General features: G+C 57.6%; 433 protein-coding genes, 8 tRNA genes, 1 other RNA gene and 1 pseudogene (1 of these 443 only partly in view). 161 read left to right on the top strand and 282 right to left on the bottom strand.

Annotation, left to right across the window (positions count from 1 at the left end; genetic code table 11):
- On the bottom strand, positions 1-1,822 hold the 5' portion of the coding sequence (locus D4A39_RS02205) for an ATP-binding protein (protein WP_022986242.1). Its footprint begins 254 nt before the window's first position; the window shows 1,822 of its 2,076 coding nt (coding positions 1-1,822); its start codon is at positions 1,820-1,822; its stop codon lies off the left edge, out of view.
- A gap of 187 nt (positions 1,823-2,009) precedes the next feature.
- On the opposite strand from D4A39_RS02205, the gene metG reads away from it, so the two are divergent.
- Positions 2,010-4,046, top strand: a complete 2,037-nt coding sequence (metG, locus tag D4A39_RS02200) for a methionine--tRNA ligase (protein WP_022986243.1) — start codon at positions 2,010-2,012, stop codon at positions 4,044-4,046.
- Between the two features lie 305 nt (positions 4,047-4,351).
- Here the strand turns inward: metG and D4A39_RS02195 are convergent, their stop codons facing one another.
- Positions 4,352-5,191, bottom strand: coding sequence for a polysaccharide lyase family 7 protein (locus D4A39_RS02195; protein ID WP_022986244.1), 840 nt, complete (start codon positions 5,189-5,191; stop codon positions 4,352-4,354).
- A gap of 316 nt (positions 5,192-5,507) precedes the next feature.
- Positions 5,508-6,203, bottom strand: a complete 696-nt coding sequence (locus D4A39_RS02190; RefSeq protein ID WP_022986245.1) for a Crp/Fnr family transcriptional regulator — start codon at positions 6,201-6,203, stop codon at positions 5,508-5,510.
- A gap of 128 nt (positions 6,204-6,331) precedes the next feature.
- On the opposite strand from D4A39_RS02190, the gene D4A39_RS02185 reads away from it, so the two are divergent.
- The 3 genes from D4A39_RS02185 (at position 6,332) to D4A39_RS02175 (ending at position 9,307) form a co-directional block, all read left to right on the top strand.
- The gene (locus D4A39_RS02185; RefSeq protein ID WP_022986246.1) at positions 6,332-7,117 is read left to right on the top strand and encodes a class II aldolase/adducin family protein; all 786 of its coding nucleotides are present in this window, start codon (positions 6,332-6,334) and stop codon (positions 7,115-7,117) included.
- Positions 7,118-7,128: 11 nt separating this feature from the next.
- A complete protein-coding gene (locus tag D4A39_RS02180) occupies positions 7,129-7,722 on the top strand; it encodes an HD domain-containing protein (protein WP_022986247.1) in 594 nt (197 codons plus the stop codon).
- 226 nt (positions 7,723-7,948) lie between these two features.
- Complete coding sequence (locus D4A39_RS02175) at positions 7,949-9,307, top strand: oxygenase MpaB family protein (RefSeq protein ID WP_022986248.1); 1,359 nt, start codon at positions 7,949-7,951, stop codon at positions 9,305-9,307.
- A gap of 37 nt (positions 9,308-9,344) precedes the next feature.
- Here D4A39_RS02175 and D4A39_RS02170 read toward each other — a convergent pair whose 3' ends face one another.
- Positions 9,345-9,776, bottom strand: coding sequence for a hypothetical protein (locus D4A39_RS02170; protein WP_022986249.1), 432 nt, complete (start codon positions 9,774-9,776; stop codon positions 9,345-9,347).
- Between the two features lie 500 nt (positions 9,777-10,276).
- Between D4A39_RS02170 and D4A39_RS02160 the strand changes: the two genes are divergently transcribed.
- Positions 10,277-10,807, top strand: a complete 531-nt coding sequence (locus D4A39_RS02160; protein WP_022986214.1) for a glycine zipper 2TM domain-containing protein — start codon at positions 10,277-10,279, stop codon at positions 10,805-10,807.
- 57 nt (positions 10,808-10,864) lie between these two features.
- On the opposite strand, the gene D4A39_RS02155 is transcribed toward D4A39_RS02160, so the two are convergent.
- The 3 genes from D4A39_RS02155 to D4A39_RS02145 all read right to left on the bottom strand — a co-directional run bounded on the left by D4A39_RS02155 (position 10,865) and on the right by D4A39_RS02145 (position 14,258).
- Entirely contained in the window at positions 10,865-11,773 is a 909-nt protein-coding gene (locus tag D4A39_RS02155; RefSeq protein WP_022986215.1) for an oxidoreductase, read from the bottom strand.
- Positions 11,774-11,883: 110 nt separating this feature from the next.
- Positions 11,884-12,486 carry a DNA-3-methyladenine glycosylase I gene (locus tag D4A39_RS02150; RefSeq protein WP_022986216.1) on the bottom strand — a complete coding sequence of 201 codons (603 nt, stop codon included), beginning with the start codon at positions 12,484-12,486 and terminating at the stop codon, positions 11,884-11,886.
- Complete coding sequence (locus D4A39_RS02145) at positions 12,483-14,258, bottom strand: bifunctional helix-turn-helix transcriptional regulator/alpha/beta hydrolase (RefSeq protein WP_022986217.1); 1,776 nt, start codon at positions 14,256-14,258, stop codon at positions 12,483-12,485. The genes D4A39_RS02150 and D4A39_RS02145 overlap by 4 nt, the downstream gene beginning before the upstream one ends.
- Before the next feature lie 146 nt (positions 14,259-14,404).
- On the opposite strand from D4A39_RS02145, the gene D4A39_RS02140 reads away from it, so the two are divergent.
- Positions 14,405-14,845 (top strand): thioesterase family protein, encoded by a 441-nt coding sequence (locus tag D4A39_RS02140; protein ID WP_022986218.1) that lies wholly within the window; start codon positions 14,405-14,407, stop codon positions 14,843-14,845.
- Positions 14,846-14,851: 6 nt separating this feature from the next.
- Here the strand turns inward: D4A39_RS02140 and D4A39_RS02135 are convergent, their stop codons facing one another.
- The 10 genes from D4A39_RS02135 to gltS form a co-directional block, all read right to left on the bottom strand.
- A complete protein-coding gene (locus tag D4A39_RS02135) occupies positions 14,852-16,042 on the bottom strand; it encodes a BaiN/RdsA family NAD(P)/FAD-dependent oxidoreductase (protein ID WP_022986219.1) in 1,191 nt (396 codons plus the stop codon).
- A gap of 73 nt (positions 16,043-16,115) precedes the next feature.
- A complete protein-coding gene (locus D4A39_RS02130; protein ID WP_022986220.1) occupies positions 16,116-16,382 on the bottom strand; it encodes a hypothetical protein in 267 nt (88 codons plus the stop codon).
- 117 nt (positions 16,383-16,499) lie between these two features.
- A complete protein-coding gene (cysK, locus tag D4A39_RS02125) occupies positions 16,500-17,468 on the bottom strand; it encodes a cysteine synthase A (RefSeq protein WP_022986221.1) in 969 nt (322 codons plus the stop codon).
- A 31-nt stretch (positions 17,469-17,499) separates the two neighbouring features.
- Entirely contained in the window at positions 17,500-18,522 is a 1,023-nt protein-coding gene (locus tag D4A39_RS02120) for a CNNM domain-containing protein (RefSeq protein WP_022986222.1), read from the bottom strand.
- Between the two features lie 72 nt (positions 18,523-18,594).
- Positions 18,595-19,335 carry an S-methyl-5'-thioinosine phosphorylase gene (locus D4A39_RS02115; protein WP_022986223.1) on the bottom strand — a complete coding sequence of 247 codons (741 nt, stop codon included), beginning with the start codon at positions 19,333-19,335 and terminating at the stop codon, positions 18,595-18,597.
- The gene (locus D4A39_RS02110; RefSeq protein ID WP_022986224.1) at positions 19,335-19,907 is read right to left on the bottom strand and encodes a hypoxanthine-guanine phosphoribosyltransferase; all 573 of its coding nucleotides are present in this window, start codon (positions 19,905-19,907) and stop codon (positions 19,335-19,337) included. The genes D4A39_RS02115 and D4A39_RS02110 overlap by 1 nt, the downstream gene beginning before the upstream one ends.
- Entirely contained in the window at positions 19,894-21,048 is a 1,155-nt protein-coding gene (locus D4A39_RS02105; RefSeq protein WP_119917410.1) for a mechanosensitive ion channel family protein, read from the bottom strand. Before D4A39_RS02105 ends, D4A39_RS02110 begins: the two co-directional genes overlap by 14 nt.
- Positions 21,045-22,064, bottom strand: a complete 1,020-nt coding sequence (nagZ, locus tag D4A39_RS02100; protein WP_022986226.1) for a beta-N-acetylhexosaminidase — start codon at positions 22,062-22,064, stop codon at positions 21,045-21,047. Before nagZ ends, D4A39_RS02105 begins: the two co-directional genes overlap by 4 nt.
- Positions 22,065-22,085: 21 nt before the next feature.
- On the bottom strand, positions 22,086-22,556 hold the full coding sequence (locus D4A39_RS02095) for a L,D-transpeptidase (RefSeq protein WP_102792697.1): 471 nt from the start codon (positions 22,554-22,556) through the stop codon (positions 22,086-22,088).
- Between the two features lie 2 nt (positions 22,557-22,558).
- Complete coding sequence (gltS, locus tag D4A39_RS02090) at positions 22,559-23,743, bottom strand: sodium/glutamate symporter (protein WP_022986228.1); 1,185 nt, start codon at positions 23,741-23,743, stop codon at positions 22,559-22,561.
- Between the two features lie 93 nt (positions 23,744-23,836).
- On the opposite strand from gltS, the gene nth reads away from it, so the two are divergent.
- Both nth and D4A39_RS02080 read left to right on the top strand, forming a co-directional pair.
- Positions 23,837-24,475 carry an endonuclease III gene (gene nth, locus D4A39_RS02085; RefSeq protein WP_119917409.1) on the top strand — a complete coding sequence of 213 codons (639 nt, stop codon included), beginning with the start codon at positions 23,837-23,839 and terminating at the stop codon, positions 24,473-24,475.
- 35 nt (positions 24,476-24,510) lie between these two features.
- On the top strand, positions 24,511-24,936 hold the full coding sequence (locus D4A39_RS02080; RefSeq protein ID WP_102792695.1) for a DUF3617 domain-containing protein: 426 nt from the start codon (positions 24,511-24,513) through the stop codon (positions 24,934-24,936).
- 91 nt (positions 24,937-25,027) lie between these two features.
- Here D4A39_RS02080 and D4A39_RS02075 read toward each other — a convergent pair whose 3' ends face one another.
- The 7 genes from D4A39_RS02075 to topA form a co-directional block, all read right to left on the bottom strand.
- Positions 25,028-25,933, bottom strand: a complete 906-nt coding sequence (locus tag D4A39_RS02075) for a PhzF family phenazine biosynthesis protein (RefSeq protein WP_022984568.1) — start codon at positions 25,931-25,933, stop codon at positions 25,028-25,030.
- Between the two features lie 72 nt (positions 25,934-26,005).
- On the bottom strand, positions 26,006-26,644 hold the full coding sequence (locus D4A39_RS02070) for a TetR/AcrR family transcriptional regulator (protein WP_022984567.1): 639 nt from the start codon (positions 26,642-26,644) through the stop codon (positions 26,006-26,008).
- A 79-nt stretch (positions 26,645-26,723) separates the two neighbouring features.
- A complete protein-coding gene (locus tag D4A39_RS02065) occupies positions 26,724-28,007 on the bottom strand; it encodes a hypothetical protein (RefSeq protein WP_119917408.1) in 1,284 nt (427 codons plus the stop codon).
- Between the two features lie 4 nt (positions 28,008-28,011).
- On the bottom strand, positions 28,012-28,803 hold the full coding sequence (locus D4A39_RS02060) for an outer membrane lipoprotein-sorting protein (RefSeq protein ID WP_119917407.1): 792 nt from the start codon (positions 28,801-28,803) through the stop codon (positions 28,012-28,014).
- A gap of 154 nt (positions 28,804-28,957) precedes the next feature.
- On the bottom strand, positions 28,958-29,740 hold the full coding sequence (locus tag D4A39_RS02055) for an alpha/beta fold hydrolase (RefSeq protein WP_119917406.1): 783 nt from the start codon (positions 29,738-29,740) through the stop codon (positions 28,958-28,960).
- 189 nt (positions 29,741-29,929) lie between these two features.
- Positions 29,930-30,460, bottom strand: coding sequence for a hypothetical protein (locus tag D4A39_RS02050; protein WP_119917405.1), 531 nt, complete (start codon positions 30,458-30,460; stop codon positions 29,930-29,932).
- A gap of 177 nt (positions 30,461-30,637) precedes the next feature.
- Positions 30,638-33,370: a type I DNA topoisomerase gene (gene topA, locus D4A39_RS02045; protein ID WP_022984562.1), complete on the bottom strand. Its 2,733-nt coding sequence runs from the start codon at positions 33,368-33,370 to the stop codon at positions 30,638-30,640.
- A 214-nt stretch (positions 33,371-33,584) separates the two neighbouring features.
- On the opposite strand from topA, the gene D4A39_RS02040 reads away from it, so the two are divergent.
- Complete coding sequence (locus D4A39_RS02040; RefSeq protein ID WP_022984561.1) at positions 33,585-34,031, top strand: universal stress protein; 447 nt, start codon at positions 33,585-33,587, stop codon at positions 34,029-34,031.
- Positions 34,032-34,094: 63 nt separating this feature from the next.
- On the opposite strand, the gene D4A39_RS02035 is transcribed toward D4A39_RS02040, so the two are convergent.
- The gene (locus tag D4A39_RS02035) at positions 34,095-34,745 is read right to left on the bottom strand and encodes a cyclic nucleotide-binding domain-containing protein (protein WP_119917404.1); all 651 of its coding nucleotides are present in this window, start codon (positions 34,743-34,745) and stop codon (positions 34,095-34,097) included.
- Positions 34,746-35,009: 264 nt separating this feature from the next.
- Here D4A39_RS02035 and lexA point away from each other — a divergent pair, with 264 nt between their 5' ends.
- From lexA to D4A39_RS02020, 3 genes are read left to right on the top strand one after another with little or no spacing between them, the layout of a single operon-like run.
- A complete protein-coding gene (gene lexA, locus D4A39_RS02030) occupies positions 35,010-35,624 on the top strand; it encodes a transcriptional repressor LexA (protein WP_022984559.1) in 615 nt (204 codons plus the stop codon).
- Between the two features lie 31 nt (positions 35,625-35,655).
- A complete protein-coding gene (locus tag D4A39_RS02025; protein WP_022984558.1) occupies positions 35,656-36,072 on the top strand; it encodes a DUF1499 domain-containing protein in 417 nt (138 codons plus the stop codon).
- Positions 36,023-36,874: a TatD family hydrolase gene (locus tag D4A39_RS02020; RefSeq protein WP_022984557.1), complete on the top strand. Its 852-nt coding sequence runs from the start codon at positions 36,023-36,025 to the stop codon at positions 36,872-36,874. The genes D4A39_RS02025 and D4A39_RS02020 overlap by 50 nt, the downstream gene beginning before the upstream one ends.
- A gap of 15 nt (positions 36,875-36,889) precedes the next feature.
- Here the strand turns inward: D4A39_RS02020 and D4A39_RS02015 are convergent, their stop codons facing one another.
- Genes D4A39_RS02015 through rlmKL form a run of 3 tightly spaced genes read right to left on the bottom strand, consistent with a single transcriptional unit; the run spans position 36,890 to position 39,590 of the window.
- Entirely contained in the window at positions 36,890-37,285 is a 396-nt protein-coding gene (locus tag D4A39_RS02015; RefSeq protein WP_147393873.1) for a DUF6482 family protein, read from the bottom strand.
- A complete protein-coding gene (locus tag D4A39_RS02010; RefSeq protein WP_022984555.1) occupies positions 37,240-37,479 on the bottom strand; it encodes a glutaredoxin family protein in 240 nt (79 codons plus the stop codon). The genes D4A39_RS02015 and D4A39_RS02010 overlap by 46 nt, the downstream gene beginning before the upstream one ends.
- A complete protein-coding gene (rlmKL, locus tag D4A39_RS02005) occupies positions 37,476-39,590 on the bottom strand; it encodes a bifunctional 23S rRNA (guanine(2069)-N(7))-methyltransferase RlmK/23S rRNA (guanine(2445)-N(2))-methyltransferase RlmL (RefSeq protein WP_119917403.1) in 2,115 nt (704 codons plus the stop codon). Before rlmKL ends, D4A39_RS02010 begins: the two co-directional genes overlap by 4 nt.
- 270 nt (positions 39,591-39,860) lie before the next feature.
- Here rlmKL and rmf point away from each other — a divergent pair, with 270 nt between their 5' ends.
- Positions 39,861-40,067 carry a ribosome modulation factor gene (rmf, locus tag D4A39_RS02000; RefSeq protein WP_022984553.1) on the top strand — a complete coding sequence of 69 codons (207 nt, stop codon included), beginning with the start codon at positions 39,861-39,863 and terminating at the stop codon, positions 40,065-40,067.
- 93 nt (positions 40,068-40,160) lie between these two features.
- Here the strand turns inward: rmf and D4A39_RS01995 are convergent, their stop codons facing one another.
- The 15 genes from D4A39_RS01995 to D4A39_RS01925 all read right to left on the bottom strand — a co-directional run bounded on the left by D4A39_RS01995 (position 40,161) and on the right by D4A39_RS01925 (position 59,688).
- A complete protein-coding gene (locus D4A39_RS01995) occupies positions 40,161-41,162 on the bottom strand; it encodes a quinone-dependent dihydroorotate dehydrogenase (protein ID WP_119917402.1) in 1,002 nt (333 codons plus the stop codon).
- 352 nt (positions 41,163-41,514) lie between these two features.
- On the bottom strand, positions 41,515-43,896 hold the full coding sequence (locus D4A39_RS01990; RefSeq protein WP_022984551.1) for an efflux RND transporter permease subunit: 2,382 nt from the start codon (positions 43,894-43,896) through the stop codon (positions 41,515-41,517).
- 12 nt (positions 43,897-43,908) lie between these two features.
- Positions 43,909-45,003, bottom strand: a complete 1,095-nt coding sequence (locus D4A39_RS01985; protein ID WP_031226080.1) for a WD40/YVTN/BNR-like repeat-containing protein — start codon at positions 45,001-45,003, stop codon at positions 43,909-43,911.
- A 117-nt stretch (positions 45,004-45,120) separates the two neighbouring features.
- Complete coding sequence (locus tag D4A39_RS01980; RefSeq protein ID WP_022984549.1) at positions 45,121-46,530, bottom strand: DUF1329 domain-containing protein; 1,410 nt, start codon at positions 46,528-46,530, stop codon at positions 45,121-45,123.
- A gap of 45 nt (positions 46,531-46,575) precedes the next feature.
- Positions 46,576-48,549 (bottom strand): DUF1302 domain-containing protein, encoded by a 1,974-nt coding sequence (locus D4A39_RS01975; protein ID WP_022984548.1) that lies wholly within the window; start codon positions 48,547-48,549, stop codon positions 46,576-46,578.
- Positions 48,550-48,780: 231 nt separating this feature from the next.
- The gene (gene pepN / locus D4A39_RS01970; protein WP_119917401.1) at positions 48,781-51,411 is read right to left on the bottom strand and encodes an aminopeptidase N; all 2,631 of its coding nucleotides are present in this window, start codon (positions 51,409-51,411) and stop codon (positions 48,781-48,783) included.
- A gap of 105 nt (positions 51,412-51,516) precedes the next feature.
- Positions 51,517-53,892: a hypothetical protein gene (locus tag D4A39_RS01965; protein WP_119917400.1), complete on the bottom strand. Its 2,376-nt coding sequence runs from the start codon at positions 53,890-53,892 to the stop codon at positions 51,517-51,519.
- 255 nt (positions 53,893-54,147) lie between these two features.
- Positions 54,148-54,420 carry a YeaC family protein gene (locus D4A39_RS01960; RefSeq protein WP_022984545.1) on the bottom strand — a complete coding sequence of 91 codons (273 nt, stop codon included), beginning with the start codon at positions 54,418-54,420 and terminating at the stop codon, positions 54,148-54,150.
- 111 nt (positions 54,421-54,531) lie between these two features.
- Positions 54,532-55,422, bottom strand: a complete 891-nt coding sequence (locus tag D4A39_RS01955) for an NAD(+) kinase (protein ID WP_022984544.1) — start codon at positions 55,420-55,422, stop codon at positions 54,532-54,534.
- Positions 55,423-55,483: 61 nt separating this feature from the next.
- The gene (locus D4A39_RS01950) at positions 55,484-56,557 is read right to left on the bottom strand and encodes a cyclic nucleotide-binding domain-containing protein (protein WP_022984543.1); all 1,074 of its coding nucleotides are present in this window, start codon (positions 56,555-56,557) and stop codon (positions 55,484-55,486) included.
- Positions 56,558-56,668: 111 nt separating this feature from the next.
- Complete coding sequence (locus D4A39_RS01945) at positions 56,669-58,045, bottom strand: hypothetical protein (protein WP_119917399.1); 1,377 nt, start codon at positions 58,043-58,045, stop codon at positions 56,669-56,671.
- Between the two features lie 533 nt (positions 58,046-58,578).
- Positions 58,579-58,655, bottom strand: a tRNA-Asp gene (locus D4A39_RS01940).
- A 28-nt stretch (positions 58,656-58,683) separates the two neighbouring features.
- Positions 58,684-58,759: transfer RNA gene (locus D4A39_RS01935), tRNA-Val, on the bottom strand.
- A 144-nt stretch (positions 58,760-58,903) separates the two neighbouring features.
- Positions 58,904-59,098 (bottom strand): hypothetical protein, encoded by a 195-nt coding sequence (locus D4A39_RS01930; protein WP_022984540.1) that lies wholly within the window; start codon positions 59,096-59,098, stop codon positions 58,904-58,906.
- Positions 59,095-59,688 carry a TetR/AcrR family transcriptional regulator gene (locus D4A39_RS01925; protein ID WP_119917398.1) on the bottom strand — a complete coding sequence of 198 codons (594 nt, stop codon included), beginning with the start codon at positions 59,686-59,688 and terminating at the stop codon, positions 59,095-59,097. The genes D4A39_RS01930 and D4A39_RS01925 overlap by 4 nt, the downstream gene beginning before the upstream one ends.
- Before the next feature lie 162 nt (positions 59,689-59,850).
- On the opposite strand from D4A39_RS01925, the gene D4A39_RS01920 reads away from it, so the two are divergent.
- The 7 genes from D4A39_RS01920 (at position 59,851) to D4A39_RS01890 (ending at position 70,717) form a co-directional block, all read left to right on the top strand.
- Positions 59,851-61,641 (top strand): acyclic terpene utilization AtuA family protein, encoded by a 1,791-nt coding sequence (locus D4A39_RS01920; protein ID WP_119917397.1) that lies wholly within the window; start codon positions 59,851-59,853, stop codon positions 61,639-61,641.
- Between the two features lie 62 nt (positions 61,642-61,703).
- Positions 61,704-62,573: an SDR family oxidoreductase gene (locus tag D4A39_RS01915; RefSeq protein WP_119917396.1), complete on the top strand. Its 870-nt coding sequence runs from the start codon at positions 61,704-61,706 to the stop codon at positions 62,571-62,573.
- Entirely contained in the window at positions 62,573-64,183 is a 1,611-nt protein-coding gene (locus D4A39_RS01910) for an acyl-CoA carboxylase subunit beta (protein WP_119917395.1), read from the top strand. The genes D4A39_RS01915 and D4A39_RS01910 overlap by 1 nt, the downstream gene beginning before the upstream one ends.
- A gap of 179 nt (positions 64,184-64,362) precedes the next feature.
- Positions 64,363-65,520 (top strand): acyl-CoA dehydrogenase family protein, encoded by a 1,158-nt coding sequence (locus D4A39_RS01905; protein ID WP_022984535.1) that lies wholly within the window; start codon positions 64,363-64,365, stop codon positions 65,518-65,520.
- Positions 65,521-65,735: 215 nt separating this feature from the next.
- Positions 65,736-66,542 carry an enoyl-CoA hydratase/isomerase family protein gene (locus tag D4A39_RS01900; protein WP_022984534.1) on the top strand — a complete coding sequence of 269 codons (807 nt, stop codon included), beginning with the start codon at positions 65,736-65,738 and terminating at the stop codon, positions 66,540-66,542.
- Between the two features lie 115 nt (positions 66,543-66,657).
- Positions 66,658-68,622: an acetyl/propionyl/methylcrotonyl-CoA carboxylase subunit alpha gene (locus D4A39_RS01895; protein WP_119917394.1), complete on the top strand. Its 1,965-nt coding sequence runs from the start codon at positions 66,658-66,660 to the stop codon at positions 68,620-68,622.
- A 265-nt stretch (positions 68,623-68,887) separates the two neighbouring features.
- Positions 68,888-70,717, top strand: coding sequence for a long-chain-acyl-CoA synthetase (locus D4A39_RS01890; RefSeq protein ID WP_022984531.1), 1,830 nt, complete (start codon positions 68,888-68,890; stop codon positions 70,715-70,717).
- Positions 70,718-71,884: 1,167 nt separating this feature from the next.
- Here D4A39_RS01890 and D4A39_RS01885 read toward each other — a convergent pair.
- From D4A39_RS01885 to D4A39_RS01875, 3 genes are all read right to left on the bottom strand, one after another.
- Positions 71,885-72,328, bottom strand: a complete 444-nt coding sequence (locus tag D4A39_RS01885; protein WP_022984530.1) for a phasin family protein — start codon at positions 72,326-72,328, stop codon at positions 71,885-71,887.
- Between the two features lie 164 nt (positions 72,329-72,492).
- Positions 72,493-72,813: a hypothetical protein gene (locus D4A39_RS01880; RefSeq protein ID WP_022984529.1), complete on the bottom strand. Its 321-nt coding sequence runs from the start codon at positions 72,811-72,813 to the stop codon at positions 72,493-72,495.
- Positions 72,813-74,033, bottom strand: a complete 1,221-nt coding sequence (locus tag D4A39_RS01875) for a DUF445 domain-containing protein (protein ID WP_022984528.1) — start codon at positions 74,031-74,033, stop codon at positions 72,813-72,815. The genes D4A39_RS01880 and D4A39_RS01875 overlap by 1 nt, the downstream gene beginning before the upstream one ends.
- Positions 74,034-74,265: 232 nt before the next feature.
- On the opposite strand from D4A39_RS01875, the gene D4A39_RS01870 reads away from it, so the two are divergent.
- On the top strand, positions 74,266-75,015 hold the full coding sequence (locus tag D4A39_RS01870; protein ID WP_022984527.1) for an SCP2 sterol-binding domain-containing protein: 750 nt from the start codon (positions 74,266-74,268) through the stop codon (positions 75,013-75,015).
- Between the two features lie 26 nt (positions 75,016-75,041).
- Here the strand turns inward: D4A39_RS01870 and D4A39_RS01865 are convergent, their stop codons facing one another.
- Positions 75,042-75,368 (bottom strand): hypothetical protein, encoded by a 327-nt coding sequence (locus D4A39_RS01865; RefSeq protein WP_022984526.1) that lies wholly within the window; start codon positions 75,366-75,368, stop codon positions 75,042-75,044.
- Positions 75,369-75,572: 204 nt separating this feature from the next.
- Between D4A39_RS01865 and D4A39_RS01860 the strand changes: the two genes are divergently transcribed.
- Positions 75,573-76,271, top strand: coding sequence for a diguanylate cyclase domain-containing protein (locus D4A39_RS01860; RefSeq protein WP_022984525.1), 699 nt, complete (start codon positions 75,573-75,575; stop codon positions 76,269-76,271).
- Here the strand turns inward: D4A39_RS01860 and cmoB are convergent.
- The 3 genes from cmoB to D4A39_RS01845 all read right to left on the bottom strand — a co-directional run bounded on the left by cmoB (position 76,251) and on the right by D4A39_RS01845 (position 78,636).
- Entirely contained in the window at positions 76,251-77,219 is a 969-nt protein-coding gene (cmoB, locus tag D4A39_RS01855) for a tRNA 5-methoxyuridine(34)/uridine 5-oxyacetic acid(34) synthase CmoB (RefSeq protein ID WP_119917393.1), read from the bottom strand. The two genes, D4A39_RS01860 and cmoB, sit on opposite strands and share 21 nt — an antisense overlap.
- Complete coding sequence (cmoA, locus tag D4A39_RS01850) at positions 77,219-77,950, bottom strand: carboxy-S-adenosyl-L-methionine synthase CmoA (RefSeq protein WP_022984523.1); 732 nt, start codon at positions 77,948-77,950, stop codon at positions 77,219-77,221. Before cmoA ends, cmoB begins: the two co-directional genes overlap by 1 nt.
- A gap of 239 nt (positions 77,951-78,189) precedes the next feature.
- Complete coding sequence (locus D4A39_RS01845) at positions 78,190-78,636, bottom strand: hypothetical protein (protein ID WP_022984522.1); 447 nt, start codon at positions 78,634-78,636, stop codon at positions 78,190-78,192.
- A 258-nt stretch (positions 78,637-78,894) separates the two neighbouring features.
- Here D4A39_RS01845 and D4A39_RS01840 point away from each other — a divergent pair, with 258 nt between their 5' ends.
- Entirely contained in the window at positions 78,895-79,203 is a 309-nt protein-coding gene (locus D4A39_RS01840) for a hypothetical protein (protein ID WP_119917392.1), read from the top strand.
- Between the two features lie 35 nt (positions 79,204-79,238).
- On the opposite strand, the gene D4A39_RS01835 is transcribed toward D4A39_RS01840, so the two are convergent.
- On the bottom strand, positions 79,239-81,788 hold the full coding sequence (locus D4A39_RS01835; protein ID WP_233552385.1) for a hybrid sensor histidine kinase/response regulator: 2,550 nt from the start codon (positions 81,786-81,788) through the stop codon (positions 79,239-79,241).
- 179 nt (positions 81,789-81,967) lie between these two features.
- Here D4A39_RS01835 and D4A39_RS01830 point away from each other — a divergent pair, with 179 nt between their 5' ends.
- The 4 genes from D4A39_RS01830 (at position 81,968) to D4A39_RS01815 (ending at position 85,339) form a co-directional block, all read left to right on the top strand.
- The gene (locus tag D4A39_RS01830; RefSeq protein WP_233552384.1) at positions 81,968-82,657 is read left to right on the top strand and encodes a hypothetical protein; all 690 of its coding nucleotides are present in this window, start codon (positions 81,968-81,970) and stop codon (positions 82,655-82,657) included.
- Between the two features lie 99 nt (positions 82,658-82,756).
- A complete protein-coding gene (gene mnmC / locus D4A39_RS01825) occupies positions 82,757-84,622 on the top strand; it encodes a bifunctional tRNA (5-methylaminomethyl-2-thiouridine)(34)-methyltransferase MnmC2/FAD-dependent 5-carboxymethylaminomethyl-2-thiouridine(34) oxidoreductase MnmC1 (protein WP_119917389.1) in 1,866 nt (621 codons plus the stop codon).
- A complete protein-coding gene (locus D4A39_RS01820) occupies positions 84,619-85,011 on the top strand; it encodes an MAPEG family protein (protein WP_022984517.1) in 393 nt (130 codons plus the stop codon). The genes mnmC and D4A39_RS01820 overlap by 4 nt, the downstream gene beginning before the upstream one ends.
- Positions 85,012-85,102: 91 nt before the next feature.
- Positions 85,103-85,339: a YheU family protein gene (locus D4A39_RS01815; protein WP_119917388.1), complete on the top strand. Its 237-nt coding sequence runs from the start codon at positions 85,103-85,105 to the stop codon at positions 85,337-85,339.
- Between the two features lie 138 nt (positions 85,340-85,477).
- Here the strand turns inward: D4A39_RS01815 and D4A39_RS01810 are convergent, their stop codons facing one another.
- From D4A39_RS01810 to D4A39_RS01800, 3 genes are all read right to left on the bottom strand, one after another.
- Complete coding sequence (locus D4A39_RS01810; protein WP_031226071.1) at positions 85,478-85,906, bottom strand: hypothetical protein; 429 nt, start codon at positions 85,904-85,906, stop codon at positions 85,478-85,480.
- Between the two features lie 247 nt (positions 85,907-86,153).
- A complete protein-coding gene (locus tag D4A39_RS01805; protein ID WP_022984514.1) occupies positions 86,154-86,864 on the bottom strand; it encodes a phosphoadenylyl-sulfate reductase in 711 nt (236 codons plus the stop codon).
- 141 nt (positions 86,865-87,005) lie between these two features.
- Positions 87,006-87,518, bottom strand: a complete 513-nt coding sequence (locus tag D4A39_RS01800) for an outer membrane beta-barrel protein (RefSeq protein WP_022984513.1) — start codon at positions 87,516-87,518, stop codon at positions 87,006-87,008.
- Between the two features lie 272 nt (positions 87,519-87,790).
- Here D4A39_RS01800 and D4A39_RS01795 point away from each other — a divergent pair, with 272 nt between their 5' ends.
- On the top strand, positions 87,791-88,201 hold the full coding sequence (locus D4A39_RS01795; RefSeq protein ID WP_233552383.1) for a DUF4168 domain-containing protein: 411 nt from the start codon (positions 87,791-87,793) through the stop codon (positions 88,199-88,201).
- Between the two features lie 54 nt (positions 88,202-88,255).
- Here the strand turns inward: D4A39_RS01795 and D4A39_RS01790 are convergent, their stop codons facing one another.
- The 3 genes from D4A39_RS01790 to D4A39_RS01780 all read right to left on the bottom strand — a co-directional run bounded on the left by D4A39_RS01790 (position 88,256) and on the right by D4A39_RS01780 (position 92,399).
- Positions 88,256-90,208: a ligand-gated channel protein gene (locus tag D4A39_RS01790; RefSeq protein WP_119917635.1), complete on the bottom strand. Its 1,953-nt coding sequence runs from the start codon at positions 90,206-90,208 to the stop codon at positions 88,256-88,258.
- Positions 90,209-90,330: 122 nt separating this feature from the next.
- Positions 90,331-91,692, bottom strand: coding sequence for a sensor histidine kinase (locus tag D4A39_RS01785; RefSeq protein ID WP_022984510.1), 1,362 nt, complete (start codon positions 91,690-91,692; stop codon positions 90,331-90,333).
- Positions 91,689-92,399, bottom strand: a complete 711-nt coding sequence (locus D4A39_RS01780) for a response regulator transcription factor (protein WP_022984509.1) — start codon at positions 92,397-92,399, stop codon at positions 91,689-91,691. The genes D4A39_RS01785 and D4A39_RS01780 overlap by 4 nt, the downstream gene beginning before the upstream one ends.
- 151 nt (positions 92,400-92,550) lie before the next feature.
- On the opposite strand from D4A39_RS01780, the gene D4A39_RS01775 reads away from it, so the two are divergent.
- Genes D4A39_RS01775 through D4A39_RS01765 form a run of 3 tightly spaced genes read left to right on the top strand, consistent with a single transcriptional unit; the run spans position 92,551 to position 94,501 of the window.
- Positions 92,551-93,156: a PepSY-associated TM helix domain-containing protein gene (locus D4A39_RS01775; protein WP_119917634.1), complete on the top strand. Its 606-nt coding sequence runs from the start codon at positions 92,551-92,553 to the stop codon at positions 93,154-93,156.
- An 11-nt stretch (positions 93,157-93,167) separates the two neighbouring features.
- A complete protein-coding gene (locus D4A39_RS01770; RefSeq protein ID WP_119917386.1) occupies positions 93,168-93,656 on the top strand; it encodes a DUF2271 domain-containing protein in 489 nt (162 codons plus the stop codon).
- Positions 93,657-93,694: 38 nt separating this feature from the next.
- Positions 93,695-94,501, top strand: coding sequence for a DUF4198 domain-containing protein (locus D4A39_RS01765; protein WP_119917385.1), 807 nt, complete (start codon positions 93,695-93,697; stop codon positions 94,499-94,501).
- A gap of 88 nt (positions 94,502-94,589) precedes the next feature.
- On the opposite strand, the gene pdxJ is transcribed toward D4A39_RS01765, so the two are convergent.
- From pdxJ to D4A39_RS01700, 13 genes are all read right to left on the bottom strand, one after another.
- Positions 94,590-95,318, bottom strand: a complete 729-nt coding sequence (gene pdxJ / locus D4A39_RS01760) for a pyridoxine 5'-phosphate synthase (protein WP_022984505.1) — start codon at positions 95,316-95,318, stop codon at positions 94,590-94,592.
- Positions 95,319-95,380: 62 nt separating this feature from the next.
- Positions 95,381-96,046, bottom strand: coding sequence for a DNA repair protein RecO (recO, locus tag D4A39_RS01755; RefSeq protein ID WP_022984504.1), 666 nt, complete (start codon positions 96,044-96,046; stop codon positions 95,381-95,383).
- Positions 96,033-96,944 (bottom strand): GTPase Era, encoded by a 912-nt coding sequence (era, locus tag D4A39_RS01750; protein ID WP_022984503.1) that lies wholly within the window; start codon positions 96,942-96,944, stop codon positions 96,033-96,035. Before era ends, recO begins: the two co-directional genes overlap by 14 nt.
- Positions 96,937-97,599: a ribonuclease III gene (gene rnc / locus D4A39_RS01745; RefSeq protein ID WP_031226063.1), complete on the bottom strand. Its 663-nt coding sequence runs from the start codon at positions 97,597-97,599 to the stop codon at positions 96,937-96,939. Before rnc ends, era begins: the two co-directional genes overlap by 8 nt.
- A gap of 20 nt (positions 97,600-97,619) precedes the next feature.
- Positions 97,620-98,000 (bottom strand): DUF4845 domain-containing protein, encoded by a 381-nt coding sequence (locus D4A39_RS01740; RefSeq protein ID WP_022984501.1) that lies wholly within the window; start codon positions 97,998-98,000, stop codon positions 97,620-97,622.
- A 1-nt stretch (position 98,001) separates the two neighbouring features.
- Complete coding sequence (gene lepB, locus D4A39_RS01735; RefSeq protein ID WP_022984500.1) at positions 98,002-98,793, bottom strand: signal peptidase I; 792 nt, start codon at positions 98,791-98,793, stop codon at positions 98,002-98,004.
- Positions 98,793-100,592, bottom strand: coding sequence for a translation elongation factor 4 (gene lepA, locus D4A39_RS01730; RefSeq protein ID WP_022984499.1), 1,800 nt, complete (start codon positions 100,590-100,592; stop codon positions 98,793-98,795). The genes lepB and lepA overlap by 1 nt, the downstream gene beginning before the upstream one ends.
- A gap of 179 nt (positions 100,593-100,771) precedes the next feature.
- Positions 100,772-102,199, bottom strand: a complete 1,428-nt coding sequence (locus tag D4A39_RS01725) for a DegQ family serine endoprotease (protein WP_119917384.1) — start codon at positions 102,197-102,199, stop codon at positions 100,772-100,774.
- Positions 102,200-102,209: 10 nt separating this feature from the next.
- Entirely contained in the window at positions 102,210-102,686 is a 477-nt protein-coding gene (locus D4A39_RS01720) for a SoxR reducing system RseC family protein (RefSeq protein ID WP_022984497.1), read from the bottom strand.
- Positions 102,686-103,651, bottom strand: a complete 966-nt coding sequence (locus tag D4A39_RS01715; RefSeq protein ID WP_119917383.1) for a MucB/RseB C-terminal domain-containing protein — start codon at positions 103,649-103,651, stop codon at positions 102,686-102,688. Before D4A39_RS01715 ends, D4A39_RS01720 begins: the two co-directional genes overlap by 1 nt.
- Positions 103,652-103,654: 3 nt before the next feature.
- Entirely contained in the window at positions 103,655-104,227 is a 573-nt protein-coding gene (locus D4A39_RS01710) for a sigma-E factor negative regulatory protein (protein WP_119917382.1), read from the bottom strand.
- Between the two features lie 4 nt (positions 104,228-104,231).
- Positions 104,232-104,816, bottom strand: coding sequence for an RNA polymerase sigma factor RpoE (gene rpoE / locus D4A39_RS01705; protein ID WP_022984494.1), 585 nt, complete (start codon positions 104,814-104,816; stop codon positions 104,232-104,234).
- A gap of 219 nt (positions 104,817-105,035) precedes the next feature.
- Positions 105,036-106,319, bottom strand: coding sequence for a hypothetical protein (locus D4A39_RS01700; RefSeq protein WP_022984493.1), 1,284 nt, complete (start codon positions 106,317-106,319; stop codon positions 105,036-105,038).
- A 200-nt stretch (positions 106,320-106,519) separates the two neighbouring features.
- Between D4A39_RS01700 and nadB the strand changes: the two genes are divergently transcribed.
- On the top strand, positions 106,520-108,115 hold the full coding sequence (gene nadB, locus D4A39_RS01695) for an L-aspartate oxidase (protein ID WP_119917381.1): 1,596 nt from the start codon (positions 106,520-106,522) through the stop codon (positions 108,113-108,115).
- A 47-nt stretch (positions 108,116-108,162) separates the two neighbouring features.
- Here nadB and D4A39_RS17610 read toward each other — a convergent pair whose 3' ends face one another.
- The gene (locus tag D4A39_RS17610) at positions 108,163-108,570 is read right to left on the bottom strand and encodes a hypothetical protein (protein ID WP_147393872.1); all 408 of its coding nucleotides are present in this window, start codon (positions 108,568-108,570) and stop codon (positions 108,163-108,165) included.
- A complete protein-coding gene (locus tag D4A39_RS01685; RefSeq protein WP_022984490.1) occupies positions 108,527-108,787 on the bottom strand; it encodes an FAD assembly factor SdhE in 261 nt (86 codons plus the stop codon). The genes D4A39_RS17610 and D4A39_RS01685 overlap by 44 nt, the downstream gene beginning before the upstream one ends.
- 212 nt (positions 108,788-108,999) lie before the next feature.
- Here D4A39_RS01685 and ygfZ point away from each other — a divergent pair, with 212 nt between their 5' ends.
- Positions 109,000-109,938 carry a CAF17-like 4Fe-4S cluster assembly/insertion protein YgfZ gene (gene ygfZ, locus D4A39_RS01680; RefSeq protein ID WP_022984489.1) on the top strand — a complete coding sequence of 313 codons (939 nt, stop codon included), beginning with the start codon at positions 109,000-109,002 and terminating at the stop codon, positions 109,936-109,938.
- 99 nt (positions 109,939-110,037) lie between these two features.
- Here the strand turns inward: ygfZ and D4A39_RS01675 are convergent, their stop codons facing one another.
- The 7 genes from D4A39_RS01675 to D4A39_RS18150 all read right to left on the bottom strand — a co-directional run bounded on the left by D4A39_RS01675 (position 110,038) and on the right by D4A39_RS18150 (position 117,190).
- Positions 110,038-111,150 (bottom strand): enoyl-CoA hydratase/isomerase family protein, encoded by a 1,113-nt coding sequence (locus D4A39_RS01675; protein ID WP_233552382.1) that lies wholly within the window; start codon positions 111,148-111,150, stop codon positions 110,038-110,040.
- Positions 111,151-111,279: 129 nt separating this feature from the next.
- Positions 111,280-111,975 carry a uracil-DNA glycosylase gene (gene ung / locus D4A39_RS01670; protein ID WP_022984487.1) on the bottom strand — a complete coding sequence of 232 codons (696 nt, stop codon included), beginning with the start codon at positions 111,973-111,975 and terminating at the stop codon, positions 111,280-111,282.
- Positions 111,968-112,636 carry a TetR/AcrR family transcriptional regulator gene (locus D4A39_RS01665; RefSeq protein WP_022984486.1) on the bottom strand — a complete coding sequence of 223 codons (669 nt, stop codon included), beginning with the start codon at positions 112,634-112,636 and terminating at the stop codon, positions 111,968-111,970. The genes ung and D4A39_RS01665 overlap by 8 nt, the downstream gene beginning before the upstream one ends.
- A 119-nt stretch (positions 112,637-112,755) precedes the next feature.
- On the bottom strand, positions 112,756-114,243 hold the full coding sequence (lysS, locus tag D4A39_RS01660; protein WP_022984485.1) for a lysine--tRNA ligase: 1,488 nt from the start codon (positions 114,241-114,243) through the stop codon (positions 112,756-112,758).
- 104 nt (positions 114,244-114,347) lie between these two features.
- Positions 114,348-115,464, bottom strand: a protein-coding gene (prfB, locus tag D4A39_RS01655) for a peptide chain release factor 2 (protein ID WP_119917379.1) whose coding sequence is annotated in 2 segments (ribosomal slippage) — positions 114,348-115,391 and positions 115,393-115,464 — 1,116 coding nt in all. Because the reading frame shifts where the segments join, the coding sequence is not laid out codon by codon here.
- Positions 115,465-115,589: 125 nt separating this feature from the next.
- Positions 115,590-115,874 (bottom strand): DUF7352 domain-containing protein, encoded by a 285-nt coding sequence (locus tag D4A39_RS01650; protein WP_022984483.1) that lies wholly within the window; start codon positions 115,872-115,874, stop codon positions 115,590-115,592.
- 197 nt (positions 115,875-116,071) lie between these two features.
- Complete coding sequence (locus tag D4A39_RS18150) at positions 116,072-117,190, bottom strand: BamA/TamA family outer membrane protein (RefSeq protein ID WP_158586909.1); 1,119 nt, start codon at positions 117,188-117,190, stop codon at positions 116,072-116,074.
- A gap of 307 nt (positions 117,191-117,497) precedes the next feature.
- Here D4A39_RS18150 and D4A39_RS01640 point away from each other — a divergent pair, with 307 nt between their 5' ends.
- A complete protein-coding gene (locus D4A39_RS01640) occupies positions 117,498-117,830 on the top strand; it encodes a hypothetical protein (protein WP_022984481.1) in 333 nt (110 codons plus the stop codon).
- Positions 117,831-117,886: 56 nt separating this feature from the next.
- Here the strand turns inward: D4A39_RS01640 and D4A39_RS01635 are convergent, their stop codons facing one another.
- Both D4A39_RS01635 and D4A39_RS01630 read right to left on the bottom strand, forming a co-directional pair.
- The gene (locus D4A39_RS01635) at positions 117,887-118,339 is read right to left on the bottom strand and encodes a hypothetical protein (protein WP_233552381.1); all 453 of its coding nucleotides are present in this window, start codon (positions 118,337-118,339) and stop codon (positions 117,887-117,889) included.
- Positions 118,332-118,652, bottom strand: coding sequence for an ArsR/SmtB family transcription factor (locus D4A39_RS01630; protein ID WP_233552380.1), 321 nt, complete (start codon positions 118,650-118,652; stop codon positions 118,332-118,334). Before D4A39_RS01630 ends, D4A39_RS01635 begins: the two co-directional genes overlap by 8 nt.
- Positions 118,653-118,759: 107 nt before the next feature.
- On the opposite strand from D4A39_RS01630, the gene D4A39_RS01625 reads away from it, so the two are divergent.
- The 3 genes from D4A39_RS01625 to D4A39_RS01615 all read left to right on the top strand — a co-directional run bounded on the left by D4A39_RS01625 (position 118,760) and on the right by D4A39_RS01615 (position 123,170).
- A complete protein-coding gene (locus D4A39_RS01625) occupies positions 118,760-120,016 on the top strand; it encodes an NADH:flavin oxidoreductase/NADH oxidase family protein (protein WP_119917376.1) in 1,257 nt (418 codons plus the stop codon).
- Between the two features lie 77 nt (positions 120,017-120,093).
- Positions 120,094-121,419, top strand: coding sequence for a Na+/H+ antiporter family protein (locus D4A39_RS01620; protein ID WP_119917375.1), 1,326 nt, complete (start codon positions 120,094-120,096; stop codon positions 121,417-121,419).
- A 275-nt stretch (positions 121,420-121,694) separates the two neighbouring features.
- On the top strand, positions 121,695-123,170 hold the full coding sequence (locus D4A39_RS01615) for an AbgT family transporter (RefSeq protein WP_119917374.1): 1,476 nt from the start codon (positions 121,695-121,697) through the stop codon (positions 123,168-123,170).
- Positions 123,171-123,322: 152 nt separating this feature from the next.
- On the opposite strand, the gene D4A39_RS01610 is transcribed toward D4A39_RS01615, so the two are convergent.
- From D4A39_RS01610 to D4A39_RS01580, 7 genes are all read right to left on the bottom strand, one after another.
- Positions 123,323-123,706, bottom strand: coding sequence for a DUF4870 domain-containing protein (locus D4A39_RS01610; RefSeq protein WP_022984475.1), 384 nt, complete (start codon positions 123,704-123,706; stop codon positions 123,323-123,325).
- 54 nt (positions 123,707-123,760) lie between these two features.
- Positions 123,761-124,585, bottom strand: coding sequence for an NADPH-dependent 7-cyano-7-deazaguanine reductase QueF (gene queF, locus D4A39_RS01605; protein WP_022984474.1), 825 nt, complete (start codon positions 124,583-124,585; stop codon positions 123,761-123,763).
- Between the two features lie 45 nt (positions 124,586-124,630).
- Positions 124,631-125,404, bottom strand: coding sequence for an ABC transporter permease (locus D4A39_RS01600; RefSeq protein ID WP_022984473.1), 774 nt, complete (start codon positions 125,402-125,404; stop codon positions 124,631-124,633).
- The gene (locus tag D4A39_RS01595; RefSeq protein WP_022984472.1) at positions 125,401-126,330 is read right to left on the bottom strand and encodes an ABC transporter ATP-binding protein; all 930 of its coding nucleotides are present in this window, start codon (positions 126,328-126,330) and stop codon (positions 125,401-125,403) included. The genes D4A39_RS01600 and D4A39_RS01595 overlap by 4 nt, the downstream gene beginning before the upstream one ends.
- 44 nt (positions 126,331-126,374) lie before the next feature.
- Positions 126,375-127,040, bottom strand: a complete 666-nt coding sequence (locus D4A39_RS01590; RefSeq protein WP_119917373.1) for a histidine phosphatase family protein — start codon at positions 127,038-127,040, stop codon at positions 126,375-126,377.
- 130 nt (positions 127,041-127,170) lie between these two features.
- Positions 127,171-127,246 (bottom strand) — tRNA-Gly (locus tag D4A39_RS01585).
- A 34-nt stretch (positions 127,247-127,280) separates the two neighbouring features.
- Positions 127,281-127,356 (bottom strand) — tRNA-Glu (locus D4A39_RS01580).
- A gap of 185 nt (positions 127,357-127,541) precedes the next feature.
- Between D4A39_RS01580 and D4A39_RS01575 the strand changes: the two genes are divergently transcribed.
- A complete protein-coding gene (locus D4A39_RS01575) occupies positions 127,542-128,201 on the top strand; it encodes a glutathione S-transferase family protein (protein ID WP_022984470.1) in 660 nt (219 codons plus the stop codon).
- 130 nt (positions 128,202-128,331) lie between these two features.
- Here D4A39_RS01575 and D4A39_RS01570 read toward each other — a convergent pair whose 3' ends face one another.
- The 8 genes from D4A39_RS01570 to ccmA form a co-directional block, all read right to left on the bottom strand.
- The gene (locus D4A39_RS01570; RefSeq protein WP_119917372.1) at positions 128,332-128,832 is read right to left on the bottom strand and encodes a GDYXXLXY domain-containing protein; all 501 of its coding nucleotides are present in this window, start codon (positions 128,830-128,832) and stop codon (positions 128,332-128,334) included.
- A complete protein-coding gene (locus D4A39_RS01565; RefSeq protein WP_119917371.1) occupies positions 128,825-130,123 on the bottom strand; it encodes a DUF2157 domain-containing protein in 1,299 nt (432 codons plus the stop codon). Before D4A39_RS01565 ends, D4A39_RS01570 begins: the two co-directional genes overlap by 8 nt.
- Positions 130,124-130,522: 399 nt before the next feature.
- The gene (locus D4A39_RS01560; RefSeq protein ID WP_022984467.1) at positions 130,523-132,010 is read right to left on the bottom strand and encodes a RimK family ATP-grasp domain-containing protein; all 1,488 of its coding nucleotides are present in this window, start codon (positions 132,008-132,010) and stop codon (positions 130,523-130,525) included.
- A 332-nt stretch (positions 132,011-132,342) separates the two neighbouring features.
- Positions 132,343-132,795 carry a cytochrome c maturation protein CcmE gene (gene ccmE, locus D4A39_RS01555; RefSeq protein WP_102792438.1) on the bottom strand — a complete coding sequence of 151 codons (453 nt, stop codon included), beginning with the start codon at positions 132,793-132,795 and terminating at the stop codon, positions 132,343-132,345.
- A complete protein-coding gene (gene ccmD, locus D4A39_RS01550) occupies positions 132,779-132,985 on the bottom strand; it encodes a heme exporter protein CcmD (RefSeq protein WP_233552379.1) in 207 nt (68 codons plus the stop codon). The genes ccmE and ccmD overlap by 17 nt, the downstream gene beginning before the upstream one ends.
- Positions 132,982-133,749 (bottom strand): heme ABC transporter permease CcmC, encoded by a 768-nt coding sequence (gene ccmC / locus D4A39_RS01545; protein WP_022984464.1) that lies wholly within the window; start codon positions 133,747-133,749, stop codon positions 132,982-132,984. Before ccmC ends, ccmD begins: the two co-directional genes overlap by 4 nt.
- The gene (gene ccmB, locus D4A39_RS01540; protein ID WP_102792422.1) at positions 133,750-134,418 is read right to left on the bottom strand and encodes a heme exporter protein CcmB; all 669 of its coding nucleotides are present in this window, start codon (positions 134,416-134,418) and stop codon (positions 133,750-133,752) included.
- Positions 134,415-135,032 (bottom strand): cytochrome c biogenesis heme-transporting ATPase CcmA, encoded by a 618-nt coding sequence (ccmA, locus tag D4A39_RS01535; protein WP_119917370.1) that lies wholly within the window; start codon positions 135,030-135,032, stop codon positions 134,415-134,417. The genes ccmB and ccmA overlap by 4 nt, the downstream gene beginning before the upstream one ends.
- A 109-nt stretch (positions 135,033-135,141) precedes the next feature.
- Here ccmA and D4A39_RS01530 point away from each other — a divergent pair, with 109 nt between their 5' ends.
- From D4A39_RS01530 to D4A39_RS01510, 5 genes are all read left to right on the top strand, one after another.
- A complete protein-coding gene (locus D4A39_RS01530) occupies positions 135,142-135,720 on the top strand; it encodes a lipocalin family protein (protein WP_022984461.1) in 579 nt (192 codons plus the stop codon).
- Complete coding sequence (locus D4A39_RS01525) at positions 135,717-136,127, top strand: DUF4279 domain-containing protein (protein WP_233552378.1); 411 nt, start codon at positions 135,717-135,719, stop codon at positions 136,125-136,127. Before D4A39_RS01530 ends, D4A39_RS01525 begins: the two co-directional genes overlap by 4 nt.
- Positions 136,111-136,575, top strand: a complete 465-nt coding sequence (locus D4A39_RS01520; protein ID WP_022984459.1) for a CYTH domain-containing protein — start codon at positions 136,111-136,113, stop codon at positions 136,573-136,575. The genes D4A39_RS01525 and D4A39_RS01520 overlap by 17 nt, the downstream gene beginning before the upstream one ends.
- Before the next feature lie 52 nt (positions 136,576-136,627).
- Positions 136,628-137,173 carry a carboxypeptidase-like regulatory domain-containing protein gene (locus D4A39_RS01515; protein ID WP_119917369.1) on the top strand — a complete coding sequence of 182 codons (546 nt, stop codon included), beginning with the start codon at positions 136,628-136,630 and terminating at the stop codon, positions 137,171-137,173.
- Positions 137,174-137,363: 190 nt separating this feature from the next.
- Positions 137,364-137,678 (top strand): DMT family transporter, encoded by a 315-nt coding sequence (locus tag D4A39_RS01510; protein WP_022984457.1) that lies wholly within the window; start codon positions 137,364-137,366, stop codon positions 137,676-137,678.
- Positions 137,679-137,983: 305 nt separating this feature from the next.
- Here D4A39_RS01510 and D4A39_RS01505 read toward each other — a convergent pair whose 3' ends face one another.
- The gene (locus tag D4A39_RS01505) at positions 137,984-138,907 is read right to left on the bottom strand and encodes a LysR family transcriptional regulator (RefSeq protein WP_119917368.1); all 924 of its coding nucleotides are present in this window, start codon (positions 138,905-138,907) and stop codon (positions 137,984-137,986) included.
- Positions 138,908-139,202: 295 nt separating this feature from the next.
- On the opposite strand from D4A39_RS01505, the gene D4A39_RS01500 reads away from it, so the two are divergent.
- The 4 genes from D4A39_RS01500 (at position 139,203) to D4A39_RS01485 (ending at position 142,679) form a co-directional block, all read left to right on the top strand.
- A complete protein-coding gene (locus D4A39_RS01500; protein WP_022984455.1) occupies positions 139,203-140,180 on the top strand; it encodes a DUF1852 domain-containing protein in 978 nt (325 codons plus the stop codon).
- 15 nt (positions 140,181-140,195) lie between these two features.
- Complete coding sequence (locus D4A39_RS01495) at positions 140,196-141,221, top strand: methionine synthase (protein ID WP_022984454.1); 1,026 nt, start codon at positions 140,196-140,198, stop codon at positions 141,219-141,221.
- An 86-nt stretch (positions 141,222-141,307) separates the two neighbouring features.
- Positions 141,308-141,817: a flavin reductase family protein gene (locus D4A39_RS01490; RefSeq protein WP_022984453.1), complete on the top strand. Its 510-nt coding sequence runs from the start codon at positions 141,308-141,310 to the stop codon at positions 141,815-141,817.
- Positions 141,818-141,896: 79 nt separating this feature from the next.
- Positions 141,897-142,679: a sulfite exporter TauE/SafE family protein gene (locus tag D4A39_RS01485; protein WP_022984452.1), complete on the top strand. Its 783-nt coding sequence runs from the start codon at positions 141,897-141,899 to the stop codon at positions 142,677-142,679.
- Positions 142,680-142,994: 315 nt separating this feature from the next.
- On the opposite strand, the gene D4A39_RS01480 is transcribed toward D4A39_RS01485, so the two are convergent.
- The 11 genes from D4A39_RS01480 to D4A39_RS01435 form a co-directional block, all read right to left on the bottom strand.
- Positions 142,995-144,161: a CmpA/NrtA family ABC transporter substrate-binding protein gene (locus D4A39_RS01480; protein ID WP_119917367.1), complete on the bottom strand. Its 1,167-nt coding sequence runs from the start codon at positions 144,159-144,161 to the stop codon at positions 142,995-142,997.
- Positions 144,161-144,310, bottom strand: coding sequence for a hypothetical protein (locus D4A39_RS17735; RefSeq protein ID WP_158245816.1), 150 nt, complete (start codon positions 144,308-144,310; stop codon positions 144,161-144,163). Before D4A39_RS17735 ends, D4A39_RS01480 begins: the two co-directional genes overlap by 1 nt.
- 79 nt (positions 144,311-144,389) lie before the next feature.
- On the bottom strand, positions 144,390-144,977 hold the full coding sequence (locus D4A39_RS01475) for an ANTAR domain-containing response regulator (RefSeq protein WP_022984450.1): 588 nt from the start codon (positions 144,975-144,977) through the stop codon (positions 144,390-144,392).
- 179 nt (positions 144,978-145,156) lie between these two features.
- Positions 145,157-145,564: a globin family protein gene (locus D4A39_RS01470; protein WP_022984449.1), complete on the bottom strand. Its 408-nt coding sequence runs from the start codon at positions 145,562-145,564 to the stop codon at positions 145,157-145,159.
- Between the two features lie 74 nt (positions 145,565-145,638).
- Positions 145,639-146,241: a Tll0287-like domain-containing protein gene (locus D4A39_RS01465; protein ID WP_022984448.1), complete on the bottom strand. Its 603-nt coding sequence runs from the start codon at positions 146,239-146,241 to the stop codon at positions 145,639-145,641.
- Positions 146,242-146,283: 42 nt separating this feature from the next.
- On the bottom strand, positions 146,284-147,621 hold the full coding sequence (locus D4A39_RS01460; RefSeq protein ID WP_022984447.1) for a cytochrome c3 family protein: 1,338 nt from the start codon (positions 147,619-147,621) through the stop codon (positions 146,284-146,286).
- 11 nt (positions 147,622-147,632) lie between these two features.
- Complete coding sequence (locus D4A39_RS01455; protein ID WP_081703602.1) at positions 147,633-149,609, bottom strand: FAD-dependent oxidoreductase; 1,977 nt, start codon at positions 149,607-149,609, stop codon at positions 147,633-147,635.
- A gap of 64 nt (positions 149,610-149,673) precedes the next feature.
- On the bottom strand, positions 149,674-150,852 hold the full coding sequence (locus D4A39_RS01450) for an alginate export family protein (RefSeq protein ID WP_031226043.1): 1,179 nt from the start codon (positions 150,850-150,852) through the stop codon (positions 149,674-149,676).
- Between the two features lie 125 nt (positions 150,853-150,977).
- Positions 150,978-151,817, bottom strand: a complete 840-nt coding sequence (locus tag D4A39_RS01445; protein WP_022984444.1) for an ABC transporter ATP-binding protein — start codon at positions 151,815-151,817, stop codon at positions 150,978-150,980.
- A 22-nt stretch (positions 151,818-151,839) separates the two neighbouring features.
- Positions 151,840-152,841, bottom strand: coding sequence for an ABC transporter permease (locus tag D4A39_RS01440; protein WP_022984443.1), 1,002 nt, complete (start codon positions 152,839-152,841; stop codon positions 151,840-151,842).
- Positions 152,842-152,868: 27 nt separating this feature from the next.
- A complete protein-coding gene (locus tag D4A39_RS01435) occupies positions 152,869-154,230 on the bottom strand; it encodes a CmpA/NrtA family ABC transporter substrate-binding protein (protein ID WP_022984442.1) in 1,362 nt (453 codons plus the stop codon).
- Between the two features lie 500 nt (positions 154,231-154,730).
- Here D4A39_RS01435 and D4A39_RS01430 point away from each other — a divergent pair, with 500 nt between their 5' ends.
- On the top strand, positions 154,731-155,921 hold the full coding sequence (locus D4A39_RS01430; RefSeq protein WP_119917366.1) for a YbfB/YjiJ family MFS transporter: 1,191 nt from the start codon (positions 154,731-154,733) through the stop codon (positions 155,919-155,921).
- Between the two features lie 17 nt (positions 155,922-155,938).
- Here D4A39_RS01430 and D4A39_RS01425 read toward each other — a convergent pair whose 3' ends face one another.
- The gene (locus tag D4A39_RS01425; protein WP_119917365.1) at positions 155,939-156,538 is read right to left on the bottom strand and encodes a glutathione S-transferase family protein; all 600 of its coding nucleotides are present in this window, start codon (positions 156,536-156,538) and stop codon (positions 155,939-155,941) included.
- 92 nt (positions 156,539-156,630) lie between these two features.
- Positions 156,631-156,987 carry a hypothetical protein gene (locus D4A39_RS01420; protein WP_119917364.1) on the bottom strand — a complete coding sequence of 119 codons (357 nt, stop codon included), beginning with the start codon at positions 156,985-156,987 and terminating at the stop codon, positions 156,631-156,633.
- Between the two features lie 244 nt (positions 156,988-157,231).
- Between D4A39_RS01420 and D4A39_RS01415 the strand changes: the two genes are divergently transcribed.
- On the top strand, positions 157,232-158,119 hold the full coding sequence (locus D4A39_RS01415) for an oxygenase MpaB family protein (protein ID WP_158586908.1): 888 nt from the start codon (positions 157,232-157,234) through the stop codon (positions 158,117-158,119).
- A 42-nt stretch (positions 158,120-158,161) separates the two neighbouring features.
- On the opposite strand, the gene D4A39_RS01410 is transcribed toward D4A39_RS01415, so the two are convergent.
- From D4A39_RS01410 to D4A39_RS01350, 13 genes are all read right to left on the bottom strand, one after another.
- Positions 158,162-159,160, bottom strand: a complete 999-nt coding sequence (locus D4A39_RS01410) for a DUF5924 family protein (RefSeq protein ID WP_022984437.1) — start codon at positions 159,158-159,160, stop codon at positions 158,162-158,164.
- Between the two features lie 146 nt (positions 159,161-159,306).
- Positions 159,307-160,605, bottom strand: coding sequence for a sodium ion-translocating decarboxylase subunit beta (locus D4A39_RS01405; protein WP_102792725.1), 1,299 nt, complete (start codon positions 160,603-160,605; stop codon positions 159,307-159,309).
- Entirely contained in the window at positions 160,598-162,388 is a 1,791-nt protein-coding gene (oadA, locus tag D4A39_RS01400; protein ID WP_119917362.1) for a sodium-extruding oxaloacetate decarboxylase subunit alpha, read from the bottom strand. The genes D4A39_RS01405 and oadA overlap by 8 nt, the downstream gene beginning before the upstream one ends.
- 14 nt (positions 162,389-162,402) lie before the next feature.
- A complete protein-coding gene (locus D4A39_RS01395; protein WP_022984434.1) occupies positions 162,403-162,651 on the bottom strand; it encodes an OadG family protein in 249 nt (82 codons plus the stop codon).
- Between the two features lie 340 nt (positions 162,652-162,991).
- Positions 162,992-163,068: transfer RNA gene (locus D4A39_RS01390), tRNA-Arg, on the bottom strand.
- A 94-nt stretch (positions 163,069-163,162) separates the two neighbouring features.
- Positions 163,163-163,642, bottom strand: coding sequence for a bacterioferritin (gene bfr, locus D4A39_RS01385; RefSeq protein ID WP_022984433.1), 480 nt, complete (start codon positions 163,640-163,642; stop codon positions 163,163-163,165).
- Between the two features lie 127 nt (positions 163,643-163,769).
- Positions 163,770-164,000 carry a bacterioferritin-associated ferredoxin gene (locus tag D4A39_RS01380; RefSeq protein ID WP_081703600.1) on the bottom strand — a complete coding sequence of 77 codons (231 nt, stop codon included), beginning with the start codon at positions 163,998-164,000 and terminating at the stop codon, positions 163,770-163,772.
- Positions 164,001-164,364: 364 nt separating this feature from the next.
- Entirely contained in the window at positions 164,365-165,117 is a 753-nt protein-coding gene (locus D4A39_RS01375; RefSeq protein WP_022984432.1) for a hypothetical protein, read from the bottom strand.
- 872 nt (positions 165,118-165,989) lie between these two features.
- Positions 165,990-166,646: an adenylate kinase gene (adk, locus tag D4A39_RS01370; protein WP_022984431.1), complete on the bottom strand. Its 657-nt coding sequence runs from the start codon at positions 166,644-166,646 to the stop codon at positions 165,990-165,992.
- 132 nt (positions 166,647-166,778) lie between these two features.
- Positions 166,779-167,804, bottom strand: a complete 1,026-nt coding sequence (locus D4A39_RS01365) for a cytochrome C biogenesis protein (RefSeq protein ID WP_119917361.1) — start codon at positions 167,802-167,804, stop codon at positions 166,779-166,781.
- Positions 167,801-168,223, bottom strand: coding sequence for a cytochrome c-type biogenesis protein (locus D4A39_RS01360; protein ID WP_022984429.1), 423 nt, complete (start codon positions 168,221-168,223; stop codon positions 167,801-167,803). The genes D4A39_RS01365 and D4A39_RS01360 overlap by 4 nt, the downstream gene beginning before the upstream one ends.
- Positions 168,220-168,768, bottom strand: a complete 549-nt coding sequence (locus D4A39_RS01355) for a DsbE family thiol:disulfide interchange protein (RefSeq protein ID WP_022984428.1) — start codon at positions 168,766-168,768, stop codon at positions 168,220-168,222. Before D4A39_RS01355 ends, D4A39_RS01360 begins: the two co-directional genes overlap by 4 nt.
- Entirely contained in the window at positions 168,758-170,770 is a 2,013-nt protein-coding gene (locus tag D4A39_RS01350) for a heme lyase CcmF/NrfE family subunit (protein WP_022984427.1), read from the bottom strand. The genes D4A39_RS01355 and D4A39_RS01350 overlap by 11 nt, the downstream gene beginning before the upstream one ends.
- 357 nt (positions 170,771-171,127) lie before the next feature.
- Between D4A39_RS01350 and fabA the strand changes: the two genes are divergently transcribed.
- The gene (gene fabA / locus D4A39_RS01345) at positions 171,128-171,655 is read left to right on the top strand and encodes a 3-hydroxyacyl-[acyl-carrier-protein] dehydratase FabA (protein ID WP_022984426.1); all 528 of its coding nucleotides are present in this window, start codon (positions 171,128-171,130) and stop codon (positions 171,653-171,655) included.
- 9 nt (positions 171,656-171,664) lie between these two features.
- Positions 171,665-172,876, top strand: coding sequence for a beta-ketoacyl-ACP synthase I (gene fabB, locus D4A39_RS01340; RefSeq protein WP_022984425.1), 1,212 nt, complete (start codon positions 171,665-171,667; stop codon positions 172,874-172,876).
- Positions 172,877-172,967: 91 nt separating this feature from the next.
- Here the strand turns inward: fabB and D4A39_RS01335 are convergent, their stop codons facing one another.
- Positions 172,968-174,017, bottom strand: coding sequence for a porin (locus D4A39_RS01335; protein WP_022984424.1), 1,050 nt, complete (start codon positions 174,015-174,017; stop codon positions 172,968-172,970).
- A gap of 518 nt (positions 174,018-174,535) precedes the next feature.
- Complete coding sequence (locus D4A39_RS01330; RefSeq protein WP_022984423.1) at positions 174,536-176,323, bottom strand: acyl-CoA dehydrogenase; 1,788 nt, start codon at positions 176,321-176,323, stop codon at positions 174,536-174,538.
- A gap of 92 nt (positions 176,324-176,415) precedes the next feature.
- On the opposite strand from D4A39_RS01330, the gene D4A39_RS01325 reads away from it, so the two are divergent.
- The 3 genes from D4A39_RS01325 to D4A39_RS01315 all read left to right on the top strand — a co-directional run bounded on the left by D4A39_RS01325 (position 176,416) and on the right by D4A39_RS01315 (position 179,144).
- Positions 176,416-177,408 (top strand): GlxA family transcriptional regulator, encoded by a 993-nt coding sequence (locus tag D4A39_RS01325; protein ID WP_022984422.1) that lies wholly within the window; start codon positions 176,416-176,418, stop codon positions 177,406-177,408.
- Between the two features lie 133 nt (positions 177,409-177,541).
- Positions 177,542-178,240, top strand: a complete 699-nt coding sequence (locus D4A39_RS01320) for a response regulator transcription factor (RefSeq protein WP_022984421.1) — start codon at positions 177,542-177,544, stop codon at positions 178,238-178,240.
- Positions 178,241-178,310: 70 nt separating this feature from the next.
- Positions 178,311-179,144, top strand: coding sequence for a GAF domain-containing protein (locus D4A39_RS01315; protein WP_326929257.1), 834 nt, complete (start codon positions 178,311-178,313; stop codon positions 179,142-179,144).
- Positions 179,145-179,153: 9 nt separating this feature from the next.
- On the opposite strand, the gene D4A39_RS01310 is transcribed toward D4A39_RS01315, so the two are convergent.
- Genes D4A39_RS01310 through D4A39_RS01295 form a run of 4 tightly spaced genes read right to left on the bottom strand, consistent with a single transcriptional unit; the run spans position 179,154 to position 182,792 of the window.
- Entirely contained in the window at positions 179,154-180,416 is a 1,263-nt protein-coding gene (locus tag D4A39_RS01310) for a sensor histidine kinase (protein WP_022984419.1), read from the bottom strand.
- 30 nt (positions 180,417-180,446) lie between these two features.
- On the bottom strand, positions 180,447-181,451 hold the full coding sequence (locus D4A39_RS01305; RefSeq protein ID WP_199699412.1) for an SAM-dependent methyltransferase: 1,005 nt from the start codon (positions 181,449-181,451) through the stop codon (positions 180,447-180,449).
- The gene (locus D4A39_RS01300; protein WP_022984417.1) at positions 181,448-182,218 is read right to left on the bottom strand and encodes a DUF1295 domain-containing protein; all 771 of its coding nucleotides are present in this window, start codon (positions 182,216-182,218) and stop codon (positions 181,448-181,450) included. Before D4A39_RS01300 ends, D4A39_RS01305 begins: the two co-directional genes overlap by 4 nt.
- Positions 182,208-182,792, bottom strand: a complete 585-nt coding sequence (locus tag D4A39_RS01295) for a DUF2878 domain-containing protein (RefSeq protein ID WP_119917360.1) — start codon at positions 182,790-182,792, stop codon at positions 182,208-182,210. Before D4A39_RS01295 ends, D4A39_RS01300 begins: the two co-directional genes overlap by 11 nt.
- A gap of 84 nt (positions 182,793-182,876) precedes the next feature.
- On the opposite strand from D4A39_RS01295, the gene D4A39_RS01290 reads away from it, so the two are divergent.
- The 4 genes from D4A39_RS01290 (at position 182,877) to D4A39_RS01275 (ending at position 186,172) form a co-directional block, all read left to right on the top strand.
- Positions 182,877-183,452 carry a nuclear transport factor 2 family protein gene (locus D4A39_RS01290; protein ID WP_022984415.1) on the top strand — a complete coding sequence of 192 codons (576 nt, stop codon included), beginning with the start codon at positions 182,877-182,879 and terminating at the stop codon, positions 183,450-183,452.
- Positions 183,422-183,949, top strand: coding sequence for a chalcone isomerase family protein (locus D4A39_RS01285; protein WP_081703599.1), 528 nt, complete (start codon positions 183,422-183,424; stop codon positions 183,947-183,949). Before D4A39_RS01290 ends, D4A39_RS01285 begins: the two co-directional genes overlap by 31 nt.
- 74 nt (positions 183,950-184,023) lie before the next feature.
- Positions 184,024-184,818, top strand: a complete 795-nt coding sequence (locus D4A39_RS01280; RefSeq protein ID WP_119917359.1) for a GGDEF domain-containing protein — start codon at positions 184,024-184,026, stop codon at positions 184,816-184,818.
- 196 nt (positions 184,819-185,014) lie between these two features.
- On the top strand, positions 185,015-186,172 hold the full coding sequence (locus D4A39_RS01275; RefSeq protein WP_022984412.1) for an OmpA family protein: 1,158 nt from the start codon (positions 185,015-185,017) through the stop codon (positions 186,170-186,172).
- A gap of 150 nt (positions 186,173-186,322) precedes the next feature.
- On the opposite strand, the gene tadA is transcribed toward D4A39_RS01275, so the two are convergent.
- Positions 186,323-186,787: a tRNA adenosine(34) deaminase TadA gene (gene tadA / locus D4A39_RS01270; protein ID WP_022984411.1), complete on the bottom strand. Its 465-nt coding sequence runs from the start codon at positions 186,785-186,787 to the stop codon at positions 186,323-186,325.
- 91 nt (positions 186,788-186,878) lie between these two features.
- On the opposite strand from tadA, the gene purT reads away from it, so the two are divergent.
- Both purT and D4A39_RS01260 read left to right on the top strand, forming a co-directional pair.
- On the top strand, positions 186,879-188,060 hold the full coding sequence (gene purT, locus D4A39_RS01265) for a formate-dependent phosphoribosylglycinamide formyltransferase (RefSeq protein WP_022984410.1): 1,182 nt from the start codon (positions 186,879-186,881) through the stop codon (positions 188,058-188,060).
- Between the two features lie 15 nt (positions 188,061-188,075).
- Positions 188,076-188,483 carry an NINE protein gene (locus tag D4A39_RS01260; protein WP_022984409.1) on the top strand — a complete coding sequence of 136 codons (408 nt, stop codon included), beginning with the start codon at positions 188,076-188,078 and terminating at the stop codon, positions 188,481-188,483.
- A 154-nt stretch (positions 188,484-188,637) separates the two neighbouring features.
- Here the strand turns inward: D4A39_RS01260 and D4A39_RS01255 are convergent, their stop codons facing one another.
- The gene (locus D4A39_RS01255) at positions 188,638-189,021 is read right to left on the bottom strand and encodes a DoxX family protein (protein ID WP_022984408.1); all 384 of its coding nucleotides are present in this window, start codon (positions 189,019-189,021) and stop codon (positions 188,638-188,640) included.
- An 86-nt stretch (positions 189,022-189,107) separates the two neighbouring features.
- Between D4A39_RS01255 and D4A39_RS01250 the strand changes: the two genes are divergently transcribed.
- The gene (locus D4A39_RS01250) at positions 189,108-190,121 is read left to right on the top strand and encodes a zinc-binding dehydrogenase (RefSeq protein WP_022984407.1); all 1,014 of its coding nucleotides are present in this window, start codon (positions 189,108-189,110) and stop codon (positions 190,119-190,121) included.
- A gap of 20 nt (positions 190,122-190,141) precedes the next feature.
- Here the strand turns inward: D4A39_RS01250 and D4A39_RS01245 are convergent, their stop codons facing one another.
- The gene (locus D4A39_RS01245) at positions 190,142-190,474 is read right to left on the bottom strand and encodes a thioredoxin family protein (protein ID WP_022984406.1); all 333 of its coding nucleotides are present in this window, start codon (positions 190,472-190,474) and stop codon (positions 190,142-190,144) included.
- A gap of 47 nt (positions 190,475-190,521) precedes the next feature.
- Between D4A39_RS01245 and D4A39_RS01240 the strand changes: the two genes are divergently transcribed.
- Positions 190,522-191,307: a crotonase/enoyl-CoA hydratase family protein gene (locus tag D4A39_RS01240; RefSeq protein WP_022984405.1), complete on the top strand. Its 786-nt coding sequence runs from the start codon at positions 190,522-190,524 to the stop codon at positions 191,305-191,307.
- A gap of 159 nt (positions 191,308-191,466) precedes the next feature.
- Here the strand turns inward: D4A39_RS01240 and D4A39_RS01235 are convergent, their stop codons facing one another.
- Together D4A39_RS01235 and D4A39_RS01230 are read right to left on the bottom strand one after the other, a co-directional pair.
- Entirely contained in the window at positions 191,467-192,837 is a 1,371-nt protein-coding gene (locus D4A39_RS01235) for a DegQ family serine endoprotease (RefSeq protein ID WP_022984404.1), read from the bottom strand.
- Positions 192,838-192,974: 137 nt separating this feature from the next.
- Positions 192,975-193,649: a class I SAM-dependent methyltransferase gene (locus D4A39_RS01230; protein ID WP_022984403.1), complete on the bottom strand. Its 675-nt coding sequence runs from the start codon at positions 193,647-193,649 to the stop codon at positions 192,975-192,977.
- A gap of 54 nt (positions 193,650-193,703) precedes the next feature.
- On the opposite strand from D4A39_RS01230, the gene D4A39_RS01225 reads away from it, so the two are divergent.
- Positions 193,704-195,593 carry a hypothetical protein gene (locus D4A39_RS01225; RefSeq protein ID WP_022984402.1) on the top strand — a complete coding sequence of 630 codons (1,890 nt, stop codon included), beginning with the start codon at positions 193,704-193,706 and terminating at the stop codon, positions 195,591-195,593.
- Here the strand turns inward: D4A39_RS01225 and trmH are convergent.
- Entirely contained in the window at positions 195,565-196,248 is a 684-nt protein-coding gene (gene trmH, locus D4A39_RS01220) for a tRNA (guanosine(18)-2'-O)-methyltransferase TrmH (protein WP_022984401.1), read from the bottom strand. The two genes, D4A39_RS01225 and trmH, sit on opposite strands and share 29 nt — an antisense overlap.
- A 198-nt stretch (positions 196,249-196,446) precedes the next feature.
- Between trmH and D4A39_RS01215 the strand changes: the two genes are divergently transcribed.
- Positions 196,447-197,655 (top strand): CaiB/BaiF CoA transferase family protein, encoded by a 1,209-nt coding sequence (locus D4A39_RS01215; RefSeq protein WP_022984400.1) that lies wholly within the window; start codon positions 196,447-196,449, stop codon positions 197,653-197,655.
- A 387-nt stretch (positions 197,656-198,042) separates the two neighbouring features.
- A complete protein-coding gene (locus tag D4A39_RS17730) occupies positions 198,043-198,216 on the top strand; it encodes a hypothetical protein (RefSeq protein WP_158586907.1) in 174 nt (57 codons plus the stop codon).
- Positions 198,217-198,231: 15 nt separating this feature from the next.
- Here D4A39_RS17730 and D4A39_RS01210 read toward each other — a convergent pair whose 3' ends face one another.
- On the bottom strand, positions 198,232-199,032 hold the full coding sequence (locus D4A39_RS01210; protein WP_031226576.1) for an alpha/beta fold hydrolase: 801 nt from the start codon (positions 199,030-199,032) through the stop codon (positions 198,232-198,234).
- Positions 199,033-199,151: 119 nt separating this feature from the next.
- Between D4A39_RS01210 and D4A39_RS01205 the strand changes: the two genes are divergently transcribed.
- Complete coding sequence (locus tag D4A39_RS01205) at positions 199,152-200,117, top strand: GlxA family transcriptional regulator (protein ID WP_022985652.1); 966 nt, start codon at positions 199,152-199,154, stop codon at positions 200,115-200,117.
- Here the strand turns inward: D4A39_RS01205 and D4A39_RS01200 are convergent.
- Both D4A39_RS01200 and D4A39_RS01195 read right to left on the bottom strand, forming a co-directional pair.
- Positions 200,101-200,529 carry a group III truncated hemoglobin gene (locus D4A39_RS01200; protein ID WP_022985651.1) on the bottom strand — a complete coding sequence of 143 codons (429 nt, stop codon included), beginning with the start codon at positions 200,527-200,529 and terminating at the stop codon, positions 200,101-200,103. The two genes, D4A39_RS01205 and D4A39_RS01200, sit on opposite strands and share 17 nt — an antisense overlap.
- A gap of 11 nt (positions 200,530-200,540) precedes the next feature.
- The gene (locus tag D4A39_RS01195; RefSeq protein WP_022985650.1) at positions 200,541-200,858 is read right to left on the bottom strand and encodes an Mpo1-like protein; all 318 of its coding nucleotides are present in this window, start codon (positions 200,856-200,858) and stop codon (positions 200,541-200,543) included.
- A 258-nt stretch (positions 200,859-201,116) separates the two neighbouring features.
- Here D4A39_RS01195 and D4A39_RS01190 point away from each other — a divergent pair, with 258 nt between their 5' ends.
- Positions 201,117-202,343: an EstA family serine hydrolase gene (locus D4A39_RS01190; RefSeq protein WP_022985649.1), complete on the top strand. Its 1,227-nt coding sequence runs from the start codon at positions 201,117-201,119 to the stop codon at positions 202,341-202,343.
- Between the two features lie 178 nt (positions 202,344-202,521).
- Here the strand turns inward: D4A39_RS01190 and D4A39_RS01185 are convergent, their stop codons facing one another.
- The 6 genes from D4A39_RS01185 to xerD form a co-directional block, all read right to left on the bottom strand.
- On the bottom strand, positions 202,522-202,731 hold the full coding sequence (locus D4A39_RS01185) for a DUF3565 domain-containing protein (RefSeq protein ID WP_031226574.1): 210 nt from the start codon (positions 202,729-202,731) through the stop codon (positions 202,522-202,524).
- Between the two features lie 149 nt (positions 202,732-202,880).
- On the bottom strand, positions 202,881-203,963 hold the full coding sequence (thrC, locus tag D4A39_RS01180) for a threonine synthase (protein WP_022985647.1): 1,083 nt from the start codon (positions 203,961-203,963) through the stop codon (positions 202,881-202,883).
- A gap of 58 nt (positions 203,964-204,021) precedes the next feature.
- Positions 204,022-205,323 (bottom strand): homoserine dehydrogenase, encoded by a 1,302-nt coding sequence (locus tag D4A39_RS01175; protein ID WP_022985646.1) that lies wholly within the window; start codon positions 205,321-205,323, stop codon positions 204,022-204,024.
- 66 nt (positions 205,324-205,389) lie between these two features.
- Positions 205,390-206,580: an alanine transaminase gene (alaC, locus tag D4A39_RS01170; protein ID WP_022985645.1), complete on the bottom strand. Its 1,191-nt coding sequence runs from the start codon at positions 206,578-206,580 to the stop codon at positions 205,390-205,392.
- A gap of 109 nt (positions 206,581-206,689) precedes the next feature.
- A complete protein-coding gene (locus tag D4A39_RS01165; protein WP_022985644.1) occupies positions 206,690-207,460 on the bottom strand; it encodes a DsbC family protein in 771 nt (256 codons plus the stop codon).
- Between the two features lie 46 nt (positions 207,461-207,506).
- Complete coding sequence (gene xerD, locus D4A39_RS01160) at positions 207,507-208,415, bottom strand: site-specific tyrosine recombinase XerD (protein ID WP_119917358.1); 909 nt, start codon at positions 208,413-208,415, stop codon at positions 207,507-207,509.
- 135 nt (positions 208,416-208,550) lie between these two features.
- Here xerD and D4A39_RS01155 point away from each other — a divergent pair, with 135 nt between their 5' ends.
- The gene (locus D4A39_RS01155; protein WP_022985642.1) at positions 208,551-208,805 is read left to right on the top strand and encodes a GlsB/YeaQ/YmgE family stress response membrane protein; all 255 of its coding nucleotides are present in this window, start codon (positions 208,551-208,553) and stop codon (positions 208,803-208,805) included.
- A 531-nt stretch (positions 208,806-209,336) separates the two neighbouring features.
- Here D4A39_RS01155 and rplS read toward each other — a convergent pair.
- From rplS to ffh, 5 genes are all read right to left on the bottom strand, one after another.
- Entirely contained in the window at positions 209,337-209,693 is a 357-nt protein-coding gene (gene rplS / locus D4A39_RS01145) for a 50S ribosomal protein L19 (protein WP_022985640.1), read from the bottom strand.
- Between the two features lie 10 nt (positions 209,694-209,703).
- Positions 209,704-210,501 (bottom strand): tRNA (guanosine(37)-N1)-methyltransferase TrmD, encoded by a 798-nt coding sequence (gene trmD / locus D4A39_RS01140; RefSeq protein WP_022985639.1) that lies wholly within the window; start codon positions 210,499-210,501, stop codon positions 209,704-209,706.
- Between the two features lies 1 nt (position 210,502).
- Positions 210,503-211,057, bottom strand: a complete 555-nt coding sequence (gene rimM, locus D4A39_RS01135; RefSeq protein WP_022985638.1) for a ribosome maturation factor RimM — start codon at positions 211,055-211,057, stop codon at positions 210,503-210,505.
- Positions 211,057-211,305 carry a 30S ribosomal protein S16 gene (rpsP, locus tag D4A39_RS01130; protein WP_022985637.1) on the bottom strand — a complete coding sequence of 83 codons (249 nt, stop codon included), beginning with the start codon at positions 211,303-211,305 and terminating at the stop codon, positions 211,057-211,059. The genes rimM and rpsP overlap by 1 nt, the downstream gene beginning before the upstream one ends.
- 305 nt (positions 211,306-211,610) lie before the next feature.
- Positions 211,611-213,047: a signal recognition particle protein gene (gene ffh, locus D4A39_RS01125; protein WP_119917356.1), complete on the bottom strand. Its 1,437-nt coding sequence runs from the start codon at positions 213,045-213,047 to the stop codon at positions 211,611-211,613.
- A 219-nt stretch (positions 213,048-213,266) separates the two neighbouring features.
- Here ffh and D4A39_RS01120 point away from each other — a divergent pair, with 219 nt between their 5' ends.
- The 3 genes from D4A39_RS01120 to D4A39_RS01110 all read left to right on the top strand — a co-directional run bounded on the left by D4A39_RS01120 (position 213,267) and on the right by D4A39_RS01110 (position 217,349).
- Positions 213,267-214,067: a cytochrome C assembly family protein gene (locus D4A39_RS01120; RefSeq protein WP_022985635.1), complete on the top strand. Its 801-nt coding sequence runs from the start codon at positions 213,267-213,269 to the stop codon at positions 214,065-214,067.
- Between the two features lie 216 nt (positions 214,068-214,283).
- Complete coding sequence (locus D4A39_RS01115) at positions 214,284-215,540, top strand: HlyC/CorC family transporter (RefSeq protein ID WP_022985634.1); 1,257 nt, start codon at positions 214,284-214,286, stop codon at positions 215,538-215,540.
- 156 nt (positions 215,541-215,696) lie between these two features.
- Entirely contained in the window at positions 215,697-217,349 is a 1,653-nt protein-coding gene (locus tag D4A39_RS01110; RefSeq protein WP_022985633.1) for a beta-helix domain-containing protein, read from the top strand.
- A 100-nt stretch (positions 217,350-217,449) separates the two neighbouring features.
- On the opposite strand, the gene D4A39_RS01105 is transcribed toward D4A39_RS01110, so the two are convergent.
- Positions 217,450-218,994 (bottom strand): adenylate/guanylate cyclase domain-containing protein, encoded by a 1,545-nt coding sequence (locus D4A39_RS01105; RefSeq protein WP_031226571.1) that lies wholly within the window; start codon positions 218,992-218,994, stop codon positions 217,450-217,452.
- A gap of 157 nt (positions 218,995-219,151) precedes the next feature.
- Here D4A39_RS01105 and D4A39_RS01100 point away from each other — a divergent pair, with 157 nt between their 5' ends.
- The 3 genes from D4A39_RS01100 (at position 219,152) to D4A39_RS01090 (ending at position 220,372) form a co-directional block, all read left to right on the top strand.
- Entirely contained in the window at positions 219,152-219,709 is a 558-nt protein-coding gene (locus D4A39_RS01100) for a nitroreductase family protein (protein ID WP_022985631.1), read from the top strand.
- Positions 219,706-220,143: a YiiD C-terminal domain-containing protein gene (locus D4A39_RS01095; RefSeq protein ID WP_022985630.1), complete on the top strand. Its 438-nt coding sequence runs from the start codon at positions 219,706-219,708 to the stop codon at positions 220,141-220,143. Before D4A39_RS01100 ends, D4A39_RS01095 begins: the two co-directional genes overlap by 4 nt.
- A gap of 141 nt (positions 220,144-220,284) precedes the next feature.
- Positions 220,285-220,372 (top strand) — tRNA-Ser (locus tag D4A39_RS01090).
- Positions 220,373-220,469: 97 nt separating this feature from the next.
- Here D4A39_RS01090 and D4A39_RS01085 read toward each other — a convergent pair.
- The 4 genes from D4A39_RS01085 to D4A39_RS01070 all read right to left on the bottom strand — a co-directional run bounded on the left by D4A39_RS01085 (position 220,470) and on the right by D4A39_RS01070 (position 224,265).
- Complete coding sequence (locus D4A39_RS01085; protein ID WP_031226569.1) at positions 220,470-220,748, bottom strand: hypothetical protein; 279 nt, start codon at positions 220,746-220,748, stop codon at positions 220,470-220,472.
- A 94-nt stretch (positions 220,749-220,842) separates the two neighbouring features.
- On the bottom strand, positions 220,843-221,856 hold the full coding sequence (locus D4A39_RS01080; protein WP_022985628.1) for an AraC family transcriptional regulator: 1,014 nt from the start codon (positions 221,854-221,856) through the stop codon (positions 220,843-220,845).
- A gap of 123 nt (positions 221,857-221,979) precedes the next feature.
- Positions 221,980-223,122 carry a fatty acid desaturase family protein gene (locus D4A39_RS01075; protein WP_022985627.1) on the bottom strand — a complete coding sequence of 381 codons (1,143 nt, stop codon included), beginning with the start codon at positions 223,120-223,122 and terminating at the stop codon, positions 221,980-221,982.
- Between the two features lie 18 nt (positions 223,123-223,140).
- Positions 223,141-224,265: a ferredoxin reductase gene (locus D4A39_RS01070; RefSeq protein ID WP_022985626.1), complete on the bottom strand. Its 1,125-nt coding sequence runs from the start codon at positions 224,263-224,265 to the stop codon at positions 223,141-223,143.
- Positions 224,266-224,449: 184 nt separating this feature from the next.
- Here D4A39_RS01070 and D4A39_RS01065 point away from each other — a divergent pair, with 184 nt between their 5' ends.
- From D4A39_RS01065 to D4A39_RS01020, 10 genes are all read left to right on the top strand, one after another.
- Positions 224,450-225,085 carry a TetR family transcriptional regulator gene (locus tag D4A39_RS01065; protein WP_022985625.1) on the top strand — a complete coding sequence of 212 codons (636 nt, stop codon included), beginning with the start codon at positions 224,450-224,452 and terminating at the stop codon, positions 225,083-225,085.
- Between the two features lie 144 nt (positions 225,086-225,229).
- Positions 225,230-226,099 carry a MaoC family dehydratase gene (locus D4A39_RS01060; protein ID WP_119917355.1) on the top strand — a complete coding sequence of 290 codons (870 nt, stop codon included), beginning with the start codon at positions 225,230-225,232 and terminating at the stop codon, positions 226,097-226,099.
- Positions 226,100-226,457: 358 nt separating this feature from the next.
- The gene (gene mnmH / locus D4A39_RS01055) at positions 226,458-227,597 is read left to right on the top strand and encodes a tRNA 2-selenouridine(34) synthase MnmH (protein WP_306461020.1); all 1,140 of its coding nucleotides are present in this window, start codon (positions 226,458-226,460) and stop codon (positions 227,595-227,597) included.
- 156 nt (positions 227,598-227,753) lie between these two features.
- Positions 227,754-228,629 carry a putative selenate ABC transporter substrate-binding protein gene (locus D4A39_RS01050; protein ID WP_022985622.1) on the top strand — a complete coding sequence of 292 codons (876 nt, stop codon included), beginning with the start codon at positions 227,754-227,756 and terminating at the stop codon, positions 228,627-228,629.
- Entirely contained in the window at positions 228,630-229,277 is a 648-nt protein-coding gene (locus tag D4A39_RS01045; RefSeq protein WP_119917353.1) for an ATP-binding cassette domain-containing protein, read from the top strand. It begins immediately after the preceding gene.
- A complete protein-coding gene (locus D4A39_RS01040; RefSeq protein ID WP_119917352.1) occupies positions 229,274-230,758 on the top strand; it encodes a PhnE/PtxC family ABC transporter permease in 1,485 nt (494 codons plus the stop codon). Before D4A39_RS01045 ends, D4A39_RS01040 begins: the two co-directional genes overlap by 4 nt.
- Positions 230,759-230,793: 35 nt before the next feature.
- Positions 230,794-231,567, top strand: a complete 774-nt coding sequence (locus tag D4A39_RS01035) for a PhzF family phenazine biosynthesis protein (protein WP_119917351.1) — start codon at positions 230,794-230,796, stop codon at positions 231,565-231,567.
- On the top strand, positions 231,564-233,753 hold the full coding sequence (selD, locus tag D4A39_RS01030) for a selenide, water dikinase SelD (RefSeq protein WP_233552377.1): 2,190 nt from the start codon (positions 231,564-231,566) through the stop codon (positions 233,751-233,753). Before D4A39_RS01035 ends, selD begins: the two co-directional genes overlap by 4 nt.
- A 43-nt stretch (positions 233,754-233,796) precedes the next feature.
- Entirely contained in the window at positions 233,797-234,186 is a 390-nt protein-coding gene (locus D4A39_RS01025; protein ID WP_102791971.1) for a PA2779 family protein, read from the top strand.
- A 12-nt stretch (positions 234,187-234,198) separates the two neighbouring features.
- The gene (locus D4A39_RS01020) at positions 234,199-235,188 is read left to right on the top strand and encodes a PA2778 family cysteine peptidase (protein ID WP_119917629.1); all 990 of its coding nucleotides are present in this window, start codon (positions 234,199-234,201) and stop codon (positions 235,186-235,188) included.
- Here the strand turns inward: D4A39_RS01020 and D4A39_RS01015 are convergent.
- The 3 genes from D4A39_RS01015 to D4A39_RS01005 all read right to left on the bottom strand — a co-directional run bounded on the left by D4A39_RS01015 (position 235,134) and on the right by D4A39_RS01005 (position 238,222).
- Positions 235,134-235,760 carry a hypothetical protein gene (locus tag D4A39_RS01015; RefSeq protein ID WP_119917350.1) on the bottom strand — a complete coding sequence of 209 codons (627 nt, stop codon included), beginning with the start codon at positions 235,758-235,760 and terminating at the stop codon, positions 235,134-235,136. The two genes, D4A39_RS01020 and D4A39_RS01015, sit on opposite strands and share 55 nt — an antisense overlap.
- Positions 235,760-237,103 (bottom strand): peptidylprolyl isomerase, encoded by a 1,344-nt coding sequence (locus tag D4A39_RS01010; protein WP_119917349.1) that lies wholly within the window; start codon positions 237,101-237,103, stop codon positions 235,760-235,762. The genes D4A39_RS01015 and D4A39_RS01010 overlap by 1 nt, the downstream gene beginning before the upstream one ends.
- A gap of 87 nt (positions 237,104-237,190) precedes the next feature.
- Complete coding sequence (locus tag D4A39_RS01005) at positions 237,191-238,222, bottom strand: phospholipase C/P1 nuclease family protein (RefSeq protein WP_119917348.1); 1,032 nt, start codon at positions 238,220-238,222, stop codon at positions 237,191-237,193.
- 263 nt (positions 238,223-238,485) lie between these two features.
- Between D4A39_RS01005 and mscK the strand changes: the two genes are divergently transcribed.
- The gene (gene mscK, locus D4A39_RS01000; protein WP_119917347.1) at positions 238,486-241,830 is read left to right on the top strand and encodes a mechanosensitive channel MscK; all 3,345 of its coding nucleotides are present in this window, start codon (positions 238,486-238,488) and stop codon (positions 241,828-241,830) included.
- A gap of 188 nt (positions 241,831-242,018) precedes the next feature.
- Here the strand turns inward: mscK and hmuQ are convergent, their stop codons facing one another.
- Positions 242,019-242,321 carry a heme-degrading protein HmuQ gene (gene hmuQ / locus D4A39_RS00995; protein ID WP_022985611.1) on the bottom strand — a complete coding sequence of 101 codons (303 nt, stop codon included), beginning with the start codon at positions 242,319-242,321 and terminating at the stop codon, positions 242,019-242,021.
- 273 nt (positions 242,322-242,594) lie between these two features.
- Here hmuQ and D4A39_RS00990 point away from each other — a divergent pair, with 273 nt between their 5' ends.
- A complete protein-coding gene (locus tag D4A39_RS00990; RefSeq protein ID WP_119917346.1) occupies positions 242,595-244,487 on the top strand; it encodes a propionyl-CoA synthetase in 1,893 nt (630 codons plus the stop codon).
- A 78-nt stretch (positions 244,488-244,565) separates the two neighbouring features.
- Here D4A39_RS00990 and D4A39_RS00985 read toward each other — a convergent pair whose 3' ends face one another.
- On the bottom strand, positions 244,566-245,048 hold the full coding sequence (locus D4A39_RS00985; RefSeq protein ID WP_199699411.1) for a VOC family protein: 483 nt from the start codon (positions 245,046-245,048) through the stop codon (positions 244,566-244,568).
- A gap of 246 nt (positions 245,049-245,294) precedes the next feature.
- Between D4A39_RS00985 and D4A39_RS00980 the strand changes: the two genes are divergently transcribed.
- A protein-coding gene (locus D4A39_RS00980) for an IS3 family transposase (RefSeq protein WP_119917345.1) occupies positions 245,295-246,457 on the top strand; the annotation gives its coding sequence in 2 pieces (ribosomal slippage) (positions 245,295-245,550 and positions 245,550-246,457; 1,164 coding nt in all).
- 3 nt (positions 246,458-246,460) lie between these two features.
- Here D4A39_RS00980 and D4A39_RS00975 read toward each other — a convergent pair.
- From D4A39_RS00975 to D4A39_RS00925, 11 genes are all read right to left on the bottom strand, one after another.
- Entirely contained in the window at positions 246,461-246,760 is a 300-nt protein-coding gene (locus D4A39_RS00975) for a hypothetical protein (RefSeq protein WP_119917344.1), read from the bottom strand.
- Between the two features lie 72 nt (positions 246,761-246,832).
- Entirely contained in the window at positions 246,833-247,198 is a 366-nt protein-coding gene (locus tag D4A39_RS00970; protein ID WP_146026902.1) for a hypothetical protein, read from the bottom strand.
- A 316-nt stretch (positions 247,199-247,514) separates the two neighbouring features.
- On the bottom strand, positions 247,515-247,919 hold the full coding sequence (locus D4A39_RS17605; protein WP_147393871.1) for a hypothetical protein: 405 nt from the start codon (positions 247,917-247,919) through the stop codon (positions 247,515-247,517).
- Complete coding sequence (locus tag D4A39_RS00960; RefSeq protein WP_199699410.1) at positions 247,919-248,587, bottom strand: HNH endonuclease signature motif containing protein; 669 nt, start codon at positions 248,585-248,587, stop codon at positions 247,919-247,921. Before D4A39_RS00960 ends, D4A39_RS17605 begins: the two co-directional genes overlap by 1 nt.
- 78 nt (positions 248,588-248,665) lie before the next feature.
- Complete coding sequence (locus D4A39_RS00955; protein ID WP_119917342.1) at positions 248,666-249,529, bottom strand: DUF2806 domain-containing protein; 864 nt, start codon at positions 249,527-249,529, stop codon at positions 248,666-248,668.
- A gap of 69 nt (positions 249,530-249,598) precedes the next feature.
- The gene (locus D4A39_RS00950; protein WP_119917341.1) at positions 249,599-249,811 is read right to left on the bottom strand and encodes a hypothetical protein; all 213 of its coding nucleotides are present in this window, start codon (positions 249,809-249,811) and stop codon (positions 249,599-249,601) included.
- 69 nt (positions 249,812-249,880) lie between these two features.
- Positions 249,881-250,321, bottom strand: coding sequence for a hypothetical protein (locus D4A39_RS00945; RefSeq protein WP_147393870.1), 441 nt, complete (start codon positions 250,319-250,321; stop codon positions 249,881-249,883).
- 166 nt (positions 250,322-250,487) lie between these two features.
- Positions 250,488-250,844, bottom strand: coding sequence for a hypothetical protein (locus D4A39_RS00940; RefSeq protein ID WP_119917339.1), 357 nt, complete (start codon positions 250,842-250,844; stop codon positions 250,488-250,490).
- Between the two features lie 83 nt (positions 250,845-250,927).
- Entirely contained in the window at positions 250,928-251,329 is a 402-nt protein-coding gene (locus D4A39_RS00935) for a hypothetical protein (RefSeq protein WP_119917338.1), read from the bottom strand.
- 73 nt (positions 251,330-251,402) lie between these two features.
- On the bottom strand, positions 251,403-251,852 hold the full coding sequence (locus tag D4A39_RS00930) for a hypothetical protein (RefSeq protein WP_147393869.1): 450 nt from the start codon (positions 251,850-251,852) through the stop codon (positions 251,403-251,405).
- On the bottom strand, positions 251,842-252,237 hold the full coding sequence (locus tag D4A39_RS00925; protein ID WP_119917336.1) for a hypothetical protein: 396 nt from the start codon (positions 252,235-252,237) through the stop codon (positions 251,842-251,844). The genes D4A39_RS00930 and D4A39_RS00925 overlap by 11 nt, the downstream gene beginning before the upstream one ends.
- 348 nt (positions 252,238-252,585) lie before the next feature.
- Here D4A39_RS00925 and trmY point away from each other — a divergent pair, with 348 nt between their 5' ends.
- Complete coding sequence (trmY, locus tag D4A39_RS00920; protein ID WP_119917335.1) at positions 252,586-253,188, top strand: tRNA (pseudouridine(54)-N(1))-methyltransferase TrmY; 603 nt, start codon at positions 252,586-252,588, stop codon at positions 253,186-253,188.
- A 242-nt stretch (positions 253,189-253,430) separates the two neighbouring features.
- On the opposite strand, the gene D4A39_RS00915 is transcribed toward trmY, so the two are convergent.
- Complete coding sequence (locus tag D4A39_RS00915) at positions 253,431-253,838, bottom strand: SMI1/KNR4 family protein (RefSeq protein WP_119917334.1); 408 nt, start codon at positions 253,836-253,838, stop codon at positions 253,431-253,433.
- Between the two features lie 85 nt (positions 253,839-253,923).
- On the bottom strand, positions 253,924-255,042 hold the full coding sequence (locus D4A39_RS00910) for a sterol desaturase family protein (RefSeq protein WP_102792684.1): 1,119 nt from the start codon (positions 255,040-255,042) through the stop codon (positions 253,924-253,926).
- A gap of 281 nt (positions 255,043-255,323) precedes the next feature.
- On the opposite strand from D4A39_RS00910, the gene D4A39_RS00905 reads away from it, so the two are divergent.
- Both D4A39_RS00905 and D4A39_RS00900 read left to right on the top strand, forming a co-directional pair.
- Positions 255,324-257,207 carry an ATP-binding cassette domain-containing protein gene (locus D4A39_RS00905; RefSeq protein WP_119917333.1) on the top strand — a complete coding sequence of 628 codons (1,884 nt, stop codon included), beginning with the start codon at positions 255,324-255,326 and terminating at the stop codon, positions 257,205-257,207.
- An 18-nt stretch (positions 257,208-257,225) separates the two neighbouring features.
- The gene (locus tag D4A39_RS00900) at positions 257,226-258,548 is read left to right on the top strand and encodes a succinylglutamate desuccinylase/aspartoacylase family protein (RefSeq protein WP_119917332.1); all 1,323 of its coding nucleotides are present in this window, start codon (positions 257,226-257,228) and stop codon (positions 258,546-258,548) included.
- Between the two features lie 32 nt (positions 258,549-258,580).
- Here the strand turns inward: D4A39_RS00900 and D4A39_RS00895 are convergent, their stop codons facing one another.
- The 13 genes from D4A39_RS00895 to gyrA form a co-directional block, all read right to left on the bottom strand.
- Positions 258,581-259,318, bottom strand: coding sequence for a hypothetical protein (locus D4A39_RS00895; RefSeq protein WP_147393868.1), 738 nt, complete (start codon positions 259,316-259,318; stop codon positions 258,581-258,583).
- An 81-nt stretch (positions 259,319-259,399) separates the two neighbouring features.
- Positions 259,400-259,714 (bottom strand): ComEA family DNA-binding protein, encoded by a 315-nt coding sequence (locus D4A39_RS00890; RefSeq protein WP_022986126.1) that lies wholly within the window; start codon positions 259,712-259,714, stop codon positions 259,400-259,402.
- Between the two features lie 88 nt (positions 259,715-259,802).
- Positions 259,803-260,498 carry an orotidine-5'-phosphate decarboxylase gene (gene pyrF / locus D4A39_RS00885; RefSeq protein ID WP_022986127.1) on the bottom strand — a complete coding sequence of 232 codons (696 nt, stop codon included), beginning with the start codon at positions 260,496-260,498 and terminating at the stop codon, positions 259,803-259,805.
- Between the two features lie 208 nt (positions 260,499-260,706).
- On the bottom strand, positions 260,707-261,876 hold the full coding sequence (lapB, locus tag D4A39_RS00880) for a lipopolysaccharide assembly protein LapB (RefSeq protein WP_022986128.1): 1,170 nt from the start codon (positions 261,874-261,876) through the stop codon (positions 260,707-260,709).
- Entirely contained in the window at positions 261,873-262,103 is a 231-nt protein-coding gene (locus tag D4A39_RS00875; protein WP_022986129.1) for a hypothetical protein, read from the bottom strand. Before D4A39_RS00875 ends, lapB begins: the two co-directional genes overlap by 4 nt.
- A 46-nt stretch (positions 262,104-262,149) precedes the next feature.
- Positions 262,150-262,500: an integration host factor subunit beta gene (gene ihfB, locus D4A39_RS00870; RefSeq protein ID WP_022986130.1), complete on the bottom strand. Its 351-nt coding sequence runs from the start codon at positions 262,498-262,500 to the stop codon at positions 262,150-262,152.
- Between the two features lie 66 nt (positions 262,501-262,566).
- Entirely contained in the window at positions 262,567-264,249 is a 1,683-nt protein-coding gene (rpsA, locus tag D4A39_RS00865) for a 30S ribosomal protein S1 (RefSeq protein ID WP_022986131.1), read from the bottom strand.
- Positions 264,250-264,424: 175 nt separating this feature from the next.
- Entirely contained in the window at positions 264,425-265,102 is a 678-nt protein-coding gene (cmk, locus tag D4A39_RS00860; RefSeq protein WP_022986132.1) for a (d)CMP kinase, read from the bottom strand.
- A complete protein-coding gene (locus D4A39_RS00855; protein ID WP_119917330.1) occupies positions 265,099-267,339 on the bottom strand; it encodes a bifunctional prephenate dehydrogenase/3-phosphoshikimate 1-carboxyvinyltransferase in 2,241 nt (746 codons plus the stop codon). Before D4A39_RS00855 ends, cmk begins: the two co-directional genes overlap by 4 nt.
- 98 nt (positions 267,340-267,437) lie before the next feature.
- Entirely contained in the window at positions 267,438-268,550 is a 1,113-nt protein-coding gene (gene hisC, locus D4A39_RS00850; protein ID WP_022986134.1) for a histidinol-phosphate transaminase, read from the bottom strand.
- Positions 268,551-268,691: 141 nt separating this feature from the next.
- On the bottom strand, positions 268,692-269,774 hold the full coding sequence (gene pheA, locus D4A39_RS00845) for a prephenate dehydratase (RefSeq protein WP_022986135.1): 1,083 nt from the start codon (positions 269,772-269,774) through the stop codon (positions 268,692-268,694).
- Between the two features lie 11 nt (positions 269,775-269,785).
- On the bottom strand, positions 269,786-270,868 hold the full coding sequence (gene serC, locus D4A39_RS00840; RefSeq protein ID WP_022986136.1) for a 3-phosphoserine/phosphohydroxythreonine transaminase: 1,083 nt from the start codon (positions 270,866-270,868) through the stop codon (positions 269,786-269,788).
- Between the two features lie 236 nt (positions 270,869-271,104).
- Positions 271,105-273,861: a DNA gyrase subunit A gene (gene gyrA / locus D4A39_RS00835; RefSeq protein WP_022986137.1), complete on the bottom strand. Its 2,757-nt coding sequence runs from the start codon at positions 273,859-273,861 to the stop codon at positions 271,105-271,107.
- 482 nt (positions 273,862-274,343) lie between these two features.
- On the opposite strand from gyrA, the gene D4A39_RS00830 reads away from it, so the two are divergent.
- The 7 genes from D4A39_RS00830 (at position 274,344) to D4A39_RS00800 (ending at position 282,143) form a co-directional block, all read left to right on the top strand.
- A complete protein-coding gene (locus D4A39_RS00830) occupies positions 274,344-275,672 on the top strand; it encodes a TRZ/ATZ family hydrolase (RefSeq protein WP_022986527.1) in 1,329 nt (442 codons plus the stop codon).
- A complete protein-coding gene (gene ubiG, locus D4A39_RS00825) occupies positions 275,669-276,388 on the top strand; it encodes a bifunctional 2-polyprenyl-6-hydroxyphenol methylase/3-demethylubiquinol 3-O-methyltransferase UbiG (protein WP_022986526.1) in 720 nt (239 codons plus the stop codon). The genes D4A39_RS00830 and ubiG overlap by 4 nt, the downstream gene beginning before the upstream one ends.
- 263 nt (positions 276,389-276,651) lie before the next feature.
- Positions 276,652-277,320, top strand: coding sequence for an HAD-IA family hydrolase (locus D4A39_RS00820; protein ID WP_022986773.1), 669 nt, complete (start codon positions 276,652-276,654; stop codon positions 277,318-277,320).
- 125 nt (positions 277,321-277,445) lie between these two features.
- The gene (locus tag D4A39_RS00815; protein ID WP_022986520.1) at positions 277,446-278,213 is read left to right on the top strand and encodes a YciK family oxidoreductase; all 768 of its coding nucleotides are present in this window, start codon (positions 277,446-277,448) and stop codon (positions 278,211-278,213) included.
- Positions 278,214-278,485: 272 nt separating this feature from the next.
- A complete protein-coding gene (locus D4A39_RS00810; RefSeq protein WP_022986519.1) occupies positions 278,486-279,649 on the top strand; it encodes a putative solute-binding protein in 1,164 nt (387 codons plus the stop codon).
- 129 nt (positions 279,650-279,778) lie between these two features.
- Positions 279,779-280,849: a putative solute-binding protein gene (locus D4A39_RS00805; protein ID WP_022986518.1), complete on the top strand. Its 1,071-nt coding sequence runs from the start codon at positions 279,779-279,781 to the stop codon at positions 280,847-280,849.
- Positions 280,850-280,967: 118 nt separating this feature from the next.
- Positions 280,968-282,143: a putative solute-binding protein gene (locus D4A39_RS00800; RefSeq protein WP_022986517.1), complete on the top strand. Its 1,176-nt coding sequence runs from the start codon at positions 280,968-280,970 to the stop codon at positions 282,141-282,143.
- Between the two features lie 337 nt (positions 282,144-282,480).
- On the opposite strand, the gene D4A39_RS00795 is transcribed toward D4A39_RS00800, so the two are convergent.
- Positions 282,481-283,842 (bottom strand): ABC1 kinase family protein, encoded by a 1,362-nt coding sequence (locus D4A39_RS00795; RefSeq protein WP_022985089.1) that lies wholly within the window; start codon positions 283,840-283,842, stop codon positions 282,481-282,483.
- 178 nt (positions 283,843-284,020) lie between these two features.
- On the opposite strand from D4A39_RS00795, the gene D4A39_RS00790 reads away from it, so the two are divergent.
- From D4A39_RS00790 to D4A39_RS00770, 6 genes are all read left to right on the top strand, one after another.
- Complete coding sequence (locus D4A39_RS00790) at positions 284,021-285,049, top strand: hypothetical protein (protein ID WP_022985090.1); 1,029 nt, start codon at positions 284,021-284,023, stop codon at positions 285,047-285,049.
- A gap of 70 nt (positions 285,050-285,119) precedes the next feature.
- Positions 285,120-286,133, top strand: a complete 1,014-nt coding sequence (locus D4A39_RS00785; protein WP_119917329.1) for a putative solute-binding protein — start codon at positions 285,120-285,122, stop codon at positions 286,131-286,133.
- Between the two features lie 193 nt (positions 286,134-286,326).
- Complete coding sequence (locus tag D4A39_RS00780; protein WP_119917328.1) at positions 286,327-288,657, top strand: TRAP transporter large permease subunit; 2,331 nt, start codon at positions 286,327-286,329, stop codon at positions 288,655-288,657.
- Positions 288,658-288,924: 267 nt separating this feature from the next.
- Positions 288,925-289,077 carry a hypothetical protein gene (locus D4A39_RS17725; protein WP_022986392.1) on the top strand — a complete coding sequence of 51 codons (153 nt, stop codon included), beginning with the start codon at positions 288,925-288,927 and terminating at the stop codon, positions 289,075-289,077.
- A 5-nt stretch (positions 289,078-289,082) separates the two neighbouring features.
- Positions 289,083-289,445, top strand: a complete 363-nt coding sequence (locus D4A39_RS00775) for a PilZ domain-containing protein (protein ID WP_031226927.1) — start codon at positions 289,083-289,085, stop codon at positions 289,443-289,445.
- On the top strand, positions 289,438-290,169 hold the full coding sequence (locus D4A39_RS00770) for a class I SAM-dependent methyltransferase (RefSeq protein ID WP_022986394.1): 732 nt from the start codon (positions 289,438-289,440) through the stop codon (positions 290,167-290,169). The genes D4A39_RS00775 and D4A39_RS00770 overlap by 8 nt, the downstream gene beginning before the upstream one ends.
- Positions 290,170-290,461: 292 nt before the next feature.
- On the opposite strand, the gene D4A39_RS00765 is transcribed toward D4A39_RS00770, so the two are convergent.
- The 5 genes from D4A39_RS00765 to rnd are packed head-to-tail and all read right to left on the bottom strand — an operon-like array spanning position 290,462 to position 293,097.
- The gene (locus D4A39_RS00765) at positions 290,462-290,905 is read right to left on the bottom strand and encodes an HIT family protein (RefSeq protein WP_022983843.1); all 444 of its coding nucleotides are present in this window, start codon (positions 290,903-290,905) and stop codon (positions 290,462-290,464) included.
- A 2-nt stretch (positions 290,906-290,907) separates the two neighbouring features.
- Entirely contained in the window at positions 290,908-291,243 is a 336-nt protein-coding gene (locus D4A39_RS00760; RefSeq protein ID WP_022983844.1) for a hypothetical protein, read from the bottom strand.
- 30 nt (positions 291,244-291,273) lie between these two features.
- A complete protein-coding gene (locus tag D4A39_RS00755; protein WP_022983845.1) occupies positions 291,274-291,726 on the bottom strand; it encodes a YcgN family cysteine cluster protein in 453 nt (150 codons plus the stop codon).
- The gene (locus D4A39_RS00750; RefSeq protein WP_022983846.1) at positions 291,719-292,024 is read right to left on the bottom strand and encodes a YcgL domain-containing protein; all 306 of its coding nucleotides are present in this window, start codon (positions 292,022-292,024) and stop codon (positions 291,719-291,721) included. The genes D4A39_RS00755 and D4A39_RS00750 overlap by 8 nt, the downstream gene beginning before the upstream one ends.
- A complete protein-coding gene (gene rnd, locus D4A39_RS00745) occupies positions 292,024-293,097 on the bottom strand; it encodes a ribonuclease D (RefSeq protein ID WP_022983847.1) in 1,074 nt (357 codons plus the stop codon). Before rnd ends, D4A39_RS00750 begins: the two co-directional genes overlap by 1 nt.
- A gap of 112 nt (positions 293,098-293,209) precedes the next feature.
- On the opposite strand from rnd, the gene gpmA reads away from it, so the two are divergent.
- Positions 293,210-293,956 carry a 2,3-diphosphoglycerate-dependent phosphoglycerate mutase gene (gene gpmA / locus D4A39_RS00740; RefSeq protein ID WP_022983848.1) on the top strand — a complete coding sequence of 249 codons (747 nt, stop codon included), beginning with the start codon at positions 293,210-293,212 and terminating at the stop codon, positions 293,954-293,956.
- 140 nt (positions 293,957-294,096) lie between these two features.
- Here gpmA and D4A39_RS00735 read toward each other — a convergent pair whose 3' ends face one another.
- The 6 genes from D4A39_RS00735 to D4A39_RS00710 are packed head-to-tail and all read right to left on the bottom strand — an operon-like array spanning position 294,097 to position 302,993.
- Positions 294,097-297,381: an efflux RND transporter permease subunit gene (locus D4A39_RS00735; protein ID WP_022983849.1), complete on the bottom strand. Its 3,285-nt coding sequence runs from the start codon at positions 297,379-297,381 to the stop codon at positions 294,097-294,099.
- Positions 297,378-298,535, bottom strand: coding sequence for an efflux RND transporter periplasmic adaptor subunit (locus D4A39_RS00730; protein ID WP_022983850.1), 1,158 nt, complete (start codon positions 298,533-298,535; stop codon positions 297,378-297,380). The genes D4A39_RS00735 and D4A39_RS00730 overlap by 4 nt, the downstream gene beginning before the upstream one ends.
- Positions 298,532-299,488, bottom strand: a complete 957-nt coding sequence (locus D4A39_RS00725) for a hypothetical protein (RefSeq protein WP_119917327.1) — start codon at positions 299,486-299,488, stop codon at positions 298,532-298,534. Before D4A39_RS00725 ends, D4A39_RS00730 begins: the two co-directional genes overlap by 4 nt.
- Positions 299,485-300,579: a GNAT family N-acetyltransferase gene (locus D4A39_RS00720; RefSeq protein ID WP_119917326.1), complete on the bottom strand. Its 1,095-nt coding sequence runs from the start codon at positions 300,577-300,579 to the stop codon at positions 299,485-299,487. The genes D4A39_RS00725 and D4A39_RS00720 overlap by 4 nt, the downstream gene beginning before the upstream one ends.
- Positions 300,579-302,201, bottom strand: a complete 1,623-nt coding sequence (locus tag D4A39_RS00715; RefSeq protein WP_119917325.1) for a GH3 family acyl-acid amido synthetase — start codon at positions 302,199-302,201, stop codon at positions 300,579-300,581. The genes D4A39_RS00720 and D4A39_RS00715 overlap by 1 nt, the downstream gene beginning before the upstream one ends.
- Positions 302,202-302,216: 15 nt before the next feature.
- A complete protein-coding gene (locus tag D4A39_RS00710; RefSeq protein ID WP_233552376.1) occupies positions 302,217-302,993 on the bottom strand; it encodes a hypothetical protein in 777 nt (258 codons plus the stop codon).
- 224 nt (positions 302,994-303,217) lie between these two features.
- Between D4A39_RS00710 and D4A39_RS00705 the strand changes: the two genes are divergently transcribed.
- Positions 303,218-304,231, top strand: a complete 1,014-nt coding sequence (locus D4A39_RS00705) for a helix-turn-helix domain-containing protein (RefSeq protein ID WP_031225781.1) — start codon at positions 303,218-303,220, stop codon at positions 304,229-304,231.
- A 139-nt stretch (positions 304,232-304,370) separates the two neighbouring features.
- Complete coding sequence (locus tag D4A39_RS00700; RefSeq protein ID WP_119917323.1) at positions 304,371-305,360, top strand: putative solute-binding protein; 990 nt, start codon at positions 304,371-304,373, stop codon at positions 305,358-305,360.
- A 146-nt stretch (positions 305,361-305,506) separates the two neighbouring features.
- Here D4A39_RS00700 and D4A39_RS00695 read toward each other — a convergent pair whose 3' ends face one another.
- The 5 genes from D4A39_RS00695 to ffs all read right to left on the bottom strand — a co-directional run bounded on the left by D4A39_RS00695 (position 305,507) and on the right by ffs (position 310,220).
- On the bottom strand, positions 305,507-306,649 hold the full coding sequence (locus tag D4A39_RS00695) for an acyl-CoA dehydrogenase family protein (protein WP_022983857.1): 1,143 nt from the start codon (positions 306,647-306,649) through the stop codon (positions 305,507-305,509).
- A gap of 468 nt (positions 306,650-307,117) precedes the next feature.
- Positions 307,118-307,720, bottom strand: a complete 603-nt coding sequence (gene recR / locus D4A39_RS00690) for a recombination mediator RecR (RefSeq protein WP_022983858.1) — start codon at positions 307,718-307,720, stop codon at positions 307,118-307,120.
- A 9-nt stretch (positions 307,721-307,729) separates the two neighbouring features.
- Entirely contained in the window at positions 307,730-308,047 is a 318-nt protein-coding gene (locus tag D4A39_RS00685; RefSeq protein ID WP_022983859.1) for a YbaB/EbfC family nucleoid-associated protein, read from the bottom strand.
- Positions 308,048-308,070: 23 nt separating this feature from the next.
- On the bottom strand, positions 308,071-309,963 hold the full coding sequence (gene dnaX, locus D4A39_RS00680) for a DNA polymerase III subunit gamma/tau (protein WP_022983860.1): 1,893 nt from the start codon (positions 309,961-309,963) through the stop codon (positions 308,071-308,073).
- A 160-nt stretch (positions 309,964-310,123) separates the two neighbouring features.
- Positions 310,124-310,220, bottom strand: an RNA gene (gene ffs, locus D4A39_RS00675) — signal recognition particle sRNA small type.
- A gap of 193 nt (positions 310,221-310,413) precedes the next feature.
- On the opposite strand from ffs, the gene gap reads away from it, so the two are divergent.
- On the top strand, positions 310,414-311,433 hold the full coding sequence (gene gap, locus D4A39_RS00670; RefSeq protein WP_022983861.1) for a type I glyceraldehyde-3-phosphate dehydrogenase: 1,020 nt from the start codon (positions 310,414-310,416) through the stop codon (positions 311,431-311,433).
- Between the two features lie 113 nt (positions 311,434-311,546).
- On the opposite strand, the gene D4A39_RS00665 is transcribed toward gap, so the two are convergent.
- The 5 genes from D4A39_RS00665 to D4A39_RS00645 form a co-directional block, all read right to left on the bottom strand.
- Positions 311,547-312,065: a hypothetical protein gene (locus D4A39_RS00665; RefSeq protein ID WP_022983862.1), complete on the bottom strand. Its 519-nt coding sequence runs from the start codon at positions 312,063-312,065 to the stop codon at positions 311,547-311,549.
- A 238-nt stretch (positions 312,066-312,303) separates the two neighbouring features.
- The gene (locus D4A39_RS00660) at positions 312,304-312,753 is read right to left on the bottom strand and encodes an Hsp20 family protein (protein WP_022983863.1); all 450 of its coding nucleotides are present in this window, start codon (positions 312,751-312,753) and stop codon (positions 312,304-312,306) included.
- A 209-nt stretch (positions 312,754-312,962) separates the two neighbouring features.
- Entirely contained in the window at positions 312,963-315,011 is a 2,049-nt protein-coding gene (locus D4A39_RS00655; RefSeq protein ID WP_022983864.1) for a hypothetical protein, read from the bottom strand.
- A complete protein-coding gene (locus tag D4A39_RS00650) occupies positions 314,960-315,625 on the bottom strand; it encodes a 2OG-Fe(II) oxygenase (RefSeq protein ID WP_022983865.1) in 666 nt (221 codons plus the stop codon). The genes D4A39_RS00655 and D4A39_RS00650 overlap by 52 nt, the downstream gene beginning before the upstream one ends.
- 9 nt (positions 315,626-315,634) lie before the next feature.
- Positions 315,635-316,108: a YbjN domain-containing protein gene (locus D4A39_RS00645; protein WP_022983866.1), complete on the bottom strand. Its 474-nt coding sequence runs from the start codon at positions 316,106-316,108 to the stop codon at positions 315,635-315,637.
- A gap of 149 nt (positions 316,109-316,257) precedes the next feature.
- On the opposite strand from D4A39_RS00645, the gene D4A39_RS00640 reads away from it, so the two are divergent.
- The 5 genes from D4A39_RS00640 to D4A39_RS00620 all read left to right on the top strand — a co-directional run bounded on the left by D4A39_RS00640 (position 316,258) and on the right by D4A39_RS00620 (position 320,062).
- Positions 316,258-316,944, top strand: coding sequence for a hypothetical protein (locus D4A39_RS00640; RefSeq protein WP_022983867.1), 687 nt, complete (start codon positions 316,258-316,260; stop codon positions 316,942-316,944).
- Between the two features lie 211 nt (positions 316,945-317,155).
- Positions 317,156-317,704, top strand: coding sequence for a PadR family transcriptional regulator (locus tag D4A39_RS00635; protein ID WP_022983868.1), 549 nt, complete (start codon positions 317,156-317,158; stop codon positions 317,702-317,704).
- Complete coding sequence (locus D4A39_RS00630; protein ID WP_119917322.1) at positions 317,701-318,513, top strand: DUF1853 family protein; 813 nt, start codon at positions 317,701-317,703, stop codon at positions 318,511-318,513. Before D4A39_RS00635 ends, D4A39_RS00630 begins: the two co-directional genes overlap by 4 nt.
- On the top strand, positions 318,510-319,544 hold the full coding sequence (locus tag D4A39_RS00625; protein ID WP_022983870.1) for a DUF2804 domain-containing protein: 1,035 nt from the start codon (positions 318,510-318,512) through the stop codon (positions 319,542-319,544). Before D4A39_RS00630 ends, D4A39_RS00625 begins: the two co-directional genes overlap by 4 nt.
- Entirely contained in the window at positions 319,538-320,062 is a 525-nt protein-coding gene (locus D4A39_RS00620) for a DUF4282 domain-containing protein (protein WP_022983871.1), read from the top strand. Before D4A39_RS00625 ends, D4A39_RS00620 begins: the two co-directional genes overlap by 7 nt.
- An 81-nt stretch (positions 320,063-320,143) precedes the next feature.
- Here D4A39_RS00620 and D4A39_RS00615 read toward each other — a convergent pair whose 3' ends face one another.
- The 15 genes from D4A39_RS00615 to D4A39_RS00545 all read right to left on the bottom strand — a co-directional run bounded on the left by D4A39_RS00615 (position 320,144) and on the right by D4A39_RS00545 (position 335,599).
- Positions 320,144-322,297, bottom strand: coding sequence for an acetyl-CoA hydrolase/transferase C-terminal domain-containing protein (locus D4A39_RS00615; protein ID WP_081703567.1), 2,154 nt, complete (start codon positions 322,295-322,297; stop codon positions 320,144-320,146).
- 51 nt (positions 322,298-322,348) lie between these two features.
- Positions 322,349-322,678: a DMT family transporter gene (locus D4A39_RS00610; RefSeq protein WP_102790382.1), complete on the bottom strand. Its 330-nt coding sequence runs from the start codon at positions 322,676-322,678 to the stop codon at positions 322,349-322,351.
- A gap of 17 nt (positions 322,679-322,695) precedes the next feature.
- On the bottom strand, positions 322,696-323,721 hold the full coding sequence (locus D4A39_RS00605) for a CobW family GTP-binding protein (RefSeq protein ID WP_119917321.1): 1,026 nt from the start codon (positions 323,719-323,721) through the stop codon (positions 322,696-322,698).
- Positions 323,721-324,755 carry a dihydroorotase gene (gene pyrC / locus D4A39_RS00600; protein WP_119917320.1) on the bottom strand — a complete coding sequence of 345 codons (1,035 nt, stop codon included), beginning with the start codon at positions 324,753-324,755 and terminating at the stop codon, positions 323,721-323,723. Before pyrC ends, D4A39_RS00605 begins: the two co-directional genes overlap by 1 nt.
- A 146-nt stretch (positions 324,756-324,901) precedes the next feature.
- Positions 324,902-324,991: transfer RNA gene (locus tag D4A39_RS00595), tRNA-Ser, on the bottom strand.
- A 107-nt stretch (positions 324,992-325,098) separates the two neighbouring features.
- Positions 325,099-325,287 (bottom strand): carbon storage regulator CsrA, encoded by a 189-nt coding sequence (gene csrA / locus D4A39_RS00590; RefSeq protein ID WP_022983876.1) that lies wholly within the window; start codon positions 325,285-325,287, stop codon positions 325,099-325,101.
- Between the two features lie 210 nt (positions 325,288-325,497).
- Entirely contained in the window at positions 325,498-326,724 is a 1,227-nt protein-coding gene (locus D4A39_RS00585; RefSeq protein ID WP_022983877.1) for an aspartate kinase, read from the bottom strand.
- A gap of 144 nt (positions 326,725-326,868) precedes the next feature.
- Positions 326,869-329,460 (bottom strand): alanine--tRNA ligase, encoded by a 2,592-nt coding sequence (alaS, locus tag D4A39_RS00580; RefSeq protein WP_102790378.1) that lies wholly within the window; start codon positions 329,458-329,460, stop codon positions 326,869-326,871.
- 243 nt (positions 329,461-329,703) lie between these two features.
- Positions 329,704-330,471 carry a sulfite exporter TauE/SafE family protein gene (locus D4A39_RS00575; protein WP_119917319.1) on the bottom strand — a complete coding sequence of 256 codons (768 nt, stop codon included), beginning with the start codon at positions 330,469-330,471 and terminating at the stop codon, positions 329,704-329,706.
- A 278-nt stretch (positions 330,472-330,749) separates the two neighbouring features.
- Positions 330,750-331,214 (bottom strand): regulatory protein RecX, encoded by a 465-nt coding sequence (locus D4A39_RS00570; protein WP_022983880.1) that lies wholly within the window; start codon positions 331,212-331,214, stop codon positions 330,750-330,752.
- Positions 331,207-332,244: a recombinase RecA gene (recA, locus tag D4A39_RS00565; RefSeq protein ID WP_119917318.1), complete on the bottom strand. Its 1,038-nt coding sequence runs from the start codon at positions 332,242-332,244 to the stop codon at positions 331,207-331,209. The genes D4A39_RS00570 and recA overlap by 8 nt, the downstream gene beginning before the upstream one ends.
- Before the next feature lie 178 nt (positions 332,245-332,422).
- Positions 332,423-332,911, bottom strand: a complete 489-nt coding sequence (locus D4A39_RS00560; RefSeq protein ID WP_267899596.1) for a CinA family protein — start codon at positions 332,909-332,911, stop codon at positions 332,423-332,425.
- A 41-nt stretch (positions 332,912-332,952) separates the two neighbouring features.
- Positions 332,953-333,708 carry a heme ABC transporter ATP-binding protein gene (locus D4A39_RS00555; RefSeq protein WP_119917316.1) on the bottom strand — a complete coding sequence of 252 codons (756 nt, stop codon included), beginning with the start codon at positions 333,706-333,708 and terminating at the stop codon, positions 332,953-332,955.
- Positions 333,701-334,741 carry a FecCD family ABC transporter permease gene (locus D4A39_RS00550; RefSeq protein ID WP_022983884.1) on the bottom strand — a complete coding sequence of 347 codons (1,041 nt, stop codon included), beginning with the start codon at positions 334,739-334,741 and terminating at the stop codon, positions 333,701-333,703. Before D4A39_RS00550 ends, D4A39_RS00555 begins: the two co-directional genes overlap by 8 nt.
- Positions 334,742-334,750: 9 nt before the next feature.
- Positions 334,751-335,599, bottom strand: a complete 849-nt coding sequence (locus D4A39_RS00545; protein ID WP_158586906.1) for a heme/hemin ABC transporter substrate-binding protein — start codon at positions 335,597-335,599, stop codon at positions 334,751-334,753.
- A gap of 259 nt (positions 335,600-335,858) precedes the next feature.
- Here D4A39_RS00545 and D4A39_RS00540 point away from each other — a divergent pair, with 259 nt between their 5' ends.
- Genes D4A39_RS00540 through D4A39_RS00530 form a run of 3 tightly spaced genes read left to right on the top strand, consistent with a single transcriptional unit; the run spans position 335,859 to position 338,833 of the window.
- Positions 335,859-337,886: a TonB-dependent hemoglobin/transferrin/lactoferrin family receptor gene (locus D4A39_RS00540; RefSeq protein WP_119917314.1), complete on the top strand. Its 2,028-nt coding sequence runs from the start codon at positions 335,859-335,861 to the stop codon at positions 337,884-337,886.
- An 18-nt stretch (positions 337,887-337,904) separates the two neighbouring features.
- Entirely contained in the window at positions 337,905-338,315 is a 411-nt protein-coding gene (hutX, locus tag D4A39_RS00535) for a heme utilization cystosolic carrier protein HutX (protein ID WP_119917313.1), read from the top strand.
- A complete protein-coding gene (locus D4A39_RS00530) occupies positions 338,312-338,833 on the top strand; it encodes a HugZ family pyridoxamine 5'-phosphate oxidase (protein WP_119917312.1) in 522 nt (173 codons plus the stop codon). The genes hutX and D4A39_RS00530 overlap by 4 nt, the downstream gene beginning before the upstream one ends.
- Positions 338,834-338,854: 21 nt before the next feature.
- On the opposite strand, the gene D4A39_RS00525 is transcribed toward D4A39_RS00530, so the two are convergent.
- Positions 338,855-339,901 carry a helix-turn-helix domain-containing protein gene (locus D4A39_RS00525; RefSeq protein ID WP_119917311.1) on the bottom strand — a complete coding sequence of 349 codons (1,047 nt, stop codon included), beginning with the start codon at positions 339,899-339,901 and terminating at the stop codon, positions 338,855-338,857.
- 123 nt (positions 339,902-340,024) lie between these two features.
- Here D4A39_RS00525 and D4A39_RS17930 point away from each other — a divergent pair, with 123 nt between their 5' ends.
- The gene (locus D4A39_RS17930; RefSeq protein ID WP_119917310.1) at positions 340,025-341,431 is read left to right on the top strand and encodes a fatty acid desaturase; all 1,407 of its coding nucleotides are present in this window, start codon (positions 340,025-340,027) and stop codon (positions 341,429-341,431) included.
- 340 nt (positions 341,432-341,771) lie between these two features.
- Here D4A39_RS17930 and D4A39_RS00515 read toward each other — a convergent pair whose 3' ends face one another.
- Together D4A39_RS00515 and D4A39_RS00510 are read right to left on the bottom strand one after the other, a co-directional pair.
- Positions 341,772-343,124, bottom strand: a complete 1,353-nt coding sequence (locus tag D4A39_RS00515) for a WS/DGAT/MGAT family O-acyltransferase (protein ID WP_022983891.1) — start codon at positions 343,122-343,124, stop codon at positions 341,772-341,774.
- 146 nt (positions 343,125-343,270) lie between these two features.
- Positions 343,271-344,638: a WS/DGAT/MGAT family O-acyltransferase gene (locus D4A39_RS00510; RefSeq protein WP_119917309.1), complete on the bottom strand. Its 1,368-nt coding sequence runs from the start codon at positions 344,636-344,638 to the stop codon at positions 343,271-343,273.
- A 424-nt stretch (positions 344,639-345,062) separates the two neighbouring features.
- On the opposite strand from D4A39_RS00510, the gene D4A39_RS00505 reads away from it, so the two are divergent.
- The 17 genes from D4A39_RS00505 (at position 345,063) to D4A39_RS00430 (ending at position 364,310) form a co-directional block, all read left to right on the top strand.
- Positions 345,063-345,443, top strand: coding sequence for a GreA/GreB family elongation factor (locus D4A39_RS00505; protein WP_022983893.1), 381 nt, complete (start codon positions 345,063-345,065; stop codon positions 345,441-345,443).
- Between the two features lie 70 nt (positions 345,444-345,513).
- Entirely contained in the window at positions 345,514-346,041 is a 528-nt protein-coding gene (locus D4A39_RS00500; RefSeq protein ID WP_022983894.1) for a sigma-70 family RNA polymerase sigma factor, read from the top strand.
- On the top strand, positions 346,042-347,025 hold the full coding sequence (locus D4A39_RS00495; RefSeq protein WP_119917308.1) for a FecR domain-containing protein: 984 nt from the start codon (positions 346,042-346,044) through the stop codon (positions 347,023-347,025).
- A 105-nt stretch (positions 347,026-347,130) separates the two neighbouring features.
- On the top strand, positions 347,131-349,608 hold the full coding sequence (locus D4A39_RS00490) for a TonB-dependent siderophore receptor (protein WP_119917307.1): 2,478 nt from the start codon (positions 347,131-347,133) through the stop codon (positions 349,606-349,608).
- A gap of 162 nt (positions 349,609-349,770) precedes the next feature.
- The gene (locus D4A39_RS00485; protein ID WP_022983897.1) at positions 349,771-350,343 is read left to right on the top strand and encodes a sigma-70 family RNA polymerase sigma factor; all 573 of its coding nucleotides are present in this window, start codon (positions 349,771-349,773) and stop codon (positions 350,341-350,343) included.
- A complete protein-coding gene (locus tag D4A39_RS00480) occupies positions 350,343-351,326 on the top strand; it encodes a FecR domain-containing protein (RefSeq protein WP_022983898.1) in 984 nt (327 codons plus the stop codon). The genes D4A39_RS00485 and D4A39_RS00480 overlap by 1 nt, the downstream gene beginning before the upstream one ends.
- A 220-nt stretch (positions 351,327-351,546) precedes the next feature.
- Entirely contained in the window at positions 351,547-353,772 is a 2,226-nt protein-coding gene (locus tag D4A39_RS00475) for a TonB-dependent receptor (protein ID WP_233552375.1), read from the top strand.
- A 140-nt stretch (positions 353,773-353,912) separates the two neighbouring features.
- Positions 353,913-354,080, top strand: coding sequence for a hypothetical protein (locus D4A39_RS17720; protein ID WP_158586905.1), 168 nt, complete (start codon positions 353,913-353,915; stop codon positions 354,078-354,080).
- Positions 354,081-354,103: 23 nt separating this feature from the next.
- Positions 354,104-355,480, top strand: coding sequence for a class II fumarate hydratase (locus D4A39_RS00470; protein ID WP_022983900.1), 1,377 nt, complete (start codon positions 354,104-354,106; stop codon positions 355,478-355,480).
- A gap of 429 nt (positions 355,481-355,909) precedes the next feature.
- Complete coding sequence (locus tag D4A39_RS00465) at positions 355,910-357,502, top strand: PepSY-associated TM helix domain-containing protein (RefSeq protein WP_119917306.1); 1,593 nt, start codon at positions 355,910-355,912, stop codon at positions 357,500-357,502.
- Entirely contained in the window at positions 357,499-357,813 is a 315-nt protein-coding gene (locus tag D4A39_RS00460; RefSeq protein ID WP_022983902.1) for a hypothetical protein, read from the top strand. The genes D4A39_RS00465 and D4A39_RS00460 overlap by 4 nt, the downstream gene beginning before the upstream one ends.
- Positions 357,810-358,637 (top strand): DUF3325 domain-containing protein, encoded by an 828-nt coding sequence (locus D4A39_RS00455; RefSeq protein ID WP_022983903.1) that lies wholly within the window; start codon positions 357,810-357,812, stop codon positions 358,635-358,637. Before D4A39_RS00460 ends, D4A39_RS00455 begins: the two co-directional genes overlap by 4 nt.
- Positions 358,634-358,969: a hypothetical protein gene (locus D4A39_RS00450; protein ID WP_119917305.1), complete on the top strand. Its 336-nt coding sequence runs from the start codon at positions 358,634-358,636 to the stop codon at positions 358,967-358,969. Before D4A39_RS00455 ends, D4A39_RS00450 begins: the two co-directional genes overlap by 4 nt.
- A gap of 141 nt (positions 358,970-359,110) precedes the next feature.
- Positions 359,111-359,530 (top strand): DUF2753 family protein, encoded by a 420-nt coding sequence (locus D4A39_RS00445; RefSeq protein ID WP_022983905.1) that lies wholly within the window; start codon positions 359,111-359,113, stop codon positions 359,528-359,530.
- A gap of 440 nt (positions 359,531-359,970) precedes the next feature.
- A complete protein-coding gene (locus D4A39_RS00440; protein ID WP_119917304.1) occupies positions 359,971-361,023 on the top strand; it encodes a helix-turn-helix domain-containing protein in 1,053 nt (350 codons plus the stop codon).
- A gap of 288 nt (positions 361,024-361,311) precedes the next feature.
- Positions 361,312-362,934, top strand: coding sequence for a parallel beta-helix domain-containing protein (locus D4A39_RS00435; RefSeq protein WP_119917303.1), 1,623 nt, complete (start codon positions 361,312-361,314; stop codon positions 362,932-362,934).
- An 89-nt stretch (positions 362,935-363,023) separates the two neighbouring features.
- A complete protein-coding gene (locus D4A39_RS00430) occupies positions 363,024-364,310 on the top strand; it encodes an SO2930 family diheme c-type cytochrome (RefSeq protein WP_119917302.1) in 1,287 nt (428 codons plus the stop codon).
- Positions 364,311-365,139: 829 nt separating this feature from the next.
- Here D4A39_RS00430 and D4A39_RS00420 read toward each other — a convergent pair.
- Positions 365,140-366,120 carry a transposase gene (locus D4A39_RS00420; RefSeq protein ID WP_119917300.1) on the bottom strand — a complete coding sequence of 327 codons (981 nt, stop codon included), beginning with the start codon at positions 366,118-366,120 and terminating at the stop codon, positions 365,140-365,142.
- Positions 366,121-366,350: 230 nt separating this feature from the next.
- Between D4A39_RS00420 and mutS the strand changes: the two genes are divergently transcribed.
- Entirely contained in the window at positions 366,351-368,903 is a 2,553-nt protein-coding gene (gene mutS / locus D4A39_RS00415) for a DNA mismatch repair protein MutS (protein WP_119917625.1), read from the top strand.
- A 219-nt stretch (positions 368,904-369,122) separates the two neighbouring features.
- Positions 369,123-369,458: a ferredoxin FdxA gene (gene fdxA, locus D4A39_RS00410; protein ID WP_022983912.1), complete on the top strand. Its 336-nt coding sequence runs from the start codon at positions 369,123-369,125 to the stop codon at positions 369,456-369,458.
- A 612-nt stretch (positions 369,459-370,070) separates the two neighbouring features.
- On the opposite strand, the gene D4A39_RS00405 is transcribed toward fdxA, so the two are convergent.
- The 11 genes from D4A39_RS00405 to D4A39_RS00355 all read right to left on the bottom strand — a co-directional run bounded on the left by D4A39_RS00405 (position 370,071) and on the right by D4A39_RS00355 (position 381,040).
- Positions 370,071-370,409 (bottom strand): Hpt domain-containing protein, encoded by a 339-nt coding sequence (locus tag D4A39_RS00405; RefSeq protein WP_022983913.1) that lies wholly within the window; start codon positions 370,407-370,409, stop codon positions 370,071-370,073.
- 86 nt (positions 370,410-370,495) lie between these two features.
- Positions 370,496-371,140 carry a TIGR04282 family arsenosugar biosynthesis glycosyltransferase gene (locus tag D4A39_RS00400; protein WP_022983914.1) on the bottom strand — a complete coding sequence of 215 codons (645 nt, stop codon included), beginning with the start codon at positions 371,138-371,140 and terminating at the stop codon, positions 370,496-370,498.
- A complete protein-coding gene (locus tag D4A39_RS00395; RefSeq protein ID WP_022983915.1) occupies positions 371,124-371,870 on the bottom strand; it encodes a TIGR04283 family arsenosugar biosynthesis glycosyltransferase in 747 nt (248 codons plus the stop codon). The genes D4A39_RS00400 and D4A39_RS00395 overlap by 17 nt, the downstream gene beginning before the upstream one ends.
- Positions 371,867-372,823: an arsenosugar biosynthesis radical SAM (seleno)protein ArsS gene (gene arsS / locus D4A39_RS00390; RefSeq protein WP_022983916.1), complete on the bottom strand. Its 957-nt coding sequence runs from the start codon at positions 372,821-372,823 to the stop codon at positions 371,867-371,869. The genes D4A39_RS00395 and arsS overlap by 4 nt, the downstream gene beginning before the upstream one ends.
- 338 nt (positions 372,824-373,161) lie before the next feature.
- The gene (gene nadA / locus D4A39_RS00385) at positions 373,162-374,211 is read right to left on the bottom strand and encodes a quinolinate synthase NadA (protein WP_022983917.1); all 1,050 of its coding nucleotides are present in this window, start codon (positions 374,209-374,211) and stop codon (positions 373,162-373,164) included.
- A 196-nt stretch (positions 374,212-374,407) separates the two neighbouring features.
- Positions 374,408-375,667 carry an SAM-dependent methyltransferase gene (locus D4A39_RS00380; RefSeq protein ID WP_022983918.1) on the bottom strand — a complete coding sequence of 420 codons (1,260 nt, stop codon included), beginning with the start codon at positions 375,665-375,667 and terminating at the stop codon, positions 374,408-374,410.
- A 73-nt stretch (positions 375,668-375,740) separates the two neighbouring features.
- A complete protein-coding gene (locus tag D4A39_RS00375) occupies positions 375,741-376,487 on the bottom strand; it encodes a DUF1365 domain-containing protein (RefSeq protein WP_031225814.1) in 747 nt (248 codons plus the stop codon).
- Positions 376,484-377,740: an NAD(P)/FAD-dependent oxidoreductase gene (locus tag D4A39_RS00370; protein ID WP_119917299.1), complete on the bottom strand. Its 1,257-nt coding sequence runs from the start codon at positions 377,738-377,740 to the stop codon at positions 376,484-376,486. Before D4A39_RS00370 ends, D4A39_RS00375 begins: the two co-directional genes overlap by 4 nt.
- Positions 377,737-379,182, bottom strand: coding sequence for a cryptochrome/photolyase family protein (locus tag D4A39_RS00365; RefSeq protein WP_022983922.1), 1,446 nt, complete (start codon positions 379,180-379,182; stop codon positions 377,737-377,739). The genes D4A39_RS00370 and D4A39_RS00365 overlap by 4 nt, the downstream gene beginning before the upstream one ends.
- Entirely contained in the window at positions 379,179-380,090 is a 912-nt protein-coding gene (locus D4A39_RS00360; protein ID WP_022983923.1) for a MerR family transcriptional regulator, read from the bottom strand. Before D4A39_RS00360 ends, D4A39_RS00365 begins: the two co-directional genes overlap by 4 nt.
- Positions 380,087-381,040 carry a YbgA family protein gene (locus tag D4A39_RS00355; RefSeq protein ID WP_022983924.1) on the bottom strand — a complete coding sequence of 318 codons (954 nt, stop codon included), beginning with the start codon at positions 381,038-381,040 and terminating at the stop codon, positions 380,087-380,089. The genes D4A39_RS00360 and D4A39_RS00355 overlap by 4 nt, the downstream gene beginning before the upstream one ends.
- A gap of 162 nt (positions 381,041-381,202) precedes the next feature.
- Here D4A39_RS00355 and D4A39_RS00350 point away from each other — a divergent pair, with 162 nt between their 5' ends.
- Entirely contained in the window at positions 381,203-381,595 is a 393-nt protein-coding gene (locus tag D4A39_RS00350) for a DUF2493 domain-containing protein (RefSeq protein ID WP_052017457.1), read from the top strand.
- A gap of 97 nt (positions 381,596-381,692) precedes the next feature.
- On the opposite strand, the gene D4A39_RS00345 is transcribed toward D4A39_RS00350, so the two are convergent.
- The 15 genes from D4A39_RS00345 to aspS all read right to left on the bottom strand — a co-directional run bounded on the left by D4A39_RS00345 (position 381,693) and on the right by aspS (position 393,492).
- Positions 381,693-381,768 (bottom strand) — tRNA-Lys (locus tag D4A39_RS00345).
- 72 nt (positions 381,769-381,840) lie between these two features.
- A complete protein-coding gene (gene queC / locus D4A39_RS00340; RefSeq protein ID WP_022983926.1) occupies positions 381,841-382,509 on the bottom strand; it encodes a 7-cyano-7-deazaguanine synthase QueC in 669 nt (222 codons plus the stop codon).
- 21 nt (positions 382,510-382,530) lie between these two features.
- Positions 382,531-383,172, bottom strand: coding sequence for a 7-carboxy-7-deazaguanine synthase QueE (queE, locus tag D4A39_RS00335; protein WP_022983927.1), 642 nt, complete (start codon positions 383,170-383,172; stop codon positions 382,531-382,533).
- 107 nt (positions 383,173-383,279) lie between these two features.
- On the bottom strand, positions 383,280-384,053 hold the full coding sequence (ybgF, locus tag D4A39_RS00330; protein WP_119917298.1) for a tol-pal system protein YbgF: 774 nt from the start codon (positions 384,051-384,053) through the stop codon (positions 383,280-383,282).
- A gap of 3 nt (positions 384,054-384,056) precedes the next feature.
- Entirely contained in the window at positions 384,057-384,626 is a 570-nt protein-coding gene (pal, locus tag D4A39_RS00325; protein ID WP_022983929.1) for a peptidoglycan-associated lipoprotein Pal, read from the bottom strand.
- Positions 384,627-384,712: 86 nt separating this feature from the next.
- Positions 384,713-386,005, bottom strand: coding sequence for a Tol-Pal system beta propeller repeat protein TolB (gene tolB / locus D4A39_RS00320; protein WP_031225820.1), 1,293 nt, complete (start codon positions 386,003-386,005; stop codon positions 384,713-384,715).
- Positions 386,006-386,010: 5 nt separating this feature from the next.
- Positions 386,011-386,799, bottom strand: a complete 789-nt coding sequence (tolA, locus tag D4A39_RS00315) for a cell envelope integrity protein TolA (RefSeq protein ID WP_119917297.1) — start codon at positions 386,797-386,799, stop codon at positions 386,011-386,013.
- Positions 386,792-387,235 carry a protein TolR gene (gene tolR, locus D4A39_RS00310; protein WP_022983932.1) on the bottom strand — a complete coding sequence of 148 codons (444 nt, stop codon included), beginning with the start codon at positions 387,233-387,235 and terminating at the stop codon, positions 386,792-386,794. The genes tolA and tolR overlap by 8 nt, the downstream gene beginning before the upstream one ends.
- 3 nt (positions 387,236-387,238) lie before the next feature.
- Complete coding sequence (gene tolQ / locus D4A39_RS00305; protein ID WP_022983933.1) at positions 387,239-387,925, bottom strand: protein TolQ; 687 nt, start codon at positions 387,923-387,925, stop codon at positions 387,239-387,241.
- Positions 387,918-388,361 (bottom strand): tol-pal system-associated acyl-CoA thioesterase, encoded by a 444-nt coding sequence (ybgC, locus tag D4A39_RS00300; RefSeq protein ID WP_022983934.1) that lies wholly within the window; start codon positions 388,359-388,361, stop codon positions 387,918-387,920. Before ybgC ends, tolQ begins: the two co-directional genes overlap by 8 nt.
- Entirely contained in the window at positions 388,354-389,382 is a 1,029-nt protein-coding gene (gene ruvB, locus D4A39_RS00295; RefSeq protein ID WP_022983935.1) for a Holliday junction branch migration DNA helicase RuvB, read from the bottom strand. The genes ybgC and ruvB overlap by 8 nt, the downstream gene beginning before the upstream one ends.
- A gap of 145 nt (positions 389,383-389,527) precedes the next feature.
- A complete protein-coding gene (gene ruvA / locus D4A39_RS00290) occupies positions 389,528-390,127 on the bottom strand; it encodes a Holliday junction branch migration protein RuvA (protein ID WP_022983936.1) in 600 nt (199 codons plus the stop codon).
- Positions 390,128-390,170: 43 nt separating this feature from the next.
- On the bottom strand, positions 390,171-390,689 hold the full coding sequence (ruvC, locus tag D4A39_RS00285) for a crossover junction endodeoxyribonuclease RuvC (protein ID WP_022983937.1): 519 nt from the start codon (positions 390,687-390,689) through the stop codon (positions 390,171-390,173).
- Between the two features lie 219 nt (positions 390,690-390,908).
- A complete protein-coding gene (locus D4A39_RS00280) occupies positions 390,909-391,649 on the bottom strand; it encodes a YebC/PmpR family DNA-binding transcriptional regulator (RefSeq protein ID WP_022983938.1) in 741 nt (246 codons plus the stop codon).
- 79 nt (positions 391,650-391,728) lie between these two features.
- A complete protein-coding gene (gene aspS, locus D4A39_RS00275; RefSeq protein WP_022983939.1) occupies positions 391,729-393,492 on the bottom strand; it encodes an aspartate--tRNA ligase in 1,764 nt (587 codons plus the stop codon).
- Positions 393,493-393,893: 401 nt separating this feature from the next.
- Here aspS and D4A39_RS00270 point away from each other — a divergent pair, with 401 nt between their 5' ends.
- From D4A39_RS00270 to D4A39_RS00235, 8 genes are all read left to right on the top strand, one after another.
- Positions 393,894-394,268 (top strand): HU family DNA-binding protein, encoded by a 375-nt coding sequence (locus D4A39_RS00270; RefSeq protein ID WP_022983940.1) that lies wholly within the window; start codon positions 393,894-393,896, stop codon positions 394,266-394,268.
- A gap of 185 nt (positions 394,269-394,453) precedes the next feature.
- Entirely contained in the window at positions 394,454-394,753 is a 300-nt protein-coding gene (locus D4A39_RS00265; RefSeq protein ID WP_022983941.1) for a PA4642 family protein, read from the top strand.
- Between the two features lie 175 nt (positions 394,754-394,928).
- Entirely contained in the window at positions 394,929-396,149 is a 1,221-nt protein-coding gene (locus D4A39_RS00260) for a hypothetical protein (RefSeq protein ID WP_022983942.1), read from the top strand.
- Complete coding sequence (locus D4A39_RS00255; RefSeq protein WP_022983943.1) at positions 396,149-396,766, top strand: class I SAM-dependent methyltransferase; 618 nt, start codon at positions 396,149-396,151, stop codon at positions 396,764-396,766. Before D4A39_RS00260 ends, D4A39_RS00255 begins: the two co-directional genes overlap by 1 nt.
- A 76-nt stretch (positions 396,767-396,842) precedes the next feature.
- A complete protein-coding gene (locus D4A39_RS00250; RefSeq protein ID WP_022983944.1) occupies positions 396,843-398,114 on the top strand; it encodes an ActS/PrrB/RegB family redox-sensitive histidine kinase in 1,272 nt (423 codons plus the stop codon).
- A complete protein-coding gene (locus D4A39_RS00245) occupies positions 398,111-398,689 on the top strand; it encodes a response regulator transcription factor (RefSeq protein ID WP_022983945.1) in 579 nt (192 codons plus the stop codon). Before D4A39_RS00250 ends, D4A39_RS00245 begins: the two co-directional genes overlap by 4 nt.
- A 94-nt stretch (positions 398,690-398,783) precedes the next feature.
- Complete coding sequence (locus D4A39_RS00240) at positions 398,784-400,526, top strand: autotransporter assembly complex protein TamA (protein ID WP_022983946.1); 1,743 nt, start codon at positions 398,784-398,786, stop codon at positions 400,524-400,526.
- The gene (locus tag D4A39_RS00235) at positions 400,523-403,969 is read left to right on the top strand and encodes a translocation/assembly module TamB domain-containing protein (protein WP_119917296.1); all 3,447 of its coding nucleotides are present in this window, start codon (positions 400,523-400,525) and stop codon (positions 403,967-403,969) included. Before D4A39_RS00240 ends, D4A39_RS00235 begins: the two co-directional genes overlap by 4 nt.
- Positions 403,970-404,024: 55 nt before the next feature.
- On the opposite strand, the gene D4A39_RS00230 is transcribed toward D4A39_RS00235, so the two are convergent.
- Complete coding sequence (locus D4A39_RS00230) at positions 404,025-404,432, bottom strand: PaaI family thioesterase (protein WP_022983948.1); 408 nt, start codon at positions 404,430-404,432, stop codon at positions 404,025-404,027.
- Positions 404,433-404,574: 142 nt separating this feature from the next.
- Between D4A39_RS00230 and D4A39_RS00225 the strand changes: the two genes are divergently transcribed.
- The gene (locus tag D4A39_RS00225) at positions 404,575-406,290 is read left to right on the top strand and encodes a proline--tRNA ligase (RefSeq protein WP_119917295.1); all 1,716 of its coding nucleotides are present in this window, start codon (positions 404,575-404,577) and stop codon (positions 406,288-406,290) included.
- Between the two features lie 156 nt (positions 406,291-406,446).
- Here D4A39_RS00225 and D4A39_RS00220 read toward each other — a convergent pair whose 3' ends face one another.
- On the bottom strand, positions 406,447-407,478 hold the full coding sequence (locus D4A39_RS00220) for a DUF4062 domain-containing protein (protein ID WP_022983950.1): 1,032 nt from the start codon (positions 407,476-407,478) through the stop codon (positions 406,447-406,449).
- A gap of 253 nt (positions 407,479-407,731) precedes the next feature.
- Between D4A39_RS00220 and D4A39_RS00215 the strand changes: the two genes are divergently transcribed.
- Positions 407,732-408,478: a ParA family protein gene (locus tag D4A39_RS00215; protein WP_022983951.1), complete on the top strand. Its 747-nt coding sequence runs from the start codon at positions 407,732-407,734 to the stop codon at positions 408,476-408,478.
- Between the two features lie 150 nt (positions 408,479-408,628).
- On the opposite strand, the gene D4A39_RS00210 is transcribed toward D4A39_RS00215, so the two are convergent.
- From D4A39_RS00210 to chrA, 3 genes are all read right to left on the bottom strand, one after another.
- Complete coding sequence (locus tag D4A39_RS00210; protein ID WP_022983952.1) at positions 408,629-410,323, bottom strand: acyl-CoA dehydrogenase family protein; 1,695 nt, start codon at positions 410,321-410,323, stop codon at positions 408,629-408,631.
- Complete coding sequence (locus D4A39_RS00205) at positions 410,320-410,979, bottom strand: TetR/AcrR family transcriptional regulator (protein WP_022983953.1); 660 nt, start codon at positions 410,977-410,979, stop codon at positions 410,320-410,322. Before D4A39_RS00205 ends, D4A39_RS00210 begins: the two co-directional genes overlap by 4 nt.
- 95 nt (positions 410,980-411,074) lie before the next feature.
- Positions 411,075-412,211, bottom strand: coding sequence for a chromate efflux transporter (gene chrA, locus D4A39_RS00200; RefSeq protein ID WP_119917294.1), 1,137 nt, complete (start codon positions 412,209-412,211; stop codon positions 411,075-411,077).
- A 96-nt stretch (positions 412,212-412,307) separates the two neighbouring features.
- Between chrA and recQ the strand changes: the two genes are divergently transcribed.
- Positions 412,308-414,443, top strand: coding sequence for a DNA helicase RecQ (gene recQ, locus D4A39_RS00195; RefSeq protein ID WP_119917293.1), 2,136 nt, complete (start codon positions 412,308-412,310; stop codon positions 414,441-414,443).
- A 110-nt stretch (positions 414,444-414,553) separates the two neighbouring features.
- Entirely contained in the window at positions 414,554-416,503 is a 1,950-nt protein-coding gene (locus D4A39_RS00190; RefSeq protein ID WP_199699409.1) for a metallophosphoesterase family protein, read from the top strand.
- 29 nt (positions 416,504-416,532) lie between these two features.
- Here D4A39_RS00190 and D4A39_RS00185 read toward each other — a convergent pair whose 3' ends face one another.
- Positions 416,533-416,964, bottom strand: coding sequence for an MgtC/SapB family protein (locus tag D4A39_RS00185; protein WP_022983957.1), 432 nt, complete (start codon positions 416,962-416,964; stop codon positions 416,533-416,535).
- A gap of 158 nt (positions 416,965-417,122) precedes the next feature.
- Between D4A39_RS00185 and D4A39_RS18145 the strand changes: the two genes are divergently transcribed.
- Both D4A39_RS18145 and D4A39_RS00180 read left to right on the top strand, forming a co-directional pair.
- Positions 417,123-417,251 (top strand): hypothetical protein, encoded by a 129-nt coding sequence (locus D4A39_RS18145; RefSeq protein ID WP_022983958.1) that lies wholly within the window; start codon positions 417,123-417,125, stop codon positions 417,249-417,251.
- An 84-nt stretch (positions 417,252-417,335) separates the two neighbouring features.
- Complete coding sequence (locus D4A39_RS00180) at positions 417,336-418,709, top strand: DEAD/DEAH box helicase (RefSeq protein WP_119917292.1); 1,374 nt, start codon at positions 417,336-417,338, stop codon at positions 418,707-418,709.
- A gap of 376 nt (positions 418,710-419,085) precedes the next feature.
- Here the strand turns inward: D4A39_RS00180 and D4A39_RS00175 are convergent, their stop codons facing one another.
- From D4A39_RS00175 to D4A39_RS00165, 3 genes are all read right to left on the bottom strand, one after another.
- Positions 419,086-419,760 (bottom strand): hypothetical protein, encoded by a 675-nt coding sequence (locus D4A39_RS00175; protein WP_022983960.1) that lies wholly within the window; start codon positions 419,758-419,760, stop codon positions 419,086-419,088.
- A gap of 126 nt (positions 419,761-419,886) precedes the next feature.
- On the bottom strand, positions 419,887-420,387 hold the full coding sequence (locus tag D4A39_RS00170; protein ID WP_119917291.1) for a PraA/PraB family alkane oxidation protein activator: 501 nt from the start codon (positions 420,385-420,387) through the stop codon (positions 419,887-419,889).
- A 129-nt stretch (positions 420,388-420,516) separates the two neighbouring features.
- The gene (locus D4A39_RS00165; RefSeq protein ID WP_022983962.1) at positions 420,517-421,422 is read right to left on the bottom strand and encodes an aspartyl/asparaginyl beta-hydroxylase domain-containing protein; all 906 of its coding nucleotides are present in this window, start codon (positions 421,420-421,422) and stop codon (positions 420,517-420,519) included.
- Positions 421,423-421,629: 207 nt separating this feature from the next.
- Here D4A39_RS00165 and D4A39_RS00160 point away from each other — a divergent pair, with 207 nt between their 5' ends.
- From D4A39_RS00160 to D4A39_RS00150, 3 genes are all read left to right on the top strand, one after another.
- Positions 421,630-423,348, top strand: a complete 1,719-nt coding sequence (locus D4A39_RS00160; protein WP_147393866.1) for a mechanosensitive ion channel family protein — start codon at positions 421,630-421,632, stop codon at positions 423,346-423,348.
- Positions 423,335-424,627 (top strand): LssY C-terminal domain-containing protein, encoded by a 1,293-nt coding sequence (locus D4A39_RS00155; RefSeq protein WP_119917289.1) that lies wholly within the window; start codon positions 423,335-423,337, stop codon positions 424,625-424,627. The genes D4A39_RS00160 and D4A39_RS00155 overlap by 14 nt, the downstream gene beginning before the upstream one ends.
- Before the next feature lie 160 nt (positions 424,628-424,787).
- Entirely contained in the window at positions 424,788-424,967 is a 180-nt protein-coding gene (locus tag D4A39_RS00150) for a hypothetical protein (protein WP_022983965.1), read from the top strand.
- A 295-nt stretch (positions 424,968-425,262) separates the two neighbouring features.
- On the opposite strand, the gene D4A39_RS00145 is transcribed toward D4A39_RS00150, so the two are convergent.
- The 9 genes from D4A39_RS00145 to D4A39_RS00105 form a co-directional block, all read right to left on the bottom strand.
- Positions 425,263-426,654: a DUF4397 domain-containing protein gene (locus tag D4A39_RS00145; protein ID WP_119917288.1), complete on the bottom strand. Its 1,392-nt coding sequence runs from the start codon at positions 426,652-426,654 to the stop codon at positions 425,263-425,265.
- A gap of 350 nt (positions 426,655-427,004) precedes the next feature.
- Complete coding sequence (sat, locus tag D4A39_RS00140; protein ID WP_022983968.1) at positions 427,005-428,210, bottom strand: sulfate adenylyltransferase; 1,206 nt, start codon at positions 428,208-428,210, stop codon at positions 427,005-427,007.
- Positions 428,211-428,794: 584 nt separating this feature from the next.
- On the bottom strand, positions 428,795-429,853 hold the full coding sequence (locus D4A39_RS00135; RefSeq protein WP_022983969.1) for a succinylglutamate desuccinylase/aspartoacylase family protein: 1,059 nt from the start codon (positions 429,851-429,853) through the stop codon (positions 428,795-428,797).
- Between the two features lie 109 nt (positions 429,854-429,962).
- Complete coding sequence (gene rimK, locus D4A39_RS00130; protein ID WP_022983970.1) at positions 429,963-430,871, bottom strand: 30S ribosomal protein S6--L-glutamate ligase; 909 nt, start codon at positions 430,869-430,871, stop codon at positions 429,963-429,965.
- Positions 430,872-430,929: 58 nt separating this feature from the next.
- On the bottom strand, positions 430,930-431,364 hold the full coding sequence (locus D4A39_RS00125) for an ATP-dependent zinc protease family protein (RefSeq protein WP_022983971.1): 435 nt from the start codon (positions 431,362-431,364) through the stop codon (positions 430,930-430,932).
- Entirely contained in the window at positions 431,364-431,747 is a 384-nt protein-coding gene (gloA, locus tag D4A39_RS00120) for a lactoylglutathione lyase (protein WP_022983972.1), read from the bottom strand. The genes D4A39_RS00125 and gloA overlap by 1 nt, the downstream gene beginning before the upstream one ends.
- A gap of 177 nt (positions 431,748-431,924) precedes the next feature.
- Positions 431,925-433,169, bottom strand: a complete 1,245-nt coding sequence (locus D4A39_RS00115; RefSeq protein ID WP_233552374.1) for a beta-propeller fold lactonase family protein — start codon at positions 433,167-433,169, stop codon at positions 431,925-431,927.
- Positions 433,170-433,448: 279 nt separating this feature from the next.
- Positions 433,449-434,783 (bottom strand): YncE family protein, encoded by a 1,335-nt coding sequence (locus D4A39_RS00110; protein ID WP_119917286.1) that lies wholly within the window; start codon positions 434,781-434,783, stop codon positions 433,449-433,451.
- Between the two features lie 192 nt (positions 434,784-434,975).
- Positions 434,976-436,199 (bottom strand): argininosuccinate synthase, encoded by a 1,224-nt coding sequence (locus tag D4A39_RS00105; RefSeq protein WP_102790303.1) that lies wholly within the window; start codon positions 436,197-436,199, stop codon positions 434,976-434,978.
- A gap of 184 nt (positions 436,200-436,383) precedes the next feature.
- Between D4A39_RS00105 and rnt the strand changes: the two genes are divergently transcribed.
- Positions 436,384-437,052 carry a ribonuclease T gene (gene rnt / locus D4A39_RS00100; protein WP_102790302.1) on the top strand — a complete coding sequence of 223 codons (669 nt, stop codon included), beginning with the start codon at positions 436,384-436,386 and terminating at the stop codon, positions 437,050-437,052.
- A 128-nt stretch (positions 437,053-437,180) separates the two neighbouring features.
- Here rnt and D4A39_RS00095 read toward each other — a convergent pair whose 3' ends face one another.
- The 5 genes from D4A39_RS00095 to D4A39_RS00075 form a co-directional block, all read right to left on the bottom strand.
- Positions 437,181-437,783: a peroxiredoxin gene (locus D4A39_RS00095; protein WP_102790301.1), complete on the bottom strand. Its 603-nt coding sequence runs from the start codon at positions 437,781-437,783 to the stop codon at positions 437,181-437,183.
- 158 nt (positions 437,784-437,941) lie between these two features.
- Positions 437,942-438,667, bottom strand: coding sequence for a PepSY-associated TM helix domain-containing protein (locus tag D4A39_RS00090; protein ID WP_119917285.1), 726 nt, complete (start codon positions 438,665-438,667; stop codon positions 437,942-437,944).
- A 166-nt stretch (positions 438,668-438,833) separates the two neighbouring features.
- Positions 438,834-439,166: a Grx4 family monothiol glutaredoxin gene (grxD, locus tag D4A39_RS00085; RefSeq protein ID WP_102790299.1), complete on the bottom strand. Its 333-nt coding sequence runs from the start codon at positions 439,164-439,166 to the stop codon at positions 438,834-438,836.
- 417 nt (positions 439,167-439,583) lie between these two features.
- On the bottom strand, positions 439,584-441,776 hold the full coding sequence (locus D4A39_RS00080; protein WP_102790298.1) for a TonB-dependent receptor family protein: 2,193 nt from the start codon (positions 441,774-441,776) through the stop codon (positions 439,584-439,586).
- A gap of 95 nt (positions 441,777-441,871) precedes the next feature.
- Positions 441,872-443,434, bottom strand: coding sequence for a hydantoinase B/oxoprolinase family protein (locus D4A39_RS00075; RefSeq protein ID WP_119917284.1), 1,563 nt, complete (start codon positions 443,432-443,434; stop codon positions 441,872-441,874).
- Positions 443,435-443,649: 215 nt separating this feature from the next.
- Here D4A39_RS00075 and D4A39_RS00070 point away from each other — a divergent pair, with 215 nt between their 5' ends.
- The 3 genes from D4A39_RS00070 (at position 443,650) to D4A39_RS00060 (ending at position 446,868) form a co-directional block, all read left to right on the top strand.
- On the top strand, positions 443,650-444,834 hold the full coding sequence (locus D4A39_RS00070) for an aspartate aminotransferase family protein (protein ID WP_119917283.1): 1,185 nt from the start codon (positions 443,650-443,652) through the stop codon (positions 444,832-444,834).
- Positions 444,831-445,739, top strand: coding sequence for an ornithine carbamoyltransferase (gene argF / locus D4A39_RS00065; protein ID WP_022983984.1), 909 nt, complete (start codon positions 444,831-444,833; stop codon positions 445,737-445,739). The genes D4A39_RS00070 and argF overlap by 4 nt, the downstream gene beginning before the upstream one ends.
- Positions 445,740-445,812: 73 nt before the next feature.
- On the top strand, positions 445,813-446,868 hold the full coding sequence (locus D4A39_RS00060; RefSeq protein WP_022983985.1) for an ABC transporter ATP-binding protein: 1,056 nt from the start codon (positions 445,813-445,815) through the stop codon (positions 446,866-446,868).
- Between the two features lie 151 nt (positions 446,869-447,019).
- Here D4A39_RS00060 and D4A39_RS00055 read toward each other — a convergent pair whose 3' ends face one another.
- The 5 genes from D4A39_RS00055 to D4A39_RS00035 all read right to left on the bottom strand — a co-directional run bounded on the left by D4A39_RS00055 (position 447,020) and on the right by D4A39_RS00035 (position 453,674).
- Positions 447,020-448,123: a GGDEF domain-containing protein gene (locus D4A39_RS00055; RefSeq protein ID WP_022983986.1), complete on the bottom strand. Its 1,104-nt coding sequence runs from the start codon at positions 448,121-448,123 to the stop codon at positions 447,020-447,022.
- Complete coding sequence (locus D4A39_RS00050; RefSeq protein WP_022983987.1) at positions 448,120-449,223, bottom strand: GGDEF domain-containing protein; 1,104 nt, start codon at positions 449,221-449,223, stop codon at positions 448,120-448,122. The genes D4A39_RS00055 and D4A39_RS00050 overlap by 4 nt, the downstream gene beginning before the upstream one ends.
- Before the next feature lie 360 nt (positions 449,224-449,583).
- Positions 449,584-451,071: a glycerol kinase GlpK gene (gene glpK, locus D4A39_RS00045; RefSeq protein ID WP_022983988.1), complete on the bottom strand. Its 1,488-nt coding sequence runs from the start codon at positions 451,069-451,071 to the stop codon at positions 449,584-449,586.
- Between the two features lie 238 nt (positions 451,072-451,309).
- Entirely contained in the window at positions 451,310-452,926 is a 1,617-nt protein-coding gene (locus D4A39_RS00040) for an ATP-binding protein (RefSeq protein WP_119917282.1), read from the bottom strand.
- A gap of 25 nt (positions 452,927-452,951) precedes the next feature.
- The gene (locus D4A39_RS00035) at positions 452,952-453,674 is read right to left on the bottom strand and encodes a response regulator (RefSeq protein WP_102790289.1); all 723 of its coding nucleotides are present in this window, start codon (positions 453,672-453,674) and stop codon (positions 452,952-452,954) included.
- Between the two features lie 644 nt (positions 453,675-454,318).
- On the opposite strand from D4A39_RS00035, the gene D4A39_RS00030 reads away from it, so the two are divergent.
- From D4A39_RS00030 to D4A39_RS00015, 4 genes are all read left to right on the top strand, one after another.
- The gene (locus D4A39_RS00030) at positions 454,319-457,204 is read left to right on the top strand and encodes a ribonucleoside-diphosphate reductase subunit alpha (protein ID WP_022983991.1); all 2,886 of its coding nucleotides are present in this window, start codon (positions 454,319-454,321) and stop codon (positions 457,202-457,204) included.
- Between the two features lie 117 nt (positions 457,205-457,321).
- On the top strand, positions 457,322-458,614 hold the full coding sequence (locus tag D4A39_RS00025) for a ribonucleotide-diphosphate reductase subunit beta (RefSeq protein WP_022983992.1): 1,293 nt from the start codon (positions 457,322-457,324) through the stop codon (positions 458,612-458,614).
- A gap of 233 nt (positions 458,615-458,847) precedes the next feature.
- The gene (locus tag D4A39_RS00020; protein ID WP_119917281.1) at positions 458,848-460,005 is read left to right on the top strand and encodes a DUF3800 domain-containing protein; all 1,158 of its coding nucleotides are present in this window, start codon (positions 458,848-458,850) and stop codon (positions 460,003-460,005) included.
- Positions 460,006-460,026: 21 nt separating this feature from the next.
- Positions 460,027-460,578, top strand: a complete 552-nt coding sequence (locus D4A39_RS00015; RefSeq protein ID WP_119917280.1) for a hypothetical protein — start codon at positions 460,027-460,029, stop codon at positions 460,576-460,578.
- An 88-nt stretch (positions 460,579-460,666) separates the two neighbouring features.
- Here D4A39_RS00015 and D4A39_RS00010 read toward each other — a convergent pair.
- Both D4A39_RS00010 and D4A39_RS00005 read right to left on the bottom strand, forming a co-directional pair.
- Positions 460,667-461,230: pseudogene (locus D4A39_RS00010) on the bottom strand (integrase core domain-containing protein); the annotation flags it as partial.
- A 13-nt stretch (positions 461,231-461,243) separates the two neighbouring features.
- A partial coding sequence (locus D4A39_RS00005; protein WP_147393865.1) for an IS3 family transposase occupies positions 461,244-461,373 on the bottom strand: 130 nt, incomplete at its 5' end.

Here is a 461,373-nt window from a genome sequence, read left to right as displayed (position 1 = left end):
GATATGCCTCGCAGGCCTCTCGCCCATTTTCCGCTTCGACGACCGTCATGCCGGCACGTTCAAGCAAGGTCTTCACCAGCAAGCGATTAACCTGATTGTCTTCCACCAGCAAGACACGGCCATTAAGCTGAGGCAACGGCTGAGCCTGTTCCCCCGCAGGCAAAACCGAAGGCGCTACTGTCGCATCCAGGGCGAGCTCGAAAGGCATCTCCAACGTAAAACAGCTCCCTGTGCTATCGCTGGTGACGCTGATATCCCCGCCCTGGGCTCGGGCGAGTTCACGGGCAATACTCAACCCCAGCCCGGAGCCGGTGTAACGGCGAGTGTGAGATACATCGGCCTGCGTAAAGGGCTGAAATATGCTCTGCAACTGGGACTCTGTAATGCCAATACCCGTGTCCTCAACGCGGATGCTGAGCCGCTGATCCGGACGCTGCCACACTACGCGTATTCGGATCGTCCCCTGCTCAGTGAACTTGACCGCATTCCCCACCAGGTTGACCACGATCTGGCGTAGACGGAAAACGTCTCCGTTCAATGCAGCCGGCATGGTCCCATCCATTTCCAGGGCAAGTTCAATTCCCTTTTCAACGGCACGCAGGCGAAAGCTTTCAACAACCTCCTGCAACAGTTCTATTACCGAGAATACCGATTCCTCGCGATCCAATTGCCCTGCTTCAATTCGCGACAAATCCAGCACGTTATTAATCAGCGCCAACAAGGCATCCCCATTGTGCTGGATAATATTCAAATAATGCTGGCGATCGGCATCACTACCGCGCCCTTCTCGTAATAGCTCGGCATACCCCAGAATAGCGGTCATAGGCGTGCGAATTTCATGGCTCATGTTGGCGAGGAACTGGCTTTTTGTCTTGCTTGCAGCTTCCGCCTGGCGACGGGCAGATGCCAACTGGTTTTGGGCATGATCAATGCTGTCGACCATGGCATTGAAGTCCTCGGCAAGCTCTCCAATTTCATCGTTGCCCAGCACCGGGACCCGTTGGTCAAGCGTTCCGCCGCGGGCAATCGATCGAACCGCATTGTGTACCGAGCCCAGGCGGCCGAATAACAGCCCCTGGATTCGCCAATAGACTCCCGCCACAGTCATTGCCGCAAGAATGCTGAGAATCAAGGCCATGAGAAGGATGACGGTACTCTTCAACCCCTGCACATCACTTGGTAATTCCACAACGATTTCAAGGGGTTGGCCGTCAAAGAAGTCAGGAATCGGAAAGCGCCCCCTGAGTAGCCCCTCAGCATCTGAGAATAGCCCCCTTTCCACGCCCCCCTCCTGCGATAACTCTCTCACATAAAGTGCATGCCCAACCCTGTCAGAGAGATACTCAAGCCAGTAACCGTCAATCCAGATACCCAACAGGTAGGCCTGACAATTCTGCTCCACCGCAGTACTAAAAAGCAGCGGGCGTCCGTTTACCCGTACCACCCCCCAGATGGGGGCACAGCCCTCCGCCTCAAAACGGTCTGCCAGACGCTCGAATACCGGCAGTGCGGGCTCCTCAACCCCAAGGGCACTACCGAGACGCCCCCCATCCAGAGACAGCATGAGATCAAGCTGACCTACCCCGCCCAGATTCCCTGGAGGGGAGTCCGGCTGACGGCTCCAATCTTCAGCCCGGATGCGCAATACTGAAAGCTGATCAAGAAATGCACTCTCAACCACACTCAATTCCCGCTCAGCAGACGACTCCAGCATGGATTCCAGCAGGCTGTGATTGACCCTGGCCAGAGCCAGCAGCGCAACGCACACACAGGCCGCGGTGGACAGTATCAACAACCACCGAATACGGGCACGAAGCGTCATTGCCGGTTTTCCCCTCTGAATCACCAAGAACACAAACCCCAACCATGCCACACAGGTACACAAAAACGGTAGCCCCGTCCCTGCTCAGTGGACTCACGCTCATCACTAACGGAAGGCACGGGATGAAAATAGTGCAGTCTCGCCGTATCATAGGCGCCCCATTTCCCGGATAAATGACACCGTTCTCATGAGTGACACGCCACGCAAGATCCTGGTGACCAGCGCCCTGCCCTACGCCAATGGCCCGATCCATCTGGGCCACCTGCTTGAATACATCCAGACCGACATCTGGGTGCGTTTCCAGAAGCTCCGCGGGCAGATGTGCACCTATGTCTGTGCCGATGATGCCCACGGCACCGCCATCATGCTCAAGGCCGAAGAGAACGGTATTACCCCGGAACAGCAGATCGCCCAGGTGAAGGCCGATCACGAGAAGGACTTTGCCGACTTCCAGATTCGTTTCGACAACTACTACAGCACCCACAGCCCGGAAAACCAGGCGCTGTCAGAGATGGTCTTCCAGCGAAACAAAGACGCAGGCTACATCATCGAGAAGACCATCACCCAGCTTTACGACCCGCAGAAAGGCATGTTCCTGGCCGACCGTTTCGTCAAGGGCACCTGCCCGAAGTGCAAGGCGGAAGACCAGTATGGCGACAACTGTGAAGTCTGCGGTGCGACCTACTCCCCTGCAGAGCTGATCGAGCCCTACTCTGCCGTCAGTGGTGCCACCCCGGTAGAGAAGGACACCACCCAGCTGTTCTTCGACTTGCCCAAATTCGAGCCGCTGTTGCGCGAGTGGACCCGTTCCGGCGCCTTGCAAGAACAAGTCGCCAACAAATTGCAGGAATGGATCGAAGACCTGCAGCCCTGGGACATCTCCCGGGAAGCGCCCTATTTTGGTTTCGAGATCCCCGGTTACCCCGGCAAGTATTTTTATGTCTGGCTGGATGCCCCGATCGGGTACATGGCGAGCTTCAAGAACTACTGCGACCGCGAAGGCCTCAGCTTCGACGACTACTGGGCAGAAGGCTCCAACGCCGAGCTGTATCACTTTATTGGCAAGGACATCATCAATTTCCACGGTCTTTTCTGGCCGGCCATGCTGGACGGTGCCGGTCTGCGCAAACCCACGGCTATCTACAGCCATGGCTTTGTCACCGTGAACGGCGCCAAGATGTCCAAGTCCCGCGGCACCTTTATCAAGGCCCGAACCTATCTGGATCATCTCAGCCCTGAATACCTGCGTTATTACTTTGCTGCCAAGCTTTCCAGCCGTGTGGATGACTTTGACCTCAACCTGGAAGACTTTGTCCAGCGGGTGAATTCAGATCTGGTAGGTAAACTGGTAAACATCGCCAGCCGTACCGGTAACTTTGTGAAAAAGTTTGGCGGCACCTTGAGCGCCGAGCTGGATAACCCACTGCTGGTTCGCGAGGTGCAGGAAGCCGCTCCGCGGATTGCCGAGTTCTACGAGCAGCGTGAGTTTGGCAAGGCCATGCGGGAAATCATGGCGCTGGCCGACCATACCAACGGCTACATCGCCGAAAAGGCTCCCTGGTCACTGGCCAAGGAAGAAGGCAAGGAACAGGAGGTGCTGGCCATCTGCACCACCGCCATCAATGTCTTCCGTCTGTTGGTGCTGTACCTGAAGCCAGTACTACCGGCACTGGCCGAGCGCGCAGAGGCGTTTCTGCAGATCGACCCGCTCCGCTGGGACGATGCCGGGCAGCTTCTGCTGGAGCATGACATTGCCAAGTTCAAGCCCTTGCTTGGCCGGGTAGAAAGCAGCCAGATCGATGCCATGCTCAGTGATTCAAAGGAGGTTACGGCCGCCGCCAAGGCTTCGACCGCCCCGGCAAAAGCCAGCAACAAGATGGACGACACGGTGGATGACACCATCAGCATCGATGACTTCCTGAAGGTCAAACTGCGCGTGGCGCGCGTTGCCAAGGCCGCTCACGTAGAAGGCGCCGACAAACTGCTGCAACTCACCCTGGATGTGGGAGAGCTGGGCGAACGCAATGTCTTTGCCGGCATCAAGGCCAAATATCAACCGGAGCAGCTGGAAGGCAAACTGGTGGTCCTGGTCGCCAACCTGGCGCCGCGCAAGATGAAGTTCGGTGTCTCAGAGGGGATGGTGCTGGCCGCAGGCCCTGGTGGCGAAGACATCTACGTACTCAGCCCCGATAACGGCGCCAAACCCGGGATGGAGGTGCGCTAACCTGCTCACCCTCTTCCTCTGCTGTGAAAGCAATCAGGCCCCACGTGCCGGGGCCTGTATTGTTTCACGGCAGCCTCTGGGTAAACCCCCTGCATGCCTGGCGTGGTCAGGAGCACGCAGAGGTTGTTGCTTGCCTCGACGGCAGGCTGGCCTGCACTCGTTGTCCCATGTCCTTCGAAGGTGATGAGTCGATGGATCGACATACACTGTCAACACCGCCCCCTCTTGGCCATGGCAGAGGGGCCAAGCCAGCCTGAAAAACTGAACTCGCCAGGTATTATTCCGAGGCTCCCTCAATGAACTAACTACTGATGGCTGTACGCGAGCTGGCTCATGCTGACTCTGGCACGCCCTTCTGCCGCCGCACTACCAGACAGGTACAACCCCGCCTTGAAATAGCACTTGTAATCAGCCCAATCAGACACATTTTCCACATGGACCAGATTTCCATTCAGGCTAATAAAAACCTGATGATTATAAACCCTGAGTTCAGCCTGAATTTCCTGTCCAGTACGCGGTACCAATGGCACTTTTTTGTAGCCCGTTTTTTCGTGATAAAACACCGCCACAAGATAGTCTTGGTATACCTTCCCGCCAATGCTCTGCGCTTTGGCCCAGGTTAACCTCAGAGGCGGTTTGACTGACGTTTTTTCCTTACGGTGCAATTGCATCCAGGTGTACTCATTGATGGTGGAATCGCTGAGCCTAAGGGTTGCCGTCATTCGGTGATTTCCCGCCACTGACCACTCTGGGTATTGGCGCAACTCCGAGCGTTTTTTGGGTTTACCCTGCCGGGTCAGATCGAACACCACATTATCGTTTTCAAAATAAAAATACTCCATTTCGGGGTATGTCAGCAGGGTCTCCGTGTCGGTTGTCACCTTACCGGTTTTCCCATCTGTCACTTCATACTGCAATACGCTGGAAGAAAAAGGATCAGCAAACTTTTCTTTTCCGGACGCCTGAGATTCCTCATTTTCAGCAGCGTCCGTTTCCTCAGTTTCTTTCCCATACGCAGGCGACGTCACGCCAACACTGCTTTCCTCGTTATCTGAAGAAACCACTGCGGGCGCCCCACCACCGCCACCGCAACCAAGCACATTGAGAGTAAAAATAAAGACGAACGTTTTATATAAAGAACACATTTTTTATTCCTGAAAACTCTCCTTAATACCTACGGAGGTAGACCTTCCCTGTGACTACCGCAAGAGAGGGTAAGACTTTATTCTTATCCCTGTGTATCGCAGAGAATCCTAGCCACGAAGCAAAGCCCGCTCTACGGGCTTTTCGTTAAAATGTGATTTAAAACGTCTAAGTAATTTAACTTAAAATCTGTCAACGGGATTTGAGGAAGAAATTGCTATAACACGAAAAAGGAATAGACCATTCGCCGATTAAAAATAGCCAAAGGTATTAATTTTAATCGCCTATAAAATATTTTTGTTAGCCAAAAGAATTACCTTAATCTGGACAGCAATCCAGATAGCGTCGCAAGGCATCTTCGCTGCAAATGGTGACCTGCCCGTAACCCAGCTCAACCAACCCCTCACGCTGAAACTGCTTGAGCGTGCGATGAACCCCTTGGCGGGTCATCCCCATCATGTTGGCGATGTGCTCACGGGTCAGCCGCACAGTGACCGGACCGCCCGGCTCTGCTCCCCCGCGCTGCATGTCGCACAGAAATAACAACCGCCGTCCGATCCTGACCGTGGTCCCGCGCAAGGCGTCTTCCTGGATGACCGTCATGGCCGACCAGAGCCGACGGCTGATGCACTCGAGCACGACCGGATAGCACTGCGGGTAGCGACTCATCAGGTCCCGAAAATACGCCCCGGGTAATTCCACCAGTGTTGCCTGCGTATGTGCCGTGGCACCGTAAACCCGATCGGCACCGGGCGCGAAGACCGCATCGCCCACCCAGGCCCCCTGGTCAAACACAATCAAGACCGATTCCCGACCTTCCTGGTTGACCGAATTGATCCGCACCATTCCTCTGGCGATGACACACAGGAATGTCTGGGGCTCCCCTTTCTCATAGATCACCTCACCCGGCTGGAAATGGCGGATACGGGCATGACGTGCAGCCTCGTCCAGTGCCGCTTCGGGAAAACCGGCGAACAGGGGGCAGTGTTGCAAGGCATCAAGAGCAATAGACATACGCCAATTGTAAACAGGTTGACAGTCTTGCCAAGAAAAAGCGGCCTACACTCCCGTCATGTCCTATCGACACATCACGGGGAACACCGTGACACCCACAACAATCTGTCTCCAGGGAGAGCGCTACAATGAACAGCCAGGTAAAACTTGACCCAGCCGCCATCACCTCCAAGCAAGCGGATGTCAGCCCCGAAGAGTGGCAACTGCGGGTGGACCTCGCCGCTGCCTATAGACTAGTGGCCTTGTATGGTTGGGATGATCTGATCTTCACCCATCTGTCCGCCCGAATCCCGGGCGATGAGCACCATTTCCTGATCAACCCCTACGGCATGATGTTCGACGAAATCACCGCATCAAGCCTGGTGCGCGTCGACCAGGACGGCAACAAGCTCAACGCCGGCGATTTCGACATCAACCCGGCGGGCTTCACCATTCACAGTGCCATTCATGCCGTACGTGAGGACGCTGTCTGCGTCATGCACACCCACACCACCGCCGGCGTGGCTGTGTCTGCACAGAAAGAAGGGTTGCTTCCCCTGTCACAACAAAGCCTGTTTCCGCTCTCTGGGTTGTCGTATCACGACTATGAAGGGGTCGCACTGCGCGATGACGAAAAAGCCCGCCTGCAGGCCGATTTGGGCAGCACCAACTTCATGATTCTTCGTAACCATGGCTTGCTCACGGTGGGCAGCACCGTGGCGGACACCTTCCTCAACATGTTCATCCTGCAACGGGCCTGTGAGATCCAGCTACAGGCCTTATCGGGCAATCGCCCGCTGACCCCGATTCCTGATGGCATCGTCAACACCATCAAACAACAGGCCTCTCAGGTCACCAAGGGCATGGGGGGCAACCTGGCCTGGCCGGGCCTGCTACGCAAGCTGGACCGGGAAAACCCCGGTTATGCAGACTGAGGGCTACCGCAATGAACGACATGACACAACCCCGTGCCGCCTTCACCCACATGAAGGACGGCCAGGCCGAGGACTGGAAGATCATTGCCGAGAATTTTGGCGAGTTCAGCAAAGGACTGCCGGACCGGATCATGGCGCACCTGCGACTGCTGGAAGGCGATTTCGGCGGGTTCAGGATCGACCGGTTCCAACACTGCCTGCAAACTGCCACCCTCGCCCATCGCGACGGCAAGGACGATGAATACGTCGTCTGCGCCTTGCTGCATGACATCGGCGATACCCTTGGCACCTTCAACCATGCGGACGTGGCAGCGGTTTTGCTGGAACCCTTTGTCAGCGAAGCCAATCACTGGATGGTGAAGCATCACGCCATTTTCCAGGGGTATTACTTCTTCCATTATCTGGGCATGGACAGGGACATGCGCGAGCACTTCCGCGAACATCCCTTCTATCGGCAAACGCTGGAATTCGTCAGCAAGTACGATTCTCCGGCGTTCAATCCGGATGGAGAGATTCTGCCACTGAATTACTTCGAGCCCATGCTGCGGCAGGTTTTCGCCAGCCCGCGAAAGTCACTTTACAAGGACGCCATGAGCAACGACTGAGGCGCCTCACTGACGCCCTCCCTGGCGGGAGGAGCGTCAGTCCCAACCTGGCCCGCGACACGCAAAGTGAACAGTCTTGACCTCACTGTTTCCTTTCCCGCCAATCTCCCTGTCATTGCAGGCCAAAAACCCGCAAGTTCTCTACGTGAAATCTTCGGTCATTGTCACCGACCCAGCGTAAACGCTATGTATAAGGGCAATATCGCGCTTTCACGACGAGGTCGTAATGACACAGTCTCTGGATGCACTCTGGGAACAGGTGCGTGCACAGAAAACCCGGATTCCCTCCCTGTATGGCGACATTGATTTTGATGTCACCCCGGAGCGTTTTACCGACGACATCCACACCCGCAGCGCCCTGCCCGAAAAATTCGCAGGCAAGTACCGGGGCAAGATTCTGGCCGACAAGGAAAAAGTGGAACGGGCCCGCGCCTATACCCTGCTCGGTGACAATGTGGCCGATGCATATGCCGCGCTGATGCCCGAATACGGGTTCCGCAACCTGATCACCATGCTCAAGACCGCCTGCGACAAGGGACTGGATGCGGTAGATAATCCGCCCCAGGAACTGAGCGATTTCATTCAGGCCATGGAAGCGACACCGGACTGGGTAGACATGGATCTGGTTCGCGAGGGCGCGCGCCTGAGCCGTAACCAGATGGTCAACCTGGCACCCTATGTTATCCGTGGCGCGTTCGTCGCCACCTTCATGAACAAGTACTCCGGGTTGCCCATGGCCATCACCGGCACCCTGGCCAACGAGTCGGTGAACCAGCGGATCAATGAGACCGCCAGTTTCTTCACCACCGCCACCCTGCCTGGCGCTCTGGAACGCTTTGGCCCAGGCTTCAAGGCGGCCGCCATGGTGCGCCTGATGCACTCCATGGTGCGTTTCAACATCATCAAGCGGGCGACCACCGACAAGGGCGGCCCCTGGGATCCCGCGGTCTACGGCATACCTATCCCGCAGGTAGACCAGATGCCGGCCGGCACCATGCCCGCCTACCTGACGGCGTTCAAGGCCATGCGCAAGGGCCGCAAACATTTCACCCGGCAAGAACGGGCGATCGTGGAACTGTCGCGTTACGAGTGTTTTCTGCTCGGCCTGCCTGCAGAGTTGCTACCCGCAGAAGCCCCGGACATCATCGACACCATGCTCACTTATTCCGGCACGCTGCGTGAAGGGTATGACGACAGCACCTGTGGTGAGCTGACGCGGGCAACCATGTCCGTCTATCGTCCCAAGGATGACAAGCTGATCAGCAAGGTTCACAACGCGGTGGAGCGCAGTTTCTCGAAAGTGTTCTTTACCCAGGCGTTTCTCGGCAAGAAGGACAAATCAAAGGCTGAAGAGATGGGCGTGGCACCCCACGCGCTGGACTATGCCCTGTTCAGCGTCGGCAATCTTTTCATCATGCCGCGCCTGCTGGCCTATCGCACCCTGCAGGATATTCCGGTGGCCAACAAGGTTGCCGACCGCATTCTGGTCAAACGCATCAAGCAGCTGCTGGTGGATTACGGTCATGCCGAATACACCACCGATGCCAACCAGTACGCCCCGACCACCAGCGAACCCGCTGCCTGACCCTGCCCGCTGCTGTGGGCGCCGGCCTCTGCCGCGCCTACAGCAGCAAACCTGCCACCAACAACGACAGTGCCATCAGCCCGTGGGGCAGAAACACGTGGCGCCACCCAAGGATCCGCAACAACTCACGGCTTCCCCCGGCACGCCGGCTACGTTCCCAGCTATCGGCGGTCTGGAACGGCGCGATGTCATCCACCTCACCACGAAAGTGCGCTTCAATTTTTTCTATGCGCGCATAGTGCGCCGACTGAAACGCCTTCCAATGGCCTTCCACCAGCCAGAACATCAGGCTACCCAGCATCCCCACCCAAAGCAGGGACGGACGATCAAAGAACGCGCCCGATCCGGCCAGAATGCCGGCAAGCGTGACACTCCAGGCCTTGATCGTCAGGGATTTCTGATCGAAAGAATCAATCAGGTGAGTGAGATGGAAGTACTCCGCTTCCAGCTGCTGGTCTCGTTGCGTCACGACTGTCCCCTGTTCATTAATGCCTCGCACCGCGCCATTTAACCTGATCCCCCGGCGCTGCACAAAAACGCATTGCGGCGTTATTGAACATGGCCCTTAAGGAGCCTCTGAATAGCTCCTTGCATGCTCAGCGTGACTTGGAGCGTGCAGCTGTTGTGTCTTGTCTCGACGGTAAGGGTGGTTCCCTTTCCTAGAGGCAAGGCGCAGCAGATGGGCGCTCCAAGCCGCGCCTTTATGCTCGTCAGGGTACGTAGGGTCTTCCAGGCTGGCCCGCACTCGTTGTTGCGCTTCTTTCGAAGGTGAAGAGCCGATGGATGGACATACACCTTCAAAATCGCGCCCCTCTTTACCTTTTGACCCATACAGGGGCGAACCAGCCTGAAAGACTGAGCACACAAGGAGCTATTCAGAGGCTCCTTAACATTCTTTTGCAACTGTCCACGAACGGATTGCTCCGCCCTGCACTCCAAACCGGAAATAACCGAAATAAGGAGTGAGCCATGAAAAGCGCAGCTATTGCCGGTCTGGGTATCGCAGGTGCCGTGGCTATTGCAGGGGTCGGGTACGGCGCCTACGAGGCCATGACGCCAGCAAAATCCGGATACGCCACCGTCACCAAGGTGGAACCCATTGTTGAACGCTGGGAAGAACCCCGGGAGGTTTGTCAGGATGTCACCAGCACACGGCAGAAACCCGCCAAAGATCAGCACCGCGTGACGGGCACCGTTGTTGGCGCCGTTATCGGCGGGGTGGTTGGTCATCAATTTGGTGGCGGCAGCGGCAAAGATGCTGCCACGGCCGGCGGGGCCATTGCCGGCGGCGTGGCGGGCAACCAGATCCAGAAAGGGATGCAACAACGCAACACCGAAACCGTGACCGAACAACAATGTCGCACCGTCATGGAAAGCCGTAGCAAGACCGAAGGCTACGAAGTGACCTACGTCTTCAATGACAACGAAGACACCATCCGCCTGGACAAGAAGCCTGGCAAACGCCTGCGGATCGAAGACGGGGATGTGGTCACCCCCTGACAGGCTGTTGAACCCTCGTTCGAGAACCTGACCCGGTTCTCGAACGACGGACCGCAATCAGGGGTTCAGATAGTGAACCCCTGTCATATTCTCCGATACCTGCCACAACCGCTGTGCCACTTCCGGGTTATCGGCGATCCGGCGGGCATAGGCTTTGGCCGGATAGCCACGTAGCTCCAGCAGCTTGCCATCGGGTCCGTAATATTCCCCGGCCTGCACATCCGCACTGGTCGCCGCCATCACACCCGGCAGGCAACCCATCTCAGCGGGTTGCGCTATCATCGCGTTGAACAACCCTCCGCCAGGTACGGTATCCTGCAAATGGGTCGCGGAGTAACCGGGGTGAGCCGCAAAGGCCCGGATAGGGGAACCGGCCGCCAGTAAGCGTCGATGCAACTCACGAGCAAAGATCAGGTTCGCCAGTTTGCTCTGCGCATAGAACGGCCAGCGCCAGTAGGATTTCTCGGCATTGAGGTTATCCCACATGATCTTGCCGCCCCGATGCACCACACTGGATATCTGCACGATGCGTGGTGCCGGTGCCGCCTCCAAGACCGGCAGTAGCTGCCCGGTCAGCGCAAAATGGCCAAGATGATTGGTGCCAAACTGAATCTCAAATCCGTCTTTGGTGCGCTGCAGTGGTGGCGCCATCAAGCCGGCATTATTGAGCAGCACATCCACCTTGTCGAAACGGCCACTAACCTCCTGCGCAAATTCTTTAACGGAGGCCAGATCAGCCAGATCCAGCGCCATGATCTCCAAACTGGCGCCCGCGGTTTCGGCCATCACCTGCTCGGCCGCAGCTTGCGCTTTGGATGCATTCCGGCACGCCATGATCACCTGCGCGCCATTGGCCGCAAACAGCTTGACGGCCTCCAGCCCAATACCACTGTTCGCGCCGGTCACCAAAATGGTCTTATTGCTCAAATCCGGAATATGGTCCGGCCGCCAGGTGGATCTTCCCATCTCATGCTCCTTGCAGAGACTCGTGTCTCGTCCGATTTCGGTAGCGCTATAGTGCGCATTCAGCACACCAATCAAAACCACCCAAACATGCATTGTCCCGGTATAACCGGTCAGTCAGGTTTCACGAACACTCGCCGGGCAGAGACTACCTGGCCGCGCACCGCGCAGTCCGGATGATGATCATTCACCAACCCCATGGCTTGCATGAAGGCATAGCACGTCGTGGGACCAACAAATTTCCAGCCTCGGCTTTTCAGTGCTTTAGACAGTGCTTGGGACCGGGGTGAGGTGGTTCGGGTAACGGGCTGCGCATTGGTCGGCTCCTCAAAGCGCCAGAAGAACGCGGCCAGTGAGCCCTCCTCTTTAATCATGTCCCGTGCGCAACGGGCGTTGTGAATAGCCGCTTCTATTTTTCGGCGATTCCGAATCAGGCCACTATCGGTCAGCATTCTCTCAATCTGTACTGGTCCGAAAGCCGCCACAGATTCGATATGGAAATCGCAGAAGGCACGGCGGAAGTTTTCCCGTTTCTCCAGGACGGTGCGCCAGCTCAAACCACACTGAAAGGCTTCAAGGCAGACCTTTTCGAACAGGTGACGATCCTCCTTCACCGGAAATCCCCACTCGGTATCGTGATAGCGCTGAAAATCCGGTGCAGCAGTGACCCAGGCGCAACGACACAGGCCATCGCTTCCTACAACGGTCGCTGTCATCCTGACGCCTTGTACGTGGGTGCTGCGGTGGCAGGGAGCTCAAGCAACTCGACAAGAAAATCCTGCCAATGGGTATAGACCATAAACCGGCCATAGCCAGGAAAACTGCGGAAGCGGACATTGGGAATAGAGGAAGCCAGTCCACGGGCACTTCCGATGGAAATAATGCGGTCGTCTTCACCATGCCATTGCAGAACCGGTATTGAGATAGTGCCCAAGTCCACTTGCCAGGGTTCCTGCATTCTCAGATATTCCTCCAGATGGACCCTGGCACCCTGAAACTGGCTGTGGCGCATGCGCTTGATGGTGCGGGACAACAGCTCCTCATCCGCAAAGATTTTTTGATCCGCCAGGCAAAGATTCTTGGCCATGCGAACATAAAACCTTTCCGGGGCCTTCTGTACGCCACGGATCGCTAATCGGCCAATCAGCAGAAACAGCCGAGGGTCTCGCCGAAATACGCGCAATAACATCTTGTGTAGCCGGTCCAGCTTATCGAGCTCGAAATGCTCAATCGGGACAGTACTGGCAAGAATCCCCAAGCGACTGAACAACTCTGGATCCTGTGCAGCTGCACACAGGGCGTAAGGCCCGCCACCGCAATAGCTGGCCATAGGAGGGCGTTCAATCCCGAGGTGCTGGCAAAGGAAGCGGATATCCGCCCCCAAATTGCCGAACTGCAGGTCGGGATTGTAGGTAGAAATCCCATAACCGGGACGCACGATCAAAATTACCCGCAGATTCTGCTCCCGATACCAGCGATCAAACCAGGCATGGTCCGGAAGCGACGAACCGAGATTATCCAAGGTCAGTACCGGCGCGCCATCCGGGGCGCCGTATTCCATCCAGCTCAGCACCCGCCCGTCCGGCAAGGTCACCGTATATTCCTGCTCCGTCTGTTCGGCGGGCAGGTTAGCCCCCTGGACAAGCGCATGCCCCATCACACGGCTGACCAGCTGCACCTGGCTGTTGGCCTCCAGCTTGGCCATGGTCGACTTCAACTGGGTTCGCGCTGTATGCACGCTGATATCGAGAAGCGCCGCGCTCTGATTCAGATTGCCGACTTTGCACAGCACGTGCAGCAATCGTGCTTCTGCTGGTGAGATGGCAAACAACGACTGCAGCCTCTCTGCGGATGGGGTGACGATACTGTGACCGGACAATACCCAGAGTATCGTGCGTACTTGAGAAATGTTGCCGGGAGCATCGGATTTCTGCACTGGAACACAAAGCAGTGAGACGCTCTCTTCCGGCGCGCTCAACAGCTGGGTGTTTCTACCTTCCGCCAGTTTATTGACTTGCACCAGAGCCTGACGCAATTTTCGATCATGAATGACTAATTGGCCGCTACTTGTCAGTTGCACGACCCCTTCCGCCAGCACCTGATGGGCAATCGCATTACACTCCACGACCTGCATCCATTCATCAAGCATCAGCATGGGCCAGGGCATCTGGTTATATAAGGTATTGAGCACCTGACACCGGTCTTCCAGCGCATGCATATAAGCACTGCTTTTGACAGCTCGCTCAAGATGCTCGATCAAGTGCTCCACTTCCGGCCTGACGGAGGAGTTACCCACTACGGCCCTGGTCACCGCAGGGCGTCCAGGGTTATCTCCTGCTGGGCTTTCCTCCTCAGAATCCGGTGTTGCCTCACCGTGGCCAGCCCACTCTGCCAACGTATCCAACAGGTCCACCCAGTCACCCGGGGCAAGCGCGGTGTCATAGATCTGGGCGATCACATCATTATCGTTCTTGTTTTTCTTGCGCACGGCGGCATCCACTCACGGGTATGCAGTTATAGTAAAAAGCCCCGACCGAAGGTCAACCTCTTACAACAATTCAAAATATGGAACTAAGTTTCACAAAATGATGCCCTCGGCGTAACATACCGCCTCACCGCCCCGGAGGACGCGCTATGGCACGAGTTCAACTGGAGCTGCCCGAGCAGTTTCTGTATACCCACACCATTAATGTTCGCATGACCGACCTGAACACAGGCAAGCATGTGGGCAATGACCAGATGATCTCGTTACTCTCCGAGGCCCGCTACCGGTTCTTCTGCGACGTTGGTTTCGACCAGTTTGAGCGTCAGGGACAAAGTATCGTGGTGACGGACTTGGTGGCGACTTACAAGGCGGAAAGCTTTGCCCAAGACGATCTGCAATTTGAAGTCGGCCTGATGGATTTCAACAAGTACGGCGCGGACCTGATTTTCAGGGTGACCAAACAACCATCTGGCCAAGTGGTGGTTCTGGCAAAACAGGGCTTCGTTTTTTTTGATCATGCCCGGCATGGAGTCATTCCGGTACCCGATAACTTTCGCCAGCAGTTTGCCTCGATTGCTGACCAGGCCTGATGGTGGCTACAACGCCATCCCGGTACACCAGCCACTGGCCCAGGCCCATTGGAAATTAAATCCGCCCAGCTGACCGGTGACATCCAGAACTTCACCGATGAAGTGCAGTCCCGGGACCGTTTTGACTTCAAAGTTTCGGGAAGAGAGACCGTCGGTATTCACCCCCCCCAGCGTCACCTCTGCGGTACGGTACCCTTCTGTCCCTGAGGGCTTGAACTGCCAGCCCTTGAGCACTGCGGCCACCCCGCCAAGACGGTCATTGCTGAATTGCTGAAGGTGGCCTTGCCAGCCGAATTGCTCCACCAGCGCAGCAGACAAGCGCTGGGAAAAATACTGGCGCAACCAACGCTCCAGCCCCCGATTGGGGTGCGCATTGCGTTCCTGAATCAAGACCTGAAGTGGGTCTTCCAACTGTGGAAGCCAGTCCACGGTGACCGCGGTGCCCGGCGCCCAGAAGCTGGACACCTGCAACATGGCCGGCCCGGACAGCCCCCGATGGGTAATCAGCATCGGCTCAGCGAAACGTGCCTTTCCCGCCTCGGCCACCACCTCCGTGCTGATCCCTGATAACTCCGACAACCAGGCCTTGTGCTCGGGAGGCAGCGTAAACGGCACCAGACCGGCCCGGGTGGGTAACACCGACAGACCAAACTGCTCTGCCAGCTGGTAACCAAAACCACTGGCGCCCATGGTCGGAATCGACAAGCCCCCGCAGGCCACCACCAGTGACTGGCATCGCACCGTTTCCCGGGTAGTGGTCAATTCAAAGCCAGAGTCTGTCCTGACTACCCTGCGGATTCCGGTATCCAGCTGTATCTCTGCCCCGGCCCACTCACACTCCGTCAATAACACCGCCAGCAAGGCCTTGGCACTGTCGGCGCAGAACAATTGCCCCGGCGCCTTCTCCACATGCTCTACACCATGGCGTTCCACCAGTTCCAGAAAGTGCCAGGGGGTGTAACGCTTGAGCGCAGATTTACAAAAATGGGGATTGGCAGAAACGAAATGTTCCGGCGTGGTATTCAGGTTGGTGAAGTTACAGCGACCGCCGCCGGACATGAGAATTTTCTTGCCAGCCTTGTTGGCATGGTCGATCACCCGCACGCGATGCCCTTGGTAAGCCGCGGTAGCGGCACACATCAGACCCGCCGCACCGGCACCGATCACAACAACATCAACGACACTGGAAACAGTCATGTAAGCTCCAAAATCAAGGAGCGAAGGATAGCGGGATCGGGCTATACCAGAAAGGTATAGCCCCGGAAAAACATTAGCGGATGACCGACGCCTCCATTGATGCGGAATAATTCTCGCTGCTGGCGTCGTTTACGGTCGCGGCTCCGTTCGCGATCTGAACCTGACTCCGGTAACGACCGCTTGCCATTACCTGTTCGCCGGGCAACAAGCGGGACGACGGTGGTTCAGATTGCCCATATTGCGGTTCAGCCGGACGATCACTGCTGCTTATATCATCTTCCTCGAAATAACAGCCTGCCAGCAAACCGGCAATGATTGCACTCAAGATCAGTTGCTTCATCTTTCCCCCACGGTCTGCCACGACCAAAATGTCCGTTTCCCGGATCGTCTGCTGTTATACCCCGGCGCACACTGGTCCGGCAAGCCAGCCGGTCAGAGCTGGCTTGCCGAAGCCTGTTTATTGGCTGAGTTCCTGCTCGCTGAACATGTCTGCGAACAGCGGCGAAGTCAGGTAGCGCTCCCCGGAATCGGGCAAGATCACCACGATGGTCTTGTCCTTGAACTCGGGCAGCTGGCTGATACGGTCCGCCACACACATGGCCGCACCGCAGGAAATACCGGCAAGGATGCCCTCTTCCTGCATCAGCTTGTGGGCCCAGGCCATGGCGTCCTCGTTGCTCACTTGTTCCGCGCGGTCCACCACACTCAGGTCCAGATTCTTTGGCACAAAGCCGGCACCGATGCCCTGAATCTTGTGCGGGCCGTGGGTGGGCTCTTCACCGTTCAGCCCGGCGGTAATCATGGTCGAAGAGTCCGGCTCCACAGCGATACTGGTAATGGCCTTGCCCTGGGTCTGCTTGATATAACGGGACACGCCAGTGATGGTCCCGCCGGTACCCACACCCGCCACCAGCACATCAATATCGCCACCGGTGGCCTCCCAGATTTCCGGGCCCGTGGTCTGTTCGTGAATAGCGGGATTGGCCGGGTTCTCGAACTGTTGCAGCATCAGGTGCGTATCAGGGTTTTCCTCAACCAGCTCCTGCGCCCTGGCAATGGCACCCGGCATGCCTTTCGGGCCGGGAGTCAGGACCAGTTTGGCACCCAGTGCCTTGAGAATCTTGCGACGCTCCAGACTCATGGAGTCGGGCATAGTCAGCACCAGATCGTAACCACGAGCAGCGGCCACGTAGGCCAGGGCAATACCGGTATTGCCGCTGGTGGGTTCCACCAGAGTCATGCCTGGCTTCAGTTTGCCGCTTTTTTCCGCATCCCAGATCATGGAGGCACCGATCCGGCACTTGACGCTGCCCGCCGGGTTACGCGACTCCAGCTTGGCCAATACATTGCCCTTGGTAATGCGGTTAATTTTCACCAGCGGGGTTTTGCCGATGGTCTCGCTGTTGTCCTTGTAGATCTGTGTCATGTTGTCTCCTTGGTATGCGATAAGCGCAAACTCAATTCCCGGAATCTTTTTTCAGCTTGCGGCTCCAGCGCTGTCTGGCGTAAAGACGCATATCTGCCACATTGTCCGTTTCATCCATGATCTCGCGGCCAAGGATGCTTTCCAGAATATCCTCAAGGGTGATCAGTCCCACCCAGGTACCATGCTCGTCGTAGACCACAGCCATATGCTGACGTTGGGTCAACATGGCATGAAACAAGTCCTCAATACTCAACGAGGTGCTCACCATGGTAACTTCGTGAGCCAGCACCGTCATGGACTGCTCCAGAGGAACCCCCAGCAAGTCAGACTTGTGGATATAGCCCTGCGCTTCGCCACTGGCCGTCATCACCGGGAAACGGGAAAAGGGCTGGCCTTTTTCTCTCTCGATGAAATCTGCGACTGACATGTCCGGGCTGACAACCCGGCACACGGTACGCGGTGTCATGATCGCTCCCACCTTCACGTCATGCAGGCGGAGAATGTTCTTGATGACCTTGTACTCATCTTCCTGCAGGGCCTCCTGATCCTTGCCCATGGCCGCCAGCGCACGAATCTCTGCCCGCACATCCACATCATGCTCGTTACCACCAATCTGGCTGGTGATCAGTTTCGACAACCAGACAAAGGGCGCCAAGGAAACCATGATGAACTTGAGCATGGGCGGCAAAAGGGGGGCCAAGGACCGCCAGTACTTGGCGCCGATGGTCTTGGGAATAATTTCTGAAAGAATCAGAATCGCCAGGGTCATCACCCCCGATGCCGCCGCCAGCCAGGTTTCACCAAACACCACAGCAACCTGTGCTCCCACCCCTGTGGCACCCACCGTGTGGGCAACGGTATTCAGCGTCAGGATCGCGGACAGCGGTTTATCGATATCGTCTTTGAAGGCCCTTAACGCCTTGTGGAGCGCCGGGCGTGTATCTCGCAGACCGGCAATAAAACTTGGCGTAATGGACAACAGTGCAGCTTCCAGCACGGAGCACAAGAACGAAAAACCAATGGAAATGGCGGCAAAGATGATCAGCAGGGTCAAGGGAGCAGACTCCTTCTGCAACTGGCGGCAGCCCCTGACACGCAAGGCCTGCCGTTTGCGAGAACGGTTAAATCAGGGGCGATAATCACTGGCAAACTCTGCCAGCAACTGGCACACATTCGCCATCCCATCATGAATCACCGCCTCAATTTCTTCCATGGTGATTTCATGGGTGGATTTGCCCGCGCCGGGGTTGACCACCAGCGACAGCATGGCATAGGGAATGCCCAGTTCACGGGCGAGTACCGCTTCCGGCATGCCGGTCATGCCGACAATATCGCAGCCATCACGCTCCATGCGGGCGATTTCTGCGGCGGTTTCCAGCCGGGGCCCCTGGGTGGCACCATAGCAACCCCCATCGCTCCACTTGAGATCAGAGGCGGCAAGGCGGGCTTTCAGGGCATCGCGCAGGGCCGTATCAAACGGCCAGCTGAAGTCCACATGCACCAGCGGGTCAGCCGGATCGTCAAACAGGGTGCTCTCGCGACCCCAGGTGTAATCAATGATCTGGTCCGGTAGCACCAGCGCACCGGTGGGCGCCAGCGTGGTGATGCCACCTACCGCATTGGCCGCCACAATCGCCGTCGCACCGGCCTCTTTCAGCGCCACCATGTTGGCCCGGTAATTCACCTGGTGAGGCAACAGCACATGGGGGTCGCCATGACGGGCCAGAAACAGTACCCGCTGGCCATCCAGTTCACCTTCCACCACCGGGGCAGAAGGCTCACCAAAACGGGTGGTAATGGCATGTTTGTCGACAATGCGCAGGTTATCCATGCGCGTCAGGCCGGTGCCACCGATAAATGCCAGCATCAGCTGTCGCTCTCCTTCACTGCGTAGATACCCGGCGCGTTACGCCAGAAGCCCTTGTAGTCCATGCCCATACCGAACAGGTAATAATCCTCGGCTTCCAGAGCCGTGAAATCGGCTTTCAAACCCGGTCGGGCCTTACGGTCGTGTTTCTTGTCGACCAGCACACAGGTCTTCACCGACGCCGCGCCCTGGGCGTAACAGGCTTCGATGATCGACAACAGGGTCGAGCCCACATCCAGGATGTCATCGACAATCAACACATCGCGGCCCGCCAGACTGGCATTGGGGGTGACGATCCATTCCACGGCACCGCCGGAGGTGGCCCCGAGATAGCGGCTGGCATGCAGGTAATCCATCTCCAGTGGGAAATCCAGGCGTTTGACCAGCTCGGCCGCGAAAATCATGCCGCCATTCATGATAGTCACGAACACTGGCACTTTGCCGGAGTAGGCCTCGGTCACCTCGAACGCGAGTTTGGCGATGGCTTCCTGAACTTGATCGGACGAATGCAGCTCGATGGCCTCGCGGCGTACCCGCATCAGTTCCTGTTGTACGTCGTTAGCGCTGGACATGTGTAGTTTCCTCGGCGTTGTCGTCCTCCAGCCCGGTGGCCGGATGGTCGTTGTCGCTGATCAGATGCAGGGTGCGGGTCGGGAAGGCGAACTCGGCACCGTGTTCGTGGACAATGTTCATGATTTTCATGAGCACGTCCTGCTTGATCTCATGGTAACGCACCCACTGGGTGGTTTCGGTGAAGGTGTAGATGAAGAACTCCAGATGTGACGCCCCATAACTGTCGAAATTGACAATGAGAGTACGACCCTCAGTATCCAGTTCTTCATGGGCAACCAGCATGGCTTTTACCGCGTCCACAATGCCTGGCATTTTTTCCCAGTCGTCGTAACGGATACCAATCTTCTCGTAGATACGGCGATTGAGCATGCGAGACGGGTTTTCCAGCACAATGGAGGTAAACATGGCATTTGGGATATACAGCGGTCGCTGGTCAAAGGTGCGGATGCGGGTCAGACGCCAGCCGATATTCTCCACCGTGCCTTCAATGGAACGGTCTGGCGAGCGCACCCAGTCGCCGACACGGAACGGCTTGTCCAGATAGATCATCATGCCGCCAAAGAAGTTGGCTAGCAGGTCCTTGGCGGCAAAAGCCACCGCCATGCCACCAATACCGCCAAATGCCAGTACCCCGGAAATGCTGTACCCGAGTGTCTGCAGAATAATCAGTGCAGCGGTAATGATCACCGAGACCCTCAGCAGCTTGGCAATGGCCGCTGCGGTGGACTGGTCCATGGGCTTGCGCATGCGCTCCGGATCGATGAGGTTTTTCTGGGTATAGGAGATAAACCGGTTCAGGAACATGGCAATAATGATGATGAAGGCGATCCGCCGCGCCTGGGGCACCATGTCAAAGATCAGATTTTCTTCTTCGCTGACGCTCTGCATCAGCTCAACGCTGATCGAGAGGCCCACCACCCAGAAGAACAGCCGCACCGGGATCCGGGCCGCTTCCAGCAAGGCATCATCCCACAAGGTATCGGTTTTGATGATCAGACGTTCGATAACATCGATCGCCCGCATCAGGATAAAATTCACCGACACAGTACATAACACCACAATAAAAAGCTGTGTCAGCCAGATATCCGAAGGGGTGTCTAGCGTCGGCCAGACCAGCAACTGCTGCCAATCCCAGTTCATGTGTTCTCCTCAATCAATCGTGTTGCCACTGCTTCAGCGGCCTGCCGCCGGCCGATGTCCATGGCATGCCGTGGTCGGCAACGCAGGCCGCCGACCGCAACCTGCCCCTGATGGCCAGCGGTTTCCAGATAGCCAAGCACCTCTTGTGCCCCTGACTGGCAATTGCAGGCCAGCACCATGTCGCAACCTGCCTTGAGCGCCGCCTCGGCACGTTGGGCATAACCGCCCGCCCCATGGGCCCCCGCCATGGACAAGTCATCGGAAAAAATCACGCCACGAAAACCGAGACGTTCTCGCAATACGGTTTGCAACCAGAACGGCGAGAACCCGGCTGTCTGATTCTCCACTGCACTGTAAATCACATGGGCAGGCATGATGCCATCCAGCCGCGACGCCAGTGCCGCAAACGGACGCAGGTCCGCTTGCTCAATCTCATCCATGGGGCGCGGGTCTACCGGCAGCTCCAGATGGGAATCTGCTACCACATGGCCATGACCTGGGAAGTGCTTTCCGGTCGCAGCCATACCGGCAGCATTCATGCCATCGATAAACGCCCCGGCCAGCGCTATCATCGCCTGCGGATCACCATGAAAACTGCGATCGCCGATCACCGTGCTGGCCCCATAATCCAGATCCAGCACCGGCGCAAAACTGATATCGATATCCAGCTCGGTCAATTCGGACGCCATCAGCTCGCCGATAAGTTTGGCATCCTGCAGCGCCTGCTCAGGCCCGCACGCGTAACCCCGCCCCAGTGCAGCCATGGGGGGCAAGCGCACAAAGCCTTCCCGAAAACGCTGCACCCTGCCCCCTTCCTGATCGACAGCGATCAGCATGTCTGGGCGGATTTCGCGAATCTGGCGCACCAGCTCAGCCAGTTGCTGCCGGTCCTGATAATTGCGGGTAAATAGAATCAAACCACCGGCTCCAGGATGAGCCAGCATGTCTTTCTCCACCGGGGAGACCGACAGGCCTTCCAGGTCGAGCATTAAAAGCGGGGAAACCGTGTCAGACATGACAACCCTGATTGGTCACTGTTATTCCGTGATAGTCACGGCGGTACCCACCGGCACCTGATCGAAAAGCTGCACCACATCCGCGTTGCGCATACGGATGCAGCCGTGGGACGCCGGCACCCCCATAGGCTCGGAGTCCGGTGTGCCGTGAATATAAATAAAGCGCCGAAAACTATCCACGTTACCGCCCTGATTGTGCTCTGGCTCCATCCCACCCAGCCAGAGAATACGGCTGAGCACCCAGTCGCGGTCAGGATGCGCCGCAGACAAGGCTGGGCCATGAGTTTCACCCGAAAACTTGCGGCCGGTCAGCACGGCGCCTTGCGGCAAACCGGCACCAAAACGTGCCCGTACCAGGTGGCGTCCCAGCGGGGTCGCTTCACTGCCCATGACCTGGCCGGCACCATTGCGGGCCGTGGAAACCGGGTAACGGACAGGCTGCGGGCCTCGCAGCTCCAGCCACTGCCCGCTGAGATTGATGATGATGTCCATCGTTAACCTGACAACACGCTGACAAAGGTCTGAATGATGGTGGCGTTGGCAATATCGACTATAAAGCCCCCCACCACCGGCACAATGATAAACGCAAGCGGCGACGGACCATGGTGCTGTGTCACCGCCTGAATATTGGCCACCGCCGTTGGCGTCGCGCCCATGGCAAAACCGCAATGCCCGGCACACAGTACTGCAGAGTCATAATTGCGGCCCATCAACCGGAAGGTCACAAAGGTAATAAAACTCAGCGCAAGCATCACCTGCACCAGCAACATGGCGAGCATGGGCAAGGCCAGATCCACCAGCTGCAGCAACTGCAAACTCATCAGGGTAATGGCCAGGAAAATACCCAGGGCAGTATTACCGACCATGTCGATGGTGGCATCGTTCACGTGCCACAAACGCCGTGCGGTATTGCCCAGCAAGATGCAGACAAACAACACCCAGACAAAGGTGGGCAGGCGAAAGACCTCGGCAAACTGCTCAGCCGCCACGGAACCGACCACCACCCCGACAGAGAGCAGCATGAGAATGCGGATCACACTGGCTGCCGCAATGGGGCGTGCTTTCTCGGCCTGGTCATAGCGTTCATCGCCCTCCCCGGCACCATGGGCTGGAGCGGACAACCGATAACGGCGTATCAGAAACATGGCAAGAGGCCCGCCCAGCAAGGCACCAAACACCAGCCCGAAAGTGGCCGAAGCCGCCGCCAGTTCTGACACCCCGGTGAGCCCGAAGTCACGCTGGAACACTTCTGCCCAGGCAGCACCGGTACCGTGCCCGCCCGTCATGGTCACTGACCCGCCGATCAGGCCGTAATACGGCTCCAGCCCCATCACGGTGGCCATGGTCACACCAACCAAATCTTGCAGGGCCACCAGCACGATCACCAGAATGGCGAAGATCAGCATGGCCCAGCCGCCCTGCTTGAGCAGACGGAAATCGGCCGCCAGCCCCACCGCCCCGAAGAAGAAAAGCATGGCCGGGGTTTTGAAGCTTTCATCGAAAGTGAGGTTAATCCCAGCCAGTTGCAGACCGGTCACGATCAGGGTGGCCAGCAGTCCCCCTACCACCGGTTCAGGCATATTCAGTCGGGAGAGAATCCCGACCTTGTGCACGATCCACTGACCCGCCCCCAGCACCAGCAGGGCGACCATCAGCGATTCCATGGCAGAAAACTGCATCTAAACTCCTTATCCGGCCCGATTGAACGCAGGGGCCAGGCGCCACACAACGGAATGGATCCGCTATACTGCCCGCGAAATCAGGATACGGCCATGAATCGCGAGAAACGGACTGAAATTTTTACCCGATTACGGGATCAGAACCCCAACCCCACCACCGAACTGGAGTACAGCTCCGACTTCGAGCTGCTGGTTGCCGTGGTGCTATCTGCCCAGGCCACCGATGTGGGTGTCAACAAGGCCACCGCCAGGCTCTACCCGGTAGCCAACACCCCCGAAGCCATTTATGCGCTGGGACTCGAGGGCCTTAAAGAGTACATCAAGACCATCGGCCTGTTTAACTCCAAGGCCGAGAACGTGATCCAGCTGTGCAAGATTTTGATCGAGCAGCATGACAGCCAGGTGCCCCGTACCCGCGAAGAACTGGAAGCCCTGCCTGGCGTCGGTCGAAAAACCGCCAACGTGGTACTCAATACCGCCTATGGCATGCCGACCATGGCCGTGGATACCCACATCTTCCGAGTCTCAAACCGCACCCGCATTGCCCCCGGCAAAAATGTGCTGGAGGTCGAAAAACGGCTGCTTCGACTGGTACCGGACGAGTTTCTGCGCGATGCTCACCACTGGCTGATTCTGCACGGTCGCTATGTGTGCATGGCACGTAAACCCAAATGCGGGGACTGTCTGATCGCCGACCTGTGTGAGTTTCCGCTCAGTAAACGACCGGGCTAACGGAGGCCCGGCCCAACCCGTTGAAAGGATGCATTATGAAAACCGCGTTGCCGTTGATTCTTTCCCTCGGACTGTTGTCCCCGTTCAGCCACGCCATTGAACTGACCCCTGGCAAATGGGCCATCACTGTGGAGATGAATGCTCCCGGTATGCCCGAAAACATGCGTACCCAGGTCCAACAGGACTGCGTGACCGCTGAAGAAGCCGCCAACCCGGAAGACGCCATGCGTGAAAGCTGGAAAGAAGACAATTGTGATACTGGGGATATCAGAACAACTGATAACGGGCTGGAATGGGAAGCAGAATGCACAATGCCTGGCAGCAATGCCAAAACCCGAATTACCGGCAAAATGGTGATGCATAACAGCAAGCACTACAGCACAGACATCACCGTCAAAGGCAATCACCACAGCATGAAGACTCACAGTGAAGCAAAGTGGGTAGGTGCCTGTAACGAATAGACCAGCGCCAGCCTGTTGGCTCGTTACCGGTATGCCTGGCAAGGCGCTGAATTGCCCCGGTATCGCGCCAACGGGTAGACGACAGAGGCTTTCAGGATACCAGCAGTGAGCCTGTTCCCATTTTCACCACATTACCCCCGATGCGGCATCGCAACTGCTTGCCAGGGTGCTTATCGAACTCCACTCGCAGCAGGCTCTTCCGGGTGTCGGGGCTGCCACGGTCCACAGACAAGGTATGCGTGCCTGGCACGGTTTCCTTCTGCTCAGCCAGATAAGCGATAAACTCAGGCATGACATTACCGATGGGAGGAAATACATCCCGAGGCAGGTCCGGGCTGATTATCCGCCCATGGAAATCAGACTCACCCGTGATGCTTCCCGGTGCAAACAAGAAAACTTCCGAGGTATAGATATTTCCGGCCAGCCCCGCCCAGTGCTCTGCATTCAGGCTGGCAGCCAGCACATGCTCGGGCTTGGTAAACGGTATGATCAGCGTCGGCTTATCCACGCTCACCACCATAGGTTTGTACTTACTAAAGGCGATATGCTTATCGTCGATATTAAGAGCGGCTGCCAACCGAGGAATTTCCGGGGTATAACGGTCGATGGATGGACTGAGGACACGGGCAAACTGAATGGCACCGGGCCCGTTATCCGTCTTGTCAATAAAGCTTTCTATCTGCTGGTCATTTTGCTTCAGCAGGTATGACGAAAACGTCCCCTGATCATCGGCCAACCCCATTTCATACGCCACATAAGAGGCAGCCAAAATAGTATGCGCGCCAAATAGCTGCTGCCCTCGGGGGGTGAAAACACTTACCGGAGAGGCGGCATTGTCCGGCTCGATAAACACGGTTTCGGTCTGCTGGAATTCGCTGGCGATCGCGGTCTTCCCCTGTGCATCCATGCTCTTTCCCGTCAGCATCACGACGGGGATTTGGGTGCCCTGAAACGGAGCCCCCGCGAATACATCCAGCAATGCGTAATCAAGCGCCATAATCAACGTCCTCGTTGTTTTCTTATGACTATGCCTGATGGAGCCGGATTTTCAATAATGAGAGCAGGCGAGCTAAACTGCGGGTACCGGCGCCTTGATACCGCCAACGAGAAATGGCAACAAGCGCTGGGTAATATCCGCCTCAGTCACATCCATGTTGAAGTCGTTGCGACTGATATCCTTCAGTGATTCAAGGCCCGAAAGGGTAAAGATCGTCGCCCCCAGACTGAACTGGACCCGCCAGAACAACTCCCGGGGCGGCACATCTGGAACCGCACGCTGCATGTGGTCTTGCAGGCGACGAAATACTGCGCCGTACTGTTGGTGCAAATATTCGCGCAAGTGCCCCTGGGGCTGACTGTAGGCCTGCCCGGACAAGCGGAAGAAGATCGCAGCGCGCTGAGGATCTTCCGGGTGAGACCCCAGCACCAAACGCGACATGATGCCGAGAATGTTCTCCGGGGTATCCGCTACACCACTAGCCTCCATCTCATCCAGCTTGGCGTCCAGCGCAGCACAAAATGGCGTCAGGAAGCGTTCAAACACGGCCTGTACCAGCGATTCCTTGGAGCCAAAGTGGTAGTTCACCGCAGCCAGATTCACACCTGCCTTGCTGGTAATGGCACGCAGGCTGGTTTCCGCAAACCCTTTCTGGGCAAACAGCACTTCTGCCGTATCCAGGATTCGGTCAACCGTTCCTGCCTGTGCCATAGCTTCGCCCCTGAGCATCGTTCAAAACATACGTTTCAAACATACGTTTGGCGGCATGCCTGGTCAAGGGACGCCGCCCTCAGAAGTAATACACCAGCTCTGCCTGCACAAAGTCCGATCGACTGATCGGGCCAAGCCCAGGGTTGGTGTTGACGTTGCGCAGGATATCCCGGTACAGCGCTGAAGGGCTGCGGGGGTCTTGCGCATCAGTGTAGAAACGGGCTTCCAGGGTGGCTTTCAGGTTATTGCCAAAGCGGCGGCTGGATTCCAGGCTGAAGGCCTTTTCTTCATTGTCGGCATCGTAAATCACGCCCGCCAGAATTTCGGTAGACGCCACATCGTTAAAGGTGAACCGGGTCCCCAACAGCACATCGCTGGCCATGGGGGACGCCAGGCTGTCTTCACGGTCTTCCCAGATATATTCCACGATCCAGCCCAGATCGGCCGCCGAGCCGAACAACCCCACCTGGGTATACTCAAAACCGCCATCCAGCGCGTAGAAACGATCGCCCTGCCCGGAACGGCTGATGGCTTCCAGTTTCCACAACCAGCCGTTCTGCAGGTATTGCAGCTCAAGGCCGGTCTGGTCGATGACGTTGTACACCGGGGTGAATTCCGGGTCACTGCCGGCAGGCAACTGCCCGGTGGCCAGTAACGTCTGCAGCTCCGCCATGGTCAGGTTCTGGGGAATCAGCAAGGGGTCGCGGCTGGTACCGGAAAAATGCGACAGGGCAAACTCGATCCCGTTATCGAAGTACTGCTGGTATCGAATGGCAAAGTCCACCCGGCCCTCCTCCTGGGAGGACTCGTAAACGGCGTCATCAGACACCGGTAACGGCGTACGAGGCCGGCCTTCTTCTCCGGCATAGGTGCGCTCACGGAAACCGGGCAGCACGAACAGGTCCACAATGCCCCAGTCGCGCACCAGTGACAGGTTGATCATCGGCTGGCCGAGTTTTTCCTCGCCATCCACCTGATCTACCTGGTCGGTCTGGTTGATGATGTCCACCAGGTGGCGCCCTTCGGTCACCCCCCAGAACACCTTGCGGATACCGACCCGCGATTCCCAACCGTTACCCACATGAATCCAGGAAAGCTCGCGGATATCCCAGTGGGTCCGTTCGCTGTCGTTTTCATCAACACGGGCGTAAGGAATGAAGGTGAACAGATCGTCCCGGTCGTTCCACTCGTGGAGAATTTCCGGTTTCAGGTAGGCCGAACTGTTGGTGTCGTAGTCGGCTTGCGGATAGGGAGAATCCTGGGTGAAGTAACGCCCTTCCAGCGCGACCTCGCCACGAAACTCCCACGCAGGAGCCAGAAGCGGCACCGCCAGCAGCGGTGCCGTCACAAACCATTTATTCATGATATCAACGCGCGCGTTTCAGGCTGTTCTGGTTGAAGTCCGCTTCCGTGAGGCCGGTGTCGTACTGGTAGTTACTCCAGAACAGGTCTGTGGCCTTGCCGGTCTGGTGGTTAATCATGGACATCTTGGCCGGTTGCCAGAACTTGTCCTTGTACTGGGTGAAATCGCTGGATTCCAGGGTTTTCAGCAGGCTGTCGCGGCGGTCGTAGTAATCCACTTTCCAGGTGCGGTATTCCTGCTGGTCCAGCCAGACCACCATCTTGGTGTAGCCGGAGTGCTCATCGGTGGGGTAGCGCTCCATCACAAAGCAGGTCAGCTCGCCACACGCTTCATCGCGCAGGTATTTGTAGGTGTACTTCTCGACCTCCTGACCGCGCATGTCCTCGAAACTGAATTCACTGCCCATGAAGGGGCCGGACTTGTTCCGCGACGCGATGGTCTTCACCCGGCGCAAGGCGGGCAGATACAGCCACTGGTCATCGTCCTTGTTCTTGTAGCTAAAGGTGAGCATGGCCGTGCCACGGACATCGCGGGGGGTATCGAAGATCGTCAGGCTCTTGTCACCCTCGTCTTCTCCTTTGCCTTCCAGGGTTTTTACCCGCAGTTCACGCTCGGCACGGTCCCCCCGCTTGGTGATCAATACCATCTTCATATCGGCCTGGAAGTCACCAAACCCCTCGCCGCGACGATCCGCTTCGCGGGCGATTTCCAGCCCTTTTTCTTCCGGTGTCTGGGCGTTGGCAAGCGGCGCAGCCATGGCCAGAGCCAGACCCGCAATCAGCAGACGAGATTTCATGAAGTCCTCATTACAGCTTGTTCGTGGTGGTGCGCCCGGCGGGCAACACGGTGTTTACCACATGATAGCGAGTTCTCAGGAAACAGCGATGCCGAAAGGGCCAAAATCTGAACCGGATTTACCCCTCGTTCGCAGTACAGTGGCAAGAGGCCACTCAAGCGTCGGCGGAGGCCACCTGAAACTTGCCGTGCTGCAGGAACGTGACAATCTGCTGGATGACCTTCCTTTTACGCATGATGAAGGCATGACTGGCGGGCATAACAATAAAGTCTTTCATTTCGGCGAGCCTGGCACTGTCCAGTGAGACCTTGCCGTCATCGCGGCCCGGGATCATCCATGACAGCCACGGGTCCACTGTGCGATTGCCCATGATGATACCGATTTCACCGGGAATCGGTGCCAGGCTTGCCGTAACGCCATCCGCCCCCGTGCCCAGTTGCTGGCCAGCAGGGCCGGTGAGCTTTTCAAACAGCCACCAGTCCTGCATGCGATCCACCACTTCGCTGCCGTGGTTGGGCGGCGACAGCATGACAATACGCCCGAGCTGCTCGATCTGATTATCCTGCAAATAGGCGCGCACCAGAATGCCGCCCATGGAGTGAGTCACAAAGTGCACCTGACCGCGGGCGTTGGCCTGGCACCAGTCCAGCCCCTGGCGGATTTCCGACGCGGCCAGCGCCTCCACCGTGGCTTGGGTGGAAGGGTAATCCCGGTTGTAGACCTGATAGCCGGCACCGCGCAGGGAGTCTTCGATGCGCGACATGGCCCAGGCTGAACGACGCAACCCATGGAGCAACACCACGCAGTCCTCTTGCACCTCGGCCTGATGCTGTCTTGACGCGACACCTGCAGCCTGAGCCACCTGCACAGGCCACAGGCTGGCAACGACCACCGACAGAACAAGGGAAAACCAGGAAAACAGGGTTGGGCTGGGCATGTGTACCTCCGTTTCACGAAGGGCCATGGCCCTGCTCGAGGGGGCAGACAATGGTGTCTGCCTTGCAAGCATTGGTGGCAAAAGGGAGAGATTCAATCCCCCACCGGGATCAGCGGCGGCAAAATCAGGCCGAAACGCCCGACACACGCATCCCGTCACACAGGCAAGGGCGCTTTCGGTTGAGCCGCGTTACCACTCCTCCAGATACCCCACACAGTGTTCCAGCAACTCACTGACGCGGATGATGGCCTGTGCCAGCCGCTCCAGATCACCCTCCGCCAGAGGCGCGTAGCGATCTTCGGCCATCAGGTTAAGCGCGTTGGCCTCGCTGGGAGGCGTTGGCCGACGAGCCAGCCCCGATGCGCCCATGGCCGTTTGCATCTCGCCATCCAGCCAGGCCACCAGATCACCCCGGTCCTTGCGAGCCTGGGCAATGACGGCCAGTTCCGGAGCCTCTACCCCCGCTGACGCGAATGCCCGCTCAAGGGCACCCAGGCTGAACAGGGTATCCGCACCAGGCACCTGGTAGGTCCTGGCGGACTGCCGCAGCAGCCCCACCAGAGAAGAATACACATGGAATACCACTGCACCACGTAGCGCCAAACGCACGGTGGGCACTGCCCCGGCCTGCTCACCGGTCAGCTGGCGGAGCATGGCCTGGGCGAAGTAAACCCGCTCTCGCAGGCCACTGACAGCATTATCACGAACCATTCGGGACATAACAAAATCCTGGCAAAAAGCGGCAAGCGACGGGCCTCAAGCAGCAAGGCGCAAGAGAGGCCGTCGCGTAGAAGAGGTTCTACCCACGTTCTTGTGTCATCGCAGCACGGAGCCCCATGCGTTCAGAACAAGAGATGTGAGCCTCGTGTTGTCGCTTGCCGCTTGTAGCGTGTGTCTTTACTTCTTGGCGGCGGCCTTTTTCCTGGCCGGGGCCTTCTTCTTCGCTGCCGCTTTTTTCTTGGCAGGGGCTTTCTTCTTGGTCTGCTCTTCTACCCACTTGCCGTCACGGTAGAAGGCCATCCAACCGGTCGCCTTGCCGTCGATCTCGCTCATGACATACTGCTCTTTCGCCTTGCGGCTATAGCGCAGCACCCCGGGGTTGCCGTCTGGGTCTTTCGCAGGGGCCTCAGCCAGATACTTGTGCTTGGGATCCAGCTGTTCCGCCACGCTCTGGATTTCTGCAATCAGCGGCGGGCGGGTTTCACGGTTTTTCGGGAACTTGCTGGCCGCCAGGAACAATCCGGACGCACCATCACGCAGCAGGTAATGATCATCTTCGTACTTCTCGCACTGAAGATGCGGCATGGGGATCGGGTCCGCCCGTGGCGGTGCCGGCTCACCATTCTTGAGCAGCTTGCGGGTATTACCGCAATCGTCGTTGGTGCACTTGAAGAACTTGCCAAACCGCCCGGTGCGCAGCTGCATCTCGCTGCTGCACTTTTCACATTCCAGTGTCGGACCATCGTAGCCCTTGATACGGAATTCACCCTGCTCGACAACATAGCCATCACAGTCCGGGTTATTACCGCAGACATGCAGCTTGCGCTTTTCGTCGATCAAGTAGTTTTCCATGGCGGTGCTGCATTTGGGGCAACGCTTCTTGTTACGCAGCTCCTTGGCTTCCGCCTCTTCGTCATCGGCATTCACGGCCACTGCTTCTTCACCAGGCAGCAGGTTCAGCGTAGCCGTGCAACGCTCCTTGGGCGGCAGGCTATAGCCTGAGCATCCCAGGAACACCCCGGTGGAACCGGTGCGAATCTGCATGGGCCGGCCACAGGTGGGGCAATCGATATCGGTATCAGTCGGCAGGTTGGCACGCATACCGCCTACTGCCTGCTTGCCGGACCCTTCACCCTGGGCGGATTCGAGTTTGGCGACAAAATCCCGGTAAAACTCGTCGAGAACGTCTTTCCAGTGACGGCCACCGTCGGCGATCTCGTCAAGGATCTCTTCCATACCAGCGGTGAAACCGTAATCCATCAGGTTGGGGAAGTTTTCCACCAGACGGTCAGTAACGATGTCACCCATTTTCTCGGCATAGAAACGGCGGTTGTCCTGACGCACATAGCCACGATCCTGAATCGTGGAGATGATCGCCGCATAGGTAGACGGACGACCAATCCCGCGCTTCTCCAGCTCTTTCACCAGGCTCGCTTCGGTAAAGCGTGCCGGCGGCTTGGTGAAATGTTGCTCGGCTTCAACGCTATCGATGGCCAGGGTATCGCCCTCACCCACATCCGGCAGCAGGGTATCTTCCTGGCCCTTGCGGGAAGCCGGCGGCTGGATACGGGTCCAGCCGTCGAATTTCATGATCCGCCCCTTGGCCTTCAGCTCGTAACCCTTGGCGGTTGCGGTCAGGGTGGTGCTCAGATACTCCGCCGGGGGCATCTGGCAGGCAATGAACTGGCGGCGAATCAGCTCGTAAAGGCGCTGCGCGTCACGCTCCATATCCTTGAGGTGCTCGGAGCGACGGTTCACATCGGAAGGACGAATGGCTTCGTGGGCTTCCTGGGCGCCTTCCTTGCTGGAATAGGACAGCGGTTTTTCCGGCAGGTACTTGTCACCCAGGTTTTCACCGATCCACTCACGGCAGGCCGTAACGGCATCTGCACTCAGGTTGGTAGAGTCGGTACGCATATAGGTAATGTGGCCCGCTTCGTAGAGCCGCTGGGCCAGCATCATGGTCTTCTTCACGCCGAAGTTAAGGCGAGTGCTGGCGGCCTGTTGCAGGGTCGAGGTGATGAACGGCGCAGAGGGCCGGGACTTGGTAGGACGTTGCTCACGCTGAGTAATCGTCAGCTTGCCCGCCTCCGCCAGGGCCTGGCGATGGGCATGCGCATCGTCACCATTATTGGGACGGAAATTCTCCCCCTGGTGCTTGGCTACCTGCAGGCGCAGGGCTTCGCCATCACCGGTATGGGTATCGCTGTACATCTCCCAGAACTCTTCCGGGATAAAAGCGCGAATTTCCCGCTCACGCTCAACCACCAGCTCCACTGCCACAGACTGAACCCGGCCAGCAGACAGGCCGCGGGCAATTTTTTCCCACAACAACGGGGAAATCATGAAGCCGACGACCCGATCCAGGAAACGGCGAGCCTGCTGGGCCTCGACGCGGTGCAAATCGAGCTTGCCGGGCTCCTCAAACGCCGCCTGAATGGCTTTCTTGGTAATCTCGTTGAATACCACCCGGTCAAAACGGCTGTCGTCGCCACCGATCACTTCCCGCAGGTGCCAGGCAATGGCCTCCCCTTCGCGGTCCAAATCCGTTGCCAGATAGATACGGTCAGCCTTGGCCGCCAGACGCTTGAGCTCATCGACCACTTTGTCCTTGCCGGGCAGGATCTCGTAATGGGCATCCCAGCCTTTTTCCGGATCGATACCCATGCGGTTAACCAGCTGCGCCTTGGCCTTCTTCTTTTTATAGGCTTCGCGTTCGTCCTTGGGCAACGAGCGTGTGTAGGCAGCCTCTTTGGCGCGTTCCTGAGGGGTACTCTTTTTGGAGCCACCGCTAACCGGCAAATCCCTCACGTGCCCCACACTGGACTTCACGATGAAGTCATCGCCCAGGTAACGATTAATGGTCTTGGCCTTGGCAGGCGACTCCACAATGACTAGCGATTTTCCCATTCTCAGGTACTCAACATCCGATCTAAGGCTTGCGATGGGCGCTATTTAGACAGCGCCGGTATAGGCGGGTCAAGCAACATGTGCCCCCCGGATCCTTTTTTAGTAGTAGTACAAGCAGAGGTGGAAGAGCAACCCTGTACTGTGAATTACCCCGCTGGCAACCACTGCAAGGCGAGTTATACTGCCGGGAAAGACGGCTTTCATGGAGAGAATCGTGCCTACGCCCTATCGCAAGATCCTGGTTGCCATCGACGGCAGCGATGAATCCGCACAGGTGCTATCCCGTGCCGCTGGCGTCTTGTCTGGCAACGAAGGAGAGCTTCACCTCATCCATGTGATCGAACCGCTGGCGCTGGCCTACGGCGCCGATGTCCCCATGGATGTCACTGACCTACAGACCGGGCTGATGGAACAGGCCCGGGAAATGGCCAGGCGCTATGCCCAGCGTTACCAGATTCCCGATGGCAACGTGCACGTAGAGCTGGGGTCTATCGAGAAGACCATCCTCGACAAGGCCGACAAGCTGGAGGCCGACCTGATTGCTGTCGGCAGCCACACGCGCAGTGGTCTGGCGTTGCTACTGGGATCCACGGCGCGCGGTCTGGTCCCCGGTGCCCATTGTGATGTCCTGGCAGTGAAGGTCGACCAGAAAAGTGGATGATACAAGGCCAGGATACTGGCAGCCCGCGACCGCGGACTGCCAGCACGTTATTCCGACTCTTTGTTACGTTAGCTGGATATTCCCGGTATTCGCCTGACTTTCTTCATTCCAGCGACAAAGCAGTTCAGCTAATCCCTGTGCCTGCTCACACAGTGCCCGCAATTCTTCTTTGCTGCCTTTCTCGCCCTGAAATACGGGAAGCTTGCGCATTGACTGTACCAATTCGTGCTGCGGTGCCTGCATGCGTTTCACTTCCAGCGTCCAGCGAATGTGGTGCACGATCATATGAAAAAAGGCTAACCGGGTCGGCAACGAATACGGGCTTTGCTCGTCATTGAAAGCATTGAAATCCAGGCTCGCCACTACCGCTTCACGAGCACTGTCAGCCACCTTGATCGTGGCACTTCTAGGGGTCCGCAGCAGCATAGACAACGAGCCAAAAACCTCCCCGGGAGAGACATAGTAAAGCGGCGCCTGCCCTTCCTGCTCTGCATGGACTTCCAGCTGGCCTCGCAAGAGAAAATACAGCGTGGAATCCACATCCCCGGCACGAATCACCGTGTCGCCGGAGCTGGCCACCCACAACCGCGTGTTCTGCTCAAGCAAGGAGAACTGAACCTGGTCATCCCTCGCAATTTCATTGAAAAACGGAACACCGGAAAGTAACTGCCGAACCCGCTGCTGGCCGAAATCGTTATTGTTGGCCTGCTCCATCTACACTCCCCGTCTCATCTGCACCATGGCTTGATGGATATGAAAACCTAATGCTAGTGCGCGCACTCGAGCAGGGCAACGGCAGTAATGACAAAGAACGAGAATTGACTGGTCAGGAGAAACTGGACAAATAACACTGTTCATATTGCCAGTACCCATGCTAGGATCAAATTCATCGACCCATTGTCCCCTTTGGATGACAGAGGCTGTCAGAAAATACGCACATGGCAAGGCGCTATTTCTGACAATCATACGGAGAAGGTTATGAGCAGCAAACTGACTGAACGCCAGCAACAGGTACTGGATTGCATTCGTGAATGCCTGGCCGATACCGGCATGGCGCCCACCCGAGCGGAAATCGCCGACATCATGGGCTTTCAGTCCAAGAATGCCGCATCGGATCATCTCCGCGCCCTGGAACGCAAAGGGTACATCAAGCTACATAGCGACCGCTCACGTGGTATCCAACTGCTCGATAACGCCTACTGGTCAGAAGAAGAATTGCCCATCGTCGGCAAGGTTGCGGCCGGTGTCCCCATCGAAGCCATTGAAAACGTGGAACGTACAGTCCCCGTCCCGCAAGGCTTGTTCAAGCAGCGCCCGACTTACCTGTTGAAGGTTCAGGGCGACAGCATGATCGATGCCGGCATTTTTGATGGCGACCTTATCGCAGTGCGTAAATCGAACGTGGCTCGCAACGGTGAGATCGTAGTGGCCAGAATTGACGAGGAAGTCACGGTCAAGACGTTAAAATTGAATAAATCGAGTGCTACCCTGCTACCTGCGAATGAGGCCTATGAGCCCATCAAGGTACCAGCCGACCAGCTGGTGATCGAAGGCATTTTCGTGGGGTTGATCCGTGATCCGAATTCTTATTAGTCTCCTTGTTCTGGTACTGAGTAGCAGTGTGATGTCAGACGATAATAACTTACTCGCGCCCTGCCCGAATTCCCCCAACTGTGTGTCCAGTCTGAGCGGCAGCAAGGACCACTGGGTTGCCCCTCTTAAGGTTTCGGATAATCGCGACACCAGCCTGCAACGCCTGCAGACCTTGCTGGATGCCGAACCGCGGGTAGAATATGACGTAGTCGGTCAATCTCGAATCCAGGCCCGCTTCAAGAGCCTGGTACTTCGCTTTACAGATGATGTGACCTTCTATGTACGCGACAATGGCGTCGTTGAGGTTCGCTCTGCGTCCCGAGTGGGTTATTGGGATTTAGGTGCCAACCGCCGTCGGGTAGAATCGCTGCGCAGTAAATTGGCAGAGTTGAAATCCGATGACACTACCGCACAACACTCCTCACAAAACGCGCATCCACTGGGCTGATATCGGCGTTAATCTGACGGACAAGCAGTTCCGCGATGACCGTGATAATGTCCTCAAGCGCGCCCGCGCCGCCGACGTCAGCTGGCAACTAATCACGGGCACCAGCCTTGAGGAATCGCGGCAGGCAGTCGCACTGGCATCACAGCATGACGACTTGTACGCAACGGCAGGCCTTCACCCCCACGGTGCACGCTTTTATTCGCCAGAAACAGAAAAAGAGCTGCGTGAGTTGCTTCAGTCACCAGAGGTCCGTGCGGCTGGAGAAATGGGGCTGGACTTTAACCGGGACTTCTCCCCCCGACCAGCCCAGGAAAAAGCGTTCGAAGCCCAACTAGCCTTGGCGGTTGAAGCGGGTCTGCCGGTTTTCCTTCACGAACGTGATGCCTATGAACGTTTCCTTCCCATTCTCAAGGCTTGGCGACACCAACTCAAAGGAGCCGTTGTGCATTGCTTCACGGGCTCAAAACGGGCGCTGTTCGACTATCTGGATCTGGATTGCCACATCGGTATTACCGGCTGGGTGTGCGATGAACGGCGAGGCAGGGAGCTGGCCGCTTTGGTGCCCAATATTCCTGACAATCGCCTGCTGCTGGAGACCGACGCTCCCTATTTGATCCCGAGAAACCTGCCCACTGCACCGCCCCTGAAAAGGCGCAACGAGCCCGCCCTTCTACCCTGGATCGGACAGTGCGTAGCATTACTCCGCGACCAGACAATTGACGTGGTGGCTGCAAACACGACAGCTAACGCCTGCGAACTCTTTGCAACGGCATCACCAGAGCAGATGATAGCCCCCGATTAGAGGGCTGCCAGTACTTTACCTGCTGTGATCGCTACGCCAATGAAAGCCCACTTGCAGTGGCGGGATGGTTTCGCCCTCTGGCTGCCCCACCATCTCTGCATGAGCAGAGTGGTGAATCAGGGTTGCCTTGTTTGTCGATATTCCTGATAGCTGGTTATTGGCATGCTCGGGCCCGTTAAACCGTTGGATTTTTCCGTCCTGCCCAACAATCCAGAACCATTGCCCATTTAAAAAGACACGCACGGTGCACACAGAAAGACACGCAGAGGTGATTTGAATTTCCTCAACCTGTTTATTCGTCAGCTGTTTTGCAGTTAGAGTATTCATGTCTCCAGCATCGACGACATGCTGTGAATTTAACGTTATTACCCCTTCAGAAAACGCTGAAGATCCAGCAGACCAAAGGGCCATGACAGCTCACTGTCGCCAAGCGCAAGAACGGGGATCCGCTCCCCGTATTTAGCGATCAGTTCATCAGAAAGAGCCACATCAACCGCCTCGATCTCAATCCCGGGCTTCACTATGGCCAACATTTGAACCGCCTCCTCGCACAGGTGACAACCGATCGTCGTATACATAACGATGGATTCGCGACGGCCCATCATGGCGCCTCCACATGCCGGATGGCATACAGCACATGGATCTTTTCGTTGCGGCGAAAGTCCTCGGGAATACTCCAGCGAGTCAGATCTTCCACGTCATACCACTTGCGAATGGATTCATCGAGCTGGAAGCGGCGGTAGTTGCACGAAAAATACAGCACCCCACCCCGCTCCAACCGCTTCATTATTTTGCGGATCAAATCGCCATGGTGTTCTTCCACCACGAAGTCACTGCGGGACTTGTTATTGGAGAAGGTCGGCGGATCGCAAAACACGATATCGAACTGCTCGCGGCACTCATCCAGCCAGCGCATGGTATCGGAACGTTCCAGGGCATGCTGGTCCGTTGAAAAGCCATTCAACGCAAGGTTACTCGCCGTCCATTCAAGATACTTTTTGGATGCGTCTACCGTCACGGTACGCTTGGCCCCGCCCACTGCAGCATGCACGGTGGCAGAACCGGTGTAGGCGAACAGGTTGAGAAAACGCTTGCCGCCTGCCTCTTCGGCAATCCGCAAACGTACCGGCCGATGATCCAGAAACAGACCGGTATCCAGGTAATCCTGCAGATTGATCAACAATTGGGCCTGTCCTTCCCGCACTGGCCGGTAGTGACCTTGCCCATCCAGTTTCTGGTATTGCTGTTTGCCCTTTTGCCGTTCTCGCGTGCGCAGGTGGACCTGCTCGCGGTGCACGCCCAGCGCAGCCCTCACCGCCGTCACTGCCAGATCACGACGTGCTTTTGCTTTTTCCGGGTCCACCGTTTTCGGGGCCTTGAACTCCTGCACCAGTACCTGGTCACCGTAGATATCCACGGCCACATTGAACTCGGGGAGGTCTCGGTCATAAAGGCGATAGCACTGGATATCTTCGCGCTCCAGCCAGCGCCGCAGATGCTTGCCATTCTTGCGCAAACGATTAAGGAGCGGCTTGGCGTCTTCGGGGACCTCAAAGGCCGATTCATCGGCCACCCTGACCACCACCGGCGCAGCCAGTGAACGCGGCAGATAACGGCGGATAAAGTTGTTGAAGGGGCCATTCTTCAGGCGCCACTGGGTATCCAGCGTCATCCCGGTCCGGTCCATCACCTGCGCATCTGCCCCCAGTAAAATGGCGGTCCATTGCGGTGCCAGCACAGACACGATGCGCCCCAGACCCAGATGCAGCCATCCTGCCTGTTCCTGCTCGTCCAGGCGCTCGCCCCAGGGCGGGTTGGTGAGCAAGATCCCCTGTTCGGCAAAATCACGCTGGCGCAGGGCGCCCAGCTCACGGCGCTCAAAGTGAATGACCGCTCGAACCCCTGCCCGCTCCGCGTTTTGCTGGGCAAGTTGTATCGCCTTCAAATCGGCATCAAACCCTTTCAGCGACAGCGTAGGCACAGGCCGCTCAGCAGAGTTCGATGCCTCGGCCATGGCGGCTTCCCACAACTGCCGGCGACAACCCCGCCAATGTTGAAAACCATAATGGCGGCGGTTGGCACCTGCGGCCCGCCCAGCTGCCATCAAGGCCGCCTCGATCAACAAGGTGCCTGAGCCGCAAAAAGGGTCCAGCAGTGCGGCTGGCCGGTCTTTGCTGGCCCACCCTGCGGCCCATAGCATGGCCGCCGCCAGCGTCTCGCGCAGCGGCGCCCGACCACCGGCCAGGCGATAACCCCGCCGGTGCAACGGCTCTCCCGCCAGATCAAGCCAAAGGTGCGCTTCGTTCTGGTCCAACCGGGCCCTTACGCAACAGCTGCCACGGGGGTCACGGGAAATGGGGAAGGCATCACCCAGCGCCTGAATAAACCGCTTGGCGCTGATACGGTTATCGCCACGCACACCGAGACCATGCTCCACATGCACGTGCAACGGCGCATCATTGCCCACCAGCGCACGCCAGTCCTGGCTGGCGGCCAACTTTTCCGGGGCAATATCCGGAGTCAGTTGCAGGGTTGCCAGGGGCAATAACACCCGCTCAGCCAGCCGCGACCACAGGCACACCGTCAAGGCATCGGCACTGCCTCCACTGAACACCACATGCGCCTTGCCCGTCTCTGTTACCGGCATTCCCAGGTGGCTCAGTTCTTCGGCCAGCAACGGGGCCAACCCGGGCATGCTGGTAGCGACAAATTCCATTATCTATTCCTCATAAGTGACTGTTTTATGCACAGGAAGAATTTTTATCCATTCAATTTCAACCAGTTACATAAACTGTCATCGTGCTGTCCTTTATACGTCATATGCTTAAAGGACGGCCAGCATATTGCTACTTGGTATTCGACACACCCTGGTGCCTTTCCCATACTGAATGTGTCGACCCTGAAGATGAAGCCATTCATTACACGGGCATCGCTTTTGCCCGGGGGTCATTCTTTTGTACCGCTGTCTGTGAAAGGGAAAGCGTCTATGAAGCGACAAAAACGAAACAGAGACGACCGCGCCTATAGCCGGGGATACAACGCCGGCCTCGATGGAAAATCCCGTGAAGATTGCCCCTTCGGTGCGTTAAACGCACGAACTAACTGGATGGGGGGCTGGCGCGAAGGTCGCGCCCATTTCGCACAGGGTCTGCTGGGTGTAGCCAGCATCCAGAATCTGAAAAACATCGGATAACTCCTCAGTTCCTCATCGCGCCGACGCGTTCGCGCGCCGACCCACAGGGCCCCACCAGGGCCCTTTTTCATACGTATCAGAAAGTGAGGAGGGCTATTTCCAACCCTTGGCAATCTCTCCAATCAATCCCGGCCCCTGGTAAATCAATCCGCTGTAAATCTGCACCAACTCAGCTCCCAGCCGCTGTTTCTCCTGCGCATCTGCCGCACTGTTGATACCGCCGACACCAATAATGGGAATTCTGCCTCTAAGCGCCGCGCTCATGGTTGCCAGTGCCTGATTGGCAATCGGGGTCAGCGGTGCACCGCTCAAGCCACCCTGCTCTTCGGCATTAGCCAGACCTTGAACGCCCTCACGGGACAGGGTGGTATTGCCCACACATACACCGTCAATACCATGCGCAACAAAGGCCTCAGCCATGGCATGCAGCTCTTCTTCCGTATTATCTGGCGCAATTTTGATCACCAGAGGAACCCGGCGACGGTGCTGCTGGTCCAGCCGGGTTTGCGCCTCACGGAGCGTGCCCAGCAGTTTATCCAGCGCTTCACCATGCTGAAGCTCGCGAAGCCCGGGAGTATTGGGGGAAGATACATTGACCACCAGGTAAGTTGCATAGGCATGCACCTTTTGCTGACAGGCAAGGTAATCCTGCACAGCATCTTCTACCGGGGTGTCTTTATTCTTACCGATGTTGATCCCCAGCACCCCTTTATAACGGCTGTTTTTAACGGCACCGACCAAATAATCCACGCCCAGATTATTGAAACCCATCCGGTTGATGATGCCGCCCGCTTCAGGCACCCGAAACAGGCGTGGCTTCGGGTTCCCTGGCTGAGGTCTCGGGGTGATGGTGCCGACCTCAATGAAGCCAAAGCCCAGATCGGCCAAGCCGTCGATACAGTCACCGTTCTTGTCCAGACCCGCTGCGAGCCCAACCGGGTTGGGGAACTCAATGCCCATGACCTGACGGGGACGATGGGGTACAGCACCCGGCCACAACTTGCCCGCACGTTTGCGCAACATGGCCAGGGTGAGCTCATGGGAATGTTCGGCGGACAGGGAAAACAGCAACGGTCTGGCGAGGGAATACAACATCGATGGGCCCGAATCAGTGAAAACCGCCGGCATTATAGCCAACGGCTGTGGTGACTACGATGCTTTGTGTCGGACAGGAGCCTTGTCATCCGCTGAAGCCCCGATCCACGGCGTGTCCTCCACAGGAGGCACGGAGCTTTCTGAGTATCCTCTGGACCCTATGTGGCAAATCATTCTTTTCCTCGTCGGCTGATCAGCGCATGGAAAGCGGGACCCGGAGGGTCAGCGCAGCCAGTCACCGACGCTCTTACGGGATGGTCTCTGTTGTGAGCCATTCCCTCAAATACGCGTCGACCACAAAAAAGGCCCGGCATAGCCGGGCCAATAACAACTAACGAAACCAGCGCGTCAGTTAGCCGCGTTGACGGGCTCGCGCTGCATTCGGCTTGAGCAGGAAACGGCCCAGCGCCGGCAGCAGCCACAGGGCGCCGATCATGTTCCACAAGAACATGAAGGTCAGCAGGATCCCCATGTCAGCCTGGAACTTGATGGAGCTGAACACCCAGAAAATCACACCCACTGCCAGGGTAATACCGGTGAAGGCAACCGCTTTACCCGTGGTTTTGAGGGTTTCCTTATAGGCGTCTTCCAGATCCATACCCTGTTTCAGGTATTCCGAAAGCTTGCTGTAAATGTAGATGCCGTAGTCCACCCCGATCCCCACACCCAGTGCGATGACCGGCAAGGTCGCCACTTTTACACCAATACCCAGCTGGGCCATCAGTGCCTGACAGAGAATGGAGGTCAGCCCCAGCGGCACGATAATACAGATCACCGCACGAATGGAGCGGAAGGCAATCAGCACCAGCACCGAAACGACCGCATAGACCAGCGCCAGCATCGGGTACTGGCTGGCTTCGATGGTCTGGTTGGTGGCCGCTTCCACACCCGCATTACCGGAAGCCAGCTTGAACTCCACCACGTCCGCGTTGTTACGGGTTTCGGCGAAATCAGCCACCGCCTTGGTCACACGATCCAGCGTTTCCGCCTTGTGGTCATCCAGGAACACATACACCGGAGTCAACGAGCAATCCAGGTTGTACAGGCTGTCTGGCATGAAGCTCATGACATTGTTCAGGGCGTACTGGTCACGGGAGATGGTTGCCCACTTCATGGAACCTTCGTTCATGTTGGTGGCAATCATCTTGGTGGCTGAGGAGATCGTGGTGACATCCTGCACCCCTTCCACGTTCTGCAGTGTCCAGGCCATGTCATCAATCGCCTGCATCGCCTGATAAGTGTTACAGGACTCCACCGGGGTCTTGCCCATCACCACCAGCACGTCGGCACTGACCGAGTAGTTGGACACCAGGAAGTTCACGTCATGGTTATAACGATAGCGATCCTTGGGCTCATAACCGCGCGGGCAATCCATTTCCTCACAGGGGTCCGGCCACAATTCAGGCGCGCCCTTGTCCAGGTCCCCGATTTTCAGATCCTGACTCAGGTAGATACCACCGGCATAACCCACAACGGCAACCAGAATGGACAGTGCTGCAAGCGGTGTACGGGTGAAGCGCGAGAACAGGGCTGCCAGCGGATGATCTTTCTTCTCCCCTGCCTGAATCTTGCGTACCGAAGCATTACTTACGCCCAGGTAGGACAGGAACATCGGCACAATCACCAGGTTGGTGATAATGATCACCGCCACGCCAATACTGGCCGCCATGGCCAATTCACGGATCACCCCGATATCAATCATGTACAGGGTCAGGAAACCGATCGCATCCGACACCAGCGCCACCATGCCCGGCACACACAGCGCCTGGAAGGTGGAACGCGACGCATCCAGTGACGACATGCCGGAGGCGGCATAGTTGGCCAGGGTATTGACGATCTGCACACCGTGGGACACCGCAATGGCGAAGACCAGGAAAGGCACCAGCATCGAGTACGGGTCAATGGTAAAGCCCAGACTGCTGACAATGCCCAGCTGCCAGATCACCGCCACAAAAGAACAAAGTGTTACGGTCAAAGCACTTCGCAGACAGCGAGTGTCGATCAACAACAGAACGGCGATCAAACCGAGAGTCAGGAAGAAAAACATGGCCACTTCCTGAGCAGCGGCCATCACATCCCCTGCTTTCTTGGCCAAACCGACGATATGAATACGTACGTTCGGGTACTTTTCCTGATAGGTGCTACGAATCTCTTCCAGGCTGGCTGACAGTTCAGGAATATCCACACCGCCATCCCCAAGCGCATCCAGCAGATGAGCATGAACAACACTGGACTGGAAGTTATCCGCTACCAGGCGTCCGACCTGCCCCGAGCGCAGCACGTTAGTGCGAAGTTGCTCCAGAGAATCGGCAGACCCATCATAACCGGCAGGAATCACCTCCCCACCCTGGAACCCCTGCTCCGTCACCTCGTTCCAACGAACATTGCTGGTCCACAGGGAACTGATCTTGCTGGGATCCACACCTTCAAGGGCAAACACCTCATCGGTGATTTCCTTTAGCGCGGCCATGTAATCTTCATTGAAAAGATCGTCACCTTTGGTTTCGGCGACAATCAACCGCACGTCATTACCCAGGCTGAGGTCATTCTTGTGTTCAAAATAATTCTGGATATAAGGGTGGTCCAGCGGGACCATTTTGCTGATATCCGTATTGAGCTGAATCTTGCTTGCCTGAATACCCAGAAGGACAGTAGCGGCAATAAAGAGCAGCAATATAACCGGACGGACCTTGAACAAGGCGCCGGCGATAGATTGAGAAATTCGACCTGACATTGCTGTGCTCCCTTATTTCACGTCTTCAATCACACGCAGACCGCCTTGACCGGCGATCAGGACACCGCCACCGATACGGGGCAGCACTGCGGAGATGGATTCACGGTCCGGCAGGAACCGCAGGGAGAATGACTGGCCGTCATCATGACTGGTAAGGATGCCTCCAGCATTGGTCACCAACACAACGCTGCCATCAGCCAATACCGCACCGTCATTAACGCCACGAGTCAGCTTGGTCGGGATTTTTTTCCAGCTAACACCTCGATTGGCAGACAACCAGACATTGCCTTGCAACCCGTAAACGAGAACCTGGTAGTCTGAAATTGCTGTCACACCAAACAGCGTTCCATCGTAGGGGCTGTCAAGCTGGGTCCAACTGGCACCCTTGTCTGTGGAGCGAAAAATAACCCCTTTCTCCCCCACTACGTAACGATCATCACTCTTCGGCGCATCTGACATGGCATATAGATGCCAGCCATCGCTGTTCTTCATGCGAGCGGCCTGCTTGCTCCAGGTGTCACCGCCGTCAGAGGTCTCCAGGTAATAGCCATAGCCACCCACCGCAACCGCTTTATCTTTGCTTTCACAATGCACATCCAGCAAAGGAGCACCCGAGGTATCGACCGGGGCAGACGAGGCTTCTTCGTAGGGATCGTCGCTATAAAGATCATCCCCATAATCGTCGTCACCATAGGGATCACCATAGATATCATCCATGGACAGATCATCCAGCGGCTCTTCCTCAACATCAGAGGACTCTCCGCCACCCAGTGGATCACTGTACTGAAGTGTCCAGGTTTCCCCTCCATCATCCGTGCCCAACACAACGGCATCGTGGCCAACGGCCCAACCATGACGGGCATCAGCGAAGCAGACTGCTGTCAGCAGGACTTCCGAAGGGGCGACAGCTGTCTTCCAGTGTCCGCCTTGATCATCGGAGAAAAGGATTTTGCCGCGATCACCCACGGCAACAACCCGGCCCCCGGCATCAGCGAGATCCAGGTACGCATTGGCCGCCACCAACGGTGCCTCATTATCAATATACGGTGCCGCCAATAGAGGCGAAGACAGCAAGGCACCCGCTGCCATAACAAGTATTTTTTTCATTGTCCCATCTCTTCCCGATGGCCTCTGACAAGAGGCCGAGTACAAAACGACCGGGATCCTTCAGGGTCCCGGCCGCTTTGTGGATACTGACATTACGTTGTCAGCCTTTTCTTCTGATTAGCGACCACGACGGCGCAATGCTGCCGGGTGGAAGTAACGGTCACCCGGTACAGGCTGGCTGTAGTCCAGAATCGAGGCTTCTTCGTTATCGAGGAACTGTACGTGATAACGCTGGGCACGCAGGTCGTGGAATGCATCAAGAGCAGTCCACTGGGTAGGCACCTCGTAGTAGTTCTTGATGAAGGCAAGGCTAACGCGCCACAACTCACCACGACGGTCGTACTGGTCGATGGCGGCAATTTGCCAGGAGTCTTCATCAATGTAGAAGCGACGCTTGGTGTAAATGTGGCGTTCACCATCTTTCAGATTGGCTTCTACCACCCACACACGGTGCAGCTCCCAACGCTGGTAATCAGGATTCACGTGCCCCTTCTGCAGCAGGGTCTCGTATGAAACATCCGGGCTATCCAGCTTGTAATTGTTGTAGGGGATAAACATTTCAACCGGCTTGTCATGCACCAGAGACCAGTTGTACTTATCCGGGGCCCCGTTGTACATGTCAGTGTCATCTGCCGTGCGCAAGCCATCGGAAGCAGCGATCGGCGTATCGTAAGCCAGGTTTGGCGCACGACGAACCCGCCGTTGACCAGCATTGTAACCCCAGGCCTGACGCGGCATTTTCTTCTGGTCCAGCATTTCATGGACCAGTACCGCACCACCCGCCAGGCGCGCAGGCGCCTTGGTAAAGGAAAGGTAATAGAAAATGATGTTGTCCAGGCTATCAAAATTGTACTTGGGGTCGTAATAGCGGAAATACACTTCCTGCTGAGACGTAATCAGGGAGTAGGCACCGCTGCGCTGAACAGCAACCTCAGAAGCCCGACGCACTACATACAGACCCCGCCACCGCAGGATATGGTTCCAAATGGCCTGAAGCGCCTTGTCTTCGTTGGAGCCACTCAAAATCGGGAAAGGAATACCACCAAAGGCATTATCCACGCCGGTTTCGCCCAACTTGGCTTTGCTCGCATTACTCTTGGTGTTGTCATAAACCCACTGGGGGGCAGAAGTGGAGCGGTGACTCGGATACACATTCAGTTTGAAGGTATCCGGGTAAGTTTTCAGCATTGCCTTGACACCATCAGGCACTTTGTCAGCGTACTGGCCAACATTCTGTGCAGTGATTGTCAGGGCAATCTTGTCACTTTTGTAAGGGTCAGGATGGTGCTGGCCCGGGCTGGTGTATTCCTTGGGGATATCCTTACGCTGAATCCCTCCGGTCCAGTCCGGGATACCCAGGCCTGTAGATACTGCCTTGCCGTTACCTTTTACCTGAGCCCCAAAGGGCGTCAGGCTGGAGGTACCCAGCTTGCCAGCTTCTGATGCGGAAACGGCCGCCTGTACATTGGCCGCTACGCTCAGTGACAGCGCCAAAGCGCTGCCCATTGCGGTCAATTTCTTCAACATGATTGCTCTCCGTGAAATCGGGCCGCACCCGCGGCCCGCAAAAAATTAGAAAGAGTACTTAACAGAAACCGAAGCGTTGTTTCGGTCGGCCAGTTTGTTGGAATATTTGGCACCCCAGAAGCTGGTGCCAGACAACGCCACTTCCAGGTTGTTCAAGTACACAAAATCCAGACCCAATGTGGCAGCTTTACGACCTTCCATAAAGTTGCCGCCAATCGGGGAATTACCGTCAACATCATGTGCAAGACGAACACTCGGGCTCATGGAGATACCCGCAAAGATATTGTTGTATTCCGCTTTTACGACAGCACGGTAACCCCAGGAAGTATCATCAAGGTAATACTTGTCTGGATCATCGGGGCTAAGGATTTCGGCTTCGGAGCTCAAGATTGCCGCTGTGGAGTTGTATTGCACGTCAGAAGTTTCCAGCCCGTCGATATGCTCAACGCCCAGTTCCAGAAGCGCAACCAACCCATCTGTTCTCAGGGCGGGCCCAAAATTGAAGATGCTGACCAGAGAACCGTTGTAGCTATCTACCTCATCATAGAAGTAGTAAAGCTGTCCCGCCTGCACTGATTCATTGCTGTCAAGACAGCTACCGCCTAACTCAGCACGAACACAATGAGGAGTAAGATCGCCCAATGTCGGAGCTGGGTTGGCCGCCGCTGCCGCCAGGGATTGAATCAGGTTATCACCAACCTCGTTAATGATGGCTCGGTTAGGTCTATAGGCAATTTCACCGGCCAGGGAGATATTCCCCAGACTGGTGTTGAAACTACCCCCGATCATATCCTGATCTTCCACATAGGCCATCTGATACTCAGTGGTATCAATGGTCTGGGCAATATTGGCAGGACCGCCCGTATTCAGTTGATTGATACGCGCCCCGACAACCGGGGTACGAGCGTGGGTACGGGTGTAATAGAGGGCAAACTCGGTGCCGTTGAGGTTTTCAGCAAAGTAGCGGTAAGCCAGACCAAACTGGCCACTGTCGCTGGCTTCCTTATCCCGCATACGGTTAACCGTTACCTGTGTAGCTTCGTATTGATAATTCGGACCATAGGTAGCGTTGGTATAAGCGGCAAAGGCATTTTCCAGGCCGGGCACTCCCGCCCCCAGAGCCACCACACGACCATCAATGATCACGTTATCAGCACCCTTGCCCGGGAAGGCATCATGGGTGGAGAAATAAGTACCAGAGGGAGCATCCTCAGAATTCTTCCACTCAAACTGATAAAACGCTTCAATGGTGGAGTTGAAGGTCAGTCCGTAAGAGAAGTAGAGACTATCGAGGGGCAGCAGGGCTTCCTTGATTTCTGAGCCTGGCAACCGCAGAGCGTTCAGATCAAAGTAATTGGCAGTGTTAACACCATTCTGCATGAACAGCGCCTCACCCCAGTTAATTACCTGTTGCCCAAGGCGCACGTTAAGGGGGCGCTCGAACAGATCGAAGTTGGCCCAGACGTACGCATCCAGCAAACGCGCACGCTCACCGGCGTAACGTTCTGCATCCTTCGTGAAATCATCTCCGACACCGTTATTAGCATAGTCGGAATAGGTGGCATAACGGGTAAAACCGTTGCCGGGCACAAAGGGAGAAGACGGGTTCAATATGCCGCCATCATGCCCACCATCCATGATCTCCTGATCATAGAAAGCGGTTCCCCTGAGGAACATGCCATATTTGCCTTGCCAGCTCAGATCCAGTTCCGGGGTAATCTTGTACACCAGCGACGCAAGGCCAGTGTCAAAATTGTTGTTCGCATCGTTTTTGTTGATCTGGCTGCCGTAACCCGCAGCAGTCATGTCGACTACATCGCCAGTCGCGGCAAGCATGCTGTCCTGTCCCTCAGTACGGAACAGCGCCCCTACAGACAGGGTGGTATCAAGCCGGCCTTGCCAGTCGGGATTGTCAAATTCCAGTTGAACAGCTGAAACGGGTGAGGTCAGACCACTGAGTGCGGTTACACTGGCCACAGCCAGCGCAAGCCTGGTCTTGCGCAGGGGATTATTATTCATTCTAGCTACTCCGAGTCGCCATATACGGCTATTTATTGTTCTTGCGCGCTGCTGACTCTCCCATGATGCCCGCACCAGGTCCCATCATTCTTCCTGATACGGTTCAGCATCGCACTAATGCATAATTCTTACACATCACAGCTAAAAATGAATCCCCCCCTGAAAGCTGATTTACGACCAGCCAGTCACGGGCTACAGCGGGAGATTCATCAATAGGCAAACTTTAGCATTTCAATTGCTTAGCACTCTACCCAGCACCTCCGACAGATTGGCAGAAGCCCCCTTCTTTACCGACTCCAATTCGGCTCGCAGTTTTCCCTGAAGTTCAGCCTTCAAGCGCGGCAAGCGAGCTGCTGCATTGGCAATTCGGGCCGCAATCTGTGGGTTGAGGGCGTCCACCTTTGCCAACATCTCGGCAAACAGTCGATAGCCACTGCCATCCTCCGCATGGAAAGCCGCCGGATTACTGCCGGCAAAGGCTCCCACCACAGATCGCACCCGGTTGGGTGTAGCCCAATCAAACGCCGGATGCTGCAACAGCCCGCGCACCCGCTCCACCTGATCTGTCCCGCCTGCCGAGGCCTGTACCGAGAACCACTGATCCATCACCAACGCCTCGTCTTTCCAGCGCTTTTCGAACTGGGCCAGCGCCTGCGCAGCCCCGGGCAATTGATAGTGCACCAGGGTGCGCAGCGCCCCCAGTTCTTCCGACATGCACAGCGGCAGCTCAAACAACTCCACCGCAATGCGCTCTGCTTCCGGGTGATCGCCCGCCGCAAGATACTCCAGCGCCAGATTGCGTAGCTGGCGACGCCCCATGGCAACGCCATCCATTTGCAATTCGGTAGCGAGCAATGATTCTGACAGCTCCAGCCATTGCGACTGAAGCGCATGACCCAGCGCCCGCCTCAAGGACCGGTGCGCCACATGCACCCGCCCCGGATCCAGCGGTACATGACGATCCCCCAGGGCCACTTCTGACGGCAGAGCCAACAGCAGCGCAGCCTGGGCTGCATCTTCCCCGGCTCGCGCAATGACCTGGTCAAGCACTGCCGCCAACTGGTTCGCCTCCTGTTCGGCAGCTTGCGCAACATTTGCAGTGCCGCCCTCGCCCTTCACCAAGCGATCCAGCGCCGCAAAGTAGAGCTCCCGCGAGGCCGCCCATCGGCAATATCCATCACTGTCATGGGCTAACAAGTGCTCAAGCTGCCCGTCCTGATAATCATGCTGCAGCACCACTGGAGCCGAAAACCCTCGCAGCAAGGAAGGCGTGACCCCGGAGACGCCGGGAAAGACGAAACCCTGTTCCTGCTGGTCCACAATCAACACGACTTCACGGCGACCCTGCTCATCCAGTATGACCGGCTCACCGTCACGATCGAGCAGCGCTATTCTCACCGGAATCACCACTGGCAATTTCTCTGCCTGCCCCGGAGTCGGCGGTGTTTGTTGTCGGAAATTCAGGCTGTAGCCATGCTCGTCCTGCGTCGCCGTCACCGACAAGACCGGTGTGCCTGCCTGGCTATACCAGCGCTTGAACTTGCTCAGGTCCAGCCCTGAAACTTCTTCCATGCAGGCGACAAAATCGTCACAGGTGACCGCCTGACCATCGAAGCGCTCGAAGTACAGATCCGTGGCCTTGCGAAACCCCTCTGCGCCAAGCAGGTGGTACTGCATGCGCACAATCTCGGCCCCTTTCTCATAAATCGTCAGGGTGTAGAAGTTATCAATTTTCTGATACTCGGAAGGCCGCACCGGATGAGCCATCGGCCCCTGGTCTTCCGGAAATTGATGATTCACCAGAAAATCCACATCCTCGACACGCTTTACCGCCGCAGAGTTCATGTCCGCCGAGAATTCCTGATCACGGAATACGGTAAACCCTTCTTTCAGGCTCAGCTGAAACCAGTCCCGGCAGGTCACCCGGTTACCGGACCAATTGTGGAAATATTCATGGGCAACCACCGATTCCACCCGCTGAAAGCCCGCATCGGTTGTGGTCGCCGGGTGCGCCAGGACACAGGAGGTATTAAAGATATTCAGCCCCTTGTTCTCCATGGCTCCCATATTGAAATGACTCACCGCTACGATCATGTAGATATCCAGATCGTATTCCCGACCATAAGTCTGCTCGTCCCAGCGCATGGCCTGCTTCAGCGATTCCATGGCGTGATCCAGCTTGTCCAGGTCACGGTGCTCGGCGTACAAGCGCAATGCGACTTCACGACCAGACATGGTGTTGAAGGTATCTTCCAGACAGGCCAGGTCCCCTGCCACCAAGGCAAACAGATAACAGGGTTTCGGGAACGGATCCTCCCAGGTCACCCAATGTCGTTCACCGTCTTCACCACTGGCGACAGGATTACCGTTGGAAAGCAACAGCGGGAAGCGTGCCCTGTCCGCCCGAACGGTGGTGGTGAACCGGGACAACACATCGGGGCGATCCGGAAAAAAGGTAATGTGGCGAAATCCTTCAGCCTCACATTGCGTGCAGTACATACCCTTCGACAGGTACAACCCCTCCAAAGCGGTATTTTTTTCCGGCTCGATATCTACCACCGAGCTCAGCGTACAACGCTCAGGCAAGCCGTCCACGGTGAGCAGGCCAGCCTCATAGCGGTAGCTGGCCTCGTTCAGGACCACGCCATCCAGCGCCAACGATCGTAATGACAGCCCTTCGCCATTGAAGGTCATACTCGAGACACCCGCAGCATCCGCGTGCCGCTGCAGCACCAGCTCACTGCTGACGGTTGTCACACCATCATGAATGTCGACGTCCAGTCGCACTTCATCAACCCGGTACGCGGGCGAACGATACTCATCAAGACGCGTGGTTTTCACAGCAGAATGCGCTGTTTCCATTAGAGACTCCTGCGAGGGGATATGACGGGTATCTTACCGTGTCCCCAAAACAACAACACCCCGCCGGGGCGAGGTGTTGTTGGAACACGTCAGTAGTAGGCAAACTCAGGGAGCTGGTGCCTCCACATCTGCAGCAGCCTGACTGCCAACGGCAACCTGGGCGCCATTGGACAACACAAAGCTCACCACCTGGGCCTGAAGTTCAGCGGTTACCTGCGGCGCACCGCCAGAAGGTGTCAGGAGGGAAGCGTGGCCACCCGCTGTCATCTTCACGATGCCAGGCGTGGAAGTCACATTCGCGGCTCCAGCGCCAAGCTGATTGGCACCCGCCAGAGAAGCAAGCCCCTCGGTTCCCATCAAAGGTAGCGCAGGATCGCCGTTCGGCACGACGGTATCACCATTGATTTGCTGCAATAGAACCGGAACGTTCAGGCTATCAAGAGTGCTTGCGAAATTCACCGGATCACCTGACGCCATGGTGCTCTGGGCAACGTACAGGAATCGCTGGTAGTCCTCGCTGGTGGATTCAACACCGTTAGCCGCCAAACCCGCCTGAATCCGCGGACCAAAGGTCGGCGAAGTATTCAGCAGATGCGCCAGCTGAGACCCGCCAGCAGAGCCCACAAAACCGACCACCGGGTTCAGGTTGCTGCCAAAACTTGCGTCATTGCTCATGGCGATCTGGTTTACCGTGCTGAACACTGAACCCACAATGGAACCCAGTGACACACCCACAACCGTCACATTGTCAGTATTCAACGAACCGTTGCCATCAATGTCCAGGGCACTAATGGCTTCCAGGCTGGCGTTCAGGTTAAGCAAGTCCATTACTGATTGGCGAAGATTGTCACGGGTATTTGTCAGATCAGCCAGATTGATGAACCAAGCACCAGAACCGTCCAGAGCGGTCGGGTTGGCAAAGTTCATTGCTGCCGGGTTCCCGCTCGCATCCTGAGCCACATTGAAGTGACGCTCATGCAAGCCATCACCATACAGTGTCTGGAACGGAATCAGCTGGCTGTTCTCTACATTAAGGGCTGCAGCAAATGCACTGTTGGCTGGTACACCATGAACCGGCAAATCGATGGCCACTGTGGCAATACACTTGGAGGCAAGTGTATGACCCAGCGCCATCACAGAAGTCCGGTCGCTGGTGATGCCATGCACGTAAATCACCGTGGGGTAACCGGTGTTATCACGCACTTGGGCACAGCTCGCACCACCCAACTCCGCAGGCGTCGCCGCCGGGTTCGGCAACGTTACCTGCAGGGGGACAGTCTCATCGCCGGTCTTCGCGGCAAACGGATAGCGGTAGGTCACATTGTAGGTGCCATCCACATCCATCGGAGGAATGCCATTACCCAGCTGGGAGCCCAGCACCTGGTCTGCACTCCAGTCAGTCTGCAGGTAGCTCAGGTCAGCGGCAGAGGCCGGAGCCTTCTGGTAATAAGGCAGATCAATCGCACCGGTATAAAGCGTACCCACATCAGCCGCCAGGGCACCTTGAGTCAGGGTACCAAAATCGATACCGGTAGCCGCGTTGACCGCCACAGTCCGGGCTTTAGGGGTACTTAGTACAGGCTCAAGCGCTGCTGCGTTGGCGGCGGCGGCACTGGGGTCCGCTCCTGCATCCACTTGTGATTGATAGATGGCAGCACGCGGGGCAGCCATGGCCACCAGCGGAGCCAGCGGGTCGGTCGTGGTAAAGGTGTAGGAAATCACCACCGAATCTTTTGCTTCATCCATATCGGTGTGTAGACCGGCACCCATCAGCACCCCTGCGGCAATGGTCTCCCAGCCCTGCACAGCAGCCCGAACCGGCGCCAGAGTGGCCGGCAGCGCAGGCTCATTGGCACCCATGATGCGGTAAGAGGCAGAACCCCCAACCTGATCACCCGAAGTATCCATCAACCCTTCGGTCAGAAATACGAGATACTTGGTTTTGGCCTGAAGCGGGGCCACCGGGGTAATGCGCAAGGTGTTATTGCTGCCACCGCCAACCGATTCCACGCTGGCAGTAAAGGCTGTAGTGGCCATCAGAGAAGCGTTGATTCCCACGATATTGTCCGGGTTCAATGCATCCCCATCACCACCGGAGGTATCCAGCGGCACCAGGAAGATATTCGGCGCACAACCGGCACCCATGGCAGCCTGGATAGGCGTACACAGGCTGGCAGCGTCAATGCTGCCCTCAAACGCAATATCGAAATAGGCTGAAACGGAGAAGCCGTCCAGCTTGTTCACCGCTGCCTCAATCGCATTTTCGGGCACACCCACATTGGCCGTACCGTCGCTGGTTGCCGCAGCTGCAAAAATCAGGTCGGTATTGAGAGGCAGATCAGAGGTAATGGGATCAAAACGGGGATGCGTACCCAGGTAGGTCGCGCCTTCGCTTTGATCAGGAACTGTATCACTGCCGCCACCACAGGCGGCCAGAGCCATAGCGACTGCCGCAGGCAGTACTTTCTTGTAGATATGCATGGGTTCTCCCAAACCGATTGTTATCTAATTATTTTCTGCCGAAAAGCCGGCAAAGGCGGCTAAACTCCACCGTCTCCCGAGGCCTGCATCTACGCCCACTTACTGAGGGTTACAGGACGCCGCATAAGAAGATTACAGTATGAGCCGTGGCATACCAATGGGGAAAACACGACAACCGCAGGAAAAAGAGACTGTTAGAAGCAAAAAAACGACGACCCGTCGGTCACGTGCATAATTATGCAAGCCTGCGATTTTCTATTGCAGGGTATCCGGACCTCTCAGCGTCACAGGCTGCTCCTCGGCCTTGCCTGAATCACTCTTGCAGGCCTGCTCCATATACCCCGTGCGCTGCTCTTCAGGCAGGTGTTTTGCCTCCCAGGTCAGCACGGCCTGCATACACATCTCGCGCTGCTCTTTTGAGAGCACGCGGCCATCAGGCCACTTGCCCAGCTCCACGGCGCGACGCATGTTGTCACAGATCTCTGGGGTCATGGTGGCAATCAGGTCTTCGAAGCTTTGATAACTCATGATGTGTTCCGGTTTCAAATGCATCATGGCGGAGATCGGCGCACGCCGATTTCTGCCCTACGACAGGCTTTTGCCCGTCTTGTGACTTTCGCTATTCACTGAAACTGCAGTTCAGTTGCTATCGCCAGGCCGGGTACTCCAGCCCAGTTTCGAGCGGCAGGCCTGATAGAAGTCGTGCCCCGGCGGGTGAATGAGACGCAGCCGGTGGGGCTTCTTCTTGATGGCAATAATATCATCCACCTGCAGGCGAATCCCCTCTGTGCCGTCACAGCTGACAAGAGGACGTACTTTTTCAGTGGTGATGTGGATCTTGATCTCACTGTCCCCCGCGACCACCAATGGCCGGCTGGTGAGGGTATGCGGATTCAAGGGCACCAGTACCATGGCATCCAGCTTGGGGTGCATGATCGGGCCACCACCGGACAAGGCATAGGCTGTGGACCCCGTAGGCGTGGACACAATCAGGCCATCAGACCGCTGGGCGTAGACGAAATGGCCGTCAATCATGAGTTCGAAGTCGATCATGTGCACGCTGTCACCGGACAGCAACACCACATCATTAAGGGCCGCGCCCTCGCCGACCACGGTCTTGCCACGACGCACTTCAAGATCCAGCAGGAAGCGGCGCTCGGTGGTGTAATCCCCATCCAGCACCTGCCCGACCCGGGACTCAATCTCGGAAGGAAGGATATCGGTCAGAAAGCCCAGGTGCCCGCGGTTAACCCCCAGCACCGGAACATCGAAACGCGCCAAAGTACGAGCGGCCCCCAACAGACTGCCGTCACCACCAACGACAATGACCAGATCACAGGCCTCCCCCATCTGCGCCGGACTGGCCGCTTGCAGCCCCATCTCAGGCAAGCTGGAGATAATGTGTTTGTCGAGGATCACGGTGCAATCCCGTCCATGCAGGAAGTGAATCAGCTGGCGCAGGGAATACAGCGCCTGCTCACTCTCCGAACGGGCAATCAGCCCAATATTGCGAAACTTGTCTTGCGCCACGGAAATCCCTGGGGCAGCGGTTGCTGCAGCCGGTTGCGGGGGACGCTACCGGCGGCAGCCATCACCCCTGAGTGAGGTACTCGTTCAGGGTAGCAGCATTGGCATTTAGCCCGCCATCCAGAACGATTACGTCCAAACCGGCGTTTTTTAACAGAAAAGCGGCCGTTGCGCTACGGCGGCCGGTGTCACAATAGGCCACATAGGTCTTGCTCGGATCCAGCAGGCGGGATTTCAGGCGCAGCACATTCAGCGGCATATTGGTGGCGCCGACCAGATGCTCCTGATCAAACTCATCACTGGTTCGCACATCCAGCCACCAGGCACCACGATCCACGGATTCCAGCACCTTGTCCGCCGCCATGGTATTAATAATAGGTTCACGCAGCAGGGCATCGAAATCCTTGCGATCCAATTTCATCAATACCCCATCCGTAGCCATGGTCACGGTGGCGTTTCGGGGCTTACCGGACAGCAGAGCCTCTTCACCAAACCACTGCCCCTCCTCCAGCATGGCCACCGGGGTCGGCTCACTGTCCCCCATACTGATGGAGACCTCGCACACACCTTCTTTCAGTATGTAACAGCAATCAGCAGCCTCTCCCTGGCGAATGATCACATCGCCTTCCTTCTGACGGAACGCGCGCAGACGCCGGAATATTTCGAGGATGTTGGTGGGGGGAACCCGGTGAAACAGTTTGGACTTGAGCAGACGAATCATCCACTCGCGATCGTTCTGGTAGGCAGAGTTGGCGTTGATGTCCAGAATCACGTAACCGGCAGACTGGTCCCAGGAGAGAATGGTATCCAGCCGAAAACTGTCAAACCGCACCACACTTACTTCCCCCAACGCTCGTGCAGTACTACGGCGCGGCTGGGCATGATCCAGCGGGTGCCAGGATGCCGTATCGCCAGCGCTGACCACCTGCGTTTTCCCTTCTTCATCTGTCAACTCGACCTTGCCACTCAACAGATAAATCGTGGTGTTGTCCTGATCCCCCAGCGAAAAAAGGACATCTTCTGACAAATAGCGGCACACCTCCTGCTGATCCAGTAACCAATCGAGCTGATCACCAGACAAGGCATTCACGGGCACAAAGGTCTGTAGAAGGCTTTTATCAATGGACTCGCGTGCCATATCCGCCACTCCCGATATTTTGCTTATTTCTGTTATTGAGGTTTATCTGCGGTAACTTCTGCAAGAACCCTACCAGTTCCCGACAAACAGGGCGCATGCCGCCCTTTCGCACTATCGAAATCTCAGCACGTTGTCGATGGCGGAATCATTGCGACAATTCGGACAACGATTGGCGTTACAATCCGAGACTCCCGGTTTGAACTGATTGGGCACCTCTACACGAATGACCCGCTTGCCACAGGCCTGCCCATCCTGGCCAATACCCACCTGACAAACCGGATTTTCGTAATGCGCCAGCCAGGCGCGGTAATGGTCTTCGGTCACCAGGCACTTGCGCGCAGCAAACGCCACCGGGTTTTCCATGTAACCGGCAATCTGATTGGCAGGGATAGAGATGTGGCCCGCACCGGGGTGAAAAGCGATAAAGCTGAGACCCAGCTCCTCGAGCTTTTCCAAAACTTTCTGGGCGCCACTATTGGCTTCCTTGGCCTGATTTCGCTTCAGCGCAGTCACTTCCTCACGGAGCTCACCGATCAAATCATCACGGTTGAGCACGTCCATTTCCTTGGCATGGATCTGCTCGGCCAGGCGAGCGCGCTCTTCTTCCAGGCGCTGCTCCAGAGCCAGTTTGTACTGTTCGGTCAGCACCTCCAGCTCACTGCCCTGATTTTCGCTACGTCGACTTTGCTCTTCCAGGCTCTGGTTCAACGACAGCACCTGGGCCTTGAGCGACTCATTCTGCTCTCTCAGGGCGCCATTCTGGGATTTCAGCGCCTTGAACTGCCCCATCACTTTTTCAATCTGGGCATTGAGGATTTCTTCCTTCTGCTGCGCAGAATAACGCAGCTTTGCCGCCTCTTCGGACTGGGAGTTTTCCAGGGTCTGCACCCTCAGACGCAACTCCTTGATAATCCGGGCAAGCCGCACCCGCTCTTCGTCATCTTTTTTGCGAGCCTCTTCGTCGGCCTTGACAGCGGGAGCGGCCGGCACCTCCTGAGCGCCAAGTACAGGCGGCGCAATGGATGGCGGCTCCATATCATCATCAAGCTCCAACCCCATCTTGGAGCCTCGGTCATAAATGGTATCGCGGATAGCAATAAAGTCGTTGGCGCCGGGCTTCATGCCCGGATCCCACAGTTGGTCCTGGTGCCAGGCCACCGGGCACTGGCTGCGGCAAGCAAGACGAACCGGTCCAGCCCCCATATCCGGCCCCTGGGCCGCATGCTCGACCAGATGGCGAAGCGGCACATTCCAGGTCGTATCAGCCATTCCGTCTTCATCGAAGTCAATGGTAAACAACACCAGACCTCGCACCTTCAATTGGCCATTCACAACACAATAGGCGCCACGCACCTCTTTGTCGGCGAACTCCGGCACACCGACCATCCCGTCCAGAATGGCTTCGAAGTCGGAATACAGCATACTCTTGCTGATCCCTCGATGATCAAAAAACAGAATGGCTTCGGATGTCACCGCAGATGAAGACATGAAGTGCCCTTCCTTTCCCTGAATTATTGTAGTTGCCGCCGCTGCCTTACCCCGTCACACCCAAAGTGACAAACACAGCACGGTTCGGCCAATTATAGTCAGCCACATCAGAAAGAGTGTGACCTGAATGGCAGATAAAAAAAAGCAGACATCAGGAGGCATGACCCATACAGGTCAATTCGTTAGAACAGAGGGGAAGTCGAATAACAAGGCAGGCGCAGAGAGGAAAATCGCTGATGGGCAACCGTGCGGGAGGAGACGTTAAAGCTCCTCACCGTCATCGGCCCAATCATCATCTTCCAGCCATTCTTCCAGGCTTTCCATCAACTGCTTTTCTTCCAGACGCTCTTCAAAGAGTTCTTCCATTGTCATTTCCTTTTTTGTCATTTCACATGTCGTCCAAATGATTAGACACAGGAAAGGTGACAAGTTCATTAAAGGCGAGAATGGCAACAGGAGGCGCGGGGATGACGTGGGCAGTAAAGCCTGAAACAGAAAAGGCCCTCATTTCTGAGGGCCTTTTCTGCGAATAGTGGCGGAGCGGACGGGACTCGAACCCGCGACCCCCGGCGTGACAGGCCGGTATTCTAACCAACTGAACTACCGCTCCACATTCCTTTCGGAATTCTTTCAAATTTTGGTGGGTGATGACGGGATCGAACCGCCGACCCTCTGCTTGTAAGGCAGATGCTCTCCCAGCTGAGCTAATCACCCATGTTCGCGTCGCTGCGAAGTGGGCGCCATTTTAGGGATTGGGCCGGGGGTGTCAACGGCTTTTTGCAGAAAAATGTTCGTTTGCCTACAAAATGCGCTAAACGGGCAATTCTTGGGCAAAACGGCCAGAAAACCACCGCAAAATCAGTCGCCTGCCGCCTCCAGCGCCTCAATCTTGCGCTTTGCCTCTTCCAGGGTGAAGCGCCCTGGCAGGTTCTGTCCGTTGGGCCGCGCAACAAGGTAATGATGCACATCCAGCGCCCAGGTCTGACGATTGAGCTCCCCTTCCTCGATGATGCTGTAGCCCGTTTGCCCCCAGGCAATGGCGTTGCCGATCATGGATTTTCCCCAACGACGCGGGCAAGCATGATATCGGCCAGATTATCCAGGGTCAGAGAGCCGTCGCGGTCAAACCAGTTGGGAGCCCACCCCGTCATACCCGTGAGCAAACGGCGCATAATGAAAGGATCGGTCTTGAACGCCCCCTGCTCATGAAGCGCCTGCAACGCATCCAGCCACAGCTGTTCATAAATGCTTCGCAGCTCCAGCGCCTTGCGCTGCTTCTCTTCACTCAGGCAGCGCCATTCCGTCACCATCACCGTCATGGCCTCGGCCGTGTCGCCCACAATGGACTGCAGTTCGGCGCGAATCAGTGCGCGCAGCTGGCCTTGCGCCGATGATTCTGCGGCCACCGCATCACGCAGGCGAGCCGTATTGAAGTGGATCACCTCTTCCATCACCGCATAGAGGATGTCTTCCTTGGTCTTGAAGTGATGAAAAATGGAACCGCTCTGAATCCCCACGGATGCCGCAATGTCACGTACCGTGGTGCGATCGAACCCCTTGTCGCGAAACAGATGGGCCGCCGCGCTCAGCAGCCGGCCGCGCGGGGAATCATCGATTCCATTAATTGCCAGTGACTCAGCCATTGTTGTCCTCTTTTTGTCTGGCGGCATTATCCCGGTTACAGGCAGCTGGCAGCAAGGCGAAGCCGGGGACCGGACTCACAAATTTCAGCCCCACACCTTTACAGACCAAGCGCTTGCTTGGTAGCTTACGGAACCATGCTCAAACAGGCAAATGGAGCCAACATGACCGATTCGATTCGCATCGGCTGCGCCGCCGCTTTCTGGGGCGACACCAACAGCGCTGCTTTCCAGCTGGTGAAGCAGGCCGAGATCGATTACCTGGTATTCGACTATCTTGCCGAGGTGACCCTGTCGATCATGGCTGGTGCACGTCTGAAAGACCCGGAAGCCGGTTACGCCCATGACTTTGTTACCCAGGTCATGGCACCACTGGCGAAAGACATTCGCCGCAAAGGGATCAAGGTCATCAGCAACGCCGGCGGCGTCAATCCCCGCGCCTGCCGGGCCGCGCTGGAAAAAGCCTTCGCGGCAGCGGGGGTGGACCTGAAAATTGCCTTGGTGGAGGGCGACGACCTCAACCCTCGCCGCGCCGATTTTGCCGAAGCCCGCGAGCTGGACAACGGCACGCCCCTGCCCCCCATGACCCTGACCATGAATGCCTATCTCGGCGCCCTGCCCATCAAGGCCGCGCTGGATGCCGGTGCCGACATCGTACTGACCGGGCGCATCGCAGACTCTGCCCTGGTGCTGGGCCCACTAATGCATGAGTTCCACTGGGCCAACGACGACTACGACAAACTTGCCCAGGGCTCACTGGCCGGCCACGTGATTGAATGCGGCGCCCAGTGTACCGGCGGTAACTTCACCGATTGGCAAGAGGTCCCCGATTTTCACAACATGGGATTCCCGATCGCTGAATGCTTTGCCGACGGTGACTTTATCATCAGCAAACCCGACAACACCGGCGGACTGATCACCCCGGCCACCGTGGGCGAACAGATCGTCTATGAAATCGGTGATCCGCGAGCCTACATCCTCCCGGATGTGGTGTGTGATTTTACCCAAGTGACACTGAGTCAGGAGGGCGACAACCGGGTACGCGTCAGCGGCGCGCGCGGCTTGCCGCCAACCGACAGTTACAAGGTGTCCGCCACCTACCCGGACGGGCACCGGATTACCGCCTCTTTCCTGATGGGCGGCATGGGTGCCCCGGAAAAAGGCCAGGTGGTTGCGGATGCGATCCTGCGCAAGGTTTCCGGTCTTTATCAGCAATTGGGTATGCCTCCCTTCCGGGAAACCAGTGTGGAGATTCTTGGCAGCGAGGCCACCTACGGCGCCCAGGGACAGCGCGGCGACACCCGAGAGGTAGTGGTCAAGATCGCCGCCCTGCACGACGACAAGAAGGCCCTGGGGCTGTTCGCCCGGGAAATCGCCCAGGCCGCCACCGGGATGGCCCCGGGGCTCTCCGGCCTGGTGGGGGGGCGTCCGAAACCGGTGCCGCGCATCCGGCTGTTTTCCACCCTGGTCAACAAACAGCAGGTGCCGGTAAGCGTGGATCTTGGCGGCGAAACGCACCCCGTAGACATTCCTGCAGGTGTGCCGCTGGACCCTGCCCGGCTACCCGCCGACCCGGCCGGCGCAACGCAAACGTCCGCAGACTTGACCACCGTTCCGCTGATCAAGCTGGCCTGGGCACGCAGCGGCGACAAGGGCAACCATGCCAATATCGGCGTCATCGCCCGGCACCCTGACTACCTGCCCTTTATTGATGCCGCCCTCACTGAACAAGCCGTTGCGCATTATATGCAGCATGTCCTCGACGCAGAGACCGGCAGCGTGGAACGCTGGGCCATGCCCGGCATGAACGCCTTCAATTTCCTGCTGCGTAACGCTCTGGGCGGCGGCGGCATGGCATCCCTGCGCATCGATCCCCAGGGGAAAGCGTTTGCCCAGCAACTGCTGGATATGCCGATCCTTGTCAGCCAGGACATCGCTGACGAAGTGGGGGCATGATTTTGATTTTAGCGCCTGACATCAGACGTCCGACGCTTTCAACCAATAGATAAGGGAATTCCATGTCATACCGTTCCGTCTTCAAACCTGATCTGTTTGCCGGCAAAAACATCATCGTGACCGGCGGCGGCTCCGGCATTGGCCGTTGCACCGCCCATGAGCTGGCCTCATTGGGAGCACGTGTGGTGCTGATCGGCCGCAAACAGGAAAAACTGGACAGCGTGATCGCCGAAATCAACGAAGACGGTGGCCAGGCACTGGGCTTTACCTGTGACATCCGCGACGAGGAGGCCGTCAAAGCCACCGTAGCGGCAGTCTACAACGCCGTAGAGACCGTTCATGGTCTGGTCAACAATGCCGGCGGCCAGTTCCCCTCCCCGCTGGCCCTGATCAGCCAGAAAGGCTGGGAAACCGTAGTGCGCACCAACCTGACCGGGGGCTTCCTGATGGCCCGGGAAGTTTTCACCCAGGGCATGAACCGCAACGGCGGGGCCATCGTCAACATTGTCGCGGACATGTGGGCAGGCATGCCGGGGATGGGGCATTCCGGCGCAGCCCGTGCCGGCATGGTGAACTTCACCCAGACAGCTGCCTACGAATGGGGAAACTGTGGGGTGCGCGTCAACGCGGTTGCTCCCGGCTGGATCATGTCCAGTGGCATGGACACTTACCCCGAGGGCTTCAAGCAGACACTAAAAACCCTCAAGGCCGCGGTGCCACTCAAGCGCATGGGCAACGAGGCCGAAATTTCCGGGGCAATCTGCTTCCTGCTCAGTGATGCCGCAGCCTTTATCAGCGGCGACACCCTGCGCATCGACGGTGCCGCCAGCCAGGGCAATGTGGCGGTATTCCCGTTGCCCGATCACGACAACAGTGCGCCGTTCGACGGCTTCCACCGCGCCACCACGCCCGACGTATTCAAGGATCTCTAATGGCTGTCATCGACTCCACACTGGACACCCAAAGCGAGGAATACCAGCAGAACCGCGACGCTCTGCTGGCCGCCATCGAGGAATTCCGTGCCATCGAACAAAAGGTGGTGGACACCGCGGAAAGCAAGCGCCCGAAGTTCGACAAGCGCGGCCAGCTGCTGCCTATCGAACGGGTCTCCCGCCTGCTGGATGCCGGCTCACCGTTCCTGAGCCTGATGAACCTGGCCGGCTACAAGATGCATGATGACAAGGACGGCACCGAAGCCGGTGGCGGGGTTATCGCCGGTATCGGCTACGTGTCCGGGGTACGCTGTCTGGTCACCGCCTCGAATTCGGCCATCAAGGGCGGCACGGTCACACCCTCCGGGCTGCACAAGACCCTTCGCCTGCAACGCATCGCACTGGAAAACAAACTGCCCGTCGTCAGTCTGGTGGAATCCGGTGGTGCCAACCTGAATTACGCCGCGGATGTGTTTGTAGAAGGCGCCCGCACCTTCGCCAATCAGGCGCGGCTGTCTGCCGCTGGCGTCCCGCAAATTACCGTCGTGCACGGCAACGCCACCGCTGGCGGCGCCTATCAGCCGGGCCTGTCCGATTATGTGGTCGTGGTACGCAACCGCGCCAAGATGTTTCTGGCCGGGCCGCCGCTACTGAAAGCCGCCACCGGGGAAATCGCCACGGATGAAGAACTCGGTGGAGCCGAAATGCACAGCGGAACCGCCGGCACCGCCGAATACCTGGCAGAGAATGATGCCGACGGCATTCGCCTGGCCCGCGATCTGATTCGCCTGCTGGGCTGGCAACGCGCCGCGCAGAAAGCACCGGATCACCAGCCACCGGCTTACGATCCGGAAGAACTGCTCGGCGTGATCCCTGACGACAGCAAGAAACCCTACGACGTGCGCGAAGTGATTGCCCGCGTGGTCGACGCCTCTGACTTCCTGGATTTCAAGAACGAATGGGACAGTGCCACAGTGTGTGGCTGGGCCACCATCGAGGGTAAGCCCGTCGGGATTATTGGCAACAACGGCCCCATTACCCCCCGAGGTGCCGCCAAGGCAGCACAGTTTATTCAGCTGTGTGACCAGACTCGCCGGCCACTACTGTTTCTTCACAACACCACCGGTTTCATGGTCGGCACCGATGCCGAGCAGAATGGCGTGATCAAGCACGGCTCCAAGATGCTCCAGGCGGTGGCCAATGCCCGGGTACCGAAAATCTCCGTGGTCATTGGTGGCTCCTATGGCGCCGGCAACTATGCCATGTGTGGCCGGGGGCTGGATCCGCGCTTCATCTTTGCCTGGCCCAATTCCAAAGTCGCTGTCATGGGTGGCCAGCAGGCCGGTACCGTGTTGCGCATCGTCGCCGAAGCCAAACAACGGGCCGCGGGTCTGGAACCGGATGAAAAAGTGCTCGATATGCTGCAGCAGACCACCGCGCAAAAACTCGAGAGCCAGTCAACTGCCCTTTACGGCACCGCCCACCTGTGGGACGACGGCATTATCGACCCCCGCGACACCCGCAAGGTGGTGGCCTATGCACTGGACATCTGCGAAGACGCAGAACAACGACAGCTACACCCGAACGCCTTTGGGGTGGCAAGACTTTAGAGGCAGTGAACAGTGAATAGTGAACAGTTAACGGCGGAAACCCTGGCTCACAGGCTCTTACAGGTTTTGACTTCGCTGTTCACTGTTAACTCTTAACTGTTCACTCAACCCATAAATTCATAAACAACGACAGATAAAGAAGCGCTCGGCAAACCGAGCCAAACAACAGGACGCTTCCAATGATTTTCACTCAAGAACACGAAGAACTTCGCCGTACCGTCCGTAACTTTGTGGATAAGGAACTCAATCCCCACGTGAAAGAATGGGAAGCGGCGGGCCGTTTTCCGATCCACGAAGTATTCAAGAAAATGGGCGACCTGGGCCTGCTGGGTGTCACCAAGCCCACCGAGTTTGGCGGCATGGGCCTGGATTATTCCTACGGCCTGGTGATGAGCGAAGAAATGGGTCGCGTGCATTGCGGTGGCGTCCCCCTGGCCGTTGGTGTGCAGACCGACATGGCTACCCCGGCCTTGGCCCGTTTTGGCAGCGATGAATTGCGCCGTGATTACCTCGCCCCGGCCATTGCCGGTGACATGGTCGCCGCCATTGCCGTCTCTGAACCCCATGCCGGCTCAGATGTGGCCAACACCCGCACCACCGCCAAAAAAGACGGGGACGATTATGTGATCAACGGCACCAAGATGTGGATCACCAATTCACCCAGCGCTGATTTCTTCTGCCTGTTGGCCTGCACCTCCGACGGCAAGCCTCACGCAAACAAATCCCTGATCGTGGTGCCCAAGGATGCCGCCGGCATTACCGTGGACAAGCCTCTGGACAAGCTCGGCATGCGCTCCTCCGAAACCGCCCAAGTCTTCTTCGACAATGTGCGCGTTCCGCAACGCAATCTCATCGGCCAGGAAGGCATGGGCTTCATGATGCAAATGATGCAGTTCCAGGAAGAACGCCTGTTTGCTGCCGCCAATGGCCTGCAAGGGTTACAGCATGTCATCGATGAGACCATCCAGTACGCGCGGGAACGGGACATTTTTGGTATGCCGCTGATCGACAACCAGAGCGTGCATTTCCGCCTCGCAGAATTGCAAACCGAGGTGGAAGCCCTGCGCGCGCTCACCTACAGCGCCTGCGAGATGTACATCAATGGCAAGGATGTCCTGCAACTGGCCTCCATGGCCAAACTGAAAGTCGGTCGTCTGACCCGTGAGGTGGCCGACAGCTGCCTGCAGTACTGGGGCGGCAACGGCTTCATGATGGATAACCCGGCCAGCCAGCTGTATCGCGATGGCCGCCTGGCCTCTATTGGTGGCGGCGCCGACGAAGTCATGCTCGGCATTATCTGCAAGACCATGGATATCTTGCCGGGCAAGAAGAAATAAAGGCACCAAGCTACAAGCTTCAAGCTGCAAGGCGCGGGTTAGAACTCTATGAATTTGAACACTCCGCCCGCGCTCAAAGCATGAAGCGCGGGCAAGGTGGGTCAACACAACCAAAGCTTCGTGCGTGTTGAAGCTTGTAGCTTGTAGCTTGAGGCTTGCTCCTCAACTTTCGCGCCCCAAGTGGCGTTCCTGCAGCGGCTCTGTAGAGAGAATTTATGACTTTACCCACAACCGAAACGCTGAACCTGAACCAGGACGGCCCGGTGTTACATATCACCCTTAACCGGCCGGAAAGCCGCAACGCCATGAGCCTGACCATGGTCAACGAGCTGATGGCGGTGTTTGCCGCTGTCCAAAACGACACGGCGGTTCGCGCGATCGTGCTGCGTGGCGCCGGCGGGCATTTCTGTGCCGGCGGTGACATCAAGGACATGGCAGGGGCCAGACAGAAAGCCGCCACCGGTGACAGCGATGCTTATGTGTCCCTGAACCGGCGCTTTGGCGAAATGATCACCGCGGCCAACCAGCAACCCCAGGTGGTGATTACCGTACTCGAAGGTGCGGTATTGGGCGGCGGCTTTGGTCTTGCCTGCATTTCCGATGTGGCCATCGCCCATTGTGATGCCACTTTTGGCCTGCCAGAAACCGGCTTGGGGGTCATCCCTGCGCAAATCGCCCCCTTTGTGGTGGAACGCATTGGCCTCACCCAGGCCCGTCGCCTCGCCCTCACAGGCATTCGTTTCCAGGGCAACGAGGCCTTGCGGCTAGGCATTGTCCATGAGGTGGCCAACGATGAAAACGGCATCGAGGCCGCACTGCAAAGCACCCTCAAGGCAGTGCGTCGCTGCGCGCCCAACGCCAACCGGGTGACCAAGGCACTGGTTCTGAACGTCGGCCAGGAATCCATGGATAACCTGCTCGATCAAGCGGCGGTTGATTTCGCTAACGCCGTGAACGGAGAAGAAGGCCAGGAAGGCACCCTGGCATTCGTGCAAAAGCGCCCGGCGAGCTGGAACCAATAACCGCACGGCGGAAATGGGCGTCAGCCCATCTCTGCCATTACAAACAAAACGCCGCGCAGGCCATTTCCGACCTACGCGGCGCGAGCACAAACCGGCTGACCGGTAAGGATCACGCATGAGCTTTGAAAAAATCCTGATTGCCAACCGCGGCGAAATTGCCTGCCGGGTGATTGCCACGGCCCAATCGTTGGGCTATCGCACCGTGGCCGTGTATTCCGAACCGGATACCCAGGCACGACACGTACAGATGGCCGATGAAGCCGTCTGCATTGGTCCAGCCCTCGCCAGCGCGTCCTACCTGAATGTGGATGCCCTGCTGGCGGCCTGCCAACAAACCGGCGCCGACGCCGTGCACCCTGGCTATGGCTTCCTCTCCGAGAACGCCGCCTTCGCCAAGGCTTGCCAGAACGCGGGGATCACCTTTATTGGCCCGGATGAGGCCGCTATCCACCTGATGGGCTCCAAGCGACTCTCCAAGATCGCCATGATCGAAGCCGGCGTACCCTGTATTCCCGGTTATGAAGGCGAAGACCAGAGTGATGCCACCCTGCTCGCGGAAGCCGAGCGTATTGGCCTGCCCCTGATGATCAAGGCCAGTGCCGGCGGCGGCGGCCGAGGCATGCGCGTGGTGACCGATGCCAGCGACATCCCCGCCCAGCTGAAAAGCGCCCGTCAGGAAGCGGCGAGTGCCTTCGGAAGTGACGAACTGATTCTGGAGCGGGCCGTGATGGAGCCGCGCCATGTGGAAATCCAGGTCTTCGGCGACCGCCACGGCAACGTGATCCATCTGGGCGAACGTGATTGCTCCGTTCAGCGTCGCCACCAGAAGGTGGTCGAGGAAGCCCCCTCGCCCGCCGTTGACGCGACCCTGCGCGCCCAGATGGGCGAAGCCGCCGTGAACGCCGCCAAGGCCTGCAATTATGTGGGCGCCGGCACGGTCGAATTCCTGCTCGCCCCCAATGGCGAATTCTATTTCCTGGAAATGAACACCCGCCTGCAGGTAGAACACCCGGTCACCGAACTGGTCACCGGTCAGGATCTTGTCGCCTGGCAAATCCGTGTCGCTCGCGGTGAACCGCTCCCTCTGCAGCAGGATCAGGTTACCCTTTCAGGCCATGCCATTGAGGTACGCCTTTACGCCGAGGACCCGGCACAGAATTACATGCCACAGACCGGTAAGATCCTGCACTGGCGCCCGGCCAGCGGTGACGGTGTTCGCATTGATCACGGTCTGTGCGAGGGCTACCTGGTGGGCAGCCACTACGATCCAATGCTTGCCAAGATCATCGCCTGGGGCGAAAGCCGCGACGACGCACGTCGGCGGCTGATTCGTGCCGTTGAAGACACCCAACTGATGGGCGTCGGTGACAACCGCGCTTTTCTGGCGGCCATCCTGCGCCATTCCTCTTTTGCCAACGGCACGGCAACCACCGCGTTCATTGGTGGTGATTTTGCTAACGACGCCAGTCTCTCCGGTGACGCACCTCAGCCCAGCCTGTGGGCATTGGCCGCGCTACTCGCCCGCCCCGCAAAGCCCCACTCTCCTGACCTGCAGGCATGGCACTCCAGCTCTGTAGGGGCCCAGCCACTGAAACTGCGCTGTGGCGATACCGAACATACGCTGTATGTCCAAACCCAACAGGGGACCAGCACGGTCCAGCTCGGGGATACCCACCTGCAGCTCGCACTGGAATCAGGCCAGCGCGTCACGATAAACGGCGTCAGCGCGCCCTACCGGTTTGTCCACGAAGGCAGCCAGCTCTGGCTCCAGTTCCAGGGACACTGCGTCTGTTTCCAGGACATCACCCACAGCGCCGTGGCGGGCGTAGACAAGGCGGGCAGCGGACACATTCGCGCGCCCATGGATGGCGCGATCGTCGATGTGCTGGTTAAGGAAGGCGATAACATCTCCCGTGGTCAGGTACTGGTGGCACTGGAAGCCATGAAGATGGAACACAGCCTGAAGGCCGACTGTGACGGTGTAGTAGGCCCCATTACCCTGAAGCCCGGTGATCAGGTGAAGCGGCAGCAGCTTCTTGTCACAATCAGCAACCCGGAAAGTTCACAAGAAAACCAATGAAACCCGCTAGCGGGTATGCTTGAATCTCGATCCGGCATTTTGGGCCAAAAGGTCCCGGGCCTGCAGGCCCGGGCACAGCTGGCAGGCACGGCGCTTGCCCTGCCCTGGTGCTACGGTTAAGGTAAGCGCCCGCTTGCCAATTCCAGGTCCCGGCCGAGACGTTACCGGATAAGAAGATGCGCGCCATACGCCAGCTTTCTGGCCCGTATAGATGCATCCCGAAACGCCTTTCGGACCTCCCTAGAACACAGACAATGGAGCTCCCATGAGCAGCGCAGACATTATTACGTTGCCCCAGATTCTCTCCAAGGTTCCCGAGCTGGTCTCCAATCTTCCCGCCATGATCAAAGGCTCAAAGATGGCCAAGATCACCGACACCAAAAAGCCCTTGGGCCTGGGTGTCGCCATCGAGGAAGCCACCAGCAAGAACCCTAATGGCGCCGCGGTTATCTACCAGGACACCGAGCTGACCTATAAACAGTTCAACGCCTGGGCCAACCGGATCGCCGACTACCTGGCCTCCATTGGCCTGAAAAAAGGCGACACGGTCGCGGTAAACGTGGAAAACCGCCCCGAGCTGCTCGCGTCCGTGGTGGCCTGTGCCAAATTGGGCGTCTGCGCCGCACTGATCAATACCTCCCAGCGCGGCAAGGTACTGATCCATTCTTTCAATCTGGTGAAACCCAAGGCTGCCATCGTGGGCGCCGAGCTGGTGGAGACCGTGGAAGAGGTACGCGGTGAGCTGGACCTGAAAGACAACTTCTTCTTCTTTGCGGATCAGGACACCCTGGAAAACCCCGGCGAAGCACCCGCCGGATACAAGAACCTGGCCACCGAGATCAAGGATTGCTCCAGCGAGAATCCTGCATCCAGCCGTCAGACCTTCCTGCGTGACCCCCTGTTCTATATCTACACTTCCGGCACAACCGGTCTGCCCAAGGCAGTAGTGTTCAACCACGGCCGCTGGGAAAAGGCCTACGGCGGCTTCGGTTTCTCTGCCGTGCGTCTCACCAAAGATGACCGTATCTACACCACACTGCCGTTCTATCATGCGACCGGCATGGTGATTTGTTGGGCCTCGGCTATTGCCCATGCAGGCAGCCTTGTCATTGCCCGCAAGTTCTCTGCAAGCGGTTTCTGGGACGATATCCGTCGTCATAACTGCACCGCCTTTGGTTACGTGGGCGAGCTGTGCCGCTACCTGCATGAACAGCCGGAAAAACCCAACGACCGGGACAACCAGATTCACACCATTGTCGGCAATGGGTTGCGACCGAGTATCTGGAAGGATTTCAAACAACGCTTTGGTATCGAGCGCGTTATCGAACTGTATGCCTCTTCCGAAGGCAACGTGGCGTTCACCAACGTATTCAATTTCGATAACACCGTGGGCTTCTCTCCGGTGAGCTACGCCATCGTCAAATACGACAAGGAACGCGATGAGCCGGTTCGTGACAAGAACGGCAACATGATCAAGGTCGGCAAGGGTGAATCCGGCCTGATGCTCGGCGAGATTACCGACAAGACTCCCTTCGACGGCTATACAGACCCGGAAAAGACCGAGAAATCCATCTTCCGCGACGTTTTCAAGAAAGGGGATGCCTGGTTCAACACTGGCGATATGATGCGTGACATCGGTTTCCGACACGCCCAGTTCGTTGACCGCCTGGGTGACACCTTCCGCTGGAAAGGTGAGAACGTTTCTACCACCGAAGTGGAACAGATTCTTGATGGTTTCGACGGCATCCAGGAGTCCGTGGTGTACGGAGTGGAAATTCCCAACACCAATGGCCGCGCGGGTATGGCACAGGTACGCTTGAACTGTCCGCATGGCGAGTTCGATTTCAAAGGCCTGTGCGCCTACCTGAAACGTGAACTGCCCGCCTATGCCATCCCGGTGTTCCTGCGCATCAACGAGCAGGCCATGGAAACCACAGGCACCTTCAAGCACCAGAAGAACAAGCTGAAAGAGCAGAAATACGACCTGAGTCAGCAGGACAACGCGGTCTACGCGCTGCTGCCCAAGGAAGACTGCTACCAGCAGCTTGATGCTGAAACCCAGAAAGGTATCGACAGCGGCGAATACCGCTTCTGAGGCAAAACAGCGAAGCACAGCGACAGAAAAGGCGCCCTTGCGGCGCCTTTTTCTGTTTGGAGGCGTCTCCAGACGAAACGCTAACCCGCCCCTATCCTCTACGAGCTACCCACAGGCAGCAAACTATCCACGACTGCTGTGGATAACACTGTTAAGGATAAACGGATAACCTTCTACATCGCCCGTATTTAAAGGGCTTCAGCATCTTGAGCAGTTTTTGGCCACGAAAAATAGCATTGACTTATCCTGTTTTTCCGGTCCAGACAGAAATGGCCTGGAAGAAATGCACAAAAGCTGTGGATAAGAATGTGGAAAAGCTGCAGAAAACCTCTCGCAGGCCAGTCATAACGGCCATTTCGCCAAATTGCCGAAAATTTACCCCTTTCAAAAGGCAATTCAGTTTCAATAACTTAGCGTGCATTTTCTAACCGACTATAGATGACAAACGAGTGACGGCCGCAACGGACTCACCGCGATCAGCTTGTGTAAAACCGATCACAATTCCACAGATAAAGACAGGATATTCACAGCCGCTCCCTAATGCCGAATCCCGACCGCGCCGTTTTCCACAGGTTCTGTGGATAACACTGTTGATATCCCTGTCATAACAGAAAGAAAGCGGCAAACTTCCTTAGCTTTAACGACATGGCTATTTTTTAACCAGACCAAATAAACCCTTATTTATCATCAACTTGTGCAATTTCTAAAGCGTATTTCACAGCATCGTCACATTCAAATGCAGAATTTTTGCATTGACAACATCCTGTGAACAAAATTGGGGCGGCACAACGTTACCATGCGTGACACCTATCATTGCCTATGCATAAAGCGGGCCATGTCATAGTCGTGATCCTCCACACAAGGCGAGGCGAACATCCCCGGCAACGAATAGGCGAGGTTTTCAAGGCAAAAGACAGGGCGCCCAGAGAGACAGGAGAAGCCAAGGGAGCCACTCGCTGGCGCACCAGGGGGGGGGAAGGCGCTCGGTTAACGCTGCAGCAAAAACCATCCCGCAGGAGCGTCGCTCGCGGCGCTGCTACCGCAAGCTACCGGGCTTCTCCCTCAAATCCGCGATGAAACCCGCAAAAAAAACGGGTACCCGAGGGGGGTACCCGTGAAAAGACACCACTAAGGGGTTAGCGGTGTGCGCTACAACACTGTTTGGGCTCAGTCGGTCTGTTTTTTACGCGACTGACGCTTAACCGGTGCCTTCTCCTCAGCGTCATCCAGTGCCCTGGTGAGCTCTTGCACCCGTTTTTCCAGCTCTTCCACTTCATGCTTGTTAGGCAAGCCCAAACGGGACAACGCCTTGTTCAAACGATCATCGAAGGCCTTTTCCATTTTTTCCATGGTTTCGCCGGTGTGATGACGAACCCGTTCCTTGATCTCTTCAACCCGGGACTCAGTCTTGTCCTTGGTCTGCTTTTCCACTTCACGCCCTGCTTCTACCAAAGCGTCGAAAAAACCACTCCCCTCTTCTTCTGCACGAGCAAAAGCACCCAGACCGGCCAGCCAGATCTGGTGGGTATACTTGCGAATATCTCTAGATGCCCCGGTAAGGGCCTTCAACGGGCTTTTCCGCCCATCTTTATCGTTCTGATTATCGGACATGGTCCTAACTCCCGAAGGCAATTCCACGAGCGAATGCAGCGGGAAAACAACACACAACATCGTCAACGCGGAAGAAGTATATGAGGATGACACTGAGGAGTGGCAAATTCCTGTCGGACAATCATTCACGACAGAAACAAGAGCCTACATTTTAGCCGTTTGTGTTACTTTTGTGCTTCATCATCGTCGTCCCGTCCCGCCCGGCGACCACCAATAAGCCCCACACCCCGCGCCAAATCCATGGCACGGTCACGGATCACTTCCCGGGAACGACCGGTAAGCAGGTCAACAAAACGTTTTCGTAAACGCTCTTCAAGACGATCAGCGCCCTCTTCAAGGCGCCGATCAATTTTACGCTCAATTCTCGGGCCGAGAATAAAGTGCCCGACCAACCACAGAATCGACAAGGTCAGCAAGGAAGATGTAGCCGCGGCTGCAAACAAAAGCCATCCCAGAGTGGTGACGTCAATCTGCAGCGTAGACACTAGGAAACCCCGAACATAAACACCAGCTGGAAAACCCCAGCCATCGCACCGAGGAAACCGCCGACCACAATCAGGATCCACTCATCTTCCTGGAAGGCCGGGCGAAGCAAGTCCTGAAATTCCCCGGAGCTCAGAGCCTGCATCCGTTCAGACATAATCTTTTCTACGATCGCACCGCGCTCGCGGTTAAAGCCCTGGTCTTCAAACGGCTCAACGGCGAGATCCACTGCCTTTTCTTCAACCGCTTTTTTCAGATCAGCATACCCTTCCGGTCCGACGGTCAGCTGTGCTGCCGTACGGACAACGCCACCATTGAGGAGGGGCTTCAAATGACGCTTGATCAAGGCTTTGGTGCGATCCCCTCGCGGACCATTAACCACCTGATACATGATATTGCGCAGAGTAATGACTTCTTCGGTAGACAGTCGGGCAAAGGACTCGGCTACATCTTTCTGGCGTTTCAGGAACAGCCCCTGCACACGAAAAGGGCCGACCTTGACAGGGTTGAGAGGACGGAAAATCAGGTTTAGGGCCAGCCAGTTAGTTGCAATACCAACAATGAAACCAAAAACCGGCAACACCCAGTTACTGGGCATGAGGATAAACACGGGGACCTGAATCAAACCAAACAGGAAACCGAAATACAGACCGGAATTGGTCACAAAACGGAATTCCGGGTCACCCACCTCGCGGAACATCTGCACCATAAGCTGCTTGTCCTCGCTCATCTGAGTGACAACCATGTGCTTCATATCCACCAGACTATCCAGATTGCGGCTGATGTCATCCACGACATTATCCATGACCGCAGGGATCGCGCGGCGGGCTCGGCTGTAGACTCGCTTGCGCACCAGCAATGGGAGATTTTCCCACAAAACGGCATTGCGCTCGGTCATTACCTCATCGGTGTATTCTTCGATGCGCGACTGGATTGTGCGGGTGAGGTGGGCAGAGATCTTCTCTGGTTCCATTTCCCGGAAGAATTCATCCAGACTGCCGAGCTTCGACAGCGCCTTGTCAACGACGATGCCCGCCATTTTCTCCACTTTCGACGGGATGATTCCCTGCCAACCGAAAAAGGGGCGTATCCCCAGAAACTCCAGGGGATAAAACGTCATCTGTACGGCCATCCAGTTGGTGGTCCAACCTACCGCACCGGCAATAAACGGGATACTGACGTACTTCCAGAAATCCGGGTACGAAAGCAACGATTCCAGCATTTAAAAACTACTCCCCTCCAAGGGCCACTGTACTGTACACACAGCACGCCAAGGCAAACAGATCCCGCTTTCGGTCATCCCGGTCAATAAAGTCAATGTTGTTTATTTATTAAAGTGCATAGTATAGGGAGCTGACTCACCAAATATAAGCAAGATAACGTAATTTTTAGAAACCAGGTGGGCGCGAATAAGCCATTCATGCACCATCAAAGGACAGGAAGCGCCGTCGTTTATGCCTCAAAGTGGTAGTTTTCCCCAGCTTGTTGTGCTTGGCGGACTGGAAAGTGCACTCAATCAGGCACTCACTGGCACCCAGGCCGGTCGCGACAAACTTGCCGCCCTGCACGGCACGGTTGTGCGGGTACGTGCCGAGCGGCCACTGTGGGTACTCTATGTCCTGATCTATGAAGACGGTGTGGAGCTGCTGACCGATTATGAAGGGGCGGTGGACGTTCGCGTACGGGCCCCCTTGGGCGCACTGGTTCACTGGGTGTTTGCCCGCGACCCCCTGAGCGAACAATCTGCAATAAGAATCAATGCCAGTGACGAGCATCTTGCTCGCCTGAATGATCTGATCGAAACCTTTAGCCTCTGGCCACTAATTCGTAACTGGCTGGACGATCATGTCCGTCTCAAGGAGCTGCTTGGCCTGCTACGCCGCGAAGATCCGGTTTGGCTTGAGAAGCTCGCCAGCCTTCCAGCCGAAGTGGGTCAGCTGGCAGAGCAGGTCGCCCGCCAGCAACTATTACAGGAAGATATTCTCGAGGAGTTACAACAACTGCGCGGCGATCTTAAACGCGCGCGCCGGCTGGACCAGTTCTTCAGCCTCACCGGCATGTTGCTGATCCTTTTCTCCGTATTGAAAACCGCAGGACTGTGGGAAACCAGTTGGCATGCATTGCAGCAGGATACGCTGTCGCTAGCCATGCTTAGCCTCGGCATCGCCTGCCTGATCGCACGGCTCGTACCAGGTAAACGCTAACAGCGCGCAGCTTAGCCTTACTTTTCCTAACTGCGGTCCTTGCGGGGACTGCCAAAAATTTGCCCCAAACGCTCACTGACCAGTTCCGCACCGGTACGGGCCAGGCTCCGACTCGCACCCTCCAGCACCTCACGGGAAGGCAAATTCCGTACACCTTCTACCAATCCCCGTCGAACCCCCTCTTCTACCCTCTCGGAAATCACCTGCGCAGCGTTTTCCACTTGCTCATCGAGTTCCTGTTGAAGGTTGTTCCGCAGTCGCGGCTGAAAATAGAAGTGCCCCCAAAACGCAACCACAATCAATGTGATCAATGAACTGCTAATGGCAGTGGCGAACATCCAGAAAATGGACATGGTCCTGACCTCGGTTGAATTTTGAACACCCTAGCCGTTGCCACGCCATAGTGCGTAACAAAGGCCGGCATTGTTGTTAAATAAAGTATGCACCTCATGCCAACCCACAGTGAAGGGACTAGAGTAAAACCCCGTCGGCAGGACGCCGGCGCATTCCGACACAAAGCGAAGGAGCGCATCTTACCCTGAGGTGTAAAGGTGCCAATGACTGTCGCGACAAAAACAAAAAGCCAGCAAAGTCATAGTCAACAGGCCATACGACAAGCCCTCTCTCTTTGCCGCCGGCATCAACAGCCGATAAGCCTGCTCGCCATCGAAATGTCGGAAGTCGCAGCACTGGCCGCCGAAATTGGCCACGAGCGAACCCAGACAGTTACGCAGCATATCGGACGCGTGCTCAATACGCATAAACGCTGCGAAGACATTCTGGTGCGTTACAGTACTGGCAGCATCATGCTTGCCGTTCTCCCTGCCACGCCTGCCACTGGGGCAAACGCTCTGGCCGAACGGTTAATGTCTCAGTTCGAGAAGCCTCTCCAGGTGGATGAATTCCAGATCGAGGTGCCTCTGCGGGTTGGCGTTCACACTTCCGTGGACAACAAACACATCACTGCCAATCGCCTGATCAACGACGCAGTCAAACTGCTGCGCCAGCCAGGCATGCACAACCACATTCTTCTGTCACCACAAACCCAGACACTCCTCGCCAGGGAGGCAGGCCATCCCGGCGAGCACAATATCGTGGAAGAGCTACTCCAACAGCAGCAGGGCAGCAGTACAGCGGCATTTATTGATACCCTCATGCCTGCACTATCGGCCATGGAAGAGCAAGACCGAATGATTCTTGTAGATCGGCTACTGGAGCTTTCTACCCGCAATCCATCACGGCTTGCGTGCCAGTAATACCGCTCGCCGGGGCGCAGGGTACCCTTCAAGGGTGCGAGAGGAATCATGCGGGTCGAGGAAATCCGGTAAGGACTGAAAACGCATCCACTGAGTAGAATGTTGCTCATCTACTGTGGTCACCGCTTCATCAACACAACGTACATCAGTAAAACCGCATCGCTCCAGCCAGAGCTTCAGCATCGCTACGGAGGGCAGAAAAAAAACATTACGCATCACAGCATAACGATCTTCGGGCATCAGCACCGTTCGCTCATCCCCCTCTACCACAAGCGTTTCCAGCACCAGTTCGCCCCCTGCAACAAGCGCGCCTTTGAGCTCCAGAATGTGATCCAGCGGTGAGCGGCGGTGATACAACACCCCCATGGAGAACACCGTGTCGAAATTTTTCTGTTCGGCGGGCAACTCTTCCATTCGCAGAGGAAGAAACCAGACCGGCATTTCAGGCGCATATCGCTTCACTGCCAGATACTGGACCAGAAACAGGATCGTCGGATCGATACCAACCACCTGGCACGCTCCCTCTGCAGCCATACGCCAGCAGTGATAGCCACTTCCACATCCAACATCCAGTACACGGCGTCCAGCCAGGGGCGAGAGATGGGGCGCAACCCGTTGCCATTTCCAGTCAGAGCGCCACTCGGTGTCCACCTGCACTCCGAAAAAGTTGAACGGCCCCTTGCGCCACGGCATCAGCCCTTCCAGCGCGGCTTTGACCGCTTCCTGAGGGTGGCCACCCGACGTCCCGAGCTGCACGGTATCACTCCCCAGCTGGTGCAGGGCGGGCCCGGCTGGCAAGGCCTGCAATGCGGCCATCCAGCGCGCCAGATCGCCATGCGGCTTGTCAATCAACCGGTGACGCGTGAGCTCCAGCAAGACCTGTAATGTCGACGGTGGGAAGGTTCCATTCAGAGCCGTTTCACAGTCATCGAGATACTGTTCAAGCATCAACGCACCGCCAACAGGGACATGAAGTTAAAGCAACGGAACCAGACATGGGTCTCGCGATAACCGGCCTGCTTGAGTCTCGCTTGGTGATCCGCAAGCGTTTCCGGTATTAACACGTTTTCCAGCGCGTTACGCTTCTGGCTGATTTCCAGATCCGAATAGCCATTATTCCGTTTAAAAGCATGGTGCAGTTCGATCTGCAGGGCGTCCTCTCGCGGATCGTCGAATCGGATTTTCTCGGACAATACCAGGATTCCGCCTGGAACCGTTGCCTCAGCCAGGCGTCGAATCAAATCATCTCGTTGTGCCAACGGAATAAACTGCAGGGTAAAGTTGAGCACCGCCATGGAGCAGGGTTCAAACATCAGGGATGTGACATCGGCCTCGGTCAACGTGACGCGGTCGGCCAGGCCCGCCTCTCGCAACAACACACTCGCCTGCTCAATCATGGCCGGGGAATTATCCACCGCGACAATCGGCACCCCGGCATCCCGGGTCAATGCCGCCATGGCCGCCGTCGCAGCCCCCAGTGAACTGCCAAGGTCGTACAGACAGGTTCCCGCCTGAGCGTAGCGCGCCGCCAGCACCCCGATCATGTCAATCATGGTCGGATAGCCGGGCACCGACCGCCGGATCATATCGGGAAACACCTTTACGACGGTTTCATCGAACGAAAACCGGGCTACCTGGTCATGTTCCGTGGCGTAAATACGATCCTGCAGATCTGACATAGCGATCCTGAATAAAGGTCAAGGACGCAATTATAGCTGCCAGACCTCGAACTGTTGAGGGGGCATGACTCCAGAAACCCCGGCCCAGCAACCCCTGCCTGTTCAAGATCGGTGTTAAACCAGGGTGATCTCGGCGGGCCTGCGCAGCCAGGCAAGCTCGACAACAGCCAGCTCCCGGCAACGGCCATAAAAAAGCCCGGCAATGCCGGGCTAAGTGAATGCAGAAAACACGAGGAAAATTATTTCAGGCTCAAACGCAGATTCGGGTTGAAGTCTTCGTCAGCCAGATCGTCCAGATACGCGTTAACAAACTCGCGGGTTTCTCCACTCCCCCGCTGACCAAGACGAGCCATCGCTTCACCAAGGGGCAGCTCTTGACCATCCAGACTTACCGTGGTTCCAGACAGGCTCAAGCCCATATCAATGACCGCATACTCAAGGTTCTCGGCGTGCATACCGTTGACCATCTGTCCAAGTACAGTGCCACCTTCAGCGCAGGAGACGGACAGCAGCTCGGCCCCCGCGGTCAGCGCCACTTCACCACTTTCAATCATTTCGTCAACCAGTGCGCCGTAGGCGCTCTCTTGACTGGCGGCCTGACAAAGACGGCTGGCACTGTCTGACGCCAGCTGGGCTTGAGACACGGATGCAACAGTAGCCAGCAACAACACCATCAACGTACGCATGTGGGATCCCTCGAACCACGATGAAAGAATGAACGAATTATACGAACAAATAGTTACCAGTGGTAACCATTAACCTATAAAAAGGTTTAAATTGTATGACAAAGCAGTCCTTTATTCGTATCACCCAGTCACAATTCTGTCATTTTGGGCCACTACCCTGTGCCGGCCAGCCTTGGAGACAACCCGGCACACCCCTTGCTAGGGCTGGCAAGTGAAGAGAAAAGGTCTCAAGTCCGTCAATGTCAGGAAGCCAGCCGTATGACCAGCCAAACCGTCCCTGCCCCGACTCAGCGCACCATCTTTACTCCTCTTTATCCTCTCATTGCCCTGATTCTGAGTGGCAGCGGCATCTTGCTGGTGACAGACATTCGTCTGCAGTTACTGGGTATGGCTCTGTTCTACAGCGGTCTGCTACTGGCTACGAGCTGTAGTCTCAAACATCTGCTCACACGGCAGCTCCCGCCTATGCCGCTGACCGCCATGCTGGTCCTGCTGTTTAGCGCAGCAGCCTTGTCTCCCGCATTACCGGAATCGATCCAGGACTTGCTGGTTGTCCTCCTCCCCTGATTCGTAATGGTCAGTTCCTGGACGCGGATCACAACTTATGGGGCCATACCCAGAAACTCCGACAGGGCACGCTGTAATGCCGACAGAGACAGCGGTTTAATCAGTTGTCCGGACATACCCGCATCGCGAATCGCCCCGGCTTGCTCCGCCACCGCATGGGCACTGAGCGCAAGAATCAGACAAGGGGACCAATCTTCCTGCCGCTCCAGATCACGAATTTGACGGGCACACTGAAACCCGTCCATAACAGGCATGTCCAGATCCATTAAGACCAGATCAAACTCGCCTAGCGCAGCCCGGTAAGCGTCCAATGCCAGAGCGCCATCCGCCGAGACCTGAATATGGCGAACCCCCAAGCGTTCAAGATAACCCTGTGTCACCATCTGATTGACCGGATTGTCTTCAGCCACCAACACTCGCAATTCTGCAGCGTGATCAGGAACCTGCCTACGCGTCAGAACAGGCGGAATTGACATCGAGACCCCACTGAACAGCATCAGGAGCTCATGGGTCGTCAATACCGAACGGCGCAACAGAGTGACACTCGCGGGCAAGCCCCGCGGTTTTTCATGACGCATCCCCACAAGCAACACCACCTGGATCCCGGGGCACTGCTCAGATGCTCTGGTCAGTTGTTCAGTGAGCGTCGCCTCCGGAGGCAGGCCATTGATCAACAGAACGGCTGCAGGCATCGTCGATGTCGACCTGAACAGCCCCTCCAGAGACTGGACCGCTGCGAATCGAGGGTCGTTATCCAACCAACTGTTCAGATTTCCCTGAACGTCCCATAACCACGCCGAGGGTGCCGCCGAGTGAGCCAGGGGCACAGCCTCCTGCTCAACAGGTAACTGGATTGAAAAGCTGAATCTCGAGCCCTGCCCTGGCGCACTCTTGACGTTGATTTCCCCCCCCATCAGGGACACCAATTCACGACTGATCGACAACCCCAGCCCCGTTCCGCCGTAGTGCCGTGCGGTATCGGGAGAGGCCTGGGAAAAACGCTGAAACAACCGGGACTGCTCTTCCTGACTGAGGCCAATGCCCGTATCAGTCACGGCAAAGGTAAGCAGTGGCGCCTCTGTTGCACTTTGACGGCAGGCAAGAGTCAAAACCACCCTGCCTCGCCGAGTAAATTTTACGGCATTACCCAGCAAATTGATCAGCACTTGCCGCAACCGGATTGCATCTCCCTGCACCACGGAGGGACACCGGTCATCCACATCCAGCAAGACAATCGTGTCATTGTCACTCGCTTGTAGATTGAACATCTCGGCACACTCGACCAGCAGGGAGGGCAAATCGAAGGATTCCGCAACCAGCTCGAGCTTGCCAGCCTCAATCTTGGAGTAATCCAGCACATCGTTCAGCAGCGTATTCAGGGTTCGGCCTGCGGTGTCGATCAGCCCGATATATTCCTGTTGCCGGGGGGAAGGGTCTGTCTCTCTGAGCAGCTCAGCCAGTCCGATCACGCCATTAAGAGGAGTACGAATTTCATGACTCATGCGAGCGAGGAACTGGTCCTTCGCCCGATTTTCTGCTCGGGCGCGAATCGCCCTGGAATTGTAGCGATACAACATAAGAGCAAGCCCGAGAAGCATCGCATAAAGAAGCAGGGCTGCTGCAATTTGCAGGGTATTTCGACGCAGCTGCTGATCAAGATTGGCCTGGTTGAGTCGGTCCGCAAGTTGAAGCAGCATTTCCGACAAGCCGGACAGCGATTGCATGGTCCGATGCCCCCGGTCGTAAGCATCTTCCCACTCAAGCTCCACCCTGGGAGCGAGAATCATTGCCTCCTCAACCCAGCCAAGATAGTTCTCAACTTGCGACTGAATCAGATGCCACTGTTGTTGCAACCGAACAGCACCTGTGCGAGCAACCAACGCCTTGACTTCACTGTCAATAATCGTGATCTGATCGCGTAATTGCTGCCAGGCATTCTCCAGACGCCGGGCATCATTATCGCCCAGATACCCGCCCCGGAAGCTGACATACAATGCCAACGCACGAATCAGGCCAATATTTTCCCTGGCCACCCGAAAGGACCCGAGAGGAAGGGACAGGATTTCATTTGGGCCAAGTCCCTGACTATTGGACAGTTCCGAGACGAAAAGCAAAGTCGACAACGCATTGCTCAACCTCTCGTTCACCTGATTCACATTATCGTACGGCCCAACAACGTCTTCCAGAGGGATACCCGTTTTAACGGTAAGGGTCTGCCAGGCATCACCGAGTAATTCTGCTTGCTCATTCAATCCCGACACATCCCGAGACCTCGCATGACGCAGGAACGCCTGCAATCGACTTTCCGCACGAGCCTGACTGAGATTGTAACGAGAGAGCACTTCCTGGTGCTGGGTATGTATCGTCACGGCAGCAAGATCGCGCATATCGCTGAGAGGATCGAGTGCCACCAGTCCTTCCTGAAAAAGGGACAGGTCATCGGAAGCCATACTGTGGGTCTTCAGCACCAACAATCGTTGCTGTACCAGCATGAATACAGCGATCACAAACGGAACAGAAATAAGCGCCACCAACATGGCAACCGCCTGCCCGCTCTGCAATCCACCTTGTGATGGTCTTTCCATCAATTCGTCCTGAAAGATACAGGGAGTGCATGAATTTACCCGCACGCCCGACCTTGAGAGAGGGGCGTAGTCGATCCCCACCCTCGCCGGTATAAAACGTTGCTACCGCGTTCCGTTGTCCCCGACGGTATTATGCTAACCTCTCGACATTGATCACTGTGTAAAAGATGACCGTGCCAATGAAAACAACAATACACCGCCCAGGCTTTGTCGCTGTTGCCGCCTCTCTGCTGTTATCAATGCTGCTGGGCCAAGGCTGCGCGACGCAATCGGCAGGCTCTGACAGCAATTCTCTGCACGCACAAAGGCTCAACAAGCTGAACACCGGAGCAGACAGCAAACCCAATCTTCCGCAGAGCCTGGCCTCTGAACCTGCGGATCTGGCGCACTTTCACTACCCTGACAGCATTGCAGAAATGACCTTCAGCGGCGAGATCAGTTCCGCCCAGGCCAGAACATTGCGATATCAGCACCCGGAAACCCAAGAATCGCTCTACGTGATTCTCAGTACCCTGCCTGCGGGCTGGCAGGAAATGGACCTGAATCGCTCTGTTGCCAGCTTCTACAGCGAGATCCGTCAACGCAGGGTTCAGCGGGCGCTGAGCAACCCAGCCAATGCACTGACGATTGTCAGCGAAAACCTTGTTGATCTTGAAGGGGCACCGTCCGCACAAGTCCAGATGCGCTGGGTGGAGCCAGGCAAACCCGTCCAAAGCCAGGCTCTCCTGATTACCCGCGAAGAGAATGTCTTTATCCGGATTAACAACGCCAGCTATAAGCAAAATACCCGTTGGTTGCTGCAACAAACCAAACGGGCACTGGCTGAATTCCGGGCAGCACAGCCCAACCCCAAGTCTGACGAGGGGTAAGAACAACACCCTCGCTGCGTCGTCACGCAGGCAAGCCATTTACGACTGCGCTACACTAGCGGGGTATCGACGTCTCCTGCTTTTGGGCTTCTGGCTTACATGACAACAACCATTTTTGCCCCGATTCTCCCTGCCGATCTCGACTGGCAAGGCGATATCCCTGTCGCCAGGGACTATGATGATCCCTATTTTTCCCGGCAGGATGGAATCGCCGAGAGCCGCTATGTATTTCTCAACGGCAACCGTTTGCCGGAACGCTTCTCGACGCTGTCGTCCGGTCAGCTGTTCGTGGTGGGGGAAACCGGTTTTGGTACAGGCCTTAACTGCCTGCTGGCAGCGCAATGCTTCCTGCAGACCGCCCCCCCGCAGGCACACCTGCACCTGGTATCCGTAGAAAAACACCCGTTGACCCTGAAGGATATGCGCACGGCGCTGGCGCACTGGCCGGAATTGGCCTCCCTCGCCAACGCCTTGCTAACGGAATATCCTCCCGCGACGCCAGGTCAACATCGACTCAAGCTTCACCCAAGGATCAGCCTGACACTGCTTTATGGAGAAGCAGAACAGTGCTGGTCACTCTTTCAGCATCCCGTTGATGCCTGGTTTCTGGACGGGTTCGCCCCCGCTTGCAACCCCGATATGTGGCAACCGGCCCTGTTCGCCGAAATGGCCAGACTCAGCCGCCCAGGGACAACGCTGGCCACTTTTACTGCAGCAGGTTTTGTCCGCCGAGGCTTGCAAGAAAGTGGCTTCGTGATGAATAAAAACAAGGGCTTTGGGCACAAGCGGCATATGTTAACCGGGGAAATTCCTCACGGGTCTCCTGCCTCCTGTCCAGCAGACTCACCCAGTGTCATCGTCGTCGGTGCAGGGCTCGCCGGTGCCACCACCGCCCGCGCTCTGGCAGAACGGGGCTGCAAGGTCACGGTCATGGATCCTGACGGCATTGCACAGCATGCTTCCGGGAATCTGGCGGGGGTGGTCTACAGCACCCCAAGTGCCCACCTGACGCCGCAAAACCGCTTCTATCAGCAAAGTTACAGCCACGCCTTACGCTGGTTAGCGCGCCAGGCCTTTCCCCGCGACAAGAGTGACGGACAACTTAACGGTGTCGTGCAGCACTACGTGGATGACAAACAACAGGAGAAACTGACCCAGGCGTTAGAGACAGGCGCCTGGCCTTCCTCCTTGCTCATTGCGCAGGGAGAACACGCAGCCGAACTGGTCGGAGGCGGCTATCTTCGCCCCGCACGATGGTGTCAGCACCTGCTGGATCATGACAACATTCGAATCGAAAAAATTAGCGTCACCGCTGTACACGAAGGCCAACCCGCCACAGTGACACTGGACAACGGACAATCCCGACACGCTGATGCCATTGTGCTGTGCACTGCGGCAAATACCACGACCCTGCCCGGCCTGCAGTGGCTACCACTTAAACTGATTCGGGGACAGGTGAGTTACTGCCAGGCCACCGAGGCTTCGCGCCTCTGGCAGCAGGCGCAATGCCATGGCGGCTACCTGACGCCCGCGCTGGATGACCTGCACTGTGTTGGCGCCACCTTTGATCTTCACAATGATTCGCCTGTAACCAGTGAGAAGGATGATCAGGCCAATCTGGCACAGCTTGAACGCTATCTCCCACGGCTTTGGCTGGAGCTGGGTGGCCAACAAATCAACATCGTGGACCGGCGCGTGGCATTTCGGTGCCAAAGCCTGGATTTCCTGCCCCTTTGCGGCCCTCTGCCCGTTGCCACCGAGAATCCCCACCGCCCTGCCACTGGCCTCTACTTGAATCTGGCCCATGGCAGCCGCGGGATTACCGGCACCCCCTTGTGCGCCGACCTGATTGCCGATCTGATCTGCAAACATCCTTTGCCCGTTGATCAACAACTGGTTGACGCCCTCGCACCAGAACGGTTTATTGTGCGCAAACGTAAAAAACAATCAGGATGGACACCATGAACCTTGTCAGCTTGCCAATCACCGCCATCTACGCCGCATTGTGCGGCTTTCTTGTCATCGCCCTGGCCGCCAACGTGGTGCGTTTTCGCCTGGGCAAAAAAGTATCGCTGGGTGATGGCGGGCACAAGGATGTGAATCGAGCCATTCGCGCCCACGGCAACACCATGGAATATGTGCCACTCGCCTTGCTGCTGATGGCCCTTCTGGAAATCAACGGCGGCGGCGATACTGCACTGCATATCTATGGCGCGCTGTTACTTGGTGGCCGCCTGCTGTATGCCTACGGCATGCTGGTACCCAGAAGCAGTGCCAACCCCCCTCGCCAACTCGGCATTGTGACCAGCTGGATTGTCATTATCGGCACCGGAATTCAATTGCTGGTGATCTAGTTGCACGTTCGAGGGGGTAATCTTCAAGGTGCATACCAACCCCCCTCGGTTTTGGTGTTAGCTATTCACTATTAACTGTTCATTGATTTTTATGCCCATTATTGTCCCCTGGAAAGACATTCCCGCCGCCACCCTCGACAACCTGATCGAGGAATTCGTCACCCGTGACGGCACCGACTACGGTGACACCGAAATCCTCACCGCCACCAAAGTCGAACAGGTCCGCCAGCAACTCAAGCGGGGCGAAGCGTTTGTGGTGTTTGATGAGGCTACAGAGAGTGTGGGAGTGATGGGGAAGGAGCAGGCGGATGAGGCAGTTAACGATTAACAGTGAATACTGAACAGTTGCGCGAGCAACTTTTTTAGTTTTTGAACGTACGAGGCCGCGCCCAGAATCTGAGCGCGGCCTCGTACGGTGATCAACCCCAGGTCGCTTTCGCGACGCTGTTAACTATTCACTGTTAACTCAAGAAATCGCCCCCTCACGCGCCCACTCACACCTCACCCTCAAGGGCATGTCTGAGGGCTCATGGTAAACGTCGGCGCTGTCCCAGACGAAGGTGTGGAAGCCGGAAAGTTCGGTCTCCAGATGCACGACGGCATTGACCCAATACATGTTTTTGAGCAGAGATTCGAATTTGGCGACCCAGTGCTCCCATTCATATTCCACTGCACGGTACGACATGCCAAAGTGAATCACCTGGGTCTGAAACGTCCCCCCCATCAGATCATCACCCGGCACAGAAAACATCTCACGGCAGAGGAAGGGCCACTCGTCCGCCTGGGGTAACTGGCGTATGGCACGACGGTTGTGAAAGCAGCTGGCCTTGCGCTCCTGTAAAGAGCCAAACGGCAAATGCTTGATGCAACCGTAAACGATGGACTCGTTATCCAAAAAACACCCCAACGAACAGAATCAAGCGACAAGCTTACCGTGACCCGGCTACAAAAATACAGGGACTGGCTCGCTTTTCCCTTCGCACCCTGTGTTTGTTCGATTGTCTGTTTTCCCATTGCCCATAGCGAGGAAACGGACGATAGGCGGGGATTGCGCAAGATTGTGCGAGCGCTCGACAGGACAAATGCCTCCACTCAAAGAAACGGGCGCCTTTGGCGCCCGTTGTCTGCAACAGCATGCAACCTTAAAGGTGGATACCACATTCGGTCTTGTTGTTGCCCTTCCAGCGACCGTCGCGGCCTTCGCCCTTGAAGGTACAGTGGCTGCAACCGATGGACTCATAGCCTTCTTCCACCAGAGGATGAAACGGCAGGTCATGCTCGCGGATGTAATCGTCGCGTTGCTCCTTGGTCACGTCGATCATCGGGTTGAACTTGATCATCCCTCGACGCTCTTCAAAAATTTCCAGGCCGGAGCGATGCTCGGTGGTCCAGCCCATCAGGCTGGAAATCCACAAGTCATAGTTTTCCTTGGCTTCTTCCAGCGGATTAACCTTGTTCACCTGACAGCACAGATCAGGATCGGTCTCCCACATGCGGTTTTCCAATGAAACCTGGTGGTGGTCCGGGTCCGGTTTGACATCAATGACACTCAACCCAAACCGATCAACCAAATAATCCTTGTACTCCATTGTTTCCCCGAAATGGTAACCGGTATCAATGAAATGGATCGGCTGCTGCGGGCGAATAGTGGAGATGATGTGCAGGAAGTACGCTGAGGTCGCCGCAAAAGAAGACGTCACCATGATTCGCTCAGGGGCAAAATCTTCATAGACACGACGTATGCGCTCGGCAAAGCTCAGCGGACGGTATACACGGTTCAGCTCTGCCAGGGCGTCTTTGGACAGTCCGGCAGTATTGTCCCCGAAACGTGTGATCAGCTGTGCACTTCCCATGATTCGCTAAACCTCATAATCCTGTTGGCGAGTGGTCATGATAGGGGGTGCGCGAAGATTATAAAGGAATAAATAGTGATAGTTTTATGCTGAAGAAGAATATGGTGCGAAGCCGAAAGAAGTAGACCCCGCACCCGCAGACTAGAAGAAATAGCTGACCCCTAGTCCCATAAGCTCTTGTTTTCCAAAATCATTATCAATAAGACGAAGGTATTCCAAATTGACTGTCATGGAATCGCTAACGCCCATATCAACGCCCCCGCCGAAGCCAGCGCCGTCATCACGCACCATTTCATCATCAAATTCGTTCTCGACATAGCTGTAGCCTCCAACCAGATAAGGGGCCACCGCCCACGGGACGGGGGGGGTCAGCCTTGCGTAGACACCATAGTAGACATCATTTTCCACCGTAATCCCGCGATAGGTATCTTCGTCCGGAGCCTTGCCCAACCGCACTTCCCCGCTGACAAGCTCATGAAACACCATGCCTGCCCGCAGCGTCAGACCGGTCAGCTCTGCGTCACTTACCGCGCCCCGATCTATGCGCATCATGTTGGCCTGGGCCCCCAGATAGGTTTCCGCCTGAACTGCGCCGGGCAAAATCAGCGCCGATATCACTCCTGCGACGCTCTTCATCTTCAATGAAATCTGCATCCTGCACTCCTGTCATTGTGGTTGTTATCAGGGCTCTGGCAGCCTCTCCTGCTGCAAACTCCATTGAACCTGTGACTCCCTGTAATGAAAAGCCGGAAAGTGTTACCTGTGTGCAATTCTATTTGCCTGAGCGAGAAGCGGTTCACCCCTCACGATTCGTTTACATTTCCACAGGAACTTGTGCTCTCGTTATGGTCGTAGCGTTTAGGATCCGGTGGCAATTTCATACCGCCGGATAAATGCTCCCTACCGGGAGCCCTGACTGGAGATGTATGATGAACAAAACCATGACTACGCTCTCTGCCTTACTGCTATCAGCCACCTTTGCAGTCCAGGCCGATGCACAGCAACCCGCCACCCCGAACTCGCAGGGCACCCCGAGCCCACAGCAAACACCAATGCAAACGCCTGAGTTACCCAAAGCATCCGAGTTTTCAGAAAAGGATCTGGAAGCCTTTGCCGATGCGCAGCAGCAAATGGGTGAAATACAGCAGAAATACTCTGACAAGCTCATGGCCAACAGAGACAAGCCTGAGGAAGCCATCAAAGTACAACGCAACGCCCAGCAGGAAATGGTCCAAGCCGTAAAAGAAAGCGGTCTGGAGTTGAAGACTTACAACCAGATTGCGCAGCTGGCTCAATATGACGCGGAGTTCCGCGCCCGCATCCAGGAAATGATGTGAGTCAGAACCAACAACGCCGGCTATCGCCGGCGTTGTTAACCTGCATTAAGACAATCAGAAATCGACCTGCACCCCCAGCCAGTAACGTCGACCATCCTCGACGTAACCGTATTCATCCTGGAAGATTTCCTTGTCCGCCAGATTATAAATCCCGGTATTCAATTTTGCCGTCGGGCTTAACTGGAAACCCACCCCAGCATCGACAAGGGTGTTGGATGGCGCAATGATGGCACTGTTTGACGGACCGGTAGTCGGCTGGCTTTCTTCGCCACGGTAACGCACCGTCGCCCAGGGAGAGAGCATTGCTGTCGCTTGCCAGTCAAGCTGCAGACTGGCCAGATGCTTGGGCAGCTGGTTAAGCGGCTCCCCCTCGTACTCTCCCGACTTTTGCTCGGAATCGGTGTAGGTGTAGCTCAGGTTCACCGACAACACCTTGGCAAGGGTGGACGACAGGGCAAACTCCACCCCTTGGGTTTCAGCCTCGTCGACATTGACCCGATAGGTCGGGTCAGAGCCAAAATCGTTTGGACCATCGGTACAGATTTCAATCGGGCAGGCAATACGGGTAATTTTGTCTTCAAAATCCGTATGAAATACCGTCACGTTAGCCATTAGCGCCCGTCCCGCATTAAAGTACAGACCTAACTCCTGGTTAATCGAGGTTTCCGGTTGCAGGTCAGGATTACCATAAATATTGCCACCTCGACTCACCTGCCCCCAGTCTGGAATCACTTCTCGCAAAGACGGAGAACGGAAACCCGTAGACACCCCGCCTTTCAATGTCCAGCGCGGACTGAATCCCCAAACGCCATAGACTCTCGGGCTCACATGACTACCGTAATTCTCATCGTCATCGACCCGGGCACCAGCGGTCACCGAAAATGCGTCTGTGAGCATCCATTCATCTTCAACGAAGAAGGCCCATTTGGAGTTCTCCACCTTGTTTCGCTCAGAAATACGGTTGGAGGTGTCGTCTCGCAGTTTTTCCTTTGTGAAATCAGCGCCGACCGTCAGCATGTGATTGCCAAGCGGCATCAGCAAAGAGGTTTTGGCATTATCATTGGTGATAATCATCTCACGGGTTGTATTCTCAGCCCGCTCACGCTGCAGATACGTTTCTGACGTCCCAATGCCCCAGCGCCCGGTATGCTGAACGGAAAAGGCCTCACGGGTATGCTCATTGAAAGAATCTGTACAACCGCCGCGACATCCGGTGCTGGCAGCACTGCGCCCCATCAGCGATTGTCTTTCATCAACGCTGGTGCTTGCCTCGATGGAGAAGTCATGATTTTCTGTCGGAGTAAGGCTTAACCGGGCATTCAGGTTCTTCAGGTCTTTCTGTTCATAGCCGTCCACAAAAAGGTCTTCCTCACGGTTATAAAACCCACCGTAGACCTGCAGCCCCGCAAGCCCTTCCTTGAGCGGGCCACTCATACTGAAGTTACCCTGGGTAATATCCCCGGAGCGGGAATCATCCTGGATAATTGTGTCCAGCTGGGCGGTGCCTCCCCACTTGTCGGCGACCTTGCGGGTGATGATGTTAATTACCCCCCCCATAGCGTCGGAACCATACAGGGTCGACATGGGCCCGCGAATCACCTCTACCCGCTCGATGCTCTGCACGGGCGGCAGCCAGCTCTGCTCGAAGCCAGCACTACCATTGGGGCGAGTCTCACGGGTAGAGACCGGCTTGCCATCGACCAGAATCAGAGTATAAGAGGCGGGCATGCCACGAATGACGATATCTGTACCGTTGTCGCCTGCTCCTCCCCCCGTGACAACCACGCCAGGCACATCACGAAGAACATCCGTCACGTCCTGATAATAACGCTCCTCGATCTGCTCACGACTGATCACACTAATAGACGCCGGCGCATCTTCGACCTGCTGTACGTAGCCGCCAGCCGTGACAGAAACCTGCCCCAGCTCGTAGGCTTCTTGCTGATCATCAGCCCATACCGTAGCGCTTGCAGTCGCTACCCCCAGAGCCAAAACCCCCATGCGCATCGCCATACTCCTCATCTCCTTGCATTTACCCCAAACAGAAACAGGAAGGTCCAGCGGGAACTGAACCCTATTCAGGCACGCATGATATTAATTCTTATTTGCAAATAAAGGGGATTTACATTCTATACAGGAGGGGAAGCAGGAAGCCGAATGTGTATTTTCAAACCCGGAGTTGCGTTCTCTGCCCACATATCACCCTCCAGGCGCCTCACTGCTCGCAACGCGATACTGAGGCCAAGGCCGAACCCGCTTTCTTTTCGCGCCGCATCCAGCCTGACAAAAGGATCAAAAATGCTCTCAAGGCTTGAGACAGGAACACCCGGCCCTTGATCCGTCAGGGTCAGATGCCAATTCCCTCCCTCACAAACACCATCCAGAACAATCTGCCCGTCAGCAGGAGAATGCCTTATCGCGTTTCGGACAAGATTCTCAAACACCTGAGCCAATATATTAAGGTGCCCTTTTATCGTCGCTTCATTGGCAAGAAGACACGGAAAACGCCACTTCTCCCAGCCGCTTTCAAAGCACGCATTGTCGATAACCAGATCCCACAAGGCGACGACAGAAAGGGGCTGAAGCTGATCCTTCTCCACGGCGGTATCCTGCCAGCCAAGCGCGAGAGTATCGTCCACCAGAGCCTGCATACGGACCAGTTCAGCCGAGACTCTATCCCGTAACGCGGTTTCATCCATACGGGACTCAAGGGCGACCGACAGACGACTGAGAGGGGTACGGAGCTCGTGGGACATGTCGTTCAGCAGCTGTCGTTGAGTGGCCAGCATGGCTGAAACCTGATCCGCCATGCGGTTGAAACTTCGGGCTAAATCACCGAACTCATCCCGCCGATCGCTCAGTGGCGGGTCGACTCTCGCACGGGTATCGTCCTTGAACGCCAACACCTGTTTCTGAAGCGCTCTCAGGGGCACCCTGACTCGCCAGAACAACAACAAACCAAGGGCAAAAGAAGACAAACCAGGAATCAGAATCAGCAGTACCGTTTCCAGATAAGGCCAATAACCACCAGGCCGCAGGCGCGGCGGCAACTGAATCAGCAAGCGGCCGTCTTCTGCGTTGTCCGGAAAGGGAATACCAACATATGGCATCCGCTTCCCGTAACGGAAGCTCATGCCACTGCGCAAACTACGCTGAAACCGTAATCCGCCCCGCTCACTTGCGGTCAGGGGGATACCGCTCAGGGACTGGTCGCGGGAATCAACGACGGCAATATCACCGACTTCCCGCTCGCGCATGTAAGCAAGCCATGCCGCCACGCCGGTTTCACCACCCTCGCGCCAGGCACGCTGGGCATCCCTGGCATAGGCTGTCAGTTCTGCCTTCGCCGGTTCGCTTAATCGTTGGGCATCACTTCGCAGCTCGCCTAACAACCACGAGCCAGCCATCATTGTGATCACCGCCGTGGGAATCAGAACGACAACAAGGCGCCACAGCAGACGGTGACGGTAGAGAGGCGAGATGAAACTCACAAGTGTTCAGTAATCAGGGTGTACCCCTGCCCCCAAACAGTCCGTACCGGAGAGTCCGGGAGCCCACCTTGACGCAACTTCCTGCGCAAATGACTAACATGCAGATCCAGACTGCGATCATGCCTGCCGCAACCACGATGGAGCACTGCCTGATAGAGAAATGGCTTGCTGAGCACCTGCTCGCGATGCTCAAGCAGGACCTGAAGCAACCGGAATTCAGTGGTCGTTAGTCCAAGATCATCCCCGTTGTAGAGGGCAATCTGCTCAGCGTCATTGAGGTGAAGTCCACCACTCTCCTCAACCCGGGCACGCAGATTGCGTTCCATCGCGACCCTGCGCAGAACCACATCTATTCTGACGCCAAGCTCTGTCATGCTGAAGGGTTTCGGCAGATAGTCGTCAGCCCCACTGATCAAACCGCGAATCCGGGCCTCTTCATCCCCCAACGCCGAAACCACAATAACCGGCACCGGGCATTGCTTTCGTAGCTCAGCCAACAGTTCGAGGCCATTCAGCCCGGGCAACAGGATATCAAGAAGCACCAGATCATATTGCCCACTGGCCGCCTCACCGAGGCCCACAGCCCCATCGGCGCAAAGGGAAACCTGGTACTTCCTGTCGGAGAGAAAATCCCGCAAGTGCCCACCAAGGACGGCATCGTCCTCAATGATAAGAAGTCGGGCGGGAAGCTGGGCAAAGGCATTCATCCGCAAATGATAAGAATTACTATTCGCATAATCCAGTTTTTTATTGAACAAAATTCATTGCCCTCCTGCTTACATTCTTTACGCCTCATCACCTGTATAGCTATAACCATTCTCATTAACATCCCTGCTCACTCTGGACATGGGTCTCAACGTGAACAAGAAGCGCAAGGCCTTCTGGCTGAAACAACTCCACCAGTGGCACTGGGTCAGTTCCGCACTCTGCCTGATCAGCCTGCTGTTGTTCAGTATTACCGGCATCACCCTGAACCATGCCAACGATATCCCGGCAGACCCGGTCACCCGGCCCCTGGAAGGCCAGCTGCCCGACTCCCTTCTGATCGTGCTGAACCAACGGCAATCCGGGCCGCTACCGGCTCCGGTTCAACAATGGCTGGACCAGGAGTTCGCCCTCGACAGCACCGGCAAAGAGGCCGAATGGGCCCCCGATGAAGTCTATGTCGCCCTGCCCCGCCCCGGCGGGGACGCCTGGCTGGCCATTACTCTCGATAGCGGCGAGCTCATGGGGGAAGTCACCGACCGGGGCTGGATTGCCTTTTTCAACGATCTGCATAAGGGACGGCACACTGGCACGGTGTGGTTCTGGTTTATCGACGTTTTTGCCGTCGCCAGCCTGCTGTTCGCCCTTACAGGCCTTGGCCTGATGTTTCTTCATGCCAAACGGCGGCCTGCCACCTGGCCGGTCACACTGGCCGGCCTTGTGATCCCGTGGTTATTGATCATTTTCTTCATGCATTAAAGGACAACGCCATGCGTGTACTGACAACCCTGTGTCTCACCCTGCTGGCCGGCCATTCCCTGGCCGCCAGTTTCAATGTGGAAGTGGAAGTGCCCCGCTTGCGGGTAGCCGAATACCACGCCCCGTATGTGGCCTTCTGGATAGAAAACCCGGACCGCAGCACGATTGTGCCGCTGGGCCTGTGGTACGACGACCAGGAAAAGTGGCTCAAGGACATTCGTCAGTGGTGGCGACGCACTGGCCGTGGCCAGTCCAGGCCCTATGACGGCCTGACAGGCGCGACCCGGCCACCCGGCAGCCACAGCGTGGATTTCGCTGAACTCGACGCGCTGAAAGCACTGCCCGCAGGCGACTACGAACTGGTGGTAGAAGCCGCCCGGGAAGTGGGCGGACGGGAGGTGCTGCGGCTGCCCTTCAGCTGGCCCGCAGACCAGGCCCAGAACCAAACCGTTAACGGCAGCAACGAATTGGGCACGGTCACCCTGACCATCACGCCCTGACCCGGAACCACACCCAGAACAGGATGAAGGAGAGAATTATGCGTTCCCTGATCAAACACCTTGGCCTGGCCACCCTGCTGGCCACAGCCATGCCCGCGCAGGCCCACAAACTGTGGCTGCTCCCCAGCCACACCGCGGTATCCGAGCCCCAGTGGATCACCGTGGATGCCAGCATCTCCAACGAGATTTTTGGTTTTGAGCGCGCCTACCCGGTAGACGGCGTGGAAGTCACCGGTCCGGATGGCAAGCCTGCTGCGGTGGACCATGTGACCCAGATGCACACCCGCTCCGTATTCGACGTAGAACTGGAGCAGGAAGGCAGCTATCGCATCGCCGTGGCCAAGCCCGGTTACTTCCTGATGTATGAAGTGGACGGCGAGCGCAAGCGGGGCCGTGGCAACGACGTCGACAAGATGCTGGCCGAACTGCCCAAGAACGCCAGCAATGTGAAGCTGATGGAAGTCCACAACCGTCTGGAGACCTTTGTCACCCTGGGGGCCCCGAACAAGACCGCGCTTGAGCCCACCGGCAAGGGGCTGGAGCTGGAAATGCTGACCCACCCCAATGACCTCTATGCTGGTGAAACAAGCCGATGGCGCCTGCTGGTGGACGGCAAACCCGCCCCGGAACTGAAAGTAGAACTGGTACCCGGTGGCACCCGCTATCGTGACAGCCAGGAAGACTGGAGTGTGACCAGTGACAAGAAAGGGGTTGTCGAAATCACCTGGCCCTCCGCAGGCCGTTACTTCCTGGAAATTGGCACCAGTGACAACAAAACGGTCCACAAGAAAGCAGAGCAACGCCGCCTGCAATACCTTGGGACCTTCGAAGTACTGCCAATGTAATGACACCGGGCGCCCGGCACCCGGAGGCTGAGACAAAAAACCTCCGCTCCCGATAAGGGGCGGAGGTTTTTTTCTGGCTTCCCGTTACTCAAGAAGCCTGATCGATCAACTCGCGCATGTCTTTTACGGCCTGGTGAAGGCCACTGATCACCGCACGGGCAATGATGCCATGGCCGATGTTCAGCTCGTTCATTCCGGGAATTGCCGCGATAGGCAACGTGTTGTGATAGTGCAAACCGTGGCCGGCGTTAACCACCAGCCCCAACTCCAGCGCCAGCGCTGTTGCCTCACGAATACGCTTGAGCTCTGCGGCCTGCACGTCGGAGCTGGTGGCATCGGCATAGTGACCGGTATGAATTTCTATGGTGGGCGCACCACATTCACTGGCCGCGCGAATCTGTGCCGGATCCGCATCGATAAATAGCGACACATCGATACCGGCGTCCGCCAGGGTATTGCAGCACCGCGCAATCCACGCCTGATTGCCGACCACATCCAGCCCGCCTTCGGTGGTCAACTCCTCGCGCTTTTCTGGCACCAGACAACAATGTGCCGGCTGGACACGGGTCGCGATAGCAACCATTTCTTCCGTGGCGGCCATTTCCAGATTCATGCGTGTCTGCAGGGTCTGCGCCAGCAGCTCTACATCACGGTCATTGATATGACGACGGTCTTCACGCAAATGCACAGTAATGCCATCGGCCCCCGCCTGCTCTGCCACCAACGCCGCCTGCACCGGTTCCGGGTAACGGGTACCACGGGCCTGACGCAGGGTCGCCACATGATCAATGTTCACACCAAGCAATACTTTGGACATGGTTTTTTCCTTGTATCGAATTCTGTACTTAGCATCGCCGCCCAGCTTGAAGCCCGGTCGGGTCAGCGAAAAAGCTCCCGGCTCTTGAGGGGCCTGTCGCCAAGATGCGGAGCCAACAAGGCCCGGCACAAGTGCAGGGCAGCCTTGCGAGTTGCGGGTTGCCAGTCACCATTGATCACCGCCAGTAGATCATTTCCCGAATACCCCTGACTAGCCGCCAACAGTCCTTGCTCCGGGTCCAGTTGGTAATAGCGGCCAGCCTGTACGGGCTCCCCCTGTATATCCTGACTCAGGTCTATGCCGTAGCCCATTTCGTCCAGCAGCCCCAATTCAAACTGACGCAATACCACATCCTGGGGCTCCCCGTCGGCCAGCCAGCCAAGGGCCTGCTCGTAAAGCGGCCAAAGATCGGGGTGAGGGTCATCGCGGTGGAGCAGACGCGTCAGCAATTCATTGAGGTAAAAACCACAATACAGGGCTTTCCCTTCCAGCTTGACGGCGGAGCCTGCAGGCTCGCAGCTCCGCAGGGAATATAACTCCCCAGACGACTTCAGCTCGACCAGCAAGGGACGAAACGGCGCCAGCGAAGGGTCCTTGCGCCCTCCCCTGACCACCGCTCCGATACGACCCAGACGGGGCACGAATAACTCGACAATCAGGCTGGTATTGCGAAACGGGCGCCGGTGAAGCAGCCAGGCGGGTTGGAGAGCGTCCTCAGCGTGGCTCATCGTAGCCAAGTGAGCGCAACGCGCGGGCGTCGTCAGACCAACCCGCCTTGATCTTCACCCACAGATTGAGCATCACTCGTCGCTCAATCAGCCGTTCGATATCCTCACGGGCCTGGGTGCCGATCTGTTTGATACGCTCACCCTTATCGCCAATCAGAATCTTCTTCTGACCCCGGCGCTCAACCAGAATCGCCGCCGAGATGTCAGTAACACGGGGGCCGTCTTCCCACAGCTCCACTTCTACACTGACCTGATGGGGGACTTCCTGGCCCAGCTGGCGCACCACTTTTTCGCGGATAATTTCAGCGGCCATGAACCGCAGGCTACGGTCCGTCAGTTGGTCCTCGTCATACCAGAAGTCCCCTTCCGGGAGACGCTCCACCAGGGCTTTTTCCAGCTCCAGCAGATTCTGTTCTTTCAAGGCAGACACCGGGATCACCGCCTCGAAGGGATAACGCTCACTCAACGATTGAATGTGCGGCAACAACTCAGCCTTGTCCTCAAGGCTATCCACCTTGTTGATAATCAACAGAACCGGCACGTCCGGGTTAGCCGGTAACAACGACAGGACGTGCTCGTCCGCCGCCGTCCATTTCAGTCCATCGACCATCATACACACCACATCCACGCCACTGAGGGTGGATACCGCCGCATCATTCATCGCACGGTTCAAGGCGCGGTCCTGCCCGGTATGAATCCCGGGGGTATCGGCAAACACGATCTGGTAATTATCACGGGTATGAATACCGTGGATACGATGCCGGGTGGTCTGCGGCTTACGGGAGGTGATGCTGACTTTCTGCCCGATAAGATGATTCATCAGGGTGGACTTGCCCACATTGGGACGCCCGACAATGGACACCATGCCACAACGAGTCACATCGGCATTTTCAGTCATACTGCTGCTCCAGCCAGACCAGGGCATCCGCCGCCGCCTGCTGCTCAGCTTTGCGGCGGCTGGCCCCCTGGGCCGCAAACGTTTTCTCCACCTGCTCAAGTTCGCAGGTCACATCAAAGGTCTGTTTAGGGGCCAGACCCTCGACCTTGATCACTTGATATACTGGCAGTTCGAACTTGCGCGCCTGGAGCCATTCCTGCAAGCGGGTTTTGGCATCTTTCTGGGCATTTTGCGGAGTAATTTTTTCAAGACGGCTTTCATACCAGCCCAGTACCACCTGCCGGCAAGTTTCTTCTCCACCATCAATCAGCATAGCGCCGATAATGGCCTCCAACGCATCGGCAAGAATGGAATCTCGACGGTAACCACCGCTTTTCAGCTCCCCTCCGCCCAGCGTTAAATGGTCACCGAGGCCCAGCTCACGTGCAACCAGCGCCAGCGTCTGACCCCGCACCAGAGTGGCGCGCATGCGGGTCAACTGACCTTCCGCGGCCTCCGGAAAACGGGAAAACAGGGCTACCGAGATAATCTGGCCGAGCTGAGCATCGCCCAGAAACTCCAGGCGTTCGTAGTTGCGATGCCGGCTGACGCTGCGATGGGTCAGCGCCAGCTCCAGCAAGGAAAGATCCTGAAACTGATAGCCCAGCCGGGCCATCAGCCTATTGAGGTCCTGAATCACTGGCGAACGTCTTTGGTAAAGTCTTCCTGAAAAGTCATGACAATACTGACGTTGTAGAACAGCGGCTCACGCACCTCATAGTCCGTAGACACCGTCAGAATTCCACTTTCTTTTGAAATAGCCAGATCATCAACATTAATCACGCTCACCTGATTGATGGTGAAGCGCTTGCTCAACGCATCACGGACTTCCCTTGGCGACATAAGAGCCGTCTTGCTGTCCTGCATCAAGGAGCGAACGGTCGTACCAATGGTGTTATTTTCCATGTAGGCGGGCACCATTCGAAATGCCGCCGTACCCAGAATCACAGCCACCAGAAGAATTACGGCCCAGCTGATCAGGGAGATCCCATGCTGCCGTGAGGGCTTTGTCATCATTTTAGTTTGCCTCCACCTTGTCTATCGCACCATTACGAGAAAAGCTGGGCAGGGAGAAGATCGGTTTCCAGTGCATCCAGATCAGGAAGGCCTCCCCCACCACCAGCTCTTCAGGGACTATACCCCAAACCCGGCTGTCTTTACTGTTGTCACGATTGTCGCCCATCACAAAATAGGCTTTCTCGGGAATATTCCACTCGCCCTCGATATCGATGTTCGGCTGCTTGCGGCCGGTAAACGGCGCGATCTGCCCCATGTGCCACATCATGTGGTCCACTTCACCCAGCTTTTCGATGTATTCCGCCTGCCAGTAACGACCGTTGTCGTCTTCCCGAACCAGCGTCTGTGACACCAGTTCCCCGTTGATAAAGACCCGGTTATCGCGAATTTTCACCACATCCCCGGGCAGACCCACCACCCGCTTGATGAAATTCTGATTGCGGTTCTCAGGGTATTTGAAAACCATCACATCGCCGCGCTTCGGCTTGCCAGTCTCGATGATCTTGGTGTTGGTGACCGGCAATCTCAGACCATAGGCAAACTTGTTCACCAGAATAAAGTCGTTGACCTGAAGTGTCGGCATCATGGATTCCGAGGGAATAGTAAACGGCTCCACGATGAAAGAGCGAATCACCAGCACCACGAAGAAAACCGAGATCAACGAGTTGGAGGTTTCAACTGCACTGCCGATCGGGCCGCCCTTCTCCTTCAGTTTCAACAGCCTGTCGATACCCCACACCACCAGCGTCACGGCCAGGGCCAGGGTCAGCCAGAAACCAATATCGATATCCATCAATCATCCACCTTGAGTACGGCAAGGAAGGCTTCCTGGGGAATCTCCACGTTCCCCACCTGCTTCATTCGCTTTTTGCCTTCTTTCTGCTTCTGCAGCAGCTTCTTCTTACGGGAGACGTCACCGCCATAACATTTCGCAGTCACGTTCTTGCGCAGGGCCTTTACCGTCTGGCGTGCAATGATCTTGCTGCCGATGGCCGCCTGAATGGCCACATCAAACATCTGCCGCGGCACCAGCTCCTTCATCTTTTCGCACAGGGCCCGGCCACGGTAGGCGGACTGGTCCAGATGGCAAATCATGGCCAGGGCATCCACCTTGTCACCATTGATCAACACGTCCACCCGCACCAGTTTGGTCGCTTCGAAACGCTCAAAGGCATAATCCATGGAAGCAAAGCCGCGGCTCACCGACTTGATGCGGTCGAAGAAGTCCAGCACCACTTCCGCCATGGGAATGTCATAGGTCAGTGCCACCTGCTTGCCCAGGTACTGCATGTTGATCTGGCTACCGCGACGTTCCACACACAGTGAAATCACGTTCCCCACAAATTCCTGGGGCACCAGGATGTTCACCCGGGCAATGGGCTCGCGGAACTCTTCGATCTTGTTGCCTTCCGGCAGCTTGGAAGGGTTATCTACATAGATAACTTCATCACTGGACAGCAGCAGCTCATAGACAACCGTCGGCGCCGTGGTAATCAGGTCCAGATCGTATTCCCGCTCCAGCCGCTCCTGGATGATTTCCATGTGCAACATGCCCAGGAAACCGACCCGGAAACCAAACCCAAGGGCATCGGAGGTTTCTGGTTCATAGAACAGCGACGCATCATTCAGGGTCAGCTTGGCCAAGGCATCGCGGAAATCTTCATAGTCATCCGCACTCACCGGGAACATCCCCGCATACACCTGCGGCTTGACCTTCTTGAACCCGGGAAGGGCCTTAACATCAGGCGTCTTGGACAGCGTCAGGGTATCGCCCACCGGCGCACCGTGGATGTCCTTGATACTGCCACTCACCCAACCCACCTCACCGGCTTCCAGCTGTTTGGTCTCGGTACGCTTGGGGGTGAAGATGCCGAGCTGATCCACCACATGGGTCTGACCGGTGGATTTCACCAGAATCTTGTCGCCTTTCTTGAGCACGCCATGCTTCACACGCACCAGCGAGATCACACCCAGATAGTTATCGAACCAGGAATCAATGATCAGCGCCTGCAAGTCGCCGTCACGCTCACCTTCAGGAGCCGGGATGCGCTCGACCAACTGTTCCAGCAGGTCATCAATGCCCACCCCGGTCTTGGCGGACACCCGGCAGGCATCCATGGCGTCCAGCCCGATGATTTCTTCGATCTCGTTGATTACCGCTTCCGGCTCGGCCTGCGGCAGATCGATCTTGTTCAGTACCGGCAGCACTTCCAGGTCCTGCTCGATGGCGGTATAGCAGTTGGCGACGGACTGGGCTTCCACGCCCTGGGCCGCGTCCACCACCAGCAGCGCCCCTTCACAGGCCGACAGGGAGCGGGACACCTCGTAGGAGAAGTCCACGTGTCCGGGGGTATCAATGAAATTCAGCTGGTAGGTCTCGCCATCACGGGCCGTATAGTGCAGCGTCACGCTCTGCGCCTTGATGGTGATGCCACGCTCACGCTCCAGCTCCATGGAATCGAGTACCTGCTCTTTGAGCTCACGCTCACTGAGGCCGCCACAGACCTGGATAAAGCGGTCCGCCAGCGTGGATTTACCATGATCGATGTGGGCGATGATGGAGAAGTTGCGAATATTCTTGATGTCAGTCATAGGGCCTGTAAGCAATCAGTCGTTGCCGCGCCGGCCCGCGGGTCCGGGACCGTATCGTCACCGGAGCGCGGTGACACCAAAACAAAAACGGCAAACAATGGGCCGCGATTCTAGCGGATAACCGGGGTTGGTTGCACGGCACACCGCTGAGTGTGCCGCAAAAACCCGGCCGGTGGACCCTATTGTAACTTCAGGGGCAGGAATCGGGGGTTGCCCTCCCGGTTCACCAGCGCCGCCACGGTGCCGGTTTCCGGCAGCTCAGCCACGGCCTGTGCAAAGGCTTCCGGGCTGTCCATGGGCACATTGTTGAGGGTCACGAGAATATCGCCCACGGCGATCCCCGCCTTGCGGGCTGGCCCCTCCTCCACAGCAGTGACGATGACCCCTGCCTTCAGTTCCAGTCGGCTCAGCTCGGCCGGGCTTGCCGCACGGACTTTCAAACCCAGGGCACTGCCCTCATCGGATTTACCCACGCCGCCCTGCAGGGCCATTTCCGGGTCATCCGGCAACAAACCTATGGTGACCGTCAACGCCTTCTCCTCGCCATCGCGGATCACGGTGACATCAGCATCTGTTTCCGGTTTCACCAGCCCAACCCAACGGGGCAACTCAGAGGAACGGTAAATAGCTTCGCCGTTAAATTCGGTGATGATATCGCCGGCCTGAATGCCTGCCGCTTCGGCCGGGGAATCCTTGAGCACCTGGGACACCAGTGCGCCACGGGGCTGCTTGAGACCGAACGATTCAGCCAGATCCCGGTCGACTTCCTGAATCAGTACTCCCAACCATCCACGGCTGACCTTGCCGTGATCCTTCAGCTGGGCAACGACATCCATGGCCATATCAATGGGAATGGCAAAGCTCACCCCCATGTAACCGCCAGAGCGGCTGAATATCTGGGAATTGACCCCTACTACCTGGCCCTTCAGGTTAAACAGGGGACCGCCGCTGTTGCCCGGGTTGATGGCAACATCGGTCTGGATAAACGGGACATAACTGTCGCTGGGCAGGCTGCGCCCCTTGGCGCTGACAATCCCGGCAGTCACACTGCTGTCAAAACCAAAGGGGGCTCCGATGGCCAGCACCCACTCCCCTACCTTCAACTCGGCAGAAGAACCGATATCTGCCACTGGCAGATCTGCCCCGTCGACCTTGAGCAAGGCGATGTCACTCTGCACATCCGCGCCAATCAGTTCGGCCGGCAATTCGCGGCGATCCTGCAAGCGCACCATGATTTCATCGGCATCCGCTACCACATGGTTATTGGTCAGCACGTAGCCATCGGCAGAAATAATGAAGCCTGACCCCAGGGAGCGGGCCTCCTGTTCTTCGGGAATAGAGGGCATCTCGCCCCCGCCAAACTGATCGAAGAAGCGACGAAACAGCTCGGGGATCTGCTCCATTTGCTCTCGCATGGAATTGGCATCGCGATGGGTCACTGTACTGATATTCACCACCGCCGGACCTTCCTTTTCCACCAACAGGGTAAAATCCGGCAGTCCGGTAACCAGTGGCTCAGCAGAAGGTTTCTCAGATTCGGAACACGCCGTCAGCAAGGTGGCAAACACTACCAGTACCAGCCCGGCAAGCTGGAAAAATCGGCTCATGACGTTCTCCTTATTTTTTCGCAGGATGAATCTCCACCGCCTGACAGTGGTCGTCCCCTGACCCTGTCACGCGGGGTTGGTAAGCCTGATTATGGCCATTTCGACGGCTGATGACACGATTGATGGCGAAACCGGCCAACAGACCGGTGACGCCTAAAAGAGCGGAAGCATCCACGGCGGTCACCGGCAAAGCCGAGCCCACCAGCGCCCCTGCAAACAGCAGCAACAGTGGAAGCCCGTAGACCCACAGGGCACCGCGCATTAACGCCCCTTCAGGCAACGCCAGGGTTACGGTATCACCGTTTTGGAAATGGTCAGAATCGACCGGGACACGCAGCCGGGCACGTTGACCGGACTGCTGTTGATTAATCAGATGGTGGCCACAGCCTGCCTTGGCTTTGCAGGCCCCGCAGGTTGACGCGCGCACCGTCTCCACCCAGATCGCTCCGGGCTCCACTGCCACGACAACGCCCTGTTCGTGAAGCATCAGTGGCTTGCGTCCTGCACCCTGACGCTCTGAATGACCCGCTCGGCGGTCGCTTGCGGGATTTCCCCCACCAGCGTCACCAGATACGCACCGCTCGGTGCGGTAAGACGACGACTGACTGCCACCGTCGGTCCAACCCGGCTAACGCCCTCTTCCACCGAACCGTCTTTGACTTCTTCCACAAACACCGTGAACGCTGCCAGGCCATCGGAATAGCCCTGTGCGGCGACTGGCGCACGGTCATCTTCCGCATGGCGCCAATCTTGTCCTGTCGTTTCAAATCCCGCCGGCAGCCACTCTGCGCTCAGCGCCAGTTTCTGCATTACGTGGGACGGCGGCAGGCTGCTCAGATCGCTCTGGCTGATCACTTCCGGCAGGGCAAAATCCGCATGTGTCAGGCCGGGTGCCAGCTCGATACTGACAAATTCCACCCGCTCCAGCGCCACGCCACTACCATCGACCACTTCAGACTTGAGCAACAAGCGGCTGTCGCGGTCCAGCCACAGGCGATAGCCATAACGGTGGGTATCCAGGGGGGCCACCCGCATGCGGGTCGCATTCCGGCCCGCGACACGACCGTCACCGTCTACCAGAATGTTGTATTGCGCAGGGACATCTTCGGCCAACCGCTGGGCCAGGGCCAAAGGGCCGGTTTCGGTGCGGCTGATCCGCGTAAGAGTACGATCCGGATGCAGGCAGACCACTTCGTCGCCCCGGCGGATCACTTCGACCAGTCGACCATCAAGGTGGGTGAGTCGCTGATGTTCCTTGCCATCCAGCACCGCATGACGAATTTCCATGGTGCTGACTTCAGCACCAAACTGGTAAAGGAAACGACCGGTGTAGTTCAGGGAACGGTTAGCCTGGGACATGGCCTGAAGCTGATCATGCGCTGGCCCGTCTTCGGCCAACGCATGCAAGGGGGATACGAGGGTCAGGGACAGCGCAAGAACACGAAGCTTCATTCGTTATTTGGCCCCGTGACGTGCATCCATGCTGACCAGACGGGCAAAGGGCATCATCCCCTGGCCGCTATGACGGGCAGCAAAGTCACTGTGGCGCAGCAACATGTCGTTAACGCGGGGCTGGGCCGCAGGCACCGCCGTTGCGGGGGTAGCCACTGGACGCAAGCTCTGCGACACCAGTGCCGCCTCACCCATCGGCCGGTTCAGACGTGAATCCTGGGCAGCGGCCAATGCCGGCACCGCAGCAGTGTTACCCGCCTGCCCGGTCTCCCAGGCTTGCCAGCCCACCACCGTTGCCGCAGCCACAGAGGCAGCCACCGCAAAGCGCGCCATACCACTCATCCAGGCAGGACGGCGAGCTGGTGCACCCTCGGCGGTCAACGCCGCCGACAATGCCGTATTAAAATCCGCAGGAACGGCTGCACTGGCCTGCCCGTGCATCACATCACGTGCAAGCTGCCAGCGTGCCAGCGTTTCCAGTTCGGAATCATCGATGTCTCGCATCACCCGACGGGTTTCCAGCTCACTGGTCTCCCCGTCAAGGAAGGCAGACAGCGTTTCCAAATCCCTGTTCATAGACTCACCCTTTATCGCCTCGCTGTGAGCCCAGCAAGGGCCTTACAGCTTCGTCAATCGCTTCCCGAGCCCGGAAAATACGGGATCTCACCGTACCCACCGGACACTCCATCACCGCCGCAATGTCCTCGTAGCTGAGTCCTTCAAACTCACGGAGGGTGACGGCAGTCTTCAGTTCCTGGGGCAGATCCTCAATCGCAGCGTGGATCACTGCCTCCAGTTCTTCTGACAACACATGAGACTCCGGGGTTCCAATTTCATGCAGCATTTCTGCCCCGGCATATTGCTCGGCCTCTGCAGCATCCAGATCCGAGCCAGGCGGGCGCCGACCAGCGGCCACCAGATGGTTTTTGGCGGTATTGACGGCAATACGGTATAACCACGTATAGAAGGCACTGTCACCACGGAAGCGTGGCAATGCCCGCCAGGCCTTGATAAAAGCTTCCTGCGCCACATCCTGTACTTCATCCGGGTCGCGGACGTAACGATTGATCAGGGCAAAAATCCGCTGCTGATACTTGCGCACCAACACCTCAAACGCCCTCTGATCACCCGTTTTGGCTTTTTTCACCAACTGTTCGTCTGACACCGATCCCCCGGATCCATTGCGAAATGCGTAACTCGGATAGTGGCTGGAATCATCCAGCCCGGTAAACGCGTTATTGTAGCAGGAGTTCGGGCGGCAGCCACACCCCAGTGCGCGGAGGGTGTTGATTTAGCACGCTTTTCACATTGCTTGCAAAATTGACCCGCGCCTGCGAAAGGTTAGGACAGGCAAGGGGCGAGAGAGTTCCCGCCCAGGAGAGGTTTAGAACGGAATGGAGCACCCCATGCCCCCGAACTTCTTCTTGACCTGGGCCATACACCCACGCATCAGCAAACCGAAAGGATCCCCTGGCATGTTTTCACATACTTTCTTGGCGGCATAGGCCTTGCTGCATTCGGTCGCCGTCGCCTCGAGTCCGGTAGCTTGCACCGGCTCGGGATCAGGGGTTACCGACGCCAGCGACATTCCCGGTTGCACGTCTGATTCCAGCCCCACCACCCTGGGCTCACTCACTTCGATCATGGCCGCCACCACATCTGCCGGCAAACCTTCAACGGTTAGCCAGCTCGCCTGCTCTGCAGAGAACCGCGCGTAGGGCTTACCTGCGGCCTGGATGCTCGCCACCACCTCTGGGGCGGAGCGCTTGCGATACGTCTGCTTGAGCACATCCATCACTCGTTGCCCGGAGGGGCCAATGAACAGCAACCGATCATTACCCTGGATATCCGCTACAAACTCCGGATGCTGATCAACGATCTCACCATAAGCCACCAGGCGATCCTGTCGCTTCTGGCCTGCCAGTACGGCGGCCAAATGCTGAGACACCAACGGGCGATAGAATTTAAGCTTCGGGTCATCCAACGCCGCAACCAGGGTGTCCACATCCGTCGACTTTTTCAGCCGGTCATACAACGGCTGCTCATCATAAACACGGGCCGCCAGCTTTTCCTCATGCGAAAAGAACGAGGCATACCAGGCCGCATCAACCACTGCCTGATTGCCACGAATCTTGCCGTAGGGGATCCAGCTCATGAAAACCGTGCCTCGATAATGCGCATTTGCACTGTAGACAAGCTCGTCCCCCGAGCGCATTTCGATAGTCGTGTCCCATTTATCGGGAATGACGCCCGGCAAAATCCCCAGGGAGAATACGCTGGCAAAGGTGGTTACCAGCAACGTTCCTGCTTTTACAAGACCTTCGCCACCGAAACCCGGCCGGTGGCGAGTGATCGTGATATCCAGCGGCGGCATCTCGCCTTCATGCAGCCAATGCGTTGCCGCGATATTCAGCTCATCCGTGCCACTCGACTCGGGCTTGGCCTCGATACGCTGCTGCATGTCCTCGCTCGCCCATGAGAAGGCGTTAAATGTGGCTTTTCCCTTACTGTATGGAATGATCGGGTTTTTGGGGTTGGTATTGAACAACGCAACCGTGTCCTGGGTGATTGGGGTGCCCTGCTCCGTGTAGTAATTGGCTGACGCACAACCACCGAGCAACGCACTGACTAACGCTCCGACAAGCAGACCTTTACCGTGCCGTTTCATGAATGTCCCCAAAGAATACTGATAGTGTTGAGTCCGCCACCTACCCCCCGGTGATGCCGCGACAACGCTTTCACGGGAAATTAACAACACTGTCACAACGCCGCATACCCCATTTGGGGGATAGACCACTTTTGATCATTTAGCCGGAGCGGAAATCACCGCTATACTGGCGCCGTTCACGCCACAGACAGGATCGGTTCATGGCCACCTACCGACACGATGTACTCATCATTGGCTCCGGCGCCGCCGGGCTGACCACGGCACTGCGTTTGCCCGATGAGTGTCAGGTTGCCCTGCTCTCCAAGGGAGAGCTCACCAGCGCCAGCACCTACTACGCCCAGGGCGGGGTCGCAGCCGTGCTGGATCAGCAGGACTCACTGGAAAGCCATGTGGCCGACACCCATGTGGCCGGAGCGGGCCTGTGCCGGGATGAAGCCGTGCGCTTCACCGTGGAAAACGGGCCAGACGCGATTCGCTGGCTGATTGATCTGGGCGTGGATTTCACCCGCTTTGAAGGGGGAGACGATGGCACGCTGCCTTACCACCTGACCCGTGAAGGGGGCCACAGTCACCGCCGCATCATTCATGCAGCTGACGCCACCGGCAAGGCCATTTCCAGCACCCTGATCGGCCAGGTAAAGCAGAAACAGAACGTCACCCTGTTTGAACATCGCGTGGCGGTGGACTTGATCCTTCAGGAACATCACGGCCAGCGACGCTGCTGCGGGGCCTACATCCACAATATCCGCACCGGTGAAACCGATGTGGTGCTGGCGCGCTCTGTTGTGCTGGCTACCGGCGGCGCCTCCAAGGTGTACCTGTACACCTCCAATCCGGATGTGGCGACAGGGGATGGTATTGCCATGGCCTGGCGTGCGGGCTGCCGTGTGGCCAACATGGAGTTCATGCAGTTTCATCCCACCTGTCTTTATCACCCCAAAGCCAAAAGCTTCCTGATCACCGAAGCGATCCGCGGGGAAGGTGGCCATTTACTGCTGCCCAATGGCGAACGCTTTATGCACCGCTTCGATGAACGCGGTGAACTGGCCCCCCGAGATGTGGTCGCCCGGGCCATTGACCATGAAATGAAACGCCTGGGGGCTGACTGCCTGTACCTGGACATCAGCCACAAACCCGCCGACTTCATTATCGAACATTTTCCCACGGTCTACGCCAAGTGCCTGCAACTGGGCCTGGACATCACCCGTGACCCTATCCCGGTGGTCCCCGCCGCCCATTACACCTGCGGCGGCGTGGTCATCAACGAACATGGCGAAACCGACGTGCCAGGGCTCTATGCCATCGGCGAAACCAGCTTTACCGGCCTGCACGGCGCCAACCGCATGGCCAGTAACTCGCTACTGGAATGCTTTGTCTACGGCAAGGCAGCAGCCGACAACATCGCCCGGCATCTCGCCGAGCTACCCGAACCCCGCGACGACGCCGAATGGGATGAATCACAGGTAACCGATTCCGACGAAGACGTAGTCATCAGCCATAACTGGGACGAGCTGCGCCGGTTCATGTGGGATTACGTGGGGATTGTGCGTACCGAAAAGCGCCTGGAGCGGGCATTGCACCGTGCGGAATTGCTGAAGAAAGAAATCGGGGAGTACTACAGCAACTACCACATCAGCAACGACCTGCTGGAACTGCGCAATCTGGTGGTTATCGCAGAGCTGATCATCCGCTCTGCCATGTCCCGAAAGGAAAGCCGCGGCCTGCACTTCATGCGCGATTTCCCCGACAGCGTGGACAACCCGAAAGACACCGTCCTCACCCCGGGCACGTTTTAGCAGGCGCTGAAAGTCGCTCACGCCGGCGGCAAGAAAACACAGCAACCTCAGCGCTGGCGATTCAGCCAGAGCCATTGATAGTAGGGCTGAAGCTGCTCAAGAGGCGCCTGATCCTCGAACAGGTGCCACCAGCCCCTGGGAGTTTGCAACGCCAGCCAGGGGCCCAGCCTCAACACCCTGCCCGGTCGCTCCAATTGTTGCTGCACTTTCCGGTGGTTGCTCACCCACAGCGCGCCATCCTGCATCGCCAGTGCACGCACTTCCATGGGGCACCAGCGCTGCAACAGCAGCGGCAAGCTTGCTAACAATGCCCCGGATACCCACCAAGGCAATGAGCTCAACAGAATCGGAATCGAAGTCACCGCCATCGCCACCCACTTGAGTCTCGCCGGATAGCGGGAAGCCGACAGCTCAATCCTTGCGTAAGGAGACAAGGGCAAGGACATGGCGGACATAGTCCCGCAGTTCCTGATCGGCCGGTTCACTGCGATAGGTAAACCACTCGAACATGTCTGCATCCTGGCAGTCCAGCAGTCGCGGGAACCAGGCCTGATGCTCAGCCGACTCGCTGTCGAAGTGGTCATCCAGGTAGGCATACAGCACCACCTCGACCTCTGACGCGCCACGACGGCACTGCCAACGGTACTTGCGTTTAAGATCCTCGTTGCTCATTAAGGGCTTCCTGATAACAGAGTGGTCCAAACCGTGGGCGCATTATCCAGCACATGAAACCGGGACTCCAGCGCCACCGCGCCCAGACAGCTCCCAAAGCACACCATCAACCCACCAAATTGTTATGCCGACGACCCACGCTAACGACCAGGATTCAGGTATCATGGGCGGTGAATGTCACGCTGAATGTCAGCCCGTTTCAGAGGAGTCCCATGAGCTGGTCCGACGTTATTGCCGCAAGATCCTTGGCAGACCATGCCGAATCCCCGTATCTGAGTCTCTGTGATCATCTGGCCGTGATTCGCGCCTCCGGCGAGGAAGCCGGCCACTATCTCCAGGGGCAGCTGTCCTGCGACCTGCGCGAGGTGGATCAGGGCGCACACCTGACCGGCATGCACCTGAGCCTGAAAGGTCGCGGGCTGGTCAGTGTTCGCATTGTGCGCGACGGCGAGGACTACCTGATGCTCTGCCCCACCGGGCAGCAGGACGCGGTCATCAAGGCGCTGATGAAGTACCGCCTGCGCGCCAAAGTCGAATTCTCTGTTGACCAGGATTGCGTGGTATTTGGCCTTGCCGGCGCACTACCGGGCACGAGTCCCGCTCCCGGGCAATGCCAGCCCACCGAGCACGGGCTATGGCTACGCTATCCACACAGCGAGCATGCCCTGGTCATCACCCCGTCCGCACAAGCGGACAGCGCATGGGCAGCCCTGTCGGCCGAGCGCGCCATCACCACGGCCAACGGCTGGAAGCTGGCCGATATCGAAGCCGGCGAAGGGCAAATCTACCCCGGCGCGGAAGACCTGTTCCTGCCACAGGTGCTGAATTACGATGTCACCGGCGGGGTCAACTTCAAAAAAGGCTGCTACACCGGCCAGGAAGTCGTCGCCCGGATGCATTTCAAGGGCAAACTCAAACAGCGCATGCAACGGATCGACTACAGTGCAAACCGGCCTCTTGAGGCCGGCGACGTACTACGCGATGCCGACGGCAAAGCCGCAGGCGAAGTGGTCAGTAGCGCCAGCGCCCCTCACGGTTACAGTGCCCTGGTCGTGCTGCGCCGCGATACCGACGGCACCCTGTTCAAAGACGAACAGCCACTGGACAGCCGACTGGCAGCATTGCCCTACTCCCTGCCCTGGAAGGACTGACCGCACAGCGCCAGGCATCCAGAACACCTTTTCAGGCACCCCAACGCAAACAGGCCACACCCGGTTCGGGAGCGGCCTGTTTGGTTCAGGTCTGATGAATTAATTACCCAGACTTGCCAACGGGTGCTTTGGCGCCGGGCATTCGAAGAAGCCATCAATATAGGCTCTCGGCACGTCAGCGACCTGACGATGACGGAAAGCCGGCTTGCCATCTTTGTCGATCAGCAAGGCACGCACGCCCTCGCGGAAATCACCGTGCAGCGCACACTGTACCGCCAGACACCACTCCATGCGGAATACCTCCGCCAGTGAGAAATACGTAGAGCGAGCCAGCTGCTCCCACACCAGATGCGCGGTCTGCGGACAGCCTTTTTCGAGATTGCGCAGCGCCTTGTCCAACCAGGCATCCCGATCCTTCTCGCCCAGCAGTTGCTCAACCACCACCGTCAGACTTTCACCGTCGCACAACCGATTGATCTGCGCCATATGATCCATCAGGGGATGAGGCATCCCGGACATGTCGACCTGCTGCTCGCGGAAGAAACGGTACAGCACCGCATGATTATCGCGGGCATCACCCGCAAACGTCTGTTGGCCCAGAGCCGTCAGCAGGGCATCGGCATCATCGTCGACCATACGGTCGGCCATGCCCACTTCCACCGCCTCACGCCCATTGATGTGCACCCCGGTCAACCCAAGGAACAACCCCGCCTTGCCCGGCAAACGATTGAGGAACCAGCTGCCGCCCACATCCGGGAACAGCCCGATGGTGATCTCCGGCATGGCCATGCGAGAAGCCGGGGTAACGAGACGGAAATCGGCGCCCTGCATCAACCCCATGCCGCCGCCCATGACGATGCCACCGCCAAACACCACCACCGGGATCCGGCTGGTATGCAAGCGATAATCGAGCGCGTATTCCGCTGCGAAATACTCCTCGATCACAGGGTTACGGCTCTCGCCGGCATGCTTCACCATCGACTGATGCATCTGCACGATGTCGCCCCCGGCACAGAATGCCTTGCCCCCTGCCCCGTCCAGCCAGAGCGCCACAATATCCTCACGCTGCTCCCATTCATCCAACTGCTGATCCAGCAGGCGAATCATGTCCAGGCTCAGCGCGTTCAGTGATTTCGGGGAATTCAGTGTGGCCCGCGCAATCACATGACCACTGGCCGTAGGCAGTTCGGAAAACAGCACGCAATCAGACACAACAACTCCAAAGGGACAATTAGATGAATAATGATTCACTGCGCGAGTCAGGAGACATCCACATCTCCCGCCAAGTCCGCACAGTCATCACGCTCTCGGGGCGATCATTTCCGGTAAGGTTCGCAAGGCTTAACCTTCCTCACTCACCGCCCAATCAATTGGCGTCAGCCCCTGCTGAAGCAGGTACTGGTTGGCACGGGAGAAATGCCCACACCCCAGAAAGCCCCGGTGCGCAGACAACGGAGAAGGGTGTGGCGCAGTGAGCACGCAGTGCTTGTCGCGGTCAATCAATCGCCCCTTCTTCTGGGCATGGCTACCCCACAACAGAAACACCAGGCCTTCACGATGAAGATTCAGATGCTCCACGGCCTGGTCGGTGAAGGTTTCCCAGCCACGCTTCTGGTGGGATGCCGCCTGACCGGCCTCAACCGTCAACACCGCATTCAGCAGCAGCACACCCTGCTCGGCCCAATGAGTCAGATTGCCATGGGCCGGCGGCACATGGCCCAGATCCCGTTGAATTTCCTTGTAGATATTCACCAGCGAAGGAGGCGTTTTGACGCCGTTCTGTACAGAGAAGCTCAGGCCATGTGCCTGATGCGGGCCGTGGTAAGGGTCTTGGCCAAGTATCACCACCTTCACCCGTTCAAACGGAGTCAGGTTAAAGGCATTAAAGATATCCTGCCCCGGTGGATAAATTGTTTTACCCGCCTGTTTTTCCGCTGCCAGAAACTGGCGTAACTCGCCCATATAGGGACGCTGAAATTCTTGTCCCAAATGCTGTGCCCAGCCTGGCTCCAACGGAACAGAGGCAGCATCAACCATGAGGAACCAATTTATTCAAAAGGTTGTGAATCCGCGACTCGACAAACTCTTGCGAGGTGCGCTCAGGGTGTACCAGTAATCGCTGCTCCAGCGTCACCATGGTGGAAAGGATCAGCTCCGCATCCAGCTTGGGCTGATCGCTGCCAAATCGCTCAGCGGCAATGATCAGGCCTTCCAATTGCTGGCGGAGGTATAAATCAGCCAAATCACGCAGTCGGCTGTCCAGCACCGCTTCCTGCAAGAACGCCTGCTCTGCGACAAGATGATCACGACGGTTCGTGAGCTCATCCACAATAAACGCCGCCATCATCTGTGACGTTAACGTCACCAGTCGCGAACGATCTTCCGGATTGGAAAGACTTTCCCTGGAAAATTGTGACAGCAGCGCAAAGGCCTGCTCCTTGAAGGGCTCGATCACTTCCTTGAGTGCCCGTTCGGCAAACAGCGTGAAAGTATCAGCAATAAGGTCGGAAATATCCTTGAAGTAATAGGTGGTCGCCGAGAGCGGCACCTCAGCTTCACGGGCCACGGCACGATGACGCACTGCGCGGATGCCGTCCTGAACAATAATGGTCAGTGCCGCTTCAAGAATGGCCTGGCGGCGCTGTTCGCTGCCGGCACGACGGGCTTTTCTACCCTGATATTGGATTACACTACTCATGGACACAGTCAGCCTTTGTTATTAGCCCCAAACATCACGACAGTGATGTCATGTGTCGCTCTCCCAACGTCCGCACAACGCGAATAGGGGGCACAATCCGTGCCCCAACAGCCAGGTGCTTAACGCGCCTGAGGCCGCATGTGCGGGAACAGAATCACATCCCGGATGGAAGGCGAGTCCGTAAACAACATTACCAGCCGGTCAATACCAATCCCTTCACCGGCGGTTGGCGGCAGGCCATGCTCCAGGGCTACCACATAGTCCTCATCATAGAACATGGCTTCGTCATCACCAGCATCTTTCTCTGCTACCTGCTGACGGAAACGCTCTGCCTGATCTTCGGCATCATTCAACTCAGAGAAACCATTGGCGATCTCACGGCCGCCCACGAAGAACTCAAAACGCTCGGTCACGAAGGGGTTATCGTCCATCCGGCGAGCCAGCGGCGACACCTCGGTAGGGTACTCGGTAATAAAGGTTGGATCCTTCAGGCGGTGCTCTACCGTCTTTTCAAAAATCTCGATCTGTACCTTGCCGAGTCCGTAGCCATCCTTCAACGGAATTCCCAGACCGGTGGCGATTTCACGGGCGCCCTCCAGGTCAGCCAGTTTTGCCGCATCAATCTCAGGATTAAAGTGCAAAATGGAATCGAATACCGTAATCCGGGCAAAAGGTTTACCAAAGTCATACACATCCCCCTGGTAGGGAATGTCGGTGGTGCCCAGTACATCCTGGGCCAGGGTGCGGAGCATTTCTTCCGTCAGGTTCATCAGGTCGTGGTAATCACCATAGGCCTGATAAAACTCCAGCATGGTGAACTCCGGGTTATGCCGGGTAGACAGCCCTTCGTTACGGAAGTTGCGGTTCACCTCGAAGACCTTTTCAAAACCGCCCACCACCAGTCGCTTGAGGTACAGTTCCGGCGCGATACGCAGGTACATGTCCAGGTCCAGACTGTTGTGGTGAGTGATAAACGGGCGTGCCGTCGCTCCACCCGGGATCACCTGAAGCATCGGTGTTTCGGCTTCTACGAAATCCTTGTTGACCAGGAAATTGCGAATACCCGCGACAATTTTTGAGCGGATCTGGAACGTACGGCGGCTGTCTTCGTTAACGATCAGGTCTACATAACGCTGGCGGTAACGGGCCTCCGTATCGGTCAGGCCTTTATGTTTTTCCGGTAGCGGGCGCAGCGATTTGGTGAGCAGAAGATACTCATCCATCATCACATACAGGTCGCCCTTGCCTGATTTGCACAGGGTTCCTCTGACGCCGACAATATCGCCAAGATCCCAGTGTTTGGTGTCTTTCTGGACATCCTTGCTGGCATAAATCTGGATCCGGCCGGACATGTCCTGCAACACCTTGAATGCCTTGCGATCCAGCATCAGGCGGCCCGCAATAGCCACCTGAATCCCCTTCTCTTCCAGCTCTTCCTTGCTCAGCTCGCCATATTCCGCCTGCAGCTCAGCCGCGAGAGCATCACGGCGAAAATGGTTCGGGAAGGCATTGCCTGCCTCACGCAATTCACTCAGCTTGGCGCGCCGCTCGGCAATCAGGCGATTCTCTTCTGCCGCTTCGTTAGGAGTGTTCTGTTCGTCTGCCATGTGCATACCTTACAAGGCTCGGACGCCAGACATCTGACGTCGTTCGCAAATCCAAAACCTGTCTTAAATGCCCGGCGTCAGCGCTCCGACGCCAGACCGCCCGACTACAATCCCGCTTTCAGGGAGGCTTCAATAAAGGGGTCCAGCGCGCCGTCCAAAACCGCCTGGGTATTGCGGTTCTCGACACCGGTGCGCAAATCCTTGATACGCGCATCATCCAGCACGTAGGAGCGAATCTGGCTGCCCCAGCCAATATCCGCCTTGCTGTTTTCCAATGCCTGCTTCTCCGCGTTACGTCGCTGCATCTCCAGCTCGTAGACCTTGGCCTGCAACATTTTCATGGCCTTGTCCTTATTCTGGTGCTGGCTTCGTTCGCTCTGGCACTGGGTCACCACGGTATGCTCGGTGCCACCGTCGTCCTTGAACAGATAGGTCAATCGCACTGCGGAATCGGTACGGTTAACGTGCTGACCACCGGCACCGGAGGCGCGGTAGGTATCTACCCGGAGGTTACCGGTATCAATCTCAATGTCGATATCGTCGTCCACTTCCGGGGAAACAAATACCGAACTGAAAGACGTATGGCGGCGACCACCGGAGTCAAACGGACTCTTGCGCACCAGCCGGTGCACACCGGTTTCAGTGCGCAACCAGCCATAGGCATACTCGCCTTCAAAGCGGATGGTAGCGGATTTTATCCCCGCCACATCGCCGGCCGATGCTTCTACCAGCTCGGTTTTGAAACCGTGAGCCTCGCCCCAGCGCAGGTACATCCGCAGCATCATTTCGGCCCAGTCCTGCGCCTCGGTGCCTCCGGAACCGGCCTGAATATCCAGATAGGCGAAACAACCGTCCATTTCTCCGGAGAACATGCGGCGGAATTCCAGATCGCCCACCATCTTCTCAAGCCGCTCCAGCTCGCTTTCCACTTCCGGCAAGCTGTCTTCATCGCCCTCTTCAACCACCAGATCAAGTAACCCTGCGGCATCTTCAATACCCTGGGTTGCTTCATCGATGGTCTTGACCACGCCTTCCAGCTGGGCCCGTTCCTTGCCCAGCCCCTGGGCATAGGCGGGGTCATTCCAGACATCCGGATTTTCGAGCTCGCGCTCGACTTCGATCAGACGTTCGCTCTTGTGAGCGTAGTCAAAGATACCCCCTAAGCGCGTCGACACGCTCAGACAGGTCAGAAAGGTGGGTACGCAGCGGATTGACTTCCATTACGGCTCTCTTCTGGTCAGCGAAACGCGGGGGCAACCAGCTGACGGTTGAACCCGCGTGAAAACGGCGCAGTTTAGCGTTTTGCGCCGCCGATGACGAGGGCTGCAGGTACAGCCCGACCGCGATCAGGCCTTCAATTCGTAGACGTGATAAGCCTGGGCTTTCATGTGGTCAATGGTGGTACCCAGATAGCTGGCGTTGTCTGGAATCCCGGAACCGGTATTGAATACCTTGAAGCTACGGACTTCTTTGGGAGTATCAATAACCGTATCAGCATCCACTTCCACCCACATACAGATTGCTGCATCCTGCAGGATATAATCTACCCGCAGCACTTTGCCTTCTTCGGGCAGGCGGATCTCCTGCACATCATTGGACACCTTCAGGCGGTGTTTATGAATAGTCTTCATGGTCCCCTCCGTTAAGGACACACCGCAGCCGTGACGATAGCCAGGGCGCAGCGCAAAACGATATCGGCCTTGTGGGCCACAGATCAGCAAACACCCTCCGCTCCCGACGGGGAGGCGAAAGACGCAAAGCGCAATGCTAGCAAAAAGGCCGGCCACAGACAGCCATTGTCGACAATTTTACATACCCTCCACGCAGGTCAGAAGCGCTCACCCAGCTGAATGAAGAACACCGTGTCATTATCCGCAGTGAACGCCACATCCAGCCCCAGATGCAGAGGCTTGTCCCGGGTAGTCTGCCAGTGAAGTCCGGTCCCAGTACTGTGGGCGCTCTCCCCCGAAAGCAACTCGTCCGCGGCCTCACTGATCCAGCCATGATCATAGAATCCCAGCCACATCCAGCGCGGATGAAACTTGTAGCGCCCCTCCAGGTGGACGGTCATGGCCACATCATCCATATAACGGCCGCGGTTATACCCTCGCACCGTGACGGCGGACTGACTGAAAAATGGCACCGCACCACTGCCGCGTTCCGACTCACCATTGACAGCCAGCACCAGTTTTTCACTGACAGACCAGTACTGACTGTAGGACAACCGTGTCTTGCCGTAGTCAAAATCACTGCCAAAGGTATCTGAAAAGTCGAACCACGATGCGGAGAAATTAGCGCCTCGACGGGGATAGTAGTTGTTGTCCCTGGAGTCGTAGCTGAGAACCAAACCGCCGGCTCCCATGGCAATGTCTTTGCCTACCGCAGGCAAAACGGGTTCAAACTGTGGAAAGTTCATTTCCACACGGCCTTGTGAATAGAGCAAGGCTGGACCAGCAAACCAGTGCTCGGTCCCGGGCAAGCGCCACAATGCCCTGAAATAGCCAATTGACATATCCAGCGTGTAATCCAAGGGACGATCCGCAAACGCCCCTTCCCCGCCAAAGCCATAGTATTCCAGCTTCAAGGAGCCGGCACCGGCCACCGCGGACACCCTCAAACGGTCCTCAAAGAGATAATCCTGGTGAAAAATCCCGGCAACCCAGCTGTCGGAATCCGTGTATATGCCGCCAATCCCGGTCGTGGGATTCGGGCCTTTTCCGTCCCCCCGCGACGGATGCAGATAGAGGCCAGCCAACTGCAGACCCGAGCCCAATGTGGGGTTGGACATGGGAATGGGCACCACTACCACATTCCCTTTCTCCAAAGTCGACCCCGTCCGACCTTGTTCAATATTGCCAATAAATTCATCAGCCTGTGGTGCCGCGGCATTGGCGATTGATACCAAAACCATCGCCACCAGCACCGCCGGCATCATATACCACCGCATTCTCTCCCCCCCCGCCGACACCTCATTCGCCACCCAGCCCCTCCTTGAAAGGGCCACCGGCATCACCGCCGGCACATGGATTTTACTCCTATGACCATGACAAGCGTTCACACTTAATCCCTAGAAAAGAAACAGACCTAACGATGATGTTGACTTGCCATCACCTGTGCCACCATCCGGACCGATGGAGCATTAAAAAATCACTACATACGGGTTACAGCTTTACTGCCATGACACAACAGGACGGACCGCCTGTTCGCAGTACAGTCAGTATCGTAGTGGTAACAACAACAAGGAAGGGCACACTATGTCAGCATTCAAGATGCCTCTCGCCGGCGCCGCCATCGTGTTTGGCATGGCGTTTAGCACACCGGTGATGGCAGACCAGCAACAGGCCACCGTAATTCTCAGCCAGAGCTGTGAATACATGCTGCTCAACTCCAGTCGCGGCATGGTACTGGTGAAACAACTGGACGGCACAACGCCCAGGGAAGGCGACACCCTCAGCGGCAGCTTTATTGCCGGTGACTTCAGCAACCTGCAGAACAATCGCAATCAGGATTCCATGCAGGTTTGGGTCGATGTTGTGGACCCGCACAGCAGCAAGGCCCTCAGTCAATACGGCCGCTACTGTACCTGACACGCAGCCCTGCTCAACGTCCCGGTTTTCATCCTGATGAAACCGGGAATGGCTCATCAGCGCATCAGCACGCCCGTGAACAACACCAGAAAGCCGCCAACCTCGGCAACTATCAATGCCACCATGAAGGTTGTCATCATCACGGGGGCCAACGTGCCCTTGCCGAATTGGTGGGGACGCTGCAGCTGGTTGCGCGTATCCCGAAGCATCCCGTGCAGGATGTAACTTCCAACCGCCAAGGCAAAGAACAGCATGCTGGCCAATACCGCCAGGGTATTGGTGCGGTCACTCCACACACTCAGCAGGGCAAACCGCTCCAGCACCAGACAAGCAAAGGCATACATCAGGCTGGCCCGGTGAGCCACATCCACATAATAGTGGGCACGCGCCTTTTCACTCTGGCTTACCTGCCAATACTTCCATACCCCGGTCAGCAAACCGGTAAGGAAAAACAGGCCACATCCATAAAGAGCCCAGTCGCTGGCGGGCATCCACAACCACTCAGACATGGAAAAAATCCCCCAGCCGCGACTGCATGGCAATGTCCGGCAAACAGAAACGGCGACGCCCTACCTGCTCGACCCGGATCAAGCCGGCTTCCACCAGCTCTTTGACATGATGCGACACCGTAGGCTTGCCGATATTCAGCCGTTTCATGAAATCGCCGAACGCGCAACCCGCAGAAACCTCCTGCAAATCCGCCTGCCCCTTTTCCCTGCAATGGGCAAGCACCTGCTGATAGATTCGCAGACGGTTTGGATTGGCCAGAGCCCGAAAGGCAGCGACCAGCTGCGCCTCGGAGACCGTGTCAGTCTGTGCCAAAACCCATCCTCCCCAACAAAACAGTTTGACGATTATCGAACCAAAATATAGTTTGAGCAACATCGAACTATACAGTAATCGCCCAGACCGGGCACAGGAGGACCACTGTGAGCCACGCGGATACCCTGAAAACATCGCTCGCCCTGCCCTGCGGCACGGCCATTCCCAACCGGTTCGGCAAATCCGCCATGAGCGAAGCCCTCGGCACCATCGATAATCATGTCACCCCGGCGCTTGAGACACTGTATGGTCGCTGGTCAGACGGCGGCACCGGGCTGTTGATCACCGGCAACATCATGATCGACCGCAATCACACCGGCGAGCCCAACAATGTCGTGCTGGAAAGCGAGCAGGATCTGCCCCTGCTTAAACGCTGGGCTGAGGCCGGCAAACGCAACGGCAATGAAATCTGGGTACAGCTGAACCACCCGGGCAAACAGATCCCCCGCATGCTCGCCAGTGGCGATACCCTCGCGCCCTCCGCCGTACCGTTCGGAAAAGAACTGAAAAGCGCCTTCAAAACCCCCCGTGCGCTCACCGAAGCAGAGATCCGCGACATCATTAAACGCTTCGCCACCAGCGCCGCCATCGCCAAAAAAGCTGGCTTTACCGGGGTCCAGATTCACGGAGCACACGGCTATCTGGTCAGCCAGTTTCTCTCCGGCCACCATAACCAGCGTACTGACCAGTGGGGCGGCCCACTGGAAAACCGGATGCGCTTCCCGCTGGAAATTTACCGGGCCATTCGCAAGGCCGTCGGCGACGACTACCCTGTCAGCATCAAACTGAACTCCGCCGATTTCCAACGCGGCGGCTTCACCGAAGACGAATCCATGACGGTGGCGCAAACCCTTGCAGAAGAAGGCCTGGATCTGCTGGAGATTTCAGGCGGCAACTATGAAAACCCGGCCATGGCCGGCGCCAAAGGGGTCCGTGAAAGCACCGTAGCCCGCGAAGCCTACTTCCTTGATTACGCCAACGAAATCCGTAAACGGGTTTCCATTCCTCTGATGGTCACCGGTGGCTTCCGCTCCGCCAAAGCCATGGCCGAAGCCGTAGAAAGCGGCGCCACCGACATCGTCGGCATCGCTCGCCCGCTGGCAGTAGAGCCCGATCTGCCCAACCGTATTCTTGCCGGCCAGGACGGGCTCATCAGCCGGGTCACGCCACGCAAAACCGGCATCAAGATGATCGACGAGATGGCCATGATGGAAGTCTCCTGGTTCTCCCGTCAGTTACATCGAATGGGCAAGGGCAAAGACCCCAAACCCGATGAAAGCGTGCTGCTCGTGCTGTTCAAAGTGATCGCCGACATGGGCCTGGGCAGCTTCCGCACGCGGAGACTGCGCAGCAACCAGGGTTGAGTGTGAGGCGCCAGCCACCGTTAGGAAGCGCTGGCGCACCCTGCTAGACTTTTCCGCATTCCAATGCGGAGCGTTCCATGTCATTGCTTGCCAATCCGGTTATCTGGTCGGTACTCATACTGATGGGCCTTAGCCTGGCCCGAATGAACGTGGTGCTGGCGCTCCTGTGTGCGGCACTGGTTGCCGGCCTGGGCAGTGGGCTGGATCTGACTGCAACCCTGTCCGCCTTCAGTGGCGGCCTGGGTGGTGGTGCCAATATTGCCCTGAGCTATGCCCTGCTAGGCGCCTTCGCGGTTGCTATTGCCCGCTCCGGGATCACCGAATGGCTCGCCGGGCGCATTATTGCCCGGCTGGGCGGCACGCCGGCACCGCAACAATTGCGGCGAATCCGCACTCTGCTACTCACCGTACTGCTGGCAGCGGCAGTGATGAGTCAGAACCTGGTCCCCATCCATATCGCCTTTATTCCCATCCTGGTGCCCCCTTTGCTGGAAGTAATGCATCAGCTGCGGCTGGACCGCCGGCTGGCTGCCTGCATTCTCACATTTGGTTTGATCACGCCTTACATGGTGCTGCCCGTGGGCTTTGGCAGTATTTTTCTACATACCCAGCTGGGCCCCAGTCTCGCCAAGGCTGGCCTGGAGCTGCCCAAAGGGGATTTGCCTCTGGCCATGCTGCTGCCCGCCGCCGGCATGGTTGCGGGCCTGATTCTGGCGTGCATCCGCTACCGACAACCTCGCGATTACCACCCCGTTCAGCTTCCCGGTGAAGAACAACACGCTCCGCTTTCCAGCCGTAATGTCATGGTGGCCGCCATCGCATTGGCGGCGGCATTGGCTCTGCAGCTGTACAGCGACTCCATCATTCTTGGCGCACTGGTCGGTTTCCTGGTCTTCACCGCAGGCGGCGTGGTGCCGTGGCGAGAGTCTCAGGATGCCTTTACCCAAGGGGTAAAGATGATGTCACTGATCGGGTTCATCATGATTGCCGCTAATGGCTATGCCGCGGTCGTGCAGGCCGGAGATCAGGTTCCCGCTTTGGTAGCAACGGTGACGAGCGGACTGCAAAGCCCGCCCCTTGCGGCGGCCCTGCTGTTGCTCCTGGGGCTGTTCGTCACGCTGGGTATCGGCTCCTCGTTCTCCACGATCCCCATCATTACCACTCTCTACGTCCCATTGTGTGTGGCATTGGGCTTCTCACCGCTGGCCACGGCAGCGCTGGTTGGCAGTGCCGCCGCCCTGGGCGATGCCGGCTCGCCAGCCTCGGATTCCACCCTCGGCCCAACGGCGGGCCTTAACGCCGATGGCCAACACGACCACATTCGCGACACGGTTATTCCGACCTTCATGCACTACAACCTGCCGTTGATGGCGGCGGGCTGGCTGGCCGCCATGTGGCTTTGAGAGACGCTGCTCGCTTCCCGCAACAGGTGGCACGCTAAAACATGGGGCGCGGGATGCCTCTGGGCAACAATAATGTTGGAGCGGTCGCTGGAACGCGAAATGACCCAAGCCCGAAAACCGCGGTCGAACAACCGCTCCTGCAAAACAGGGAAAGCCACCCAGCGTGCTCCAACGAAATGGCCCAGCCCCACAGGGCACACCAGCACAAGACAAACCGGCCCCCGCGTTGTAGCGTGTTGCGTGCAGCTTGACGCTTTCACATACAAGGATCTCTCATGCCACGGCACACTCTGCTGACCCGGCTGGAAACACTCGGCAATCGACTGCCCCATCCCACACTATTATTCGTGTGGCTTTGCCTGTTACTGCTGCCACTCACCACACTGCTAAGCGCATTGGGGCTGACCACCACTCATCCCATCACTGACGACACCGTCGCGGTGCGCTCGCTGATTGACGGTGACGGTGTGCGGTATCTGTTCACGTCATTGGTCAGTAACTTCACCGGTTTCGCCCCGCTGGGGGTCGTACTGGTTGCCATGCTGGGGCTCGGGATCGCAGAACAATCCGGGTTGCTGTCCGTGAGTCTGGCCGCGCTGGTAAAGGGTGCCTCCGGGAAACTGCTGGTGGTCACCGTAGCGTTCGCCGGAGTGCTGTCGAGCATGACGGTGGATGCCGGCTATGTCGTGTTGATCCCGCTCGCCGGGCTGGTGTTCCAACTGGCCGGACGCTCCCCGTTGGCCGGTATTGCCACTGCCTTTGCGGGAGTGTCCGGCGGCTTCAGCGCCAATCTGCTGGTAGGGCCGGTCGATGCCACTCTCGCCGGCCTGACCAGCGAAGCGGTCGCGCTGGTGGACCCGAGCCGAACCGTTGATGCCACCGGTAATTACTGGTTCATCATCGTGTCCACCTTCGTGGTGACAGCTCTGGTCAGCCTGGTCACCCTGCGCCTCGCCGAACCGCGCCTTCGAACAACGACAACCGAAACCGCCGTAGAGGTTGAAACGCCCGTCAGCCACCCCACGGCCATGCGCTGGACGCTGGCCACTCTTGCGGTACTGCTGACCCTGACCGCCCTGCTGGTGATCCCCGACAACGCCCCCCTGCGACACCCGGACACCGGCAGTGTACTGGGCTCGCCGTTCATTCACGGCCTGGTGGTAATTGTGGCGTTGCTGGCAGGGATATGCGGTGCCGTCTACGGCCGGCTCAGCGGTCGGTTTCGCCATGGCGGCGATATCATTACCGCCATGGAAACCACCATGGCCTCCATGGCGGGTTATCTGGTGCTGATGTTTTTTGCCGCCCAGTTTGTCGCCTGGTTCAATTACAGCCAGCTGGGCGTCCTGCTGGCTGTTGAGGGCGCAGCGTGGCTTGGCAGCCTGTCGATTCCCAAAGTTGCCCTGCTGTTGTTGTTCGTGTTGCTGGCTGCCCTGATCAACCTGATGATTGGCAGCGCTTCGGCCAAATGGTCGATTCTGGCTCCCATCTTTGTGCCCATGCTGATGTTGCTGGGCATCGAACCCGAAGCCACCCAGGCGGCCTACCGGGTGGGCGATTCCAGCACCAATATCATTACCCCGCTCATGCCCTACTTCGTGCTGGTACTGGGCTTCGCCCGGCGCTATCAACCCGACACCGGCATCGGCACCTTGATGGCACTCATGCTGCCCTACAGCCTGACGCTACTGGTGGGGTGGTCGGTGTTACTGGGAATCTGGATCGGGTTTGGCTGGCCGCTGGGGCCGTGAAGACACAGCTGCGGGCCATGAGCGACTAGCTGCGAGAAAAAGATAAAACCGTTGGTAATTCAGGGCGCAGACGCATTAACCAGCCCCTGGCAATAAAAAAACCGCGCCTGCCTGGCGCGGTTTTTCTCGTAGCTAGCCGCTCGTCACGGCTTTTACTTGATCAACCGCAACGTGAAAGGATACCGATAGGCCACACCGTCATTGGCTTTCAATCCGGCAATGATCACCATCACCACCCAGAAGATGAACAGCACCGGCATCAACACGGCTCCAATCGCCACAAACATCAGCAGAAATGCGACGAAAAAGGCGATCAGCATGGTGATATTGAAGTTCACGGCTTCCTTGCCCTGATCATCGACAAAAGAACTTTCATCCTTCTTGACCAACCACATCACCAGCGGGCCAATCAAGCTTCCGAAGGGAATCACCAACCCGATCAACGACAACAAATGGCAGCCCATCGCCTGGCTGCATTCTTCCTTACTCGGGCCTTGCGGTTCAGCCCCACTTTGGGATTGTTCATTCTCAGTCATGAAACCTTTCCTTGTTGATGACAAAAGAAACAGTCTAGCCTGATGTAGATACCGTTACTGCCGAATTGTTCTCCTATTTGGCAGCGGCTGCTCGCTGTTGGAACGGAACGGGTTGATGTCGATACCGCCACGGCGGGTAAAACGGCCATAAACGGTCAAGTGACGCGGCGAGCACTGCGACATCAGGTCAACAAACATCTGCTCGATAATCTGCTCATGGAAGCCCTGATGATTGCGCAAGGACACCACATAACGCAGGAAGCTGGCCGGACTGATAGCCCGACCGGTGTAACGGATCACCACTGTGGCCCAATCCGGCTGGTTGGTGACCGGGCAATGGCTTCGCAGCAAATGCGAATAGAGCTGGCCGGTCTGCTCTGCGCCCTGATCACAGAGCAACAGTTCCGGGTTGTATTCGTAGTGCTCGAAATTCAGGTCGATGTTATCGACGCATTCACCACGATCTTCCCAGGTGGGAAAACCCGCGGATTCCTCCAGTGAATACAGCAACACCTCAATATTGCCACCGACGGTCTGCGCCACGTCTTTTTCGATGGCAGCACGGACCTTGTCACGATCATCAAAGCGCGAGTTGGCGAAGGAATTGAGATACAACTTCAGGGATTTGGATTCGACAATATTCGGTGTAGTGCAGGGAATGCGCAGCTCGCACATAGCCACAATGGGCTTGCCCTTCTCATTCAGCCAGGACAATTCATAGGCATTCCAGATATCCGTGCCATGGAAAGGCAAGCTGGTATCTTCCAGCTCAAGGCTTTCCCGGGCATCCCAGCGGGGTACCGGACAAAGCAACGAGGGCGTGTACTCGTCCACATACTCACTGGAGCGACCCAGCGGGGTTTCCTTCAAGTAACTCATGGTGTCTCCTGGCTCAGCCGTCCGTTGGCTCAATATCCATAATAATTAATGTCGGATGCCGGTACCACGTCGCAATAACCACAGCGCGAACAGGTAAAAGGCCACCACAAAGCCACAAATGGCCGCCAGAGAGGCGTAAACATTCACATCACTGACACCCAACACCCCGTAGCGGAAGGCATTCACCATATACACAATCGGATTGGCCAGGCTCACGGTGCGCCAGAATTCCGGCAGCAGATCAATGGAATAAAACACTCCACCCAGATACGTCAGGGGGGTCAGGATAAAGGTGGGCACAATGGAGATATCATCAAACTTGTTGGCAAAGACCGCATTGATAAAGCCCCCCAGTGCAAACAGGGCCGCTGTCAGTATCACTACCGTGACCGTAATCAGCAGGTGTTGCATGCTCAGGTGCGTGAAAAACAGGCTCAGCAGACTGACAATCAACCCGACCAGCATCCCGCGCACCATCCCCCCCACTACGAAACCGGTGAGAATCACATGTGGCGGCATGGGAGAAACCAGCATTTCTTCGATGGAATGCTGAAATTTGGTGGAAAAGAACGAACTCACCACATTGCCATAGCTGTTCTGGATCACGCTCATCATGATCAGGCCGGGCACGATGTACTGCATGTAATCGAACCCGCCCATGTCGCCAATGCGGCTGCCAATCAGGTTGCCGAAGATGACAAAATACAATGTCATGGTTATTGCCGGCGGCAACAGTGTTTGTGGCCAGATCCGGGTGAAACGGCGAATTTCCTTGGTGACGATGGTCATGAACGCCACCCACTGATCACGGGCCTTCATGCTTTTTCTCCGGGCAGGTTCTGCTCAACCAGTCGCACAAACAGTTCTTCCAGCCGGTTGGCCTTGTTGCGCATGCTCATGACCTCGAACTGCTGTTCCGCCAGGGCGACAAACAGGGTGTTCAGGCTTTGCGTTTTGGGTACCGCCACCTCCAGGGTCTGGGCATCACGCAACACCACATCGAATCCTTCCAGCACTGGCGCAGTCTCCACCGGCCGAGCCAGATCCAGCACGAACGTTTCCACCTGCAGTTTTTCCAGCAGCGCACGCATGGAGGTATTTTCGACGATGGTGCCGTGGTCGATGATGGCAATGTTACGGCAAAGGGATTCTGCTTCTTCCAGATAATGGGTCGTCAGAATAATCGTCTTGCCTTCCTGGTTGATGCGGGTGAGAAAATCCCACATGGAACGGCGTAGCTCGATGTCCACACCGGCGGTAGGTTCATCGAGGATCAATAACTCGGGCTCATGTACCAGGGCACGGGCAATCATCAACCGGCGTTTCATGCCGCCAGAAAGTGTTCGCGACTGCTTGTCCCGCTTTTCCCACAACCCCAGCTGGCGCAGATATTTTTCCGCCCGCTCTCGGGCCAACGGCGCAGGGATACCGTAAAACCCGGCCTGGGTCACAACGATATCAAACACTTTTTCAAACTGGTTGAAGTTGAATTCCTGCGGCACCACGCCAATCTTCATCTTGGCCTGGGAACGCTGGGTATCCAGCGAATGCCCGAAGATACTGACATCTCCTCCACTCTTGTTCACCAGAGAACTGACCACCCCAATGGTGGTGGATTTGCCGGCGCCGTTAGGCCCCAACAGGGCAAAGAAATCGCCCTTCTGAACCTCAAGATCAATGCCTTTGAGTGCTTGAACACCATTGGCATAGGTCTTGGTGAGATTCCGAATCGTCAATGCAGACAAGATTCACCTCAATGCGAATTAGGGAAACAGGGAGCGAAACGAAATTACAGTGCGCAGTGGCCGTGATCGCCACGCCAGATCCAGTGCATCCGGCTGTCCGTGAACCAGACCCACAGCCCTTCCATCATCCAGGGCCAGTCATCCTCGGTAATCTTGCGACGACCGTGTAGCTCGGCCACCAGCACGGCCAGAATGGTGTCGTGGGTAACATGCACGTTGAGATGCCCCGCCTGTGGCTCCCGCTCGCGCAGGTACGCCGCCAGCTTGGCGCGCCCTTCTGCCGGTGACAGCATGCCGTCGAAAGGCTCCTGCAAGTGCTGGTTAAGAAAGCGGAACGCCCCCATCTTCAGGAAAGTGGGGCCGATTTCGTTGATATCAACCACGTAGCACCCCGGTTCGACCAGCGTGGTATCGGTGGTGATCTCCGGGAGCGCCTTGAGCAAACCCGCCTTCTTCGCCCCTTCTGCCATGGCCTTGGCCGTGTTGACACAACGGCCCACCGGGCTGGAGTAGAAGGCATCCACCGGACGATTCAGCTTGCTCCCCCAGTCACGCGCCATATCCACCCCCTCCGGGGTCAGCGGCAAGCGGTAATCGGCGAAGCCATTCTTGGCCAGTTCCCGCACGGAATGGCGGGTGAGCAGGTGGACAGGTTTGTCCCCGGGCAACAGGTTGAGAGCTTCCAGCAATCGCGGGTGTAGGCGGGCCATAGTCACATCACTTCTGGTCAGCCATCAGTGTAGGCAGCTATGGACAGAATGCCAATGGTGGAGAACGGCCAGACAAGAGACGGACGCGTAGCGGCACAAAAAAAGGGACCCGATTGGGTCCCTTTCTATTTGGAGCGGGAAACGAGATTCGAACTCGCGACCCCGACCTTGGCAAGGTCGTGCTCTACCAACTGAGCTATTCCCGCTTAACTTGCTGCCAGCTAATCACTAGCGAATTAGTGGCGTCCCCTAGGGGAGTCGAACCCCTGTTACCGCCGTGAAAGGGCGGTGTCCTGGGCCACTAGACGAAGGGGACCCGGGCTTGACGTGGTGCGTCAAAGCGGCGCGTAGAATAGGTATCTGGTGCCCCTTCGTCAAGGAAAAATTTTGTCCTTCCTCACCATTGACCCGAAAAAGTCACGCTGCTCTGATAATGGCGCGCTATAACGACGAATCTTTCGTCAACTTGCTGAAAAAACGCTCATTTATCGGGAGAAATGCATGTCCATCAAGTTGTACGGGGCCGCTCTGTCGCCCTTTGTCCGTAAAACCCGCGTTGCCCTGGCACTGAAAGGCATCGAGTACGAAGCCGTCCATGTGGACCCTGCCAACATCCCGGAAGGCTACGAAAAGATCAGCCCCATGAAACGTATTCCGGCGCTGGAGATTGATGGCCAGTACCTGGCCGATTCCGCCGCCATCTGTACCTGGCTGGAAACCACCCAACCAGAACCCGCACTCTACCCCAGCGATGCCATGGAACGTGGACGGGTGATCTGGTTTGAACGCTTTGTGGATTACGACCTGGCCATGCGCTGCACCTTCGCGGTGTTCCGAAACCGGGTGGTGATGCGGCTCATGGGCAAAGAGTGCGACGAGGACAAGGTCCAGCACGCCCTGAGCACCACTATCCCCCCGCTGTTCGCCTATCTGGACAAGGAACTGGAGGGACGTGACTACCTGGTGGGCAACAGCCTGACCGTCGCCGATATCGCCCTGGCCAGCCAGATGGTCAACTTCAAGCACGGTGGCGAACAGATTGATGCCAACACCTACCCCAACCTGGCCGCCCACACCGAGCGCATGCACGCGCTGGCACCTTTCGCCCAAACCATTGAGAAAGAGTCCGGGTTTATTCACAAGGTGCTGGGAAGTCAGTGAACAGTTAACAGTGAAGAGTGAACAGCACGCGTTCAGCGCGGCAGGTTCCTGAACGCATGAGGCCGCGCCCATTCTCTGGGCGCGGCCTCATGCGTTTTGGAGCAGAAAGCCCCATCCGCGACACTACTAACTATTCACTGTTCACGGAAACCAGAGCGGCGCGCCCATTTGGCGCTACCCTTACCACCGCAACAGCAGCATGGCGGAGTTGCTTTTCCAGAGCCAGGGCTTTTTCCTTCGGAGCGAACAGGGCTTCGATGCCGAAGGTGACACGGCTGCCGCTGCGCCAGGGACGGCTGGTGACCCGCCCGCGCAGAAACACCCCGCTTTCCGGCCGACTCGCCTGAGCCGGTTGCGGGTCCCAGAGGTCACCGTGGCGAACCAGCGGGACATACACCACATCACCGGGGCGAAAGTCAGCTGAGGCTCCTGGCTCTATGGTGTCGAAGTCGTAATGCAAGCGGGCATAATTACCGCGGAACAGATCGCGGGGATCCACCGGGCGCGTTTTCAGTCGCACCTCCTCACCCAGCCACAGGGGATAAAAGCCGTTCACCCAGACACCGGCCATGATCACCAGCTGGAACAGGATAGCCGCCACAAAGGCGAATTTGCGCTGCCGGTTATTCATGGCCCGCCCCTCCCTGTCGATCTCGCCAGTAGTGGGCGGCCAGGAACAGAATGCCGGCCGCCAGCAGGAACAACACCGAGCCCCCCACGTAATCACCCACCAGATCCACGTAGCGCATCATTCCCAGCACCAAAAGCAGCGCCACCCCGCTGTAGAAATACTGGCTGAGCCCCTTGAGCAACCCCTGCTGCACCAGCACGATGGCCGAGCCCAGCACCAGCAGATTGACCAGCACCGTCACCGGGACAGCCATGGACTCGCTGATTCCTCCATGCAACAGCACCATGACCAGTGGCAGCCCCATCACCAACCCACGGGATAACGGGTGAGCCGAACGGTTACGCAGGGCCAGCCAGGCCGCCGGGATGGCTGCCAGCAAGCCCATCCACAACCCCGGATCCATTACGGTCTCCAACTCTTTCAGGTACCCCTCACAGAACTCGGTGAAGGTAAACGGCAGCAACAAGAGTAGATAACCCCTCAGCGCCCACAATGACAACAGCGTGGCGGTACGGCGCAGGTACACCGAGGTCGTGGCCGAGAGCCGGTGCCCGGCCATGAAGATCAGCGCCAACAGTCCCATGTTCAGGGTCAGATGGCCGGCCTCGATATCCGGTCGCCAGGGGTAACCGTAGGCCCAGCCCAACAAGACATTCAGCCAGGTCACCGCCGCCGCCACGGTAACGATCATCAGCCCCGCAGAACATGCCATCCGAGCCACCGCAACACTGCACCCCAGGAACAGCACCATGGCCCAAGGTGGGCTGAACTGGCCCTCGGCCATCAACCAGAACAAGGCCAGTGCCAGCATCAACAGGGCAATCACACGGCTGCGGGTCAAGAGCGCCATGGGCGCCACACCCAGCGCCCACACCAACAGACCATCCGGGAAGTGCTCTCCCAAATGGTAAATCTGCGCGATCAGCATGATCGACGCCCCGTAACTGATACTCCCGACAAACAGCCAGCCAATGCCGCTGCCATCACGCAGGAAGTGCCGCACCCCGATACCGTTCAGCACCAGGGTTGTCGCCACCAGGCCCAGCATGGGCACCGCGCGGGGAATTTCCTCCCAGTTGGCCGACACCAGCAGCATCATGGCCATACCGGCAAACAACAGCGCCACGCCCACCAGTACCTTGTAGGCCAGCGAGCCATCGCTGACATCCTCCAGACTGGTGCCGTAGCGCGCCAATATCCGCTCGCCCTGCTCCGCACTGATGTCCCCGTCATCCACCCATTGGCGACATTCACTGCGAAGCTCCCGGCGCAATAATCCAAGCAGTTGCATGAATCAGTCCTGTGTCTTTTTTTCGATAAGACCGCAGCACAAAGGGAAACGCAATGGAGGGGTGTTACGGGGTGTTTGGTTGGGTGTTCAATAGAGAGACGCTTCCCGCAATCCGCTTTGCGCTAGAAAGCCTCGACACCAAGGCCGAACAGGAGTGCAAGAAGAAGACAGATCTCCGCCGGAGCACCAGCCTTGCAGGCCCTCTCTCTTGTCTCATTCGAACAGTGTTTGAGGATCCTTGCCTTGCTGACGCGAGGATCGCCATGCCGGCCGTGTCTTGCACAGGTTATTTATTGGCGCCAACCCAACGATCTGGAAAGGGTTTCCGTTCTTCTAAAAACCCTGGAACCATGTTGGGTTTTGCTTTCCAAACAAGCACCGCTCACTGCTGGGAGCGAGTTACACCGACAGGCCGAGGCGTTTGGCTTCCAGGCGACGCAGGAATTCAAGCATGACCTGGCGATAAAGGTCTTCGCCCAGCCAAGCATCTTCCACCCCGGCATCGATGTTGGGGTTATCGTTGACTTCAATGACCACCACCTCGTCACCGGACTGTTTCAGGTCCACGCCATACAGGCCATTACCCATCAGGCGAGCGGCTTTCAGGGCGGTTTTCAGCACCTTGGCCGGGACTTCCTGTACGGGCAGGGTTCGGCTGTTACCCGAGGTCGTCTTTCCACTGCTCTGGTGGTGATAAATCTGCCAGTGCCCCTTGCTCATGAAATACTGACAGGCGAACAACGGGCGATTGTTGAGCACACCAATGCGCCAATCATAGTCGGTATACATAAAGGCCTGCGCCAGCACCACCGATGACTGTTTCAGGTACTGTGCCAGCGCCTTTACCAGCTCTTCGCGGGTCGCCACCTTGGAGATGCCACGGGAGAAGCTGCCATCGGGAATTTTCAGCACCATGGGCAGATTCAACTCATCGATCAGCCGATCTACCTGCTCATCATCATCGCTGAAAATAAACGCCGTCGGCGGCACCGGCACATTGTTTGCCTGCATCAGCTCGGCCAGATAAATCTTGTTGGTACAGCGGAGAATCGAGCCGGGGTCATCAATCACCACCATGCCTTCCTGTTCGGCCTTGCGGGCAAACTGGTAGGTGTGGTGATCCAGCGCCGTGGTCTCACGGATAAACAATCCATCGTATTCGCCCAGCCGGGTGTAGGCGTCACGGCCGATCAGATCCACGCGGATGCCCAACTGCCGGCCGGCTTTCACGAAGCGTTTCAGGGCCGTCTTGTTGCTGGGCGGCAGGGCTTCCTGGTCGTTGACCAGCAGGGCCAGTTCATAACGGTCGCTGCGACGGCGACGGGGGCTGCGCCAGACCCGCTCGTTAAACTGCTCCAGCGCCTGGGCAAAACGGTCTTCCTGCTCGCCTTTGAGCTGTTTCAGTGTCAGCGGTTTCAGTGCTTCGATGGCCCAGTTTTCGCGGCGCCGGAATTCCACTTTCAATAGCGGGCAAGGCAGCTGGTCAAAAATCTGCCGGCCCAGTTCCCCCAGGCCTTCCTGATCGGTCTGGCCAAAGAACAGCAGCAGGCTGAAATGGTCCGAACCACCGCCCTTGCGCTTCATGGCCTTGTCGAGCGCCGTCTCGAACTGTTCAAAATGCAGCCCGTACAGCGCCTTGCGGCTCAGGTCATTCACGGTGCGCACCGACGGCATCACCCGCTGACCACGGGCTTCTGCCAGCAACGAGCAGTAGTAACCTGGGCTCAAATACTTGTAGCTGCGGCACAGGTTGATGACCTGCACTTTCTTGTCGGTACACACCGGCTGCTGCGCCTGCAGATACTCCTTGGCAGACAACAGATGACGAGCCGGATAATACGCTGCCCAGTCCGCGGGATCGTCGACCAGAATGATGACCTGACTCATGAAAAGCCCTGACAAAAGGGGCGCCGCGACAGGGCGCCGATAGCCGCGAATTTAGGGCCTTTGGGAGGGGGCTTGCAAGGGAAAGTTAACAGTTAACAGTGAATAGTTAACAGCGTCGCGGAATAGGCAGAAGCCGGCTCGAAAGCAAGAAGCCGCGTCCATACTCTGGCCATGGTTTTAAGGGGTTTTGGGGAGCGCAGCGCAGGGCGGAGTTCAAACCGGTGGAATACCCAGCTCCCTGAACGCAAAAGGCCGCACCTATTCCCCGGCGCGGCCTCCCACATCGCAGCCAGAGCAACCCAGACCGCGAACTATTCACTGTTAACTATTCACTATTCACTGCTTTTCTGCGCCCCCGGATGCCCCGCCTTCTCCAACGCATCCTGCACTTCCGGGGGCATGTAGGTTTCGTCATGTTTGGCCAGGACTTCTTCGGCCTCAAAGCGTTCACGGCTGATCAAGGTGCCGTTGGCGACGATGCCCTGACCCTCACGGAACAGGTCGGGGAGGATTCCCTGGTAGTGCACCGTGAAGCTGCCCTTGCCATCGGTGATGTCAAAACTCACGTCCAGGGTCTCTTCATTGCGCACGACAGACCCGGCTTCCACCAGCCCGCCCACTCGCATCTGGGTATTCAGGGGCGCTTCGCCAGAGGCGACCTGCTGGGGCGTGTAGAACAGGTTGATGTTCTGACGCAGGGCGTAAAACATCAGGCCCACCGCAATGGCCAGTCCAACCAGCACGGCCAGGACCAGAAGCAGGCGTTGTTTACGTACGGGATTCATCATTTACCTCGGCATCCAGTTCGGCGCGGCGCTGCTGCCGTGCCAGGGTTTGGCGCACCTGTCCCTGTCCGCGAAGGGCCAGCACCATGCTGGCAATAATCAGGAACGCACTGATTCCGTAAGCGCTCCAGACATAAAAACCGTGTTTACCCATGGCCAGGAAATCGGCAAAGGATTCAAATGCCATCATTGCTCTCCTTTCTCCGGCCGGGTCACCAGTTTGGCCACCCATTTGCTGCGTCGCTCGCGCCACATCACCTCGGTGCGGGCACGCATCAACACATTCACGGCATACAACAGCCACAGGCCCAGCATGCTGATCAGCAGCGGGTACTTCATGGCCGGGTTAATGGTGGATTCGCCAAACAGCTTGAGCGTTGATCCCTGATGCAGGGTCTGCACCCACTCCACGGAATACTTTACGATGATCACGTTGATCACCCCCACCATGGCCAGCAAGCCCGCCGCCCGGGCGGCCTGCCGCGGGTCGCGGATCACATTCTGCAGGGCAATCACGCCGACATACATGAACAGCAGGATCAGCATGGAGGTCATGCGCGCATCCCACTGCCAATAGGTGCCCCAGGTGGGTTTGCCCCACAGCGCGCCGGTGACCAGTGAAATAGCGGCCAGCGCCGCACCAAACGGGGCAATGGCCTTGAGCATCACTTCCGCCATCTTCATGCGCCAGACTACCGCCACCAGACCGGCCACGCCCAGCGCCATGTAGCCCATCAACGCACCACTGGATGCCGGCACATGGATGAAAATAATGCGATAGCTATTGCCCTGCTGGTAGTCACTGGGGGCAAAGCCCAACCCCCACACCAGACCAGCAAGCAAGGTCACCAGTGCGATCGGCGTGAGCCACGGCAACACCGAGGAGCTGAAAGTATAGAAATAGCGCGGGGATCCCAGCATGTGGTACCAGCGCTTGATTGTTTGCCAAACCATTTAGTTACCCGAACTGATTTTGAGACCGGCCGACACGGCCAGAGGACCCAGGCTGGCCGTCAGCGCCAGCAAGGCACCCAGAATGGCCAGAATGCCATTGACCGCGCCACCTTCCGCGGCCGCACGGATGACCCCGGCACCGAAAATCAGCACCGGAATGTACAGCGGCAGCACCAGTACCGCCAGCAGTATCCCGCCTCGATTCAACCCCACTGTCAGGGCTGCCCCGATGGCGCCAATAATGGTCAGTGCCGGCGTACCCAGCAGCAGGCTGAGCATCACCGTGCCCAGCACCGCATTGGGTAGTTGCAGCATGTGTGCCAGCACCGGCGATACCAGCACCAGCGGCAGGCCGGTCAGCAACCAGTGCGCGAGCAGCTTGGCTGTCACCGGCACCACGGCCATCACCGGCGCGGTGAGCAACAGTTCCAGCACACCGCTTTCCTGGTCGCGACGGAACAGACCATCCAGCGACAACATCACCGCAAGCAACGCCGCCACCCAAAGTACACCGGGGGCAATCACCGCCAGCACCTCGGGCTTGGGTGAGATAGCCAGTGGAAACAGGCTGATCACCATGACAAAGAAGAACAACGGGTTGATCATCTCCGCCGGACTACGCCACAGCACCAGTAATTCCCGCTTCAGGGCCGCGCCAAAGGCACTCATGAGAGCACCTCGGCGCGGCCTTTGGCCAGATGCAGACGACGGACGCCCTCACCGACCTGATGGTGTGATGTGTAGATCACCAGGGTGCCCGCCTCTGCCGCCTGCTGGATCCGCGCATCCAGTTGCGCAACACCGTCCTGGTCGATGGCAGTGTAGGGCTCATCCAGCACCCAGATAGCCTTGGGCGCCAACCACAACCGGGCCAGCGCAATGCGCCGCTTTTGCCCGGCAGACAAATGCGCTGCAGGAACGTCTTCAAACCCCTGCAAACCAACGGCTTTCAAGCCTGCCATGGCATCGCCGCCCTGGGCATTCAAGGCACAGGCATAATCGAGGTTCTCCAGGGGGGACAGCTCTTCACGGACCCCCGGTTGGTGGCCCAGATATAACAACTCACGCTGCCAGTCCGGCTGCCACCAGTGACGCCCACCGTCGTAAAAGCCATGCAGGCCAACCAGAATCCGCAACAGGGTCGTTTTCCCTGCGCCATTGGCACCGGTAATCTGCCAGATTTCACCGGCCCGGGCGGTCAGGCTGAGACCACGAAACAGCACGCGATCATCACGTTCGCAGTGCAATTGTTCCAGTGTCAGTCGAGTATCGGCGTCGGACAAAATCGGGCTCCCTGAATCAGCGCCGGAGTATATCACGGCCACTTTGTGTGGGCTTGATACCAACGGCCACACCCCGCATTCTGAGAACACCTGATTTCTGGAGACTGGAATGAAACACCCTGTCGCAGCCCTGCTCCCGCTTATTGCCACCTTGCTGCTCAGCGCCTGCGGCGGCCACGAGAAACCTCTGGCCACCGTCAACAAGGTGGATTTGCAGCGCTATGCCGGAACCTGGTACGAGATTGCCCGCCTGCCCCAATGGTTCCAGCGTGGCTGCTACGATTCCACCGCCACCTACAGTCTCAACGACGACGGCACCGTGAAGGTTATCAACCGCTGTCAGCGGGAGGGCGAACAAACCAGTGAAGCGGAAGGCACTGCCCGGGTGGTACCTGGCTCTGACAATGCCAAATTGAAGGTGCGATTCGATAACTGGGTATCCCGACTGATCCCCACCATCACCGAAGGCAACTACTGGATTATTGCCCTGGACAAGGATTACCAGACCGTGGTGATCGGCGAACCCAGCCGGGAATACCTGTGGATTCTGGCGCGCCAGTCAGAACTACCCGAAGACCAGTATCAGGCGCTGGTACAGGTCGCCCAAGAGAAAGGGTTCCCGGTCGAAGAACTTCAGCGTAACCGCCAGCTACGCCCTGAAACAGCGGCGCCGGACGGCAGCGAATGATGGAACACCACGTCTATTTTGCCATTGTCGGTTTCGACCACGACCCAGCCCGGCTCGACGTGCTGTTGGGACAAGGCGCCGATGACTACTGGCGCGAAGGCGACACCTACAGCGACGCCTTCCCGGACGCTCAGCGGCGGGAAAACCGCTGGATCCTCTCCAGCCAGCTGGACGAGCGAGCAAGCCATCGGGACCACTTCGAAAAGCTGCTGCTCAAACTGCAACGCCTGGCCCCCCAGCTGAAAAACCTGCCTGGCGATTACCGCTACGGCATCGGTGTGTCACACTACTTCTTTATGGACGACCCCGCCTTCTATCTGCCCGATGACATTATTGAAGGCTTCAACGCACTGGGGTTTGATGTGACCTTCGACCAGCTGGGAATCGATAATGGGCCAGGAAATTGAACGCAAGTTTCTCGTCAGCAACACCGCCGTTACCCAAACGCTTGAAGGGGAACGTCTGACCCAGGGGTATCTCAGTCACGACAAACACGCCACGGTGCGCGTGCGCATCGCCGGGGCAAGCGCCTGGTTGACCATCAAGGGCAAGACCACTGGCGCTACCCGCAGCGAATTCGAGTACCCCATTCCCGTCGACGACGCCCGCCAGATGCTGGATGAGCTGTGCGGCGCCGGCGTCATCGACAAGACCCGCTACCGCCTGCCCCAGGGCGACTTGTGCTGGGAAATAGACGTTTTTCACGGCGACAACACAGGCCTGGTCGTGGCAGAAATCGAACTGCCCAGCGAAGACACCCCTTTCGACAAACCCGAGTGGCTCGGGGACGATGTCACTGGCGAAACACGCTACTACAACAGCGCCCTGAGTACGCTGCCCTATAAAAAATGGTGAGAGCGTTATCTCCCTGTTATCGGCAAGGCACACACAACATAACGGACCGAACATGAGAAAATACCACTGGCTGGCACTGGCCCTGCTCTTCAGCAGCCTAATGACCAGCGGCTGCCTGCCCACCATCAAACGTCAGTGGGGTGTCCAACCGGTGGACGGCACCCTTGTCGATGGGGTCACCGGCACCCCGGTTGCCGGTGCCGTTATCACCAACGCGGATGACCCAAGCCTGTCAGCCACCACGGATAAAGACGGCTATTTTGCGATCGAAGAGCAAAGCCATGTCGGGCTGCACCTGATCATGGCCGCCAGTGCCATGCGTACCCAGACATGGCAGATCCGGCATCCCGATTATGCATATGCAGAAATCGGTACCCGCACGCTGATCCCTCCGCTGTCGCGGCAACCCAGCCACCTGCAGCTGCCACTGTTCACGGAACAGCCCTCCTCCCCACCGGACTGCCCGGCCTATGGGTATTTGATGGCACTGGCCCAATGGCAGGACGACAACGGCATCGACGAACCGTGGATAGAGACAGATCGCTGCCATAACGAGGAAGCAATGCAATCCCTTATCGATACCTGGTACCCGGAATAAATGGTGCCCGGAATAAAACCGCACCCTCTCCAGTGAGTAAGGCATACCGTCCGTCCGCCCAACGCATTTGCGGGCCCCCACACCTTGAAATTTTCGCCACTCACACTATATTCCTGAACAACATTCACGCCCGAGGACGACCTCGATCACACGGCATCACCCGGGGACGGCCCCATGCAGGAGTTACCTCATGGCATGGGCTTACATTTTCTTCGCGGGATTACTGGAAATTGGCTGGGCGCTGGGACTCAAGGCCAGCCACGGTTTTACCCGTCCGCTACCCACTGTTCTCACCCTGATCGCCGCCGCCCTGAGCTTCTGGCTGCTGGCTCAGGCCATGCGCACCCTCCCCGCCGGCACCGCCTATGCCGTCTGGAGCGGCATCGGTGCCTTCGGCACGGTGCTGCTGGGCATCGTTTTCTTTCAGGATTCGGTATCCGCCGGCAAGCTCGCCTGCCTGCTGATGATTGTGGCCGGCATCGTCGGGGTTAAGATTTTTTCATAACCTCCCAGCAGCCAGCCATCGCACCACCTTGCCGCAGGAGCGTCGCTCGCGGCGCGATGCCTGAACCTTTAAAAACAGGGTTTAACATAGAGCGCACCGAGATCACTGAGGAAAAAGATTTTGACTCGTGCGCTCTGTGGCGACCCCCTGTTGATCCTGATGGTTTATCGCGCCGCGAGCGACACTCCTACGGTAAGGTTGAGCCTTTCGAAACGCGTTAGTCTCAACGCCAAATCTCATTATCGCTTGCAGACAAGCACCACAGCAGCCCTGGTTTTTCGCTGTTAACTGTTCACTTTTCACTGTTAACTGCCCTTAACCGCCTTCACCCCACTCAACGTCTTGAAACACACCTCCCGCGCCGTCTCCTGAAACTCCTGAATGTAGGGACGCTGGGCATCCTCGAGACGCACCGCCGCATACAGGGTCCGCCACACGCCGTTCTCTCCCAGGCGCACGGTTTTCAGCAAATCATGGGTGGTGTATTCGGTCAGCGCCCAATTAGGAAGCGCCGCCACGCCGCGGCCTGCTGCCACCAACTGCGCGGTCATGGGCGTCAGTTCAGCAGTGCGTACCGCCGCGGGCTCGGCACCGGCGGGGTCAAGAAACGCAGTGAACACATCCAGCCGCTCGCGCTCGACGGGATAGGTGATCAGGGTCTGGTCACTGATATCGGTCGGTTCGATCCATTTGCGGCTCGCCAACGGCGAGCGCCCCGATACCGCCAGCACCAGCTCGTAGCGAAACAGCGGCAGGAACTGTACCGCGGCATCCTCCACCGGATCCGAGGTGATCGCCATATCCAGATCGCCGCGCAACAGCGCCGGTAATGGCGCAAAACTGAAGGCCGCCGACAGGTCCAGTTCCACGTCCGGCCAGTGTTCACGAAAGGCATCCAGTGCCGGCATAAGCCACTGAAAACAGGAGTGGCAATCAATCGCGATATGCAGCCGGCCCGACTGCCCCTCGGCTAGCCGCTTCAACTCCCGTTCGGCCTGCTGCACCCTGGGAAGCACGTCCTGCGCCAGCGTCAGCAATCGCAGCCCCGCGGTGGTAAACCGCACCGGGCGGGAGCGCCGCACGACCAGTTCCATGCCCAACCGATGTTCCAGATCTTTCAGCTGATGCGATAAGGCAGACTGGGTGACATGCAGTCGATCGGCCGCGTCCACCATCGAGCCGGCCTCATCAATCGCTCGCAGGGTGGCAAGATGTCGTAGTTCCAGCATCAGATCCTCCAATAATGTCCATTGTGGGACGGGGCCTACACCATCGTGAGCCCTGCTACACACTCTCTCGTAACAGCACCCCAAGCCTCGCACCCACCCAGAGTACGCACCCTGACAGCCGGGCCACCCGTGGCAGGGGGACAACACAAAAATGAGAATATCTCATGAAGTGTTGAAATAATACCAATTAACCTCAAGTTCAGACTTGCGCATAATGGCCGCCAATAAGGTTGCATTGCGGTACCCACCCTGCGGTGCAAGCCATGCCCAATACTGACGCGGACACCCTGTCACCATGAGCAACGAACTGACTTTCAGCATCAAGCGCATTTGTTTCGATGAGGATTACCGCCCATCCGACAGCACGCGCATCACCACCAACTTTGCCAACCTGGCGCGGGGTGAGCGGCGCAAGGAGAACCTGCGCGACACCCTGACGATGATCAACAACCGGTTTAATGCGCTGGCACACTGGGACAACCCCAATGGCGATCGCTACGCCGTGCAGCATGACATTGTGTCGGTAGATATCGATATTGAAGGCAATGGCGACACTTTCCCGACCATCGAAATCCTGAAAACCACCATCGTTGACCGGCATACCAACAAGCACATTGAGGGAATTGTCGGGAACAACTTCTCCTCCTACGTGCGGGATTATGACTTCAGCATCGCCCTGCAAAACCATAACAAGAACCAGCCCCGTTTCAGCATCCCTGAGAACTTTGGTGATCTACACGGCAAGCTGTTCCAGCACTTTGTTCACTCAAGCGCGTACCGGGAAAACTTCAGCAAACTGCCCGTGATCTGTATCAGCGTATCGGATAACAAGGTGTACACCCGCACCGAGAATCACCATCCCGTGCTGGGGTTCGAATACCTGCCCAATGAATCATCATTGACCGAGAGTTACTTCAAGAAAATGGGATTGAGCGTGCGCTATTTCATGCCCCCTCACAGCGTAGCGCCGCTGGCCTTTTTCTTCTTTGGCGACCTGGTGAACGATTACACCAACCTGGAGCTGATCAGCACCATCAGCACCATGGAGACGTTCCAGAGAATCTATCGACCCGAGATTTACAACGCCAATTCCGAGGCCGGCAACCGCTACCAGCCCAGCCTCAAGCACTCGGATTACTCACTGACCCGCATCCATTACGACCGGGAAGAACGCAGCCAATTGGCCATCAAACAAGGCAAGTTCGCTGAGCAGCATCTGATTGAGCCTTACCGGGCGGTGCTGAATCAATGGTCTGCGAATTTCGGCGCTTAAAAGGCAGCACAGATAATGAAACGATTGTTACCCACATCCACCGCGGGCAGTCTGCCCAAGCCCAGCTGGCTGGCCGAGCCCGAAACGCTCTGGTCCCCCTGGAAGTTGCAGGGCGAGACGCTCGCTGAAGGCAAACAGGACGCCCTGCGCCTGAGCTTGCATGAGCAGCAGCTGGCCGGCATCGACATCGTCAGCGATGGTGAACAAACCCGCCAACACTTCGTTACCACCTTTATCGAACATTTGGACGGAGTCGATTTCGAAAAGCGCGAGACGGTGAAGATTCGTGACCGTTACGATGCCAGTGTCCCAACGGTGGTCGGGGCGGTGAGTCGTCAGAAACCGGTATTTGTTGAGGATGCCCGCTTTCTGCGTGAACAAACCCGGCAGCCGATCAAGTGGGCCCTGCCCGGCCCCATGACCATGATCGATACGCTTTACGATGCCCATTACAAAAGCCGGGAGAAACTGGCATGGGAGTTCGCCAGGATCCTTAATCAGGAAGCCAGAGAGCTGGAGGCAGCTGGCGTCGATATCATCCAGTTCGACGAACCGGCCTTTAATGTGTTTTTTGATGAGGTCAATGACTGGGGCGTGGCCACACTGGAAAGAGCCATTGAAGGGCTCAAGTGTGAAACCGCCGTGCATATTTGTTATGGCTACGGCATCAAAGCCAATAACGACTGGAAAAAAACGCTGGGTTCCGAGTGGCGGCAATATGAAGAAGCCTTCCCCAAGCTAAAAGCCTCAACCATCGATATGGTGTCCCTGGAGTGCCACAACTCCCATGTACCCATGGACCTGATTGAGCTGATTCGCGGCAAGAAAGTGATGGTAGGCGCGATTGATGTGGCGAGCCACACCATAGAAAGCCCGGAAGAAGTGGCCAGCACCTTGCGCCGAGCACTGCAATTCGTGGATGCCGACAAACTGTACCCATGCACCAACTGCGGCATGGCCCCCCTGCCCCGCCACGTGGCCCGGGGAAAACTGCGAGCACTGAGTGCAGGGGCAGAGATCGTCCGCAACGAGCTGGCCTGAATACCGTCGGCAAGAGCGGGGGTTCTGCATTGTCAGGACAGCCCGCCTGATTCACTCATCTGCGTTACTTCTATTCTGGAATGACTATGTCACTCACCACACCGGCCATCGACCCACTGCATTTTCGCCAGGCGCTCGGCCATTTCGCCTCCGGGCTCACCGTCATTACGTCACACATTGATGATGAGCCCATCGGCTTTACCTGCCAGTCGTTCTACAGCGTATCGACCACCCCGCCGCTGGTGTCCTTCAGTGTGAAGCGTGACTCTTTCAGCTACCCCAAGATCCGTCGGGCGGGCCGCTTTGCGGTGAACATTCTTTCCGATGAGCAAGTGGCGGTCTCCAACCGCTTTGCCCAACAGGGCGCGGACAAGTGGCAAGCCATCGACTGGACTCGTTCCCCCCTGGGCAACCCTGTGATTGGTGGCAGCCTGCACTGGCTGGACTGCGTCATTCACGCCGAGCACGAAGCCGGCGATCACTTGATCGTGATTGGTGAAGTGCGGGCACTGAGCCTGCAGCAAACGCGCGACACACAGCCGCTGCTGTATTTCAAAGGGCAATATTGCAATCTGGACGCGGCTATTCGCACCTGAGAGCCCTCCCCCGCTTCTTTTTTCCGTTATTACATTGCCACCGATGTGGCTTTACACAGATTTCTTCCAAGGGTTGAGTATGGAATTTTTGCTTTATCTGGTTTTGGGGGCTGCGGCCGGGGTATTGGCCGGTCTGTTTGGGGTCGGCGGCGGCATCATCATCGTGCCGGTACTGGTCTTGAGCTTTACCGCTCAGGGCATCGACCCGCAAGTCTTGACCCATCTGGCGGTGGGCACATCGTTGGCGACCATCGTTTTCACATCCATCAACTCGGTGATGGAGCACCACCGCAAGGGCGCGGTGCAATGGTCTATTGTTGCCTGGATGACCGTGGGCATCCTGCTGGGTGCCGGGCTGGGTTCGCTAACCGCCGCGTCAATTCAGGGGCCGATGCTACAAAAGATTATTGGTGTGTTCGCCATCGTCATCGCTATTCAAATGGCGCTGGATCTGAAACCCAGTGCCAGCCGTGCGGTGCCAGGCAAGCTGGGCCTGACGACCGCTGGCGGGGTAATCGGCTGGGCCTCCGCAATCTTTGGCATCGGCGGTGGCACCCTGAATGTCCCTTTCCTTACCTGGCGAAGCCTGCCCATGCAGCAGGCAGTGGCCACCTCGTCAGCGTGCGGGTTACCCATCGCCGCCGCCAGTGCCTTGAGTTTCATGCTGATTGGCTGGCGTCAGCCACAACTGCCCGAGTGGAGCCTGGGGTACGTGTACCTTCCTGCCATGGTGGGGGTCGCGTTGACCAGCATGTTCTTCGCCCGGTTTGGCGCGCGTCTCGCACACCGGTTATCGCCACGGCTGTTGAAACGTTTGTTCGCCCTGTTGTTGCTGGGCGTGGGGGTGAGTTTTCTCGTTTGAGGAGCATGCCTTGTTGAGATCACGATGACGCTTGCAGGTGATAGTGGGACCTGCACTCTGACAAAGACAGACTAGAAACGAGTTTCGAATGACACCAACCCGTGCCGTAGGAGCGTCGCTGGCGGCGCGATAACCCAGCCCTTTAAAAGCGATATTGACCACAGATATCACAGAGGCCACTGAGGGAAAGACGGTTTTAACCTCTGTGAACGCTGTGATGCAAATGCGTTATATCGCAAGCGCTTATCGCGCCGCCACCGAGCGAAGCGAAGGAACGCCCGCAGGGTCGCTCCTACGCCAAGGTATTCGCAGCCGTCAGCCCTCCGGCTGCTCTTCGATGGTTCGCAACAGACGATCCGGGCCCAGCTGCACAGGCTTGGGCTCTCCAGGCAGTTGCCAGTGGCCGGCGTGGCGTTCATCGGGTTTGCTGTCCATCAGCGGCAGGCTGGTGAGATCCGCCAGTGCATCACGGAACAGGTCCGTGCGGTAGCACTGGGCAGCAAAAGTCTGTTTTTCTTCCAACGAACACTGACGCCAGCGCTGCATTTCTTCAAGCAGGAAACGGGCATCGGAACGCCAGGGGAAATTGGCGTGGAACCCGGCGAACACATGAAAATGGTGCGCCGGGAACGGCTGACCGGTCAGACCGCCTGGCAGGCGTTGACTGAACGGGGCCCGAATGATTTCTTCCGGCACATCCAGCCAGGCAGGATGAGCCAGCAGTGACAAGCTATCGACCAGGTTTTCATCCGCATGGCAGGCCGCCTTGTACAGGGCTCGCAGCAGCGCCCTGTGTTCATCCGGATGGCGTGCTACCCAGTCACGAGATACCGCCAGCACTTTTTCCGGAGCGTTTTCCCAGATCTGGTAGCCGGACAACAGGCAATGCCCTGCCCCAGTCAGGGCCGCCAGGCTGTTCCAGGGTTCCCCCACGCAGAAACCGTCAATGTGCCCCATACGCAGATGGTCCACCATCTGCGACGGTGGCAGCACCACCAGTTTGACATCATGGTCCGGGTCCAACCCGGCCACGCTAAGCCAGTGGCGAAGCTGATAGGCATGGCAGGAGAACGGGAACACGACCGCCAGAGTCAGCGGCGATTCTCCGCTGGACGCCCGAGCGGCCACAAGCTTGTTCATGGCATTGGCCATGTCGTTAGGCGTCGGCCCTTCAGACAAGGCACACAACCCCTGGAACAGCATGGGGGAAACGGTAATACCGTTGCCGTTCAGGCCCATGGAAAATGCTGTGGCCAACGGTTTCTTGATACTGCCCAGACCGAGCGTGGTGGCCATCAACATGGGCGCGAGCATCGGTGCGGCATCCAGTTGGCCCACCAATAGCCGGTCCCGCAGACTTGCCCAGCTCCATTCTGGCTGAAGCTCCACATCCAGCCCTTCCGCACTGAAGTAACCCGCTTCCTGGGCCACTGCCAGCGGCAGGCTATCGGTCAACGGCATGTAGCCAATGCGGATTTTCATCAAGCGATCTCCGTAAGGATGGCACGACGGGCATCTCCCGACTGACGACGCTGCACCGCCGCCTGGCTTCTAGGCCGGGAAGACTCCAGGGGTCTTGCCGGTGCCGACACCAGACTTCGCGATTTCATCAGCGGATTCACTCGTCGCATGCTGTCTCCTGTCATTATGGAAGCGGCGCTTAGACCGCGAATGGAACGTCACCAAAGATCACGAGAAAACCGTCCCAACCTAACCTTGGGCCTTCAACAATTCAGCGTAATCCAGCACCGAGCGCGCGACCTGAACCAGAGGTTGCCCGGTATTCATGGCCTGACGCCGCAAGGTGCTATAGGCATCCTGTTCATTGAGCCGGCGGCGCTGCATCAGCAACCCTTTGGCCCGTTCAATAATCTTGCGTTCTGCCAGCGCTTCGCGGGTCTGTTCCAGCTCTTCACGCAGGGCCTGATACTCGCGGAAGCGAGCGGTGGCGACACGCATGACGCCCCGTACCCGGGTAAGATCCGTTTCTCCTGCCACATAGGCACTGACGCCGGCACGCAGCGCCGCCACGACCAGATCTTCATCATCCTGGTTGCAGAACATCACCATGGGGCGAGGCATATCCCGCTGCACCAACGCCATACTTTCCAGAGTGTCACGGTCGGGGGCATCCATGTCGACGATGACCACATCCGGATTGCTGCTGCTTACCTTTTCCGCCAACCCGGCCGCGCTGGTAAGCCGACACAGAATCTCGTGACCCTCATCAATGAGGGCCCGCTCAAGAATGGCGGCGCGGGGTGGCTGGTCATCCACCAGCATGATTTTCAAAGCCATAGCCTCTACGGTGTCCGGACGCAAAGTTGTACCGGAGTGTTTTGCAACGGTTGTGCCAGTCATTGATCCACTAACCTGTTGTTTTACTTAAGGATTAAATTCTCACCAATAAAGGACCGACAAAACGCACCGAAATGGTGCGCTTTGCAGTGCCAAAACGGCACTTGCGGCCCCGCGGATCAATACTCCGCTGCCTCAATCATGGTGGTTGCCAGCAACGTGTAGGCTGCCGTCCAGGCGGCCTCGGTATCCTCGTCAAAGGCGTCGCCCAATCCCTGTCCCAGAGTCCAAAGCAAGGCCTGTGCCACCGTGGTGTAATCTGCCGGTTTCACCCCGTAATCCTTGTGCCGCTCGCCCAGTTTCTGGACGGCAGGGACAATGGTGTCGAGTCGGTCCAGCCCCTTCACCGCAACCCCGATCATGGTCATCAGCTTTTTCCCCTGCTCCTCCATATTGCCCTTGAACAGGGGCTTGAGGGCCGGGTCCTGGGTAAACAAACGGTCGTAAAACAGCGCGGCGGCCTGATCAGAAATGGCCTCCACCTGGGTCCAGCTGTCTTGCACCCGTGCAATCTGTTCTGGGGTCATGCGTTTCTCCCTTGCTGCCGGTGGCAGCGGTTATTCGATGAATCGTTACGAACCGAAAGTGCGCATCCCGCCCATTACATGGGCACTCGAATGACCACCCCACCCATGACGTCTCCCATCTCGAAATCCGTTTTGGGAGAATCCTTGTGATTGTTGTGGCAAGCGACACAGGGGGCGGCTACCGCCACATCCGGGTACACCGCGGTGTAATAACTCACTTCCCCCAGAGTTTCTGTGCCGTAGAAGTTTTCCCCCGGGTTATCGACGATGAATTGCAGCCCCTCTTTTTCCAGCTCGGTTTTCGGCGCGTTCTGGCTATTAATCGGCCACAAAGACTGCAGGGAATAGGAAAAATCGCTGCTTGTTTCGCTAACCGCTTCTGCGCCGTAACGGAACATTTGCGCAGGCAAGGGAGCACCGTTATCCAGATCTTCCCAGTATTCATGGGGTTTGATGCTGTCGGCCCCCTGGGGACCCAGACGGGCGATGATCAGTTTGGTGTAGTTGGTACGATCGGCATTCATGACCGCAAACAACGAATCGGTATAGACCTTGGGATCAATTCCTCCCGCGGGTTTGGCTTCTTCTTCGCCGCAACCGCTGAGTAACAGGGCCGACAGGGCTGTGGCCATCAGGATGGAGACTTTGTGCTTTACAACGTCTTGCATGGCTTGCATGGGTAGTACCTCCTCAGGTTTGAAATCTGTTTCCGTAATGGCTCAATAAAGCCCCTTCTTTCCGTCCCGGGACTCATCGCGCTCCCTGGCCATGTCCACTGACGGCACATGGATATCGGGCTTGCCACGGAAGTTGTTTTCCAGCAGGTGCGGGTCCGCCAGGGCATCAATGGAGAATTCCAGCCCATGGCAGGTCAGGCACACCGGACGAATCATTTTTTCTACCGGACGCAGGTTCAGGCTCTGGTTATGCTGAACCCGAACATCCCCGTTGTGCGCCTCGCGGGGCATGTGACAGGTGGCGCAGGTGACTCCGCTCCCCGGCGGCAGCTCGCCGCGTTTTTCCCGTTTCCACAGGTCGTGATGCGGAGAGCGAAGGTACTCATTGCTATGCTCATCGTTATGGCAACCGACGCAGGCATCCACCGCTGCCTTTTGCGTATCAAAGTCATGGGCACCATGGCAGCTCACACAGGTCAGCTCACGGTGACTCGCTTCCACATGCATGTTGAGCACCGACTGTGCGGGCGTCATGGGCGACAGCGCCATTCCCAACCGCATGCCATGACGCCCGCGGGTGAACCCTTCCACTTCAGGCTCGTGGCACCGGGCACATTGCAATGGTTCGGGCGTATCAACCCATTGCTCCGCACTGCCATGGCAAGCGGTACAGGCCACGCCGGCCTCGGCATGGGCATTACCATCCCAATGTTCCGGTTCTTTCACGCTGGCCGGCGGCGGCCCGTCACCACGCAATAACGCCACCAGTTCAGCGTCGTCCATGTCATGACGCCAACCATGTCGCGGTGGCTGGACCGGCTCGGGTTTGAGCCAGGGCTCCCCCGCGTGGGCAAGCAGGAAATCTTCATACAGCGCGCGGTTGTCATGAAAGTTGTGGCAGCCAGCACTGGCACAGGTATCAAACCCCATGCCTTCATGACTTGGCCGCTCACTGGCGATGTCTTCATGACAGTGCACGCACATGTCCATGGGCAGGGTGACGCCCATTCCCACATCCAGTTCCGGGCGATGCTCTACATGACAGGAGACACAGAATCGGGCATCCACATTCGCCAACCGGTCAGCGTTACGCGGGTCGGTAAATTTCGATTTCGGGTGAGCATCCTGGGCGGCCTTCAGCTCGTCGCCGTGGCAATTAACGCAGGCGTCTTGCAGTACCTCCTGGCTATTGAACCCATCGCCATGACAAGCCCCACACTGCAATTCAATCTGGTGGTGGCCGTGGGTCATGGCACCGGGAATAAAGGCGGTCTTTGGCGTGTCCTTTTTTAGCAAGGGCAGCCCCAGCCACCCTGCCAGGGCCAATGACGCCAGCAACCAGATTCCCCATACCCCCACTGTGCGCTTGCGAATCCCCACGGTTGCCCCTCCTAGAAGTAATACGCCGAGACAATGTGAAAGATCAGCAGCACCGGTAATGGCCAGCACACCAGAATGTGCAGCCAGGTGCTGCCCTGGCGTAATCCATCCAGCCCGGGGAGGGCCGCCTGAAACCGGGTTAACAAAGCCGCGCCAATACCGGCAATAGCGACACCGATAAAACTCAGCATTAACCAGCGATTGAGGTTTTCCCCGAGCGAGAAACCGGTGTGCCAATAGAGCAGAGCCAGTGCCAGGGACCCGATGGCGGCATGCGCAATTCGCCAGCCACTAAAACCGCCCATGGGCACCTTGGGAAACCGTTTTTTTAATGACATCAGCAACAGCAAGAGCGAAGCGCCAAGCACTCCATAACCACTCCACTGACGCCATTCCCCGTTGCGGGAAAACTGTTCGAACAGGCTTTGTGATTGCACCGACGACGATAGCCCAGGGGATGGCAACCAGAATGCCAGCGCCAACAGCAGCGCAGCCATTGCTGACAGGATCGCAAGCGCTGTGCCACCGGGGACACTGCGCGCTCGTGCCATACCGCCTTGGCAGAGGCTGTCCAGCAGCGGTTCGCAGCCACCACAGACGGTTCCCGCCCCACTTCGCTGTTTCAAGGTGAAGGTGTCGCAACCTTCCCCCATGAAGGTTTGCAGTTGTCCCCTGTTCAGCCCGCGGCACTGGCATACCACCGTGGATGCAGGCCATTGCCCAACCGGAGCAGGACCACCGGCAAGCGTGCCAGACAAGCGAAAACGCCATATCTCCCAGGGAAGCAGGCGACGCCCATCGGCAATCCGGTTGAGAATCTGCTGGCGCTCGGGCCAGGGGCCCACCGACACCACGCCAACCAGCCGATGGGTACGCAACATCAGCGCCCGATACAGCCCTTTTTCCACCTGACGGTAAACCAGTGTCTGGTGCACCAGACCGCGTTCTTCATCGATAAAGCGACCGGCGCTGAAAACTTCCAACGCCATCACTTTCAGCCAGGTGCTGTCAGCCACCGGGGTATAACTGTCCTGGCTGCCAGCCAGGTTGGCTGCGGCCACCCGAGCCTGTTGCAACGCCGGCATCACCAGACCACACACTTGTTCCTGAAACTGTGCACACTCTCCAACGGCATAAATATCCGGGTTGGATGTCTGCATACTGGCGTTGACCCGGATCCCACTGGCCACGGTCAAACCCGCCTTTCGCGCCAGCGCCGTTCGCGGGGCAATGCCGGTGGCAAACACCACCGTGTCGCAAAGCAGCACGGTGCCATCAGCAAGGACAACAGATTCAACCCGCTGGCTGCCTTCGATACGACGCACGCTGGTTTGCAGACGTACATCCACCCCGGACTCACTCAGACTGCCAGCCACCAGGCTGGCCGCTTCGCTGTCGAGCTGGCGATTCATCAACCGGTCGGCGTGCTGAATCAGGGTGACCCGGGTGCCAAACCGGCACAGCCCGTGAGCGGCTTCAATGCCAAGCAACCCGCCACCAATGACCACGGTATGCGTGCTGCGCAGGCGACGGGCCATCAATGCCTGGGCATCGGCCATATCGCGAAAACGTAGTACCCCGGACAAGTCGGTACCCGGGATGGAAGGAATATGAGCGTCGCTACCCAGCGCCAGCACAAGTTTGCTGTAGGGATGGCGCTGTCCAAGGGCATCTTCTACCCAGCGACGGGAAGGATTGATTCCGGTAACAGACCGGCCAACCAGATGCTCCACGGAGTCATCCAGTTCTGCCGGTAAATTGGTCAGGTCATCAAACCCGGTTGACCCGGAAAGGAAGGTGGACAGCTTGACGCGATCATAAGGTGCCCAGGGCTCGGCTCCGAACAACTTCACCGGGGTGGTCTGTCCTCGGCGACGCAGCTCTACCAGACATTGAATACCTGCCGGGCCGTTCCCGACGATAATCAGCGGCGCTTGCACCTCTGATTCTGGCACCTGGGGTTGCGGTTGATATCGTCTAGCCTCCACCTTTCTCCTCCTTTCCTGAGGGTCAAATCGGGAGGGTCGGGGTTAAGATGTCGTGAACGACGTCTTAAAACTTCAACTCACCCCAGGCCCAGTACTTGCTGGTATCCGCACCAAAATCATCGGCACTGTAATCGGCATACTTCAGACCTACTGTGTAGTGCTTGCCGATCGGACGTGCGACCAGCAGATCCATTTCTGTGCCGTAATCGGTGCTGCCTTCGTTAGACTTGAAATCGTGGTAAATGGCCGCCAGCTTGAAACCTGCCAGCTTGCCACCCACGGTCACAAAGGTATCTTCGAGACCGTCTGCCGGGGTTGCCAGAAACAGGTCCGCCCAGCCGTTAAACGCGTGCTTGGTTGCCAGTGGTGTCTGGAAAGCTACGACCCCGTCATCAGAACCCAGCACTTCCTGTGCCAACTTCACGGTCACGCCTGCCATTTCGGCACCCAGTTCTGCGAAGTAGTACTCGGTATCGCCCGCTTCTACCTCTTGCTGGGCACCTTCCAGGGTCAACAGCAACTTGAAGGCATCGAGATCGAAGGCACCGGCGTAACGCAGGCCCCAGGTATCGTTGTCAGAATCGGGGACGTTGTCGGTTTCCAGCAGATAGCCGTAGGCCGTCAGGGAACCACCGGGCGCCCCCGTCCAGCTGGCATTGAAGAGGTTATTGGTGACATTGGCGTCAAAGCCCGGAGTGATCCCGTTCACTTGTGTAAGGTAGGCGGCAGATAACTTGAAATCACCAACACCGTAATCCAGTTTGGTACCGTCAAAGGTCTGCTCATCCTGGCGCCAGCCCACGTTGCCCACAAAACGGGCATTATCGTAAATGATCCGTTGACGACCATAAGTCGCGACGAGCCCTTCCAGTGCATCACTACCGGTATAGCGAATGGCTGCCCGATTCAGTTCAGTCACTTCTGGATCCGCAATCACCGGGTAACCCGCCTGTTCCGGTGTATAATTATCAACTTGGCCAACGATGCGGGTATCCTCAAATTCCCCCATCACATCGAAACCGTGAAGTTTGGCACTCTGATAACCGAGTCGGGTACGAAGGGTTAACGCCTGACCCTTGTCTTCCACCCCCTCAATATCAACCTCTTCATAACGCAGACGCATATTCACCATAGGTGTGCCGTCTTTCAGTGCGGTAATCAGTGCATCATCTTCAGCATGTGCAGTACCTGAAAACCCCATGGTGGACAGCAAAACGCCGGCAGCAATGGCAGAGTGTTTCATGTTTTTCTTCCTCAGCAAGTTAACTTCCCAGTAAAACTTTTCAGATTTTCCGCAACGTGCGGACATACCTTTCCTGTTACCGCCACCGTTCAGTGCAATGGCAGTCGTATTCGTTAAGCGGAAACTCAGGCGCGTTTACGCACCCTTTCTGTGTTGGCGCTATTGCGTTTCGGCATCGGCTCCACCTTGCGCTGCTTTTCATACAGGAACTGCAGCACTTGCTGGCGACAACGCACGAAAGTGGGATCATCCGCCAACGCAAGACGGTCTCGGGGCCGCGGCAGCTTGACGTCCAGGATTTCTCCGATGGTGGCGGAAGGGCCATTGGTCATCATCACAATACGATCGGACAACAACACCGCCTCATCCACATCGTGGGTAATCATGATCACAGTGGTACCCAACTGGGCATGGATTTCCATGAGGGAATCCTGAAGGTGCGCCCGCGTCAGTGCGTCAAGAGCACCAAACGGTTCGTCCATCAACAGGACTTGTGGTTGCATGGCCAGTGCACGGGCAATCCCCACCCGCTGTTTCATGCCACCGGAAATTTCATCCGGCTTCTTGTGCATGGCATGGGCCATATGCACCAGTTCCAGGTTGTGTTCCACCCAGTCTCGAATCTCGGCTTTGCTCTTGGTCTTCTTGAAGACTTGCTTGACCGCCAACTCCACATTTTCGAAGGCGCTTAACCAGGGGAGCAGTGAATGATTCTGGAATACCACCGCCCGCTCGGGACCGGGTTCCGTGACTTCCTGCTTGTCCAGAATCACGCCGCCATCGGTGGCCTGCAGAAGACCGGCGACGATGTTGAGAACAGTGGATTTACCGCAACCGGAGTGACCGATCAACGAGACAAATTCACCAGACTCGATTTTCAGGTTTACATCCTTGAGGGCTTCGAATTGACCTTTCGGCGTGTCGAACTTCATCCCCACGTTGGACAGTTCCAGTAGTGCTTTCATGAAGATTCTCCTATTCGGTCGTTTATCGCTGCACGGATGACTTGTCCCAGACCAGAGCCCGCTGCAGCATCAGCATCAGGCGGTCCAGCAGAAAACCGATCAGACCAATCACGATGACCGCCACCATGATGCGGCCAAGGGATTGGGAGCTACCGTTCTGGAATTCATCCCAGACGAATTTCCCGAGCCCGGGGTTTTGGGCCAGCATCTCGGCGGCGATCAACACCATCCAGGCTATCCCAAGGCTAAGACGCAGACCGGTGAACATCATCGGCAATGCCGATGGCAGTACGATCTTGCGGACATGGCTCATGGCGTTAAGACGCAGTACCCGTGACACATTGGTGAGATCCTGGCTTACCGACGTCACTCCTACTGCTGTGTTCATCAGCGTCGGCCACAGACAGCACAGCGACACCGTGAACATGGAGGTGAGAAACGATTTGGCGACCAACGGATCATCCGTTACGTACACAGCGCTTACGACCATGGTCACCAGAGGCAACCAGGCCAGCGGCGATACCGGTTTGAACAACTGGATCAGCGGGTTCATGGCGGCATGGGCAGTGCTGCTCAGGCCGATAAAAATCCCCAGCGGAATGGCAATCATGGAGGCCAGCAGAAAACCACTCATCACAGTGATCAGACTGGTGCCAATCTGGTCAAAGAACGTCGGCGCTCCCGTGTAGCTGCGATAGACCGGTTCCCATTCCGGTTGCTGCGCCAGACGGCTGGCAATGTACTTCTCCTGCCGCTCATGAAACGCAGCCTCTTTGGCCCGTGACGCCTGATGCTCATCCAGCAAGCTGCCAGCCTGCTCCCAGACCTGTGAAGGACCAGGGAACTGTCCCAGCGAGGTATCGATACGCTGAGCCGCCAGTTGCCACAGCAACAGGAACGCCGCGATACCCAGTACCGGCCAAATCAGCTGACGCAGCAGGGCTTGCCATTGCTCACCGGACATCTTGCCTGTGGCCAGGGCGCGGTAGGGTTCCATCCAGGTTGGGAATGTCAGGGTCACCATGATTGCTTCTCCTCGGCGGGCGAGCGCTTAAAGCGCGTCACCCTCTTTCAGACCAATCGGGAATTTCGCCAGGTACTCGTTGGGCTTGCGGCCGTCGTAGGTGATGTTGTCGATAAAACCTTTCTGCGGCGGTTTGAAGCCTTCTTCGGTGGCAAAATCGGGAAACTCATCGGCGGCAATCTTGCCTTCCGCGATCAGTGACTTGGCCGCCTGGGCATAGATGTCCGGGCGATACACTTTCTTCGCTACGTCCATGTACCAGCTATCGGGTTTGCTCTCGCTGATCTGACCCCAACGGCGCATCTGGGTCAGATACCAGATAGCATCGGAGTAATAGGGATAGGTCGCGTTGTAGCGGAAGAACACGTTGAAATCCGGCACCGGGCGTTTGTCGCCTTTTTCGTATTCGAAGGTGCCTGTCATGGAATTGGCGATCACGTCATAGTCAGCGCCAACATAGTTCGGCTGAGACAGGATTTTCACGGCTTCCGGACGATTGGCGTTATCGTTTTCATCCAGCCACTTGGCCGCACGAATCATCGCCTTCACGACACGAATATGGGTGTTGGGATACTTGTCAGCCCAGCCCTTGCTCACGCCAAACACTTTTTCCGGATTGTTTTTCCAGATTTCGTAATCGGTGATGACCGGAACCCCAATCCCCTTGAACACGGCTTGCTGGTTCCACGGCTCCCCCACGCAGTAACCATAGATCGTGCCGGCTTCCAGCGTGGCAGGCATTTGCGGCGGTGGTGTCACCGACAGCAGCACATCCGCCTGCAATTGACCGCTGGTATCGCCCTTGTGCGGAGCGTAGTAGCCCGGGTTCAGCCCCCCGGCGGCCAGCCAGTAACGCAACTCGTAGTTATGAGTGGACACCGGAAACACCATGCCCATGTTGAAAGGCTTGCCTTCCGCCTTGTACTTTTCCACTACCGGCTTGAGGGCATCAGCCTTGATGGGGTGCACCGGTTTACCGTTCTCGCTGGGAATATTTTTCTTCATTTCTTCCCAGACCGCGTTGGAAACGGTAATGCCGTTACCATTCAGGTCCATACTGAAGGCCGTAATGATGTGCGCCTCGGTGCCATAACCAATCGTGGCACCCAGCGGCTGACCTGCCAGCATATGTGCGCCATCGAGCTGACCGTCAATCACCCGGTCCAGCAGTACTTTCCAGTTGGCCTGGGCTTCCAGAGTGACGAACAGCCCCTCTTCTTCGAAGTACCCTTTCTCATACGCTACGGCGAGCGGCGCCATATCCGTGAGTTTGATAAAACCAAATTTCAGGTCGGCCTTCTCCGGCCAGCCCACCGAATCTGCCGCCATGGCGTTGGCAGAGAGCCCCATGGTCAACGCTGTCAGTGCCGTACGAATCATTTTTTTCATCAGTCTTCCCTCACTAGCCCGCTCTCCGGCAGGCATAAAAAAAGCGCTCAGGGTCCCCCGTCATCGTTGACCGGGTACCTTGAGCGCCTTTGCTCGAATCTTCTCGTGACCGCCGTTGGTCACGAAGATGGTTATGTCGTCACAACGCTGTTGCTGTGATGAATCGTATAAGGCAAATGCTGTGCCAATTTTTAAAAACCTTGTTTTTCATATGGTTAGCCATTGACGATTCACCGCTGCCCACCCCGCACGCCCATAAATTGCACAAGCGGCACTGTTATGCACCGCCCCTCCCTCCCCAAAATGCACCACCGTTTTGGTGCAGGGGCCGGTTACCGCCGCATTGCGCTGTTTTTGCACTGCCATGGGGAGAAAACGGTGCTCCGCCTGCGACCAAGGCTCTATTTATCACTGAGGCTTATGTTGAACATCATTCGCAGAGTACACAGAAATAAGCACAGGCCTGTTAGGCTTCTTGCTTGCCGCGTTAGCAACGCTATATGAGACTCGTTAGGGATACCGACATTGTGAATGCCAGCACCAACACAGACCGTAACGCCCTGCTGATTGCTATTGCCGGAGCTTTCAGTCTCGTCATTGCATTGGGTATTGGCCGTTTCCTTTTTACCCCGGCCTTGCCAGACATGATTGCTGACAGCTCGCTTACTGCCGTCAGTGGCGGCTATCTGGCTGCTGTGAATTACGGTGGCTATCTACTTGGCGCCATGCTCGCCATGGGTGTGCCTGCCCATCAGGCCCGAAACGCACTGTGGGTGGCGCTGTGGGTCAGTGTGATCAGCAGTGTGCTAATGGGCGTGAGCGACAACTTTATGCCCTGGGCCATCAACCGTTTCCTGGCCGGCATCGCCAGCGCCATCATCATGGTCAATGGCTCCGCGCTGGTGCTCGGCGCCCTGCCCAACCACCTGCGCGCACGGCTGGGAAATATCCACTACGCCGGTATCGGCCTGGGCATCAGCATCGCCGCCCTCACCGTGGCGCTGATCGAGTCCTTGCAAGGCAGCTACCCCTGGATGTGGGGCGGGTGCGGCGTCTTCGCCTTGCTGCTGTTACCACTGCTAAAACGCATCCCTCCCCTGCCCCATGCCCGCGATACCGCTCATCACGCAAGTCCGGTCAACCGCAAGGCGTTGGGGTTTTTGATCGCAAGCTACACGCTCGCGGGGTTCGGCTACATCACCAGCACCACCTATCTGCCGGTGATCGCTCGCACCCAGCTCCCTGACCTTAACAACGCCGCCTTCTATACCTGGCTGGCTGTGGGCCTGGCTGCCGTGCCGGCAAACCTGCTGTGGGGCAAGCTGGCAGGCCGTGCAGGCGAACGCAACGCACTGATGATGGCGCTCGTCGTACAGGCCCTGGGGGTCAGTGCGCCGGCCTGGTTACCCGGCCTCACCGGGCTGGTGACCAGCGGGCTGCTGGTCGGGGGAACCTTTACTGCCGTGGTCGCGCTCAGCATGTACTGCGGCCGCCAACTGGCCCCCCACGCAGCCAGCATGGCGCTGGGCGCACTCACTGCCTGTTATGGCGTGGGGCAGATTCTGGGGCCAGTGGTTACCGCCAGGATGCTGGAAAGCAGTGGTAGTTTTGCGCCGGGGTTATTGAGCGCGGCCGCCGCGTTAATCGGGGCCGCTGCGTTGTTGCTACCGCTGGGATCGGCACGCTTCTGACTGCCACACGCAGTGGATCAGCCACCCATGGGGATAAAGTTCGGTGTTTCTGCCACTCGCCGCAGCCAGGCCTCAATCGCCGGATAACCCGACAGATCGAAGCCTCCTTCATGGGCAACATGGGTATAGGCATACAGCGAGATGTCTGCTGTCGTCAGGCAGTCGCCTGTCAGGAAAGCGGTGTGCTGCAACTGGCCCTCCATCACCGCCAGCGCCTTGTGCCCACCCGCTTGCTTGGCCGCATATTCGTCCGCCTTTTCCGGTGGTAACCCAAGGTACTTGTTAATGAAGCGCGCGACAGCGATATAAGGTTCGTGACTGTACTGTTCAAAGAACTGCCACTGCTGGATGCGTGCCTGGGCAAGGCGTTCAGATGGATACAGTGGTGAGTCCCAGGCGAGATAATTGATGATGGCATTGGACTCGCCAAGGCTTATGCCATCACCCAGATCCAGCACCGGAATTTTGCCATTGGGGTTCATCGCCAAAAAATCCGCATGCCGTGTCTCCCCCGCCAGGATATCCACATCGATCCAGTCGTGAGTCCTGTCCAGCAGCCGACATACCAGCTGTACCTTGTAGCAATTCCCGGATTGCCTATCTCCATAGATTTTCACGAAAGCTCCTTTTTCGTGTCGTAAACGTTATGCACCAGCATGGCTGCACTTCCTGTTCGGCGGCATGCTAGGAGGAACGCAGCCACACAATATTAACGGCAGGGAAACTCCCGCATAAATCCCCAGGTCAGCACCAGAGACACCGGCACCTTCTGGAAGTCCTCTTGTTCCTCGGGGGAGGGATAAAGCGCTTTTGAGTCGCGAATCTGATTATCGATGATGGACAGATAATTATCCGTTTTCAGCGATAGTTCATTGGGCTGGCAATACAACGCAGGTTCAGCAAGGGAATTGGCCGCCTTGACTCCGGAGCCGACGCCACTGATATACACCTTCAGCCGCTCAATGTCCGTTTCTCTTGCCTGCGTGTAGCCACCCACATTCAGTGCACTGGCAGGAGACATCACAGCAACGAGCCCGATATAGAGCCACCGTTTTTTGATGTTCAAGGTGTATTCCTCGTTTGGGGGTAATTGCCGGGAATGGCCGTTGAGGCGCCCTGTCTTTTCACAATCAACCGCACTTTACTCCAAAAAGCTCAGCCCGGCGTTGTGGTAATGCTCCTGCCCTCACCTGCCGATAACGGTGAACAACAATCGGTGTTCTGTCACTTGTTCAGCCCTGCATGGAGCGGACAATATGAGACATACGTTCTATTTAGTCTCGCTGCGACAATGGCAGAAGGAGCACAGCATGGCGACAACGACCAACAACAAAGCCGACCCGATCGCATTGGGGCCCGATTCCCTGGCCTGGAAACACGCGGGGGATAATCTGCAATTACTCATGGCAGGAACCACCCTGCTGCTACAGGTTTCACACCCCGTGGTGGGCGCAGGTGTGGGCGATCATTCCGTGTTCAAGGAAGACCCCTGGGGGCGCCTGCAGCGCACTACCGAATGGGGACTTCGACTTTTGTATGGCGGACAGCAGGGCTCCCCACAGGCGGGCCGTGACCTGCGGGAAATACATCGCAACATCAAGGGCGCAGACGAGAAAGGTCGCAAGTACTTTGCGCTGGACCCGGAAGCCTATGCGTGGGTACACATGACCACCTACTACACCATGGTCACCACGCAAAGGATGTTTGGCGACAAGCCATTCACCGCCAGCGAGGAAGCCCAGTTGTATCATGAGTGGGTCCAACAAGGGCGCGTGCTGGGGATTCGTGATCAGGACATGCCCCAGACGGTGCCGGCCTTCTGGGAATACTTCCACACTATGGTGGAAACCCGCCTGGAAAATACCGATACCGCACGCTACCTGCTGGATGTGAGCTTGAAGCAAGTGAAGAAACCGCCACAATTGAGCATGATGCCGGACTGGCTGTGGGCCCGCTTTTACCGCCAGATTGGCAAAAACGCTACGCTTAGTACCTATGCCACCCTGCCCCATGCCTTGCGCCGCAAACTGCATGTACATTGGACCGGGCGACTGGCACGCCGCTTTGAACGCAAACGTCGGCTGATTCAACGGCTGGTGCCACTGGTTCCGGCCAAGGTACGCTACCTTCCCCCTGCCTATCTGTCGGTTACCGGTCAGCTGGAGCGGCTACGTCCGGTACTGAAAGAAGCGGCCTGACAGGATCCCGCGCAGGGGCATGCTTGCAGAGCCCCTGCAATGTCAGGGCGTAATATAAAACCGCATGACGCCAATGATCTGATTGTCTTCCGTACGAACCTCAACCCGCCAACGCCCCTGCGAAGGGACCGGGATGTGGCGTTTGTGAGACCAGGTGCGGAAACCGGATTCACGACCGCCGTACACCTTGAGGGGAATACGGTCGACCTGCTCGCCATCATGAAACCAGTAGTGATAGACATCCTGGCCGAGCCCCAGCGGTGCCTTGATGGCCGTATAAGCGTATAGGCCCTGGGCCACTTCTTCGCTGGTGAAGACCTCACCTTTCACCAGCGGTTTCCGCTCTGATCGGCTGAACGACAGCGCCATGGCCCGCTCTTCCAGTGACAGGGTCAATGGCGGGACCAACGGTGCCAGCCAGCGAGGCGCCAGCGCAATAACACAGGACACCGCGATCAATCCTGCCCAGCGAAACCATTTTCGCGGTCCACCGAAACGCCAGAAGCTGGGTAACGCAAACAGCGCGGTCAGCCAGCCGGCCCAGGTAAGAGCGGAGTCTGTGCTCCAGTGGAAAATCAGCGGCAACAACACCAGCAGTGCCACAAACAACGCCCAGGCGTGGAAGCCAAAATACAACGCACGATGCCGGGCCAACCAGAAATAGACCGGATCAATAATGCTCACCAGCGCCGCACTGATCACCAGCGTGGTGAAGAAGATATATTCCGCCCCACCTGACCACTGCAGCAACACAAACGGCAGGCTGAAGAAAAAGGCTTCCTGATGCACCGCCTGCAGCATGAGTTTGAGAAACCCCTGGGACACCCCTTCCATGGCGGTACCGGCAAAGCGCTGTTGCCACAACCCCTCGGTGAGCAGCAACAACCAGCTGAATACCAGAAAGCCGGTGAGCACGGCGGCGAGCCAGGGCTGGCGCTCCACCAGGAAATAACTCGATAACCCCAACGCAAAACTGATGACCGCCCACAGGTGGCGCACCTGATATAGCTTGTTGGTGAGGGCTTGAAGGGAAAGGGGCAAAACGACGCTCCGTCGACGGTTTGGCTGTTCGACGTACTATAGCGATGTGGGTTCCCGAAGACAGCAGGAAGCACAGAAGGAATAGGGAGAACCCTGCGCAGCGAGAAACAACTCTCGCTGCGCGCGGTGCTCACGCGGCCCTGAAATCAGCCGGCAAAATTAAGCAGTACACCTGCGGCGACGGCAGAACCAATCACCCCGGCCACATTCGGGCCCATGGCATGCATGAGCAGGAAGTTGTGGGGATTGGATTCCAGGCCGACCTTGTTGGCCACCCGGGCCGCCATGGGCACAGCGGACACCCCCGCCGCCCCGATGATGGGATTCACCGGGTGGTGGCTGAAGCGATTAAGCAATTTGCCCATGATGACACCGGTGGCGGTGCCGATCATGAATGCCGCCAGACCCAACGCCAGAATCCCCAGTGTCTCCATGACCAGGAATTGCTCGGCGCTGAGCTTCGAACCCACGGCCAGCCCCAGCATGATAGTCACCACATTGATCAGCGGCCCGCTGGTGGTGTCCACCAGACGGCTGACTACACCGGATTCCTTCATCAGGTTGCCGAAGCAGAACATGCCCAGCAGCGGTGCAGCATCAGGCAGTACCAGTGCCACCAGGATCAGCAACAGGACCGGGAACAGGATCTTCTCCACCTGGCTGACCGGGCGCAACTGTTCCATCTTGATCTTGCGCTCGTTCTCATTGGTGAAAGCGCGAATGATCGGCGGCTGAATGATCGGCACCAGGGCCATGTAGGAATACGCGGCCACCGCAATGGCCCCAAGCAGCTCAGGTGCCAGTTTGGTGGTTACGTAGATGGAGGTAGGGCCATCTGCACCGCCAATGATGCCGATGGCGGCGGCGTCCTGAAGGCTGAAGTCGAGACCGACCCAGTTCAGTGCCAGCGCCCCCAGCAGGGCAGCAAAAATACCGAACTGTGCCGCTGCACCCAGCAACAGGGTACGCGGGTTGGCCAGCAATGGACCGAAGTCGGTCATGGCGCCCACGCCCATGAAGATCAGCAGCGGGAAGATGCCGGTGGTCAGCCCTACGGTGTAGATCAGGTAGAGAATCCCGTCACCGTAGTTGGCCTGCACCGCAAGGTGGTGCAACTGATCGTGAACCAGCGGGCCCACCGCTTGTGAGGCTTTATAGAGCGCCTGACGGCCCACTTCCGGGTCCAGCCCCATCACCTGTGCCATGCTGGCAATCAGGCCCTGGTCGCCAAAGTGCAGCGCCTGACTGATGGCAGACTCCGCCAGGCCCGCTGCCGGAATGTTGGCCAGAATGCCACCAAACCCGATCGGCAGCAGCAGTAACGGCTCGAACTTCTTGTGTACCGCCAGCCATAACAGCCCCAGGCACACCAGCATCATGATCAGCTGGCCGCCACTCATGTGGTACAGGCCGGTACTGGTCCAGAGGGTTTCCAGTTTATCCATTGGCCGGCTCCACACTCAGCAGGGGTTGCCCAACGTTAACGGCATCGCCTTCCTTCACCATGACCTCGGTGATGATGCCCGCCTCCGGGGTGGACACGTCGGTTTCCATCTTCATGGCTTCCAGCACCATGATCTTCTGGCCTTCGGTCACCCGGTCACCGGGCTTCACCAGCACCTTGAAGATGTTGCCGGCCAGCGGAGCCGGTACCGGCACGCTGTTGGCCGGATCGCCGGACGCCGCCACAGGCGCTTCCGCGCTGCTGCTGCCACCCAGCGACTTGATGCCAGTGACATCGCCACCGTCGCTGACTTTGACGGTGTACTGCTTGCCATCCACGTCGACGGTATAGACGCCTTCGCTGTTGGCTGCCGCTGGCGCCTGACCATTGGGCACCGGCTCAAAGGCGGAGGCATCGCCACGTTTTTCCAGGAATCGCAGACCGATTTGCGGGAACAAGGCATAGGTCAGTACATCGTCATCACGGCGCTCACCGTCCGCCAGACGCAAACCCTTGTCGCTCGCCAGCGAGGCGACTTCGTCACGCAGGCTGTCCATCTCGTTGTCGATCAGGTCACCGGGACGGCAGGTAACGGGCTCATCGCCTTCCAGGGCACGGGCCTGCAGCTCGCGGTTGAACGGCGCAGGGGCGGCACCGTATTCCCCACGCAACACACCGCGGGTTTCCTTGCTGAGCACTTTGTAGCGCTCGCCGGACAGCACATTCAATACCGCTTGGGTTCCTACGATCTGGGACGTCGGGGTCACCAGCGGGATATAGCCCAGATCCTTGCGGACGGCAGGAATTTCTTCCAGTACGTCATCAAAACGGTCTGCCGCGCCCTGCTCTTTCAACTGACTTTCCATGTTGGTGAGCATGCCGCCAGGCACCTGTGCGACCAGGATGCGCGCATCGACACCGCGCAGGCTGCCTTCGAATTTTGCGTACTTCTTGCGAACGTCCCGGAAGTAGCTGGCAATGTTGTTCAGTTTCTTCAGGTCCAGGCCGGTGTCACGGTCTGTGCCTTCCAGCATGGCCACGACCGACTCGGTGGGGCTGTGGCCGTAGGTCATCGACATGGAAGAAATGGCGGTATCCACATTGTCGATCCCCGCTTCCGCGGCTTTCAACGCGGTAGCGGTGGACAGCCCCGTAGTGGCATGGCACTGCATGTGGACAGGAATGCTCAGGGTCGCCTTGAGACGCGTGACCAGCTCGAAGGCATCCGCAGGACGCAGCAGGCCAGCCATATCCTTGATCGCAACGGAGTGCGCTCCCATTTGCTCGATCACCTTGCCCTGCTCGACCCACATATCCATGGTGTGCACCGGGCTCACGGTGTAGGCGATGGTGCCCTGGGCGTGCTTGCCCTGCTTCACGACCGCAGCGATGGCACGCTCGATATTGCGCATGTCATTCATGGCGTCGAACACACGGAATACATCCACCCCGTTTTCGGCAGCGCGTTCAACAAAAGCGTCGACCACATCATCGGCATAGTGACGGTAGCCAAGCAGGTTCTGACCGCGCAACAGCATTTGCTGCGGGGTCTTGGGCATGGCGTTTTTCAGTTCACGAATACGCTCCCAGGGATCTTCCCCCAGATAACGAATACAGGCGTCAAAGGTGGCCCCGCCCCAGGACTCCAGGGACCAGAAACCGATTTCGTCCAGCGCTGCAGCAATGGGCAGCATGTCGTCCAGGCGCATGCGAGTGGCAAACAGGGACTGGTGGGCGTCGCGCAGCACCACATCGGTGATGCCAAGTGGCTTTCGATCACTCATGGGGGATTTCCGGATTATGACTGGGACTGCCGATGCTGACGCACGGCGCTTTCAATGGCTTTGATGACGGCTGCCGGCGGTACATCAGTGCGGGCAACTGCCCCAGACGGCGCGGCCGATTCAGGAGCGACAGGCGCTTGTCCAAAACGCTGCACCAGCGCCGACATCAAGGTGGTAACGCCCACCAGGATGATCAGGAAGACAAACACGACTCCCATGCCAACCAGCATGAGCTCCAGGCCCTGGTTCATCAATGAGTCCATGGAACACTCCTTCGACGGTTCCGTTGGCGATTAACCGGCGAAGCGACCAGACCCACAACGTGGATCTGGCCGGGGCCACCTTTTGAGTGTCCCTTAGCCAGCGCCGGTTTCCGCGCAATGTAGGCGCATTGTCGACAATCTGCAATGAGACGACTGGAGGGGGTGGGTGGTGGTTTTGATCAATCAGGCAGAAAAAAAATGTTTAACGGGTTCACCTGCACAAGCCAGCGACTCTGTGCCAGGGCAAAAGCATTCGCGATAAAACAAAAGTCTTGGAGAGAAAAATGCCGGCAGGCTAAAACGAAAAAAGGCACCCGATTGGGTGCCTTCTTTCTTTGTATGGCGCGCTGGGGAGGAGTCGAACCCCCGACCTTCTGGTTCGTAGCCAGATGCTCTATCCAGCTGAGCTACCAGCGCTTTTCCATCTCGTTGCTGTATCGCCCCGAGAGGCTGCGCATTATTCCGAAAGCCCCTCGATGAGTCAAGCGCAGATCGCTCAAAAGTTCAGCAATCAGTCTTCTTCTGTTTCCATCTGCTTTTGCAGGTAGTTTTCGATGCCCACCAGATCGATCAGATTGAGTTGGGTTTCCAGCCAATCCACGTGCTCTTCCTCGGATTCCAGGATGCGCTTGAGCAGATCACGGCTGATGTAATCCTGGATGGATTCCATGTAGGCAATCCCTTCACGCAGATCAGGAATGGCCATTCTTTCCAGTTTCAGGTCGCACTGGAGCATTTCTTTGGTGTTCTCGCCAATCATCAGCTTGCCGAGATCCTGCAGGTTGGGGATACCTTCCAGAAACAGGATGCGTTCCACCAGCCAATCGGCGTGTTTCATCTCGTCGATGGACTCGTGGTATTCCTTTTCATACAGGGCCTGCAGGCCCCAGTCCTGGTACATCTTGGCGTGCAAAAAGTACTGGTTGATCGCTACCAGTTCATTGCCGAGTGCCCGGTTCAGGTACTCAATGGCCTTGGCGTCGCCTTTCATGGGGAATCTCCGTCCTGTGAACATGGGTTTGGGATAACCCGCATTGTTCAGCAATAAGGTGACAGAGACAAGTCAAACAAGAGAAAAGCGCTTGCAATACAAGCGCTTATGGAAATGAGAACGATTTTTATGCCGGCTGCGGCCAATAGACCACAGCTTCATTGGAAGAGTGCGAGAAAGAGGACGTCTGGCTTGCGCTACGGGCCTCACGCAGTTCCTGACGGGCGTGCCGGGCACATTTTCCGCACTGACTTCCAACCCCAAGTTCCCGACGAAGATCACGCAGGCTGTCGCAGCCGTTTTCGACCGCTTCCCGTATTTGGTTGTCAGTGATGCCCTTACAGATACAAACGTACATATAACGCCATTCCTCAATCTCTGGGAACGATGCTAACTCTAACGCGAATCATTATCAACTACTTTTGTTGATATTTCTCTTTGCCGCAATGACCCAGTCATATGTCTCCCCGCCCAATGCTGCTGTCCCTTCCGCTCTGCTGCATCGAGGGATCATGACAAGCTGACAAATAGGTTAGCCAGGGAGCCCCCCCTCTCAACTAACGTCCTCCCTTTGGTGCCCCGGACAATGACGCGCAGTGATGACGACTCGCATATCCTTCCCCACTGCGCACCACAGAAAGTGATTCCAGAAAAAAAGGACCGGATAACCATAAAAAAACCCGCCGAAGCGGGTTTTTTGACTGCCTTACGCCCCTGAGAGATCAGGAGGGCTTTTTCTTGGCAGGTGCACGCTTGGTTGCAGCCTTCTTGGCTGGCGCCTTGCGTGTTGCTGCTTTTTTCGGAGCCGCTTTCTTGGCTACGGCTTTTTTCTTGGCTGGCGCTTTTCGGGTTGCCGCTTTTTTGGCAGCCGCCTTACGCTTGGGCGCAGCTGATTTCTTGGCAGCACGCTTGGCCTTTGCGGCAGCACGCTTGGCAGCGGCCTTGGCTTTCTGCTCCGCTTTTTTCTGGTCAGCTTTGGCTTTTTTCGCCAGTTTGCGTTCGTGATCACGCAACTTCGCTTTCAGGTTGCGCTCAGCAGTACGCAGTTTTTTCACTTCACGGGCGACCACTTTCTTGGCTGCCTGAATTTCGGCACGGATAACCTTGGTTTCACCGCGCAGATCCTGAAGCTTGAGACGAAGGGTGTTCATCTTGCCACGGGCAGTATCGACTGCACGCTTCGCCGCAGCGGTTGGCTTCGCTTTTGCTTTATCACGCTTGGCTGCTGTATCCGCACGCAGCTTGGTGAGCTTACCGTTCTCGGTATCAAGCTTGGTACGGTGCTTACCCAGCTTGCCTTCAACCTGAGCTGCTTTCTTCTGGGCCTGGTCCACAGCCTTCTGCTGCAGTTTTACCTTGCCTTCAGCGTTGGTAACAGATTTCGGCAGTGCCGGAGCTTTCGGTGCTGCCGCCTTTTTTGCTGCTGGTTTACGGGCCGCAGTTTTTTTTGCGGCAGCCTTTTTTGCTCGAGCCATTTTCGATCTCCTAAGCTATAGCGTTGTCATCATTACTGCGACAAGGGAAAAATAGCATAAAAAAAAAACGGTTGGTACATTATTTGACCAATTCAAAATTTCTTTTTTCATTTGTGTCCGCATTCCCCCTTTTTGCAAAAAAAATCGCTGATGACGCTGATTGTCCAATCCATGTTTTTTTGGGTTTTCTTTCCGTTTAGGAAATCACCACTATCCGACCAAACATTGCTTAATGGAAATAGCCGACACCTAAGATTCCCTTTCCTTGTGCAGAAAGAGCGTCTTTGTATTGATGCAGGCATATAAAAAGAAGGGGAAATCCTGACGGGGACAAAAACGTCAGTTACAGGAATCTCATCCCGACAATGGATTAATTAATAACAATGGCAGGAAGCAAAATGCGGGGCGCCGTTGAGCACAAGACCTACAACTCACTGCGCATCTTTTACAAGATTCTGCGCAGAGATGAACCTTCCGCTTGCCTTTTCTTTTATGGCTGTCGGCAACAGAGAAAAGAAAGACGGATAATCGCCACTAACTGAATTCAATTAACGTTGAACTATTTTGGGTAGAAAGGTGACATATTATTTGCGCATGAACAGTGCAAATGGGGCAGTCTTATCTGTCCGGCAAACGTGACCGTCGCCTCATGGAACCGCGCTGTCAGAGCATCACACTGACAAGAGGGCGACAAACTGACACGCTGAACCAAAGTCAAAACAGTGAATTGCCGCACCCGGCAAATATCAAAGCCCAGTCTGTATGAGCAATGTTGGGTCTCATTACGCAATCGGGAAAACGGGAAAAGGCAGCCCACCGCAACAAAAAAGGGAAGCCGAAGCTTCCCTTTCTTTAATACGGAGTATGCAAGCTTAGGCTTTCAGACCACTGAGCACTCGATCCCGGATATCATCCACAGACCCCACGCCGGCCACACGCACATAAGCAGGAGCATTGGCCTCGCCCTTGGCGGCCAAGTCCTGATAGAAATCCACCAGAGGACGGGTCTGGGACTGGTAGACTTCCAGGCGCTTGCGAACCGTCTCTTCCTGATCGTCATCACGCTGCACCAGCTCTTCACCGGTTTCGTCATCCTTGCCTTCGACTTTCGGCGGATTGTACTTCACGTGGTAGACACGACCCGAGGCGGGGTGCACGCGGCGACCACTGAGCCGCTCGATGATTTCTTCATCATCCACGTCGATTTCAACAACGAAATCGATATCGACACCCTGCTCAACCAGCGCCTGGGCCTGGGGAATGGTGCGCGGGAAGCCGTCGAACAGGAAACCGTTGGCGCAGTCATCTTCTGCGATACGCTCCTTGACCAGACCCAGAATGATGTCGTCGGAAACCAGGCCGCCAGCGTCCATCACTTTCTTGGCTTCCAGGCCCAGCGGAGTCCCCGCTTTTACCGCAGCGCGCAGCATGTCACCGGTGGAAATCTGAGGAATATTGAACTGTTCCTTGATGAACTGCGCCTGGGTGCCCTTGCCCGCACCGGGGGCACCAAGCAGGATGACACGCATAGGATTCTCCAACTTTCTGTGATCAAAAGAGGCATCAGGGGGCCTCCGAAGGGGTGCAACTTTACCCTGAGGCCCCGTTCATCACAAGGGACAGCCGTTGCGACCTAGGTCGCAAGCGGTCAGTCAGCCGGATTACGGCGACCCCAATTGCAGGGCCGCCGGAGAGGTCTGGGGCATCGTCAATCGGACCGGGGCCGCACTGATGGCAGCCTGATCCACCGAGGCACCCGGTGCCGGCGTATAACGGGCTCCGATCACCAGCTCCGCGTCGCTGTCCGGATACGCCTGCAGCCAGTCCCCCTCCGTCAGCACCACCGAAGCGGGGAAACTTGGCACGACCTGGCGGTGGGCCGCCAAAGGCTGGCCCTGCGAACCGGCCTCACGAATATAGACAAACAGGGTGCCCCCAGCAGGCAGGTCTCCCCCCTGAACCACGGATCGAATGGAGGCAAACACTCCCTGGCGCGCTTTCTGTGCACGGGCATTGTCCAGCCCCCTGCGGAGCAAATCGCCTGTCTCCCCCTCGCCATGGCGGCTCAATAATGATTCCCAGCCCTGCATGGAAAGGTCATAGCGCCCAGCCCGGTCGGCAGACATGGCCAGTAACATCCAGGCACCATCATGGGCCGGTTCACGGTCAAGCACCCAGCGAATGTCTTCCAGTGCCGGGTCAGTCAGCTTGCCGCCGGCCTGTTCGATACGGGAACGAGCCAACAGCAAATGCATGGAGGGGTCATCCGGTGCCAGTGCCACCGCTTTCAGCGCCGCTTCCTCGCTTTGCACCGGGGCACCGAGTTGGTCGTACAGTGAGCCCAGCGCGTACCATCCGATGGCGGAAGGATTGTGGGTGAGCTCGGACTGCAGCACCCGCACCAGCGCCCCGGCCGGCACATCTGCTGCCGCCTTGGTGGGGGGCTTGCCGGCAATGATGTCTTGAGCCACCGCACGGTAATCCTGTTGATGCTGCAGCCAGGGGCCGGTGTGTTCGTTATAGCCAATCAGACCATAGCCTGCCGCGGCCAATACAACGACGATCAGGGGAATACCCAACGCCCCACTCACCGACCGCCCGGCCTTGCGGGCTTCCTGTCGCCACAGCCACCACAGCATGACCGCCAGTACCAGCAGCATGATCAACGCCACGACTATCCACATCATGAGGCGTCTCCTTCATCATCATTGGCTTTGGCACTGGCGCGGCGAAGCAACATAACGATCAGTAGGCCGCCCCCACCCAGCAGAATCAGCGGTACCAGCCATAGCACCGAAGTCTGTGCATTGACCGGCGGACGATAGCTGACAAAGTCGCCGTAGCGGGAGACAAAATAGTCGACGATTTCATCGTCACTTCGCCCTTCCAGAATCATGCTGTGCACCCGGGTACGCATATCCTGGGCAATGCCCGCGTCAGAATCGGAAATGCTCTGGTTCTGGCACTTGGGGCAACGCAGCTCTTCGGTCAGCACCCGAAAGCGTTGCTCCTGCTGTTCATTGTCGAACTGGTAAACATCAATGGCTGCCAGGGCCGCAACCGGCAGCAAGCTTGCCAGCAGAGCAGACAGGAAAAAACGCTTCATTGTGCACCTCCCTGACCACTTTGCTCAGCGGGCATCAAAGGCAAGAACTTCTCCTTCCATACCCGTTCATTCAGATCACCGGCATGACGCAGCACAATCTCGCCCTGCGGATTGATCAGGAATGTCTCCGGAGCGCCATAGACCCCCAGATCCAGACCCAGCTGGCCATCCGCATCGACAATCACATGGGTGAAGGGGTTGCCGAGATTGGCCAGGTACTGACGGGCCGCCGGTGTTTCATCCTTATAGTTCAAGCCGGCGATAGGCACTCCCTGCGCCGCCAGGGCCAACAGGAAGGGATGCTCGACATGACAGGTCGGGCACCAGGTCGCCCACACATTCAACAGCTGCCAACGCCCGGTCAGGGACGCTTCGGTAACGGTTTCTTCGGTCAACAATGACGACAAAGAGAATGCCGGAACCGGTTTGCCCACCAGTGCCGAAGGCAGCTCTTGCGGATCACGACCGAGGCCACTGGCCAGCAACACCGCAAGCAGGATGAAACCCAGCAGCGGCAGGAACACCCAGGGGGAATTAGGCTTCATTGGTCGCTCCTTTTTGTTCGCGCTCGGGCTGCTCACGCTCTGAAACGCGCTGGACACTGTCATCGGCAAACCGCTGACGGCGATAACGCTTGTCGGACAGCGCCAGCCCACCACCCAGAGCCATGATCAGGGCGCCCAACCAGATCCAGCGGATACCGGGTTTGAAGTAGATACGCACGGCCCACGCCTCTCCCCCTTTAAGCGGCTCGCCCATGGCCACATACAGGTCGCGCCAGAAACCGGCATCAATTGCCGCTTCAGTCATGATCTGCCGGCCAGCATGGTAGGTACGCTTCTCCGGGTGCAACAATACGATGGGTTGATCCTGCCAGTAGACCTGGAAGTGGCCACGCGTAGCATCGAAGTTCGGGCCGCGGTATTCGTCAAGGCTGTCGAACACGAAGCGGTAGTCCCCAAGTGTTGCCTCGTCACCGGGTGCCATGCGGATATCCCGCTCCACTTCGTGAAAACTCACCAGGGCGATCCCCGCTACCATGACGGCCAAACCGCAGTGAGCAATCACCATGCCCCAGTAACTGCGGCCAAGCTTTCGCAGCCCGGTGAAGAGCCCCTGTTGATAGGCCAACGCCCGACGCAACACATCATCCACATGGGCAAAGATCAGATAACACGCCAGCATGATGGCCACCACACCCTGCCAGGGGGACGGCTCCGGGATACGGGCGCCGAACCAGCCCGCCACAATGGCAGCCGGCACCAGCGGCAACAAACGCTTGACCAGTATGCCGCTGTCCTGACGCTTCCAGTTGCTGAAAACCCCGGGAATCAGCAGCAGGATCAGCAGGAACGTCAGTGGCACGAAGAAGCCGTTGAAGTAAGGGCTGCGAATGGAAATCTTCAGATCCATCCATTCAAAAAACAACGGTGCGATGGTCCCCACCAACACGACGGACATGGCGGTCAGCAGCAGCAGGTTATTGCCCAACAGGAATGCCTCGCGGGACAACGGTTTGAAACCGGCATTGCTACGCAAGGCGGATGCACGTGCGGCGAACAGCGTCAGCCCCCCACCCGCAACCACCACAAGGAAACCCAGGATAAAGGCACCACGTTCCGGGTCATTGGCGAAGGCATGCACCGAGGTCAACACGCCAGAACGCACCAGGAACGTGCCCAGCAAACTCATGGAAAAAGTGATAATCGCCAACAACACCGTCCAGGCGCGGAACATGTTGCGCTTTTCACTGACCGCCAGCGAATGAATCAGGGCTGTCCCGGCCAGCCAGGGTAACAGGGAGGCATTTTCTACCGGATCCCAGAACCACCAGCCACCCCAACCCAGTTCGTAATAGGCCCACCAGGAACCCAGCGCGATGCCTACGGTCAGGAAACACCAGGCCACGGTTGTCCAGGGACGCGCCCATCGGGCCCAGGCCGGATCCAGGTTGCCGGCCAGCAAACCGGCAATGGCAAAGGCAAAGGCGACGGAAAACCCCACATACCCCATATAAAGCATGGGCGGGTGCACAATCAGCCCGGGGTCTTGCAGCAGCGGATTCAGGTCGGCGCCATCAAGGGGAAACCAGGGCAAGGTGCGATCGAACGGGTTGGATGTGAGCAGCATGAACAGCAGGAAACCCACCGCAATCATGCCCATCACGGACAACACCCGAGCCACCATCACCAGGGGCACACTGCGACTGAGCAACCCGACCATGGCGCCCCAACCCGCCAGCATCCAGCCCCACAACAGCAACGAGCCTTCGTGCCCCCCCCAGATGGCGGACAGCCGATAAGCTAACGGCAAGGCCGAATTGCTGTGGTTGGCAACATAGGAAACCGAGAAGTCATTGTTATAGAAGCAGTAGCCCAGCATGACCATGGCAATCGTCATGGCCAGCCACTGTAACCAGGCTAACGGGCGGGCGTACCACTGCCATGCGACGATATCGCGTTGCACGCCGATCAAGGGGAACACAGACAGACACAGGGCCGCTGCCAATGCCAACCAAAGGGAAAGATGACCGATTTCTGCCGCCACGAAAGCTCCTGAATCTGCAAAAAGGGGTTAATCGCCCAGCGAATACCTGTCCCTGCCGTGCTGCGCGCGCATAGCATCTGTGCATGGTAAGGCAATTGCAAGTCCGTCGCGGAGAGCTTGATACCCTCTTTTATTATCCCTCGAAGGTCCGACAACCGTCTTTTTTGTCCGTTCATCGGTCATTTTCGGTAACAACATCACTCCGACATATTTTGAGACGCTTGCTATTCGTATGCTTTCACCATGCTTTGCTAGTATCAGTCTCGCCCTGACTGCGTGTCACCCGGCTGACGAAAAAACGACATAAATCATCCATATACTCGGAATGCGCCGCCTTGGCCTTCATGGAGTAAGATTTTGAGCACAACACCAGAACAGAAGTCTTCTTACGCTCGCGAGGAACTGCTCGCCTGCGCCCACGGGGAGCTGTTTGGCCCCGGCAACGCACGGCTGCCCTTGCCGAACATGCTGATGATCGATCGCATTGCTCACATCAGCGACGAAGGCGGCAGCTATGGCAAAGGCCAAATCATTGCCGAACTGGATATCACCCCTGATCTCTGGTTTTTCGACTGCCACTTCGAGAGCGACCCGGTCATGCCGGGCTGTTTGGGTCTGGATGCTACCTGGCAACTGCTGGGCTTTTTCCTCGGCTGGAAAGGCAACCCTGGCCGCGGCCGGGCACTCGGTGTTGGCAACGTGAAATTTTCCGGGCAGATCCTGCCCACCGCCAAGAAAGTCACCTATCGACTGGATGTGAAGCGGGTGATCACCCGCAAACTGATTCTCGGCATCGCTGACGCCACGGTGTCGGTGGATGGCCGCGACATCTACAGCGCCGAAGACCTGCGGGTCGGCCTGTTCACTTCCACCGACGGATTCTAGGAGTTCCCCATGCGCCGCGTCGTAATTACTGGCATGGGCATCGTGTCCTGTCTGGGCAATGATGCCGACACCGTTACCCAATCCCTGAAGGAAGGCCGTTCCGGCATTCGCTTCAACGATACCTATAAGGAAATGGGTATGCGCAGCCAGATTGCTGGCGTGCCGGACATCAATCTGGATGATTTCATCGACCGCAAACCGCGTCGCTTCATGGGGGATTCTGCGGGCTACGCCTATGTTGCCATGCAACAAGCCATTGCCGATGCCGGGCTGTCCGAGGCTGAAGTCAGCAACGAGCGCACCGGCCTGATCGCCGGCTCTGGCGGCCACTCTTCCCTGAACCAGGTGGAAGCCGCCGATATCGCTCGCTCCCGTGGCGTCAAACGAGTGGGCCCTTATATGGTGCCGCGCGTCATGGCCTCCACCGTGTCCGCCTGTCTGGCCACACCGTTCAAGATTCAGGGCGTCAATTACTCCATCACCTCTGCTTGCGCCACCAGCGCCCACTGTATTGGTAACGCGGTAGAGCAAATCCAGCTGGGCAAACAGGATCGCGTGTTTGCCGGTGGGGGTGAAGAAGAGCACTGGGCACTGAGCTGTCTGTTCGATGCCATGGGCGCCCTGTCCAGCAAGTACAACGACACGCCGGAAACAGCCTCCCGTGCCTACGACGCGACCCGTGACGGCTTCGTCATCGCCGGTGGCGGCGGGATGCTGGTGCTGGAAGCCCTGGAGGTCGCCCAGGCCCGCGGCGCCAAAATCTACGCAGAAGTGGTGGGCTACGGTGCCACCAGTGATGGCCATGACATGGTTGCCCCCAATGGCGAAGGGGCCGCGCGCTGCATGCGCCAGGCCATGGCCCAGTTTGAGGGTCAGGTGGACTACATCAACGCCCACGGTACCAGCACCCCGGTGGGTGACGTGGCGGAGCTGAAAGCCATCCGCGAAGTGTTTGGTGACAATGCACCGGCCATCGGCTCCACCAAGAGCCTGTCTGGCCACAGCCTTGGGGCAGCCGGCGTCCACGAAGCTATTTACTGCCTGCTGATGATGCAGAACAACTTCACCGCCCTGAGCGCCAACATTGAAACCCTGGACGAAAAGGCAGAAGGCTTGCCAATTCTGACCACCGGCAAGGACACCGGCCCCAGTGTTGTGATGAGCAACAGCTTCGGCTTCGGTGGCACCAATGCCAGCCTGCTGATGAAGAAGTGGGACTGAAGAGCAGTTAACAGCTAATAGTGAACAGTTAACCGCGAAACAGAAAAACCGGCGAAAGCCGGTTTTTCTGTTTTGAACGTAGTGCGTGTTGCTAGAACTTGTGAATCAGCCCGACAGAAAAGGCCATGCCGGATTCGTCCACATCAGTGGTGGAGCCCACCGGGTCGAAGTCGGTATCCGAGGCGGAAACCAGCGCATAGGTGGTGGTCTGATCGCCGAGCGTGTAGTCCGCGCCCACCGTCAGCATCTTGATATCCAGATCCAGATCACTGCTGTCCAGCATGCCAATTTGCCCCTTCAGGACAATACGCTCGCTGAGCCCAAAACGGCCGCTGAGCAGATAGGACATCAGATCCCCTTCATCGCCACCGTAGGGGTCAAATTCACTGCGCTCAACAATCGCACCGAACTGCGCGCTGTCACCCAGACTGAGCCCGAACGAGCCGCGCAGGGTATCAAGATCCCCACCGATGAGCGGGCCAAACGGAGCAAAATCAATACTGGTATAACTGCTCTCATAGGCCAGTGCAGCATAGATCGCCTCCGCTTCAAGCGTTGCGGAAAGCCCCCAGGTATCCGTCAGGCCATCCTGGGTTCGTGCATTGGCACCGGTACCCACCACCTCCTCTTCACCGGGGGCGACCTGCGCGCGGACGGTGACACCGCCGAAATCCGGGCTTTGCCAGTTTACCGTGTTGCTGTTGCGGCGCTGGCCGAGGAACACCACATCCATATCCGCGACGGTGTCGTTGAATTGGTCAATGCTGCCTTCGGCCAGTTTAACGACGCTGTCGTAACGGCCGGCGAAGACCTTACCGGCTGCGCTGTTCAGGCCAAGAAAGCTGTTACGGGTGCCAAAGGTATCGCTGCTGTCACCGTCGGCGTCATAGCTGACTTCCATTTGATAGATCACGCTCAGGCGATCATTAATCAGCGGCTCTTCTCCCTTGATGCCCAGGCGGGAATTGTTGCTGGAGACAAACCAGGCGTCAGACAGATCCTCTTCTGAAAACACCAACCCCTGTGGGTAATCACGGGTTTTGTCCAGGCTCAGGTTCAATTTGCCGTAAAAGGCAGGGGCCGCAAGGGCCGACACCGGCAAGGCTGCTGCAATGGCTGCGGCCATCAATGTTTTTTTCATTTCCCTTCTCCCTGTTTGGAAATTGTGCAACACGCGCCTCAATATATGACGCTTTAGTGACAACCAACAACGGGAAAAAGGGAGGATTCTGGCCAGAGCGCGGACGTTATCCGTTTTACTTCCAACTGACGACGCCACCAACAAAAATCGCCATCTCGGATGTGAGGAAAGATTGACTCCCAACTTGCCGTAGGAGCGTCGCTCGCGGCGCGATTCCAGACCAGGATCAAAAGCCTTTTCACCACAGAGGGCACAGGAGGCACTCAGGAAAGACGGTTTTTCTCTGTGGACCCTGTGTTAAATCAGTCTTTAACGACGTGGGCTATCGCGCCGCGAGCGACGCTCCTACGGCAAACCGGGAGGTGTCAGTCGGGCTTTTCCCTCAAATCCGCGAAGAACCAAAAAAAAGCCCCCGGAGGCCGGGGGCGGAAAATACCGTCATAGCTGTTTTGCTCACCGCGTGATGAGCTCTCCCGAGCCTGATGACGATAGGCACACAAGGTCGATTGCTATCACAATCAGAACCAGCGGCTGTCCATGTCCATGAAGGTGCTATCGGCATCAACCAGTCGTTGAGCGTCCAACTCCACACGGGGTAACTCCCACCGGAAGAAATAAGTGGCTGCCATCAGCTTTCCGTTGGCAAAGTCTTCATCTTCCGGGCGATCCAGTTTCACCGCAGCGTTGGCCTGACGTAGCCACATCCAGGCCGCGACGGTGTGTCCCACCAGCTGTAGATAGGCGTTACCGTTCGACAGGGCGACCCGCGGCCCTTTGTCGGCCATCAGTTTGCCGCTGGCTTCCGTCGCCGCCTGAATCTTCGGCAACATCGCTTGCAAGGCTGTCGCAAATGGCTTGCAGCGAACATCTGAAGTGGCCTCGACATCGGCCATGATTTTACCTGCGAGCAGCTGCATGCCTTTGCCATTGGCCTGCCATACCTTGCGACCAAGCAAATCGAGGCCATGAACGCCGGTGGTCCCCTCATGAATAGGGTTGAGACGGTTATCTCGCCATACCTGTTCGACCGGATATTCACGGGTATAACCGGCACCACCAAACACCTGAATCGCCATATCGTTGGCTTTCAGTCCATATTCAGACGGCCAGGTTTTCAGCACGGGCGTCAGCAAATCCAGCAGCAATTCCGCATCGCGGGAGCTCTGCGCTTCGCCGCTTTCAATTTCATCCACCAGCCGATAACCGTAGAAGCTCATGGCCAGCGCCGCCTCGGCATAAGCCTTCTGCGTCAACAGCAACCGGCGCACATCCGCGTGTTCAATGATCGGCACCATGGGCTTGCTGAAATCGGCTGCATCCGGGTGCCGGCCTTGTAAGCGGTCACGCGCATAATCCAGGGCATAGCGGTAACCCCGGTAGCCCAGCAATGCGGCACCAAAACCGACCCCAACCCGCGCTTCATTCATCATCTGGAACATGTAACGCAGGCCTTGATGGGCCTCGCCTACCAGATAGCCATGACAGTCGTCGTTATCACCAAAGGTCAGTGCGGTGCTGGTGGTGCCACGGTAACCCAGTTTGTGGATCAGTCCGGCAAGAATGACATCATTGCGCGGCCCCGGGTTGCCCTGCTCATCCAGCCGATACTTCGGCACCACGAACAGAGAAATACCCTTGACCCCTTCCGGGCCACCGGGAATTTTGGCCAGCACCAGGTGCACGATATTGTCTGCCAGCTCGTTTTCACCGCCGGAGATAAAAATCTTGTTGCCCTTCAAACGATAGCTGCCGTCGTCCTGCGGTACCGCGCGGGTACGAATATCGGCCAGCGACGAACCGGCGTGCGGTTCTGTCAGCGCCATGGTGCCGGTGAAACGGCCCTGCATCATGGGTTCGAGGTAGCGCGCCTTGAGCTCATCACTGGCAAAGTTACGAATCACATTGGCCGCCGCCGCGGTCAGAAACGCATAGGCCGTCGAGCTGGGGTTAACGCAGGTAAACATGCCCTTGCAGGCCGCAGCCGCAATATCAGGCAATTGCATGCCGCCTTCTTCAAAGCTGGCACGGGAAGAGAGAAAGCCCGCATCGATGTAGGCATCAAACGCCGCTTTCACTTCCGGGCGCATGACCACCTTGCCATCCACAAACTGCGGCTCTTCCTTGTCGGCAAGGCTGTTGTGATCGGCAAACTTTTCCCGCGCGAGTTTTTCTGCCGTATCCAGTGCCGCCTCGATAGTGTCACGGCTATGTTCGGCAAAACGCTCCCGTTCGAAAAGGGTGTCGGTATCCAGCACCTCGAACAACTGGAAGCGCAGATCGCGACGGTCCAGAATCACATCACTCACAACATCTCTCCCGTTTTTTCGACACAGCTTGCCATCCTGCCCTGCTCTCTGGCATTGTCGCCTATGACTAATTCATGGTGGAACACGACAGAATGTATCAAGTCGCCGTTTTGGCCTTCGATGGCGTTTTTGCCTCTGCACTCACCGGAGTGGTGGATCTCTTTACCCTTACCGGGGTGACCTGGAACCGTATCCATGGACAGCCTCTGGACCAGCAATTCCAGGTGCGAATCGTCTCCAAGGATGGTAATCCCGTGCGCTGTACGCCCTCCATCCGCATGGCCGTTGACGCCTCTATTGATCAAATCGACAAAGTGGATCTGGTGGTAATTCCGACCATTGGTGCCCCAATTGAACAGGTGCTGGAGCAACAGCGGGACGTTCTGCCATGGCTCAGGCGTATTCATTCAGCGGGGGCAGACCTGGCCAGCAATTGCACAGGTGCTTTTCTTCTGGCCGAAGCGGGCCTGCTGGATAACTGCACAGCCACCACCCATTGGGGGTTCAGTCAGCAATTCCGGCAACGCTATCCGCAAGTCAAACTCAATGAGCGCGAACTGATCACCCGCGAGGGAAATATTTTCTGTGCTGGTGGGGGGACCGCCTGGCGAGATCTGACCATTCTGCTGGTAGAACGCTATTGTGGGCCGGATCTGGCCAGGGAACTGTCCAGAGCCTTCGTGATTGATGTGCGTAACGACCTGCAGAGTGTGTATGCCGGGCTTCCCGCTCATTCCTATCATCAGGACGAGCAAGTGCAGACCGTGCAGGCCTGGATTCATGAACACTTCCGGGATCCCACCTCACTCGGTGAATTGGCAGAGAAGGTGCACCTGAGCCCCAGACAATTGCAGCGCCGCTTCACCAACACCCTGGGGGAGCCCCCATTACAATACTTGCAGCGAGTACGCATTGAAGCCGCAAGAAAAATGCTCGAGCGCGGCACCAATAATCTAACCCAGCTGGCTGAGTTGGTGGGCTATCAAGACGTCAGCAGTTTTTCCAGATTGTTCAAACGTCACACAGGGTTGTCACCCAGCCACTATCGACAACGTTTTGCCCGCACTGGCAGCCTGACAGATTAGGGAAATTCTGAAAGTCATTCGTCTGTCAGTTATTGAGCTTGGTGGAAGATAGATGGACACTCATCCTATTGGATCATTGACGTGGCATTGACGTCTGACGCCGCACCATTGGAAGGTGATAAAGGAGAGCATAATGGAAAACTTGTCTATCTTGCTGGTGGAAGACCATCGCCAACTTGCGCAGACCGTACTTGAGTTCCTGGAGCAGCAGGGTGCAACGGTCGACTATGCAGGCGACACTCGTCTTGCCCGGGAGCTGGTACAGCAACACCATTATGATCTCATGTTGCTTGATGTCATGCTCCCAGGCGAAAGTGGCTTCCAGTTTTGCGAGGCTCTTCGTAAAGAGCTGTCGCAAGACCTCCCCGTTATTTTTATGACTGCCAGAGACCACCTTGACGATAAACTCGAAGGTTTCAACAAAGGCGGCGACGACTACATTGTAAAACCTTTTGCACTTCCTGAATTGGCAGCCAGGGTCACAGCTCAGATCCGCCGCCAGCGTAAGGAAGTCACCGCGAACACCCTGCAGGTGGAAGATCTACAGTTAGACCCGGCAAGACAGGAAGCCCGCCGGGATGGCAAACTGCTGAAATTATCTCCCACCGCGTTCCGGATACTGCGCATCCTGATGCGCGAATCCCCACGGGTTGTCAGCCGGGAGCAACTTGAGCGAGAGCTGTGGGGCGACCTGGTTCCGGATTCTGACGCGCTGAGAAGCCATTTGTATAATCTGCGAAAAGCGATGGACAAACCTTTCTCCCAGCCTCTGCTCAACACCTTACCGGGGGTGGGTTTCAGCATCCACGGAGCTGCCGAGCAACACCACTGATCGATCTTGCCCTTGATTCAGCGCCCTGTGGACACTCACAATAGGCGGAAAAACTTTCCGCCTTAATCTTGTGAACGACTCAACACTCTTACCTCACTACAATTCATTTGAGAAGCTGCTGGACGCCCATTTGGCGCAACTCCAGCAACGCTTCGGCATGTCCATGTGGATGATCACCCGCCTTCGGGGTGACGATTTGCTCATCTTGCGTGTGCAGGACAAGGCCTATGGGATGTGCCAGGGACATAGGCTGGAATGGCAAACCAGCTACTGTGTACAGATGGTAGAACTGGGAAATGCAAGAATTGTTGCCGATACCGCCATTAATCAGGCGTATCACACGGCTCCAATCAACGCCACGCTGGACATTGGCGCCTATATTGGTTTCCCACTACGGGATACCCAGGGTAATTTGTTCGGCACCCTGTGTGCGCTGGACCCCCACGCCCAACCCGAGTCACTTCTCGATGCATTGCCCGCACTTGAGCATGAAGCCGCATTGATCAGCCACTTGCTCAACACAGCCGTACGCGATGCCAGGCAACAACGACTGACGACCTTTATCGAACACCCAGATCGCTGCGACATTACCGGATTGCCGGGCCCCAAAGGCTGGGAGGACATCCTTAAACAGGAGATCGGTAACGCCAGAGATCTTGGTATGGAGTCTTCTGTCCTCCACCTGCACGGGCCGGAAGAGGCTGACAGCGAGATTATCGCCGATTCACTGGCGGCACTGCTTCGCGAGCACGACAGTGTCGCCCATTTAGGCAACAATCGTTTTGCGGTTCTGTTGGCTGATACTGATCAAGCGAACGCCCAGCGAGCTGCAGATCGTATTCGTGATGCATTAAATGCAAAACAATTACTGGTACGCCTGCAGTACACCTCCCTCTTCAGCTGAGGGGCGAATTCAATTGAACGCCACACGCACCTGTGTGCCCTTGCCCGGTGCACTCGCGACCATGATTTTCCAGTCATAACGCTCACAAAGACGCTGAACAATTGCCAAACCCAGACCGTGACCGCCTTCGGCACTGTTTCCACGCTCAAACGGTTTAAGCATACGCTCAAGATCCTGTTGATCCATGCCCACACCGGAGTCCACTACCTGCACTGCGCCCTCAAGAACAATAATGTCTACCGCACCAGAGCCACTGTAATTAATGGCATTACGCACCAGATTGGTTAACACAATCGCCAAGGCTGGCTCTGGGCAATCGACTGATGTCAGGGACTTTTGTCTCACTTGCAGCCGTATCTGCTTCCGTTCCGCCAGAGGAGACAAGCGCTCCATCAAATTGACCGCCATATCGTTGACAATGACCGGCTCAGCGGTCTGATCAACGTGCTCTGTACGCGCCAGCATCAAAAGGGTTTCGAGCGTAGCCTCCATGTCTTCAACGGTGTCCGACATGCGGCTGATCACCGGACGCTCCCCCACCTGGCTCTGAAGCAATTCAAGGTTAGCGCGGAATACGGCAAGAGGGGTGCGAAGCTCGTGGCTGGCATCGCGTGTAAATTGCCGCTCACGTTCGACAAAGGTCACCAGACGGTCGGCATAAGCCTCCAGCGCAGAAACCAGCACCGCAACCTCGCTGTCATTGTCTGCCTGGATATCGGCAAGATCCAGTCTTGCTCCACTCGGGGTATCGACAGGAGTATGGCGAAGACGTTCTGCCAACTGCACCAGGGGTGACAGCAGGTCCCGGGACTTCTTCCAACCGAGGAAAGAGGTGATATAAATCACCAGTAACACACCGGTTAGCGGCAGGATACCGAACAAAAACGCAAGCACCGATACCCGCTGCTCGTCAAAAACCAGGTAGAGCCGTGCCTCCCCTCGGCTTTCGATATAAACGATAGGCTTTTCCCCTGCCAGGTCCACACGCTGATAGCCGTCTGGCAAGACTGAGAGAATATCCGGGACAGAATCGTTAACCGAGCGACTGGTCAGCAAACCTAACAAATGACGGGTATTGGGCCGTGGCTGCTCGGGGTTTTGTTCCAATAACCCCCAGTAATGATCCGCCTCCTTGATCAGTGCCTGCTTGACCAGCACATGCTCAATAATATTGGCTGTGGCCCAAACACCCATCACCGTCGCCAAACTGATCAGCAGCAGCTGAACCAGATACACACGGGTAAGGCGATGCTGTACACCTGAACGCTTCATGCAGATTTCACTGCCAAATCCGGATAACTGTTATTGCGGCCTCGAAAACCGGTAGTGGGCCACAAACCATTCTTCGCCACTACGATAGTTAAAGAGTTCTGCGCATGCCATGAAAAACATTCTCCAGCGCTGCAACCATACTTTACCTTCCCCCGGGCCGTAGCATTCGTCCAGCAGGGCAACAAGGTTATCTTGTCGCTGATCGGCCAGGGTTAACCATCCTTCGAGGGTCTTGGCGTAATGCTGGCCATTAACACGCCACCGGTCTTCCAGCGCCAGATCGCCTGCGCATTCAGGCAGCCAATCCCAGCCCGGCATCATTCCCCCGGTGAAAAAATACCTGCTCATCCAGTCTTGCTCACCCCGGTCTTCAAACAGATACGTGAGTTCCCGGTGACAAAAAACATGCACAAAGAGTTTGCCGCCAGGGCGTAGCCAGCCCTGAATTCGAGAAAACAAGGTCGCATGGTTGCGCATATGCTCGAACATCTCGACCGAAACCACACGATCGAACTCTCTTTCCGGTGAAAACGTAGCCACATCCGCAGTGATTACGTTGAGGTTTGCCAGCCCCCTTTCCTCAGCTCGCGCCAGGATAAAGGCCCGTTGCGAAGCAGAGTTGGAAACCGCAGTGATATTGCTTTCAGGGTAATGCTCTGCCATCCACAATGTCAGAGAGCCCCAGCCGCAGCCCAGTTCCAGAATCTGCTGGCCCGACCCAAGCTGTGCTCGCTCGCAGGTAAGAGCGAGCATCGCTGCTTCCGCATCGGCAAGGTCGGTACAATCCTCTGGCCAGAAGCCACTGGAATATTTTAGATGTGGGCCCAGTACTTGCTGATAAAACCGGGCATCCACTTCATAATGCTGCTCATTTGCAGCATCTTGTTCCACCGCCACTGGCGCCGCTCTGAGGACACGTGTGTTGCCCTCCTGCTGACGCTGCTCCTGTTGCAAACGCCGAGCGAGCAACCGGCGAATGCCATAACGGACCAACCCGTCCGGAAGCCAGCCGGACTCTGCCATTTGTATCATCATGATCTTGGTCTCCAGGGAAAAAAGGCACTGGTGGTGCGTTGATATTTGCGGTAGTCATCGCCACGAGACTTGAGGGCCTGCTTTTCGGTGTACGGAATCCCTGTGACAAACCACAGGAACGCCAGCATGGCGATCGGCAATAGCCAGAGAAAGCCGAAAAGGGCTGCTCCCGTTGCGACCAACGGATAACTACACCAATGCAGCCATTCGAAGAAATAGTTGGGGTGGCGAGAATAACGCCACAGCCCTTCACGGCAGGTTTTCCCCCGGCTATCCGAACGAGCCTTGAAACGCTTCAATTGCGCATCGGCCACAGACTCCCCGAATATCGCTCCCATTCCTATCAACAGCCCTGTTATCACCAGCAACGGCTCGGCGTTCTGCTGGTCACCGATAACGCTGAACGGGAGCGAAAACACCCAGGCAAGTAGCCCTTGGCCAAGGTAAAACAAAAAAAATACCGGCTGGGTGCGACTCCCGAGAGCCTGGCGCATTGCCGCGTAACGGCCATCCTCTTCAGGGTCATTGCGAACACGTTGAAAAATATGGCTGCCAAGGCGCAAAGCCCATGTCAGCAATAGCACACCTGCCACGGCTCGGGGCAGTGGAGAGCCATCACCGACGAGCAAGTAAAGCATGCCAGTGAGCCCGGTACCCCAGGACCAAAAAACATCAACCCAGCCGGCATTCCCGGACCTTAACTGCTGCGCCCACAACAAGACCGCAACGGCAAGCAAAACCACCAGCATCACAGCTTCAACGCCCATGAATACCTCCTTTGGATTGTTGACGTACGCGGATTGCCTGAGCGCTCAACACCCGGTCTGACAAAACCACCATAACAGGGACAAGCGCCGCCCAAACAATCCCGTACACAATCAACAGGGTGCTCAGCCCTCGAGGCGCCTGGGCAGCACCGATATGAATTCCGGCCATCATCGAAAAAGCACCACCAGCGCCGCCGACCAAGGCCGCCAACCACAACTTGCCCCGCAACCATCCCAATGAGTAATACAGGGTCACAGCAAATCCCGCCCACAAGGCCCATATCCCACCCGGGGCGGCCGCACTGTGCGGCCAGTGGCGGTAGTCCAAAACATGACTCAACAGCAACATGGGCTCAAGCATCAGGCAAACAAGCCAGCCCACAAGTATCATGGCCAAATCCCGGGTAAGCACCTGCCTGTCGGGACGGCCAGCTGCCCATTGCAATAACAGCATCAGCGCAAGAAAGGGCCAGCCGAGGTACCACACCCCTTTGGCTCCACCCCAGACCACAGCAGCCCAAAGTAATTGGAAACCAATGAAGTTGGCGATGTTGGCACGCGCGGTAATGGACATCAGCTAAGCATCCCACTGACCTCGTCAAGACACTGTGAACCACTCTTCACGGCTATCTCACTGGTCTGAGGCGATCCTAGGGGTATGAAAGCATTAATTGTCACTCTTATCGCCGCAAGTGCGGCACTGGCTGGCTGCCATGGCAGCCCCAAAGGGCCCTACGGCTACACAGAGAGCTACCGGACAGTTGAAAAGTCCGTACCGGGCGTTGCGGGCTGCCACAACGACTCTGTTGACCGGTTTTTGCTGCTGTTTTCCCCTCTCGATGCGAAATACATCGATCAAAACATTGATTCAGTTTACGCGGACCCTCTGTATTTCAACGACACCCTGGTAACACTGAAAGGCCGCGATGCACTCCGCGAGCATTTGATCAAGACAGCCGAAAGGCTCGACCAGATGTCTCTTGAAGTACTGCAGCTCATCTGCAGCGAAAACAGCAGCGATGTGTTTGTTCTGTGGCAAATGGATGCTCAATTCACCCTTTTTAACAAGCCGAGACTGTCCAGCACCATTGGCATCAGTCAGCTTCGCGTTGATGAGAACGGACTGATTCAGTTCCATCAGGACTTCTGGGACAGCAGCCAGGGATTGGATCAACACCTTCCACTTTTAGGACCTGCGACACGATGGCTAAGACACCATTCCCCCGACGATTGAAAGGCGCCCCCCCCCTGGCACTCATCCTCGGGTTGATGTCACAGGCTAGCGCTCAAACTGCATGGCAAGAATGTTCCCGTGCCGACGTGAAAGCCCTCAAGGTATTCACCGTTGGAGAGGCATCCCTGTCACGAATGAATTGCGATGACACAGACCCGCTTAGCCCTCCTCTGAAGCTTGAATTTGCCTATTTTCGAGAGGTCCCGGGAGACGCATTCGCCAAAGCGGCCTTGCATTTTCTCGAGAAAAATCTGCCCCAAAACCGGTTCGATACCCTCAAACCCCGTTTTGCCTCCTTCAATAGCCACTACCAAAACGTCGATGATGGGGATACCTATACCCTTGTCTGGATGGAGCAGGACTTTGAGTTACGACTCAACAACACCCCTCTAGCGAAAGAGCAGGGAGCGGATTTTGCCCGTGACTACCTGAAAATCTGGTTCGGACAGGCCCCCTATTCCAAAGCGATGAAAGCGGAATTGCTGGGAGAACCCTAACCCCTATTGCGCCATGTGCAGGCAACCCGGATACTGGCTCAAAAAAGCGTATCATTTGAGGGGATTGCGCAATCATGGCAAAGCTGTTCCAGGTAGTCGCGGGTTCATCTCGGCTGTCTACTCGTACTGATCGTCTCGCTGCCCTCAAGGGCACGGCTGCCATGACCTTGGTTTCCATTGTTGTCTCCCTGATGCTCACCAGCATTGCCATCATGCTGGTAGGTGAACGCGACTGGTTGTCCGGTATGGTGCTGGCCACAGCCCTGCCACTGCTACTGCTTGCCCCACCTCTCTACCTCTTCAGCACCCGCTTGATCGCATTGGACAGACAGAACCGGCAACTGCAACAACAGGCCAGAGAAGATCACCTGACCGGTCTTTTCAATCGCCCACATCTGCTTGGCATGCTGGAAAGGGAGCTTGCTCTGAGTCACCGCCATAACTACACGGTGTCGGTACTATTAATCGAGATCAGTGACTTCTCCAATCTGCTGGATGAGCATGGCCGGCGAACCGGAGAACTTTCCCTTCAGCGTTTTGCCAACGCCATTCGTGAAAAAATCCGGGAAAGCGACCTTTTCGGGCGTTTTGACGGAGCCCAGTTCCTGCTAGTGCTGCCTCATACCAGCTTTGAAGACGCTGCCCGCATGGGCGAAGGGTTGCGTGCCCTGACCGCAAATCTGCAAGTGCCCTCCGGAGCGGCCGAGGCAACCGCTCAAATGGTCAAACTCAACGCCAAGATCGGCACGGCCAGCACAGAAAACAGTGGCCGTAATCTCAACACATTATTAAACGAAGCCGACTATGCGCTGTACCAGAACCGAAATGAGGGCCGGGACAAAGGCGCGCCCCCCCCGTCAGCGACCTAGCCCCCAATACTTTTTACTTACTTTAAAATCGCACTTTCTAACCAAATTTATCCCTAACCTGCTTTATCCGGTTACTTTATTGCCATCTTTGTAAATTTTTTTATTAATCTTTCCTTGCAGGATTTACTTAAGCGTTTGACTGGCAAAGACTTATCAGGTGTTTGCACTGCCAATTGCATAATCAAGGAAGGAGCTTATGAGCGCTAAACGTTTTCTGGCCGCCAGTATTGCTTGCGCATCTGTTGCCGCCGCCCCCGTGGTAATCGCTGAGGACATGCCCGAGCGTTACTTCTACTTCGGTGGCCACATCAGTGAAAACTGGGTGGACATCGGTGACCACTACGACTCCAACACCTCAGAGAGCGAAGTGACCTTGCCCGGGGCTCAACTGGGCTACCGCTTCAATCGTGACTGGTCTTTCCAGGGTTGGTGGGAGCGCAATAACTCCAACACCGAAGTCTTTGGCGATACCGATATCAACATCGCCCACGGTGCCTTCCGTAAACACTTTTACGGCAGCTCCGCTTTTGAACCCTACGTTGGTATTGGTGCAGGTGAGTTCCGCAGCGAACCCACCAGCAGCAGCTCTGACGATTATTCCGAGACCATCGGTACCCTCGAAGCGGGCTTCCAGACCCTGCTCCATCCCAACTTCCTGCTTGATGTCGGTGCGCGCCCTTACTATGCATTCGACAGCGAACGTTGGGACGCAGAAATCTATGCCGGCCTGAACTTCCTGATCGGTGCCAGCCGCGCCGAGAAAGAAGAGCCCGCACCGGTTGAAAATGTTGTTACTGACAGTGACGGTGATGGTGTGCCCGATGATCGTGATCAGTGTGCCAGCACACCTGCCGGCGCTCAGGTCGATGCTACCGGTTGCGAACTGGACGATGACGGTGACGGCGTCGTAAACAGCATGGACCAGTGCCCTGATACCCCAGCCGGTGCTCTGGTTGACGAAAAAGGTTGTCAGCAGTACCTGGATAAGGACGTCAAGAAAACACTGTATGTCGAGTTCGGTCTGGACAAGGCTGAAGTGCGCCAGACTTCCTACTCCGACCTGGAATTGCTGGCTGATGAAATGACCCAGTATCCTTCTGCCCAGCTGGTTCTGGAAGGCCATACGGACAGCACTGGTGCGGCGAGCTACAACAAAAAGCTCTCCAAGCAGCGCGCGGATGCAGTGAAGAAAGTGCTCGTAGAAAGCTACAGCATTGATGAATCCCGTATCTCCACTGTTGGCTACGGCGAAGAGAAACCCATCGCCGACAACAACACCAGCGAAGGTCGTGCCCAGAACCGTCGGGTTGAGACCATCCTGAAGGCCACTACCCAGGAAGCCCAGTTCCAGTAAGGCATCCTTCGGGTACTAAAAAGGGTCGGCTATGCCGACCCTTTTTTATTGGACCCGTCCGGAATAACGTTGACGCATTCCCGTCCTGACTTGGCAAACCTTTATCAGGAAGCAACCGCTCCTGCAGGGCTGACGTTGCAATTGAGCACGCTAGCCTGCGTTTTTCTTTCCTCGCCGCTGGGCAAAAAACTGCTTCAACATAACCGCGCTTTCTTCCTTCAACAGCCCTCCCTCCACAACCATCCTGTGGTTATAGAATTCCACTGTTGGCAAATGCAGCTGGCTTTCACAAACGCCTGCACGTGGTTCACTGGCCGCGTAGACAAGCCGTGCGACACGGGCGTGGACCATGGCACCGAAGCACATGGTGCAGGGCTCCAGCGTGACATAAAGGGTGCTTCCCGGCAGGCGGTAGTTTTGTTCAGCGGTCGCTGCCGCCCGCAGGGCCATGATTTCTGCATGCGCGGTCGGGTCATGGCCTGCGATAGGTTGATTGTACCCTTCACCCAACACGATGCCTTCACGCACTAGCACCGCCCCGACCGGTACTTCCCCCGCTGCGGCAGCCTGCCCTGCCAGCACCAACGCCCTTTCCATCCAGCGGTTATCGTCCACCTGACTCTCTCCTGCCTACGCTCATGAGTAGCACCTGCGGTTCAATTCGTTACAATCAGCCCAACACTGTATGCCCTGACAAGAGAATCCTATGACCACCATCGGCACGCCTAACACCGACACTGCCACCCGCATCATGCTACTGGGCTCCGGCGAACTGGGTCGCGAAGTGGCCATTGAGCTGATCCGCTATGGCTGTGAAGTGATCGCCGTGGATCGCTACGCCAATGCCCCTGCCATGCAGGTAGCTCACCGCAGCCATGTTATCAATATGCTTGACGGCCAAGCCCTGCGCCAACTGGTTGAGCAGGAAAAACCGGCCCTGATCGTACCTGAGATCGAAGCCATTGCCACCGATGAACTGGTCAAGCTGGAGCAGGAAGGCGTCACGGTTGTACCCACTGCCCAGGCAGCGCAACTGACCATGAACCGTGAGGGGATCCGCCGTCTGGCAGCAGAGGAACTGGGCCTGCCCACCTCCCCCTATCATTTTGCCGACACCCTGGAAGACTACCGCAAGGCGGTTGAGGATATCGGGCTTCCGTGTGTGGTCAAGCCTGTAATGAGCTCCTCTGGCAAAGGCCAGAGCACCGTGAAAAGGGAGTCCGATATTCAGGCCGCATGGGACTATGCCCAGTCGGGAGGCCGCGCAGGCGAAGGGCGGGTGATCGTTGAAGGCTTTGTGGACTTCGATTACGAAATCACGCTACTGACGGTTCGCCATCGTGATGGCACCACCTACTGCGCCCCCATTGGGCATCGTCAGGAAAATGGCGATTACCAGGAATCCTGGCAACCGCAGCCCATGAGTGATGCGGCCTTGGCCGCCTCCCAGCAAGTGGCCGGCGCCATTACCGAAGCCCTGGGCGGCATGGGCATCTTCGGCGTGGAGCTGTTTATCAAGGGTGATCAGGTCTACTTCAGCGAAGTGTCGCCCCGCCCCCATGACACCGGCCTGGTCACCCTGCTGTCCCAGAATCTGTCGGAGTTTGCCCTGCACGCCCGCGCCATTCTTGGCTTGCCCGTCGCCAATATCAACCAACGCAGCCCCGCTGCCTCCTCTGTGTTACTGGTACATGGGGACTCTGAACAGATGCGTTACAGCGGACTTGAAAAAGCCCTGGCGCAACCCGACACAGAAGTGCGACTGTTCAGCAAACCCGAGGTCCATGGCAGTCGCCGTTTAGGGGTGGCAGTAGCACTCGGCGACGATATCGAACAGGCCCGTGACAAGGCCAACGCGGCCATCGCCGCCCTGAATGTGGAATTGTGAATCGAGGATCAGCGCATGCAAAACACGCTTAATACAGACACCCACAGCAAGGTCATCGGCTACCTGTTGTGGATCTTTGGTTTTATGGGTGCCCACCGTTTCTACTACGGTCGGCAGATCACTGGCACTATCTGGTTCTTCACGCTCGGGTTGTTCTTCATTGGCTGGATCATCGACCTGTTCCTGATTCCCGGCATGGATGAGGCCGCCGACACACGCTATGAAGCGGGCAGCATCGATTACAACATTACCTGGATCCTGCTCACCTTTCTGGGCGTCTTCGGCATTCACCGCTTCTATATGGGGAAGGTGATTACCGGTATCATCTACCTGCTGACCGTCGGTTTGTTCGGACTCGGGATTCTCTACGATTTTCTCACCCTTAACGGCCAGATCACGGAGAAAAATCGCCTGCGCGGCTAAAGGGGATTCCCCACAGGGCGTGGGAGGTCTTGCAAACGAAGTCTTGCTCCCCATTCCACAGTGAGCCTCCCCGGCTTTCTGCATGTTGCACCGGCATGAAAAAGGCCGCGCTCAGCCAGAGCGCGGCCTTTTCGTTTTTTCGTAACCCGAAGCATCAATTCTTCACCGCATATTTCCCTGCTCCAAGGAAGAAAATCGCAACCGCGGTAAACAGGAAGAACCCTTGCAGCTCCAGTGCCCAGCCGCCGGTCTGGGTAAGCGAAAACAACTCCCCCATGTGCACCAGCACAATGGCCACCAGCATATTGCCGGCAATCAGCACTGCGCCCACACGGGTATGAAAGCCGAGCAGTACCATCAACGGAGCAATCAACTCTCCCACGAAAACACCATAAGCGAGAAAGCCTGGCAGGTTATGGGAGGCCAGTTCACCGGCAATCCACCCCACCCCGGAGTGCAATTTGTTAATGCCATGCAAGAGCATCAGCAGCCCCAACGTGAGGCGCAGCACCAGCTTGCCGATATCCGGATTATTCATGTTTTTTCCTTCATTGAATGCCTGTACCCCAACGTTAGCAGTACGATGTGCAATTCACCATTTCCAATCATGCAAGAGGCTGCACCATGCCATCGGTCCAACACTGGAAAACCCCAAAGGCAGGCAACCTGGCCACACTGGCTCTACAGGAGAGCACCCTCCCGCCACGGTCCAAAGGGAAAGTCCGGGTAACGGTTAAAGCCGTGGGCCTGAATTTCGCTGATATTTTCGCGCTCACCGGGCTCTATTCCGCCACCCCGGAAGGTAGCTTTGTTCCGGGTCTGGAATTTTCCGGGGTTGTAGAGAGCGTGGAGGACTCTGGCGCTTTCCAGCCCGGAGACCGGGTAATGGGCCTCACCCGCTTCGGGGGCTACAGCAGTGTAATCGACAGCGAACCAGAGTATCTGATACCCCTGCCCGCAGACTGGGACTTTTCCCAGGGTGCAGCCTGGCCGGTACAGACACTCACGGCCTGGTACGCCCTCACTCATCTGGGCGCCATCGACAAAGGCCACAGAGTGCTGGTTCACAGCGCCGCAGGGGGCGTTGGCTTGCAGGCCATGAAGTTGTGCAAGGCGCTGGGAGCAACCCCCATCGGCACCGTGGGAAACACAGAAAAAGCCCACTGGTTAGTTTCACAGGGCTTCGAACAAGTACTGGTTCGCGATACAGATTTTATGAAACAGCTTTCCGGGCTGTCTGAACCCCTGGACCTGGTGCTGGATGCCATTGGCGGAAAGGTACAGCAAGCCAGCTTTGCCGCATTGGCACCCATGGGCAGACTGGTCGTGTTTGGTGCCGCAGAATTCACTCCTACTGGCCATCGTCCCAACTATCTCAAAGCAGCCTGGCGTTATCTACGCCGCCCCCGCTATGACGTGATGGACATGATCAGCAGTAACCGGTCAGTGCTGGCCTTCAACCTCATCTGGCTATGGGAGCAAAAAACGCGACTGCAGGGATTACTGCAAGAACTGACAGCAGTGGAGATTGCCCCCCCCCATGTCGGTCACTCACTGCCCTTTGAAGAGGCACATCAGGCTCTCGCCCTGCTGCAATCCGGCAAGACCTGCGGCAAAGTCGTACTGACACTGCCGTAACGCTGTGTTGTGCGAGCCCCTTATTGCCGACCCGCGGCCAGCGGGGCCAGCAACGCCTGCAGCGCAGCCCGGTCAGGGCGGACAACGCGGCCGATTTCTTCACCATTCTCCAGCAGAATCAGCGTCGGCCATAACCGGACCCGAAAACTTCGCCCCAACGGCCTGCCGGGCCCGTCTTCCACCTTGAGGTGTTCACCGTCCTCAATTAGCCCCACACAGGCCTCGATTTCCGGCTGAGCAGCAATACAGTAACCGCACCAATTGGTCCCGAATTCCAGTAAGCGTATTCCCTCGTGGGTGTCTACCTGTCCCCGCTCAAGGGTTTCCGGCGCGTAGGTCGATTGATAGTGCATACAGGCTCCACTAACGTGAACATTCATCTTCCGCACAGGATAACAATATGTCAGGGCCTCCCGTACTCATTGAACACATCGACAACGTCTGTGTGATTACCCTTAACCGCCCCGCCCAGCGTAACGCTGTCGACCGCCCTACCGCTGACGCCATGCGAAAAGCGTTTGAAGACTTCGACAACAATCCGGCACTGCACGTGGCGATCCTGACCGGCGCTGGGGGGAATTTTTGTGCAGGTGCAGATCTGTCGGCACTGGGCGACCCGCAACGCCGCAATGAAATCGATGCACAGGGTAGCGGCCCAGGCCCCATGGGCCCTACCCGGCTGGCCATGAGCAAACCGGTTGTCGCCGCGGTTAGCGGTTATGCCGTTGCCGGGGGGCTGGAACTGGCAGTGTGGTGCGACATGCGGGTCATGGAAAGGAGTGCGATCTTCGGGGTGTTCTGTCGCCGTTGGGGCGTGCCACTGATCGACGGCGGCACAGTGCGACTTCCCCGTCTGATCGGACAAAGCCATGCCATGGACATGATCCTGACGGGACGGCCGGTCGGGGCCGAAGAGGCTCTGGCCATGGGCCTGGCCAACCGCGTCGTCGACGACGGTCAGGCCCTCACTGCAGCCATGACACTGGCGAAACAGATCGCGACCTTTCCCCAGGCCTGCTTGCGTGCAGACAGGCTTTCGGCCCTGCAACAATGGGAGCACCCCGTGGCCGAGGCCTTGCGTCTGGAAGGTAAAGGGGGATACCCGGTGGTGTTCGAGGAAGCCCTTCAAGGTGCAGAGCGTTTCCGTCAGGGTGAGGGACGCCACGGCCACTTTGAGCATGAGTGAGCCTGATTCCGGCGAACTGCTCAGCAGTCCACCCGATCTTCCACCCTCCCTCAACAGGAAAGGCATAAAAAACGCCCCGGTTTCGCTGAAACGGGGCGTTTTCTTCAGACGGTCAAATCCGGTAGCCCCCGCATCCGCAGGAGCCTCCCGCCAGTGTAATCAACGAACCACCACAAAGAAGATCCCGCCATTACGATTGACTCGCAGTAACAGGGTTGCATCCTTGTCTTCCACTGCCGAACGCAACTCTTTCATATCGACCACGTCCTTGCGGTTGGCGTTGATAATCACATCGCCCTGACGCAGACCGGCACGCCAGGCGGGAGAAGCGCGCTCCACCGCATCCACCAGCACACCGCTTTCAGCATGCTGCAGCTCACCCTTGCGCAGGTCACGCAGGCTGGCACCTTCCAGGAAACGGGAAACCGCCTCACCACCGGCGGTTTCACGATTGGATTCACTGATGGTGGCAGTGACATCCTTCTTCTTGCCGTCGCGCAGGATGCTCAGGGTCACCTTCTCGCCAACTGGCGCCATCCCGACCTTGTTACGCAAATCAGCAGCCCGATTCACTGGACGGCCATCCACTGCGGTTACCACATCACCGCTCTTCAAGCCGGCTTTCTCCGCTGCACTGTCTTCCACGACCTGGGTAATCACCACGCCACGCTGGCGATCAACGCCAAAGGCTTCTGCCAGCTCCGGGGTAAGATCCTGGATCGTCACGCCCAGCATGCCGCGACGCACTTCACCGTGTTCAATCAGCTGGTGCATGACGTTTTCCGCCATTTCGGTAGGAATGGCAAAACCAATACCCACGTTCCCACCCGCCGGCGCCAGGATGGCGGTGTTGATGCCAACCAGTTCACCACGCAGATTCACCAGGGCACCGCCGGAATTCCCCGGATTAATCGAGGCATCGGTCTGGATAAAGCTCTCATACCCTTCGATACCCAACCCGGTACGTCCCAGTGCTGAGACGATGCCGCTGGTCACGGTCTGGCCAAGCCCGAACGGGTTGCCGATAGCGACCACAAAATCCCCCACCCGCAGGCCGGTAGAATCGGCGATGGCGATCTGCGTCAGCCCATCCGCCTCTTCCAGTTTCAGAACCGCCAGGTCCACTTCTTCATCCGTACCCACCAGCTCGGCAGACAACTCACGGCCATCAGTGAGGGTCACTTCGATGGTGTCCGCATTCTTGACCACGTGAGCATTAGTCAGAATGTAGCCATTTTCTGCATCGACAATCACACCCGAGCCGGCACTGGCCGCCCGGCGTTCGCGCTGCTGCTCGGGCATGTTGAAGAAGCGGCGAAAGAAAGGATCATCCATCAACGGGTTCCGGGCGGCGCGCACCCGGGTTTCGATGGCAATGTTAACGACCGCTGGCGACGTCTTTTCCAGCATGGGCGCCAGTGACGGCAAGGCATCGCCTTCCCCTGTTACCGACGGCAGCGCCGCCTGAACGGGTGAAAAAGCCACACACAGCGCCAGCATCAGCCAGACCAGTGGCTGGACGGTTTGCATTTTCTTGGACAATGTCTGTTCCTCCTGATGATTCAAGGAAAACCGGAATTCGGGATGAGTTCCCTGTTACCCCCTACAGCGGGCGTAGTGGCAGCCCGAAGCTGATAGCGCCCGCCAAACTGTGTGACCAGAATTTCTTATTCCGGTTCCGAAGCGAACAACCTTACCCCGTTGTACTCACTGGACTCCCCCAGATCCGGCCAGGTACAGGACTGCCACTGTCCCAATAGCCGGTACCCCCGCGGATTCAAATCCGGCACACGGGAGTCCGCCAGCAACACCCTGCCCGCGGCCTGAAAACGCGCCAGTAACGGCAGGTTTTCCCGGTCGTAGAGAATATCAGCTGCCGTCACCAGATCCGCCTCGGCCAAAGCACTGTCCAGATCCTGGCTGAGCATCACCTCCACGTCATTTTCCAGCGCATTGACCCGGGTGGCGGTGAGGGCATCCGCATCCAGATCGCAGGCAATCACCTTGCGAGCCCCCGCCATGGCCGCGGCAATGGCCACCACCCCGGATCCCGGGCCCACATCGACGACACAACGGCCCTTGACCCATTGCGGATGCGCCATCAGGTACTCTGCCAGTACCTGCCCTGACGCCCAGCAAAACGACCAGTACGGAGGCTCTTCCATGATCCGGTTAACGATCTCCGGCTCCAGCGCCTGTTCAGGAAACAGCTCATCCAGCAGCCAGAGACGCAATTGGGGCGTATTGGGCAACGACTGGCTGCGCAGGCTTACCGCAGGCAATACGCGGTGGAGACACTGGTGCAGGGCGTCGAGGCCTACTCTTTTTTCATTCTCTGTCATACCCTATGCCCTAATTCACTTATGCCCATCCAAAACGTCGAAGAGAATAACAAAATGATCGGCAGACAGGCATGGATCGGACTCATTGCCCTGTTCTTTACACTCCCCAGCCCCTCACAGGCCAGGGAGATCTGGACAGACGGTGTACCCGATGCCTACTTCCAGCACTTCCTTGATTTCTACAAGGCTGACCCCAGTGCACTCGGGCGCTGGGTCAACAGTATGTCCAAAATCTCTACTGCCCAGCTGGACGCCACCCTGGAGGCACTGGACACCACGCAATTCACCTATCTTTACCCAATGGAAATCAAGGGGTTTGAGCTCTCCTCCCATAACGGTATCGCCGTTGATGAACTGTCTCTGATGGCTGTTCGCGAAGGCAAGCTGATCCCGATCCCTTTCCAGATTGACGAATATGACAAAACCGGCCTGATCTGGATTGAGGGCGAGAACGACAACCCGCCAGAGGGCAAGCCCGGCATTTTTGATGATTTCGACGAGCTCGCCTTCATGTTCCGCGACGGCGGCTGGGAACGCTATAACCCGGAACAACATCCGCTTGAGCAAGGCACCCTGCTCGAGGAAATCCGCCTTGACTCACCACGCAACCAGCCCCGCTATATTTATCTGGTGCGCAACAACCCTGAACGTTCCAGGGCGGACTATGTTCAGGTGGACCTCGAGAAAGGCGAGATCAGCAGCACTCTGATGAAACTGAACTACGACCCCGAGGATTTCACCCAGATTGAGTCCATGGCACCCAGGCTTGGTCCCCATGCCAACAAGAATGTTTTCGACAATATCTACGTCAACATCAGCACTGGCATTCTTAACCAGAAACTGCGCGTGGATCTGGATACCCGCAAGAACATCAAGGCCATCCCCATCGCGGTTAAAGACGGCGCGGTGCGCGCCTCACTGCTGGTCAAAGCCCGCATCTGGTATGCCTATCTGCCGACCTTTTTCAGCCAGAAATTCCAGATCGATTTTTACGAGCAATCGGTGACCATTCCTTCCCGCTTCGCCATCGGGAGCGTAAAAGTCCTCAAGTTTTTCCTGCTCTTTCTGCGCGAACCGCGGATCCATTTTGCCATCGATTTCCACAATCTGGATGGTGCCCGGCTGAGTTTCGACCAAGTCTATGGCGACGGCCAATACGGGCTTGTGGATGGCAAGATGAGTGCCTTTGAGACCACCATGAACGCCACCCGGCTCCCCGGCGACTGGCTGCATATGGACTCGAATCAGGGCTGGGAAATGTTCTTCAGCAACCATATGCCAGTGGTCCCCAACGGGCTGTTCGATGCCTTCCTCAACGGCGTCACGATGAACATGTTTTATGAGGACGATACCGAAAGCACGACCGACTACGAACGCTATCCCGGTGCAACGCCGCGACTGGGATTCCAGAGTGAAGGGCTGCCACGCACCGTCATTGATCTGCTTGGCGCAATCCCCAAGCTGGATTACATGAACATGGACAGCCTGGGAGAAGCCATACAGGCACTGGCCGAGGCAGAAGAAAAGGGCGCGTTTGAGAAATACGATAAAATCGTCAATGCGCGCATCCGTGAGCTTAACGAAGAAGGCCGCTTCACCACGGTGGCTGCCGTTGCCGATGGCTTCGTGGCCGACCTGGACCGAATGAACTTCTCTGGCATTCCCAGGGACACCTTCAACGGCCTGGTGCGTCAATCCATTCTCGATAGCACCATCGCTCCCGACCAGATCCACCATGGCAAGGTCCTGCAGCGCATGGTGGCACTGGCCAACCAGCAGGGCATCGACATCACCCGCCTACGCTACGCCACCATGGACAACACGTTGTGGTTCCCGGCCTGGGTCGGGGAAGGTGGCGCCAGCGATTTTCACTGGCAAGTCAGCCATGCTCCCAGCGCCAAACCATTGGGCGCCGTCAGGGCTCCTTCCGCAACAGCGCCGTAAGCGCGGCGCTGTCCTTCACCTGTCCGTCTTCATCCAGTTCCGGGTAAGGCACCCCTTCTGCATCGCACAACCGGGCGATCTTCGGGTGCCCCCAGCGAAACAACAACGCGTTGTAGCGCGCCTCATCTACCCTGGGGCTGTCATAAAACCCCTTGGCTCGGCGCTGTTCGCAGGCTTCGGACAGGATAATCGCCGCCGCCACACTCACATTGAACGATTCCACCATCCCCATCATCGGGATGATGACATGCTGATCCACGGCCGCGGCCGCTTCATCGCTGACACCAAACTTCTCGGTGCCCAGTAACAGGGCCGTAGGGCGAGTGAAATCCACCTGGCGGTAGGGAATGGCGGTGTCGGAAAGGTGCGCGGCAAGCACCTGAACCCCCTCACCCTGCAGCTCACGAATGACGCTGGTGCTTTCGTCCCGCTTGTGAACCTTCACCCAGCGCTGGGAGCCCATAGCCGTTCCCGCCGCCATGCGCGCCCGGTTGTTGGGCAAAATCGCGTGGACATCCATGATTCCTACCGCATCACAGGTACGCACAATGGCGGCAATATTATGGGGTTTGTGCACCCCATCCATGATCACGGTCAGGTCAGGCTGACGGCGATCCAGGGTGTCACAGATGCGGCGATAACGTTCCGGAGTCATGGTTTTTCCTCGTAGCAGGCCGCGGATTGTATAGGCCCGGGCCCGGATGGCAAAACTTAAGCCCTCCTCCCGCCCCCAACCTGACGACAAACACCCGGCGCCGGTCATTTTCGCCACTGCCACTGCACGTCCCAATCCGCTAGGCTTGAGAGCCTTTTAACAGCCTGTTAACCACACCCTGGCCCCCACGGAGAGACCATGACCCACACCGCACCCCGCCGCCTGCCCCTGGAAGGAGTCCGTGTTGTTGAGCTGGGCCAACTGCTGGCTGGCCCTTTCACTGGCACCTTACTGGCCTACTTCGGTGCCGATGTGGTCAAGGTCGAACCGCCTGGGGGCGATCCCATTCGTGGCTGGCGCAAACTCGATGACGATGGCACCTCCTTCTGGTGGCGAAGCCTGGGCCGCAACAAGAAATCGGTGACCCTGGATCTCAAGACCGACCAAGGCAAGGCGCTGGTGCGCAAGATGATGACCAAGGCGGATGTGGTGATCGAGAACTTCCGCCCGGGGACCATGGAAAACTGGGGGCTGGGCCCGGACAGCTTCAGTGAAGACAACCCCGGCCTGGTCTACACCCGCATCTCCGGCTATGGGCAGACCGGGCCTTACGCCAGCAAACCTGGCTATGCGTCAGTCTGTGAAGGCATTGGCGGCATGCGCTATGTGAACGGCTTCCCCGGAGAGCGCCCGGTACGCCCCAATCTCTCGCTGGGCGATACCATTGCCGCCTTGCACGCCGCACTCGGCATCCTTCTGGCCCTGTTCGAACGTCAGGCCAGCGACAAGGGGCAGGTCGTGGATGTGGCCCTGTACGAATCCGTGTTCAACCTGCTGGAAGGGGTGATCCCGGAATTCGACGGCGCCGGCGTGATTCGTGAGCCCTCCGGCTCCACCGTGACCGGCATTGTCCCCACCAATACCTACCGCTGTGCAGACCGCAAATTTGTGGTCATCGGCGGCAATGGTGACTCCATTTTCAAACGACTGATGGTCGCCGCCGGACGCCCCGACATGGCAGAAAACCCGGACATGGCCACCAATGCAGGCCGGGTCGAGAACGAGGCCGCCATTGATGACGCCCTGGACAGCTGGTGCCGTAGCCTGCCCAGCGATGACATCCTCTCGATTCTGGAAGACGCCCGTGTCCCCTCAGGCCCCATCTATTCGGTGGCCGACATGATGCAGGACCCGCACTTCCAGGCCCGAGGCCTGTTTCAGCAGGTCGAAATCAACGGCAAGCCCCTCAAGATTCCTGCGATCACGCCACGACTCGTCGAGACCCCCGGGGAAACCCGCTGGCCTGGCGGTGACGTGGGCAGCCATAACCAGCAGATCCTGCAGGAGGAGCTGGGGCTGAGCGCCGAGGAATTCGCCCAGCTTCAACAGGACGGCATTATTGGCTGACCCGAGACCTGCTCCCCTCGCCGGCCAGCGTCCGCTTGTCTGGTCAGCAAGTCAGAACATTGACCGTCAAGTTCGGCAGGCGTTACAACAAGGGAGCCTCTGAATGACTCCTTGCATGCTCAGTCTTTCAGGCTGATTCACAATCTAGGCGCACTTTTGAAGGCATGCTGGTTGCCTGTCGAGAAAGTGCAACAACGAGTGTGGATCAGCCTGAAAGACCCGGAGGGCGAGGCCTGGAGCGCCCATCTGCTGCGCCTTGCCTCTAGGAAAGGGAACCACCCTGACCATCGAGACAAGACACAACAGCTGCACGCTCCAGGTCGCGCTGAGTACGCAAGGAGTCATTCAGAGGCTCCCAAGGTATCGCCACGATGACGAGGCACTGACATGCACACAATAATGGGGATAACGGTGGGGCTGGTCGCACTGTGCCTGCTGGCTGCCGGGCTCTACTACCACGCCAGGCGGAACGCATTGCAGTCCGACCCGATTCTCATCGGCAGTTGTTATCTTGGCGGCGCCGGGCTACTGCTCGGCAACTGGCTGGTACCCATGCTGTAAAGCCTGTCATGCGGCTCAGGCTTTCTCTTGCAGAAAGCCTCTCACGGCCTCTACGACCAACGAGCTATTTTCACGGTGCGGGAAATGCCCTCCGCCTGGCAAAATCCTCAGCTCCCCCTTAACCAGCGCCTGATCATTTAACCGCAGGGGGTGAGCCACCGATCCATATTCATCGGCATCGCCATGAAGACACAGCCAGGGTCGCTGCATGGACGACAATAGCTGATCCAGATTCCAGTCACTGAACGACTCACCCAGCCAGGTATCAATCCAGGCAGCCAACACCGAATCCGTTTTGTCACCATGATACCGTGATAACTTCTCCCTCTGTACGGGGTCTGAAAAAGCGACCTTCGCCGCCTCGATCCCGCACCGGGTCTGCTTTTCCACAAAGCCCTGGGCTGCCAGGGTAATCACGGCAACACAACGCACCCCAAGAGCCACGGCACTCGCCAGCGCCATTCCGCCCCCCACACTGTGCCCCAGTAAAGCGACCCGATTCAGATCAAGCGCATCACACAGCGCCACCACCACAGTAGCTTCGTCTTCCACGAACGACACCGGGAGTGGGTCCGTCCGGTTGGGAGAGCGGCCAAAACCCGGGCGATCATAGGCAATGACCGTGCGCCCAGTGGCGACCTTGAGCTGCTCGGGGAAATCCCGCCACAACGCCACACACCCAAGCGAATCATGCAGCAACAGCAACGGAGCCTTGCGCGGGTCACCAGGCCAGATTTTGGTATAGACCACCCCCAGCCCGGGCAACGGTAATAGCCTCTCGCCCCCTTTCTGCAAAAACCCTGTTGGCTCTGTCATGTCTGTCCCCGGCTTCGCCATTACTGTGACCCCTGTATTGTCCCCAGCCCCCTCTTCCTGTTCCATTCCCGCACAGGCAAAATGATAGTCCATTCAGGCCATCATGCGTTCCCCTGTCTATGAAAAACATCGGTATTGTCGTCACCCCTGGCTGCTGGGCCATGAGCCTGTTCGCGGTGACCGACTTCTTCCGTATTGTCTCTTTGCTGGAAAAGCAGACAGGGCTGGCAGCGGCTTACCGGGTTCACCTGCTGGCGAACGCAGCGGACACCCGGCTCGATGCAGCTGGAGGGATTGGCATTGAGACAGACTCCCCTCTGGAAGAGTCGCGTCCAGTAGACTGGCTGATTTTCCCGGCCATTGAAGGTCCGGTACTGGAGCATACCCCCAGCCCGACGCGGCGCGGGTTGGCATATCTGGCCCGGCACTGTGAAGCAAAGCGCGTTGTGCTTACCCTGTCCACCGGCATTGTCCCACTGGCAGCCACGGGACTCGTCAACGGCTTGTGTATCAACACCCACTGGGCGTTTCTCCCCACGCTTCAGCAGCGCTACACGGAATGCCACTTTCGGGCCAGAGAGAGCTACCTTCAGGATCGCTGGTTATACAGCACCGGTTCGTTGCACGGCAGTTTCGATGCCCTGTTGGCACTGCTGGCCAATGACCGTGGAGACCACTTTGCCCAGCTCTGCGCCGCGCACCTGCTGGTCTCAAGCCCAATCCAGATGCGCCCGGTTCTGCCCGGCACCCGGCGCCACGATGATGCGGCCATCCTTGCCGTGCAGGAGTGGCTTGAAAGCAACCCGCAGGCGTCAATGTCACTGGAGCAGCTCGCCTCCCGGTTCGGGTTCAGCGAGCGGAACCTGAAGCGACGCTTTACCCTTGCTACCGGACTTGCGCCTCACCTGTACCTGCAGAAAGTCAGAATAGATCGTGCCAAGAAGCTGTTGATCAGTGGGGCACTGTCTGTGCAGCAGATTGCCCACCAGGTGGGATACGAGAATGTCAGCTATTTTATTCGGTTGTTCCAGCGCGAAGCGGGCGACACTCCTGCCCGGTGGCGCAAGACTAACGGCGCATACTGAGCTGGCGGTAAAGATTATCCATTACCCGGGCCGCAAGGCGTTTGGCCCGGTCGGTGTTGGGCCCGGCAAAACGTCCCTCAAGATTGGCCATAAAATGGCCGAGCCAGCGCTCGTGATGCACACCGGTGAGCGGGATCTTGTCATCCAGCGCCCGATGCTTTTCCATCATGTGCCGCTGGTAGGTTCTGTCCCCCAGCAGCATCTTGTGCCAGTACTGGCAGATCAGCGGTAAATGTGCGTTGAGATCGATCCCGGCTACGTCAAAAAATACCGGTGCCATCTCCGGGTCTTCCAGCATACGCTGATAGAAGCCGTAGACCATGGCATCGATATTGTTTTTGCAATCCAGATCCGGCAACGACGCATCGTCTGGCTGCGCCTGACCCGGCACAAAGATCTCCACCGCCGTCATCAGTTTTCCTCTTACCAGCTGATCCGGCCGACAAGAATATCCTTGAACATCACAAAGTCACCGGCAAGGCTGTACCAGGGATGCTTGAAGGTCGCCGGGCGATTTTTCTCAAAAAAGAAATGTCCTACCCAGGCAAAGCCATAGCCCACGATGGGTACCCAGATCAGGCCCCACAGGTTGCCGGTGTAAATGACCCCCAACACAATCGAGATCACCCCGAGGGTGCCGAAAAAGTGCAAACGACGACAAGTGGGATCGCCATGCTCCTGCAGGTAATAGGGGTAGAACTCTGCAAAGCTCTGGAAATCTGACTGTTTGATGGTATTCATCGCTCTCTCCTGAATCCGACCTGACACCATTATGTTATACCGGGATCATCCAAGGCAGCAGGCACAAAAACTTGTAATCTCAGGCTGATTGTACCTCCGTTGACCTGGTCAGATGAGGACAGGATTCGGGTGAAATTGCGCCACCCGTCAAAGGCCCTGCTGCCAATGCAAGGTACTGAAAAACACGGAAAATAATTTGTATACACAGTGTTCTCGTCCCGCGCCAACCTGAGCTCGGGCTTAACAGGTTAAAACAATATGGCTCTACGTCCCCGCGTCCGCCGGCTCATCAGCAAGCACGGCAACCCGATCCCCCGCAGTCTGGATTCCCTGGTCCGCCACGGTGAAGAGGCGCCGCTGGAAAAAACCGGCATGGCCTCGGAGCAGGTGGAATCCATCTGGCGCGCAACCCGAAAACTGTATCGCGGCGGCATGAGCCCGGCCATCAGCCTGTGCCTGCGCCGTCACGGAGAGATCATGCTCAACCGCAGTATCGGGTTTGCAAATCCCGATACCCAGCGTGTCATGACACCAGACACACCGGTCTGCCTGTTCTCGGCCTCCAAGGTGGTGGCCGCAATGATGATTCATCATCTGGTGGAGCAAGGACAGCTGGACCTGGATGATCCCGTGACCCGCTACCTGCCGCAGTACGGCCAGAATGGCAAGGGCCGCACCACCCTCCGCCAACTGCTAACTCACCAGGCAGGTATCCCCCGCCCCCAAGAGCCGGTATCTCCGGAGATTCTTTTCCGGCCAGAAGAAATTTTTGACCTGCTGTGTGCGGCCAAGCCAACCACCCTGAATGCTCAGGCCTACCATGCGGTGACCGCGGGCTTTATTGTCGGTCGCATCGTTGAGGCTGTAACCGGTGAAGATCTGAATGCCACGCTGGACCGGGTGGTGCGCAAGCCCATGGGCATGAAGTATTTCACCTTTGGCGGCACGGGTCCGGAACGGGCGCTGGATGTGTCCACCGGCGTGCCATTCAAGCTGGTCGATCTGTTCCTCAATCACGCGGTGGGGGGAAGCATTGATGAGGTCGTGGAAGTCTCAAACGATGATCGTTTCCAGGACATCATTGTCCCTGCGGGCAACCTCTATGCTACAGCGGAAGAAGCAAGTCGCTTCTTTCAGATGCTGCTTAACGAGGGACGCTACGATGGCCAACAGATTTTTCAGCCAGAGACCGTGGCGCGTGCGCTGGAACCGGCCTATCACCGGCCTCGCTTCGATCGCAGCCTGATGTTGCCGCTGAACTTTTCCAACGGGTTCATGCTCGGCAACCGGGGAATGGGTATGTTTGGCCCCGGCGCGCCAAAAGCGTTTGGGCATCTGGGCTTTATCAGTATTTATTGCTGGGCCGACCCGCAACGGGATCTGAGCGGTGCATTGCTGACCACCGGAAAAGGCGTGATTGGTCCACACTTGCCGTCCCTGTTTGGTCTGCAGCACACTATCAACCGGCACACACGGCTGCGTTGAAGGCCTGCTCCCACATTAAACACGGCGCAAAAGCTCGTCCGGCAACCTCGGCTGTCGTTAGGTTTTCGGCTGTGGGAGATTCTATGGTGACCCGCAACAGCTAACAGGGCTCTGCCGGGCACCATAGAATTTTCCGTAGACACCGGAGATGGCCGCCGACGCCTGGCAGATGACACCGCTATCGCGGTAGCGGCATGCACCGCTGGCACTGGGTACAAGTGACCACCATGCCCAGATGCTGATGACGGCCTGCCTCGCTGGTCACCCAGGGGCGATTGATGAACGGGGGCTGATGGCGCACATGCTGGCGATGGCCGCAGGACAGCAGCATCACCCAGTCGAGTCGTTCATCCTGGCTAAACCCGGTCACCGTCACCTGAAAGCTCATGGTCTGGCCCTCCATGGTCCGCATAGCCCCTATCTAATCCTCAACGCCTTCGCCCTTCAAGCGACTCGCTGGCAAGCCCAACGGCAACGGCCATAAAAAAACGGAGCGCCAGGCGCTCCGTTTCTCGTCTTCCCGATACCCGGCAGGGATCAGGACATATTGGACAGGATCGCGCCTTTCACCGCGTCCAGGTCCGCATCAATGGTCACCATGCGGCTGTCCTGACACTGCGCAATGGCGGTATCGGGGTCTTTCAGGCCGTTACCAGTGAGGGTGCACACGATGGTGGACCCCTCCGGGATCTTGCCGCTCTGGATATCGCGCATAGCACCGCCCAGAGACGCAGCAGAAGCAGGCTCACAGAACACGCCTTCTTTCTCGGCCAGCAGCTTCTGGGCTGCCAGAATTTCCTGGTCGGTCAATTCATCGAACCAGCCGCCAGACTCCTCCTGCAGGGCCCAGGCCTTGTCCCAGGACTGCGGGTTACCGATACGGATCGCTGTAGCGACCGTTTCCGGATCACTGACCGGGCCGCCGCGCAGGAACGGTGCGGCGCCTTCTGCCTGGTAGCCCACCATCTTGGGCGCCGCATTCACTACGCCAGCTTTCTTGTATTCGCTGTAGCCCATCCAGTGCGCGGTGATGTTGCCCGCATTGCCCACTGGCAAGCAGTGGAAATCCGGGGCACGGCCCAGCTCTTCCACGATTTCAAAGGCAGCAGACTTCTGGCCCTGCAGGCGGTAGGGGTTCACCGAGTTAACGATGGTCACCGGTGCTTTTTCGGCTACCTGCTTCACCAACTCCATACCCTGGTCGAAGTTGCCACGGATCTGCATGATCACCGCACCGTACATCATCGCCTGAGCCAGCTTGCCCATGGCAATCTTGCCTTCCGGGATCAGTACAAAGGCGGTGATGCCGGCCCGAGCCGCGTAGGCCGCAGCGGCCGCAGAGGTATTCCCGGTGGAGGCACAGATAATGGCATTACTGCCCTCTTCCACGGCCTTGGTAACGGCCATGGTCATACCGCGGTCCTTGAACGACCCCGTGGGATTCAGGCCTTCGTATTTGACGTAGATGTCCACATCCTTGCCCAACATCTTGGGGATGTTCTTCAGGCGGATCAGCGGGGTGTTACCTTCACCCAGGCTGATGATCGGCGTGTCATCATTCACCGGCAGGTGGTCACGGTAGCGGTTGATCAGGCCGGTGTAACGGTCACGAAAAGGCATAGTCTTCATCTCTTTTTAAAGCATCGGACGTCTGGCGTCTGCCGCCAGACGACAAAAATCAGGCGTCCAGGGATTCCACGCGGATGCGCATTATATCGCTATCCACGGTCTCAAGGGCAGCGATCTTGTCGAGCGCGGCATTCATGTCACCCTCGCGGACCTCGTGGGTCATCATCACGATAGGCACCAGCCCCTGATCCACTTCGCGCTGCACCATGGCATCAATACTGACGTTGTTGTCGCTGAGGATTCGGGTGATGTCCGCCAGCACCCCACGCTGATCCTGCACATGCAAACGCAGGTAGAAACAGCAGGTCACGTCATCAATGGTCAGAATCGGCTCGTCAGACATATGATCGGTATGGAAACCGAGGTAAGGCACCCGCTCATCGTGGTCCACGGTCAGCGCACGGCCCAGCTCAATAATATCGGCCACCACCGCAGAGGCAGTCGGCTCGGCGCCAGCACCGGCACCATAGAAGAGGGTCGGGCCAACCGCATCGCCATTGACCATCACCGCATTCATGACACCGTTGACGGCAGACAGCATCGCTTCCTTGGGAATCAGGGTCGGGTGCACTCGCAGCTCAATCCCGTTGCCCGTGTCCTTGGCGATGCCAAGGTGCTTGATGCGATAACCGAAATGGGCCGCGCTGGCCACGTCTTCCGTAGTGATTCGGCTGATTCCCTCGGTGTAGACCTTGGAAAACTGCAGCGGGATACCAAAAGCGATGGACGCGAGGATGGTCAGCTTGTGCGCAGCGTCGATGCCTTCCACGTCGAAAGTCGGGTCCGCTTCGGCATAACCCAGCTGTTGGGCTTCGGCCAGCACGTCGTTGAAATCACGACCGCCCTCTTCCATTTCCGTCAGGATAAAGTTGCCGGTTCCGTTGATAATCCCGGACAGCCAGTGGATATGGTTGGCCGCAAGACCTTCACCCAGGGATTTCAGAATCGGGATACCACCGGCCACAGAGGCCTCGAACGCCACATCGACGCCATTATCCTGGGCAGCCTGGAAGATCTCGTTGCCATGCTCAGCGATCAGCGCCTTGTTGGCGGTCACAATGTGCTTGCCGTTGCGAATGGCCGTGAGGACAAGCTCACGAGCGGTGTCGGTGCCGCCAATCAGCTCAACAAGAATGTCGATATCAGGGTCGCTGGCCACGGCAAAAATGTCACGGGACAGGCGAATGCCGTCAGTCTCGCAGGCCGGGTTGTCACGGCGAGCACCAATGTGCGTAATTTCAATCGGACGCCCCACACGACGGGCGATATCACGCGCATTGCGCTTGAGCACGTTTACGGTGCCTGAGCCAACGGTACCCAGACCTGCAATTCCCACCTTCACCGGCTTCACAGCGTTTCCTCGTTCAGATACATCATTCATTATTCAGTCAGCGGCAGGCCTCACCTGCCCGCCATCTCAGCCCAGCAGCCCATCCTGACGGAACATCTTCTTGATGCCGCGAATAGCCTGCCGGGTGCGTTGTTCGTTCTCGATCAGACCAAAACGGACATGATCATCCCCGTATTCCCCAAAACCCACGCCGGGAGACACCGCAACGCCGGCATCCGTCAGCAGTTTTTTGGCAAACTCCAGTGAGCCCATTTCCCGGTAGGGCTCAGGGATTTCGGCCCATACGAACATGGTGGCACGGGGTCGCTCCACCTGCCAGCCGATCTCGGCCAGCCCGTCTACCAGCACATCACGGCGCTGACGGTACATTTCGCAGATCTCACTGACACAGCTCTGATCTCCCTCCAGCGCCGCAATGGCGGCCACCTGAATCGGAGTAAAGGTGCCGTAGTCGAGATAGGACTTGATCCGGGCCAGCGCGTGAATCAGGTCCTTGTTGCCACAACAGAACCCCACCCGCCAGCCGGGCATATTGTAACTCTTTGACAGAGAGAAGAATTCTACCGCCACATCCCGTGCACCTTCGACCTGCAGGATGGACGGGGCCTGATAGCCATCAAACACGATGTCTGCATAGGCAATATCGTGCACCACCCAGATATTGTGCTCACGGGCAATGGCCACCACTTTTTCGAAGAACTCCAGCTCCACACACTGCCCGGTGGGATTCCCCGGGAAATTCAACACCAGCATTTTCGGCTTGGGCCAGGATTCCTTGATCGCGCGTTCCAGCTCGGCGAAGAAATCCACCCCTTTCACCAGGGGTACATGGCGAATGTCCGCATTGGAAATCACGAAACCGTAGGGGTGAATCGGATAGCTGGGGTTCGGCACCAGTACCGTATCACCCGGGCCCATGGTCGCCAGCGCCAGGTGGGCTAGGCCCTCCTTCGAGCCGATGGTGACAATGGCCTCGGATTCCGGGTCCAGCGCAACACTGTAGCGGCGCTGATACCAATCGGTGATGGCCTTGCGTAGCCGCGGAATCCCCCGCGACTGGGAATAACGGTGGGTATCGCCCCGCTGCACGGTTTCCGCCAGCTTGTCGACGATATGCTTCGGGGTGGGCTGGTCCGGGTTGCCCATGCCGAAATCAATAATATCCTCGCCCCGCGCTCGCGCCGCCTTCTTCATCTCGCCAACAATATTGAAGACGTAGGGAGGCAGTCGTCGAATGCGCTGAAAATCCGTATCCACAGGACACCTTGGGGGCAGGGAAAACAAGGCGGACACATTAACGGCGCATCACTGCGCCGTCAATGTATAGCCACCGGTGAATCCAGCGCAAAGCGCCGGATTGCGGGCGTCAGGAGCCCGCCGCCTCAAGCCGGGAAAGCAGATCTTGCGGGGCAAGGTAGCCACCCAGTTGCTGGCCGTCCGTGGTGTAAATGGCCGGCGTGCCGCGCACCCCGAATTCGATACCCAGCTCGTACTGCTCCATCACCACTGCGGCGCAGTCTTCCTTGAGCTCAGACTCGCTCAGAGTCTCCGAGAGTTTGGCATCTGTGAGCGCTTTGCGGGGATCATCCGCACACCAGATATGGCGCATCGGGTCAGTGGCCGGGGACGATTCACCGCCACGGGGGAACGCCAGATAATGCACAGTTACTCCCGCCTGTTGAAACTCCTCAATATGACGGTGCAACTTACGGCAGTAGCCACAGGTAATATCGGTGAAAACGTACACCTCGTGCTTCTCGTCTTCGGCCTGGTAGGTAATCAGGTCCTCTGCATCCAGCGTCTTGATGCCTTCCGTACGCACCTTGGCAAGGCGCTCTTCCACGGGATCAATGACATCGCCATCGCGAAGTTCCAGCATCTTGCCATTAAACAGGAACCGGCCATCATCACTCATGTACAAGGTGTCGGAACCGTTAATAGTCAGCTCCAGCACACCAGCCATTTCTGTTTCGCGAACCTCGGTAACCTTGCCACGGGTAAAGACTTTCTCAAATGCCGCCTTGGCTACCTCTGCCCCCGTTTCACCTGCACCGGTCGCCGCACTCTCAGTTGCTCCGGAGTCCGCACCACAGGCCGTCACCAGTCCCATCAGGGCAAATACAAACCACTTCTTCATTCTGTCGTTTCTCCTTCCGCTCCCTGATTGGAGCCGTTAACCCCACTCAGGTTCCCGAGCGAGGGTGATGTTTCTGGTATAGATCCTGTAATCGCTGCTGTGCCACATGGGTGTAGATCTGAGTGGTCGACAGGTCACTATGGCCAAGCAATAACTGCACCACCCGCAAGTCCGCCCCGTGATTCAGCAGGTGCGTTGCAAAAGCATGCCGCAGTGTATGAGGTGACAGGGCTTTTTGCACCCCTGCCACTTGCGCCATCTGTTTGATACGGTGCCAGAATGTCTGTCGAGTCATGCAGGTGCCCCGCAGGCTGGGAAACAGCAGTTCCTGGTCATTGCCCAGCAATATGGGGCGTCCCTCGCGCAGGTAGCGAACAAGCCAATGCAGTGCTTCTTCACCCAGTGGCACCAGCCGCTCCTTGTCACCCTTACCGATCACTCTCACCAGTCCCTGCCTTGGATTGATCTGGCTTTGCGTCAGCGTGATCAGCTCCGTGACTCGCAACCCCGTGGCATACAGCACCTCCAGCATAGCCCGGTCACGCAACCCCAGCGGGGTATCCAGATCCGGTGCATCCAGCAGAGCCTCCACATCGGCCTCGGTGAGAGTTTTGGGCAGTGGCCGCCCCGTCTTCGGCCGCTCAATCAACAACGCCGGGTCTTCCGGCAGCCGCCCCTCGCGCTTTAGCCAGCGATAGAAGCTTTTCACAGCCGATAACTGCCGCGCCACGGTGCGGGCGGAAATCCCCAGCTGGTGACGGGCCGCAAGGAACTCCAGCAGCTGGTAACGCTGCGCTTCCAGCAGTGAACCGCCCCGCTGGTGCAGCCAATCCGCCAACTGCCTCACATCCCGGCGATAGTTGCTGAGGCTGTTTTCGCTTAGACCTTTTTCCAGCCACTGCTGGTCCAGCCAGGCGTCAATCAGCCGTGCCTGCGCATCGCGAGTGTCACTCATGAATTATCATTGCCTTCCCACCATGGCCGAATCCCTTTTTACCAAATATTACCGTGATTTCCGCTTATCCAAAGGACAAACGCACGGCTTTCTGGCATCAATAGAGGTACACCGTGACAACCAAGGAGAGGATACATGGGAATCTTATCGTGGATTGTGTTTGGCCTGATTGCCGGCATTGTTGCCAAATGGATCATGCCGGGCAAGGATCCCGGCGGCTTTATTGTCACCATTCTCATCGGGATTGCTGGCGCCTTTGTCGGCGGCTGGCTGGGCTCCATCACCGGACTGGGCGGCTCAGTGGGCAGCTTCAGCCTGGGCAGCTTTGTGACCGCCATTGTCGGGGCACTGGTGCTGCTATTCCTGTACCGGATGCTGAAAAAGGCGTAAGACGCGGAACTCGGGCAAGCTTCCCGGTAGGCGATCCGACCCTAACCCGGGTAACGCCTTACGCCAGGCTCGTTATCTCAAGGGTCGCCTGCCGCAAGCTTCCCACAACGACGGTCTGCCCGACCGTCGCATCGTGATGCAACCATAGCGCAGCCCCAAAAAAAGGATCATCGCAGATTAGCGGGAAAGCCCGATTTGATCCTCCCACCTATCCGTAGGAGCGTCGCTGGCGGCGCGATAGCCCAACCTTGGATCAAGCCACAAAGGGTACAGAGACTGAGAAAAGACGCTCTTAAGCTCTCCTCTGTGATAAATATTGCTTTTAACGGTTCTGGCTATCGCGCCGCCACCGAGCGCAGCGAGGAACGCCCGCAGGGCGGCCCCGAAGATGAACCAACAAAAAAGCCGCTTCCCGAAAGGAAGCGGCTTTTTCGTTGGAGCTGTGGTCTGCCCGTCCAGAGGTTGATTCCGCATGCCCTACAGCAAAGGCTGAACCAACATTCGCCCTCGGCAGACCCGGTGTTGCCGGTCTTACCGAATCTTTTCTTTGATCCGGGCAGACTTGCCAGAGCGATCGCGCAGGTAGTAAAGCTTGGCGCGGCTCACGTCACCACGACGATTCACTTCGATGGAATCGATCAGCGGGCTGTGCAGCTGGAATACACGCTCAACGCCCACACCGTGGGAGATCTTGCGCACGGTGAACGCAGAGTTCAGGCCGCGGTTACGACGGGCAATAACAACACCCTGGAACGCCTGCAGACGCTCACGGGTACCTTCTTTCACCTTTACCTGAACGGTAACGGTATCGCCGGCGCCAAATTCCGGCAGGTCGGCTTTCAGCTGGGCATTTTCAATGCCCTGGATGATCAGGTTCTTGCCGCTCATGGCAATGCTCCTATTCGTTCGGTTTTGCTGTATGCGGCACCTGCTCGGCGATGTATTCGTCCAACAGCTGCTGCTCTTCGTTGCTCAAACCCCGCGCCCGGCGGCGTTCCAGCAGGTCCGGACGCTGTTGCCAGGTCCGTCCCAGCGCCTGCTTCAGGCGCCAACGGCGAATCAACTCGTGATTGCCGCTCAGCAGTACCGACGGTACTGCCTGCCCCTCGTACACCTCCGGGCGGGTGTAGTGCGGGCAATCCAGCAGGTCTTCGAATTCACCTGAAAACGAGTCCTGTCCGGCGGAATCCTGGTGACCCAGCACTCCGGGAATCAGTCTGCTGACCGCATCGATCAGCACCAGCGCCGGCAGTTCGCCGCCGCTGAGAACGTAATCGCCGATGGAGATCTGTTCATCCACCTCGGCGTCGAGCAAACGCTCATCTACGCCCTCGTAGCGCCCTGCCAGTAATACCAGGCCGGGCTGCTGCGCCAACGCCTCGGCTTTCGCCTGGGTCAGCGTCTGCCCCTGAGGGGACAGATAAATCACTTTGGCTGCCGGGTTGGCAGCGCGGGCGGCCTGCAGGGCTTGCGCCAGCGGGTCCACCTTCATCACCATGCCGGGGCCACCCCCAAAGGGGCGATCGTCCACGGTGCGGTGACGATCTTCAGTGAAATCCCGTGGATTCACGGTTTCCACCGCCAGCTGGCCGTTTTCCACTGCCCGCCGGGTCACGCCGAAGTCGGTAATCGCCTTTGCCATCTCCGGAAACAGGGTAACCAGAGTGACCTGATACGGCACCGTATCCGTCGTCATATTAAAAATCCGGGTCCCAATCCACCGTCATGCGGCCTTCGGCCAGATTCACATCGGTGATCACGTCATCCGGTTGCCAGGGAATCAGCCGCTCGCGACGATCCAGGCTTTTGCTGTCACCGCGCACCACGACCACATCGTTGGCACCGGTTTCCAGCATTCTGACTACCTTGCCGAAATCTGCGCCTTCACTATGGAAGACCCGCAGGCCGATAAGATCGCGCCAGTAATATTCGCCACCACCAGACTGTGGCAACAGGTCACGAGGTATCCCGATATCCTGCCCCACCAGCGCTGCCGCCATGTTCCGGTCGGTTACCCCTTCCAGTTGTGCGATCAGGCCTTTGCCCTGGGGACGAAAGCCGATGACCTTCACCGGCTTCCACTCTCCACCAGATCTGGAGCCACCTTGCTTAAGGTGCCAAGGCTGGTAGTGCTGGATGTTTTCGCGGGGGTCGGTATTGGAAAAAACCTTTACCCACCCCTGCACGCCGTGCACCCCGAGGATGCGACCGACAACCTCCAGCTCAGAGGACGTCTGCCCTCCAGTGATCATCAGGCTTCCTTACGGGCCTGCTTAACCAGGGTCTTGACGCGGTCAGACAGCTGAGCACCTTTACCCACCCAGGCATCCAGGCTTTCGAGGTTCAGCTTGAGAGGGATTTCACCGCCACGGGCGATGGGGTTGTAGAAACCCAGTTGCTCGATGAAACGACCATCACGGGCGTTACGGCTATCGGCAACAACGATGCTGTAGAACGGGCGCTTCTTGGAACCGCCGCGAGCGAGACGAATAACTACCATGGTTTATCTACCTTTTTTATCAATCCGGTTTCCCGGCCGCCTGCCGAGGAGGGCATAGCGAGCCATCGTATCCGCTTGAAAGCCAGGCCCTGCCTTGCATCAGAGCGCAAAACAAAGGACAGGCCGCGAAGGGCGCGGATTATACAGGGAGATGCAGCACGCAACAAGAGTTTCGCAGCTCCCCAACGGCTCAAGAGCCACTCCAACAAAAGCCCGGCCCCAAACGCAGCGCGGGCAGAGAGGCGGAATTTCCACCTGCCCTGCCCACGACGCGTTGCAGCTTGAGGCTTGAAGCTTGTCGCTCCTTACATCGGCGGCATTCCACCGCCCATGCCGCCCGGAGGCATTCCGCCACCGGGACCACCCATGCCACCGGAACCACCCGGGCCGCCATTGCCACCCATCATGCCTTCCAGGCCACGCATCATGTTCTTCATGCCACCCTTGGTACGCATCTTCTTCATCATCTTGGCCATCATCTTTTGCTGCTTCATCAGGCGGTTCAGATCCTGGATCTCAAGACCGGCACCCGCCGCGATGCGCTTCTTGCGTGAGCCCTTGATGATGTCCGGGTTACGACGTTCTTTTACCGTCATGGAGTCGATCAACGCCTCCATATGTTTCATCTGCTTCATGGCCGCCGGGTCCTGGGCCGCCTGCATCATGCCGCCCATGCCAGGCAGCTTGTCGAGCAGGCCCGCCATACCCCCCATGTTGCGCATCTGCTGGAACTGGTCCTTGAGATCCTCGAAGTCCATCGCCTTGCCTTTCTTGAACTTCTTGGCGATCTTCTCGGCTTTCTTCTTGTCCAGCTTGCGCTCGGCTTCTTCCACCAGCGAGAGCACATCGCCCATGCCGAGGATCCGGCTGGCGATACGATCCGGGTGGAACGGCTCCAGGGCATCGGTCTTCTCACCCATGCCGATAAACTTGATGGGTTTGCCGGTGAGCTGGCGAACGGACAGGGCCGCACCACCCCGGGAATCACCGTCAGCCTTGGTCAGGATCACACCGGTCAGCGGCAGCGCCTCATTAAAGGCCTGGGCGGTATTCGCCGCATCCTGACCGGTCATGGCGTCGACCACGAACAGGGTTTCCACCGGACTGATCGCCCCGTGCAACCGCTTGATCTCGGACATCATCTCGTCGTCCACATGGAGACGACCGGCGGTATCGACGATCAGCACATCCATATAACGACGGCGAGCCTCTTCCAACGCACCGTTGGCAATATCCACCGGGTCCTGATCGCCGGTAGACGGGAAGAAGTGGGTCTCAACCTCTCCGGCCAGCGTCTTCAGCTGCTCAATAGCCGCCGGGCGGTACACGTCGGCCGACACCACCATGACCTTCTTCTTCTCACGCTCCTGCAGGAAGCGGGCAAGCTTGGCCACCGAGGTGGTTTTACCTGCCCCCTGCAAACCGGCCATCAGGATGATCGCGGGCGGCTTGGCGGCCAGGTCCAGGCCGTCGTTGGCATCGCCCATGGTGCGAACCAGCTCGTCATTGACGATCTTCACGAATGCCTGGCCAGGATTCAGGCTTTGCAGCACTTCCTGCCCCAGGGCTTTTTCCTTTACCTGTTCGACAAACTCTTTCACCACTGGCAAGGCCACATCGGCCTCCAGCAGCGCCTTGCGCACTTCGCGCAGGGTGTCGCGGATATTGTCTTCGGTCAGGGAGCCCTGACCTGCCAGGTTTTTAAGCGACGATCCCAACCGGTCGGTGAGATTCTCGAACATGGTGCTACCTCCAGATCCTTATGTCTGCGCGCAATTGGGCCTGCGGCAGGGACAAGGGCGCGATTATAGCCCTCATTTACCGCCAACGTCATGGGGCCCAACCACAAACCCACCGGTAAAATGAGAATGATTGTTGATAGAAGAGTTGCGCCTATGCCAGACTTCAGCGGGCTTGCCCGGCACTTCTCGCCCGGGCCTTTGTAGGGATTACAGCACGTTATGGATTTTTCGGTGATCAGCGGCCTGCTGGCCTTTGTTCTCTACGTCGTCGCTTGTCTGATCGTGATCCGGCAGCTGCGCGGCGAGAAAGCGCCGTCACGCCGATCCATCCTGATTCCCGGCCTGCTCGCCGTCATCGCCCATGCCATCAGCCTGTGGGAGGTGATCATTACGCCCCAGGGGCTACAGCTAGGGTTATTTCCTGTCGCTTCCACCGTCGCCATGACCGGCACTGCCCTGGTGCTGATTTCCAGCCTGTACCGCCCGTTTGAGTGGATCTCGGCCATGGTGTACCCCTTTGCCGCCCTTTCCATTCCCGCCATGCTATGGGTCAATACCGGCTACGTGGCCCAACCCCTGGCGCACGGCTTGGGCCAGCATGTGTTCTTCTCCATCGTGGCATACGCTGTTCTCAGTGTTGCCGCAGGGCAAGCGGTACTTCTCAGCATTCAGGACCGCCAGCTTCGCAGTGGCCATATCCGCGGTGTGATGCGGTTATTCCCCCCGATGCAGGTGATGGAATCCATGCTGTTCGAGGTCATCTGGCTGGGCCAGATACTGCTGACCCTCGCTATCGTCACTGGCTTCTTTTACGTAGACAATTTGTTCGCCCAACACCTGGTCCACAAGACGGTCCTGACCCTGATTGCCTGGGTAGTCTTCGCCATCCTGCTCGGGGGGCGCTACCTGCGCGGCTGGCGAGGCCGCACCGCCACACGCTTCACCCTCAGCGGCTTTGCCGTACTGCTGGTAGCCTTCTTCGGTAGTCAGCTGGTGCTCGAGTTCATTCTGAAGCGCTGATTGAATTGAACGTCCAAAGTTGAAACACGGATCACCCACTACTTGCGTTTGAAACCTTGAGCCCGCGCCCAAAGCCCGAACGCGGCCTCAAGGCATAAGGAAAAAGACAACCCCGGATCGCGAACTGTTCACTGTTAACTGTTCACTGCCTCCTTGACACCTCTCGGTCCTACCCCAAACAATATCCCCCCAACTGGCGGATAAACGACATTTCCCTTGGATACCTTCTCTGACGGGTGGCTCATTGGCGCCCTGATTTTCCTTGTGCTTGGCTCAGCCTTTTTCTCCAGCAGTGAAACCGGCATGGTGGCCATCAACCGTTATCGCCTGCGGCATCTGGCACGTCAGGGCCACAAGGCCGCCTCCCGGGTCGAAAAGCTGCTTAAACGCACCGACCGTCTGCTGTCTGTGATCCTGATCGGCAACAATTTCGTCAACAACTTCGCCGCCACCGTGGCCGCCATCCTGGCCATTCGCTGGCTGGGCGATAGCGGGGCCGCTGTGGCTCCGGTGGTCATCACCATCATCATGTTGGTATTTGCGGAGATCACCCCCAAGACCTTTGCCGCCATGCGCCCGGAGCGGGTCGCCTTTCCCGCCAGTCTCGCGTTAAAACCTTTACAGACCCTGCTGGCCCCGCTGGTGTGGATGGTCAACGGCGTCAGCAACCTGCTGCTTCGCCTCGCCGGGATTCGGGCCAACGAACATGACGACGATCATCTCAGCCCGGAAGAGCTGCGCACCGTGGTGAACGAAGCCGGCGGCCTGATCCCGGAAAACCACCAGAAGATGTTGCTGAACATTCTCGATCTGGAAACCGTCACCGTGGAAGACATCATGGTGCCGCGCAACGAGATGGTCGGTATTGATCTGGAGGATGACATGCATGACATTCTCACCACCCTGCGCGCCAGCCAGCACACCCGCCTCCCTGTGTACAACGGCGACCCTAATAACATGGTTGGCCTGCTCCACCTGCGCAAGCTCAGCCGCCTGCTCCTCAAGGAAGACATCAACAAGGCTGAGTTGATGCAGTACACCGTCGAACCCTACTACGTGCCAGAAGCGACCTCATTGCACCAACAGCTGATCAACTTCCAGAATGCCAAGCGACGCATCGGGGTAGTGGTCGATGAGTACGGTGATGTGCAGGGACTAGTCACACTGGAAGATATCCTGGAAGAAATTGTCGGTGAATTTACCACCGATCTGGCCGCCACCAGCCAGGATATTCACCCCCAGGAAGATGGCAGCTTCGTGATTGACGGCTCCACCACATTGCGTGACATCAACCGCGCCTTGCAGTGGGAGCTGCCAACCGATGGCCCCAAGACCCTCAACGGACTGATCCTCGAATACCTCCAGGACATCCCGGACGCCAATATTTCGGTAAAAATCGACCAGTACCAGATCGAGATTCTTCAGGTTAAAGACAACATGGTGAAAACCACCCGGATGCGCCTGGCGGTCTGAGCACCGCCTTCCGGTCACTGCTGCGATTGCAGATTCCCCCTGTTTTTCCTGTGTGATCGACTCGCTTCGATTCGCTATACGACTTTCACCAAACAGTCATCTTTCTTCCACATACTCCTTTCTTCCTAATCAACACCGTATCCATTTGGGGGAGTTATGGTGGACGCAGTCTCATCGCCGCGCGCCCAGTTAGTCGAACTGCTCTGGCAACTGAAACAAAACTTTGATCAAGAAGGTGATAGCAGCCTTCGTTTCGTGCACTTCAATACCCTTTTGAATGATCCCACTTACCGGGCGGAGATCATCAAGCGTGCAATCCATCACGACAACCGCAAGATTCGTGCGCTGGGCCAGAAACTGCAGGAGGCCAATCGTGACGGCGTACTACTGCACAAACGCCCAGCCGCCAGCACCCCGCTGACCAACCCGGATATTGCTGAAACCCTCGGAACACAGCCTTCCCGTGACACCAGCCAGGGCAAGAGCCATCGCGGCACTTACGCCTGGCTGGGGCTGGCTGCAGTCATGCTCGGCATCATCACCTACTTTGCCTACAAACCAATCCACCAGTTGATCGCCGGCACCCAGGTGATCAAGGGATCCCTGTTCGGCCACCAGACCTGGGCCGCCAATACCACCTGGATTCTGGACGGCATTGTCTACGTTGAAGCAGGCGGCACCCTGACCATTGAGCCCGGCACCCGCATCGAAGGTCGCCCAGGCTCTGCCCTGGTGATTACCCGCGATGCCACCCTGTTTGCCCGCGGACAGGAAAGCGCCCCCATCATTTTCACCAGCAACCAGGCTGAGGGCACACGAACTGCAGGCGACTGGGGTGGCGTCGTAATGCTGGGCAGCGCCCCCGTCAATGTCGAGGGAGCACAGATCGAAGGCATCCCTGCCGGCGATACCCGCGGCGAGTTTGGTGGCCGTGATGTGGAATCCTCCTGCGGCGTGATGGAGTACTCCCGTATCGAGTTTGCCGGATTTGAGGTATATGCCAACAACGAACTCAACGGCCTGACCCTGGGCGGCTGCGGCAGCAATACCATTATTCGCCATGTACAGGTTCATCGAGCCCTGGATGATGGTATCGAGGTCTTTGGTGGTACCGTCAACCTCAAACATATTGTCATTACCGGTGCCGGAGACGATTCACTGGACTGGGACATGGGCTGGCGGGGCAACGTGCAATTTCTGGTCGCACAGCAACATGCCAATGTGGGCGACAATGCTTTCGAAGGCGACAACCTGAAGGCAAACCCGAATGCATCGCCTCTGTCAGAACCCACCATGTACAACGTGACGCTGATCAGCCCCCGCAGCCATGAAAAATACCACCGCGCCATGACCCTGAAAGTCGGCACCGGCGGCCATTTTCATAACATCATCATCGATGGATTTTCCGGCGAAACCATCGACCTAAAAGGTGCCGAAACCGTTCGCCGCATCAGCAACGGAGAACTTACCTTCAACAGCATGATGGTGCACAAGGTAGGAAACCGGGGCCTGACCTTCTTCGATGCTGAAGCGATGGACAGTGACGACGACGATGGTTTTGATGAGCGACGCTACTTCCAGAGCAGTGCGGTCGCCGCACAGTTCGGTACAGACCCTCTGCTGACACGGGATGCCACCAGCGCCTCACACCCGGACTTCGCTCCCACCGCCCGCTCCCCCGCCCGCAATGGAGCCAGCCCGATCCCGCAAGGGGAGTTCTGGGATGAAGCCGCTAACTATCTCGGTGCCGTGCGCCCCGGAAATGTTCAGAACTGGACGGATGGCTGGACGTCTTATCCTTTGAACTAACAGAACGACGAACCCGGAAACGAAAAACCACGCCCTTTGGCGTGGTTTTTCGTATAGGGCATGCAACTACCCTCGCATGACGCCTGCCGTCATTAGAGGCTTACACCCGGACCTGGGTTTGTACCTTCTTGGCTACCCGTCCCATCATTTCGATCACTTTTTCCCGCTCTCTCTTCTTGATGGCCTCGCTGTCCACATGCAGGCTAAACCCTTCCGCCTCGTAATTGACCGACACCGGCTCAGTTTTTTTCAGATCAGTGGCGGAACGGGCCAACGTTCTGAGAATAGTGTTCTTGTCAAAGTTGCGAATACGCTCCACATCCAGGTGAATACCAAAGCCACTGGTTTGCGCAGACACGTAGCGATTCTTCGCGCCGGCATCCTTCTGTGCGCCCAGCGCTTCGAATACCGGAATCGGACGATTAAAACCCTTGACCTGAATATCGCCCATGTTGCGACAACGAATGCGGTCTTTCACCAACGCCTGTGTCGCTTCGGAAATCAGTACCCCCCCGGGACGACAGGCCGACTCCAGACGGCTGGCCAGATTCACATCCGTGCCCAGAATGGTGTAATCCATGCGCGAATCCGTCCCAAAGTTGCCCACCGTGACATAGCCGGTATTAATGCCAATCCGGATTTCCAGCTTGTGATCAATGCCTTCGCGCTTCCAACGCTGGCGCAGCAGCTTCATTTGTTCCTGCATCTCGATGGCCATCAACACACACCGATAGGCATCCTCTCTGGCTCCCGCACTCTTGGGGTCACCAAAGAACACCATCACCGCATCACCGATAAACTTGTCGATCGTCCCGCCATGCCGGAGCGCAATTCGGGTCATCTCACTAAGATAGGAGTTCAGCATGCTGGTCAGGGTCGCCAGCGGCAGTTCCTCTGAAATAGCACTGAAGCCCTTGATATCGGAAAAGAACACCGTCAGCCGTTTGCGACGGGTTTCCAACTTGGCGTCACGCTTACCGGAAAAAATCGAGCCCCAGATCTGTGGCGGCAAATACTTGGCCAGCTTGCGGGACATTTCTACAGCCTGCTGTTGCTGCCGGGTGACCAGCTCCTGAGCTTGCTTCAGGTATTTAGCCTGTAAATGCGCAAAGGTCGAGGACGCTCCCACATAGATACCCAGGCCGAGCAGCGAAATCACCGTCAGCAATACCGGGGCCTGATCCGGCGGCAAATAGGCAAAACCCAGCAGATACCCCATCAACAGGGCCCCAATACTGGTCATGAGCAGGTTGAGCAGCCAGGGTTTGAGGCCTCCACTGCTTACCGCATTGGCATGGACAATGATCAACAACACCAGTGATGGCACCAGCGCAAAATGCAGAAGCGCACACGCGACCCCAATAATCATGGCATCGGACTGCATTAGTGCCTGATGCACCGGCTTCTGGGGTTTGTCTTTTTTCATGGCCAGGAACAGGATGCCCTGGGCCACCAGCGGATAGGCCAGTAATCCCGCCACCCCCAAGAGGTGCAACTGTGGGTACAGCTCAAGCTTCAGACCCGCCACCAGCATCATTGCCGCCACCAGAAAGGCAAGCAGACGGATATAGTTGGCCTGGCGGCGTGCCCGCTCCATGGGCCCGATCAACGGACGGCGAGCTTTCTTTTTCGAGGTGGAAGACATTGTGAATCGTTTCACATGATTTTCGGGAAGCTTAGCGCTTTCCCTTCTAAGAAAAAAGGCTGGGGCGACTAACGCGATTATTTCTCCCTTTTAAGGTCGTGGCTGGGACTCATTCGCAATTCGGGATACCATGGCGCCCTTGTTAATGGAGCACTGAATGGACACCCTCACCGCCCTCACCACCCGCGTATCCTGTCCCCGCCTGGCCGAACCCGGCCCCAGCGACGAACAGCTGGACCTGTTGCTGCGCGCAGCGATCCGCGCTCCGGATCACGGGCTGCTGCGACCCTGGCGCTTTATCGTACTGGAAGGCGAACAGCGCGAGCGGCTTGGCGACATCATGGAGGCGCAGCTTCTCGAAGAGCAGCCCCAGGCCGACAGCCGCACCCGGGAAATTGCCCGCAACAAGGCATTACGCGCTCCGACCATCATCGTCGTCGTAGCGGATATCACCGAAAATCATAAAATCCCCGCCTGGGAGCAGATGCTCGCTGTGGGAGCTGCTGTTCAAAACATGATGCTGGCGGCCTATGAAATCGGCATCGGCGCCATGTGGCGCACTGGTGCCATGGCTAATTCCGACCTGGCCAAATCCATGCTTGGGTTTGCGGCCAAGGACCAGGTGATCGCCTATCTGTATCTCGGTACCCCGGCCATTGGTCTGAAGAGCCTTCCCGACGACGCCCCCGCAGACTACATCCGTCAGCTGCCATGATCGATCTGGACGCGCTGGCGGATCAGGTTCGTGACGCAATCCCGTTGACCCGGCATCTCTATTTCCGGTTCGAACAGTTTGACGGCGATCAGCTGCGGGTCAGCGCCCCACTGGCCCCGAACCATAATGACAAGGGCACCTTCTTCGCTGGCAGCCAGGCCGCCTTGCTGGCCCTGTCCGGCTGGGGGCTGACCACCTTGCTCGCTCAACAGGCCGGGCACCCTGCTGATGTGGTGGCGGTGGAGACTCAGCTCAAATATACCCTGCCGCTACATAGCGACATGCAGATCACCGTGACCACCGAGCAGCGTCCCCGGTTTGAGGAGCGCCTGACCCTGCGCGGCAAGGCCAGCCTGGCCATTCGCGCTATCGGCAAAGATCAGCAAGGCCAAACCGTCTGTGAATTTACCGGGATTTATCTGGCGCGAACCTGAAATCGCTCAAAGCCTGACCAACCGGCCCCGCAGTACTTGCCAGCACCCCCACCCTCCGGTACTCTACGCGCCCTCAAGAGTGAGCAAGGTAATGGCCATACGCCTGCTCCACTGCCGCAAGGCAGTGCCAAACTGTTTCAAGGTGAGGTGTCCGAGTGGCCGAAGGAGCACGCCTGGAAAGTGTGTATACGGAAACGTATCGAGGGTTCGAATCCCTCCCTCACCGCCAAATCAAAAAAGCCCCGCAATGCGGGGCTTTTTTGTGGTTGATTACTGCGTTTTGCAAGCCTAAAGCCGTGATGACAGCTTGCCAATAACGCTCTGATTCAGCGGCTCTTCCAGATCCGGGCAACGGCCTTGTCTTCGCCCAACAGGCCCACCACGACACACACCAACGCCGACACCCCGAAAAACACCGCCGGGATCAGCCCGCCATAGAGCCCGGAGTGAAGACTCATCGCCAACGTTGCGGCGGACAGGATCAGGAACAGGCTTCCCACCCCAAGAAGAATCTTGCGGTAAGACGCCCGGTAGTTGTACTCATCCGTACCGGATTCGAAGGGCCGCAGGATCGGCCAGAAGACTTTTCTCAAAAAGGTTTTCACTGTGGGCTCCACAACAGGCACAACAATCCAGACCATTTAAGCAAAAAAGGCGCCAACGGCGCCTTTGGTAAGCTTGCCGTCATTCGCCGGCAGGCTAACCCATGGCATCCTCTTCGGCTTTCAGCTTGCGGTACTCGATCGGGGTCATCCCAACCCAGCGCTTGAAGGCACGATAAAAGGTCGACGGTTCGGAAAAGCCGGTCAGATAAACGATTTCGTCAATGGATTCGTCCGTGCCGGCCAACAAGCGTTTGGCCAGCCGACAACGGTAATCGGCCACCAGCTGGTTGAAATTGGTACCTGCATCGGCAAGCCGGGTGCGCAACTGCCGCGCCTTGATACCCAAACGTTCGGCCACTTCTTCCAGGTTGGCGTGCCCGGATTCCAGCAGCTCCCCGATCAGGCGATTCACCTGCGCCACCAGATCCTGCTTTTCCAGCCGTGCCACCTGCTCGCTGGCCAGCTGCTCATGCAGGTGCAGCAATTCCGGCTCGTGGTGGGCAGAAGACAGGCTCATGACCGACGCATCGAAATACATGCCCACACTGGGCATGTCGAATTTCACCGGGCATTCAAACTGGCGTTCATATTCCTTCTGGTCCGCATGGGGAGAATGACCAAAATGGATCTCCAGCGGCTCGAAAGCGCCATCAGTGACAAACCGGAAGAATTTGATGATGCCCATCATCATGCATTCGTTCAGATGACTCAGGCGTTTGCTCCAGATCATCTGCTTGAGGAAGACACGCTCTCCCTCCTCAAACAATTCGCCCTGCGCGGCATCAGACAACAGTCGCTGGTAATCCAGCGCCCGCTTCAGACCCTCACCAAAGGTAGGGCTCGACAGAAACAGGTACTCCAGCACCTGCCCCTTGTAGACAGGAATATGCTGGCCCAGGTGCAAACCGATGTGTTCATCGCCAGACACTTTCTCAAGAGCCTGCCAGAACCATTCCTGGGCATCGTGGGGGGTACGCAGGTCAGGAACCTGCAAGATGGATTTGTCGAGACCGACCTCTGCCAACACGGCATCAGCATCAATACCGGCATTTACCATGGCCTTGTAGGCCATGCGCAACAGCACACCGGAATCTGTCATTTCTGCCATGCGTTTGCCTTGTCCCCAAAATGAAAAAAGCTACTCTCAGATCGACTGAGAGTAGCATAAGGATGGCAGGGCCGGAACCAGCTAACCGGCCTCTACCGGGTGCTCTTTGCTGCGACTAGCGGGTCACGCGGCCTGACGGGAAGTTGAGCCGGATTCAGACTTCAGAGGGATGACTTTTGCCATTAAACCCTTGCCCTTTCCACCGCGCTTGCCCGGCAGGGACATCTTGAAAATCCGCTTCCACACACTGACCGATTGCTTCATGAACGAGCCGGTGTTGTAGGGCAGGCCGTACTTCTCGCAGATCGCCTTTACCTCAGGAGAAATTCTTGCATAGCGATGCGCAGGAATGTCCGGGAACAGGTGGTGTTCGATCTGGAAGCTCAGGTTACCGCTCATGATGTGCATGAGACGGCCACCCTCAAAGTTGGCCGAGCCCAGCATCTGGCGCACATACCAGTGACCACGGCTTTCGTCTTCCAGTACCGACTCCGGGAACTGCTCGACCTCCTCCGGGAAGTGACCATTGAAGATCACCTGGGAAGACCACAGGTTACGCGCCAGGTTCGCCGTCACGTTTCCGGCAAACACGAACGGGAAGAACGGGCCGGCCAGCGCCGGGAACAGCAGATAGTCCTTGAACAACTGCTTGCGCATCTTCTTCCAGGTCGGCTTGAACTCTGCCTTCAACTCTTCCTTCGTCTTGGTCTTGTAGATCAGGTAGTCCTCGAGCTTGAGACTCTGTACCGCCACAAAGTGCTGGAAGAAGGTGGACAGAATCACCGCCAGGATCGGGTTCAGGACAAAGCGCGGCTCCCACTCCTGATCGTCTGACATACGCAGAATGCCGTAACCAATGTCGTGATCCTTGTCGAGCACGTTGGTGAAGGTATGGTGCTCAAAGTTGTGGGTGTGCTTCCACGCGGTATTGGTACAGGTGTTGTCCCAGTCAAAGTTCCGCGAGTTGATATTCTTGTCACCCATCCAGTCGTATTGGCCATGCATGACGTTGTGGCCAATTTCCATGTTATCCAGGATCTTGGAAGCCGACAGACAGGCTACCCCGGCAAGCCATGCCGGCGGCAGGAAACCCGCCATCAGCAGGCCGCGGCCGGCCACTTCCAGCTGACGCTGGCGCTTGATCAGGGTACGGATGTATTTCTCGTCCTTCTCGCCCAGGTCCGCGATTTCACGGTTACGGATGGCATCCAGTTCCTGGCCGATGGCGTCAAATTGTTCCGGGGTCAGAGTGTGGTAAATGCTCATGATGCTGACTCCTTTCCTTTAAATGTCCAGGGTCACCGTGCCCACTGGCACGCTGACGCAAAGTTGAATGTCTTCTTCATCGCCGCTGCTGATCTCACCGGTGCGCAGATCGCGTACCTTGCCAGCGGTTTTCTTGCAGGTGCAGCTGTAACAGATCCCCATCCGGCAGCCGGATTCCGGGGTCAGGCCTGCCGCCTCGGCCTGCTCAAGCAGGTTGCTGCCGTTATTGGCGACCAGGGTTTCACTGCGGGCAAAACGCACTTCGCCCCCCGCTTCATCACTGGTGTCCAGCTGTGGCGTTGCCAGGGTGAACTGCTCCTTGTGCAACCGGTCGCTCAGGCCTTCCTCTTCCCAGACCTTTTCCACTGCCGCCATCATCGGCGGCGGACCACACAAAAAAGTGGTTGCCTGTGCAAAATCCGGAACAGAGCTGCACAAGTGTTCACTACAGAACAACCCCGACAACTCGCCACCCGATTCGCCCTCGCCAAAAGCACGCAGCAGGGTCACGTTGTTGTGACGGGTGGCAATATCCGCCAGCTCGTCTGCATAGATCATGTCTTCGGCACGATTGGCGTAGTGCAAAAACGTGATCTCGCCGTCATAGCCCTCATCACACAAGGTGCGCAACATGGACATCACCGGCGTAATACCACTGCCGCCACTGATCAGCAGCACCCGCTCGGGGCGCTGCTCCGGCAGGGCAAACTCACCCCCAGCCGGGCTCAGGGTGACGACCTCGCCTTCCTGCAGCTGCTCGCGCAGGTAACGTGAAACGAAGCCGTTGGCATGGGCCTTGGCGGTCAGCTCAATGCGGCCATCGGTGCGATGCAGGGAGTTGGCCGGAGAGTAACAACGGGTGTGGCGCTTGCCGTCAATGCTGACCGTCAGCTGCACGAACTGGCCCGGAATAAAGCCCTGCCAGTTGGTATTGGGCTGCAAGGTCACGGTCACGCTGTCGGCCGTCAGGTGTTCAATCTTCTCCACCCGTGCACGGACTTCCGTGGTGGACCAAAGTGGGTTGAGCACTTCCAGGTAGCGATCAACGCCGTGGGGGTAGCTGAGCACCCCGGCAACACGGGACTGCAACAGGCGCTGAAGGCCTTGCTGAAAACGTCGCGGAGTCTGTGTAGTTGCGTTCATGGGAAAAACCCTTAAAGTGAACAGATGTACGCATTATTCTCAGCACAGCGATTAAAGTCAACACTTGTTCACTAAAAAAATAAAGGCTTTCATTTTCATGTGCTTACAAAGCTTTTTGTGGAATTAGTTGCATCACCGTCCCACAACGAGGAGAATTTACAGCGTATTTTTGGAGGCCAATCCGATGTCCAAGGAAAGCAGCAGCAGATCCCGCAAGCCTAAACGGGGCCAGACCCGTGAGGCCTTGATGGAGGCTGCCCTGGATCTGGTGGTCAAAAAGGCGCCCTTTTCCAGCCTGAGCCTGCGTGAAGTGACCAAACGCGCCGGCGTGGTTCCCACCGCCTTCTATCGCCATTTCACCGACATGAGCGCCCTGGGGCTGACCCTGCTGGACGAGTCCTTCCGCACCCTGCGGCAGATGATGCGTCAGGTCCGACAGGAAAATCAGCCCAACGAAAACATGCTGCGCGGCTCCATGGAGACCTACTTCAATTATGTGCGCGAGAACCGCGCCCATTTTCTGTTCGTCGCCAAGGAGCTGTTTGGTGGTACCCCCACCATGCGCAATGCTATCCGCCGTGAAATCCGCATGTTCACCAACGAGTTGGCCATGGACATGGCTCGCTTTCCCTTCCTTAACCACCTCAGCGCTGAAGACCTGCAAATGATGGCCGGCCTGGTAGTGAACAACGTCACTGCACTGACTCAGGAAATGCTGGAACTGGAAGAAAGCGATACCTTCGGCCAGCAGGAAGTGCTTGGCACCGCCGAAAAACAATTGCGGTTGATCTTCCTTGGCGTGGGCCAGTGGAAATCCTGACCCCTGCCCGATGACTGCTTGAGTCGCCAGCGCCGTCGTCTGCGCGGCCAATAGCGGCTTGCCCTTGCTGCTCTATACTTTCCCGGAGAATCAGCCAGCTACCAAAGCCACGGCTTACAACAGGTAAAGGGAAAGGATCGAGTAATGAGCGAGGTAAAATTCCGCGAACTGCGTAATTCACCCCCCATGGTGGTTAACTTTGCCAAGGCAGTGCTGCGTGCCACCGTCAAGCCAGGCAAGAGTCCGGCCCTGCCGGAAATCGGCCTGCGACTCAACGATGTGGCGCTGGACGAAAAACACCTGGCGGCTTACCGCAAGGTGTGTGGCTTCGCAGCAGACGGCAAGCTTCCCGTTACCTACCCCCATATGCATGCCTTCCCGCTGCACATGGCCCTGATTCTCAGTGATGGGTTCCCGTTCCCGGCCATGGGGCTGGTGCATGTCCGCAACAGCATTACCCAGTACCGCCCGATCAGTGAGAAAGAGCAACTCAATGTGAAGTGCTATCTGGGCAACCTGAACAAGGTCGACAAGGGTTACGAGTTCTCTATCTTCACCAGCATCAGCACCGGTGGTGAGCGTGTTTGGGAAAGCGAATCCGTGAATTTCTTCCGCACCGGCGGCGGCGGTGGCAGCAAGAAGAAAGAGGCCCCCAAGCCCGCGCCCGCCACGGACACCGTGGAGTGGAAAGTCCCCGGTGATACCGGTCGCCGTTATGGCGCGGTATCCGGTGACCGCAACCCGATTCACCTGTACCCGCTGTCGGCCAAGCTGTTCGGTTTCAAGCGTCAAATTGCCCACGGCATGTGGTCCAAGGCCCGCTGCCTGGCCGAACTGCAAAACCAGCTCCCCGAGACCGCTTTTACGGTCGATGTGCAGTTCAAGCTGCCCATGTTTATTCCTGCCAGCGTCAAGTTTGAGAACAAGCCGGCCAAGGGCGGAAGCGATTTCCGCCTGTTGGCCAAAGACGGCATCAAGCCCCATCTGGCCGGCCAGATCCGTCCGGCAGAGTAAAGCGCCAGACGCCAGAACGCGGGCAGGGCTGCGGGGATTCCCCGATACCCTGCCCGCGTTTTTTTATGCCTGAGGGTTAGTGGAGAGGTGCGTGAAGCGGTTCAGGGGAGCCGTTGGATGTGCTTCCGGGATCTCTTCCTCGCTTGGGCTCGGCTCACCATGCAGCATGGTTACTCGCTTCGCTCGTCCCTTCGGGGCCGCACTGCCCGCGTTACGCCACTGCGCCAGGTTCCTGCCGGGTTCTCGGGTGATTTACTGGCGCCAAACCCAACGATCTGGAAAGCGTTTCCGTTCTTCCTAAAACCGGGATCTAGCTTGGGTTTTCCCGTCCAGTCGTGCGTAGTTCGTAGCTTGTAGCTTGTCGCGTGCTGCTGCCGTAAACTTCCTGCCCATGCGCGATGACAGCCACGATTATCTATCCCTGTTTCTCAACGACATTCCTCTACTGGATGTGCGAGCCCCTGTGGAATTCTCCAAGGGCGCCTTCCCTGCCGCGACCAATCTTGCGCTGATCAACAATGATGAACGGCATCAGATCGGTATTTGCTACAAGCAGCATGGGCAGCAGGCAGCCATTGATCTGGGCAACCAACTGGTCAGCGGTGAAGAGCGGGACAAGCGCATGCAAGCGTGGCAGCAATGGTGGCGCGACAACCCCCACGGCTATCTTTATTGCTTCCGGGGCGGCCTGCGCAGCCAGACCACGCAGGCCTGGCTAAAAGAGGCCGGGGTCGATGCCCCACTGATTCGGGGTGGCTACAAGGCCATGCGGACCTTCCTGCTCAACCAGCTGGAAAACCGCATCGCTGCCCAACATTTCGAAATCCTGTGCGGCAGAACCGGCTGCGCCAAAACCCGTGTCATCGCAGCCCAGCCCAACGCCATTGATCTGGAAGGCATCGCACATCACCGCGGGTCCGCATTTGGGCGTCGCCCCGGCGGGCAGCCCAGCCAAATTGATTTTGAAAACACCCTCAGCATTGACCTGCTGAAAGCCCACGCAGCCAACCATCACACGGTGCTGCTGGAAGATGAAAGCAAGCTGATCGGACGCTGCCATTTACCCTTCAGTCTGCAGGACCGTATCAAGAGCCAGCCGCGCATCGTGATCAATGAGACGCTGGCGTCTCGTGTTCAGGTCACGCTGGAGGACTATGTGGTCGGCCCACTGCAGGAGTATCGCCAGCACTTTGGTGAACAACAGGCGCTGCAGCAACTGGGTGAGGAATTGCTTGCCGCCATGGACCGCATTCGCCGGCGCCTGGGCGGCCTGCGCCACCAGCAGTTGCGTCAGGTGCTGGAGGAAGCACTTGCGGTCCAGGCCATCAACGGCGATACCGAACTGCATCGCGAATGGATTCACACCCTGCTGGCAGATTACTACGACCCCATGTACGACTACATGCTTTCCCGACGGCATGGCGAGATCGTGTTCGAGGGAAGCCGTGACGAGGTCATGGCGTTTCTGAATGAGCGCAATGCCAGTCAACCGCACTGACTAACGGGCCTGTGAAGGAGCCATCCCGGTAGTGTTAACCGGCTCTGGCAACCCGGCGTCAGCATTCCTATAATTTCCCCGTCGTGTCTGGCCGGGCCCACGGCACCCGCACACTCTGTTCCGCCCGGTACGCCTCCCTATTGAACGGAGTCAACAATGCGCTTCAAACTGCTTGCCGCTCTGCTGATGGCCATGCTGCTGTCTGCCTGCAACAACGAGCCTCACCTGGGGACCTTCACTTTCACCGCCATCCCGGATCAGGATGAATCCCAACTGGAAAAACGTTTTGGCGTGGTTGCTCTCTATCTGGAAGAGCAACTGGGCGTACCCGTGAAATACGTACCGGTGAAATCCTACGCCTCAGCGGTCACCGCCTTCCGCAACGATCAAGTGCAAATGGCCTGGTTTGGCGGGCTGTCGGGGGTGCAGGCGCGCCGTCTGGTACCGGGCTCACAAGCCATTGCCCAGGGCCAGGAAGACACCGCTTTCAAAAGCTACTTTATTGCCAACACCAGTACCGGCTTGAGCCCGGTTGATACCCTTGGCGAAGACTTCGTTGCCCAACCCTCCTTCACCTTCGGCTCCAAAGGCAGCACCTCCGGCCGTCTGATGCCGGAATTCTATCTGCGTGAAACCTTTGGCCAGGCACCGGATGCCCTGTTCGACAAGGTCGGTTTCTCCGGCGACCACAGCCGCACCATTGCGCTCGTGCAAAGCGGCGCCTATGCCACCGGCGCGGTCAACTACAAGGTCTGGGAGCGCGAGCTGGCCGAAGGCAAGATCGATACCGGCAAAGTGCAGGTCATCTGGGAAACCCCGGTGTACCCCGATTACCACTGGACCGTACGCGGGGATCTGGACGAGAAATTTGGTGACGGTTTCAGCCAGAAAGTCACCGAAGTCCTGCTCGCCATCGACGATCCTGTATTGTTGAATGCCTTCCCGCGGGAGAAATTCATCCCCGCCAGCAATGACGATTACGCCCCTATCGAAGACACCGCAGCGGAAATTGGTCTGCTGGACACGCCCTAGGTGTTCAGCTTCGACAAGGCATCGCTTGGCCATCCCGGCCAGGCGGTGTTTGAGTCACTGAGCCTGAGTATCGGCGCCGGTGAAATAGTCGCCCTGCTCGGCCCATCCGGGGCGGGCAAGTCCACGCTGCTTGAGGCCCTGCGTCAGCAGCAGGAACACCAGGTGGCCTGGTGCCCCCAGGCCGGCTCGCTCGTACCCATGCTGAGTGTCTTCCACAATATCTACATGGGTGCCTTGGCACGCCACTCCACCCTCTACAACCTTCGCACGCTGCTGCTGCCCAGTGCAGCGGAAAAACACGCCGTGGGCGAATTGGCGCAGGCCCTGGGGCTGGAAGACAAACTGTTCACCAGCGTCGACCGACTTTCTGGCGGGCAGGCACAACGTGTGGCTCTGGGCCGTGCGCTCTATACCCGGCGCCCAGTATTGCTTGCCGATGAACCGGTCTCCAGCCTGGATGAACACCAGGGGTTAACGCTGCTCCGCCATACCCTGGCACAACACACCACCGCCGTGGTGGCCCTGCACGACCGTAGTCTGGCCCTGGCTTGCTGCCAGCGCATCATTGGTCTTCGCCACGGAGAGATCGCCCTGGATGCCCCCAGCGACAGCCTGTCGCTGGGGGATCTGGATGCGCTCTACCAATGACCCCGCCCCTGAATACCACCGCCAGCCAGTGGCGCCGCACCAGCGGCTGGCTGGCGGTGGCCGGGCTGCTCGCGTTTCTGCTCGCGGATCTGGAGATCACCCGCTCCTCCCCCGGCCATGAACTGCAACGGATGGCCAGCGGTTTTCTGTCACCGGATTTCTTGGCCACCGACGCTCTCTGGCGCGCCCTCGCCAATACCCTCTCCTTCGCCTGGCAAGGTACCGCCCTTGGCGCGCTGTTGGGTTTCCTCATGGCCATGCTCTGGCATCGCCGGGCGGTGCGCAGTGTGGCGGCCTGCCTGAGGGCCATTCATGAGCTGTTCTGGGGGCTGCTGTTGTTGCAGATAACCGGGCTCAGCACCATCACCGGTGTGCTCGCCATCGCCATCCCCTATGCCGGCATTTTTGCCAAGGTATTCGGTGAATTTCTGGAGGAAGCTGATCCGGCACCCGGCCGTGCCCTGCCGCAACACACCTCGTCCCTCAGCCTGTTTTTCTATGCCCGTTTACCTTTGGTCTGGCGAGCGTTTCGCGCCTACGGCGGCTATCGCCTGGAGTGCGCCCTTCGTGCCTCTGCCATCCTCGGTTTCATCGGGCTGCCCACCATTGGCTTTCACTTGGAAACCGCCTTTCGCGAAGGCACCTACGATCAGGGTGCCGCCCTGCTGTATCTGTTCTTTGCCCTCATTTTTACGTTGCGCTGGTGGTTACGACCCGCTCTGGTGCCTCTCTACCTGATCGCCGCCATCGCCTGGGCGCCACCGCTCTTCCATGGCCAGCTCGACACGCTGGTTCGCTTTGTCACCGAAGATCTGGTCCCGGCGCCCTTGCGCCATGGCGGGGGAACTAGCGAGCTGCTGTCATGGCTGATCAGCCTCTGGCACCAGCAACTCTGGCCCGGGCTGTGGCAAACCGTTGTGCTGGGCATGGCGGCCTTGCTGGTCACCGCACTCCTGTCACTGGTGCTGTTCCCGCTGATTTCGCCCTTGTTCGGTAACCGGGCAAGCCGCCATGCAGGCCATGGGTTGCTGGTGGTCTTACGCACCACGCCGGAGTTTTTTCTGGCTTTCTTCTTTCTGATCTTGCTCGGTCCGTCCATGCTGCCGGGCATCATGGCGCTGGCGCTGCATACCGGTGCCATCGTCGCGCACCTGACCGGGCGCTTCAGCGAAACACTGGTGCTAAGGGCGGATGCCCCCAGCGGAGTCAATCGGTATGCCTGGGAAGTCCTTCCCCGGGTCAGCCCCAACCTGCTGGCCTTTCTGTTATACCGTTGGGAAGTGATCATGCGGGAAACGGCAGTACTGGGGATCCTTGGCATCCACACCCTGGGTTTCTATATTGATTCCAGCGTGGCGGAATTCCGTTTTGACCGTACCGCCCTGTTGATACTGGCCACGGTCATCTTGAATCTCGGTGTCGATGCCCTGTCGCGCGGACTGCGTAAACGCCTGCGGCTCAAACCCGGGCTCGGCGTGTAAGTCGCCCATCGTGAACAACGGCTGCAAAGGGAAATATGAAGCTCTACCAGGTTGATGCCTTTACCTCGTCCCTGTTCCGGGGCAATCCTGCCGCAGTGGTGCCGTTGGAGCGCTGGCTGGACGACGCCCTGCTGCAGAACATCGCACAGGAAAACAACCTGTCGGAAACCGCGTTTCTGGTGCCGGATGACACCGGCTATGCACTACGCTGGTTTACCCCCCGGGTAGAAGTGGATTTGTGCGGTCATGCCACACTGGCCGCCGCATGGGTGGTCTTTAATGCATTGGGGTTTGCCGGGGAACGGGTGCGCTTCAACTCTGCCTCCGGGCCACTGTATGTCACCCGCAGCGGCCAGCGGCTAACGCTGGACTTCCCTGCCCGGCCTGCGACCCCCATCACCGAAACAAGCACGCTCGAACACGCTCTGGGCGTACCGATTCGCGCCGCCGCGCAAGCCCGTGATCTGCTCATCGAAGTGGACAGTGCCGCTTGCGTTCGTGAATACCAGCCGGACTTTTCCGCCATCGCGGCACTGGATACCTTTGCCGTGATGCTGACCGCCCCCGGAGAGGATTGTGATTTCGTCAGCCGCTTTTTTGCCCCCGCAAAAGGGGTGCCCGAAGACCCGGTTACCGGTTCGGCCCACTGCACCCTGGTGCCCTGGTGGGCAGACAAACTCGGCAAAAAACGACTGCATGCCCGGCAGCTGTCCGCTCGTGGCGGCGAACTGTTCTGCGAGATGAGCGGCGACAGGGTATCGCTGAGTGGTGAAGCGCGCTGTTACCTGAAAGGCGACATTCTGCTGTGAATATTCCTCCCACCCACACCGATTTGCTGCTCATCGGCGGTGGCCATAGCCACTGTCTGGCCCTGCGCATGCTGGCCATGCGGCCGATACCCGGCGTGCGTATCACGCTGGTGTCATCCGACCCGACCAGTGCCTATTCCGGCATGCTGCCCGGGCTGATTGCCGGGCACTATGCCCCCGCCGAGACCCAGGTCGATCTGTACCGGTTGTGTCTGGCCACCGGCGTCCGCTTTGTCCACGCCAGCGTCACCTCGCTGGCCGCCGATCAGCACACCGTGCAGCTCAGTGACGGCAGCACCCTGGGTTATGACTGGCTGAGCCTGGACGTGGGCGCCACACCGGACCTGTCTCCGGTCGGCGACAGCCACCCCCGGGTGCTCGCCGTCAAACCCGTCGCCACCTTCTGGCAGCGTTGGCAGCAATGGCGCAACCACGCTGATAAACACCATCTGGCCGTGGTCGGCGGCGGTGCCGGTGGCACAGAAATGGTGCTGGCCATGGCGGAGTATTGCCGCCAGCAACAACGCCCCGTGACCTTCAGCCTGCTCACCGGCGGCACGCTGCTGCCGGGCTATGGTGCCGCAGTGCAAGCACGCATGCGACGGCACTTGCAGCGTTATAATATCCGGCTACAGGAGCACACCCGGGTGACCCGGGCCGAGAACGCAGAAACACTGCTGGCCAACGACCAGCCGCTGGCCGCAGACGGCATCGTGTGGTGCACCGGGGTGCGCGGCATCCCGGTGCTGGCGAACAGTTCGCTTGCCTGTGACGCTCAGGGCTTTGTAAAAGTCGACGCGCAGTTGCGCAGCCTGAGCCACCCGCGCGTGTTTGCCACAGGCGATTGTGCAGCGTTCCCTTCCCCCCTGCCCAAGGCCGGGGTCTACGCGGTACGCCAGGCCGCGGTGCTCGCCCATAATTTACGCGCCGCCATAACCGAAGCCCCGCTGAAACCCTATCGGCCCCAACGCCATTTTCTGTCGTTACTGTCGACCGGAGACAAGCAAGCGGTGGCGTCCCGAGCCGGACTGCCTGCCCTGTCGGGGAAATTCGTCTGGCGCTGGAAAGATCGCATTGATCGCCGCTTCATGGACAAGTTCGGTATCGACTTGCCTACCATGTCGTCCCCCCCGAGCGCCCCCTCTTCGCAAGCAATGCCACTGCACTGCGCGGGCTGTGGAGCCAAGGTGGGCAGCCAGGCGTTAAGCGACGCACTCGCCGACCTGCAACCCCATCTCAATGCCGGCATCGACGCCGGGGTAGACACCGCCGACGATGCCGCCGTGATCGACTGGCCCGCCGGCCAGCGACTGGTGCAAAGCCTGGATCACTTCCCCGCCTTTGTGGATGAACCGTATCGGTTTGGCCGGATTGCCGCACTACACAGCCTCAGTGATCTCTATGCCATGAACGCCCGGCCCCATTCCGCCCTGGCAAATATCACCGTGAACTGGCATCACCCCAAACTGCAGGGCCGAGACCTGCAGCGGTTAATGGCGGGGGCCGTACGAGAGCTGAACCGTGCCGGTTGCACCCTGGTCGGCGGACACACCACAGAAGGGCCACAAATGGCCGCGGGGTTTACCGTCAATGGCAGCGCACCGGCCGATGTCCTGTGGCACAAACGCGGCGCCCAGCCCGACGATGTGATCATTCTGACCAAACCGCTGGGCAGTGGCGTCCAACTGGCTGCCATGATGCACGGCAACGCCTTGCGCAGCCCCTGGCTCGCGGCCACCCTCGACAGCCTGTTGCTCAGCAATGGTCCCGCTTGTGACGCCATGGGGTCACTGCCGGTCCATGCCTGCACGGATATCACCGGTTTTGGCTTGCTGGGCCATCTGCATGAAATCTGCCAGCAAAGCGATGTCAGCATGACGCTGGATACCGACAAGATCCCGTTGTTGCCCGGCACCCTGACACTGATTCAGGAAGGCATCGCCAGTACGCTGAGCGACACCAACCGGCAGATACTGATGCATTGCCAGGCGCACGAGCGCGTCAGCGAGGCCCTGAAAACAGCCTTGTGCGATCCGCAAACCAGTGGAGGTCTGGTGTTCTGTTTACCTGCCGCTATGTCAGAGCATGCCCAGCAACAACTGGCGCAAAACGGTGTAAAAAGCGCAGTAATCGGTAAAGTCCTTGTAAAAAACCGGCATGGGGGTGCAGATATTTTTCTTCAATAGCGTCACAGTAATTCTAACTTGAGCTGAGAAGGAGAACCCCACCATGTCCAAGCGACTGACAGGACTCGTTGCGTCATCCATTTTCCTGTTCATGCAACTGATGGTCGTCCCGGCCGCCCATGCGGCCATGGTCGGTAACGATACCGTCATCCAGCAACAGGATCGCGCCGCCATGAAAGCGCAAGTCATGCAGTTGATGGATCATCAGGCCGCCGCGCAGGCACTGGAAAAAAATGGTGTCACCAAGGAACAGGTCAGCGAGCGTCTGGATCGTCTTTCTCATCAGGAGCTGCAGCAACTGGCACAGAAATCTGAAGAGCTGCCCGCAGGTCAGGGCGTGCTGGGCATCGTGCTTGCCATCATCCTGATTCTGGTGATTCTGGATCTGCTGGGTGCCACCGATGTCTTCCCGGTGATTGATCCCGTCAGCTGATCGATGACGTTGATGTTTCGTTCCCACACGCCAGCGCCCCCGCTGGCGTGTGCGTCACAGCCCCGTAACCGTGCTGCCGCGGCAACCCTCCTGCTCATTCTGATCGCGCTCTTGAGCGCCTGTCAGAGTGTTCCGCCACCGCAAAGTGCCCAAGTCGCCCAGCACGAACAGGTCGTGGTCCCCTTTGTCCCGCAAGAGGCCTACCAATGTGGTCCGGCCGCGCTGGCCATGATGTTGCAATGGGCCGGGAAACCGGTCAGCGCCGATGCGCTGGTGGACGAAGTCTGGCTACCTGAGCGCAAGGGCAGTCTGGGAATCGAGCTCATGGCGGCGGCTCGCAGCCGGGGCCTGCTGGCCTACCCGGTCAACGATGCCAAACATCTGTATCAGGAATTACAGGCGGGCCGCCCGGTGCTGGTGATGCAGAATCTGGCCCTGCCCAGCTGGCCGAAATGGCACTATGCCGTGGTCACCGGGTATCACGATGAAGGCAAGACGGTGGTGATGCATAGTGGCACCACGCAAAGCAAAACCACGCACTGGAACCGGTTTATCCGCACCTGGGCGCGGGCAGAGCAATGGGGATTCACCCTCATCGCCCCCGGCGAATTGCCGTCCAGTGCCGAACCGCAGCCGCTCTTCCGGGCTATCTCGGCCACCCCCAATGCCATGGACTACTGGCCCCAAGCCGTGAAGGCCTTCCCCGACAGTGGCGAGCTATGGTTCGGTTACGGCAATGCCCTGTGGCAAGACGGAGACAAACCTGCCGCTCTGGAGGCCTTCGAACATGCCGTAAAGGCAGCGCCAGAGATGGCCGCGGCCTGGAACAACCTGGCGTTCGCCCAGCATCAACAAGGGGATAGCAATGCCGCCAGACGCAGCCTCTGCAAGGCAATGAACCTGGCACCGGATGACGAGAATATTCTCGACACCGCGAACACCCTGGGCTACTCCTGCCCCGGCTCCGGCTCGACCAGCTCCGGGTGTTGTTCCAGCAACTGATCGCGTTGCGCCATCAGACCGTCCAGCTTGCGCTGGCCTTCGGCCAGCTGCTCCGGATCGATGCCAAATGCCTCCCCCTGTTCAATCAGGCTTTCCAGCTCGCCAATCTTGCGATTGGCCGCCGTGACAAAGGAGCCATAGACCTGCTGCTTCTGGCGCATTTCGTACTGCTGGTACAACCCCGGGTCCGCCAGCTCCTCGGCAGACGGCATCTCACGCAGGTTGGTGCTGCGCGCCAGTGGCGGGGTGCGGGGGTCACCGTTTTCCATGCTCTCTCGCAATGCCGCCACCGCCCTGGCAGAGGGCACCGGCACCACTGCAGGGGCGGCCCCCTGCGACGCATTTGACGCCGGACCGTCGATGACCCGATCCCCGATGTAGGTGGGCATCGTCTCAGCCTCATCCGCAGGCAACTTAGCCGCCATTGACGGGCTCACCGTTGCCGGGTGGACCGGGGGCTCAACCACTGCAGCTGTCGGTGAGTCCTCATGCAGCCGGGCCCAAGCCACACACACGGCCAGGGTAATCCCCAGACCCACAACAACCAGTGCGACTAACGGCCCGGGTTTCATCACATGACACCCTGATTGATACGCAGTGACGCATCGGCACTGGCGTCCGCCAGCTGCTCACGAAACCGGGCTTCAAGCTGTTCACGGGCAATCGCCAACGAAGCTCGGTAACGCACCGATTCACTGTCCAGTGGCTGGTAGCCCATGACTTTTTCATCCACCTGAAGAATTTCCCAGTAGGGGGCACCGCTGACCGCGGGGCTACGGAAAGGCGCAGACACCCGTCCTTGCGGTTGGACAAATGCCAACGCCCGGGTCCAGTGATCGTCCCGGCTCTCGCGATCAATCCACCCCAACTGGCCGCCGTCAGTCGCATCCTCAGCCAGGGAGTAGCGGGCTATCGCCTGTTCAAATGACAGGCCATCGCGAATCTCCGCCACGATGCGATCCGCCGCCTGCTGGGAATCTACCCTAAGATGACGCGCCCGCACCCGCTCGACACGGGTAAATTCATCCTTGTTGGCCGCGTAATACTCGGCAATCTGCTGCTGGGTAACCTTGCCCGCCTGCTCCCGCAGGGCGGGGTTATCATCGTGAATGTCGTGCATCAACCCCATCTCATGCAGCAGGGCATCGCGATGCAACGCATCATCAAGACAACGGTCCACTGCCGCCACCGCCTGTCGAGACAGGCCGGACTCCTGTTCAAACCAGTAGAACACGAACTCCATGGTGAGCTGTTGTTTGATGGCTTCGCGAACAAAGGCCAGATTCAGATTATGCATTTGCACCTTGAGCTGAATATTCTGGCGGCGGTAAAGATCCCACAGGCTCAGGGTCTGTTCCGGCTGTGACTCCGCAAACCGGTAACGGGCCAACACGTACTGCTTCGCCGCCTGCTGCTGGGCCTCTGTCATCGTGGTATAGAGAGCTTGTTCCAGGGTCAGCATGGGGGCCAACGCCGTCGCGTCCAGCTCCAGAGGCTGCGTCAGATACGTCAGACTATTGTCGGCACCACGGGTTTGCACGGCGGCCCGCAAGGGCTCGGCAAAGGCCGAACGCAACAGCCGAAAGCGTTGCTGCTCTCGCACCGTATCACGGTCATAGCCCACATTGCCGGAGCCGACCTGGGCAGCGTGGTGGCCGTGATGATCCTCGTGCTCCGCCATGCCCGCCAGCAACCGGTTTTCCACCAGTCCCTTGAGCACAACCTGGGGAGTCGTCGTCGGATCGGCGCGGCGCGCGGCGGCCACAAACACCGCCAGGGTGTCCGCCGGCAAATCCTCACCGTTGATTCTCGCCGCGACAGAGTCCGGTAGCGGACCCCACGCCTGCCAGGCCACCGGGCCCAGTAATACCGCAGCAAGAAAGACCACAAACAGAATAGGAATCGAGCGTTTCATGGCGCCACCCTTGTTATTGTTTTGGAAGCGCCCTGCCTGCTTTCAACGTGTCGCAGAAAGCAGGAGGGCCGCAGGCGATTAAGCCTGTTAGGGGTTCACTTTCACCGCCGCGTGGTTCAACAGGTGCACCACCATGGCAATCGCATGGGGAATCACCACCTGCGCCACCTGAACACGGTCGCCGTGGTCGGTGCTGGACAGCACAATACCGCCATTACCGTAGGCCAGCGCGCCACCCTGGGTGAGCAGTGGACGGATATCATTGCTGCTGGTGGACAGCGGGGTGTAGTCCATCATGGCCTGATCCACCAGTGCGCTGTTGTTCAGGTTTTCGCTGTCATAGTAATCCGCCACCCAGGACTCCCAACCGCTGTGATTCAGGGCCGAGGTGGTCCACACGTGGTGGGGCTGCAGCAAGTCAGTGGTATGCATCACGAAACCCAGGGTCTGGGCGGTGGGCGTTGCCAGGAACTGGCTGTACCAGTACTGCCCCAGGTTATCGATGGGCTGGAACGGCATCTCCTCGAAATCATCGTACATGGACTTGCTCGAGTAGCTACCCTGGCGGTAGTTGGCTTCGGTCACCCCATAGGTGTTGTACTCGCTGTCATCGGCACAGCTCCAGAAACACCAGCCAGTCATGCCACCGTTACCGTCATCCATGTAGTCACCCACCAGCCAGGCAGCTGCGAGATTGTCGATATCACCCCACACGGTCAGCAGGTCGTAGTTATAGCCCCCGAAGTCGTTCCCATGAACATCGGAACCCCGGGTATGATTCTGGAAATGCCAGTAAGACGTATAGTTGACCAGCGATGCTCCGGCGTTGAACACCGGCGCGTACACACAGTCCCCGGTCACCGCACCGCACAGGTAAGTATCCTGGAAATCATCCACATCGTAGGCGCCCTGCCCGATCACCTCCGCAAACTGATCCATGCTGTAACCCGCAGCATTCACCCAGGCTTTCAGGCGGTTGAATTCGGTGCTTTGCGGGTTGGCCTTCATGTAATTCACCGCATCAATGGCGATACGCTTGTGGGTGATTTGCTGAAAGGCATGGACTGGCGATGACAACAGGGTGGCCGCAAGCAGGCCGGTAAGCGCTAGCGTTTTCATGGGGGTCCCCTTCCGTTTTGTTATTGAATTGCTTCGAATTGTTATTGAATTGAACAAACAATAACCAAACGTATATCACAGCCCTAGGGCGTGGCGGGACATTTTATGGACATTTTCTGCCAGCGGCGCCTTTGCCCGTTACAATGTGGATGAGCGGCATTCAACCTACCGACAGGCAGGCCGAATGCCATCACCACCACAGCATTCACCACAGCCCTGTGATACAACAGGGCTTTACTGCGATTCCCGGAGCCCGCGCTGTTATGGATCGACGACTTACTCTCGTCCTCTTGCTGATCTTGCCTCTGTTCGCCACCGCTCAAACCGGCAGTTTTTCCTTGCCAGGTGTCGGCGATTTGCAAAAACAGCTCACAGAAACCGGTGAAGACAACAAGGACGGCAGTCGTAACCCGGACCGGGAAACGCTGGAAAAAACGCTTTCCTTCCGCCAGGAAATCGACAGCAACCAGAGCAGCATCAAGTCACTGGAGGCGTTTGCCCGCAAGGCGCCTTCTCAGCGCACCCGACTGGAGGCCGAACTGACCCGCTTACGTCAGGAGCGGGATTCTGACTGGGCGGCAGGCTATGCCGACAAAGACTTGAAAGCCCTGATCAACATTCTGGTTACCCAGCTCGACGCACTGGAAACCAACCAGAGTGAACTTGCCCGTGCCAATAGCGAGCTGACCCGTACCCAGACCCTTCCCGAGCAAGCGCAAAAGGTCATCGGTGATGCCATGGATCGTATCAATACGATTCGTACCCGTTTGAATAATGGCACCGATGAAGACGGGGACCTGCTTGAAGAACTGGAGATCCGCCGTTTGCAGACAGAGCAAAAAGCTCTGGAAACGCGAATCGAGCGCTATAATCAGGAACTGTCAGTCATTGACCGCCAGCAGGACATTGCCCGGCTCGAACAACAAATATTCAAACTCGAGCAAAGCCTGATCGAACAACGCCTCGACGCCGTTCAACCGCTGATCAACCAGAAACGGACCGATCAGCTGGAGCAACAGGCCCATTCCCCGGATTCCCCACTGCCGGCCTCGGTATTACAGAACGCCGAAGTACAACAGGCCATGAAAACCAATCAGGCCCTGCGCCAGGAGCTTGCGAAGACCGGCGACAGCGTCAATCAGTTGCTGCGTACCGCCGTGGACACCAAAACCCAACTGGACAAGGCCCGCTCTCTCTCCACCACCGTCAACGACCAGATTCGCATGCTGGATGGCAGTTTGTTGTTATCACGAATTCTCTACAAACAGCAAAAAAGCCTGCCCCAGGATCAGGGGGAACTGGATCTTGGCAAAGAGATTACCGAAGCCCGGCTACGCCAGTTTGAAATAGAACAGCATATTCAGGCACTGGATGACGCCCCTCTCCCCCTCGCCGAGGATGGCTCATCAGCAGAGCCGGGGCTTGATGAGGCGTTTGACATTCTCCGTGAGGAGCGGCTGGAATTGTATGATCAACTGGATCAGGAATTGAGTCGCCAGCTCGCCATCCTCACCCGTACGCAGCTTAATCATGACCAGCTGCGCAAAATTACCCGGGATTTGCACAATACGATTTCTGAACAGACATTCTGGATGCCAAGCAATCAGCCACTCAGCATTCACTGGCTGGCGCGGCTTCCCGCAGAGCTGATCACCCAAGTGAGGAATCTGCCATGGGAGACGATCGGCAGCGGCGTATGGAAGCTGTTTACCCATGGCTGGGGATGGCTGATCGGCATGATCATCCCGCCCGTATTGTTGCTGCTGGTCCGTACGCGACTTAAAAAACGCATCGCAGAGATGAATCGTGATGTCGGCTCGCTGCGCCGCGACAGCCAGGCCCACACCCCCACCAGCCTGCTCTATACCTTCATTATTTCAGCTCCGGTACCGCTTTTTCTGTCGTTGCTGGGCAGCGCAATCTGGTTGACACCTGGCACGTTCAGCAGCGTGATTGGTGCCGCCCTCACCCAACTGGCTCTGCTCTGGTTGGTCTTTGAGGTGCTCTACCGGCTACTCAAGACTGACGGAATCGCGCAACGCCATTTCCGATGGGATATGACCCACCAGCAACAAATGCGCCGCCGGATGTTGCTCACTGGTCTGGCCTTGGTACCGATGATGTTCATCATCGCCTTTGGTGACCAGTGGCCGGCCCAGCTGAGTAACGACCGGCTTGGCCTGGTCATCATGCTGATCAGCCTGTTCACTGTGATGGTCAGCTTGCCTGCCATTGCCCAGGCCTACCCGGGTCGACACTACAGCGGCGCCGTAAAAGCCCTGTCTACCGGCTTGTGCGCGCTGGCCCCACTGGCGTTGATCATTCTCACCGGGATTGGCTATTACTACACCTCGGTGCGTCTGGCCGGGCACATGATTTACAGCCTGTATCTGGTCGCGCTGTGGATCCTGCTCGACGCTACCGCGGTACGCGGTCTGGCGGTAGCGGCTCAACGGCTGGCGTACAAACGCGCGGTTGCACAACGGGAAACCGAACAAAAAGACAGCGCTAGCGCCGAAGCGGTGGAAGTCGAAGAGCCACAACTGGACCTGAAACAGGTCAATCAACAGTCGTTACGTCTTATCCGGCTGGCGCTGGTGGGCATCATTGGTCTGCTGGTGTATTGGGTTTGGGCAGATGTCTTTCATGCGTTCGCCTACACTGACCAGATTGTGTTGTGGGAAACCGCTGCAGAAGGCACCGGTCAGGCGGCCAGCGCCTCACTGATCAGTCTCGGTGATGTGATCGCGTCACTCATTATCGGCGCCGTCACCTTTTTGCTGGCCAGTAACTTGCCCGGGCTGCTGGAAGTGCTGGTTCTGTCGCGTCTGGACCTGCGCCAAGGCACCAGTTATGCCACCACTACCCTGCTGTCCTACGTGATTGTGGCCAGCGGCATCGTGTTGACGCTGGGAGCCTTGGGTCTCAGTTGGGACAAGATGCAATGGCTGGTGGCCGCCCTTGGGGTAGGCCTGGGATTCGGCTTGCAAGAAATATTTGCCAACTTTATCTCTGGCATCATCCTGCTGTTTGAACGCCCCATTCGCATCGGCGACGTGATCACCATCAACAACCTCGACGGCACCGTCAGCCGGATACGCATTCGTGCGACCACCCTGATCGACTTTGATCGCAAGGAAATTCTGGTACCCAACAAGGTGTTTGTGACCGAGCGATTGATCAACTGGTCGCTGTCCGACACCGTCACCCGGATTATCCTGCGTGTGGGCTTTGCCTATGGCTCAGACCTGAAAAAGTGCCGTGAGATTCTGCTACAGGCGGCCAAAGAAAACAGTCGTGTGCTTCGTGACCCCGAGCCCGTGGTGCTGTTCATGAGCTTCGGAGCCAGCACACTGGATCATGAGTTGCGCGTTCACGTGAGCGACATCAACGACCGTCTGGCCGCCACCGACGAGCTGAATCGCCATATTGATGCCCTGTGCAAGGAGCACGACGTGGAAATCGCCTTCAGCCAGCTGGATATTCATATCCGCAATGGCGACGGCGAGCAGCTGACCCTGGAGGGCAAAACAACACAGAGTGACGACAACACTCCGCCACCAAAAGCCAACGATGGTGAATCCAACGAAACCGGCGACCCGAAATAACACCACACCCTGCAGACTCGCCGCTCACCGCGGCGATGTCAGGGTGGCCTGATGTGTTCCGCACCGATGAGACCGGGGCCCGCAGAAAACACACTTGTGCATCCCGGTGATCTCTTTGACCTCAGTGGTCAACCCCCGGCCTTTGTGGGGTGTCTCTCAAGCCAGCCCCGTGCGGCAACGCAGCGGGGTTACAGCACCACCTCGAAACATTCCAGCTGGGGCGGGCCCAGGTAGATATCGCGGCGGGCACCAGCATTGGCGTGCGCCTTGCGGAATGCCTCGGATTTGGTCCAGCCTTCAAATGCGGCCTGGGACTCCCACACCGCGTGGGACGAAAACAGGGTGTACTCGTCATTCGTCGCCCCCTGCAGAAGATGAAACTCCTTGAAGCCCGGGACTTCCTGCAGGTAGGTATCCCGCCCTTTCCAGATCTCGATGAAATCCTGCTCACAGCCTGGCTTGATCTTGAAACGGTTCATTGCGATATACATGCTCACCCTCCGTCATTGTGAATGGGCCCCTATAGTGGCGCAGGTGATCCGCAAGTGCATTGACGCAAACACGCATCACTCCTTCCCACGCCCCTGACTTCCACGAATCACCGCTACAAACTTTGGTCTAATTCACTCCCCCTCAAGCGCCTCCTAGCATGAAAGCACATTGCCAACCCGTGCAGTCCATCATGACAATCCGTCACGAACGGCGTCACCATGGGCTATGCACCACCCTGCTGGTACCCGAGCTGGGGCAAAAAGAGGCCAAAGATGAGTTACGAACAAGAATACTCCGCGTCCATCAACGATCCGCACACCTTCTGGGCCGACAAGGCCCGCCAGCTGGACTGGTTCACCTTCCCCTCCACCATTCTCGGCAAGGATGAAAACGGTATCGACCGCTGGTTTACCGATGGCGTCATGAACACCTGCCACATGGCGCTGGATGCCAACCTCGCTGCCGGGCGCGGCGATCAGGTGGCGATCTACTACGATTCCCCCGTCACGAACAGCAAACAGGCCATCACCTACGCCGAGCTCACCGAACGCGTCGCCACCTTCGCGGGTGCCCTGCGCCAGCAAGGGGTGAAAAAAGGCGACAGGGTATTGATCTACATGCCGATGATCCCGGAAGCCGCCGTGGCCATGCTCGCCACCGCGCGCCTGGGCGCCATCCACTCCGTGGTGTTCGGGGGCTTTGCCGCTCACGAGTTGGCGGTGCGTATCGACGATGCCGAACCCAGGGTCATTGTGTCGGCGTCCTGCGGCGTAGAAGTGAACAAGATCATTGAATACAAACCGCTGGTAGACGCGGCCATCGAGCAGGCCCGACATAAACCCGAGCGCTGCGTGATCTACCAGCGCCCCCAGGCCCACGCCAACCTGCAAGCGGGTCGCGACCTGGACTGGCAGGTAGCCGTCGCCGCCGCCAGCCCGGTGGACTGCACCCCCGTGCTCGCCACCGACCCGCTCTACGTGCTCTATACCTCCGGCACCACCGGCAAACCCAAAGGGGTGATCCGCGACAATGGCAGCCACGCCGTGGCCATGCACTACAGCATGAAAGCCATCTACAACATGAACCCCGGCGACACCTTCTGGGCCGCCTCCGATGTGGGCTGGGTGGTGGGCCACTCCTACATCGTCTACGCCCCGTTACTCAGTGGCCTGTCCACCGTACTTTACGAAGGCAAACCGGTTCGCACCCCCGATGCCGCCGCCTTCTGGCGTGTGGCGGAGGAATACAAGGTCAAGGCCCTGTTCTCTGCCCCCACCGCCTTCCGCGCCATCAAGAAAGAAGACCCCAATGGCGAGGGCATCAAGCAACATGACCTCTCCGCGCTGGAAACCCTTTTCATGGCCGGCGAGCGGCTGGACCCACCCACTTATGAATGGGTCAAGGACATCACCGGCCTGCCGGTGGTGGACCACTGGTGGCAAACCGAAACCGGCTGGGGGATCTGCGCCAACCTCATGGGCATCGACCCCAAGCCTTGCAAACCGGGCTCTGCCACCCTGCCCAGCCCCGGCTACGATGTGCGCATACTCGATGACAACGGCAACGAAGTGGGCCCTAACCAACAGGGTAACGTAGCCATCAAACTGCCCCTGCCACCCAGCTGCCTGCCCTCCGTCTGGGGCAACCATGAACGCTTTCTGGCCGGCTACCTGGAACAGTTTCCCGGCTATTACACCTCCGGCGACGGAGGCTACAAGGATGACGACGGCTATGTGTTCATCATGGGCCGCACCGACGATGTGATTAACGTGGCCGGCCACCGCCTCTCCACCGGCGAAATGGAAGAAGTACTCGCCGGCCACCCAGCCGTCGCCGAATGCGCTGTCATCGGCATTAACGACGATCTCAAGGGGCAGGTGCCCATTGGGTTAGTCTTGCTCAAAGATGGCATGGAGGTAGAAGCCGACACCCTCAACAGCGAACTGGTCGCCCGCATCCGCCAGGAGATTGGCGCAGTGGCCTGTCTCAAAGACACCCTGATCGCCCAGCGCCTGCCCAAAACCCGCTCGGGCAAAATTCTGCGCAAACTGCTACGCCAGATCGCCAATGGCGAACGCTATAACATCCCGTCCACGATTGATGATCCGGCGAGTATTCCTGAGATTGAAGCGTTGCTCAGAGAGAGAGAACTGGTGGCGCACTGACAGCAACAACGACGCCCGTCTGGCCTGCCCACAGCAGGGGCAAGGCCAGAGCGTCCCCCTGCAACGCCAAGAAACAGCCTATTCAGCCGAACACGCCGCCTCAATCGCTGCCACATCAATCTTGTGCATGGTCATCATGGCTTCAAAGGCCCGCTTGGCCAGTGCCCGATCTGGGCTGGTGATGGCCTGGGTCAAGACCGCAGGGGTGATCTGCCATGACAGCCCCCACTTGTCCTTGCACCAGCCGCAGGCACTTTCCTGTCCGCCATTCTCGATAATCGCGTTCCAGTAGCGATCCGTTTCTTCCTGATCCTGCGTGGCCACCTGAAACGAAAACGCCTCGTCATGACGGAAGGCATCACCCGCATTAAGCCCCAGACAGGGAATACCCATCACGGTGAACTCAACAGTGATCACATCCCCTTCTTTTCCCGCGGGGTAATCGCCAGGCGCCCGGTTGACGGCATCCACCGTGGTATCCGGGAAGATACGGGCATAAAAGCGGGCCGCCTCTTCAGCATCACCATTGAACCAAAGACAGACCGTGTTTTTTGCAGGCATGGACATCCCTATCTCCCATTTCTCAGCATAGGTATTGCTACTCATGAAGGATGATCCTGCGATAGGCAGTAAACCAAGGGAGCCTCTGAATAACTCCTTGCATGCTCAGTCTTTCAGGCTGGTTCGCAATCTAGGCGCGGTTTTGACGGTGTATGTCCATCCATTGAAAAAGCGCAACTGTAGTGGTCTAATGAATCCGGACACCAACGTAGGGTGGTAAAATCACCACCTTAAGCGAGGTGTCATATGACCAGAAAACGACGATCCTTTACACCTGAATTCAAGCAGGAAGCCGCCAGCTTGGTGCTGGACCAAGGCTACACCGTTCCCCAAGCCAGCACATCGCTTGGTGTAGTCGAGAGCGCGCTGCGGCGCTGGGTTAAGCAGCTTGAGGCTGAACGCCAAGGTGTTACCCCCAAAGGCAAGGCTCTTACCCCGGAACAGCGCCGAATACAGGAGCTTGAGGCTCGGTGTGAGCGCCTGGAACGGGAGAAGAACATTCTAAAAAAGGCTACTGCTCTCTTGATGTCGGACGACTGGAATCGTACGCGCTGATTGACCAATTAAGTGAGCAAGAGCCTGTGGAATTGGTCTGTTCAGCGTTTAATGTGCATCGTTCCTGTTACTACGAACACCGTAAGCGGAGCCGTCGTATCGATGCGGAGCGTGTGGCCTTGAAAGCCAAAGTGAACCGCTTGTTCAATCAGAGTCGCAGCTCGGCGGGAAGCCGTACGATACAAGGGCTCCTCAATGAGCAAGGGGAGGAAGTTGGTCGCTTCAAGGTACGCAGTCTTATGCGTGAACTCGGGCTGATCTGTAAGCAGCCTGGGCCTCATGCTTACAAGCAGGCGACAGTAGAGCGGCCAGATATACCGAACCATCTGGATCGAGAGTTTACGATGGCAACCCCGAATCAGGTGTGGTGCGGAGATATCACCTATATCTGGACGGGGCAGTGCTGGAGTTATCTGGCTGTTGTTCTGGATCTCTATGCACGACGGGTTGTTGGCTGGGCGATCTCCAGCAGCCCGGATGCAGATCTGGTGGTGAAGGCGTTGGAACATGCCTGGGAGCAACGCGGTCAACCTGAGAAACTCATGTTCCACTCGGATCAGGGCAGCCAATATGCCAGCCGAGTGTTCCGGCAGCGGTTATGGCGCTATCGAATGCAGCAAAGCATGAGCCGGCGGGGCAACTGTTGGGACAATGCGCCAATGGAAAGGCTGTTCCGCAGCCTCAAATCAGAGTGGGTGCCTACGATGGGCTACCGCAACTTGCCCGAAGCAAAGAAAGATATCGGTGACTATCTGATGGGTTACTACAATTACCACAGGCCTCACAGCTACAACGGCGGGATCGCCCCTGCGGTGGCCGAAGAAAAACCTAAATCACTGTCCGGTATTAGTTGACCACTACATACCACCTTGCAGCCAAAAACTTTCCAAGGCCTCTACTACACCAGCATCGGCGCATACGCAAATCCGCGACTTCGCATCATTGAGAGCTCCAAGCTCAGAAATCTCATCTTGTATTCGCCCGGATCTTCTAGCAGAAACAAGGAATGAAATGGCTTTCAAAAAGTCTGAGTACGCATCCAGTCGCATTTTTGCCAACTCATCGTTGCGGCTCTTTTTTTCGGATAAAACATGCCCAAAGACCGCTCCGATCAGTCCTGCAATCAGTGAAAATATTGCTGCCATGGTGATTGTCATAGGGTCCTTTGGCTAACGCCTAGCTCACAGGAAAATTGCGAGCTTGCGAGTAAATTTCCTGTGAGCTAATTGTTAGGCTGAACAAAACCATACACCGCCGATAAACCCCAGAATCAAACCAAGTAGTAAAGAACCAATTAATTGAGCGCTGATCTGCTGAACAAGACCACGCCACCATTCAGCTCGGCCTTCCCTCTTGGCAATTTCAGATCTAGCTTGGCTTGCTCGATTTTCATAAACCTGAGCCATGACAGCCCTTGCCGGCCCTTCGTACTTACCAGGAGGCGACGAAAGAAATAGTTCCAAGGCGTCGAAAGGGGCCGATAAAGCTACTTTTCTTATGCGCTCTTGCTCTTCTTCAATGCTTTCAGCGTTATACGAGCACGCAAGCATGAGGCGTTCATGCCATGAGACTTGATCGTTATCAACATCGCTCATCGATTACCCCAATATGCCTAACGCCGCGCTCACCGGCTTGTCCGGTGCAACGCTTTGTTAAGTTTTTGTTTCGATGATTGGCACCAAATTGTCTGACTCACGCAACGGCTTACGCGAATACTCGCTATGTGAAAGATATGTAATGTCAACTGGAATACCATATTTTAATCCGATGTCGTCCAAGATATTTTTCACTTCATAAAAGACTTTGAGGGGATAGTCACAATGGTCGTCTACTACAACAAGCACATCTACATCATTAAAACAATCACACCGAAAAAATGAGCCGAAGCCAAAGACTCCAAATATTTCCGACTTACCTTGTAAACGTAATTGGATCGCCGTCTTTATCTCTTTTCTGATAGTTCCAATATTCATCACGCCACAAAGCCCCAGACATTTCATCTGTTACATAAAGACCAATATGGGAATCTAGGCAGAGATCTTTGGCTTCAGATTGATAGCCATTCCACCCTCCACCTATATAGATAATATCTAATTCGCCAAATTCATCTATCGCCCTGTCAACCATGGTTCGCCCCATAGTATATTGCCTAAGACAAAGTACTCTCAGCGTATCTCCTTGCTTAATTCGCGATACGGAAAAAAGAATGTCATCTGATCTGCTGACGGCAGAAACATTTTGATGAGTCCGTAATAGGCGATCCAAAAATGTAATATCACAGTAGGGAGTTCCCCACTCATTGCTTCCATTTGCCATTATTCAAACCTCTCCGAAAACACTTCAGGGAATAGCGCATAGCTAGACACTCGACAATACTGGTTCTCCTCAAAAGAGGTTGCATGATTCTTAAACAAAAGAAAGGCTTTGTAATCATCAGCATCAAGAAGCTTCATGTTTGCTTCAACCATATTGATAATCTTCTGATTATTAGGAATCACAGTGTCTAGCTTTCGCAAATTCCATATTTTGTATGAATTAGAGCCAGGGTCCTCTTTAGCAACTTTTGACTGAGGGCCATATTCTTCCCAGATCAAATGATTCTCCATCAAGAGTTTTGATACTGAACCCTTCAGCTCATCAATACTCTCATAAACAACCTCACTCATTCTGAGCCTGATTGCATGCTCATGATCGCTTTTCCAGCGATGAAGCTGCTCTACAGTAAACGTGCCTTCAGGTGATTTATCGATATGTCTGTGGCAAGTTGGACACAGAAGAATAAGGTTAGGATACTTATCTGAACCACCTCCATCTTCTCCTCGCGGCCCATCTTCACTTCTTGCTATTATGTGGGCCATCTCACCAACATTGTAACTATTCGACTCTTGCAAAATCGCAGTTAAGTCAGTCCTGCAGGAAGGGTTTGAGCATATTCCCGCTGCTCTTCCCCAAAGCAGTTTCCCGTCTGCTTCGCTAATTGCCATGCTCGATGATCCCTCTAAAACTTAACGCCTAGCTCACCGGAAAAATAGGAGCGCAGCGAGTATTTTTTTCCGGTGCAGCTACTTGTTAGGTAGCGATGTCAATAGAGTGATATTTTGTTTCGATAGCTTTTCAATAGCGTACTCATAAAACTCTTGATTTCTCTGTGAACCACAAATGCTTACCAACTCCTTACCCGCTTGCGTAAGTAGCGCCTTGCCAACTTGTATTTCATTGTCTTTCTCTTTCGTGAACTCTGCTAGAGTTGGCAAACCGTAATAGAAGATCATTGCTTGTTTTGGAATACCTAGCTTTCTGTAGCCTGAGGTTGATTCGAATGATATTAACCCAATTGAATCGAGGTGCTTCAAAGACGTAAAGTTGATTCCCTGGCTTGTATAAATATCCGCCTGCTCATCAAAAATAAGCGGTGTTACTTCACCAACAACCCATACGAATTGACAGAACTTAGTAAACAAGTCTGCATCAGACTTATCCATGGTCGCAATAAAATCTACCGTCCTCTTTGAAAAGGTGCCAGGATTCGTTGCCTCACCTGCTAATAGACGCGACCAAAGAGATTGCATTTGTTCGTTAGAAACCTTGTCGCATCGATCGAAAAAGTGTGCAATCCAGTCCTCTTCAAGTTCATCAGTTTTTGCATCTGGGGGAAGTTCTGATGCTGCTTTGGCAGTAATTTTTTCAATGTTTTCTTGTTTTCGAGCTTCTTGATGAACGAGCCTTTCAATTCCTCGCTGCTGTATCTCCGATAGCTCTATACCCGCTAACGCCTTTATTTTTTCTGCCTCGGCCTCCGCCTCCGCTTTCTTTCGAATTCGTCTAGGTTCGTATAAGACACCGACAGCATTAGAAACTTTTTCGATTAATACAGTCGCAGGCTTAGCTAGGTCGCCTAGATTTACTATAGAATTTCCGTCTGACACAATTTCTCCTTGGCTACCTAACGCCCAGCACAGCCGCCGAAGGTCGGCCTGCTGCTTCTTGTTAAAAATTCACTTTGTACCCCAAAGGTATGCCAGCCACACGATCACTAGCATCCCGGCCAACCAAATTACTACTTGATGAGCCTTTGGCTTCAAAAGAGACTTCTTCCAGCTCCCTTCGCGGTTTTCAACTCCGCCAGGTGATCCGTCTTCTACCTTTGCGACAAGACCATTAATGAATATCGCAACAACTATTACGGCCACAATTCCGATAACTTCCATGGCCCTTTCCTTTACTTTTTAACGCCTAGCACAGCCGCCGAAGGTCGGCCTGCTGCTACTTGTTACGTTTTACACCGCCACAGCATGAATATTAAGCCGTGATTTAGTGCGTAGTTTGATGATGCTTCCAGACCCGTCGAAATAAACTCGTAATTCGAGGCCGCTATGCTCTGGCAGTTTCATCCAGACCTCTTCGGCTGGCATAAGCTCAAAACCCTTAAGCTCTTCACATGTCTTCGGGGCCTCAGCATCTTCGCAAGAATTACCGGATGCGACCAAAACCAACTGAGCAGCACCCTCTGATGTATTTCTAATCCGTACGGATCGTTCTCGATCGATATCGTAGGAAAGCCTCCCCCTCGTAAACTGCGGCCAGATAGGCACAATGACACCAATCATTAATGATTTACTATCGAACGGATGCGAGCAGACTTCCAATCCTTCAGTTTCGTAGCAATCCAGTTTCTCTAACTTATCATGCTTGTATCCAACGGGATCAGATACAGCCATGTACTCATCCTTAGCCAGGACAGTACATCCACCAACAATGAAAGCTATTAGCAGCGCCAGAAATCTCATTTCTTAATCAACGTAACGCCCGGCGCAGCAGGCAAATTGTAGTGAGGAACGAACGGAAATTTGGTCTGCCTGGCGCCGCTTGTTAGGTCTTCCATGCTTAAAGAACATAGAATTCACCTTCACAAACTTGAACAGTGAAATCCTCATATGGGCCCTCTTGGGTCACAAACACTAAGACCGTATCGCAAGAAAACGATAGAAAGAAATGGAAATCATCCCTTTTCCCCCACCCAACGACCTTACTTCCAATCAAATCCTCTAACCCACAGGTGGTTATCCATGAACCGGAGAAAAGTTGCTTCGACCCCCCATTCTTCTCTAGCAGTAACTCGCCACCACCTACGATAGATGCCCCATCGAAGTTAAGCTGTACTTGATACTGATCGATGCAAATCTGGGACAATTCCTCCCCTTCAACTGCACTTAGATCAAAATCATCCGGTATTCGATTCATTCAACCACCAGACCTAACGCCCTGCACAGCGGGCAAATTGAAGCGAGGAACGAGCGGAAATTTGATCCGCTTGCTGCCGCTTGTTAGGGGAGTTGCCGCTCGATTTGATCCCAAACCGGATCGAGACCAATCTCGAACTCATACCACAGATCCTGAGTCCAACCCGCTCCCGCACCGTCGCTAAACTGGCCAGATGTATACTCCATAAGCTTTCTGACTTGCTTTTCATCAAGCTCTGAATCTACGTTGTACCTAGCACATATCCAAAGCTTCCCTGCTTTCGTTTTGAAATGGAGAACCCCATCCTGTACCCCAGCTTCTTTCAGACCATTAGCATCATGACTATCGGACAAATACTGGGATAATTCACAGTCTGGATCTTCATTTTCTCGGCCAGAGAGGGCTTCGATAACACTATCCGGAATTTGAATCTCTTTATTATTTTCATCAACCGCTTCCATTGGAGCACAGAATTCAATGAGCATTTCTTCCCCCTAACGCCGTGCTCTGCGGAAATTTAGGAGCCCTGGCGAGTAAAATTTCCGCAGCAGCACCTTGTTATGTGCCTTCAGGATCACAGGCACCATTTTCAATTCTGAGAATACTCATACGCTCAAGAGTATCTCCATTTCTTTCTCTGCGGACTTCCACCAAAACTGACCCGGACTCTGACTCCTCCGCCAGCTTCCGCATAAACCAGTCATACTGATTCGACGCCATCACTCCAAACTGTACTATCTCATCAGATCTACACACTCTGATTTGGGTTGCGGATGCGCTTGGATCTATCACCTGCCCCAGAAAGACTGCCTCTTCCGCCCAAGCCGTGGCACTAGAAATTAGAAATATCAAACCAGTAAGCGATCTCATCTTTTCATCACATAACGCCGCGCTCATCCGCAGCTTACTTTGTGCGCGTTTTGCGCGAAAATGGGGTCGACAGCGACCGCGCAAAAGGTGCACAAAGTAAGCTGTCGGCTGCAGTGCCTTGTTAAGTTTATATTTCATGCTCTGCCAGGTACTCAAACTTTGGATTAGGACCAACCACAATGGTTTTTAGCCAAGAGATTGAAAACCCAATACACGCTAGAGCTGCCATTCCGGCTCCGATTGTTCCTGCGAAACTTGCCACAAGAAAAAACACTTCACTGAAATAGCTATTAAAGTAGATCCCCAGAATTGCCAAGAGAGCAAAGTAGGCTAAGAATTGTACAAACCAGCTAAAAGCATACCTTATTCTTCTCGCTTTGAAGCTAGATAGAGTTTCGCCTTCTTCTGGAAATGGGCCAAACCAACTAAATGCCACAAAAGTAATAATATTTGGCCTCATATACCTCAAGGTCACTAAGACAATGAAAACAATGAGATAAAATATTGCGATCTTTTCGGTCATAGAAACTTAACAGCGTATTAATTAGAACGTTCCGTATAACTCGGTTCCGTATAACTCCGAGCCACCCTCCCCGCTCAGCCTATCAAAATACTCTCATATCAATCAGTTAGAGTGAAATAGCCAATGTCTTACACGGAGTTCAAAGGAACGTTCCTTTGAACTCCTTTCCTGCTATCTCGTTTTCAATCATTCGAAATGCACATGAAATCAATGGGTTGGCTTTTCACTCCCTGAGTTATACGGAAGGTTCCGTTGAAAACGGGCCAGCCTTCACGTGAATCATCCCTGTTTCCACCCCCGGTAAGCGTCTGATGTACAATCACCCTCCATTCTCCAGAGCCCCAGAACATGCGTACCTTCGTCCTCCGTGCCCGTGCCGCCTCTACCAACAGCCAGACCCTGCTGGCCAATGTGGGGGGGGATGCCCACAGCGAGATCCTGGCCCATACCCTGATGAATGCGATCTTTGTGGCGCAGTCTCACCGGGACGATGTGGTGGTGCACCTGGTGCTGGAAAGCACCCAGGACTATTCCCGCACGATTACTTTTGTGGCGGCGGAGATGCGGGATATTGGCGGGTTTCATGAGCAGGCGCTGCTGGCCAAGGTGGTGCGGGCCCTGGATGCCTCTGCGGGGATGGGCAAGGAGCAGATGAAGGCCGTGGAGAGCGGCATTAGCGTGCGTACGGTGAGCTTCGAAAAGCTGGTGAAGGAACTGGCCGAGGATGGCCATCAGTTGTACATGATGGATCCGAAGGGCGAGAGCATTCGCGAGCTGGAATTTGCCGATAAGCCCTGTTTTTTGCTTACTGATCATATTCCCATGCCGAAGAAGAGTTTCAATAGCCTGAAGCGGCTGGGCACCGAGAAGATCAGCCTGGGGCCGACCATGCTGTTTGCGTCGCAGTGCGTGGTATTGATTAATAATGAGCTTGATCTGGCAGAACAGTGAACAGTGAACAGTGAACAGTGAACAGTGAACAGTGAACAGTGAACAGTGAACAGTGAACAGTGAACAGTGAACAGTGAACAGTGAAGGCTGTCCGACCGGCACACCCTGTCAAGTTACTATCGGTTTGTCCCTTTCCCTTTTAACGCATGAGGCCGCACCCGAAATCCGGGCGCGGCCTCATGCTTGGAAATCACAACAATGCGCTATCGCGCCGCTGTTAACTATTCACTGTTAACTGTTAACTAACTTTCCAGCCAGATTTCCCGCGCCCACTGCCAGATACTCCCCCACTCCTCTTCTTCACGGATGCCCTCGCCGGCCACCCATAGCAGTACGCTGCCTTCCTGTGACATGGCGTAGATGCCGTTGGGGGCTTCGCAGACGGGGATCAGGTAGCGGGGCATGCCTTGATCCCAGGCGTTGGCGGCCATTTCCGGGAGGAAATTGTGGGCATAATCATCCATTACGGTGGCGGGCTCGAGGCTGCCGCAAATGATGTCGCTGGCGTTGAGCAAGAACTCCTTGTAGTCACTGGGCAGCGGGATCAGCAATTGCTCTTCGATTTCTACCAGCCGGTCTTCATCCGGGAGCTCCAGCGCCACCAGACCACCTTCGTGGCGTTCGCGCAGCAGTTCGATTACGTCTTCCATATTGGCTCTTCATGATTCTGTAGGAGCCTGCCTGCAGGCGATGGGGAAGGATCGCTTGCAGACGAGCACCTACGGGGATAGCGGTTTAACCCCGGCGGAACGGGAACAGGAACTGTTTGACCACGCCTTCCGGCACCGGGGTGCTGGCACGGGTGCCGTATTCGGCGGCCAGCTCCTTGGGCATGATCAGGGTGCCGAACAGTTTATCGTAGATGGGCAGGAAGGCGGCGTAGTTTTTGTCGACGGCCTGGTCTTCAGAGGAGTGATGCCAATGGTGGAATTCCGGGGTGGCGATGAGCCAGCGGATGCCCGGGAAGCGGAAACGCACATTCGCGTGGATAAAGATGGCGTGGAACGACACGAACACCAGGTAGGCATACACCGCAGATGGCGCAAAGCCGAGGATAAAGATCGGCAGGTAGCCCACAAAGCGGTTGGCGATGATTTCCACCACGTGCAGGCGTGACGAGGCCAGCCAGTCCATCTGGGTGGTGGAGTGATGTACCGCATGGAATTTCCACAGCCAGGGCACTTCATGGAAGGCGCGGTGAATCCAGTAGCTGCCCAGGTCGATGACGATCAGAATCTCGATAAACTGCAGCCACAACGGCTGGCTGGCAATGGCCTGCTGGAAGCCGATGTCCACCTTGTCGTGCAGCACCACCTGAATCGGGATGATGGTGAAGAAGCTGATCAGCTGTAGCCCCACATGGCTGAACAGAAAATACTTCATGTCGGTGACCCAGCCACCGCGCAGGGTTTTCTGGGCCGGGTCTTTGGGGAAGGCCCGCTCCAGGGGAATAAACACCAGCGCCAGCACCAACAGGGTGAGGATGAAATAATCCAGCCCGGCATACAGGCTGCGGCCATCCACCGGCGGCACATCCAGCCGCCCGGAGCCGATCAGCGCGGCCATGCACGCCAACACCATACCGATGATGCCGTAACGCTTTTCCTGATGCCGAAACACACTGAAAAAACCACAGGTGAAGCCGATACCAATGCCGATAAACAGGGCGATACGCAGCACCTGGGCGTTATAGAACCCCCGAAACTCCGGGGTGGTGAAGAGCTCAGGGTAGAGAAAGCAGAAGCTACCCATCAGCGCCAGCACCCCCAGGCCGATGGACACGGTGGCGGTGATCTTGCCCTGCCCCGGCGTCAGGTCTACTTCTTCATAGCGTTCCCGTAAAAACTCGCTCATTGACTCCCTCCGTCCTTCCCCAAAGCCTGCCCGAGCCCTCGCATTTGGGCCAGTACAGGGCGGTAACAAGCTGCTACACTGCGCGTTCAATTACAGCTTCGAGCTGCAAGCCTCAAGCTACAAGGCGCGCGTTATACCGTGCCATTTACACTGATTTGCTCCGCGCCCAGACTCTGTGCGCGGGCTCAGACGTTGACACAACACCCAGTCTCAATCTCGCCTTGAGGCTTGTAGCTTGCAGCTCAGCCCCGCAATACTCACATATTTGATCACGCCAAAGTATGCCTCTACTCACGCTTCGCGAAATACAGCTCAGCTATGGCCAGCAGGCCTTGTTGGATCATGTGAACCTTTCCATCGACAGTGGCGAGCGCCTGTGTCTGATTGGTCGTAACGGGGCGGGCAAGTCCACCCTGATGAAAGTCATCGCCGGGGAAATTCAGGCGGATGACGGCCACATCGAGCAGACCCAGGGGTTGAGCATTGCCCGTCTGGAGCAGGAAGTGCCCGATGACCAGGACCACACCGTGCATTACATGGTCTCTCAGGGGCTGGGCGAACACGGCGCACTGCTTAGCGAACATGCGGAGTTGAGCCATCAACTGGCCGACGGCGATGACAAGGTGCTGGCCCGGTTCGAGCAGCTGAGTAGTGAGATCGAGGCCCGTGGCGCCTGGCAGCTGTCCCAGCGCGTAGACACCGCCCTGTCCAAACTGAGCCTGGACGGCGACATGCAGTTTGCCGGGCTGTCCGGTGGCATGAAGCGCCGCGTGCTGCTGGCACGGGCGCTGGTGCAGGAACCGGATATCCTGTTGCTGGACGAGCCCACCAACCACCTGGACATGGAATCGATTCAGTGGCTGGAAGAGTTTCTGAAAGGCTACGGTGCCACCCTGGTGTTTATCTCCCACGACCGGGCCTTTATCCGCGCCCTGGCGACCCGCATTATCGAGCTGGACCGGGGCATTCTCACCAGCTGGCCCGGTAGCTATGAAAAGTACCTTTCCGGCAAGCAGGCCGCCCTGGATGCGGAAGAGAAAGCCAACGCCGAGTTCGACAAGAAGCTCAGCCAGGAAGAAAAATGGATTCGTCAGGGCATCAAGGCACGCCGTACCCGTAACGAAGGCCGGGTACGGGCCCTCAAGGCCATGCGCGACGAGTTCGCCCAGCGCCGTAATCGCACTGGCACCGCCAGCCTGACCATCCAGAGCAGCGACAGCTCCGGGAAGGTCGTGGTCGAAGCGGACAAGCTGAATTATGCCGTCGGCGGCAAGCAGATCGTGCGCGACTTTTCCGTCAACCTGCTGCGCGGCGACCGGGTGGGGATTCTTGGCCCCAACGGCTGCGGCAAATCCACCCTGATTCGCCTGTTGCTGGATCGGCTGCAGCCGGACAGCGGCACCCTGAAGCTGGGTACCCAGCTGCAAGTGGCTTACTTCGATCAGCTGCGTGACACCCTGGACGAGAACAAGAGCGTGATCGACAACGTGGCCGAGGGCTCTGATGTAATCTCACTGAATGGCCAGAACAAGCACGTGATCGGTTACCTGCAGGACTTCCTGTTCGATCCGGGCCGGGTGCGCCAGCCCGTGAAGTCCCTGTCGGGTGGCGAGCGTAACCGTCTGCTGCTGGCGAAGCTGTTCACCAAGCCCTTCAACCTGCTGGTGCTGGATGAGCCCACCAACGATTTGGATGCGGAAACCCTGGAACTGCTGGAAGAACAGCTGATGAATTATCAGGGCACCCTGCTGCTGGTAAGCCACGACCGGGAATTCATCGACAACGTGGTGACATCGACCCTGGTGTTCGAGCACGGTACTCTCAACAGTTATGTGGGGGGATATCAGGACTGGATTCGTCAACGTCCGGAACCTGTGAAGGAAAAGCCCGTCAAAGCCGACAAGCCCGCAGCCGCTGCACCGCCGCAGGCCCCGGCAAAGCGCAAGAAACTGTCTTACAAGGACCAGCGCGAGCTGGAGCAGTTACCCGGCCAGATCGAGCAACTGGAACAGGATCTGGATGCAGTGCAGACCCGCATGTCTGACCCGGCGTTCTACAAGGGCGATCCGGCAGACATCAGCGCTGCCCAACAGCAACAAACCGAGCTACAGCAGGCACTGGAAAGCGCCTATGCCCGCTGGGACGAACTGGATCAGCTCGGCTAACCCATCACAGGAGTGGTTGTGCGAACACCGATCCGCTATCTGAGCGTACTGCTTGCCTTGATACTGGCCTTCCAGCCCGCCCTGGCAACCGAAGTGGAAGATGAGGAACGGGCCCTGGAGCGGCAGCAGGAGGAAGAGAATCCTGCGCCGAACAAGGCGAGTCCTGTACCGGTACAAACGGTGGACGAAGACTCCCTGCCCACCGAGGAGCCGCCCCACCCTCTGCCGTTGCTTAACCGGGTAGTGGATCCGGGCACCTTTGCCACCCTGCACTGGACCCCGGATCAGTCGTTCGGCTCTATTGCCACACCGGTGCCGGTGCTGGTCGCCCATGGCACCAAACCCGGCCCGCAGCTGTGCCTCACCGCTGCCATCCATGGTGATGAGCTCAACGGTATCGAGATGGTGCGGCGCCTGATGTACAAGTTGGAGCCCGACGAGCTGGCCGGCACCGTGATCGGTGTTCCCATCGTCAACCTGGACGGCTTTCGCAGCGGCAGCCGCTATCTTAGCGACCGCCGAGATCTGAACCGCTACTTCCCCGGCAACAAGAATGGCAGCGCCGCCAGCCGCGTGGCCCATTCCCTGTACAGCAACATTGTCAGTCACTGTGATTATCTGGTGGACCTGCACACCGGCTCGCAGAAGCGCGTCAACCTGCCCCAGCTGCGCGCCGATCTGGACAAACCCGAGGTGGTGGAGTTTGCCAAGCACTTTGGCGGCATGACCGTGCTGCACAGCCCTGGCGTCACCGGAATGCTGCGCGATGCCGCCGTGAAAGACGGTATTGTCGCCGTGACTATGGAAGCCGGTGGCCCCAACCGGCTGGAAACCCAAGCGGTGAATTACGGGGTGCAGGCACTGGAAACCCTGCTGGAAAACCTGCAGATGCAGAAAGCCAGCCGTTTCTGGAGCGCTCCGCAGCCGGTGTTCTTCGAATCAGAATGGATCCGTGCCGATCAGGGTGGCATCTTGCTGGCCGAGGTAAAACTGAACGACAAGGTGAAGAAGGGGCAGATTCTGGGCACCGTCACCGACCCGATCAGCAACACCGGCAGCGCCATCATTGCCCCCTACAATGGCCGGGTGCTGGGCATGGCGGTGAATCAGGTCATCCATGCCGGCTTTGCCGCCTTCCGTATCGGTGAAGAAAAATCGACCGAAGAGGTGGAAGCGCAGGCGGAAAAAGCCAGTAAAGAAAAAGAGAAAGCCCAGCAGCCCAGCGGCGATACCGGCAACGCCCAAGACCGCCCGGCTAACGAGGGTGAAACGGCAAAAGCGAACGCCGAGACTCCTGAGCCCGCACCGAAAGGCAAGAAGGAAAGCGACCCCAGCGAGTAGCCACTGTGGAGGGGCCCTGCCCCTCCTGCAGGCTACTTGTTTTTCACTACGGGCCCCAGCAAAGGCACTACCGCCAGTCGCACACCTTCCTCAAGCGCATTCTCATCCGCAAACATGTCATCTTTCAGGTGGGTGCGTGGAATCTTGTCTTTGATTGTGTAGAAGTGCGGCAATACCAATCCACCATAACTGGTGGCCAACCAGCGCCCCTGACCATCGAAACTGTTTAGCTGTAATGATACCGCCCCGACACTGCCGTGCCAGCGAGAGAAGCGGGCATTATCGAGCCCATCGGTAATATTGGCGCGTCTGACTCCGTCCCATGTTGCGTATTTACCCGTGCTCTGCGCCTGGCGCTCTACCAAAGCGGGAAAAATCACGATGTCATGATCGCCCTCTGGATTAAGCTCCTGTAACAGCTCTTCGACAGCTCGGAAGTAGCGCTCTCGATCAAACTCACCAGAGGTAGCAGAGTAAATGCCGCCGACGTCTTCAATGGCCTGTTGCCAGGAAGCGTTAAACACGGGGACAGACACTGTTTCCACGGTATGGCGGGTTTGCAGATCCTCCACCAGCAAATGGGTCACAGCGCTTACACCATGACGGTATTCGTCCTTGTCAGGCGAAATGGGTAACAACAATATCGATGCCGGTGACGGCACACCACGATAGGCATCGCTGTAGTGATTGTCGGGGATCGATACCGTATTAGTGGTACATCCTGTGATCAGTGCGCCCAGGCACAGCAGTAAACCGTAAGTCTTTTTCACCATAATTCCCCGGCATCCGTGCACCAGAGGGGCCGTACTGCCCCCCTGGCAGGCCAGCGAAGCGCCAGCCCCGGGCAGACGTTACTGCACTGTAATACTGTCTCGCAAGCCAGCCAGCGTCTTTTCTCCGACGCCTTTCACCACCAGCAGCTGCTCCACACTGGTGAAGGGACCGTTCGCATCCCGCCACTGAATAATTGATTCTGCTGTTTTCGGGCCTACGCCTTTCAAAGACTGCAACTGGTCAACGTCGGCGGTATTGAGATTGACCCGGTCGGGCATGGTGGCGCTGGCCTCAGCGCTAGCCGGAGCAGGTTCAGGGGAGCTTTCGACAGCAAACGACAGACCACTCAAGGCCAGCGTAAGAAGGGTAAGTGCGATCTGAAATCCTTTCATGATTGATCTCCTTATAGTTGGAGATGGCACAATAAAAGGCCCTTTCAATGGCGTTTATCAGCCAGCTGGGGTAATCGTTGTCAGCCTATCAGGCCAGGCTCTGTAATATTTCGTCGACAACCAATGTAGGTTCTGCAGATTGGGTAATGGGTCGGCCGATCACCATGTAATCCACCCCGGCATCGCGTGCTTGCACGGGCGTCAGTACCCGACGCTGGTCTCCGGCATCACTCCCCGCTGGGCGAATCCCCGGCGTGACCAGCGCGAAATTCTGGCCACACGCCTGTTTCAGCAAGCTGGCTTCCTGAGCAGAACACACGACGCCATCCATCCCTGACGCTTTCGACAGCTCGGCCAGGCGGCGCACCTGAACCTGCGGTTCATCCACGATCCCGATCTGCGACAGGTCAGTACGGTCCATGCTGGTGAGCACGGTGACGGCAATCAGCAGCGGCCGGGTACGGTGATTGGCAATCGCGTTCGCGGCGGCTTCCATCATCCGCTGGCCACCGCCAGCGTGCACGTTGACCATCCACACCCCCATATCGGCAGCCGCTGCCACGGCACCGGCAACCGTATTCGGGATATCGTGAAATTTGAGGTCCAGAAATACCTCAAACCCTTTGCCATGCAAGGCCTCAACCACCGCCGGGCCACTGCGGGTAAAGATTTCCTTGCCGACCTTCACGCGCACCTTGGCTGGGTCCAGCTGGTCTGCCATGGCCAGGGCCTGAGCCTGATCGGGGTAATCCAGAGCGACAACAACAGGGCTGGAGATAGGCATGGTGGCTTCCTGAGTGGTGGGTAGGCGGGGCTATGGTAGGCGCTGCTTGGCAGTGGTTCAAGAATGGCCTGGCTTTGGCTCCTGCAGGCAATGCGTGATAGCAGACTGCAGGAGCGGCTTCGTAAAAACGCCGAGGGATCAAGAACTTTTCAGCCTTTCTTGATCGGGCGATAGCTCGTAGCTCACAGCAGATAGCTGATAGCTGCTTTCAAACCTCCTTCACCACCGGTTTGATGGTACCCCAGCGTTTGCAGCTTGGGCAGCGCCATTGCATCAGCGGGGTTTCGAACCCGCAGCGACGGCATTTGTAGAGACTCTTGTTGTTCACCAATTTTTCAGACAGTTGGCGAAGAGCGTCCAGATGCTCGCGCGCTTCACCTTCGGCAATGCCGGCCAGACTCATGTCGAGAATCTTGTTGAGACCACGCACCGACGGATTGGCCTTCATGTACTCGCCGATAAAGTCTGCCGCTTCCTTATCGCCATAGCGGGTTTTCAACGCCTCTGACAGCAGCAGGATGCGGTTTGTGCTGGGTTTTTCTGCACTGTAGTCAGCCAGCATCTGGATGAAGTGCTCATCCTTATCCTGGGCCTGATAACAACTGCGCAGCTTGTCCAGCACCTCGTCGAAGAAATCGCTGTCCTGGGTCCAGATACGCTGGAAAGCCTGAATCGCGGCTTCCCAGTTCTGCTCGTCCATTTCCAGCTCGCCTTCCTGAAAGCTGGCACGTACACAGTCATTATCGAATGACAGCGCACGGCGCAACATGCGACGGGCCGGATTGATGTCCTTGTCCTTTTTCAGGTTGTCCGCTTGCTCACAGCAATACTGCGCCAGCACCGAGGCCAATTGCGGGCTGTTCTTAATCAGCCGCTCACCCATGCTAATGGCGTTGACCCAGTCACGCTCCTGCTCGTACAGGCCCATAAGCTGCCGACAGACTTCATCCTTGGCTTCGCAGTCCTGATCCAGCATTTCCAGCAAAACCTGCTCGGCCAGATCAAAAATACCGCTGGCCAGGTAATCCTGGGCAAGCTCCAGCTGGATTTCTTCCTGGACCGAACGAGAAAAATCGCCATGCTCCAGCAGATGGGTGTGCAGTTGCGCGGCGCGGTCAAATTCACCCCGCTTGCGAAACAGCTTGCCCAGCGCAAGGTGGGTATCGAGCCCTTCAGAGCCCACATCCAGTCCGTTCAGCAAGGCTTCGATACCCTTGTCGGGCTCTTCATTCAGGAAAAAGTTGATCCCCGCCACATAGTCCTTGGACAAGGAGGCCATGCGACGACGCTGGCGGCGCTTGCTTTCACGCCGCCCGAGAAAAAAACCCGCTGCAATGGCAACAAAGAACAGCGGCATCAACCACAGGGATTCGCTCATGAAAACAGGCTCTTGATACCACGCAGACCGATACCCGCCACCAGCCCGGTCAACAGGCCAATAGCCAGAACTCCAATCACCAGCACACCGAGGGACACATCCCATTGCAGGTTATAGAGCACCAGATCCAGTGTGACCGCTTCACGGTTACTGGTCACAAACAGAAAAGCGATAAAGAAGATGGCCACCGCCGCCAGTATGACCACGATGCGATACAGGTTACGCATGTCAGGACTCCCTCACCGGCTATGCCGGCCTAGCGCAGGATACGAATTAGCTGGCAGCCGCCTGGCCACCGGCATCGCCGCTATCGGATTCTTCCCCGGCATCCATTTGCAGGGATTCGTTTACGCGTTCGCGCAATTCCTTGCCTGGCTTGAAATGGGGAACATACTTGCCGTGCAGCTCGACGCTGGCACCGGTCTTGGGATTACGGCCCACGCGGGGTGCGCGGAAATGGAGGGAAAAACTGCCGAAGCCGCGTATTTCGATACGACCTCCGCCGGCCAGGGAATCGGCCATTTGTTCGATCAGCGTTTTGACTGCCAGTTCCACATCCTTGGGTGACAGTTGGGTTTGCCGGTCGGCAATCCGCTCAATCAGTTCTGACTTGGTTAACGCCATTACAGCTTGCTCCCTGGGCTCCCTGCCCAGTGGGGTCGGCGAATGCCGACCCCGGGGAGGAGCCGATTAAGACTCGTTGCTGTTTTCCATCTGCTGCTTGATCAGATCACCGATGGTCTTCGGCGCGTTGGCATCCTGCTGTTCTTGCAGGTTGTCCATGGCCTCACGCTCATCAGCCTGATCCTTCGCTTTGATGGACAAGCTCAGTGCACGGTTCTTGCGATCAACGTTGACGATCTTGGCTTCCACTTCGTCGCCCACGTTGAGCACTTCGGTTGCATCGTTAACGCGGTCGCGGCTGATTTCGCTGGCACGCAGGGTACCTTCGACATTCTCAGCCAGCTCCACGGTGGCCGCTTTCGCGTCTACCGCAGTGACCTTGCCCTTAACAATTGCGCCCTTGTCGTTAGCAGCAACATACTGAGCAAACGGATCGTCTGTCAACTGCTTGATACCCAAGGAAATTCTTTCGCGCTCTGCATCGATGGACAGAACCACGGTTTCCAGCTCGTCACCCTTGTTGAAGTTACGCACGGCATCTTCGCCCTGCTCTTCCCAAGAGATGTCGGACAGGTGCACCAGACCGTCGATACCGCCTTCCAGACCGATGAAGATACCGAAGTCAGTGATGGACTTGATCTTGCCGGAAATGCGCTCGCCTTTCTGGTATTTCTGCTCGAAGGCATCCCACGGGTTGGACTGACACTGCTTGATACCCAGGGAGATACGACGACGATCTTCGTCGATGTCCAGGATCATCACTTCCACTTCGTCGCCGATCTCTACAACCTTGGACGGGTGGATGTTCTTGTTGGTCCAATCCATTTCGGAAACGTGAACCAGACCCTCTACACCTTCTTCGATCTCGGCGAAACAGCCGTAATCGGTCAGGTTGGTTACCTTGGCTTTCACCTTGGCACCTTCCGGGTACTTGCCCACGATGTCGTGCCACGGATCTTCGCCCAGCTGCTTCAGCCCCAGGGAAACACGCATCTTCTCGCGGTCGAACTTCAGTACCTTGACGTCGATTTCCTGGCCAACTTCCACGATTTCGCTCGGATGCTTGATACGCTTCCAGGCCATATCGGTGATGTGCAGCAGGCCGTCGATGCCGCCCAGGTCTACGAACGCACCGTAGTCGGTCAGGTTCTTCACGATACCCTTGACTTCCATGCCTTCCTGCAGGGATTCGAGCAGCTGCTCACGCTCTGCGCTGTGCTCGGCTTCCATCACCGCACGACGGGAAACCACAACGTTGTTGCGCTTCGGATCCAGCTTGATGACTTTGAAGTCCAGCTCTTTGCCTTCCAGGTGAGCAACGTCGCGCACCGGACGGATGTCTACCAGAGAGCCCGGCAGGAACGCACGGATCGGGCCGATATCGACGGTGAAACCGCCTTTTACCTTGCCAGAGATCTGACCTTTTACGATCTCGTCTTCGTCGAAAGCTTTTTCCAGCTCGCCCCACACTTCGGCGCGCTTGGCTTTTTCACGGGACAGGCGGGTGAAGCCCATGCCATCGTCGATGGCGTCTACGGCTACGTCGACTTCATCGCCTTCAGCGATTTCCAGTTCGCCTGCCTCGTTAACGAATTCGTCACGGGCAATAATGCCTTCGGATTTCAGGCCCGCGTTAACAGTTACCCAATCGCTGTCGATGGATACCACGGTGCCTTTAATGATGGAGCCACGAGCAACGTCGAGGTCCTTGAGGCTTTCTTCAAAAAGATCAGCAAAAGATTCAGTCATGTGTCTCTCGGTTTAATTCACATGCCAACCAGCAGACATGGGTTATGGATAATTGGACCCGCCCTCCCCAGCTGGCTTACTTTGTGAGGGAGTGACAGATCAGCCGCTTTACACGGAATCGCAATTACCCCGCGGCAGGGACTGCCGAAGGGTGTCGATAGGTGCTCACTGCGGGTCAGGCCAACTGGCGAGCCGCAGCCTCGTCGAGAATCCGGTTAACCACGTCATCAACCGAAAGCGTTGTGGAATCAATCACCACGGCATCGTCTGCCGGGCGCAATGGCGCCACCTCACGGTTCATGTCACGGTCATCCCGGGTGCGGATGTCCTCAACAAGGGTCGCGAGGGTAGCACCAAAGCCCTTCTCCTTCAACTGCTCAAAGCGCCGTCTGGCGCGCTCTTCAGCGCTGGCGGTGAGGTAGATCTTGAGAGGGGCGGAGGTAAACACCACGGTGCCCATATCGCGACCGTCAGCCACCAGCCCGGGAGACTCGGCAAAGGCCCGCTGACGGGCCAGCAGTGCATCGCGAACCGGCTGCAGAACCGCAACCTGGCTGGCCAGCTCGCCAACGCTTTCCTGACGAATGATGTTGGAGACATCCTCACCGGCCAGAATCACCGCCGTATCGCCCTGTTGCTCCACAAAGCGCACTGGCAGAGCCTTGGCCATGTCGACCAGGCGGGGCTCGTCATCCAACGCAACCCCTTGATTTCTCGCATGATAACCCAGGACACGATACAGCGCCCCGGAATCCAGAAGATGCCAGCCCATGCGTGCAGCCACCAGCCTGGCCACGGTGCCTTTGCCGGAAGACACCGGCCCATCGATGGTCAATACTGCCGCCTGGCTCATTTCACCTCCAGATTCAGGCCGGCATGACCGGCCAGCTGGGCAAAACCCGGGAAGCTGGTGGCCACATTGGCGCAATCATGGATGGTGATAGGGCCATTGGCACGCAGGGCTGCCATGGCAAAGCTCATGGCGATGCGGTGATCGCCGTGGGATTGCACTTCCCCACCGCCGAACGCCCCACCCGTAATGCGGATACCGTCGTCAAACACCTCATGGTCCACACCCAGCGCGGCCAGGCCGTCGGCCATCACCTGAATGCGGTCGGATTCCTTCACGCGCAGCTCTTCAGCGCCGTGCAGGATGGTGTCACCCTCGGCGCAGGCGGCAGCAATGAAAATGGCCGGGAATTCATCAATGGCCAGAGGCACCAACGCCTCCGGAATCACGATGCCTTTCAACGGCGCGGATTTGACCACGATATCAGCCACCGGCTCACCACCGGCATCCCGCTGGTTTTCCAGGCGAATATCGGCCCCCATCAGCTTGAGAATATCGATCACGCCGGTCCGGGTGGGGTTAATGCCCACGTGCGGCAGGGTCACGTCACTGCCTTCGGCAATGGAAGCGCCGACCAGGAAGAACGCGGCGGAGGAAATATCCGCCGGCACTTCCAGTTTGCAGGCCGTCAGCTTGCCACCGCCGTTGACCGCGCTGGTGGCGCCATCGCGACGCACCGCATAACCAAAGCCACCCAGCATGCGCTCGGTGTGGTCCCGCGTCGGTGCCGGCTCGGTCACCGAGGTTTCGCCTTCGGCATACAGGCCGCCCAGCAGTACCGCGGATTTCACCTGGGCAGAAGCCATGGGCAGGTCATAGTGAATCGCCTTGAGCGGCTGGCCACCGCGGATACGCACCGGCGGGCGACCTTCGTTGCCGGTGGTGATCTGGGCACCCATTTCCCGCAGGGGTTTGGCCACCCGTTCCATGGGACGCTTGGACAGGGAAGCATCCCCGGTCAGCTCCACATCGAAAGCCTGCCCCGCCAGCAAGCCGGTAAGCAGACGCATGGAGGTACCGGAGTTACCCATGTAGAGGGGTTTTTCCGGCGCTTTGAGGCCGTTTAGCCCGACCCCATGGATGGTCACCTGCCCATTCGCCGGGCCTTCAATCACCACGCCCATATCGCGGAACGCCTGCAAGGTCGCCAAGGCGTCTTCGCCTTCCAGGAAGCCTTCGACTTCCGTTACCCCATCTGCGAGAGAACCCAGCATGATGGAACGGTGGGACATGGATTTGTCGCCCGGCACGCGAATGCGGCCATTGAGCTTGCCACCCGGAGTCATCAGGTAGGTCGGGTTGGCCTTGCTTGAATCTGTCATGATGCTGTCTTCACCTAATTGGGCGCGGGTGTAGGACGTGCGCCCGTTCATGGCCATAAAGTGTGCCCGGGCCGAATTGGCACGGGTCATGATGCCCATCAGGGCATCGGAATCCCCTTTTTCCACGGCGTCGCGGAAGCGGTCGATACCGTCGCTGAACAGGCCCAGAGCCTGCAATAACGCCGCCTTGTTCTCGCGAAAGATGTCGTGCCACATCACCGGGTCGGAGCTGGCAATGCGGGTGAAGTCGCGAAAACCGCCGGCAGCATAGCGGAAAATCTCGTTGGAATCCCCCTGCCGGGCCAGGGTATCCACCAGCGAAAACGCAAGAAGATGCGGCAAATGGCTGGTTTCTGCCAGCACCTGGTCGTGATACTGCGGCGACATCTGCAGCACTTCGGCCCCCATGGCGGTCCAGATAGCGCGGACTTTCGCCGTGGCGGCCGGATCGGTGTCGTCCGTGGGCGTGAGGATGACCCGGTGATCCCGGTACAGCGTGGCGTCGGCCGCGCTGACACCGCTCTTTTCCTTGCCCGCGATGGGATGGCCGGGGACGAAGCGTGAGTAGTGCTCACCCAGCGCCTGCCGGGCGGCGCTGATCACGTTACCCTTCACACTGCCGCCATCGGTGACAATCGCGGTACGGGACAGCCCGGGTTTCAGCGCCGCCAGCACCTTGCCCATGGCCGACACGGGGGTAGAAACAAAGACCAGGTCCGCACCTTTCACGGCTTCGGCCAGATCCTGGCTGCCGTCATCGACCACCCCCAGGGCTATGCCCTGCTCCAGGGTACGCGCCGAGCGGGAACCCGCCACGATGGATCGTGCCAAGCCATTTTCGCGGGCGGCAGCGGCGAAGGAGCCACCGATCAGGCCGAGGCCGATGATGGCGATGCGATTGAAGAGTGGCTCAGACATCACGGCTCTCCGTAGGAGCGTCGCTGGCGGCGCGATTGGCGGTTGGTGATCGCGCCGCCAGCGACGCTCCTACGGCAGGGAATAGAACGTATTCGCGACTACCCATCGGCCAGATCCTTCAGCACCTTTTTCAGGGCCAGCAGGAAACGTTCGTTTTCCGGACTGGTGCCGATGGTCACCCGCAGATGATTAGGCATGCCGTAGCCACCCAACGGGCGCACGATCACCCCTTCCCTGAGCAGGCCCTCATAGACCGGCATGGCCGGCTGGCCACAATCAAACGCAATAAAGTTAGCCACGGAAGGAATCTGTTCCAGGTGGAGTGCCTGCAACCCCTCGGCAATCTGCACCAGCCCCGAGGTGTTCTCGCTACGGGAATTTTCCAGATGGTCATCGTCCTGTAGCGCCGCTTCCGCTGCGACCTGGGCCGGGGTATTCACGTTGAATGGCTGACGCACCCGGTTGAGCACGTCGGCAATTTGCGGGCTGGAGACACCGTAGCCCACCCGCAGGCCGGCCAGACCATAAATCTTCGAGAAGGTGCGCGTCACGATCAGGTTTGGGTATTGGCCCAGCCGATCGATGCCGTTGGGGTAATGGCTTTCTTCCACATATTCGAAGTAGGCCTCATCCAGCACCACAATGACCCGCTCGGGAATCCGCGACAGGAATTCGTCCAGCGCATGGGCATTGAACCAGGTGCCGGTGGGGTTGTTCGGGTTGGCCACGAAGATAACCCGGGTGCGCTCGGTCACTGCTTCCGCCATGGCCGCCAGATCATGACCAAACAGGTTGGACGGCACCTGCACCGGTCTGGCATTGCAGGCCAGGGTCACAATCGGATACACCGCAAAGGCATACTCGGAAAAAATTGCCTCATCGCCTTCCTGCAGGTAGGCGCGGGCAATCAGATCCAGCACATCATTGGAGCCATTGCCCAAGGTCAGCTGGTTGCTGGCCACATTCAGTTTTTCCGCCAGTGCCGCTTTCAGCGAAAAGGTGGCACCGTCCGGGTACAGGTGCAGCTCGTGCATATGCTTGAGCGCGTGCAGGGCCTTGTGGCTGGCCCCCAGCGGGTTTTCGTTGCTGGCCAGTTTGACGATATCGGAAACACCCAGCTCTCGCTCCAGCTCGTCGATGGGTTTACCCGGCTCGTAGGGCTTGAGCTGCTGGATACCGCTATTGGCTAATTGGATGTAATCGCAGGTCATGTGTGGGAGCTCCCTTTGCATCCTCTCTGCCAGCCTGGGCCGCAGGGAGGATCTGATCGGGGTCGGGCGCCTGAAGGCGGACGTCCGACGCAAAAACCGCAAAGCGTCCGACACCAGACGTCTGGCGTCAGACCCGACTTTCTATAGGACTGCCTTGGGATAGGACCCCAGTAGCTTGATGGTATTCCCGGCCGCTTCCAGCTTGTCCAGTACCGACTGCAGGTTGGCATCTTCCTTGTGGCCTTCGCAGTCCACAAAGAACACATAGCTCCAGTTAGCAGTGCGGGATGGACGGGATTCCAGCCGTGTCAGGTTGATGCCCTCGTCGCGGAACGGCGCCAGCACCTCGAACAACAGACCCGGGCGGTTTTTGCCGCTAATCATCAGGCTGGTCTTGTCCTTGCCGGAAGCCGGCGTGTCCTGACGGCCGATAATCAGGAACCGGGTGGTGTTATCCGGGCGATCCTCAATATTCCGTTGCACCGCCTCCAACCCATACAGCTCTTCCGCCATTTCGCCGGCGATGGCCATGGCATTCCACTCGTCCTTGAGACGACGGGCCGCTTCGGCATTGGAGCTGACCGCAATCCGCTCCACTCCAGGCATGTGGGCATCCAGCCACTGGCGACACTGGGCCAGGGTCTGCTGGTGGGAGTACACCCGGGTCACCTTGTCGCGCTGGGTGTGCTTGCCGGCCAGCAGGTGGTGGTGGATACGCAGCTCCACTTCACCACAGATTTTCAGTTCGGAGCTCATGAACGTGTCAAGGGTGTGGTTGACCACCCCTTCCGTGGAGTTTTCCACCGGCACCACCCCGTAATGGGCCGCGCCCGCTTCCACTTCACGGAACACTTCATCAATGGCCCCCAGCGGCACGGACTCTACGGCATGGCCAAAATGCTTCAGCGCTGCCTGCTGGGTAAAGGTGCCTTCCGGGCCGAGAAACGCCACCTTCATGCGCTGCTCCAGCGCCAGGCAGGCACTCATGATCTCACGGAAAAAGCGCGCCATGGTCTCGCCATCCAGCGGCCCCTGGTTTCGCTCCTTAACCCGGCGCAGCACCTGGGCTTCGCGCTCAGGACGGTAAAATACCGGATTCGGGTCAGTGGCGATTTTGACTTCTGCCACCTTGTGGGCCAGGGTCGCACGCTCGTTCAGCAGATCCTGCAGTTGCTGATCCAGCGCGTCGATCTGGTTACGCAAGTTGTCCAGTGATTCGGTCATGGCGTCCCCGCTCAGCCGTTACGTTTTTCAAAATCCGCCATAAAGGCAATCAGCGCATCTACCGCCGCTTCCGGTACGGCGTTGTAAATGCTGGCGCGCATGCCACCCACACTGCGGTGGCCTTTCAGGTTCAGCAAACCGGCCGCATCGGCTTCCGCCAGGAAAGTCTTGTCCAGAGCATCGTCTGCCAGCACAAAGGGTACATTCATCCAGCTGCGGCTGATTTTTTCCACCGGGTTGCTGTAGAAGTCGCTGCCATCAATGAAACCATACAGCTTTTCGGCCTTGCGCTGGTTGATTTCCGCCATGTTGGCCACGCCACCCTGCTTCTTGAGCCATTCGAACACCAGGCCGGCAAGGTACCAGGCGTAGGTGGGCGGGGTGTTATACATGCTGCCGTTGTCTGCATGGGTCTGGTAGTTAAGCATGGCGGGCACATGGGCACCGGCCTTGCCGAGCAGGTCTTTGCGGATAATCACCAGCGTCAGGCCCGCGGGGCCGATGTTTTTCTGGGCACCGGCGTAGATCATGCCAAAACGGTTCACGTCCACCGGACGGGACAAAATGGTGGAGCTCATGTCCGCCACCAACGGGGTCTCACCGACCTCCGGAATAAAGCTGTATTCCAACCCACCGATGGTTTCGTTGGGGCAGTAATGCAGGTAGGCCGGGTTAGCAGACAGCTTCCAACTCTCTTGAGGGGGCACCGTGGTGAAGTGGCTGTCTTCGCTGCTGGCCGCCACATTGATCTTGCCGTAGCGCCCCGCTTCCTTGATGGCTTTCTTGGACCACTGCCCGGTATTGATGTAATCCGCCGTTTCACCCTCGCCCAGCAGGTTCATGGGCACCATGGCAAACTGGGTAGACGCCCCGCCCTGCAGGAACAGCACAGCGTAATCGTCGCTGATGCCCATCAGGTCACGCAGGTCCTGTTCGGCCTTTTCGGCGATATCCACGAAGACCTTGTCCCGGTGGCTCATTTCCATGATGGACAGACCTTTGCCCTGGAAATCGAGGATTTCCTGTTGAGCCTGTTCCAGTACCGCCGTCGGCAACGCCGCCGGCCCTGCGCAGAAGTTATAGGCGCGGGACATCTGTGTTCTCCGTCTAATCAAAGAAGCCCGGCGAAACCGGGCTCGGGGTTATTCCTGTTTATCGGATCGGCCAAGCTGGCTGCAGAAGCATCGCTCACGACGCGATTCCAGCGTCAAAATCGAAGGCTTTGTCACCACAGAGGCACAGAGAAAAGCGTGTGTTTTCCTCTGTGTACTCTGTGACAAATCCGCTTTTACGGTTTAGCGGATCGCGCCGCGAGCGACGCTCCTGCGGTTCAGCCTTCTGCGTCGTCGCTGGCGTCAGACTCTGGTGCTTCCGGGGTCGCTTCCCCTTCAATCACCTCACCCTCTTCACCGTCCAGCTCCTCGTCTTCCTCCGCCCCTTCCAGTTCCGGAATGGTGGCCAGGCCGCAGAGTTTTTCTTCCTCGCCAAGGCGAATCAGGCGAACGCCCTGGGTGTTACGGCCGGAGGTGCTGATCTGGTCCACACCGGTACGCACCAGGGTGCCCTGGTTGGAGATCAGCATGATGTCTTCGCCGCCAAACACCTGGGTGGCGCCGACCAGCTCACCGTTACGCTCGTTGACCACCATGGCGATGACGCCCTGACCACCACGGCCTTTGGTGGGGTACTCGGTGAGCGGGGTGCGCTTGCCGTAGCCGTTCTCGGAGGCGGTGAGGATCTGGCCGTCTTCTTCCGGCACGATCAGGGAAATCACGTCGACGCCGTCCGCCAGCTTGATCCCCCGCACACCACGGGCCAGACGGCTCATAACGCGGACCTTGGACTGATGGAAACGTACTGCCTTGCCGTTGCGCGCCACCAGCATCACGTCTTCGTGGCCCTGGGTAATGGCCACGTTCACCAGGTGCTCACCTTCCTGCAGTTTCACGGCGATCAGGCCGGAGCTGCGCGGACGGGCAAAGTTGGCCAGCTGGGTACGCTTGACCACACCGCTGGAGGTGGCCATGAAGATGAACGGACCGGGCACGGTATCGGCCACGATGGCGTCGTCATCACCCTCTGCGGCATCATCAACCACATCTTCCGCGTCAATGGTGGTGTCTTCGTCTTCTTCGCTGTCGGCTTTCTGCTGACGCACCATGTCGGCATCCAGACGCAGAATGGCGGTAATTTTTTCTTCTGCACCCAGCGCCGGCAGCAGGTTCACAATTGGCTTGCCGCGGGAGGCCCGGCCACCTTGCGGCAGCTCGAAGGTGCGTAACCAGAACACCTTGCCGGCATCCGTGAACAGCAACAGGGTATCGTGGGTGCCTGCCACCAGCAGGTGCTCCACGTAATCTTCGTCTTTCAGCTGCCCGGCAGACTTGCCGCGCCCACCCCGCTTCTGGGCACGGTAGGTATCGATGGGCTGCATTTTGGCGTAACCGCCGTTGGACAGGGTCACCACCACGGTTTCTTCGGCGATCAGGTCTTCCATGCTGAGATCCAGGCGAGAGGCCACAATCTCGGAACGACGCTCATCGGCGTACTCCTCACGGATCGCGGTCAGCTCATCGCGGATCACCTGCATCAGGCGCTCCGGATTGGCCAGAATCAGCATCAGCTCGGCAATGATTTCCAGCAGCTCCTGGTAATCATTGATCAGCTTCTCGCGCTCCAGACCGGTCAGCTTCTGCAGACGCAGGTCCAGAATGGCCTGGGCCTGTTCCGGGCTCAGGTAATAGAGGTCATCACGCAGGCCGTACTGCTCGTCCAGACCATCTGGACGGGCCGCGTTTTCGCCACCGGCGCGCTCCAGCATCTGCAGCACATCACCCGGCGCCCAGCCTTTGGCCAACAGCTTTTCTTTCGCTTCGGCACCGCTCGGCGAGCTCTTGATCAGTTCGATCACCGGATCGATGTTGCTCAACGCCACCGCCAGACCTTCCAGCAGGTGCGCCTTTTCGCGAGCCTTGCGCAGTTCGAACACGGTACGGCGAGTCACCACTTCACGACGGTGACGGATAAAGGCATCCAGCAGCTCACGCAGGTTCAGGGTCTTGGGCTGGCCATCGACCAGGGCCACGGTGTTGATACCAAACACCGACTCCATCTGGGTCTGCTGGTACAGGTTGTTCAGCACCACTTCCGCGTTCTCGCCCTTGCGCAGCTCGATCACGATCCGCATGCCTTCCTTGTCGGATTCGTCGCGCAGTTCGGTGATGCCTTCAATTTTCTTGTCTTTCACCAGCTCGGCGATCTTTTCGATCAACCGTGCCTTGTTCACCTGATAGGGAATTTCGGTGACGATGATGGCTTCTTTGCCGCTCTTGTCGGTGGCCTCGATTTCGGCACGGGCGCGCATGTACACGCGCCCACGGCCGGTACGGTAGGCCTGCACGATGCCGGCGCGGCCATTGATGATGCCCGCAGTGGGGAAATCCGGGCCCTTGATGTACTCCATCAGGTCGTCCGGGGTCAGACTGTCATCGTCGATCAGCGCCAGACAGCCATCCACCACTTCGCCCAGGTTGTGGGGCGGAATGTTGGTCGCCATACCCACAGCAATACCGGAGGAACCGTTCACCAGCAGGTTGGGCACCCGGGTGGGCATCACATCAGGAATCTTTTCCGTGCCGTCGTAGTTGTCGACGAAATCCACGGTTTCCTTGTCCAGATCCGCCAGCAGCTCGTGGGCGATCTTGGACATGCGCACTTCGGTGTAACGCATGGCCGCGGCGGAGTCGCCGTCGATGGAACCGAAGTTCCCCTGGCCATCCACCAGCATGTAGCGCAGGGAGAAAGGCTGCGCCATCCGTACGATGGTGTCGTACACGGCGGAGTCACCGTGGGGGTGATATTTACCAATCACGTCACCGACCACACGGGCAGATTTTTTATAGGGCTTGTTCCAGTCGTTGTTCAGCTCATGCATGGCGAACAACACGCGGCGGTGTACCGGCTTCAGGCCGTCGCGCACGTCAGGCAGGGCCCGCCCCACGATCACGCTCATGGCGTAATCCAGGTACGACTGCTTGAGTTCGTCTTCGATGTTGACCGGGGTAACTTCTCTGGCGAGATCCGACATAGTGATCCTTATTATCCCCAACAGCCCCGCAGGCGGGACTCAGGCTGACTCCGTGGTTCCGGGGGCCAACACTTTCCTGCCCCGGAAAAGCACCGGATGATAGCACAGCTGCGGAGACACTGAATAACTCCTTGCGTACTCAGCGTGACCTGAAGCGTGCAGCTGTTGTGTCTTGTCTCGACGGACAGGGTGGCTCTCCTTTCCTAGAGGCAAGACGCAGCAGATGGGCGCTTCAGGTCGCGCCCTCCGGGGCTTCCAGGCTGGCCCACACTCGTTGTTGCGCTTTTTCGACAGGCAACCAGCATGCCTTCAAAAGCGCGCCTAGATTGTGAACCAGCCTGAAAGCCTGAGCATGCAAGGAGTTACTCAGTGTCTCCGGGGTGCGCGAACACTGGAGATGAGACCATTGCAGATGAGCAAGACGGCGCTCAAACCGCTATACTGCGCCCCACTGTTCGCCCTGCCCGATCAAGGAGTTATGCATGAGCGACCATCAGGCCGACCTGATTGTCCACGCCCGCTGGATTGCCACCGTGTCTGCAGACAACACCGTGCTGGAAAACCACGCCCTGGTGGTACGCGACGGCCGCATCGCCGACCTGCTGCCCAGCGCCCTGGCAGACGAGAAATGGCACAGCGATGAGATCGTCCGCCTGGACGACCACCTGCTGACCCCGGGACTGGTTAACGCCCATACCCATGCCGCCATGAACCTGCTGCGCGGTATTGCCGATGACCTGCCCCTGATGACCTGGCTGGAAAAACACATCTGGCCCGCAGAGGGGCAGTTTGTCAGCGAGCAGTTCGTATACGACGGCACCAAGCTGGCAGCAGCCGAAATGATCCGCTCAGGCACCACCACCTTTGCCGACATGTACTTCTTCCCGGCCAGCGCGGCCAAAGCCACCGTGGAAGCGGGGCTGCGTGCCAGCCTGTTCTGTCCGCTGCTGGACTTCCCCACCCCCATGGGGGCCGGCCCCGAGGACTACCTGCGCCTCGCGACGGACGCCATGGACGAGTGGCGCCATGACCCGCGTATCCAGATCGGTTTTGGCCCGCATGCGCCGTACACCGTGTCCGACGCCCCCCTGCAGAAAGTGCTGACCCTGGCGGAAGAACTGGACGTGCCGGTGATGATGCATGTGCACGAGACCGCCGGTGAAATCCAGATGGCAGTGGGGAACACCGGCGAGCGCCCGCTGACCCGCCTGCAGGGGCTTGGCTTGCTCTCGCCACGCCTGCTGGCCGTGCACATGACCCAGCTCACCGACGAGGAAATCACCCTGGTGGCCGAAACCGGCACCCACGTGGTGCACTGCCCGGAATCCAATCTGAAACTGGCCAGCGGTTTCGCCCCGGTGGAAAAACTGCGCCAGGCAGGCATCAATGTGGCGCTGGGCACCGACGGGGCCGCCAGCAACAATGACCTAGACATGATCGGTGAAGCGCGCACGGCCGCCTTTCTGGCCAAGGGCGTGAGTCTGGAAGCGGACGCCCTGCCCGCCGCCGATGTGCTGAAGATGGCCACCCTGAACGGGGCAAAGGCCCTGGGCCGGGACGAGGACATAGGTTCACTGGAAATTGGCAAGCAAGCCGATATGGTGGCCATAGACCTGAACCGGCTGGAGACCCAACCGGTCTATGATCCTGTGGCACAGCTGGTCTATGCCGCGACCCGGGACCAGGTCACCCATAGCTGGGTGGGCGGACGCTGCCTGATGAACCATCGCCAGCTCACCACCCTGAACGAGGCGCTGATCCTCAAGAATGCCCAGCAGTGGCAACAAACGATTGCCGGAGCCGAGAAGTGACAGACAACCAGAATGCCGTACCCAATGTGGATGCCGGGGAAATTGCCAAATTCAATGCCCTTGCCGAGCAATGGTGGGACCCCAATTCGCAGTTTCGCCCCCTGCACGATATCAACCCGCTGCGCCTGAACTACATTGACGAACGTGTCAGCCTGCCGGGCAAGAAAGTCATCGATATCGGCTGCGGTGGCGGCCTGCTGTCAGAAGGCATGGCCCGTCGCGGGGCTGAGGTCACCGGCATCGACATGGGAGAAGCGCCCCTGGCGGTAGCCCGCATCCATGCCGAACAGGCCGGGGTTGCAGTGGAATATTTGCAAACACCGGCGGAAAAGATTGCCGAAGAACGGGCCGGCCAGTACGACGTGGTCACCTGCCTGGAAATGCTTGAGCATGTGCCGGATCCGTCCTCCGTGATCCGCGCCTGCGCCACCCTGGTGAAACCGGGCGGCTATGTCTTTTTCAGCACCATCAACCGCAACCCGAAAGCCTTCATGTTTGCCATTGTCGGCGCGGAATACATCCTGCGCCTGCTCCCCCGTGGCACCCATGAGTATGCCAAGCTGATCAAACCTTCAGAGCTGGCCGGCTGGGCCCGGGACGCCGCACTGGATGTGCAGGACACTACAGGCATGGTCTATAACCCGCTGACCCAGGTGTACAAGTTGAACCGGGATGTGTCGGTCAATTACCTGATGTACGCCCGCAAGGGAGACTAGCCGCTCTGTGGGAGCTTGCCTGCAAGCGAAAAGAGAGTTGAACGTTCAAAGTTTAAAGTTGAAAAGCGCGATCACCATCATCGGTTTTCACAGGCCGTGCCAGCGCCCAGAGCAGGAGCGCAGAACCGGGATGTTTCAGGTGGTACACCCTGGGCCACGTGTTTGAACTTTAAACTTTCAATTCCGCTTCTGCCGCAGCGGAGACCGAATCATTTGGCACGGCATCATCTGCGTTGAAACTTGCACCCCAAACAGGATTTTTCATGGAAAAGCTGGAAGCCGTTTATTTCGACCTCGACGGCACCCTGATCGATACCGCACCGGACTTTTATACGGTGCTCAATACCCTGCTGAAAAAACACGGCCGCCCGGAAGTGACTTATTCGGCGGTGCGCGCCAACGTATCGAACGGTGCCCGCGCCCTCACCGAACTGGGTTTTGGCACCGGGCCGGACGATCTCACCTTCCCGGCCTTTCTGGAAGAACTGCTGGACGCCTATGAACAGCACCTGGCGGTGGATACGGTGCTGTTCCCGGGGATGGCCGAGGCGCTGGACTGGATGGATGCCAACGAGATTCCCTGGGGCATCGTCACCAACAAACCCGCCCGCTTCACCGGCAAAGTGCTGGAAGGCCTGGGCCTGCATGAACGGGTGGGCCCTGTGCTCTGTCCGGATGACGTGAAGCAGCGCAAACCGGACCCGGAGGGGCTGCTGATCGCGGCCAGCGCGGACAAGGTAACGCCCGCCAACTGTCTGTATGTGGGCGACCATTTGCGCGATATTCAGGCAGGACAGAATGCAGGCATGGCCACCGCCGTGGCCGCTTTTGGCTATATTGATGCCGATGATGACCCACACGGCTGGCAGGCCAATTATTATCTGGACGAAGGCACTGATTTACTGCCGCTGCTGAAAACGCTGCGCGGCTAAAACACAGGCCGGAAATGGGCGAATGCCCATCTCCGCCATCCCCCCGCCGCAACGGCGGAGATCGGCTCACGCCGATTTCCGCCCTACCAATCCGGTGGGACGACAGAGTGATAGCAGGATTCACCATGACCGATTTTCAACATGACGCGCTCAACTACCAATGCCCCGAAGACGCCTTCAAGGATCGCATCATCCTGGTCACCGGGGCTGGCGCAGGCATCGGCCGTACCGCCGCCCTAACACTGGCAAAACATGGCGCCACCGTCATTCTGCTGGGCCGCACCCCGGAGAAACTGGAAAAGGTCTACGACGAGATCAAGGCCAATGGAGGACCAGAGCCTGCCATGGCACCGGTGAATCTGGCCGTGGCCCGTCCGGAGGACTATCTGGAACTGGCCGGCCTGTTCGACAAGGAATTCGGCCGCCTGGACGGCATTCTGCATAACGCGTCCATTCTCGGCGACATCACCCCACTGGACCGTTACGGCACCGGCACCTGGGATTCCGTCATGCAGGTGAATGTGAACAGCGCTTTCTACCTGACCCAGGCCATGCTGCCCTTGCTGCGCGCCAGCGTAGATGCCCGGCTGCTGTTCACCTCGTCGAGCGTCGGACGCAAAGGCCGTGCCTTCTGGGGAGCCTATGCGGTATCCAAGGCGGCCACGGAAAATCTGGCCCAAGTGCTGGCGGAAGAGCTGGAAAACACCACCCCGATTCGCGTCAACACCCTGAATCCCGGCGGCACCCGCACCGATATGCGAGCCCTCGCCTACCCCGGCGAAGACCCGCAAACACTGAAAACCCCTGCTGACATCATGGCCCCTTACCTCTATCTGCTCGGCCCGGCCAGCAAGGACGTCAACGGGCAGTCCATCGACGCGCAGCCGAAGTGACACCACACACCAGCCCTGCATCCCCCGCAGGGCTGGTGACTCGGTTGAAGACGAGTTGAAAGTTCAACTGCTCCTCCCGCGTAGGGCGGAAATGCCTGCAAGGCATCGCCGCCTTATTTTCTGAATGCAGCCTCTGGCATTCCTTTCATATCCCCTGACATATTCTTGTCCTGGTTGCCCAAATGCCGTCACCCCCTGCGCTGGAGCCCTCCCCCGGCTTGGGCTAGCGTGCTACTTCTACTCCCACAAATAACAATACGCACGGAGGCCCCATGCCCAAGCGCCTGAGCCTTGCCCTGATGGCTGGCCTGTTCTGCTCCGCCGTCAGTGCCGCCACCCTGACCGATGCCCAGAAACAACAATTGCAGGAGCTCCTGCCGGGTACCACGCTATCGGATAGTACCCTCGACAAGATGGCCGAGGTGTTCTACACCCGGGAAATGCCCGTGCGCTCCCGATTGCAGGCCATCAGCAAACTGGTGGGCTTTGATCAGATGCCCAAGGGATCGAGCTTCAAGCGGGTCATCTGCATCTGGGACATTGCCGGCCGGAGTGGCCCGGTCTTCAATGCAGCCATGGAACAACGGGCACTGGCGGTGGAATACGGCATCAATCTGGAAATGGTGCCTTACACCAGCGAAACGGTCATGGTGGAAGAGTTCAAGGCCGGACGCTGCGATGCCGCTCTGATGAGTGGCCTGCGTGCGCGACAATTCAATCTGTACTCCGGCAGCGTTGATGCCATTGGTGCCGTGCCGGACAGCAAGCACATGCAGACGCTGCTACAGGTACTGGCTCACCCCAAACAGGCCGGCCATATGGTGCAGGGCGAATACGTGGTGATGGGCATCTACCCCGCCGGTGCCGCACACATCTTTGTGAATGACCGCACCATCAGCTCGCTGGCAAAGGCCGCCGGGCGCAAAGTCGCCGTACTGGACTACGACGAAACCCAGGCCGAAATGGTCGCTGCCATTGGCGCGACGCCGGTGTCTACCGATATCGTTTCCGCCCCCAACAAATTCAACAATGGCCAGATCGATATCCTGCCTGCCCCGCTGGTGGCCTACGAGGTGTTGGAGCTTTATAAAGGCATGTCACCCGATGGCGGCATTGTCGATTACCCCCTCACCCAGCTCACCATGCAACTGGTTGGCCGACTGGATAAATTCCCCAATGAAGTCGCCCAGCTGATTCGCGAAGCGTCTTTCGAGGCCTATCCCCAGGTCGTGGACCGTATCGCTCAGGAAACCCGGCGAGTCCCGGACAAATGGATGATCACCATTCCCGAGAAAGACAAACAGGAATATGAAGTGATGATGCAAGATGCCCGCGATGCGCTGCGCGAACGCAACTACTACAGCGCCGACATGCTGACACTGCAAAGCAAGATTCGCTGCAAGTTCAACCCCGCCCGGTCCGAGTGCAGCCGGTAATCGACCTTGCCAGAACGGGGGGCACAATTTCGCCCCCGTTGTTACACCGTACAATTGTCATACAAGCGGTAAAACACCTGCCAGGATGGCGGTGGTATAAGCACAACAAATCCATCAAAAGGAATTTTCATGCGCACCGTCAAAGCTCTGCTTTGCGCTCTTGTCCTGGCAGCCACTACAGCTAGCCATGCCCTGTCACTGACAGAGAAACAACAACAGCAACTCCAGCAGGTCCGCAAGGAGATGGGGCTGAAAGACGACCAGGTTCTCAAGCGGCATATTTGTTTGTGGGATCTGTCTGGTCGCTCAGGGCCGATTTACGCTGGCGCCACCAATCTTCGAGTCGACTTGCTGCGCTACAAGATCGATATCTCCCTGGAAGCCTTCACCAATGAAGGGGTGCTGGTAGCATCCCTGAAGAACGGTCATTGCGATGCGGCACTGATGAGCGGATTCCGCGCAAGACAGTTCAACCGGTTTACCGGAACCATCGATGCGCTGGGAGCCATTCCCGACCTGAACCACATGAACACCCTGTTGCGCACTATTGCCCACCCACAACTACAAGAACATATGGTCAGCAATAAATACCTGACCCTTGCGGTAACCCCGGCAGGAGCAGCCTACCTGTTCGTCAACGACCGTTCATTAAACTCGCTGGACAAAGCTGCCGGCAAAAAAGTCGCCGTGCTGGATTTTGATCCAGGCCAGTCACGTATGGTCACCTCCATCGGCGCAACCCCTGTGGCGACCACGTTGGCCACCGCCCCGAATCAGTTCAATAACGGCAGCGTCGACGTTCTTCCCGCGCCACTGATTGCCTATCAAGTACTGGAGCTATACAAAGGCATGGATCCGGATGGCGGCATCGTCGACTACCCGATTGTGCAGCTGACAGCACAGCTAATTGGCCACACCGACCGCTTCCCTCCAGGACTTGCCGCCATTGTTCGTGACGTCGCCGCCGACAGTTTCAGCTCCATACAGACCGCACTGGAACGCGAAGCAGGCCGTATTCCCGATCACTGGTGGGTTACCGTGTCCGATGACCAGCAATTACGCTACGACAGCATGATGCGTGATGCCCGAATCAAACTGCGGGAAAGCGGGTACTACGACGCCACCATGCTGTCTATCATGAAACGCATTCGCTGCTCACGGGATGCGCAACGGCCAGAGTGCAGCCAGGAAACCGAATAAATCCGAACAGCGGTTGACAACAACGCCCATCAGGCAGTCTTGCTGGCCATTCTGCCCCCACAACCGGCTGTCACAATGGTTGCCGTGCCTGATCGAATAATAATGAATGGAGTCTGTCGTGCGTTTAATTCCCCTGCTGTTTACCCTGCTGGGTTTCACGTTGTCCTTGCCCGCTCTTGCAGACAACACCCTCAATCTGACACCGGCACAACAGGCCGAGCTGGAACGCTTTGCCCCGGGCGTAGAACTGACCCCGGAACTGGCTGACAAGCTGCGAGCCATTGCGTTTGATCAAAGCCGCAGCCTGGATGACCGTATTACCGCCATGCAGAAAGTCGCGGGATTCAGTCAGGGTGAGCCGCTCAAGCGCCGCATCTGTATCTGGGATATTGCCGGCCGTGCGGGCCCAATCTTCAAGGCCGCCCAGGACCAGCGCGCCCGCCTGTTACGTTACGGCGTGGATCTGGATATTCAGCCCTACACCAGCGAAAGCGTTGTGGCGGAAGACCTGAAGGCCGGTATTTGTGATGCCGCCTTGATGACCGGTATGCGCGGGCGCCTGTTCAACAAGTACACCGGGACCATTGATTCTATCGGCGGCCTGCCCTCGGACGAGCACATGCGCATCCTGCTGCAAGTGCTGGCCAATCCGAAGTCGGCCGACAAGATGGTTCAGGGGGAATACGTCATTCTCGGTGTCGCACCCGGCGGGGCAGCCTATGTCTTTGTGAACGACAAGAGCATTAACACACTGGCCAACGCGGCCGGCAAACGGGTGGCCGTGCTCGACTACGACCCGACCCAGGCCGAAATGGTTGCCCAGGTAGGCGCCACCCCGGTGGCATCGGACATTGTTTCTGCCCCCAACAAATTCAACAACGGGGTTGTCGATGTGCTGGCCTGCCCTCTAGTGGCCTATGAAGTACTGGAACTGTACAAAGGCATGGAACCGGATGGCGGCATCATCAATTATCCACTGGCGCAGATCACCATGCAGTTAATTGGACGCAAGGACAAATTTCCCAACGAAGTTGCTCAACTGGTTCGCGAGGAGTTTTTCAACAGCTACCACCTGATCAAGGAACGGCTGGATCAGGAAGCAGAAAAGGTACCAGACCACTGGTGGATTGAGATCCCCGATAGTGATCAGCGCGAATACGAAATCATGATGCAGGAAGCGCGACTGCAACTACGTGAAAAAGGGTACTACCACCCGGATATGCTGACCCTTCAGCGCAAGATTCGTTGCAAGCTAAACCCGGCGCACAGCGAATGTTCGAATCCGGTGGAGTGATAGCCACCAGCTGTAGGCTCAAAAAAGGTTTCATCGCGGATTAACGGGAATCGCCTACGAAAAAACTCCTTTTTTTGTAGGCGCGTCGCTGGCGGCCCGAAGGGTGAGCGGAGCGCATAACCGACGCTCCTACCACTAGAGAGGGAACCAAATTGGATTTTTCCCGGAAACCCGCGATCAAGACAAAAAAACCGCACCCTGTCCGGGTGCGGTTTTTTTGTGTTTACAGACTGCTTCAGTGAATTTCGAAAACCCAAACACCGTGTAATCAGCCTGGTGTTTCTGCTTTTTTCACTTAATGCTCATAACTCAAAGCTGGCAGCTCATCGCTATAAAATTAGTGCAACATCCCGCCGTCGTTATCATCCAGCCCCGCAAAAATATCCACGCGATTGTCGCTGAACATATCCATCTCTGGAGCCAGCACCTGAACATAGCGATCAAAATACAGGAACTGTTTGAGCAACAAGGCGAACTCTCGAGGGAAACGAATCCCGTGTCCCTCACCAATCTTCACCAGATCCATCAACAATCGGTTCACTTCCTTGTCGTTGCGATCTGCCTGCACCAACGCCGACGGATCCACCTGGCCCAGCACGCCCTGCAGATTTTCAATGTCTCGGGTCAGGGCATCCACGTCGACTTCTTCACGGGTCATGCCGATTATCGCCATAGCCTCTGCCATCTGCCGCACATCGCCCCGGCCGATAGCATCGAAAAACTTCGCCATGCCATCCCACGCTTCACGGCGAATACGGCCGACAATACCGAAATCGATGAAACCGACCCGACCGTCTTCCAGCAACATCAAGTTGCCAGCATGCACATCGGCATGGAAGAAGTCACACAGCATCAGACTGGAGAACCAGGTGTTCAGTGCAGAAATCAGGGTTTCTGCCGGATCATCGGTGTACTTGCGCAACACCTCCATATCGGTGAGCGGCACACCAAAAAAGCGCTCCATGGTCAGCACCTTGCCGGTGGTATGACTCATCACCGGATCGGGCGCCACCGCCCGGGTGTTGCCGGTATCGCGCAAAAAGGCATTGAATGCCTTCAGGTTATTGGCTTCCTTGATGAAATCACACTCTTCCAGCATGCCTGCCTGAAGCTCTTCCACCACACCTGAAATCGCCGATCGTGACAGTCCCGGAGCCAACCGCTCAGTAATGCGGGCGGCAAAATAAAGAAAGTTGAAATCGGTCAGCAAGACGTTACGAACGCCGGGACGCTGGACCTTAACCACCACATCCTGACCGTTTTTCAATTTTGCGGCATGGACCTGCGCAATCGACGCACTGGCCAGGGGTTTCGGATCCACCGACAGGTACAGCGCTTCCAGGGGTTGCCCCAACTCGCGCTCAATGGTGTCCCGGATGTAATGAAAAGGTAGGGGGGGAGTCCGGTCCAGGCAACGCTGAAACTCTTCCACATACTCTTCAGGAAAAATGGAGGGCGAGCTGGCGATAAACTGACCCAGCTTGATGTACGTGGTGCCCAGAGATTCGAACGTGGTACGCAGCAAGGCCGGTACTGGCGGGCGATTACCCAGGGCCCAGCCCAGCCCCTGACGGCCGATCACGCCAAGCGTTTCGAGAATTCGCAGGCCACCGCGAGCGGTATTCAGCGCCAGAGACACGCCGCTGCGTTCACCTTCCAGCCAGGCTTTCATGTCCTTGATGTCAGAGTAATCACTCATAATAAAGTCGTATCATCCCTGTGGGTGACTGCGCTTAAACATAACTGCCACGCATGATATAGCAAATTTATGGTTTGTAATTGCTTGCAGGTTTTTTTGTAATTGCCGCTTGTGCCAATTCGCGGACTTTCGTACCTTTGACCGCGCTATTTCGAGAACAATAACAAGGAGCTGCCGAATGGGTTCTCTTTCCATGAAAAAAATGCTACGACACTCACGTCTAGCCCTGGTAGGGGGCGCCATCCTGGCTCTGCAAGGCTGTGGCGTCATCTACAAAAGCACTGGTGACATTCTGATCAGTTTTGGTCGTTCAGAAATGCTGCCCTACATGATGACTTACAACGACGTGCGCATGGCCTGTGTGACGGGCGAAGCACAAACCCCCCTGCTGATGTCCTTCGAACGGGTGGGCTCCCACCCGGAAAAACTGGGCGCGATGGTCTTCACCACTGCGGCCACCTGCGCCGAGCAGATCGCCCTGGATTCTGAACTCCGTTACATGCGTGCAGTCAAAGATGGACGCGTGAACGAAGCTCAGGATGCTCGCATTGAGCAGAAACGCTGGTCTGCCGTTGCCGCCCAACGTCAGTACACCGCTTACCAAAACATGATGGAAGCGTTTGGCGAGCAGAAAGAGGGTGAATGCCCGAAACTGAAAAGCGACTTCGATGAGATGGTCTGGCTGGTGGGCAATATCTCTGGTGTGCAATCGCTGCTCAACGACGGTAACGCGGATGGTGCCGTAGGTATCCCGCGCGATATCGCCGCCAAGGTAGAACGCAACATGAAGTGCCTGGACAACGACCAGTGGTGGGGCGTGCCCCGTGGTGTCCGTGCTGCGGTATGGAACCTGCTGCCCATGTTGGCTCCGCCGAACGCAGATGCCTGGGCAGAACTGGAAGCCTCTGCCAAAAAGGGTTTCGACAGCGGCATTCGTCTGGGCAGCGCCCTCTATGCCATGAGCGCGTTCAGCAAGGGTGACGATGAGCGCTTGCGCAAGGCGATTCGTGACTACGCTGCCAACGACCAGAACCTGGATGCAGACTACGCCATGCTGGATGCCATCGCGGGTTTCATCATCACCGGTATTTCCGACCGCGAATGGACCGAAAACACCGGCAAGCGTACCCCGATTGGAGGTCTTGGGACTTTCTGGGATGACGCCGCCAAGTCCGGACCCGCCGTCGACATTAACGATTTGCTGTAAGTATTTTGACTTTTTGCGGCCTTCGGGCCGCTTTTGATTATTTTAATAAGTAGTAACCAGGAGACCGAGCATGCGCTATTTCAAGGCGTTGGCCACCGCCGCAACTGCGGCGCTGGCTCTGAGTATTTCCCCGGCCCAGGCCGCCGAAAAACGCACCATGTGTGTGTTTGACATCATCGGCGCCAACGGCGACATCTATAACATTATGAAGGACTACAAGACTGCCGCCCTGGGTTGGGGCGTGGATCTTGAGCTCAAGCCCTACACCGATGAAAAAATCGCCTCTGAAGACCTGAAAGCCGGCCAATGCGACGCCGCCGTGCTGACCGGTATTCGTGGCCGCCAGTTCAATAACTACACGGGCAGCATGGATTCCATCGGCGCTATCCCCAGCTATGACGCCATGAAGACCGTGATCACCGTATTGGCCAGCGGCAATGCCGCCATCAACCAGCATCTGGTTTCCGGCCCGTACGAAGTGGGCGGTGTGGCCCCCATGGGGGCGGCCTACCTGTTCGTTAAAGACCGTACCATCGACACTGTCGGGGAACTGTCGGGCAAGTCCATCGCCGTACTGGAATATGATACCGCTCAGGCCAGCATGGCATCGCGCGTGGGCATGTCTCCGGTAATGTCAGACATCACCAACTTCTCCGGCCGCTTCAATAACGGCTCCGTGGACATCTGCTTTGCCCCCATTGCGGCTTATTCCGCACTGGAACTCTACAAGGGCATGCAGCCCAGCGGCGGTATCGTGGACTACGTGCTGGGTCAGCTCACCGCCCAGGTGATTGTTCGCAAGGACAAGTTCCCTGACGGTTTCGCCCAACAGTCCCGAAAGTACATGCTTGGCCAGTTTGACCGTGCCATGCGGGTGATCGAGAACGCCAACTCGGAAGTAGACAAAAAATGGTGGATTCGTATCCCTGAGGCGGACAAGCTGAAGTATGACCAAATGATGCGTGAAGCACGAATTGCTCTGACCAATGACGGCGTATACAGCAAGGACATGATGACCCTGCTGCGCAAGGTCCGTTGTAAGGAAGAGCCATCCAGAGCGGAATGCGTCAACCCCGTGGAATAACCACAGGGCATGAGCGAGCGGGGCCAGACTGGCCCCGCTTTCCCATTCAACCTCAACGTTGACCTTCCTTGCCAATGCGGTGGCGAGACAAGGTGTTTACACTGCCTGATTCGGGATTTCCCTTGGGACCGTACGCATCATACGCGGCGTCGGATGCCCCAACCTTGGCGGTATAACAATAACCGGGTGCACAATGGATAAACCTTCTAGTATGACTGTAGCCAACCGCTCCGTCGGTGAATGGCTATCCTCTCTCCCCACCCTGATTCTCCTGTTGCTGACGATTTTTCTGGCATCAGGTGAAGTCATCCACTCCCAGCTGCTGAAAATCGGTGAGAACACCTGGGAGGGCTACTTCAAACTACGTTCAGCCGGGCTGGTCGGTGAACCCACTTGTAACCCGGACCCGAATCTGGATCTTGAACTGCAGAAGGCGGTACAGCAGAAAAAGGCCCAGATGGCGGATGATCCCCTGGCTGGCATTTTCGGCACCGATGTGGACGAAGGCGCCCTGCGTCAGTCCCTGGAAGCCTCCCGCCAGATCTGCCGCGACAAATGGGCCGACTACAAAATGGTCCAGGAGCAGGTTACCCCCGGGGTGATTGCGTTCCGTAACATCGAGGGCGGCGTGGCCAAGGTAGTAACCAGCCTCGGCCACTACAAACGCCTGCTGCTCTGTCTGCTGGTGATTATCTGTGCGGCGACGGCCACCCTGACCCGCCACCATATTTCCCTGCGCCCACCACGCACCCGCAAGGACCACCTGGTAGCCACTGGGGGCCAGCTTGCCGCCAACGTAATGCTGCTGATGTCTGCCTGGATTTATCGCGGCGAAGAAGTCAGCGCCATGGCGGACGGGGTACAGGTCAACCACTTCTACCTGCATCAATTCTGGATTGCTGGCTTCATCATCTTGTCCCTGGCTGCACTGTACCAGCTGGTGCGTCCGCCCAAGGATCTTGAAGAAGGCGGCACCTGGGGCAAAGCCCTGCTGACCATCCCGCTGTACAGCTTCATGTGTCTTACCGCTGGCGCCCAATTTGTTAGCCAGGGTTACTACCACGGTATCAGCGTGTACCTGGGCATGATGATGGAGCTGTCTACCCTGTTCCTGAGCCTGGCCCTGTATATCTGGATCGGTATGATGCTGCGCCAGACCAAGATGGCCCATCTGGTCTTTGATGTGCTGCGTCCGTGGAAAATGTCCCCGGAACTGATGTGCTTTGTGGTACTGGCCGTGGCGGCCGTTCCTACCGCCTACACTGGTGCTTCCGGCATCTTCGTTATTGCCGCCGGTGCCACCATCTACAACGAGCTGGTACGTGCTGGCGCCCGCAAGCAATTGGCCCTGGCCGCCACCGCCATGTCCGGCTCCATGGGTGTGGTGCTGCGCCCCTGTCTGCTGGTGGTTATCATCGCCGCCCTGAACAACAGCGTGACCACCGACGAACTGTTCACCTCCGGCCTGAAGATCTTCTTCCTGTCGCTGGGTCTGTTCTTCCTGTACAGCCAGTTTGCCCGCACCGCGCCGGCGCGAATTGCCCCGTTCTCTGAAGCAGTGCCGGCCAGCATCAAGCGACTGGTACCACTGCTGCCCTACGTGATCATCATGGGCACGGTGATTGTGGTGTTCCGCGATCTGCTGGATACCCACCTGAACGAGAACTACGCCCCCATCATCCTGCCGGTGATGCTGCTGTCTATTCTCGCCTACGAGAAACTCAGCGAAAAAACGCTGCACGTCTTTACCCTGATCCTGGTACCTCTGATTGTTTACTCCTGCTACAACCTGTGGGTAATCAACGGTGCGCTGAACGCGGGTCACATTCCTACCGGCACCTCCGAGGCCGAGCTGCAAGGCGTGATGTGGGGACTGTTCTGGCGAAATGCAGTGCTGATTGCAGCACTGGTGATCCACTACCTGGTCAAGACTCCGGATATGGATCCGCACTACCAGCCGGAGCCTGGCGTAGGCGAAAAACTGGAAACCTCTCTGCGATTTGCGACCAATGAAACGACCGGCCACATTGGTGCCCTGCTGATGCTGATGGCACTGTCGGTCAGCGTGGGGGGTATCATCGAGCGTTCCGGGTTGATGGAAATGCTGCCTGAAACCTTCCCGAACATCTGGGTTGCCATGACGCTGCTGGTCGTCACAATGGTCATTATCGGCATGATCATGGACCCCTATGGGGCGGTCATCCTGGTGAACGCCACGATTGCCCAGATCGCCTTTGATAACGGCATTGCACCATTGCACTTCTGGATGATCACGCTGGTGGCCTTCGAGCTGGGGTATCTGTCCCCGCCCGTAGCGTTGAATCACTTGTTAACCCGGCAGGTGGTCGGCGACGAGGAAGTGGAATCTGCCAAGGTTCACGGTGGCAGCTTCTACCGTCGCTATGAGAAATACATTCTGCCCATTGCCGTGATGCTGACCGCTCTGCTGATGGTGTCGTACTTGCCGTTGCTGTCCGACTCCCTGCATGAGTACTTGTTCCAGAAAATCCAGGTAGGCGGCTGATCCACCAGCTGACAATCTGTGACAACGAAGGGGCCGCAAGGCCCCTTTTTTGTGCTCCATCGCAGAGCACAAGGATAAGCGACAGGATCGGACGTCCAAGACCTCGACACACGCTTGTCAGCCCCGTGGCAAACTGCATTGCCCTGACCAGTTAACCCCGGTTCACGAAACATGACAAAAGGGTGTGAACCCGTTTTGTCACACCGGTTTCCTAATCCGGTGGAATAGCGGATACTGTGGCTACTGGCTATTTCAGGGAGCTGGCTGATGAGTGAACACCCACAATCCCAATCACCCCGCGAGACAGAACCACTGCCCACCACGGTCAAACCGGCACTGCGTTTTCTGCTGTTCCTCGCTGGCGTGGTCGGGTTCATTGCCCTGTCTGCCTATGCGGTTGACCGGATGATCTACGGGTAACGCGCATGGCTACCGCAATGGAAAACCGGCGCCACCCCCGCATTCACCGGGAAGAAAGCCTTTCGCTCACCCTGCTTCCCAGCGGCTCGCTCTCTGTCAGCCCGGATGACCGCCTATACCTGACCAGCCACGACGTCTCGCTGGCAGGCATCAGCGTGGAACTCCCCGCCCCCATCAAGCCCAATACCGATGTAGAGCTGTGGGTTGCCCTGCTGGAAGAGCATGGCACCTACCATCTGTACGGCACCATTGCCTGGTGTGCCGCACCGGAAGGCCAGCTGTTGGCCGGCATTGCACTGGATCTGGAGCGTGCCGACGGCCGTTTGTGGGCGGCTCACTTCGACAACGACGGTTTCTTCAATGACTGATCCCCTGTTTCAACGGGGAATCCAGTATCAGCAATACCGCCCGACCTATCCGCCTTCGCTGTTTCAATGGCTGGCTAACTGCTGCCGTGATGCCTCGCAGGCGCGAGCGCTGGACTTGGGCTGTGGGACAGGACAGGCTGCCCGGGCACTTGAGCCCCACTTCAAACGGGTGATTGGCGCCGATATCAGTCTGAAACAACTGCAGGCGGCCCCTGCATCGAAAACGCACTTTCTGGCCTGCCAGGCCCATCAACTGCCTCTGGCCGCCAACTCTGTGGCGCTGATTACGGTGGCTCAGGCATTTCACTGGTTTGAACAGGAAGGTTTCTTCACAGAGGCGGAACGCTGCCTGCGCCCCGGCGGGGTGCTTGCTCTAATCAGCTATGGGCTCTGCGAGGTCGAGGGGCTGGGAGCACTGATCCGTGACTTTCACGACAGTCTGCTGGCACGCTGGTGGCCTGCCGAACGAACCCGGGTGGTGAGCGGTTATGCCGGCACAGAGCACCACTGGCCAGCCCTGCCCTTCCCTGACGACGCCATTACACGACAATGGTCCGCCACGGACATGCTCGGCTATCTGGATACCTGGTCAGCCTTGGTAAATGCCCGCAAGGCGGGAGAAGACCCGCTTGGGGAATTCCGGGAAACACTGCTCACGGCATGGGGCGAGCAGCAACGTACCGTACGCTGGCCGTTGAGGGTGAAGGCCTGGCGTAAGCCATAGCGCATCAAGGTGTCTCCGAATAACGCCTTGCATGCTCAGTCTTCCAGGCTGATTTACCCCCTCTAGGGCCAAAAGGTAAAGAGGGGCGCACTTTTGAAGGCATGCTGGTTGCCTGTCGAGAAAGTGCAACAACGAGTGTGGATCCGCCTGGAAGACCCGAAGGGCGTGGCCTGGAGCGCACATCTGCCGCGCCTTGCCTCTAGGAAAGGGAGCCACCCTTACCGTCGAGACAAGACACAACATCTGCACGCTCCAGGCCACGCTCAGCGTGCAAGGCGTTATTCGGAGACACCTAGGGAAAATGCTCTGCCAGCAGGCCAGCCAAGCGATCCAGTTTCTGGCGACGTTTGGCCATGCCGAAAATATTGACCAGCCGGGTGGCCCAGGTGAATGCCGTTGCCAGAGTATCCCCACCCCGCCGGGGTATCACATGCAGATGCACATGGGGAACATGCTGATTGGCTTCCCGGCCATCATTGATGACCAGATTATGGGCCCGCACGGGCAAGCCAGCGCGTTTCTGGGCGCGAATCGTGCGCCGCGCCAGATCCATCAGATGGTAAGACATGGCGTCATCGAGCTGCTCTACCAGTGGCGCATGGGTCTTTGGAATCACCAGACAGTGCCCTTCGCGAACCGGAAACAGATCCAGAATGACCATCGCCTGCTCATCCTCATAGACTACGCTGGCCGGAAGCTTGCCAGCCTGGATCTGACAGAACACACAGTCTTTCATGACTACTGCACCGCAATCTTGCGTCGCTGACGCCAGACTTCCAGGCACGCCACCACCAGCGCCACGGCAAGCATGCCGAGCAAAGGACCGCCCGCGCGCCACAGGCTGATATCTTCCTGGGCGAGACCATCAAACAGGCTGACAACCCAGGCCGGCGCCCATTCATCGTGCTCAGGCGACACAGACCAGGGCGTCACCAGCAAGGCCGCCAGCACGATGCGTAACGGCACCTTGGCCCACACGGCTAACGGGCGGGTCAACCACCACCAGACAAACAGAACACCGGCACAGCCAAGAAGGTAGGCAAACCAGCCCCACAGATATGCATTCGTTGTCACAACGACTCCTGACGACTTTCGGGCAGCACGTTAGTCTACCCAGTGAATAATATGGTCTTCCCAATTGTCTTCGGGTACAAGCTGCTCAGACACTACCTTGCCGGCCACGCTGATCCCTGCCTTGGCGACACTGGCGCGATCACCACTCAGTAGCGGATGCCATTCTGCCAGAGGCTGGCCCAGGGCGCGCAAGCGATAGGCACAGGTTGACGGCAACCAGTCCGTATTGCGGGCAATGTTTTCGGTAACCCGGATACAGTCTGGCACCTTGCTGAAACGGTTGCTGTAAACCCGGCACTGGCATCGTCCGGCATCGAGATACCGGCACGCCAGATTGGTGAACACCAGCTCTTCGGTGTCTTCATCCTGCAATTTGACCAGACAGCACCGCCCGCAACCGTCGCACAGGGCTTCCCACTCCGGCGCCGACAGCTCCGCCAGAGGCAATTCCCAGAAACGGTCACGCAACCCGGCGTCAGGCATCCAGCCCCCGGGGCCGATCCGGGTGCCCCTCGGCCAGATACAGGTCTTCATCTGGCGGCGGAGGCATTTGCAGGTAAAAGCCCTGCTCGCGGATCTTGTCCATCACCTGTTGCACATCAGCACGGGCCAGCGGCCGGTCCGGGGAGAGAATCATGTCGTTAACATGGATCGGCGCACCAAACTGCTGCAGCAGTACTTCCGGCAGATCCTTGAGACCTTTCTGGCGGTCGACAAACAGGTACATCCCGGTCTTCTTGCGGGTCTTGTAGATCGAGCAAAACAACTTGCCCTGCAACATCAGAGTAACTCCAGCAACGGCTTGGTAATAATGTCCTCGCGCCAGCCCGTGAGGGGCTCCGGGACGCGCTCCGGGTGACGGATCAGTGCCTCCAGCCATCGTCGGCGCATCAACACATCCGGCTTCAGCCCCACCTGTTCGGCCACCTGCCCCACTTTGCCACGCAGGGTCTTGGCCAGCTTTTTCTCGCGGGCATCCGGCGGCCCGGGCAGCGGTGGGGGCGGCGTCACGGTGCGCCCCTCTTCCAGCAGGGCCAGCAGGGCTTCGCCATCCCGGCGGATGCATTTCGGGTGCAGCCCCACGTCCGCCAGCATCCCCCGGTCGGTGCGATTGGCACGGGCCAGCTCCAATAGCTGGGCATCCTTGATCACGAAGCTCTTGGGCAGGTTGCGCTCGCGGGCCATGCGGTTTCGCCACGGCGCCAGTACTGACAGGGCCGCCCGGGCATGATCCGGCAATAACGCCGCCCCTTTGACACTGCGCCAGGCTTTTTCCGGCTTTTCTTCCTTGCTGGCCTGCGCCAGCAGGCGATCGCACTCTTCCTGCCACCAGGGCAACCGGCCCAGTTCTGCAAGGCGATCATGCAACTGAGCCGCCACCTCCGGCAGGTATTTCACATCATCTTCTGCGTAATGCAGTTGTTCGTCGCTCAGGGGGCGCTTCAGCCAGTTGGTACGGGTGGCGCCTTTCGGCAGCTCAACCCCCATCAGCATCTGGACAATCTTCTGATAGCCCAGCTGCATGTCCTCACCACCAAGGGCTGCAGCGATCTGGGTATCTTCAATGCGGGCGGGATAATGGCCGGTAAAGGCCGCCACCGCCTCCAGATCTTCCGAGCAGGCATGCATCACCAGCGTGTGCGCCTGGAACAATGGTGACAGCGCCTCGGCACTGACCCGGGTGGTATCAATGAGACGGATGCTCTGCCCGTCATGCACCTGAACCAGTGCCAACTGGGGCCAGTAAGTCCGCTCACGCATGAATTCGGTGTCCAGATACACCGGGCTGCCCGGGGCCAGATCGGCCAGCCAGGAGCGAATTGCGTCGTCTGTGTCACACCAGAGATAAGCCATGAAACCGCCTGAAACTGAATTCGCGACGATTATACGACCTGTGGAACTCAATTTCCCGGCGGTTTTCTGCTACGCTTTGCGCCGCACTGAAAACCCGCACAGGAATGACCGAATGAGCACGAAACTGGTACTGGTCCGCCATGGCCAGAGCGTTTGGAACAAGGAAAACCGCTTTACCGGCTGGAAAGACGTGGATCTGACCGAGCAAGGCCGTGAGGAAGCCCGTACCGCTGGCGAGCTGCTGAAGGAAGCCGGCTTCGAATTCGACGTCGCCTACACCTCCGTGCTCAAGCGCGCTATCCGCACACTGTGGACCATCATGGACACCATGGACCAGATGTGGATCCCGGTCATCCGTGACTACCGCCTCAACGAGCGTCACTACGGCGCCCTGCAGGGCCTGAACAAGGCGGAAACCGCGGCCAAGTACGGTGATGACCAGGTGCATATCTGGCGTCGCAGCTACGACACCCCGCCGCCGAAGATGGAGCGTGATGACGAGCGTTACGCTGGCAACTTCCGTGTCTATCAAGGCCTCAACGAAGAGCAGATTCCGTTGTCCGAAAGCCTCAAGGACACCGTCGACCGCTTCGTGCCCTACTTCGAAAGTGAGATCAAACCGCAAATCGAAGCGGGCAAGCAGGTACTGATCTGCGCCCACGGCAACAGCCTGCGCGCATTGGTGAAGTATCTCGGCGACATCTCCGACGAGGAAATCGTCAAGCTCAACATCCCTACCGGGGTACCCATGGTCTACGAGCTGGACGACAACCTGAAAGCCGTGAAGAACTACTACCTGGGCGACGCCGAGGCAGTGGCAGCAGCGGCGGAAGCAGTTGCCAACCAGGGCAAGGCATAACAGTTAGCATTGCCTCATCGCAAAAAGCCCGCCCCGGGAAGCCGGGGCGGGCTTTTTTGTGGACATCTATCCCTGGCTACCCGAAACGCATTTCACGTTGCGAAAAATAGCCCAATCCGGCTTTCCGCCACAGAACCGCCTCAAGTCTGCCCGTGCTGAGGCGTCTCGCTTTCACTTCCGTGATCCTGATGTCCGGCCTCCCAGGCAGAACGCAGCACCGGGTCATGATAGGGATTACTGGCGCCCCACCAGGCGGTGAGCTGCCCCCGTTCATAGGCCACCTCCACCGTATCCGCTTCCGATGCCACCGGAGCCTGCCAGCGTGCCATCCAGCGACGCACGGCCACGCGCGCATCATGGCCAATCACTAACAGGCACGGGACCAGCAACAGGCTGACCAGCGTGGCGAACAGCACGCCAAATGCCAACGCCACTGCCATGGGGATCAGAAAGCGGGCCTGCACACTGGTTTCCAGCATCAGTGGCGCGACACCGGCAAACGTGGTGATGGACGTCAACATCACCGGCCGTAAACGGCCACTGACGCCTTCCACCACCGCATCACGCAGTCCCTTGCCCTTTGCCTTGAGCTCATTAATGGCATCAATCAGCACGAGATTGTCGTTGACCACGACCCCGCTCACCGCAATCACGCCCACCAGCGACCACAGGGTAAGGCTGTAACCCAGCAGAAAATGCCCCAGGAAAGCCCCGACCATGCCAAACGGAATCGCTGCCATCACCAGCAGGGGCTGGCCGTAACCGCCAAACAGCACGGTCAGGAGAAAGAAAATCGCCGCCAGGGCAATGACATAACTGATCGACAAATGGTCCAGAAAATCTTTCACCGCCGCCTGTTTGCCTGCCACGGTCCAACCCGCCGCACTGTCGTTAGCCATCATCGGGTCGAGCAAGTTGCCTCTCAGGCGTTGCATGACCAACGCCGGAGAGGTGGTGTGCTCATCGACAAACGCACTGACAGTGGCACTGCGGCGCCCATCGTAGTGACTGATCATGGCCGGCGCCTGACGACGGGACAGGTCTGCCACAGCAGCCAACACCGTCATATCGCCACCGGGCATCTGCACCGGCAGTTTTTCCAGGTCCACCAGATGGCGGCTGTCTGGCTGGGCAAGCCTCAACATGACCGGGACTTCCTGATCCTGTTCAAACCAGCGATCCAGCTCAATCCCGTGAAAGGCATTACGCACCTGCTTGCCGACTTCTTCTGCACGCAAGCCGGCCTGCTTTCCTGCCTCGTTCAGAGAAATATCCACGATAGTGCGCTTGGCATGAAGGTTATTGGCGACCTCGTGCACCCCCTCCATACGGGCCAGCGCCAGCGCCGCCTGTTCACTCATTTGCTGGAGGGTGGCCAGATCCGGATGGAACAGATTGATATGGATATCCGGTTTGACCTGCATCAGGCTGGCATGGAATTTCACCGACAAGGCATCCGGTATCGCCCCATGGGCATCACGCCATCGGGCGGCCAGTTCCCGCGGCGTCAGCGCGCCAGTATCCCCGCTGATTGCCAGGGTGACCCTGACCCGAAAACGGGCGCCAGGATCACGGGCATTGGACGTTTTCTGGCGTACCCCCTGCTCGGCGAACACCGCATCTATGCTCACCGGAGCACTGGCGTCGTTCAGCCCCTTCCCCAGTTCACGGGCCGAAGATTCCAGCGACTGCACTTCACGAAACAGACGGGCATCGCCGGTGCCTTGCGGAAACACCACTTCGGCCATGACCCGATCACCTTCCACTCGCGAGAACAGCACCATGGTAAGCCAACCGCTGTTCACCAACGCGCAGCAAAACAGGAACAGCCCAACAAACACCACCACCAACACATAGCGCCAATGCAGCGCTTGTCGCAGCAATGGACGAGCACGGACATCCAGCCACCGTTCCAGGCCAGCATTGATACGGTTAGCCAGTACCTCCGACTTCAACCAGATCCCCCGGGGAGCGCGGCTATGACTAAGGTGCGCCGGCAAAATCCATAGCGATTCCACCAGTGACAACACCAGAATGGCAATGGAGACCACCGGGATCACCCGCATCAAGGCCCCTTCCGGCCCGGGCAGGAACAACAAAGGAGCAAAGGCAAACAAGGTCGTCAGCACGGCAAACAACAGCGGTTTGGCCACGCGCTGCGCCCCGCTGATGGCGGCCTGGGAAGGCGTCATCCCCTGGCGCCGCTGATGGTCAATGCTTTCACCGACAATCACCGCGTCATCCACCACGATGCCGAGCACCAGAATAAAAGCGAACAGGGAAATCGTGTTGAAAGATTCCCCCAATAACGGCAACAGGGCACAGGCCCCGAGCATACAAACCGGGATGCCCAATGCCACCCAACCTGCCAGCCTCAGGGTCAGGAAAATTGCCAGCACGACCGTTAGCAACACCAACCCTTGCAGAGCATTGCGCCACAACAGATTGGAGCGCTCCTGGAATTGACGGGCATCGTCACTCCAGATTCTTACGCTGACCCCCTGGGGCAAGTCCGTGTCATGCATCCACTGCTTCACGGCATCGGCCACCGCAAGCACATTCTGGTCGCCAACCCGGTACACATCCAGAGCTACCGCTGGCTGGCCGTCCAGCCATGCCGCCTGGTTATCCCTCGAGAAACCGTCTTCCACATGGGCGACTTGCCCCAGCCGCAACAAATCCCCCTGATCCGACTGGCGAATCACCAAGGCTTCGTAGGCCTGGGCATCGCCCGGCTGTTGTCCAGTCTGTAGCAGCCAGTCGCCACGCTCGCTACGTAGCAACCCTCCCGCCACCCTCTGGACATTCTGCGACGCCGCCACGGCCATCCCTTCCAGGGTCAACTGATAGCGATAGAGATCATCACGAGAGACCTGCAAGGCCATTTCCCGTTCGGGAAGGTTCTCGATATCCACACTGGAAATCGCGTCATGGTTGAGCAATTGGCGCCGGGCCTGCTGGGCCAGCTGATAAATATCCTTGCGTGACAACGAGCCACTCATCAGCAACCGCACCACCCGGTTGCGCACGATCAGTTCCTGGACACGCGGGCGGTCGGCTCCTTGCGGTAAGCTATCCAGCCCTTCCAGACGGGTGCGAATCTGCTCCAGTACCGTGCGAGTGTCGTGGCCCTCCAACACATCCAGTTGCACGGAGCACAAGCCTTCGCGGGATTCACTGATCAGATCGGTGCCGCCCTCCACATCATCAATGGCGGTTTCCACTGGGGTACAAACGAGAGCTTCCACATTTTCAGGCGTGGCCTGGGGCCAGGCCACGTAAATGCCAATGCGATCCAGCGGGACGTTAGGGAGGGTCTCCTGACGGGTGTGGGGGATGGCTAACACCCCCGCCAGCAGCAGGGTCATCATCAACAGGTTGGCGACCGCCCCATTATTGGCAAACCATGCGATCGCGCGGTTCATTGACGCGTCCCATCCACCGTGGCCAGACCCGCCGGCGGTGGATTGGGATGAATACGCATCCCTTCGAGAAGTTGCAGATCGCCCGCCAGTACCGCCTGAGTGTCGGTCGTCACACCATCATGAACATAGAGGCTCTCGTTATCGTAGTGCAGGATCGCCACAGACTGGCGCCGCAGACGCTTCTCGTCATCCAGTACCCAGATACTGTCTTCACCGGCCTGGGCAGACCGTGGCAGCACGGCCACCGCCGCGGTAGGCGCGCCTCGCAACTCTGCCTGCACCAGCACCCCGGGCTCCAACGGCAGATCCTGTTCAAAATTTGCCACCTGGACGATCAGGTGCATCATTTGATTGCGGTTTAGCCCGCCTTCCCGGCGTACCACCTTGCCCTCCCAATGCCCCTGACGGCCGGCAAATCGTCCACTCAACCGGGCGCTCACCGTATCCAGACTGGCATCATCTCCGGGCACAATGCCCAGCAACGCCAGCCAGTCATCGCGCACCGGCAAGCGCACCTCCACGAGATCTTCCTGATACAGCTGCCCCAGTACCGCCCCTGCTTGCAGGTGCTGCCCGGGCATTACCTGAACCCCTTTCAGGCGACCACTGATCGACGCCACCAGTTCGGTCTGTTCGAGTTGACGCTGGGCCTGACGCAGCCCTGCCTTCGCGGCAGCCAACCGGCTACGGGCTTCATCCATCTGCGGCTCGAAGCGACCCAGCGCCGAGGAACGACTGGAGCCCCCCGCCACCCGGGCGCGAGCCTTGGTCTCTGCCACGTGCAAGCGTGCGGCATGGACGGCATTCTGCTGGGAAACCACTTCCAGTTCGAAAGGCTCAGGATCCAGACGAAGCAACACATCACCCGCCATGACCCGACCGCCATCTGCAAACGCCGGGGACACCTCTTCGACTCGTCCGGAGACTTCCAGACTCAGCGGCAATTCATGTCGCGCCCGCACCATGCCTTGTGTGTGCACGGGGATCACCACGTCGCTCCACTTCACCGACCAGGTATCCAGCGAGAGCACATTGTCTTGCTGCCGGATATCCGGCTGGGCGGGTGGCACCATGTACAACGACACCACCGCAAGAACCATGACCCCGGCAGCCACCAGGGCGACCAGCGTTCGCAAACTGAAAGGTACTTTCATGCATCAGCTCCCAGCCAGTTGATCCAGCGTTGCAGGCACTGTTCGGCCTGGGCATGGCCAGCGCCCAGAGAAGGATGAAGTTTCAGTGCCAGACTCATGCAACCGTTAACCACGGTCACACCATTGGCGACGGGGTGGTTGGGACTACCCGGGCCACAGCAGGCAAACACGGTATCCGGTGCCATGCCTGCCGACATAAAATCCATTTGCCATTCGCCCAGACTGGAAAACGATCCACAATGCTGCGGACCGTTCAGCAATCTGCTGCACACCCAGTTCACTCCGCGCTGACCGATCCAGCGCCCAATACGGGCCAGATGCCAGTAGCGCCAGTGCACGTTGGCTTTCAGGTTCTGGCGTATGGTGCGGTCGATGCGCGAAGGGGTGTCGTTTTCGTCCACGGTTAAATAGAACGCGCTGGAGAGATTCATTTCCTGACGGGGCACAGTGACCGCATTGCGCATGTTCACCGGAAAGCACCAACTGCCAGGCTGCCCTTTCACCAGCAAGGTATCGGAGACTGCACGGTGAAGCGCCAGCAACAGCAAGCTGTTTACCGACACCTTCTGTTGATGCGCACGTTGGTACAGTGCCCGGGTCTGCTGCGGGTTAAGCCACTTCACCAACGGCGCATTATTCTCGCCATCAGCCACCCCGAAACGCCGCCATTGCAGCTCGGCAGGCTCACGGGATTCAGCCGGTGACTGCCAGCGCTGCCAGAAGGGCGGCGCCTTGCGCCGCTTTCCTGAGGGCACCATGGGCATTCGCATGCCGACCTCCCGGGCCGCCACCAGAATCCCCGCCACGCCATCATAGTCACGATGTCGCAGGGCCACGGTTCGCCGTTGCCCGGAAGCCGGATCGATGAAGATGAACTCGATGCGGTCATCCACGCCCAGACGCGCCCGGGCGCGATACCACATCCCGATGTAATCGGTTGCTGCAGCACTCACAGTCGCGCCACCTCGACATACCAGGGGCGGTCACTGTCCAGTTGCTCACGGGGGTCGCCATCAAAGCTCACCAGAAAATGTTCGCTGAGCAACAATCGCCGGCGGTAACGCGCCGGGACCTTCGCCAACGGATCATTGGCAAAAAAACCGCACACCAGGGCATCAAAACGGCCATGGAAAAAACTCACTGCATGATCGAGTAACAACCGCAACAGTTCCGGGTCATCGTTCTCGACGACCAGACTGTGCAGCGTCAGGTAAGACAGCACGCCACCGGGCGCAGGCAAACGCATACCGCCACGCAACATACTGTGCGAGTTATACAAATGACGCATTAGCCCCATGCCTTTGGCATAACCCAGTACACGGGTCTGCTTGATGGCTTTCTGGTCCCAGAAACCCAACAAGCCTTTCAATTCCCCCTTGACCCACAAGCCGAGGAAATTGCCAGGGCCCATGCCGTAAAAGTAGTCATCACCACGCACCCGCTGGACATCCCAGTACGGGAAGAACTGTTTTTGCCGGCCCTGACGATTCAGCAGTGTCGCCATCTCAGGCAAATCCACTTCGTTGGTCTGGCGAAGAGTGATATCCGCTGGTAAGCGGGCTTTGCGGGCGCGGGTATACAGCATGCTGGTTTCAATGGTGCCGGCCGGGTAATACACCGGTAGGCCGGCTCGCCCACTGGCGACAGTGGACAGGGACGCCTGGTTATCGTGAAGTACGGTGGTCTGCATCCACTCTCCTTCAGCAAGCTGTTTGCGCAGTTGCCGAAACAGGCGATGCAAAATCATGCCATTCCGGTATTCCGGATCGATACGCAGATCGTGGGCATAGCGCACCCGGCGAACCTCGCCATTGATCCACAGGCTCCGCCAACCCACGTTATAAACAGCACTGACCTTGCCGCGGGCATCGCGGGGTTCGGCCACCCACACATCCGGCTGTTCACAGGTGACTTTGGCGCCACGAAAATAATCCGGCTGCCGCTCAAAATTCAGGGTAACTGCGCCTTGCTGGGGCGTGCCTTGCAGCAGGGAGAGAATCGCTTCATTGTCCGCGGCGCAGGCAGGACGAATCTGGTAGCTCATCAGACAGTCTCCTGCTCAGCACCGGATTCACTCGCTGCCCGTGCCAGCCACAAAGGCAAGGCGCCAGGCCAGTGCTGCAGGGACTCCATCTTGATATTGCCCTCGATCATGCCCCGTTGCCGACACTGATGCAGATAACGCTCGCGCATGTTGGCGTGCACGATGCAGCGCACCGGCGCCAGTTGTCCGAGGTTACGGGCCAGCTGGTAATGGAAGTGCTCCTGAAGCGCGGCATCCAGTTGACGCGCCAGCGTCGGGCCATCACAGCCATACCCCTCGAGCAGCAGCAAGTAGCCTGGCTTACCCTCACCGGCATCTTCCACACCCACGGTACACACCGGGGTCGCCGTCGGCGGCAGCGCAAGACCGGCAATGGCTGATTCCACCACCGGAGCCGTCAGCTTCTCTCCTACCAGGTCGGTTGTGCCCGCCCGTCCAAGGAAGGTCAGCACCGGTACGCCCTGGCTCAACGCCTCCACCTTGACCAGGTCTTTCAGCCGATAACGCAACAACCCGCTACCCGTGCTCAGCAGCGGCATCACCTGCTGACCTGGCTCCAGCTCCCAGGGCGCATAAATACAGCCATCCTCCGGGTCCTGGAATTCGTACACATGGCTTCGATAAGCCAGTGTGTGCTGGCCCTGATAAGGAATCGTCACCACCCCTTCGGTGGCCCACAAGCCCTTGCCCTGAAACGCCGCCTGAGGAAGGAGCCCGTGAAGCTGCCTGGCCCAGGGCGCAGAAGCCGCCGTGTCCCAGGCACTGACCAACGCCAGTCGCGGCCATAGCGCCATGAAAAAGTCAGCCCCAAGGCGGCCATCCCATTGCCTCAGCAAACTGGCTGCTCGGTGAGAAACCGGACACCCGGCCCCCTCCACGCCCAGCATGCGAGTGCCCCACTTCCCGGTGGCAAGCACCTCGGCCAGCTCCTCACGCCACTGGGCCATGGCCTTGAGCATGCCCAGACCAAAAGTCGGGCTCCAGATAGACATCATGGACAGCGACTCATCTGCCGCCAGATAAGCCAGTGTCGAGAACAACGAATCGTCAGAGGTGCGCGCCAGCGATACCTCTTGCGGTACCGACTGCGTTGCCCCTGCCAGCAGACGTTTGCCCAGCGACATCAACTGCAGGTCATCATTGATCTCATCACTCATGGACTCGCGCAGTGCCGTGGGCACCCAGGACATGGACCAATAATGGCGGCCACGCTTGAGACCCGGAAACTGACGATAGAGGTCTACCACCCATGGACTGATGGCGTTGTCCAGTTCTGCCAGGAACTGGCGGGTGTAGGGCACCCATTTGATGGCTGAGGTGGAGCCGCTGGTAGGCTGATAACGACTGACCGGCGAGGCCGTGAGCCCTGGCCCACCCTGTAGACGGCTATGCTCGATAGCCTCACGCCAATGGTCGTAATCGGTTACAGGCTGACGGGCAGCAAACTGCTCCCAGCTCATATCCGCCTGCAACGCTCCATCGGCGTGACGCGCAGAAGCACAAACCTGTTTCAGCAGTGCTGCCAGATTATGGCGTTGCACCTGTTCCATGTTTTCACGGGAATGGGCGAAACGCCGCTCGCCGGGCCAGGTGGCCAGCTTGAGCAGTTGATGTCCGAGCATGGGAGCCCCCGTTTTTTAATTATTGGCCGGGACCGCAGAGATCGTTTCGCTGGTTTTGCGGCGCAGTTTTTTCCACAACGTAAACGGGTAATGCAAAATCAGGGAATAGCTGACTTCACCGATACAAGGCAACTCCGTTCCCCGTTCCCAGGTCGGGTTACGCTGCTCAAAAAAATTGATTTTTACGTTGCGCTGGCGCATGTCATCGGTGATCCCTGCCACGTCGGATTTGAGGTGGGTGTAGCCATCACCAAAATCGAGAATTTTCTTTTCGGCTCGATAATAATCGCTAAAAAGGCGCTCACAATAATTATCCACCAACCCTTCCAGTTTCTCGCAGTGACGCTCCGGACTTGGATAATAGTTGTGGAAATTATTTGCCATCAGCAAATAGGTTTTGTATCCCTTGGAAATCAGCAACCAGAACAACGGTTGAAAAGGATGGCGAAGTTTTTCGCGAATCATGCGGAAGAAAAAGGCAACATGCAGCGCCTTGTTACCCCAGTATTCCTTTTCGAGAATCGTGTCACCACTGAACACCCCCTTCACCACGCGGTTGCCCGCTTTCATGTGCAAGGTCTTCATGGTCGAAAAACCTACCACGCGCTTGGTAGAGCGATCTTCCACCAAAAACACGCCATTTTTTTCTCCCAAATCCTGGCAAAACAGTTCCAAGCTTATATTTTCGTAGTACCCAGAATATATCTCATACATTCTTCTCACTACTGGAACTGATACTTTAGAAATAGGTACATAACGTGCCTTAAGACAAGCAGCCTTTTCCCTTTTCATTTTCTCGCTCCATGTTTATTTTTATGCGATAAAAGCGGCCGACATCATGGCCATCTATGGTCAATGGCTTAATAGTTAAAGCGGCCAGTTTTTTGTTAAAAAAGGCAAACCTCCTTTTTGCTTTTTGTTAAAATCGACATAGTGAGACCCGGTTCTCACCTATAACAACAACAGGTTCCAGGGAGTCTCCACAAAACTCCCAGGTAAAAAAGTCGGGTAAAAAAATGAAGAACAATGGAATGGCTCTCGACGTTCCGCTGATTTCCGTTCGTTATGCCCGCCGGTATTTACGGTTTGTCCAGAAACGCGGAATTAATGGAACGATCGTGCTCGAAAATGCCGGAATTGAGTCCGCCATCCTTGAAAACCCTGATGCCTACCTTTCGGTTAAACAGATTTGTCAGTTACTGGGTCAGGGCGAAAAACTGCTGGATGATGTGACCTCCAGCTTTCGCTTTGGACAGGAACTGGATTTGCAAGGACACGGCCTGTTCGGTTTTGCCTTGCTCGGCCAGCAGGATTTTCGCAAGCTGGTGAACATGGTAGTGCAATACCTGCGTGTATCCCTGCCCTTGATGGACATGGAAATCCACTGCTCCGGGGACCTGATTTCCATCCGTCTGCACGACAACTGGGATTTCGGAGAGCTCAAACCCACCATCGCCAATATCTATATGGGCAGCATCCATGCCCTTGCGTCATTGGTATGCCGCCGCTTCACTTTCGAGTTCGACTTCCCGTGCCCGGGCAAATCCCTAGGCTGGCAGCAACTGGCCAACGATGTGGCTGTGCGCTTCAACTGTCCGGCCAACCGTGTACTGATGCCCCTGTCCGGTCGCCAGATCCGCGACGACGATGCCAGCGTCGCAGGCTACCTGGCTGCCGCCCGCTCCCGGGAAGACCTCGAAAAAACCGACAGCCTGCGCGTTGCCACTCTGGTACGTCAGGAAATCATGCGTGAGCCCGGTCGCAACAGCAGCCTGGAACGTATCGCCCAGAAACTGGGAATGAGTCCCCGCTCTGTCCGCCGACACCTGGGGCTCGCCGATCAGGCCTTCAGCGCCATACGTAATGAAGTTCGCGAGACCTTTGCCACTCGCTATCTGGAAGAAACCGACATGCCGCTGGAAAAAATTGCCGAGCACCTTGGCTACAGCGACCAGGCCAGTTTCAGTAAAGCCTACCGGAGCTGGACGGGCCATACCCCCGGCGAAATACGCAGGTCAAGGCGTAGCTGAAAGGTTCCCTGACCGGATTGACCCAAATGCTCCATAATCTGACGCAAGGGGTTTTTCCTTTCCTTCTGCTAATCTCTAGTATCGAAACCAGCCGCTGCGCATCAGCAGACATACCAGTAATAACAAGCAGGAAATACTGATGAAGAAACTGTTCACCTCCCTTGTGGCCGCCTGTGCCCTGACACTGCCTTTCTCCGCCCAGGCCGCCACCAAGACCAAGATCTGTGTTTTCGATATCGTCGGCAATGTGGGGCCCATGATGGGTGCCATGAAAGACTGGCAGGCCGCCGCTCTGGGCTGGGGCCTGGAAGCCGAACTGATTCCTTACACCAATGAAGCTATCGCCGCCGAAGACCTGAAGGCGGGGGTATGTGAAGCCGCTCTGATCACCGGTATCCGCGGCCGCGGTTTCAACAAGTTTTCCGGTACAGTGGACTCCATCGGCGCCATCCCGACCATGGATCACATGCGTCTGGTGTTGCAGGTGCTGTCTCACCCGCAAAGCGCCGGCAAACTCTCACAGGGCTCCTATCAGGTGATGGGTATCGCCCCGGCAGGTGCAGCCTATGTCTTCGTTAACGACAAGGAAGTGAATACCCTGGCCAAGGCAGCGGGCAAGCGCGTAGCGGTACTCGAATATGACGAAACCCAGGCCAAGCTGGTCTCACAGGTGGGCGCGACCCCGGTGGCATCGGACATCACCAACTTCTCCACCAAGTTCAACAATGGCGTGGTCGACGTAATCGCAGCACCGCTGGCGGCCTACGAGGCACTGGAGTTGTACAAGGGGCTGTCTCCGGATGGCGGTATCATTAACTACCCGCTGGTTCAGCTCACCATCCAGCTGATTGCCAAGAAAGAGGCCTTCCCGGCAGAAACTGCCCAGAAATCCCGCGAGTATTTCTACAACAACCTGGACCGCATCCTGGATCAGCTGAAGAAAGAAGAATCCAAGGTCGATCAGCGCTGGTGGGTAGAGATTCCGGATGCCGACAAACAGGAATACGAAGTGCTGATGCAGGAAGCCCGCGACCAGCTGCGTACCGAAGGCTACTATGACCCGACCATGCTCGACATGCTGCGCAAGGTTCGCTGCAAGCTGGATCAGAGCCGTGCCGAGTGTACCTGAGAAGGCCAGTTGAAAGTTAAACGTTGAAACGCGGGCAACGTTAACCTTGTCCGTAAGCAACGAGGCCGCGCCCAGGGTTTGGACGCGGCCTCGTTGATTTCAGTCACTGACAAGCTTCAATCGCGCTATAGCTTGCCGCCTGCCACTCACAACCCCATCTGTTTGGCAATCACCTCATTCATGATTTCGTGCGTGCCCCCGCCAATGGAAAGAATGCGATTGTCCCGGTAGAGGCGCTCAACGATGGTACCGCGCATATAACCGCTTCCACCGAACAGCTGAACGGCGTCGTAGGTCACCCGGTCGGCACAGCGGGTCGCCACATTCTTGGCCATGGACACATCCAGAACACAGTTTTCCCCGGCAGCAATGCGTGCCGCCACCCGATAGGTGAACTCGGTGCTGGCACGAATATCCGTGGCCATTTCCGCCAACTTGTGGCGGGTCACCTGAAAGCCCGCCAGCGGACGACCAAAGGCCTCACGCTCTTTCACGTAGCGCAGGCATTCATCCAATGCCAGCTGGGCGGTACTATTGGCGGTTACTGCCAGAATCAGACGCTCCATCTGGAAGTTGCTCATGATGCAATAGAAACCGCCATTCTCTGGCCCGATCAGGTTTTCTGCCGGGACCCGACAGTCTTCAAAGAACAGCTCGGCCGTATCGGATGCCCACCAACCCATCTTCTTGAGCTTGCGCCCCACCGTGAAGCCGGGAGTGCCTTTCTCGATCAGCAGCAGGCTGATGCCTCCGTACCCCTTGTCACCGGTACGCACCGCCACAGTGTAGTAATCCGCCCTGACGCCACTGGTAATGAATGTCTTGGCACCGTTCACCACATAGTGGTCGCCCTCGCGGACCGCACGGGTTCGAAGGTTGGCCACGTCCGAGCCGCCATTGGGTTCCGTGATTGCCAGGGCCGAGATCTTTTCACCGCCAAGCACCTCGGGCACCACCTTCTGCTTCATGGCCTCACTGCCCCACTTCCAGACTGGCGGCAGACCGATATCCAGGGAACCGAGGCTGGCACACAGGCCACCGGAAGAGCTGCGTACCAGCTCCTCACAGGCGGCAATCTTCATGAACACGTCCTCACCGGTGCCCCCCAGCTCCTCGGGCGCATTGATGCCCAGAATCCCGGCCTCTGCCGCCTTGCCATAAAGCTCACGCGGAAACTCCCCCGCTTCTTCCCAGTCATCTACATGGGGAAGAATTTCACGCTCCACGAACTTGCGGACGGTGTCGCGCACCATCTGGTGAGTTTCATTGAAATAGTCCAGTGCGCTCATAGGGCCTCCCTCGCAGAAAAGATATAAACCAAGCGCTTGCTCGGCTGAAACCTTAACAGAGAATAACGGACAAGTGCAGCTGCGCGCTTTCAGCTGCGAGGAAAGGCAAAAGACCAAGGCCGGAGCGGTGCCAAGCCAGGCCTTGCCGCAGAAGCGTTCGCCTGCGGCACGATTGTTCGGGTGGGTTGGTCTCTCAAGTGCCTGCACAGAGAGAGTCTGGCAGCCATGCGCAGCTCCCCCTTCTGGCCACACAGCGTGCGATGCGTCTCTCCCGCTGCGGCCTCACCCGTAGGGCGGAAATCGCTCAGGCGATCTCCGCCACCATCATCGCGGTGGAACCACCGCTCCTACGGAGTGCTCGGGTTATTTCTTGGCGCCGAACTCAACGACCTGACAGGCGTTTCCGTTCTTCAAAAGCCGGGAACTATTTTGGGTTTTCCATTCCAATCGAGCAGTAGCTCGTAACTGCTAGCTACCGAAAGGGCGGCGGGCTTTGAGCGCCTGCGCGAGGGTGGCGCCGTCGACGAACTCCAGGTCTCCCCCCATGGGCACGCCCTGGGCGATACGGGTCACCTGCACACCGGCATCCTGGGCGATATCCAGCACATAGTGAGCGGTGGCCTCTCCCTCCACGGTAGTCCCCGTCGCCAAAATCAGTTCGCGGATTTCTCCACCCTGCAGGCGCTGTTCCAGCACATCCAGGCCTAACTCACGAGGGCCAATCCCGTCCAGCGGCGACAGCTCGCCCATCAGTACGAAATACTGCCCCAAATACTCTCCGGACTGCTCGAAGGCCAGTACATCGGCCGGCGTGGCCACAATGCAGATCAGTGAACTATCCCGCTTTGGGCTTTCGCAAATGGGGCACAACTCGGCTTCGGCATAATTGCGACACCGCTGGCAATGCTGCACCCCGTCCATGGCGGCATGCAGGGCATCGCCCAAACGGCGGCCCTGTTCACGGCCGCGATCGAGCAAGGCATACGCCATACGCTGTGCAGAACGCGGCCCCACGCCGGGCAGACAGGTAAAGGCATGTATCAGCTGGTCGACCAGCGGTGCGTGTTTCACTTGGCCGCCTTACAGCTTGAAGCCTGGCGGAAACGGAAAGCCCCCCGCCATGTTCTGCATATTGTCCTGCTGCTGCTTTTCCACCCTGCGTACCGCATCGTTCACCGCGGCTGCCAACAGGTCTTCCAGCAGTTCCTTGTCTTCACTCATCAGGGAATCATCCACGCTCACCGACTTCACGTCGTGGCGCCCATTCATGATCACCTTGACCAGGCCCGCGCCCGCTTCGCCGGTCACTTCGGCGTTGGCGGCCTCGTCCTGCATTTTCTTCATTTTCTCTTGCATGGCCTGGGCCTGTTGCATGAGAGAGTTGATATCGAAATCCATGGTTATCTCCTCCCCGTTGCGGGTTATTCCACCGTTTCTTTCGGGGTGACGCTGTCTTCATCCAGCCGACCGCCAAAACGACCAACCAGCTGTTGCACCACGGGATCCTGGTGCAGGGTTTGGGTGGCCTCGACAAGCAGTTCCTGCCGTCTGGCCTCGGCCATGGCCTCCGGGGTATCCCCGGCTTGCTGCTCATATTCTACCTGTACCTGGATGCGACGCTGAAAGTAGTTACCCAGTGCCGCAGACAGTTCATCCAGCCGTTCCCGGTTCACCAACACCTGGTGCCCGGTGCTGATTCGCAAGGTCCAGTGAGGATCATCCCGACTCACGAGCACAGCATTGCGGGCAATGTGGCGCACCGTGCCATCGAGATCGAGGCGTTGTAGTAACGACGCCCACCAGGGGGCCACCTCGCTTGGCGACGACGGCTCCGGTAACGGCGCCAGAGGCTCCGCCTCGGGTTCTGGCTCGGAACTGGCCGTGGGATCAGGCGCTGTGGGGTTGGGCTCCGGCATCTCTGCGGGTGCAGGTGCGTCATCCTCCCAGGGTGGCGGTTCGTCCTCCCAGGGCGGCGCCTCTTGCTCTGCGGTAGAAACGGCATTCTCTGGTGACGGCTGACTCGCTGAAGCAGAGTCTGCAGGGGGAGCCGGAATCGCTTCTGGCGATGGCGCCACCGCGGGTTCCGGCACGGGCGGTGCAGTCTGAGTCTCTGCCGGTGTCACCACTGTCGCTGAGGGGGGCGCATCCAGCAAGGCACGCAGGTCCGGACGCCCGTCAGCCGTGGCTGACGCTACCGCCGCTTCAGGCTTTTTTGCCGGAGTGCCGCCCCCCTGGGCAGGCAGCACACCTTTGGGGGTGAACAGCACCATGCGCAGCAACAGCATTTCCAGTGCCGCACGGGTATCCGGTGCATCCTGCAAGTCACGCCGGCCACGCAAGGCAACGTCGTAATAGAGTTGTACCTGTTCTGCGGTAAGCGCCGCGGCCAATTGCGATACGGCCTCATCATGGTTGCCCGGCACCGCCTGGCACACGGCGATTTGATGGAGCTGGGTGATCAACTCATCCAGCAATGCCAGCTCACCGGGGCTGTGCTCACACACTGATGCCAGTGCAGCCAGCACCCCTGCAGGCTCCTGCTCGGCCAGCGCGACCAGCAAGGTCAGTACATGATTACGGTCCACCGTACCCAGCATGGCGTTGACCGCCTCACTGCTGAGCTGTTCGCTGCCAAACGCAATGGCCTGGTCCGTCAAGCTCAGGGCATCACGCATGGAGCCTTGAGCCGCCTTGCCCAATGACAACAAGGCCGGTTCGTCGTAGCGAATCATTTCCTTGTCGAGCAGCGCCTTCAAATGGCCTGCGATCTGCTCGGCAGGCAGCGCCTTGAGACTGAACTGCAAACAGCGGGACAGCACGGTAACCGGCAGCTTCTGCGGATCCGTGGTGGCCAGCAGGAATTTCACATGGGGAGGCGGCTCTTCCAGGGTCTTGAGCAGCGCATTGAACGAATGCGCTGACAGCATGTGCACCTCATCGATCAGGTACACCTTGTATCGGCCACGGGTCGGTGCGTATTGCACGTTATCCAGCAGCTCGCGGGTATCTTCTACCTTGGTGCGGCTGGCCGCATCCACTTCAATCAAATCGACAAAGCGGCCGTCAGTAATTTCCTGACAGGTCGGGCACACACCGCAGGGCCGGGCGCTGACGCCCTGCTCACAGTTCAGGCAGCGCGACAGAATACGGGCAATGGTGGTCTTGCCCACCCCGCGGGTCCCCGTGAAAAGATAGGCGTGGTGCAAACGGTCCTGATCCAGTGCATGCATCAGTGCCCGCGAGACATGCTCCTGCCCCACCAGTTCATCGAAGGTACGGGGGCGGTATTTCCGGGCAAGGACCTGATAACTCATAGCACTCCAGCAGCTTTCGCAGCCACCACGACAAAGGAATTGAAATTCAGTCGCTTATGCTAACGAAGTTCCCGAAGCGAGGACAGTGCGAGCAACGGTTTTGGGAAGCGTGTTTGGGGAGTGTATTTGCGAGAAGCGGTGAAGCGGGATTAGGAGGTCTTCCCGCCAGCCACACCCCGGCACACGAGTCCACTGCTACCGTTGCTCCCTTCCGGGCCTGGCGGGGTTTACAGCTTGTCGTTGCGGGGGGACCGACGGGTCGACCATAACGCGCGCGCAGCGTGACAGCCGCACAGCGAGCGCGCATTGTGGCCAAAGCCTTGTGGCTTTGCAAGGGCGTCTCGGCAAAACACCGGATCCTGCCGTCCATCTGAACAAAGCTTGATCAGACTGGCGGCAGAATGGTGCCCGGGTCTACACTGGAAACGGATGGTAGACGGAGCCTGAACGATGAATACAGACAGGACATTTCGTATTGCTATCAATGGCTTTGGACGCATCGGCCGTTGCATTGTCCGCGCCCTGCAGGATCATCCGGCCAGCCCTCGTTTTGAGCTGGTGGCCATCAATGATCTGGCCGACTTTACCGTGCTTGCCCACCTGCTGGCCTTCGACAGCACCCATGGGCGCTGGACTCACTCGGTTCACTATGACGGCAGTCATCTGGAAATTGACGGCCACCGCATCCCCTGTTTCTCTCGTGCGGAACTCTCCACCCTGCCCTGGGCCAGCCTGAAACCGGATCTGGTGATTGAAGCTGCGGGCAAATTCAAGCATCGCGCCGAGCTCCAGCACCACCTGGACGCCGGCGCACCACGGGTGCTGGCCAGTTATCCTGTAGACGATGCCGATGCCATGGTGGTCTACGGGGTCAATCATGAGCAGCTGACGGCAAGCCAGCAGATTGTCTCCAATGCGTCCTGTACCACTAACTGCCTTGCTCCATTGGTCGAGGTACTGGACCGGGCCTTTACCGTACGCCAAGGCCTGATGACCACCGTACACAGCTACACCAATGACCAGAATCTGGTAGACAAGGCCCATGGCGACCTGCTGCGCGCCCGTGCCGCCGCGGTCAACATGATTCCTACCAGCACCGGAGCCGCCCGCGCGGTGGGCAAGGTCTTGCCACATCTGGCCGGCAAGCTGGACGGGCTGGCGGTCAGGGTCCCCACATTGAATGTGTCGCTGGTGGACCTGACGGTGACCCTGGAGAAACCCGCCACGATCGACGCCGTGCACGAAGCCCTGAGCAACGCCGCCCACGGCCCGTTACAGGGTGTGCTGGCGATCAATCACCTGCCGTTGGTGTCCGGGGATTTCAATCACCAGCCCTATTCCTGCATCGTGGACATCAACCACACCCAGCAGATTGGCCAGCAGTTCAAACTGCTAGCTTGGTATGACAACGAATGGGGATTCAGTCAGCGCATGCTGGATGTGGCAGCCACCTGGCTGGAAACGGCATAAAGGCGCCCAGGCTTCTCCCACAGGAGGAGGACAGTGGAGGCCCCCGAACTGCGGGCGTCAACCGCAGAGAGAACCTCCCACAAACCGTTCCTGTGTTTCCAGACGAAACACACTCAATCGAACGGGCTGAAATGCTCCTCACGGCCGGCTTCTTCGGCTTCGTGGCGGTGGTTTTTCATCACCTTTTCCACCCTGCCCGCCTGTTGGTCGTCATCGGCATCCACCATCATCAGGTAGTCTCCCTGCTCCACCCGATCCAGGTAAGGCGTCAGATGGTGATTCTGGGAAGACACCCCACGCAACCCTCCCAACCAGGCACCAAAACAGGTACCAAACAGGGTGGCGCCAATGATGGCCCCGCTTTCCAGTTGCATGCCCCAGGGGTCTGCCCCGGCGATCAGGAATCCGGCCAGCAAACCGACGCCCATCCCGATGAGCGCGCCCATAAACCCGGAATGCATGATGTCGGTTTCTTCCCAGGTGGTCGTGCCATGCACGTGGGCCTGGGCAATGGCCATGGTATCGGTGCCCATGACATGCATGCGATTTTCGCCGATACCGACTTGTTGAAGATCACGGGTAATCCCCTGAACGGACGTCAGGGACTTGGTGAAGTAATAAAGACGTTTCATTGCATGCCTCTCCCTGTGGCTGACAATGTTCGGACCGCACGGCCTTCCTGGCCGTCCCACAAGATGTGGCTGCGATACGTACCCAGACACCCCCAATCCAGCAGTTGTTCAGCGACTCCTTGCAGAAAACCACTGAAATGGCGGATCGGCGCCTGAGCTACCCTTTCGACGCTAACAAAAAGGGGCCTTACCGGCCCCTTTACTGTGTCACAAAATACGCGTCACAGACTGTTAGCGATCAATTACTTTTTGTAGGCGATGGCGCGCCATCCACCTGGATCACCCGGGGCTTTTTTTCCTCGGGAATAATACGGTTGAGAGTGACCGTCAGCAGCCCATCTTCAAGGCCTGCGCCATCCACTTCCACGTGGTCGGCCAGCTTGAAAGTGCGCTCGAAGGCGCGGCGGGCAATGCCACGATGCAGCCAGGTCCGTTCGCTGTCATCCTGGCTGGCCAGGTTACCGCGAATCTTCAGTTCGTTTTCCTTTACCGTGATTTCGATATCACTGCGGGCAAACCCCGCCACCGCCATCACGATGCGGTAACGTCCATCACTCTCGCGGATGATGTCGTAGGGAGGGAAACCGTTGGACTGATCCGCACGCAGCGCGGCATCCAGCAGCTCATCAAAACGGTCGAAGCCCACGGAATGGCGAAACAAAGGGGCAAGAGAAAATCCGGTATTCATACACACTATCCTCATTCCATCGTCAGCAGCAGACCCCGCAGGCATCCACTGATTCACGGTTTAACGTACAGGTTTGTGTGTGACAGACATGCACTCTCAGAGCAGAGCACAATGTCAGACCGGTCTGTTGTCACAATTCAGAAAATGGGGATAGCCAACCGGCTTTCAAGAGGCATCTGTCTAACTTTTGTCGCGCGACGGACAGACGGTCAGTGAGCAGGATTAAGCTGTGTGGAGGCGCGCTGTGTCGGCAGCGAGAAGCCCTGTGGCGCACCAGCAGGCTGAGTACGGGCGATGACGGTGACGGTGCGTTTGCTGCCGTCAAATGCCACCGGCACCCGCACGCATAACAACTCTCCGGCCACCACGTTCCAGCCCGGGCTACTGCCGGTTTGCCAACGCTCACTGTCGCCGGAACATTCCCGGTCCATGAGCAGCCCACTGACCGCCTCACTATTGCTGGTAAAGTGCACCTGCCCACTCACCGAGGCATGGTAGCGGAAGGTCAGCACCGCCTTGCCACCCACGGGCACGGACTGGGAGGCCGCGCCCTGCCACTGCGGCAAGGTCACCAGCCCTATCGCCAACGGGCCGGAATGCCGGTCCGGAGTCGCCGTCAGCGACCACTCGAGCTGTTTCCCCTGTTGTTTTGCGGGCGCTCGATTCAACACCGGCAGCGCCGGCAAGCGCTCTTCGTCCGCCAGGGTCAAGGACAATCGCAAGGACTGACCGCGACTCTCCGCCTCCGACAAACGCAGGCTGAACTGTCCCTGTCTGTCCGTAGAAACGGTCTGCGGGCGGACACCGACCCCAGTCAATCGCAGCTGCCGGGCAACGACCGGTTGTTCGCCATCGTCAAACCGGGCATTGAAGGCCTGGGCAGGATCCGCCGCGCCGTTATCCAGAAACAGTCTACCGGAAATCCAGTGTCCCGCCGGACGACAACGGAAACCGGCCTGAGCGCCTGACAATGGAAAGGCGGGAAAACCTTCCCGGCCATCAGCAGACAAGCTCTGCCCTTCGCCGCCGTTGCCGCCACCCGCGGCTCCAGCCCCCCCGGACACATCCGCTTTCAGCGACAACGACACGTCAGAGGGCATATCCAGCCACAGGGTACCGCCGCTGCCACCACCGCCTCCGGCCTTGCCCGCTGCACTGCCGGGATTTCCCCGCAAGGTCAGAGCGCCAGGGCCGGTCACCGCCGCCGCCCGAATCAATATCAGGCCGCCACCGCTACCGCCATCGCCACCCGTGCCCACCGAACGGGCTGCGGCGCCACCGCCACTGCCCAACCAGGGGCCCGGCGGAGCCTTGTGACCGCCCAGGCCACCCCCTGACTGCGGCTGGCCCGCCTGACCGGGTTGACCGTTACCCCCGCCACCACCACTGGCGAGCAACCGATGGGACATATCCATGGCGTTACCGCCGCCACCTGCGGTGGCTGGCGCGCCTCGCGCCATGCCACCCTCCGGATAGCCTGGCTGTTGCGGATCGATCATGACCGGGGTCCCGGCGATCCCTTCCCCCTTGCTGCCATGGTGACCATAGCCCAACGCCTGATCCTCCGGGTTTGGCGCGCTGTAGCGCCAATCGTCCGGATTCCCCAACGCACCCTGCAACGACACCGCCGGCGCCCCTCGCAAACCTGCCCCGTCCACATTCAGGGCATGGCCTGCCAGGGCCAGGCCGCGACGCACATCCAGTGCCAGCACACCGCCGGTAAAACCATCCCACGGCAACGCCAGTACATCCTGATCCAGGGTGAGGGCATCAAATTGGGGCACCCGCACAAGCTGCCAGCGGGCACGCCCATGATCCGGACCGGCGGGCTGGTTGTGATAGGCATGCAGCAATCCACCGCCTGCCCCGGCGCCCTTTACCTGCACCCGCCCCCCGTCAACCCTGTCGATACGCAGCCATTCCGCCTTCAGCGTGTGGGAGGCCAGCACGCCATAGCGACGGTCATTACGGGTACTGATGGTCGCCCCTTGCACCTGCATCAACAAGGCAAGATCGCCGGGAAGCAGCGGATAGGAACCACGGGCACGAGTCAACACCAGCTCACGGCTTCCCGCCGCCAGTGAAGCGTCATCACTTCCCGTGAAATAACTGTTGAGAATGGGGTCGGAGATCGCCTGACCGTCTCGACCCGGCTCACCACAGAGCTGGGCATGGACAGGCGCAGCCCCCAGCAGGAAAGCCAGGATCAGCGTGGTGGATCGAGCCAGTCGGCAGTAGTGTTGTTGCAGCGAAACCATCCGGCAATACTGTATCGTTCCCGAGTAGCTGCCAAGACTTCGTGGGGAATTTTCTCGCTCAGAAAGGCCACCAGAGTGCCCCCATGGGGTTCAACCTCTGTGTCTGCCAGCTTGGCATCAGGGCTATTCCAGATACGCAAGCGCCCATCCCACTCACTCTGCCAATCTTCGTTGAGGTAAAGCACAACAGACAACAAACGCCCATTGTTGCCCGCAAACGCGTCCAGGTGGCGCTGGTAGTAATCTCCAGGGCCATAAATGGCGAAATGGGATTCCAGCTCGAACAACCCCATGAACAAGGCCCGGTTCACTTCGAGCCGAAGCTGCTCCATGGCCTCGAACCACTGTGCTTGCGCCTGCGAGCCGCCCTTGAGCCAGCAGGTCCGATCACTGCGTATACGGGTATCTTTCTGGAATTCCTGCCGGCGACCAATGCCTGCAAGCCGAAACTCTCCGAGACCGTCACGTGCCTGCGCTTCGTCACGAAGCTGCCGGACCAGAGAAGGAGGGCAATACCCCGGAGCGACGCAATAGCCGCGCGCCACCAGCTCCTGAATCAGATATTCATGGAGGTCCGCGCCAAAGCCTTCGGGCCAATCCACAGTCTTGTGCACAGGAGGCTCCTAATGCAGGGCATCACCAGGAGCAGCATCACCATCCATTTCGTCCGGCCAGATCAGCCAGTGAAATTGCTGACATTCATCCATCAGTTGCAGGGTGGCATCCACGGTGGCTTGTACGAAGTAGATAAACTGGTCAAACGTAATCCCCCTGCGACCCAACAACAGGTCACAGGCAACCAGCCTGGGCAGGGAATCATCATTGACGTCAAGGAACAGCTTGATGGAGGGAAAGGCCATATTCAGACGGCTCAACTCTGCTTGCACTGCAAACAGCGCCGCCGGCCGAACTTCCAGTTCCGTGGTCAGCAACACGCCATCCTCTTCCACAAACAGCCGCGCATCCACCACACCTTCTCGCCCCTGCAATTCTGACAGGTGCAGGCCGTGGCAGTGCTCACAGATGTAATGCTGAATATTCGCCTGTTGCAACCATTGCTTGATCTGGTCTGCATCCGCGTGGATGACGCCTAACATGTTTTCTCCTCACCCCGGCAAACCCGGCAATGGCCGCGAATCATCAGCCATTGCGCCACAAAAAGAAATAGAAACCCGGCAATTTTGGTCATTGGGTCGGCAAATACCCATGGGTATCATCCTTTCCTCCAGTCATCGGGAGCCGAATAATGACAAATCCTCATGTGGCCTTTCAGTCCAGCGAGACTCTCCACACCAAAACCGACGCTTTTATCCGCGATATGCAGGGTGGCGCCAGCAAGCCGCAACCCAAGGAAATCGAGGAAATCATGGCCATCTTCATTGATGAGGCACTGCAGGCGTTCATGCTGCGCGCCTCGGAAGCCGCCAATCTGTCTTCCGGCATGCTCAAGGTGGTCAACATGACCTGTTCCACCATCAGCAAAGCGACCGCCCTGGTGGTCGGCCGTAGCGCTCGCAAGATGGACCTGAAACAGAACCAGGATTCTGCCAGTTACATGGACCAGGTGCGCCAACCCGGTGAGGACGGGGAAACCTGGTATGTAGCATTCCCGGTTAACGAAGGGCTCGCCATGAAGGGGGCCAACCTGCCCCAGCTGTGCGAGAACGGGGATTTCGAAGAAGCCCGCCGGGAACTGGAAGAATACCTGCTGGAAGTCACCGACGAATCCATACACTGGTACTTCGAAAAGCCCATGGCGCTGCTGAAATTCGGTCCGGTGCTGCGCAAGATCGCCAGCGTGGGGGTAGAAACCACCCGTAAGGCCTCCCGCAGCCTGATCCACAATTTGATCCCCAAACTGACCGAAGAGCAGCTAACCGCCTCCTGTCGATACCAGGCCAGCATGCTGATGGATTTCCCTTCAAAACACTGATGACAGCAACGCGACACCCGTTTCGATTCAAGACCACTTGGCCAACATAGTGCATGCCTTTTAATAACAAATACTTACACTGGCGCGCTCTTGTTGGCTAACTTCACCAAGTTTTTACAAAACTACTTATTCAACGGATTGCGCTGCAATAACACGGCTCTCTACTATCAATCTGGTATCAAAACTAAAAGAGATTGCCGAGGAGTCAGCCGTGTCATTGCGCCATGCCATACTTGTATTACTACAAGATCAGGAAGCCAGCGGTTACGACCTCGCTCGCGAATTTGCCAACAGCATCGGGCTGGTATGGAATGCCACCCACCAACAGATTTACCTGGAACTGGGTAAACTGAATGAGAAGGACATGGTGAAGTTTCGCCATATTCCCCAAGACGGCAAACCGGACAAGAAAATGTACCGGATCACGGAAGAAGGTCGAGACGAGTTAATCCGATGGCTGCGGAAACCCGCTGCCCCGCCCCGTATCCGTGATGCGTTTATGGTCAAGATTGCCGGAGGGGCGCTGAGCGATCCTTCCTCTATCCTTCGGGAACTGGAAGATCAGGCCGATCTGCGCCGCGAACGCCTGAATACTTTTGAAGACCTGGCTCGCAAGCTGGATGACCGTGACAGCGACAAGAACATGTACACCTACCTGACCCTGCGTCGCGGTATTCTGGACCAGCAAGCGTGGCTCAACTGGGCAGAGGAAGTCCGGTCCGAACTGCGACGACGTGAAGACCTGACCACCTCGGTATGATCGGCGCCCCGCCTGGCGGGGCGGTGATGACCCAGCTCCAGTGGCTGGTTCAAGCCCCGCCATTGATCCCGGCATCCCCCTGGGAAGATGCTGGTTCCTGGCTGCTGAGGGAGTGGCAACGGGACCCTGCCTTGCCCTCCCGTGCAGCTCACTTCCTGATGGGCCAGCCTCAGCCGAGCAGAATTGGGCTTCAATTCGAAAATCAGGTCGCCGCTTTGGTGGAACACAGCAGCGGACTGGAACTGGTGGCGCGAAACCTGCCCATCCGGGATGAACAGCGCACCCTCGGTGAACTGGACTTGTTGGTACGTGATCTGGATACCGGCAAACTATGGCACTGGGAACTGGCCCTGAAATTCTATCTGGGAACACCAGACCAATGGTACGGGCCTAACCGTAGAGATACCCTCGCCCGCAAAATTGCTCATCTGCATGGGGAGCAACTGCCTCGCAGCCAAAGCAGCCAAGCCAGTCGCACGCTCAGCGAGACAGGCTGGAAGGTCGACGGACAAGCATTATTGACCCGCGGCAGGCTCTTCTACCGCAGTGGCCATCCCGAGCAGCCGCTACGACACCCCCGCCACGAACGAGGTTGGTGGCTACCTGCCCGCGGACTGCCATCACAACAGTGGCACACCATACCGCGGACTTTCTGGTCTTGTCCGTCCATGTCGGACAAAAGTACCAACACCATTGATACCCGCTCGCTCATTGACTATGTTGAGGAACATTCTCGCCCGGTCATGGTGCTGTCAGCTTTGCGCCCGGAACCGGGCTTTATTGTTCCTGTCACTTGGCCCAACACATGAATTTCCAGCCACAACCCGCCACTCTGGTCGACGATCAGGGCCAGGTCGCCTTGGGCGTTTTTCCGCATACCGTTGCTCATATCAACGGCCGGGAAGCGGACTATCGCACCCCCATGGGCAAACCAGCCTCGCGTTTCGCCCGGCATTTTCATTACAAACAGTTCCAGTATTTCGGCATCATCAGTGACCAGCTTCTGGCCGGTTGCGCCTTTGCCCATACGGCCTATCTGGGAATGGCTTTCTTCTATATTTTCGAACCGAAAACCGGCGAATTGAAGGAATACACCTGGCGCTCGCCTCTGGGGCGCGACCTGAACATGTCCGCCTCACCCCGGGTAGGCGAAAGCCATTTCAAACAAAAAGGGGTCGATATCCGACTTGGCTACCAGGACAACCAGGGTTCACTGACCAAGACCCTGAGTATCAGTCTCGATGGCCTGTCACTGGAAGCCGTGCTCAGTGAGGGTGACCAGTATCAACCGATGTCACTGTGCACCCGCACCGGCGTCAATGGCTGGGTGTATGCCAACAAGGTTGCCGGTCGCACCGTAACCGGCAACCTCACTCGCAACGGCCACCGCCAGGATCTATCTGAACTGGGGGCCTGTGGACACCATGACTTTTCCGCCGGTTACATGCGCAGGGAAACCTTCTGGAACTGGGCCTGCCTGTCCAGCAAGGTCGGCGACACCCGTATTGGCCTGAATCTGTCTTGCGGTGTCAATGAGACGACTTTTTCCGAAAACTGCCTGTGGGTAGATGACGTCATGGTACCTACCGCTGGCGTGATATTTGATTACCACCGCGATGACCTGATGCAACCCTGGCAAATTCGCAGCCTGTGTGGTCAGGTCAATCTGCGCTTTACCCCCAGCGGCAACCACAAAGAGCGCCTCGATCTTGGCCTCTTTGCCAGTAATTTTAATCAGCTGTTTGGCCGTTTCGATGGTGAATTGACACTCAAGGACGGTCGCACTATTCCCATCCAGGCACACTACGGTTTTGTCGAGGAGCAGTACGCAAAATGGTAGATAAAAAAGAGAATGCGGCGCCGGAAGTGGCACCGAAGAAAGTGAATGTAAAGCTGCGCCGCGGTTTTTTCTGGATCGTTCAGTACTGGCGCGAACTGTTTAACTTTCGCTTTGATAAATACATGATCATCCAGGTGTTGCCGGGAGTGTATGGTATCGCCCTGTTCGGTATCGGCCTCGGCCTGTTATACCTTTGTGTGGAAGCCTTTATGGCATCTACCTGGCGTGGTCTTTTCTACTTTTTCGTGGCAGCGCCAATCACCTTCCTGGTACTGGCTTCCGTGCTGCGAGCTCTGCTTGAGTTCTATATGGTGGTGTTCAAGATTTCCGAACACGTGGATGAACTGGTAGGCCTGCGCGATACCGTGGATCGACTGTCCGGCATTGGCGACACGGTAGACGAAATGGTCTCTGTCACCCGCCGCATTCCTTTCTGGCGAGTGCTCTCAGGCCGCTCCGGCCCTGCAGCGCGCAAACCGGTAAAACCGGAAGAGCGCAAAAAAGACAAACCGGAATAATCGCGCCCTGCACCGCCCCGTCGAGAAGCCATGTTCACAGGACATCCTTGTCCTGTGAACAGGATAACTGACCGTCAGCTGTCAGTGGCTCACTGCCTCAAGTGCGGTGAGCAGTAACCGCTGGTAAACATGTTCACGGACCCCCTCCGGCGTTTTCATGTCCATCCGCTCCAACTCGCGCTCAAATTCAGCCTCACTGCCTTCGTTGAACAGCGCGTCACGCCCCAGCTCCAGGTATTCCTTGTGGCTGACTTTTTCCTTGAGCCATGTCAGCGCCTTGAGCAAGCGCTGCTCTGTATCGGTAAAGTCACTCCCCAACGGGAACAAGGGGAAACTCTGCTCACCGTTGTTTGCAGCAATCTCATGCAGGTGTTCGGGGTTGTTACGGCGATAGGGCTCGGGGATCTGATAGTCCTTGCGCAGTTTGCCCGCGGCCTGGGCCTGCTCCATCAATTCAATCTGGAAGCGACTGTCAGCCACATTGAGCATGGCCATGATCACTTCCTCATCGGTCTTGCCACGCAGGTCCGCCACCCCATATTCGGTCACGACAATATCACGCAGGTGACGGGGAATCGTATTATGGCCATAGGAGAACACCACATTACTCATGGCCTCACCGCCCCGCTCTCGCCAGGCGCGTACCATGATCACAGAACGCGCGCCCTCCAGTTCATGAGCCTGACTGACAAAGTTGTACTGCCCGCCGACCCCGCTGAGCACACGGCCATCATCAATCTGATCCGCCACCGCGGCACCCAGCAAGGTCACCGTAAAGGCAGTATTGACAAAGCGTGCATCCTGACGCTGCAGACGTTTGAGGGTCTCATCACCGTACAGATGATTGACATAACTGATGCGGGTCATGTTGATGGCCGCCCGTTCCGCGTCATCCATCCCGCGCAGCCGGTCGTAAAATGCCTTTGGCCCGAGGAAGAAGCCTCCATGCATGACCATGCCCCCCTTGAGCCGGTCGCCAAACACGGCTTTCAGCGCCTCGCGAGTGGCACGATCATCCAGATCATTGGCCACCGCAACCTCATTGGGCAGCAACAGTTGCTCGCCCTTCTTGGTCACGCCCTCACGGAAAATCCCGAAGCGTTTCAGCAACCGTAACTGGGCGCGATCCAGACGCCGACTGATCGCAGACTGCTCACGCAGCGCATCCAGCAGGGCCAAGCCGGGTTCGGCCGGGTTATGCATTTCCAGCTGTTGCAGGGGGGCCCAGTCATACACAGGCCGGCGAATAATCTTGTCGTCTACCAGCTGCAACAGACCGTGGGTCACCATTTCACTGCACCCGTACAGGCCTTCCTGAAAGCGTGCGGTACCCCCCTCCTGATCAATCAGAGCCTGATGCTCCCCGGGAATCTGCCAGGCTTTCAAGGGAGACAGGTAACGTTGGTTATCCTGTTCGCGCAGGCGAAGATGGTGCACCAGGGCATCACCCAAAGCACCGATGCCAATCTGTAACGTGCCACCATCCTTGACCAGCGTGGACGCATGCAGCCCAACAAAATGATCCTGAATATTCACCGGCATGTTCGGGGTGCTGAACAGGCAACGATGGCCATCAGGGTCATCCACCAGCAAGTCCATTTCCGGCAGCCAATCACCCACCATGGCATCGTTTTCCATAAACGGCAGATCACGATGCAACTGGCCCACCGCCACGATCGTCTCTCCGGCCTCCCGGCGCGCCTTGAGCAACGGCAGCAGATCCAGCGTCACCTCAGGGTTGCAGGAAAAGCTGTACTGGTCCTCACCGTCCACCACGCGGTGCGCCAGCATTTGCGCCACCACATTGATCTTGCGGGCGTTGAGGTCTCGGGCTACGTGGGTGTAGTTACTGCTGATGTAATGCTGCTGCGCCACATCGCTGCCCAGCATGCTGCCGGGCTGCACAAAGAATTCGAACACCCGGATATTGGCGGGCAACGCCCCTTTCTTCTGGGGTTTCAGGTAGGCAAGGGGCTCGTAATCCGCAAAGATCCGCTCGGCGAAAGGGTCGAGAAACCGTTTTTCCAGATCACTGCCCGCACCAGGCTTGCCCAGTGACAGCGCCGTGAAAATATCCAGCGACAGAGCAGGATCGTGTTCAACACGCTGATAAAGGGCATTTAAAAAACGGTTGGGCTTGCCCAGTCCCAAGGGCATGGCCAGGCGAATTTCCCCGCCGGTCTTCTCAATGACGTAATCGACCGCCTTCTCAACGCTATCCATTCGCTCTGTCACGGCTGCTCCTTATGTTGTCGCGGTGTATTGGGTTGTGGCTGAGGACACAATTCAGTGGGCGCCGGTACGGGACACAAACGTCACCAGCACCACCCCAACGATGATAAACGCCATCCCGATCATCGCCGGCAGGTCGGGTTGCTGCTTCAGAAACACCGCCCCGACCAGCGCAATCAACACAATACCAACCCCCGCCCAGACGGCATAGGCGATTCCCATGGGAACGGTGCGCAGCGTTAGCGACAACGCATAGAAAGCAATCCCGTAGCCCAACACAGTGATCACCGAAGGCCACAGGCGGGTAAAACCCTGCGACGCATTCAGCGCGGTGGTCGCCACGACTTCGGCAAGAATCGCAATGGAGAGGAAGAGATAACCCATGGAGAGAGCGTCCTGTGTCAACCCAGCTGTTGCAGCAATGCCTGCCAGTGTGCCACCTGTTCATGAACAAAGTCAGGATTATCGTGACGCACAATCACCACCAGCCGGGTGGTGGTATCCCCGTCCGGCCACGCGTTCATCGGTGATAACGCCGGCTCCCCTTGTCCGGTCCACTGCACCAGCAAGGGCCCATCAAGGCCTTCTACCTTGAGCAGCCCTTTGAGACGGACCAGGGATTCACCACACTGGTTCCCAAGTTGTTGCAACGCCGCCTGCCAGTGGGGCCAGGACAAGCGCCCCTCCCAACGCAATGAGGCACTGTGGAGTTGATGTCGAGACACCGACACTGACGACAACTGCGGCTGCAGGCTAACGCCGGTGGACAACGTCAGGGGCCCCGTGATCCGGCAACGGCGCGGGAAAACCTGATCGAGCAAGGACGCCGGTCCGGGTGACAACAGAACGCTTGCGTCAGGGTTCAGAAGGGCAATCTGCGCTTTCAACGCGGCCAGAGAGTCGGGTGTGCACAGATCGGACTTGCTGATAAGCAGCTGATCCGCCCCTTGCACCTGCTCCAGACACTCAGGATGACGTTCCAGTGCCGCGACACCGGCCTGGGCATCCACCAGGGTGATCACCGACTGGCAGACAAACCGTTTTCGCAGCCACGGATCCTGTTGCAAGGGAGCGACCACGCCAGAAGGTTCTGCCGCACCAGTGGTTTCCAGCACCAGCCTGTTGAACGGCGGGATCTCGCCATTTTTGCGCGCCATGAACAGATTGCGCAGGGTGGAGGAAAGCGAGCCCTGCACCACACAACAAACACAGCCACCGGCCAACAGGGTCACGGGGACGCCCTGAGCCTCAGTCAGATGCTGATCAATGCCGATGTCGCCCAGCTCATTGATCACCACCGCAAGGTCTTGCCGTTGTGATAACCAGTGATTCAGCTGGGTCGTCTTGCCACTCCCCAGAAAGCCGCTCAGGACAATCACTGGCAGGCGATCATCCCGAATGTCAGGAGAATGCGTTACCTGAGACATTACGCCAGAGACCAGGGCAGCTCCTGACCGGCATAAAACGGCACCATGGCTTCCCCGGCGGCATCAATTACCTCCGGCACCGACCAGGGCTTGCGCACCAGGGTGACGGTATCGGTGTGACGCGGCAGCCGATAAAAATCCGCCCCGAAATGGCTGGCAAACCCTTCCAGCTTGTCCAGCGCATTGTGCTGTTCCAGGAAAGAGGCATACAGCGGCAACGCCGCGCGAGCGGAATAACAACCGGCACATCCACAGGCCGCTTCTTTTTTGTTGCGGGCATGGGGAGCGGAATCGGTGCCCAGGAAAAAGCGCGCATGGCCTTCCAGTACGGCTTTCTGAATGGCTTCCTGGTGCTGACGACGCTTGAGAATCGGCAGGCAGTAGTTATGCGGGCGCACGCCACCGACCAGCAAGTCGTTGCGGTTCATCAGCAGGTGCTGCGGCGTCACCGTGGCGGCCGTCAACGCACTGGCCTCACGCACAAAGTTAACGCCCTCAGCAGTCGTGACATGCTCAAAGACAATCCGCAGGCCCGGGAATTGCTGGCGAATCTCGTTGAGGTAGCGGTCGATAAACACCTTTTCGCGATCAAAGATATCGATCTCTGCATCCGTCACTTCGCCATGAACCAACAGCGGCACATCGTGCTTTTCCATGGCCTCGTATAGATGCATGATCTTGCCCGGATCAGTGACCCCGCTGTCGGAATTGGTTGTTGCCCCGGCGGGATACAGCTTGAAGGCATGCACAAAATCACTTTGTGCTGCGCGCGCGACTTCCTCCACCGGCGTGCTGTCGGTGAGATACAAAACCATCAACGGCTCAAAGGTTACCCCGGCCGGTACTTGCGCCATGATGCGTTCACGGTACTCGGCCGCCTGGGCCACCGTGTTCACCGGCGGGGTCAGGTTCGGCATGACAATGGCGCGACCGAAGACATTGGCCGTGGCCGGCACCGTTTCCGCCAGCAATTCACCGTCACGAAAATGCAAATGCCAGTCGTCCGGGCGGGCAATGGTCAGGGTATCGGTCATGGGGTCACCTTAAGCCGTAAAAATTCGGGGACGTAGTGTAGCGCATGTTGGTGCACAGGCGCAGGGATCAGCTGCCGGGCGACCACTGAGGGAAAAGCCATCGCCCCAAACGAAAAACGCCCCGCGATGCGGGGCGTTTTGGAATATGGCGGAGAGGGCGGGATTCGAACCCGCGATACGGTAACCCGTATGGTTCCTTAGCAGGGAACTGGTTTCAGCCACTCACCCACCTCTCCGGAATGCGGAACTGCATGTTGTCAGGGAATTGGTCGCTCTTGGTTGGCGCTGTTTCCCGACACGCCGCGCATCATAACGATTTTACGGAGAAAATACAGCCCAAAAATCAGGCAGACTCACCGTCTGTTGATTTTTCGTGCTGAATCCGTTGATAGATTTCTTCTCGATGCACCGCAACTTCTTTCGGCGCGTTAACACCGATGCGGACCTGGTTGCCTTTGACGCCCAGAACAGTCACGGTGACTTCGTCACCGACCATCAGGGTCTCTCCGACTCGACGCGTAAGAATAAGCATAATGATCCCTCCTGGGGTCCTTGATTTCCGTGAGCGCAATCCGTACCCGAAGTTACCGGGCTGCCGTCCATGACGACTCCTTGGTGCGAGGACCATTCGCCCACCGCAGGCACGGGGGCGTAAGTATGCATGAATCGAATTCTCAAGTCTTGCCGCAGGACGAGGCGGAACCTACCGGTCGTCGCCCCATCCTTCCGAACAGTATGTCCGTTATGCGACAGGCTGGTCCAGCTCGAACGCGGAATGGAGGGCACGAACGGCCAGCTCCAGATACTTCTCGGCGATGACCACAGACACCTTGATTTCAGAGGTGGAGATCATCTCGATGTTAACGCCTTCTTTGGCCAGGGCTTCGAACATCTTGGAAGCAACGCCCGCGTGGGAGCGCATGCCCACACCCACCAGAGAGACCTTGGCAATCTTGTCATCGCCAATGATTTCCGGCTGCCCCAGTTCTTCAGACGCATTGCGCAGGGCTTCCTGAGCACGGCCAAAATCGTTGCGGTGAACGGTAAAGGTGAAGTCGGCAGCGCCGTCCTTACCCACGTTCTGTACGATCATGTCTACTTCAATATTGGCTGCACTTACCGGGCCGAGGATCTTGTAGGCAATGCCCGGGGTATCCGGGGCGCCACGCACGATGATCTTGGCTTCATCACGGGTAAAGGCAATTCCGGAGATTACCGGCTTTTCCATATCAACCTCGTCGTCGACGGTAATTAGGGTTCCAGGACCATCCTGGAAGCTGGAGAGAACACGCAGCGGCACATTGTATTTGCCGGCGAATTCCACAGAACGGATCTGCAGGACCTTGGAGCCCTGACTGGCCATTTCCAGCATTTCTTCAAAGGTAATCGTGTCCAGCCGGCGAGCATTGTCCACCACGCGAGGGTCGGTGGTGTATACGCCATCCACGTCAGTGTAGATCTGGCATTCATCCGCCTTCAGCGCGGCCGCCAGAGCAACGGCAGTGGTGTCAGAACCGCCACGACCCAGGGTGGTAATGTTGCCGTCCGCGTCCACGCCCTGGAAACCGGCCACCACGACCACACGGCCAGCATTGAGATCGGCGCGCATTTTCTTGTCGTCGATTTCTTCGATACGGGCTTTGGAGTAGGAATTGTCCGTACGCAGGGGAATCTGGGAGCCGGTGTAGGAACGGGCATCCAGGCCCAGTTTCTGCAAGGCCATGGACAACAGGGAGATCGTCACCTGCTCACCGGTAGAGACCAGCACGTCCATTTCCCGCGGAGAAGGGCTGTCGCTGATGCCTTTGGCCAGCTCGATCAGTCGGTTGGTTTCGCCGCTCATGGCAGAGACCACCACCACAACCTGATCACCCCGTTTATGGAAGCCGGCTACCTTGTCGGCAACGGCTTGTATGCGTTCGACCGTACCTACCGAGGTACCGCCGTATTTCTGCACGATAAGAGCCATATAGTCGCTTTGTCTGCAAAAAAGAGCGCGTTACTTTAGCAGAAACGCGCCCGGATTTCATGTTGGGGTGGCGGGAGAGCCTGCCAGAGAGCCTGTAAGCACCGTGACCGACGGGGCAAACCGCCCCGTCACGACACCGCAGAATCAGCCGGCCACCCAGTCCTTCACACTCTCCAGTGCTGCGGGCAGGGCCGCAGGGTTGTTGCCACCGCCCTGCGCCATATCCGGACGACCGCCGCCACGACCATCGACCTGCTCGGCCACATGCTTGAGCAAATCTCCCGCCTTGAAACGATCGGTCAGGTCTTTGGTAACACCGGCCACAAGGGCCACCTTGTCACCCTCTACTGCCGCCAGCAGGATCACCGCCGAACCGAGCTTGTCTTTCAGCTTGTCCATGGTGACCCGCAGGGTCTTGCCATCGGCACCGTCCACCTGGGTAGCCAGCACCTTCACGCCATTGATGTCCTGCACGCTGTCGGTAAGGTCGCTACCCGCCCCACTCGCCAGCTTTTGCTTCAGGCGTTCAATTTCCTTTTCCAGCTCACGCACTTTTTGCGCCTGGTTGCGGACCCGCTCTGCGGCATTATCCGGCGTGCTTTTTACCGTGGCGGCAATGTCACTGAGGGCCTGCTCCTGCTTGCGCATGGCGGCAAGCGCATTTTCACCGGTGACCGCTTCGATACGACGCACCCCGGCAGCTGCCGAGGCTTCCAGAGTAATGCGGAACAACCCGATGTCACCGGTGCGGCTCACGTGCGTTCCACCACACAGTTCCTTCGAGAAGCCATCGCTGCCCATGGTGAGGACACGCACCTGATCGTCGTACTTCTCACCAAACAGCGCCATGGCGCCGGCGTCACGGGCGGCGTCAATATCCATCAACTCAGTGGACACCGCAGTGTTGGCCAGAATCTGGCGATTGACGATGGTTTCGATCTGCTCACGCTGGGCGTCGCTAACCGCCTCGCCGTGAGAGAAATCGAAACGCAGATAGTCTTCGGCGACCAGCGAGCCCTTCTGCTGTACATGCTCGCCCAGCACGTCACGCAGCGCTGCGTGCATCAGGTGAGTTGCAGAGTGATTGCGCATGATGGCCTTGCGACGCTCTACATCGACATAAGCCGATACCTTGTCGCCCACGTTGAGGGAACCACTTTCCATGCTGCCCAAATGCACATGCGCCGCCTGACGCTTTTTGGTGTCGGCCACAGCAAAACGGCTGTCACCTTTCACCAGAAAACCGGTATCGCCGACCTGGCCACCGGACTCGGCATAGAACGGCGTGCTGGCCAGTACCACCATGCCCTCCTCGCCCGCTGCCAGGCTGTCCACCGCTTCACCATCGCGATAGAGACCGACGATTTCATCGTCATCAGCCAGTTTTTCGTAACCGGAGAAGCCGGTTTCCGCCTCGATATTCAGACGATCGCTGTAATCATTGGCAAAGCTGCCGGCACCGCGGGCGCGCTCACGCTGGGCTTCCATCGCTTTCTCGAAGCCGGCCATGTCCACTTCCAGGTCCCGCTCCCGGGCCACGTCGGCGGTGAGATCCGGCGGGAAACCATGGGTGTCGTACAGGTTGAACAGCACCTCGCCGGACAGGGTCTTGCCCTGCAGCTCGGCAATGGCCGCTTCCAGTACCTTCATGCCTGCGGCCAGCGTGCGACCAAACTGCTCTTCCTCTGCCAGCAGGGCCTTTTCGATACGGGCCTGCTCCCGTGCCAGTTCCGGGTACGCCTCACCCATCTGCTCGACGAGGGCTGTTACCAGGGTAGAGAAAAACGGCTTGTCCTGACCCAGCTTATGGCCATGACGCAGCGCGCGGCGAATGATCCGCCGCAGCACATAGCCACGGCCTTCATTGGACGGGATCACCCCGTCGCAAATCAGGAAGCTGGAGGAGCGGATGTGATCGGCGATCACGCGCAGGGACTTCTCTTCCAAATCATTGCAGCCGGTGGCCTTGGCCGCGGCCTGTAGCAACGCCTGGAACATGTCGATTTCGTAGTTGGAATGGACGCCCTGCAGCACTGCGGCAATACGCTCGAGCCCCATACCGGTATCGACACTGGGCTTGGGCAGCGGTTTCAGCTCGCCGTCTTCCTGACGGTCGTACTGCATGAACACCAGGTTCCAGATCTCGATGTAGCGGTCCAGGTCATCGTTTTCCGAGCCAGGAGGGCCGCCGGGGACATCTGCCCCGTGATCGTAGAAGATTTCCGAACAGGGACCACAGGGACCGGTGTCCCCCATCTGCCAGAAATTGTCTTCATCAAGACGGGAGAACCGTTCGGCACTCACGCCCATTTCTTTCAGCCAGATATCCGCGGCTTCATCATCAGAAATATGCACCGTGACCCACAACCGCTCTTCCGGCAGGCCCAGGGTGCCCGTCAGGAATTCCCACGCGAACTTGATGGCTTCGCGCTTGAAGTAGTCACCGAAGCTGAAGTTACCCAGCATTTCAAAGAAGGTGTGGTGACGGGCGGTATAACCCACATTTTCCAGATCGTTGTGCTTGCCACCGGCGCGAACACAGCGTTGTGAGCTGGTGGCACGGGTGTAATCGCGGCTTTCACGGCCCAGGAACACGTCCTTGAACTGGTTCATGCCTGCATTGGTGAACAGCAGGGTCGGGTCGTTATGAGGCACCAGAGAGGAAGACGGCACCTTGGTGTGTCCCTGGCTGGCGAAGTAATCCAGAAAGGCCTGGCGTAGTTCAGCACTCTTCATAGGAAAAACGGTATCTTGGCTGGCTATCGGAAAGCGCCGAGTATAGCGCCCATAGGGCGCAGTTGCGATGGGAATAGAAGGCAGGGGGAGTTCAACGTCCAACGTTGAAAGTTCAAACTCGGGTGAGGCCGAGGGAGGTTGCGAAGCCTTGCCCACGGCCCCGGGATATCGGTGCTGGCACGACAGATCCAGGCCAGACATACCCGGCCCGCGCTTTTCAGCTTTGAACGTTAAACTTTCAACTCAGCCCCTGATCGCGGCGGCCAGACAGACCGTCAGCACCATCACCAGCAACAAGCGCTTGAGCACCACCGGGGATACCCGATGGGCAAACCCCACGCCTAGCCGAACCCCTACCAGCGTCCCGGCAGCCACCACCAGGCCAGGCAACCAGGCCACCTGATCCCGCCACATGAAGATGCCCAGCGCCAACACCGTGAAGCTACCGGTTATCGCCAGTTTCAGGGCATTACCCCGTAGCAGGTCATAGCGCATCTGGCCGACCAACACCGCGATCAGTACAAACCCCACCCCCGCCTGCACAAATCCCCCATACACCCCGGCGAAGAACAGGCCGAGCCAGGCAGGCAGGGATTCCGCTGGCACCTGCGGCACCTCATCAGGACCGGGGGTCATCTGGTTGGGTTTCAGGACCATCAACAACGCCACCACCACCAGCGTGCCCAACAATACTGGCTTGAGGATGGTTTCGGGCAGGTAAGCTGCTGCCAGGGCGCCGACCAGGGTTCCCAGCAGACACGGGACCAGGATCGCAGGTAACGGTTTGAACGGCATGGTGCCACGCTTGTTGAACTGGCGGACCGCCTCAATGCTTTGGATCAGCACACCGACCCGCATGGTGCCATTGGCCAGCGCCGCCCCCATACCGCTGAGCATTAGCAGCGGCAGAATCAGCAACCCGCCCCCGCCCGCCAGCGTATTGATAAACCCCGCCAACACACCGGCCCCCAGCAAGGCAGCGACCAACCAAGGGTCAGAAAGGTATTCCATGGACACTCTCACGCAAGCGGAAAGCGGCAGGATACGCCGCGAACCTAATTCAGGCCACTACCTCCTCTGTGCAGAGCCCAACGTGGCAAGGCTCTCTTTTGGTTCATCGTGGATTAACGGGAGTTTGGGATCGCGCCGCCACCGAGCGCAGCGAAGGAACGCCCGCAGGGCGGCCCCGAAGGGGTGAGCAGAGCGAATAACCGACGCTACGGCAAGGGAAGGGATTAAATCAGGCCTTTCCCGGAAATCCGAGATGAGCCTCTATTTCCAGGGCCTGACTACGCCATCTCCTCGTCGCCCGGTACCAACGCGGCAAAGCTTTGTTCAGCATCAAAGCCGCGCCCTTGCAGGAAACGCAATTGTCTGGCTTTTTCTTTCTGGTCCTGGGGATATTGCCGAAAGCGGCGGGCGCGCACTTCCCTGGCCAGGGCAAACCAGTCCACCTCGGTCTCCTGCAAAGCGGACTCGATCAGCTCGCTGGCAACCCCGCGTTGCTGCAACTCCTGACGGATACGCAACACCCCCTGGCCCCGGTCGATGCGCGAGCGCACAAAAAAACCGGCAAAGCGCCGGTCATCGATGAAGCCATGTTCTTCACACCACTCGATCACCGCCGCCAAGGCCGGATGATCGCCCACCTTGCTGCGCAGCTTGGTTTCCAGCTCGCGGCGGGCGTGATCCCGACGCGCCAGCAGGCTCACCGCCCGCTGACGCAACTCGGATTCCGTGAGCGGTTTATTCATCGCCCAGTTCGGCTTCCTCTTCCGCTTCTACCGGTGCGTCGCCCGGTACGGCCAGCAGCCGTGCACGGATTTCTTTCTCGATTTCCTGGGCAATGGCCGGGTTTTCGCGCAGGTGCTCACAGGCGTTCTGCTTGCCCTGGCCAATCTTGTCACCCTTGTAGGCATACCAGGCACCGGATTTGTCCACCAGACCCTGCTGCACACCCAGATCCAGGACCTCGCCGAGCTGGTTAATGCCCTGCCCATAGAGAATCTGGAATTCGGCCTGACGGAACGGCGGCGACACCTTGTTCTTCACCACCTTCACCCGGGTTTCGTTACCGGTGACTTCGTCGCCCTGTTTCACTGCACCGATACGACGGATATCCAGACGTACAGAGGAATAGAACTTGAGCGCATTACCGCCGGTGGTGGTTTCCGGGTTGCCGAACATCACACCGATCTTCATGCGGATCTGGTTGATGAACACCACCAGGCAGTTGGCGTTTTTCACGTTACCGGTAATTTTCCGCAGCGCCTGGCTCATCAGACGAGCCTGCAGGCCCACGTGGGCATCGCCCATTTCACCTTCGATTTCTGCCTTCGGTACCAACGCCGCCACGGAGTCAACAATGATCACATCTACCGCACCGGAACGTACCAGCATGTCGGTGATTTCCAGCGCCTGTTCACCGGTATCCGGCTGAGAGACGATCAGGTCGTCCACGTTCACGCCCAGCTTCTCGGCGTAGTCCGGGTCCAACGCGTGCTCTGCATCCACGAAGGCACAGGTCGCGCCTTTTTTCTGGGCTTCGGCGATCACGCTCAGGGTCAGGGTGGTTTTACCGGAGGATTCCGGACCGTAGATTTCCACGATACGGCCTTTCGGCAAACCGCCAATGCCCAGGGCGATATCCAGGCCCAGGGAGCCGGTGGAAATGGCCGGAATCCGCTCACGCTTCTGGTCGCCCATACGCATGACAGAACCTTTACCGAACTGGCGTTCGATCTGGGACAGTGCGGCGGACAACGCCTTGGATTTATCGCTCATTGTGACCCCTCTCCTGTGTCGGCGTGACAGTCATTGCATCGCCGGTATCTGTGTCGTCGAAACTGACCTTTCAGCCAGCACTGACAATATGGACAGTATTATGAACAGGTATTCCTGTCCTTTGCAACCCTGTTTGTCAGATCCAGGGATGCGTACGATAAAGTCCGTCTGATTGTGGCTACTGGAGGCGCGCGATCAAGCCCTTGAGGGCTTCCAGAATGGTCTGCTGACGAACGGCATCGCGGTCACCCTCAAACTGGAAACAGCGGGCCTCGGCATACCCCAGCTTCTGACCCCAGGCGATCCACACCGTGCCCACGGGCTTGTCAGCGGTGCCGCCATCCGGCCCGGCCACGCCGGTCACTGCCACACTGATATGGCCGCGGGAATGCTCGATGGCACCGCGGGCCATCTCCAGCGCCACCGCTTCACTGACCGCTCCGTGGCTGGCCAGCGTCTGCGCCTGCACACCCAGCAGGTCCTGCTTGGCGTCATTGGAATAGGACACCATGCCGCGCTCGAACCAGGCAGACGAGCCAGGCATGGCCGTCATGGCCTGGGCGATACCGCCGCCGGTGCAGGATTCCGCCGTCACCACCATCAGGCGCTGGCGGGTCAATTGAAGGGCCAGGGATTCAACCGCGTTGGGAATGTCTTGCGGGTTCACGCATCGCTCCAGTGAGGATTCTGGAACGCACTGTAGCATTTTCAGAGCAACGCAAAACGCTCTTCTGTTGTATATCGCTCGGGACGATACCCCCACACCTCTTCGATTCGGTGCGGGGTGAGCACAGCTTCCGGCTCTCCATCCGCCACCAGCTCTCCCTCTGCCAGTACCAGACACCGCATGCCGTAGCGAAGCACCTGATTCAGGTCGTGCAACACCGCCAGTACGGTAATGCCGCGCTGCTGCGCCAGCCGCACTGCCAGCCGCAAAATATTGTGTTGCTGCCCCAGATCCTGGGCAGACACGGGTTCATCCAGTAACAGCAGCGGTGTCTTCTCTGCCTGCACCAGCTGTACCAACACCCGAGCCAGGTGCACCCGTTGTTTTTCACCACCGGACAGGCCGGGAAAGCTGCGCGCAGCCAGGTGCAGGCAATCCGCATCGATCATGGCGGCCCGCACCACATCGGCTCCAGCCTGGCGCGACAACGACAACGGCATCAGCCCCATCTCTACCACTTCACGGGCACTGAACGGAAACGTCAGGCTGCTGGCCTGAGGCAGCACCGCCACATGTCGAGCCCGCTCCTGGGGGTTCCAGTGTCGCAGTGATTGACCATGAAAAAGCAACTCGCCACGACAACCCACCTCGCCACTAATGGCCTTGAGCAAGGAGGATTTCCCCGCTCCATTGGGTCCCAGCAATGCCACAAACTGCCCCGCGGGCAGGGTCAGATTGTCCAGTTGCAGCAAACGCCGACCACCGGCTTCAACAAGCAGATCACGAATCTCAAGCACCGGACAGACTCCATTGCTTGCGCTGTTGCAGCAGCAGGATCAGAAAGAACGGGGCTCCCAGCAGTGCCGTCAACAATCCCACGGGCAATTCAGCCGGGCTCACCAGGGTGCGCGCCGCCAGGTCCGAGAGCATCAGCAGCACGGCCCCGGTCAGTGCCGACAGCGGTAACAGGCGGCGGTGATCCGGGCCGCAGGACAAGCGCACCAGATGCGGCACCACCAGCCCTACAAAGCCGATAATGCCGCTGCACGCCACCGCAATGCCCACCCCCAGCGCCGCCAGCACAATCAACTCCAGTTTCATGCGCTCCACCGGCACCCCCAGATGGCGCGCCTCGGATTCCCCCAACAAAAAAGCATTGAGCGGCCCGGCCCGGCGCTGAAACCAGGTCGCCAGCATCACAAACGCCACCAACGCCAGTAGCACCTGCTGATGATTGGCCCCATTCAGCGAGCCCATCTGCCAGACGCTGAGCTCCCGCAGCCGGGTATCGTCGGTGAAATAACTGAGAAAGCCGATCCCTGCCCCAGCGAACGCCGCCACCGCCACCCCGGCCAGCAGCAGCATCACCACTGAGGTCCCAGCCGAAGAACGCGCCAGCGAATACACCAGTAACGTGGTCAGCAGCCCGGCGACAAAAGCCGAAGACGGTACCGCCCAGACCTGCCACGCCACCGGTAACAGCACGATCGCCAGCACCGCACCTACCGCTGCCCCGGAGGACACCCCGATGATACCCGGGTCTGCCAGGGGATTACGGAACAGCCCCTGCATCACCGCACCGCACTGAGCCAGAATGGCTCCAACCAGCATGGCCAGCAGCAAACGCGGCAAGCGGAGCTCCAGCACAATGATCTTCTCGTGGCCGAGTAACCCGGAGCGCTCACTGTTGAACAACGCATCCCAGATCGCGGCCAGGCTGCCGGAGGCAGGCATGGACACCGCGCCCTCGGTCAGGGACAACACCACCCCCACCATCAACACACCGCACAGCAATACCGCCGCAGGAGTCGCCGGCAATCGATTCATCATGACACTGCCTTAGTGACCAGACGGCCGGGAAGGTTGTACTGCGTTAGCGACGCGCTCTGCCTCATCCAGCGCCGCCAGGCTCAAGCCCGCCACCAGGGTGGCACCGTCCACCGTGAAGATATGCCCCGCCTTACCGGCTGGGGTATGCGCCAACAGAGGCTGATTTTCCAGAAGCGCCGCCGCGGGGTCGCTGCTCATCTCGCCGGCCACCAGAATCACATCCGGCTCCATGGCCAGCAGGGACTCCATGGATACTGAACGATAGTTCTCGAAATCTGCCACGTTATCCGCGCCAAGCAAGTCAATCATCGCCTGCCCGGCATTACTGCCCGCACCAGCAAGACGAAATCCGCCCCGCGCACTGAGAATGAACGCCACCTTATTGCCCTTCAGCGAATGGGTCTGCAACTCGGCAGTCTGGGCAGCAAAACGGTCCAGCAGGCTCTGCGCCTGCGCTTCTCGACCCAGCGCCTCAGCCATGGCCTGCAGATTGCTTTTCAGGGCCGGCAGAGAATAGGCCGCCGGCAGACGGATCAGCTCAACCCCGGCGCCTTCCAGCACGCTCAAGGTGGTGTCAGGGCCCATGTGATCGGTTCCCACCAGATGGGTCGGTGACAGACTCAACAAGCCCTCTGCAGACAGGTTGCGGTGGTAGCCAATGCGCGGCAATTCGGCAAGATCGCCAGACGCCGGGCTGGTCACATCCACCGCCACCAGCGAATCTGCCAGTCCCAGCGCCACAATCATGTTGGTGGCGCCGGCATCCGCACTGACCAGCCGTTTTGGCTCAGCCGCCTGCACCTGTATTGTCAGCATCACACCCATCGACAAGCCTGCGATCATTTCAAGAATTCGCACCACAACTCCCCTTTCCGAGGCTGAATTTTCGGACGCGACGGCCCGCGAATATGACGGGATGCAGATCACAAGAGGCATACCCACACCCTTAATGTGGTGCAAATACTGGCAGCCTGAGCCATAAACGTCAATGGGAATGATTCCTGTTTACAGGCGACAATCAAATGCATATGCTTGCGCCCCAATCCTGATTCCTGCCAAGCCAGCCCTCGCACGCCAGGCAGATTCGCTGTCCTTTTTGGCTTGTGAGGAAACCCACATGTATTTGCGCAAACATGCCCTGTCTCTGGCAATCGCACTGGCGGCCAGCCCGGCTCTGGCTGACACCTCTGCTGAAGAACCTATCGTGCTGGCCGAGCTGGCACCGGTCACCGTCACCGCGACCCGCGATAACAAAACCGAAAAAGAAGCCACCCGCTCCGTGGCCACCGTCAGCCCGGAAAGCATCGAGAGCCGTCAGGCCAGCTCGGCGCCGGAGCTGGTCAAAGACATCCCCAATGTCACCACCGTGGGCGGCCCCCGCTCTGAAAACCAGAGCATCAATATCCGTGGCCTGGAAGGCGCGCGGGTACTGCAACTGGTGGATGGTGCACGTCAGGTCTTTGAATCCGGTCACCGCCCCAGTTACTTCATCGAGCCCGAGCTGATTCGCTCCGCCGAAGTCATTCGTGGCCCGGCCAGCAACCTGTGGGGCTCTGGCGCGGTCGGCGGTGTCGCCTCGTTCAACACCGTGGATCCCACCGACCTGATTCAGCCCGATGCCAGCGTCGGCGGCTTCCTGAAAGGCACCTACAACGACAACAACAATGACAAACGCGGCAGTGCCGCCGTGGCAGGCACCACCAAACATGTGGATTGGCTGGTCAGTGGCTACAACCGCGAGAGTGACGACATGGAAGTGTCCCACGACCAGGACCTGGCCAACTCCGCCAGCCGCGAAGATGGCGGCATGGGCAAACTGGTCTGGCACCTGGCCGACAACCAGAACATTGCCTTTACCGCACGGCAGGCAGACTTCTCCGGCGGTGTGCCTTCCAACGGCAGCGCTCCCGCCAATGGCACCAGCAATTTCCTGATCCAGCGCGACCAGACCACCCGCAATGCCGTCATCGACTACCGCCATCTGGGCAACGGTGACGGCACCAACAGCCAGGCCATGTTCTACTGGAATGGTGTGGAGATGGATGAAACCCGCGAAAGTGATGGCCGCCCGGACAGCACCCAGCTGGACCTGTATGGCATCAACCTGAACCACACCGCCATGCTCGGCAAACTGGAATTGTTGATGGGGGTAGATGGCTACCAGGAACAATTCAGTGCAGAGCGAGGCGGCAGTAACCGGCCCACCCCGCCAGACGCTACCACCGATGTCTGGGGTGTCTTTGCCCAGGGTACCTACCCGCTCACCGGCACGCTGGATCTGGAGCTCGGCGTGCGCTATGACGACTTCGCCACCAAGGCCGACAACCTCAGTGAAGACCGCAGCGACAGTGCCGTCTCCCCTTCTGCGGCGCTGAGCTGGCAAGCGGCCGAATGGGCCCGTGTCACCCTACGTCACGATCAGGCCTTCCGGGCCCCAAGCTCCGAAGAGCTGTACAGCACCGGCACCCATTTCTGCATGGGCCCGGGGTTCTGCAACACCTTTGTTTCCAACCCGGATCTGGACCCGGAACAAGCCGCCAACAACGAACTGCTGGTGCGCATGGACTGGAGCGAGCTGGCCGGGGGCGACAGCCTCACCGTCAAGGCAGCCATCTTCCAGAACAAAGTGGACAACTTCATCGAACAAATCGTGACCCCGCCTGTGTTCTTCCCGCCGCCGGCCATGGACCCGGGCAACACCTACTGGGTCAACGTGGACAAGGCCACCCTGGAAGGCTTCGAGCTGGAGGCAGAATACCGTCTTGAGGCGCTTGGTGTTCGACTCGGCTATGGCCAGACCCGCGGCGAAGATGAAGATACCGGTGAAGACCTGACCAACATTCCGGCAGACACCCTGAACGCCGACCTGTTCTACGGCTTCTGGGATAGCCAGCTCACCGCCGGTGTGCGCATGATCCACGCCCGTGAACAGGACCTGACCGATTACGCCACCAACACCGGCAACACCACCTACGACGGCTACACCGTCACCGACCTGTATGCCAGCTGGACCCCGAAAGCCTGGCCAGCCATCCGTGCCGATGTGACCGTGAACAACATCACCGACCGCAGCTACCGGGTAGCCTGGTCCGAACTGGACAGCCCCGGCCGTGCGATCATTTCCTCACTGCGCTATCAATTCTGATAGCGCCCGGAGACGCTCATGACCCAGCCACAACTTTCGTTGCCAGGCAGTGACGCCAAAGCCTTGATGCAGCTGCTCGCCACCTGGGACAACACCACCACCATCGTGCTGCACGGCGGCTGTGTGTTCGAATTCAAGGGCCCCTTCCCCGCCGGCAAGGAAGGGGAAGGGTATTTCAATCTGGATGGCCCGGTTCCCGGCTTCCACGGCCATATCCGCCTGGATGCCGTCGACCATATCTATTTGCAGAGCCGCCAGCACCGTGGCCGTGACAGCCATGCGTTCTGTTTTCAGGACAAGCAGGGCGACAATATCTTCAAGGTCTTTCTCGGCCGCGACAGCAATGGCCAGCTGCTGGAGAGCCAACTGAAAACCTACCTGAACATTCGTGACACCCTCAGCCTGCCCAACACCGGAGCCGACCAATGAGCAGTGAACGTTTTACCCGCAAGATCAACCAGGAAGTGGTCGACTTCATCCACAGCCGGCGCAGCTTGCAGCTGGCCAGCATCCGCGATGACGGCGCGCCCTTTGCGTCCTATGCGCCCTTCGCCATCGGCGACGAATGCCTCTATGTGTTGATCAGCGAAATTGCCGTGCACGCACGCAACCTGCTGGCCAATCCCCTGGCCTCTGTGCTGATCGTGGAAGATGAAGACAGCGCAGAAGAACTGTTTGCCCGCAAGCGCGTGAACTATTTGATGGATGCCGAAAAGCTGCAGGAAGACAGCCCGGAGTGGAAAACCGGTGTAGACACGCTTCACCAACGTCTGGGCGAGCGTATTCTCAACCTGAGCACCCTCGGGGATTTCAAGCTGTTCCGCCTGATTCCGCGGGAAGGTCGCTACGTAAAAGGATTTGCCCGCGCCTATCAACTGGAAGGCAAGACCCTGGCCGGTGAAGCGGTCAACCACATGCGCGATGGACACCGCAAACGGGAAGCCTGAGCCCTCGGCCCGGATGGCAGCTCAACGCGACAGCGCTGCAACGGCGTGTTGGGCTAGCCAACGGGAAGGCGTAATCCCTGCCTCTCGACGAAAAGCACGGGTGAAGTTGGCACTGTCCCGGTAACCCAGTTCCAGGGCAATCTCCACCATGCTCATCTGCCCTGCCTCCAGCAAATCACAGGCCCGCTGAAAACGAATCCGCCGTGACAGTTCCCGGAAGCTGGCCCCTTCATCCTGCAGGCGCCGATCCAGGGTACGCGGCGAAATGTTCAACAGATCTGCCAGCTCCTCGCGAGTAGTGATCACATCACGGGAATAGGTCAGCATGGCCGTCACCCATTCGACCAGCCTTCCCTCTCTCAGAGTTTGCCGGGCCTGCTCACTGCATTGCCGTTCTGCCAGCTGCAGCGCTCCCGGATCCGCCATTACCAGCTCTCGCCCGACCAGCCCTTTCGGATACAGGATCCGGAACCCCGGTTGGATAGGCCAACCAAAGTGCCAACGGGCCGGTTTCAATGCCTGATAGCGCTCCACATGGCGAGGAGCAGCGATGGAGAGATACAGGTCATAGGCAGGCATCTCTCCCGACAGCAACGAGAGGATCTCCCAGTGCCAGGCCACCGCAATGGTTTCCACATGAAACAGCAGGTTCTGGGCAGATAACGTCGCCGTCGCAGACAGCACCACCTCCTCGTGCTCACTGGTGCGGCGATACTGCAGACGAAACGTCGGCATGATGATGCGGAAATAGCGGGCCAACAGTTGGAGCACATAATCCAGGTTAGGGCTGCTCAACATGGCGTAACCCAACATGCCATGGGAGCTCAGCTTTAGGCTGCGCCCCAACTCAAAAGCCCAGGGAATATCGGGAGCCTGCCGGTATACCTCGGCAATCAGCGCCTCGACCTGAGGAAGCGTAAGACGGCCATCCGGATCGGCCAACACCCCTTCGTTGATCTTCGCGACCGCAATCACCGCCCCGGCATCCAGCCCCCTTGCCGCCATCAACTCAGCCAGCCGGGCATAGTAACGGGCGGGAATAAAAGGTAGCTCAGCAGACGTAGTCATCCCGAACTCTCGTGTCAATAAATGACAACACTCTGGCAATAAATGACAATTCACGCAAGCCCCACTCTGGGACTCTGCCTCCACCGATTCTTCCAATAACGGTGACTTGCGAGGCCAACAACGATGACAAACCACGCCCAACACACAGCACCACCCACCCCGTGGACCGACCAGAAATACCTGCTCTGGCTGGCCAGCCCTTTTCTTCCCCTGCTGGGTTTCCTCAGCCTTGTGGCGGGTTACCTGTTCGAACAGCCAGCCCTTTACTGGCTCATGCCGGTGTTTTTCTACGCCGTGTTACCGCTACTGGACTGGCTGGTGGGCACCGACATCAACAACCCACCGGAAAGCGCAGTGGCTCAACTCGAAGCCAACCGCTACTACCGCGCCATCGTCTATGCCTACATCCCGGCCCAATACGCCAACACCATCATGGCGGTATGGCTCGCCACCCGTGGTGACATCAGCATCGCCAGCATCATTGCACTGATATTCTCAGCCGGGCTCATCAACGGGGTCGCTATCAACACTGCCCATGAGCTCGGCCACAAGCGTGCCGATCTGGAAAAATGGCTGGCCAAGATCGCCCTGGCTCCGGTGGCCTACGGGCACTTCTTTGTGGAACACAACCGCGGACACCACAAAAACGTGGCCACGCCCCGCGATCCAGCCAGCTCGCGCATGGGCGAAACTTTCTATGCCTTTCTGCCCCGGACCATGGTTGGCAGCCTGCGCTCCGCCTGGGAACTGGAAGGCGAACGGCTGGCGCGTCAGGGCAAGTCGGTCTGGTCTTTTGACAACGAAAACCTGCGCGCCTGGGCCATGACCGTGGTGCTATTCGGCGCCCTGACCCTGTGGCTGGGCACCGGCGCGCTGGCGTTCCTGCTGATTCAGGCGTTCTTCGGCGCGGCCTTGCTGGAAGTGGTGAACTATCTGGAACACTACGGCCTGCTTCGTCAATGGGACGAACGCACCCAGCGCTATGAGCGCTGCGCCCCCAGCCACTCCTGGAACAGCAACAATGTGGTGACCAACCTGCTGCTCTACCAACTGCAGCGTCACTCCGATCATCACGCCAACCCGACCCGACGCTTCCAGTCCCTGCGCCACTTCGATGAATCGCCGCAGCTACCGTCAGGTTATGCGTCCATGCTGATCCTCGCCTACTTCCCGCCGCTGTGGTTCAAGGTCATGAACCCGCGGGTCGCAAAGCACTATGACGGCGATATCCGCAAGGCACACCTGTACGGCCCGAAACGGGAGCAACTGATCAGAAAGTGGCAGGCCGCAGCCACCTCCAGCCCGCAAACCGTTGCCAATGAGAAGCCTGCACAAGCGCAACACCGTGCTGACGAAACAGCGTCGGCAAGCCGTCATCGCTGTACCAACTGCGGGTATATTTATGATGAAATTCATGGCAACCCGAGCGAAGGCTTTGTGCCCGGCACTGCATGGAAAGCGATTCCTGCAGAGTGGTCCTGCCCGGAATGTGCAGTGAGGGACAAGGCAGACTTTGTGCCCATTGCCTGACGCCCCCACCAAAAAAGAGGTTCATAGCAAAGAGCATTCCGTAGGAGCGTCGCTCGCGGCGCGATTCCAAGACCAGGATCAAAAGCTGTCTCACCACAGAAGTCACCGAAAAATCAGGCTTTCACTCTGTGTGCTCTGTGCCCTCTGTGGAGAAGCTTGTTTTTCAGATTTGGGCTATCGCGCCGCCAGCGACGCTCCTACGCAGAGGGGGATTGAATCGGGATGTTCCCGGAAATCCGCGATGAACCCAAAAAGAGCCCGTAATGGGCTCTTTTTTTGTGTCGAGGCTGGTTTCGATTTTGGTGTCGCCCCACAAGGAATCAAGGCACCCCCCTGCAAATCAGCCTTCCAGCTCTGCCAGCGACTCTTCCAGATAATCCAGCATGCGCTGAATCCGGGGCAGGGTTTCGCGGCAGGCGATGATGCCGAATTCCAGGCTGTCACAGTAGCTGAACACGGTGATGTTGAGCGCATAACCGTGCATCACCAGGGACACCGGATACGACGCCAGCATTTTCGCATCCCCCATGTACAAGGGTTGCTTCGGCCCCGGCACATTGGAAATCACCAGATTGAACAGCGGATTGATGCGCCCGGAAATCCCGGTCATCTGCCCCACCGACAACGGCAGGTTGGAGATCATGGTGAAGATATCGATCTCCGCTTTTTCCATGGATTTGAGCCGGCCCTTCACGCCGTTCATGGAATCCTTGATGGCTTCAAGACGCTCCAGCGGATCATGCAGATGGGTGCCCAGACTCACCTGCACCGCGGTAATGGCATTGCCGCCATCACCCGCCTCCTCTGCCGAACGCAGCGCCACCGGCACCTGAGCCACCAGCGGATCATGGGGAAGCTTGTCCAGCGACAGCAGGTAGCGGCGCATGGCACCCCCACACATGGCCAGGAAGATATCGTTGACCGTCCCGTCGTGCTTCTCGGCGGCGGCCTTGATGCGCTCCAGCGACCAGGACTGGGCGGCGAAGCGTCGCGCCCCGGTGACCCGGTGATTGAAAACGGTCTTGGGGGCCTGATAGATGGTTTTGATATTGCTTTCTTTGGGCTGGCGCATCAGGTCCACAAACTGCCCGGTACCACGCTGCAGGTTACGCAGAGATTTCACCAGCCCGGCCGGGGCCGGCCCCTTCTTTTTACGCTTGTGCGGCAGTCGGGTATTCCACTCGGAAGACCAGGGCGGCGGGAAATGATCATCCGGACTGGTGGCCATGCGCGACTGCAGCAGGTTCATGCCGCCAGCACCGTCCATCATGGAATGGTGCATCTTGTTGTAGACCGCAAAGCGATTCCCTTCCAGCCCTTCGATCAGATAGGTCTCCCACAGCGGCCGGCGGGGATCCAGACGCTGGGCGTGCAGACGCGACACCAGCGCCAGAAGCTCACGCACCCGCCCAGGTCGCGGCAACGCCGAATGACGAACATGATAGTCAATGTCGAAATTGGGGTCGGTAATCCAGGACGCATCGAGCCGCCCCGGCACCCGGGAGTGCAGTTTCTGGTTGAACGGACGGCAGATCCCTTCCACCTCTACCATGCGCCGGTACACCTGCTCCATGTAATCCGCCGGGGCATCATCCGGCAAACCATACAGCTGCAACATGCCGATATGCATGGGGGTTTCTCGGGTTTCCATTAACAGGAAACCCGCATCAAAAATGGATAGCTTCTTGCCCAAGGTGTGCACTCCTGCGCGCATTCATCAACGAAGGGTTATGCACACCACGTTACGCACCGCGCAGGCAAGTCACCATGACACTGAGAGGAGCCTCGTGATCAAAACGGACAAAATATACAATTTGTCTCAATTTGGCTGCACGTGGGCTACGCCTGGCTCTCCAGCTCTGCAAGAGAGGCTTCGAAATAATCCAGAAAACGCTGAATATGCGGCAGCGTGTCGCGACACCCGATCACCCCGAACTCCAGACTATCCTTGTAACTCACCACCGTGATGTTCAGGGCATAGCCCTGCAACACCAGCGAGACCGGATAGGTGGCAAGCATCTCGGCGCCATTCAGGTAAAGCGTCTCTTTTGGGCCTGGCACATTGGAAATCACCAGATTGAACATGGGGCTCACCCGCCCGGAAAGTCCGGTCACCTGCCCTAACGATAGCGGAACATTGGTGAGCAGCGTATAGACATCAATTTCTGCCTTCTGCATGTCCCCCAGACGGGATTTGACCCCCTTCATGGAATCCTGAATGGCATCCAGGCGCGCCAGGGGATCGTCGATATGGGTTCCCAGACTGACCTGCACCGTAGTAATCGCGTTGCCACCATCCGCCGCCTGGTCTGCGCTACGCAACGCAACCGGCACCTGCGCCACCAGCGGATCATCCGGCAGGGAGTCCTGACTCAACAGGTAGCGGCGCAGTGCGCCACCGCACATGGCAAGAAAGATGTCGTTGACGGTACCACCATGCTGTTTTGCCGCCGCCTTGATGCGAGGTAGCGACCAGGATTGCGCGGCAAACCGGCGAGCGCCGGTGACACGTCGGTTCAACTGGGTTTTGGGCGCCCGGTAGATGGTTTTCACATTGCCATCGCGGGGCTGACGCAACAGATCCACCAGCTGGCCACTGCCCCGGCGCAGATTATTAACGGTGTTTTTCATCCCGCTCACGCCCGACACCGCAGGGGCACCACTACTCTTGCGTGGCTTGCGCCCGGCCTCCCACTTGCCGGACCAGGGCACCGGCAGGCGATCCTGCGCGCTGGTGGCCAGCCGCGACTGCATCAGGTACATCCCGGCCACCCCATCCACCATGGAATGGTGCATCTTGGTGTAGAGGGCAAACCGGTTTCCCTCCAGGCCTTCAATCAGGTAGCTCTCCCACAACGGCCGGCCAGGGTCCAGACGCTGGGCATGCAACCGCGACACCAGCGCCAGCAACTCGCGCACTCGCCCAGGCCGCGGCAAGGCAGAATGACGAACGTGGTAATCAATATCGAACGAGGTATCTTCCACCCAACCGGCGTCCATTCGCAGCGGCAAGTGTGACTGGATCTTCTGGTTAAACGGACGACAGATACCCTCCACATCCACCAGATAACGGTAAATGCTTTCCATGTAATCCGCCGGCGCCTCCTCGGGGATGGCAAACAAGGCCAGTCCCCCCACATGCATGGGCGTCTCCCGGGTTTCCATCATCAGCCAGCCGGAATCCATGATGGACAGTTTCTTGGCCATTAACAGGCTCCTTATTGTTATGAATACACACCGATCACCCCGACCATCATGCGGGTTTTACCGCAAAAAACACTATGGAATTGGTTGTATTTGGTAAGTGACGCTCCAGTCATGAACAAGCCTGTAACCGGTTTCCAGGAAGCAGAGATACCCCACCCGGCGAGTCTCTCGACGTCGCCCTTCCTGCCCAGCCTTGACCGAAAACACCACTGGACAAAAAACACCGACCGGCTAATCTGGCCCCATGACAACCCGCTTGATTCACCGTCGCCCTCCTTGCGACCTGAACTTTTCCTTTTCCGCTTTCATGTCTTTGCAAGCGGTGAGCACCCCTGCCCGTCATTCCTGACGCCGAACGCCCGTGATGCTGGGAGTTCGGCGAAGCCCACATCCCTCTTTTCGGCTTAATACTCAGGAAAATATCATGACCACCCTACCCCCGATTACTGTTAGCCAGCTGGACAGGAACCGGCTCTATGCGTTGCTGGAGCGGCTCGACGACGAATCAGAGCAGATTGAGTTTCTGTATCGAGAGCTTGAGCGGGCAACCGTTGTCGCCCCCGATATGCTACCGGCCAACGTCGCCAGCCTCGGCAGCAAATTGACGTTCCGCAACGAAGACACCGGCAAGGAGCACGTTCGCATTCTGGTGATGCCCCGCGAACTGGAGCACTATGCTGACGGCATTTCCATCCTCACTGCCGCTGGCGCGGCAATGCTGGGTCTGGAAATCGGCGCCAGCATCCTCTGGCACCACCGGGGAAAACCGTTAAACCTGACTCTTCTGGCCGTCAGCCGCAGCTGACATTGTAATGATACCCATTCCCATCTAGAATTCGCTTTCATTATTGCCTGACCGCACTGGAAAAAAGGGTATGCCCGGGATGACACCACAATCGCTGTCAGTGGAAACGCTGTATAGCGAGCATCACGGATGGCTGCAGAATTGGCTTAGCCGTCGCCTGGGTTGCCCTTCATTGGCGGCTGACTTGGCCCAAGATACCTTCGTGCGCCTCCTGTCCCACCCCCGGCAGCTGAATAACCTGGGTACCCCCCGCAGCTACCTGCGTACCGTCGCCGGGCGACTTTGCGTCGATTTCTGGCGCCGACAGTCCGTAGAACAGGCCTGGCTTGAAGTGCTTGCCTCTCGCCCTGAACCTCTGGCCATTTCACCAGAAGAACACGCCATTATTGTGGAAACCTTCTGCGAAATTGATGAGATGCTGCAGCGTTTACCCAAAAAAGTGGCGGCAGCCTTCATCCTTTCCCAAATCGAGGGTCTAAGTTACAAAAAGATCGCCGTAAAGCTGAACGTGTCGGAACGTACTATCAAGAATTACATGGCGAAGGCCATGCTGGAATGCATGCTAATCGAAGCCCGTTACCACCATTCGGTGACGTGAATGCCAAGTCGCGACCTTCCCCCCTACCCCGTCCTGCAGCAGGCGGCCGAATGGTTTGCCCAGCTAGCGGATCACAACGTAACCCCGGAAGAACAGCGAGAGTGGCAGACCTGGTTCGATCAGGACCCACAGCATCAGCAAGCCTGGTTATATGTTGAGCAAGTCGGCCACCGATTTTTCCAGGCCAAACAACAAGCCGGCGGCGAAGGAGCCAACCGCATCCTTGAGCAGACGCGCAACCGCCGGATCAGCCGACGCAAAGTGTTGGGCAGTGGCCTGGCTGGCGTTGGCGCCTGGTTCACCTGGCGATACACCCCTATACCAGAAGCGACTCGCCAACTTGCCCTCAGCCTGGGGGCCGATTACTCCACGGCCACAGGAGAGCAGCGCCAGATTAGTCTGCTTGATGGGGGACAGCTGTGGCTGAATACCGCCAGCGCCGTGGATGTTATCTACAATGATCAGCTGCGCAATATCCAATTGCAGCGTGGCGAGATTTTGATTGAAACCGGTACAGACTCGCACAACCGACCCTTTGTGGTCACCACTCAGGAAGGACGCTTGCGTGCGCTTGGCACGCGCTTCAGTGTGTATCAAGGCGATGGGCAGACACAGATAGCCGTCTACCAGGGGGCTGTGGAAATCAGAACAGCGGGCGGCCCCGGGCTTGTCCTGAAAGCGGGGGAAAAAACCACCTTTACCCGACACCACATCGATCCTCCCGGCAAGGCAAACACTGCGCAGGTGGCCTGGCAACATGGCCTGATCATCGCTGACGCGATTCCGCTACAGACCCTGGTGACAGAACTCGGTCGTTATCGCCACGGATACCTGGCCGTGGACCCCACGATCGCCAATCTGAATGTGATAGGCACCTACCCCATCGACAAGCCGGACCATGCGCTCGCCATGCTGGAAAGCGCACTCCCCATTCAGGTAACCCGGCATTTGCCTTGGTGGGTGACATTACAGCCCAAGCCGTGAATCTATCTATTCCTGAAAAAAAAACCTGTTGAGGCTTCCCCTTTTTGTTTCTCGTCCGTGTAGAGGGAAGAGCGAGAAATATTAACCCCTCAGGGAGTCTTGAGAATGCCACTTGGTCATTTACCGAATGTTGCGCACCGTGCACGCCGCAGCATCAGCTTGTTACTCACCACTCAACTTGTAGTCACCGGGATGGTCGCCGCCACGTTGACGGCAACGATGCTGTCAACGCAGGCCGCCCATGCCCAAACCGCCAGCGAGAGCCAGCAACGTACCCGCTTTGATATTCCTGCCGGTACGCTGTCCAGCGCCCTGAACCGTTTTGCGCAACAAACAAACCTCTACCTGACCGGTTCCGGCGAGCTGACTCGCAACAAAACCAGCGAAGGGCTGAAAGGCGACTACACCGTCAGCGAAGGTCTGCAGCAGCTGCTATCCGGTTCGGGAATCCAGTTTCACTTTAATGGTGAAAACACCGTCACCCTGACGAGCGCAACAAAAGATGCCGTCACACTGGCACCGGTCGTGGTCAGTGATGACGCGGTTGCCGAATCCGCCTATGGTCCCGTCGAAGGCTTTACCGCCACCCGCAGCGCAACGGCCTCGAAGACAGACACCCCCATCATTGAAATTCCACAATCCATCTCCGTCGTCACCGCCGATCAAGTAAGAGTGACAGGCGCCACCACCCTCAAAGATGCACTGAGCTATACCCCGGGAGTCAGCACGACCCCGTGGGGTAACGACTCACAGTATGACTGGGTATACCTGCGCGGGTTTGACGCTTATTCCCCGGGCTTCTATCAGGACGGCCTGCAGTTACGTAACACCGGCAACTGGGCCGTCTGGCAAACTGAAAACTATGGCATTGAGCGTATTGAATATCTGCGCGGCCCGTCTTCCGTACTGTATGGCCAAAACTCCGCAGGCGGACTGATCAATGTGGTAAGCAAACGACCAACCCGCACCGCCAGAGGGGAAATCAGCGCACAGATTGGCAGCGATGACCGCAAACAAATTGCGGCAGATGTCTCAGGACCGGCAGACAGCGAAGGGAAATGGCTCTACCGCCTGACGGCCTTGCAAAGAGATGCCGAGCTATCCGTCGGGGACGGCCTACCCAACGACCGTACCTATATTGGCCCTGCACTGACCTGGCGCCCATCCAACGACACACAGCTGACCCTGTTGGCTGAATATCTGGATATGAAGGTTGCCTCGAACTGGAGCAACTTCCCGGTACAGGGCACCTTGCTACCCAACCCAAATGGCGAGATTTCCGCCTCAACGTTCTGGGGTGAGCCCGACTTCAGTCGATACAACCAGGAACAATGGATGGTCGGATACCTGTTTGAGCACCACATCAACGACACGTGGACCGTTCGCCAGAACGCCCGCTACGGTGAATTCGATACCCGTTATCGTTCCTTCTACAGCCCGCGATTCGTCACCGTCAACGCGGGCAACCCCAGTGCAGCGGAGAATTTCCGACTGGTGGCGCGCACCCCCTTCGGCAGCAACGAATCCGCCGAGCAGCTAACGCTGGACAACCAGCTCGAAGCTAACTGGCTTACCGGACGCTGGAAGCATACCTTGCTAGTTGGCCTTGATTATCAGCGTTCCGATTTTGACACCGTCGCGTATTGGGGCGGAACCGTGGCACCGATCGACGTATACGACCCGGTCTATGGGGCCGACGTGACACTGACACCAGCACCTTTCATCGATGCAAACACCGTGCTCAAGCAAACCGGTGTATATCTGCAAGACCAAATCAAGTTCGATGACCGCTGGGTGATCGCACTGGGCGGGCGGTTCGATCATGCCGTCATTGAGAACGATGACCGACTCGCCAGCGCAAGCGAAAAACAATCAGACGATCATTTCAGTGGACGAGCAGGACTGGTCTACCTGGCAGACAACGGCCTGGCGCCCTACCTCAGTTACTCCGAATCCTTTTCTCCGACCGCCACCCTGGACCCGGCCACCGGCAACCCCTTCGACCCGGAAACAGGGCGACAGTACGAAGTCGGCATGCGCTACCAGCCGCCAGGCACCCGGAACACTTACAGCATCGCGGCTTTCGATCTCGCGCGGCAGAACTATGTGACTTACGACACCAGCTTTGCCCCCCGCAATACCGGCGAGGTCACTGTCCGGGGTATCGAACTGGAAGCCACCCTGGAAATCCTTACCCGAATGGATCTCAAAGCCGCTTACAGCTGGACACCGGAAGCCGATGCCACCGATAGCGCCAACCCGGCAGAGATTGGCAAGCGATCGTTCAACTACGCGGAGCATCAATTTTCACTGTGGACTGACTACACCTTCCGATTTGGCATGAAACTGGGAGCGGGAGCGCGTTATACCGGCTCGACCCTTGGCGCCAATGAAGAATCACCCGCCAAAATACCCGACTACACCTTGTTTGATGCACTGATCGGCTATGAGGTTGGACAGTGGGAATTTGCCGTTAATGCACGCAACCTGACCGACAAGGAATACGTGTCTAACTGCAACGACAGTGAGTGCTATTACGGGGAAACCCGAAGTGTGCTCGGTACCGTCAATTATCGCTGGTAATCCACTGCCGCCTGCCGGGCTCCCTCAGCGAGCCTGGCAGGCAAGCGGCAACACGCCGCTCAAACAGTGCCATCATGGCCTCCCGATTGACCATTGTAATGATACCCATTCCCATTTAGACTGCCCGTTCATTATTTGGTCACAGACTCTGGGGGCGTGATCATGTCCGGGGCGATACAGGACTCCCTGTCCGTAGAAACGTTATACAGCGAATACCACGGCTGGCTGCACCAGGTGTTGCGGCGCCGGCTGGGCAATACCGATGATGCCGCCGACCTCGCGCACGACGCCTTTATTCGTCTACTCACCAAACCCCGGTACCTGAATCAGTACACCGCCCGCGCCTACTTGAGCCGGATGGCACGGGGACTGTGTGTGGACTTGTGGCGACGCCGCGAAATCGAGCAGGCCTGGCTGGATACGCTGGCCAGCCATCCCGAGCAGGAAGCCCCCTCCGCCGAGCAACAGACCGCCGCCATGGAAGCCCTGATCGAAGTGGATGCCATGCTGCGACGCCTGCCCGAGCCCGTGGCCGACGCCTTCCTTCAATCCATGGTGCATGGCCTTACCGGCCGTGAAATCGCCCAACGGCTGAATGTTTCAGAACGCACCGTGCGCAACTATCTTTCCAAAGCCATGCTTGCCTGCCTGCGCCTGCAGGCGCGACTGGAAGGACACATCCTTGGCGACTCTCCCGCAGAAACGATTGGCAATGCTGAGAAACGTATCTCGTGATGACAGACCACGCCCACATTGACCATCAGGTACTCAGCGATGCCGCCGACTGGTTCGCCCTGCTGCGTTCCGGCGATGCCAGCCCCAAGGATAACCAGCGCTGGCTGACCTGGCTGAAACAACACCCGGACCACGTTTTGGGCTGGCAGCTGGTAGAGCGGATCGAACAGCAATTCAGTGCCGCCACCGGCAACCACCCCGATCACACCGAAGCCACCCTGCAACAGGCCAGAACCAACCGGCTGCAACGGCGCACCATGATCAAGGGCATGGGCGCAGCACTCGGCACGCTGGGGCTGGGCTGGTTCGGCTGGCAACAGACATCGCTGCCACAAATCGCCGCAGCCTGGCAGGCGCAGTACCGCACCGGTACGGGCGACATTCAGCAGTGGACGCTGGCTGACGGCACTCAGCTTTGGCTCAACACCGACTCCGCCGTGGACACTTTCATGGAAGGCCCGCTGCGTCAGATCCAGTTGATTCGGGGTGAGATACTGATCCAGACAGGAGCAGACACCCGCCCGCTGGTGGTCTACACCCCGCAGGGGGAACTGCGCCCGCTGGGTACCCGTTTTTCTGTTCGCCGGGGCGACCATGAAACCTTCCTGTCGGTGTACGAAGGCGCCGTGGAAATCACCACCCGGCACCAGCAGCGCACTGTCGTGAAGCGGTTTGAACAGACCCGCTTCCGCCAGGGCCACATCGCCCCACCGGAACCTGCACGCCTGAGCCAGCAAGCCTGGCACAAGAAAAGGATCATCGCCGAAGACATCCGTCTGGCAGACCTGATTGATACATTGGGGCGTTACCAACACGGCCATATCCAGCTGTCACCCCGGGTGGCCGATCTGCGTGTGTTTGGCGGCTTCCCGCTGGACAATCCGGAGCAGGCACTGGGCATGCTGGAGAAGGCACTACCGATCCGCATCGACCAGCCCCTGCCGTGGTGGACCCGCATCGAACCCGCACCCGCAACACCCTAGGGCGGATATGGGCGCGAGCCCACCTCTGCCAGCGTGGTCAGGATGACGGATAGGATCGGCATTCGCCGATTGCCACCCTGCCGCAACCATCGGCCACTCGCTCAACGGCACAAAAAACCTGAAAAAAATTTTCCGCTTTCAGCCGCCTTGTTCGATATGTCAGTTAAACCCCGTCACAAGGATGCGCCGGGGACATCCCATACTGACAAGAGGAGATACCGTGAAACGCTTTCAACGTACCCCTGCCGCCATGCGCGCCCTGACATTGAGCCTGGCCATGGGCCTGAGTGTGCCGCTGGCTTTGCCGCTGGCCGCCCATGCCGAAGAATTTGCCGGCGCGCAGCAATACAATATTCCGGCCGGTCCGCTGAACACCGTCCTCACCCAGTTCTCCAGCGCCTCCGGCGTACTGATCGCTGGCGACATGCAACTCGCCGCGGGCAAACAAAGCCCCGGCTTGCAAGGCAGCTATACGCCAGAAGAAGCCCTTACCCGTCTGCTCTCCGGCACCGGTATGACCGCCAGCCGCCAGAGCGATGGTTCCTTTGCCCTGCGTGGTGCAGACGACAACGCCGCCAATGTCCTGGACCCGGTTAATGTGACCGTGACCCAGCAAAGCCCGCAAGACATCGTCGATTACGATTATGCCGACATCACCCGGCTGCAGCCCCAGGACACCAAGGACCTGTTCCGTAACGAAGCGTCTGTATCTGTGGGTGGCTCCATCCCCATTAACGAAAAAGTCTACGTACGTGGCGTGGAAGAAACCGCCCTGCTGGTGACCGTGGATGGCGCACGCCAGAACAACAAAATCTTTCACCACAACGCCACCACCTTGATTGATCCGTCGCTACTGAAATCTGTCAGCGCCTCTGCCGGTGTCGCCGCTGCCGACGATGGTCCCGGCGCACTGGGCGGCGCGCTGAAGTATGAAACCGTCGACGTCGCTGACATGCTTGCTCCCGGCGATAATCTGGGAGGATTTCTGCATGGTCGCTACGCCTCTAACGGCGATGCAGTAACCACTGCCGGCTCCCTGTTCGGCCGCAGCAATGGCTTTGAAGCGCTCGGCTATGTGAAGCAGGTAGAAGGCAACCACTACGAAGATGCCAACGGCGACAACGTCCCCTACACCGAGCCCGGCTTGCTCAGCGGCCTGGCCAAATTGGCCTACGAAAACGAAGACATGGGCCGCATCGAATTGAGCCACGAGCAGGTCAATGACGATTCCGAACGCCCCTATCGCGCCAACTTTTCCGGTCTCACCGCAGGGCGTCCCGTGCCGGATTCGCGCAACTATGACCTGACCCGCCAGAACACCGTGCTGGGATACAGCCGTCTCACCGGCAGTGGTTTATGGAATCCGGAAATCACCGTTGCCAACAATGAAACCGAGCTGAAAACCAGCGAGAACCCATTGGCCGCACCCAGCACCACCGTGGTCTATACCGGCATTACCGAAAGCACCTCGGCTACGGCCAAGAACACCTTCCACACCGGTTTCGTGGATATCACCGCCGGCCTGGATTACTACGATGACAGCGCGGTGTTCCAGTTTGACGGCGCCCCGGATCTGGAAGAAAGCGCTGAAAACACCGGTGCCTTTGTGCAGTTCCGTCAGAACCTGTTCCAGCGCCTGGACCTCTCTTACGGCCTGCGCTATGACCAGCAAGACTTCACCGGCACCGACGACTCCAAACACGACGACGAAGGTACCAGCTCCAATGTGTTCGCCGAATTCCACTTCAACGAGCACTTTGCTATCAATGCTGGCTATGCCGATGTCTGGGGCGGTACCGCTCTTGCCGAAAACTTTATCCTCAACGGCGCCTGGGTTTATGGCGATATGATGCCGGTGAAGGCCCACAACCACACCGTCGGCTTCAAGGCCAACTGGAACGGCTTCTTTGTCTCGGCCAACCAGTTCGAAACCGGCATTCGTGATGCCCGGGTACCCACCTGGGGTGGCGGCCCGGATCTGTACTCCGATTTCGACATCGACGGCTTTGATGCCACTCTCGGCTACAACGCGCCGCGCGGACGCCTGGCAATCACCTATGCCGACATCGATTCGAAAATGGACGATGAGTATGCCACCTCCTATGACGGCAACTACTTCACCGTCCCCTTGGGTGAACAGATTGCCATCAGCGGTGAGCTGAACTGGCCCAACACCCAATGGGCACTGGGACTGACTACAGAAATTGCTCTGGAAAACGACGACCTCGAATCCCGCGGTCTGGGTGAAAAGCAGGATAGCTACACGGTCGTAGATGTGTACGTGAACTACACACCGATTGATGCCCTGTCACTTCGCCTGTCTGTAGACAACCTGAATAACGAGGAATACACCGAACGCGCCAGCTACGGCCAGGAATTCCCTACTGTGGAAACCCTGCTGGAACCTGGTCGCTCTATCAACATGGACGTACGCTACAACTTCTGATGCAAGGTTAATCCGTTGTCGAAACGAAGGCAGCCTCCGGGCTGCCTTCTGCGTTGTGTGCCGCTGACAAAGTCCAGTGTTATGCCGCTTGTACCGGCAACCGCTGGGAAGCACAATCTTGACTACGGCTTGGCGCATTCATGGATGACACCTCCCTTCGCCATCAGCGTTGTCTGGATCTTGACGAAATCGTCACTCCATCGGGCTCACTTCAGGAAATCGCCAATGACACCACGCAGGTTAACCGCAAACCTGCGCCAACACGGTCGTCGCTGTCCAACACATTTGCCGGGCGCAGCCCTAACTGATGCCACCAGAGGAATCGCACCGTATGAGCAAAACTCGTATTGAAAAAGACAGCATGGGAGAACTTCACGTCCCGGCAGACGCGCTGTACGCCGCCCAAACGCAACGAGCCGTGAACAACTTCCCGGTCAGTGGCCAACCTCTGCCCGCGCCTTTCATTCGGGCCCTTCTACTGGCCAAGCGTGCCGCCGCCACTGCCAACGGTGCACTGGAACAAATCCCATCAGACATGGCCGATGCCATCCGCAAAGCAGTAGACGACCTGATAGACAGTGATTTCATGCAACACTTCCCGGTTGACGTGTACCAAACCGGATCAGGCACCAGCTCCAACATGAACGCCAACGAGGTACTCGCCACCCTGGCAACCCGCATTTACGGCAACCATGTAGGCGCCAACGACCACATTAACGCTGGCCAAAGCAGCAACGACATCATCCCCTCGACCATCCATATCAGCGCCGCCATCGAGCTGGAACAGCAGCTACTCCCCGCCCTGACCCACCTGATGGAGACCACCCGCAAGAAAGCAGAGCAGGTGGACCAATATGTGAAAACCGGCCGCACCCATTTGATGGACGCCATGCCCGTACGCATGAGCCAGAGCCTCAATGCCTGGGCTGATCAAATCGAACACAACATCACGCATCTGAAACAACTGCAGCCGAGCATCCAGAGCCTGGCCCTGGGCGGCACTGCCGTAGGCACAGGCATCAATGCCCACCCGGACTTTGCAGCCGTTTTTGCCCAATGCCTCAGCGAACACATCGGGATCACCTTTACCCCCGCCAGGAACTTCTTTACCCACATCGGCTCCCAGGACATCGCCGTGGCCGTATCCGGTCAGCTCAAAACCACCGCCGTCTCCATCATGAAGATCGCCAACGATCTCCGCTGGATGAACTCCGGCCCACTGGCTGGCCTGGGCGAAATTGAACTACAGGCGCTGCAGCCTGGCTCCTCCATCATGCCAGGCAAGGTCAACCCGGTAATTCCAGAAGCCGCTACCATGGTGGCAGCCCAGGTAATCGGCAACGACAGCACCATCACCGTCGCAGGCCAATCCGGCAACTTCGAATTGAATGTCATGCTGCCGCTGGTGGCGAAAAACCTGCTGGAAAGTATCGCGCTGCTGACCAACATCAGCCACCTTCTGGCCGACAAGGCCATCGCCACCTTCACCGTGCGAGAGGACAAGCTCAACGAAGCCCTGTCCCGCAACCCGATTCTGGTCACTGCGCTCAACCCCCTCATTGGCTATTTAAAAGCCGCTGAGATCGCCAAGCAGGCCTACAAGGAAGGACGCCCCATCGTCGAAGTGGCAGCAGAAAACACCGACCTGAGTCATGAGGAACTGGAGCGCCTGCTTGACCCGGCCAAGCTCACCAAAGGCGGCCTGTAAAACAACGGGATGACGTTAAGGAACAGGGTTAGCAGCCCTTCAGCTCCCACGCCAACCCTGCGACATCCTCTGTATAAACGGCCTGTTGATCTGCGAGGGAGCTGACCATTCTCTCCTGCTAGCAGTTTTCGATGGAAGCTTGCACACAGCCAATCCAGCGACAGAGAGCCGCTGGATTCAACATCCATTGTCCACAAAACATGCCATTGCAAACGGCATTGACGGCAACCATCCAAAAACCACAAAAAAAATCAGGATTGTCTTCACCTTTTTCTCTTCTCATTCGTCTATGAGATACGAGGGCAAGAAAAAAACAGCCTCAAACCTGATATGCCCTCGGGCAAGCTCCTTTGACAAGCAACGCCCCGGCCAGCCGGTCGGGGCGGTTTTTTATCAGCAATTCAATAATACGAGGTCATCCCGCGGGGTATGAAAGAAGGTTTCCGACAAAGCATGGCCTGGCTGCACACCTGGACCGGACTGGTGGTGGGCTGGGTGCTGTTTTTCATGTTTGTGACCGGCACCGCCGGGTATTTCCACTACGAAATCACCCGCTGGATGGAACCGGAACGACCGTTGGTAGAGGCCCTGCCAACCAGCGGCCGTGACGCCATGATATCGCTGGCGCTGGACCAGCTGGAACAACGAGCCCCCCACGCCGCGCACTGGCAAATCACCCTGCCACATTACTCTCCGGTCAACCGAGGCTGGCAGAATTTTGAAATTCGCTGGGAAGATCTGCCCGAACCCGGCCATGACCATGGTGCCCGTGGCAACGCCACCCTCAATCCACTCACCGGTGAACATCAGGAAAGCCCCCCGGTACGAGCCACCGGGGGCGGCGAGCTGCTCTATGAAATGCACTATCGCCTGCACTACATGGACTTGCTGCTGGCTTATTATCTGGTGGGCATCTGCACCCTGCTGATGTTCATGGCCATCATCACCGGGGTCATTACCCACAAGAAGATCTTCAAGGATTTCTTCACCTTCCGCCCGGGCAAGGGACAGAGAAGCTGGCTGGATGCCCACAATGTGATCAGCGTAATGGCCCTGCCGTTCTTCATCATGATCACCTACAGCGGCCTGGTGTTCTTCGACACCACCTACATGCCTGCCGGTATGGCCGCCCTGTATGGACCGGACCGCGAAAGCCGCGACCGTTACTTCGACGACCTCTACGCAGAGAACCATGATCACCAGGCTGCCACACGGCCACAGGCTACCCTTGCCCCAATGCTGGCCAAGGCTGATCAAGCCTGGGGAGAACAACAAATCCAGTCCGTCTTTATCCAGCATGATACCGGCGAGAGTCCACGGGTGGAGATCCAGCGCATCCATATTGATCGGCTACGTTGGTACGACGGCGAAAAACTGGCCTTTAACGCCACCACCGGTGAGGCCTTGCCTACGGGCCCCTACGGCACAACCACCTCCCGCACCCGGCAAATCATCACCGCCCTGCACGAAGGCCGCTTTGCTGGCCCATGGCTGCGCTGGCTGTATTTTGCTGCGGGACTGCTGGGCTGTGCCATGATCGCCACCGGTCTGGTGTTATGGACCGTGAAACGTCGACGACACCAGACCCTTCCAGGGCACGACAGCATCAACATGCAGCTGATAGAAGCCCTCAACGTGGCCACTATCGCCGGCTTGCCACTGGGGGTTGCTGGCTACTTCTGGGCCAACCGCCTGCTGCCGGTGGATCTCGCCGAGCGCGCCAATTGGGAAGCCAATGTGCTGTTTTTATTATGGGGCGAAGCCTTCCTCTACGCCTGCTTCCGGGATATCCGCAAGGCCTGGGTGGAAATTCTCTGGCTGGCCGCAGCCGCCTTTGCGCTGATCCCGCTGCTGAACCTGCTCACCACCGACAAGCACCTGGGCATGACGCTCACCGCCGGCGAGTGGGTACTGGCCGGCTTTGATCTGACCATGCTGGGCCTCGGAGCCGCCTTTGCCTGGATGGCCATCAAGGTGCGACGACGCTGGCTCTCCGACATTAGTCAGGGGACATCAGTATGAGCGCCCTGTGTAACCGTATGTTCAGTGATAGCGCCCGCTACCGATGGGCCGTTTTCTCTCGGGTTGTGGCCGCCTTTGTCGGTGGCTATGTGCTTTCATCGATGGTGCTGTTGTTGCTGTCGCTGATCTTGCCCCTGCCACAGGCCGAAGCCATCGCTACCAGCACCATGCTCGGTTTTATCTTGTATGCGCTAATCATCATCTGGGCCTTCAGCAGCAAACGGCTACGCACCGTGTGGCTGGGCTTATTGATCGGCAGTCTGGCGTGTGCACCGTTGATCCTGTGGCTGATGCCAGAAGGTGGCGCATGACCCTGTTAAATTTGACGCTACTTCTGATCACCTTTGCCGGTTTTACCTGCCTGGCACTGGCCATGCCCCGGCACAGCAAACATCTGTTGCAACGCTCTCTTTCAGCGCAGGCCTCCCGTCTTGCCAAAATAACAGGCTGGGCCTTGCTTGGTACCGCCCTGATCCTTGCCACGGTGCAGTGGCGTTTCAGCATTGGCTCTGTCACCTGGTTCGGCTGGCTGTCCCTGGCCGGTGTCGCTCTGGTCTTTGCCCTGCCCCGCTGGCCCTGGCAACCGGTCAAACCCCAGCGCCCGGCGCGAAAAAACGCCGCAGGTAAAACGCGCATTCCCGTGGCCCCCGACCCGGTCCCGGCCGGCCCGGCAAAAATCGCCGTGGCCCTGACCGTCATTGCCCTGCCGCTCACCGTATTCGCCTGGCAACTGGCCGGCTCCGGCCAGAAGCCGCTGCTGCGAGACGATGCCTTAAGCGGCGAGATCGGCCCCTGGACCTTCGTGATCGCAGAAAAAGAGCAGGCAGCACCGGACATTCTTGCCCTGGACGTGCCCCTGAAACAGTTCGTGATCCGCTTCTGCGAGCGCTGCGAAGGCGAGATTCGCCAGGCCTTTCTCAAGGTACGCGAGCCACGCAGCACTACCGCCGCTGGCAATGCCTTCTTTGGTCGCGGCGAAGAAAAGACCGTACAGATCCCCATCCCTGTGGCTGCCACCCTGGCCGATGACCTGTGGCTAACGGTGGAAGGCAACGACGGCACTTTTCACCATCAGCCACTCGCCATCGAACGTCTGTCGCCGAGCCTGGCCACCTTTATCAAGGAGCGACCATGAAATTCGTCCCGCGGTTTTCCGCCCTGATTGTCACCTTGCTGCTGTGCGGTCCGGCGATCGCCCACACCCCGGTATGCCGCTGTGAACTCACCGGCACAGACATTACCTGCACCGGCCAATTCCATGACGGCAGCGCCGCCAATGGCATCGCCATGACAGTGCTGGACTACGACAACACCATCCTGTTGAACGACAAACTGGACAAGCAATCGCGCCTGCAATTCCCCCTGCCGAAACAGCCCTTCTACATCATCATGGATGCCGGGCCGGGTGAAATGTTCGAAGTGGACTGGAAAGACGTCAAAGGCCTGGCGCCTTCGACCTATCCGTAACCCACAGTTTCAGCTGGGGCCAGCACAGAGCGAAAATTTTCCTTGAAACCGTTATCGGGTTGCGCGACCATCATTTGATAATGATTATCAACAATAACAACATCTCCGGTTATTGCCGGTGTCGACCATCAGGAGAGCCACATGGAAAAGTGGAAGTTTGATACCCAGGCAGGCAACGCGGCCTTTGGCCAGGGCCACTACGACACCGCTGAGCGCCATTACCTGAGCGCCTGCGAACGGGCCAACACCCTGCTCCAGCACTGGCTGGACCCGGAAGAAATCGTTGCCGCCCTGGTCGTGGGCTACCAGAACCTGGCAGATCTGTACCGCCTTCAAGGCCATCACCATGGCGCCCTGGCCGCGCTACAAAAGGCTCACTCCAGCCTCACCCATGCCCTGGCGCAACCCAACCTAAGCCAGGAACGGCAGCAGGCCCTGACGCGGGGCAAAGGCCAGACCCGGCTGGAAATCATGCATACGCTGCACCGGTTAGGCCTGAGCACCCGGCATGTCAGCCAGGCACTCACGAACCAGCAAGAGCATTCCCCAACGCTGCAATAGCAGGCCGGACTGGCAATCGTTGCCATTCACGGCATAGCAATGCCCCTTGGCCAATGCCTGCTATTGCTGGAGGTACTGTTGACAATCATCACACCGCTATCGCACACGCCAAGGCTCGAGGTTGCTGCCGTATTTTCGTTTCAAAGAAAAGCCTGACATCAGGCCTGACCATAGCCAACGCGCGGTTCGCTGGCAGCACCACGCTTGGTATGATCGTGTGCTCAGACTGTAGTGGGCACCGGGCAGCCAAGGCGTATTTACAACGCAAACAGTGATTGGCTCACAGCGAGCTGCCTGCCCGAATCTACCCTCAATGCCGTACCAACCACTGGCCACATAAAACGATAAGCCCACCGTTTTCCCGGAAGCACGGAAAGATTCGCGAGCGTGTTTGGTGCTATTCTGGCGCTCCACAAGAACGAGTAAATGATTGAGTGAGCATGCAACTACTCACTGGCTTCAGTCTGGGCTGCCTTGCGGTTGTGTTTCTGGTGGTCCTGCGCGACTTCAGACACCTGCTGGTCGGCAAGGTCTTTCTTTGGGTGCTGATCGCCGCCGCCGCCTTCCTGCTGAGCCGTGTTGCAGAACCCGAATTCCAGTGGCTGCTGGGCGACGTGATGACAACCTTGCCTGCCGCATTCTGGTTGTTGTGCTTGCTTGCCTTTTCCCCCAAGCCTGAAGCAAAAGCGCACCGGGCCTGGGTAGCCCTGGCCCTGTACAGTTTTATTCCTCCAGCCTTGAGTCGGCCCTTCGGTGCGGCGGATCCTGACGCGGCCTGGTGGCTACACGGGCTGGGTTTCAAGATTCCCCAATTCGCCGAGTACCTTCTGATTCTCTGCGGCTTGTGGATTACCGCTGCGCACTGGCGCAACGATCTGGTCGAGGGCAGACGAAAACTGCGCATCGCCCTGCTGGTGTCCGTCGGCGCAACCCTGCTGTGCGTAACCGTCTCACTGAATCACGGGCTGGATACCGGTCAACTGGTGGCCGGAACGGTAGGCGTTGCGACCCTGCTGGTGGGCTTCCTTTTACTCAAAGGACAGGAAGGCGTGTTGCTCGATCTGCAGCGCTCCCCTGCCAGCCCGGACGATACCAAAGCTGAACCGCTCCCTGTTGTTGTCGAAACAGCGCCCGAGCCCAAAGAAGAGCTGCCCCTGGCGATGGCAGCTCAGCTCAAGCAAATCATGGAAGAGGAACACTTCTACCGGACCGAGAAATTGACCCTGAAAATGCTGGCGAACCGAATGTCCCTGCCGGAATACCGGGTCCGGGCGATCATCAATGTGACGTTCAACTATCGCAACTTCAACGACTACGTGAATCAGATGCGAATCGAAGAAGCCTGTGAGCGGCTTGTCACCGAACCCGAAACCCCCATTCAAAACATCGCGCTGGATATCGGCTACCGAACCCTGAGCTCATTCAACCGGGCCTTCAAAGATATCAAACAGCAAACCCCCACAGAATATCGCCAGAGCCAGCAACCCAAATAGCCTTGCAGCCTGACGGCCGCCCTCCCCAACCGCCGTTTTCACGCCGAACACCTGATTCTGATCACTCTCAGAGCCCATCTGAAAACCTTTTTAAATACAGTCAGTTGAAGAATTTGATCAGCCCAATTTCAACTTTTGCATAACCCTTGTCAGGTATTGCACAGCACTTTTCAGGTTTGCACAGCACTTGTCTTTGGGTCGCTCTCCCAGACGCGGGTAGGTTGTTTTTCTTAGCACCAACGCCTTAGGGCTTCCGGGCGTTATAACGATAAATCGGGAGAAACGATCATGATGAAGAACCGCACCGGCCGAAAAGCAATCCCGGCCATTGCCGCTGGATTGTTATCCAGCTCACTGTTGCTGTCTGGCTGTATTGAAGTGAACGATGGGGACGAAATCACCCAGACAAAAAGCTCTGGGGACAGCGGCAATTCCGGCACAGTCGACACCTGTGAGGCAGGGGGAAGCACCTCGGGCTTTACCTTCCCCTGTGACGCAATCTTTGTCGCCCCGGACGCCCAGCAAGGCGATGATATTACCGAAGCGCTATTAGTCGCACTGTTTGAAATACCGCAAAATGCCGTCGTAGTACTGCCCAAAGGCGAATTTACGGTCTCGGAAACCATCACGATCAACAGCGCTAGCGGCGTCGTCTTGACCGGTCACGGAATCGAAGCGACCAAGCTGGATTTCAGCAATTCCACCGGTGATGACTCCATCCGCTTTGAAGGCGGCACCAACCTGACCATCCGTGACTTTGGCGTGTATGAATCCAACAAGAACGCCATCAAGGTGACCAACGCCAGCGGCGTGCATTTCGCTTACACCGCCACCGTCTGGGAAGGACCGCTGGAATCGGATAATGGCGCCTATGGCCTGTATCCGCTGCAATCCCAGAATGTCCTGCTGGAAAACAACTATGCTGCGGGCTCTGCAGATGCAGGTATTTATGTCGGCCAGTCCAGGGATGTGGTCATTCGTGACAATGTTGCCGTGCGAAACGTCGCCGGGATCGAAGTCGAAAACACCATCAATGCCGATGTGTATAACAACATGGCTACCGGGAATACCGCGGGGATCCTGGTATTTGACCTGCCAGGCCTGACCAATGCCTATGGTGGCAATGTCCGTGTCTTCAATAACACCGCCTATGCCAACAATGCTCCCAATGTCGGAGCCGGTGCGGTAGGCATTGCACCTCCGGGTACTGGCATCCTGGTGTTTGCCACCAGCGATGTGGAAATTTATAACAACGACATCACCGATAACGAAACCACCGCCATCGCCATTGCCAGCTATCTCCTCGCTGACGATGACCTGGCCAATTACCCCAGCAAGTATGGGCAGGCCATGACCAATGGCTGGACCCCGCTGGTCCGCAACGTTTATGCGCACAATAATTTTATCGCGCGCAACGGCACCAACCCCCAGGGATCCCTGCTGGTCGACATTATCAACGGTTATACCTCCCCGTATAACGCTAGCGGCATGGCCCAGGTATTCCCCGCCATTCTTTATGATGGTGTGGGCGAACTGCTCGCCAATGCGGGGCAACTGGTAGCGTTTCAGGACTTCATTCCCGCTGGCTCTCAAGCTGAGGCAGACGGTGTGAGCTATCAGCCCTACGGCCAGGAAGACCAGATCTGTGCCAACGATAATGTCAACGGCAACCCGGCCACGAGCTACGACGACGTTAACACCGGCCAGGTTTTCGGCACCGACCCATTAGACCCCAACAACTGGAATGCAGGTTTCACTGCCCCCGTTCCCAGCTTGCTGATCGAGCCCATGATCGGCTCCTCACTCCTGAACTGCGCGCACAATCGCCTGCCACCCTCCACCGCCAGCATCAACGGTGTGGTCTATGGCTGCACTGGCGATGACCTTTCTGAAGCGGCATGCGCACTTTAATCCCGCTGGCATGTGCAGGAGGCGAACCAACGTTCGCCTCTAATCAGCCACACCATGCGCAACGAGAATTGATTGAGTGAGTGGTTACCATGAGCAACTCAAAATTTAGCAACCCAGCACGCAAGGCCCTGGTCTTTGCAATAGCGGTGTCTGCTCTCGCAGCCTGTGATGTCGACATCGGTAAAGACGGGCTCACCATCAACAAGGATGATGACGTCAACTATGTACCCGGCACTCCCGATGAGCCATCAGAAACCGCTGACTGCGGTGGCACCCGATCAGGCGTGAACTGGGGCGCCCTGCTGAGCGAGAACTGCCCCAAACTGTCGGACTACAACTTGTTCGCGGACAGTAGCGACCCGACCCGGAACCCGAACACCGGCGGCATTCCCTATGACCTGTCCACCCCGCTATTCACGGACTACGCGAGCAAATACCGGTTTGTGTTCATTCCTGAAGGAGAAAAAGCCACCTACAGTGAACACGAAGCCTTCGATTTCCCCGTGGGCACCGTGCTGGTGAAAACTTTTGCCATGCCGGCGGACACTGCCAACCGTGGCGAGAACGAAACCATCATCGAAACTCGCCTGCTGATTCACCGTGACAACGGCTGGGTCGCACGCCCTTATTACTGGGACTCGGAAGCAGATGCGTCTTTGGCCATCGCTGGCAAAAGCGTCGAGAACATGACCACGCAGCATAACGGTCAGACACTGACCTTCACCTATGCGGTGCCCAAGGCCTCCTCCTGTACCTCCTGTCACTCGGTGGTACCGCTGCTGCAAGGCTCGGAGGATCAGCGTCAACCGATCTTCAAACCCATCGGTCCAAAGGCCCGGTACCTGAACAAAGACTTCGACTATGAAGGCTACAACAGGAACCAGCTGGCTTACTGGGAAGAACAGGGTGTGTTGGAGGGTTTGCCTGAATCCATGAGCGAGGTGTCACAAGCACCGCTCTTCAGCAACGCCCAGGACCCCGCACTGCTGGCGCCGGAAGCCCTGCATGATGCCGCCAAGGCCTATCTGGACATCAACTGTGCCCACTGTCACCGCTCCGAACTGACCCTGCCTGAGCCCCTGTACGCAGGCCCGGCCGGCAGCAGTGGTTTGCAGATGGAATACAACCGCGAATACGCAGATGACCCGACCCGGTTCGGCGCCTGCAAGATTCCGGTTGCCGGTGGCAGCCCGGATTACCCCCTGGGCGATGTCGTCCCCGGCGCAGCGGAGGAGTCCTACCTGTTGTTCCGCATGAACACCACCGACCCACGACACAAGATGCCGGAACTGGGCCGCAGTGTGATCCATCAAGAAGGCGTTGCCCTGATCCGTGAGTGGATCAATCAACTGCCGGATGCGGCTTGTTCACCCTGATTAACAAGGATGAGGACGCGCGCTGCGCGTCCTTTTGATTTTCAGTCACTGAGTGAGCATGAGAGCGGACCTGAGCCAGCATACGCTAATGGTGCATGGGTGTGTTTAGGTTGATTCTAGTTGCTTGAGGAAAGACCTTGATAGTTTGCTATGCCAAACCTCACACCTGCGGCCTGAATTGGGCGGATACGGATGATCGGTATAGACAACCAAGAGAACTGCCGAACACAGCGGCAGACGCAGTGGTAGTAAGACGTAAAATCCAAGGGTAATTGGGTATAGCGGGCGCGGGTCATGGTTAGCCTCCTTGCTCTTCCACGACCCAACGATACTGACCTTACGGACAGAAAATAATCAGATCGACACTACGATTTGTGTAGGAAGTCCATTAATTGATGCGTGTCCCCTACTGATGTCTTACGGATAGATGCGCATCCCCTACTGGGCTCGTCTGTTAGCAAAACAAATAGAAAACATAAAAATTCAGTGCTGAAGCAGCCATGACAAAAAAGCTAACCCAAAATAATCTAGTATCGTCAAAGAATGTAGCCACAAAAAGATAGTAAAACTGAAGAACAAACCCGAAAGCCAAAAAAAACGTACTAATGAAAGCGTATATGGTACAAAAATTCATTATAAAACTCCGCCCACACACCCTGCCACACCTCCAAGGCCAACCAAGGTCATGACATTTCCATAGCCAGGAATCAACTTTCCACCAACGAACTTTAAAATTGGCCCTGTAGCATATCTTTCAGAAGCTGCCTTTATCGAGGGGCCTTTAGAGGCCTTTAGGGGACACGCATAAATTCAATCACCCAACAATACATTACCATCCTTCAAGACTCTGCCTCCAAACCCATTTTCGCCCCGTCGTTTCCGCGAACGCTTTCAGTTTATCAAGCGCCCCAACAGCAACAGGCTGGTGTCGCTTTCTTGGCCGCATATGGGACAGCCATGCAACCTCATCAATACCCAGCCGATCCAACACTCCCGCTGCCTGGTGGGATATCGCTCCTCGCTTGTCACCCCGTACCGCCCTACCCGTGCTATCCACTAATTCCAGATAATCCATCAATCTGAATCGGCATACAGTTTCTTCTTCATCTGCTTCAATCGTGTGGGCATCAACCAGAGTCATAAGAGACGGTTTCTTTCTCGCCCCAGCTGCGTGATGGAGCGCCTGCGAGCACTGCTGGATGGAGGTGTAGTCCGACTCTTCCGGGTTGGCCGCCATCTCTGCCCGGACGGGATTTAAGTCCACATAGGCCATGCACTGAAGCAACGCTTTTTCATCCAGCAGGGCCTGACACTTGTAACGGCTTTCCCAAAACCGGCCTTTGCAGCAATCTTCTTCGTTGGCGCGGCGGGCAAGGTATTCATTCACGCACTTCATGAACCAGCCAAGGTCATAGAGGCGCTCTCGCCATTGAGCAACAATTTCACGCGCTTTCAGCGCTTCGGCTTCATCCAACTTCCCTGCCAACCACCGTTTCACGATCAGTGGTCCGCTGAACAGCTGCATCCAGCGTGCCGCCACCTCTTCCTCTGTCCACGACAGCGCCTTCTTTTGGTTGATGCGCAGCACAAGGTGGTAGTGATTGGACATCACCGCATAGGCATACAGATCAATGGCAAACACCTCCACCAGAACTGACAGCCGATCCACCACCCACTGACGGCGGTGTTCATAATCCTGTCCGGAGTAGAGGTCCTTGCCACACAGAAAGGCGCGACGTACACAGCGGCAGATGCAGTGATAGTAAGGCGTTGATTCTAGCGAAACCTGCGTATAGCGGGCGCGGGTCATGGGTTGCCTCCTTGCGTTTCCATGACCACAGATTACTGACCACATGAACAGTTACACATCAGAGACTAGCTGCAAAGAGTGTAGGATATTCGCCAATTTATGGGTGTCCCTGATTAGAAGAGGAATGGGCCATGATTCCCTTGGGTAATCCCTATATCATGCCTGTTTTCATTTATTGAACGGATTCCCCCGGAGGTAAAGTGAGCGCGGATCTGAGCCAACATACGCCAATGATGCAGCAATACCTGGCGATCAAGGCCGAGCACCCGGACCAGCTGGTGTTCTACCGCATGGGGGATTTTTACGAACTGTTCTTTGGCGATGCCCAGAAGGCCTCCCGGCTGCTGGACATTACCCTCACCCAACGCGGCCAGAGTGCGGGCAAGCCGATTCCCATGGCGGGCATCCCCTACCATGCCGCCGAAGGCTACCTGGCACGGCTGGTGAAGCTGGGTGAATCCGTGGCCATTGCCGAGCAGATTGGCGACCCGGCGCTGGCGAAGGGACCGGTGGAGCGCAAGGTGGTGCGCATCGTGACCCCGGGCACCGTGAGTGACGAGGCGCTGCTGGAAGAGCGACGCGACAACCTGCTCTGTGCCGTCTATGAAGCCAAGGGCCAACATGGCTGCGCCAGCCTGGATGTGGCCGCCGGGCGCTTTGTGGTCACGCAGGTGGAAGGCAGCGAACAATTGCAGGCACTGCTGGAGCGTTGGTCTCCCGCGGAGCTGCTCTACAGCGAAGACAAATCCCTGCCCGGCCGCTGGGGCGACAAAGCCGGCAGCCGCAAGCGTCCGGACTGGGAATTTGATGAAGAATCCGCCCGTCGCCAGTTGTGCCAGCAGTTTCAGGTACAGGATCTGGCCGGCTTTGGTGAACCCACTCCAGTGGCCGTAGCCGCCGCCGGCGCCTTGCTCGGCTATGCCAGAGAAACCCAGCGCGGCGAGCTGCCCCATGTCACCGGCCTGACGGTAGAGAGCTTCGACGACACCGTGGCCATGGATGCGGCCACTCGTCGCAACCTGGAACTGACCGAAACCCTGGATGGCCAGGAGCAGCATACCCTCGCCTGGGTGCTGGACAGCACCAAGACCGCCATGGGCGCCCGTCAGCTGAAGCGCTGGGTACACCAACCCATGCGCAACCGCACCACCCTCAAGCAGCGCCAGGATCAGATTGAAGCCCTGCGCCAGGGCTGGTGTTTCGAGTCGACCCGCGATGTGCTGAATGACATCGGCGACATGGAGCGGATTCTCGGCCGGGTGGCGCTGCGCTCCGCCCGCCCGCGGGATCTGACGCGTCTGCATGCCAGCCTCAAGTCCCTGCCGGCCCTGATTGGCACCTTGCCTGCCAGCGATGCCTTTTATGAGCTGATCGAACGCATTGGCCAGTTCCCGGAGCAAGTGGAACTGCTCGGCAACGCGGTGATCGAGAACCCGCCCATGCTGATTCGCGATGGCGGCGTGATCGCCCCCGGCTACAGCCCGGAGTTGGATGAGCTACGCTCCATCAGCGAGAACGCCGGCCAGGTGCTGGTGGATATCGAGACCCGCGAGCGCGAACGCACCGGCTTCTCTACCCTGCGGGTGAAGTACAACAAGGTCCACGGCTATTACATCGAACTGTCGCGTCGGGAAGCGGACGATGCCCCGGTAGATTACCAGCGTCGCCAGACCCTCAAGAATGCCGAACGGTTCATCACCCCCGAGCTGAAGGAGTTCGAGGACAAGGCGCTGTCCGCCTCCAGCAAGGCGCTGACCCTGGAGAAGCGTCTATACGAAGCGCTACTGGAAAAAGTGGCCGCCGACCTGCACCCGCTGCAACGCTGTGCTGCGGCGGTGGCCGAGCTGGATGTCTTGGCCGCACTGGCCGAGCGTGCCGAGGCGCTGAACTGGGTGCGCCCGCAGCTGGTGGATGAAGAGGCGATCATCGAGATCGTGGATGGCCGTCACCCGGTCGTCGAACAGGTGCTGGACGACGCCTTTGTGCCCAACAGCCTGCACCTGGATGATGCCCGCCGCATGGTGATCATCACCGGCCCGAACATGGGCGGTAAATCGACCTACATGCGTCAAACCGCGCTGATTGCCCTGCTGGCTCATCTGGGCAGCTGCGTGCCTGCGGCCAGCGCCCGCATCGGCAATCTGGACCGGATCTTTACCCGTATCGGCTCCTCGGATGACCTGGCTGGTGGCCGCTCTACGTTCATGGTGGAAATGTCAGAAACCGCCAACATCCTCAACAATGCCACCGCCAAGAGCCTGGTGCTGATGGACGAGATTGGCCGCGGCACCAGCACCTTCGATGGCCTGAGCCTGGCCTGGGCCGCTGCCGAACATCTGGCCCGGAATCTCAAGGCCTTCACCCTGTTCGCCACCCATTATTTCGAGCTGACCCAGCTACCGGAGCAACTGCCCGGCATCTACAACGCCCACCTTACCGCCAGCGAACACGACAACCGTATCGTGTTCCTGCACCGGGTACAGGAAGGCCCGGCGAGCCGCAGTTACGGCCTGCAGGTGGCTCAACTGGCGGGGGTGCCCGCCGGCGTCATTCAGCAAGCCGGCGAGAAACTGCGAGAGCTGGAAGCCGGGCAAACCCTGACGGTGAACGATGCCCCCCCCACGGTGATTGCCTCCGCCAGCACCCCGAGCACCGCACCGGCCCAGGCCAGTCTTTTTGCCGAGCCCAGCGCCGCCGAGCAGGCCCTGGCAGAACTGGACCCGGATGAGCTGACGCCCAAGCAGGCGCTGGAAGCCCTGTATAAGCTGAGAGGACTCCTTTAAGGGTTGCAGGAGCGCCGCATGAGGCGCGCCTGCGGAGTCAAGCCGCCGCGGACTGTCTTCTCCGGCCATCGCAGGGTATTACCTTATATCAAGTCTTCGTTTGCCTGCCTCAGGCCATGCCGCTAGACTACCGCCACCCCAAGCGAGACCGCGTGTAATCCTGCTATAATCGGAGGGTTGACGCTGTATGAAGATCACGACACCTGGCGAGGACAGGCTATGACGTTCGTAGTAGGTGAAAACTGCATTAACTGCAAACACACCGATTGTGTGGAAGTGTGCCCGGTAGACTGTTTCTACGAAGGCCCTAACTTCCTGGTAATCCACCCGGACGAGTGCATCGACTGTGCACTGTGTGAGCCGGAGTGCCCGGTGAATGCCATTTTCTCCGAAGATGAGCTGCCGGATGATCAGCAGGACTTCCTGGAGATCAATGCGGATCTGGCCGAGAAATGGCCGAACATTACCGAAATGAAAGACGCGCCGGACGACGCTGAAGAGTGGGATGGCGTTGAAGGCAAACGCGACAAGCTGGTTCGCGAATGGCAAGGCTAAGGCCTTCCCGCTGCTCCTGAAGCCTAAACGGTTTTCAGCAGACAAAATAAAAGGGCGGCATCCTGCCGCCCTTTTTGCGTCGAGTCGTCCTGACCCTTTTTTGCGCTCACCGTGACTTCCGTGTCTTGCGATCCTTGCTTGTCCCTGTGCTCATATCCCTGAACACGAGTCCACTATAACAACGGAAATTTCGGGTTTGGGTAAAAAAAATATTAAAAGTCAGTGCAAAAAACGCGCACCACAATAAACACTATGTTTTTCATTGGGTTAGCGAAAAAACCCGTATTTTTTACGCCAATATTTGGCGAAAAAGACCAATATTTCCTACATCCTTGTAAGAGATCTCTTACAAGGATGTCCACACCAACCGGATTCCATCCTTCCAAAAATACACTGGCGCCATAAAAGCCGGCCAAGTTTTTACATTTTCTCACCGGTTTTTACAGCACCCGATGGCACTTATGGTTAGCATGATTTTCATGAGGTCAGGGTAACCCCGAGCTTCAACCAGTATCCCCCCAAGGCGCTAGAAATAGCGCTCACAACCCCCCTCTTCCACCCCATTTTGGAAGAGGGTTTTTTTTGCCCGTCATTACGGGCTTGCCGGGTGGATTACAGGGCATTCAGTGCTTCGCAGGCCTGTCTGAATGTACTGTTAAGACGCGTGAGTACCGTTTCTGCACGCTCAAGATTCCCCTCGCCTGCCAACGCTTCCAGCTCCATACACAGAGTACACACCTGAATAGCCCCAAGATTGCCGCTGCTGCCTTTGAAGGAGTGGGCTTCACGGCGCACGCTATCGGTGTCACCAACCGCCAGCGCAGCCGTAAGCGCGGCCAGACGTTGCTGGCCATCGCGCTCGAAGGATTCCAGCAACACTGAAAAGTCACTGCCCATTACATCCTGTAATTCGGCGACCACGTCCGAATCAATCATTACTGAATCTTGCATGCTGGCTCCGTCATCCATTACGGGGAAAATCATACCGCCTACGAAATATAGCGTATGTGTACCAGATCCGGAATTCAGCTCGTCGGCTACACGCGGGCCGGCGGAACAGGTAAAAACTCCGTCGGCAGCAGTCCAAGGCCACAGGCCCGACAAACATCCTCAGGCAGATCCACATCCCAAAGGGCAGGCAGAACATGCTGGGCTGCGTCCATCAAGGCCTGCTGACTCTGTTGCAGTGCGGCAGCCGAGCCCCAGTGGACACCGGCAAAAGGGTTGCACTGCCACAACGCGGCAGAGGATGAGCCAAGCAGTACATACCCGCCGTCTTCACTCGCGCCAAATACGACGTTATTAGTATCGAGTGCCGCCAATGCCTGTACAAAATAGTCGCTATCCAGAAGCGGGCAATCACTGCCGATCAACAGTACCTTTTGCGACGCCCGCAATGACTGGAAGAGCGCATGGGACATTCTCTCTCCAAGGTCTTCACCGCACTGAACCGACATTCCCCACCCTCTGGATGCCGCAAGCCTGGCAAGCGCCGGGTCATGCCGGTCAGCCCAAAGGGTAACCCGCCCCGGGAAGGTGGCGGCCGCGTCACAGGTACGCCGCAAAAGATGGCGGTAGATGGCCAGAGCGCCTTCCGCTCCATAGGCAGGAATCAGGCGAGTCTTAACCTGCCCTGCCTGCAACCCACGGGCAAAAATCAACAATTCATCGGTGCTGGCCATCAGATCTCCGGGGACCGCCTGCAGGGCTAGATACGCCTCCCGACAACGGCTTATTCTGTCCATAGTAGGCCCGGTGAAGAGAGGCCGGGTCGTCACCTCGCCAATAACGGTATCGCAGACGCCACATCAAGCCGATGGTTCGCCACACGCCATGGCTCTGCCACCGGCGGGCACTGGTACGCATCGCTGGATGCAAACACACGGGGCGGGAATACCGGCGAAGCAAAGCCGATAGCGCTACATCTTCCATTAATGGTTGCCCCGGGAAGCCGCCGACAGCGTCAAACAGGGAACGGCGAACAAAAATCCCCTGATCGCCAGTAGCAATCCCCGTTAACCGGGAGCGAAGCGAAATCAGTCCGCCAATGCAGCCAAACAACCAGCCTGGCGCATCCAGGTACACATCAAAGCGCCCCCAATCAGCAGCGGAGGGAAGATCTGCCAACGCCTGGCGATGCCCGGGCAGTACCTGATTATCCGCATGAATGAACCATAGCCATTCCCCCCGGGCATGGGTCGCCCCGGCGTTCATCTGCCCGGCACGCTGCGCCGGGCTTGTCAGCAGCTGGTCGCACAGTGGCGCCGCCAACTCCGCGCTGGAATCCGAACTTCCACCATCAACGACAATCAGTTCGTCGCCTTCCCCCAATGCGGCCCGAATGCCCGTTAGCGTCGCCTGAATACGCTCGGCTTCATTTAGCAGCGGCACGATCACACTGACAGAGGTCACTCCAACGCGCCCCCGCAGCTGCTACCCGCGCCCGCAGTGCAACCAAAGCAATGGTCTGCCACATAAATTGCCTCACCCTCCACATCCTCCTCCAACAGTGATGAGAGATGACGATGTGAGGGCAGATGCCCCATGGGCATGTGCAGCATCTGATTAAAATCGCAGTCGTATAGATAGCCCTGGTAATCCACGCTGACGGTGTTGCGACACATCACTGCCGAGAGGGTATCCCGATTGAAGCTGTCACGGAGCAATTGCATGTAGTCGTTGAACTGCTCATGGGCAAGTAACACCGCGCCGAAGCGGCTGATCGGCATATTGGTAATGGTCAGCAGACTGTTGAAACGTAGCCCGAAACGGGCCGCTAACTCGCGTTTGTAGTCCGCCTCCAGTATTGCCTGGGGAGGCGGCAAGCTGGGACCCGTTGGGTTATATACCAGATCCAGAAGCAAGGACTCGCCATAGCCAACCGCATTGAGCCGCCGAATCGCTTCCATGCTGCCCTGATATACCCCCTTTCCACGCTGTTTGTTGACATTGTCTTCGAGGTAACAGGGCAGCGATGCCACAACATGAACCTGCTGCTCCGCCAGAAACTCAGGAAGATCCTGATAGCCGTCCTCGAGCAGGATAGTGAGATTACAACGGTCGATGACCTCGACCCCCATGGCCCGGGCTTCACGCACCAGATAACGAAAATGCGGGTTCATTTCCGGTGCCCCACCTGTCAGGTCCAGCACCTGGATACCCCTTTGACGAATCACCTCCAATACCGTCTCGATGGTTGCAAGATCCATGAGTTCAGTACGGCTGGGGCCGGCATTCACATGACAGTGCACACAACTGAGGTTACACAGGTAACCAAGGTTGACCTGCAAGATGCGAGTTGTCTCGCGTCGCAGGGCGGGAAAATCGGTGGTGCTGCGCACCAGTAAATCGTGGGTATCCTGCATAAGACTTCACGGCTGAATGGGTTCGGGTTGTGATGCATTGGTAGCCATCAGGTTACCAATTGGATGCCGCCGTGTCGCAAAGGTTACGTGAAGGAAGAAAACCCATTGCCAGCACCCGTCATCCGGGGCTAACCGGTATCGCCAATCTCGAACGAACCATCTCTCCAGGACGAACAATGAGGGAGCGAGCGGGAAAGACTGAAAAGCAGGGTTATTTGGGGTATCGCGGCTTTCCGGGAATAGGCTGAGCGCACGCCTGTGCGCAGGAGCGTCGGTTATTCGCTCCTACGGCCAGCAGGGAGCAGTCAATCGGGCTTTTCCACAACTGCTCGATGAGCCTATTTTTTCAGGCTCTGGCCAAAATCCAGCATTCGGTTCAGCGGCACCATGGCTTTTTCGGCCAGCACCGGGTCCACAAAGATCTCCTGGCCCATACCATTATCGTCTTCCAGCACCGCTACCATGTTTTGCAAGCCATTCATGGCCATCCATGGGCAGTGGGCACAGCTTCGGCAGGTGGCACCGGAACCCGCGGTAGGAGCTTCCAGGAAGGTTTTCTCGGGGGCCAGCTGCTGCATCTTGTAGAAGATGCCTTTGTCGGTGGCCACGATGAAGGCATCGTTATCCATCTCGCAGGCCGCCTTGATCAGCTGCGAAGTGGAACCTACCACATCGGCAATCTCTACCACCGACGCCGGTGATTCGGGATGCACCAGCACCGCCGCATCCGGGTAGGCTTTTTTCAGGTCCAGAACGCCCTGGGCCTTGAACTCTTCATGGACGATGCAGGCTCCGTCCCAGCACAACACGTCAGCACCCGCCTTGTCGCGCACATAGCTGCCCAGATGCTTGTCTGGCGCCCACAGGATTTTCTCGCCGTTACGGTCCAGATGCTCGATCAGCTCGACGGCGATAGAAGACGTTACCACCCAGTCTGCCCGGGCTTTCACCGCCGCAGAAGTGTTGGCATACACCACCACGGTACGATCCGGGTGCTGGTCGCAAAAGTCAGAGAATTCCTGTTCCGGACAGCCGATATCCAGCGAGCAGGTGGCTTCCAGGGTCGGCATGAAGACGCGTTTTTCGGGGCTGAGGATCTTGGCGGTTTCGCCCATGAACTTCACGCCGGCCACAATCAACGTGGACGCCGGATGATCCTTGCCGAAGCGGGCCATTTCCAGGGAATCGGAGACACAACCACCGGTTTCTTCTGCCAGCGACTGGATTTCCGGGTCGGTGTAATAGTGCGCCACCAGCACAGCATCGCGCTCACGCAACAATGTCTTGATACGTTCACGATACGCCAAACGCTGCTCTTCACTGAGCGTGTCGTCCTGCACCACCTTTGCCAGGTGGGCTTGTACCAGTGCCTGTGCCTCTGCAGTCATCGGCCTCACCGCCCGGGGTTTTCCCCTGATATCAATAACTTAGCGAAAATGACCCAAATTTGAGGCGGGAATCATACCACATTGTGGCCGCAACGGTGCTGACGGAAAGATGCGCCCGTTAGCGAATGCCCCTTATATTCATAAAAATGCGCTCGAAGAGAGCGCATTTCAATGGTTAACCACGATACAGGAACACTCAGCGGCCTCGCCATTGCGGCCCCACTGCCACAAGGTGGACGGTACTGATGGCTCGCTCCAGAAATGCACCTTCGCAATAACAGAAATAGTACTCCCACATGCGAATAAAGCGTTCATCGAATCCCAGCGCCCGAATGTCCGGCAAAGCCGCAAGGAAGCGTTCCCGCCAATGATGCAGAGTGCGGGCATAATCCATACCTATATCCGCCAGTTCCGTTGTCACCAGGGACGTTTGCCGGGTGAGGTGATGCTGCATCACTGACACGCTGGGAAGAAATCCTCCGGGGAAAATATACCGCTTGATGAAATCTACTTGGCGCCTGGCATGATCAAAACGCTGATCAGGGACGGTGATGGCTTGCAGCAGCATTTTGCCATCCGGCTTGAGGCGTTCGCCCAGCATCCGGAAATAGCCCGGCAGGTACTCAGCGCCCACCGCTTCAATCATTTCCACCGAGACCACACGATCGTATTGCCCCTCCAGCTCGCGATAATCCTGCTCCAACACAGTAATACGATCTGCAAGCCCCGCGCTGGCCACCTGTTCACGGGCATAACGAGCCTGCTCACGGGAAATGGTAGTGGTCGTTACCTGGACACCATGGTGACGGGCCGCGTGTATCGCCAGCCCTCCCCAGCCTGTACCGACTTCCAGTACTTCCATGCCCGGCTGTAGTTCAAGCCGCTGACAGATCCGTTCCATTTTGTACTCCGAAGCATCCTCAAGGGGAGTCTCCGGGGAGGGGAATATGGCGCTGGAGTACATCATGGTACGGTCGAGAAACAGCGCAAAAAAATCGTTACCCAAATCATAATGAGCAGCAATATTCCGACGCGAACCCTGCAGCGAATTGCGGTTGTGGCGATGCAACAAGGCCAAAGCGGGTTTCGATAACCTTGCAAGGCCTCCTTCAAATGATTGCATGGCGTCGATGTTAGCAGCGAAATAGCGAACGACTCTCACCAGGTCAGGGCTATCCCAGCACTTTTCCATAAAGGCCTCTGCGGCCCCCAGAGCTCCTCCGCTCATCATCATGGAATAAGTACGCCAATCGTTGAGCACGATCACCCCCCCATCGGGTCCGGTGCCGCGCTGCCCAACATGAACGGTGTTGCCATCCGGCTCCTCGATGCGAAGCCAACCAAAGGGGAGACTGTTTAGCCGTTGCAACACCAGCCTGCGAGCAACACCAGACAACCCTGACACGCCCTGCCGTGATGATGTGAGAGGATGATTTACCTTTTCACTGGTCTGCATTTTTTCTCCTTTTCCTTTGTTCCCTTTGCACCTGTCAACCCTGCAATCCTGGAAAGACATTCAACTTTCAGTATCAGTTTTTGTCAGGGTGAGAATAAAACACAGCCCCTTTGCGCCAAAGACGCAAGGCCTGCCAGTAGATGCCCCGCACGGTTGCGATCCCACGAGGTCCAAAGCGCCAGATAACACGGTTCATTTCACCGGGCGCGGCATTGGCCAGCGCCAGGTCGAGACCGGCAGTAAAGACTGTCTGACCAGCATCTTTATCCTCCAAGATTATTCTCAGTGAAGGTAAGGTCACGTGAAGACGCCAGTGATACTGAAGCTCCATGGGTAAAAAAGGTGACACATGAAAATCTTTTGAGTGATCGGCCTGAAGGCTACCGTCCTCGCAATGCTTTAACCTTGCCGCATAGAAATGCCGTTCATTCCACGGGGTGTTCTGGACCTCGGCCAGGAGACTATCTGGTTGCTCTTCCCCCTCGGCGAAATGCAGATACAGGACAAGAGGGTTGAACAGGGAACCAAAGGTTCGCCACTGCCCAAGCATAATGATCCGCCCGCTACCCCAATCGAGCCCCTGTTCCTTAACTTTTTCTTTTACCTTGTCGGCAAGAGGGCGATCACTGGGATCCACAAAATCTGAGTCCCGATAAACGACAGGGCGCCAGCGCCGTCCCCATAGCCAATGACGCGAAAGTAGCGAAGGAATGTCCGCAATATCACACCACACCAACCACATCGGATACGCGAACGCGTGAACAAACGGCTGGTGACGGCGATGCCAGACCTTACCACTGGCAATGGCATGGCGAATCACAGTGGACCACCACAGCCTGTTATACCCTTCACTACATTGAGAGCCGATACCACACCGTCCTCATGAAAACCGTTTCTGCACCAGGCTCCCGCATACCAGGTGCGGTTATGGCCATTGCCTTTCAGAAGAACATCTCTGGCTTTTTCAGTATCTGGCGTGAATAGAGGATGGGCAAAATGCCGGGTTGCCAGTATCCGGTCAGGGTCAATGCGGTCAGTGGCATTCAGGGTGACACAGAAGGTTTCCGGCGCATCGATTCCCTGGAGAATGTTCATGTTGTAGGTGACCTGGACCCGCTGCTGTGGGGTATCATCAAGCAAGGCATTCCAGCTCGACCAGACTCGCTGACGTTTGGGCAGCAACCGGATATCGGTGTGCAGGACCACTTCATTACCCTGATACTCCAGCACCGGCAGAGCGGCTTGCTCACGGTCATCAGGATCAGCCAGGAGCGGTAAAATCTGATCACTGTGACAAGCAAAAACAATCTGGTCGAATACTTTGATCTCGCCGCCCGTATGTACCCTCACCTCCTGATCGTTACGCTCTACGCGAGTCACCGGGCTCGAGACATGAAGGCGTGCCTGGATGTTTTTCGCCAGGCGAGCTACGTACTCGCTTGAACCACCTGGCACTACATACCATTGCGGTCGATCCTTCAGTGCCAACAACCCATGATGATCAAAAAAACGAATAAAGAAGCGAGCAGGAAACGCTTCCATCTGCGATAACGAGCAGGACCAGATAGCCCCGCCCATGGCCAATACATAATCTCGTCGGAAACGTTCACTATAGCCGTGACGGTCAAGATATTCTCCCAGGGGCATATCAGCCCCAGGATCATTTAACAAGCCAGGAGCTTCCCGGTTGAAACGCAGGATCTCGGCGACAAAACGCCAGTGGGCGGGACTCAGCCAATTTCGTTTACGGGCAAACACTCCTCCCAGCCCATCCCCGCAGTACTCCAGTCCATTGTGCTGATCGCTGACAGCAAAGCCCATCGAGGTGGGTTGACCTTGTAGTGCCAGCGCCTGCAACAGTCTTTCAAAATTCGGGTAGGTGCGGTCGTTGAAAACGATGAACCCCATATCAATGGAATACTGCCCATGAGGCCTTGAGACCGGGACAGTACAGGTATGACCACCCAATTCCTCTCCTGCCTCGAACAATTCCACGTCATGGTTCTTCGACAGATACCAGGCAGCAGTAAGTCCGCTGATCCCCCCTCCGACAACTGCAATGCGTTGCTTCACTGTTGCGCACTCCCTTGCTCGTCATACATTTTTTTTGCGTTCTTGAACGCCTCGGTAACCGCTTCACGGACGCCCTGATGGGGCACAATGGGCGCAGGGTACTCCCCTGCCAGAAGAGGTTGTTTCCAGGGTTCGTGGATAGTCTTGTTGTCGAGATGCTTCAGCTCAGGCACCCAACGGGCGATAAATTCCCCTTGCGGGTCAAACCGCTGACTCTGCCGGATCGGGTTGAACACACGAAAGTACGGCACGGCATCGGTGCCTGAGGAAGCACTCCACTGCCAACCGCCGTTGTTGGCCGCAATATCCCCATCGATCAGATGTGTCATAAAAAATGCTTCCCCACGACGCCAGTCAAGCCACAGATGTTTGCTCAAAAACATGGCCGTCACCATACGCAAACGGTTATGCATCCATCCCGTCGCCACCAATTGACGCATGGCGGCATCAACCAGGGGATAACCGGTTCTGCCTTCACACCAGGCGTCAAAAAGATCATCGTCATCACGCCATTGCAGCCATTCGGTTTCGCGTCGGAACGCGCCGCCATAACTAAGCCTGGGAAACTGGGCAATGATCTGGCGATAGAAGTCTCGCCAGGCCAGTTCACCTATCCAGCATGCTGCACCTTCACGCGCACCGGCATCTGCCATCGCTTCACGAGCAGCCTGATAACAACTCGCCACGGACAAGGTGCCGGCGGAAAGCGCTGCCGATAACCCGCTTGTTGCCGACAACGCGGGAAAGTCACGCTGTTTTTGGTAGCGGGCCAGTTGGTGGGAGACGAAACGATCAAGCTGTTCACGGGCTGACTGCTCACCGGGCCGCCATTGTTCTGTGAGCGATGGTGACACCTGCAGTCTACCAAGGGCGCGCTCTACCGCCGCCCGCCCGGGGAAATCCGTTGGGTGACTGACGCCTTCTACGTCCACCAATGCAGGCGCCTCGAAATGGGTATCCAGCCATGCATCCCAGCGGCGTTTGTAGGCGCCAAAAACCGTATAGGGCGTACCCTTTCCCGTCCTCAGAGCTCTTGGCGGGACCAGCACACCATCATCGACTCCACTGATGGTCACTCCCAACTCAGCCATGGCACTGGCAACAGCTTCGTCACGGCGTCGTTCATTCAGAGGATATTCGCGGCTACAAAAGATCTGCCGCACCTCCTTGTCACGTACTTGCCGGGTCAATAGCGAAGGAACAGCCTCAAATGTAGCTGCATCAACCACGTCCAGCGGGACACCCAACGCTGCCAGTTGTTCGCCAAGTTCAAGAAGACTATGCAGGACATACCAGCGACGTAGCGGCGCCACCTGATGACTTTCCCATTGTTTTTCGCAGAGAAAATAAACTGCGCTGACTGGCCCATCGGCGCACAGCGCCTGCTGTAAGGGGCGGTGCGCGTGAACGCGAAGATCGTTACGAAACCAGACAAGATTCATGCAAAACGCTCCGTCTGGCGATGATTCATCCCGTCGCCCAACGTCGGCAACTGGCTTGCAAGCTGGCCACGTAAACCGTTCAAGATCATCGTCTCTGGCATCAACCTGCTAGCGAGCGGGCCCCAGGCGGCAGCGGGAAAAGGGAGCGGTTCCGATGGTAACCATTTATCGCGTTGTGCCGCGGTAGGCATGGCATCCACGACCCACAACACCCCACAACCCTCTCGGGCCATAACTTGTTGAGTCAATGCCTCCACTGCAACCGGTTGAGACAGACACCACAGGGGTGACGACATCACCATAGCCAACTCCAGTGCGTCGAGGGGATTCCCCAAGGGCACCACCATCCAGCCCGGCTCACGCCTACCCGGCATCAGCGACAAGGCGCGTGCGGACCACTTCTGTGTCAGCACACTATCAAACAAAGCCCGTTGAACCGCCATAGGTGCCGATGCAGCCAGCTGTTGCCGCACAGGGTCTGTCAGATGTGAGATAACCGCATCGTGTCCATAATCACGAAGCAAGCGGTTCAGGCATTGTTCAACACGGCGCCCATTCAAGCCCTGCAGGGCTGCGAGCACCTCACGGTGAGCGGCTTGCCAGACATTGCTTCTGCTGCCGTCAACCTTGCCGGCTGGAATGACCTCAGACCAAAAAGCATGATCCTGACTGTCGATGAGATCCCTGACCTGACGTATCGGCACGCCCTTGTTTAGCCACTGCACAATGGTCTGGATCTTCTCCACCTGAGCCGCGTTGTAACGGCGATGTCCTTTTGCGGTGCGTTCGGGCTCTATCAGCCCATATCGACGCTCCCAGGCTCGCAAGGTGACCGCATTGACACCACATAGCTCACTGACTCCCTGAATGGTCAGGGGCGGCTTGGGCATGGACTCAGCTGCAGTCATACCCGATTCCTCAATCCCAGCGCATCCGGGTAAGGGGTCAGATATCGCTGGGCATTAACGTAGGGGAGGTGCACTTTACGCAACGCACCACGCAATAGCGTCATAGGCACCACCAGAGGCACCTCTTCACGCAAATAGGCCTGAATCTGATCGTTGATATGGGTGCGATCTTCCTGGCTTAGATCCTCGCGCAGAAAACCGGTCAGGTGCTGAAGTGTGTTGACATGAGCACCACGGGAAACCTGTTTTTTCATCGCCAGCATCACCCCATCGATATACTCCTCGGCAATGGCCTCCAGAGATCCACTTTTCAGATCTGCCAGCAAAGGGCCGAGGCGGCGGTAAGTTTTCTGACAATGTGCAAGTAACTGGAATTTGTGGCGGCTGTGAAACTCGATCAGTCCCTTGGGAGTAAGGCCGGCTTCCACCATCTGACACCAGTCATCATAGAGAAAAACCCGCTCGATAAAGTTCTCACGCAAGGCATCATCATTCAAACGTCCCGCTTCTTCCAGCGGCATCAGGGGGTATTCCCGCTTCAGCGCAGCAGCAAACAACCCCTCACCGTCGCGATGCAAGACATTACCCTCAGGTGTGTAGTGCCGAATCCGTTCCATTCCGCAACTGGGCGACTTGGCCGTGAGAATAAACCCTCTCAGTGATGACAGTTCGGGCACCGAACGTTGAATGAAGTCGTTCATTAACGGCGTTACGTCACGCTTGCCGTCGGTGGTTTCCATGCGTACCACACCGCCCTCTTCGGTCAAATGCATGGCTTTACGCGGAGCGCTCATGCCCGCCCCCATCTCTGGACAGAGCGAGCGGAAAGTAAAATAGCGGGAAAGCACATCAGTGCAGTACCGCGAGCGTTTGTGCCCCTTGTCATGGCGGACTTCCATGCCCAGTAGGCAAGCGCTGATACCCACGGGAATCTTGGCATTGTGTGTCATAGCTAAACCTGTACATTTGGCCTATTTTGTACAAGTTTAGCCCGGACCCCAGTCAAGGGTTCGTGAAGAAACGTCATCACCCGGCCAAAGAGCGGTAACACGGGTGCAATCACTGCCATGCAGGCTTATACTTTATTCATTACTGACCATATGGACAGCATTATGCGTATTCTGGTTTGTGGTGGACGGGATTTTCGTGACGCTGCCTTGGTGCAACGCAGCCTGCAGCGACTGCAGCGCCACAATCTTCTCAGCCTGCTGATTCACGGTGACGCCAGCGGCGCGGACCAACTCGCCAGCCAATGGGCTTACCAAGTGGGCATTGACCAGGTGAGCTATCCGGCAAACTGGACCGCTCATGGCCGCGCTGCCGGCCCCATGCGGAACCGCCGCATGCTGCAACATGGACGCCCCCAGGCCATTCTGGCCTTTGCTGGGGGCCGAGGCACTTCCGATATGATCCGTATTGCTGAGCAGGCGGCGTTGCCGGTGTGGCAGCCCTGCGAGGAAGAGGACATTCCCTGGCTGGAGCCAAATGCGATGATGGCACGCTGACAGGCACGGGGAACGAGCGACGGGCATGCGGGCTTAGGCGCAGCGGGCACTAACCCGGAACAAAAAAAGGCTGCCTGAAAGGCAGCCTTTTTGAAGATGGTGGGTCGTGCTGGATTCGAACCAGCGACCAATTGGTTAAAAGCCAACTGCTCTACCAACTGAGCTAACGACCCGCTCCCGAAGGAGGCGCAAATAATACGGATTTATTTCTGGCTGACAAGGGGGTAAGCGAATTTTTTTCCGCTTTACTGATAGTTTGTTGGATCTTTAACCAGTGCCTCGTCGAAACCCTGCTTGCGCAAGCGGCAGCTGTCGCATTTGCCACAGGCATTGCCGTTTTCGTCAGCCTGGTAACAGGATACCGTGAGCCCGTAATCCAGCCCCAAGGCCGTGCCCGCCTGAATGATTTGCGCCTTGCTCAAGTGCATCAGCGGCGTTTCGATAGTCACCGGGCGCCCCTCTACTCCCGCCTTGGTCGCCAGACCCGCCATAGCCTGAAAAGCCTCGATAAAAGCTGGCCGACAATCCGGGTAGCCGGAGTAATCGACGGCATTCACGCCGATATAAATGGCCTCGGCATCCACCACCTCCGCCAACCCCAGCGCCAGTGACAGGAATACCGTATTGCGGGCCGGCACATAGGTGACGGGAATGCCGTCCCCCCCCTCTTCAGGCACCTCAATGGAGTGGTCAGTCAACGCAGAACCACCGATATTGCCCATCCCCAGCTCAATGACCCGGTGACTGACAGCCCCGAGGGCCGCCGAGACACGTTTAGCGGCATCCAGCTCGGAGCGGGTCCGCTGACCGTAATCAAAGGCAATGGTATAGCACTGGTAGCCCCGATCCCTCGCCATGGCCAGGCAAGTGGCAGAATCCAGACCGCCGGATAACAACACCACGGCTTTTTTCATTACGGTCTCCTCATCCCGGGCTCAACGGCCGCGGGCGTCATTCCAAAGCAATTTATGAAGCTGTAGCTGAAAGCGTACCGGCAACCGGTCGGCAACGATCCAGTCAGCCAGCTCTCCCGGGGCCAGGGTGCCCTGGACGGGAGAAAACAATACGTCGCTGACGCGCTTGTGCAACTGATGCTGGTCCAGCATAAACCTTGCCCAGTCGTAGTCCCGGCGGTCAGCGAGTACAAACTTCACCTGATGATTGGGGCGCAAATGGGGAATATTCTCCAGGCGGTTATTATGCTGCTCGCCCGACCCTGGCGCCTTGAGATCCATGACCACGGACACCCTCTCATCCACCCCGGCAATATCCATGGCGCCACCGGTCTCCAGGCTCACTTCATAACCCTGATCGCACAGGGCGGTGAGCAAAGGCAGACAGTTGGGCTGCGCCAACGGTTCCCCGCCAGTCACCGTGACACAGCCAGCGCCGTGGCGGGCAACCTCTGCAAGGATCGCTTCCAGCGTCCATTTCTCACCGCCGGAGAACGCATATTCGGTATCACACCAGACACAGCGCTGCGGGCAGCCGGTCAGGCGCACGAATACCGTTGGCCGACCGACGGTACGGGCCTCGCCCTGAAGGGAATGAAAGATTTCGGTAAGACGGAGCTCCACAGCCTCTCCTGACCAACGCGACCCGCCACGGGAATGTGGCGGGGCCTGAGCGGAAATGCCGCGGATTCTATCACCTTTACCGGGGAATGTGCCCGGCTAGCGCTTGATCAGCTGCCTAACTGGTCCAACAAGGACTTGGCCTTGCCAGCTTCAGAGGCATCCGGGTACTGCTTGATCAGCTTGTGCAGGTTGATCTTGGCTTCAGACACCTTGCCATCACGGGCCTGCATGGTGGCCAATGCATAAAGACTGGTGGGCGCCTTGCTGTGATCCGGGTAATCGTCGACGACGGCCTGGAACTGTGCCATGGCCTTGTCGTTCTGGGGGGTTTTCTGATTGCTGTAAACCTGCCCTAACCAGAAATGGGCATGAGCACGAAACTGACCATTGGGAAAGTCGTTCAGGTAGCCTTCGAAGGCCTTGGCTGCAGCATCAAAATCGCGGCGCACCAGGTTGTCCTTGGCAGCCTTGTAGGCCGCACGGTCCGCTTCAGGGTCGACATTGCCCTCGGCCTGCTCATCCGGCTGTTCGGTCTTACCCTGCTCAGCCAGTGTGTTGATTCGGGTATCCAGATCCAGATAACGCTCACGTTCAGCGTCTTTCATGATTTGCAGCTCATGGCGCAACTCTTCAATCTGGCCATTCAGCTGCTGGATCTGTTCTTCAAACTGCTGCTGTTGCTGCATCAACACCATCAAACCGTCTTGGCTTATCGTGGTGGATACACCTGCCGTAGAGGAAGGGGAAGCAGCAGGCGCCTGCTGTCTGGGCAGACTTCGATCTTCTACCGCCAGCGGCCCGGTACCCTGTGCATGCGCACAGAGTACCAGGGAGCTGAACAAGGCGCCTGCGAACAGGCGCTTTGAGTTCACTACCTTCATCGCTTACGGAGTACCGGCGGTGTAGTTGATTTCTACGCGACGGTTCTTCGCCCAATCCATTTCGGAGTGGCCAGAAGCAGCCGGCTTCTCTTCACCGTAGGACACGACGTCGATCTGGGAAGAAGAAACACCTTGAACGCGCAGGAACTTCTCTACCGCCTGGGAACGACGCTCGGACAGAGCAACGTTGTACTCACGGGTACCGCGCTCGTCAGCGTGACCTTCCAGACGCACTTTGGCGTTGGAATTGTTCTTCAGGTAGGTAGCGTGAGCACGCAGGGTTTCGAAAGCCGCAGCCGGAACGGTGTTGCTGTCGAACGCGAAGTAGATCACGCGGGTATCCGTGGTGCCATCGTAGTTGGACGGATGGTTGTAGAAGTTGTCAGCGGTCAGCGGAATGCTGCTGGTATCCGGTTTGACAGGCGTGGCCGGCTCTACCGGGGTTACCGGAGAGGTGTCGGTCGGCTCAGGTGCAGTAGTAGCGGAAGAATCATCTTCTGCCGGGGTGCTGGAACACGCTGCCAGAACAGCTGCCAACATCAGGGCAAACAGCGGATTGAGAAATGAACGCATGCGAAAAGCTCCTATTAATTTCCTAGTTTGGACTCCGAGAACAAGAAGAACACCAGATGACTCCTTGAACATCTGGCGAGCTTCTATCAGAGGAACGGCGACCATGCCGGCTCTCTGACTTCCCCTTCCTTCGAGGGCAGCTCAACTTTTACCCTGCCATCGATGGATACGGCTTGCAGAACCCCGGTTCCCCCATCTTGCGTCCCGTAAATTACCATACTTCCATTGGGTGCAACACTGGGAGACTCATCCATGTCTGTGCGGGTAACGATGTTGAACGTTCCCCGCTGGAGGTCCTGCACACCGACATTGAAACTTCCATTTCGTCGGTGCACATAAACAAGATAACGCCCATCCGGGGTCACGTCAGAGCGCGCATTATAGGCACCCTGGAACGAAACACGCCGGACCGACTTATCATTTATGTTCAGTTTGTAGATCTGCGGCCCCCCCGAACGGCTGGAGGTAAAGACCAGACTCTTGCCGTCAGGCAGCCAACGCGGCTCTGTATCAATGCCGTAATGCTGGGTCAGACGTGTCAGCGCCTTGGTATTGAGATCGAGCATGTAAATTTCCGGGTTTCCGTCACGGGACAGGGTCAACGCGAGCTTCTGGCCATCCGGTGACCAGTCAGGCGCACCATTAATGCCCTTGAAGCTGGACACCTTTTCACGCTGCGTGGTGGCAAGCTCGTGAACGTAAATTGAGGGCAACCCCTGATTTTCAAAGGACACGTAGGCCACCTTTCGACCGTCCGGCGACCAGGTAGGACTCATGATCGGCTCCTTGCTGCGCAGAATCGTGGTGACACGATGTCCGTCGGCATCTGCATACTGGAGCTGATAGGGGTTCTTGCCGTCATTCCGGTTATAGGTGACGTAAAGAATCTTGGTTGAGAACGCCCCGGGAATACCTGTTAGCTGTTCATAGATACGATCACTGATGGCATGGGCAACATCACGAAGCTGTGAGGCAGGAGGACGATACGACTCTTCCAGCAGTTTTACCTGGCGGGACACATCAAACAGGGCATATTTGACTTCGTAGCCGCCACTTTCCAGCGCCTTCATGCTACCAGCAACGACGTACTCCATACCCAACACGCGAAAATCCCGATAGATCATCTCGCTCTCATTGCTGGGCCGGCTGAGCATGTCTTCCGCGGGCAGCGGCTTGAACTGACCACTGCGGTGCAGGTCTGCCTGGACAATCTGCGACACATCTTCTGGCGCGCCCTGCGCACCGGCAAAGGGCACCACCGCAATCGGTACGGCATCCACCCGGCCCTCGGTCACACGAATCAACAGCTCAGCAGAGGCCGCACTTGCCCACAGCATAACCAGTATGACCATAAAAGCCTGAGTACTGCGATGCTTCATCAACTTCATTGCGCCACCTTCGGATCAAATTCCATTACCAGCGATCGAAACTGCTTGTTGAACATGGGCCCATCCGGGACCGGCAAGGGGCTGGACAGCTTCACTGCGTTCATCACCGACTCGTCAAAGTCCGGGTAACCGCTGCTCTCCACCACAGACACGTTAATCACCTCACCACCGGGGATCATTTGTATACGCACCCGTGTGGTAATGTCATCACGGTTACGGTAGTTGCCCGGTATTCGCCACCGCTGCCCGACATGGGCAGAGATCGCATCCGTGTAGCTGGCCACCTCAACATCAGACTGATCGGCATTGCTGGCCTGCTCCTTGTTCTCATCAGCGCCGGCTTCGACCTCTTTTTCCATCGCAAGTTCTTCGTCCGCCAACATTTCTTCAATGCTGGGTTCATCTATTTTCGGCGCCTCCGGTTTAGGCGCCGGTTTTTTCTCCGGCACCTTATCCTGTTTCGGGGCTGGCGCCGGTTTTGGAGCCGGTTTGGGTTTCGGCTTGGGCTCAGGCTCAGGCTCAGGCTTGGGCTTGGGCTTGGGCTTGGGCTTGGGCTCCGCTTTGGGTTTCGGCTCTGGCTTGGGGGCCGGTTTTTTTTCCGGCGTAGGCTTCGCCACTGGAGGCGTCTTCTGCTTCGACGTCTCCACCATGGTCGCTTTCACATGGGGGGGGACCACCGGCGCCTTGTGCAGAGTCGGATCCGTGCTCCAGCTAAACACCAGCAGCCCAAACACCACAAGGTGAATGAACAGGGTAAAGGCAAGCGCAACCTTACGATCACTCATTGCGCCCCTGCGGCTCTGTGACCAGGCCAAGCTGTGTGATCCCCGCCTCCTGCAGGGCGCCCATCAACGACACCACCCGGGCATAGGGCACATTGCTGTCACCTTCCACCAGAAACAGCGTAGAGGGCTTGTGCTTGTGAATCCGCAGCACATGGCCCTTTACCGTTTCCAGAGTAGCGGATTTCTGGCTTTCGCCATCGCTCCCCACATCAATGTAGTAGCTGCCGTCTGCAGTGACCGAAATAATCACAGGCTCATTCTTGGTGGTATCCAGCGGCTCACTGTTGCTGTCTGGCAGGTCAACGTTGATGCCCTGGGTCATCATTGGCGCCGTCGCCATGAAAATCACCAGCAACACCAACATAACATCGATGTAGGGCACCACATTCATTTCGGCCACCAACTTGCGCGGCACCCGAACCTTTACGCCACTCATGGCTTAGGCCTCGCGTCCGTGAGCCTGGCGGTGCAGTACCGAGGAGAACTCTTCCGCAAACATCTCGTTCTCGGTAAGCAAGGCATCGCTCTGGGCGGAAAAGCGGTTATAGGCCATGACAGCAGGAATCGCGGCAAACAGACCAATGGCGGTCGCAATCAAGGCTTCCGCAATGCCCGGCGCCACCACACTCAGCGTCGCCTGTTTCACATTGGCCAGGGCCATAAAGGAATTCATGATGCCCCACACGGTCCCGAACAGACCGACATAGGGGCTGGTTGACCCCACTGTCGCGAGGAAGGGCAAATGCTTGGTAAGACGGGTATGCTCGCGCTGCAAGGCCACCCGCATGGCGCGCTGGCTGCCATCCATGACCGCACCCGCCCCTTTGGTGGATTTGGACAGACGCACAAACTCCTGGAACCCGGCGCGGAAAATGGCCTCGGTACCGGAGTCAGGATTGGGATCTTTGCGGCTCTGGGTATACAGGGATGCGAGATCGTCACTGGACCAGAACTTTTCTTCAAACGCACGGCCCGCCTTATGAGCACGCCCCAGCACCCGGTACCGTCCGACAATCATGTACCAGGAAGTCAGCGACGCCAGAATCAGGAGCGCCATCACCAGCTGCACCACGATCGTGGCGTTACTGATCAGACTGACCACGGACATACTGGATGCCTCAACCATTGATCCCTTCTCCTTCGTTGGCCGCGTTGAACTTGTTATACAGCGCCGCCGGAATACCGGTCGGCTTCATTGAATCCGCCGCCACACAGGCCACCTTGATATCGGCCTGGCAGAGCAATTCGTTATTCCGGCTCACCTGCTGTTCAAACAACAGGGTCGCCTTGCCCAGCTTTTTCAGTCGGGCGCTGACCTCCAGGGCATCGTCGATTCGAGCCGGCTTGCGGTACTGCACGTTGGCCGAATGCACCACAAACTGGAAATTCTCGTCGGCGAGGGCATAGTGTTGATAGCCCAGCGTGCGCAAATATTCCGTCCGCGCCCGCTCCATGAACTTCAGATAATTCACGTAATAGACGATACCGCCGGCGTCAGTGTCCTCGATGTAGACGCGCACCGGCAGGGTAAATTCCCCGTTTTCCTGTATTTTTTCAATCATTAAACAAATCCCCGTCGCGACGGGGGGCCGCCAGGCCGAAATGCCGCCAGGCATGACTGGTAACAGCGCGGCCCCGGGAGGTTCGCTGGATAAAACCCTGCTGAATCAGATAGGGCTCCACCACTTCTTCCAGGGTTCCGGCATCCTCATTCAGGGCGGCAGCCAGTGATTCCAGGCCGACCGGGCCGCCATCAAATTTGTGCATGATCATGTCGAGCAGGCGACGATCGGTACCATCAAGCCCGCAGCTGTCGACTTCCAGCATATCCAGCGCCCGCTGGGCCATCACCTCGGTAATGCAGCCATCACCTTTCACCTGGGCATAGTCTCGCACCCGGCGCAGCAGACGGTTGGCAATCCGCGGCGTGCCACGGGAACGCCGTGCCACTTCCAGTGCCCCCGCCGCATCAATAGGAATCGCCAGAATCTCGCAGGCTCTTTGCACAATCCCTGCCAGATCCTCCACACCATAGAATTCCAGTCGCTGAACAATCCCGAAGCGATCGCGGAGCGGCGCCGTCAGCAACCCGGCACGGGTGGTCGCCCCAACCAGGGTAAAAGGAGGCAAATCCAGCTTGATGGAGCGGGCAGCCGGGCCTTCACCAATCATGATATCCAGCTGGTAGTCTTCCATCGCCGGATAGAGGATCTCTTCGACGACCGGGGAAAGGCGATGAATTTCGTCGACGAACAGGACGTCGCCTTCCTCCAGATTGGTCAGAATGGCCGCCAGATCACCGGCTTTCTCAAGCACCGGACCGGAGGTGGATTTGAGCTCGCAGCCCATTTCCCGGGCAATAATATGGGCAAGAGTGGTCTTGCCCAGACCGGGCGGACCGAAGATAAGGGTGTGATCCAGCGCTTCCTGGCGGCCGCGAGCCGCATCGATGAAGATTTCCATCCGCTCACGAACCTTGGCCTGGCCATGGTAGTCCGCAAGGCTGGCCGGGCGAATCGCCCGATCCTGCTGGTCTTCCTGACTGCCGACACTGCCGGCAGTAATCAGTCGTTCGTTATCCATGCTCGCGGTGGATCCGCCTCAACCAGATGAGTTGTGTGGGCAAGGCCCTTAAACAGCTAGCGTAACGCAGCAGGCCACCCGGCGGCTATTGGTATCATCACAATTGTGCAAGGAGGGATTGCCGGTCGTTTGGTAAAAAGGAACCTCAACGCGCCAGGCTTTTCAGCGCAAGGCGAATCAGTTGTTCGCTGCTGGCGCCCTCTTCTGCCACCTTGCCCACCGCCGCCGCGGCATCCTTGTTGCGATAGCCCAAGGCTTCCAGCGCAGCAACGGCATCACTGCGGGCATCATCCGGGGCGTTAATGGCGACTCTGCCGGGCAGATTGGCCGGCGCACCGTCAATCTTGTCCAGCCGGTCGCTCATTTCGATGACCAGCCGCTCCGCGGTTTTCTTGCCGATACCGGGCACCTTCACCAACGTGGTGCTGTCCTGATCATGAATACACTGAGCCAACCGGTCCGCTTCGATACCGGAGAGGATCGCCAGCCCCATTTTCGGCCCCACCCCGTTCACCTTGATCAATGCCCGGAACAGCTCCCGTTCATAACGGCTGGAAAAGCCATACAGCAACTGGGCATCTTCCCGCACCACGAAGTGGGTATGCAGCGTCAGCGGTTGCCCCACCTCTGGCAGGTCATAAAACACGGTCATGGGGGCTTCGATTTCATAACCGACCCCGTTCACGTCCAGCAGCAGCTGCGGAGGGCGCTTTTCCAGCAGGGTGCCACGCAATTGTCCAATCATGCTGAATCCTTAATGACCGTGTTGTTGATGTTGGTGCAGTGAATTACCGGATACGGCGGTTGCGCACCGCCGTGGCGCCCGCCATTCTCGCCAGCGAGACACGCATGTGGGCATGACACAGTGCAATCGCCAATGCATCGGCGGCATCTTCCTGGGGGCGTTTATCCAACCCCAGCAAATGACGCACCATCTCCCCGACCTGAATCTTTTCCGCACTCCCCTTGCCCACCACTGCCTGCTTGACCTGGCGGGCCGAATATTCAAATACCGGAATTGACGCCTGCATCACTGCCGCAATGGCCGCACCCCGCGCCTGGCCCAGCTTGAGCGCCGAATCCGCATTGCGGGCCATGAAGACCTTCTCGATACTCACTTCCGCAGGGCCATATTCTTTTACCACCTGGTCAATGCCGGCAAAGATTTCTCCCAGCCTGGGAGGCATTTCCTTATGGGAAGTCGAGATAGTGCCAAACGCCACCGCCCGGGACCGATTACCCACATGCTCCACCAGCCCATAGCCGGTGTGGCGCGAACCGGGGTCGATACCGAGAATCAATGCCATAACTGTCTGACCACAAATAGAAAATCTGCGTCAGTTGTACCGAAAGACTGTCCAAATGTCCAGTTAGCCAGAGAGGCGCTTCACGCAGCACGCCAGCCCACGTCGCTTCCAGGCAAGCTTCTACAACAAAGCCATAGGGAGCCCACCCTACTCCCCCCAAAAAACAAAACCCCGGATAAATCCGGGGTTTTGCTTTTCCTGGAAGCTCATCGCTCGCAGCTATTCTTCTTGTGCCGGCCAACTGGCGTTGGTGTAGACGTTCTGGACATCGTCCAGGTCTTCCAGCATGTCGATCATCTTCTGGACCGTTTCCGCGGTGTCCGTATCCATTTCGGTTTCGGTGGACGCATGCATGGTCACTTCAGCGTCGGCAAACTCCAGCTCTGCCGCACGCAAGGCATCCACCACTTCACCGAACTGTTTGTCCGGCGAGGTAATGACCAGGAAACCGCCGCCGTCGATCTCTTCCACGTCCTCGGCTCCGGCTTCGAGCGCCACCTCCATGAGTCTTTCTTCGTCGACACTGTCCGGCTCGAAGTAGATCTCACCGCGCTTGGTGAACAGGAAAGCCACAGAACCACTGGTGCCCAGATTGCCGGCGAACTTGGTGAAGGCATGACGGACTTCCGCCACGGTGCGGTTCACGTTATCGGTCATGGTTTCTACCAACACCGCAACACCACCCTTGCCGTAGCCTTCATAGGTGATTTCGTCCATGTTGCCGCCGTCGTCACCACCGGCGCCACGCTTGATGGCACGGTCGATGGTGTCACGGGTCATGTTGGCACCCAGCGCCTTGTCCATGGCGGCCCGCAGCCGCGGGTTGTCCGCCGGCTCACCGCCACCCATCTTGGCGGCGACGGTCAGCTCACGAATCAGCTTGGTAAAAATCTTGCCGCGCTTGGCGTCCTGAGCCGCTTTGCGGTGTTTGATATTGGCCCATTTACTGTGTCCTGCCATATTTCCTCCGCTTGCGCGCCGTCACCCAACACGCAGCACGGGCGTGTCAGCGTGCCGCGTAGAACGTGTCAGCGTAACTTCAGTCTTCTTCTTTACGTACCTGTACGCCCACTTCCCGCAGTTGCTTGTTGTCCACCGGGGACGGGGCATTGGTCATCATGCAGGCTGCGGTCTGGGTTTTCGGGAAAGCAATAACATCACGGATGGAATCGCAACCGGTCATCAACATGACCATGCGATCCAGACCGAACGCCAGACCGCCATGGGGCGGCGCACCATACTTCAGGCCATCCAGCAGGAAGCCGAATTTTTCATCCGCTTCTTCATCAGAGATGCCCAATGCTTCAAACACCGCACGCTGCATGGCCGGGTTGTGGATACGGATGGACCCCCCCCCCAGCTCGGTGCCGTTGAGGACCATGTCGTAGGCACGGGACAAGGCGCCTTCCGGATTGCTCTTCAGCTCTTCCGGGCTGCAGCTGGGCATGGTGAACGGATGATGCAGGGCATGGAACTGGCCGTCTTCCTCTTCAAACATGGGGAAGTCCACCACCCACAGCGGGGCCCACTCGCCTTCCACCAGATTCAGGTCGTGACCTACCTTGACCCGCAGGGCGCCCAGCGCCTCATTCACGATCTTCGCCTTGTCTGCCCCGAAGAAGATCAGGTCGCCCGTCTCGGCGCCGGTGCGCTCGAGAATGCCCTGAATGGCCTCATCGGTGAGGAACTTGAGGATCGGGGACTGCAGGCCTTCCGCGCCAGCGGCAAGATCATTGACCTTGATGTAGGCGAGCCCCTTGGCGCCGTAGATGCTGACGTACTTGGTGTAGCCGTCGATATCCTTGCGGGACAGGCTGCAACCGCCCGGGACTTTCATGGCTGCCACACGCCCTTTGGGGTCGTTGGCCGGACCGGAGAACACTTTGAAATCCACACCGGCCAGCAAATCGGCAATGTCGATCAGCTCCAGCGGAATACGCAGGTCTGGCTTGTCGGAGCCAAAGCGGCGCATCGCTTCAGAGAACGGCATGCGCGGGAAGTCCGGCAGCTCGACCTGCAGCAACTCCTTGAACAGGCTGCGCACCATGGTTTCGGTGATCCCCATGATGTCCTCTTCTTCAACAAAAGAGGCTTCCAGGTCGATCTGGGTGAATTCCGGCTGACGGTCAGCACGCAGGTCTTCATCCCGGAAACACTTGGCAATCTGGTAGTAACGATCGAAACCGGCCACCATCAGCAACTGCTTGAACAGCTGGGGCGATTGCGGCAGCGCAAAGAAGCTGCCGGCATGGGTCCGGCTGGGCACCAGATAATCACGGGCCCCTTCCGGGGTCGCACGGGTCAGGATCGGGGTTTCCACATCCATGAAGCCCTGGCCTTCCAGGAAAGCGCGGACCGCGTGAGTCAGGCGCGAGCGGAACTGGAAGTTACGCAGCTGCTCGGGGCGACGCAGGTCCATGTAGCGATACTTGAGCCGCACTTCCTCACCGGCACCACCGTGCTCATCCAGCTCGAACGGCGGGGTGGCCGCTTCGTTAAGGATCGTCAGGGCCTTGCCCAGCACCTCGATATCCCCGGTGGCCATCTTGCTGTTACGCACGGCTTCATCACGCATACGCACCCGGCCAGTCACTTTCACCACGTATTCGCTGCGTACCTTGTCGGCCAGTGCGAAGGCGTCCACGGTGTCCGGGTCGAACACCACCTGCACCAGGCCATCACGGTCACGCAGGTCGAGGAAGATCACCCCGCCATGGTCACGACGGCGGTGTACCCAACCGCACAGCTCAACAGTTTCTCCGTCGTGGGACGCTCTTAAATCACCGCAATAATGGCTACGCATGCTCTCTGTCCGTTCGTATTTCTGAGTGTACGACCCGCAGCCAGACAACCTGTCTGCAGCCCCGGCACCGGGTCATAGAAAAAAGGCGCCACAGTATAGCGATTCCACCCGCTGCGAGCCATGCCGCCGGCGCAATGCACACCAAACCGCCTCTCAAGCCGTAAAATTTTGCTGAAACCCGCGAAAAATAGTGGTTTCAGCGCTTGTGAACTGGATTTTCCTGACTTATAAAAGATGCGAACCACATCAGTGACCCTCTGAGTTGGCAAAGTCGTGTGCTGCTCACCGCACCGCTTCCAGCACGCAGTCCAGGGGCGAACCTGATCAGGGAAGCATCACCGGTGCCCAACCAGAAGGCATCATCACAACTCAGGAAGACACCAAAAAGGGGTAAGCTATCCATGGCTGCAAAGAAGAAAACCGCTGCCAAAGCCGCCAGCACCACTGCTGCGCGCAAAGTAAAGACTGTCACCGAACCGATGAACAAAACCCAGATCGTTAACCAGATCGCCGACACCACCGGCCTGACCAAGAAAGACGTCAATGCCGTGTTTGATGAGCTGGGCGTGATCATCGAAGGACACATCAAAAAGCGTGGCGCCGGCCAGTTCACCCTGCCGGGCCTGATGAAAATCGTGACCCAGAAGAAGCCCGCTACCAAGGCTCGCAAGGGCATCAACCCCTTCACTGGCGAAGAGACCACCTTCGCGGCCAAGCCGGCCCGTACCATGGTCAAGATCCGTCCGCTGAAGAAACTGAAAGACATGGCCTCCTGATGGCCCGCCGCCGGGCTCTGCCCGGCGGCATCTTCCCTTCGCTCCCCTCGCTCTGCGGCTGCACTGGCCCAAGGCAATCTCCACCCTCTATAATGCGCCCCCAACCGGACAGGGTGCCGACGTTGCGCTCATGCGCCTCCGCCCTTCATCAGCCTTTCCCGTGAGCGGATTCCAAGGAGCCTGCAATGGCAGAACGTAAAGACAAGAAGAAGATCATCGGCGAGCCGATGACCGATGAACAGATCAAGGTATTTCTCGATTTTCCTGCTGAAGAGGGGGTAAACCCTGATTTTCACGTACTGGAAAAGGCCTACCGGGCCCTGCGGGTTGAAGATTTCGAGCGTTTCATTGCTTTCTTCCAGGCACAAGGCCGTGATATCAACAGCCGGGATCCGGAAAACCGCACCCTCTTGACTGTCATTTCCCAACACCCCCGCTGTGAAGACTATGCCGACGTTCTCCGCAAGGCGGGCGGCACAGCCTGATTTAGCATCCGCCACCCGGCCCCCCGGGTGGCCCCCCCCCCAGATACAAAACCCAACTGGAATACATACCGGGTAGAACTTGTTCACCGCCCCGCCCCATGGCATTGTTAGGTAATAGGGGCCCAGCGATATACCTTTCGCCCAATAAACAACAACAACAAGAGCCGTACTACTCATGGCAGCTACTTCCCAACCCTTCTGGCGCAGCCTGTGCCTGATTGTGCTTTGTGCTATCAGTCTGCAAGCCCATGCCGCCCGTGACGACGATTCCGACGATGAAATGGATGAAGTGACACCGGAAGAACTGCAAATGCAGGAAATCCCGGTGGACGAACGCATCTTTCTCGAAAAATGGAACGAAGTCCCCTACAAAAAGAGCTTCTTTACCTACACAGACGAGCAGATTCGCGAGAAGTGGACGCACCTGATGCGGGGCCTGAAAGTGCCCTATCCGTCTGCCGCCTACATGAAGAAGAACTTCGAGAAATACCCCTTCATGAAAGATGGGATTGTAGACTGGAACGGGGACTACCAGGTTCTGGAAACCCGCAGTCTGCAAGTATGGCGTCTGTTCTTTGCCGGTGATTTTCAGAAGGCCCGGGAAGAAGGGCTGAAACTCGGCCCGATGGGCGAAATCCCAGCGCTGTTCTCACAGCTCATGTACGCCATCTATCTGACCGACCGGCAAAGCATCAAGTATATGATGCTGCAAGACGTCGCTAACCGAGCGGAAATCTATTTTGACGTGATGGCCGAAGCAGAAAATGACCCTGAGGTCGCTCCCATTGTTGCCTCGGTCAAGCTGGGTTACGCCTATGCCATTGCACGGATCGCCGAAGAGTCCCCGGTTCCGATCGTGGTGGCCCGCCGCTACATTGGCAAAATCAAGAATAGCGCTGAAGAAATTGTCGAGATCATGCCTGAACAGCCTCTGGCTCATGCATTCCGGGCCGGGGTGGATGCTGGCATCATGCGCAGGGTAGGCAAGTTCACCGGTCGCATGACCTATGGCGCCCGAACCACCACCGTTGAAGAGTCTTTTTCCGACGCCCTTCGACTGGCTCCGGATATCCCGATCGTCAATTATGAGTACGCCAACGCGCTGATCTACATGAACCGCAAACGTGACCTTAATGAAGCGATCAGCTATCTCGAAAAAGCCATGAAAATCCGCCCTGAGTTCTCCATGGATGCTCTGGATGTGATGTACTCTTACAAGCGTTTGCAGGAAGTTCGCCTGTATGCGCTGAACTTCCGCAGCTTCCGCAAGTTCGAAAAACTGCGCCGCAAGTTCAGCAAGAAAACGGACCGAAACCTGACCAGCGTACTCAGTGAACCGCTGACAATGGATATGCTCAATAACCCGGAAAACTATGTGCTTCCGGAACGTAATTAATGTCCGTTTATGAAGACAAGGTCTTCCCGGTACTGCTGGACTGGGCCACCCGTCCACTGTACCGGAACCGCCAGCACCTGATTCGCCAGGCCCGTGGCAAGGTGCTGGAACTGGGCGTCGGCACCGGCGCCAATTTCCCGCTCTACTCCGATCTCGCAAGCGAAATACACGGCATTGAACCCGCCGAGGCCCTGCTGGAACTGGCGGCTGATACCGCGCGCCAGTGCAATCAACCTGAACGCTTTCACCTTCGGGTCGCTGGCGCAGAGCAACTGCCCTACGACGACAACAGCTTTGACAGCGTCATCGCCTGCCTGGTGTTCTGCACAATACCGGACCCGGATACTGCCGCCCGCGAAGCCTTCCGGGTACTCAAACCGGGCGGCACCCTGCTGACTCTGGAACACGTCCGCAACGAAAAGCGCTGGGTCCAACGCCTGCAAGGGGCCATGAACCCCGCGTGGAAGCATCTTGCCTGTGGCTGCCAGCTTACCCGGGATACCTCGGCAACGCTGCGACAAGCCGGCTTTCGGTTGCATCAGGCAACGCATCATCAGCACCCTAAACTGCCGCCCTTTGCCGCCCAGTTGCTGGAAGGCGCAATGCTCAAGCCCTGAGGCCCCTACCTGCCAGTGAAAGCAGTACAGCCTGGTTGAATATCTTCCTTTTACCAGCAGAAGGTCCTCGTCCCCCTTGACGCAGGCACCCATCCAGCGAGGCAAACTGCCACATCCCTTTGCGGGTATTTACCTCTACAATAGCGCCATGACTAACCGTCCCCCATTGCTGAACTGGCGACTGCGCCTGATCTGGCTGCGCAGCCTGCTGGTGCTGGCCATTACCCTTGCCCTGATTTTGCTACAAAGTCTGGGGCATAGTGGCTATCACATTCCCGAATTGGGTTGGTTGGCCGCCTTGCTGCTGCCGAGTCTGGTAACCCTTTGCACCTGGCGGCTGCTGCCCCGCCATCATGGCGCTCTTCTTACCCTGGAACTGGCCCTGGACACCCTGTTATTCGCCGGGCTAATACAGAATTTCGGCGGGGCAGGTAACCCTCTCGCGTTTTACCTGCTGGTCCCTGCACTGCTCGCGTCCCTGACTTTACCTCTTCGCGGAGCCCTGACCGTGGCATCACTGGCTCTGGCTGGCTATCTGGTCACCATGAACTGGTATCACATGCCCGCCAGCGATACCCCATTGCATGCCTTGAGCCATCAACTCAGCGGGCTTCATGGTGTCGGCATGGCAGCTATTTTTATTGCCATGCTGGTGATGCTGACCCTGCTGGGACAAGTGATTCAACGGTTGATGCAGGACCAACAGCGTCAACAGGAACAAGCGCTCGATCTGGCAGGCCGACGGGAACACATGTACCAGATTGCCGCAACACTGGCAGATCAAGCCCATGAACTGAACACACCGCTTGGAACCCTGGTCATGCTGGCCGACAACCTGCGTCATTCCCCGGCACTTCCAGACAGTCTCCACCAGGAGGTTCAGCAAATGGAGCAACTGGCCCGCCAAGTGGCCAGCAGACTCAAGCGCGGCAGTGGCGAACACACCCTTGCCAACCAGCCATTGAGTGCTCTGCTGGAACACCTGCGACAGCATCTACGCCATCTTGCCCCCACCCTGACACTGGAAATGGATCTGCAGGAAGATCCGCTTCTGGCAAACGCCGAGGGCTGGTTTCGGGTGCTCAGCAATCTGGGCTATAACGCCATGGATGCCGGCGCCAGCCGCTGGATTATCAGCAGCTTTGGCGACGAGCAGTCTCACGGTCTACAGATCAGCGATGATGGCCCAGCCCATCAGGACTCGGAACGCGAAGGGCTGGGCATGGGAATGATCCTGGTGACTACCACACTGGAGCAGATGGGGGCCAGCCTGGACCTGGAGTTTGGCGCACAATGGACACAGGCGCGCATTCGTTGGCCCCGCGCCCGCCAGGAGAACAGAGAATGACTCACTTGCTGCTGGTAGAAGATGACGAGTTGCTCGCCGAACAGACCCGCCAGGCACTCAGTCGACACGGCGTGCATGTCACCGTCACCCATGACGCAGGCACCACACTCGTGCAGCTTCAACAGCTGGCCCGGCTTGATGCCGCTGTCCTGGATCAGAATCTGGGTCCAGACAATGGCCTGGATCTGATCTCCCCAATCCTCGAACGTTTCCCACAATGCCGCGTCTTGTTACTCACCGGCTATGGCAGCATCGCCGCCGCTGTGGCAGCCACCCATCGAGGCGCACACAATTACCTGACCAAACCGGCAACCCCCGCGGATATCCTCGACGCCCTCGCCGCCGACCCTGCCAGCCTGTCACCCGCACTGCCGCAAACGCCCCCGTCACTGCAGCGCCTCGAGTGGGAGCATATTCAGCGTACCCTGGAGGCCCACGACGGCAATATTTCCCGTGCCGCCGACGCACTGGGTATTCATCGCCGCACCCTCCAGCGACGCCTTAAAAAACGCCCCAGCGCCAGCGAATACCAACGGGAGAAAGGTCAGCAGAGAGACGCCGAACCAGAAGAGTAAGGCGCGCTAGACCGCAAACAGATCGCAGACAAACCGTTCTCGTCCCAGCCCGCTTCGCTTACACTGTCTGCCAATGACTGACAGGGATATTCGATTGAAGCGTGCGCTGGTGCCAGGCTGGACAGCCATGGTGTTGCTATGCCTCCCGCTGGCCGTATTGGCAGCCCGGGGAGAGCCGGTTTTGCATATTACCGGCAATGCCGACAAGCCCGTGATCGATAACATTCGCGCCCTGATCGACCTGTCCCGCTATCCCTGCCAGCCTCCTCCCGCCCAGTACGGATTGATTCGCCGTCAGGTCCTTGGCAACGCCACCGAAGCGCTACAAGCCATGGGTTACTACGATAGCACCCTTGCCTTGAGCGCCGATGTGCAGAGTGACAGCTGCACACACGCCACCCTTGATGTTCAGACAGGTCCGCCTGTCATTCTCAAGCGGGCAGACATTCGCATCAGTGGAGAAGCTGCTGCAGACCCCGCCTTCCAGCAACTGATCGAACAGAGCCGGTTACGCTTGGATGAACGACTTGAACATGAGCAGTACACCAGGCTAAAAAAAGCGTTGCAGCAGAACCTCATCAACCGTGGCTATCTGGAAGGACGCCTCACCCGAAACATCTTGAAGGTCGACACCCAATCGCGCCATGCCTACATTGAACTTGAGGTGCACAGTGGCCCCCGCTATCGCTTTGGTGAAGTGACCTTGACCGGCAGTAGCCTGAACGACGACCTGGTCCGTGCCTATGTGCGTTTCCAGGAAGGCAGCCCGTACGATAGCAAACAAGTCCTGCAAACCCAGCAAGGCTTACTGGGTGCCGGATACTTCAGTGCTGCACGGATCGAGAAAGGCCAACCCGACCAGGAAACGCATCGTATCCCAATCAGCATCAATGTCACCGACAATAACCGCTGGTCATTGCTGACCGGCCTGGGATTCAGCACCGACACGGGACCAAGAGTCCGGCTTGGGATAGAAAACCGTCGAGTGAACCGGTTCGGCCACCGTTTCCGTGCTGAAACTGAACTCTCAGAAGTCCAGCAGGGGGCCGGGGCCAGCTATCAGATCCCACTCAGCGACCCTCTGCGTGAGCGCCTTGATCTACATACCAGTTATGTCAACGAAGATACCGACAGCAACGCCAACGAACGCTGGAGCACGGGCGCGGACTATATCCGCGAACTGGACAACAAGTGGGTCAGCACAGTCTCTCTGGAGTACCTGCGCGAAACCTGGCAAGTCGCGGATGAAGTGGACCAGGCCGAACTGCTGATTCCGGGCTACCAGCTTAGCCGGATTAAAGCCAATGACCCGATCTATCCCACCTTTGGCTGGCGCCTCAATGGCAAAATCCGCTTTGCCCACGAGGGGCTGTCCTCCACGGCATCCTTCATGCAATTCGCGCCCAGCGGAAAACTGCTATTCCCCTTTGCCGGAGGCAGAGTACTGATCCGCGGTGAGCTGGGGTACACCGAAGTTACCGACGTCACCGAGTTGCCCGCCTCCATCCGTTTCTTTGCCGGTGGCGATTCCAGCGTGCGAGGCTTCGCTTACGAATCGCTGGGGCCCGAGGACGAAAGTGGCGACGTGATTGGTGGTCGCCATCTCGCCACAGGTTCACTGGAAGTAGATCACCCCATTACCGAACGCTGGCATCTTGCCGCCTTTACCGATGCCGGCAACGCCTTTAATACGATCAATGAGTTCGAACCCCGCCACAGTGCCGGGCTGGGGGTTCGCTGGCGCTCTCCGCTTGGCCCCATCCGGCTGGATATTGCCCGAGCCATTGATGAACACCGTGATTGGCGGATACATCTGAGCATGGGGCCTGACTTGTGATAGCACGAAGCCTGCAGTTCCTGCTCCGGTCACTGCTGTTATTGCTATTGGTGCTGGCCACAATACTCTGGCTGTTGCTGGGCACCAGTACAGGAAACCAATGGCTGTTTGAGCAAGCCAGGCAGTGGATTCCAGGCGAACTCACCCTGGAGCACTGGGAAGGAAATCTGCTCGACTCGGTAGCTCTAGAAGGGCTTCATTACCGCAACGGCACGCTGAATATTCAGCTGGACCAGGGGCGTGTGGCCCTAATTCCACGCAGTCTCACACAGGGCTGGCTGGATCTGGAGTATCTGAGACTTGGGTCGTTACTGATCAGCACAGAGGCGAGCGAACCTTCTGATACAGCCCCGTCAATAACGTTGCCAGACAGCCTATCCCTGCCGTTTGGTGTGCGTATTGAAACCCTGGATGCCAAGGAAATACGGCTCAACAACACCCGAATTGTTGGCGATGTACATGGCCGTCGACTGGTAGCCTGGCGGCGGTTTCAGATCGCACACCTGAACACCACCACCGTCGCCGATACCCGTCTCACTGTGTCTGGCCAGGGTTCCTTGACCGGCCCAATCACTGTTGACGCCAACGTCGACTGGACACTGCCACTCCCGCCTTCTGAGACCCTGACAGCCCAGCAGGCCAGCGGCCAACTGCAAGTAAAAGGTCCTATCGACACACTGCAGATCAACCATCAATTGCAACATCCCGTCACCGTGAAAAGTGAAGGCACCATCGAATGGCAGCAAGACCAACCACGGCTGGCACTATTGCACCAATGGCCGGCCCAACCGCTGCCGCTGAACCAAACACCTGTACTAACACTCACCGAGGGAACCCTCTACACCCGAGGTCTTCTCGACACCCTGCAGCTCGACGCAAAAACCGGGCTAATCCGGGACAAGCTGGCCGTGGCCATCAACATGACCGGCTCACGGATTGATGACGGTCTGTCACTGGAAAACCTGACCCTCACGCAAGGCAAGCAGACTCTTCAGGCCAATGGTCAACTGCTTTATGGCCCCCTGCGCTGGGACGTGAACCTACAGGGCAACCTGAATCCGGAAATTCTGTCCCCCGAGCTACCCGGACAACTTACTATTAATGGCAACAGCAAGGGCCGTTACGACAACAATGAGTGGGTGCTGTCCCCCAGCCATCTCAAGGTAAACGGGCAACTGCGACGGCAACCGCTCTCTGTGCAGGCGGAACTCTACAGCCAACGACAACGGCTGGCCCTGACGGCCGCAGCCCGCTTTGGCGATAACCAAGCCCACCTGAAAGGCAACCTTCTGCCCGATTGGCAGATCGACAGCACACTGAAGCTGCAGCGCCTCAACCAGATACACCCGGACCTGGACGGTAACCTGTCTGGGCAGATCGCCCTGCGCGGTGAACTGAACAGCCCACGAGCCAGTGGACAGCTAAATGGCCAACAAACCGGCTGGCAACAATGGTCCCTGGGCACCCTCACCGCCCGCTTTCAGGATCTGGGACTCGGCTCACAACCCCAGCAGCTGACCCTCAATGCCAATCAGATCCAGCAAGATCACCAACAGCGACTGGAAACGCTAGACCTGACCCTGGCCGGCACTCGGCAACAGCACCAACTGACCGTCAGCGCCACGCAACAGAGTCTTACCCTTGAAACCCATCTCAACGGTGCACTGGACACCACCCTGCGCTGGCAAGGTGACGTCACACAAAGCCGGATCGTCCACGAAGCACTGGGCCAATGGCAGCAACAACAGACCAGCGCCCTGACCCTGTCAGCCGAGAACCAGTCACTGGCGCCGTTCTGCCTTCGCCAGGACGACAGCGCCCTGTGTGTGCAAGGTACCTATCAGGCGGATAACCACATACAGGTACAAGGCTCTGTCCAATCGCTCCCCCTGTCCCTGCTGTCCCCCCTGACCGGTCCGGACTTCACTTTGGAAGGCCGTCTCGAGGCAACGGTCGCCATCGAGGGCAGCATCGATAACCCCCAAGGTGAGCTGCACGCGCAAACACAGGGGGCAAGCATCAGTGTGAATGCGCAGGATGCGCCTCCTCCCCTGGACATCCATACCCTGTCAGTACACAGCCAGCTAAAAAACCGGCAACTCGACAGTCAACTGCAACTGGCATCGAGCCTGGGCGAGGCCAGAGCGACCTTGCGCCACGGCCTGCAAGCTGACTCCCCTGTGCAAGGCGACATAAATCTGATGCTCCACTCGCTGGGCATTATCGAATTGTTCACCGCCGACCTGCGCGATATCGAAGGCACTCTGCGGGCCGATGTTGAGCTCGCCGGGAGCCTGCGCGCCCCGCACATAGATGGCCAGATACAACTCCTGAACGGTCAGGCGCTGGTGCCTGCGCTGGGCACCGCCATCAGTGATGTCACACTAGTGCTATCGGGCTCCCCTGACGGAGACATCGCTGTCAATGGTCAGGCCATCATGGGCGACGGCAAGGCCACCTTGTCTGGCAGTATCCAACCGCACCCCTGGCCCCTGTCGCTGTCCCTCACGGTTAGCGGCCAGAACCTGCTGGTGGCCAACCGACCCGATGCCCGCGTTCTTCTCAGTCCCGATCTACAGTTACAGGGCAACCTTGAAGCACTGGCACTGACCGGCAGCCTGATCATCCCGGAGGCGGACATCCACCCGGTGGAACTGCCAGAGAATGCCATCACCGTGAGCCGTGACCAGGTGCTGGTACATCAGCAAGGCGAAGACAACGGCAGCCTGCCCCTCTCTCTGAATGTCACCGTGACATTGGGCGACCAGGTGTACTTCAAGGGATTCGGTCTTGATGCCACCCTGGGAGGCACGCTGACGATTGAGCAGAAACCTCAACGCCCTCCTCAGCTGAACGGAGAGCTTGTCGTTCGTGAAGGCCGCTACCGGGCCTACGGCCAGAATCTGGCGATCAGTGATGGCCGGCTGATTTTCCAGGGTGCACCGGATAACCCCGGGCTGGATATCCGCGCAATCCGTAAGGTACCGAGCGAGGCGATCACCGTCGGGGTGCAATTGGGCGGCACCTTGCAAGAACCAGAAGCCAGCCTGTTCTCCGACCCCGGCATGGAACAAAGCCAGGTAATGTCCTACCTGCTCACCGGCCGGCCACTGGAAAGTGGCTCCAACAGCGACGCCAACCGCATCGCTCAAGCCCTTGCGCTTTACGGACTGGAAAAAGGCAGCGGCGTCACAGAAAAGATTGGCGACAAGATCGGCGTGGATGACATCAGTGTTGGCAGCGACTGGGAAACCGACGATGCCTCCCTGATGCTGGGAAAACAGCTCTCAGACCGGCTCTATCTGACCTATGCCATAGGCCTCTTTGATGCAGTGTCCACGGTCATGCTGCGCTATACCCTGACCCGTAGCCTGCACCTGGAAGCCCGTTCCAGTACGGAGGCAAACAGCCTGGATATTATTTGGGAGAAGGAACTGCGCTAGGCAGCCTACCCGCTTGCCCCTGATTTCCCCAGACTGAGGCACGATCGCTTGTCGCTCACTGTGGCAGCGCGTAGGTCCCGGTAACGTGAGCCACCATATCATCGCCACCTTCGCTGAACAGCTGCACTTCCAGCACCGCCGAACGGCGCCCCAATCGCAGGATCACTGCCTCCGCTATCAAGTCTTTCTGGGCCGGGCGAGACAGGAAATTGATATTGAGATTCTGGGTCACCGCCATCTCCACCCGTCCCAACGCACCGAGCACCGCAGCATACATGGCCGCATCCGCCAGCCCCATCATGGTAGGACCGGAAAGCGTGCCACCGGGGCGCAGGGCAGAAGGTCGAAACGGGCTGCGCACCCGCGCCCGCCGATCACCAATGGACTCCACCACCAGCCCTTCTTCCGAGGCCGCAGGCAACCCTTCGTAAATCACCGCCTGCACCTGTTCCGCATTCAACATTCGAACTCTCCCATTGAGCAAAACCCCAAGCGTAGTCAAACCCGTCCGGCAAACCCAGCTCCGATTGCGACACACATCTGGTGACGGCAGCCCTTCTTTCATAGAATGGTGCCCTCTTGAAACCACAGAACAAAGACATCCTATGCGCACCTCCCAATACCTGCTCGCCACCGTCAAGGAAACTCCCTCTGATGCCGTCGTCATCAGCCATCAGCTGATGCTGCGTGCCGGTCTGGTGCGCAAGCTGGCCTCAGGCCTTTACACCTGGCTGCCCAGCGGGCTGCGGGTACTGCGCAAGGTGGAACAGATCGTCCGCGAGGAAATGGACAAGGCGGGTGCCCAGGAAGTGTTGATGCCCGTGGTGCAGCCCATGGACCTGTGGGAAGAGTCCGGGCGGGCGCCGGCCTACGGCCCCGAGCTGCTGCGCATCACCGACCGGCACGACAATCCTTTCTGCCTGGGCCCCACCCATGAGGAAGTGATTACCGACATGGTCCGCAACGAGATTCACAGCTACAAGCAGTTGCCGGCCAACTTCTATCAGATCCAGACCAAGTTCCGCGATGAGATTCGTCCCCGCTTCGGCATCATGCGCTCGCGGGAATTCATCATGAAAGACGCCTACTCCTTCCACACCGATATGGATTCCCTGGCTGAGACCTACCAGATCATGCACCGGGCCTACTGCGCCATTTTTGACCGTCTGGGTCTGGATTACCGTCCTGTAGAAGCCGACACCGGCGCCATCGGGGGCGCCGCCAGCCATGAATTCCATGTGTTGGCAGAGTCCGGCGAGGACGACATTGCGTTCTCCGACAGCTCCGATTTCGCCGCCAACGTGGAACTGGCCGAAGCCCTGGCCCCCGCCACCGAGCGGGCCGCCCCCGGCGCGGCCATGGAAAAGGTCGATACCCCCAACGCCAAGACCATTGACGACCTGGTACAGCAGTTTGATCTGGCCATCGAGAAGACCATCAAGACTCTGGTCGTCAAGGGCGCCGAAGAAGGCACCCTGGTGGCGCTGCTGGTGCGTGGCGATCACGAACTGAACGATATCAAGGCAGAAAAGCTGGATGCTGTTGCCTCGCCGCTGGAATTCGCCAGCGAAGACGACATCCGCAAGGCCATCGGTGCCGGCCCTGGCTCACTCGGTCCCGTCAACCTGCCCCTCAAGGCAATTGCTGACCGTAGCGTCGCGGTAATGAGTGACTTCGGCGCCGGCGCCAACGAAGACGGCCAACATTTCTTCAACATCAACTGGGAGCGCGACGTGGCGCTGCCGGAAGTGGCCGATCTGCGCAAGGTGGTCGAAGGGGATCCCAGCCCGGATGGCAAAGGATCACTGACCATCAAGCGCGGGATCGAAGTGGGCCACATCTTCCAGCTCGGCACCAAGTACTCGGAAGCGCTGGGCGCCAAAGTGCTCGACGAAAACGGCAAGTCGGTGATCATGCCCATGGGCTGCTATGGCATCGGGGTCACCCGGGTAGTGGCAGCGGCCATCGAGCAGAACCACGACGACCGCGGCATTATCTGGCCGGAGGCCATCGCCCCGTTCCAGGTTGCCCTGGTGCCAGTGAACATCAAGAAGAGCCCCCGCGAACGTGAACTGGCCGAGCAGCTGTATCGCGAACTCAGCGCCGCCGGGATTGAAGTCCTGTTTGACGACCGCGAAAAAGAGCGTCTGGGCGTCAAGCTGGCCGACACTGAACTGCTCGGCATCCCCCACCGCATCGTTATCGCTGAACGCGGCATGGACAATGGCGTACTGGAATACAAGGGCCGTGGGGATGCGGAGAATACCGATGTGGCAGCGGATGAGGTGGTTGCGTTCGTGAAGGCGAAGTTGGGGAAGTGAACAGTTAACAATGAATAGTGAACAGCGCGCGGGCTATGCCCGTGCTGTTTGCAACGCAAGAGGCCGCGTCCAACTGCTGGACGCGGCCTCTTGCGTTTGAAGGATGGAAGCGTCAGGTACGCTGTTAACTGTTAACTGTTAACTGTTAACTGTTAACTACAGTTTGACGCTACGCTTGACCGCCATCACCTGACTCATCGTATTGTCGCCATGGGCGGTCAATTGCCATAGAGGCAGGCCTCGGTTGTCGGTTTCCTGGGCTTTGCTGATGAGCCCCAGGGCGCGCAGGTGGATCTTGAGTTGATTAAAAGAGTGGGCGGCGAGTACCACGTTGCGCACAGCATGGGCGCGAGGGAAATCCGTCTGCACATCGGCAAGCGCCTTGCGCACGATGAAATCTTCGAGAGCCTTCTGCATCACAGGCTCAGAGGCAGGGTTCAGCATCAGGGGTGCCACACAGGAAAACGCCTGATCCCAGCTGATCCGGGTGGTGACCATGGCCAGCTTGCAATCACCGCCTTCATACACATTACAGGAGTAGTCCAGCGCCACCTGGTCACCGCCTCGGGCCAGTGTCTTGAGCGCCGGGCGAGATTGAGCCAGAGACTCTTCCCGTTCTTTCTCCAGCTCACTGATCCGCGCTTTCAGCGACTCGGCTTCTGCCCCGCCGCCAAGTCCGGGCTGATCCGCTCGCACCCAGCCGGGTGTACGATGCTCCCGCATCAGGTTGGGAATCACTTTGTGAGCCAGCTCGGCCAACCCGGCTTCGGTGGTCCAGCGGAAACTGGGGACCTTTTCTTCCAGCAGACGGACAAAGTCATCACGGCGCACCTGACCATCGCGGGTTGCTTCACGCTGGTCCGCATCAAGCAAGTCCGGGTTGTCGTGGATAAAGGCGACTACCGGTTTACGCTTTGTGGCCGCAAAAATGTATTCGCGATGAATCTCGCTGAGGCCCATGGGTGACAAGTGTCCATAACGACCGCCCACCACCAGAATGAAGTAATCGCTGGTCTCGATCAGTTTCTGGATCACCGGCAGCAAGGTGTTGCCATCGGCCGCCGCACTATCGAGCCCGGTCGGAATCATGCCGTGCTCAATCATGGGCAACATCAATGCCTGCCTGGCCGCCTGCATATCGGGGTAGGTAGCACTGATAAAGACCTGGTAGCGTTTTGAGGCACTCACCCTGTATTCCTGCGTCCTGATGTCTGTGGCTGGCGCCCTTCATTGGGCTTGCTGGTGGGCTATTAAAGCGCCACCGCCCCCGGATCACAAGTTTCCGGCCCAATACGGCGGACCTGCACTGAGCCAACATGGGCCTGTGTGCCAGTTCATGCTAGCCTGAGCCCAGCCATAAGGGTAGCGGCAGGCGCATTAGCCCAGCATTCGCCGCTGGCAAGGCTATAATTGACCTTTCTCTGGACAGGAATGGAACGCCATGCAAACCATCGCCTTTTACAACCTGAAAGGGGGTGTGGGGAAAACCGCCTCGGCCGTGAATGTGGCCTGGCATGCCGCGCGCTGGAAACACCGCACCCTGCTTTGGGATCTGGACCCGCAAGGCGCGGCAAGCTTCTATTTGGGAGTCGATGATGGCGATGGCTACAAGGCCGGTAACCTGATCAAGGGCAAGCAGCCTATCGGGCGGCTCAAGCGGGAGACCCGCTGGGCCAACCTGGATGCCATCCCCGCCGACCTGTCCATGCGCAATGCAGATATCAAGCTCACCGAAAACGGTGGCGCCAAGACCCGGCTCAAACAGCTGATCGCCCCACTGGGCGAAAGCTACGAGCTGGTGATCCTTGATTGCCCGCCGACACTCAGCCCGGTAGCCGAAAGCATCTTTGCGGCGGTGGACTACCTGTTCGTCCCGGTAATCCCGACCCACCTGTCAGTGCGGGCCTTCCAGCAGGTACTCGACTGGATCGACAGCAAGAACTACAAGCACCTAACCGTGGTGCCCTTCTTCAACATGGTCGACCGCCACCGCGACCTGCACGTAGAGATGCTGGTCAAACGCCCGAAAGTCATGAAAGGCGGCCTCAAGACCTGGATCCCCTACTCCACCCACGTCGAACAAATGGGTGACCACCGCGCCCCGGTAGGCGAATTCGCCCCCTACACTCCCAGCGCCCAGGCATTCAGGGCCATGTGGTTTGAGATTGCGGGGAAACTCAAACTTTGAGGCAGTGAACAGTTAACAGTGAATAGTTAACAGCGACGCGCGACAGCGATGGGGTTATTCAAATCAAAGAGGCCGCGTCCACAGGTTGGGCGCGGCCTCTTGCGTTGCAAACAGCACGGGCATAGCCCGCGCGCTGTTCACTATTCACTGTTAACTGCTCCCCCACGGGTTCGCCCGCGCCAATATCTCCCCCAGATCCAGCCCCCGCGGCAAGGTGCCATAGTTGCGGTCACCGTGTTCGCCGAGGCGTGAGGCGATGAACGCTTCGGCGACGGCCTGGTTGCCGGCGGCGACCAGTTGGCTGGCCTGCATGGTCAGGGACAAGCGGTCGACGATATCGCGGGCGCGGTACTCCGCCTGATCCATATCGGCGAATTCCTGCTTCACGCTGTTCACCGCCTTGTCCAACCGGGCATCGCTGCCTGCGGTTTTGGCCAGTTCGGCAAACCAGGTTTCCAGCACCGCCGGGGTTTTGGCCAGGGCACGCAGCATATCCAGTGCCTGCACATTGCCGGAGCCTTCCCAGATGGCATTGATGGGCGCCTCCCGGTACAGCCGCGCCATGATGAAATCTTCGGTGACACCGTTACCCCCCAGGCATTCCATTGCCTCGTAGGCATGAAACGGGGTGCGCTTGCAGATCCAGTACTTGCCCGCGGGCAGCCCCAGACGCAGCAGCAGCTTTTCATGAGCATTGGACGGATCTAGTGAGGACTGGTCCAGCGCTTCTCCCATGCGCATGGCAATGGCCAGCGACCCTTCCACTTCCAGTTGCAGATCGGCGAGCACATTGCGCATCAGCGGCTGGTCAATCAGTGTCTTGCCAAAGGCTGCCCGGCCCATGGCATGGTTCACCGCCTGGGCAACCGCCTGGCGCTGGCCCGACGCGGAGCCAATCATGCAATCGAAACGGGTCATCGCCACCATCTCGATGATGGCGGGCACGCCGCGCCCTTCTTCGCCGACCATCCAGCCCAGCGCCCCCCGCAACTCGATTTCCGAGGACGCATTGGAGACATTGCCCATCTTGTTCTTGAGCCGCTGCACCTGGATGGGGTTCTTGCTGCCATCCGGGCGCCAGCGCGGCACCAGAAAACAGCTCAAGCCGTTGGCCGTCTGCCCCAACACCAGAAAGGCATCGCACATGGGCGCCGAGGTGAACCACTTGTGGCCCACCAGCTCATAGGCTTCACCCGGGCCTTCCGCCCCGATGGGCAAGGCATGGGTGGTGTTGGCGCGCACATCAGAGCCGCCCTGCTTCTCGGTCATGCCCATGCCGATGGTCAATGCCTGTTTTTCTGTGTGCGGCACATTACGCGGGTCATAGGCATTGTTGAGAATCTTGGGCAGCCATTCCTTCGCCAGTGATGGCGTCAGATGGATAGAAGGGACTGCCGCAAACGTCATGGTCAGTGGACAGCCATGGCCGGCCTCCGCCTGGGCTTGCAGGTAGCTTTGCGCCGCACGGGCCACATGGGCTCCGGGTTTGGGATCGCGCCACGGCGCAGAATGAATACCTGACTCAAGTCCCAGAGCCATCAGCCGATGGTAAGACTCGTGGTATTTCACGTAGTCCACCCGGTATCCCTGACGGTCATGGGAGAAAAACTGCGGCTTGTGCTCGTTGGCCAGAAAGCCCCATTCAATCACTTCCGCACTACCGGTTTTCGCCCCGTGGGCCGACAGGGCATCTTCCGCCCAACCGGCACCATGGCGCTGCACCGCCTCACGCAAGGCGGTATCGCTGTCATAGGCGTTGTAATCTTCCAGCGCCCGGGCCTGGTTAAAGACCTCATGGGTCTGGGCCAGAGGATCTGCGTTCAGGTTAGCGTGTTTGGCATTCATGGGTTCTCTCCCGAAGAACTGGACTGCGGCATGATCGGGTGCGCCGGGGACATGCCCACCGCACGGAGACAAAATTGGGTCAGGGATGCCGCCAGGTCAGACCGGGGCAAAGGTTCAGACAAGGGGCCGACCAAGGCTTCGGCAATGGCTCCAACCATGGCCGCGGCGCTGATGGCCGTGTCCTGCGCCGGTAGCACAGCGCTGTCCACCCCCTCTGTCAGGAACTGCTGGTAGAGCTCGGCATAACGACGACGGTAGAGCAGACGCTCCGCGTCGACCGCCGGATCTACCGGCTCGGCAATCAGGGACCAGGCCAGTCGGGGAGCCGACTCGGCACGGCTGACAAACACCCGCAACACGTGGCTGAGCCGCTGGGCAAACGGTCCATCGTGGTCCATGGCCTCAGCCACGGCAGCCACCTCCCGCTCGGTAGCACAGCGAAACACTTCCGCCGCCAGCACCGATTTGTTGTCAAAATAACGATACAGCGTACCCACGCCCACCTTCGCCTCGCCGGCAAGGGTCTGCATGGTCAGGTTGGCAAAGCCGCCATCCCGTACCAACGACTCCGCGCAACGCAGTAAATGCGCGCGCTGCGCCGCCTTGCGGGCACGGACAGTATCGGTTTCCCGGTAAGCCATGATCGGAATCCACATTCACTCCTTTAAAGAAGTGAATCATTATTCCGCCCTTCAGGCAAGGCCGGTAGTCGGGCTGGGGATGAGTTGAACTTTAAACTTTCAACGGCCCTTCACAGCGCCCCCGCCACGACGCCAAGCCCCGTCATCCCCAGCACCATCCCCCACAACGGCACCTTGCCACTGCGCAGCAGCCAGAAACCCGCCACCACCACCAGCAGATCCCAGACACCCTGCACCGCAGACACAAACACCGGCTGATACAGGGCCGCCAGCAGCAACCCCACCACCGCCGCATTGATACCCGCTACGGCACCGGCCAGCGCCGGGCGAGAGGACAGCCATTGCCAGGCGTCCATCAAACCCAGCACCAACAGAAAGCCGGGGAGGAAAATCGCCAGGGTAGCAACCAGCGCCCCCAACCAGGGGCTCGACGGCAACAGCACCGCCCCCAGATACGACGCCAGGGAGAACATGGGCCCCGGCACCGCCTGGGCCGCCGCATAGCCGGTCAGGAACGCATCCGGGCTGAGCTGTGGCCCCACCAATTCCTGCAGCAACGGCAGCACCACATGCCCGCCACCGAACACCAGAGCCCCGGCCGTGAAAAAATCATTCCACAGTCCCAGTAACCGGCCGCCAGCCAAAACGGCAACTCCCGCGAGCAACGCCAATACCAGCAACGGAAAGCGCCGAATAACAGGCTGACCTTCGGCTGGAGCTGCGGTATCTGGTCTTAACCAGCACCAACCCAGCCCGGCCGCAACGATCAGCGCGACAATCTGCCCATAAAGTGACGACCCGATAATCAGCAACCCCGCTACCGCCACGGCCAGGACGCGGGTCAGGCGACCGGTGCAAAAACGCTTGCTCATGTTCCACACCGCATCGGCCACCACCATCACCGCCAACCATTTCAGTCCAGTGATGGCACCGCCTTGCAACGCATCCGGTAACCGGTGGGCATAGATGCCCAGCAAGGCCATCAGCACAAACGAGGGCAGCGTGAAGGCCACAAAGGCGGTAAAAGCCCCCGGCACACCGCCTCGCAGACGGCCAATCGCGAAGCCCAGCTGGCTGGATGCCGGGCCGGGGAGAAACTGGGTCAAGGCCAGCAAACGGGCGAACTCGGCGTCATCCAGCCATTTCAGCTCTTCCACGAAACGGCGGTGAAAATAGCCCACATGAGCAGCAGGCCCTCCAAAGCTGACCAGACCCAGGAGCAAAAACTGACGAAAGATTTCTTTCATGACTGACTCAAAAATCCGTTAATTCAGCCCCGGAACCTAGCACATTCAGGCGTCGGGAAGATGTCAGGTTACTCCCCCGACAGGTATACTCACGCCATGCAATCCGATGCCCACTCCGTCCTCCAGCATGTGTTCGGCTATCACCAGTTCCGCGGTGAGCAGCAGGCCATCATCGACACCCTTGTGAACGGCGACGACGCCCTGGTACTGATGCCCACCGGCGGCGGCAAATCCCTCTGTTACCAGATTCCAGCCCTGGTGCGGCACGGCACCGGCGTGGTGATCAGCCCACTGATCGCCCTGATGCAAGATCAGGTAGACGCCCTCAAGGCGCTGGGCGTCAAGGCGGGGTTTCTCAACTCCACCCTGAATTTCGAGCAGGTAAGGGCATTGGAAGACGCCTTGCTCAATGGCGAGCTGGACATGCTCTACATTGCGCCAGAGCGCCTGATACAGCCACGCACCCTGTCGCTGTTACAGCAGGCAGATATCGCCCTGTTCGCCATCGACGAAGCCCACTGTGTATCCCAGTGGGGGCACGACTTCCGTAACGACTATCTGCAACTGTCGCTACTGCACCGGGAATTCCCCGCCGTGCCGCGTATTGCGCTCACCGCCACGGCAGACCAGCGCACCCGGACAGAGATCGCCGAGCGGCTGGACCTGAGCCAGGCGCGGCACTTTGTTTCCAGTTTCGACCGCCCCAACATCCAGTACCGCATTGAACGCAAGGACGGCGCCCGTAACCAGCTACTGCGCTTTATCCGCACGGAACACAGCGGTGATGCAGGCATTGTCTACTGCCTGTCGCGCAACAAGGTGGAAACCGTGGCCGACTGGCTGTGCCAGCAGGGTATTCGTGCCCTGCCCTACCATGCCGGGCTCGCTCCCCAGGTAAGAGAAAACCACCAGCAGCGATTCCTGCGCGAAGACGGTATCGTCATGGTAGCCACCATCGCCTTCGGCATGGGCATCGACAAACCGGATGTCCGCTTCGTCGCCCACCTGGATCTGCCCAAAAGCATCGAGTCCTACTATCAGGAAACGGGCCGGGCCGGCCGCGACGGTGAACCGGCCACTGCCTGGATGGCCTATGGGCTGGAAGATGCCATCAAACTCAAGCAGATGCTGGCCCAGAGCAGCGGCAGCGAGCAACACAAGCGCAACGAGAACCAGCGTCTTGAGGCCATGCTTGGGCTCTGTGAAGTAACACACTGCCGGCGCCAGGCCCTGCTGCATTATTTCGATGAAACCCTGGACGCCCCCTGCGGCAACTGTGACACCTGCCTGAACCCGCCGGAAACCTTTGATGCCAGCGTTGCCGCCCAGAAAGCCCTCAGCTGTGTCTTTCGGACCGGCCAGCGCTTTGGCGTCAGCCACCTGGTGGATGTGCTCACCGGCAATCGCAGCGACAAGGTTGCCAGTGCCGGTCATGACCATGTCTCCACCTGGAATATCGGCAGTGAATTCAGTGCCAGCCAGTGGAAAAGCATCTACCGCCAGCTGGTTGCCCGCGGCCTGCTCAGTGTGGACATGAACGGCTACGGCGCCCTCAAGCTCACCGAAACCTGCCGCCCTTATCTGCGTGGCGAACAGCCCTTGCTCCTGCGCAAGGAGCTAGCCAGAGCAAAGAAAGCCACCACCCGCAAAAGCCAGGCCCATATCGCCGACGCCGACCGCACCCTGTGGGAAGCCCTGCGGGCCTGCCGCAAACGGTTGGCAGAGGAAGAAGGCGTACCGCCCTATGTGGTCTTCCACGATGCAACCCTGATGGACATGCTCGCCATCCGCCCACGCAACCGGCAGGAAATGGCCGCTGTCAGCGGCGTCGGGGATCGCAAGCTGGAACGCTATGGCGACGAATTCCTGGCGGTCCTCAACGACAGCGACGCCCCCACCGGGTTGGCTGAAACCGCCGGCCCGGACAGCAACGATATCCTCGCCCTGGCCCTTGCCAATATGCGCCCTGCCGACATTGCCCGCCAGCAGGGTGTCAATGAGCAAACCGTATACCGGGAGCTCAGCCAGCTAGTGGTCAGCAGTCATTTAAGTCTGGAACAGGCCCTGGGCATCAGCGACGTGGAGATCGGCATCATTCAGGACGCCCTGCTCAGCCAGCCGAATCTTGCGGAAGACACCTTCAGCTACCGGCAGCTGCGCGAATACCTGGCCGACGACTGGCCCACAGGCGTTCTACACTGTGTCCGGCAGGCCCTTCTGTCACAGAACTGACTTTCGTTCAGTACTATCGTTCAAATAACATTCACGAGAGCGTTAACTCGCCAACACAATCCCCCGCCACACTCTCCAGGGACCAATCATCAACCACTGGGGATACGATCGTGAAATTACTGAATTCGGGCCTGGCAGCCCTGGCCGCGGCATTGATACTGAGCGGCTGCGGCGGGGATTCTTCGTCTAACGATGGCGACACCACCACGGAAAAAGACGGCGCCTCAAGCACCACTCAGACGGTGAAAATTGGAATACTCCCTGATACCCAGGGAGGTGGCGACAATGTGGCCATGCATCCAATGAAGGCCGTACTGGACAAGGAACAGGCTCTGGGGGTCAACATCGTGATTCCCGTGGGCGACCTGACCGACCACGGTACCACCGGAGAGTTTGAGCAGTGGACGTCAATTGCCGAGGGCTACCGGGAGGCAGGCATTGAGTTCCTGCCACTCATGGGGAACCACGAGGACAGCTACGCCTATTCGGTCGAATGGATCGAAAACATGAAGCACTACATTCCGGACGATGCCGTTCACATGGCTGGCGCGCAATACCTGAATTACTACGTGGTCCGCGAAAACGTGCTGATCATTCTCCTCAAGTACTACAACCTGCCCATCGCCTTCCAGTGGATCAAGGACGCGGTCAACACTCACCGCGACGATGTGGAACACATAGTCATCGCCAGCCACGACGGCCTGATTGGCGCCAAGTACGGTGAAACCCGGGAAATGATCGTTGAAGGCACCACCGGTGACGATTTGTTGCTGAACCAGTGGGATGACATCCGCGCGTTTTTTGCCCGTAACGACATCATCTGGGTGCAGGGTCACGAACACATGTACCAGCGCTCCGTGATTACCGCACCCATCTATGTTGATCCGACATCGTGGACCGAAGAAGAAGGTAATTACCGGATTCCCCAGTACACCCAGATTGCTTCCGGCAATGCATCCTACAAGGGGTATGAATTCCGCTATGGCGAGAGGGAGCTGGTGCAACGGATCATCCAGCAAAAAATGAACACCATGAGCAATGGCTCTACGGCCTACGACGCGAATGCCTCAGTACTCACTTTCAGTGGCCCTCGTGTTGACTACGAGTCGTGGTTCACCGAACACACCATCAAGAGCAATGAGGACGGCGTAAAGGAACTGGCCGAGCCTGACTGGAAACTACTGGACCGTTTCTCCCGTACCACCAACCGCTGCGAGCGCGTGGTTTACCCCAACTCTATCCCCGAGGGCACGCGCCCGGTGATGTATCTGGATAGCCAGTACATCAGCAATGACTGTCAGGGTGAAGATGGCAGCATCGCCCGCATGGTGGCCGGCACCAATAACACTTTCAACCGTCTCGAGAGCCGCACCCGAGACATGGAGCTGACCCCGGGATTCAGCCGCGCTCAATCCGTTGAAGACCTGATGCGACTGTCATACCAGTTCCTGTTTCAGTACAACCAGCCCTGGACACCCAATCTCAACGCGGAAAACCGGGTGATGCCCAATGGTGGCGACAGCAATGTGCTCGACATTCCCGAAACCACCATGGATCTGAAGGAAGATGTAGCCATGAGCTGGCTGACCAGCGATGGCAGTACGCTTAGCGATATCCTGATTATCAGCGGCACCCAGAACCAGACAGGCACCTATTCCAGTGCCTACGGGGCCGTCAAGGACATCGAAGCGGATGCAGGTCTGCCCGGCAGCCAGCCCGACGGAAGCGCCAAAACCGCGCACTCCCTACCGGACAGTGCCAGCAAGGACTGGGACCTCGCCACCGCCATTTCGGACCGTTATGCCCTGACATTTGATGCATCCGACAACCTTGATACGGCAGCAGCCACGCTGGGCATCATGACTGCAGCGGGCTGGGAGGCAGTGACTCCTGAAGGCTGCGTGGTGGAGCAACCCTTTGACAGCAGCTTCCTGTCCACGCCCCCCGTGCGGGAGTCGCTCTGTGATGGCAGCCCTCTTGTCGGTTTTGACTCCGACCACGGCCAGCGTTGGTGGGTGGTACTGGAGCAGGACGCCGAACTCGCCCTGATTTCACGGTAATCACCTGACTCCCCCGCCTGACGGGGGAGTCAACTTTCCTCCTCCTCTCTTTTAAAGGAGCGCGAAAACTGCAGGATCAGGAAGTTGATGATCGACAACACCAGCGCGATTTCGTAGCGGCTATAGGCCACCGAGATGCCGATGGCGCCGGTGTTCCACAAACTCGCCGCCGTGGCGGTACCACTGACATTGCCCCCGTTTTTCAGGATCGCACCACCACCGATAAAACCCATCCCGGTGATCAGTCCATACATCACCCGCGCTTCCGCATCCGAGCCGGTATAAACCTGCATCCCGACCAGCATGTATCCACAGGCCGCAATAGAAACCAGCGGGAAGGTTCTCAGCCCCGCCCCCCGGGCCATTTGTTCACGGTTCCACGCCACTGGCAGCGCGAGAACAAAGGCAATACCCAGCTGATAAAGATGGGTTAATACCTGATGCCAATCCAGATCATTCATTCACCACCTCCTTCGGCATGAACAATATTCTGCATTGCAGAACCGCACTCATCAGTCACGCTCCGTAAGAAAAAGCTTACAACCGAGCAACAGAAACGCCCCTGCTGGACCGCTACTGTAAAGCCTGAGGGTAAAGAATAACCGCAGGGGATAGATAGATGGAACATGATGAAATTCTGGACATGGAGTGGGTCCCGGACTCACTGGAAAGCATCTTCGAAGATAACCATGCAGACATCACAGGACGCTGGGAGTCTGTAACAGACCACGACAGCCACGCCGCCTAACGGCTGTCACTGGTCGGAAATCGCTCGAACCGGGGACCTGAATCAGGTAGGCTTGCCGCCCTTTCCCCGCTGGTTCGTCCCCCCATGCATTTTTCCGATCTCGGGCTTTGTGAAGCTCTGCAAACCGCTGTTGCCGACCACGGATACAGCACCCCATCCCCTATTCAAGCGCAAGCCATTCCTGCCGTGCTGGAAGGTCGTGATGTCATGGCCGCAGCCCAGACCGGGACCGGAAAAACCGCCGGGTTCACCCTGCCCCTGCTGGAACGTTTGCGTACCGGTAAAGCCGCCAGTCATAACCAGGTGCGCGCACTGGTACTGACGCCAACCCGCGAACTGGCCGCCCAGGTGGCCGATAGTGTTGCCACCTACGGCAAACACTTGCCGCTGAAATCCACGGTGGTCTTCGGTGGGGTCAAGATCAACCCGCAAATGCAGCGCCTGCGCGGTGGTGTGGACATTCTGGTGGCAACCCCGGGTCGCTTGCTGGATCTGTACCAGCAAAATGCGGTGAAGTTTGATCATCTGGAAGTGCTGGTACTGGACGAAGCCGACCGCATGCTGGACATGGGTTTTATCCATGACATTCGCAAGATTCTCGCCCTGCTGCCCAAGCGTCGCCAGAACCTGATGTTCTCAGCGACGTTCTCACCGGACATTCGTGCACTGGCCAAGGGGCTGGTGAATGATCCGGTGGAAGTGGATGTCAGCCCGCGCAACACCACCACCGAGCTGGTCACTCAATGGATTGCTCCGGTGGACAAGAAACGCAAGCCCGCCTTGCTGACGCACCTGATCCAGGAACACAACTGGTATCAGGTACTGGTCTTCAGCCGCACCAAGCATGGGGCCAACCGTCTGGCCAAGCAGCTGGAAGGCAGTGGCATCGAAGCGGCCGCGATTCATGGCAACAAGAGCCAGAATGCCCGCACCCGCGCGCTGGCGGACTTCAAGAGCGGCAAGATTCGCGCTCTGGTGGCCACGGATATTGCCGCCCGGGGCCTGGATATCGAGCAGTTGCCTCAAGTAGTCAACGTGGATCTGCCCAACGTCCCGGAAGACTATGTGCACCGCATTGGCCGCACCGGTCGCGCCGGCGCCACCGGTCAGGCCATCTCGCTGGTCAGCGCTGACGAATTCCAGCAGCTCACCGATATCGAACGGCTCACCCAGCAACAGCTGGAACGCAAGATTGTGGCCGGTTTCGAACCGGGCGAGCCGCTACCTGCCGCACGCCCACTGCAAGCACCCAAGCGAAAACGGCCCAAGAAGCCCAAAAAAACCGGGGTAGCGCAAGACCAGCGTCAGTCATCGTCAGGGAATCAGGGCGATCAGAAAGCGGCCCGCCCTGCCGGCAATCGCCCGCCTCGTGGCAACAAGCCTGGCGGCGGAAATGGTCAGCAACGTCGCCGGCGCCGCCCCAGTGGCAACCGTGCACAGGCCAGGACCGGGTCATAATCTACCCCTGACCGCGGCTCCCATTGAGGCCCCAACTATGGGAGCCGTGATTCCACCGGGAGCGGATTCGCGGGAAAAGCCAGGTTTGATCCTCCCACCTATCCGTGGGAGCGTCGCTGGCGGCGCAATAGCCCAGGCCTGGATCAAACCAGAGACCACTGAGAAAAGACGCTCTTAAGCTCTGTGACCTCTGTGATAAACACTGCTTTTAACGGTTCTGGTTATCGCGCAGCAAAGGAACGCCCGCAGGGCGGCCCCGAAGGGATGAGCGAAGCGAATAACCGACGCTCCGCAGGCTGGCAGCGGTCATACCCTTCCCCCCAACCAGAGAAGGCGCCAACGGCGCCTTCTCTGGATCAAGCTTTAGGGGGAATCCTCAGCGCTGCATCAGCAACGACGCATAGTGCCCCATGTAGTTCTTCAGCTCGGCATTACCCAAATCACGCAGCACCTTGTTGTTGACGGAGTGAACCGCCTTGCGGCTGCCATCCACGCCCACATTGAGCGCCTTCTGGGTAACGAAACCGATCTTCACGTGCTTGGTGTTCACCACAAAGACTTCATCGATGATCTTGTCTGCCAGCTCGCCCATGACTCGGGTGACCAGCGCCACATCTTCAGCGCCGCGACCTTCAGCACACAGATCACAGGCTTTGCGGAAATCGGTTGCGAAGCTGTCTTCAACGGGGAAAGCGATATACGCATGGTTACCGTTGTCATCACCGGCTTGCCAGTACATATCCTTCACATTGGCAACAACAGGGGCAAATTCCTTGTTGGAAACTTTCTTGAAAATCTGACGGGTCAGCATGCTGGATGCCTTGCCAGCAGTCGATACAGCGAAATCAATCACCTTCTTCTGACCACCGGAAAGATTCGCCATATTGGCAGGCTCTACCAGAAACAAACTGATGACGCGATCGGTGAGAAAATCCACCATATGAATGAATTTCTCGGCACTGTCCTTGTGATCGTGCTCGATGGCATGGAGAAAGTCTTCGGTGCTGTTCACCAGCGCCGGGTTAGCGGGAATCGCTACCACGTTCTGCATGGGATAGTCCTTGCCTGTTCAAAGAGGACGACATAATAGCCGCCGCGCACAGTGCATGAAACTGCCACAGGGACCGATTTACAAAGCCCGTACGTCAATGCTGTGAAACTGGCACAGTCAGCAATGTCAGTGCTGCATGACCAAAGGGGTTGCCGCTTGGATATCCACTTGAGGGGAGGTCTGCATGGTGCCATTCATGGCGCAGTCCGGCGCCAGACTCACTGCATCGAAAGTGGCCTCAGCGCCCTCATTTTCCCATGCCAGACTGACCGGGCCCGGACCGCAGATGCCCCCCAGCAGCGGCACCCGAACTTTCACCTGCATATCAACCACTGTCAGCTGATAAGGGCTATCAACCTGCCCCCTCCAGGGCAGTCCCAGCGCCTTAATACTCTTGCAGAGAGGATTCAGTCCACCAAATGAGACCGAAGTGACGCGAATTCCCCCGCCGTCGGCCACATGGCCATTAAACGTGGTATCACAACTGACCGGAATATGGCCCTTTTTCAAAGCCAGCTCACCGCTGGCAGAGAACTCCCCTGCCGGCGCAACTACCACGGCATTCCCCGCCGAGGCTGTCGAGACCATCAGGATTGCCAGCCCCCCGGCTATCACCTTCCATCGCATTCGTGCCATTCCCTTGTTTTTTATTCACCGGATGGTGGCACGACTGAAGCGCGGGTGCCAAGAGACCGGGGTCTCAGTCAGGCACTGCCGCCGGAAGATTTTTGCTCAACCTGGGGCGAATGGCGGCTATCAGACGATCTGATAACCGATGGCACCCAGTACACCCAGAATCACACACCACTTGGCGGTGACATAGAATGGCTTGTTACGACGCTTCACGGATTTCAGAAACTGCTTGTATGCCAACACCCCTTTACCCAATTTGTTACCCACACCGGTGTGTTCCGGATTCAGGTTATCGATAAAAAACAAGCGATTGAAAAACCAGCCGAAGGCCCAGTAGATCTTCTGGACAAGCTTTAGCTTCATGGGGCGGTCCACGTCTGTCATCAGGATGATGCGCGGGGTATCAGTGTTGTTCCAGGCAGAGTGGATATAGGTCTCGTCAAACACCACACTGTCGCCATCGCGCCAGATATAGTCATCTTCGTTGATGGTCAGACCACACCCTTCATCATTGGGGGTACTGAGCCCCATGGAGTAGCGCAGCGTATAGGCAAACGGATCGTGGTGACGATTCAATTTCTTGCCAGGCATGAGCACTGCGAACAGGGCAATGTTCATGGAGGGAATCTGGTCCAGCAAGGCCATGGTCTTGGGGGCCAATGCGTAGGCCGACGGCAGCTTGTTGTCGTAGACCTTCAGGTAAAAGCTGGTCCAACGACCATCCTTGTAGAAACTGCTGGCAGGCAAATCATCCTTGGCCGTGATATTCCCCCCGGTGTACAAGGCCAGCGCCTCATCCCGGATCGTTTCCCAGTTATCTTCAATCAGTTGCAACTCTGGAAAATGAGATTTATCCACCCGCGGCGTGGTTGGTACCTTTGACAGCAGATAGGCCGGAATATTGAACGGCACCATAAAGGTAGAAAAGTCTGTCAGCTGACGCTTGAGCCCGAAAGGCTGCGCGTTGCGTAGACGAATAAAGACGATGCAGCCCACATAAAGCAGCAGCGCACTGATAATCACGGCCATAGTAAGGAACCCTCAAACATATCGCCCGCTTTGCGCAGGCCCTTTTGCTGCCGCATTCTAAAGCAAAACCCCGTGCAAATCCGGACCTCCATCGTTCCTGAGGCACCTTTGCTCGGTCAACCCTGGCTGCAGATCCCATCACCGTTTGGCCTGGGGGCCTCCACAGGGTACATTCTCTGCTTGATACCCATCATTGAGACCGAGTTCATGTCACGGATTCAGGCCCTGTGTGCCTTTCTGTTCCTGTTACCCGCGCTATCACTGGCCCAGGACGCCTCTCCCACCTTCAAGGATGTGCTGGATAGCGGCGAGAAGTCGGAAGCAGTGATTGCAGAAGCGCTGGAAAACGACAACCTGCAACCCGGCGACACGCCACTGTCTACTATTCTGGCGATCATGGAGGCCGGCAATCGTAATGACTGGGAGAGCGCCAGCCAGTTCCTGGACATGCGCTACCTGCCCGAGGATATGGCCAATGCCACCCCCTCGGAACTGATGGAGCAGCTTGCCATTGTATGGGGGCAACAACGGGTTCTGGACCTCACCCGCCTGTCCAATGAACCCCGGGGGCATCAGGAAGACGGCCTGCCCAGTTACCGCGACAAACTCGGCACGCTGGCAACACTGGACGACACGCTGGTACTGTATTTACAGCGCATCCCGCAGGATGGCCGCAGGATCTGGAAAATATCCAACGCCACCGTGCAGCAGATTCCCATGTTATGGGAACAGTTCGGCTACAACCCCGTGGTTATTCAGCTGGGAGACTTTCTCCCGGAGTTCACCCTTCTGCACATGCAAAACTGGCAAGTCGCCGGTTTTATACTGATGCTGATCGGCGCCTGGGCGATTGCCGCGCTGCTAAGAAAGTTCATGCTTCGCGTTCTGGAGCATTCCGAACGATACCGTGACACCCTGCACCGCTTTGTGGTGATGCCACTGCGCTGGTTCGTGTTCTTCAAGTTGCTACAGATCGGGGTGGGCGAGCTGGGATTGTCGATACGTGCCCGCGTCTATCTGAATGAATCCGCCCTCGGCTATCTGGCGACAGTATTCCTGGTGCTGGGCATCATCGAACTGCTTTCTGCCCTGTTCCTCAGCAATGCCAATAACCAGAAATACTGGTCGGGCATTATTCGACCGGTACGTACCATTCTGAAAATGATCGCCATCGTGGTGATCTTCCTGCTGTGGCTGAGCGATTCAGGATACGATATCACCACCGTGCTGACAGGCCTTGGCATTGGCTCTATTGCCGTGGCACTGGCCGCGCAGAAGACCCTGGAAAATGTCATCGGCGCCTTCACGCTCTATATCGCCAAGCCGATCCAGCCCGGAGACTTCTGCGTCGTGGGCAGTACCGCCGGGGTAGTGGAAGAGATCGGCCTGCGCTCTACCCGGATACGCCGCATGGATCGCAGCGTGGTCTATGTCCCGAACTCGGTCCTGTCCAGTGCCAGCATCGAAAATATCAGCGAATCAGACTTCCGCCGCTACCAGCGAGATCTGCACATCCGCCTGGGCGCCAGCCCGGATCAGCTACGCAACCTGCTCGCCGATCTGCGCCGACTGATTTACAGCCATCCAAGGCTTACCGAGCGGGCAGCTCGGGTACGTTTTGTGGAGATCCTGCGCGACAGTTACCGTCTGCAAATCAACTGCTATGTGGACAGCAGCGAATACAGCCAGTTTCTCGCCGTTAGCGAAGATCTCAATCTTCGCATCCTCTCGTTACTGGAAGAACACGGACTTCAATTGGCCGTGCCGGTACAACAATGGGTACGTGGCGACAACAACGCCGACGCGGGTGATGCCAACATCCCCGACACTACCTTGCAAGCCTTCCCGGATTTCGAAAAAGAAGCTAAAAACAATATGAAAGGGACACTCGAGTACCCGGAAAAAGGGCGCCATGAACAGGACTAACCCGTACCTCGCCATTGTTCTTCTGAGCATCCTGCTTGGCCTTACTGCCTGCACCTTTCGCCCCTGCACAGTAGATGAGCAGACGCTTCGTGCCAACGCACTGCATCATCACGAGGAGCAATTGACTGTCAGTGCCACGGTCATCAGTGACAGCGACGCCAGAGAGATTTTTGGTGTTGGCCTGGGTAGCCACGGTATTCAGGCCGTCTGGCTGGAAATAGATAACCGTACTGGGCAAACGCTTTATTACCTGCCTGTAACCACAGACCAGCAGTACTTCTCTCCCCTTGAGGTGTCATGGAAAGTGAAGGGCAAATTCAACAACGAAGACGAGCAGGCTGTCGACAGAATGTTCGTTTCACGGGCAATGCCAATCAACCTCCCGCACCAACAGCGAACCAGCGGCTTCGTGTTTACCAATCGTGACCTGGGCATCAAGGTCATCAATGTGGATTTACTTGGCGGCGGCCGCAGCTGGCAAACCTCGTTCATGGTCGATGTACCCGGCATCAAACTGGATGTGGAGAAAGTGAATTTCTCTGGCCTGTATGAAAAGCATGAATATCAGCAACTGGATCGCGATGGCCTGCGCGAATGGTTGGCTCAACAGCCCTGCTGCACGGCAAATGAAGAGAACAGCAAAAGTGGCGACCCGGTTAACTTCGTATTGGTAGGCGATAGTCAACTCCTGCTCAGTGCGATGGTGCAACGGGGTTGGGATGTCACCGAACGGATTCACGGCGGCTCCATCTGGAAAACAACCAAGTCCTTCCTGGTTGGTTCGAGCTATCGCTATTCCCCCGTCAGCTCGCTCTATACGCTGGGACGTCCACAGGATCTGGCGCTCCAGAAAGCCCGTGGCAACATCCATCAACGCAATCACCTGCGCCTGTGGCGCGCCCCTGTACAGTGCGATGGGCAGCCCGTGTGGCTGGGCCAGATCAGCCGTGATATTGGGGTTCGCTTCACCTTCAAATCGCCGACTCTGACCACACACAAGATTGACCCGGATGTGGATGAAGCGCGGGATTACCTGCTCCAGGACATGATCTTTTCGCAACGTCTCGCAGAATTTGGCTACGTCAGAGCCATGCCACCCCACCCCATCGAATCGCCAGGGCACAATCTCACCGGCGATCCGTTCATGACAGACGGCCTGCGGCTTGTGATGTTTTTCCACAGCCCAATGACCCCAATGCATGCAGTCAGGAACCTGCATTGGCAGGAGGCCAACCGGGACCGCCGCCAATGGCTGGAGCACACCCCCCAACACCAATGACGATCACTGAGCACGGACAGCTCTGTGCCAAGCCGCCACACGCTGTCACAAACACTTAATGTGTATATACATTGACTATCACTTAGATAGCCAATAGTTTGATTGCAAGTCGCCGGTAAACTCGCGACGATGCAGCCTGTTTTCTCTGACGGTTTCACCCATGTCAAAAGACAAGAGCAAGTCCAAAAAGAAGAACAGTCAACTCATCGTTCGCATCAACGACGAAGAACGCCTGCGCTTTATCGAGCTCTGCGAAGAACTGGATACCAGTGCAGCGCGTGAAGTACGCCGCTTTATCCGTGACTTCATCAAGGCCGAGGAATCAACGCCCGGCGATTAGCCGCAACCCGGCCTATCACTTGCGATCAATGGAGAAACATCATGTCCAAAAAGAAAAAACTGAAAAAAGCCATCAAGCAAAGTAAAGCCAAGATCAACAAACACGAAAGCGTGCTGAAGAAGCTGAAGAAGAAGCTGAAAAAGCTCTGAATCAGACAGCATGAAACGGGCCTGCGGGCCCGTTTTTACTGGCAACGACAAAATCACCTCTCCTACTGGCGTCGTGCGCAGCCCCAAAACAAAGGGCCCGCATAAGCGAGCCCGTTGCCTTGAGCGCATTCGTTTCCCGACAGGGGTTATGGCGCAGATTCATCCACTAGCGGTAACAGGGTCAACGCCTCCGTTGAGCCGTCACCGAGTGCGATCACGGTATAGACCTTCTCACTCTCCAACGTCACCTCATCAGCAATGGCCACATCGTTACTCCCTGCTGCAGTCACCAGTGCCGTAATATCCCCCAGCACACTCACTGACAGATAACCAGAATCTTCCTGATACCCCAATCCGGTGCCCAGGGTAAGCAAGGGGGCCACACCGCTCACGGTACTGGTAACGCCCGCTACAAGGCCTGTGGTGGCATAAACATCCACATCAGCACCTTCACCCTCGGCAAAAGGTGCCGCGTGTACAATCCTGACCCGGGCTTCCATGACCGGAGCACTGGTTAAGTCGTCCTGCAGGGCATACAAACCCAGCGGCAAGGTATCGGCAGCATTGACGGTACCGTTTGCAACCACGGTGTAGTATCCCCCACGCTCCAGCACCGGCTGAGCTTCGATTACCGCATCAGCAATGTCCCCGTCGGCCAACACCACATCAAGCTTCGGCTGGCTGTTTACTGCCACATAGCCCCCCGTGCTATTGCCAAAGGCGAAGTCTTCCAGGGCCGGCGTGGCTGATTCGTTGATATACACATCAACCAACGCGCCCGGCACACCATGCACCACACGAACATAAGCGGTGTCGTCCACAACCACCGGATTTTTGTCCGTTCCCGTCAATACCACCAGGTCCACCGGGGCCCGGTCGGTGAGGCTGTCCAGGGCCACCACCGAAATATTGTCGCCACTGTTCAAATTGATGGGCCCCGAGTCGTAAATCACGTCCTGACTGGCACCACCAGTGATACGAATCTGGTATTCACCCACGTCCTGATCAGGCAACAACACATTCGCGTTAAAGGTGGCGTCATCCACCGTAGGAGCCGCAGGCAAAGCATCCCCGTTGGCAGTTACATAGATATCCACCGTACCAGCATTCGCTGCTGCATGGATCACGTTGACACGTGCCTTGCCAGACATGACCGGGTTCCGGGATTCTTCCACGGACAGCAAGTCGCCGAGCATGGGGTCGGCGGCGATAATACTGAATCGATCGTTTCTTTCCAGGTCATACGTTTGTGAAAACAGCACGTTGTCGGTACCGGCTTCCAGTACCTGCACAGCACGCTCACCTGGAGCAAGATCCAGGTTGCCGGAAGCCTGCTGGTAGGCTACATCCTGCAAGACCAGCTCACCGTCCACGGCCACGTCCACATTCACGGCACCACGAATACCGTGCAGAACCCGTACCTGTGGATCAGCCACTCCTAGCCCAGCACGAACATCATCATCCGAGTCACCGCCACAGGCGGCCAGCATCCCCATCAGGGCAATCACGCTGGTTCCTTTCCAGTACGCCTTCATCATTTTTTTTGCTCCTCTTGATCATTCCACCGTCTCGGTGGCAATCCCCCCGGCACCAACCGGGATGACCGTTAGGGTCATCCGCATTGGAGAACGAAACAGGTCAATCAAGAGTGAAGAAAAGCGTGAATTTTCAGTGAGTTACGCGTGCTTTTTGCGTGAAAGCGACAACCCTGTCACGGTTGGGTAGTGAAGTAGCAATCAAAAAAGGAAAACGGTGTCGGGAAGCAGAGAGGGAAACGGGTAGCAACGCCAGCGCGTTCAATCCCTGTCTCGCCCATGCCTGCCAAAACAAAAAAAGCCTCTATGCAGAGGCTTTTCTTGAACCTTGAACGGAACCCGTACCAGGAAAATTATTTACCGGCATCCAGCGCCTGGTAGTAATCCATCAGGATCTGCGCCACTTCCGGGCGGGAGAATTCCGGCGGCGGGGCAATGCCCTGACCCAGCATCTCACGCACCTTGGTACCGGACAGCAGCACGAAGTCGTCCTTGGTGTGATCCGGCACATCACGCATCATCACCACGCGATCCAGCTTCTTGGAGTAAGCAGTGTGATCGGCTTCGAAGATCTTGATCTCCAGCGCACCCGCCGGCACCTTGTCCTGGAAGATGGTCTGGGCGTCGAAAGCCCCGTAGTAATCACCCACACCCGCATGGTCACGGCCAACGATCAGGTGACTGCAACCACAGTTCTGACGGAATACCGCGTGCAGTACCGCCTCGCGGGGCCCGGCATACAGCATGTCGAAGCCGTAACCGGTGATCATCACGGTGTTGGGCGGGAAGTACACTTCCACCATCTTGCGGATGGAGGCATCACGCACGTCAGCCGGAATATCACCAGCCTTCAGCTTGCCCAGCAGCATGTGAATCAGGATGCCGTCAGCATTCAGGGCTTCCTGGGCCATGCGGCACAGTTCTTCGTGGGCACGGTGCATGGGGTTACGTGTCTGGAACGCCACCACATTGTTCCAGCCACGCTCAACGAATTCGTTGCGGATGGACACCGCAGTGCGGAAGGTATCCGGGAAGTCGTCGGCAAAGTAAGAGTAGCTCAGTACCTGGATGTCACCGGACACGATGAAGTTACCAGCCGCGAGGAAGTTGGCCACGCCCGGGTGTTGCTTGTCGGTGGTGGCAAACACCTGCTCGGCGACCGCTTCCAGCTCGGCATCGGTGGCTTCTTCAATGGCCGCCACGTCCATCACCGCGATGACCGGCTGGCCATCCACATTGGGGTCACGCAGGGCAATGCGCTTGGCGTCTTTGATGGCGCTCACGTCTTTCAGCATATTGACGATCGGCACCGGCCAGAACAGGCCATTGGCAGTGGTCAGGTTTTCCGCCACCGACAGCATGTCCGCCTTGTTCATGTAACCGGTCAGCGGGGTGAAATAGCCAGCGCCCATCATCACCGCATTGGCGGCAGCGGCAGAACTGATCACCACAGAAGGCAGAGACTCGGCTTCCTTCTGCAAAGCAACGCGTGCAGCTTCATCCGCAACGTACAGGGGGGTTAGTGCGTCCGCGCCATGCGGCTTGACCAAAGCGACCATCTATTCACTCCAAAGGCTCTATCAACAAGGTGTCCATTTCGCGGCGGAGTATAGCAAAGGATAAGCCTCAGGTCGGCCCGACAAAGAGAAATAAGGAAAGCACAGAAAGACATAAGAGGACGCGTATTAAGAACAACAACACTGACCAAAAGAACAGCCAGCCATCAAAGTCTGCCTTTTTGTAAGCGATATCCCATATTGTGAGTTGCCCGATGACGAGGCTCTTTGATGATTATTGCGTCTTGACACGAATATGATAAATCGCGTCCCAGCATGTTTCTTTAAGGTCAGCATCTTCGTCAGGATCATTAACAATCTGCATGAGAGCCTCTAGCACTTCACTACCTTCATAATTTGCTAATGATAGGGCGGCATCGTCTCGGTCGATATCACCAGATGACTTAGCAAGTAGAATTCGTATTAGCGCTCTCGGTTGCTCCCTATCCATCTCGTAAATTCAAAGCATATGGGGAACACACATAAACCCAAACAGACAGCTTCTAGCGCTACCCCACTGCTGGCGGGCAATTTGTGCGCACCCCCAACCCGGTAACCAATTGATGGGTCTACTCAGTTAAAAGGAATCAGACGATGGGAGGCTCACCGGCCAGGGTCGGGCCTTTTTCGATATCCGAGGTAAACACTTCCAGGGACTGGGCCACTTCGCTGACTTCCTCGAAGCGGGCGATGTGGTAGAGGGCTTCGCCTTCATTCACCAGCGGCAGGTTGTTGCGGCCAACCAGGATGCCGGCGGCGGGGGCGTGGATGGAGACATCATCGCCACCGAAGGGGCTGGAGATTCGACCGATGAGATCGCCTTTCTTGATCCAGGCACCCAGTGCCACCAGGGACAGGAAGACGCCGTCGCGCTCGGCACGCACCCAGCTGGAGGAGCGGGCGATGTAGGGCTCGGCGGGGGGTTTGGTGCGGCGGATGCCGGTCATGCCCAGGTGCTGCATGATGTTGAGCACGCCTTTCACCCCGGCACGAATGCTGGCCTCATCAAAGCGCAGGGCTTCACCGGCCTCGTAGGTGATAACAGGGATGCCCTGGGCTTCGGCCACTTCACGCAGGGTGCCCTCACCCAATACCGAGTTGATCACCACCGGCACACCAAAGGCATTGGCCATGGCTGCGGTGTCATCGTTGGACAGGTCCGCCCGAATCTGCGGCAGGTTAGCGCGGTGAATGGCGCCGGTGTGCAGATCCACTGCGTGGGTGGCACGATCCAGCACCTGGCTCTTGAACTGCCAGGCCATACGCGCCCCCAGGCTGCCGGTTTCAGAGCCGGGGAAGCAGCGGTTCAGGTCGCGACGGTCTGGCAGATAACGGGTCTTGTGAATAAAGCCGAATACATTCACCACCGGCACCGCCAACAGGGTGCCATTGATGCTTTTCAGGGCAGAGTGACGCAGCAAGCGGCGGATAATCTCCACCCCATTCAGCTCGTCCCCATGAATTGCTGCACTGACCATCAGTACCGGACCGGGCTTGCGGCCATGAACAACATGGATCGGCACGTTAAGCGGCGTCTGGGTGTAAAGTTGTGCCAGCGGCAATTCCACCTTGGCCCGAGTGCCTGGCTGCACAGTAATGCCATCAATTTCAAAAGGCGTGTTTTTCGGTTCTTTTGGATTTTTCATTCTTCACCCGAGACAACAAACTCTCATCATCTTCAGCCAGCGCAGCCAACTTTCACGCCGGGCGGTTTTTCGCTATCAACGATTCACTACTAACGGTGAATTCCCGTTGTTATCCCTTCGCGCCTTTGGTCTGGGTGCGATAGGGACGCGCATCTTTTTCGATGAACTGAATGATCATGCCCGCCACATCTTTGTTGGTAGCGGTTTCGATACCCTCCAGCCCCGGCGAGGAGTTCACTTCCATCACCACCGGGCCGTGGTTCGAGCGCAGGATATCCACCCCCGCCACATTCAGCCCCATGATCTTGGCAGCACGCACCGCCGTGGCCCGCTCTTCCGGGGTTATGCGGATCAGGCTGGCACTGCCTCCGCGATGCAGATTGGAACGGAACTCACCCGGTGCCGCCTGGCGTTTCATTGCCGCGATCACCTTGCCGCCCACCACAAAACAGCGAATGTCGGCACCACCGGCTTCCTTGATGTATTCCTGCACCATCACCGAGACGTTCAAGCCCATAAAGGCTTCGATCACTGACTCTGCCGCCTTGCGGGTTTCCGCCAGCACCACACCAATGCCCTGGGTACCTTCCAGCATCTTGATCACCAACGGTGCTCCACGCACCATGTTGATCAGATCAGGAATATCATCCGGGGAGTGGGCAAAGCCGGTGATGGGCAACCCCACACCTTTGCGCGACAACAGCTGCAAGGAACGCAGCTTGTCCCGGGAACGGGAGATAGCCACGGACTCATTCACCGGGAATACGCCCATCATCTCAAACTGGCGCAGCACCGCCGTACCGTATTGGGTAATGGACGCGCCGATACGGGGAATCACCGCATCAAACCCTTCCAGCACTTCGCCCTTGAAGTGAATTTCCGGTTTGTGCGCCACCATGCTCATGTAGCACCGCAAGGTGTCGATCACGTGCATTTCGTGACCAGCCGCCTCGCCGGCTTCCACCAGGCGGCGAGTGGAATAGAGTCGCTTGTTTCTCGAAAGAATCGCAATTTTCATGGCAGCACTTTGGTTAATAAACGTATTAAGTTAAGGAGATCAGTGAGACGCCAGACCGTTACGGCCTGTCCTTGTCACCGCCCAGCAGGAAAGACTCTGTGGGCTCGACCCTGATTTCTGTCATCGCGGTACGGCCCAGTAACATGCGGAACTTCATGGTTTCCCGGTCCGTCAGGGTGATTTCGATGGGCCAACGGCGCCCACCAAGATCAATCTCGGTGAGAATCACCGGCCGCTCTTCCTTGTGACCACCGGAATCCGTCACCACCCGGCGGTCCAGTACCGGTGCTTCACACACCGTCACCTGGGGCTGATCCTGAATGGGATGCAGGGAAAAGCGCACCCATTCCGTGTCGTCCCGCTTGAAGGATTCGACTTCAAACGCATGTATGGCCGAGGTTCGCGCCCCGGTGTCCACCTTCATCTTGATGGCATCAATGCCCAGTTCCGGCAGGCTGGCCCACTCGCGCCAGCCCACAGTGACTTTTCCCATCAGTCCCGTCCCAGCAATTCGATCTTGTAACCGTCCGGGTCTTCCACGAAGGCCAGCACCGTGGTGCCATGCTTCATGGGCCCGGGTTCACGGGTAATCTTGCCGCCCCGCTCGCGAATACGCTCACAAGCAGCGTACACGTCATCCACGGCCAGCGCGATATGGCCGTAACCGGTTCCCAGATCATAGCGGGACTGATCCCAGTTATGGGTGAGCTCCAGCACCGGGCCCTCGGCCTCCGGCTGGTAGCCGACAAAGACGTTGGTGAAACGGCCTTCCGGGTAATCCTTGCGGCGGATTTCGTGCATGCCCAGTACTTCGGTATAGAAAGCCACCGAGGCATCCACATCCCCCACACGCAGCATGGTATGCAGAATTCGCATGGTTCTTTGCTCCAGTTTGCGGTCCAGATTGCAGGCACCGGGAGCACCTACCCCATCAGGGGCGAATAGTGGTGTGGGCGGGGACAATTGACAATGAAAAACTCGTAAAGAACGCAATTTTCTCCGTCAGGGTCAGGCTGCACAGCCATGACCCTGACGGGGGGCGAATGGCAGGGATCAGGGCAGGAACAAGGAGCCCTGATCGTCCACCCAGCTTTGCGGGACCTTGCCCTCACGAATCCGCTGCGGGTGATCGCCAACGTCTACCCGGGCGACCTCCTGCCCACTGGCATAGTGAAAGACCGACACCTGGTCCGTGCCGCTCCAGGAAATATAGCAATGTTCGCCATCAGCGCTGGTGGTGACCCAGTAAGGCTTCTCCCCCACCCCGGTCTTGATGCGGTATTCAAACGTTTGCCGATCTACCAGGGCCACATAATCACTCATGGTTCCCGCCACACACAGCGTATCGCCGGCATCATTCATGGCAATGCCATGATGGGCCGAGTCGTTCAGGTACCGCTCAATGGGCATGTCCGGGACCAGATTGGGCAAGGTTGCCAGACGGGTAATACGATCGTCCTGCATGTCATATTCGATAAAGCCATGAAGGAAAGAGAGCTGGAAGTAGAAATAGCGCTCATCCGGGGTGTGGGCCATGGGCCGAACGGCTGGGCTGAGGTCCGGGTACCCCGCTTCCTCCAGCTTCACTTTCATGTCGATCTTTTTGAGGATTTCCAGCGTGTGAGCATCCACCACCTGAAAGACCCGTTCGCCCTTGAGCTTGATGGGGTCCCGGTCGAGCGGCAGGAACACATGACCAATGCTGGCATGATAAAGCCGCTCACCATCATCGGAATACACGTTCTCATGGGGCGAGTTTCCTGACGGGAACTGGCCCACCTCTTCGCCGGTCTGCACATCCAGAATATGCACCACCTTCCCCGTAGAAGCGGATACCGCCACCTGCTGGCCATCCGGTGAAATGGCCATGTGGTCAGAACGATACCCTTCCACTTCAAAACGCCACGCGATCTTGCCGCTGGCAATGTCCAGCGCTACCACGTCCGCAAAACTGGGGCGGGACACAATCAGCAGTCGACCATCGTTGCTGCTGTACATGTCATCCACAAACTGGTGATGCCCCTCACCAATAAAGGTCTTGATGGCCTGAAAGAACAGCAACTCCACCGGATTCAGGTAAATCTCGGCAATGCGTTTGTTCTTGTCAGGGATCCCGTTGATGCGACCAAGCCGCTCGTGGCTTGCCACATCAATCACATCGATGGTGCCTTCCCAGTTGTTCCCCACAAAGATCACGTCACGTTCGCCGCTGGCCGCACTGCCACCGTTGTCACCCTCATCGTCCCACCAGTTCCACCAGCTGGCCGACGCCGGCAAGGGAAATAAAAAGGCAACCATGACTATCAGTGTTAAGGCGCTGTGGCGGCGACAGTGCCGGAGTGAGGTGAGCAACATGTCCTTGTCTCCCTATACGGTGTTGTTGTTGTGATTAGTGCACAACCGTAAACGTATTTGCCGGCAGGGTTCAAAAGGCAAGGGCCAGGAATGTGGGAGCGCCCGCAGCACAAGCGGGACAGGGATCACTAAAGCGACGAAAGTGCCAGTCCATAACTGGCACTTTCGTCTAAGACTTACGTCATCCAGGCCGCCGTCATGGCGGCCGGACAACCCGCCGGCTCAGGGCAGAAAGAGCGAGCCCTGGGCCTCGACCCAGGCGATCGGCACCCGCCCTTCACGAATCCGCTGGGGGTGGTCTCCCACATCGACCCGGGCCACTTCCTGCCCGCTGGCATAATGGAAAATGGACATCTGGTCGGTGCCACTCCAGGACACGTAGCAATGCTCGCCGTCGTCACTGGTGGTGACCCAGTAGGGCTTTTCACCAATACCGGTCTTGAGCGAGTACTCGAAGGTCTCCCGGTTTACCAGCGCCACATAGTCGCTCATGGTGCCGGCCACACACAGGGTGGTGTTGTCGGCGCTCAGCGCAATGCCGTGATGGGCAGAGTCGTTGACGTACACTTCCTGCGGCGTATCGGGGATCAGGTTGGGGAGCGACGCCACGCGGGTAATCCGGTCCTCTTCCATGTCGTACTCGATAAAGCCATGGAGAAATGACAGCTGGAAGTAGAAATACCGCTCGTCATGGGTATGGGCCATGGGCCGCACGGCCGGGCTCAGGTCGGCATACCCGGCCTCTTCCAGCTTGGTCTTGATATCCAGCTTGCGCAGGATCTCGAACGTCTCGGCGTCCACCACCTGAAATACCCGCTCGCCCTTGAGCTTTTTCAGCGGATCACGGTCCAGCGGGGTAAACACATGACCAATGCTGGCGTGGTAAATCCGTTTTCCATCCTCGGAATACACATTCTCATGGGGCGAATTCCCTGACGGAAACCGGCCGATCTCTTCCCCGGTCTGCACGTCGAGCACATGCACCACATTACCGGTGGAGGCCGACACGGCCACATGCTTGCCGTCCGGGGAGATGGCCATGTGATCGGAGCGATTGCCGTCGACCTCGAAGCGCCATTCGATCTCGCCACTGGCAATGTCCAGCGCCACCACATCGGCATAGCTGGGCCGGGAAACAATCAGCAGGCGACCATCGTTGGAGCTATACATGTCATCCACGTACTGGTGATGCCCCTCGCCAATAAATTGCTGAATGGCGATAAAGAACACCAGGTCCACCGGGTTCAGCACGATGGCTGCCTCGCGGGCCTGCTTGTCGGGAATCCCGTTGATCCGCCCCAGCCGCTCATGGGTGTCCCGGTCGACCACATCGATCATGCCTTCCCAGTTGTTACCCACAAAAATCACATCACGGGAGGTTGGCGTCGGGGGAGCGGGCTCAGACGGGGTATTGGGGGTGGCCGTGCTGCCCGTGTCGGCAGGGGCCGCACTGTTCGGCGATGGCGCAGTACTGTCACTGTCCCCACCGCAACCGCTGATGACCAGAGCCAGAGTCGCAGCCAACAGAGCGCGACGATGCAAGGACGGCAGAAACATAACCGGATCTCCCCAGGGTCGAATGTTGTTATTGTCGATCCCCAGAGCCTAGTTGTGACCATGGTACAAATTAAAGGGCGTTTCCTTTGCGTTATGTAAATCGCAGGTTCAACAGAACGAATCGCCAGAAACAAAAAACCGCCGCGGCCTCTAGGCCAGCGGCGGTTTCGCTCAGCGTTCGACGTTCGTCAATCAGCTCAGCTTGCGCCCGTTCTTGGCCGCAATGCGCAGACGCAGGGCGTTCAGCTTGATAAAGCCTTCCGCATCTTTCTGGTCATAGGCACCCGCATCGTCCTCGAACGTGGCGATGGAAGCATCGAACAGGCTGTCGTTGTCGGAGCGACGCCCCACCACGGTGGCATTGCCCTTGTAGAGCTTCATGCGTACTTCACCGTTGACGTGTTCCTGGGTCGCATCGATCAGTTTCTGCAGGGCCAGACGCTCCGGGCTCCACCAGTAACCGTTGTAGACCAGCTCGGCGTACTTCGGCATCACGGAATCTTTCAGGTGCGCGGATTCACGATCCAGGGTCAGAGACTCAATGGCACGGTGCGCCGGCAGCATAATGGTGCCACCGGGGGTTTCGTAGCAGCCGCGGGACTTCATACCCACGTAGCGGTTTTCCACCAGGTCCAGACGGCCAATGCCGTTGTCGCCACCCAGCTTGTTCAGTTTGGTCAGCACGTCGGCCGGGCTCAGACGCTCGCCATCAATGGACACGATGTCGCCTTTCTCAAAGCCCAGGGTAATGTAAGTGGCCTGATCCGGCGCCGCTTCCGGGCTCACGCTCCAGCGCCACATGTCGTCTTCGGCTTCCCACCACGGGTCTTCCAGATTGCCGCCCTCATAGGAGATGTGCAGCAGGTTGGCATCCATGGAGTACGGGGATTTCTTCTTCTTGCTGGAGAAGTCCACCGGGATGTTGCGCTCTTCGCAGTACGCCATCAGCTTTTCGCGGGAGTTCAGATCCCACTCACGCCACGGCGCAATCACCTGAATGCCGGGGGCCAGGGCGTACGCTCCCAGCTCAAAACGCACCTGGTCATTGCCCTTGCCGGTCGCACCGTGGGAGATGGCGTCAGCTCCGGTTTCCTCGGCAATTTCCACCAGTCGCTTGGCGATAAGCGGACGCGCGATAGAGGTCCCCAGCAGGTACTCACCTTCGTAGATGGTGTTGGCGCGGAACATGGGGAAAACGTAGTCACGCACGAACTCTTCGCGCAGGTCTTCAATGTAGATTTCCTTGACGCCCATGGCCTGTGCCTTGGCGCGGGCCGGCTCCACTTCCTCGCCCTGGCCGATATCGGCGGTGAAGGTCACCACCTCGCAGTCGTAGGTATCCTGCAGCCATTTAACGATGACCGAGGTATCCAGGCCGCCGGAATAGGCCAGCACTACCTTGTTGATCTTGGACATTGAAAGACTCCGCAAAAGGGTGGTCGTCAGCGCGGTCGCGGCCACCCGATGAATCGAGGTCGCGTATTGTACCCGCCCGCCCGTGCCGACGTCACCTGTCACCACCGCCGGGATTCCGGTAGCATAGCGACTTCCCGGCCAGGCCCAGTGCCTGAGCCGGGGCTTTTTGTCTGTTGGAGTCATCATGAGCGATCAGCACCCCAGCCTGGCGCTGCGGTTTCGGGGGTTTCTGCCGGTAGTCATCGACGTGGAAACCGGGGGATTCAATGCCAGTACCGATGCCTTGCTGGAAGTCGCCGCCGTCCTGATTGATATGGACGCCCAGGGCTACCTGCGCCCTTCCACGCGTATCCAGTTCCATGTAGACCCCTTCCCGGGGGCAAACATCGAGCAGGCCGCACTGGATTTCACCGGTATCGATCCTGACAACCCCTTACGTGGCGCGGTCTCCGAAGACACCGCCCTGAAGGGCGTGTTCGAGCCAGTCCGCAAGGCCATAAAGAAACATGGTTGCAACCGTGCCGTGCTGGTGGGCCATAACAGCTTCTTCGATCTGGGTTTCATGAACGCTGCCGCCGAACGGGCGGATATCAAGCGCAATCCGTTCCACCCGTTCTCCAGCTTCGACACCGCTGCCCTCGCTGGCCTTGTCTACGGTCAAACCGTGTTGGCGAAAGCCTGTGAGGCCGCCGGCATCCGCTTCAGCCAGCGCGAAGCCCACTCCGCACTGTATGACGCCACCCGCACGGCAGAGTTGTTCTGCTCCATGGTGAACCGCTTCCGCGACCTGGGCGGCTGGCCGCCCCCTCCCCCCGGCGAAATGCCGCCGACTCTGGCAAAAGCATTAGACTGATTGGACGCCTGACGCTGCCCATTGTTTTGACCCTGTTTTAAGCGTCAAGCATCTGGCGTCAGGCCTCCAGCGAGCGGGCACAAAAAAAGGGCCGCTAAAAAGCGGCCCTTTTTTTGTGCCTGCGACAATTACAGCTTGTCTGCATTACCAGACAGGTACTCGGCTACGCCATCCGGGGAGGCGTTCATGCCGGCGTCGCCTTTCTGCCAGCCAGCCGGGCACACTTCACCGTGCTCTTCGTGGAACTGCAGGGCGTCAACCAGACGGATCAGCTCTTCCATGTTACGACCCAGCGGCAGATCGTTAACGATCTGGCTACGTACCACGCCGTTCTGGTCGATCAGGAAAACACCACGGAAGGCCATGCCACCTTCAGACTCTACGTCGTAGGACTGGGCGATGGTGTGGTTCATGTCAGCGGCCAGGGTATATTTCACCGGACCAATACCGCCTTCGTTGATGGGGGTGTTACGCCAGGCGTTGTGGGTGAAGTGGCTGTCGATGGACACGCCGATCACTTCCACACCACGCTCCTTGAAAGCGTCCATACGGTGATCCAGTGCGATCAGCTCGGACGGACATACGAAGGTGAAATCCAGCGGGTAGAAGAATACCAGGCCGTACTTGCCCTTGATGGCTTCGGACAGGGTGAATTCGTCAACGATGCTGCCATCGCCCAGGACGGCAGGAACAGTGAAATCCGGTGCGGGCTTACCAACCAGAACAGCCATGTTTATCTCCTTGTGTGAGAGGGGTAAAACCGGGGACATCACGTCCCGCGAAACTGTGCTCTATCATGGGGATTCCGGCGCGGCATGCAACCGGCTTTGTTGCGGAATCCAACCAATTGCTCAATGAATAGGCAATTGGGGCACTTCTGCAGCCATCTTTAGCGGCGGCTTCGACTCCAGATCACCGTGCCGGTAATGGCCAGAATGGTGAGTACCAGGGCCGCGAAGTCCATCACCAACTGCCCCGCCACGCCGGCAATCCGGCCCGCGTGCAGATCCAGCAACAACCGCTGCCAGGTCAGGGAAGGCGGCACACTCTGGTCAATCAGGGCTTTTTCCAGACCGTTTGGCAATGGCCTGGCGTCCAGCGGCTGCCAGTCCCCCTGATACGGACTTGCCATCAGCTGGTCCACGTCGTAACGCAGCAATCCATCGCCGGTGTCCAGGATCAATCCAGTGTCATCACTGCCCAGATGTTCAAAGGCCGGTAACCCATAGGCCTTGCCGATGCGTTCCACCAGCTGACCATTGCCGTCCAGCAGCATCAGCTCCTGCCCGCAACCGACAATCAACAGTCCGTTGTGGCGCGCAACCCCATGCAATGGCGGCGTGCAATGCAGAGTGTCAGCACCATCCACATACAAGCGCTCATTCAGTTCTGCATACCACTGACCTTCCAGAGAATAGCCCCTGATGTCGCTGGGCACCGGCGCACCGTACCAGCGCGCCAGCAAGGGCGACATGGGCTTGCTGGACCAGCCAAGGGACTCGATGTGATTGAGCATCACCCCCGTAATCGACAGCACCAGCACCGGCAATGCCACCGCCAGCCCCAGCCAGCGGTGCCAGCGACGCCACTGGCGTGTAGGGTTCCGTTTTTTCACCTAGCTACCTCAATGAGGCCAATAATCCACGTCGATTGTAGGCGCTAATGCATTAGGGCCAACACCGGAACCTCCAGCAGTCTGAGCAAAACCGTCAAGAGCCCCACACGCAGGCATAAAAAACCCGGCGCTGGGCCGGGCATTCATTCATTACAGAGTAACGAGATCAGTCGCTGCCGCCAGTCTCTGCCGCTGCGCCATCCACCAGCTCCTTGAGCTGACCGGAGCGATACATGTCCATGATGATGTCGCAGCCACCCACCAGCTCGCCACCCACCCACAGCTGGGGATAGGTCGGCCAGTTGGCATACTCCTTCAAACTCTGACGAATTTCCGGCGCTTCCAGGATATTCACATAGGCAAACGGCTTTCCCACCGCGGTCATGGCTTCCACCACCTGAGCGGAGAAGCCGCACTGGGGGAACTGCGGGGTGCCCTTCATGTAAAGGATCACCGGGTTTTTTTCGATCTGGTCTTTGATGACCTGAATAACATCCATACTGAACTACCTGGCGTTTTGAGGGGGTTGATTGGCTCTATTCTAGCACTGATGGCCCTGCTCCTCCCAGATGGGGCCGGAGAGCCACGCCTTCAAGGGTCACGGAACAGAAAAGGGGGCCGAGGCCCACCGCTGTCCCACATTTTTCAGGCTCCTCTTTGGGACAGGCCCCTCTTCCTTTGTGGGAGCTTGCTTGCAAGCGAATTCGGCCTTTGCGAACACGTCTTCGCCTGCAAGCAAGCGCTTACCCTGGAAGAATCTAGGGAGCCTCTGAAGATTGGCTCACCGCCAATTCATGTCTTCATATCACGAGATACCCTGCCGGCATGTCAGCCCCGCAGAGCTCCGTCAAGCAGACACAAACTGTGGGACAGCGGTGGGCCTCGGCCCCCAGTTCTGTTGTCACCGCTTTCCACCTCAGAAGCGTACTTTCATGCCCACATAGCCAGTGCGCGGCTTGTTGGGGCGAGCCCCTGCGGGATCACGGGAGACAATTTCCTGATCGTCAAACACGTTATCCACTTTGGCATACACTTCCATGTCGCTATTCACGTGGTAGGTGGCCACCACATCTGCGATCACGTAGTCACTGGTGCGTTTGAACGTGGTGCTCTGACCAGTACGGTCACAGCTGTTGTCGATGCACATGCCATCCGTGTGGCTGACCGACATCAATGCAGACCAGGCAGCGGCTTTTTCCAGGCCGAAGGTCAGGCTGGCCAGATGTTCAGGCAGGTAAGGCAGCACATCGCCATCCAGCACGGACAGATCATCAGCGTCCCTGGTGATTTCGCCATCGGTGTAGGTATAGGCCAGCCGAACCGGAACTCGCAGGCCATTGTCACCCTCCCAGGCCACGCTGTTCAGCCCCACCTCCAGACCGCGAACCTCGGATTCACCAAAGCTCTGGGTGCCGGAATCATTGCCATTGGGACATGGATTGGCGATGGAACAGTTCTGGATCGTGTTCTCATAGTCGCTGTAGAACGCGATCACATCGGCACTGAAGTTTTCCTGCCAGTAGCGGAAACCGGTTTCATAGTTAACACTCTTTTCCGCCTCGGTACCTTTCTGGGAGGAGGCTCCGGCCGGCGCAAACCCCTGATGCACACCAGCCAGCAGTGACCAGTTGTCATTTAGCAGCCAGGTGGCACCCAGGCCCGCCATCAGCTCTTCGTTGCGGTTTTCTGTCCGTGAACTCACCGTGTTGCGAGCCGGGTCACCCCAGCGCTTGCTCTTGCTCTCCACGTTCTCGTACCGCAACGAGCCGGTGACAATGAAATCCCCCACATAAGCGTGATCGATGATCCAGGCCGACATGGCATCGGCATTTTCCAGACGGTTATCACCGCCGGTGGGCAATGTGGACGTCTGATACACCAGGCTGCCATTAGTCTGATCGAAGGTGTCCGTGGGCTGATAACGATCCACTTCGTCCTGGTGGTAGCGGGCCCCTACGATCAGATCATTTTGCACAGAGCCTACCTGGAACTGGTGACTCAGTTCAGTCTGAATTCCTTCAGAAATGTACTCACGGTTGTTGTTCTTGAACACTAGATCAGAGGCGTCGGCGCTACCACGCAGAACTGCTTGCTTGACTCCACCATTGGTGTTGGCATCCGACACATAACCACCAATGCCCTGGCCATCAATACTGGCCAGCTTGTACCAGTTGCGGTTGAACTCGTTGCGGTACACTACAGAGTTCAACCGGGTATTTTCAGCAAACACCAGAGTGTGGCGCAGGGACACCGCATCCCTGTCATTGTCCATCTGGTCGATATCACTCATGCCGTAACGCCGGTTGGCATCACGCTCAAAATCCCGGTCGGTCAGCCCCAGATAGGTTTCGTCGGAGACTTCGCTGGAATGCTCCAGTTTCAGTTCCAGCGCCTGCTGGATAGCGGCGGTTTCCGGAGCCTGCCAACGTAGCTTGGCTACATAATCACGCTTGTCAAAACCACTGTCACGGTTGGAACGGTCAATATCCTTGAAGCCCAGGGTGCGTTGCTGATGCGCTTCCAGCATGAAACCAAACTGGCCCTCAGTGGCGCCATAATAGGCATGAGCTCGCTGAGATCCGTCCTCTCCACCTTCCACATTCACCATGCCTGAAGCACGGGCAGGAATCGGGGTAGACAGGAAATTGATGGCACCCCCAACAGTGAAGGGACCGTAGCGCAAGGTGTCTGGACCTTTCAGGACTTCAACGCCATAGAAACGACCAGCACTGGGAAAATAATAGGCTGCCGGTGCAGCGTAAGGTGCCGGGGCAATCAACACCCCGTCTTCCATGAGAGAAACCTTGCTGGAGCGGTCACGACCGGAGCCACGAATACCGATGTTCGGACGCAGGCCATAACCTTCTTCTTCCTGGAAATACACGCCGGGCACATCTCGCAGAATGCGGTGCACATCCGTGTTTTCCTTTTCTTCCAAATCTTCGTTAGACAGTACGTAAGCAGAACCACTGATACTGAAAGTATCCTGGCGATCCCCGAGGATCTGTACCGGTTTCAGTTCATTGGTCTGATCCGCAAAAGCCGGAGCTGCTCCGGTAGCCATGGCAGAGGCGATGGCACAGCAAATTAGGCGACGCTGTAAATGCATAAGTATTCCTTCCCGACGCAAATGCAAAAAATGTAAACATCGTAAGCACGGGAAGAATACAGTGAAGAAGAACCAACTTCAATTATTTATCATTCTCATTTATACTTCGTATCGTAATACCCTCCCCCGCCAGGAGAGGCTACCAGCAACCGATCACCGACTCTGGCGGCAAAACCAGTCTTTGACGGCAACAACCTGCCGTTATGCCGGTTTTCCCCCACTGCGCCATTCTTTCCGCCCGCCAGCCCCCAGGGCGCGGAACGGCGGCGGTCTGTGAGCAGGGTGACCTGAGCTTCCGCAAGAAACTCCAGCTCACGGACAAGACCATCCCCACCGCAGAACACTCCGGCCCCACCGCTGCCATGGCGAATACGGTATTCCAGTACCCGCAGCGGATAATGAGCCTCCAGGCTCTCGATGGGGGTGTTCAAAGTATTGGTCATGTGGGTATGCACAGCGCTGAGTCCAGCCCCGCCCGCATGGGCGCCGGCGCCACCGGCCATGGTTTCGTAATAATCCCAGCCCTGCTCCCCTGAAGCGCCCATGGCCACATTGTTCATGGTGCCCTGGCTGGCGGCGGGCACCGCCTCCGGGGCCGCCTGGGCCAGGGCGCCCAGCACCACATCCACCACCCGGGAGCTGGTTTCCACGTTGCCGGCAGCCACGGCCGCCGGACGATGGGCATTAAGCAAGGATCCCGGCGGTGCGGACAGGCTGATGGGACGGAACAGACCATCGCAGGCCGGCACATCATCATCCATCAGACAGCGAAAACAGTAGTAGGCCGCGGCGGCGGCCACCGATAGCGGGCAATTGATATTGCCGGCCACCTGATCCGCCGTGCCGGTGAAATCCAGCGATGCACTGTCGCCCTCGATACGCAGGGTCACCGAAATGGTGATGTCCTGCTGACCCTGACCGTCATCATCCATCACGTCCGTAAAGTGGTATTGTCCATCCGGCAGCGCCGCAATACGGGCGCGGGCGCGTTTCTCTCCGTAGGCATTGAGGGCATCGAACCCCTGACCAATACCTGCCTGGGTGGCCGCCATCTCCGCCAATCGGCGGGCCCCGGTTTCACAGGCGCTGGCCTGGGCAGCAAAATCCCCGAACCGCAGGTTTTCCATGGGCGGCGAATCGGCCCCTGGCAGCGCCTCCAGACCTGCCAGACGGCGGCACAGGGGAATCTGCCACTGACCAGCTGCTTTCAACAGGGTGGGGGCAATCACCAGCCCTTCCTGTGTCAGATGGGTGGACACCGGCATGGAACCGGGACTGTGCGCGCCAATATTGGCATGGTGGGCCCGGGTGACCGCAAAGCCGATCAGGGCGCTGTCCGCCGCATACACCGGTGCGACCACGGTCACATCCGGCAGATGGGTGCCGCCCAGATAGGGGTCATTGACCACCAGCAAATCGCCTGGCGTCCACTCGCGATTACTGACCAAATCAGCCATGGCATAGGCCATGGAGCCCAGATGCACCGGGATATGCGCCGCCTGGGCACAGAGCCGCCCCTGCGCATCGAAGATCGCGCAGGAGAAATCCAGCCGATCCTTGATGTTGGGCGACAAGGCACTGAGCCGCAGCACCGCCCCCATTTCATCACAGATACCGGAGAGGCGATTGGCGAAAATGCTGAGCTGGATGGGATTCATAAGGGCAATGAACAGTGAACAGTTAATAGTTAACAGCTAAAAAAACAGTGACAAAATCAGGCCGGCCCCAGCCTACCCTTATTCGCTGTTCACTGTTAACTATTAACTGTTCACTAAAATGTGCGCTATCATCGGCGGTTCCCGGCAGCCCACAGCTGCCGTTTTTTGTTTCAGCGAGGCTGAAACAGACGAATTTGCGTTAACGAGTCAGGGTAATGAGTCAGCAATATTTGATTCCCACCTACGCACGGCAGCCTGTAGCGTTTGTGCGCGGTGAAGGGGTGTGGCTGTTCGATGAGAACGGTGACAAGTACATGGATGCCATCTCCGGCATCGGGGTCTGCAACCTGGGACACTGCCATCCGGCGGTGAGCCGAACGCTGGCCGAACAGGCCGGGCAGCTGATGCACACCTCCAATCTGTACCGTATTCCCGCCCAGGAATCCCTGGCTCAGCGTCTGTGTGAGCTGAGCGGCATGCAGAGCGTGTTTTTCTCCAATTCCGGGGCCGAAGCCAACGAGGCAGCCATCAAGATTGCTCGCCTGTATGGCAACCGCAAAGGCATTACCAAACCCGTGGTAGCCGTGATGGAAGGCAGCTTCCATGGCCGCACCATGGCCACCTTGTCGGCTACCGCCAATGCCAAGGTGCAGGAGGGCTTCGGTCCGTTGGTAGAAGGCTTTGTCCGGGTGCCGTTCAATGATCCGGATGCGGTTGCATCGCTGGCCGGCAATCCGGATGTGGTGGCGGTACTGGTTGAGCCAGTGCAGGGCGAAGGCGGCATCAATATCCCGAATGCAGGCTACCTCACCGCTCTGCGTCAGCTCTGTGACCAGAATGACTGGCTGCTGATGCTGGATGAAATCCAGACCGGCAACGGTCGGACCGGGCATTACTTTGCCTGCATGGGCGAGAATGTGGTGCCGGATGTTCTGACCACAGCCAAAGGCCTGGGCAACGGTTTCCCCATCGGCGCCTGTCTGGTCGCTGGCAAGGCTGAGGGCGTGTTTGGACCGGGCAACCACGGCAGCACCTATGGCGGCAACCCGCTGGGCTGCGCCGCGGCCCTGACGGTGGTCAACACTCTCACTGACGACGTGGTCGACAGCGTCAACGACAAAGGCGCCTGGCTCAAACGCGCCTTCGAGACCGCACTGGCGGATCTGCCCCTGGTGTCTGAAGTACGTAACAAGGGCCTGATGCTGGCCATTCAGCTCGACCGCCCGTGCGCGGAACTGGTTAACCTGGCACGTGAAGCCAGCCTGCTGATCAATGTAACGGCGGGTTCCGTGGTGCGGTTGCTGCCACCGCTGGTGATCAGCCAGCACGAAATGCAAATGCTGGTGGACGGCCTGAGCGGTGTAATACGCCATTTTGCTGCTGCCCAGGAGGTCGCATGACTCGCCACTTCCTCACCCTCAACGACCTGACCTCCGACGAACTGGGTTACTTGATCCAGCGCGCCATTGAGCTGAAAACCATGCAGCGCAACGGCCAGCGTCACGAACCCCTGCAGGGCAAGACCCTGGGTATGATCTTCGAGAAGTCTTCCACCCGTACCCGGGTGTCGTTCGAAGTGGCCATGACCCAGTTCGGCGGCGCCAGCATTTTCCTGTCGCCCCGTGACACCCAGCTAGGCCGCGGCGAGCCGATTGAAGACTCTGCCCGGGTACTGTCACGCATGGTCGATGCGGTGATGATCCGCACCTTTGATCATGCCACGGTGGAAACCTTTGCCGCCCATTCCGCGGTGCCGGTCATCAACGCACTGACCGACGATTTCCACCCCTGCCAGCTGCTGGCCGACATGCAGACCTTCGTGGAGCATCGCGGCAGCATACAGGGCAAGAAAGTGGTCTGGGTCGGTGACGGCAACAACATGTGTGCCAGTTATATCAATGCGGCCAACCGCTTCGACTTTGAACTGGTGATCAGCAGCCCGTCAGGCTTTGCGCCCAGCGAAACGTTGATGGGCCGTTACCCGGAGCGGGTCAGCCTGCAGGGGGATGTACGTCAAGCCGTGAAGGGAGCCCATCTGGTGGTGACCGACGTGTGGGCGTCCATGGGACAGGAAGACGAACAGGAAAGTCGCCTGAATGCGTTTGAAGGCTACCAGGTTACCCCTGAACTGATGGACCTGGCCGATACCGACGCCTTGTTCATGCACTGCCTGCCTGCCCATCGCGGCGAGGAGGTCAGCCACGAAATGATGGACGACCCCCGTGCTGTCGTCTGGGACGAAGCCGAAAACCGCCTGCATGCCCAAAAGGCGCTACTGGAATTCCTGCTGACCGGTCAGCATTGAGTCAACCCTCTGCATGATGTGCCTGGCAGAAGCCGTCCATCTGACAGGCCAATGAAGCGTGGAGCCTACGACCATGAACAAGGCATTGCTGAGTATTGAAAACCTGGCCTGTGGTTATCACCAACAGGCCGTGGTGAAAGATCTCAGCCTGTCACTGGCGGCAGGCGAAATTGCCTGTTTGTTAGGCCCCAGCGGCTGCGGCAAGACTACCACGCTGCGAGCCATTGCCGGCCTTGAACCGGTGAGCGGTGGCAGTATTCGTATCGGCGACCACACCGTTTCCAGCCTGCAGCAACAACTCCCTCCCGAACAACGTGGCCTCGGCATGGTCTTTCAGGAGCACGCCCTGTTCCCCCACCTTACTGTTGCCGATAATGTCGCCTTCGGTCTGCGCAAATTGCCAGCCGGACAGCGGGATGAACGGGTCAGGGAGTGCCTGGCACGGGTTCGACTGGCCGGCATGGAAACCCGTTACCCCCACGAATTATCCGGCGGACAACAACAGCGGGTAGCACTGGCCAGAGCACTGGCCCCTCGCCCGGCCTTGTTATTGCTCGACGAACCCTTTGCCAGCCTGGATCTGGATTTACGTCGCCAGCTGGCGCGAGAGCTAGGGGATATTCTGCGCGAGGAAAACGTCACGGCCCTGATGGTCACGCACGACCAGGAGGAAGCGTTTGCGCTTGCCGACAAAGTCGGCGTCATGAACAACGGCGAGCTGGAGCAATGGGATACCCCGTATAATATCTACCACGCTCCTGCGACCCGGTTTGTCGCCGAGTTTGCCGGCTACGGCGCCTTCCTCCGTGGTGAGGTCACCACTGCCCACAGCGTACTCACCAGTCTCGGCGAAGTCTCTGGCCGGCGTCAGGATACCCTGACACCAGGTACCGCCGTGGACGTTTTGCTTCGTCCCGAAGATCTGGTCGCCGACGAAACGGCCACCCTCGCCCTGCCAGTGACCCGACGCCAATTCACCGGTGCCACCATCCTTTATCACCTGCGCATCAGCGCCAATGAGACCCTGCTCTGCCAAACCGATAGCCACATCAACGTGCTGGAAGGCGATGCCCTGCATGTCAGGCTTGGGACCAAGCATTTGGTCACTTTTTTAGTTAACAGTGAATAGTTAACAGCTCGCGAGTTCGCGATGCTCTGAATTTGAAATGCATGAGGCCGCGCCCAGAGTCAGGACGCGGCCTCATGCATTTCAAACCCAACCCCGTGTTATTCCGCGGGTTTTCGCTGTTAACTATTCACTGTTAACTGTTAACTGCTGTTCACGCCACCTGACTCTGATCCCGCCCTCCACTCTTGGCCTTGTAGAGCCCTTCATCGGCACGGTTGATAAGAGTATCGATAGTGTCGCTGTCACGATACGCAGCGACACCAATGGACAAGCTGACATTCGCCGGCCCCCCTTCAGCCCCGAAGCTCTCTTCGCGCCAACGCTTACGCAAGCGCTCAGCCACGCGCACCGCGCCCAGCTCATCACTTTGCGGCAAAATCAGTAAAAACTCCTCGCCTCCGAGCCGGCCAAAATAGTCGCCATCGCGCATACCCGCCATCGCCACTTGCGAAAAGCGACGCAATACCCGGTCGCCCCATTCATGACCAAAGCGGTCGTTGATCTGTTTGAAATGATCCAGGTCCACATAACAGACCGCGAAGGGCAGTTTCTTGCGCAGCGCCAGTGCACGCTGACGCTCCATGATTTCCAGCAAGTGGCGACGATTGAACAACCCGGTAAGATCATCTCGTATCGCCATCTCTCGCACCTGCTCTACCGCTTTGGCCAACTCGCGATTCTTGTCTTCGAGAGTATTGCGCAAACGGTTGATGCCTCCTCCTGTGATCGCAAAACTAATGGCAATCATGGAGAACACCAACCACTGCAAGGCCTCGACGGAAAAGCTCAACTGGATCCAGCGGTCATTCAGTGCCAGCCACAACATGACCGCGTAGGAAGCGCTACCGAGGACAGCCACTGCCACCATGGCCTTGCCTGACAAACGGAATGACACCAGCAACAAGCCAGCAAAATACAATGTCACCGCGCTAAGACGGAACTCATCGACGTAGTAGCCGCTGATCATGAAAACCAGCGTGAAATGCAAGATAAGAAACAGCGACAGTGATGGCTCACGAAGTTTGATCGTCCAGCCCGACACCAGAAGAAGCTGATAGACCAGCAGTGACCCCCACACCCCGGCCAACAACATCAGGCCGCTTTCGATGCTGATCTGGAGATAACCCTGCCGAAAGTAAAGCACGCACAGCAACGTATGCATGGCCATAATCGCAATGGCAGAACGGCCGTGACGTTTCAAAAGGCGTCTCTCGTTCAGCGTAAATCGCTGCGCCTGGCGAAGATCCTGATTCATTGCGACTCATCCACGGTTAGACGGTCGCGTCCGGATTCCTTGGAGCGATACAACGCCTGATCTGCGCGCCTGACCACACTGGCCGGCGATTCATGCGCATCAAGCATGGCCAAGCCCGCAGAGACGGTGACAACAAGCCCTGGTGCCTCGTCATATCGCTGGCTGCGCATCCCCAGCAAGATCCCTTCAAGCAGATTGACCGCCTCGTCGCGGTCACTGACCGGCAGCACCAGCATGAACTCTTCCCCACCCAACCGTGCGGCAAAGTCCTGCCCGCCAAGATGTCGCCGCACAACTTCCGAAAAACGGACCAACACACTGTCACCGCAACTGTGCCCATACTGGTCGTTGATACGCTTGAAGTGATCCAGGTCCACATAGGCCACAGCAAGAGAAAATGCTCCCCTCGACGCCTGACCACAGGCCTTTGCCAGCAGCTCCATGGCATGACGGCGCCGATAAAAGCCCGTCAACTCATCCTTCACCGCCATTTCATGAATACGTTCAACCACCTCAGCCAACTGCTGGTTCCGTTTGCCCAGCAGGCTGCGGATGGCAGAAATCTCTGACGCCAGCAACGTCACTGCGGCCACCATGACTGAGAACAGCCCCCACTGCATCCACTCCCCACGCAGATCAACCACTTCCGGCCAGTAAACCCCAACTACCCCGAGGATCACCGCGTAGCTGAGCACACAGTAGAGAGCCAGGACGACAAATTGACGTAACGATGCCTGCAGCACGCCCAATTGCACCACGGCAAAGAAAATCATCATGACGCAAAGTCGGGCCTGGTCTACCACCAGCGCGGTTACCAGTAGCCCGGTAGTGGACCACACCATCAAGGGGAAAATCATTGCCGGCTCGGACAAACGCCGGTTCAGCCCCAGCAACATGAAAGTGAGGAAGAGCAGGTGGCCGCCCCAGATAATGGCAAACAACGGATAAAAAACAGCATCACCACCACGGAAAAAATCCAGCTGCAGTGTGATCCAGCATAGCAATGTGTGGGCACCACCCCCTGCCAGTATGGCAAACAGCACGCGGCGCACACGCTGACCCTGCATGGCCGCAGGGTGAAGGGCCAAAGTATGATCCATGAAGGATTCCCAAAGAGTGTGGCATCCCACCCGCACCACACCGGTATGACGATTTAGTATTATTTATGAGCCAATACTAATGCTAAATGCCTATTGGTTCACAGTTTGACCGTCTACCAATTCGCACCGCCTGTCGCCAATGCACGGTAAACAACTGATTTACTTGGGGAAGCCAACACTGGCGGCAACGGCCTCCCGTTACCATCGGCGCCACTCCTGATGACGAGATAGACGCCACTTGGGCAGAGAACACCCCGCGGACGGGGGGAGAATAAGCACAAAGGGGAAAAACAGAAACGAAGCACCGGCACTCCAGCCCTTCACAAGGTGGCGAAGTGCCGGATCAGCCCCCCGAAAAAATCAGTGACTGGCATCCCGGCAGACGCGCGCAACCGCATCTCGCCATCCGCGGTAGCCGCGCTCACGCTCGCTTTCTTCCAGCATGGGCGTAAATTCACGCTCACACTGCCAACGCGATGCCACCGCCTCCAGCGAGTCATATAACCCCACACCCAGCCCGGCAAGGTAGGCGGCGCCAAGCGCCGTCGTTTCCGTTACCTGGGGGCGGTCGACACAGACGCCCAATACGTCTGACAGGGTCTGGCTCAGCCAGTTGTTGACCACCATACCTCCATCGACTCTCAGGGTTGTGGGCCGGGTACCACAGTCCGCAGCCATGGCATCCAGTAAATCCCGCGATTGGTAGCACACCGCCTCCAACCCGGCAGTGACCACTTCGGCAATCCCCGTATCACGGGTCAGCCCAAGTAAGGCACCGCGGGCATGGGGGTCCCACCAGGGCGCCCCCAGGCCGGTAAATGCCGGCACCAGGTACACCCCGCCGGCAGACCCCGCCCGCCGGGCCAGAGCCTCGGTTTCGCTGGCATCGCGTATCAGATTAAGTCCGTCGCGCAGCCACTGGATGGCCGCCCCGGCCACAAAGATGGAGCCCTCAAGAGCATAGGTGGTCTTGCCATTGACCCGGTAACCCACCGTCGTCAACAATCGATTTTCCGAGGCCACCGCTTCCCCGGTGTTCATGACCATAAAGCACCCCGTGCCGTAGGTACTTTTCACCATCCCCGGGGCAAAACAGGCCTGGCCAACCAACGCCGCCTGCTGATCTCCGGCAATACCCGCTACTGGCACTGCTGCACCAAGCAACTCCGGGCATGTCAGCCCAAACTCACCGGCGCTGTCCCGAACCTCTGGCAAGACCGACGCAGGCACCTGAAACAGTGCCAACAGTTCTTCGTCCCAGCACTGACGGTGAATATCGAACAACAGCGTCCGCGAGGCATTGGTGGCGTCAGTCGCGTGCACCTTGCCGCGTGTCAGTTGCCACAACAACCAGCAATCAATGGTTCCGAAGGCCAGCTCACCAGCCTCAGCCCGTTGCCGTGCGCCAGGAACATTGTCCAGCAACCAGGCCAGTTTGGTGGCAGAAAAATAGGGATCCAGCAGCAAACCGGTGCGCTCACGAACCAGCGCTTCGTGGCCTGCATCCCGTAATGTCTCACACGTCGAAGCGGTTCGTCGGTCCTGCCAGACAATCGCCCGCGCCAACGGATCTCCTGTGGCACGATCCCACAGTACCGTCGTTTCACGCTGGTTGGTGATACCGATAGCGGCGAGTTGCTGTGCCTCCACATGCGCGTTGCGCAGCGCCTCACGACATAGCGTCAAGGTGTCGTTCCAGATCTCCTTGGCATCATGCTCCACCCAGCCATCCGACGGAAAATGCTGCCGGAACTCCTTCTGCGCCTGCCCCATGGCATGCCCATCGGCATCAAAGACAATGGCGCGGGTACTGGTCGTGCCCTGATCTATGGAGAGGATGTATGACATGCGGCGAACACCTTGTTGTTTTGAGAGCCGATGAATAATGGCATGTGCGCCCTAACGATGACCGGCAGAGACGCAAAAGCAGCGGCATTTTACCCGGGGACCCGCCAGCAGATTGCGCGATTTCGGACACGTTTATGGACAAAGCCGGACGCACTGACTAATGAAACGAAAAGCCTTGCTTTGCCGCAAGGACAACGTGTCCGGTAGATTACCGCTCGTGTGGCGACTTCTGGCGCGGCTACCCCATTCGCCCCAACACGTGTTGCTCCTGCTGGGTGCGCGGCAGCTCCACGGTAAACCGGGCGCCGCCTGCCGGGCTTTCCTCGACGCGAATCTCACCGCCATGCCAGTCGACGATGCGCTTCACGATCGACAACCCCAGACCATAGCCACCACTGGCGCGATGGCGACTTTTGTCCAGTCGGGCAAACGGCTTGAAGACCCGCTCACGCTCGTGTTCAGGGATCCCGGGGCCATCATCATCGACATATATCAGCACCCGGCCCTCAGATTCCTGCACCCGCATGACAATTGAGGAACGGGCATAACGCAATGCATTGGTGACCAGATTCTGCAATACCCGGTGCAGGTAGCGCTCTTCCGCCTCCACATCCAGCCCCAGGCTGGCGCATTCGACAGTAATCGAGGTATCGCCACGAATGGTCTCCAGCTCTTCTCGCAACTGCTCACACAGCTCTGCCACCACCACCGGCGTAAACTCAATATTGGGCGTGCCCTGCTCAAGACGGGCATAGGTAAGAATTTCATCGATCAACTGATCCAGCTGTTCGATGTCGTGATCCATGGCATTGAGTTTTTCCCGGCGCATATCAGCAGACTCAATATCTGCCAGCATCTCCAGTCCGAATCGCAATCGCGCCACCGGGGTCCGCAACTCGTGACTGACCGCCCGCGTCATTTCCCGCTGCGACTCAATCAACCGACGAATGTGCGCTGTCATGCCGTTAAAGGTTGCTGCCACCTGGCCAATGGCATCGTTGCCTTCGATATTGGCGTAAGCCCCCAGGTCACCGGAACCCAACTGACTCACAGCCCGATCCAGTTGCTTGAGACGTCGCTGCAACGGACTGACCTGCAAGTACGTGGCAAATGCCACGGCGATCAGGCTCAAGGCACCTGCGATCAACAGCAACTCAATGGGGAATTGATCGAACAGGCTGAGCGGCCCCAGCATCAATAACATGCCTGTCTGCGCCACGGGGGCAAAGATCCGGATACTGGAGTCACGGCGGGTGCTGTCATCCAGAGCAATCACCACCTCACGTCGGTTGAGACGCTGCTCCTGCTCATTATCCAGACTGACACTGTCGCGGCCCACCAGACTCAAACTATAGCCAAAATGCTGTTGCAACCTGGCCAGCGCAGGCTTCCATTCCTCTTCCGGGAAATGAGACAGATGATTGAGGATAAGCACCGCCGTAGCACGCGCCTGCTGCTCAGAGACCTTGGTCATTCTGGTGGTAATGTAGGCATCCTCACCCGGCAACTGGAACAGGATATCGGCATAGCCTTCACTGTCATTGAGCCGCATCACCACAAGACCGTCACTCAGATGAAGCTCCTCGCGATAGCCCAGCTCCAGCGCTTGCGCATTCTGGAGCGAGATTTCGGCATTGAACAGCTTGCTGAGGACCTGACTCCAACGTTCCCGCTCCGCGGGCTCATAACGCTGGTAACCCTCCGCCATCAGATAGAAGGTGCCACGCGCCATGGCTTCCCGGTACAGGTCCGAGCGGTAATGGTTCACCAGCTCCACAGAGGCATAGGTGATGGCGCCAATAAAACACAACGCCAACAGCAGGCCCCCATAGAGCCGCAGGAAGATACTATTCAAACGTCACCCGCGTGCGGCTGAAAAATCAGGCCGCGCCGATTTCCTTGACGAACAGATACCCCTTCGACCGTACGGTCTTGATGCGCTTGGGGTTTTCCGGGTCATCCCCGACCTTGGGTCGAATCCGCGAAATACGCACATCAATGGAACGGTCCTGACCGTCATATTGAATACCGCGCAGTTTTTCGAAAATGGTTTCGCGAGACAACACCGTGCCGGCGTTGGACGCCAACAACCACAGCAGGTCGTATTCCGCGCTGGTCAGATCCACAGATTCCCCTGCCAGGGTGACTTCCCGGGCGGAGTTGTCGATCACCAGGACACCGAATTCCAACCGTGCCGGAGAGTTATCGCGTTCGCTGTCAGTTTCCACCCGGCGCAGCAGGGCACGAATCCGTGCCAGCAGTACCCGCGGCTTCACCGGCTTGGCCACATAATCGTCCGCCCCCATTTCCAGGCCCAGCACCTGGTCCATGTCGTCGGTTCGGGCCGTCAGCATAAGAATCGGGTTCTTGTACGCGCTGCGGACTTCCCGGCACACGGTCAATCCGTCTGCTCCCGGCAACATAAGATCGAGAACCACCAGATCCGGCTGCTCGGCACGAATCCGGCGAATGGCCTCTTCCCCGTCACTGACGACGGTCACATCGAGTCCATTGGCTTGAAGATATTCACAGGTCAGATCGGCGAGACGCTCATCGTCTTCCACGATCATGATGGCTGGCGGGTTATCCTGAACCGTTGTCATCCCGTCCTTATCCTTTTAGATGTCCTGTCATTATTGTCGTTGTTCGCAGTGCCAACCCGGCAACTGTTACAAACGTATCCCTACCGCATGTTTATACGCATCCGCATTCCCCACGGCAACCTGCAGGAAGGTTGTAAGGCGCCTCAGGCCCCGATTTCGGGGTGGCTTTTCCGTTGACAAACACAATATCTAGTGTTCCCCCGCACGGAAAAAGTGCGCCGGCAATGCACCCACATTGCTCCACAACTTATCCACAAAATTTCCCCAGGCGAAATGCTTGCAAAACCGCGGAGCCAACTATAACTTGTACTGAACTCGAGCGCCGACCCCAATATGTTGGGTTTTTGTTAAACCGTCACGAGTTTTTGATCTGTCCGTAATGAATATGAAAAATGCCAGCGCGATCAGCTGCTTAGAGCATTTCAACCACTCAGGAACAACGGCAGGCTCATGGAAGGGACACAAGATATAGTGGTTAGCAGGCAAAACACCCTATACCACCAAGCTAAACGTATTTTTCGCGCCATGATTCAGTGTCATGGCGCTTTGCGTGGTTAATCCCACGCGCCCCTGCTGAACAACAGCAGCTACAGACATCACAACAGACAGAACAGCACCACAACGAGCACAACGGAGAGGGCAACATGCAAACGGATATGAGCCAGAACCCGCAGGGCGCTGCCGCCCAGGCCGGTGACAGCACCGAACAGGACCAGAACATTGCCAGCACAGCACCAGGCCAACTGCGCGTCATCAAGCGCAACGGCAAGGTTGTCAGCTACGATGATGACAAGATCACCGTGGCCATCAGCAAGGCGTTTCTGGCCGTAGAAGGCGGCACTGCTGCCGCCTCGTCCCGTATCCACGATGTGGTTGCCCGTCTGACCGAGCAAGTCAGTGCCACCTTCAAACGCCGTATGCCCTCCGGCGGCACGATCCATATTGAAGAGATTCAGGACCAGGTAGAGCTGGCCCTGATGCGCAATGGCGAACACAAAGTGGCCCGCGACTACGTGCTATACCGTGACCGTCAGGCGCAGAAACGTGCCGAGCAGGCCAGCCAGTTCCCGGAGCCCACCCACAAGGTGGAAATGTCCGTGACCATGGAAGACGGCAGCAAGGCGCCGCTGGACATGGGCCGCCTTGAGCACCTGATCCGCACCGCCTGTGAAGGCCTGGACGACGTCCACGCCGACAAGATCATCACCGAAACCGTCAAGAACCTGTACGACGGCGTCTCCATCAACGACGTCAACACCTCCATGGTGATGACCGCACGCACCCTGATCGAAGTGGAGCCCAACTACTCCCAGGTCACCGCTCGCCTGCTGATGGACAAGATCCGCGCTGAAGCACTGCAGTACCTGGGCGTGGCCGAGCGTGCCAACCAGGAAGAGATGAACGCGCTGTACGGCGATGCCCTCGCCGCCTACATCAGCAAAGGCATCGAGCTGGAACTGCTGAGCCCGAAACTGGGTGAATACGACGTGGCCCGCCTTGGCGCCGCGATCCAGGGCGACCGTGATCTGCAGTTCACCTACCTGGGCCTGCAGACCCTGTACGATCGTTACTTCATTCACCACAACGATACCCGCATCGAGCTGCCGCAGTGCTTCTTCATGCGTGTCGCCATGGGTCTGGCCATCGAAGAAGAGAACAAGGAAGAGCGCGCCATCGAGTTCTACAACCTGCTCTCCAGCTTCGACTACATGAGCTCCACCCCGACCCTGTTCAACGCCGGCACCTTGCGTCCGCAGCTTTCCAGCTGCTACCTGACCACCGTGCCCGACGACCTGCACGGCATCTACGGCGCCATCCAGGACAACGCCATGCTGTCCAAGTTTGCCGGCGGCCTGGGGAACGACTGGACCCCGGTGCGCGCACTGGGTTCTTACATTAAAGGCACCAACGGCAAATCCCAGGGCGTGGTGCCGTTCCTGAAAGTGGTCAACGATACCGCCGTCGCGGTTAACCAGGGCGGCAAACGCAAGGGCGCGGTCTGCGCCTACCTGGAAACCTGGCACATGGACATCGAGGAATTCCTCGAGCTGCGCAAGAACACCGGTGACGACCGTCGTCGTACCCACGACATGAACAGCGCCAACTGGATTCCCGACCTGTTCATGAAGCGTGTGCTGAACGAAGAAGACTGGACCCTGTTCAGCCCCAACGACACCCCGGACCTGCATGACTTGTATGGCGAAGCCTTCGAAAAAGCCTATACCGCCTACGAAGCAAAAACCCGTACTGGCGAACTGAAGCTGTTCAAGCGTCTGCCGGCCACGACTCTCTGGCGCAAGATGCTGTCCATGCTGTTCGAAACCGGCCACCCGTGGTTCACCTTCAAGGATCCGTGCAACCTGCGTAGCCCGCAGCAGCACGTGGGTGTGGTGCACTCTTCCAACCTGTGCACCGAGATCACCCTGAACACCAACAAGGATGAAATCGCTGTCTGTAACCTGGGTTCCGTGAACCTGGCCCAGCACGTGGATGAAAACGGTCTCGACACCGACAAGCTGCAGCGCACCATCAACACCGCTGTACGCATGCTGGATAACGTGATCGACATCAACTACTACAGCGTGCCGCAGGCAGAAAACTCCAACATGAAGCACCGCCCCGTGGGCCTGGGCATCATGGGTTTCCAGGATGCGCTGTACAAGCAAGGCATCAGCTACGCCTCCGAAGGCGCAGTGCAGTTCGCTGACACCTCCATGGAAGCGGTGAGCTACTACGCCATCCAGGCCTCCGCCAAACTGGCCGAAGAACGCGGTGCCTACCAGACCTTTGACGGCTCGCTGTGGAGCCAGGGCGTACTGCCCATCGACTCCATCGACATCCTGGTCAACCAGCGTGGCGAAGATTACTGCAAGGTGGATCGCAGCCAGACCCTGGATTGGGACAGCGTGCGCGAGATGGCCAGGAAAGGCATGCGTAACTCCAACGTGATGGCGATTGCGCCGACGGCGACCATTGCCAACATCACCGGGGTGTCCCAGTCCATCGAGCCGACTTACCAGAACCTGTACGTGAAATCGAATCTGTCCGGCGAGTTCACCGTAGTGAACCCGTACCTGGTCCACGCCCTCAAAGAGCGTGGCCTGTGGGACAACGTGATGGTCAACGATCTGAAGTACTACGACGGTTCCGCGCAGCCCATCGAGCGTATTCCTGCCGATCTCAAAGAGCAGTTCCGCACTGCCTTTGAAGTGGAAACCCGCTGGATCGTGGAAGCCGCCAGCCGTCGTCAGAAGTGGATCGATCAGGCCCAGTCCCTGAACCTGTACATCGCGGAAGCCAACGGCAAAAAGCTGGACGTGACCTACAAGATGGCCTGGTTGCTGGGTCTGAAAACCACTTACTACCTGCGCGCCATCGGTGCGACCCAGGCAGAAAAATCCACCATCAACGATGGCAAGCTCAACCGCGTGTCTTCCAAAGTGGAAGAAGAGCCGGCGGAGTTCAGCCAGGCCGCTGAAGTACCGCAAGCCTGCTCCATCGACAACCCGGATTGCGAAGCCTGTCAATAAGCGCTCCGCGCTCGCAGCGGCTTCACGCGACAGGTGTGAAGCTGCTGCCGTCACATAATGAATACGCAAGCGGTGACCTGACGACACCAAACTTGTTAGAAAGGAATGGAGAGAAACATGCTGAGCTGGGACGAATTCAATGCGCAAGAGACGCCTGCCGCCAAGCCGCAACCAAAGCCCGCAACGCCGCCGCAATCTGAGACGGTTTCTGGCCAAGCGGCATCTGCACCTGAAGCACCGGCACCGGGAAGTGCAGCGGATGCTGGAAATTCAGGAAGCGATGAACTGCGAGGAAGAACCGACAACGCCGTAAGCGATGCCGTCGAACGCGCCCAGGCCGCCGTGGCCAAGATGGACGTAGCCGAAGGCGTTGCCGAACTGGAAGGCACTGCCGGTCGTGTAGAGGTTGACGACAAGCGCATGATCAACTGCCGCGCCGACCTCAACCAGCTGGTACCGTTCAAGTACGACTGGGCCTGGCAGAAATACCTGGATGGTTGTGCCAACCACTGGATGCCCCAGGAAGTGAACATGAACGCCGATCTGGCACTGTGGAAACGCCCCGACGGCCTCACCGAAGACGAGCGCCGTATCGTCAAGCGTAACCTGGGTTTCTTCTCCACCGCCGATTCCCTGGTCGCCAACAACCTGGTGCTGGCCATCTATCGCCTGATCACCAACCCGGAGTGTCGCCAGTACATCCTGCGTCAATCCTTCGAAGAAGCAATCCACACCCACGCCTACCAGTACTGCATCGAGTCCCTGGGCATGGATGAAGGTGAGATCTTCAACATGTACCGTGAGATTCCTGCCGTGGCCAAGAAGGCGCAGTGGGGCATCCAGTACACCCGCGACCTGTCCGATCCGGAGTTCAAGACCGGCACCGTGGAAACCGACAAGGCACTGCTGGAAAACCTGATCGCGTTCTACTGCGTACTGGAAGGCATCTTCTTCTACTGTGGCTTCACCCAGATCCTCTCCATGGGTCGCCGCAACAAGATGACCGGCGTCGCCGAGCAGTTCCAGTACATCCTGCGTGACGAATCCATGCACGTGAACTTCGGCGTAGACGTCATCAACCAGATCAAACTGGAAAACCCGCACCTGTGGGACCAGGCCATGCGCGACAAGGCCACCCAGATGATCCTGGAAGGCACCGAGCTGGAAATCCAGTACGCCCGCGACACCATGCCACGCGGAGTACTCGGTATGAACGCCGCCATGATGGAAGAGTATCTGCAGTTCATCGCCAACCGCCGTCTCGCCCAGCTGGGCCTGCCGGAGCAGTTCAAAGGCGTGAACAACCCCTTCCCGTGGATGAGCGAAATCATGGACCTGCGTAAAGAGAAGAACTTCTTCGAAACGCGGGTGACCGAATACCAGGTCGGCGGTGCGCTGAGCTGGGATTAAGAAGAATAGTGTGCGGGGACATTAGAGGGGGCACGCGGGACACATGAGAGTAGCGAGCCCTCTGACAAATCAGAGGGTTACAACCTTCTCTCTCGCCAAGCGTCACAGACACAGGCCTATTCCCGAATACGTTGCCAAGGCGGAAATAGGCACTGTTTTAGAAATACTGTCCAGCCACATTCCCTACTTTCTCCACAATGCCCCCCCTCATACCCATATGAGCAACAAGGACGATGCCGAAAACTGCCTTCATTGACGAGTCTGGAAACCATAACCTAGACACTACAAAACCTGGGTCTTCGTCATATTTTATTGTTTGCGCAATCATCGTTGACGACAACGAACTAGATGCATTCAACATTGCAGCAGAAAAAATCCGGCAAAACCATTTCCATGAGAGCGAAATAAAGTCGTCTAAAGTTCGAGCTAAAGACGGCCACAAGCGCCATATAAAAATATTAAATGACATACTAGATTTAAAATTCACATTTTATGCCCTAGCTGTAGACAAGAATCGCATCTATAAGGATAGCGGACTTCAACACAAGCGGACGTTTATAAAAAATTTAAACGGAAAGCTTTACGGATCACTATTTCAGCATTTCGCAGAGATAAAAGTCATAGCAGATGAAACCGGGAATCAAGACTTTTCGAGATCATTTAAACGCTATGTCGATAAGAACCACATCCCCGATCTCTTTAGCAGCTCATCTTTCGGGCTTGCTTCAAGCCAAGAGCATATTGGCGTACAGATAGCCGATTTCATTGCTGGCACTTTAGCCCAAGTATACGAAAACAAATCCAACACAAAATTAGAAGAAGAGTACGAAAAACTAATAAAACAAAAGTCCGTCGGGTTAGACGAATGGCCCCCAAAGTTTGCACAGGCGCCCTCAGCACCAGCCACATCTAATGCTTTCGACAAAACCATCATGGATTACGCCTTCAGGCAGGCACATCTCTTTTTGGACAACAACAGCTCAAACCATAGTGATGATATCAAAATGCAGGTTTGCGCATTAGATTTTTTAATATTTCAAAGCCATTGGAATAATGCAATCGACTATATTCCAACCCACTCACTAAAAAGTCATTTAAGAGAAAGTGGATACAGCGAGATCTCAGACCAAGTACTTCGATCATCAATCATCGCCAAGCTCAGAGATGCCGATGTTCTAATTGCTAGTTCAAACAAAGGTTATAAAATACCAAGCAAATTAGCAGACCTTCACGACTTTGTTGCAAGGGTTGATTCACAAGCAATCCCGCTCTTAAAGCGACTCAACAAAGCAAGAAAAAACATCCTAATGGCGACCTCAAACGAAGTTGACATCTTGCAAAGCGATAAATCTCCAGCACTATCAAACATTATTTCCAAAGTGGAAATTTAAGACCAACGAATAAAAGCCCAAATGGAAGAATTTAAGGAATTCGACAAACTCGAACATGCTGATGAGCGGAATTTGCACTGGTGCATTTTCGATCCAGAATCAGGCCATTCACGCCAAATCACAAAGCAAGACTTTTACTCAGCTTTATCAGCGATCACGCTGAATGAAAAAGTCCCAAATACCGTTTTGAGCCAGTTCAATATTGCCAAGAATATCGCAATATATTCATGGAACTGCTATTCATTCCATCAAGTATGCGAGATGAAGGTTTATTCGACGCTTGAGTACGCTCTGAAGGATAGATTAGAAAAGCAGGCGCCATTCCCCAGGTTGATAAGAGCAGCAATCAGCAGAGGCTTGGTAATGGATAAAGGGTTTTCTCACATAAAAACGATGAGCGACAAAGACCCAACGGAATACTGCCGAACCCTAGCGAACATAATGCCAAAACTAAGGAACAGTCTCGCGCATGGAGGGAGCGCCCTCCACCCAGGCTCATTATCAACATTGATAATCTGTGCTGAATTTATAAATCAAATTTACCTAAACCAGCCCCCAGAAAAATATGTCTGAATACAGGCTAACCAATGAAATAATGTGTAGTAATTCAGACTTGATCTGACAGTTACCGGTTTTTCAGAAGGTGTCTGTCAGGTCAAGTTCAGCCTACGAACTTTTCCTTCCAGATCGATTTTCCATCCAGCAAGGTGGCTAACGGGGTTCTGCCACAGCACCTCTTGCCTTGATGGGTGCGTTCATTGTTGTAGTAATCCAGCCATACGTCCAGATCTTCCTGCAACGCCTCCAGGCTGCCGTAAATATTTCGGCGTAATGCTGGCTGATAGAACTCCTGCAGAATGGTTTTGTGGAAGCGCTCGCAGATCCCGTTGGTTTGCGGGTGTCGTGCTTTTGTGCGCGTATGCTCGATCTCATTTAGCGCCAGGTACAGCTGGTAATCATGCTGCTCCACCTTGCCGCAGTACTCGGTGCCACGGTCGGTCAGGATACGCAGCACTGGTAGTTCATGAGAGGCGTAAAACGGCAGTACGCGATCATTGAGCAAGTCTGCCGCAGTGATCGGTGTCTTGGTCGTATACAGCTTGCAGTGCGCCACTTTGGCGTACGTATCCACGTAGGTCTGCTGATACACCCGACCAACGCCCTTGAAGGTGCCTACGTAGAAGGTGTCCTGTGAGCCTAGGTAGCCAGGGTGGGCTGTGTGAATCGCCACCAGTTCTCTAGACACTTATCAGCCGTTCTTGGTGACGCTTTTCATACTCTACCGGTGACAGCTTTTCATTAGAACCATGGCGTCGCCGGTTGTTATAGAACATCTCGATATAATCAAAAATATCTGCCCGGGCGGCA

The sequence above is a fragment of the Alcanivorax profundi genome, assembly GCF_003597125.1.
GTDB lineage: Bacteria > Pseudomonadota > Gammaproteobacteria > Pseudomonadales > Alcanivoracaceae > Alcanivorax > Alcanivorax profundi.
This window is presented reverse-complemented; position numbering and strand designations above follow the sequence as displayed.

Bases quoted from the DNA above. Each gene is read 5' to 3' on its own strand.
- D4A39_RS01475 (WP_022984450.1), bottom strand. From the start codon at position 144,977: ATGGCTTTGAAAATCATGCTGGTGGATGACCAGCCACCCCGCGCCGCC.
- gltS (WP_022986228.1), bottom strand. From the start codon at position 23,743: ATGCAGTTTTCTGCCATGGAATCGCTGATGGTCGCCCTGCTGGTGCTG.
- rnc (WP_031226063.1), bottom strand. From the start codon at position 97,599: ATGGCCCGGCTGGGCTATCAGTTTCAGGATCTTTCCTTGCTGGAGCTG.
- D4A39_RS01285 (WP_081703599.1), top strand. From the start codon at position 183,422: ATGGCTAAGACACCATTCCCCCGACGATTGAAAGGCGCCCCCCCCCTG.
- D4A39_RS02060 (WP_119917407.1), bottom strand. From the start codon at position 28,803: ATGAAATCTCGTCTGCTGATTGCGGGTCTGGCTCTGGCCATGGCTGCG.
- D4A39_RS02185 (WP_022986246.1), top strand. From the start codon at position 6,332: ATGAACAGCCAGGTAAAACTTGACCCAGCCGCCATCACCTCCAAGCAA.
- D4A39_RS00530 (WP_119917312.1), top strand. From the start codon at position 338,312: ATGAGCAGTGAACGTTTTACCCGCAAGATCAACCAGGAAGTGGTCGAC.
- D4A39_RS02105 (WP_119917410.1), bottom strand. From the start codon at position 21,048: ATGAACTGGGATTGGCAGCAGTTGCTGGTCTGGCCGACGCTAGACACC.
- D4A39_RS02155 (WP_022986215.1), bottom strand. From the start codon at position 11,773: ATGGGAAGATCCACCTGGCGGCCGGACCATATTCCGGATTTGAGCAAT.
- D4A39_RS00510 (WP_119917309.1), bottom strand. From the start codon at position 344,638: ATGGCCAAGAAACTGTCCATCATGGATTCCGGCTGGCTGATGATGGAA.
- ruvB (WP_022983935.1), bottom strand. From the start codon at position 389,382: ATGGATAACGAACGACTGATTACTGCCGGCAGTGTCGGCAGTCAGGAA.
- D4A39_RS02135 (WP_022986219.1), bottom strand. From the start codon at position 16,042: ATGACTGTTTCCAGTGTCGTTGATGTTGTTGTGATCGGTGCCGGTGCG.
- D4A39_RS01820 (WP_022984517.1), top strand. From the start codon at position 84,619: ATGAACCTTGTCAGCTTGCCAATCACCGCCATCTACGCCGCATTGTGC.
- D4A39_RS00095 (WP_102790301.1), bottom strand. From the start codon at position 437,783: ATGGCTGTTCTGGTTGGTAAGCCCGCACCGGATTTCACTGTTCCTGCC.
- rnt (WP_102790302.1), top strand. From the start codon at position 436,384: ATGAGCGATCAGCACCCCAGCCTGGCGCTGCGGTTTCGGGGGTTTCTG.
- D4A39_RS01280 (WP_119917359.1), top strand. From the start codon at position 184,024: ATGGCAAAGCTGTTCCAGGTAGTCGCGGGTTCATCTCGGCTGTCTACT.
- D4A39_RS01930 (WP_022984540.1), bottom strand. From the start codon at position 59,098: ATGATCGGCAACGCCATTGCCTGGGGGCAAACGGGCTACAGCATCATC.
- ccmD (WP_233552379.1), bottom strand. From the start codon at position 132,985: ATGATGGCATTTGAATCCTTTGCCGATTTCCTGGCCATGGGTAAACAC.
- D4A39_RS01165 (WP_022985644.1), bottom strand. From the start codon at position 207,460: ATGAAGAAGTGGTTTGTATTTGCCCTGATGGGACTGGTGACGGCCTGT.
- tolQ (WP_022983933.1), bottom strand. From the start codon at position 387,925: ATGGTTGAGGCATCCAGTATGTCCGTGGTCAGTCTGATCAGTAACGCC.
- D4A39_RS01305 (WP_199699412.1), bottom strand. From the start codon at position 181,451: ATGATGATACAAATGGCAGAGTCCGGCTGGCTTCCGGACGGGTTGGTC.
- argF (WP_022983984.1), top strand. From the start codon at position 444,831: ATGACTCGCCACTTCCTCACCCTCAACGACCTGACCTCCGACGAACTG.
- D4A39_RS00445 (WP_022983905.1), top strand. From the start codon at position 359,111: ATGGAAAAGTGGAAGTTTGATACCCAGGCAGGCAACGCGGCCTTTGGC.
- D4A39_RS02190 (WP_022986245.1), bottom strand. From the start codon at position 6,203: ATGTCTATTGCTCTTGATGCCTTGCAACACTGCCCCCTGTTCGCCGGT.
- D4A39_RS00645 (WP_022983866.1), bottom strand. From the start codon at position 316,108: ATGTTAGGCGTCATCCACGCGGATGCAGACCAGATCAAGCAATGGTTG.
- queF (WP_022984474.1), bottom strand. From the start codon at position 124,585: ATGAGTTACTTGAAGGAAACCCCGCTGGGTCGCTCCAGTGAGTATGTG.
- D4A39_RS00640 (WP_022983867.1), top strand. From the start codon at position 316,258: ATGACAAATCCTCATGTGGCCTTTCAGTCCAGCGAGACTCTCCACACC.
- adk (WP_022984431.1), bottom strand. From the start codon at position 166,646: ATGCGTGTCATCCTGCTTGGTGCCCCCGGTGCGGGCAAGGGCACCCAG.
- D4A39_RS01200 (WP_022985651.1), bottom strand. From the start codon at position 200,529: ATGACGGCGGTGGAGATCTTTGTGCCGGGTCAGGCGCAGCCAGACGAT.
- D4A39_RS00230 (WP_022983948.1), bottom strand. From the start codon at position 404,432: ATGTTGAATGCGGAACAGGTGCAGGCGGTGATTTACGAAGGGTTGCCT.
- trmD (WP_022985639.1), bottom strand. From the start codon at position 210,501: ATGACGACGGATACGGTGCCGTATCAGGTCACTCTGGTTACCCTGTTT.
- ruvA (WP_022983936.1), bottom strand. From the start codon at position 390,127: ATGATTGGACAATTGCGTGGCACCCTGCTGGAAAAGCGCCCTCCGCAG.
- D4A39_RS00700 (WP_119917323.1), top strand. From the start codon at position 304,371: ATGAAGAAACTGTTCACCTCCCTTGTGGCCGCCTGTGCCCTGACACTG.
- D4A39_RS01575 (WP_022984470.1), top strand. From the start codon at position 127,542: ATGTCCATCAAGTTGTACGGGGCCGCTCTGTCGCCCTTTGTCCGTAAA.
- D4A39_RS00765 (WP_022983843.1), bottom strand. From the start codon at position 290,905: ATGAAAGACTGTGTGTTCTGTCAGATCCAGGCTGGCAAGCTTCCGGCC.
- D4A39_RS00975 (WP_119917344.1), bottom strand. From the start codon at position 246,760: ATGACAATCACCATGGCAGCAATATTTTCACTGATTGCAGGACTGATC.
- D4A39_RS00405 (WP_022983913.1), bottom strand. From the start codon at position 370,409: ATGCAAGATTCAGTAATGATTGATTCGGACGTGGTCGCCGAATTACAG.
- D4A39_RS00985 (WP_199699411.1), bottom strand. From the start codon at position 245,048: ATGCCTGCAAAAAACACGGTCTGTCTTTGGTTCAATGGTGATGCTGAA.
- D4A39_RS00960 (WP_199699410.1), bottom strand. From the start codon at position 248,587: ATGGCAATTAGCGAAGCAGACGGGAAACTGCTTTGGGGAAGAGCAGCG.
- D4A39_RS00625 (WP_022983870.1), top strand. From the start codon at position 318,510: ATGAATTTCCAGCCACAACCCGCCACTCTGGTCGACGATCAGGGCCAG.
- D4A39_RS01865 (WP_022984526.1), bottom strand. From the start codon at position 75,368: ATGTCCATTTTCTGGATGTTCGCCACTGCCATTAGCAGTTCATTGATC.
- D4A39_RS01070 (WP_022985626.1), bottom strand. From the start codon at position 224,265: ATGAACGCAACTACACAGACTCCGCGACGTTTTCAGCAAGGCCTTCAG.
- D4A39_RS00155 (WP_119917289.1), top strand. From the start codon at position 423,335: ATGAACAGGACTAACCCGTACCTCGCCATTGTTCTTCTGAGCATCCTG.
- D4A39_RS01210 (WP_031226576.1), bottom strand. From the start codon at position 199,032: ATGACAGAGCCAACAGGGTTTTTGCAGAAAGGGGGCGAGAGGCTATTA.
- D4A39_RS01805 (WP_022984514.1), bottom strand. From the start codon at position 86,864: ATGGGAAGTGCACAGCTGATCACACGTTTCGGGGACAATACTGCCGGA.
- D4A39_RS00810 (WP_022986519.1), top strand. From the start codon at position 278,486: ATGCCCAAGCGCCTGAGCCTTGCCCTGATGGCTGGCCTGTTCTGCTCC.
- pheA (WP_022986135.1), bottom strand. From the start codon at position 269,774: ATGACCGAATCACTGGACAACTTGCGTAACCAGATCGACGCGCTGGAT.
- D4A39_RS00790 (WP_022985090.1), top strand. From the start codon at position 284,021: ATGGGTTCTCTTTCCATGAAAAAAATGCTACGACACTCACGTCTAGCC.
- D4A39_RS00550 (WP_022983884.1), bottom strand. From the start codon at position 334,741: ATGATGAATCGATTGCCGGCGACTCCTGCGGCGGTATTGCTGTGCGGT.
- cmoA (WP_022984523.1), bottom strand. From the start codon at position 77,950: ATGTCAGATCTGCAGGATCGTATTTACGCCACGGAACATGACCAGGTA.
- bfr (WP_022984433.1), bottom strand. From the start codon at position 163,642: ATGAAAGGCGACGCCAAGGCCATTGAGTACCTGAACCGGGCACTCGGC.
- D4A39_RS00500 (WP_022983894.1), top strand. From the start codon at position 345,514: ATGCCCGGGATGACACCACAATCGCTGTCAGTGGAAACGCTGTATAGC.
- D4A39_RS00655 (WP_022983864.1), bottom strand. From the start codon at position 315,011: ATGGTTTCGCTGCAACAACACTACTGCCGACTGGCTCGATCCACCACG.
- serC (WP_022986136.1), bottom strand. From the start codon at position 270,868: ATGTCCCGCGCCTATAACTTCTGCGCAGGGCCGGCGGCGTTGCCGACG.
- D4A39_RS01960 (WP_022984545.1), bottom strand. From the start codon at position 54,420: ATGAGTTATCAAAGCTTCGAAGACCTGATTGCCACCATGACCCCAGAG.
- pepN (WP_119917401.1), bottom strand. From the start codon at position 51,411: ATGGAAACAGCGCATTCTGCTGTGAAAACCACGCGTCTTGATGAGTAT.
- ffh (WP_119917356.1), bottom strand. From the start codon at position 213,047: ATGTTCGAGAATCTCACCGACCGGTTGGGATCGTCGCTTAAAAACCTG.
- D4A39_RS00505 (WP_022983893.1), top strand. From the start codon at position 345,063: ATGACCACCCTACCCCCGATTACTGTTAGCCAGCTGGACAGGAACCGG.
- D4A39_RS00805 (WP_022986518.1), top strand. From the start codon at position 279,779: ATGCGCACCGTCAAAGCTCTGCTTTGCGCTCTTGTCCTGGCAGCCACT.
- D4A39_RS00945 (WP_147393870.1), bottom strand. From the start codon at position 250,321: ATGGCTGTATCTGATCCCGTTGGATACAAGCATGATAAGTTAGAGAAA.
- D4A39_RS01465 (WP_022984448.1), bottom strand. From the start codon at position 146,241: ATGCAAGCCATGCAAGACGTTGTAAAGCACAAAGTCTCCATCCTGATG.
- D4A39_RS01040 (WP_119917352.1), top strand. From the start codon at position 229,274: ATGACCCCGCCCCTGAATACCACCGCCAGCCAGTGGCGCCGCACCAGC.
- D4A39_RS00165 (WP_022983962.1), bottom strand. From the start codon at position 421,422: ATGGCCGTGATTATCAGTGCGCTGCTGCTTTATGTGGGCTGCATCGTC.
- pyrF (WP_022986127.1), bottom strand. From the start codon at position 260,498: ATGCCTATCTCCAGCCCTGTTGTTGTCGCTCTGGATTACCCCGATCAG.
- D4A39_RS01835 (WP_233552385.1), bottom strand. From the start codon at position 81,788: ATGGAAAGACCATCACAAGGTGGATTGCAGAGCGGGCAGGCGGTTGCC.
- D4A39_RS17725 (WP_022986392.1), top strand. From the start codon at position 288,925: ATGAGTGAACACCCACAATCCCAATCACCCCGCGAGACAGAACCACTG.
- hmuQ (WP_022985611.1), bottom strand. From the start codon at position 242,321: ATGTATATCGCAATGAACCGTTTCAAGATCAAGCCAGGCTGTGAGCAG.
- D4A39_RS00815 (WP_022986520.1), top strand. From the start codon at position 277,446: ATGACCGATTTTCAACATGACGCGCTCAACTACCAATGCCCCGAAGAC.
- D4A39_RS01215 (WP_022984400.1), top strand. From the start codon at position 196,447: ATGACCCACACCGCACCCCGCCGCCTGCCCCTGGAAGGAGTCCGTGTT.
- ccmE (WP_102792438.1), bottom strand. From the start codon at position 132,795: ATGAATCCCGTACGTAAACAACGCCTGCTTCTGGTCCTGGCCGTGCTG.
- mutS (WP_119917625.1), top strand. From the start codon at position 366,351: ATGATGCAGCAATACCTGGCGATCAAGGCCGAGCACCCGGACCAGCTG.
- D4A39_RS01190 (WP_022985649.1), top strand. From the start codon at position 201,117: ATGGCTCTACGTCCCCGCGTCCGCCGGCTCATCAGCAAGCACGGCAAC.
- D4A39_RS00930 (WP_147393869.1), bottom strand. From the start codon at position 251,852: ATGAAATATAAACTTAACAAGGCACTGCAGCCGACAGCTTACTTTGTG.
- queC (WP_022983926.1), bottom strand. From the start codon at position 382,509: ATGAAAAAAGCCGTGGTGTTGTTATCCGGCGGTCTGGATTCTGCCACT.
- D4A39_RS01510 (WP_022984457.1), top strand. From the start codon at position 137,364: ATGGCATGGGCTTACATTTTCTTCGCGGGATTACTGGAAATTGGCTGG.
- D4A39_RS01570 (WP_119917372.1), bottom strand. From the start codon at position 128,832: ATGAATAACCGGCAGCGCAAATTCGCCTTTGTGGCGGCTATCCTGTTC.
- D4A39_RS00665 (WP_022983862.1), bottom strand. From the start codon at position 312,065: ATGAAACGTCTTTATTACTTCACCAAGTCCCTGACGTCCGTTCAGGGG.
- D4A39_RS01060 (WP_119917355.1), top strand. From the start codon at position 225,230: ATGAGCGAGGTAAAATTCCGCGAACTGCGTAATTCACCCCCCATGGTG.
- D4A39_RS01185 (WP_031226574.1), bottom strand. From the start codon at position 202,731: ATGAGCTTTCAGGTGACGGTGACCGGGTTTAGCCAGGATGAACGACTC.
- gloA (WP_022983972.1), bottom strand. From the start codon at position 431,747: ATGCGAATTCTGCATACCATGCTGCGTGTGGGGGATGTGGATGCCTCG.
- D4A39_RS01620 (WP_119917375.1), top strand. From the start codon at position 120,094: ATGTCATTGCTTGCCAATCCGGTTATCTGGTCGGTACTCATACTGATG.
- glpK (WP_022983988.1), bottom strand. From the start codon at position 451,071: ATGTCATACATCCTCTCCATAGATCAGGGCACGACCAGTACCCGCGCC.
- D4A39_RS01365 (WP_119917361.1), bottom strand. From the start codon at position 167,804: ATGATGTGGATAGTCGTGGCGTTGATCATGCTGCTGGTACTGGCGGTC.
- D4A39_RS00575 (WP_119917319.1), bottom strand. From the start codon at position 330,471: ATGGAATACCTTTCTGACCCTTGGTTGGTCGCTGCCTTGCTGGGGGCC.
- metG (WP_022986243.1), top strand. From the start codon at position 2,010: ATGAGTGACACGCCACGCAAGATCCTGGTGACCAGCGCCCTGCCCTAC.
- D4A39_RS00495 (WP_119917308.1), top strand. From the start codon at position 346,042: ATGCCAAGTCGCGACCTTCCCCCCTACCCCGTCCTGCAGCAGGCGGCC.
- D4A39_RS00950 (WP_119917341.1), bottom strand. From the start codon at position 249,811: ATGGAAGTTATCGGAATTGTGGCCGTAATAGTTGTTGCGATATTCATT.
- D4A39_RS17720 (WP_158586905.1), top strand. From the start codon at position 353,913: ATGGATGACACCTCCCTTCGCCATCAGCGTTGTCTGGATCTTGACGAA.
- ruvC (WP_022983937.1), bottom strand. From the start codon at position 390,689: ATGGCATTGATTCTCGGTATCGACCCCGGTTCGCGCCACACCGGCTAT.
- D4A39_RS01035 (WP_119917351.1), top strand. From the start codon at position 230,794: ATGAAGCTCTACCAGGTTGATGCCTTTACCTCGTCCCTGTTCCGGGGC.
- D4A39_RS01255 (WP_022984408.1), bottom strand. From the start codon at position 189,021: ATGAATAATCCGGATATCGGCAAGCTGGTGCTGCGCCTCACGTTGGGG.
- fdxA (WP_022983912.1), top strand. From the start codon at position 369,123: ATGACGTTCGTAGTAGGTGAAAACTGCATTAACTGCAAACACACCGAT.
- D4A39_RS02195 (WP_022986244.1), bottom strand. From the start codon at position 5,191: ATGTGTTCTTTATATAAAACGTTCGTCTTTATTTTTACTCTCAATGTG.
- D4A39_RS00185 (WP_022983957.1), bottom strand. From the start codon at position 416,964: ATGAATGATCTGGATTGGCATCAGGTATTAACCCATCTTTATCAGCTG.
- D4A39_RS01380 (WP_081703600.1), bottom strand. From the start codon at position 164,000: ATGTACGTTTGTATCTGTAAGGGCATCACTGACAACCAAATACGGGAA.
- D4A39_RS01895 (WP_119917394.1), top strand. From the start codon at position 66,658: ATGAGCTTTGAAAAAATCCTGATTGCCAACCGCGGCGAAATTGCCTGC.
- D4A39_RS00710 (WP_233552376.1), bottom strand. From the start codon at position 302,993: ATGAAAAGGGAAAAGGCTGCTTGTCTTAAGGCACGTTATGTACCTATT.
- D4A39_RS00435 (WP_119917303.1), top strand. From the start codon at position 361,312: ATGATGAAGAACCGCACCGGCCGAAAAGCAATCCCGGCCATTGCCGCT.
- D4A39_RS01980 (WP_022984549.1), bottom strand. From the start codon at position 46,530: ATGTTGAAGAAATTGACCGCAATGGGCAGCGCTTTGGCGCTGTCACTG.
- lapB (WP_022986128.1), bottom strand. From the start codon at position 261,876: ATGAGCGAATCCCTGTGGTTGATGCCGCTGTTCTTTGTTGCCATTGCA.
- xerD (WP_119917358.1), bottom strand. From the start codon at position 208,415: ATGAGTGACACTCGCGATGCGCAGGCACGGCTGATTGACGCCTGGCTG.
- D4A39_RS01845 (WP_022984522.1), bottom strand. From the start codon at position 78,636: ATGCGTACGTTGATGGTGTTGTTGCTGGCTACTGTTGCATCCGTGTCT.
- D4A39_RS00110 (WP_119917286.1), bottom strand. From the start codon at position 434,783: ATGTTTCTGCCGTCCTTGCATCGTCGCGCTCTGTTGGCTGCGACTCTG.
- D4A39_RS00080 (WP_102790298.1), bottom strand. From the start codon at position 441,776: ATGCATTTACAGCGTCGCCTAATTTGCTGTGCCATCGCCTCTGCCATG.
- D4A39_RS01790 (WP_119917635.1), bottom strand. From the start codon at position 90,208: ATGCGCATGGGGGTTTTGGCTCTGGGGGTAGCGACTGCAAGCGCTACG.
- D4A39_RS00470 (WP_022983900.1), top strand. From the start codon at position 354,104: ATGAGCAAAACTCGTATTGAAAAAGACAGCATGGGAGAACTTCACGTC.
- lysS (WP_022984485.1), bottom strand. From the start codon at position 114,243: ATGGCAGACGAACAGAACACTCCTAACGAAGCGGCAGAAGAGAATCGC.
- D4A39_RS02035 (WP_119917404.1), bottom strand. From the start codon at position 34,745: ATGGAGCAGGCCAACAATAACGATTTCGGCCAGCAGCGGGTTCGGCAG.
- D4A39_RS01235 (WP_022984404.1), bottom strand. From the start codon at position 192,837: ATGCAAACCGTCCAGCCACTGGTCTGGCTGATGCTGGCGCTGTGTGTG.
- D4A39_RS00485 (WP_022983897.1), top strand. From the start codon at position 349,771: ATGTCCGGGGCGATACAGGACTCCCTGTCCGTAGAAACGTTATACAGC.
- D4A39_RS00585 (WP_022983877.1), bottom strand. From the start codon at position 326,724: ATGGCTCTTATCGTGCAGAAATACGGCGGTACCTCGGTAGGTACGGTC.
- D4A39_RS00270 (WP_022983940.1), top strand. From the start codon at position 393,894: ATGGCTGCAAAGAAGAAAACCGCTGCCAAAGCCGCCAGCACCACTGCT.
- recQ (WP_119917293.1), top strand. From the start codon at position 412,308: ATGCAATCCGATGCCCACTCCGTCCTCCAGCATGTGTTCGGCTATCAC.
- oadA (WP_119917362.1), bottom strand. From the start codon at position 162,388: ATGAGTGATCGAAAGCCACTTGGCATCACCGATGTGGTGCTGCGCGAC.
- D4A39_RS00905 (WP_119917333.1), top strand. From the start codon at position 255,324: ATGCCTCTACTCACGCTTCGCGAAATACAGCTCAGCTATGGCCAGCAG.
- D4A39_RS02020 (WP_022984557.1), top strand. From the start codon at position 36,023: ATGACACTACCGCACAACACTCCTCACAAAACGCGCATCCACTGGGCT.
- D4A39_RS00225 (WP_119917295.1), top strand. From the start codon at position 404,575: ATGCGCACCTCCCAATACCTGCTCGCCACCGTCAAGGAAACTCCCTCT.
- D4A39_RS00260 (WP_022983942.1), top strand. From the start codon at position 394,929: ATGGCAGCTACTTCCCAACCCTTCTGGCGCAGCCTGTGCCTGATTGTG.
- D4A39_RS01650 (WP_022984483.1), bottom strand. From the start codon at position 115,874: ATGAAGACTATTCATAAACACCGCCTGAAGGTGTCCAATGATGTGCAG.
- D4A39_RS01610 (WP_022984475.1), bottom strand. From the start codon at position 123,706: ATGACTGAGAATGAACAATCCCAAAGTGGGGCTGAACCGCAAGGCCCG.
- D4A39_RS01075 (WP_022985627.1), bottom strand. From the start codon at position 223,122: ATGAGCATTTACCACACTCTGACCCCGGAACAATTTGACGCCATCGGC.
- D4A39_RS01250 (WP_022984407.1), top strand. From the start codon at position 189,108: ATGCCATCGGTCCAACACTGGAAAACCCCAAAGGCAGGCAACCTGGCC.
- D4A39_RS17610 (WP_147393872.1), bottom strand. From the start codon at position 108,570: ATGTCCGCCATGTCCTTGCCCTTGTCTCCTTACGCAAGGATTGAGCTG.
- D4A39_RS00355 (WP_022983924.1), bottom strand. From the start codon at position 381,040: ATGACACACAATGCCAAGATTCCCGTGGGTATCAGCGCTTGCCTACTG.
- D4A39_RS00890 (WP_022986126.1), bottom strand. From the start codon at position 259,714: ATGAAAGGATTTCAGATCGCACTTACCCTTCTTACGCTGGCCTTGAGT.
- D4A39_RS01890 (WP_022984531.1), top strand. From the start codon at position 68,888: ATGAGCAGCGCAGACATTATTACGTTGCCCCAGATTCTCTCCAAGGTT.
- D4A39_RS00070 (WP_119917283.1), top strand. From the start codon at position 443,650: ATGAGTCAGCAATATTTGATTCCCACCTACGCACGGCAGCCTGTAGCG.
- D4A39_RS00915 (WP_119917334.1), bottom strand. From the start codon at position 253,838: ATGGAAGACGTAATCGAACTGCTGCGCGAACGCCACGAAGGTGGTCTG.
- D4A39_RS00400 (WP_022983914.1), bottom strand. From the start codon at position 371,140: ATGGCCAGCACCGATGAATTGTTGATTTTTGCCCGTGGGTTGCAGGCA.
- aspS (WP_022983939.1), bottom strand. From the start codon at position 393,492: ATGCGTAGCCATTATTGCGGTGATTTAAGAGCGTCCCACGACGGAGAA.
- D4A39_RS01600 (WP_022984473.1), bottom strand. From the start codon at position 125,404: ATGAAGGCCCGTGATCAGTGGGTGGCGTTCATGACCATCGTCACCAAG.
- D4A39_RS01505 (WP_119917368.1), bottom strand. From the start codon at position 138,907: ATGCTGGAACTACGACATCTTGCCACCCTGCGAGCGATTGATGAGGCC.
- D4A39_RS00030 (WP_022983991.1), top strand. From the start codon at position 454,319: ATGCAAACGGATATGAGCCAGAACCCGCAGGGCGCTGCCGCCCAGGCC.
- D4A39_RS00910 (WP_102792684.1), bottom strand. From the start codon at position 255,042: ATGAGCGAGTTTTTACGGGAACGCTATGAAGAAGTAGACCTGACGCCG.
- D4A39_RS00795 (WP_022985089.1), bottom strand. From the start codon at position 283,842: ATGAGTGATTACTCTGACATCAAGGACATGAAAGCCTGGCTGGAAGGT.
- ihfB (WP_022986130.1), bottom strand. From the start codon at position 262,500: ATGGCGTTAACCAAGTCAGAACTGATTGAGCGGATTGCCGACCGGCAA.
- D4A39_RS01240 (WP_022984405.1), top strand. From the start codon at position 190,522: ATGTCAGGGCCTCCCGTACTCATTGAACACATCGACAACGTCTGTGTG.
- D4A39_RS01025 (WP_102791971.1), top strand. From the start codon at position 233,797: ATGTCCAAGCGACTGACAGGACTCGTTGCGTCATCCATTTTCCTGTTC.
- mscK (WP_119917347.1), top strand. From the start codon at position 238,486: ATGGATCGACGACTTACTCTCGTCCTCTTGCTGATCTTGCCTCTGTTC.
- D4A39_RS01800 (WP_022984513.1), bottom strand. From the start codon at position 87,518: ATGCAGATTTCATTGAAGATGAAGAGCGTCGCAGGAGTGATATCGGCG.
- D4A39_RS00125 (WP_022983971.1), bottom strand. From the start codon at position 431,364: ATGGGAAAAGTCACTGTGGGCTGGCGCGAGTGGGCCAGCCTGCCGGAA.
- D4A39_RS01910 (WP_119917395.1), top strand. From the start codon at position 62,573: ATGGCTGTCATCGACTCCACACTGGACACCCAAAGCGAGGAATACCAG.
- cysK (WP_022986221.1), bottom strand. From the start codon at position 17,468: ATGACACAGATCTACAAGGACAACAGCGAGACCATCGGCAAAACCCCG.
- D4A39_RS01395 (WP_022984434.1), bottom strand. From the start codon at position 162,651: ATGGACTCATTGATGAACCAGGGCCTGGAGCTCATGCTGGTTGGCATG.
- D4A39_RS01885 (WP_022984530.1), bottom strand. From the start codon at position 72,328: ATGTCCGATAATCAGAACGATAAAGATGGGCGGAAAAGCCCGTTGAAG.
- D4A39_RS00160 (WP_147393866.1), top strand. From the start codon at position 421,630: ATGTCACGGATTCAGGCCCTGTGTGCCTTTCTGTTCCTGTTACCCGCG.
- D4A39_RS01945 (WP_119917399.1), bottom strand. From the start codon at position 58,045: ATGTCTTCATCTGCGGTGACATCCGAAGCCATTCTGTTTTTTGATCAT.
- D4A39_RS17735 (WP_158245816.1), bottom strand. From the start codon at position 144,310: ATGCGACGAGTGAATCCGCTGATGAAATCGCGAAGTCTGGTGTCGGCA.
- purT (WP_022984410.1), top strand. From the start codon at position 186,879: ATGACCACCATCGGCACGCCTAACACCGACACTGCCACCCGCATCATG.
- D4A39_RS00855 (WP_119917330.1), bottom strand. From the start codon at position 267,339: ATGTCTGAGCCACTCTTCAATCGCATCGCCATCATCGGCCTCGGCCTG.
- D4A39_RS00015 (WP_119917280.1), top strand. From the start codon at position 460,027: ATGGAAGAATTTAAGGAATTCGACAAACTCGAACATGCTGATGAGCGG.
- D4A39_RS00280 (WP_022983938.1), bottom strand. From the start codon at position 391,649: ATGGCAGGACACAGTAAATGGGCCAATATCAAACACCGCAAAGCGGCT.
- nadB (WP_119917381.1), top strand. From the start codon at position 106,520: ATGGCCACCTACCGACACGATGTACTCATCATTGGCTCCGGCGCCGCC.
- D4A39_RS01875 (WP_022984528.1), bottom strand. From the start codon at position 74,033: ATGCTGGAATCGTTGCTTTCGTACCCGGATTTCTGGAAGTACGTCAGT.
- D4A39_RS00205 (WP_022983953.1), bottom strand. From the start codon at position 410,979: ATGTGGATTCCGATCATGGCTTACCGGGAAACCGATACTGTCCGTGCC.
- D4A39_RS01065 (WP_022985625.1), top strand. From the start codon at position 224,450: ATGTCCAAGGAAAGCAGCAGCAGATCCCGCAAGCCTAAACGGGGCCAG.
- D4A39_RS00055 (WP_022983986.1), bottom strand. From the start codon at position 448,123: ATGAATCAGGATCTTCGCCAGGCGCAGCGATTTACGCTGAACGAGAGA.
- D4A39_RS01225 (WP_022984402.1), top strand. From the start codon at position 193,704: ATGATCGGCAGACAGGCATGGATCGGACTCATTGCCCTGTTCTTTACA.
- rpsA (WP_022986131.1), bottom strand. From the start codon at position 264,249: ATGACTGAATCTTTTGCTGATCTTTTTGAAGAAAGCCTCAAGGACCTC.
- D4A39_RS01020 (WP_119917629.1), top strand. From the start codon at position 234,199: ATGTTTCGTTCCCACACGCCAGCGCCCCCGCTGGCGTGTGCGTCACAG.
- D4A39_RS01915 (WP_119917396.1), top strand. From the start codon at position 61,704: ATGTCATACCGTTCCGTCTTCAAACCTGATCTGTTTGCCGGCAAAAAC.
- D4A39_RS00135 (WP_022983969.1), bottom strand. From the start codon at position 429,853: ATGAAAAATCCAAAAGAACCGAAAAACACGCCTTTTGAAATTGATGGC.
- thrC (WP_022985647.1), bottom strand. From the start codon at position 203,963: ATGCCTTTTCGTGACCGTTACACCGGCCTGATCAACCGCTACCGTGAC.
- D4A39_RS01995 (WP_119917402.1), bottom strand. From the start codon at position 41,162: ATGTTGTATTCCCTCGCCAGACCGTTGCTGTTTTCCCTGTCCGCCGAA.
- lepB (WP_022984500.1), bottom strand. From the start codon at position 98,793: ATGGATATCGATATTGGTTTCTGGCTGACCCTGGCCCTGGCCGTGACG.
- cmk (WP_022986132.1), bottom strand. From the start codon at position 265,102: ATGAGCCAGGCGGCAGTATTGACCATCGATGGGCCGGTGTCTTCCGGC.
- D4A39_RS01435 (WP_022984442.1), bottom strand. From the start codon at position 154,230: ATGAAAAAAATGATTCGTACGGCACTGACAGCGTTGACCATGGGGCTC.
- D4A39_RS00730 (WP_022983850.1), bottom strand. From the start codon at position 298,535: ATGAAAGTACCTTTCAGTTTGCGAACGCTGGTCGCCCTGGTGGCTGCC.
- D4A39_RS00480 (WP_022983898.1), top strand. From the start codon at position 350,343: ATGACAGACCACGCCCACATTGACCATCAGGTACTCAGCGATGCCGCC.
- D4A39_RS00785 (WP_119917329.1), top strand. From the start codon at position 285,120: ATGCGCTATTTCAAGGCGTTGGCCACCGCCGCAACTGCGGCGCTGGCT.
- D4A39_RS01950 (WP_022984543.1), bottom strand. From the start codon at position 56,557: ATGGCACGCGAGTCCATTGATAAAAGCCTTCTACAGACCTTTGTGCCC.
- rnd (WP_022983847.1), bottom strand. From the start codon at position 293,097: ATGGCTTATCTCTGGTGTGACACAGACGACGCAATTCGCTCCTGGCTG.
- D4A39_RS00265 (WP_022983941.1), top strand. From the start codon at position 394,454: ATGGCAGAACGTAAAGACAAGAAGAAGATCATCGGCGAGCCGATGACC.
- ybgF (WP_119917298.1), bottom strand. From the start codon at position 384,053: ATGAAGGTAGTGAACTCAAAGCGCCTGTTCGCAGGCGCCTTGTTCAGC.
- D4A39_RS01815 (WP_119917388.1), top strand. From the start codon at position 85,103: ATGCCCATTATTGTCCCCTGGAAAGACATTCCCGCCGCCACCCTCGAC.
- D4A39_RS00735 (WP_022983849.1), bottom strand. From the start codon at position 297,381: ATGAACCGCGCGATCGCATGGTTTGCCAATAATGGGGCGGTCGCCAAC.
- D4A39_RS02065 (WP_119917408.1), bottom strand. From the start codon at position 28,007: ATGAATAAATGGTTTGTGACGGCACCGCTGCTGGCGGTGCCGCTTCTG.
- D4A39_RS00460 (WP_022983902.1), top strand. From the start codon at position 357,499: ATGAGCGCCCTGTGTAACCGTATGTTCAGTGATAGCGCCCGCTACCGA.
- D4A39_RS17605 (WP_147393871.1), bottom strand. From the start codon at position 247,919: ATGGCAAATGGAAGCAATGAGTGGGGAACTCCCTACTGTGATATTACA.
- D4A39_RS01050 (WP_022985622.1), top strand. From the start codon at position 227,754: ATGCGCTTCAAACTGCTTGCCGCTCTGCTGATGGCCATGCTGCTGTCT.
- D4A39_RS02025 (WP_022984558.1), top strand. From the start codon at position 35,656: ATGTCAGACGATAATAACTTACTCGCGCCCTGCCCGAATTCCCCCAAC.
- D4A39_RS00170 (WP_119917291.1), bottom strand. From the start codon at position 420,387: ATGCGATGGAAGGTGATAGCCGGGGGGCTGGCAATCCTGATGGTCTCG.
- grxD (WP_102790299.1), bottom strand. From the start codon at position 439,166: ATGGATGTTATTCAGGTCATCAAAGACCAGATCGAAAAAAACCCGGTG.
- D4A39_RS00970 (WP_146026902.1), bottom strand. From the start codon at position 247,198: ATGAGCGATGTTGATAACGATCAAGTCTCATGGCATGAACGCCTCATG.
- D4A39_RS01430 (WP_119917366.1), top strand. From the start codon at position 154,731: ATGAGACTCGTTAGGGATACCGACATTGTGAATGCCAGCACCAACACA.
- pal (WP_022983929.1), bottom strand. From the start codon at position 384,626: ATGCGTTCATTTCTCAATCCGCTGTTTGCCCTGATGTTGGCAGCTGTT.
- D4A39_RS01245 (WP_022984406.1), bottom strand. From the start codon at position 190,474: ATGCACTATCAATCGACCTACGCGCCGGAAACCCTTGAGCGGGGACAG.
- ygfZ (WP_022984489.1), top strand. From the start codon at position 109,000: ATGAGCTGGTCCGACGTTATTGCCGCAAGATCCTTGGCAGACCATGCC.
- D4A39_RS01095 (WP_022985630.1), top strand. From the start codon at position 219,706: ATGATCGATCTGGACGCGCTGGCGGATCAGGTTCGTGACGCAATCCCG.
- D4A39_RS01975 (WP_022984548.1), bottom strand. From the start codon at position 48,549: ATGAATAATAATCCCCTGCGCAAGACCAGGCTTGCGCTGGCTGTGGCC.
- D4A39_RS00770 (WP_022986394.1), top strand. From the start codon at position 289,438: ATGACTGATCCCCTGTTTCAACGGGGAATCCAGTATCAGCAATACCGC.
- trmH (WP_022984401.1), bottom strand. From the start codon at position 196,248: ATGACTCCGGAACGTTATCGCCGCATCTGTGACACCCTGGATCGCCGT.
- D4A39_RS01530 (WP_022984461.1), top strand. From the start codon at position 135,142: ATGAAACACCCTGTCGCAGCCCTGCTCCCGCTTATTGCCACCTTGCTG.
- D4A39_RS01015 (WP_119917350.1), bottom strand. From the start codon at position 235,760: ATGAAACCCGGGCCGTTAGTCGCACTGGTTGTTGTGGGTCTGGGGATT.
- D4A39_RS01375 (WP_022984432.1), bottom strand. From the start codon at position 165,117: ATGGCTCGAGCAAAAAAGGCTGCCGCAAAAAAAACTGCGGCCCGTAAA.
- D4A39_RS01560 (WP_022984467.1), bottom strand. From the start codon at position 132,010: ATGAGTCAGGTCATCATTCTGGTCGACGATCCCGCGGACTGGGCAGCG.
- rlmKL (WP_119917403.1), bottom strand. From the start codon at position 39,590: ATGGAATTTGTCGCTACCAGCATGCCCGGGTTGGCCCCGTTGCTGGCC.
- D4A39_RS01525 (WP_233552378.1), top strand. From the start codon at position 135,717: ATGATGGAACACCACGTCTATTTTGCCATTGTCGGTTTCGACCACGAC.
- arsS (WP_022983916.1), bottom strand. From the start codon at position 372,823: ATGCAGGATACCCACGATTTACTGGTGCGCAGCACCACCGATTTTCCC.
- D4A39_RS00875 (WP_022986129.1), bottom strand. From the start codon at position 262,103: ATGCGTAACCTGTATCGCATCGTGGTCATACTGGCGGCGGTGGCCATC.
- fabB (WP_022984425.1), top strand. From the start codon at position 171,665: ATGCGCCGCGTCGTAATTACTGGCATGGGCATCGTGTCCTGTCTGGGC.
- ung (WP_022984487.1), bottom strand. From the start codon at position 111,975: ATGGTTGATGCTGCCTCTGTTCCGTTGGAGCCAGGCTGGGCACAGCAT.
- mnmC (WP_119917389.1), top strand. From the start codon at position 82,757: ATGACAACAACCATTTTTGCCCCGATTCTCCCTGCCGATCTCGACTGG.
- D4A39_RS01335 (WP_022984424.1), bottom strand. From the start codon at position 174,017: ATGAAAAAAACATTGATGGCCGCAGCCATTGCAGCAGCCTTGCCGGTG.
- D4A39_RS00660 (WP_022983863.1), bottom strand. From the start codon at position 312,753: ATGAATACCGGATTTTCTCTTGCCCCTTTGTTTCGCCATTCCGTGGGC.
- rpsP (WP_022985637.1), bottom strand. From the start codon at position 211,305: ATGGTAGTTATTCGTCTCGCTCGCGGCGGTTCCAAGAAGCGCCCGTTC.
- D4A39_RS01765 (WP_119917385.1), top strand. From the start codon at position 93,695: ATGCGTTCCCTGATCAAACACCTTGGCCTGGCCACCCTGCTGGCCACA.
- hutX (WP_119917313.1), top strand. From the start codon at position 337,905: ATGACCCAGCCACAACTTTCGTTGCCAGGCAGTGACGCCAAAGCCTTG.
- D4A39_RS01110 (WP_022985633.1), top strand. From the start codon at position 215,697: ATGGTGGACGCAGTCTCATCGCCGCGCGCCCAGTTAGTCGAACTGCTC.
- D4A39_RS01780 (WP_022984509.1), bottom strand. From the start codon at position 92,399: ATGAATGCCTTTGCCCAGCTTCCCGCCCGACTTCTTATCATTGAGGAC.
- D4A39_RS00380 (WP_022983918.1), bottom strand. From the start codon at position 375,667: ATGCAGACCAGTGAAAAGGTAAATCATCCTCTCACATCATCACGGCAG.
- D4A39_RS02050 (WP_119917405.1), bottom strand. From the start codon at position 30,460: ATGTCCCGAATGGTTCGTGATAATGCTGTCAGTGGCCTGCGAGAGCGG.
- D4A39_RS01360 (WP_022984429.1), bottom strand. From the start codon at position 168,223: ATGAAGCGTTTTTTCCTGTCTGCTCTGCTGGCAAGCTTGCTGCCGGTT.
- D4A39_RS01500 (WP_022984455.1), top strand. From the start codon at position 139,203: ATGAGCAACGAACTGACTTTCAGCATCAAGCGCATTTGTTTCGATGAG.
- D4A39_RS01320 (WP_022984421.1), top strand. From the start codon at position 177,542: ATGGAAAACTTGTCTATCTTGCTGGTGGAAGACCATCGCCAACTTGCG.
- D4A39_RS01295 (WP_119917360.1), bottom strand. From the start codon at position 182,792: ATGTCCATTACCGCGCGTGCCAACATCGCCAACTTCATTGGTTTCCAA.
- D4A39_RS01770 (WP_119917386.1), top strand. From the start codon at position 93,168: ATGCGTGTACTGACAACCCTGTGTCTCACCCTGCTGGCCGGCCATTCC.
- D4A39_RS00685 (WP_022983859.1), bottom strand. From the start codon at position 308,047: ATGGATTTCGATATCAACTCTCTCATGCAACAGGCCCAGGCCATGCAA.
- lepA (WP_022984499.1), bottom strand. From the start codon at position 100,592: ATGACTGACATCAAGAATATTCGCAACTTCTCCATCATCGCCCACATC.
- rimK (WP_022983970.1), bottom strand. From the start codon at position 430,871: ATGAAAATTGCGATTCTTTCGAGAAACAAGCGACTCTATTCCACTCGC.
- D4A39_RS00105 (WP_102790303.1), bottom strand. From the start codon at position 436,199: ATGTCCAAGATCAACAAGGTAGTGCTGGCCTATTCCGGCGGCCTGGAT.
- cmoB (WP_119917393.1), bottom strand. From the start codon at position 77,219: ATGCTTGAACAGTATCTCGATGACTGTGAAACGGCTCTGAATGGAACC.
- D4A39_RS01905 (WP_022984535.1), top strand. From the start codon at position 64,363: ATGATTTTCACTCAAGAACACGAAGAACTTCGCCGTACCGTCCGTAAC.
- D4A39_RS01590 (WP_119917373.1), bottom strand. From the start codon at position 127,040: ATGGCCCGCCTACACCCGCGATTGCTGGAAGCTCTCAACCTGTTGCCC.
- chrA (WP_119917294.1), bottom strand. From the start codon at position 412,211: ATGAAAGAAATCTTTCGTCAGTTTTTGCTCCTGGGTCTGGTCAGCTTT.
- gpmA (WP_022983848.1), top strand. From the start codon at position 293,210: ATGAGCACGAAACTGGTACTGGTCCGCCATGGCCAGAGCGTTTGGAAC.
- D4A39_RS02080 (WP_102792695.1), top strand. From the start codon at position 24,511: ATGAAAACCGCGTTGCCGTTGATTCTTTCCCTCGGACTGTTGTCCCCG.
- D4A39_RS01635 (WP_233552381.1), bottom strand. From the start codon at position 118,339: ATGTCTGAGTGGTTGTGGATGCCCGCCAGCGACTGGGCTCTTTATGGA.
- D4A39_RS00365 (WP_022983922.1), bottom strand. From the start codon at position 379,182: ATGAATCTTGTCTGGTTTCGTAACGATCTTCGCGTTCACGCGCACCGC.
- D4A39_RS01450 (WP_031226043.1), bottom strand. From the start codon at position 150,852: ATGAAACACTCTGCCATTGCTGCCGGCGTTTTGCTGTCCACCATGGGG.
- D4A39_RS00775 (WP_031226927.1), top strand. From the start codon at position 289,083: ATGGCTACCGCAATGGAAAACCGGCGCCACCCCCGCATTCACCGGGAA.
- sat (WP_022983968.1), bottom strand. From the start codon at position 428,210: ATGGTCGCTTTGGTCAAGCCGCATGGCGCGGACGCACTAACCCCCCTG.
- D4A39_RS17930 (WP_119917310.1), top strand. From the start codon at position 340,025: ATGACAAACCACGCCCAACACACAGCACCACCCACCCCGTGGACCGAC.
- D4A39_RS02175 (WP_022986248.1), top strand. From the start codon at position 7,949: ATGACACAGTCTCTGGATGCACTCTGGGAACAGGTGCGTGCACAGAAA.
- rimM (WP_022985638.1), bottom strand. From the start codon at position 211,057: ATGATCACTGGAGGGCAGACGTCCTCTGAGCTGGAGGTTGTCGGTCGC.
- D4A39_RS00780 (WP_119917328.1), top strand. From the start codon at position 286,327: ATGGATAAACCTTCTAGTATGACTGTAGCCAACCGCTCCGTCGGTGAA.
- D4A39_RS00540 (WP_119917314.1), top strand. From the start codon at position 335,859: ATGTATTTGCGCAAACATGCCCTGTCTCTGGCAATCGCACTGGCGGCC.
- D4A39_RS01100 (WP_022985631.1), top strand. From the start codon at position 219,152: ATGGACACCCTCACCGCCCTCACCACCCGCGTATCCTGTCCCCGCCTG.
- D4A39_RS01080 (WP_022985628.1), bottom strand. From the start codon at position 221,856: ATGGCAGAAATGACAGATTCCGGTGTGCTGTTGCGCATGGCCTACAAG.
- ccmC (WP_022984464.1), bottom strand. From the start codon at position 133,749: ATGGTTTGGCAAACAATCAAGCGCTGGTACCACATGCTGGGATCCCCG.
- D4A39_RS00210 (WP_022983952.1), bottom strand. From the start codon at position 410,323: ATGAATGCCAAACACGCTAACCTGAACGCAGATCCTCTGGCCCAGACC.
- D4A39_RS01415 (WP_158586908.1), top strand. From the start codon at position 157,232: ATGGCGACAACGACCAACAACAAAGCCGACCCGATCGCATTGGGGCCC.
- D4A39_RS02070 (WP_022984567.1), bottom strand. From the start codon at position 26,644: ATGGCACAGGCAGGAACGGTTGACCGAATCCTGGATACGGCAGAAGTG.
- D4A39_RS02130 (WP_022986220.1), bottom strand. From the start codon at position 16,382: ATGAAGCAACTGATCTTGAGTGCAATCATTGCCGGTTTGCTGGCAGGC.
- alaS (WP_102790378.1), bottom strand. From the start codon at position 329,460: ATGAAGAGTGCTGAACTACGCCAGGCCTTTCTGGATTACTTCGCCAGC.
- pyrC (WP_119917320.1), bottom strand. From the start codon at position 324,755: ATGACCGATACCCTGACCATTGCCCGCCCGGACGACTGGCATTTGCAT.
- gyrA (WP_022986137.1), bottom strand. From the start codon at position 273,861: ATGTCGGATCTCGCCAGAGAAGTTACCCCGGTCAACATCGAAGACGAA.
- D4A39_RS00115 (WP_233552374.1), bottom strand. From the start codon at position 433,169: ATGGTTGCCTTTTTATTTCCCTTGCCGGCGTCGGCCAGCTGGTGGAAC.
- D4A39_RS00570 (WP_022983880.1), bottom strand. From the start codon at position 331,214: ATGAATAAACCGCTCACGGAATCCGAGTTGCGTCAGCGGGCGGTGAGC.
- D4A39_RS01155 (WP_022985642.1), top strand. From the start codon at position 208,551: ATGGGAATCTTATCGTGGATTGTGTTTGGCCTGATTGCCGGCATTGTT.
- recO (WP_022984504.1), bottom strand. From the start codon at position 96,046: ATGAGCCACGCTGAGGACGCTCTCCAACCCGCCTGGCTGCTTCACCGG.
- rplS (WP_022985640.1), bottom strand. From the start codon at position 209,693: ATGAGCGGCAAGAACCTGATCATCCAGGGCATTGAAAATGCCCAGCTG.
- D4A39_RS01860 (WP_022984525.1), top strand. From the start codon at position 75,573: ATGACTGTCGCGACAAAAACAAAAAGCCAGCAAAGTCATAGTCAACAG.
- D4A39_RS01195 (WP_022985650.1), bottom strand. From the start codon at position 200,858: ATGAATACCATCAAACAGTCAGATTTCCAGAGCTTTGCAGAGTTCTAC.
- D4A39_RS01230 (WP_022984403.1), bottom strand. From the start codon at position 193,649: ATGACAGAGAATGAAAAAAGAGTAGGCCTCGACGCCCTGCACCAGTGT.
- D4A39_RS01665 (WP_022984486.1), bottom strand. From the start codon at position 112,636: ATGAGTAGTGTAATCCAATATCAGGGTAGAAAAGCCCGTCGTGCCGGC.
- D4A39_RS00025 (WP_022983992.1), top strand. From the start codon at position 457,322: ATGCTGAGCTGGGACGAATTCAATGCGCAAGAGACGCCTGCCGCCAAG.
- nagZ (WP_022986226.1), bottom strand. From the start codon at position 22,064: ATGTCTGACACGGTTTCCCCGCTTTTAATGCTCGACCTGGAAGGCCTG.
- D4A39_RS00990 (WP_119917346.1), top strand. From the start codon at position 242,595: ATGAGTTACGAACAAGAATACTCCGCGTCCATCAACGATCCGCACACC.
- D4A39_RS01300 (WP_022984417.1), bottom strand. From the start codon at position 182,218: ATGGGCGTTGAAGCTGTGATGCTGGTGGTTTTGCTTGCCGTTGCGGTC.
- D4A39_RS01440 (WP_022984443.1), bottom strand. From the start codon at position 152,841: ATGGTGACCCTGACATTCCCAACCTGGATGGAACCCTACCGCGCCCTG.
- D4A39_RS01615 (WP_119917374.1), top strand. From the start codon at position 121,695: ATGCCACGGCACACTCTGCTGACCCGGCTGGAAACACTCGGCAATCGA.
- D4A39_RS00440 (WP_119917304.1), top strand. From the start codon at position 359,971: ATGCAACTACTCACTGGCTTCAGTCTGGGCTGCCTTGCGGTTGTGTTT.
- nth (WP_119917409.1), top strand. From the start codon at position 23,837: ATGAATCGCGAGAAACGGACTGAAATTTTTACCCGATTACGGGATCAG.
- D4A39_RS01010 (WP_119917349.1), bottom strand. From the start codon at position 237,103: ATGAAACGCTCGATTCCTATTCTGTTTGTGGTCTTTCTTGCTGCGGTA.
- D4A39_RS01260 (WP_022984409.1), top strand. From the start codon at position 188,076: ATGCAAAACACGCTTAATACAGACACCCACAGCAAGGTCATCGGCTAC.
- D4A39_RS01870 (WP_022984527.1), top strand. From the start codon at position 74,266: ATGCCTCAAAGTGGTAGTTTTCCCCAGCTTGTTGTGCTTGGCGGACTG.
- D4A39_RS01275 (WP_022984412.1), top strand. From the start codon at position 185,015: ATGAGCGCTAAACGTTTTCTGGCCGCCAGTATTGCTTGCGCATCTGTT.
- D4A39_RS00525 (WP_119917311.1), bottom strand. From the start codon at position 339,901: ATGACTACGTCTGCTGAGCTACCTTTTATTCCCGCCCGTTACTATGCC.
- D4A39_RS00620 (WP_022983871.1), top strand. From the start codon at position 319,538: ATGGTAGATAAAAAAGAGAATGCGGCGCCGGAAGTGGCACCGAAGAAA.
- D4A39_RS01965 (WP_119917400.1), bottom strand. From the start codon at position 53,892: ATGCATATCTACAAGAAAGTACTGCCTGCGGCAGTCGCTATGGCTCTG.
- D4A39_RS00050 (WP_022983987.1), bottom strand. From the start codon at position 449,223: ATGGATCATACTTTGGCCCTTCACCCTGCGGCCATGCAGGGTCAGCGT.
- D4A39_RS01710 (WP_119917382.1), bottom strand. From the start codon at position 104,227: ATGAACAGGGATTTGGAAACGCTGTCTGCCTTCCTTGACGGGGAGACC.
- D4A39_RS01470 (WP_022984449.1), bottom strand. From the start codon at position 145,564: ATGACCCCAGAACAGATTGCACGGGTGCAAGACAGCTGGACCCAGGTG.
- D4A39_RS02095 (WP_102792697.1), bottom strand. From the start codon at position 22,556: ATGGACATCATCATCAATCTCAGCGGGCAGTGGCTGGAGCTGCGAGGC.
- recA (WP_119917318.1), bottom strand. From the start codon at position 332,244: ATGAGCGATAAATCCAAGGCGTTGTCCGCCGCACTGTCCCAGATCGAA.
- D4A39_RS00180 (WP_119917292.1), top strand. From the start codon at position 417,336: ATGCATTTTTCCGATCTCGGGCTTTGTGAAGCTCTGCAAACCGCTGTT.
- dnaX (WP_022983860.1), bottom strand. From the start codon at position 309,963: ATGAGTTATCAGGTCCTTGCCCGGAAATACCGCCCCCGTACCTTCGAT.
- D4A39_RS01900 (WP_022984534.1), top strand. From the start codon at position 65,736: ATGACTTTACCCACAACCGAAACGCTGAACCTGAACCAGGACGGCCCG.
- D4A39_RS18145 (WP_022983958.1), top strand. From the start codon at position 417,123: ATGGAACATGATGAAATTCTGGACATGGAGTGGGTCCCGGACTCACTG.
- D4A39_RS00935 (WP_119917338.1), bottom strand. From the start codon at position 251,329: ATGCTCATTGAATTCTGTGCTCCAATGGAAGCGGTTGATGAAAATAAT.
- D4A39_RS00020 (WP_119917281.1), top strand. From the start codon at position 458,848: ATGCCGAAAACTGCCTTCATTGACGAGTCTGGAAACCATAACCTAGAC.
- hisC (WP_022986134.1), bottom strand. From the start codon at position 268,550: ATGACCTGCGATTACATCCAATTAGCCAATAGCGGTATCCAGCAGCTC.
- lexA (WP_022984559.1), top strand. From the start codon at position 35,010: ATGAGCAGCAAACTGACTGAACGCCAGCAACAGGTACTGGATTGCATT.
- rmf (WP_022984553.1), top strand. From the start codon at position 39,861: ATGAAGCGACAAAAACGAAACAGAGACGACCGCGCCTATAGCCGGGGA.
- D4A39_RS01840 (WP_119917392.1), top strand. From the start codon at position 78,895: ATGACCAGCCAAACCGTCCCTGCCCCGACTCAGCGCACCATCTTTACT.
- D4A39_RS00630 (WP_119917322.1), top strand. From the start codon at position 317,701: ATGATCGGCGCCCCGCCTGGCGGGGCGGTGATGACCCAGCTCCAGTGG.
- tolB (WP_031225820.1), bottom strand. From the start codon at position 386,005: ATGAAGCATCGCAGTACTCAGGCTTTTATGGTCATACTGGTTATGCTG.
- D4A39_RS01640 (WP_022984481.1), top strand. From the start codon at position 117,498: ATGTCAGCATTCAAGATGCCTCTCGCCGGCGCCGCCATCGTGTTTGGC.
- D4A39_RS00820 (WP_022986773.1), top strand. From the start codon at position 276,652: ATGGAAAAGCTGGAAGCCGTTTATTTCGACCTCGACGGCACCCTGATC.
- D4A39_RS00175 (WP_022983960.1), bottom strand. From the start codon at position 419,760: ATGCAGAACGTGGTAGCGATTCCCGCTAACCCGGCGCTGGTGAACAGC.
- topA (WP_022984562.1), bottom strand. From the start codon at position 33,370: ATGGGAAAATCGCTAGTCATTGTGGAGTCGCCTGCCAAGGCCAAGACC.
- D4A39_RS02010 (WP_022984555.1), bottom strand. From the start codon at position 37,479: ATGATGGGCCGTCGCGAATCCATCGTTATGTATACGACGATCGGTTGT.
- D4A39_RS01520 (WP_022984459.1), top strand. From the start codon at position 136,111: ATGGGCCAGGAAATTGAACGCAAGTTTCTCGTCAGCAACACCGCCGTT.
- D4A39_RS00450 (WP_119917305.1), top strand. From the start codon at position 358,634: ATGAAATTCGTCCCGCGGTTTTCCGCCCTGATTGTCACCTTGCTGCTG.
- D4A39_RS00465 (WP_119917306.1), top strand. From the start codon at position 355,910: ATGAAAGAAGGTTTCCGACAAAGCATGGCCTGGCTGCACACCTGGACC.
- D4A39_RS01985 (WP_031226080.1), bottom strand. From the start codon at position 45,003: ATGAAAAAAATACTTGTTATGGCAGCGGGTGCCTTGCTGTCTTCGCCT.
- D4A39_RS00075 (WP_119917284.1), bottom strand. From the start codon at position 443,434: ATGAATCCCATCCAGCTCAGCATTTTCGCCAATCGCCTCTCCGGTATC.
- D4A39_RS00720 (WP_119917326.1), bottom strand. From the start codon at position 300,579: ATGAGCTACCAGATTCGTCCTGCCTGCGCCGCGGACAATGAAGCGATT.
- D4A39_RS02115 (WP_022986223.1), bottom strand. From the start codon at position 19,335: ATGCTGGCATTTATCGGTGGCACCGGCCTGACGCGCATGGATAACCTG.
- D4A39_RS02055 (WP_119917406.1), bottom strand. From the start codon at position 29,740: ATGCCCAGCCCAACCCTGTTTTCCTGGTTTTCCCTTGTTCTGTCGGTG.
- D4A39_RS01485 (WP_022984452.1), top strand. From the start codon at position 141,897: ATGGAATTTTTGCTTTATCTGGTTTTGGGGGCTGCGGCCGGGGTATTG.
- D4A39_RS00830 (WP_022986527.1), top strand. From the start codon at position 274,344: ATGAGCGACCATCAGGCCGACCTGATTGTCCACGCCCGCTGGATTGCC.
- D4A39_RS00150 (WP_022983965.1), top strand. From the start codon at position 424,788: ATGTCAAAAGACAAGAGCAAGTCCAAAAAGAAGAACAGTCAACTCATC.
- D4A39_RS00605 (WP_119917321.1), bottom strand. From the start codon at position 323,721: ATGTCTCAGGTAACGCATTCTCCTGACATTCGGGATGATCGCCTGCCA.
- D4A39_RS00215 (WP_022983951.1), top strand. From the start codon at position 407,732: ATGCAAACCATCGCCTTTTACAACCTGAAAGGGGGTGTGGGGAAAACC.
- D4A39_RS01310 (WP_022984419.1), bottom strand. From the start codon at position 180,416: ATGAAGCGTTCAGGTGTACAGCATCGCCTTACCCGTGTGTATCTGGTT.
- ybgC (WP_022983934.1), bottom strand. From the start codon at position 388,361: ATGATTGAAAAAATACAGGAAAACGGGGAATTTACCCTGCCGGTGCGC.
- D4A39_RS01700 (WP_022984493.1), bottom strand. From the start codon at position 106,319: ATGAAACGGCACGGTAAAGGTCTGCTTGTCGGAGCGTTAGTCAGTGCG.
- ccmB (WP_102792422.1), bottom strand. From the start codon at position 134,418: ATGAGTGCCTTTGGCGCGGCCCTGAAGCGGGAATTACTGGTGCTGTGG.
- D4A39_RS01290 (WP_022984415.1), top strand. From the start codon at position 182,877: ATGAAAGCATTAATTGTCACTCTTATCGCCGCAAGTGCGGCACTGGCT.
- D4A39_RS01990 (WP_022984551.1), bottom strand. From the start codon at position 43,896: ATGTCAGGTCGAATTTCTCAATCTATCGCCGGCGCCTTGTTCAAGGTC.
- D4A39_RS01205 (WP_022985652.1), top strand. From the start codon at position 199,152: ATGAAAAACATCGGTATTGTCGTCACCCCTGGCTGCTGGGCCATGAGC.
- D4A39_RS01495 (WP_022984454.1), top strand. From the start codon at position 140,196: ATGAAACGATTGTTACCCACATCCACCGCGGGCAGTCTGCCCAAGCCC.
- D4A39_RS01355 (WP_022984428.1), bottom strand. From the start codon at position 168,768: ATGAAGCCTAATTCCCCCTGGGTGTTCCTGCCGCTGCTGGGTTTCATC.
- D4A39_RS00245 (WP_022983945.1), top strand. From the start codon at position 398,111: ATGACTCACTTGCTGCTGGTAGAAGATGACGAGTTGCTCGCCGAACAG.
- D4A39_RS01105 (WP_031226571.1), bottom strand. From the start codon at position 218,994: ATGTCTTCCACCTCGAAAAAGAAAGCTCGCCGTCCGTTGATCGGGCCC.
- pdxJ (WP_022984505.1), bottom strand. From the start codon at position 95,318: ATGTCCAAAGTATTGCTTGGTGTGAACATTGATCATGTGGCGACCCTG.
- D4A39_RS02140 (WP_022986218.1), top strand. From the start codon at position 14,405: ATGGCACGAGTTCAACTGGAGCTGCCCGAGCAGTTTCTGTATACCCAC.
- D4A39_RS00610 (WP_102790382.1), bottom strand. From the start codon at position 322,678: ATGGGTTATCTCTTCCTCTCCATTGCGATTCTTGCCGAAGTCGTGGCG.
- D4A39_RS00035 (WP_102790289.1), bottom strand. From the start codon at position 453,674: ATGACAACGGTTCAGGATAACCCGCCAGCCATCATGATCGTGGAAGAC.
- D4A39_RS00430 (WP_119917302.1), top strand. From the start codon at position 363,024: ATGAGCAACTCAAAATTTAGCAACCCAGCACGCAAGGCCCTGGTCTTT.
- D4A39_RS00695 (WP_022983857.1), bottom strand. From the start codon at position 306,649: ATGAGCGCACTGGACTATTTCAATGAAACTCACCAGATGGTGCGCGAC.
- D4A39_RS18150 (WP_158586909.1), bottom strand. From the start codon at position 117,190: ATGCGGTGGTATATGATGCCGGCGGTGCTGGTGGCGATGGTTTTGGTA.
- D4A39_RS00455 (WP_022983903.1), top strand. From the start codon at position 357,810: ATGACCCTGTTAAATTTGACGCTACTTCTGATCACCTTTGCCGGTTTT.
- D4A39_RS01925 (WP_119917398.1), bottom strand. From the start codon at position 59,688: ATGGCTGAGTCACTGGCAATTAATGGAATCGATGATTCCCCGCGCGGC.
- D4A39_RS00350 (WP_052017457.1), top strand. From the start codon at position 381,203: ATGCGTATTCTGGTTTGTGGTGGACGGGATTTTCGTGACGCTGCCTTG.
- D4A39_RS01515 (WP_119917369.1), top strand. From the start codon at position 136,628: ATGAGAAAATACCACTGGCTGGCACTGGCCCTGCTCTTCAGCAGCCTA.
- D4A39_RS01480 (WP_119917367.1), bottom strand. From the start codon at position 144,161: ATGAAAATCCGCATTGGCTACATGCCGTTGACCGATAGCCTGCCGCTG.
- nadA (WP_022983917.1), bottom strand. From the start codon at position 374,211: ATGACTGCAGAGGCACAGGCACTGGTACAAGCCCACCTGGCAAAGGTG.
- D4A39_RS00715 (WP_119917325.1), bottom strand. From the start codon at position 302,201: ATGCTCGGACATCAACTGCTCAAGCTGGCCACCTGGCCCGGCGAGCGG.
- D4A39_RS01445 (WP_022984444.1), bottom strand. From the start codon at position 151,817: ATGAAAGCACTACTGGAACTGTCCAACGTGGGGATGAAGTTCGACACG.
- D4A39_RS01795 (WP_233552383.1), top strand. From the start codon at position 87,791: ATGATGAACAAAACCATGACTACGCTCTCTGCCTTACTGCTATCAGCC.
- D4A39_RS01325 (WP_022984422.1), top strand. From the start codon at position 176,416: ATGTATCAAGTCGCCGTTTTGGCCTTCGATGGCGTTTTTGCCTCTGCA.
- D4A39_RS00420 (WP_119917300.1), bottom strand. From the start codon at position 366,120: ATGACCCGCGCCCGCTATACGCAGGTTTCGCTAGAATCAACGCCTTAC.
- D4A39_RS02075 (WP_022984568.1), bottom strand. From the start codon at position 25,933: ATGGCGCTTGATTACGCATTGCTGGATGTATTCGCGGGGGCTCCGTTT.
- D4A39_RS17730 (WP_158586907.1), top strand. From the start codon at position 198,043: ATGCACACAATAATGGGGATAACGGTGGGGCTGGTCGCACTGTGCCTG.
- D4A39_RS01005 (WP_119917348.1), bottom strand. From the start codon at position 238,222: ATGAAAACGCTAGCGCTTACCGGCCTGCTTGCGGCCACCCTGTTGTCA.
- D4A39_RS01720 (WP_022984497.1), bottom strand. From the start codon at position 102,686: ATGCTTCACGAACAGGGCGTTGTCGTGGCAGTGGAGCCCGGAGCGATC.
- D4A39_RS02110 (WP_022986224.1), bottom strand. From the start codon at position 19,907: ATGTCCAGCGCTAACGACGTACAACAGGAACTGATGCGGGTACGCCGC.
- trmY (WP_119917335.1), top strand. From the start codon at position 252,586: ATGCGTACCTTCGTCCTCCGTGCCCGTGCCGCCTCTACCAACAGCCAG.
- D4A39_RS01565 (WP_119917371.1), bottom strand. From the start codon at position 130,123: ATGCAACTGCTTGGATTATTGCGCCGGGAGCTTCGCAGTGAATGTCGC.
- D4A39_RS00755 (WP_022983845.1), bottom strand. From the start codon at position 291,726: ATGCCTGACGCCGGGTTGCGTGACCGTTTCTGGGAATTGCCTCTGGCG.
- D4A39_RS00060 (WP_022983985.1), top strand. From the start codon at position 445,813: ATGAACAAGGCATTGCTGAGTATTGAAAACCTGGCCTGTGGTTATCAC.
- csrA (WP_022983876.1), bottom strand. From the start codon at position 325,287: ATGCTTATTCTTACGCGTCGAGTCGGAGAGACCCTGATGGTCGGTGAC.
- D4A39_RS01490 (WP_022984453.1), top strand. From the start codon at position 141,308: ATGTCACTCACCACACCGGCCATCGACCCACTGCATTTTCGCCAGGCG.
- D4A39_RS00145 (WP_119917288.1), bottom strand. From the start codon at position 426,654: ATGATGAAGGCGTACTGGAAAGGAACCAGCGTGATTGCCCTGATGGGG.
- D4A39_RS00925 (WP_119917336.1), bottom strand. From the start codon at position 252,237: ATGACCGAAAAGATCGCAATATTTTATCTCATTGTTTTCATTGTCTTA.
- D4A39_RS00705 (WP_031225781.1), top strand. From the start codon at position 303,218: ATGAAGAACAATGGAATGGCTCTCGACGTTCCGCTGATTTCCGTTCGT.
- tolR (WP_022983932.1), bottom strand. From the start codon at position 387,235: ATGAGTGGCGTAAAGGTTCGGGTGCCGCGCAAGTTGGTGGCCGAAATG.
- D4A39_RS01685 (WP_022984490.1), bottom strand. From the start codon at position 108,787: ATGAGCAACGAGGATCTTAAACGCAAGTACCGTTGGCAGTGCCGTCGT.
- D4A39_RS01725 (WP_119917384.1), bottom strand. From the start codon at position 102,199: ATGAGCCGATTTTTCCAGCTTGCCGGGCTGGTACTGGTAGTGTTTGCC.
- D4A39_RS00750 (WP_022983846.1), bottom strand. From the start codon at position 292,024: ATGTTGCAGGGCAAGTTGTTTTGCTCGATCTACAAGACCCGCAAGAAG.
- era (WP_022984503.1), bottom strand. From the start codon at position 96,944: ATGACTGAAAATGCCGATGTGACTCGTTGTGGCATGGTGTCCATTGTC.
- D4A39_RS00490 (WP_119917307.1), top strand. From the start codon at position 347,131: ATGCCACTTGGTCATTTACCGAATGTTGCGCACCGTGCACGCCGCAGC.
- D4A39_RS01120 (WP_022985635.1), top strand. From the start codon at position 213,267: ATGGATTTTTCGGTGATCAGCGGCCTGCTGGCCTTTGTTCTCTACGTC.
- D4A39_RS02015 (WP_147393873.1), bottom strand. From the start codon at position 37,285: ATGGCCCTTTGGTCTGCTGGATCTTCAGCGTTTTCTGAAGGGGTAATA.
- D4A39_RS01740 (WP_022984501.1), bottom strand. From the start codon at position 98,000: ATGATGACAAAGCCCTCACGGCAGCATGGGATCTCCCTGATCAGCTGG.
- D4A39_RS00940 (WP_119917339.1), bottom strand. From the start codon at position 250,844: ATGAATCGAATACCGGATGATTTTGATCTAAGTGCAGTTGAAGGGGAG.
- D4A39_RS02180 (WP_022986247.1), top strand. From the start codon at position 7,129: ATGAACGACATGACACAACCCCGTGCCGCCTTCACCCACATGAAGGAC.
- D4A39_RS02150 (WP_022986216.1), bottom strand. From the start codon at position 12,486: ATGACAGCGACCGTTGTAGGAAGCGATGGCCTGTGTCGTTGCGCCTGG.
- gap (WP_022983861.1), top strand. From the start codon at position 310,414: ATGAATACAGACAGGACATTTCGTATTGCTATCAATGGCTTTGGACGC.
- D4A39_RS02160 (WP_022986214.1), top strand. From the start codon at position 10,277: ATGAAAAGCGCAGCTATTGCCGGTCTGGGTATCGCAGGTGCCGTGGCT.
- D4A39_RS01920 (WP_119917397.1), top strand. From the start codon at position 59,851: ATGACCGATTCGATTCGCATCGGCTGCGCCGCCGCTTTCTGGGGCGAC.
- D4A39_RS00360 (WP_022983923.1), bottom strand. From the start codon at position 380,090: ATGACTGCAGCTGAGTCCATGCCCAAGCCGCCCCTGACCATTCAGGGA.
- D4A39_RS01715 (WP_119917383.1), bottom strand. From the start codon at position 103,651: ATGAAGCTTCGTGTTCTTGCGCTGTCCCTGACCCTCGTATCCCCCTTG.
- D4A39_RS00255 (WP_022983943.1), top strand. From the start codon at position 396,149: ATGTCCGTTTATGAAGACAAGGTCTTCCCGGTACTGCTGGACTGGGCC.
- D4A39_RS01830 (WP_233552384.1), top strand. From the start codon at position 81,968: ATGAAAACAACAATACACCGCCCAGGCTTTGTCGCTGTTGCCGCCTCT.
- tolA (WP_119917297.1), bottom strand. From the start codon at position 386,799: ATGAGTGATCGTAAGGTTGCGCTTGCCTTTACCCTGTTCATTCACCTT.
- D4A39_RS01405 (WP_102792725.1), bottom strand. From the start codon at position 160,605: ATGGATAAACTGGAAACCCTCTGGACCAGTACCGGCCTGTACCACATG.